Origin of the sequence: Micromonospora sp. WMMD735, assembly GCF_049178995.1 — a bacterium.
Taxonomy (GTDB): domain Bacteria; phylum Actinomycetota; class Actinomycetes; order Mycobacteriales; family Micromonosporaceae; genus Micromonospora; species Micromonospora wenchangensis.
This window is the reverse complement of the sequence record NZ_JBMHMJ010000002.1, coordinates 5764522-6225894: the sequence shown is the minus strand read 5'-3', so window position 1 is coordinate 6225894 and position 461373 is coordinate 5764522. Positions and strand designations below refer to the sequence as shown.

The 461373-nt window shown below is 73.0% G+C and carries 396 protein-coding genes, 4 tRNA genes, 1 other RNA gene and 5 pseudogenes (2 of these 406 cut by a window edge); 153 read left to right on the top strand and 253 right to left on the bottom strand.

The window, feature by feature from the left end:
• Window positions 1-712: the 3' portion of an RICIN domain-containing protein gene (locus tag ACN268_RS27255; protein ID WP_421485772.1), read on the top strand. The gene continues 8 nt to the left of window position 1, outside the view; 712 of the gene's 720 nt are visible here — the last part of the coding sequence; its start codon lies off the left edge, out of view; its stop codon occupies window positions 710-712.
• A gap of 25 nt (window positions 713-737) precedes the next feature.
• Here ACN268_RS27255 and ACN268_RS27250 read toward each other — a convergent pair whose 3' ends face one another.
• A complete protein-coding gene (locus ACN268_RS27250) occupies window positions 738-2033 on the bottom strand; it encodes an MFS transporter (protein ID WP_421485770.1) in 1296 nt (431 codons plus the stop codon).
• Between the two features lie 70 nt (window positions 2034-2103).
• Here ACN268_RS27250 and ACN268_RS27245 point away from each other — a divergent pair, with 70 nt between their 5' ends.
• Window positions 2104-3126: a GlxA family transcriptional regulator gene (locus tag ACN268_RS27245; RefSeq protein WP_421485769.1), complete on the top strand. Its 1023-nt coding sequence runs from the start codon at window positions 2104-2106 to the stop codon at window positions 3124-3126.
• Here the strand turns inward: ACN268_RS27245 and ACN268_RS27240 are convergent.
• The 4 genes from ACN268_RS27240 to ACN268_RS27225 form a co-directional block, all read right to left on the bottom strand.
• Complete coding sequence (locus tag ACN268_RS27240) at window positions 3091-3558, bottom strand: hypothetical protein (protein ID WP_421485768.1); 468 nt, start codon at window positions 3556-3558, stop codon at window positions 3091-3093. The two genes, ACN268_RS27245 and ACN268_RS27240, sit on opposite strands and share 36 nt — an antisense overlap.
• Before the next feature lie 94 nt (window positions 3559-3652).
• The gene (locus ACN268_RS27235; protein WP_421485767.1) at window positions 3653-5608 is read right to left on the bottom strand and encodes a VWA domain-containing protein; all 1956 of its coding nucleotides are present in this window, start codon (window positions 5606-5608) and stop codon (window positions 3653-3655) included.
• A gap of 2 nt (window positions 5609-5610) precedes the next feature.
• Window positions 5611-7110, bottom strand: a complete 1500-nt coding sequence (locus ACN268_RS27230) for a magnesium chelatase (protein WP_421485766.1) — start codon at window positions 7108-7110, stop codon at window positions 5611-5613.
• A 69-nt stretch (window positions 7111-7179) separates the two neighbouring features.
• Entirely contained in the window at window positions 7180-8148 is a 969-nt protein-coding gene (locus tag ACN268_RS27225; RefSeq protein WP_357931454.1) for an aldo/keto reductase, read from the bottom strand.
• 101 nt (window positions 8149-8249) lie between these two features.
• Here ACN268_RS27225 and mgrA point away from each other — a divergent pair, with 101 nt between their 5' ends.
• Window positions 8250-9239, top strand: a complete 990-nt coding sequence (mgrA, locus tag ACN268_RS27220; RefSeq protein WP_421485764.1) for an L-glyceraldehyde 3-phosphate reductase — start codon at window positions 8250-8252, stop codon at window positions 9237-9239.
• A 163-nt stretch (window positions 9240-9402) separates the two neighbouring features.
• Here the strand turns inward: mgrA and ACN268_RS27215 are convergent, their stop codons facing one another.
• Window positions 9403-10362: a lytic polysaccharide monooxygenase auxiliary activity family 9 protein gene (locus tag ACN268_RS27215; RefSeq protein ID WP_421485763.1), complete on the bottom strand. Its 960-nt coding sequence runs from the start codon at window positions 10360-10362 to the stop codon at window positions 9403-9405.
• A 125-nt stretch (window positions 10363-10487) separates the two neighbouring features.
• On the opposite strand from ACN268_RS27215, the gene ACN268_RS27210 reads away from it, so the two are divergent.
• The 3 genes from ACN268_RS27210 to ACN268_RS27200 all read left to right on the top strand — a co-directional run bounded on the left by ACN268_RS27210 (window position 10488) and on the right by ACN268_RS27200 (window position 14534).
• Window positions 10488-13007, top strand: a complete 2520-nt coding sequence (locus tag ACN268_RS27210; protein ID WP_421485762.1) for a DUF4153 domain-containing protein — start codon at window positions 10488-10490, stop codon at window positions 13005-13007.
• Window positions 13008-13182: 175 nt separating this feature from the next.
• Window positions 13183-13692, top strand: a complete 510-nt coding sequence (locus ACN268_RS27205) for a SigE family RNA polymerase sigma factor (RefSeq protein ID WP_421485761.1) — start codon at window positions 13183-13185, stop codon at window positions 13690-13692.
• Window positions 13689-14534, top strand: coding sequence for a hypothetical protein (locus ACN268_RS27200; RefSeq protein ID WP_421485760.1), 846 nt, complete (start codon window positions 13689-13691; stop codon window positions 14532-14534). The genes ACN268_RS27205 and ACN268_RS27200 overlap by 4 nt, the downstream gene beginning before the upstream one ends.
• A gap of 116 nt (window positions 14535-14650) precedes the next feature.
• On the opposite strand, the gene ACN268_RS27195 is transcribed toward ACN268_RS27200, so the two are convergent.
• The 9 genes from ACN268_RS27195 to ACN268_RS27155 all read right to left on the bottom strand — a co-directional run bounded on the left by ACN268_RS27195 (window position 14651) and on the right by ACN268_RS27155 (window position 41499).
• Window positions 14651-16345 (bottom strand): condensation domain-containing protein, encoded by a 1695-nt coding sequence (locus ACN268_RS27195; protein ID WP_421485758.1) that lies wholly within the window; start codon window positions 16343-16345, stop codon window positions 14651-14653.
• Window positions 16346-16390: 45 nt separating this feature from the next.
• On the bottom strand, window positions 16391-17680 hold the full coding sequence (locus ACN268_RS27190; RefSeq protein ID WP_421485756.1) for an MFS transporter: 1290 nt from the start codon (window positions 17678-17680) through the stop codon (window positions 16391-16393).
• Window positions 17681-18883, bottom strand: coding sequence for a cytochrome P450 (locus tag ACN268_RS27185; RefSeq protein ID WP_421485754.1), 1203 nt, complete (start codon window positions 18881-18883; stop codon window positions 17681-17683).
• The gene (locus tag ACN268_RS27180) at window positions 18864-22373 is read right to left on the bottom strand and encodes an amino acid adenylation domain-containing protein (protein WP_421485753.1); all 3510 of its coding nucleotides are present in this window, start codon (window positions 22371-22373) and stop codon (window positions 18864-18866) included. The genes ACN268_RS27185 and ACN268_RS27180 overlap by 20 nt, the downstream gene beginning before the upstream one ends.
• The gene (locus ACN268_RS27175; RefSeq protein WP_421485752.1) at window positions 22370-24142 is read right to left on the bottom strand and encodes a carbamoyltransferase; all 1773 of its coding nucleotides are present in this window, start codon (window positions 24140-24142) and stop codon (window positions 22370-22372) included. The genes ACN268_RS27180 and ACN268_RS27175 overlap by 4 nt, the downstream gene beginning before the upstream one ends.
• Window positions 24143-24215: 73 nt before the next feature.
• Window positions 24216-31982, bottom strand: coding sequence for an amino acid adenylation domain-containing protein (locus tag ACN268_RS27170; RefSeq protein WP_421485750.1), 7767 nt, complete (start codon window positions 31980-31982; stop codon window positions 24216-24218).
• Entirely contained in the window at window positions 31979-40198 is an 8220-nt protein-coding gene (locus tag ACN268_RS27165) for an amino acid adenylation domain-containing protein (protein WP_421485749.1), read from the bottom strand. The genes ACN268_RS27170 and ACN268_RS27165 overlap by 4 nt, the downstream gene beginning before the upstream one ends.
• A 54-nt stretch (window positions 40199-40252) precedes the next feature.
• Complete coding sequence (locus tag ACN268_RS27160) at window positions 40253-40486, bottom strand: MbtH family protein (protein WP_421485748.1); 234 nt, start codon at window positions 40484-40486, stop codon at window positions 40253-40255.
• 200 nt (window positions 40487-40686) lie between these two features.
• Window positions 40687-41499, bottom strand: coding sequence for a helix-turn-helix domain-containing protein (locus ACN268_RS27155; RefSeq protein ID WP_421485747.1), 813 nt, complete (start codon window positions 41497-41499; stop codon window positions 40687-40689).
• Between the two features lie 711 nt (window positions 41500-42210).
• On the opposite strand from ACN268_RS27155, the gene ACN268_RS27150 reads away from it, so the two are divergent.
• Window positions 42211-46287 carry an Ig-like domain-containing protein gene (locus tag ACN268_RS27150; protein WP_421485746.1) on the top strand — a complete coding sequence of 1359 codons (4077 nt, stop codon included), beginning with the start codon at window positions 42211-42213 and terminating at the stop codon, window positions 46285-46287.
• Window positions 46288-47152: 865 nt separating this feature from the next.
• Here the strand turns inward: ACN268_RS27150 and ACN268_RS27145 are convergent.
• Together ACN268_RS27145 and ACN268_RS27140 are read right to left on the bottom strand one after the other, a co-directional pair.
• A complete protein-coding gene (locus tag ACN268_RS27145; RefSeq protein WP_421485745.1) occupies window positions 47153-47599 on the bottom strand; it encodes an SMI1/KNR4 family protein in 447 nt (148 codons plus the stop codon).
• 3 nt (window positions 47600-47602) lie between these two features.
• Window positions 47603-48253: a polymorphic toxin-type HINT domain-containing protein gene (locus ACN268_RS27140; RefSeq protein WP_421485744.1), complete on the bottom strand. Its 651-nt coding sequence runs from the start codon at window positions 48251-48253 to the stop codon at window positions 47603-47605.
• A 149-nt stretch (window positions 48254-48402) separates the two neighbouring features.
• Between ACN268_RS27140 and ACN268_RS27135 the strand changes: the two genes are divergently transcribed.
• Window positions 48403-49116, top strand: coding sequence for an EcsC family protein (locus ACN268_RS27135; protein WP_421485742.1), 714 nt, complete (start codon window positions 48403-48405; stop codon window positions 49114-49116).
• Window positions 49117-49260: 144 nt separating this feature from the next.
• On the opposite strand, the gene ACN268_RS27130 is transcribed toward ACN268_RS27135, so the two are convergent.
• Both ACN268_RS27130 and ACN268_RS27125 read right to left on the bottom strand, forming a co-directional pair.
• Window positions 49261-49464, bottom strand: a complete 204-nt coding sequence (locus ACN268_RS27130) for a DUF397 domain-containing protein (protein WP_421485741.1) — start codon at window positions 49462-49464, stop codon at window positions 49261-49263.
• Window positions 49465-49545: 81 nt separating this feature from the next.
• Window positions 49546-49896, bottom strand: a complete 351-nt coding sequence (locus ACN268_RS27125; RefSeq protein ID WP_421485740.1) for a Scr1 family TA system antitoxin-like transcriptional regulator — start codon at window positions 49894-49896, stop codon at window positions 49546-49548.
• Between the two features lie 25 nt (window positions 49897-49921).
• On the opposite strand from ACN268_RS27125, the pseudogene ACN268_RS27120 reads away from it, so the two are divergent.
• Window positions 49922-50222 (top strand): annotated as a pseudogene (locus ACN268_RS27120) (transposase); the annotation flags it as partial.
• A 233-nt stretch (window positions 50223-50455) separates the two neighbouring features.
• Here the strand turns inward: ACN268_RS27120 and ACN268_RS27115 are convergent.
• Entirely contained in the window at window positions 50456-50791 is a 336-nt protein-coding gene (locus tag ACN268_RS27115; RefSeq protein ID WP_204927308.1) for a hypothetical protein, read from the bottom strand.
• A gap of 64 nt (window positions 50792-50855) precedes the next feature.
• Window positions 50856-53108: an RHS repeat-associated core domain-containing protein gene (locus ACN268_RS27110; RefSeq protein WP_421485738.1), complete on the bottom strand. Its 2253-nt coding sequence runs from the start codon at window positions 53106-53108 to the stop codon at window positions 50856-50858.
• On the opposite strand from ACN268_RS27110, the gene ACN268_RS27105 reads away from it, so the two are divergent.
• Window positions 53098-53238: a hypothetical protein gene (locus ACN268_RS27105; RefSeq protein WP_421485737.1), complete on the top strand. Its 141-nt coding sequence runs from the start codon at window positions 53098-53100 to the stop codon at window positions 53236-53238. The genes ACN268_RS27110 and ACN268_RS27105 overlap by 11 nt on opposite strands.
• A gap of 98 nt (window positions 53239-53336) precedes the next feature.
• Here ACN268_RS27105 and ACN268_RS27100 read toward each other — a convergent pair whose 3' ends face one another.
• Window positions 53337-59669: a LamG-like jellyroll fold domain-containing protein gene (locus ACN268_RS27100; RefSeq protein ID WP_421485736.1), complete on the bottom strand. Its 6333-nt coding sequence runs from the start codon at window positions 59667-59669 to the stop codon at window positions 53337-53339.
• Between the two features lie 57 nt (window positions 59670-59726).
• Between ACN268_RS27100 and ACN268_RS27095 the strand changes: the two genes are divergently transcribed.
• A complete protein-coding gene (locus ACN268_RS27095) occupies window positions 59727-60302 on the top strand; it encodes a hypothetical protein (RefSeq protein WP_421485735.1) in 576 nt (191 codons plus the stop codon).
• Window positions 60303-60426: 124 nt separating this feature from the next.
• On the opposite strand, the gene ACN268_RS27090 is transcribed toward ACN268_RS27095, so the two are convergent.
• Genes ACN268_RS27090 through ACN268_RS27075 form a run of 4 tightly spaced genes read right to left on the bottom strand, consistent with a single transcriptional unit; the run spans window position 60427 to window position 64004 of the window.
• Window positions 60427-61272 carry an ABC transporter ATP-binding protein gene (locus tag ACN268_RS27090; protein WP_302740862.1) on the bottom strand — a complete coding sequence of 282 codons (846 nt, stop codon included), beginning with the start codon at window positions 61270-61272 and terminating at the stop codon, window positions 60427-60429.
• A 24-nt stretch (window positions 61273-61296) separates the two neighbouring features.
• Window positions 61297-62139 (bottom strand): ABC transporter permease, encoded by an 843-nt coding sequence (locus ACN268_RS27085; protein WP_421485734.1) that lies wholly within the window; start codon window positions 62137-62139, stop codon window positions 61297-61299.
• Window positions 62136-62987 (bottom strand): ABC transporter permease, encoded by an 852-nt coding sequence (locus ACN268_RS27080; protein ID WP_421485732.1) that lies wholly within the window; start codon window positions 62985-62987, stop codon window positions 62136-62138. The genes ACN268_RS27085 and ACN268_RS27080 overlap by 4 nt, the downstream gene beginning before the upstream one ends.
• A 51-nt stretch (window positions 62988-63038) precedes the next feature.
• On the bottom strand, window positions 63039-64004 hold the full coding sequence (locus tag ACN268_RS27075; protein WP_421485731.1) for an ABC transporter substrate-binding protein: 966 nt from the start codon (window positions 64002-64004) through the stop codon (window positions 63039-63041).
• 521 nt (window positions 64005-64525) lie between these two features.
• On the opposite strand from ACN268_RS27075, the gene ACN268_RS27070 reads away from it, so the two are divergent.
• Complete coding sequence (locus ACN268_RS27070; protein ID WP_255553766.1) at window positions 64526-64654, top strand: hypothetical protein; 129 nt, start codon at window positions 64526-64528, stop codon at window positions 64652-64654.
• 443 nt (window positions 64655-65097) lie between these two features.
• Here the strand turns inward: ACN268_RS27070 and ACN268_RS27065 are convergent.
• A tRNA-Ala gene (locus ACN268_RS27065) sits at window positions 65098-65170 on the bottom strand.
• An 85-nt stretch (window positions 65171-65255) separates the two neighbouring features.
• Window positions 65256-65855 carry a YqgE/AlgH family protein gene (locus tag ACN268_RS27060; RefSeq protein WP_088642982.1) on the bottom strand — a complete coding sequence of 200 codons (600 nt, stop codon included), beginning with the start codon at window positions 65853-65855 and terminating at the stop codon, window positions 65256-65258.
• A 141-nt stretch (window positions 65856-65996) separates the two neighbouring features.
• Here ACN268_RS27060 and ACN268_RS27055 point away from each other — a divergent pair, with 141 nt between their 5' ends.
• Both ACN268_RS27055 and mdlC read left to right on the top strand, forming a co-directional pair.
• Entirely contained in the window at window positions 65997-66800 is an 804-nt protein-coding gene (locus tag ACN268_RS27055; protein ID WP_421485730.1) for an S-methyl-5'-thioadenosine phosphorylase, read from the top strand.
• Window positions 66801-66954: 154 nt separating this feature from the next.
• Complete coding sequence (gene mdlC, locus ACN268_RS27050) at window positions 66955-68550, top strand: benzoylformate decarboxylase (RefSeq protein WP_421485729.1); 1596 nt, start codon at window positions 66955-66957, stop codon at window positions 68548-68550.
• 164 nt (window positions 68551-68714) lie between these two features.
• Here the strand turns inward: mdlC and ACN268_RS27045 are convergent, their stop codons facing one another.
• The 8 genes from ACN268_RS27045 to pruA form a co-directional block, all read right to left on the bottom strand.
• A complete protein-coding gene (locus tag ACN268_RS27045) occupies window positions 68715-69695 on the bottom strand; it encodes a hypothetical protein (RefSeq protein WP_421485728.1) in 981 nt (326 codons plus the stop codon).
• A gap of 213 nt (window positions 69696-69908) precedes the next feature.
• Window positions 69909-70284, bottom strand: a transfer-messenger RNA (tmRNA) gene (gene ssrA, locus ACN268_RS27040).
• Window positions 70285-70389: 105 nt separating this feature from the next.
• Window positions 70390-70869, bottom strand: a complete 480-nt coding sequence (gene smpB, locus ACN268_RS27035; protein ID WP_204927317.1) for an SsrA-binding protein SmpB — start codon at window positions 70867-70869, stop codon at window positions 70390-70392.
• A 135-nt stretch (window positions 70870-71004) separates the two neighbouring features.
• The gene (gene ftsX / locus ACN268_RS27030) at window positions 71005-71880 is read right to left on the bottom strand and encodes a permease-like cell division protein FtsX (RefSeq protein WP_204927318.1); all 876 of its coding nucleotides are present in this window, start codon (window positions 71878-71880) and stop codon (window positions 71005-71007) included.
• A 70-nt stretch (window positions 71881-71950) separates the two neighbouring features.
• Window positions 71951-72631 carry a cell division ATP-binding protein FtsE gene (gene ftsE, locus ACN268_RS27025; RefSeq protein WP_088642977.1) on the bottom strand — a complete coding sequence of 227 codons (681 nt, stop codon included), beginning with the start codon at window positions 72629-72631 and terminating at the stop codon, window positions 71951-71953.
• A gap of 118 nt (window positions 72632-72749) precedes the next feature.
• The gene (gene prfB, locus ACN268_RS27020) at window positions 72750-73871 is read right to left on the bottom strand and encodes a peptide chain release factor 2 (protein WP_421485727.1); all 1122 of its coding nucleotides are present in this window, start codon (window positions 73869-73871) and stop codon (window positions 72750-72752) included.
• A gap of 64 nt (window positions 73872-73935) precedes the next feature.
• Complete coding sequence (locus tag ACN268_RS27015) at window positions 73936-74451, bottom strand: PadR family transcriptional regulator (protein ID WP_067306179.1); 516 nt, start codon at window positions 74449-74451, stop codon at window positions 73936-73938.
• Between the two features lie 220 nt (window positions 74452-74671).
• A complete protein-coding gene (gene pruA / locus ACN268_RS27010) occupies window positions 74672-76300 on the bottom strand; it encodes an L-glutamate gamma-semialdehyde dehydrogenase (RefSeq protein ID WP_421485726.1) in 1629 nt (542 codons plus the stop codon).
• A gap of 449 nt (window positions 76301-76749) precedes the next feature.
• Here pruA and ACN268_RS27005 point away from each other — a divergent pair, with 449 nt between their 5' ends.
• The gene (locus ACN268_RS27005; protein ID WP_421485724.1) at window positions 76750-77736 is read left to right on the top strand and encodes a hypothetical protein; all 987 of its coding nucleotides are present in this window, start codon (window positions 76750-76752) and stop codon (window positions 77734-77736) included.
• Window positions 77737-77751: 15 nt separating this feature from the next.
• Here the strand turns inward: ACN268_RS27005 and ACN268_RS27000 are convergent, their stop codons facing one another.
• A complete protein-coding gene (locus ACN268_RS27000) occupies window positions 77752-78261 on the bottom strand; it encodes a DUF6912 family protein (RefSeq protein ID WP_421485722.1) in 510 nt (169 codons plus the stop codon).
• Window positions 78262-78457: 196 nt separating this feature from the next.
• On the opposite strand from ACN268_RS27000, the gene ACN268_RS26995 reads away from it, so the two are divergent.
• Complete coding sequence (locus tag ACN268_RS26995) at window positions 78458-78685, top strand: helix-turn-helix domain-containing protein (RefSeq protein ID WP_067306191.1); 228 nt, start codon at window positions 78458-78460, stop codon at window positions 78683-78685.
• A gap of 102 nt (window positions 78686-78787) precedes the next feature.
• Window positions 78788-79369, top strand: a complete 582-nt coding sequence (locus tag ACN268_RS26990) for an Rv3235 family protein (protein WP_421485721.1) — start codon at window positions 78788-78790, stop codon at window positions 79367-79369.
• Between the two features lie 288 nt (window positions 79370-79657).
• Here the strand turns inward: ACN268_RS26990 and secA are convergent, their stop codons facing one another.
• Window positions 79658-82585: a preprotein translocase subunit SecA gene (gene secA / locus ACN268_RS26985; RefSeq protein ID WP_421485719.1), complete on the bottom strand. Its 2928-nt coding sequence runs from the start codon at window positions 82583-82585 to the stop codon at window positions 79658-79660.
• A gap of 170 nt (window positions 82586-82755) precedes the next feature.
• On the opposite strand from secA, the gene ACN268_RS26980 reads away from it, so the two are divergent.
• Window positions 82756-83910 (top strand): GNAT family N-acetyltransferase, encoded by a 1155-nt coding sequence (locus ACN268_RS26980; RefSeq protein WP_421485716.1) that lies wholly within the window; start codon window positions 82756-82758, stop codon window positions 83908-83910.
• Between the two features lie 34 nt (window positions 83911-83944).
• Entirely contained in the window at window positions 83945-85075 is a 1131-nt protein-coding gene (locus ACN268_RS26975; RefSeq protein ID WP_421485714.1) for a GNAT family N-acetyltransferase, read from the top strand.
• 90 nt (window positions 85076-85165) lie between these two features.
• Here ACN268_RS26975 and hpf read toward each other — a convergent pair whose 3' ends face one another.
• The 5 genes from hpf to mtrA all read right to left on the bottom strand — a co-directional run bounded on the left by hpf (window position 85166) and on the right by mtrA (window position 91033).
• Entirely contained in the window at window positions 85166-85786 is a 621-nt protein-coding gene (gene hpf / locus ACN268_RS26970; protein WP_421485712.1) for a ribosome hibernation-promoting factor, HPF/YfiA family, read from the bottom strand.
• Window positions 85787-86043: 257 nt separating this feature from the next.
• Complete coding sequence (locus tag ACN268_RS26965; RefSeq protein WP_421485710.1) at window positions 86044-86745, bottom strand: ComF family protein; 702 nt, start codon at window positions 86743-86745, stop codon at window positions 86044-86046.
• A 7-nt stretch (window positions 86746-86752) separates the two neighbouring features.
• The gene (locus tag ACN268_RS26960; protein WP_421485708.1) at window positions 86753-88576 is read right to left on the bottom strand and encodes an LpqB family beta-propeller domain-containing protein; all 1824 of its coding nucleotides are present in this window, start codon (window positions 88574-88576) and stop codon (window positions 86753-86755) included.
• Window positions 88573-90330, bottom strand: coding sequence for an MtrAB system histidine kinase MtrB (gene mtrB / locus ACN268_RS26955; protein WP_421485706.1), 1758 nt, complete (start codon window positions 90328-90330; stop codon window positions 88573-88575). Before mtrB ends, ACN268_RS26960 begins: the two co-directional genes overlap by 4 nt.
• Window positions 90331-90343: 13 nt before the next feature.
• Window positions 90344-91033 carry an MtrAB system response regulator MtrA gene (mtrA, locus tag ACN268_RS26950; RefSeq protein ID WP_067306208.1) on the bottom strand — a complete coding sequence of 230 codons (690 nt, stop codon included), beginning with the start codon at window positions 91031-91033 and terminating at the stop codon, window positions 90344-90346.
• A gap of 215 nt (window positions 91034-91248) precedes the next feature.
• Here mtrA and ACN268_RS26945 point away from each other — a divergent pair, with 215 nt between their 5' ends.
• From ACN268_RS26945 to ACN268_RS26925, 5 genes are read left to right on the top strand one after another with little or no spacing between them, the layout of a single operon-like run.
• Window positions 91249-92094, top strand: a complete 846-nt coding sequence (locus tag ACN268_RS26945) for a hypothetical protein (protein WP_421485704.1) — start codon at window positions 91249-91251, stop codon at window positions 92092-92094.
• Complete coding sequence (locus tag ACN268_RS26940) at window positions 92091-92696, top strand: DUF4129 domain-containing protein (protein WP_421485702.1); 606 nt, start codon at window positions 92091-92093, stop codon at window positions 92694-92696. Before ACN268_RS26945 ends, ACN268_RS26940 begins: the two co-directional genes overlap by 4 nt.
• The gene (locus tag ACN268_RS26935; RefSeq protein WP_421485700.1) at window positions 92693-94123 is read left to right on the top strand and encodes a DUF4350 domain-containing protein; all 1431 of its coding nucleotides are present in this window, start codon (window positions 92693-92695) and stop codon (window positions 94121-94123) included. Before ACN268_RS26940 ends, ACN268_RS26935 begins: the two co-directional genes overlap by 4 nt.
• Window positions 94120-95109 carry an AAA family ATPase gene (locus ACN268_RS26930; RefSeq protein WP_204928226.1) on the top strand — a complete coding sequence of 330 codons (990 nt, stop codon included), beginning with the start codon at window positions 94120-94122 and terminating at the stop codon, window positions 95107-95109. Before ACN268_RS26935 ends, ACN268_RS26930 begins: the two co-directional genes overlap by 4 nt.
• Entirely contained in the window at window positions 95106-96416 is a 1311-nt protein-coding gene (locus ACN268_RS26925) for a DUF58 domain-containing protein (RefSeq protein WP_421485698.1), read from the top strand. Before ACN268_RS26930 ends, ACN268_RS26925 begins: the two co-directional genes overlap by 4 nt.
• A 10-nt stretch (window positions 96417-96426) precedes the next feature.
• On the opposite strand, the gene ACN268_RS26920 is transcribed toward ACN268_RS26925, so the two are convergent.
• Window positions 96427-97467 (bottom strand): stage II sporulation protein M, encoded by a 1041-nt coding sequence (locus tag ACN268_RS26920; protein ID WP_421485697.1) that lies wholly within the window; start codon window positions 97465-97467, stop codon window positions 96427-96429.
• A 41-nt stretch (window positions 97468-97508) separates the two neighbouring features.
• Between ACN268_RS26920 and ACN268_RS26915 the strand changes: the two genes are divergently transcribed.
• On the top strand, window positions 97509-98495 hold the full coding sequence (locus tag ACN268_RS26915) for an RDD family protein (protein ID WP_421485695.1): 987 nt from the start codon (window positions 97509-97511) through the stop codon (window positions 98493-98495).
• Between the two features lie 30 nt (window positions 98496-98525).
• Here the strand turns inward: ACN268_RS26915 and efeB are convergent, their stop codons facing one another.
• The 3 genes from efeB to efeU are packed head-to-tail and all read right to left on the bottom strand — an operon-like array spanning window position 98526 to window position 102001.
• Complete coding sequence (gene efeB / locus ACN268_RS26910) at window positions 98526-99827, bottom strand: iron uptake transporter deferrochelatase/peroxidase subunit (protein WP_421485694.1); 1302 nt, start codon at window positions 99825-99827, stop codon at window positions 98526-98528.
• 52 nt (window positions 99828-99879) lie between these two features.
• Window positions 99880-101013, bottom strand: a complete 1134-nt coding sequence (efeO, locus tag ACN268_RS26905; RefSeq protein ID WP_421485692.1) for an iron uptake system protein EfeO — start codon at window positions 101011-101013, stop codon at window positions 99880-99882.
• A 31-nt stretch (window positions 101014-101044) separates the two neighbouring features.
• Window positions 101045-102001, bottom strand: a complete 957-nt coding sequence (gene efeU, locus ACN268_RS26900; protein ID WP_421485690.1) for an iron uptake transporter permease EfeU — start codon at window positions 101999-102001, stop codon at window positions 101045-101047.
• A gap of 300 nt (window positions 102002-102301) precedes the next feature.
• Here efeU and ACN268_RS26895 point away from each other — a divergent pair, with 300 nt between their 5' ends.
• The gene (locus ACN268_RS26895; RefSeq protein ID WP_204928231.1) at window positions 102302-102460 is read left to right on the top strand and encodes a hypothetical protein; all 159 of its coding nucleotides are present in this window, start codon (window positions 102302-102304) and stop codon (window positions 102458-102460) included.
• A gap of 108 nt (window positions 102461-102568) precedes the next feature.
• Here ACN268_RS26895 and ahcY read toward each other — a convergent pair whose 3' ends face one another.
• The 13 genes from ahcY to ACN268_RS26830 all read right to left on the bottom strand — a co-directional run bounded on the left by ahcY (window position 102569) and on the right by ACN268_RS26830 (window position 116893).
• Window positions 102569-104056 carry an adenosylhomocysteinase gene (ahcY, locus tag ACN268_RS26890; RefSeq protein ID WP_088642955.1) on the bottom strand — a complete coding sequence of 496 codons (1488 nt, stop codon included), beginning with the start codon at window positions 104054-104056 and terminating at the stop codon, window positions 102569-102571.
• A 288-nt stretch (window positions 104057-104344) separates the two neighbouring features.
• Window positions 104345-105580 carry a mannose-6-phosphate isomerase, class I gene (gene manA, locus ACN268_RS26885; protein ID WP_421485688.1) on the bottom strand — a complete coding sequence of 412 codons (1236 nt, stop codon included), beginning with the start codon at window positions 105578-105580 and terminating at the stop codon, window positions 104345-104347.
• 2 nt (window positions 105581-105582) lie between these two features.
• A complete protein-coding gene (locus ACN268_RS26880) occupies window positions 105583-106587 on the bottom strand; it encodes a cation diffusion facilitator family transporter (RefSeq protein ID WP_421485686.1) in 1005 nt (334 codons plus the stop codon).
• Window positions 106584-107780: an SIS domain-containing protein gene (locus ACN268_RS26875; protein ID WP_421485684.1), complete on the bottom strand. Its 1197-nt coding sequence runs from the start codon at window positions 107778-107780 to the stop codon at window positions 106584-106586. Before ACN268_RS26875 ends, ACN268_RS26880 begins: the two co-directional genes overlap by 4 nt.
• Complete coding sequence (locus tag ACN268_RS26870) at window positions 107777-107962, bottom strand: Trm112 family protein (protein WP_088642951.1); 186 nt, start codon at window positions 107960-107962, stop codon at window positions 107777-107779. The genes ACN268_RS26875 and ACN268_RS26870 overlap by 4 nt, the downstream gene beginning before the upstream one ends.
• A 63-nt stretch (window positions 107963-108025) precedes the next feature.
• Window positions 108026-109408: a phosphomannomutase/phosphoglucomutase gene (locus tag ACN268_RS26865; protein ID WP_421485682.1), complete on the bottom strand. Its 1383-nt coding sequence runs from the start codon at window positions 109406-109408 to the stop codon at window positions 108026-108028.
• A gap of 69 nt (window positions 109409-109477) precedes the next feature.
• Window positions 109478-110743 carry a hypothetical protein gene (locus ACN268_RS26860; protein ID WP_421485680.1) on the bottom strand — a complete coding sequence of 422 codons (1266 nt, stop codon included), beginning with the start codon at window positions 110741-110743 and terminating at the stop codon, window positions 109478-109480.
• A gap of 141 nt (window positions 110744-110884) precedes the next feature.
• The gene (locus ACN268_RS26855; protein ID WP_421485679.1) at window positions 110885-111613 is read right to left on the bottom strand and encodes an endonuclease V; all 729 of its coding nucleotides are present in this window, start codon (window positions 111611-111613) and stop codon (window positions 110885-110887) included.
• On the bottom strand, window positions 111600-111797 hold the full coding sequence (locus tag ACN268_RS26850; RefSeq protein WP_421485677.1) for a hypothetical protein: 198 nt from the start codon (window positions 111795-111797) through the stop codon (window positions 111600-111602). Before ACN268_RS26850 ends, ACN268_RS26855 begins: the two co-directional genes overlap by 14 nt.
• 9 nt (window positions 111798-111806) lie before the next feature.
• A complete protein-coding gene (locus ACN268_RS26845; protein ID WP_421485675.1) occupies window positions 111807-112106 on the bottom strand; it encodes a hypothetical protein in 300 nt (99 codons plus the stop codon).
• Window positions 112078-116109 (bottom strand): toxin glutamine deamidase domain-containing protein, encoded by a 4032-nt coding sequence (locus ACN268_RS26840; protein ID WP_421485673.1) that lies wholly within the window; start codon window positions 116107-116109, stop codon window positions 112078-112080. The genes ACN268_RS26845 and ACN268_RS26840 overlap by 29 nt, the downstream gene beginning before the upstream one ends.
• 15 nt (window positions 116110-116124) lie before the next feature.
• Window positions 116125-116469, bottom strand: coding sequence for a hypothetical protein (locus ACN268_RS26835; protein ID WP_421485671.1), 345 nt, complete (start codon window positions 116467-116469; stop codon window positions 116125-116127).
• On the bottom strand, window positions 116462-116893 hold the full coding sequence (locus tag ACN268_RS26830; protein WP_421485669.1) for a YbaB/EbfC family nucleoid-associated protein: 432 nt from the start codon (window positions 116891-116893) through the stop codon (window positions 116462-116464). The genes ACN268_RS26835 and ACN268_RS26830 overlap by 8 nt, the downstream gene beginning before the upstream one ends.
• A gap of 73 nt (window positions 116894-116966) precedes the next feature.
• Here ACN268_RS26830 and ACN268_RS26825 point away from each other — a divergent pair, with 73 nt between their 5' ends.
• On the top strand, window positions 116967-118190 hold the full coding sequence (locus ACN268_RS26825; protein WP_421485667.1) for an SUKH-3 domain-containing protein: 1224 nt from the start codon (window positions 116967-116969) through the stop codon (window positions 118188-118190).
• A gap of 17 nt (window positions 118191-118207) precedes the next feature.
• Here the strand turns inward: ACN268_RS26825 and ACN268_RS26820 are convergent.
• A pseudogene (locus ACN268_RS26820) lies at window positions 118208-119647 on the bottom strand (aldehyde dehydrogenase family protein).
• A gap of 142 nt (window positions 119648-119789) precedes the next feature.
• On the opposite strand from ACN268_RS26820, the gene ACN268_RS26815 reads away from it, so the two are divergent.
• Together ACN268_RS26815 and gabT are read left to right on the top strand one after the other, a co-directional pair.
• Window positions 119790-121226 carry a gamma-aminobutyraldehyde dehydrogenase gene (locus tag ACN268_RS26815; protein WP_421485665.1) on the top strand — a complete coding sequence of 479 codons (1437 nt, stop codon included), beginning with the start codon at window positions 119790-119792 and terminating at the stop codon, window positions 121224-121226.
• Between the two features lie 196 nt (window positions 121227-121422).
• Window positions 121423-122682, top strand: coding sequence for a 4-aminobutyrate--2-oxoglutarate transaminase (gene gabT, locus ACN268_RS26810; RefSeq protein WP_421485664.1), 1260 nt, complete (start codon window positions 121423-121425; stop codon window positions 122680-122682).
• 71 nt (window positions 122683-122753) lie between these two features.
• Here the strand turns inward: gabT and ACN268_RS26805 are convergent, their stop codons facing one another.
• The 9 genes and pseudogenes from ACN268_RS26805 to ACN268_RS26765 form a co-directional block, all read right to left on the bottom strand.
• Window positions 122754-123467, bottom strand: coding sequence for a hypothetical protein (locus ACN268_RS26805; protein ID WP_421485663.1), 714 nt, complete (start codon window positions 123465-123467; stop codon window positions 122754-122756).
• Window positions 123468-123630: 163 nt separating this feature from the next.
• Window positions 123631-124239, bottom strand: a complete 609-nt coding sequence (locus ACN268_RS26800) for an endonuclease domain-containing protein (RefSeq protein WP_421487007.1) — start codon at window positions 124237-124239, stop codon at window positions 123631-123633.
• 318 nt (window positions 124240-124557) lie between these two features.
• A pseudogene (locus tag ACN268_RS26795) lies at window positions 124558-124812 on the bottom strand (hypothetical protein); the annotation flags it as partial.
• A gap of 129 nt (window positions 124813-124941) precedes the next feature.
• A complete protein-coding gene (locus tag ACN268_RS26790; RefSeq protein ID WP_421485661.1) occupies window positions 124942-126144 on the bottom strand; it encodes a saccharopine dehydrogenase family protein in 1203 nt (400 codons plus the stop codon).
• Window positions 126144-126347, bottom strand: a complete 204-nt coding sequence (locus tag ACN268_RS26785; RefSeq protein ID WP_421485659.1) for a hypothetical protein — start codon at window positions 126345-126347, stop codon at window positions 126144-126146. The genes ACN268_RS26790 and ACN268_RS26785 overlap by 1 nt, the downstream gene beginning before the upstream one ends.
• The gene (locus ACN268_RS26780) at window positions 126344-127186 is read right to left on the bottom strand and encodes an ABC transporter permease (RefSeq protein ID WP_421485658.1); all 843 of its coding nucleotides are present in this window, start codon (window positions 127184-127186) and stop codon (window positions 126344-126346) included. The genes ACN268_RS26785 and ACN268_RS26780 overlap by 4 nt, the downstream gene beginning before the upstream one ends.
• Entirely contained in the window at window positions 127183-128085 is a 903-nt protein-coding gene (locus tag ACN268_RS26775; protein WP_421487006.1) for an ABC transporter permease, read from the bottom strand. Before ACN268_RS26775 ends, ACN268_RS26780 begins: the two co-directional genes overlap by 4 nt.
• 5 nt (window positions 128086-128090) lie before the next feature.
• Window positions 128091-129242: an ABC transporter ATP-binding protein gene (locus ACN268_RS26770; RefSeq protein WP_421485656.1), complete on the bottom strand. Its 1152-nt coding sequence runs from the start codon at window positions 129240-129242 to the stop codon at window positions 128091-128093.
• A 5-nt stretch (window positions 129243-129247) separates the two neighbouring features.
• Window positions 129248-130432, bottom strand: a complete 1185-nt coding sequence (locus ACN268_RS26765; RefSeq protein ID WP_421485654.1) for a polyamine ABC transporter substrate-binding protein — start codon at window positions 130430-130432, stop codon at window positions 129248-129250.
• 210 nt (window positions 130433-130642) lie between these two features.
• On the opposite strand from ACN268_RS26765, the gene ACN268_RS26760 reads away from it, so the two are divergent.
• Window positions 130643-131155, top strand: coding sequence for an Lrp/AsnC family transcriptional regulator (locus ACN268_RS26760; RefSeq protein ID WP_421485653.1), 513 nt, complete (start codon window positions 130643-130645; stop codon window positions 131153-131155).
• Between the two features lie 140 nt (window positions 131156-131295).
• Here the strand turns inward: ACN268_RS26760 and ACN268_RS26755 are convergent, their stop codons facing one another.
• Window positions 131296-131481: a DUF397 domain-containing protein gene (locus ACN268_RS26755; protein WP_421485652.1), complete on the bottom strand. Its 186-nt coding sequence runs from the start codon at window positions 131479-131481 to the stop codon at window positions 131296-131298.
• Window positions 131472-132239 carry a Scr1 family TA system antitoxin-like transcriptional regulator gene (locus ACN268_RS26750; protein WP_421485651.1) on the bottom strand — a complete coding sequence of 256 codons (768 nt, stop codon included), beginning with the start codon at window positions 132237-132239 and terminating at the stop codon, window positions 131472-131474. Before ACN268_RS26750 ends, ACN268_RS26755 begins: the two co-directional genes overlap by 10 nt.
• A 572-nt stretch (window positions 132240-132811) precedes the next feature.
• Here ACN268_RS26750 and ACN268_RS26745 point away from each other — a divergent pair.
• Window positions 132812-134158, top strand: coding sequence for an aspartate aminotransferase family protein (locus tag ACN268_RS26745; RefSeq protein WP_421485649.1), 1347 nt, complete (start codon window positions 132812-132814; stop codon window positions 134156-134158).
• A 29-nt stretch (window positions 134159-134187) separates the two neighbouring features.
• On the top strand, window positions 134188-135564 hold the full coding sequence (locus ACN268_RS26740) for an NAD(P)/FAD-dependent oxidoreductase (protein WP_421485648.1): 1377 nt from the start codon (window positions 134188-134190) through the stop codon (window positions 135562-135564).
• Window positions 135565-135696: 132 nt separating this feature from the next.
• Here the strand turns inward: ACN268_RS26740 and ACN268_RS26735 are convergent, their stop codons facing one another.
• Complete coding sequence (locus ACN268_RS26735; RefSeq protein ID WP_421485646.1) at window positions 135697-136077, bottom strand: DUF3499 domain-containing protein; 381 nt, start codon at window positions 136075-136077, stop codon at window positions 135697-135699.
• Between the two features lie 154 nt (window positions 136078-136231).
• On the opposite strand from ACN268_RS26735, the gene ACN268_RS26730 reads away from it, so the two are divergent.
• Window positions 136232-136681, top strand: coding sequence for a metallopeptidase family protein (locus ACN268_RS26730; RefSeq protein WP_088642935.1), 450 nt, complete (start codon window positions 136232-136234; stop codon window positions 136679-136681).
• Window positions 136682-136914: 233 nt separating this feature from the next.
• Here the strand turns inward: ACN268_RS26730 and ACN268_RS26725 are convergent, their stop codons facing one another.
• The 6 genes from ACN268_RS26725 to ACN268_RS26700 form a co-directional block, all read right to left on the bottom strand.
• Window positions 136915-137172 carry a WhiB family transcriptional regulator gene (locus ACN268_RS26725; protein WP_007455784.1) on the bottom strand — a complete coding sequence of 86 codons (258 nt, stop codon included), beginning with the start codon at window positions 137170-137172 and terminating at the stop codon, window positions 136915-136917.
• Between the two features lie 475 nt (window positions 137173-137647).
• Window positions 137648-137941: a phospholipase gene (locus ACN268_RS26720; RefSeq protein WP_421487005.1), complete on the bottom strand. Its 294-nt coding sequence runs from the start codon at window positions 137939-137941 to the stop codon at window positions 137648-137650.
• Between the two features lie 73 nt (window positions 137942-138014).
• Window positions 138015-139412 carry a DUF4331 domain-containing protein gene (locus ACN268_RS26715; protein ID WP_421485644.1) on the bottom strand — a complete coding sequence of 466 codons (1398 nt, stop codon included), beginning with the start codon at window positions 139410-139412 and terminating at the stop codon, window positions 138015-138017.
• A 175-nt stretch (window positions 139413-139587) separates the two neighbouring features.
• Window positions 139588-139866, bottom strand: a complete 279-nt coding sequence (locus ACN268_RS26710) for a hypothetical protein (RefSeq protein ID WP_088642933.1) — start codon at window positions 139864-139866, stop codon at window positions 139588-139590.
• Window positions 139867-139992: 126 nt separating this feature from the next.
• On the bottom strand, window positions 139993-142515 hold the full coding sequence (locus ACN268_RS26705) for a bifunctional FO biosynthesis protein CofGH (protein WP_421485643.1): 2523 nt from the start codon (window positions 142513-142515) through the stop codon (window positions 139993-139995).
• A 123-nt stretch (window positions 142516-142638) separates the two neighbouring features.
• Window positions 142639-143601, bottom strand: a complete 963-nt coding sequence (locus ACN268_RS26700) for a hypothetical protein (protein ID WP_421485642.1) — start codon at window positions 143599-143601, stop codon at window positions 142639-142641.
• Window positions 143602-143699: 98 nt separating this feature from the next.
• Here ACN268_RS26700 and cofD point away from each other — a divergent pair, with 98 nt between their 5' ends.
• Window positions 143700-144647 (top strand): 2-phospho-L-lactate transferase, encoded by a 948-nt coding sequence (gene cofD, locus ACN268_RS26695; protein WP_421485640.1) that lies wholly within the window; start codon window positions 143700-143702, stop codon window positions 144645-144647.
• On the top strand, window positions 144644-145771 hold the full coding sequence (locus ACN268_RS26690; protein WP_421485639.1) for a coenzyme F420-0:L-glutamate ligase: 1128 nt from the start codon (window positions 144644-144646) through the stop codon (window positions 145769-145771). The genes cofD and ACN268_RS26690 overlap by 4 nt, the downstream gene beginning before the upstream one ends.
• Window positions 145772-146035: 264 nt before the next feature.
• Here the strand turns inward: ACN268_RS26690 and ACN268_RS26685 are convergent, their stop codons facing one another.
• Together ACN268_RS26685 and ACN268_RS26680 are read right to left on the bottom strand one after the other, a co-directional pair.
• Window positions 146036-147016, bottom strand: a complete 981-nt coding sequence (locus ACN268_RS26685) for a transcriptional regulator (RefSeq protein WP_421485638.1) — start codon at window positions 147014-147016, stop codon at window positions 146036-146038.
• A 279-nt stretch (window positions 147017-147295) separates the two neighbouring features.
• Window positions 147296-148333: a hypothetical protein gene (locus ACN268_RS26680; RefSeq protein WP_421485637.1), complete on the bottom strand. Its 1038-nt coding sequence runs from the start codon at window positions 148331-148333 to the stop codon at window positions 147296-147298.
• A gap of 39 nt (window positions 148334-148372) precedes the next feature.
• Between ACN268_RS26680 and ACN268_RS26675 the strand changes: the two genes are divergently transcribed.
• Complete coding sequence (locus ACN268_RS26675) at window positions 148373-149005, top strand: NUDIX hydrolase (RefSeq protein ID WP_421485636.1); 633 nt, start codon at window positions 148373-148375, stop codon at window positions 149003-149005.
• Between the two features lie 148 nt (window positions 149006-149153).
• Here the strand turns inward: ACN268_RS26675 and ACN268_RS26670 are convergent, their stop codons facing one another.
• Together ACN268_RS26670 and ACN268_RS26665 are read right to left on the bottom strand one after the other, a co-directional pair.
• Window positions 149154-150245, bottom strand: a complete 1092-nt coding sequence (locus tag ACN268_RS26670) for a mannose-1-phosphate guanylyltransferase (RefSeq protein WP_421485634.1) — start codon at window positions 150243-150245, stop codon at window positions 149154-149156.
• A gap of 63 nt (window positions 150246-150308) precedes the next feature.
• Window positions 150309-151454 carry a glycosyltransferase family 4 protein gene (locus ACN268_RS26665; RefSeq protein WP_421485632.1) on the bottom strand — a complete coding sequence of 382 codons (1146 nt, stop codon included), beginning with the start codon at window positions 151452-151454 and terminating at the stop codon, window positions 150309-150311.
• 151 nt (window positions 151455-151605) lie between these two features.
• Between ACN268_RS26665 and ACN268_RS26660 the strand changes: the two genes are divergently transcribed.
• Window positions 151606-152295, top strand: coding sequence for a TIGR03089 family protein (locus ACN268_RS26660; protein ID WP_421485630.1), 690 nt, complete (start codon window positions 151606-151608; stop codon window positions 152293-152295).
• A gap of 170 nt (window positions 152296-152465) precedes the next feature.
• Here the strand turns inward: ACN268_RS26660 and ACN268_RS26655 are convergent, their stop codons facing one another.
• Entirely contained in the window at window positions 152466-154442 is a 1977-nt protein-coding gene (locus tag ACN268_RS26655) for an acetoacetate--CoA ligase (protein ID WP_421485628.1), read from the bottom strand.
• A 531-nt stretch (window positions 154443-154973) separates the two neighbouring features.
• Window positions 154974-155489 carry an acyl-CoA thioesterase gene (locus ACN268_RS26650; protein WP_204928266.1) on the bottom strand — a complete coding sequence of 172 codons (516 nt, stop codon included), beginning with the start codon at window positions 155487-155489 and terminating at the stop codon, window positions 154974-154976.
• Between the two features lie 23 nt (window positions 155490-155512).
• Between ACN268_RS26650 and ACN268_RS26645 the strand changes: the two genes are divergently transcribed.
• On the top strand, window positions 155513-156184 hold the full coding sequence (locus ACN268_RS26645; protein ID WP_421485627.1) for a hypothetical protein: 672 nt from the start codon (window positions 155513-155515) through the stop codon (window positions 156182-156184).
• 82 nt (window positions 156185-156266) lie between these two features.
• Here ACN268_RS26645 and ACN268_RS26640 read toward each other — a convergent pair whose 3' ends face one another.
• A complete protein-coding gene (locus ACN268_RS26640; protein ID WP_421485625.1) occupies window positions 156267-157043 on the bottom strand; it encodes a GntR family transcriptional regulator in 777 nt (258 codons plus the stop codon).
• A 218-nt stretch (window positions 157044-157261) separates the two neighbouring features.
• On the opposite strand from ACN268_RS26640, the gene ACN268_RS26635 reads away from it, so the two are divergent.
• Both ACN268_RS26635 and ACN268_RS26630 read left to right on the top strand, forming a co-directional pair.
• Entirely contained in the window at window positions 157262-157414 is a 153-nt protein-coding gene (locus tag ACN268_RS26635) for a hypothetical protein (RefSeq protein WP_421485623.1), read from the top strand.
• Window positions 157411-158631 carry a helix-turn-helix domain-containing protein gene (locus ACN268_RS26630; RefSeq protein WP_421485621.1) on the top strand — a complete coding sequence of 407 codons (1221 nt, stop codon included), beginning with the start codon at window positions 157411-157413 and terminating at the stop codon, window positions 158629-158631. Before ACN268_RS26635 ends, ACN268_RS26630 begins: the two co-directional genes overlap by 4 nt.
• Here ACN268_RS26630 and ACN268_RS26625 read toward each other — a convergent pair.
• On the bottom strand, window positions 158571-159734 hold the full coding sequence (locus tag ACN268_RS26625; protein ID WP_421485619.1) for an acyl-CoA dehydrogenase family protein: 1164 nt from the start codon (window positions 159732-159734) through the stop codon (window positions 158571-158573). The genes ACN268_RS26630 and ACN268_RS26625 overlap by 61 nt on opposite strands.
• Window positions 159735-159983: 249 nt before the next feature.
• On the opposite strand from ACN268_RS26625, the gene ACN268_RS26620 reads away from it, so the two are divergent.
• Both ACN268_RS26620 and ACN268_RS26615 read left to right on the top strand, forming a co-directional pair.
• The gene (locus ACN268_RS26620; protein WP_204928269.1) at window positions 159984-161411 is read left to right on the top strand and encodes a UDP-glucose dehydrogenase family protein; all 1428 of its coding nucleotides are present in this window, start codon (window positions 159984-159986) and stop codon (window positions 161409-161411) included.
• A 154-nt stretch (window positions 161412-161565) separates the two neighbouring features.
• Window positions 161566-166467, top strand: coding sequence for an SCO7613 C-terminal domain-containing membrane protein (locus tag ACN268_RS26615; protein ID WP_421485617.1), 4902 nt, complete (start codon window positions 161566-161568; stop codon window positions 166465-166467).
• Between the two features lie 284 nt (window positions 166468-166751).
• Here the strand turns inward: ACN268_RS26615 and purE are convergent, their stop codons facing one another.
• The 3 genes from purE to ACN268_RS26600 form a co-directional block, all read right to left on the bottom strand.
• Window positions 166752-167243: a 5-(carboxyamino)imidazole ribonucleotide mutase gene (purE, locus tag ACN268_RS26610; RefSeq protein ID WP_204956508.1), complete on the bottom strand. Its 492-nt coding sequence runs from the start codon at window positions 167241-167243 to the stop codon at window positions 166752-166754.
• The gene (locus ACN268_RS26605) at window positions 167240-168400 is read right to left on the bottom strand and encodes a 5-(carboxyamino)imidazole ribonucleotide synthase (protein WP_421485616.1); all 1161 of its coding nucleotides are present in this window, start codon (window positions 168398-168400) and stop codon (window positions 167240-167242) included. The genes purE and ACN268_RS26605 overlap by 4 nt, the downstream gene beginning before the upstream one ends.
• A 202-nt stretch (window positions 168401-168602) precedes the next feature.
• The gene (locus ACN268_RS26600; protein ID WP_421485614.1) at window positions 168603-170693 is read right to left on the bottom strand and encodes a thioredoxin domain-containing protein; all 2091 of its coding nucleotides are present in this window, start codon (window positions 170691-170693) and stop codon (window positions 168603-168605) included.
• Between the two features lie 135 nt (window positions 170694-170828).
• On the opposite strand from ACN268_RS26600, the gene ACN268_RS26595 reads away from it, so the two are divergent.
• Window positions 170829-171863, top strand: coding sequence for a phosphatidylinositol-specific phospholipase C domain-containing protein (locus tag ACN268_RS26595; RefSeq protein ID WP_421485613.1), 1035 nt, complete (start codon window positions 170829-170831; stop codon window positions 171861-171863).
• 169 nt (window positions 171864-172032) lie between these two features.
• Here the strand turns inward: ACN268_RS26595 and ACN268_RS26590 are convergent, their stop codons facing one another.
• The 3 genes from ACN268_RS26590 to mca all read right to left on the bottom strand — a co-directional run bounded on the left by ACN268_RS26590 (window position 172033) and on the right by mca (window position 175957).
• Window positions 172033-174507 (bottom strand): putative bifunctional diguanylate cyclase/phosphodiesterase, encoded by a 2475-nt coding sequence (locus ACN268_RS26590; RefSeq protein ID WP_421487004.1) that lies wholly within the window; start codon window positions 174505-174507, stop codon window positions 172033-172035.
• Between the two features lie 242 nt (window positions 174508-174749).
• The gene (locus ACN268_RS26585) at window positions 174750-175025 is read right to left on the bottom strand and encodes a hypothetical protein (protein WP_204928275.1); all 276 of its coding nucleotides are present in this window, start codon (window positions 175023-175025) and stop codon (window positions 174750-174752) included.
• 50 nt (window positions 175026-175075) lie between these two features.
• A complete protein-coding gene (mca, locus tag ACN268_RS26580) occupies window positions 175076-175957 on the bottom strand; it encodes a mycothiol conjugate amidase Mca (protein ID WP_421485611.1) in 882 nt (293 codons plus the stop codon).
• A gap of 179 nt (window positions 175958-176136) precedes the next feature.
• Here mca and ACN268_RS26575 point away from each other — a divergent pair, with 179 nt between their 5' ends.
• Together ACN268_RS26575 and greA are read left to right on the top strand one after the other, a co-directional pair.
• Window positions 176137-176571, top strand: a complete 435-nt coding sequence (locus ACN268_RS26575; protein WP_421485609.1) for a DUF4307 domain-containing protein — start codon at window positions 176137-176139, stop codon at window positions 176569-176571.
• A 143-nt stretch (window positions 176572-176714) separates the two neighbouring features.
• On the top strand, window positions 176715-177215 hold the full coding sequence (gene greA / locus ACN268_RS26570; RefSeq protein WP_204928278.1) for a transcription elongation factor GreA: 501 nt from the start codon (window positions 176715-176717) through the stop codon (window positions 177213-177215).
• Window positions 177216-177277: 62 nt separating this feature from the next.
• On the opposite strand, the gene ilvA is transcribed toward greA, so the two are convergent.
• The 3 genes from ilvA to ACN268_RS26555 are packed head-to-tail and all read right to left on the bottom strand — an operon-like array spanning window position 177278 to window position 181088.
• Window positions 177278-178498: a threonine ammonia-lyase gene (ilvA, locus tag ACN268_RS26565; protein ID WP_421485608.1), complete on the bottom strand. Its 1221-nt coding sequence runs from the start codon at window positions 178496-178498 to the stop codon at window positions 177278-177280.
• Complete coding sequence (locus tag ACN268_RS26560) at window positions 178495-179931, bottom strand: amidase (protein WP_204928280.1); 1437 nt, start codon at window positions 179929-179931, stop codon at window positions 178495-178497. Before ACN268_RS26560 ends, ilvA begins: the two co-directional genes overlap by 4 nt.
• Before the next feature lie 17 nt (window positions 179932-179948).
• Window positions 179949-181088, bottom strand: coding sequence for a cystathionine gamma-synthase (locus ACN268_RS26555; protein WP_421485606.1), 1140 nt, complete (start codon window positions 181086-181088; stop codon window positions 179949-179951).
• A 112-nt stretch (window positions 181089-181200) separates the two neighbouring features.
• Between ACN268_RS26555 and ACN268_RS26550 the strand changes: the two genes are divergently transcribed.
• Both ACN268_RS26550 and msrA read left to right on the top strand, forming a co-directional pair.
• Window positions 181201-181614 (top strand): HIT family protein, encoded by a 414-nt coding sequence (locus ACN268_RS26550; protein ID WP_421485604.1) that lies wholly within the window; start codon window positions 181201-181203, stop codon window positions 181612-181614.
• A gap of 109 nt (window positions 181615-181723) precedes the next feature.
• Complete coding sequence (gene msrA, locus ACN268_RS26545) at window positions 181724-182383, top strand: peptide-methionine (S)-S-oxide reductase MsrA (protein WP_421485602.1); 660 nt, start codon at window positions 181724-181726, stop codon at window positions 182381-182383.
• A gap of 82 nt (window positions 182384-182465) precedes the next feature.
• Here the strand turns inward: msrA and ACN268_RS26540 are convergent, their stop codons facing one another.
• Window positions 182466-183209: an SDR family NAD(P)-dependent oxidoreductase gene (locus ACN268_RS26540; protein WP_421485601.1), complete on the bottom strand. Its 744-nt coding sequence runs from the start codon at window positions 183207-183209 to the stop codon at window positions 182466-182468.
• A gap of 334 nt (window positions 183210-183543) precedes the next feature.
• On the opposite strand from ACN268_RS26540, the gene ACN268_RS26535 reads away from it, so the two are divergent.
• The 3 genes from ACN268_RS26535 to ACN268_RS26525 are packed head-to-tail and all read left to right on the top strand — an operon-like array spanning window position 183544 to window position 188338.
• Window positions 183544-185334 carry an N-acetylglutaminylglutamine amidotransferase gene (locus ACN268_RS26535; protein ID WP_421485600.1) on the top strand — a complete coding sequence of 597 codons (1791 nt, stop codon included), beginning with the start codon at window positions 183544-183546 and terminating at the stop codon, window positions 185332-185334.
• 2 nt (window positions 185335-185336) lie between these two features.
• On the top strand, window positions 185337-187166 hold the full coding sequence (gene ngg, locus ACN268_RS26530) for an N-acetylglutaminylglutamine synthetase (protein WP_421485599.1): 1830 nt from the start codon (window positions 185337-185339) through the stop codon (window positions 187164-187166).
• Window positions 187163-188338 carry an osmoprotectant NAGGN system M42 family peptidase gene (locus ACN268_RS26525; RefSeq protein WP_204928286.1) on the top strand — a complete coding sequence of 392 codons (1176 nt, stop codon included), beginning with the start codon at window positions 187163-187165 and terminating at the stop codon, window positions 188336-188338. The genes ngg and ACN268_RS26525 overlap by 4 nt, the downstream gene beginning before the upstream one ends.
• A 117-nt stretch (window positions 188339-188455) precedes the next feature.
• On the opposite strand, the gene ACN268_RS26520 is transcribed toward ACN268_RS26525, so the two are convergent.
• Entirely contained in the window at window positions 188456-190174 is a 1719-nt protein-coding gene (locus ACN268_RS26520; protein ID WP_421485598.1) for an alpha/beta hydrolase domain-containing protein, read from the bottom strand.
• A 463-nt stretch (window positions 190175-190637) separates the two neighbouring features.
• Between ACN268_RS26520 and ACN268_RS26515 the strand changes: the two genes are divergently transcribed.
• Both ACN268_RS26515 and ACN268_RS26510 read left to right on the top strand, forming a co-directional pair.
• On the top strand, window positions 190638-191567 hold the full coding sequence (locus tag ACN268_RS26515) for a ribonuclease Z (RefSeq protein WP_421485597.1): 930 nt from the start codon (window positions 190638-190640) through the stop codon (window positions 191565-191567).
• The gene (locus ACN268_RS26510) at window positions 191564-192082 is read left to right on the top strand and encodes a GNAT family N-acetyltransferase (RefSeq protein WP_421485595.1); all 519 of its coding nucleotides are present in this window, start codon (window positions 191564-191566) and stop codon (window positions 192080-192082) included. Before ACN268_RS26515 ends, ACN268_RS26510 begins: the two co-directional genes overlap by 4 nt.
• 3 nt (window positions 192083-192085) lie before the next feature.
• On the opposite strand, the gene ACN268_RS26505 is transcribed toward ACN268_RS26510, so the two are convergent.
• From ACN268_RS26505 to ACN268_RS26495, 3 genes are all read right to left on the bottom strand, one after another.
• Window positions 192086-192976, bottom strand: a complete 891-nt coding sequence (locus tag ACN268_RS26505; RefSeq protein ID WP_421485594.1) for a hypothetical protein — start codon at window positions 192974-192976, stop codon at window positions 192086-192088.
• A gap of 159 nt (window positions 192977-193135) precedes the next feature.
• On the bottom strand, window positions 193136-194506 hold the full coding sequence (locus ACN268_RS26500; protein WP_421485593.1) for a cystathionine beta-synthase: 1371 nt from the start codon (window positions 194504-194506) through the stop codon (window positions 193136-193138).
• Between the two features lie 75 nt (window positions 194507-194581).
• A complete protein-coding gene (locus ACN268_RS26495) occupies window positions 194582-194938 on the bottom strand; it encodes a YkvA family protein (RefSeq protein WP_421485592.1) in 357 nt (118 codons plus the stop codon).
• Between the two features lie 182 nt (window positions 194939-195120).
• Between ACN268_RS26495 and ACN268_RS26490 the strand changes: the two genes are divergently transcribed.
• The 3 genes from ACN268_RS26490 to ACN268_RS26480 all read left to right on the top strand — a co-directional run bounded on the left by ACN268_RS26490 (window position 195121) and on the right by ACN268_RS26480 (window position 198455).
• On the top strand, window positions 195121-196170 hold the full coding sequence (locus ACN268_RS26490) for an SGNH/GDSL hydrolase family protein (RefSeq protein WP_421485590.1): 1050 nt from the start codon (window positions 195121-195123) through the stop codon (window positions 196168-196170).
• Between the two features lie 85 nt (window positions 196171-196255).
• Window positions 196256-197059, top strand: a complete 804-nt coding sequence (locus tag ACN268_RS26485; protein ID WP_204928294.1) for an SGNH/GDSL hydrolase family protein — start codon at window positions 196256-196258, stop codon at window positions 197057-197059.
• Between the two features lie 133 nt (window positions 197060-197192).
• A complete protein-coding gene (locus ACN268_RS26480; RefSeq protein WP_421485589.1) occupies window positions 197193-198455 on the top strand; it encodes an acetyl-CoA C-acetyltransferase in 1263 nt (420 codons plus the stop codon).
• 3 nt (window positions 198456-198458) lie between these two features.
• On the opposite strand, the gene ACN268_RS26475 is transcribed toward ACN268_RS26480, so the two are convergent.
• The 20 genes from ACN268_RS26475 to eno form a co-directional block, all read right to left on the bottom strand.
• Window positions 198459-198779 (bottom strand): hypothetical protein, encoded by a 321-nt coding sequence (locus tag ACN268_RS26475; RefSeq protein WP_421485588.1) that lies wholly within the window; start codon window positions 198777-198779, stop codon window positions 198459-198461.
• 103 nt (window positions 198780-198882) lie between these two features.
• Window positions 198883-199704: a Bax inhibitor-1/YccA family protein gene (locus ACN268_RS26470; protein ID WP_421485587.1), complete on the bottom strand. Its 822-nt coding sequence runs from the start codon at window positions 199702-199704 to the stop codon at window positions 198883-198885.
• 106 nt (window positions 199705-199810) lie between these two features.
• Window positions 199811-199894, bottom strand: a tRNA-Leu gene (locus ACN268_RS26465).
• A 150-nt stretch (window positions 199895-200044) separates the two neighbouring features.
• On the bottom strand, window positions 200045-201382 hold the full coding sequence (locus ACN268_RS26460; protein WP_420118857.1) for an NAD(P)/FAD-dependent oxidoreductase: 1338 nt from the start codon (window positions 201380-201382) through the stop codon (window positions 200045-200047).
• Between the two features lie 91 nt (window positions 201383-201473).
• Window positions 201474-202034, bottom strand: coding sequence for a hypothetical protein (locus ACN268_RS26455; RefSeq protein WP_421487003.1), 561 nt, complete (start codon window positions 202032-202034; stop codon window positions 201474-201476).
• A 5-nt stretch (window positions 202035-202039) separates the two neighbouring features.
• Window positions 202040-203404: a DUF58 domain-containing protein gene (locus ACN268_RS26450; RefSeq protein ID WP_421485586.1), complete on the bottom strand. Its 1365-nt coding sequence runs from the start codon at window positions 203402-203404 to the stop codon at window positions 202040-202042.
• A 5-nt stretch (window positions 203405-203409) separates the two neighbouring features.
• The gene (locus ACN268_RS26445; RefSeq protein WP_204928298.1) at window positions 203410-204417 is read right to left on the bottom strand and encodes an AAA family ATPase; all 1008 of its coding nucleotides are present in this window, start codon (window positions 204415-204417) and stop codon (window positions 203410-203412) included.
• Window positions 204417-205004, bottom strand: a complete 588-nt coding sequence (locus ACN268_RS26440; protein WP_421485584.1) for a hypothetical protein — start codon at window positions 205002-205004, stop codon at window positions 204417-204419. The genes ACN268_RS26445 and ACN268_RS26440 overlap by 1 nt, the downstream gene beginning before the upstream one ends.
• Window positions 205005-205038: 34 nt before the next feature.
• Window positions 205039-205776: a DUF4129 domain-containing protein gene (locus tag ACN268_RS26435; RefSeq protein ID WP_421487002.1), complete on the bottom strand. Its 738-nt coding sequence runs from the start codon at window positions 205774-205776 to the stop codon at window positions 205039-205041.
• 19 nt (window positions 205777-205795) lie between these two features.
• On the bottom strand, window positions 205796-206569 hold the full coding sequence (locus ACN268_RS26430; RefSeq protein ID WP_421487001.1) for a uracil-DNA glycosylase: 774 nt from the start codon (window positions 206567-206569) through the stop codon (window positions 205796-205798).
• Window positions 206570-206588: 19 nt separating this feature from the next.
• Window positions 206589-207275: a dienelactone hydrolase family protein gene (locus tag ACN268_RS26425; RefSeq protein WP_204928311.1), complete on the bottom strand. Its 687-nt coding sequence runs from the start codon at window positions 207273-207275 to the stop codon at window positions 206589-206591.
• Window positions 207276-207514: 239 nt separating this feature from the next.
• Window positions 207515-208006, bottom strand: coding sequence for an LppU/SCO3897 family protein (locus tag ACN268_RS26420; RefSeq protein ID WP_421485583.1), 492 nt, complete (start codon window positions 208004-208006; stop codon window positions 207515-207517).
• 108 nt (window positions 208007-208114) lie between these two features.
• Window positions 208115-209164 (bottom strand): HAAS signaling domain-containing protein, encoded by a 1050-nt coding sequence (locus ACN268_RS26415; RefSeq protein WP_421485582.1) that lies wholly within the window; start codon window positions 209162-209164, stop codon window positions 208115-208117.
• Complete coding sequence (locus ACN268_RS26410; RefSeq protein WP_088642881.1) at window positions 209161-209493, bottom strand: PadR family transcriptional regulator; 333 nt, start codon at window positions 209491-209493, stop codon at window positions 209161-209163. The genes ACN268_RS26415 and ACN268_RS26410 overlap by 4 nt, the downstream gene beginning before the upstream one ends.
• Window positions 209494-209866: 373 nt before the next feature.
• A complete protein-coding gene (locus tag ACN268_RS26405) occupies window positions 209867-210802 on the bottom strand; it encodes an exopolyphosphatase (protein WP_421487000.1) in 936 nt (311 codons plus the stop codon).
• Window positions 210803-210968: 166 nt separating this feature from the next.
• A complete protein-coding gene (locus ACN268_RS26400) occupies window positions 210969-212210 on the bottom strand; it encodes a hypothetical protein (protein WP_421485580.1) in 1242 nt (413 codons plus the stop codon).
• A gap of 37 nt (window positions 212211-212247) precedes the next feature.
• Entirely contained in the window at window positions 212248-212754 is a 507-nt protein-coding gene (locus ACN268_RS26395; RefSeq protein ID WP_302740766.1) for an amino-acid N-acetyltransferase, read from the bottom strand.
• Window position 212755: 1 nt separating this feature from the next.
• A complete protein-coding gene (locus ACN268_RS26390; RefSeq protein ID WP_421485579.1) occupies window positions 212756-213313 on the bottom strand; it encodes a DUF501 domain-containing protein in 558 nt (185 codons plus the stop codon).
• A 37-nt stretch (window positions 213314-213350) separates the two neighbouring features.
• A complete protein-coding gene (locus ACN268_RS26385) occupies window positions 213351-213974 on the bottom strand; it encodes a septum formation initiator family protein (RefSeq protein ID WP_421485578.1) in 624 nt (207 codons plus the stop codon).
• Between the two features lie 32 nt (window positions 213975-214006).
• Window positions 214007-215290 carry a phosphopyruvate hydratase gene (eno, locus tag ACN268_RS26380; RefSeq protein WP_421485576.1) on the bottom strand — a complete coding sequence of 428 codons (1284 nt, stop codon included), beginning with the start codon at window positions 215288-215290 and terminating at the stop codon, window positions 214007-214009.
• A gap of 221 nt (window positions 215291-215511) precedes the next feature.
• On the opposite strand from eno, the gene ACN268_RS26375 reads away from it, so the two are divergent.
• Together ACN268_RS26375 and nudC are read left to right on the top strand one after the other, a co-directional pair.
• Window positions 215512-216204, top strand: coding sequence for a hypothetical protein (locus ACN268_RS26375; RefSeq protein ID WP_421485574.1), 693 nt, complete (start codon window positions 215512-215514; stop codon window positions 216202-216204).
• Window positions 216201-217031, top strand: a complete 831-nt coding sequence (nudC, locus tag ACN268_RS26370; RefSeq protein ID WP_421485572.1) for an NAD(+) diphosphatase — start codon at window positions 216201-216203, stop codon at window positions 217029-217031. The genes ACN268_RS26375 and nudC overlap by 4 nt, the downstream gene beginning before the upstream one ends.
• Window positions 217032-217047: 16 nt before the next feature.
• Here nudC and ACN268_RS26365 read toward each other — a convergent pair whose 3' ends face one another.
• The 4 genes from ACN268_RS26365 to mfd form a co-directional block, all read right to left on the bottom strand.
• Entirely contained in the window at window positions 217048-218667 is a 1620-nt protein-coding gene (locus ACN268_RS26365; RefSeq protein ID WP_421485570.1) for a DUF885 domain-containing protein, read from the bottom strand.
• A gap of 136 nt (window positions 218668-218803) precedes the next feature.
• Window positions 218804-219787: a nucleoside triphosphate pyrophosphohydrolase gene (locus tag ACN268_RS26360; protein WP_421485568.1), complete on the bottom strand. Its 984-nt coding sequence runs from the start codon at window positions 219785-219787 to the stop codon at window positions 218804-218806.
• Between the two features lie 2 nt (window positions 219788-219789).
• Complete coding sequence (locus ACN268_RS26355) at window positions 219790-220575, bottom strand: hypothetical protein (RefSeq protein ID WP_421485566.1); 786 nt, start codon at window positions 220573-220575, stop codon at window positions 219790-219792.
• A 95-nt stretch (window positions 220576-220670) separates the two neighbouring features.
• Window positions 220671-224324, bottom strand: coding sequence for a transcription-repair coupling factor (mfd, locus tag ACN268_RS26350; RefSeq protein ID WP_421485565.1), 3654 nt, complete (start codon window positions 224322-224324; stop codon window positions 220671-220673).
• A 151-nt stretch (window positions 224325-224475) separates the two neighbouring features.
• On the opposite strand from mfd, the gene ACN268_RS26345 reads away from it, so the two are divergent.
• Entirely contained in the window at window positions 224476-225372 is an 897-nt protein-coding gene (locus ACN268_RS26345; protein ID WP_421485563.1) for a helix-turn-helix domain-containing protein, read from the top strand.
• 276 nt (window positions 225373-225648) lie between these two features.
• On the opposite strand, the gene ACN268_RS26340 is transcribed toward ACN268_RS26345, so the two are convergent.
• A complete protein-coding gene (locus ACN268_RS26340; RefSeq protein WP_421485561.1) occupies window positions 225649-226689 on the bottom strand; it encodes a S66 family peptidase in 1041 nt (346 codons plus the stop codon).
• A gap of 82 nt (window positions 226690-226771) precedes the next feature.
• Between ACN268_RS26340 and ACN268_RS26335 the strand changes: the two genes are divergently transcribed.
• Window positions 226772-227791: a hypothetical protein gene (locus ACN268_RS26335; RefSeq protein WP_421485559.1), complete on the top strand. Its 1020-nt coding sequence runs from the start codon at window positions 226772-226774 to the stop codon at window positions 227789-227791.
• 108 nt (window positions 227792-227899) lie between these two features.
• Window positions 227900-230686, top strand: coding sequence for a phosphoenolpyruvate carboxylase (gene ppc, locus ACN268_RS26330; protein ID WP_421485557.1), 2787 nt, complete (start codon window positions 227900-227902; stop codon window positions 230684-230686).
• Between the two features lie 87 nt (window positions 230687-230773).
• Here the strand turns inward: ppc and ACN268_RS26325 are convergent, their stop codons facing one another.
• On the bottom strand, window positions 230774-231541 hold the full coding sequence (locus ACN268_RS26325) for a hypothetical protein (protein WP_421485555.1): 768 nt from the start codon (window positions 231539-231541) through the stop codon (window positions 230774-230776).
• 53 nt (window positions 231542-231594) lie between these two features.
• Here ACN268_RS26325 and ACN268_RS26320 point away from each other — a divergent pair, with 53 nt between their 5' ends.
• Complete coding sequence (locus ACN268_RS26320) at window positions 231595-232746, top strand: DNA recombination protein RmuC (RefSeq protein WP_421485554.1); 1152 nt, start codon at window positions 231595-231597, stop codon at window positions 232744-232746.
• A 227-nt stretch (window positions 232747-232973) separates the two neighbouring features.
• Here the strand turns inward: ACN268_RS26320 and ACN268_RS26315 are convergent, their stop codons facing one another.
• Window positions 232974-233450 carry a hypothetical protein gene (locus ACN268_RS26315; RefSeq protein WP_421485552.1) on the bottom strand — a complete coding sequence of 159 codons (477 nt, stop codon included), beginning with the start codon at window positions 233448-233450 and terminating at the stop codon, window positions 232974-232976.
• A gap of 250 nt (window positions 233451-233700) precedes the next feature.
• Window positions 233701-234684: a 4-hydroxy-3-methylbut-2-enyl diphosphate reductase gene (locus ACN268_RS26310; protein ID WP_421485551.1), complete on the bottom strand. Its 984-nt coding sequence runs from the start codon at window positions 234682-234684 to the stop codon at window positions 233701-233703.
• Window positions 234685-234809: 125 nt separating this feature from the next.
• Between ACN268_RS26310 and xseA the strand changes: the two genes are divergently transcribed.
• Window positions 234810-236024, top strand: a complete 1215-nt coding sequence (xseA, locus tag ACN268_RS26305) for an exodeoxyribonuclease VII large subunit (protein ID WP_421485550.1) — start codon at window positions 234810-234812, stop codon at window positions 236022-236024.
• Window positions 236025-236034: 10 nt separating this feature from the next.
• Window positions 236035-236247: an exodeoxyribonuclease VII small subunit gene (locus ACN268_RS26300; protein ID WP_420117580.1), complete on the top strand. Its 213-nt coding sequence runs from the start codon at window positions 236035-236037 to the stop codon at window positions 236245-236247.
• A gap of 8 nt (window positions 236248-236255) precedes the next feature.
• On the opposite strand, the gene ACN268_RS26295 is transcribed toward ACN268_RS26300, so the two are convergent.
• Together ACN268_RS26295 and ACN268_RS26290 are read right to left on the bottom strand one after the other, a co-directional pair.
• Window positions 236256-236993, bottom strand: a complete 738-nt coding sequence (locus ACN268_RS26295) for an alanyl-tRNA editing protein (RefSeq protein WP_302740744.1) — start codon at window positions 236991-236993, stop codon at window positions 236256-236258.
• Window positions 236994-237032: 39 nt separating this feature from the next.
• Window positions 237033-238451, bottom strand: a complete 1419-nt coding sequence (locus ACN268_RS26290) for a PLP-dependent aminotransferase family protein (protein WP_421485549.1) — start codon at window positions 238449-238451, stop codon at window positions 237033-237035.
• Window positions 238452-238681: 230 nt separating this feature from the next.
• Here ACN268_RS26290 and ACN268_RS26285 point away from each other — a divergent pair, with 230 nt between their 5' ends.
• The 3 genes from ACN268_RS26285 to ACN268_RS26275 are packed head-to-tail and all read left to right on the top strand — an operon-like array spanning window position 238682 to window position 242057.
• Window positions 238682-239725: a serine O-acetyltransferase gene (locus ACN268_RS26285; protein WP_421485547.1), complete on the top strand. Its 1044-nt coding sequence runs from the start codon at window positions 238682-238684 to the stop codon at window positions 239723-239725.
• Between the two features lie 12 nt (window positions 239726-239737).
• Window positions 239738-241141, top strand: a complete 1404-nt coding sequence (locus ACN268_RS26280) for an EamA family transporter (RefSeq protein ID WP_421485545.1) — start codon at window positions 239738-239740, stop codon at window positions 241139-241141.
• 1 nt (window position 241142) lies between these two features.
• Window positions 241143-242057, top strand: coding sequence for a PLP-dependent cysteine synthase family protein (locus tag ACN268_RS26275; protein WP_421485543.1), 915 nt, complete (start codon window positions 241143-241145; stop codon window positions 242055-242057).
• A gap of 87 nt (window positions 242058-242144) precedes the next feature.
• On the opposite strand, the gene ACN268_RS26270 is transcribed toward ACN268_RS26275, so the two are convergent.
• Complete coding sequence (locus tag ACN268_RS26270) at window positions 242145-242990, bottom strand: hypothetical protein (protein ID WP_421485541.1); 846 nt, start codon at window positions 242988-242990, stop codon at window positions 242145-242147.
• A gap of 185 nt (window positions 242991-243175) precedes the next feature.
• Entirely contained in the window at window positions 243176-243985 is an 810-nt protein-coding gene (locus ACN268_RS26265; RefSeq protein ID WP_421485540.1) for a DUF4245 domain-containing protein, read from the bottom strand.
• Window positions 243986-244143: 158 nt separating this feature from the next.
• Here ACN268_RS26265 and glpX point away from each other — a divergent pair, with 158 nt between their 5' ends.
• Both glpX and ACN268_RS26255 read left to right on the top strand, forming a co-directional pair.
• Window positions 244144-245175 carry a class II fructose-bisphosphatase gene (gene glpX / locus ACN268_RS26260; protein ID WP_302740737.1) on the top strand — a complete coding sequence of 344 codons (1032 nt, stop codon included), beginning with the start codon at window positions 244144-244146 and terminating at the stop codon, window positions 245173-245175.
• Window positions 245172-246143 (top strand): DMT family transporter, encoded by a 972-nt coding sequence (locus ACN268_RS26255; protein WP_421485538.1) that lies wholly within the window; start codon window positions 245172-245174, stop codon window positions 246141-246143. The genes glpX and ACN268_RS26255 overlap by 4 nt, the downstream gene beginning before the upstream one ends.
• A 63-nt stretch (window positions 246144-246206) precedes the next feature.
• Here ACN268_RS26255 and ACN268_RS26250 read toward each other — a convergent pair whose 3' ends face one another.
• Window positions 246207-247160, bottom strand: coding sequence for an NAD-dependent epimerase/dehydratase family protein (locus ACN268_RS26250; protein ID WP_421485536.1), 954 nt, complete (start codon window positions 247158-247160; stop codon window positions 246207-246209).
• A 142-nt stretch (window positions 247161-247302) separates the two neighbouring features.
• Between ACN268_RS26250 and ACN268_RS26245 the strand changes: the two genes are divergently transcribed.
• The gene (locus ACN268_RS26245; RefSeq protein WP_421485535.1) at window positions 247303-247989 is read left to right on the top strand and encodes a TetR/AcrR family transcriptional regulator; all 687 of its coding nucleotides are present in this window, start codon (window positions 247303-247305) and stop codon (window positions 247987-247989) included.
• A 64-nt stretch (window positions 247990-248053) separates the two neighbouring features.
• Here ACN268_RS26245 and ACN268_RS26240 read toward each other — a convergent pair whose 3' ends face one another.
• The 6 genes from ACN268_RS26240 to ACN268_RS26215 all read right to left on the bottom strand — a co-directional run bounded on the left by ACN268_RS26240 (window position 248054) and on the right by ACN268_RS26215 (window position 253381).
• The gene (locus tag ACN268_RS26240; RefSeq protein ID WP_088643981.1) at window positions 248054-249022 is read right to left on the bottom strand and encodes an NAD(P)/FAD-dependent oxidoreductase; all 969 of its coding nucleotides are present in this window, start codon (window positions 249020-249022) and stop codon (window positions 248054-248056) included.
• Window positions 249023-249155: 133 nt separating this feature from the next.
• A complete protein-coding gene (locus ACN268_RS26235) occupies window positions 249156-249809 on the bottom strand; it encodes a rhomboid family intramembrane serine protease (RefSeq protein WP_088643980.1) in 654 nt (217 codons plus the stop codon).
• A 114-nt stretch (window positions 249810-249923) separates the two neighbouring features.
• Window positions 249924-250619, bottom strand: a complete 696-nt coding sequence (locus tag ACN268_RS26230; protein ID WP_421485533.1) for a transglycosylase SLT domain-containing protein — start codon at window positions 250617-250619, stop codon at window positions 249924-249926.
• Between the two features lie 288 nt (window positions 250620-250907).
• The gene (locus ACN268_RS26225) at window positions 250908-252323 is read right to left on the bottom strand and encodes a PhoH family protein (protein ID WP_088643978.1); all 1416 of its coding nucleotides are present in this window, start codon (window positions 252321-252323) and stop codon (window positions 250908-250910) included.
• A 340-nt stretch (window positions 252324-252663) separates the two neighbouring features.
• Window positions 252664-253005 (bottom strand): hypothetical protein, encoded by a 342-nt coding sequence (locus tag ACN268_RS26220; RefSeq protein WP_421485531.1) that lies wholly within the window; start codon window positions 253003-253005, stop codon window positions 252664-252666.
• A gap of 31 nt (window positions 253006-253036) precedes the next feature.
• Window positions 253037-253381, bottom strand: a complete 345-nt coding sequence (locus ACN268_RS26215) for a hypothetical protein (protein ID WP_088643976.1) — start codon at window positions 253379-253381, stop codon at window positions 253037-253039.
• Between the two features lie 265 nt (window positions 253382-253646).
• Here ACN268_RS26215 and ACN268_RS26210 point away from each other — a divergent pair, with 265 nt between their 5' ends.
• From ACN268_RS26210 to otsB, 3 genes are all read left to right on the top strand, one after another.
• Complete coding sequence (locus tag ACN268_RS26210) at window positions 253647-254087, top strand: XRE family transcriptional regulator (protein ID WP_421485530.1); 441 nt, start codon at window positions 253647-253649, stop codon at window positions 254085-254087.
• Window positions 254088-254249: 162 nt separating this feature from the next.
• The gene (locus tag ACN268_RS26205; RefSeq protein ID WP_204927484.1) at window positions 254250-254603 is read left to right on the top strand and encodes a hypothetical protein; all 354 of its coding nucleotides are present in this window, start codon (window positions 254250-254252) and stop codon (window positions 254601-254603) included.
• Between the two features lie 90 nt (window positions 254604-254693).
• Window positions 254694-255518: a trehalose-phosphatase gene (gene otsB, locus ACN268_RS26200; protein WP_204927483.1), complete on the top strand. Its 825-nt coding sequence runs from the start codon at window positions 254694-254696 to the stop codon at window positions 255516-255518.
• A 53-nt stretch (window positions 255519-255571) separates the two neighbouring features.
• Here the strand turns inward: otsB and ACN268_RS26195 are convergent, their stop codons facing one another.
• The 3 genes from ACN268_RS26195 to ACN268_RS26185 form a co-directional block, all read right to left on the bottom strand.
• A complete protein-coding gene (locus ACN268_RS26195; protein ID WP_421485528.1) occupies window positions 255572-256342 on the bottom strand; it encodes an isoprenyl transferase in 771 nt (256 codons plus the stop codon).
• A 141-nt stretch (window positions 256343-256483) separates the two neighbouring features.
• Window positions 256484-257350 carry a hypothetical protein gene (locus ACN268_RS26190; protein ID WP_421485527.1) on the bottom strand — a complete coding sequence of 289 codons (867 nt, stop codon included), beginning with the start codon at window positions 257348-257350 and terminating at the stop codon, window positions 256484-256486.
• A gap of 40 nt (window positions 257351-257390) precedes the next feature.
• Window positions 257391-259232, bottom strand: coding sequence for a phosphoenolpyruvate carboxykinase (GTP) (locus ACN268_RS26185; RefSeq protein ID WP_421485525.1), 1842 nt, complete (start codon window positions 259230-259232; stop codon window positions 257391-257393).
• Window positions 259233-259371: 139 nt separating this feature from the next.
• Between ACN268_RS26185 and ACN268_RS26180 the strand changes: the two genes are divergently transcribed.
• Window positions 259372-260127 (top strand): GtrA family protein, encoded by a 756-nt coding sequence (locus ACN268_RS26180; RefSeq protein ID WP_421486999.1) that lies wholly within the window; start codon window positions 259372-259374, stop codon window positions 260125-260127.
• A 62-nt stretch (window positions 260128-260189) separates the two neighbouring features.
• Complete coding sequence (locus ACN268_RS26175; protein WP_421485524.1) at window positions 260190-260918, top strand: GtrA family protein; 729 nt, start codon at window positions 260190-260192, stop codon at window positions 260916-260918.
• Window positions 260919-260953: 35 nt separating this feature from the next.
• On the opposite strand, the gene ACN268_RS26170 is transcribed toward ACN268_RS26175, so the two are convergent.
• Together ACN268_RS26170 and ACN268_RS26165 are read right to left on the bottom strand one after the other, a co-directional pair.
• Window positions 260954-261526 carry a PH domain-containing protein gene (locus ACN268_RS26170; protein ID WP_421485523.1) on the bottom strand — a complete coding sequence of 191 codons (573 nt, stop codon included), beginning with the start codon at window positions 261524-261526 and terminating at the stop codon, window positions 260954-260956.
• Between the two features lie 115 nt (window positions 261527-261641).
• Window positions 261642-262517 carry a biotin--[acetyl-CoA-carboxylase] ligase gene (locus ACN268_RS26165; RefSeq protein ID WP_421485522.1) on the bottom strand — a complete coding sequence of 292 codons (876 nt, stop codon included), beginning with the start codon at window positions 262515-262517 and terminating at the stop codon, window positions 261642-261644.
• A 110-nt stretch (window positions 262518-262627) separates the two neighbouring features.
• On the opposite strand from ACN268_RS26165, the gene ACN268_RS26160 reads away from it, so the two are divergent.
• Entirely contained in the window at window positions 262628-264208 is a 1581-nt protein-coding gene (locus ACN268_RS26160) for an acyl-CoA carboxylase subunit beta (RefSeq protein ID WP_421485521.1), read from the top strand.
• 31 nt (window positions 264209-264239) lie between these two features.
• Here the strand turns inward: ACN268_RS26160 and ACN268_RS26155 are convergent, their stop codons facing one another.
• From ACN268_RS26155 to ACN268_RS26140, 4 genes are all read right to left on the bottom strand, one after another.
• Window positions 264240-265154 carry a hypothetical protein gene (locus tag ACN268_RS26155; RefSeq protein WP_421485520.1) on the bottom strand — a complete coding sequence of 305 codons (915 nt, stop codon included), beginning with the start codon at window positions 265152-265154 and terminating at the stop codon, window positions 264240-264242.
• The gene (locus ACN268_RS26150; RefSeq protein WP_204927473.1) at window positions 265151-265648 is read right to left on the bottom strand and encodes a SigE family RNA polymerase sigma factor; all 498 of its coding nucleotides are present in this window, start codon (window positions 265646-265648) and stop codon (window positions 265151-265153) included. The genes ACN268_RS26155 and ACN268_RS26150 overlap by 4 nt, the downstream gene beginning before the upstream one ends.
• A gap of 72 nt (window positions 265649-265720) precedes the next feature.
• Window positions 265721-266713: a ketopantoate reductase family protein gene (locus ACN268_RS26145; protein WP_421485518.1), complete on the bottom strand. Its 993-nt coding sequence runs from the start codon at window positions 266711-266713 to the stop codon at window positions 265721-265723.
• A 125-nt stretch (window positions 266714-266838) separates the two neighbouring features.
• Window positions 266839-267582: a M50 family metallopeptidase gene (locus ACN268_RS26140; RefSeq protein ID WP_421485516.1), complete on the bottom strand. Its 744-nt coding sequence runs from the start codon at window positions 267580-267582 to the stop codon at window positions 266839-266841.
• A gap of 100 nt (window positions 267583-267682) precedes the next feature.
• Between ACN268_RS26140 and ACN268_RS26135 the strand changes: the two genes are divergently transcribed.
• Together ACN268_RS26135 and ACN268_RS26130 are read left to right on the top strand one after the other, a co-directional pair.
• Window positions 267683-268234 (top strand): Uma2 family endonuclease, encoded by a 552-nt coding sequence (locus ACN268_RS26135; protein WP_421485515.1) that lies wholly within the window; start codon window positions 267683-267685, stop codon window positions 268232-268234.
• 163 nt (window positions 268235-268397) lie between these two features.
• Window positions 268398-269150: a GH25 family lysozyme gene (locus ACN268_RS26130; RefSeq protein ID WP_421485513.1), complete on the top strand. Its 753-nt coding sequence runs from the start codon at window positions 268398-268400 to the stop codon at window positions 269148-269150.
• A gap of 98 nt (window positions 269151-269248) precedes the next feature.
• On the opposite strand, the gene ACN268_RS26125 is transcribed toward ACN268_RS26130, so the two are convergent.
• Together ACN268_RS26125 and ACN268_RS26120 are read right to left on the bottom strand one after the other, a co-directional pair.
• Window positions 269249-269482 carry a hypothetical protein gene (locus ACN268_RS26125; protein WP_088643959.1) on the bottom strand — a complete coding sequence of 78 codons (234 nt, stop codon included), beginning with the start codon at window positions 269480-269482 and terminating at the stop codon, window positions 269249-269251.
• Window positions 269483-269573: 91 nt separating this feature from the next.
• The gene (locus tag ACN268_RS26120; protein WP_421485512.1) at window positions 269574-271712 is read right to left on the bottom strand and encodes a protein kinase domain-containing protein; all 2139 of its coding nucleotides are present in this window, start codon (window positions 271710-271712) and stop codon (window positions 269574-269576) included.
• A gap of 91 nt (window positions 271713-271803) precedes the next feature.
• Here ACN268_RS26120 and ACN268_RS26115 point away from each other — a divergent pair, with 91 nt between their 5' ends.
• The 6 genes from ACN268_RS26115 to ACN268_RS26090 all read left to right on the top strand — a co-directional run bounded on the left by ACN268_RS26115 (window position 271804) and on the right by ACN268_RS26090 (window position 276447).
• Entirely contained in the window at window positions 271804-272016 is a 213-nt protein-coding gene (locus ACN268_RS26115; protein WP_421485510.1) for an acyl-CoA carboxylase subunit epsilon, read from the top strand.
• Between the two features lie 157 nt (window positions 272017-272173).
• Window positions 272174-272644 carry a hypothetical protein gene (locus ACN268_RS26110; protein ID WP_421485509.1) on the top strand — a complete coding sequence of 157 codons (471 nt, stop codon included), beginning with the start codon at window positions 272174-272176 and terminating at the stop codon, window positions 272642-272644.
• Window positions 272641-273972: a hypothetical protein gene (locus ACN268_RS26105; protein WP_421485507.1), complete on the top strand. Its 1332-nt coding sequence runs from the start codon at window positions 272641-272643 to the stop codon at window positions 273970-273972. Before ACN268_RS26110 ends, ACN268_RS26105 begins: the two co-directional genes overlap by 4 nt.
• 2 nt (window positions 273973-273974) lie before the next feature.
• Window positions 273975-275117 (top strand): type VII secretion-associated serine protease mycosin, encoded by a 1143-nt coding sequence (mycP, locus tag ACN268_RS26100; protein WP_421486998.1) that lies wholly within the window; start codon window positions 273975-273977, stop codon window positions 275115-275117.
• 10 nt (window positions 275118-275127) lie between these two features.
• Entirely contained in the window at window positions 275128-275784 is a 657-nt protein-coding gene (locus ACN268_RS26095) for a Maf family protein (protein ID WP_421485506.1), read from the top strand.
• A 9-nt stretch (window positions 275785-275793) separates the two neighbouring features.
• Window positions 275794-276447: an O-methyltransferase gene (locus ACN268_RS26090; RefSeq protein WP_421485504.1), complete on the top strand. Its 654-nt coding sequence runs from the start codon at window positions 275794-275796 to the stop codon at window positions 276445-276447.
• A gap of 170 nt (window positions 276448-276617) precedes the next feature.
• Here ACN268_RS26090 and ACN268_RS26085 read toward each other — a convergent pair whose 3' ends face one another.
• From ACN268_RS26085 to ACN268_RS26075, 3 genes are all read right to left on the bottom strand, one after another.
• The gene (locus ACN268_RS26085; protein WP_145917889.1) at window positions 276618-277373 is read right to left on the bottom strand and encodes an ABC transporter permease; all 756 of its coding nucleotides are present in this window, start codon (window positions 277371-277373) and stop codon (window positions 276618-276620) included.
• 17 nt (window positions 277374-277390) lie between these two features.
• Window positions 277391-278350 carry an ATP-binding cassette domain-containing protein gene (locus ACN268_RS26080; RefSeq protein WP_421485502.1) on the bottom strand — a complete coding sequence of 320 codons (960 nt, stop codon included), beginning with the start codon at window positions 278348-278350 and terminating at the stop codon, window positions 277391-277393.
• 116 nt (window positions 278351-278466) lie between these two features.
• Complete coding sequence (locus ACN268_RS26075; protein WP_421485500.1) at window positions 278467-279129, bottom strand: PadR family transcriptional regulator; 663 nt, start codon at window positions 279127-279129, stop codon at window positions 278467-278469.
• Window positions 279130-279259: 130 nt separating this feature from the next.
• Between ACN268_RS26075 and ACN268_RS26070 the strand changes: the two genes are divergently transcribed.
• The gene (locus tag ACN268_RS26070; RefSeq protein WP_421485498.1) at window positions 279260-281011 is read left to right on the top strand and encodes an acetyl/propionyl/methylcrotonyl-CoA carboxylase subunit alpha; all 1752 of its coding nucleotides are present in this window, start codon (window positions 279260-279262) and stop codon (window positions 281009-281011) included.
• 80 nt (window positions 281012-281091) lie between these two features.
• Entirely contained in the window at window positions 281092-282531 is a 1440-nt protein-coding gene (locus ACN268_RS26065) for a GuaB1 family IMP dehydrogenase-related protein (protein ID WP_421485497.1), read from the top strand.
• Between the two features lie 247 nt (window positions 282532-282778).
• Here ACN268_RS26065 and ACN268_RS26060 read toward each other — a convergent pair whose 3' ends face one another.
• Window positions 282779-283348, bottom strand: a complete 570-nt coding sequence (locus ACN268_RS26060; RefSeq protein WP_421485495.1) for a TetR/AcrR family transcriptional regulator — start codon at window positions 283346-283348, stop codon at window positions 282779-282781.
• 84 nt (window positions 283349-283432) lie between these two features.
• On the opposite strand from ACN268_RS26060, the gene ACN268_RS26055 reads away from it, so the two are divergent.
• The 4 genes from ACN268_RS26055 to ACN268_RS26040 are packed head-to-tail and all read left to right on the top strand — an operon-like array spanning window position 283433 to window position 288192.
• Window positions 283433-283879 (top strand): DoxX family protein, encoded by a 447-nt coding sequence (locus tag ACN268_RS26055; protein ID WP_421485494.1) that lies wholly within the window; start codon window positions 283433-283435, stop codon window positions 283877-283879.
• 25 nt (window positions 283880-283904) lie between these two features.
• Window positions 283905-284435, top strand: a complete 531-nt coding sequence (locus tag ACN268_RS26050) for a MarR family winged helix-turn-helix transcriptional regulator (protein ID WP_421485492.1) — start codon at window positions 283905-283907, stop codon at window positions 284433-284435.
• Window positions 284429-286162 carry an ABC transporter ATP-binding protein gene (locus ACN268_RS26045; protein WP_421485490.1) on the top strand — a complete coding sequence of 578 codons (1734 nt, stop codon included), beginning with the start codon at window positions 284429-284431 and terminating at the stop codon, window positions 286160-286162. Before ACN268_RS26050 ends, ACN268_RS26045 begins: the two co-directional genes overlap by 7 nt.
• Window positions 286159-288192, top strand: coding sequence for an ABC transporter ATP-binding protein (locus tag ACN268_RS26040; protein WP_421485489.1), 2034 nt, complete (start codon window positions 286159-286161; stop codon window positions 288190-288192). The genes ACN268_RS26045 and ACN268_RS26040 overlap by 4 nt, the downstream gene beginning before the upstream one ends.
• Before the next feature lie 52 nt (window positions 288193-288244).
• On the opposite strand, the gene thrS is transcribed toward ACN268_RS26040, so the two are convergent.
• Complete coding sequence (thrS, locus tag ACN268_RS26035) at window positions 288245-289459, bottom strand: threonine--tRNA ligase (RefSeq protein ID WP_421485488.1); 1215 nt, start codon at window positions 289457-289459, stop codon at window positions 288245-288247.
• 481 nt (window positions 289460-289940) lie between these two features.
• Here thrS and ACN268_RS26030 point away from each other — a divergent pair, with 481 nt between their 5' ends.
• Both ACN268_RS26030 and ACN268_RS26025 read left to right on the top strand, forming a co-directional pair.
• Entirely contained in the window at window positions 289941-290384 is a 444-nt protein-coding gene (locus ACN268_RS26030) for a type II toxin-antitoxin system RelE/ParE family toxin (RefSeq protein ID WP_421485486.1), read from the top strand.
• Window positions 290381-290713, top strand: coding sequence for a helix-turn-helix domain-containing protein (locus tag ACN268_RS26025; protein ID WP_088643940.1), 333 nt, complete (start codon window positions 290381-290383; stop codon window positions 290711-290713). Before ACN268_RS26030 ends, ACN268_RS26025 begins: the two co-directional genes overlap by 4 nt.
• Before the next feature lie 68 nt (window positions 290714-290781).
• Here the strand turns inward: ACN268_RS26025 and ACN268_RS26020 are convergent, their stop codons facing one another.
• Window positions 290782-292185, bottom strand: coding sequence for an NAD(P)H-quinone dehydrogenase (locus ACN268_RS26020; protein WP_204927453.1), 1404 nt, complete (start codon window positions 292183-292185; stop codon window positions 290782-290784).
• A gap of 106 nt (window positions 292186-292291) precedes the next feature.
• Here ACN268_RS26020 and ACN268_RS26015 point away from each other — a divergent pair, with 106 nt between their 5' ends.
• On the top strand, window positions 292292-292747 hold the full coding sequence (locus ACN268_RS26015; protein ID WP_067304651.1) for a gamma-glutamylcyclotransferase: 456 nt from the start codon (window positions 292292-292294) through the stop codon (window positions 292745-292747).
• A 139-nt stretch (window positions 292748-292886) separates the two neighbouring features.
• Here the strand turns inward: ACN268_RS26015 and ACN268_RS26010 are convergent, their stop codons facing one another.
• The 4 genes from ACN268_RS26010 to ACN268_RS25995 all read right to left on the bottom strand — a co-directional run bounded on the left by ACN268_RS26010 (window position 292887) and on the right by ACN268_RS25995 (window position 296416).
• Window positions 292887-293843, bottom strand: a complete 957-nt coding sequence (locus ACN268_RS26010) for a GNAT family N-acetyltransferase (RefSeq protein ID WP_421485484.1) — start codon at window positions 293841-293843, stop codon at window positions 292887-292889.
• A gap of 178 nt (window positions 293844-294021) precedes the next feature.
• Window positions 294022-294771 carry an SCO6745 family protein gene (locus tag ACN268_RS26005; protein ID WP_421485483.1) on the bottom strand — a complete coding sequence of 250 codons (750 nt, stop codon included), beginning with the start codon at window positions 294769-294771 and terminating at the stop codon, window positions 294022-294024.
• A gap of 31 nt (window positions 294772-294802) precedes the next feature.
• Entirely contained in the window at window positions 294803-295783 is a 981-nt protein-coding gene (locus ACN268_RS26000; RefSeq protein WP_421485481.1) for a hypothetical protein, read from the bottom strand.
• 3 nt (window positions 295784-295786) lie between these two features.
• Window positions 295787-296416 carry an MBL fold metallo-hydrolase gene (locus tag ACN268_RS25995; RefSeq protein ID WP_204927449.1) on the bottom strand — a complete coding sequence of 210 codons (630 nt, stop codon included), beginning with the start codon at window positions 296414-296416 and terminating at the stop codon, window positions 295787-295789.
• A gap of 121 nt (window positions 296417-296537) precedes the next feature.
• On the opposite strand from ACN268_RS25995, the gene ACN268_RS25990 reads away from it, so the two are divergent.
• Window positions 296538-297557, top strand: coding sequence for a DUF4349 domain-containing protein (locus ACN268_RS25990; protein WP_421485480.1), 1020 nt, complete (start codon window positions 296538-296540; stop codon window positions 297555-297557).
• On the opposite strand, the gene ACN268_RS25985 is transcribed toward ACN268_RS25990, so the two are convergent.
• Together ACN268_RS25985 and ACN268_RS25980 are read right to left on the bottom strand one after the other, a co-directional pair.
• Entirely contained in the window at window positions 297514-298776 is a 1263-nt protein-coding gene (locus ACN268_RS25985) for an amidohydrolase (RefSeq protein ID WP_421485478.1), read from the bottom strand. The genes ACN268_RS25990 and ACN268_RS25985 overlap by 44 nt on opposite strands.
• 695 nt (window positions 298777-299471) lie before the next feature.
• Window positions 299472-301055 (bottom strand): acyl-CoA mutase large subunit family protein, encoded by a 1584-nt coding sequence (locus tag ACN268_RS25980; RefSeq protein WP_421485476.1) that lies wholly within the window; start codon window positions 301053-301055, stop codon window positions 299472-299474.
• A gap of 230 nt (window positions 301056-301285) precedes the next feature.
• Between ACN268_RS25980 and ACN268_RS25975 the strand changes: the two genes are divergently transcribed.
• From ACN268_RS25975 to ACN268_RS25960, 4 genes are all read left to right on the top strand, one after another.
• Window positions 301286-303448: a protein kinase domain-containing protein gene (locus ACN268_RS25975; protein WP_421486997.1), complete on the top strand. Its 2163-nt coding sequence runs from the start codon at window positions 301286-301288 to the stop codon at window positions 303446-303448.
• Window positions 303449-303540: 92 nt separating this feature from the next.
• Entirely contained in the window at window positions 303541-305259 is a 1719-nt protein-coding gene (locus tag ACN268_RS25970) for a phospho-sugar mutase (RefSeq protein ID WP_421485474.1), read from the top strand.
• A 545-nt stretch (window positions 305260-305804) separates the two neighbouring features.
• Complete coding sequence (locus tag ACN268_RS25965) at window positions 305805-306665, top strand: helix-turn-helix domain-containing protein (protein ID WP_421485472.1); 861 nt, start codon at window positions 305805-305807, stop codon at window positions 306663-306665.
• The gene (locus tag ACN268_RS25960; protein WP_421485471.1) at window positions 306658-306861 is read left to right on the top strand and encodes a DUF397 domain-containing protein; all 204 of its coding nucleotides are present in this window, start codon (window positions 306658-306660) and stop codon (window positions 306859-306861) included. Before ACN268_RS25965 ends, ACN268_RS25960 begins: the two co-directional genes overlap by 8 nt.
• A gap of 51 nt (window positions 306862-306912) precedes the next feature.
• Here ACN268_RS25960 and ACN268_RS25955 read toward each other — a convergent pair whose 3' ends face one another.
• Window positions 306913-307596, bottom strand: a complete 684-nt coding sequence (locus ACN268_RS25955; protein WP_421485470.1) for a GOLPH3/VPS74 family protein — start codon at window positions 307594-307596, stop codon at window positions 306913-306915.
• 207 nt (window positions 307597-307803) lie between these two features.
• Window positions 307804-308436 carry a uracil phosphoribosyltransferase gene (gene upp, locus ACN268_RS25950; protein WP_088643926.1) on the bottom strand — a complete coding sequence of 211 codons (633 nt, stop codon included), beginning with the start codon at window positions 308434-308436 and terminating at the stop codon, window positions 307804-307806.
• Window positions 308437-308586: 150 nt separating this feature from the next.
• Between upp and deoC the strand changes: the two genes are divergently transcribed.
• The 10 genes from deoC to ACN268_RS25900 all read left to right on the top strand — a co-directional run bounded on the left by deoC (window position 308587) and on the right by ACN268_RS25900 (window position 319918).
• Window positions 308587-309576 carry a deoxyribose-phosphate aldolase gene (deoC, locus tag ACN268_RS25945; RefSeq protein WP_421485469.1) on the top strand — a complete coding sequence of 330 codons (990 nt, stop codon included), beginning with the start codon at window positions 308587-308589 and terminating at the stop codon, window positions 309574-309576.
• 5 nt (window positions 309577-309581) lie between these two features.
• Window positions 309582-311006 carry an aldehyde dehydrogenase family protein gene (locus tag ACN268_RS25940; protein ID WP_421486996.1) on the top strand — a complete coding sequence of 475 codons (1425 nt, stop codon included), beginning with the start codon at window positions 309582-309584 and terminating at the stop codon, window positions 311004-311006.
• On the top strand, window positions 310999-311823 hold the full coding sequence (locus ACN268_RS25935) for an aldehyde dehydrogenase family protein (protein ID WP_421485468.1): 825 nt from the start codon (window positions 310999-311001) through the stop codon (window positions 311821-311823). The genes ACN268_RS25940 and ACN268_RS25935 overlap by 8 nt, the downstream gene beginning before the upstream one ends.
• Before the next feature lie 53 nt (window positions 311824-311876).
• Window positions 311877-312359 carry a BlaI/MecI/CopY family transcriptional regulator gene (locus ACN268_RS25930; protein ID WP_421485467.1) on the top strand — a complete coding sequence of 161 codons (483 nt, stop codon included), beginning with the start codon at window positions 311877-311879 and terminating at the stop codon, window positions 312357-312359.
• Window positions 312360-312369: 10 nt separating this feature from the next.
• Window positions 312370-313275, top strand: coding sequence for a M56 family metallopeptidase (locus tag ACN268_RS25925; RefSeq protein WP_421485465.1), 906 nt, complete (start codon window positions 312370-312372; stop codon window positions 313273-313275).
• A 97-nt stretch (window positions 313276-313372) separates the two neighbouring features.
• Window positions 313373-314623 carry a cytochrome ubiquinol oxidase subunit I gene (locus ACN268_RS25920; RefSeq protein WP_421485464.1) on the top strand — a complete coding sequence of 417 codons (1251 nt, stop codon included), beginning with the start codon at window positions 313373-313375 and terminating at the stop codon, window positions 314621-314623.
• Window positions 314624-314635: 12 nt separating this feature from the next.
• Window positions 314636-315643, top strand: coding sequence for a cytochrome d ubiquinol oxidase subunit II (locus ACN268_RS25915; RefSeq protein WP_421485463.1), 1008 nt, complete (start codon window positions 314636-314638; stop codon window positions 315641-315643).
• Window positions 315640-317325, top strand: coding sequence for a thiol reductant ABC exporter subunit CydD (gene cydD / locus ACN268_RS25910; protein WP_421485461.1), 1686 nt, complete (start codon window positions 315640-315642; stop codon window positions 317323-317325). The genes ACN268_RS25915 and cydD overlap by 4 nt, the downstream gene beginning before the upstream one ends.
• The gene (gene cydC, locus ACN268_RS25905) at window positions 317322-319160 is read left to right on the top strand and encodes a thiol reductant ABC exporter subunit CydC (protein ID WP_421485459.1); all 1839 of its coding nucleotides are present in this window, start codon (window positions 317322-317324) and stop codon (window positions 319158-319160) included. The genes cydD and cydC overlap by 4 nt, the downstream gene beginning before the upstream one ends.
• An 89-nt stretch (window positions 319161-319249) precedes the next feature.
• Window positions 319250-319918 carry a permease prefix domain 1-containing protein gene (locus ACN268_RS25900; RefSeq protein WP_421485458.1) on the top strand — a complete coding sequence of 223 codons (669 nt, stop codon included), beginning with the start codon at window positions 319250-319252 and terminating at the stop codon, window positions 319916-319918.
• 73 nt (window positions 319919-319991) lie between these two features.
• Here ACN268_RS25900 and ACN268_RS25895 read toward each other — a convergent pair whose 3' ends face one another.
• Window positions 319992-320333 carry a PadR family transcriptional regulator gene (locus ACN268_RS25895; protein ID WP_421485456.1) on the bottom strand — a complete coding sequence of 114 codons (342 nt, stop codon included), beginning with the start codon at window positions 320331-320333 and terminating at the stop codon, window positions 319992-319994.
• Between the two features lie 127 nt (window positions 320334-320460).
• Here ACN268_RS25895 and ACN268_RS25890 point away from each other — a divergent pair, with 127 nt between their 5' ends.
• The 3 genes and pseudogenes from ACN268_RS25890 to ACN268_RS25880 all read left to right on the top strand — a co-directional run.
• Window positions 320461-321510, top strand: coding sequence for a DNA primase (locus ACN268_RS25890; protein WP_421485455.1), 1050 nt, complete (start codon window positions 320461-320463; stop codon window positions 321508-321510).
• Between the two features lie 41 nt (window positions 321511-321551).
• Window positions 321552-322505 (top strand): annotated as a pseudogene (locus ACN268_RS25885) (transposase); the annotation flags it as partial.
• Window positions 322506-322841: 336 nt separating this feature from the next.
• Window positions 322842-324128 (top strand): annotated as a pseudogene (locus tag ACN268_RS25880) (hypothetical protein); the annotation flags it as partial.
• 375 nt (window positions 324129-324503) lie between these two features.
• Here ACN268_RS25880 and ACN268_RS25875 read toward each other — a convergent pair.
• The 4 genes from ACN268_RS25875 to ACN268_RS25860 all read right to left on the bottom strand — a co-directional run bounded on the left by ACN268_RS25875 (window position 324504) and on the right by ACN268_RS25860 (window position 329630).
• Entirely contained in the window at window positions 324504-325097 is a 594-nt protein-coding gene (locus ACN268_RS25875) for a GTP-binding protein (RefSeq protein ID WP_088643912.1), read from the bottom strand.
• A gap of 1 nt (window position 325098) precedes the next feature.
• A complete protein-coding gene (locus ACN268_RS25870) occupies window positions 325099-325476 on the bottom strand; it encodes a DUF742 domain-containing protein (protein ID WP_088643989.1) in 378 nt (125 codons plus the stop codon).
• Window positions 325477-325569: 93 nt separating this feature from the next.
• Window positions 325570-325974: a roadblock/LC7 domain-containing protein gene (locus tag ACN268_RS25865; RefSeq protein ID WP_067304724.1), complete on the bottom strand. Its 405-nt coding sequence runs from the start codon at window positions 325972-325974 to the stop codon at window positions 325570-325572.
• A complete protein-coding gene (locus ACN268_RS25860; protein WP_421485454.1) occupies window positions 325971-329630 on the bottom strand; it encodes a nitrate- and nitrite sensing domain-containing protein in 3660 nt (1219 codons plus the stop codon). The genes ACN268_RS25865 and ACN268_RS25860 overlap by 4 nt, the downstream gene beginning before the upstream one ends.
• Before the next feature lie 322 nt (window positions 329631-329952).
• On the opposite strand from ACN268_RS25860, the gene ACN268_RS25855 reads away from it, so the two are divergent.
• Complete coding sequence (locus tag ACN268_RS25855) at window positions 329953-330426, top strand: ATP-binding protein (protein ID WP_232378532.1); 474 nt, start codon at window positions 329953-329955, stop codon at window positions 330424-330426.
• A gap of 1 nt (window position 330427) precedes the next feature.
• On the opposite strand, the gene ACN268_RS25850 is transcribed toward ACN268_RS25855, so the two are convergent.
• Window positions 330428-331504 carry an adenosine deaminase gene (locus ACN268_RS25850; protein WP_421485452.1) on the bottom strand — a complete coding sequence of 359 codons (1077 nt, stop codon included), beginning with the start codon at window positions 331502-331504 and terminating at the stop codon, window positions 330428-330430.
• Window positions 331505-331865: 361 nt separating this feature from the next.
• Between ACN268_RS25850 and ACN268_RS25845 the strand changes: the two genes are divergently transcribed.
• The gene (locus ACN268_RS25845; protein ID WP_421486995.1) at window positions 331866-332753 is read left to right on the top strand and encodes a putative RNA methyltransferase; all 888 of its coding nucleotides are present in this window, start codon (window positions 331866-331868) and stop codon (window positions 332751-332753) included.
• A 49-nt stretch (window positions 332754-332802) separates the two neighbouring features.
• Here the strand turns inward: ACN268_RS25845 and ACN268_RS25840 are convergent, their stop codons facing one another.
• The 12 genes from ACN268_RS25840 to ACN268_RS25785 form a co-directional block, all read right to left on the bottom strand.
• The gene (locus ACN268_RS25840; protein WP_421485451.1) at window positions 332803-333483 is read right to left on the bottom strand and encodes a DUF4272 domain-containing protein; all 681 of its coding nucleotides are present in this window, start codon (window positions 333481-333483) and stop codon (window positions 332803-332805) included.
• A gap of 135 nt (window positions 333484-333618) precedes the next feature.
• The gene (locus ACN268_RS25835) at window positions 333619-334899 is read right to left on the bottom strand and encodes a thymidine phosphorylase (RefSeq protein WP_357929034.1); all 1281 of its coding nucleotides are present in this window, start codon (window positions 334897-334899) and stop codon (window positions 333619-333621) included.
• 52 nt (window positions 334900-334951) lie between these two features.
• The gene (locus tag ACN268_RS25830; RefSeq protein ID WP_363654024.1) at window positions 334952-335662 is read right to left on the bottom strand and encodes a cytidine deaminase; all 711 of its coding nucleotides are present in this window, start codon (window positions 335660-335662) and stop codon (window positions 334952-334954) included.
• Window positions 335663-335826: 164 nt separating this feature from the next.
• A complete protein-coding gene (locus ACN268_RS25825; protein ID WP_421485449.1) occupies window positions 335827-337107 on the bottom strand; it encodes an ABC transporter permease in 1281 nt (426 codons plus the stop codon).
• Window positions 337108-337110: 3 nt separating this feature from the next.
• Window positions 337111-338436, bottom strand: a complete 1326-nt coding sequence (locus tag ACN268_RS25820) for an ABC transporter permease (protein WP_421485448.1) — start codon at window positions 338434-338436, stop codon at window positions 337111-337113.
• Window positions 338433-339983, bottom strand: a complete 1551-nt coding sequence (locus ACN268_RS25815) for an ABC transporter ATP-binding protein (protein WP_421486994.1) — start codon at window positions 339981-339983, stop codon at window positions 338433-338435. Before ACN268_RS25815 ends, ACN268_RS25820 begins: the two co-directional genes overlap by 4 nt.
• A gap of 259 nt (window positions 339984-340242) precedes the next feature.
• Window positions 340243-341313, bottom strand: coding sequence for a BMP family lipoprotein (locus ACN268_RS25810; RefSeq protein ID WP_204927530.1), 1071 nt, complete (start codon window positions 341311-341313; stop codon window positions 340243-340245).
• A gap of 262 nt (window positions 341314-341575) precedes the next feature.
• Window positions 341576-341917 (bottom strand): hypothetical protein, encoded by a 342-nt coding sequence (locus tag ACN268_RS25805; RefSeq protein WP_145917841.1) that lies wholly within the window; start codon window positions 341915-341917, stop codon window positions 341576-341578.
• 96 nt (window positions 341918-342013) lie between these two features.
• The gene (locus ACN268_RS25800) at window positions 342014-343870 is read right to left on the bottom strand and encodes a glycoside hydrolase family 13 protein (protein ID WP_421485447.1); all 1857 of its coding nucleotides are present in this window, start codon (window positions 343868-343870) and stop codon (window positions 342014-342016) included.
• A 14-nt stretch (window positions 343871-343884) separates the two neighbouring features.
• Window positions 343885-344685, bottom strand: coding sequence for a sugar ABC transporter permease (locus tag ACN268_RS25795; RefSeq protein ID WP_421486993.1), 801 nt, complete (start codon window positions 344683-344685; stop codon window positions 343885-343887).
• Between the two features lie 158 nt (window positions 344686-344843).
• Window positions 344844-346478 (bottom strand): ABC transporter permease subunit, encoded by a 1635-nt coding sequence (locus ACN268_RS25790; protein WP_421485446.1) that lies wholly within the window; start codon window positions 346476-346478, stop codon window positions 344844-344846.
• Window positions 346478-347731: a sugar ABC transporter substrate-binding protein gene (locus ACN268_RS25785; protein ID WP_421485444.1), complete on the bottom strand. Its 1254-nt coding sequence runs from the start codon at window positions 347729-347731 to the stop codon at window positions 346478-346480. Before ACN268_RS25785 ends, ACN268_RS25790 begins: the two co-directional genes overlap by 1 nt.
• Window positions 347732-347929: 198 nt before the next feature.
• On the opposite strand from ACN268_RS25785, the gene ACN268_RS25780 reads away from it, so the two are divergent.
• Window positions 347930-348994 (top strand): LacI family DNA-binding transcriptional regulator, encoded by a 1065-nt coding sequence (locus ACN268_RS25780; protein WP_421485442.1) that lies wholly within the window; start codon window positions 347930-347932, stop codon window positions 348992-348994.
• A 225-nt stretch (window positions 348995-349219) separates the two neighbouring features.
• Entirely contained in the window at window positions 349220-350854 is a 1635-nt protein-coding gene (locus tag ACN268_RS25775; RefSeq protein WP_421485441.1) for a glycoside hydrolase family 13 protein, read from the top strand.
• Between the two features lie 163 nt (window positions 350855-351017).
• On the opposite strand, the gene ACN268_RS25770 is transcribed toward ACN268_RS25775, so the two are convergent.
• Window positions 351018-351491, bottom strand: coding sequence for a hypothetical protein (locus ACN268_RS25770; protein WP_421485439.1), 474 nt, complete (start codon window positions 351489-351491; stop codon window positions 351018-351020).
• A gap of 115 nt (window positions 351492-351606) precedes the next feature.
• Window positions 351607-352254: a hypothetical protein gene (locus ACN268_RS25765; RefSeq protein ID WP_421485437.1), complete on the bottom strand. Its 648-nt coding sequence runs from the start codon at window positions 352252-352254 to the stop codon at window positions 351607-351609.
• A 60-nt stretch (window positions 352255-352314) separates the two neighbouring features.
• On the opposite strand from ACN268_RS25765, the gene ACN268_RS25760 reads away from it, so the two are divergent.
• Both ACN268_RS25760 and ACN268_RS25755 read left to right on the top strand, forming a co-directional pair.
• Window positions 352315-352893 carry a hypothetical protein gene (locus ACN268_RS25760; RefSeq protein ID WP_421485435.1) on the top strand — a complete coding sequence of 193 codons (579 nt, stop codon included), beginning with the start codon at window positions 352315-352317 and terminating at the stop codon, window positions 352891-352893.
• A 256-nt stretch (window positions 352894-353149) separates the two neighbouring features.
• Window positions 353150-355882 carry a hypothetical protein gene (locus ACN268_RS25755; protein WP_421485434.1) on the top strand — a complete coding sequence of 911 codons (2733 nt, stop codon included), beginning with the start codon at window positions 353150-353152 and terminating at the stop codon, window positions 355880-355882.
• A gap of 106 nt (window positions 355883-355988) precedes the next feature.
• Here ACN268_RS25755 and ACN268_RS25750 read toward each other — a convergent pair whose 3' ends face one another.
• From ACN268_RS25750 to ACN268_RS25730, 5 genes are all read right to left on the bottom strand, one after another.
• Window positions 355989-356348: a GntR family transcriptional regulator gene (locus ACN268_RS25750; RefSeq protein WP_421485432.1), complete on the bottom strand. Its 360-nt coding sequence runs from the start codon at window positions 356346-356348 to the stop codon at window positions 355989-355991.
• Window positions 356348-357259, bottom strand: coding sequence for a YihY/virulence factor BrkB family protein (locus ACN268_RS25745; RefSeq protein WP_302746607.1), 912 nt, complete (start codon window positions 357257-357259; stop codon window positions 356348-356350). Before ACN268_RS25745 ends, ACN268_RS25750 begins: the two co-directional genes overlap by 1 nt.
• A 163-nt stretch (window positions 357260-357422) precedes the next feature.
• On the bottom strand, window positions 357423-357992 hold the full coding sequence (locus ACN268_RS25740; protein ID WP_421486992.1) for a 2'-5' RNA ligase family protein: 570 nt from the start codon (window positions 357990-357992) through the stop codon (window positions 357423-357425).
• A gap of 32 nt (window positions 357993-358024) precedes the next feature.
• On the bottom strand, window positions 358025-359050 hold the full coding sequence (gene trpS, locus ACN268_RS25735; protein WP_421485431.1) for a tryptophan--tRNA ligase: 1026 nt from the start codon (window positions 359048-359050) through the stop codon (window positions 358025-358027).
• A gap of 33 nt (window positions 359051-359083) precedes the next feature.
• Entirely contained in the window at window positions 359084-360139 is a 1056-nt protein-coding gene (locus tag ACN268_RS25730) for a hemolysin family protein (RefSeq protein ID WP_421485430.1), read from the bottom strand.
• 229 nt (window positions 360140-360368) lie between these two features.
• On the opposite strand from ACN268_RS25730, the gene galE reads away from it, so the two are divergent.
• A complete protein-coding gene (gene galE / locus ACN268_RS25725) occupies window positions 360369-361298 on the top strand; it encodes a UDP-glucose 4-epimerase GalE (RefSeq protein ID WP_421486991.1) in 930 nt (309 codons plus the stop codon).
• A complete protein-coding gene (gene galK, locus ACN268_RS25720) occupies window positions 361295-362461 on the top strand; it encodes a galactokinase (protein WP_421485429.1) in 1167 nt (388 codons plus the stop codon). The genes galE and galK overlap by 4 nt, the downstream gene beginning before the upstream one ends.
• A 298-nt stretch (window positions 362462-362759) precedes the next feature.
• On the opposite strand, the gene cysN is transcribed toward galK, so the two are convergent.
• The 9 genes from cysN to ACN268_RS25675 form a co-directional block, all read right to left on the bottom strand.
• Window positions 362760-364055 carry a sulfate adenylyltransferase subunit CysN gene (gene cysN, locus ACN268_RS25715; protein WP_204927406.1) on the bottom strand — a complete coding sequence of 432 codons (1296 nt, stop codon included), beginning with the start codon at window positions 364053-364055 and terminating at the stop codon, window positions 362760-362762.
• Window positions 364055-364969 (bottom strand): sulfate adenylyltransferase subunit CysD, encoded by a 915-nt coding sequence (cysD, locus tag ACN268_RS25710; protein ID WP_281900649.1) that lies wholly within the window; start codon window positions 364967-364969, stop codon window positions 364055-364057. Before cysD ends, cysN begins: the two co-directional genes overlap by 1 nt.
• A gap of 78 nt (window positions 364970-365047) precedes the next feature.
• On the bottom strand, window positions 365048-365851 hold the full coding sequence (locus ACN268_RS25705; RefSeq protein ID WP_145922560.1) for a 3'(2'),5'-bisphosphate nucleotidase CysQ: 804 nt from the start codon (window positions 365849-365851) through the stop codon (window positions 365048-365050).
• A gap of 117 nt (window positions 365852-365968) precedes the next feature.
• Window positions 365969-366559 (bottom strand): aminoacyl-tRNA hydrolase, encoded by a 591-nt coding sequence (pth, locus tag ACN268_RS25700; RefSeq protein WP_204927404.1) that lies wholly within the window; start codon window positions 366557-366559, stop codon window positions 365969-365971.
• 102 nt (window positions 366560-366661) lie between these two features.
• Window positions 366662-367351, bottom strand: a complete 690-nt coding sequence (locus ACN268_RS25695; RefSeq protein WP_363657351.1) for a 50S ribosomal protein L25/general stress protein Ctc — start codon at window positions 367349-367351, stop codon at window positions 366662-366664.
• A 302-nt stretch (window positions 367352-367653) separates the two neighbouring features.
• Window positions 367654-368634: a ribose-phosphate diphosphokinase gene (locus ACN268_RS25690; protein ID WP_363657353.1), complete on the bottom strand. Its 981-nt coding sequence runs from the start codon at window positions 368632-368634 to the stop codon at window positions 367654-367656.
• A gap of 87 nt (window positions 368635-368721) precedes the next feature.
• A complete protein-coding gene (glmU, locus tag ACN268_RS25685) occupies window positions 368722-370221 on the bottom strand; it encodes a bifunctional UDP-N-acetylglucosamine diphosphorylase/glucosamine-1-phosphate N-acetyltransferase GlmU (protein ID WP_421485428.1) in 1500 nt (499 codons plus the stop codon).
• Between the two features lie 102 nt (window positions 370222-370323).
• Window positions 370324-370395, bottom strand: a tRNA-Gln gene (locus ACN268_RS25680).
• A 46-nt stretch (window positions 370396-370441) separates the two neighbouring features.
• Complete coding sequence (locus ACN268_RS25675; RefSeq protein ID WP_421485427.1) at window positions 370442-371194, bottom strand: helix-turn-helix domain-containing protein; 753 nt, start codon at window positions 371192-371194, stop codon at window positions 370442-370444.
• Window positions 371195-371314: 120 nt separating this feature from the next.
• On the opposite strand from ACN268_RS25675, the gene ACN268_RS25670 reads away from it, so the two are divergent.
• Both ACN268_RS25670 and ACN268_RS25665 read left to right on the top strand, forming a co-directional pair.
• A complete protein-coding gene (locus ACN268_RS25670) occupies window positions 371315-372274 on the top strand; it encodes an acyl-CoA desaturase (protein WP_421485425.1) in 960 nt (319 codons plus the stop codon).
• Between the two features lie 113 nt (window positions 372275-372387).
• Entirely contained in the window at window positions 372388-373077 is a 690-nt protein-coding gene (locus ACN268_RS25665) for a TetR family transcriptional regulator (protein WP_421486990.1), read from the top strand.
• Window positions 373078-373085: 8 nt separating this feature from the next.
• On the opposite strand, the gene ACN268_RS25660 is transcribed toward ACN268_RS25665, so the two are convergent.
• The 7 genes from ACN268_RS25660 to ACN268_RS25630 all read right to left on the bottom strand — a co-directional run bounded on the left by ACN268_RS25660 (window position 373086) and on the right by ACN268_RS25630 (window position 379131).
• Window positions 373086-373547 carry a DUF4383 domain-containing protein gene (locus ACN268_RS25660; RefSeq protein ID WP_421485423.1) on the bottom strand — a complete coding sequence of 154 codons (462 nt, stop codon included), beginning with the start codon at window positions 373545-373547 and terminating at the stop codon, window positions 373086-373088.
• Window positions 373548-373646: 99 nt separating this feature from the next.
• Window positions 373647-374102 (bottom strand): DUF4383 domain-containing protein, encoded by a 456-nt coding sequence (locus tag ACN268_RS25655; RefSeq protein ID WP_421485421.1) that lies wholly within the window; start codon window positions 374100-374102, stop codon window positions 373647-373649.
• Between the two features lie 89 nt (window positions 374103-374191).
• Entirely contained in the window at window positions 374192-375994 is a 1803-nt protein-coding gene (locus ACN268_RS25650; RefSeq protein WP_421485419.1) for an ABC-F family ATP-binding cassette domain-containing protein, read from the bottom strand.
• A gap of 235 nt (window positions 375995-376229) precedes the next feature.
• The gene (locus ACN268_RS25645) at window positions 376230-377183 is read right to left on the bottom strand and encodes a 4-(cytidine 5'-diphospho)-2-C-methyl-D-erythritol kinase (RefSeq protein ID WP_420118364.1); all 954 of its coding nucleotides are present in this window, start codon (window positions 377181-377183) and stop codon (window positions 376230-376232) included.
• A complete protein-coding gene (locus tag ACN268_RS25640) occupies window positions 377180-377320 on the bottom strand; it encodes a hypothetical protein (RefSeq protein ID WP_158224271.1) in 141 nt (46 codons plus the stop codon). Before ACN268_RS25640 ends, ACN268_RS25645 begins: the two co-directional genes overlap by 4 nt.
• Window positions 377321-377329: 9 nt before the next feature.
• Window positions 377330-378199 carry a 16S rRNA (adenine(1518)-N(6)/adenine(1519)-N(6))-dimethyltransferase RsmA gene (gene rsmA / locus ACN268_RS25635; RefSeq protein ID WP_421485418.1) on the bottom strand — a complete coding sequence of 290 codons (870 nt, stop codon included), beginning with the start codon at window positions 378197-378199 and terminating at the stop codon, window positions 377330-377332.
• A gap of 32 nt (window positions 378200-378231) precedes the next feature.
• Window positions 378232-379131, bottom strand: a complete 900-nt coding sequence (locus ACN268_RS25630; protein WP_421485416.1) for a TatD family hydrolase — start codon at window positions 379129-379131, stop codon at window positions 378232-378234.
• A gap of 107 nt (window positions 379132-379238) precedes the next feature.
• Here ACN268_RS25630 and ACN268_RS25625 point away from each other — a divergent pair, with 107 nt between their 5' ends.
• On the top strand, window positions 379239-380483 hold the full coding sequence (locus ACN268_RS25625) for a hypothetical protein (protein WP_421485414.1): 1245 nt from the start codon (window positions 379239-379241) through the stop codon (window positions 380481-380483).
• Between the two features lie 65 nt (window positions 380484-380548).
• Window positions 380549-381400 carry an alpha/beta fold hydrolase gene (locus tag ACN268_RS25620; protein WP_421485413.1) on the top strand — a complete coding sequence of 284 codons (852 nt, stop codon included), beginning with the start codon at window positions 380549-380551 and terminating at the stop codon, window positions 381398-381400.
• A 52-nt stretch (window positions 381401-381452) separates the two neighbouring features.
• Here ACN268_RS25620 and metG read toward each other — a convergent pair whose 3' ends face one another.
• Complete coding sequence (metG, locus tag ACN268_RS25615; RefSeq protein WP_421485411.1) at window positions 381453-383255, bottom strand: methionine--tRNA ligase; 1803 nt, start codon at window positions 383253-383255, stop codon at window positions 381453-381455.
• 143 nt (window positions 383256-383398) lie between these two features.
• Between metG and ACN268_RS25610 the strand changes: the two genes are divergently transcribed.
• Window positions 383399-384262, top strand: a complete 864-nt coding sequence (locus ACN268_RS25610; RefSeq protein ID WP_421485410.1) for a hypothetical protein — start codon at window positions 383399-383401, stop codon at window positions 384260-384262.
• 13 nt (window positions 384263-384275) lie between these two features.
• On the opposite strand, the gene rsmI is transcribed toward ACN268_RS25610, so the two are convergent.
• Window positions 384276-385115, bottom strand: a complete 840-nt coding sequence (gene rsmI, locus ACN268_RS25605; protein ID WP_421485408.1) for a 16S rRNA (cytidine(1402)-2'-O)-methyltransferase — start codon at window positions 385113-385115, stop codon at window positions 384276-384278.
• 92 nt (window positions 385116-385207) lie between these two features.
• Between rsmI and ACN268_RS25600 the strand changes: the two genes are divergently transcribed.
• The 6 genes from ACN268_RS25600 to ACN268_RS25575 all read left to right on the top strand — a co-directional run bounded on the left by ACN268_RS25600 (window position 385208) and on the right by ACN268_RS25575 (window position 392549).
• Window positions 385208-387004, top strand: a complete 1797-nt coding sequence (locus ACN268_RS25600) for a dolichyl-phosphate-mannose--protein mannosyltransferase (protein ID WP_421485407.1) — start codon at window positions 385208-385210, stop codon at window positions 387002-387004.
• Between the two features lie 571 nt (window positions 387005-387575).
• A complete protein-coding gene (locus ACN268_RS25595; RefSeq protein WP_421485405.1) occupies window positions 387576-388856 on the top strand; it encodes a VWA domain-containing protein in 1281 nt (426 codons plus the stop codon).
• A complete protein-coding gene (locus ACN268_RS25590; RefSeq protein ID WP_421486989.1) occupies window positions 388856-389635 on the top strand; it encodes a peptidase in 780 nt (259 codons plus the stop codon). The genes ACN268_RS25595 and ACN268_RS25590 overlap by 1 nt, the downstream gene beginning before the upstream one ends.
• Before the next feature lie 167 nt (window positions 389636-389802).
• Window positions 389803-390459 (top strand): 4'-phosphopantetheinyl transferase family protein, encoded by a 657-nt coding sequence (locus tag ACN268_RS25585; protein WP_421485404.1) that lies wholly within the window; start codon window positions 389803-389805, stop codon window positions 390457-390459.
• A 54-nt stretch (window positions 390460-390513) separates the two neighbouring features.
• Window positions 390514-391524 (top strand): hypothetical protein, encoded by a 1011-nt coding sequence (locus tag ACN268_RS25580; RefSeq protein ID WP_421485402.1) that lies wholly within the window; start codon window positions 390514-390516, stop codon window positions 391522-391524.
• Window positions 391525-391673: 149 nt separating this feature from the next.
• The gene (locus ACN268_RS25575; RefSeq protein WP_421485400.1) at window positions 391674-392549 is read left to right on the top strand and encodes a S1 family peptidase; all 876 of its coding nucleotides are present in this window, start codon (window positions 391674-391676) and stop codon (window positions 392547-392549) included.
• Between the two features lie 76 nt (window positions 392550-392625).
• Here the strand turns inward: ACN268_RS25575 and ACN268_RS25570 are convergent.
• The 6 genes from ACN268_RS25570 to ACN268_RS25545 all read right to left on the bottom strand — a co-directional run bounded on the left by ACN268_RS25570 (window position 392626) and on the right by ACN268_RS25545 (window position 399168).
• Window positions 392626-392702: transfer RNA gene (locus ACN268_RS25570), tRNA-Ala, on the bottom strand.
• Window positions 392703-392930: 228 nt separating this feature from the next.
• Window positions 392931-393734 carry a hypothetical protein gene (locus ACN268_RS25565; protein WP_421485399.1) on the bottom strand — a complete coding sequence of 268 codons (804 nt, stop codon included), beginning with the start codon at window positions 393732-393734 and terminating at the stop codon, window positions 392931-392933.
• 178 nt (window positions 393735-393912) lie between these two features.
• On the bottom strand, window positions 393913-394515 hold the full coding sequence (locus ACN268_RS25560; protein ID WP_421486988.1) for a GNAT family N-acetyltransferase: 603 nt from the start codon (window positions 394513-394515) through the stop codon (window positions 393913-393915).
• A gap of 91 nt (window positions 394516-394606) precedes the next feature.
• Window positions 394607-395899, bottom strand: a complete 1293-nt coding sequence (gene glp / locus ACN268_RS25555; RefSeq protein ID WP_204927381.1) for a gephyrin-like molybdotransferase Glp — start codon at window positions 395897-395899, stop codon at window positions 394607-394609.
• Window positions 395896-396897: a UTP--glucose-1-phosphate uridylyltransferase gene (locus ACN268_RS25550; RefSeq protein ID WP_421485398.1), complete on the bottom strand. Its 1002-nt coding sequence runs from the start codon at window positions 396895-396897 to the stop codon at window positions 395896-395898. The genes glp and ACN268_RS25550 overlap by 4 nt, the downstream gene beginning before the upstream one ends.
• 9 nt (window positions 396898-396906) lie before the next feature.
• A complete protein-coding gene (locus tag ACN268_RS25545) occupies window positions 396907-399168 on the bottom strand; it encodes a diguanylate cyclase (RefSeq protein ID WP_421485396.1) in 2262 nt (753 codons plus the stop codon).
• An 85-nt stretch (window positions 399169-399253) separates the two neighbouring features.
• Between ACN268_RS25545 and ACN268_RS25540 the strand changes: the two genes are divergently transcribed.
• The 3 genes from ACN268_RS25540 (at window position 399254) to ACN268_RS25530 (ending at window position 401279) form a co-directional block, all read left to right on the top strand.
• The gene (locus ACN268_RS25540) at window positions 399254-399898 is read left to right on the top strand and encodes a 5-formyltetrahydrofolate cyclo-ligase (RefSeq protein WP_421485395.1); all 645 of its coding nucleotides are present in this window, start codon (window positions 399254-399256) and stop codon (window positions 399896-399898) included.
• Between the two features lie 76 nt (window positions 399899-399974).
• Window positions 399975-400430 carry an FmdB family zinc ribbon protein gene (locus ACN268_RS25535; RefSeq protein WP_421485394.1) on the top strand — a complete coding sequence of 152 codons (456 nt, stop codon included), beginning with the start codon at window positions 399975-399977 and terminating at the stop codon, window positions 400428-400430.
• Window positions 400431-400727: 297 nt separating this feature from the next.
• Window positions 400728-401279: a flagellar biosynthesis protein FlgA gene (locus ACN268_RS25530; protein ID WP_421485392.1), complete on the top strand. Its 552-nt coding sequence runs from the start codon at window positions 400728-400730 to the stop codon at window positions 401277-401279.
• Between the two features lie 130 nt (window positions 401280-401409).
• Here ACN268_RS25530 and ACN268_RS25525 read toward each other — a convergent pair whose 3' ends face one another.
• Together ACN268_RS25525 and ACN268_RS25520 are read right to left on the bottom strand one after the other, a co-directional pair.
• Window positions 401410-401592, bottom strand: coding sequence for a hypothetical protein (locus tag ACN268_RS25525; protein ID WP_309236914.1), 183 nt, complete (start codon window positions 401590-401592; stop codon window positions 401410-401412).
• A 903-nt stretch (window positions 401593-402495) separates the two neighbouring features.
• Entirely contained in the window at window positions 402496-402978 is a 483-nt protein-coding gene (locus tag ACN268_RS25520; protein WP_421485391.1) for a DUF2231 domain-containing protein, read from the bottom strand.
• Window positions 402979-403144: 166 nt separating this feature from the next.
• Here ACN268_RS25520 and ACN268_RS25515 point away from each other — a divergent pair, with 166 nt between their 5' ends.
• Window positions 403145-403999, top strand: a complete 855-nt coding sequence (locus tag ACN268_RS25515) for an oxygenase MpaB family protein (protein ID WP_421485389.1) — start codon at window positions 403145-403147, stop codon at window positions 403997-403999.
• A gap of 36 nt (window positions 404000-404035) precedes the next feature.
• Here the strand turns inward: ACN268_RS25515 and ACN268_RS25510 are convergent, their stop codons facing one another.
• From ACN268_RS25510 to ACN268_RS25465, 10 genes are all read right to left on the bottom strand, one after another.
• Window positions 404036-404872, bottom strand: coding sequence for a RecB family exonuclease (locus ACN268_RS25510; RefSeq protein WP_421486987.1), 837 nt, complete (start codon window positions 404870-404872; stop codon window positions 404036-404038).
• A 125-nt stretch (window positions 404873-404997) separates the two neighbouring features.
• The gene (locus ACN268_RS25505) at window positions 404998-405612 is read right to left on the bottom strand and encodes a MarC family protein (RefSeq protein ID WP_421485387.1); all 615 of its coding nucleotides are present in this window, start codon (window positions 405610-405612) and stop codon (window positions 404998-405000) included.
• A 40-nt stretch (window positions 405613-405652) separates the two neighbouring features.
• Window positions 405653-406519 carry a PHP domain-containing protein gene (locus ACN268_RS25500; RefSeq protein ID WP_421485385.1) on the bottom strand — a complete coding sequence of 289 codons (867 nt, stop codon included), beginning with the start codon at window positions 406517-406519 and terminating at the stop codon, window positions 405653-405655.
• Window positions 406520-406542: 23 nt separating this feature from the next.
• Window positions 406543-407733 carry a hypothetical protein gene (locus tag ACN268_RS25495; RefSeq protein ID WP_421485383.1) on the bottom strand — a complete coding sequence of 397 codons (1191 nt, stop codon included), beginning with the start codon at window positions 407731-407733 and terminating at the stop codon, window positions 406543-406545.
• Window positions 407734-407789: 56 nt separating this feature from the next.
• Window positions 407790-408704: a SigE family RNA polymerase sigma factor gene (locus ACN268_RS25490; protein ID WP_421485382.1), complete on the bottom strand. Its 915-nt coding sequence runs from the start codon at window positions 408702-408704 to the stop codon at window positions 407790-407792.
• 103 nt (window positions 408705-408807) lie between these two features.
• Window positions 408808-409674, bottom strand: a complete 867-nt coding sequence (locus ACN268_RS25485; RefSeq protein WP_421485380.1) for a PH domain-containing protein — start codon at window positions 409672-409674, stop codon at window positions 408808-408810.
• Between the two features lie 6 nt (window positions 409675-409680).
• Window positions 409681-409839, bottom strand: a complete 159-nt coding sequence (locus ACN268_RS25480) for a hypothetical protein (RefSeq protein WP_165942702.1) — start codon at window positions 409837-409839, stop codon at window positions 409681-409683.
• A gap of 116 nt (window positions 409840-409955) precedes the next feature.
• On the bottom strand, window positions 409956-410657 hold the full coding sequence (locus ACN268_RS25475) for a DUF6758 family protein (RefSeq protein WP_307821490.1): 702 nt from the start codon (window positions 410655-410657) through the stop codon (window positions 409956-409958).
• A 131-nt stretch (window positions 410658-410788) separates the two neighbouring features.
• The gene (locus tag ACN268_RS25470; protein ID WP_421485378.1) at window positions 410789-411412 is read right to left on the bottom strand and encodes a TrmH family RNA methyltransferase; all 624 of its coding nucleotides are present in this window, start codon (window positions 411410-411412) and stop codon (window positions 410789-410791) included.
• 98 nt (window positions 411413-411510) lie between these two features.
• Complete coding sequence (locus tag ACN268_RS25465; protein WP_421485376.1) at window positions 411511-412002, bottom strand: hypothetical protein; 492 nt, start codon at window positions 412000-412002, stop codon at window positions 411511-411513.
• Between the two features lie 665 nt (window positions 412003-412667).
• On the opposite strand from ACN268_RS25465, the gene trxA reads away from it, so the two are divergent.
• From trxA to ACN268_RS25445, 4 genes are all read left to right on the top strand, one after another.
• Window positions 412668-413030, top strand: a complete 363-nt coding sequence (gene trxA, locus ACN268_RS25460) for a thioredoxin (RefSeq protein ID WP_088647038.1) — start codon at window positions 412668-412670, stop codon at window positions 413028-413030.
• A gap of 85 nt (window positions 413031-413115) precedes the next feature.
• Window positions 413116-414162, top strand: a complete 1047-nt coding sequence (locus ACN268_RS25455; RefSeq protein WP_421485374.1) for an Rv2578c family radical SAM protein — start codon at window positions 413116-413118, stop codon at window positions 414160-414162.
• A gap of 88 nt (window positions 414163-414250) precedes the next feature.
• Entirely contained in the window at window positions 414251-414658 is a 408-nt protein-coding gene (locus ACN268_RS25450; RefSeq protein WP_204927368.1) for a CoA-binding protein, read from the top strand.
• A 591-nt stretch (window positions 414659-415249) separates the two neighbouring features.
• The gene (locus tag ACN268_RS25445) at window positions 415250-415483 is read left to right on the top strand and encodes a DUF4190 domain-containing protein (protein ID WP_420116766.1); all 234 of its coding nucleotides are present in this window, start codon (window positions 415250-415252) and stop codon (window positions 415481-415483) included.
• Here ACN268_RS25445 and ACN268_RS25440 read toward each other — a convergent pair whose 3' ends face one another.
• On the bottom strand, window positions 415484-416320 hold the full coding sequence (locus ACN268_RS25440) for an SDR family NAD(P)-dependent oxidoreductase (protein ID WP_194823078.1): 837 nt from the start codon (window positions 416318-416320) through the stop codon (window positions 415484-415486).
• Window positions 416321-416505: 185 nt separating this feature from the next.
• On the opposite strand from ACN268_RS25440, the gene ACN268_RS25435 reads away from it, so the two are divergent.
• Both ACN268_RS25435 and ACN268_RS25430 read left to right on the top strand, forming a co-directional pair.
• Complete coding sequence (locus ACN268_RS25435; RefSeq protein WP_421485372.1) at window positions 416506-417066, top strand: DUF4190 domain-containing protein; 561 nt, start codon at window positions 416506-416508, stop codon at window positions 417064-417066.
• A 127-nt stretch (window positions 417067-417193) separates the two neighbouring features.
• On the top strand, window positions 417194-418018 hold the full coding sequence (locus ACN268_RS25430; protein WP_421486986.1) for an SDR family NAD(P)-dependent oxidoreductase: 825 nt from the start codon (window positions 417194-417196) through the stop codon (window positions 418016-418018).
• An 86-nt stretch (window positions 418019-418104) separates the two neighbouring features.
• Here the strand turns inward: ACN268_RS25430 and ACN268_RS25425 are convergent, their stop codons facing one another.
• On the bottom strand, window positions 418105-418374 hold the full coding sequence (locus ACN268_RS25425) for a hypothetical protein (RefSeq protein WP_421485370.1): 270 nt from the start codon (window positions 418372-418374) through the stop codon (window positions 418105-418107).
• A gap of 155 nt (window positions 418375-418529) precedes the next feature.
• Between ACN268_RS25425 and ACN268_RS25420 the strand changes: the two genes are divergently transcribed.
• Complete coding sequence (locus ACN268_RS25420; protein WP_421485369.1) at window positions 418530-418697, top strand: hypothetical protein; 168 nt, start codon at window positions 418530-418532, stop codon at window positions 418695-418697.
• A 91-nt stretch (window positions 418698-418788) separates the two neighbouring features.
• Here ACN268_RS25420 and ACN268_RS25415 read toward each other — a convergent pair whose 3' ends face one another.
• From ACN268_RS25415 to ACN268_RS25400, 4 genes are all read right to left on the bottom strand, one after another.
• The gene (locus tag ACN268_RS25415; RefSeq protein ID WP_421485367.1) at window positions 418789-420990 is read right to left on the bottom strand and encodes an amino acid permease; all 2202 of its coding nucleotides are present in this window, start codon (window positions 420988-420990) and stop codon (window positions 418789-418791) included.
• Between the two features lie 98 nt (window positions 420991-421088).
• Window positions 421089-422051 carry a DMT family transporter gene (locus tag ACN268_RS25410; RefSeq protein WP_421485366.1) on the bottom strand — a complete coding sequence of 321 codons (963 nt, stop codon included), beginning with the start codon at window positions 422049-422051 and terminating at the stop codon, window positions 421089-421091.
• A gap of 155 nt (window positions 422052-422206) precedes the next feature.
• Window positions 422207-422740, bottom strand: a complete 534-nt coding sequence (locus ACN268_RS25405) for a hypothetical protein (RefSeq protein WP_421486985.1) — start codon at window positions 422738-422740, stop codon at window positions 422207-422209.
• Window positions 422741-422801: 61 nt separating this feature from the next.
• A complete protein-coding gene (locus tag ACN268_RS25400; protein WP_421485365.1) occupies window positions 422802-423671 on the bottom strand; it encodes a PhzF family phenazine biosynthesis protein in 870 nt (289 codons plus the stop codon).
• Window positions 423672-423704: 33 nt separating this feature from the next.
• Between ACN268_RS25400 and ACN268_RS25395 the strand changes: the two genes are divergently transcribed.
• The 3 genes from ACN268_RS25395 (at window position 423705) to ACN268_RS25385 (ending at window position 426911) form a co-directional block, all read left to right on the top strand.
• Window positions 423705-425009: a magnesium transporter MgtE N-terminal domain-containing protein gene (locus ACN268_RS25395; RefSeq protein WP_421485363.1), complete on the top strand. Its 1305-nt coding sequence runs from the start codon at window positions 423705-423707 to the stop codon at window positions 425007-425009.
• A complete protein-coding gene (locus tag ACN268_RS25390; RefSeq protein WP_421485361.1) occupies window positions 425002-425628 on the top strand; it encodes a DUF1003 domain-containing protein in 627 nt (208 codons plus the stop codon). The genes ACN268_RS25395 and ACN268_RS25390 overlap by 8 nt, the downstream gene beginning before the upstream one ends.
• Before the next feature lie 134 nt (window positions 425629-425762).
• Window positions 425763-426911 carry an Mrp/NBP35 family ATP-binding protein gene (locus ACN268_RS25385; RefSeq protein WP_204927357.1) on the top strand — a complete coding sequence of 383 codons (1149 nt, stop codon included), beginning with the start codon at window positions 425763-425765 and terminating at the stop codon, window positions 426909-426911.
• Between the two features lie 159 nt (window positions 426912-427070).
• Here the strand turns inward: ACN268_RS25385 and ACN268_RS25380 are convergent, their stop codons facing one another.
• Entirely contained in the window at window positions 427071-427496 is a 426-nt protein-coding gene (locus ACN268_RS25380) for a preprotein translocase subunit TatB (RefSeq protein ID WP_204927356.1), read from the bottom strand.
• A gap of 73 nt (window positions 427497-427569) precedes the next feature.
• A complete protein-coding gene (locus ACN268_RS25375) occupies window positions 427570-428919 on the bottom strand; it encodes a S1C family serine protease (protein WP_421485359.1) in 1350 nt (449 codons plus the stop codon).
• A gap of 326 nt (window positions 428920-429245) precedes the next feature.
• Here ACN268_RS25375 and ACN268_RS25370 point away from each other — a divergent pair, with 326 nt between their 5' ends.
• The gene (locus ACN268_RS25370; RefSeq protein ID WP_204927355.1) at window positions 429246-429854 is read left to right on the top strand and encodes an O-methyltransferase; all 609 of its coding nucleotides are present in this window, start codon (window positions 429246-429248) and stop codon (window positions 429852-429854) included.
• 129 nt (window positions 429855-429983) lie between these two features.
• On the opposite strand, the gene ACN268_RS25365 is transcribed toward ACN268_RS25370, so the two are convergent.
• Complete coding sequence (locus tag ACN268_RS25365) at window positions 429984-431453, bottom strand: leucyl aminopeptidase family protein (RefSeq protein ID WP_421485358.1); 1470 nt, start codon at window positions 431451-431453, stop codon at window positions 429984-429986.
• A 142-nt stretch (window positions 431454-431595) separates the two neighbouring features.
• Window positions 431596-431763: a DUF3117 domain-containing protein gene (locus tag ACN268_RS25360; RefSeq protein ID WP_007455245.1), complete on the bottom strand. Its 168-nt coding sequence runs from the start codon at window positions 431761-431763 to the stop codon at window positions 431596-431598.
• A gap of 191 nt (window positions 431764-431954) precedes the next feature.
• On the opposite strand from ACN268_RS25360, the gene ACN268_RS25355 reads away from it, so the two are divergent.
• On the top strand, window positions 431955-432773 hold the full coding sequence (locus tag ACN268_RS25355) for a PaaX family transcriptional regulator C-terminal domain-containing protein (RefSeq protein ID WP_088647021.1): 819 nt from the start codon (window positions 431955-431957) through the stop codon (window positions 432771-432773).
• 4 nt (window positions 432774-432777) lie between these two features.
• A complete protein-coding gene (locus tag ACN268_RS25350) occupies window positions 432778-433569 on the top strand; it encodes an enoyl-CoA hydratase/isomerase family protein (protein WP_421485357.1) in 792 nt (263 codons plus the stop codon).
• Between the two features lie 44 nt (window positions 433570-433613).
• Here the strand turns inward: ACN268_RS25350 and ACN268_RS25345 are convergent, their stop codons facing one another.
• The 5 genes from ACN268_RS25345 to ACN268_RS25325 form a co-directional block, all read right to left on the bottom strand.
• Window positions 433614-434366, bottom strand: coding sequence for an SDR family NAD(P)-dependent oxidoreductase (locus ACN268_RS25345; RefSeq protein WP_421485355.1), 753 nt, complete (start codon window positions 434364-434366; stop codon window positions 433614-433616).
• Between the two features lie 64 nt (window positions 434367-434430).
• Entirely contained in the window at window positions 434431-435015 is a 585-nt protein-coding gene (locus ACN268_RS25340) for a hypothetical protein (protein WP_421485353.1), read from the bottom strand.
• Window positions 435012-435608 carry a DNA-3-methyladenine glycosylase I gene (locus tag ACN268_RS25335; RefSeq protein ID WP_421485351.1) on the bottom strand — a complete coding sequence of 199 codons (597 nt, stop codon included), beginning with the start codon at window positions 435606-435608 and terminating at the stop codon, window positions 435012-435014. Before ACN268_RS25335 ends, ACN268_RS25340 begins: the two co-directional genes overlap by 4 nt.
• A gap of 80 nt (window positions 435609-435688) precedes the next feature.
• On the bottom strand, window positions 435689-436207 hold the full coding sequence (locus ACN268_RS25330) for an SRPBCC family protein (protein ID WP_088647017.1): 519 nt from the start codon (window positions 436205-436207) through the stop codon (window positions 435689-435691).
• Window positions 436204-436812, bottom strand: a complete 609-nt coding sequence (locus ACN268_RS25325) for a DivIVA domain-containing protein (protein WP_421485350.1) — start codon at window positions 436810-436812, stop codon at window positions 436204-436206. The genes ACN268_RS25330 and ACN268_RS25325 overlap by 4 nt, the downstream gene beginning before the upstream one ends.
• A 189-nt stretch (window positions 436813-437001) precedes the next feature.
• Here ACN268_RS25325 and folP point away from each other — a divergent pair, with 189 nt between their 5' ends.
• Window positions 437002-437871 (top strand): dihydropteroate synthase, encoded by an 870-nt coding sequence (folP, locus tag ACN268_RS25320; RefSeq protein WP_363657446.1) that lies wholly within the window; start codon window positions 437002-437004, stop codon window positions 437869-437871.
• Between the two features lie 79 nt (window positions 437872-437950).
• Here the strand turns inward: folP and ndhC are convergent, their stop codons facing one another.
• A complete protein-coding gene (gene ndhC, locus ACN268_RS25315) occupies window positions 437951-438328 on the bottom strand; it encodes an NADH-quinone oxidoreductase subunit A (RefSeq protein ID WP_088647014.1) in 378 nt (125 codons plus the stop codon).
• 142 nt (window positions 438329-438470) lie between these two features.
• On the opposite strand from ndhC, the gene ACN268_RS25310 reads away from it, so the two are divergent.
• From ACN268_RS25310 to ACN268_RS25300, 3 genes are all read left to right on the top strand, one after another.
• Window positions 438471-439919 (top strand): hypothetical protein, encoded by a 1449-nt coding sequence (locus ACN268_RS25310; protein WP_421485348.1) that lies wholly within the window; start codon window positions 438471-438473, stop codon window positions 439917-439919.
• Window positions 439920-440176: 257 nt separating this feature from the next.
• Window positions 440177-442024 (top strand): 2-oxoacid:acceptor oxidoreductase subunit alpha, encoded by a 1848-nt coding sequence (locus ACN268_RS25305; protein ID WP_421485346.1) that lies wholly within the window; start codon window positions 440177-440179, stop codon window positions 442022-442024.
• A complete protein-coding gene (locus ACN268_RS25300; protein ID WP_421485344.1) occupies window positions 442017-443051 on the top strand; it encodes a 2-oxoacid:ferredoxin oxidoreductase subunit beta in 1035 nt (344 codons plus the stop codon). Before ACN268_RS25305 ends, ACN268_RS25300 begins: the two co-directional genes overlap by 8 nt.
• 115 nt (window positions 443052-443166) lie before the next feature.
• Here the strand turns inward: ACN268_RS25300 and ACN268_RS25295 are convergent, their stop codons facing one another.
• Complete coding sequence (locus tag ACN268_RS25295; protein ID WP_421485343.1) at window positions 443167-444183, bottom strand: potassium channel family protein; 1017 nt, start codon at window positions 444181-444183, stop codon at window positions 443167-443169.
• A gap of 185 nt (window positions 444184-444368) precedes the next feature.
• Here ACN268_RS25295 and ACN268_RS25290 point away from each other — a divergent pair, with 185 nt between their 5' ends.
• On the top strand, window positions 444369-444896 hold the full coding sequence (locus ACN268_RS25290; protein WP_421485341.1) for a helix-turn-helix domain-containing protein: 528 nt from the start codon (window positions 444369-444371) through the stop codon (window positions 444894-444896).
• Between the two features lie 141 nt (window positions 444897-445037).
• Window positions 445038-445634, top strand: a complete 597-nt coding sequence (locus ACN268_RS25285; RefSeq protein ID WP_363658724.1) for an ATP-dependent Clp protease proteolytic subunit — start codon at window positions 445038-445040, stop codon at window positions 445632-445634.
• 375 nt (window positions 445635-446009) lie between these two features.
• On the opposite strand, the gene ACN268_RS25280 is transcribed toward ACN268_RS25285, so the two are convergent.
• The 3 genes from ACN268_RS25280 to ACN268_RS25270 are packed head-to-tail and all read right to left on the bottom strand — an operon-like array spanning window position 446010 to window position 448164.
• Entirely contained in the window at window positions 446010-446990 is a 981-nt protein-coding gene (locus ACN268_RS25280; RefSeq protein ID WP_421485339.1) for a zinc-binding dehydrogenase, read from the bottom strand.
• Between the two features lie 58 nt (window positions 446991-447048).
• Window positions 447049-447519: an EVE domain-containing protein gene (locus ACN268_RS25275; protein ID WP_421485337.1), complete on the bottom strand. Its 471-nt coding sequence runs from the start codon at window positions 447517-447519 to the stop codon at window positions 447049-447051.
• Between the two features lie 18 nt (window positions 447520-447537).
• Window positions 447538-448164 (bottom strand): helix-turn-helix transcriptional regulator, encoded by a 627-nt coding sequence (locus tag ACN268_RS25270; protein WP_088647552.1) that lies wholly within the window; start codon window positions 448162-448164, stop codon window positions 447538-447540.
• A gap of 480 nt (window positions 448165-448644) precedes the next feature.
• Between ACN268_RS25270 and ACN268_RS25265 the strand changes: the two genes are divergently transcribed.
• Window positions 448645-452181 (top strand): BTAD domain-containing putative transcriptional regulator, encoded by a 3537-nt coding sequence (locus ACN268_RS25265; protein WP_421485336.1) that lies wholly within the window; start codon window positions 448645-448647, stop codon window positions 452179-452181.
• Here the strand turns inward: ACN268_RS25265 and ACN268_RS25260 are convergent.
• The 7 genes from ACN268_RS25260 to ACN268_RS25230 form a co-directional block, all read right to left on the bottom strand.
• Window positions 452171-453652 carry a hypothetical protein gene (locus ACN268_RS25260; RefSeq protein WP_421485335.1) on the bottom strand — a complete coding sequence of 494 codons (1482 nt, stop codon included), beginning with the start codon at window positions 453650-453652 and terminating at the stop codon, window positions 452171-452173. The two genes, ACN268_RS25265 and ACN268_RS25260, sit on opposite strands and share 11 nt — an antisense overlap.
• Before the next feature lie 12 nt (window positions 453653-453664).
• Window positions 453665-454990 carry a hypothetical protein gene (locus ACN268_RS25255; protein ID WP_421485334.1) on the bottom strand — a complete coding sequence of 442 codons (1326 nt, stop codon included), beginning with the start codon at window positions 454988-454990 and terminating at the stop codon, window positions 453665-453667.
• 126 nt (window positions 454991-455116) lie between these two features.
• On the bottom strand, window positions 455117-455944 hold the full coding sequence (locus ACN268_RS25250; protein WP_421485333.1) for a hypothetical protein: 828 nt from the start codon (window positions 455942-455944) through the stop codon (window positions 455117-455119).
• A gap of 14 nt (window positions 455945-455958) precedes the next feature.
• The gene (locus tag ACN268_RS25245) at window positions 455959-457380 is read right to left on the bottom strand and encodes a hypothetical protein (protein ID WP_421485332.1); all 1422 of its coding nucleotides are present in this window, start codon (window positions 457378-457380) and stop codon (window positions 455959-455961) included.
• A gap of 112 nt (window positions 457381-457492) precedes the next feature.
• Window positions 457493-459430: an NADase-type glycan-binding domain-containing protein gene (locus ACN268_RS25240; RefSeq protein ID WP_421485330.1), complete on the bottom strand. Its 1938-nt coding sequence runs from the start codon at window positions 459428-459430 to the stop codon at window positions 457493-457495.
• The gene (locus tag ACN268_RS25235; protein ID WP_421485328.1) at window positions 459414-459962 is read right to left on the bottom strand and encodes a phage tail protein; all 549 of its coding nucleotides are present in this window, start codon (window positions 459960-459962) and stop codon (window positions 459414-459416) included. Before ACN268_RS25235 ends, ACN268_RS25240 begins: the two co-directional genes overlap by 17 nt.
• On the bottom strand, window positions 459962-461373 hold the 3' portion of the coding sequence (locus ACN268_RS25230; RefSeq protein ID WP_421485327.1) for a putative baseplate assembly protein. Its footprint extends 529 nt past the window's final position; 1412 of the gene's 1941 nt are visible here — the last part of the coding sequence; the start codon falls outside the window, past its right edge — the gene reads right to left on this strand; its stop codon occupies window positions 459962-459964. The genes ACN268_RS25235 and ACN268_RS25230 overlap by 1 nt, the downstream gene beginning before the upstream one ends.

Genomic DNA, 461373 nt, shown 5'->3' with positions numbered 1-461373 from the left:
CCCCGATCCCCACCACGATCCGTCCGGCACCGTGTACGGGGCCCGTCGGGCGGCCCGCCCCGGGCTGCCCGGTGATCCGCTGATGCGGTTCGCGCTGGCCGCCGGCCTGGCGGGCGTACTGCTGGGGGTCTTCTTCGCCACCGGCGTGCTCGGCGGTGGCGGCTCCCCGCCGCCGGTGGTGCCGGCCGCCGCCGCGCCGACCCCGGCCGCCCCGACCTCGGTGGCCCCGACGACCAGCCCGCCGGCCGCGACCACGCCGCCGCCCAGCCCGACCCCGCCGCCCACCACCCCGGCCGCGGTCACCGGGCCGCTCGCGTTGCGGGCGGTCACCTCCGGCCTCTGCGTCGGCACCGACGGCGCGGGCGAGACGGCCACCGCCGAACTGGCCGTCTGCACCGGCGGCGCGGAGCAGCAGTGGGTCGCCAACCCGGTCGGGCCCGACGTGGTGACGCTCACCAACGCCGGGCACGGCCAGTGCCTCGACGTCGACAGCGGCAGCGGCGACGACGGCGCGCGGCTCCAGCAGTTCGGCTGCCACGGGCAGGCCAACCAGCAGTGGCGGGTGACCCCGGTCGGCACCGGGGCGGTCCTGCTGGTCGGCGTCGGGTCGGGCAAGTGCGCGCAGGTCCGCGACGACGGCACGGCAGCCGGCGACGACCTGGTGCAGGCCACCTGCACCGCCGCCGCCGGCCAGCAGTGGACCCTCGGCTGAGCACGTCCGGCAGGCGGGGAGGCGGTCAGCCCCGGTAGCTCCAGGCCCCGGCGGGCCGGGCCGGCGTCAGGACCGGCACCGGTGCCGTGCGGCGGCGCAGCAGCAGCGACAGCAGCCCGGCGCCGATGGACAGCGCCCCGGCCGCGTACCAGGCCGGGGCGTAGTCACCGAGCCGGTCACGGACCAGGCCGGCGGCGGTCGCCGCGAACGCCGCCCCGAACTGGTGCGCGGCGAACACCCAACCGAAGACCACCGCCGCCGCGTCGCCGAAGTACTCCCGGCACAGCGCCACCGTCGGCGGCACGGTCGCCACCCAGTCCAGGCCGTAGAAGACGACGAAGACCAGCATGCTCGGCCCGGTGCCCCCGGTGAACAGGGTGGGCAGCAGCAACAGTGACAGCCCACGCAGCCCGTAGTAGCCGGCCAGCAGCAGCCGGCTGTCCATCCGGTCGGTGAGCCAGCCCGAGGCGATGACGCCGACGATGTCGAAGAGGCCGACCAGGGCGAGCAGGCCCGCCGCCGTGGTCTGCGGCATGCCGTGGTCGTGGGCGGCCGGCACGAAGTGGGTGCCGACCAGACCGTTGGTGGTCGCCCCGCAGATCGCGAAGCCGCCCGCGAGCAGCCAGAACGGGCGGGTCCGGGCGGCGGCGGTGAACGCGGCCACGGCCCGCGCGGCGGCCCCACCGGCCGCCGGCGGGCGGGGCGTCACCCCGGTCGCGCCGTAGGCGGGCAGGCCGAGATCCGCCGGGTGTTCCCGCAGCCACCGGACCACCAGCGGGACGACCGCGAGCGCCGCCCCGGCCACCACCAGTGCCGCCGCGCGCCAGCCGTGGTCGCGGACCAGCACCGCGAGCAGCGGCAGGAAGACCAGCTGGCCGGCGGCCCCACCGGCGGTGAGCACCCCGGTGACCAGCCCCCGACGGTGGACGAACCAGCGCCCGGTGACGGTGGCGACGAACGCCAGCGCCATCGACCCGGTGCCCAGCCCGACCAGGACGCCCCAGCAGAGGATGAGTTGCCAGCTCGCCGTCATGAAGACGGTCAGGCCGCTGCCCAGCGCCACCAGCGCCAGCGCGCCGGCCACCACCCGACGGATGCCGAAGCGGTCCATCAGGGCGGCGGCGAACGGTGCGGTCAGGCCGTAGAGCAGCAGGTTGACCGAGACGGCGGCGGAGATGGTGGCCAGCGGCCAGCGGAACTCGGCGTGCAGCGGGTGCAGCAGCACCGACGGGGTGGCGCGGAAGCCGGCCGCGCCGACCAGCGCGACGAAGGCGACGGCGGCCACGGTCCAGGCCGGGTGGAGACGACGGGCTCGGGTCACGCTCCGAGTCTGGGACACGCTCCGGCGGGCGACGAGTGGCCGGAAAGCCATGGTGCGCAATAATCGGGCCATGACCATCAGGCCGCACCGGATCGGCGTGCTCGCCCTCGACGGCGTGGTCGGCCTCGACCTGGGCACCCCGGCCCAGGTCTTCGGGGCCGCCCGCACCGCCGACCGGCTTCCGCTCTACACCGTCGACACCTGCACCCCGGGCGGTCGCCCGGTCCGCAGCTCCGCCGGTTTCCGGGTCCTCCCCGACCACGGGCTCGACCTGCTGGCCACCGTGGACACGGTGGTCGTGCCCGGCCTGCACGCCGGCCCACCGATGACCGACGGCACGATCGACCCGGCGGTCTCCGGCGCGCTGCACGACGCCCACCGCCGGGGCGTACGGATCATGTCGATCTGCACGGGCGCGTTCGCGCTGGCCGCCGCCGGTCTGCTCGACGGGCACCGGGCCACCACCCACTGGGCGCACGCCGACCGGTTCCGCCGGCTGTACCCGCACGTCGACCTCGACCCGGACGTGCTGTTCATCGATTCCGGCCGGGTGCTCACCTCGGCCGGGGTGGCTGCCGGCATCGACCTGTGCCTGCACGTCGTACGCGGCGACCACGGCAGCGAGGTGGCCAACCGGGCGGCCCGCCGGTGCGTGGTGCCACCCTGGCGCGACGGCGGGCAGGCCCAGTACATCGAACGACCCGTGCCGCGCACCCCGGCCAGCGGCACCGCGGCCACCCGGGAGTGGGCCCGGCAGCGGCTGCACGAACCGGTCGCCCTGCGGGACCTGGCCGCCCACGCCCGGATGAGCGTACGCACCTTCACCAGGCACTTCCGCTCCGAGACCGGCCTGAGCCCGGCGCAGTGGCTGCTCCAGCAGCGCACCGACCACGCCCGGCTGCTCCTGGAGACCACCGACCTGGCCATCGACCAGGTGGCCCGGCGGGCGGGCTTCGGCACCACCGCCGCCCTGCGCCAACACCTGAACACCCGGATCGGCGTCTCCCCCTCGGCCTACCGGCGCACCTTCCGCCGTACCCCCGCTGCCGGGGCGGCGTCAGGCGGGCTGCGGCTGGTCGCGGAGCATCCGTAGCTGCGCCAGGTGCCGGGGCAGGTGCACCCGGGCGTGCAGGTCGAGGGTGCGCGACCACGGCAACGGCTCGTCGACGACCAGGTCGAAACCCTCCCGCAGGTGCGTCTCGACCGGGGTGTCGGCGGCCGGGCCGAGCCGGTCCACCAGGCCGCAGAGCCGGCCGCTGGTGGCGCGCAGCAGGGTGGCCAGGCCGGGCAGCCCGCCACACTGCGCGACCAGGGCGTCCAACTCGGGCCGGTGCACCCCGGTCAGGTCGTAGTAGGCGAACGGCGCCCCGGCCAGCACCGCCTCGGTCGCCTCGCTCATCAACTCGTCGTTGGCGACCAGGTGCGCCACGATCCGCTCCGCGTCCCACCCGTCCGGCGGGGCCGGCCGGAACCCGCCCGCCCCGACCTCGGCGAGCAGGCTCCGGTAGACCGCACGCAGCTCCACGCCCCCAGTCAACCCCGTACCGCCGGGTCGGGTGGACGGTTGTGCCGCCCGGGTCACCCGGACGGGCGGCCCCACCCCCATGGCCCGGACACGGTCAGCGCCCGGAGCTGCGGCGGGAACGGAGGTAGTCGGAGACCACGTACTCGCCCAGGTCACCCAGGTCGGGGGTGAACAGGCGGCCCCGGGAACGGCGGGCCACCGCGTCCATGAACCGGCGCAGGCCCGGGTCCTCACCGAGCAGGAACAGGTTGAGCGTGACCCCGGCGCGGGCCAGCCGGTCCACCTCGTGGATGGTCGCCTCGACCGTCTCCGGCAGCGACGGCCAGTGGAAGTACGCCTCACCGTCGTCCGGGTCGAGGTGGGCGGTCGGCTCGCCGTCGGTGACCACCAGCACCACCGGCTCGGCCCCCGGATGCCGGCGCAGGTGCCGGCCGGCCAGCCGCAGCGCGTGCTGGAGGTTGGTGCCCTGCCGCAGGTCCGGCTCGACCGCCGCCAGCTCCTGCTGGGTCAACGGCACCGCCTCCAGGCCGAACCCGACGATCTGCAACGCGTCCTGCGGGAACCGGGTCGCCATCAGGTGCGACAGCGCCAGCGCCGTCTGCTTCATCGGCCCCCACCGCCCCTGCGACACCATCGAGTACGACAGGTCCACGCACAGCGCCACCGCCGCCGACGCCCGCCGTTCGGTCTCCACCACCTCGAAGTCCTCGACGGCGAGTTGCAGCGGCACGGTGGGGCCTGCCCGACGCACCGCCCGGGTGAGCGTGCGCACCACGTCCAGGGGCTGCTCGTCGCCGTACTCCCACTGCCGGGACGCCCCGCTGACCTCGCCGGCCGCCCCGGCCGTACGCAGGTCGTGCTGGCCGCGCGGGCCGGCGGTGAGGTCGGCGAAGACCCGACGCAGCGCGGTGCCGGCGAGTCGGCGCAACGCCTTCGGGCTGAGCGTCAACCCCTCGGCGTCCCGGCTCACCCAGCCCTGCCGGCGCAGCTCCCGCTCCAGCTCCCGCAACCGGCGTACGTCGTCGGCGGCGTCGCGGCCCAGCGTCCGGGCGACCGCGTCGACGTCCACGTCGTCCAGGGTGGCCCCCGGGTGCTCCTGGTCGAGGGAGTCGAGCAGCTCGTCCAGCTCGGCGATCTCGTCCAACGCCCCGGTGGCCTCGCCGTAGCCGAGCGGCTGGTCACCCCGGACCCGCTCGCCGCGCTGCCAGTTCAGGTCGGGGCGCAGCGCACGCAGGTGGCCGTCGAGCGCGGACAGCTCACCGGCGAGCCGGTCACCGAGCGACTGCCGCATCAGCCCGGCCAGCTCCTCGCGCTGCCGGTCGGACAGCGACCGCATCAGCCGCTCCCCCGCCGCCGCCCGCCGGGCCAGCACGTCGACCAGCTCGTCGACGGTGCGCGGCTGCTCCGGGAAGAAGTCGCCGTGCCGGCGCATGAACTCGGCGAACGCGTCGGTGGTGTCCTCCGCGCGGGCGTGCCGGGCCAGCAGGTCGTTGAGGTCCCGCATCATCTCGGCGAGCTGCGCCTGCACGGCCGGGTCACCGGCGGCCCGCGCCGCGTCGCGCAGCCCGGCGAACCGCTGCTCCAGCACCTCGCCGCGCAGCCCGTCGAGAATCCGCTGGTACGCCTGCCGGGCCTCGTCGCTGGTCCACCGGTATCCGGAAAGCTCCTGCACCGCGCGGGCGGTGGAGCGGGGCAGGTTGTCCAGCACCGTCTCGGCGAACCGGGCGTCGTCGTCGGTGCGCCCGCGCAGCACGTCCCGTTCCGCCGCGAGGGCCTGGTCGAGCAGCGCCCGGGACCGGGTCACCGCGCCGTCCAGGTCGCCCCGGCGCAGCGCCTCCCGCCGCAGCCGGCGGGCGCGGGCGGCCAGGTCGTCCAGGCCGCCCCGGTTGTTCGGGCCCCGGCGCAGCAGGTCACGCAGCGCCTCCCGCAGGCTGCCGCCGGCCAGCACCTCCGCGCCGACGGAGTCCACGGCGGCACGCACGTCGTACGGCGGGGCGAGCGGGTCGGGGCCGCCCTGCCACTGGCCGTACCGGAACCGGTTGCCGGCCATGCTCAGCTCCGACCGCCGTAGACGGTACGACCCGACTCGGTGACGTCCTTGCCGAGCCGGCGGGTCAGGTGCAGCCCCTCCAGCACGAACTCGACCCCGGCGGCGGCCTGCTCCGGGGTGGGCGCGTCGCCCAGCCCCAACCGGTCCAGCGCCTTGGCCAGCCCCGGCACGGTGCCGACCTGGCGCAGCAGTTCCGCCGAGGCGACCAGCTCACCGGTCTCGATCACCGCACCCTCGGCGACCAGCGCGGTGAACCCGGAGAGGTCCAGTCCGGCCAGCCGGGCCCGGAACGTCTCGGCCGTGGCGGTGCGCAGCAGGTGGGCCAGGATCTCGGTCTCCCGCCCCTCCTCACCGCTCTCGAACTCCACCTTGCCGCGCAACGTCGAGGTCACCGACACCGCGTCGCCGACCCGGGCGACCGGCGCCTCGGGCCGTGCCGTGGCGTCGCCCGGCGCGGTGCCGCCGGACGGCCCGGTCCGGGAGCCGGCGGGCCCGGCGAGCAGGCCGGCGCGGCGCAACGCGGCGGCGGCGACGGTCTCGGCGGCGGCGATGGCGAACCGGGCGGAGACACCGGAGCGCGGGTCCACCGACGACGACTCGCGCACCGCCCGGGCGAACCGGGCCAGCACCTCCAGCACGTGCTCCGGCACCTCGGCGACCAGGTCGGCCTCCTGCCGGATCAGCGCCAGCTCCAGCTCCAGGTCGACCGGGTAGTGGGTGCGCACCTCCGCGCCGAACCGGTCCTTCAGCGGGGTGATGATCCGACCCCGGTTGGTGTAGTCCTCCGGGTTGGCGCTGGCCACCAGGAACAGGTCCAGCGGCAGGCGGAGCTGGTAGCCGCGGACCTGGATGTCCCGCTCCTCCAGCACGTTGAGCAGCGCCACCTGGATGCGTTCGGCCAGGTCGGGCAGCTCGTTGACGGCGAAGATCCCCCGGTTGGTGCGCGGCACCAGCCCGAAGTGGATGGTCTCCGGGTCGCCGAGGGTGCGCCCCTGGGCCAGCCGGATCGGGTCGACGTCACCGATCAGGTCACCGACGCTGGTGTCCGGGGTGGCCAGCTTCTCGCCGTAGCGCATCGAGCGGTGCAGCCAGCCGACCGGCAGGTCGTCGCCGGCCTCGGCGACCAGCGCGCGGGAGGCCGGGGTGAGCGGGTGCAGGGGGTGCTCGTTGAGCACCGAGCCGGGCAGCACCGGGGTCCACTCGTCGAGCAGCGCCACCAGCGAGCGGATGAGTCGGGTCTTGCCCTGGCCGCGTTCGCCGAGCAGCACCATGTCGTGGCCGGCGAGCAACGCCCGCTCGACCTCGGGCAGCACGCTGTCGTCGTAGCCGACGATGCCGGGGAAACGGTCCTCGCCGGAGCGCATCCGGGCCAGGAGGTTGTGGCGGAGTTCCTGCTTGACGGTCTGGTACCGGTGTCCGGCGGCGCGCAGTGCGCCGAGGGTGCCCGGCAGGTCGGCGGGCGGGACCGGGAGAGCCTGGTTGGGCGCAGTCACCCGACCCACGCTAGCGCGGTCCCGGCCGCGCCGCCCCCGGCACCGGGATCGACCCCGACCGGCCCCCGGCCTGACAGCTCACCTCCCGAGGCGGGCCCGGACCAGCTTCGGCAGCGCGGCCAGGCCGGTGACCGGCCGGAACCGCCGGGCGGCGGCGGCCAGCGCGGCGTACTCGTCGGCGGGCAGGTCGATCTCGGCGGCGGCGGCGTTGCGTTCCACCTGCTCGACGCCCGACGCCCCCGGGATGGCCACCACGTTCGGGTGACGCAGCAGGTACGCCAGGGCGATCTGGCTGGGCGTGGCGTCGTGCGCGTCGGCCACCTCCCGCAGGGTGTCGATCAGCGCACCGCCCCGGGTCAGGTTCTCCGGCAGGAAGTACGGATTGGCCCGGCGCACCGCCCCGGTCGGCGGGTGCGACGCGTCGTACCGGCCGGAGAGGAAGCCCTGGGCGAGCGGGCTGTACGCGATGACGATCCGCCCGGCCTGCTCCGCGTACGGGATCAGGTCCTCCTCGGGCCCACGGTCGACCATGCTGTAGCGGACCTGGTTGCTCAGCACCCGCCGGCCCAGCGCGGCCTCGGCGAACCGCCACCGGCGCAGCGGATAGTTGCTGACCCCGACCTCGCCGACCAGGCCGACGTCCTGCAGGGCGCGCATGCCGCGCATGGTGTGCGTGTCGGCCACCACCGGGTTGGCCTGGTGCACCTGGTAGAGGTCGATGCAGCCGACGCCGAGCCGGGCCGCCGAGGCGACCGCCCGCTGCTGCACCACCGGGGCGACCGGCAGCAGCGGGAAGATCTTGCTGGCCACCACGGCCCGGTCCCGGTCGCCGTCGAGCGCCGCGCCGAGGATGCGTTCGCTGCGGCCGAAGCCGTACAGCTCGGCGGTGTCGAAGAGGGTCACCCCGAGGTCGAGGGCCCGCCTGACGATCTGCGCCGCCCGCTGGGCGTAGTCGGGCCCGTAGCCCCACTCGGTGGACCCGAACTGCCAGGTGCCCAGGCCGATCTTGGAAATGGGACGGGGGGTGTCGAGCGGGACGTAGCGCATGGCTCGAAGCTACCCCGGTGGCAGGCCCGCCGGGCCGGTCCCGCCCGGCCCGTCGACGGCGGCCCGCCGCCGCAGGTCGGGGCCGGGTTAGGGTCGGGGGCGTGACCTACCTCGCCGCGGCCGACCGCTACGACCGGATGACCTACCGCCGCAGTGGGCGCAGCGGCCTGCGACTGCCCGCCCTCTCGCTCGGGTTGTGGCACAACTTCGGGCCCGACCGGCCGTTCGACAGGCAGCGGGACATCGTCCGCCGCGCGTTCGACCTCGGCATCACCCACTTCGACCTGGCGAACAACTACGGCCCGCCGCCCGGCGCGGCGGAGGAGGCGTTCGGCCGGCTGCTCGCCACCGACCTCAAGCCGTACCGGGACGAGCTGGTGGTGTCCAGCAAGGCCGGCTACCTGATGTGGCCCGGCCCGTACGGCGAGTGGGGTTCCCGCAAGTACCTGATCTCCTCGCTGGACCAGTCGCTGCGCCGGATGGGGCTGGACCACGTCGACATCTTCTACTCCCACCGCTTCGACCCGGACACCCCGCTGGAGGAGACGATGGGGGCGCTGGACGCCATCGTCCGGTCCGGCCGGGCGCTCTACGTCGGCGTCTCCAACTACGACTCGGAGCAGACCCGGCGGGCCGCCGCGATCCTGCGTGACCTGGGCACCCCGCTGCTGATCAACCAGCCGTCGTACTCGATGGTCAACCGGTGGACCGAGGATGACGGGCTGCTCGACACGCTGGCCGAGGTCGGGGCGGGCTGCATCGCGTACAGCCCGCTGGCCCAGGGGCTGCTCACCGACCGGTACCTCGACGGCATCCCCGCCGACTCCCGGGTCCGCACCAGCGTCTTCCTCGACGAGAGCGACGTGACCGAGGAGAAGCTCGCCACCGTCCGGGGCCTCGCCGGGATCGCCGCGCGGCGGGGACGGACGCTGGCCCAGCTCGCCCTGGCCTGGGCGCTGCGCGACCCCCGGATGACCAGCCTGATCATCGGGGCGAGCAGCGTGGCCCAGTTGGAGGGCAACGTCGCCGCCCTGGACCACCTCGACCTCACCCCCGACGACCTGACCGAGATCGACCGCCTCCTGCCCTGACTGCCCTGACCCGTCGGCCTGGCCGGGCGGCCGGCCCGGCCGGCGCGTCAGGGCTGTTGGGTCGGAGTTGCGCTGTCCGGGCCGGGTGGTGCCGCCGTTGGGCCGACACTGCGTTGGCCGTGCGACAAGGTTGATCTTGCTGGGCGGGTCGGCCCGGCGGGCGTCACCAGACGCGGCGGCGGCCGGCCCGGTGGTTGCGGACGCCGCAGGGGCGGCCCGGGGGAACGGGGGCCGGGCGGCGCAGCCGGGTCGCCACCAGCGCCACCAGCAGCACGGTCACCACCACCGCCGCGCCCACCACCAGTCGGAGGTTGCCGCCGCCGACCTGGGTCACCGACGCCACCGGTACGCCCGCCTCCTCGGCCGGGCCGGCGGACCCGTCACCGACCGCAGTCGCTCCGGCGGGGACGGCCGGGTCCGGGCCGGGGTCGGCGGTCGTGCCGTCGGTCGGGTCGGCGGCGGCCGGGGCGGGGTCGACCGGGGTGGCCGCCAGCACGCCGTCCGCCGGGCGGAACAGCACGTCGGAGCAGGAATAGTAGGTGTCCGGGGTATCGGAGTTCTGCCACACCGTGTAGATCAGGTGCCGCCCGGTCAGCCCGGCGGGCAGCCGCCCCGGGATCTGGTACGACCCGTCCCGCAGCGGCGGGTCGGTCACCGACAGGAACGGGATCGTGTCGAGATCGGACCAGCGCAGCGGGGTTCGCGGGTCGTACCCGGAGCGGGTGGTGTAGAGCCGGAAGGTCCCCTTGTGCGGGATGGTGCCCCGGTAGCGGAACGTGTACCTCGCACCGGCGGTCAGCTCGGTCGCCGGCCAGTCAGTCCGGGCCAGGTCCAGCCCCCGGTAGGCCGACAGCCCGCCGCTGCACAGCTCGCCGTCCGGGATGCGCTGCCGGTCGCGGCCGTTGACGCCGTACACCCGGATGTTGTCCCACTCGCGCACCGCCGCGCCGGCCGACACCGCCGCCAGGCAGGCGGGCGTCGAGACGTGCGGCCCCTCCGGGCCGCAGGCCGCCGAGCGGCTCAACGGGCTGGTCGGTGCGCCGTGCGCGGCGGCAGGGGCCGCGTCGAGCAGCACGGTCACCGCCACGACCGCGAGGGCGGCGAACGTTGCGCGTACGGTCATCTGGTCGACCTCCCGCCCTTGGTACGGACGCGGGCGGGCAAAGGTTCGACGGTACGGCGTGCGGGCCGGCGGCGCAGGGCCGGTTGCCTCTACAGTGACCGCACTTCCCGCATCAAGGAGCGCACGTGTCCGAGCCGGAACCGACGTCAGACTCCCCCGGGGGCAGCCCCCCGCCCGAGGCTCCGCCCGCCCCCGGGACGCCGTACCTGTTGGCCATGTCCGCCCGGGACGGGATGCCGCCGGCGATCAGGTGGCCCGGTCGGGCGGATGAGCCCGGCTGGGCCATTCCGGTCCAGGTCCCGGACGGCACCCTCGGGTACGCGGTCTTCCTGCCCCTGGTGCCGGCGACCACCGACACCCCGCCCGGCACCGCCGGACCGGTCGTAGCGCCCCTCCCCGCTGGCGACGGCCCGGCCGGCACCGCACCACCGGTGACCTCGACCGGGCCGGCAGCAGCCGCCGACGGATCACCGTCGACCACGGCAGCGGCAGGCCCGGCGACCCCGCCGGGGAGGGCGACCGGCACCGTGGCAGCGGCCGGCACGACAGCCGGTGCCACGGGGGGCAACGCCACGCCAGCCGGTGCCGCGGAGGGCGGCACCGCAGCGGCCGACGTCGCGAAGCCCGGCTCGACGAAGGCCGCCCCGACGACGACCGAGGTGGCACCGCCCGGCCAGGCGGCGACCGAAGTGACACCGGACGGCCAGGCGGCGGTCGACGTGGCACCGGCCGGCCAGGCGGCGACCGAGGTGACACCGGACGGCCAGGCGGCGGCCGAAGTGACACCGGACGGCCAGGCGGCGGCCGAGGTGGCACCGGACGGCCAGGCGGCGGTCGACGTGGCGGCGGCCGGCGGGGCCGGCCGGTCGGTGAGCGTGCCGGCACCGCGCACCGCGGCGGGCTCGGCGGACGACGCGCCGACCCCGGCCGGCCGACCCGCCCCGGTCCCGGCCACCGCCCCGACGACGCCCGGCCCACAGTCCGGTCCGGGTAGGCCCGTACCCCCCGGTCAGCAACCGCCCCCCGGGGCCGGCGTGCCCGCCCCCGGTCGGCCGGGGGCCGGCGGGTTCGGTACCGACGGGCGGCCGGCGCAGTGGGGTGGGTCACCCGGGGCCTGGGCCCCGGTCCCGCCCCCGCCGTCGTTCCTGAGCACCCGGTGGCCCGGTCCCGGACCCGCCGCCGGCTGGGCGGTGCCGGCGGCGGTGCTGGCCGGGGCGTTGGGCGTGGCGTGCTTCGTCCCGCTCACCCGCACCGGCATCGGCTGGTTCCTCGGCTGGCTGGTCCTCACCGTCGGGGTGGTCGCGGCCGTCCGGCGCAACGCCGACGCGCTCACCCGCACCGACCGGCTGATCCGGGGCGGCTGGGCGGCGGCCGCGCTGGCGCTGCTGGCCGTGCTGGCGTTCCGTAACGCCTGGTGGCTGGTGACCTTCTGCGTCCTCGGGGCGCTGGGCTGCGCGACGTTGGCGATCGTGGGCGGACGACAGGTCCGGTCCATCCTGTTCAGCCTGGTCGCGGCCCCGTTCGCGGCGCTGCGCGGGCTGCCCTGGGTACGGCGGCACGTGACCGCCACCGGCGGCGGCCAACTGGTGCCCCGGGTCGTCGGCTCGGTCGCCGCCACCGTCGTGGTGCTGCTCGTCTTCGGTCTGCTGCTGTCCTCCGCCGACGCCGCGTTCGACCAGGTGCTCGGCGCGGTGGTGCCCGAGGTCAACGTGGACACCGTGTTCCGCTGGCTCTTCCTGGCCGCCGTCGGTGGGTCGATCGCGGTCGCCGCCACGTACACCCTGGCCGCGCCGCCGGACCTGTCGACCGTCGACCGGGAGGGTCGGCGGCGACTGGGCATCCTGGAGTGGGCCCCGGCCATCGCCGCCCTGACGCTGCTCTTCGTCGGTTTCGTCGCGGTGCAGTTCACCGTGCTCTTCGGCGGTCAGCGGCACGTCCTGCGAACCGCAGGGCTGAGCTACGCCGAGTACGCGCGCAGCGGGTTCTGGCAGCTCACCGTGGTGACCCTGCTGACCGTGGCCGTGCTGGGCGGGGTCAGCCGCTGGGCGCGACGGGAGAGCCGGGCCGAACGGGTGCTGCTGCGGGTCCTGCTCGGGCTGCTCAGCGCGCTCAGCGTGGTGATCGTGGTGTCGGCGCTGTCCCGGATGTACACCTACCAGAAGGTCTACAGCTTCACCGGGGAACGGATCTTCGTGATGGCGTTCGAGCTGCTGCTCGGCGCGGTCTTCCTGATGGTCCTGGCGGCGGGCGTACGGTGGCGGGGCCGCTGGATCCCCGGCGCCACCGTCGGGCTGGCCGTGGTGATGCTGCTCAGCCTGGCCGTGCTCAACCCGGAGGACTACGCGGCCCGCCGCAACATCGCCCGGTACGAGCAGTCCGGCAAGATCGACGCCTGGTACCTGCGGGCGCTCTCCGCCGACGCCACCCCCGCCCTGGCCGACCTGCCGGACCGGATCCGCCGCTGCACGCTGAGCTGGATCGACGACGACCTCGCCGAGCCCGACCCGTGGTACGCCTGGAACCTGGGCCGCAGCCGGGCCCGCGCGGAGTTGGAGCGGCTGGGCCCGCGCGCGGTCGGCGGGCAGAAGGACTGCAAGGCCGCCGACCAGTTCGACCTGCCGAAAACCCGGCGCACCCCGCGCTGACCTCCCTGCGCCGCCCGGCCCCCGGTCTCCGGCCGGGGGCCGGACCGATCTCGCTGCCCGGCCCGGTCGCCTGACCGGGCCGGGCAGCGGCGTCCGGACGGCGATTCGACCCCGGCGGGCAACCCCCGGTGCCGGACCCCGCGTGACTATCTCGACAAGGGGATCGGAGGCCCGGATGGGTGATCGCGACACGGCGTTCGCGGCGTACTTCGCGGCACGCTCGGAGGCGATGCGCGGCACCGCGTACCTGCTCTGCGGCGACTGGCACCGGGCGGAGGACCTGGTGCAGACCGCGTTCACGAAGCTCTACCTGGTCTGGAACCGGGTGTCCCGGCACGAGGTGCTCGACGCCTACGTACGCCAGATCCTGGTGCGGACCTTCCTCGACGAGCGACGGCGCGGCTGGTGGCGGCGGGAGCGGGTGGGTGGCGAGCAGACCGAACGGCCGTCACCGCCTGACTCGCCGGAGAACCGGCTGGTGCTGCTCCAGGCGCTGGCCGCCGTGCCGCCGCGCCAGCGGGCCGTGCTGGTGCTCCGGTACTGGGAGGACCAGTCCGTCGACGAGGTCGCGGCGGTGCTCGGCTGCTCCGCCGGGACGGTGAAGAGCCAGTCGGCGCGCGGCCTGGAGACGTTGCGTGGCCTCCTGTCCCCCACCCTCAGCGGCACCCGGAAGGGGCAACCATGAACGGCGAAGAACTGCGTGAGGCACTACGGACCGAGATGGCCGCCACCGCCCGGCCACCGTCGTTGAGCGTGGACACCGCGCTGCGGAGCGGCCGACGGGCCCGGGTACGCCGTCGTGCCGTCTGGGCCGGGGCCGGCGTGACGGCGGCGCTGCTCGCGGTGACCGGGGTCGGGGCGGTCGGCGCGGCCGGCTCCGGGGGGTTCACCCCGGCGGCGCCGGGCGTCGGCACCGTCCCGCCACCGTCGGTGCACGACACCAAGCCGGCGTGGCCGACCGGCCCGGACGGCCGACCCCAGGAGGACCGGACGGCGCGGGCCGGCACCCGGTACGACCAGGCGACCCGGCTGCTCGACGACCTCGTCGCGGTGGTGCCGGCCGGCTACACCGTGCCGTCGGACCCGGCGAACCCGCCCGCCGGCCAGCCGCCGTCGCGCGACCACCAGGCACAGTTCGACGACAGGGTGGACGGCGTCGAGGTGTGGAGCTACACGGCCTCGGCCACGATCCGCCAGGGACAGCGGACGGGCCGGGTGCTCGTCGAGGTGCACAGCGCCGGCAACCGGCTGCCGGCCGAGCCGTGCCCGCTGGCCCGACAGTTCTGGGTCACGGCGGGCGCGTGCGAGGTGGTGACCGTCGGCACGACGCGGATCGGTGTGGTGGTCCGCGCCGCCGCCGACGACCGGTTCGACCAGTGGGCGGCGTACCGGCATCCGGACGGCACGGTGGTCTTCGTGGCGCAGTCCCGACGGCTCGGCGACGGGCAGCCGGAGCTTGCCGCCCTGCCGTTCACGCCGGAACGACTCGCGGTCCTCGCCACCGACAGCCGGTTCCACCTGCGCTGAGCGCGGTTCCCCGGGCGGCGGGCCGGGCGCGGGCGGGCCGGTCAGCGGCGACGGGGGCCGCCGACCCGGGCCGCGCGGGCGACGGGCCCGGTCGCGGTGACGACGGGGCGGTACGGTCAGCGGCCGGTGCCCGCCGCGCGGATCGGCTGGGCCCGCCACCCGGCCTCGTCCCGGGGCGGGTGCGGCGGGCGGGCACACAGGACGTACGACTCGGGGGCCATCGCGCCGTGCCGGCCGCCGAGCGTGGCCATCACCGCCGCGTGCAGTTCCCGGGGGCCGACGCGCGGGTCCGCCGGGGCGGCGTAGCCGACGAGTGACCGGGTGCCGCCGGGCCCGCCCCGCAGGACGATCCGGGCGGTCGGGTCGCCGGCCGCGGTCCGGAGCACCTGTTCGCTGGCGGTGACGTCGATCCAGGCGGCGTCGATCTCCACCCACTCCGGGCCGCGTACCACCGGGTCGAGGTCGACGAGATCGCCCAGCCGGGCGAGGTCGACGTCCCGGTCGGCGGCGGTCAGCAGGATGCGCTCCATCGACCACAGCAGTGCCGCGGCCTCGTCGGTGGTCACGTGCCGGACGTCGTGGGTGAGACCGACCACGACGGTGGGCCGGGTGTGCAGGATGGTGAGCCGGACCGGGTCGGTGGTGGTCGCGTCCAGGCCGCTCTCCACCTCGGTCCCGTGCACCGGCACCCCCGCCCGCCCGTCGAAGACGCCGCCCCGGGTGCTGCTCATGTCGTTGATCACCAGGTCCCGGTGCCGCTGGCAGCCCCGCTGGGAGCCGATCGACTGGACCGACTCCTCCACGGCGGTCGCGTCGAAGTAGGCGTACTGGTAGGCGTTGAAGATGGCCAGGTGGGTCCGGCGCAGGGTCTCGTGGAACGACGGGGCGGGGCTGAACGGGACCAGCGCACTCTGCGCGATGCTGCCGACGAAGTTCTGCATCCGGGGCAGCGCGCGGTTGCTGTAGAGGGCCTCCAGCGCGGCCAGTTCGGTGCCCGTCCACCAGGACAGCAGGGTCGCCGTGGTGGTGACGAGGACGCTGGCCGGGGTGACCCTGGTCCGCCTGGCGACCGCGTCGATCGCCTCGGCGACCGGCCCGGACCGCAGGGTCGCGAGGCGGAACTCCGGCGGCCCCTCCCGACGGGCCGGCACCGAGAGCAGGCAGGGTGGGATGGTGTGCAGTTGCTGCCGCCAGTAGGCGAGGGTCCTCGCCATCCGACGCCGCGCCTGCGGGGTCCGCTCGTACTCGGCCTGGTCGGCGGGCTGCCAGACCGGGGGGCCCACCGTGCGGTCGGCGGGGGACGCGACGAGCGCGACGAGTTCGTCAAGCACGAGGTTGGCGGTCACCAGGTCCGCGACGGCGTGGGAGAACTCGAAGACGGCCCGGACGGGCACCCCCGAATCCGTGGTGACCGCCATCCGGACGGGGAACTCGGCGCCGTGGTCGAACGGGCGGGGCGGGTCGCTGATCCAGGTCCGGTCGTACGCCCCGGACCCGAGTTCGAGCAGCAGCAGGTCGACGTGCCCGTCCCGGGTCACCACCTGGGCCCGTTCCACGCCGGTGCCCACCTCGTACACCGTGCGGAGTCCCTCGTGGCGGGAGACCAGCACGCCTACCGCCGCGCGGACGTCGTCGACGGTACGCCCGGCGGGCAGGTCCGCGTACCCGACGAACACCGCGCCGCTGCCCTCGTGCGGCAACCAGTCGAACACGTTGCTCTGACCGTGGGGCATCGGCCACCGGCCCGAGCGGAGCCCGGCGAAGGGCACCCGCACCGTCCGTACGGCGGTCGACGTCTCGGCTGTGGTCATCTGGCTACCCCCGGGTCGGGACGGGTCGGGCGGACACGGGACCTGTCACTCCCGGCGACCGGGCACCACGCCGCCGGGCACCGCGTCCCGGTCGGCTGCCGGTCCGCCGGCCGGTGCCGGGTCCCGGTCGGGTGCCGGGTCGGCGTCGGTGGCGACGGGTTCCGGGGCCGGCTTCGGGTGGGTCAGCAGGCGCAGCCCGGCCAGCAGGATCACCAGCGACAGGACGGCGAGCAGGAGCCGGTGGTCGACGACGACGATGAGGGCGGCGGCGACACCGATGGCCGCGGTCTGCGGGATCGTCACCAGCATCCCCGCCGTGGTGAAGGCCCGCCCCAGCAGCCGCGACGGGGTGTGCCGCTGCAACAGGGTGTTCCAGCCGATCGAGAACCAGGTGACCGCGAGCCCGATGCCCACCGCCCCGCCCAGCACCACCGCTGTCGCGCCGACGGCCAGGGCGGCGCAGCCCACCCCGAGGCCGATCAGGGCGCCGCCGATGGCCCTCGCCTCGCCGACGCGGCGCAGCAGCCACGCGCCGGTGAAGCCGGCGACGATGGAACCGATCCCCTGGACGCTGACGATCACCCCGAAGAACGCCGCCGGCCGGTGCAGCCCGTCCTCGACCACCACGAAGATGATCGGCTCCAGGAAGCCCACCGCCCCGAACGCGACGGCGCTGACCACGGTTACCTGGGACAACAGCGGAACCGACCGGATGTGACGCAGGCCGGCGAGCAGTTCGGTGCCGAACCGTTCCCCGCTGCGTTCCGGTGGCGACTCGACGACCCGCACCGTGGCCAAGGCGATGATGGCGGCGAGGAAGGTCAACGCGTCGATCAGCGCCAGCAGGTGACCGCCGAACGCGGCGTAGATGCCGGAACCGACGAGCGGCGCGAGAATCCGGGTGAACCCGAACAGGGTGCCGAACGCCGCGTTGGCCGAGCCCAGGTCACTGTCGGGCAGCAGGTCCTTGAGCAGGGCGTTGCGCCCCGCCATGAGCACCGTGGCGACGCAGCCGTGCACGATGGCGACGCCGTAGATGATCCAGGTGTGTTCGGCGGTCCGTACCAGCAGCAGCGCCAGCACCGCCAGCCCGGCGACCGCGTTGGTCGCCATCAGCAGCGGCTTGCGGCGTACCCGGTCGATCTGCCGTCCGGCCAGCGGGGCGAACAGCACCGGCAGGCCCATCGCCAGGAACACGGCACCGGCGGCCGAGTTGCTCCCGGTGAGGTCCTTGACCCAGATGCCGAGGGCCAGCAGCAGCGCGGTGTCCCCGAAGCCCGACAGGGCGTCGCCGACGTACAGCCGACGGAACCGGGCGTCCCTGAACGCGGTCACTCAACTCAGCGCCTCTCGGTGGTTGGTGGAACGGCCGACGGGTTCCAGCCGTACCTGCAGGTGGCGGTAGCCGTGGACCAGGTTGGAGCGCAGCGGCACCGGCTCGCCGACCACGGACACCGAGTCGACGAACTCGGCCAGCGCGAGCAGCAGCGCCCGCAGTTCCAGCCGGGCCAGCGCCGCCCCCAGGCAGTGGTGCGGGCCGTAGCCGAACCCGAGGTGGTTGGCCGGTCGGCCGGGACGGAACTCGTCGGCCGCCGCGAAGTGCCGGGGGTCGCGGTTGGCCGCCGGCAGCCAGGCCACCACCGCCTCGCCGCTGGCCACCCGCTGACCGGGCAGCTCGACGTCCTCGGTGGCGACCCGCAGCACGTGCATCGCGGGTGAGGTCCACCTGATGACCTCCTCGACGAGCGGCCCGACGAGGTCCGGGTCGGTGCGCAGCCGGTCCAGGGTGCCGGCGGCGGTGGCCAGCGCGTGGAAGCAGCCGGCGATCGCGTGCCGGGTCGTCTCGTTGCCGCCGACCAGGACGTTGTCGCAGTTGAGCAGGACCTCACGCAGGTCGAACCGGGGGTCACCGGCCAGCGCGCTGATCAGGTCGTCACCCGGGCTGCGCCGCCGCTCGGCCACCAGGTCGGCAAGGTAGAGGATCATCTCCGAGTGCGCCGCGTCCGGGGGCATCCGGTCGAAGGAACTGTCCGCGCCGCCGAAGGCGTGGCTGGTCAGCTCGATCAGCATGTCCCGGTCGGTCGCCGGCACGCCGAGCAGGCGGCAGACGACGCTCGCCGGGATCACCGGCCCGAGGGAGGCGGCGACGTCGAGGCCGCCCGCCGACACGGCGTCCGCGACGAGCTGGCGGACCTCCTGCCGGACGGTGTCCTCCAGCGACTCGGCCATCGCCCTGGACAGGAACGGCATGATGACGCTGCGCAGCCGGGTGTGCCGGGGGCCGTCGGCGACCACCAGCATCCCGCCGCCCGCCTTGTCGGGGTGGTCGCGGTCGAAGCCGATCATCATGCCGTACTCGGAGGTGAACGCGGCCTTCGGCGCCAGCACCGCGCGGCACCCGGCCAGCGAGAAGACCGACCAGAAGCCGCCCGGTGAGGTGCCGGCGTCGCTCCACAGCACGGCGTCGTCGGCGGCGTACCGACGCCACCTGGCGAACCGGCCGGGGTCGAGGTACAGGTCAGGGTCGCCCAGGTCCATCGCCGTTCCCCCTCTGCTCGGTCCGCACCAGGTCGGCGATCTCCCGGGCCAGGTCGGCGAAGGACGGCCGGCGGAACACGGTGACGATCCGCAGGTCGACACCGAACCGTCGGTGCACCGCGCCGACCAGGTGCAGGGCCTTGATCGAGGTGCCGCCGAGCGCGAAGAACTGGCTGTCCGCGCCGAATTCCGTCACCCCCAGCAGGTCCCGCCAGATGTCGGCGAGCCCGGTGGCGACCTGGTCGCCCGACGGGGAGGCGGCGTCGGGGACGGGCGGGTCAGCGGGGACAGGCGGGTCGGCGGGGACAGGCGGGTCGGCGGGGACGGGCGGGTCGGCGGGGACGGGCGGGTCGGCCGGGACGGGCGGGTCGGCGGGGACGGGCGGGTCCGGGTCCGGGTCGCGGCCGAGCGCCGCCAGCAGCGCCGCCCGGTCCACCTTGCCGTTGGGGGTCACCGGCAGGGCGGGCAGCCGGTGGCACCGCGCCGGCACCATGTAGGCGGGCAGGTTGGCCCGCAGGAACTCCCGCACCTCGGACGGCTCGGCCGGGCCCGTCGACACGGCGACCAGTTCGACCGGTTCCGCGTCGGTGACCGCCACCACCGCGTGGTCACCCACCTGCGGGCAGTCGCCGAGGACCCGTTCCACCTCGCCCAGCTCCACCCGGAAGCCACTGATCTTGACCTGGTCGTCGCGGCGGCCCAGGAACACCACGTCCCCGTCGGGCCGCAGCCGCACCAGGTCGCCGGTGCGGTAGAGCCGCTGGCCGGGCACGTCGGCGAACGGGTCCGCGACGAACGCCGCGCAGGTGCGCCCGGGATCGCCCACGTAACCGTCGGCCAGCCCCTGCCCACCGACGTACAGCTCACCGGTGCCGCCCGGGGCGACCGGGGTCAGCCGGTCGTCGAGCACCCGCAGGTAGCCGCCGTCGATCGGGCCGCCGATCGGGATGACGCCCCCGTCCAGGTCGGCGGGGACGACCTCGTGCGCGGCCGAGAAGGTGGTGTTCTCCGTCGGCCCGTACGCGTTGACCAGGTGCTGCGGCGCACCGGCGGCCAGCATCCGGCGGATCTGCGCCAGCGCGTACTGGTCGCCGCCGATCAGCAGCACCCGGAGCCGGGCGAAGGCGTCGGGCACGTGCGTGACGATCGCGTTGAGCAGGGCGTTCGTGGTGAACATGACGCTCACCCCCGTCCCGGCGAGGAACCGCCCCAGCCGGTACGGCGACAGGGTGACCTCGCGGGGCACCACCACCAGCGTCGCGCCCGCGCACAGCGCGCCCCAGATCTCCAGGGTGGCCGCATCGAAGGCGGTGTTCGACAGGTGCGCGACGACGTCGTCCGGCCCCAGCCGCAGGAAGTTGGAGTGCGGAACCAGCCGCAGGATCGCCTCGTGCGGCACCACCACCCCCTTCGGCGCCCCGGTGGACCCGGAGGTGTACATGACGTACGCCGGGTGCCGGACCGTCACCGCGACGTGCGACGACCCGACCGGTCCGCTGACCCCGACGGCCCCGCCCGGTGCCCCGGGAGTCCCGGGCAGCTCGATCGTCGGCACCCCGGGCGGCACGTGCTCCTCGCGGCCCCGCTCGCACAGCGCCAGCCGCACCCCGCTGTCCCGCCCGATCGCCCGGCTGCGGGCCGGTGGCTGGGCCACGTCGACGGGCACGTACGCCGCCCCGGCGCGCAGCACGGCCAGGAACGCGGTCACCGCGTCCGCGCCCCGTGCGGCGGCGACGGCCACCCGGTCCCCCGGTCGTACGCCCGCCGCGACGAGCCGTCCCGCGAGCCCGGCGGCGGCGGTGTCCAGCGCGCCGTAGCTGAGCTCCCGGTCGCCGTGCCGCACCGCGACCGCCTCCGGGCGGGCCCGCGCCCGCAGCGCCACCACCTCGTGCACCGGCAGCTCGGCGGGCTGACGGACGTACCCGTGGGTGACGGCCGCCGACGGTCCCGACACCACCGGGGTGTCCGGGGCGGCGCTGAGCCGGGCGAGGTCGGCCAGCAGGGTGGCGTGCAGTTCCCGCGCCCGCTCCGGGGTGAACAGGTCGGCGGCGACCTCCAGGGCGGACGTCGCCGACGTCGTCCCGGTGGTGACGGTCCACAGCAGCTCGAACTTGGCGGTGCCGGTGGACAGCACCTCCCGTACGGCCGGTGCGCCGGCCGGCGCCCAACGCCAGTCGCGGTCGTCGACGTGCGAGATGCCGACCTGGGTCAGCGGGTTCCCGTCCGGCCCGGCGGCGTCGGTCAGCTCCGCCACCAGCTCCTGCAACGGCGTCCACTGGTACGCAACCGCCGCACTGACCCGTCCCCGGACCTGGGTGACGAGGTCCCGGAAGGTGGTGGCGGCGTCGATCCGGACCCGGACCGGCAGGACGTTGACGAACATGCCGACGGTGTCCTCGTCGTCCACCGTCCGCCCGCCGAACGGCGCGCCGACCACCACGTCGGACGCGTGGGTCGTGCCCCCGGGCGCGGCGACCCGGCTGAGGAACGCCGTGTAGGCGGCGAGCAGCACCATGAACTCCGATGCCGCGCAGTCCCGCGCCAGCCCGGTCAGCCGGGTGACGAGCGCCGGGTCGAGCGGCGCGGTCACCACCGCACCCGCCGGGCCCACCACCTCGGGTCGGGGCCGGTCCGCCGGCAGCGCCAGCCGACCGCCCAGCCCGGCGAGCTGATCCCGCCAGTGGGCCAGTGACTCCGCCGCGTCGGGCCGGTTGGCCAGGCCCCGGCGGCGTACCGGTGGCAGCTCCCGGGCGAGGCCGACCCGGGCGCCGTACGCCTGCTGGAGCTGGCTGTCGAGCAGGTCCAGCGAGTGCTGGTCGGCGATCAGGTGGTGCAGGGTGAACAGCAGCACCGCGCGGTCGCCGGGCTCGGTGACCAGGCAGGCGCGGGCCAGCGGCGGCACGTCGGTGGGGACCGGGCGGCGGGCCTGCGCGTCGAGGTGCCGCCGGGACTCGGCGGCGGCCCGTTCCGGTTCCTCCCCGGACAGGTCGACGACCGTCCACGGCAGCGTGGCGGCCGTCCGGACCAGTTTCCGCCCGTCCGCCGGGAAGCAGGTCCGCAACGCGTCGTGCCGGTCCACCAGTTCCTGCAGCGCGGCACGCAGCGCCTCGGCGTCGACCGCACCGGCGAACTCGTACCGCACCGGGACGCAGTACAGCGGCGAGTCCGGGTGCAGCCGGTCCAGGAACAGCAGCCGCTCCTCGGTCGGCGAGATCGGCACCCGGTGGGCCGGCGGCGCGAGCCGGGCCAGGTGCGCCACCAGGTCGACCGGCCGTCGGTAGCGGAACAGCAGGTCCATCTCGACCGGTACGCCGGTCCGCCGGCGCAGTTCGAGCGCCACCTCCACGGCCTGCAGGGACTGCCCGCCGAGGTCGAAGAAGTCGGCGTCCGGGGCGATCTCCGCCCGCCGGAGCACCTGACCGAAGGCGGCCCGGACGATCTCCTCGTACGGCGGGGTGTCGACCGCCGCCGGCTCGTGGTCGACGCTCACGCGGGCCCCCCGGCGGTGCGGCGGACCAGGTGGCCGTCGAGGACGAGGGCGTCCAGGGTGGACCGGGCGAAGGTGGCGACCGCCTCGGCCGGGGTCCGGACGATGGGCTGACCCCGCAGGTTGAACGACGTGTTGACCAGCACCGGCAGCCCGGTCCGCCGGCCCATCTCGCGCAGCAGCCCCCAGAACAGCGGCGCGTCCTCGCGGTGCACCACCTGCACCCGGGCCGACCCGTCGACGTGCGTGACGGCGGGCAACCGGTCCCGGTAGGGCTCCCGGACGCCGGTGACCATCAGCATGTGCCGGAACGCCGCCTCCGTTCCCGGCGGGATGTCGAAGTACCTGGCGGCGTCCTCCACGGGCACCGCCGGGGCGAACGGGCGGAACTCCTCACGCTGCTTGACCACCGTGTTGAGGTGTTCGCGCATGGTGGGTGAGCGCGGGTCGGCGAGGATGCTGCGGTTGCCCAGGGCACGCGGGCCGAACTCCATCCGGCCCTGGCACACCGCCACGGTGGCCCCGCCCTCGATCAACGTGACCGTCTCGCGGACCAGGTCCGCCTCGGCGTACCGGTGGATCGCGAAACCCGGACCGAGGTCCCGCAGCGCCGCCGCGACGTCGTCGGCGGTGCACCCGTCCCCCCAGTACGGCATCCGCATCCCGGTCGGCGTCGCCGGCCGCGCCTCGCGCAGCGCGGCCAGGGCCGCCCCGAGCGCGGTGCCGTCGTCCCCGGAGGCCGGCTGGACGAACACCTCGTCGAAGAGCCCGCTGCGCAGGATCACCCCGTTCGCCGAGCAGTTCAGCGCGACCCCGCCGGCCAGGCAGAGCCGGCGCAGCCCGGTGCGGCGGCGGTACTCGGTCAGCACGTGCAGCAGGGTGCGTTCCAGCGCGTCCTGCAGGGCGGCGGCCACGTCCATGTGGTGCTGCCCCAGTTCCGCGTCGGGCTCGCGGGCCGGGCCGAGCTTCTCCTCCAGCCGGCGCAGCACCCCCTGGTGCGTCTCGCGTTCCAGCGGGGACTTGTTGGCCGACAGCAGCGGTACGGCGTACCCGCCGTCGGGGTCGAGCCGGACGAACTCGTCGAGGGTGGCCCGGTAGCGCTGCCGGTCGCCGTACGGGGCCAGGCCCATCACCTTGTACTCGTCCATCCCGGGCTGGAAGCCGAGATAGTGGGTGAAGACGCTGTAGAGGATGCCCAGCGAACTCATGATCGGATAGCTGCCCTGCGGGTCGAGCACCGCGCCCCGCCCCGCGAACACCGTCAGCGACTCCTGCTCGCCCATGCCGTCGGCCACCACCACCAGCGCCTCGTCGAACCCGCTGAGGTAGTAGCTGCTGGCGGCGTGGGCCACGTGGTGCCCGACGTGCACGAACCGGGGTTCGCCGACGGTCGGCGGGTAGTGGGCGGCGAAGACCTCCCGCTGCACGCGCTGCGCGTACACCTCCTCGTACCAGCGGGTGGAGAGGTGGTCGAGCTGCCAGACCGGGGACGGCTCGTAGCGGAAGCCGTGCGCGACGACCGCGACGTCGTGCATCGTCGCCCCGGCCGCCCGCAGGCAGGCGTCGATCGCGTCCCGGGGAAAGCGGCCGGTGCCCTTGTCGCCGTCGTAGCGTTCCTGGGCGGCGGCGGCGATCACCCCGGTCTCGTCGACCAGCGCCGCCGCGGAGTCCAGGCCCTGGACGATCCGTTGTTCCCGCCGCCACCCGTCGCCGAGTATCGCGCGCTTGAGCGCCGTGCCGCGGTCGAGGCCGCTGAATCCCAGCGTCAGCATTGTCGTCAACCTTCGTTCGCAGGGGTGGGGGTCGGCCGACGGACGGCCGCTGGTCGGTGGGAGGGCGGCCGGGTCAGTCGGCGGCCGGCACCGGTTCGGGCAGGCGCGCGGCCAGCCGGGCGGGGGTGGGGTGCGCCATCAGCTCCACGACCTCCAGGTCGACGCCGAGCGCCGCCTCGACGCCGTGCACCAGCCGCATCGCGGTCAACGAGTCCCCGCCCAGGTCGAAGAAGTCGTCGTCGACCCCCGCCGGCACCCCCAGCACCTCGCTGAACAGCTCGCACAGCCGGGCCGGCAGCCCGTCGAGCGGCGCGGCGGCGACCGGGTCGGCCGTGGGCACCGGCGGCGCGGGCAGGGCCGCCCGGTCGAGCTTGCCGGTCGGCCCGAGCGGCAACGCGTCGAGCGCGACGAACGCCGCCGGCACCTGGTGCGCCGGCAGGTTCGCGGCCAGCTCGTCGCGCAACCGGACCGGATCGAACGGGGTGGTCGGCGTGGGCACCACGTACCCGACGATCCGGCGGATGCCCGGCACGTCCTCGCGGACCGCCGTCGCCGCCGCCAGCACCCCGGCGCAGCGGGCCAGCGCCGCGTCGATCTCACCCAGTTCGACGCGGAAGCCCCGCACCTTGACCTGCTGGTCGTCGCGCCCGTGGAAGACCACCTGGCCGGCCGGGTCCCAGGCCGCCCGGTCCCCGGTGCGGTACATCCGCTCCCCCGGCCCGCCGAACGGGTCGGCCAGGAACCGCTCGGCGGTCAGCCCGGGGCGGTCCAGGTAGCCCCGGGCCAGACCGACGCCGGTCAGGTAGAGGTCGCCCACCACCCCCGGGGGCACCTGTCGCAGGAAGCCGTCCAGCACGTGCACCCGGGTGTTCCAGATGGGCCGCCCGATCGGCACGTACGCCGCCCGCCCGCCCGCCGGCACCGGCCAGTGGGTGACGTCCACGGACGCCTCGGTGGGCCCGTACAGGTTGTGCAGGTCCGCGCCGCAGGTGGCGTGGAACCGGTGGGCGAGTTCCGGGTCCAGTGCCTCGCCGCTGCAGATCACCAGGCGCAGGCCGACACAGTGCGCGGCGACCGGCTCGGCCAGGAAGGCGGCCAGCACCGACGGTACGAAGTGGGCGGTGGTGACCCGCTGCCTGTCGATCAGCCGGGCCAGCCGGGTCGGGTCCCGCTGGTCGTCCGCGTCGGCGACGACGACCGCCGCGCCGGTGGACAGCGGCCAGAACATCTCCCACACCGACACGTCGAAGCTGAGGCTCGTCTTGTGCAGGACCCGGTCGGCGGCGGTCAGCCGGTACCGGTCCTGCATCCAGGCCAGCCGGTTGACGATGCCGGCGTGCGGCACGACGACGCCCTTGGGCCGGCCGGTCGAGCCGGAGGTGTAGATGACGTAGGCGGGATGGCCGACGCGCAGCGGCGTGGACCGGTCCCGGTCGGTGGGGGCGGTCGCCGGCTGCCGGGCGAGCAGTTCCCCCACGGCCGGGGCGTCGACGTCGAGGCAGCGGTCGGCGGGGCAGCCCGCGGCGACCCACTGCCCGACGGTCCCCCCGGTCGTCAGCACGCAGTCGGCCCCGCTGTCGCTGACCATCAGGGCCCGCCGCGCCGCCGGGTAATCCGGGTCCACCGGCAGGTACGCGGCACCCGTCTTGACCGTGGCGAGGATCGCCACCAGGCTGGCCGTGGAGCGGGGCAGCGCGACGGCCACCACCCGTTCCGGGCCGACGCCGCGGCCGATCAGCAGGTGGGCCAGCCGGTTGGCGGCGGCGTCCAGGTCGGCGTAGCTCAGCTCCCCGTCGCCGTCGTGGACGGCGACCGCGTCCGGGGTGCGTCGCACCTGCGCCTCGAACCGGCCGACCAGGGTGTCCGGGTCGGTCCGGGCCGGCGGGACGGTCGTGTCGTTGGCCTCGGCGAGCAGCCGCCGGTCCGCCCCGGTGAGCGGGGACAGCCGGGCCACCGGGACGCCCGGGTCGGCGACGACCGCCGCCAGCAGCGCCCGCAACCGTTCCAGCACCGCGTCGGCGGTCGCCGGGGAGACCAGGTCCGGCTGGTGGCTGAGGCGGATCCGCATCCGGGCCCCGGGGAGCACCACCACGGCGAGCGGGTAGTGGGTGGCGTCGCGGCCCTGCACGTCGGTGATCCGGGCCTCGCCCAGGGCCGGGGTGCCGTCCAGCGCGACCGGGTAGTTCTCGAAGACGTACAGGGTGTCGAAGAGGGTGCCGGGGGTGCCGGCGAGCCGCTGCACCGCGCCCAGCCCCAGGTACTGGTGCGGCACCAGCGCGGACTGCTCACCGTGCAGCCGGGTCAGCAGGTCGCCGAACGCCTCCCCGGGGCCGGTCCGTACCCGTACCGGCAGCGTGTTGAGGAACAGCCCCACCATCGTCGCGACGCCGGGCAGCTCCGGCGGGCGGCCCGCCACCGGCATCCCGAACACCACGTCGGTGCGCCCGGTCAGGTAACCGAGCAGCACCCCCCAGGCGGCCTGGAGCACGGTGTTCACCGTGACGCCCCGCTCCCGGGCCAGGGCGGTCAGTGCCGCCGTCAGCCCCTCGTCCAGCTCGACGTCGAGGTCGCGGGGCAGCGCCGTCGGGTGGGCGGCACCCGGCCCGGCCAGCAGGGTCGGTTCGGCCAGCCCGGCCAGCGCCGTGCGCCACGCCGCCTCGGCGGCCGGCCGGTCCTGCCGGGCCACCCAGTCCAGATAGCTGCGGAACGGCACCGGCGGCGGCGGGGCGGCGGCCCCCCGGTGGTGCTCGTAGAGCGCGATCAGGTCGCGGACGACGAGCGACAGCGACCAGCCGTCGAGCAGGATGTGGTGGTGGGTGAAGTCGAGGCGGTACCGCTCGGCACCCAGGCGGACCAGGCTGAACCGCAGCAGCGGCGGCCGGGCCGGGTCGAAGCGTCGACGCCGTTCGGTGACGGCGATGCGGGCGGCCTCGGCCTGCGCCTGCGGAGCGGGCAGCGCCGACAGGTCGACCTCCTGCCAGGGCAGCTCGACGCCGTCGCCGATCACCTGCACCGGGGGGCCGGTGAGCCGCTGCCGGAACGCCGCACCCAGGTGCGGGTGCCGGGTCAGCAGGTCCCGGGCGGCCCGGTGCAGGGCCGCCGGGTCCAGCCGGCCGGTCAGCTCCAGGGTCAGCTGGGCGGTGTAGACGTCCGCGCCGGTCCCGGCGTACGTGGCGTGGTAGAGGATGCCCTCCTGCAACGGGGCCAGCGGCAGCAGGTCGGTCAGCCGGGGATGCTCGGCCGAGATCGTGTCCAGCTCCCCCTGACCGATCGTGACCAGCGGAAAGTCGGAGGGGATCCGGCCCACCGCCGGGGTCGCGGTGCTGTCCGCCAGCACCTGCAGCGCGCGCAGCCACCCGTCGGCCAGCTCGCGGACCCGGGCCTCGGGCACGGCGTCACCGGCCCAGGTCCAGGTGGCCCGCAGCTGCGGACCGTCGGCGAGGTCCACGGTGACGGCGTTCAGCGACACCGCGTGCGGCAGCGGCATGTCCGCGTCGACGTCACCGCCGAGGGCGTCCTGCGGTACGGGGGTCCAGTCCGCCTCGGACGTGCCGCCACCGAGCCGGCCCAGGTAGTTGAAGCCGAGCTGCGGGCGGCCCAGTCCGGCGAGTTCGGGGCCGGTGGCCAGGTTCAGGTAGCGCAGCAGCCCGTACCCGATGCCGTGGTCGGGCACCGCGCGGAGCTGCTCCTTGACCCGCCGCACGACGGTGCCGACGGCGGGCCCGGCGGCCCACACCTGCGCCCAGTCCACCGCCCCCGGGTCCAGCCGCACCGGGTACAGGCTGGTGAACCAGCCGACGGTACGGGCGACGTCGACGTGGTCGGCCAGCGGTTCGCGGCCGTGGCTCTCGACGTCGACCAGCAGCCCGCCCGGCCGACCCGACGCGACCGCGACGGTCAGCGCGGCCAGCAGCACCTCGTCCACCCCGGCGTGCAGCGCGTCCGGGACCCGGCGCAGCAGCGCCGCCGACAGCTCCACCGGGACGGTCTGCGCCAGCGAACGGGCGGTCCGGGCGGTGTCCCGGGCCGGGTCCAGGGCACGGGTGCCGACCGGCGGCGGGGGCTCGGCGAGCATCCCGCGCCACAGGTCCAGTTCGGCGCTGCGCGCCGGTCGGGTCGCCTCCTCGCCCAGCAGCGTCGACCACCGCCGGTACGAGGTGGTGACCGGGGCCAGCTCGGGCCGTCCACCGGCGGACACGGCCGCCCACGCGGCGGCCAGGTCGGGCAGCAGGATCCGCCAGGACGTCGCGTCGACGGCGAGGTGGTGGGCGGCCAGCAGCAGCCGGCCCCGGTGCCCGGGGCCGGCGTCGAACCAGACGGCCTGGAGCATCATCCGCGCACCCGGCGCGAGCCGGGCCTGGGCCGCCGCCGCGTGGTCGGCGACGATCCGGCGGCGGTCCGGCTCCGGCGTGTCCGGATCGACGGGCACCCGGGTCAGCACCGACGCGGCCGGTACGCTGCCTGCCGGCGTCACGTCCAGCCGCCACGGGCCGTCGGGGCAGGACGGCCGGTCCAGCCGCATCCGCAGCGTGTCGTGCCGGTCGAGCACCGCCTGCAGGGCGGCCCGGAGATCCGGTTCGGTGAGGTCGGCGGGGACCGGGACCACCATGGACTGGTAGTAGCCGTCGACCGGTCCGCCGGCCGCCCGCAGCCACTCCATGATCGGCGTCGGCTCGAACTCGCCCACCCCGTCGTCGGCGCGGCTGACGGCGGCGTCCCGGCCGTGGTCGGCGGCCAGGTCGGCGACGGCGGCGAGCCGGGCGACGGTCGGGTGCGCGACGACGTCCCGGGGCCGGATGGCCAGCCCCTCGCTCTGCGCCCGGCTGACCAGCTGGATCGACGAGATGCTGTCGCCGCCGAGGCCGAAGAAGCTGTCCGTGACGCCGACCGTCGGCACCCCCAGCACCTCGGCGAACAGGTCGCACAGCAGCTTCTCGGTGGCGGTGCCCGGCTGGTCGGCGACGGTCGTCGGCTCCTGGTCGGGTGCGGGCAGGGCCGCCCGGTCGACCTTGCCGTTGCGGTTCAGCGGCAGGGCCGCCAGAGGCACCAGGACGTTCGGCACCATGTACTCGGGCAGCTGGCCGGCGACGAAGGCGCGGACGGTGGCCGGGTCGGGGGCGGGGCCGTCCGGCGGGCCCACCAGGTAGCCGACGAGCTGCCGGCCCCCCGCGCCCACCTCCCGGACGACCACCGCCGCCTGGGCGACCGTGTCGTGCCGGGTCAGCACCGCCTCCACCTCGCCCGGTTCGATCCGGTGCCCGCGCACCTTCACCTGGTCGTCCACCCGGCCGACGAACTCCAGCTCGCCGTCGGGACGCCAGCGCACCAGGTCACCGGTGCGGTACATCCGCTCCCCCGGCCCCGCGTACGGGTCGGCCAGGAACCGGGTCGCGGTCAGCCCCGGCCGACGCAGGTAGCCCCGGGCCAGGGCCCGGCCGGAGACGTACAGTTCACCGGCCACCCCGGCGGGGACCAGCCGCAGGGCGTCGTCGAGGACGTACACCTGGCAGTTGCGGACCGGGCGGCCGATGGGCACGGCGGCCCCGGACCCGGCCCGGTCGGCGCGCAGGTCGGCGCTCATGGTGGCGCAGACCGTCGTCTCCGTCGGGCCGTACGCGTTGACCATGCGACGGCCCTCCGCCCAGCGGGTCACCAGTTCGGCGGGGCACGCCTCGCCGGCCAGCACCAGGGAACGCAGGGTGGGCAGGGGCTGCGCGGCCAGCGGGGTGAGCACCGCCGGGGGCAGCGTCGCGTGGGTGATCCCGTGGGCCCGGACGAAGTCGGCGAGCAGGTCGCCGACGAGCAGCCGTTCGGTAGGTACGACGAGGGCCGCACCCGAGGTCAACGCCATGCACAGTTCCCAGAAGGAGGCGTCGAAGCTGGGTGAGGCGAACTGGAGGACGCGGGCCCGACCGTCCACGCCGAGCCGGTCGGCCTGGGTGGCGGAGAGGCTGCTGACGCCCTGGTGGGTGACGACGACGCCCTTCGGCCGTCCGGTGGACCCGGAGGTGAAGATCACGTACGCCGGGTGAGTCGGCAGCAGCGGGGTGCGGCGGTCCCGGTCGGTGGGGTCGCGGTCCGGGTGGCCGGACAGCTCGGCGAGCAGCGCCGGGTCGTCGAGGTCGATCCGGGGCAGGTCGGCGGCCTCGGCGGCGGCGTGGGCCGTCGGCGCGGCGTCCGCCCCGGCGAACACCACGCCGGCCGGCGCGGCGTCGGCGAGCATCTGCGCGACGCGCGGACCCGGGTAGTCCGGGTCGACCGGCAGGTACCCGGCGCCCGCCTTGGTCACCGCGAGGATCGCGGTGACCAGGTCCACCCCGCGCGGCAGCACCAGCGCGACGAGCTGCTCCGGGCCGATCCCCCGGGCGATCAGGGCGTGGGCGAGCCGGTTCGCCCGCGCGTTCAACCCCCCGTACGTCAGCCGGTCCGCCCCGCAGCGCACGGCGACCGCGTCGGGCGTGCGGGCCGCCCACGCCTCGACCAGGGCCGGCAGGGTCGCCACCGGCACCGGGTCGGGGTTGCGGCCCTGGGTCGACAGCCGGAGCCGCTCGGGCACGTCGAGCAGGTCGAGCCGACCGGTACGCATCCCGAGCAGGGTGGGCAGGTCGGTCAGCAGCCGGGTGAACCGGCGCAGCAGCCCCCGGGCGAACCCCACCGGGAACAGGTCGGGCCGGTACGACAGCCGCATCCGCAGCCGGGTGCCGGCCGCCGCGTTCAGGCTCAGCGGGTAGTGGGCGGCGTCGGCGGCGCCCGCCTCCACCCGCAGCGGCCCGCAGCGCAGCTCACCGGACTCGGGGAAGTTCTCGAACGCGACGCAGGTGTCGAACAGCTCGCCGGTCCCGGCCACCTTCTGGATGTCGGCCAGGCCCAGGTGGTGGTGCTCGATGAGCTGCGCCTGCTCGTGCTGGAGGCGGGTCAGCAGCGCCGACAGGGGTTCGTCGCGGCGCAGCCGGACCCGTACCGGCACCACGTTCATCAGCAGCCCGACCATGTTCTCGGACCCGGGCAGCTCGGGTGGCCGGCCGGAGACCGCCGCGCCGAACGTCACGTCGTCGCGCCCGGTGAGCTGGCCGATCAGCAGCGCCCACGCGCCCTGCACGAGGGTGTTGACGGTGAGGTCGTGCCGCCTGGCGAACGCCACCAGGTCCGCCGTGGCCGCCGGGTCGAGTTCGGCAGGCAGGTCGCCGGGCCAGACCGGGACGCGGGTCGGGTCGGCCGGGGCGACGAGGGTGGGCCCGGACAGGTCCGCCAGCGCCGTCCGCCAGGCCGCCTCCGCGCCCGGCCGGTCCCGCCCGGCCAGCCAGCCCAGGAAGTCCCGGTACGACGGGGCCGGTGGCAGCACGTCGCCCTGCTCGTAGAGGGAGCACAGGTCCCGGATGAGCAGGGCGGTGGACCAGCCGTCGAGCAGGATGTGGTGGTAGGTGACGACCAGCCGGTGCCGGTGGCCGTCGACCCGGATCAGCCGGAACCCGATCAGCGGGGCCCGCCGCAGGTCGAACCGCCGTCCCTGGTCGGCCTCGGTGTGCCGGGCGAGGGCGACGTCCGGGTCCTCCTCCGGTGCGACGGTGACCTCCGTCCAGGACAGCTCCGGCCGGCGGACGACCACCTGCACGGGTGGGCCGGAGCGGCGTTCCCGGAAACTCGCCCGCAGGTTGGGGTAGCGGCGCAGCAGCGCCTCCGCCGCCGCCCGCAACGCGGCGACGTCCAGCGGACCGTGCAGGTCCAGGATCAGCTGCGCGGTCTGCACCTCCGGCCCGCTGCTCTGGTGCCAGGAGTGGAACATCATCCCGGCCTGCAGGGGTGCCAGCGGCAGAATGTCCTCGATGCTCGACGTGGTCATGACACCGCTCCCTGTTCCGCCGCCAGTTCCTGCTCAAGGTCGTCGATCTCGTCCTGACTCAGCGTGACCAGCGTCAGGTCCGACGGTGTGGGACCGCCGGCGGTCGGTGCCGTCGCGCCGGCCACCACCGCCGCCAGGGCGGCGTGCCAGTCGTCCGCGAGGTCGGCCACGTCGGCCTCGGCCAGCAGTTCCGCCGGCCACGACCAGGTGGTCCGCAGGTGTGGGCCGGTCGGGCCGTCGACGGTGACGGCGGCGACCTCCAGCACGTGCGGCACGGGGTGCCGGGGATCGGCCCCGCCCCGCAGCACCGCGCCCTCCTCGGCCGGCCCCCAGTCGTCAGGTGCGGCGGCGGGGAACCGGCCCAGGTAGTTGAAGGCCACCTGGGGGGCCGGCATCCCGGCCAGCACCGGGCCGGTCCGCGGGTCGAGATAGCGCAGCACGCCGTACCCGCCGGCGGGTGGCAGGGCGCGGAGCTGCTCCTTGATCCGTTTCACCGCGGCGCTGACCGCCTGACCACCGGAGCGGACCTGCGCGGCGTCCACCGGACCGGGGTCGAGCCGGACGGGGTGGATACGGGTGAACCAGCCGACGGTGCGGGACAGGTCGGCGTCCGGCACCAGGCCGTCGCGGCCGTGCCCCTCCAGGTTGACCAGCACCCCGTCGGTGCCGCCCCGGCCCCGCCGGGCCAGCCACGGCGGCAGCGCCAGGGCCAGCGCGGTCAGCAGGATCTCGTCCACCCCGGTGCGGTACGCGGCCGGGGCGGTGGTGAGCACGGCCGCGGTGCAGTCCGTCGAGGCGCTGCGGGACAGGCTGCGCAGCCGGGCGAAGACGTCGACCCGGGGGTCGAGGGGGCGCTCGCCGAGCGGCGTCGCCGGCCGGTCCAGCAGCCGCGCCCAGCCGGCCAGTTCGTCCTCACGGACCGGTCCGTCGGTGAGCGCCGCGACCTGCCGCGCCCAGCCGCGCAGGGACGTGCCCACCGGCTCCAACGTCGGCGGTCTCCCGTCGCCGAGCGCGGCGCAGGCGGCCCGGAGGTCGCCGAGCAGGATGCGCCACGACACCCCGTCGACGGCGAAGTGGTGGACGACCAGCAGCAGCCGGTTGCCGGTCTGCGGGCCGGCCGGGAACCAGACGGCCTGCACGAGCACCCCGTCGGCGGGACGCAACCGGTCCCGGGCGGCCTGTGCCTGGTCGGCGAGGGCCGTCGCGCGTCCGGCCGGGGTGGCGTCGGTCAGGTCGACGGTGTGCAGGCAGTCCCCGGCGCGTACCGCCCCGGCGGGCGGGATCTCCAGCTCCCACGGCCCGTCCCCGGTGCGGGCCCGCATCCGCAGCGCGGGATGGTGGTCGAGCAGCGCCTGCAACGCCTCCCGCACCTGGTCGACGGTCGTCGCGGCGGGCACCCGGACCAGCATCGACTGGCTGAACGCGTCAAGTGGGCCGCCCAGCTCCTCCCGGGCCCAGGCCAGGATCGGCGTCACCGGCACCGCGCCGGTCGCGTCGTCCGGGCGTTCGACGGTCCGGTCGTCCACGGTGGTCGCCACGGCGGCCAGGGCGCGCACGGTGCGCTGCTGGTAGACGTCCTTCGGTTTGAGGTGCAGGCCGGCGCGGCGGGCCCGGCTGACCAGCTGGATGGACATGATGCTGTCGCCGCCGAGGCCGAAGAAGCTGCCGTCGATGCCCACCTCGGGCACCCCGAGCAGTTCGGCGAAGAGGTCACAGAGGAGGCGTTCGGCCGGGGTCCGGGCGGCCGGGCCGGTGACCGCGCCGTCGAGGTCGGGTTCGGGCAGCGCCGCCCGGTCGACCTTCCCGGTGGGCGTCAGCGGCAGCGCGTCGAGCACCATGAGCCGGGCCGGCAGCAGGTACTCGGGAAGCTGGTGCCGCAGCCACTCGCGTACCTCGGTGGCGGTGAGGGGGGCGGTGCCGGCCGGCGTGACGTAGCCGACCAGGGTGACCCGTCCGGGCCCGTCGGTACGGGCGGTCACCACGGCCGCGCCGACCGCCGGGTGCCGGGCGAGGGTGCCCTCGATCTCGCCGGGCTCGACCCGGAAGCCCCGGATGTTGACCATGTTGTCGACCCGGCCGGCGTACTCCAGGTCGCCGTCGGGGCGCAGCCGCACCCGGTCACCGGTGCGGTACAGCCGCCCACCGGGCCGGCTGCCGTACGGGTCGGCGACGAACCGCTCGGCGGTCAGCGCCGGCCGGCCGGCGTACCCCTGGGCCAGCCGCGCCCCGCCGACGTACAGTTCGCCGACCGCGCCGATCGGGACGGGGACCAGCATCGGGTCGAGGACGTGGGCGGTCAGCCCGGCCACCTCGCGGCCGATCCGGCTCAGACCGTCCCCGACGTCGTCCGGCCCGAGGGTACGGGCGGTGACGTGCACGGTGGTCTCGGTGATCCCGTACATGTTGACCAGCCGGGGCCGGTCCCAGCCGTGCCGCGCGGCCCAGCGGCGCACCGACGCGTGTTCCAACGCCTCGCCGCCGAAGACCACCCAGCGCAGCGCGTGCGGCTGGTCCGACCGGGAGTCGACCTCCTCGAACTGGGCGAAGGACGAGGGGGTCTGGTTGAGCACGGTCACCCCGGCCCCGGTCACCAGCCGGTGGAAGTCCTCCGGGTTGCGGGAGACCCAGTAGGGCACCACGACCAGCCGGCCGCCGGTGCTCAACGCACCCCAGATCTCCCAGACGGAGAAGTCGAACGACATGCTGTGGAACATCGACCAGACGTCGTCGGGGCCGGCGTGCAGGAAGTCCCGCCCCCAGTGCAGCAGCCGGGTGACCGCGGAGTGCGGGACGGTGACGCCCTTGGGTCGGCCGGTCGAGCCCGACGTGTAGATCACGTACGCCGCACTGTCCCCCGTCACCACCGACGACGCCGGCACCTCCACCGGCACGGCCTGCTCCCCCACCGCCGAACCCTCGGCATCCACCTCCACCACCCGCCACGGGCCCGACGGCAACCGCCCCGCCACACCCGAACCCCCCAACACCACCGACACACCCGAATCCACCAACATCAACGACAACCGCTCCACCGGATAATCAACATCCAACGGCACATACGCCGCACCAACCTTCAACACCCCCAAACACCACACCACCGCATCCACCGACCGCCCCACACACACCCCCACCAACCCACCACCACCCACACCCAACCCCCGCAACAACCCCGCCACCCGATCCGACAACACCCCCAACTCCCCATACGTCAACACCACCTCCCCACACACCACCGCCACCGCACCCGGCGACACACCCACCCACCGCCCCACCAACTCATGCACCAACTCACCGGCACCCGCAGCCGCCGGGTCGGTCCACGCCGCAGGGTCCACCGGGGACGGGCTCGTGGCCGCCAGGTCCGCCGCCGACGCCTCCGGCGCGGCGCTCGGGTCCGGCGTGGTCGTCGCATCCGGCGCGGTCGTCGGGGCCGGCGCGGTCGTCAGGGCGGGCGCGGTCGTCAGGGCCGGTGCGAACGTCAGCGGTTCGCGCAGGTAGTGGCGGTCCGGAGCGGTCACCATGTCCCAGAGGGCGGCCACGAACCAGTCGCGCAGCAGCCGCACCTGCTCGGCCCGGACCGCGTCGGTGTGGAAGTCCATCGCCAGCAGCACCCGGTCGGAGACCGGGTCCCGGACGACCCCGATGTTGAGCGGGAAGTTCGTCGGCTCGGCGCGTACGGTGGAGAAGCTGCCGATCTTGCCGTCGAGGATCTCGGTGCCCCGGTCGGACAGCATCTCGGCCATCACGTGGAAGTGGTTGTAGACGAAGTTGACGTTGACCGGCTGGTCCATGCCGAGCCGGCGTTGCATCTCGGCCATCGGGAAGCGGCGGTGCGGCAGCATGTCCCGTTCGGCCGCGAACACCTCGGCGATCAGGTCGGTCCACCGGCCGTCCGGCAGCACCAGCCGGAACGGCAGCGTGTTGAGGAACAGCCCGCGGACGTCGTCGCCGCCGCGCTCCTCGGGGCGGCCGTTGGCGGTCACCCCGACCAGGACGTCCGTCGCGCCGGTGGCGTAGCCGACGGTACGCAGGCAGGCGGCCACGAAGAGGGTCTTCAGCGACGCGCCGCACCGGGTGGCCAGCTCCCGCAGCGCCGTGCAGAGTTCCGGGCTGAGCACCGTCTCGACCGAGCCGTACCGTTGGCGGGCGTCGGTGGCGTACCACCACTCGCCCGTGAAGCGGGTCTCGGCGGGCAGCTCCGGCACCGGCCCGTCGGGCCAGCGCAGCAGCCGGGTGTCCGGCGGGTCGGCCAGCCGCTCGCGCCAGAACTGCTCGGTCTCCGCCGACGTCAGCGCGGCGCGTTCCAGCTCGACGAAGTCGCGGTACTGCGCGCTCAACGGCGGTTCGGTCGGCTCCACGCCGGCACGTAGGCCCTGGTAGACCCGCATGATCTCGCTGAGGGTGGAGTGCAGGCTCCAGCCGTCGAATACGGCGTGGTGCTCGGTCAGCGTCCACTGGAACACCTCGTTCGAGCGGCGGTGCACGTGCATCCGCAGCAACGGTGGGCGGTCGTGGTCGAACGGGGTGACCCGCTGGTGTTCCAGGTAGGACCTGACGATCTCGTCCTGCGCCGCCTCGTCCAGGTCACGCAGGTCGTCGACGCCGACCGGCAGGACCGCCTCGGCGTGCACCAGTTGCAGTGGCTCGCTGTGGTCGGTCAACGACAGCGCCGTGCGCAGGATCGGATGCCGGCGTACCACGTGGGCGACCGCCCGGGTGAAGGCGTCCGCCTCGAACGGTGCCCGCACCTTCATGCTGTCGACGTTGTGGTACGGCAGCCGCTCCAGGTCGCGGGTCATCTCGTAGACCATGCCCACCTGCAACGCGGTCATCGGGTACGCGTCGACGAGACCGTCCGGCAGGTGCGCCCGGTCGGCGGCGGCGACCAGCTCGAACGGGCGACGTACCGGGGCGTCGGGCAGGTCGACGACCGTGCAGACGGTGGCGAGTTCGGCGACCGTCGGCCGGTGGAACAGCTCCTGCAACGCGAAGGAGATGCCGCTGGCGCGGGCCGCGCCGAGCACCCGGATGCTGCGGATCGAGTCCCCGCCCAGGTGGAAGAAGTTGTCGTGCCGGCCCACCTGGACCGGGCCGAGCGCCTCGACCCAGATCTCGGCGAGCCGCCGCTCCACCGGTCCCTGCGGCGCCACGTAGTCACCGCTGCCGGCGGGGCGTGCCTCGTCCGGGTCGGGCAGCCGCCGGTGGTCGGTCTTGCCGCTCGGCGTCAGCGGGATCGCCGCCAACTCCACGAACCGCCCCGGCACCATGTAGTCAGGCAGCCGGTCCGCCAGCCACCGCCGCAGGTCGGCGACCGGCACCGCCGACCCGGCCTCCCCCGACACGTACGCGATGAGCTGCGGTGCCCCGGCGTCGTCGGGGCGGATGGTGACCGCCACGGCGGTGACGCCGGGGAACTGGTGGGCGGTCGCCTCGATCTCGGTCAGCTCCACCCGGAAGCCGCGGATCTTGACCTGGCTGTCGGCGCGGCCCGCGTACTCCAGGGTCCCGTCCGGACGCCACCGGGCCAGGTCGCCGCTGCGGTAGAGGCGGGCACCCGGCTCGGCGCCCACCGGGTCCGCCACGAAACGTCCCGCGGTCAGGCCGGGTTGGCCGAGGTAGCCCCGGGCCACCCCCGGACCGCCGACGTACATCTCCCCGGTGACGCCGACCGGGCAGGGGCGCAGGTACCGGTCCAGGACGTGGATCGCCATGTCGGCCAGGGGGCGGCCGATCTGGGTGAGGGCCCGGTCCAGGTCGTCCGGCACGATCTCGCGGAAGGTGTCGTGCACGGTGGTCTCGGTGATCCCGTACATGTTGACCAGCCGGGGGCGGTCCGCGGCGTGCCGCTGTGTCCACCGGCGTACCGAGCCGCGTTCCAGCGCCTCACCGGCGAAGATGACGTAGCGCAGCCGCAGCGGGTCGCGCAGGCGGGCGTCGACGGCCTCGAACTGGACGAACGCCGACGGCGTCTGGCTGAACACGGTCACCTGCGCGTCCCGGACCAGCGCGTACAGGTCGTCGGGGCTGCGGGAGACCCAGTAGGGCACCACGACCAGCCGGCCGCCGGTGCTCAACGCGCCCCAGATCTCCCAGACGCTGACGTCGAACGACATGCTGTGGAACATCGACCAGACGTCGTCCGGGCCGAACCGGAAGTCCCGGGCCGCCGAGGCGAACAGCCGGGCGGCGTTGCGGTGGGTCACCGTGACGCCCTTGGGTCGGCCGGTCGAGCCCGACGTGTAGATCACGTACGCCGCACTGTCCCCCGTCACCACGGGGTCCGGCACCTCCCCGGCCACCGGCGATCCGGCCGCCTGCGCGGCGTCCGGCTCCGGGCCGTCCGGATCGATCTCCACCACCCGCCACGGGCCCGACGGCAACCGCCCCGCCACACCCGAACCCCCCAACACCACCGACACACCCGAATCCACCAACATCAACGACAACCGCTCCACCGGATAATCAACATCCAACGGCACATACGCCGCACCAACCTTCAACACCCCCAAACACCACACCACCGCATCCACCGACCGCCCCACACACACCCCCACCAACCCACCACCACCCACACCCAACCCCCGCAACAACCCCGCCACCCGATCCGACAACACCCCCAACTCCCCATACGTCAACACCACCTCCCCACACACCACCGCCACCGCACCCGGCGACACACCCACCCACCGACCCACCAACTCATGCACCAACTCACCGTCGGGAAGGTCCACCGGGGACGGTGTGGTCCAGGACCGCACCAGCGCCCGCTCGGTGTCGTCCACCGCCGCGAGCTGCCCGATCGCCAGGTCGGGCCGGTCGAGGGCGCTGCCCAGCAGACTCGACCAGTGCCGGAAGAAGTACTCGACCGTGGCGCGCAGGAACAGGTCCGTGCAGTACTCGATCTCGACGTCGTACCGGCCGGCGACGTCGTAGACGGTGAACGTGAGGTCCAGCTTCGCGGTGTCCGTCGACACGAACTCGCGGCTCAGGAACGACCCGCCGACCGCACCCGGCCCGTTCTCGTGGAACGCGAACAGCACCTGCACGAGCGGGCCGTGGCTCGGCACCCGCTGCGGCACCAGCTGGTTGACCAGGTGGTCGAACGGCACGTCCAGGTGTTCCAGGGCGGCCAGCACCGACTCCTGGGTACGCGCCACGACGGTTCCGAACGTCGGTTCGCCGCTCAGGTCGGTACGGGACACCATCGTGCCGGCGAACAATCCGACCACGTCCAGGAACCGGCTGTCCCCCCGGCCGGCGACCGGCGAACCGACGACCACGTCGGTCTGGCCGGTCTGCCGGTGCAGGAAGACCGTGAAGGCCGCCAGCAGCACCACGTACGGCGTCACCCCGTGCCGGCCGGCCAGGTCCCGCACCCGGTCGCGGAGCTGCGGCGGCACCGTGAACCGCAGGGTCTCGCCGCGGTAGCTGAAGTCCCGGGGCCGGTTCCGGTCGCGCCCGAGTTCGAGCAGCTCCGGCGCGCCCCGCAACTGCGCCACGCGGCTGTCGAGTTCCCGCTGCGCCTGCGGCCCGGCCAACCACCGTTGCTGCCGGAGGCAGTGCTCGACGTAGGCCGGCACGGCCGACCCGGCGGCGTCCCCCGACCCACCGGTGGCACCGGCCCCGACGGCGTCGCCCGAGCCGACGGCGTCGCTCTGTCCGGCGGCGTCGCTCTGTCCGGCAGCGTCGCTCTGTCCGGCAGCGTCGGCGGGGCCGGCAGCGTCGGCGGCGGCGCACAGGCCGGCGGCGAGTTCGCGTTCGACGATCTCCAGGGAGAGGCCGTCGACGGCGATGTGGTGGAAGGTCAGGTGGAGCAGCCGCACCTGGCCGTCGACCGTGAAGACGGCCGCCCGGACCAGGGGCCCGACGCGCAGGTCGAACGGGGCGCGGGACACCTCCCGGACCACCTCGGCGCTGCGCGCGTCGCGCTCGGCGGCGGGGTGGTCGGTGAGGTCGTGGACCGTCAGGGGAACCTCGCGGGTGGACACCAGCCGCTGCACGGGCTCACCGTCGACCTCGTCGAAGGCCAGGAACAACGCGTCGTGCCGGGCCAGCAGGCGGCCGACGGTGGCGACGACCGCCGACAGCGGCACGTCGACCCGCAACCGCCACGAGACCGGGACGTGGTACGCGGCACTCGCCGGCGTCAGCCGGTCGAGGAACCACAGCCGCTGCTGCTCGCTGCTCAACGGCCAGCGCCGATTGTCCTCAGCCATACGAAACTCTCCTGACAGAAGGTGCACCTGCTGCGCCACGGCGAATGGGTGCTGTTACTCGCTACGAAGGGTGGCGTCATCGGCCCGAGCCATCGCGAGAGCGAGGCTTCTCGGCCGCATGTCCTGCCAGTTCTCCTCCACGTACCGAAGCGCGCCGTCCCGGTCGCCCGGTCCCCATGCCACGGTCCAGCCCGCCGGCACCTCGGCGAATTCCGGCCACAGCGAGTGCTGCGCCTCCGCATTCACCAGCACCAGAAACGTGCCGTCCGCATCGTCGAAAGGATTCATGTCCGCCTCCGGTCCGCATCGATGGCCGCAGGAGTCCACAAAGCCTCCGGAAGCGGCGTGGAGAATCCTGCCCGGCGGTGCGGGTGGCGGCCAGAAATTGCCACTTTCCTAAACTGACAGTTGGGGCCCGTCAGCGCGGACACAGGACCGGACCGGCCGGGGTGCAATTCCCCTACGGCGGCGGGATGCGGGAACGGCGGCTACGCGGCTTCGGCCACCGGAATCAGCGACACGATCTGCAGGTCGCTCGTGCTCGGGTCGGTGAGGGTGACCACGTCGACCAGGGTCGTACGGTGGTCGCTGGCCAGCCGGATGCCGCGCCGCGACCGCATGGTACGCCCGGACGGGGGGTGGGCGGCCCACAGGCAACGGGCCTCGGGACTGGTCTGAAGGCAGGCGTCGACGAGCGCGGCGATCCCGGTGTCCTGCGGGTGCAGCGCCTGGGCGATGCGCATCTGGGTGAGCAGCGGCGCCGCCCAGTCGGTGTCCCAGTTGACCAGCCGCCGCCGGGCGTCCGCGTCGGTGAACAGCCAGCGTGGATAGCTGGGATCGGTGCGCAGCCAGGGATAGTAGGACTCGCACACCTCGTTGTGCAGCACCACCCGCGCGTACCGGTCCAGCACGTAGGTTGCCCAGCGTTGCCCCTCGACGAACTGGCGCAGGGCGGTGCCGAGGACGGTCGGGGAGGTGCCGGCCGGCGCGGGTGAGGGCATCCGGCCGATCGCCAGGAGGTACAGCAGTTCCCGCTCGTGCCGGTCGAGTCGCAGCGTCCCGGCGACGGCGTCGAGGAAGGCGTCGGAGTAGTTGGCGCGTACGCCGCGTTCGAGGTTGCTGTACCAGACGACGCTCACCCCGACCAGTTCCGCGACCTCCTCCTGGGTGACGTTGGACCGGCGTCCCCGACGCCTCCGGGCGACCTGGTGGTCATCCGGCGGAAGCCGGTGCCGCCAGGCTTTGACGCAGGCGGCCAACTCGCTGTTCTGGTCCGCCGAGACCTGCCGGATGGCAACCATTTCTCCCTCGTTCTGGCGCAGCCGCCATTAATGTTTGTTTCCAGATCGGGGCCCGGTCGAATCGGGGCACCGGCCACCGTTCACACGACTCCGCAGCGAGCCGAAAGCGGGACGGACCGCTCGGCCACAGTTGCCCGGTACCGGGGCCGGCAGATCCTGGGCAGCATTCGACCAAATGGTCGACAGCCACTCGTGACGCCGCCGGCACAATGCCGGCCAACGGCTGTCACGAATATGGATGCTACCGGCTCCGGACCTCGCCACCAATAGTCATGTTTCGATTGCATCACTGTCTGGTCACTCAGCAGGAAAAATTCGCGCGGATCGCTCCGGCATATCGGACACCTGTCCGTATTGCGCCCCTTGGCCGCGTCCACACGGCGGCGCACTAATTGCCCTTGATCACCGCGTTGGGTGGTTAGCAACCCATCCGTTATCCCGTGCCGACGTCACTCTCGGTAGCGCGAAACCCACTCACGACGGGCCCGGAAACGCGCTGCCGAGAGGGTCGGAGCCTTCGGTGACCGAGTTGCCGCGAGAGTGCCGCCGTGGGCACAAATCCCCTGGTGGGGGCAGTATTCGATCAACCGGAAAACAGCCGTCGACGGAAACCTCGGAGAAACGAGGGCTGGTTAGCGTTCGCGACCGTTGAACGCTCAATCTCGCTCCGAGGAGAAACCTTTGAAGGTACGAACATCGAGGAGCACGCGCGTGCTCCTCTCGGTGACGGCCCCGGTGGCCCTGGCGGGGCCGGCCACCGCGGCGACACCCACCACGGTCGCGCCGCCCCCGGCGTCCACGACCGACCTACCCGACCCGACGGCCCGTGGTCCCTTCGGCCACCGGGCCGTCCAGGAGGCCAAACTCGGCCTCGCCGGCATCCAGGAACCGAACTCCTCGGGTGCCGACCCGACGGCCGGGACCGCACAGGCCCCGGAACGGATCGAGATCCGGGGCCAGCTTCACACCCCGGACTTCACCCGACGCACCACGCCGTCGCCGGTGCTCGTGCTGGTGCACGGCAACCACGGCTCGTGCGACTCCGGTCAGGACACCGCCCAACTCACCTGCGCCCAGTTCAAGCACAACGAGAACGGCTACGCCTACCTCGCCGAGAACCTCGCCACCTGGGGTTACACCACCTTCTCGGTGTCCCAGGACCAGCTGATGATGCGGCAGGACGGCAACAAGGGCAAGGGCATGCACAGCCGCCGGATGCTCATCGCCGCGACCCTGGACGCGCTGAGCGCGGCGAACCGCCCCGGCGGGCTGCCGGTCGACGGGCACACCACCGTCGGCACCACGCTCGCCGGTCGCCTCGACCTGACCCGCATCGGCCTGATGGGCCACTCGCGCGGCGGTGACGCGGTGTCCAGCTTCATCGACTACAACCGCATCCGCACCGACGGCCCGCGCTACCCGCTGCGCGGGGTCATCTCGCTCGCGCCCGTGGACTACGAGCGCAAGGCCCCGTACGGGATGCCGTACCTGACGATCCTGCCGATGTGCGACGGCGACGTCTCCAACCTCCAGGGCGCGCGGCTGTTCGAGCGCAGCCAGTACGTCAACCCGGGCGACCCCTTCCCCCGCATCCAGGTGGAGCACCTCGGCGCGATCCACAACTGGTACAACACCGTCTGGTACGCCGACGGCGGCGCGGACGGCCAGGCCAACAACGACGCCGCGTGCGGCAACTCCGCACCGTTCGCGACCAACAACATCCACCCGCACAACCTGCGGCTCAGCGGCGCGGCCAGCTACACTGACCCGGCCCTGAACTACGCCATCGACAACTCCGACCCGCTGAACCCCGCCGTGAACACCAAGTTCTCCGGTGACCCGGCGCGGATGGGCGACCAGGAGAAGCTGGGGCTGGCGACGATGGCGGCGTTCTTCCGCCGCTACGTCGGCGGCGAGGGCGCGTTCCAGCCCTACCTGACAGGTGAGCTGGCGAACACCCCGGGTGGCCTCCAAGTACCGGCGTCGGCCTGCCCGACCAGTCCGTCCGGCACCGCGATCGGATGCAACGAGCGGGTCAACACCAGCTACTTCGCCGCCCCGCAGGAGCGGGTGGACGTGATCCGGCCTGAGGTGGCCAACCCGTTGACCCGTAACGCCCTCGGTGGAACCCTGACCGGCAGCGGCTTCGCCGACCCGTACGCGCAGGCCGCCGGGGTCACCCCGAAACCGGCGAGCACCCCCGGCGGGTACGACTGGTGCAACCCGGAGCCGCAGGACTTCGCCCCGGCGCAGCTCGGGAAGACCGGGCTGCCGGCCGCCGCCAAGCCCTGCCCACTGCCGGCGGCGGGCGCGCTCGGCGGGCAGAACGGCACCCGGGAGAACAGCCCCATCAACCACTCCTACGGTCGCCAGCTCACCCTCGCCTGGGAGCCGGGCTCGGCCGCGTCGCTGACCGCCGCGATCCCGGCCGCGTCCGGTGACGTACGGCACCTGAAGGCGCTGGCGCTGAGCGCCGCCGTGAACTTCTTCGACACCCGCAACCCGGGTGCCGACAACCGGGGCGACAACACCCGGGACACCACCGTCAACGGCACGCCGACCAACCCGGTCTGGCCCAACGAGAAACCCACGTCGTACGACCCGGCCTCAACCACCCAGCGGTTCGTGATCGCGCTGCGCGACGCCGCCGGCCGGGAGGGGACCGTCGACGCCGGTGACCCCCGCTGGGGCAACGCCCTGCACATGTCGACCGGCACGAACACCCCGAACACCCACATCGTCCTCGACCAGATCCGCGTCCCGCTCGCCGAGTTCGCGGCGCAGGGTGTGGACGTCGGCGCGCTGGCGAAGCTGGAACTCCGGTTCGGGGTGGGCGACATGCCGAAGTCCGGCTCGATCGAGCTGGCCGACGTACGCTTCCAGGAATCCGACGCGGGGGCGCAGCTCCTGTCGGACGGCGACCGGGCCGACGGCGCGGGCCACGGCCCGTCCGCCCTCGGCGGCCCCGACCCGGCGACCTATCTCGCCGGCTACGACAACACCCCGGGCAACGTCGCGCTCGTCGACCCGGTGGCGAACCCGCAGGGCAACACCACGTGGACGGTCGACGACGACCGGAAGCAGTGCCCGAACGCCTCGTTCACGTCGATCCAGACCGCCGTCGACTTCGCCTCGCCGTGGGACACCATCGTGGTGTGCGCGGGCGTCTACCGGGAGTCGTCGACGCCGGTGAACCACGCGTCCAACCCGGTGCAGAGCGGCGCGCGCAACGGCCTGACCATCACCAAGCCGCTGAAGATCAAGGGGGCCGGCGCGGACAAGGTGACCATCAAGCCGGACCAGTCGCTGGGGAACCTGGCAGGCGACCAGCCGTACCTGCGCGACGGCGGCGGCAACGTGATCACCGTGTCCCGGCAGTCGCTCGGCTCGACCGACACCAACGAGATGTTCCTCGACCTCTCCGGCGTGACGGTGACCTCGGGCGACGTCTGGGCCGAGGCGGGCATCGCGTTCTTCGGCGCGGCCGGCCGGGTCGCCGACAGCGTCGTCGGCCCGCTGCGGGTGGCGACCACCGACGAGGAACTGGCCGCGCACCCGCACGGCTGGGGCATCGTCAAGACCGGCATCATCCGGGGGGCGGGCACCGGCACCGTCGAGAGCGAGCTGACCGTCACCGGCAGCGTGGTCAGCGGCTACCAGTCCGGCGGCATCCTCTTCGACGGCGCGCGGGGCCGCGACGGCACCCCGGACACCACCGTCCGCTCCGGCATCCGCCAGCACGGGTACGTGACCGACACCGTGGTCACCGGCGAGCCGAACAGCCGGTTCCCGCAGACCGGCATCGCGTACACCGGCGGGACGGACGGTTTCGTGAACACCAGCCGGATCACCGGGAACTACTACCCGCCCGCACCCCAGCGGTCGTACGGCATCCTGCTCACCGACGCCGGCACCGAGACCGCCGGGGCGCTCACCGGCTTCCGTAACGTCCTCACCGGCAACGGGTTCGCCGTCTACAACGCCAACGCCGACAACACCGCCGTACGTGAGGGCGCCCCGTTCGCGCTGACCGGCAGCTACCTCGGCAGCGGGCAACCGGTGCCGGGCGGACCGGCGGTCCCGGCCACCGGCGTCGAGGCGGTCTCCGGCGCGGACAGCACGGGCAGCGCCACGGTCACCGTCACCAAGCGCCGGCCGACGCCGCCACCAGCGGTACCGACCACGGTGGGCCGGGTCGTCGACGCCGCGCCCTCGGCCGAGGTGGCCGACCCGGGACGCGGCGCGGTGTTCCAGGTCGGGACGACCGTGCACCCGCTGATCCGGGGCACCGACGACCACGCCATCGCCTCGACGAGCCTGTTCGTCAACGGCAGCCTGGTCGGCACGGCCACCACTGCCCCCTACCTGTTCGACTGGACCCCGGCGGCGAAGGACGCCGGCAAGCAGGTCAGGTTCCAGGCGATGGTGGTCGACTCGTCCGGCCAGTCGACGCTGTCCAAGCCGGTCGTCGGCACGGTCGACCCGGCGACCCCGGCCCCGACCGTACAGATCGGGTCGGTGCAGGCCGACCCCACCTCGGGTACGGCGACGCTCACCGCGACGGTCAACACGGCCGGGACCCTCACCCTCAGCGGGGAGAAGGTCAACGCGGTCAGCCGGCAGGTGGCGAAGGCGAACACGGTGACGGTGACGGTGACGGTGGCACCCGCGTACCGGCAGACGCTGGTCAAGACCGGTCGGCTCGACGTGACGTTCACTGTCGGGTTTGCCAACGCGGCAGGTCAGAGCCCGGGTGAGACGGTGCAGGTGACCCTGATCAAGACCTGACGCTCCGGTGCCGGAAGGAGCCCTGCGGGTCCTTCCGGCACCCTCAGGTCGTGCGGCCGCCCGGAACCCCACCCGGCCACCTGCTCCCTGACGGGGCAGGACCTACTCCTGCCGCCCTCGTGCTGACACTTGGCAGGGCATCAGCAAACTCCGTCACCTGCTCCGGCTCGGCCACATAACGCCAGGCGGGCACTCGGTGTACGGCGTAAACCTCGGTCTTTCGTTTGACCGAGGGGTCCCTCTTCCGACGCCAACATCAAACCGAAGCCAAGATCAGCCGCTACGCCCGAAAAGCCCTCACCGAGCCCTGAAACGGATCTCCTGCTGGAGTACTAGCGCCAGCGAAGCCCGCAGCGGTCGATTGGCTAAGAAAAGCTATACAGGATCAAGTACGGCCCGGCATTCGCCGGGCCGCGCGCACGCGCTCAAGGCCTACGGCCCGCGCGCACGCCAGACAGCACCGCGCCCAACGCTCGAATTTTCCCATGTATTGGCCGCAGACCGAACATAGCCATCCGACACTCAGCGACCCCATCCGGCCAAACATCGACATGCATGAATGCACATGATCGAATGACATCGGCCGCGACAGCAACGTAGCCGCACGCCGGCAGCCACCCAAGCCCTCCAACGCCACGGATACCCATCTCGCGGGAAGCCTGCAGTACATTTCCACACCCAGATCACGCGCAATTCCGCGAATACACCTGGGCTGCACGAAATCTTCCCAACCTCCGACTCGGCGTGCGATCTTCGCAAATCTATGATGATTTACCAATGCTCAATTAATCTCAAAAAAGAATCCTAAAGGTCGCCTTGCATCGACAAGGACCCGACGCTGCGATATTTTATGTTGACCGAATGCCTATTTGACCCCAGGCTCATCTAAATAATGTGAATTAAGGAATGCGGTGAATGTCGGCCACACCCGCAGCGGCATCGAGACGGCTTCGGAGTACAGAATAACCTCCGGATCGGGTACCGAAACGTCAGACATGCAGTACGCAAGGCAACCTTGATGCATCGCAAATACTACTGCACTTTTTGGAAGCGAAATGACGTCGGCGTTCTCGTCAAAGAAGTCGTTGGCCCACTCTTTGATACGGAGCAAGACCGGATAGAAGGCGTCCGTACCGCGAAGCATCCTACCTGCGCGCGCTCCCATGAGGGCGAGGAACTCAACGTACGCCGGCGGAAGCCTCGGGACACCCCAGGCGTCTTGGATCTCGGAAATTTGCTCTTGCGTAATGCCAAGAACGCCATTCAGACTCTCCTGCCGAATCAAATTCGCGAGTTCGGCAACCTTATGCATGATTCAGTCCTCGCCAGTTTGCACGTGCACCTTGACGCCAGGGAATTTCGCTTGAAATTGATCTATTACGTCGCCGCGACTGGGACAAACAGTCCGCTCAGAATAGATATGGACAGCGCCAGTCGATTTGAAGTCCAGACCTTGAGCAAGGTCTTCAAGCAGGATCACCTCCGGGTCGTATGCCCGGGAAGGGTTGGGCGGCGTGAATTGCCTGCTGGTTGGCATGCCCACCTCTCCCGGGTTCACATGCCTACCGCTCGTCGCAATGCCGGTCGCGGGCGATTGCCCATCGATCATTGAACGCCTCACAGCGATGTTCGTCCCGCCTTTGACCCCCAGTCCATTGTTCGCGTTAACCCGATGGGTTGCCGCGATATCTGCGAGATCACAGCCGTTGTTGTTGTGGACCAGCACCGGCTCTTTGCCGGCGAGCACATAGTACGTGTGGAGGGTGTCGACGGTGAGGTTGTGTACCACCTCGGGTTGGGTGCGGTGGTGTGTGGCCGCTACGGCTGCTGGTCGATGGTCGGCGGTCTCGAAGGTGTAGCCGGGCTTGAGATCCTTGGCTTCGCGCCATTGCTGCTGGTCGGCGACCCAGAAGGGGTGCCCGGCGGTAGCGGTGATCGTCTCGGCACGTGTGCGAGCAGGCCGCATCGGACCGGGTCTGTCGGTTAGCCGATCGAACCGATGATCTGGAAATTCCTATGTGGATCATACGTACGTCCAGTGGTCGACGCCTGCACCGGTGCGACCCTGCACCTGGTCACCGGCCGGCTGATCTGTCGGCCAGGAACGGAGTAACGATGGACGCGAACGAGCACAGCGAGGGCCCTTCCAACGCGATAGCCCGCCACTTCCAGAACCTGACCGTGAAGGTCATCCAGGATGGCGTCGGCCCGATCACCGGGTCGATCCCCTACGCGGAGGCCCGCCTCAGCAAGGCCTTCCCGGCCACAGCAGGCTCGATCATCGATCCCGACGGGGTGCCCCTGCGCGACCGTGCGAGCGAAGCGGCGATCGAGCGGGTGATCGAGCGGGTGATCAAGGAGTCGGTGGCTGCGGCGTCGACGAACGGTTTCGTCACCGGACTGGGCGGTTTCGTGGCCATGCCCGTCACCCTCCCCGCGAACATCGCCGGGTCACTGGTGATCAACGCACGACTCGTCGGGTCGATCGCGTACCTGCGGGGTTACGACATCTCGGATCCGCACGTCCAGACCTTCATCTTTCTCACCACGGCAGGCGGGACGCTGGCGAGCTCGCTCCAGGGGGTGGGAGTCAAGGTCGGGGCGAAGTTGACCGCCCAAATGATCAAGGCGATCCCGATCACCGTGATTCGGAAGATCAACGCACAGGTCGGCTTCATGCTTCTCGCCAAGTACGGCACGCAGCGTTCCGCCATCACCCTGGCCAAGGGCATCCCGATCGCGGGGGGCCTAGTCGGAGCCGGGATGGATGCCGCCCTCACTGCTCTGGTGGGCCGCGCAGCCAAGGCCAACTTCCCGGCATCCATCTGACCCACAGGGTTACAGCGCGACCAAGCCGACGAGAAAGCGCGCCTGCCCTACCGCCCAGAACGTCGATCCGCCGGAGCGGGGCTGCGGCCAAAACGGATCCGGCCGCCAGCGCCGCAGGGGTAACTTCCGGGCTCGGGGTGCAGGTCAGCTCGTGGTGTCGGCCTCCAGGCCGGTCAGGAAGCTGGTCCAGGAGCGGCCGTCGAAGGCGAGCACCGGGCCGGTGCGGTCCTTGGTGTCGCGGACGTCCACCGCGCCATCGACGAACCGCACCTCCACGCAGGCCCCATTGTCGGAGCTGCGGGAGGACTTGAACCAGCCACGGTCGGGGGTGGCGAGAGCAGCCACCACGTCATCTCCTTGGCGATTCGCCGGATCAGCTCCAGCGACTCCGCCGAGCTTAACGCTCGCTTCCGCGCCTCGGCGTGCGCGCTAAGGTGACGACGTAGTCCGCGACCCGGCTGGACTGGTCGATAATGTCGCTGGAGGTGCGCGCCTCCTGCCAGACCAGGTCGGCCAGCCGGGGCGACGGGAACGACAGGATCTGGAACGGGCCGCCGAGCGCGGGATGCGCCCGGCGGTGAACGGCATCACCCTGATCTCGATCTGCTCCGGGCGCTCGGTCAGCAGCCGGTCGAGATGGTCGAGCTGGGCGCGCATCACCTCCGGCCCGCCCACCTGCTGCCGCAGCGCCCCTTCGGCGATCACGATGGTCAGCCGCAGCCGATGGCCGCCGTCGAGCCGGCGTTGCCGCGCCATCCGCACCGCGACCCGCCGATCCATCGCTGTCACCGCGCAAACGCCACAACTACTCGCCCTGCCAGGTGTCGGCGCCGTCGTCGCCGCCACCGTTCTGCTGGCCTTGTCCCACCCCGGCCGCGTTCGCTCCGAAGCCGCGTTCGCTGCCCTGGCCGGCGCGTCACCGCTACCGGCTTCATCAGGCAATACCACCCCGCTACCAGCTCAACTGCGGCGGCGACCGACGCCTCAACCGAGCGCTCTACACCGTCGCGCCGGTCCGCATTGGCCACGACCCTCGCACCCGCGACCACGTGACCCGCCGCACCCGCGAAGGACGCACCAAACGCGAGATCATGCGCAGCCTCTAGCGCTACATCAGCCGGCAACTTTCCGCACCCTGAACGGCGCCCACCCAGCCACCAGCACCACTTGACAGTTATAGAAGCATCTCAGAGTGAGACATCCACCGACACACCTAAAGTTGCAGCGGACAGAGCTCAGCGCACGGTCGACTCAGGCTTGAGAAGCTCCGAGGCGGACTTCGGGGTTGGTTGACGGTCCCGTGTCGCGCGAGCAGCTCAGTATTCGCCACCGGACCACCTCATCGAAAATTACCACCACCCGCAAGCAAGGCTCGAAGGCGCCGAACCTCGTCCAAAAGACGTGGCACGGCCTCCCTCGCCATTGCAATGAAAGCCGCGTTCTCATCCCAGCGCTCGTCGACAGCATCAACGTACCGAGGATGCTGAATTAATGTTGCGGCAACCATTTCTCCATGATCGAATCTTGGCCACCGCTCGGCCACGCCAGTATCAGGAGAAGTGCTTACTGCCACAAGATTCATGGCATTTTCGTCATTCAGCGTCCTCACAAACCAAGGTGCCGGAGTGGCCGCTTCGCAAAGCTCCTCGATCTCCTCAAGTTCATCTTCACGCATCTAAACCGCCCTCCATTAGCACGATTTCTCGAACTCTACGCAAGCCACCACTCAACATAGTTAATCAGTATCTTTCGCTTAAATATCCGAGTCTTTCGATATTCTTAAAGAACCTTTTGTCATTTGTAATGATAGACAATCCGTCCTGTATCGCGGAATGCAAAACTGAAGCATCGTCGTCGGCAATCATCGGGGTGAAGGACTTACCTTTCCACATTCCTCTGAGGCGAGACTGCAGCGAGGCGATGCCTTCACTGGTAGAGGCCGGCCCCATGCGTCCTCCTCGTTCCGACAGCCAGCCACCGATGGCGTCTGCAGAGTGTCCACCTTCGAGGAGTTCACGCCGAGCAGTCGGAGAAAGGACTGGGGCACGCCCTGCCAGGGCGGCATCTACTGCAGTGGTCTTTGCACCGGACAATGCGTCCGTCACAGCGTTCGTATCAACAGCCACCTCGCCGCAGTTGTGTACGAGGACCGGGGTATCACCGGCCACCACATAGTACGTGTGGACGGTGTCGACGGTGAGGTTGTGTACCACCTCGGGTTGGGTGCGGTGGTGGGTGGCCGCTACGGCTGCTGGTCGATGGTCGACGGTCTCGAAGGTGTAACCGGGTTTGAGGTCCTTGGCTTCGCGCCACTGCTGCTGGTCGGCGATCCAGAAGGGGTGCCCGGCGGTGGCGGTGATCGTCTCGGCGCGGCCGCTGCCCCGGGGGCCATCCACGGTGACGGTGATGTCGACGAGTTGCTTGGTGCCGCTACCGACGATCAGAGCGGTGACTACTCGCGGCGCGGTCCGCCCCGTGGTGGGATCGGTGGCTAGGACCTTGTCGCCAAGCTTCACGTCACGGATCGGCTTGTGGCTGCCATCGGCCATCAGGACCTTCGTGTCGGCGGTGAAGCTGTTGCCGAGGCAGCCGCCGCTCCGGCCCATGAGCCCGCGTCCGATGGTGCGTGCTTCACCGAGACCTGCGCTGACGGCCTTGCCGCCGGCCGCTCTCATTCCTCCGCCCAGAGCGCGGAGCCCTGCACCGAGGGCCGCGCCGCCGACATTCCCAGCAACCCCGCCAGCGGCACCGAACAGCCCACCGAGCGCGGTTTCACCGGCGAGATCCCACCCGCGTTTGCCGTTCATGTAGCCGGTGACGGCGGAGCCGACAGCTCCGGCAAGGGCACCGCAGGCGACGGCACCGACACCGGTCCAGCCGATGGCGGCCCCGCAGCCGATGCCGACGACGGCACCGACGGCGATGCCGGCGATCTCAGCGGCGTGGTCCTCGACGAACTGGGTCGCCTTGTCCCACATCTCGTTGGCACCCTCGACGAGTGGGGCAAGGCGTTGAGCTGCTTCGAGGAACAGCTTCTGCCGGAACTTGTCGGGGTCACGGATGGCCTGTTGCGTGACGGCGACGACGCTTGCCATGACCTTGATGCCGCCGGACACCAGCTTGACTCCCGCCAGCAGCGGCTTGGTGAGCGCGGCCACGACCGGTAGCTTGGTGAACTTGATCGCCTGCCGGACAGCGGCCTTCGCGGCGTTGGTTACCGCCTTCTTGGCTTCGTATATTCGTTGCGCCGCAGCACGGGCTTGTTCTTTGGCCCAGTTGGTGGCATTGGTACGCAGGTTGGTGACGCCTTGTTTGATGTGGCGGTAGGTGTTCTCGACGGCGGTCTTGGCCTTGTTGTAGAGCCTGGTAGCGCCGTTGTAGAGCATCTGCCCGAATGACCTGAGGGCGGAGATTCCCTGGTTCCAGAGCCGGGTGCCGTAGTTCCATGCCCAGGAGGCGGTGCTGCTGACGAAGTTCGTGGCGGCGTGGTAACCGTTGCTGACCGAGCGGGCGGCCCGCTTGAGCCACTTGGGCCAGTGACCGTCAGGGTCGTCGAAGTCCAGGGGCGCGCCGGCGGCATAGGCGTACCGGTTCGCGAGGATGGAGTCACCGCTGGCGTAGTCGACACTGTCGCGGGAGGTGAAGGCGCCGGTTCCCGGGTCGTACCACCGGGCGCCCATGTCGACCTGACCGGTTTGTGGGTCGGTCCAGTCACCCTGGAAGCCGAGGTTGCCGGTGTCTCCGGTGCTGGTGATCTTCTTGCCGAACGGGTCGTACGAGGTGGAGTCGTTCAGCGTGGTCAGGCTGGTGTTGGCGGGATCGAACGCGGCGACGACATCGCCGTGGGCGTCGGTGAGTGAGAGCTGCTCGTCCGAGCCCTGCCCGGTGGCCAGCAGTTCGTCCGCGGGACCGCGGGCGAAGTAGTCGACGCCATCGGCGACGACGTCGTCGCCGAGACCGGCATAGGTGAAGTTGGTGCCGGTGCGGGACACCACCCGGTCCAGGCCGTCGTACTGGTACGTCTGGGTGATGGCGGTGGTGAGACGGTCGAAGGCGTCGAAGGCGTACTGCTCGCTGAGGCCGGAGCTGGTGCGCGACCGGAGCGTGCCGCGCGGTGAATAGGTGTAGGTGTAGTCGCCGTCGGTGAGCAGCCTGTTGCGTGCGTCGTAGGTGGCGGTCTTGCTGCCGGCGCGAATCCGGTTGCCGCTGGCATCCCAGGCCTAGGTGATGGTGCCCGCCGGGCTGGTCCAGCCGGTGAGCCTGCCGGCTTTGTCGTAGGTGTAGGTGTTGTTGCCGGCACCAGCGGTGCCGGTGGTGTCCTTGCTGGTCAGATGACCGTTCAGGTCGAAGCCGTAGGCGACGGAGGCGACGACGGCGTTGGCGGCGTTCTTCAGGGTGTCGCTGTTGACCCGGCCCAAGTCGTCGTAGCCGAAGGTACGGATGCGCCCGGCACCGTAGTCGATCGTCTTCACCTCGCCTGCGGCGTCGTACGTCAGGTTCTGACGTTGTTCGGTGATCGAGTCGGTGAGGGAGGTGAGGCGGCCCTTGACGTAGCCGAAGGTGGCGGTGCCGGTGACGTCGGTCCTGGTGGTCATCTGCCCGTCGTCGTCGTAGCCGAAGGTCGCAGCACCCGAGGGGCCGGAGGTCGACAGCACCGCACCGCGGTCGTTGTAGGTGTAGGTGTTCGTGCCGGTGGGCGCGCTGACGCTGGTGAGTCTGCCGGCCTTGTCGTAGCCGAGGCTGCGGGCGGCGGTGGTGGACTCCCCGCCGGAGCCGGTTTCGGCGGTGAGTCGTCCGGCGGCGTCGTAGGTGCGCTGGCGGCTGGTCTCACCGGGGGCGCTGATGCGGGTGGCGCGGCCTTCGGCGTCGTAGCCCACGGTCCAGGTGCGGTCGGGGGTGGTGGGGTGGCTGCTCGTGGCTGGCTCGATGGCTGACTCTGGCAGGCCGAGAGTGTTGAAGGTGTAGATGGTGGCGTTGCCGCGTCCGTCGGTGTAGCGGGTGCGGTTACCTGCCGCGTCGTACCCGAAACTGGTGGTGATCGATTCGGTGTCGGTTACTGGTTCGATCTGCCTGACCAGGCGGTTCGCGGTGTCGTACTCGTAGGTGGTGACGACGTTGTAGGGGTCCTTCGAGGAGACCATGTTGCCGGCCTCGTCGTACCCGTACCTCTGGGTACGCAGCACGTCCCCGTCGGCGTTGAGATTGGCGTCGCTCGTCAGGTTGCCGAACAGGTCGTAGCTGGCGCGGGTGGTTCGCCCCAGCCCGTCGGAAACCCGGACCTTCCGCCCGAAGTAGTCGTATCCAAAGTGGGTGACCGCGCCGTTCGGGGCAGTGGTGCGAATGAGGTCGCCCACGGAGTTGTAAGTGTTGCTCGTGACCGCGCCGGTCGGTGACGTGATGGAGGTCAGGTTCGCGGCGTCGTCGTAGCCCAGCTTGGTGACGAGGTTCCGGTTGACCGGATACCGCTCGACGCGGGTCTGGGTCGTCTGGCGGTCCAGGTCGTCGTAGGTGGACTGAACCTGCGCCCCGGTGGGGCCGGTGACGGTCAGTGTCTCGCCGGTGCGGGTGTAGGTGTAGCGGGTCACCGCTCGGTCGTCGTTGGTGCTGTTGGGCTCGTCCTGGGTGATCAGCCGGTTGAGCTGGTCGTAGCTGAAGCGGGTGGTGCCGCTGGGGTCGATGCGCTCGATGACGTTGCCCAGGCCGTCGTACGTCGTTTGGGTGCTCGGGATGAGGGTTTCCGTGACACCCGGGGGCAGATAGGTGGGCGCGATTGCTTTGACCGGGCGTCCCAGGTTGTCGTACTCGGTGCGGGAGATCTGACCACGCGGATCTCTCGTGGCGGTCGCTTCGCCGAAGGCGTTGTAGCCGATCGCGGTGTCGGCTCTGGCGGTGACGGGCGTCTGGCCGTTGCTCTCGGTGGCGACGGCCGGACCGGTCGCCCCCACCTGCTGGCCGACTTCGTCGTACCGGTAGGTGGTGGTGAACGCCGCCTTGTCCGCACCGGTCACGTTTCCACGCGGATCGGTGGCGGAGGTACGCAGGCCACGTTGGTCATAGGTGTAGCTGGTGAGCCGGGTTCGCGATCCGTCGCCGATGATCTTCTCGGTGAGCAGATTTCCCGCGTCGTCGTAGGTGTAGTCGACAGTCTCCGTGACACCGAGCAAAACGAACCAGGGAAGGTTGGACGTCTTTCCGGTGCGGGTGGTCCGGGTGGTGTTGCCATTGCCGTCGTAGGCGAAGGTGTTCGTCCGGGCGAGCCCTCCGGGATCCACGACGGTGCTGGTGAGCTTTCCGGCGCGGTCGTAGGCGTGTTGGGTGACCTGGGTACCGTTCGCCTCCGCCTTCCGCGTCAGATGGCCGGCCCCGTCGTAGGTGTTCTCCTCGACGACGTAGTCGCGCTTGCTGCCGTCGGGGTTGTGGAAGTCCTTCAGGGTGACCTTCTGCAACAGGTCGTCCCGGTAGTACTGGTACTCCAGCCGACGACCCATGGCGTCGGTGTCACTGGCGAGCCTGCCGGCGAAGTCGTAGATGTAGCGGTGCAGGACCAGGTAGTCGCCGGTGCCGGTGCCCGGCGCCCCTTCCGGGTCACTACGCCAGTCCCTCAGCCGTACCTCGGCAACCTTGTTCTGTGCGGTGTACGCCCAGTCGTACCGGTTGCCGTTGGCATCGACCATCGACGTCCGGTTGCCGAAACGGTCGTAGCCGTAGCTGGTCTCCTTGCCCTCCGCATCGACGACCAGGACGGGTCGGTTGTACTCGTCGTACTCGGTCGTGCTGACCCGGTCCGGGTCGCCGCCCAACACGTCTGAGGTGGTGACCTTGACGACGTTGCCGTCCGGGTCGTAGTCGTTGGTGACGCGGGCCTGGTGACGGACTCCGGAAATGACGTCCGTGGTCGCAGGCGCGGTGATGGTCGCTACTCGCGACTGGCTGTCGTAGGTGTAGCTGGTGATGACACCCGCGGGGTAGCTGTCCGAGACGATCTTCTCGGTGAGCCGCCGTCCGAGGGCGTCATAGGTGTAGGTCGTGACCAGACCGGAGGGCTCGGTCACCTGAGCAAGGTCGCCATTGCTGTAGTACGCGTTCATGGTGATCTTGCCACGGCCGTCGGTGCTGGCTTTCAGAAGCCCGGCAGGCTGGAATCCGCCGCCGTACCCGAATTCCAGGCCGTCGGTGTACGTGTGCCTGACGACGCTGCCGTCAGGGTTGGTCTGCGCCATCAACTGGCCGTTGGGGTGATAGGTGAACGACGTACGGTACGTGTTGTCGGTGGGGCCGCTCGACCGCCCGTCCCGAGACTCGATCGCGAGGTCAGCCCGTGGGTCGAACGGGTTGGTGATGCTGGTCGGGTACGTGTAGTAGCTCGTCTGGCACTGGTCGAGGGTGCGGCAGCTTTTCCTCGATGCGAGGTGCCCCTTGTCGTCGTAGGTCATCTCCACCGAGTCACCGTCCTCGTTGGTGACCTTGCTCTGATATCCGTCCTCGTCGTAGGAGTAGGCCCGGACCGCCATCCCCTCGGTGGAATGGTGGACGAAGATGGGACCGCCCGAGGAGTCCGGGATGATCGTGCAGAATGCCGGGTCGTTCGGGTCCGGCTGCGTACAGACCTGGGTGGGAGGCGAGGTAGGCGGAGTGGTGGGCTCCCCTGGCAGGTCCTCCGCACGGGTGTCCCGGCCCAGGGGCGTGCCGGAGCGCAACAGACGCCCGGCGAGGGCGTCGTACTCGTACAGGTACGGTCGATTGGCCGGGTCGAGAACCTGGATGCTGCGCCGCAGATCGGTGTCGCCGCCGTAGATGGCCGGTTGCCCGACCTTCCAGGTGCCGCCGTTGTCGTCGGTGTACTCCTTGACCCGGTCGGTGGCGGTGTCGTACTCGACCTGACTGGCGATCCGGCCGCTGGGCAGTGTCACCTTCGTCAACTGCTGGGCAGCCGGCTTGGCATAGCGGAAGTGCGCCGACACGGTTTCCGAGCCGAGCGGGCGGGAGTAGATCGCCACCTCGTCGATCACCCCGGCGAAGTACCGCTGGGCGGTGCCACCCCAGCTAGGCCACGAGGTCGGAGACGTGGCCGTCGCAGCACCAATCTGGTTGAACGTCAGTGACGAGTGCTCGATGGTCTGCCCGGCACGATCCGCGACCTTGACACCGTCGAGGTACATCGTCTGCGTGGTCCCCATCGCCGACAGCACGACATGGTGCCACTTGTTGTCGTTGACGGGGTAAACCGACGTGACAGGACCGATACTGCCGCCGGCGAACTGTCCGCGTAGTCGTCCGTCAGTACCCGTGTAGAGCACCGGCACGCCGCTGGTCGCGGTCGCACCGACCGCTGCGTCCTGATATCCCAGAAGCGGACCGCCGGTCTGGGTAAGACCGATCTTGAACCAGAGCTCCACCGCGGCGTCCCGGCTCTTCTTGAGCGATCCCTTCGGAAGCTCGACGTACGAGGACACACCGTTGAACGCCGCCGCGGTATTGCTGGTTCCCTCGATGACCCCGGGCTGCGCCAGAGTCGCGTTCTTGTAGGTCCCGGCGTCCTTACCGAGGTTGATCGCGATGTCGCTACCCGCGCCGGTCCCCTGCTCCTCGCCGAGACGGTAGTACGAGTCGGGACGGGCATCTAGTACTGCGGAGCGGTAGTGCGACCCTGCGGCGTAGTCGTAGCTCGTGCACGCCAAGGTCGGAGAGCAGACCTTGGTGAGGAGGTCACCTGTGTACTCGTAGGACCAGACGAGCGCGGCACCGTTCACCACATCGGTCTTGACCGTGGTGATGTGCGCACCGGTCCAGGTGAAGTACAGCGCTCGTCCTGCGGTGTTGCTCGCGCTGTTCGAGACCTGCGCCTTGGTCAGCTTGCCGGCCAGGTCATAGCTGAGCACGACCGACCGGGCCGAGATGTCGGTGATCTTCGCTAGTCTTCCGCCCAGGGAGAATCGGTAGGTGGTGCCTGAGCGGTCCCGAAGCGTCCAACTGGTGCTGTCGACGGTGAGCTGCGCGACCCGGCCGGATGGTGCGGCAAAGGTGCCGTCCGGGTTCCTTCCGAAGCGCACCTCCTGCCCATCGGGGTAGCGGACCACCACATTGCCTGATCCGTCGTCGTCAGACGCCAGTTTCATGTCGTACCGGCTGGACCATCCCGCACCGAAGACGGCCGAGGGCCGCGGGTCCAAGCTGTTGTAGGTGCGCAGCAGGTTCAGTTCGGGGCCCACCGTCACCACCGTGGCGTCGACCGCCGAGGTAGTGAAGTTGCCGTACTGCGCGTCGAATTCGCGGCCCTGCTCCGCATCGGGAGACCCCGCGATGCGGGAGATCAGGTCAGGCTGCGGCACCGAGGTCAGAAGCACGGAGTCCGCCGACATGACCTCGTTAGCGCCATCCTTGACGAACGTGCGCCACAGGTAGCTCTTGGTCCATGACAGCCGGCCGGCCGGCACCACCCACGAGGGATTCGCGCCGTAGCCCGAGTTGGTGCAGTTCGCCGCCTCTCCCGCATCGGTACGGTCGCAGATCTCGAACTTGAACGACAGCGTTGCTCCGGGGGCGGCGTCGGAATCGACGGCCCGTGCCCAGAGCAGTGGAGTCAGCGTCGGCGCTTGATAGCCGTTGCCTGGATAGAGTTCCTGCACCACCGGTGGAACGTCGAACACCTGAAGCACGATCCGACCCGGTGGCACCTGGTGGTCGGTGAAGACCGCACCGCCGGTACGCACCATCGTGAAATCCAGGAAATACGTTCCGGGCGGCAGGGCTTTGATGGTCGCATCCAGCGTCACTTTCGCCCCGCGGGCGATGGTGGTCGACAGGTTCGCAGCGCGCTGCTGGACCACCGCGGCGCCGGTCTCCGCGTTGTACGCACGGTAGGCCAGATAGTAGTTGCCGGGCGACCACGGTTCGGCGCTGAGGTTGGTGGCGGTGATCTTGACGTTGCCGTCCTGGTTCCGCAGCACCGGTGGCTCGGGAGTCGGCTTCGGGATCGCGTATGCCGCATTGTAGGGCGAGTGCGTCACGTAGAGCTTCGGCGCGTTAGCGGTGCTGGTTCCAGCAAACTTCTTCCAGGCCGAGGCATCCGTCGTCGAAGCGCGAAGCGAGAGCCCGTAGTTGGTCTGCTGGCCATTCACCCACCGCTGCACCAGGTCTCTGCCAGCCTTCCCCAGGTCGAACATCTCACCAGCGGCCGGACATGCTGACTGCGACTGCCCCAGCCCGATGTACCCGTGGGCGAACGACCGGCTAGCCAATGCGCCACCTACTGACGGGCCCGGATACGAGTAACCCGTACTGGCCGACCACGACTCCGTCACCGGATGCACGGTCACCTGACGCGATCGGCACGATGCAGCGTCAAAGTTGACCGCAGACAGGGCCACGCCGTGGATCGTGTGGTTCTGTAGTTGGCCAACCAGGCCGCCGAACTTGAGATAAGCAGCGGCATTGGACCCACCCGAGCGGCCCACCAGCAGGTCCTGCCCACCGACGGTCGACGATCCCCCGTGCACGTACATGCTGCTGTCGGCACCCACGCCGCTGACCGGCGGACCCACCGTCGGATCCACCTCAACCGGGAATCTCCGGTCCGGGCTCCAGTCAAGGACGGCGAGGATGCCCGACTGGTGGCGGTCAGCGCCACCGGCACGGTAAAGACAGCCCTGTATTTCGCCGATGGCGCGCTATCGAGCTGGACTGATCTGGGTGGTACCGCAGAGGGAACACCGGCGGCGTTGCTCTCGACCGCGCATCGCCTGCGCATCGTGATCCGTGACGCCAGCGGTCACATCTCGACCAAGTTCCAGAACCTGGACGGCACCTGGCCCACAACCTGGCAACAGGTGGGAAGCCTCACTGCCATCGGATCACCCGACACTATTCTGGACCCACCGTCCGGCCGTACCGCCATCGTCGTTCGTCGAGATGACAATACGCTGCAACACATCTTCGAAACGGCACCGGGATCGTCGAACTGGGGTCAGTGGCAGCCATTGAACCCGAACCCCGACAAAGCCGAAAATGCAGCGACCGACCCGACCATGACCGCAGTGACCGGAATCGATGGAACGTCCTACATCATCATCTTCCGGGACACCGACGATGTGATCCAGATCTACAGTCGTCAGCTGTCGCCTCAGCGAGTCGGGGAAGCGTCAGACGGGAAGTTTGTCCGCAGCTCAGCTCCAGCACCCAGGCCCTGAACCGGTCGTTCTCGCATGGCGAGTCCTAGCGCATCCTGAGCAGTAGAGCGCTACAGAAGGGCGGGACGGGTCCTGAGGGGCCCGTCCCGCCCGTAGCCGCGTCAGCGCGGCCCGGTTCACCCGGTCAGCTCGGCTCCCCTGACAGGGAGGTCCGCCGCTGCGAGGCCATGACCAGGGAGTAGACGTGCTCGCGGAGTTCCCCGAAGAGCGGGGTCTGCTTGGTCGCGATCTGGTCGCGGGGCCGGTCGAGGGTGACCGGCAGGTCCGCCACGACGACCGACGGGCCCTGGGACAGTACGACCACCCGGTCGGACAGGTACACCGCCTCGTCGATGTCGTGAGTCACGAACAGCACCGTCGTACCGGTCTCCGCCCAGACCTTGAGCAGCAGGTCCTCCAGGCTGGCCCGGGTCTGGGCGTCCACCGAGGCGAACGGCTCGTCCATGATCAGCATTTCCGGCCGGACGGCGAGCCCCCGGGCGATGGCGACCCGCTGCTGCATGCCGCCGGAGAGCTGCCACGGGTGCAACCCGGCGGCGTGGGCCAGGCCGACCATCTCCAGCGACTCCTGCACCCGCTGCCGGATCTCGGTGCGGGGCAGGCCCCGGTCGCGCAGCGGGAGGGCGACGTTCTTCTCGACGGTCAACCAGGGGAACAGCGAGCGGCTGTAGTCCTGGAAGACGACCGCCACGCCGTCGCGGGGGCCGGACATGCGTTCTCCCCGGAACATGACCGCGCCGCCGGAGATGGGCAGCAGCCCGGCGATGCACATCATCAGGGTGGTCTTGCCGCAGCCGGAGGGCCCCACCACCGACACGAACTGGCCGGCGTGGACGGCGAACTCGATGCTGCGTACGGCGGGCACGTCGCCCTTGCGGGACCGGTAGGACTTGCTCAACTCCTGCACGTCGAGCACGGGGGTGTCGAGGGCGGCACCGGGCTGGTGCGGTCGGGTCGTCACGGGGTTCATCCGGGGCTCCTACGTGGTGTCGGGTCAGTGGCTTTCCGCGCTGTCGGGGCGCACGTTGCGGTGCCACCGCAGCAGCACCCGCTCGACCAGGGCGAAGACGGCGTTGAAGAGGATGCCCAGCAGCGCCAGCAGGACGATCGCCGACCAGAGCTGCGGGAACTGGAACAGCCGCTGCTGGCTCACGATGTAGAACCCGAGGCCGGCCGTGGCGGCGTACAGCTCGGAGATCACCATCAGGACCAGCGCGATCCCGATGCTGATCCGCATCCCCGCGAAGATCGCCGGGCTGGCGCCGGGCAGCAGGACCCGCAGGAAGTAGCGCCGCCGGGTCAGTCGCATGCTCCGGGCGGCGGTGACCACCGTACGGTCGATGCCCCGGACGCCGTCGTAGGTGTTGATCAGGATCGGCCAGAGGCAGCCCAGCGCGATGAGGAAGACGTTCATCCCGCTGGTGATGCCGAACAGCACGATGGCGATGGGCAGCAGGGCGGTGACCGGCACCGACATGCCCAGCCGGATCAGCGGGTTGAAGAACGCGCCGGCCGGCCGCCACACCCCGATCAGGATGCCGAGACCGACGCCGAGCACCGTCGCCGCGCCGTAGCCCAGGCCGAGCCGGACGAGGCTCGGCAGGACGTCGGCCCGGAACTGGGAACTGAGGAACAGCGACGACGGCGAGGCGGACAGCCAGGTGTCGACGAACGCTGCGAAGATCTGCGACACCGGCGGTACGAACAGGGAGCCCACCATCCGGGCGGCGACCTCCCACACCACCAGCAGCAGGGCGAGCAGCCACAGCGACCGCACCCCGCGTCCCACCGCCAGCGCCGACGTGACCACCGGCCGGCTCAACCCCTGCCCACTCATCGTCCACCCTCCCGCTGTGCCTGGCCCCACGGCACCACCAGGCGCTCGACCAGGTTGAAGCCGTAGTAGAGGCCCATCCCGAGCAGGCCGACGAGCAGGATCCCCGCATAGACGAAGTCGGGTCGCTGCGCCTGCTGGTACGTGGTGATCACTGTTCCCACCCCGTTGGTGGCACCGAGCAGTTCGGCGGAGAGCACCACGATGAGCGCCGTCGAGCTGGCCACCCGCAGTCCGGTGGCGATGGACGGGGCCGCCGAGGGCAGCACCACCCGGGTCAGCAGCCGGGTACGCGTCCAGCCCATGCTCCGCCCCGTGGCCAGCATCAGCGGTTCGGTGTCGCGGACGCCGTACATCGCGTTGAGCAGGATCGGCCAGAAGATCGCGTAGATCGCCAGGGACACCTTCATCTGGGTGCCCAGGCCGAACATCAGGATGGCGATCGGCAGGAACGCCGAGGAGGGGATCGACCGGCCGGCGTGCACCACCGAGGACGACGGCCGGTAGAGGGCGGAGAAGTAGCCCAGGGTCAGCCCCAGCGGAATGCCGACGGCGCTGGCGACGAGCATGGCGAGCAGCCACGCCCACAGGGTCTGCGCCACCTCGGTCAGGAACGTCGCGTCGACGAGCAGTTCGCCGGCCCGTTGCAGGGTGTCCACCGGGTACGGCAGGGAGTCCACCGAGACCGCCCCGGCCCGGACCACCAGGTCCCACAGCACGAACATGGTCACCACGCCCGCCACTCCCAGCACCCAGTCGGGTGTGGGGCCCCACCGGCGGGCCGCGACGGGCCCGCCGGTGGGTCGGGCGTCCGCCTCGACCTGGTCAATCACGTGGACGTCCGACGCCATGTCACGTCCTCTCCCCTCATGGTGGCCCGCCTACCGGGACGACAGGACAGGTCAGGACCGCGCGAAGTCGGTGACGAAGGGCCCCAGGTCGGGCTTCTTCGGGAGCATCTTCAGGTCGACCATCTGCTGGGCCATCCGGTCCAGCGCGGCGACGTCGACGTCCGCTTCGAGGGCGTTCTGTGGTTGGGCGGCGAGGGTCTCCGCCGGCACCTTCTGGCACTCGGAGAGCAACCGGAACGCCTCGTCCTTATTGGCCGGGTCGCTGAGCTGCTGCGCGGTCTCGGCGATCGCCTCGTGGAAGCGTTTGGCGGCGTCGCCCTTGCCGACGAAGCTCTTGGCGGCGACGTAGGTCGCGATGTAGATCTTGTCGCTGCTGGCGAAGGGGTCGGCCAGGCTGCGTACGTTGTCGTTGTTGTTGCCCAGCAGCGAGTAGCCCAGCTGCGCGGCGTCGACCCGTCCACTGAGCACGGCGGGGATCTGCTCGGTGAAGGGCAGCGCCACGAAGCTGACGCTGTCCGGCTCGACCCCGTTGGCCTTCAGCCAGCTCGCGGTCACGATCTGGTTGATGCCGTTGATCTCGTTGACCGCGATCTTCTTGCCGGCGAGGTCGGCGGCCGCCTTGATCGGGGAGTCCTTGCCGACGAAGACGCCCTGCGCGGGTTTGGCCGGCGGCAGCGCGTTGACGTTCACCCCGGAGACCATCTGGATCGGGAAGCCGGTGTTGTAGGCGTTGATCGCGGTGTAGCCGTTGACGTAGCCGAAGTCGGCCGCCCCGGAGAGCACTGCGGCGACCGCCGCCGAGCCACCTCCGGAGCGGACCAGCTCGACGTCGAGGCGGTGCTTGCCGTAGACGCCCTTCCCGATCGCCCAGGTGTTCCAGATTTCGCAGCCGAACGTCGTGACGGAGACCTTCGTGGTGCCGTCCGCGCTGTCCGCAGCGCCTTCGGCCCCGCCGCAGGCGCTCGTGAAGAGCAGCGCGGCGAGGGCGACCATCGCACCGGTACGTCGTGTGTTCATCGTGATGCTCCTATGTGCTTCGCGCGTGGCCCCGACGTCTCCCGCCGCCGGTGCCGGTAGCGGGAATGAGGGCGTTCGGTGGATACGAAGGGACGGCTCTGCCGCGACGGATACGACCGCCTGGCTGCTGCGGTGCGGGTCCGACGCGAGCTGCATCGACTTGGTGATGGTGCTGAATGCCTGAATTGCCGGTTCGAGGGGATCAATCAGGGCCGCGAGAACCGCAGACGGCGTCACGGCATGGCCGGGCAACGCTGGTCACGGTCGGTTCGGGCGGTCGGGCTGCACCCCAGCAGCACCCTGACGCCTCGCCGACTTGCAGCGAAGGTACGGGGCCCGAAAACCCCTGTCAAGATGCGGAATGTTATCTCGCATTGCGTCACCGGCCGGCCGTCGGCACGCTGGCCGGCCCGGCGAACACGCAGGTCGGCGGGCAGATAACGATACGTCTCCCCTGGTTGACCGGGCCGGTGCCGGCGGCTAGCTTCTCCACCAGATGCCGCCGGCCCCCGGGAGTGGACATGAGCGTGGAAGAGCCCGTCGCGGCCGTTCCCGCCATCACCCGCGCGCCGATCGGCCACTGGAAGGGACCGGAGTTCCCCGCCATCCGCCCCGGCACCGGCGCGGGCAAGGCCCTCGTTCCGTTCTGATCGGCAGCTCCGCGCCTCGGCGCACCCTGCCCGGATCCGGCCACACCGTCCGCGTCGGCCGCTCCTGTCCACCCCGTGGCGGAGCAGCCCGTCGTCGGTGACCCCAGCGCCCCGGAAGCTGCGGCAGTCCGTCGCCCGTACCCGTGACGGCCCCTCCGTCGTCGCGGCCGGCCCCGGCGCAGGAGACCGCCCACCCCCGCAACCCCAGCCGGGCAGGCGGGCCGGTCCCCACACCCCAGCGCGCGGGCGGCCGGCCCGGTACGGGCGGAGTCAGGACGACCGGCCACCCCGCGCCACCGACCCCAGCCGGTGCCGGGGTGTCCGGCATCGTCAGCCCGTCGACGCACGCTGCCCCGGCCCGGATGGTGTGGCCAGCCGGGGCCGGACACGGAAAAGCGGCCCGGTCGATACTCGACCAGGCCGCTGACCTGTTGCCTCAAGGGTGGAGCCGAGGGGACTCGAACCCCTGACCCCCACACTGCCAGTGTGGTGCGCTACCAGCTGCGCCACGGCCCCTTGCGGTCGTCCCCGGTCGCCCGGGCACGGAGAGAACTATACACACGCGGCCGAGCATGGTCATCTCGCGGGGGTCCCCGGCGGATCAGTTCAACGCCACGTCCGGTGGGAAGTGTGCGACGGCCGCCATCATGCCGCCCTGTCGGCGCAGCACCATCGGCCAGAGGTCGTCCGGGCGGTCGACGAAGGCGTCCCCGGGCAGCGCGTCGAGCACGAACCAGGAGCCGTCCTCGATCTCCTGCTCCAGTTGCCCGGACCCCCAGCCGGAGTAGCCGGCGAACACCCGGATGCCGCCGATGCTGTCGCGCATCCGCTCCGGATCGGAGGACAGGTCGACGGTGCCGACCGCGCCGGAGATCGGTTGGAATCCCTTCAGCCGGCGCATCGGATGACGCATCCGGGCCAGGCAGATCGCCGACTCCGGCTGCACCGGGCCGCCCTCGAAGAGCACCGCCGGATGCCGGGCGAGATCGCTCCACTCGCCGAGGACGTCCGCGACGGCCACCTCGGTGGCCCGGTTGAGCACCACCCCGAGCGCCCCGTTGGCCTCGTGGGCGACCAGCAGCACCACCGTACGATCGAAGTTCGGGTCCTTGAGGGCCGGCGTCGCGACCAGCAGCCGCCCGGTCATCGACTCCACGGCACGACCGCTGATCGCCGGTCCCTCCCCCTGCGTCTCGGACATCGTCAGCCGCGCACCGGGTCCGACAACCGGGCACCACCGACCATCTGTGCTCTCACCGCCATGCCTGGCACCATAGCCTGCACCCGGTGCGGTGGCTAAGGTCTGACCGACAGGTGATCGAGGGCGGTCGAGGGAGGATCGATGGGTCCGACGGCGGACATCGCGGTGATCGGCGGTTCGGGGCTGTACGCGCTCCTCGACGACGCCACGGAACACCAGGTCGAGACCCCCTACGGCGCCCCCTCGGACGTCCTCACCATCGCCACCGTGGGCGGCCGGTCGGTGGCGTTCCTGCCCCGGCACGGGCGTGATCACCGCCACCCTCCGCACCTGATCCCGTACCGGGCGAACCTGTGGGCGCTGCGGTCGCTCGGGGTACGCCAGGTGCTCGCCCCCTGCGCCGTCGGCGGGCTGCGCCCCGAGTTGGGCCCCGGCACGTTCGTGGTGCCCGACCAGCTCGTCGACCGCACCAGCGGCCGGGTGCAGACCTACTACGACCAGGGCGCGGTGCACGTGGCGTTCGGCGACCCGTACTGCCCGGTCGGGCGGCGTACCCTACTCGACGCGGCGGCCGGGCGCGACGTGCCGGCGGTCGACGGCGGCACGGTGGTGGTGGTCGAGGGGCCACGCTTCTCCACCCGTGCGGAATCCCGCTGGTACGCCGCGATGGGCGGCACGGTGGTCAACATGACCGGCCACCCGGAGGCGGTGCTCGCCCGCGAACTGGCCCTCTGCTACACCTCCATCGCCCTGGTCACCGACCTGGACGCCGGGGTGGAGGCGGGCGACTCGGTCACCCAGGAGGAGGTGTTCCGGGTCTTCGGCGAGAACACTGACCGGCTGCGCGGCGTACTGCTGGACGCGGTGGCCGCCCTGCCGACCGACCGCGACTGCCCCTGCGGGCACGCGCTGGACGGCATCCGGACGCCGTTCCCCCTCCCCTGACCTGTCGCCGCACGCCCCGGACGCGTCCCCGCCCCGGACAGGGCAATAGCCGGTAAAGCGCGCGGATCGCCGGCTGCCGCCCGCTAGATTCGGCAGGTCAGGGGTCCGGTCCCGGCGGACACCGGACGGGTCGGGGACACGGAGGCGGAGGGCGATGGCGACCGTCCGGGAGACCACCTACGACCTGCTCCGCGCCCTCGGCCTGACCACGGTCTTCGGCAACCCCGGCTCGACCGAGGAGCCGTTCCTCCAGGACTTCCCGGCCGACTTCCACTACGTGCACGCCCTGCACGAGGCGTCGGCGGTCGCCATGGCCGACGGGTACGCCCAGGCCACCGGCCGGCCGGCGCACGTCAACCTGCACACCGCCCCGGGCACCGGCAACGGCATGGGCAACCTGGTCACCGCGTGGCACAACCGGACGCCGCTGATCGTCTCCGCCGGGCAGCAGAGCCGGGAGATGCTGCTGATGGAGCCCCGGCTGGCCAACCGGCACCCCACCGAGCTGCCCCAGCCGTACGTGAAGTGGAGCCACGAGCCGGTGCGGGCGCAGGACGTCCCGGCGGCGTTCATGCGGGCGTACGCCACGGCGGCGCAACCGCCGAGCGGCCCGGTCTACCTCTCCCTGCCGCTGGACGACTGGCACCAGCCGGCGGACCCGCCGCCGCAGGTACGGACGGTGGCCACCCGGTTCGCCCCCGACCCGCGTCGGCTGCGGGAGTTCGCCGCGCTGCTCGCCGCCGCCCGCAACCCGGTGCTGGTGCTCGGCGCGGCGGTGGACCGGGCCGCCGCCTGGCCGGTGGCGGCGGCGGTGGCCGAGCGGCTCGCCGCGCCGGTCTGGTCCGCGCCGGCGCCGGAGCGGGCCGCGTTCCCGGAGCACCACCCGCACTACCGGGGGGTGCTGCCGTACGCGATCGCCCCGCTGGCCGAGAAGCTCACCGGGCACGACGTGGTGCTGGTGGTCGGCGCGCCGGTGTTCCGCTACTACCCGCACGTGCCCGGCGACCACCTGCCGCCCGGGGCCCGGCTGCTGCACGTCACCGACGACGCGGACGAGGCCGCGCGGGCCCCGGTGGGGGACAGCCTGCTCGGTGACGCAGGGTTGACCCTGGCCGCGCTGCTGGACCTGCTGCCGGCGGCCGACCGGCCGACGCCGCCACCCCGCCCGACGCCGGAGCCGCCAGGAACCGGCGACCCGCCCGACGCGGACGCGCTCTTCGCCGCGCTGGCCGCCTGCTGGCCCGCCGACGGGGTGCTGGTGCAGGAGTCACCGTCGAACCTCGCCGCGCTGCGTCGTCGGCTTCCGGTGACTCGCCCGGCGTCGTACTTCACCATGGCCAGCGGCGGACTCGGCTACGGGCTGCCGGCCGCCGTGGGTATCGCCCTCGCCGAGCGGGACACCGGGCGGGGCCGGCCGGTGGTCGCGGTGATCGGGGACGGTTCCTTCCACTACTCCGTGCAGGCGTTGTGGACGGCCGCGCGGCTGCGGCTGCCGGTGGTCGTGCTGGTCCCGGTGAACCAGCAGTACGCCATCCTCAAGGCGTTCGCCGAGCTGAAGTCCACCCCGGGGGTGCCCGGACTGGACCTGCCGGGCCTCGACCTCACCGCCATCGCCCGGGGCTACGGCTGCGCCACCCGCGTCGTCGACGCGCTGCCCGACCTGGCCGACGCGCTCACCGAGGCGCTACGCGCCGACGTCCCCACCGTGCTCCCCACCCCGATCAGCACCACCGTCCCCACCCTCCTCTGACCCCGCCCCGCCCCCGCCCCCGTCCCCGTCCGCCCCCGTCCGCGTCCGCGGTGATCAAGAAGTTTGCGTCATCTTTGCCTGGGAAGGTGACGCAAACCTCTTGATCACCGGCCAGCGGGCGACGCTCCGGCGGGGAGCCCGGATACGGCGGGAGGCCGGGTGTGTCAGTGGGCGGTGAGGGTGAGCACCCGGCCGGTGGCGACGTCGAGCACCGGGCGTTTCCCGAGCGGGGCCGCCAACGTCACGGTGACCGGCTTGAGCACCGCCAGGTCGATGCACTCCCCGGTGCCCCGGACCACCCCGCCGCCGACCACCACCACGTCGTCGCGCTCCCACACCAGGGCGGTGGGTCCGCTGTCGCAGGCGCCCATGCCGACCGTGTACGTCAGCCGGGCGCCGTCGATCCGGCGGAGCCGGTCGGCACCGGCCACCCCGGCCGGCAGGGACCGGTCCGGGATAGCGGGCTCCGGGGCGGCGGTGACCGCCCGGGGCGACACCGCCAGACGGGCCACCGGGCTGGTCAGCTCCGCCACGGTGAAGATCCAGGCGGGTACGGCGGCGATCCCCCGGCTGGTACGCACCTCGGCGGTGCCCAGGATGACCCCGGTGACCGTCAGCGGGATGCAGGCGGCCTGGGTGGAGACCGGATCGTCCGGCCGGGTGCCGGCAGTGGGTTCGGCGGGCCGTGGTCCCCGGGGCCGTCCCTCGCACGGTGGCGGGTCGCCCTGGTCCAGCTGCCGGTACGCCTCGGCGGCACTGATCAGCGGGACGGTCAGGGCACCGTCGGGGAACCGGATCGCCCCGTCGGCGGGTACGGCGGTCGGCAGCGCGATCTGGTCCCGGTACCAGCCGGCGCGGAAGGCCGCCTCGGTGCCGGCGTCGAAGCCCGGCTGGCCGGTGAGCACCGTGGCGTCCTGCAGGGGCAGATAGCCGCTGGACCACTCGGGGCCGGGCCGCCACGCCCCGGCGACCTCGGCGGCCCGCTCGTCGAACGCCTCCCGCTGCCGACCCGGATCATTCCCGACCGCCCCGCCGTCCACCGCCCCACCGGGCACCGCACCACCGGGCACCGAGCCGGCTGCCGCACACCCACCCGCCGCCACCAGGAGCCCCAATCCCCACGCCAGCCCTACGAGTCGCCGCATCCCCCTGAGACGCCCACCCGCCCCTCCCGGTTCCCCTCCCCCTCAACGCCTCACCCCGCCCCACCGCCACCATCCCGTTGATCAAGAGGTTTGCGTCAAGTTTGAAGATCAACTTGACGCAAACCTCTTGATCAACCAGCGCGAGGCGGGCAGGGACGGGCGGGGGAACAGTGATGCGCCCCGGTCCGTGGGGACCGGGGCGCATCATCGAGGTGGTGGAGGTGCCGGGAATCGAACCCGGGTCCTTCGCCGGTTTGTCAGGGCTTCTCCGAGCGCAGCTCGCTATGCCTCTACTCGGCCCCACCGCTCACGCGAGCAAGTTGGTGTGACGGGCCCAGTCGCTGATTGATCTCGCCGCACGGACCCCGCGACCGGGTCCGATTGGCCAGCCTTCTAGCTGATGCCGGCTAACTGGGACGAAGGCGTTCCCAGGCCGACAGACTCACTACTCGCCTCAGGCGGCGAGAGCGAAGTCAGCGCGATTTTGCTTGGCGCTTATTGGTTTCCGACGACCGATTCTCGAGACGACGTCGGCTTCCTCGGCTCGCTTCCCCTGTCGCTGCGTACGAAGTCGAAACCAGTCACCCCCTCGACGGGCCGCCGGGTGTGGCGGCACTGTCCAGACTAACGCCTGCCGCAACGGGTTTCATCCCGAGCCCCGGCCCGGCACGCCGACCCGGACAGACGGGACGAATCAGTCGTCCATCCCCTTGCCCCGGCGACCGGACACCCGGGCGATCTCCCGGTCGGCGTCCCGCTTGGCGAGGTCCTGCCGCTTGTCGTACGACTTCTTGCCCTTGGCCAGGGCGATCTCCACCTTGGCCCAGCCGTCGGAGAAGTAGACCTGCAACGGGACCATGGTCAGGCCCCCCTCGCGGGTCTTGCCGATCAACTTGTCGATCTCCATCCGCTTCAGCAGCAGCTTGCGGGTACGCCGGGGCTCATGGTTGGTCCAGGTGCCCTGGGTGTACTCCGGGATGTGCATGCCGTGCAGAAACAACTCGCCGTCGCGTTCCTGGGCGAAGGCGTCGACCAGCGAGGCCCGCCCGGCACGCAGCGACTTGACCTCGGTGCCGGTCAACGCCATGCCTGCCTCGTAGGTGTCGAGGATGGCGTAGTCGTGGCGGGCCTTCCGGTTGGAGGCGACCACCTTGCGGCCCTTTTCCCGTGGCATCCGGCGCCACCTCCCTTCCACTACGCGCACCGACCACCCGGCCGGTGAGCGGGGATCATGCTACCCGAACGACAAGGACCCTCCCGCGCCGTTTATTCCGGCGCGGGAGGGTCCCCACGGAGAGCCCTGCGGTGACTAGACCCGCAGGTAGAAGCGGAGCGTGACCCAGGCGGTGGCGGCGCTGATCAGGCCACCGACGCCGGCCATCAGCGGGAACATCAGGAAGATGTCCGACCACTGGACGGGCGAGAGCAGCCCCTCCAGCGCCTTCAACGAGCCGCTGAACAGCAGTTGTTTCGCCCCGATCAGCGCGACCAGACCCAGCAGCGAGCCGATCAGGCCGGCGACCACCGCCTCCAGCACGAACGGCGCCTGGATGAACCAGTTCGACGCGCCGACCAGCTTCATGACCGCGACCTCACGCCGCTTGCTGTACGCGGCCACCTGGATGGTGTTCGCGACCAGCAGCAGCGCGGCGATCGCCATCACCACGGCGGCGGCCAGCGCGATGTTCTGGATCGCGGTGAGCACGTTGAAGATCTTGTCCAGCAGCCGGCTCTGGTCGACGATCACGTCGACGCCCTCGGTGCCCTGGTACTGGTCGTAGATGTTCTTGTACTGCTCCGGGTTGACCAGCTTCAGCCGGAACGACTCGGGCAGCAGGTCCGGCTTCACGGCGTTCACCAGGTCGGGTGCGTCCTGGTACATCTCCTTGAAGGTCTTGTACGCCTCGTCCTTGTTGACGTAGAGGACCTCCTTGACCAGGGGGTCGCTCTTCAGCTTGGCATCGAGGTCGGTGCGCTGCTGCTCGGTGACGTCGGTCTTCAGGAAGATCGAGACTTCGACGTTCTTGTAGTAGAGGTCCTTCATGTCGCCGACCTGCTTGTACATCAGGCCACTGGCGCCGAGCATGGTCAGCGAGACCGCCATAGTGATGATCATCGCGACGGTCATGGTGACGTTGCGCCACAGTCCGACCAGTACCTCGGACAGGACGTACTTCATCCGCATCGGGTGTTCCTCCGGCTCTCCGGCGTGAGGTGTTCGTCGTCAGGTCGTACGGCAGGGGTGGAGCGCCGGCTCACCCGTAGACGCCGCGGGCCTGGTCGCGCACGATGCGGCCGCTTTCGATCTCGACGACGCGACGGCGCATCTGGTTCACGATGTTGGAGTCGTGTGTGACCATCACGACGGTCGTGCCGGTGCGGTTGATCCGGTCCAGCAGGCGCATGATCTCGATCGAGGTGTCCGGGTCCAGGTTTCCGGTCGGCTCGTCCGCCAGCAGGATCAGCGGACGGTTCACGAACGCCCGCGCCACCGCGACCCGCTGCTGCTCTCCACCGGACAGCTCGTGCGGGTACCGGTGCTCCTTGCCACCGAGACCGACCAGCTCCAACACCTCGGGCACGACCCGGCGGGCCACCGCCTTGGTCTTGCCGATCACCTCCAGGGCGAACGCCACGTTCTCGTAGGCGGTGCGGTTCGGCAGCAGCCGGAAGTCCTGGAAGACGCAGCCGATGGAGCGCCGGAAGTGGGGTCGCTTCCAGGAGCGCATCGACGTGACGTCCTTGCCGTTGACGATGACCCGGCCCTTGTTGGGGGCGACCTCGTGCAGCAGCATCTTGATGATCGTGGACTTGCCGGAGCCGGATGGTCCGATGAAGAAGACGAACTCGCCCTTCTCGATCGAGACGGACACGTTGTCGAGCGAAGGCCGGGACGCCTTCGGGTACGTCTTCGTCACTTGCTCAAGCTGAATCACGGGTGGTGAGTCTACGCGGTGTAACCGCAGAGCCAAGTGGCACGCCCCGCCGATGCGGGACGCGTCATCGATTCGCCCGGTCAACCCGGGATCGACGACGCGCCCCGTTCACACTCGATCACGCAGCGTCGTTGGCGAGCTGCTGCTGCTTGCGCCAGCGGATACCGGCTTCGATGAAGCTGTCCAGCTCGCCGTCGAAGACCGAGGACGGATTGCCGGTCTCCTGCTCGGTTCGCAGATCCTTCACCATCTGATAGGGGTGCAGGACGTACGAGCGCATCTGGTCGCCCCAGGAGCTGGTGCCGCCGGTCTTCAGGCCGGCCAGCTTCGCCTCCTCCTCCTGCCGCTTGCGCTCCAGCAGCCGGGACTGGAGCACCCGCATCGCGGAGGCCTTGTTCTGGAGCTGGGACTTCTCGTTCTGGCAGGTCACCACGATGCCGGTGGGGATGTGGGTGAGCCGCACCGCCGAGTCGGTGGTGTTGACGCTCTGCCCACCCGGCCCCGAGGAGCGGTAGACGTCCACCCGGACCTCGTTCTCCGGGATGTCGATGTGGTCGGTCTGCTCGGTGACCGGCAGCACCTCCACCCCGGCGAAGCTGGTCTGCCGGCGGCCCTGGTTGTCGAACGGGCTGATCCGGACCAGCCGGTGTGTGCCCGACTCGACGCTGAGCGTGCCGTAGGCGTACGGCACCTTGACGGTGAAGGTGGCGGACTTGAGGCCCGCCTCCTCGGCGTACGAGGTCTCGTAGACCTCCGTCGGGTAGCCGTGCCGCTCCGCCCAGCGCAGGTACATCCGCAGCAGCATCTCGGCGAAGTCGGCCGCGTCCACCCCACCGGCGCCCGCCCGGATGGCGACCAGCGCCTCCCGGGAGTCGTACTCGCCGGAGAGCAGGGTGCGGACCTCCATCTCCTGGATGGCCTTGGTCAGCGTGGCGATCTCGGACTCGACCTCGCCCAGCGCCCCGGAGTCGGCCTCGTCCTCGGCCAGCTCCAGCAGCACCCGGGCGTCGTCGAGCCCGGACCGCAGGCTGCCCAGCTTGCTGATCTCGCCGTTGACGTACGACAACTGCGAGGTCACCTGCTGTGCCTTGGCCTGGTCGTCCCAGAGATCCGGCGCGGACGCCTGCTCCTCCAGCCGGGCCTTCTCCTCCCGCAGACGGTCGAGGTCGAGCACCGACTCGATGTTGCGCAGGGTCGCGTCGAGTTCCTTGAGCTGTTCGGCGTAATCGGCAGCGGTCACGACAGACAAGCGTACTGTGCGTGCGGCGGTCCGCTCACGTCACACCACCTACCAGGGCGGATGATCAGCCGACCGGGGCGGTCTTGAGCCAGGACAGCGCGGCCTTGTGGTAGGCGACGGCGAACTCCAGCGCGCTGGCGTCGTACTCGTCGCCCTCCTTCTTGGCGGTCTTGACCTGTTCGCGGACGTAGGCGAGGGCCTCGGTGTGGTATTCGTTCGCCGAGGCGTAGAGGTTCTTGAGCTGGCTGGCCGAGTGCAGGTTGCCGAACGCGATCCGCAGGGCGATCGGGTTGCGGATGGTGTCCCGACCGGGATTCTCCGCCAGCCAGCGGGAGAAGGTCCGCTTGCCGGCCGCGGTTATCGCGTAGGGTTGACTCATCCGCGGCCCGGGCTTGCCCAGCCGCACGAAACCACGCTCAGCCAGCACCGGCAACTCACGGTAGACCTGGCTGCGTGTCATCGACCAGTACGGCGCCAGTCGGCGCTCAGCGGCGGCCATCAGTTGGCCACCTGTCATCGGCCCCTCGTGCAACAGACCCAGCAGGGCCGCCGCGGTGGGGTTGACTCCGGAATCCGCCATGCCCTCTAAGCTGCCACTTTGCCGTCCCGGCGTCCAGGATTTCCGGATTTGCCACCCGGGAGGATTTCCAATGTGCACTGTCGGCCGACGACAGTGCTCCCAGGACCACCCCCGACCGCCGCCCCGGACCCGACCGCGCAGGGCGTGCCGGCCCGTCGCCGGGTCGGGCGGGCCCGGCCGGCGGGGACGTCGTCGCACGCCACCGCCGGCCGTCGCGGGCTCAGCCCATGTGCGGGTACGTGTGGTCGGTCGGCGGCACGAACGTCTCCTTGATGGTCCGGGGGGACATCCAGCGGACCAGGTTGTGCCAGGAGCCGGCCTTGTCGTTGGTGCCGCTGGCCCGCGCGCCCCCGAACGGCTGCTGCCCGACCACAGCGCCGGTCGGCTTGTCGTTGACGTAGAAGTTGCCGGCCGCGTACCGCATCTTCTCGGCCACCGCGTCGATCACCCGGCGGTCGGTGGCGAAGACCGACCCGGTCAGCGCGTACGGGGCGATCGACTCGGCCTGGGCGACCACGTCGTCGAACCGGGCGTCGTCGAAGACGTGCACGCCGAGGATCGGGCCGAAGTACTCGGTGGTGAACGTCTCGTGGGCCGGGTCGGTGCACTCGAACAGGGTCGGCCGGACGAACCACCCGACCGTGTCGTCGGCGGTGCCACCGGCCAGCACCCGACAGCTGGGGTCCCCGCCGATCAGCTCCAGCGCGGCGGTGTGCCTGTCGAACGCGCGGGCGTCGATCACCGCACCGCCGAAGTTGCCGAAATCGGTCACGTCGCCGTAGGTCAACGCGTGGGCGGTGGCGGCCAGCCGGTCCCGCAGCCCGCCGGACCACAGCGACCGCGGCACGTACGCCCGCGAGGCGGCCGAGCACTTCTGGCCCTGGTACTCGTAGGCGCCCCGGATCAGCGCGGTGTGCAGGGCGTCGACGTCGGCGCTGGTGTGCGCGACGACGAAGTCCTTGCCGCCGGTCTCCCCGACCAGCCGGGGGTAGCCACGGTAGGAGGCGATGTTCTCACCGACCGTGCGCCACAGCTGCTGGAAGACCTTGGTCGAGCCGGTGAAGTGGATGCCGGCCAGGTCCGGGTCGGCGAGCACCACGTCGGAGACCTCCTCGCCCCGCCCGGTGACCATGTTGATCACGCCGGGGGGCAGGCCGGCCGCCTCGAACAGCCGCATGGTGAAGTGCGCCGCGAACTGCTGGGTCGGGCCCGGCTTCCAGACCACGGTGTTGCCGAGCAGGGCCGGCGCGGACGGCAGGTTGCCGGCGATCGCGGTGAAGTTGAACGGGGTCACCGCGTAGACGAACCCCTCCAGCGGGCGGTGGTCGAACCGGTTCCACACCCCCGGCGACGAGTTCGGCTGGGCGGCCAGCAGCTCCCGGGCGAAGTGCACGTTGAACCGGAGGAAGTCGATGAACTCGCAGGCCGCGTCGATCTCGGCCTGGACGGCGGTCTTGGACTGGCCGAGCATGGTGGCCGCGTTGAGGGTGTCCCGCCACGGGCCGGCCAGCAGTTCGGCGGCGCGCAGGAAGACCGCGGCCCGCTCCTCGAACGGCAGCGCCCGCCACATCGGCGCGGCGTCCTTGGCGGCCCGCACGGCGGCGCGGGCGTCGTCGTGGGTGGCGTGACCGGTGACCCCGAGCACGTGCGCGTGCCGGTGCGGCTGGACCACGTCGATCGGGTCACCGCCGGCCATCCGCTGCTCACCGGCGATGGTCATCGGCAGGTCGATCCGGTCGGCGGCCAGCTCGGTCAGCCGCCGCTCCAGCCGCTCCCGGTCGGCGCTGCCCGGCTCGTAGGTGCGTACCGGCTCGTTGCGCGGCTCGGGTACGGAGAACACGGCGTCCATCACAGGCTCCTGGGCGATCTCGACAGCGGCGGCGAAATCGGACCCGCAGGCACCGACCGGACGGCCGGACGCCGGACACCGCGCGGGGTAGCTGATCGCGGCGGCGGGACCTCCGGCGATTCTCCCACGCCCGGCTCGGCAGGCTCACGCCCCGCCCGCCCCACACCGTGGATCACGAGGCGGACACCTGCTGTTCGGTGACGATTCCGCAGCGGAAGCGCTATCCGAACGAAGAAAGACAGGGCGGACCGGTTCCCACGGCCGGGCCGGCCCGCCGGCACACCCAGGCACGTCGGCCCGGCGTCCCGGGCGGCCCGCCCGCGCCCGGCCCCCGGGCAGGCCGGGCGCCGCCACGCCCAGCCCGGGGCGGTCCGGCCCGTCCGCGTACGCTGGTTCGGAGGGTGAGGCCCGTCCCGGTGCCGGGGTGGCGCGGTGTCGAAGGGGAGACGATGAGCAACCAGCCCGGCAGCTCGACGGCCGAGTCCATCGACCGGTCGCCGGAGCGGCCGGCCGGGCGCACCGGGTACGCACCGGGCACGCCCGTGCTGGCGGCGCTGGCCCTCGGCTGGCTGGCGGCGATGCTCTGGTCCACCCGGGAGGCGATCCACTCGGCGGCGGTCGGCCTCACCGCGATCACGCTGTCCGCCTTCGCCCTGCCCGGGGTGATCTCCGCCGCCCTGGTCGCCGGGGCGGCCGTCGCGCTGGCCGCGAGCGAGCTGGCCGCCCGCCGGCTCGGCGACCGGGCAGCGCTGCGCTTCGCGGCGGCGATCGGAGCCGGCATGCTGGTCGGGCTGGGCGCCGCACTGGCGATCAACCTGACGTACGCCGACAACGCCACCACCAACACCATCGCCGGCACCAGCGCGGCGGCGGCCATCATCGGTGGGGCGCTGGCCGGGGCGCGTACCCCGGCCCCGGTCGGCGCGGTGGTCACCGCCGCCCTCGGCACACTGCTGTTCGTGGTGCTGTTCAGCCAGGCCCGGGACCCGCTGTTCGACCTGTTCGGGGCCGGCGACTCCCAGGCGTCGCTGGTCGGCGCCGCGAAGTGGGTCTCCCGCACCGAGTCGCTGCTCGGCGGGCTGGTGGCCGGGCTGCTCGCCTTCGGCTACCTGACCTGGGCCCGCCGCCGGGCCGTCCGGCACGCCCCGGAGGCCACGGCCCCGCGCTGGCCGGCCTACCTGCTGGCCGGGGCCGGGCCCGGCCTGCTCCTGCTGCTCACCGAGGTGATCATCCGGATCGGCGGGCGGACCCTGCTGGACCTGGCGGGCGCGTTGAGCGAGGCGGACGCGGTGGCCCAGACCAGCATGGGCACCTCGCGGATCGACAACGGCATCTGGGTGCTCTTCGTGGGCGCGTTGACCACCGTCGTCCTCTTCGGCCGCACCCTCGGCCCGACCCCGCGCGACGACGATCCGGCGGACCCCGCCGAGGACTGATCCGGCCCGCCCCGCTCAGGAGGCGGTACGCAGCAGCAGTTCCCACTCGGACGGGTCGTACCACTCCAGCTCGTGGTCCTCGGCCCCGTCGACCGTGAACTGGGCGTCCGGGTCACCGGCGAGCGCCTCGACCACCACGTCCACGGCGGCGGCCACGTCCCCGACCGCCTCGGCCCCGTCCACGTGCAGTGCGGCCACCGCCGACGCCGGCAGCGGCCCGTCGAGGTCCACCACGCTGGAACCCAGCTCACCGTCACCCCGGCCGACGGCCCCGGCGGGCAGGTCCACCGACACCACGACCCGGCGACGGGGCGCGTCGGGGTCCTCCCGCAGCAGTTGCAGGGCGTCCTGGGCGGCCCGGGTGAAGGCGACGTACTCCAACTCCTCCTCGTCGCCCTCGGCGTACCACTCGCGCAGGGCGGGGGTGACCGCGTGGCCGCCGCTGGCCGGCAGCCCCCGCTCCCGCAGCAGGGCCAGCATCGGCATGGTCGCCGGCACGTACACCCGGACCAGCTCGTCGCCCACGGTCGTCTCCCCTGGTCGTCTCCACTCACCGGGGCGGCGGACGGCCGCCCCGAACGCCGATCATGCCGTACGTCCAGACCGTCATACACCGCGCACCGCCCCGGGGGAAGCCGCCGCACCCGTCGACGGGCGGTGCTGGGCGGGGAAGGCTGTCGGTGGCAAACTGGGCCGAACGACGCCAAGCCGAGGGGTTTCCGTGGAGCCGAGGTTTCTCCTGCTCTCCGACGTGGCCGCCGAGCTGAACGTGTCGGACTCGCAGGTCTACCACATGGTACGCAGCGGCGAGCTGCCCGCCATCAAGATCGGCGGACGGGGACAGTGGCGGGTCGAGCGGGCCCGGCTGGAGGAGTACATCCAGCTCAAGTACGCCGAGACCGCCGAGTGGGTACGCGGTAACCCGCTCACCGACCGCGACCCGGAGTGACCGGACCATCCCGCTGAGCCATTGACCCTGGGCGTTGCCGTGCCCGACAATCGACGCTGTCGAAAGCAAACGAAGGCAAACGCAGAGAACGAGGGGGCAACGATGGCCGACTCCCGCCGTCCGGGGCCGACCCGACCGCCGATCCGGTTACGCCCGGCCCCCGTCACCGACCCGCCCTACGTCGACGAGGTGCCGGATCTCTGGCCCCGGCCACCCGGCCAACTCGCCCTCGACCTGTTCGGCACGGGTCGGCCCGCCGCCGGCCGACCCACCGGCCGGCGGCCCGATCCCCCATCCCGGCCCGGGCACCCGGCCGCCCCGCCCCTGCCGCCGCCCGCCACCACCACGCCCGAGGCGACCCGGGCCGCCCACCGGTTCGTCGGCACCTGCCTGGAGATCCTCAACGGCTACCGGCCACCCGGCCAGATCCGGGCCCTGGTCGAGCCGGGGCGCACCGTCGAGGTGGCCGAGCAGCTCGCCCGCGCCGCTGCCCGCACCCCGCCGGTACGCCGCCGCTCCACCCGGCCCGCCGTGCACCTGCGCCGACTGCGGGTGTGCCAGCCGCGCCCGGCGGCGGTCGAGGTGGCCGCCGTGGTCACCGGCGGCAGCCGGAGCTGGGCGATGGCCCTGCGCCTCGAACACCGCCGGGGCAACTGGCTCTGCACCGCCCTCCAGGTCATCTGACCCACCCCGACCCGCCCGGCCCGGGTGGAGTCACCCGGGCCCGGTGGGACCACCCGGCCCGGTGGGACCGCCCGGCCCGGTCCGCCTGGCCGGGTTGATCAAGAGGTTTGCGTCAATTTGATCTTCGAAGCTGACGCAAACCTCTTGATCACCGCACAAAGGCCGGGGCACAGAGGCGGGGGCGCAAAGGCAGGGGTGCGAAGGCGAAGGCGGGAGGGGACGGGAACGGGGACGCCCTCCCGCTCGACAGAGCGGGAGGGCGTCCCCGGATCAGGCTGGGGCGGTGGGTCAGGCGCCGCCGTTGGGGGCGCCGTGGCAGCGCTTGTACTTGCGACCGGAGCCGCACGGGCAGGGGGCGTTGCGGGACGGGCCACCCTCGGCGGCCCGGTCGACCGGGCCGGTGTTCCGCCGGGCGGTGCTGGCTGCGGCGGCCTGACCGCTCGCCCCGGCGGCAGCCGGGCGACGCGACCCACCGGCGGCCGGACGGGCCTGCGACGGAGCCTGCGGCTGCCCGCCCCCGATGCCGAGCGCCGGGGCGGACGGCTCGGGCTCGGGCCGCTCCACGGCCACCGCACCCGCGCCCGCCTCACCGTCGATCGTCGGGGCGGAGTATTGCAGCCCCTGCTGCTGCGGCGCACGGTTCAGACCCTTGGCCCGGATCTCGACCGGCTTCTCCAGCAGCTGGACCTCCTCGGCCTCCGGCTCCGGCTCCTGGACCTGCACCTCCAGGTTGTAGAGGAAGCCGACCGTCTCCTCCTTGATGCCCTCCATCATCGTGGCGAACATGTCGAAGCCCTCGCGCTGGTACTCGATGACCGGGTCGCGCTGGGCGTACGCCCGCAGGCTGATGCCCTCCTGGAGGTAGTCCATCTCGTAGAGGTGCTCGCGCCACTTGCGGTCGATGACCTGGAGCAGCACCATCCGCTCCAACTGACGGGTGGCCTCCTCGCCGAGGCTCTCCTCCCGCCGGTCGTACGCGGCGTTCGCGTCCTCCCGGAGGCGGGCGAGCAGGAAGTCCTGGTCGAGGCCCGCCCGGGAGCCGACCTCCTCCTCCAGCTCCTCGATGGTGACGCCCACCGGGTAGAGCTGCTTGAGGCTGGCCCAGAGCTGTTCGAGATCCCAGTCCTCGGCGTAACCGTCGCTGGTGGCGCCCACCACGTACGCGCCGACGGTGTCGTCGATCATGTTGCGGACCTGGTCGGAGAGGTCCTCGCCGTTGAGCACCCGCAGCCGCTCGGCGTAGATCACCTGGCGCTGCTTGTTGAGCACCTCGTCGTACTTGAGGACGTTCTTGCGGATCTCGGCGTTCTGGCCCTCGATCTGGGCCTGGGCGTTCTTGATCTGCCGGGTGACCATCTTCGACTCGATGGGCACGTCCTCGGGGATGTTGAACCGCTCCATCACCGCCTCGACCGCACCGGCCCGGAACCGCTTCATCAGCTCGTCCTGGAGCGACAGGTAGAACCGGGACTCACCCGGGTCACCCTGTCGGCCGGCCCGACCACGCAGCTGGTTGTCGATCCGGCGGGACTCGTGCCGCTCGGTGCCGAGCACGTAGAGCCCACCGGCGGCGGCGACCTCCTCGGCCTCCGCCTCGCACGCCTGCTTCCAGGTGGGCAGGACCTCCTCCATCGCCTTGGCGTACTCCTCCTCCTGCTCGGCCGGGTCGAGACCGCGCTGGCGCAGCTCGCTGGCGGCGAGGAACTCGGCGTTGCCACCGAGCAGGATGTCGGTGCCCCGGCCGGCCATGTTGGTGGCGACGGTGACCGCGCCCTTGCGGCCGGCCTGGGCGACGATCTCGGCCTCGCGGGCGTGGAATTTCGCGTTCAGCACGGAGTGCGGGATGCCCCGGCGGCGCAGCAGCGTGGACAGGATCTCGGAGTTCTCCACCGAGACCGTGCCGACCAGCACCGGCTGGCCGGCCTGGTGCCGCTCGGCGATGTCCTCGATGACCGCGTTGAACTTGGCCTTCTCGGTCTTGTAGATGACGTCGGCGCGGTCCTCGCGGACCATCGGCCGGTGCGTCGGGATGGTCACCACGCCGACCTTGTAGACCTTGTTGAACTCGCCCGCCTCGGTCTGGGCCGTACCGGTCATACCGGACAGCTTCTCGTAGAGACGGAAGTAGTTCTGGAGGGTGATGGTGGCCAGGGTCTGGTTCTCCTGCTTGATCTCCACCCCCTCCTTGGCCTCGATCGCCTGGTGCATGCCCTCGTTGTAGCGGCGGCCGTGCAGGATGCGACCGGTGAACTCGTCGACGATCAGGACCTCGCCGTCGCTGACGATGTAGTCCTTGTCGCGCTTGTAGAGCTCCTTGGCCTTGATCGCGTTGTTGAGGTAGCCGACCAGCGGGGTGTTCACCGACTCGTAGAGGTTGTCGATGCCGAGCCGGTCCTCCACCTTGGCCACGCCGCGCTCGGTGACCGCGATGGTGCGCTTGGCGTAGTCGACCTCGTAGTCGCCCTCGCCGTCCTTGCCGGCCTGGAGCCGGCCCACCACGGCCGCGAACTCGCCGTACCAGCGGGCGGAGTGCTCGGCGGGTCCGGAGATGATCAACGGGGTCCGGGCCTCGTCGATCAGGATCGAGTCGACCTCGTCGACCACGGCGAAGTTGTGCCCGCGCTGGACCAGCTCGTCGCGGGACCAGGCCATGTTGTCGCGCAGGTAGTCGAAGCCGAACTCGTTGTTGGTGCCGTAGGTGATGTCGCACTCGTACGCGGCGCGGTGCTCGGCGGCCGGCCGGTTGGGCAGCACCACGCCGACGGTCAGGCCGAGGAACTCGTGCACCTGCCCCATCCAGGCGGCGTCGCGCTGGGCCAGGTAGTCGTTGACGGTGACCACGTGCACGCCCTTGCCGGAGAGCGCGTTGAGGTAGACGGCCATGACCGAGGTCAGCGTCTTGCCCTCACCGGTCTTCATCTCGGCGATGTTGCCGAAGTGCAGCGCCGCGCCACCCATCACCTGGACGTCGTACGGCCGCTGGCCGAGCACCCGGGCGGCCGCCTCGCGCACCGTGGCGAACGCCTCGGGCAGCAGGTCGTCGAGGGTCTCACCGTCGGCGAGCCGTTCCCGGTACTGGTCGGTCAGTGACCGCAGCTCGTCGTCGGTGAGGTTGACGTAGTCGTCCTCGATCGAGTTGACGGCGGCGGCGATGGCCTTCAGCCGACGCACCATGCGGCCCTCGCCCGCGCGGAGGACCTTTTCCAGAATCGACACGGATCAACGCTCCCCTAGACAGTCTCGAACCATCGTAGGCGCTCAGTCGGCGCGATGGTCACTGGTGGCGGCGGTCCGACCCGACCAAACCGACATAACGCTCGGCTCAACCCGCCGCCCGGCGGTTATCCGGTTACGCCCACCGCGAACGATCCGGCACGATGACTCGGATGGAGCCTGTGGAGATCATCGAGGACGGCCTGCTGCTGCGTCCGTGGCTCGCCTCGGACGCGGACGACGTGCACCGGGCTTGCCAGGACCCGGACATCCAGCGCTGGACCACCGTACCGCGTCCGTACCGGCCTGAACACGCCCACGGGTTCGTCACCGGGATGAGCGCCCGTGCCTGGGCCGAGGGCAGCGGTGCCCCGTTCGCGGTCTGCGACGCCGCCACCGGCGAACTGCTCGGCTCCTGCGGCCTGGTCGCGATCGACCAGGCGGTCGAGACCGGCGAGGTCGGCTACTGGACCGCCCCCTGGGCCCGGGGCCGGGGGGTCACCGTGCGGGCCACCCGGGCGGTCGCCCGCTGGGCCTTCGACGCCCTGCTGCTGCGTCGGCTGATCTGGCAGGCCGAGGTGGGCAACCACGCCTCCCGGCTGGTCGCCCTGCGGGCCGGCTTCCAGATCTCCGGTGAGCTGCGGCTCGCCCGGCCCGCCGGCGACGGCCGGGTCGAGGGCTGGGTCGGCTCGCTGCTGCCCGGCGAGGTGCCGGCGGCCGGCGCGGACGGTCCGGCCGGGCCGGGCACCCTGGACGCCCGGCGGGCCGCCGTTTTCGGTCGGCCGCAGCCCGTCCTGTTCGCCAGCGCCGGGAACACCGAGCTGCGGCTGCGGCCGATGGAGGAACGCGACCTGGACGGGGTGGTCGCCACCTGCCAGGACCCGGACACCGTCCGGTGGACCAGCGTGCCGCACCCCTACCGGCGCACCGACGCCGAGGGCTACCTGACCTACGGCGGGCTGGCCTGGGCGCGGGGCACCAGCGCGTGTTTCGTGCTGGCCGACCCGGACGACGCCTTCGCCGGCACCGTCGACCTGCGGTTGAACCCCGTCGACCCGCTGCGGGCCGAGGTGGGCTTCATGACCGCGCCGCACGCCCGCGGCCGGGGCTGGATGCCGGCCGCGCTCGGCGCGCTCGCCGCCTGGGGCGTCACCGGTCTCGGCCTGGTCCGGGTCGAGTGGAAGGCCCACGTCGGCAACACGGCCTCGCGCCGGGCCGCCGAGAAGGCCGGCTTCACCGTCGAGGGCACCCTGCGGGGCGGGGTGTCGCACCGGGGTGAGCGGGTCGACGCCTGGGTCGGCGCGCTGCTCGCCGAGGACCTGACGTGAACCCACGGACCATCGATCCTGGCGAGGACCTGACGTGACCCCGGCGGTCATCGAGGCCGGACCGGTGCGGCTGCGGCCGTTGCGGCGCGACGACGCCGGGGACCTCGCCGCCGGCTGCGACGACCCGGTGAACCTGCGCTTCAACCCGGTGATGCCACAGCCGTACACGGTCGCCGACGCGCACTGGTGGATCTCCGAGGGCGCCCCGGCGGCGTGGCGCAGCGGCGGCGCGGCGTACGCGATCGTCGATGCCGGGACCGACCGGCTGGTCGGCGGGGCCGGGCTCAGCCAGGTGGTGCCGGGCCGGGGGCAGGCGGAGCTGGGCTACTGGGTGGCACCGCGGGCCCGGCGGCGCGGGATCGCCACCGCCACCACCCGGGCCCTGGCGGCGGCCGCGTTCCAGGCCGGCCTGGCCCGGCTGGAGCTGCTGATCAGGGCCGAGAACCCGGCCAGCCAGCGGGTCGCGCTGGCCGCCGGCTTCCACCCCGAGGGGGTACGCCGGGCAGCCGGCCTGGACCGCGACGGCAGCCGGTACGACCTGCTCGCCTGGGTACGCCTCGCCGACGACCCGCCTGACCCGGTCCCACGCCTGCTGCCGGACCTGCCCGACGGGCGGCTCACCGACACGGTGGTGACCCTGCGCCGGCTCGCGCCTGCCGACGCCGAGGTGCTGCACCTGTTGCACACCCGCGCCGAGGTGGTGGCGACCCGGGTCCGTCCGGTTCCACCGAGCAGGGCGGACATCGACCGGCGCTGTGCCGTCGCCGAGAGCGAGTGGCTGACCGGCCGGGCGGCCGACTTCGCGCTGTGCGACGCGGCGACCGGCACGATGGTAGGCGGTTGCGCCCTGATCCACGACGAGCCGGCCACCGGCCAGGCGATGATCGGCTACAGCCTGCTGCCCGAGGCGCGCGGGCGGGGGCTGGCCACCCGGGCGGTCCGGCTGTTGGCCGGCTGGGCGTGCGGCCCGGCGGGCCTGGCCCGCCTCTGGGCCGGTACGGCCACCTGGAACACCGCCTCCCAGCGGGTGCTGCGCCGGGCGGGCTTCCACCGGGAGGGCGTGATGCGCGCCCGCCTCCCCGCCCCGACGCCGGACACCCCCCGCCCCGACACCGTCCTCTGGTCCTTCCTGTCCACCGATCCCCGGCCCCTCCCGCTGCGGTGATCAAGAGGTTCGCGTCAGCTGGATCTCCGAAGGTGACGCGAACCTCTTGATCGACACCGCCGGGTGGGCGGAGAGAGCGGGGCGGGTGGGTCAGGTGTCGAGGGAGATGATGCCGTAGTCGTAGGCGTGGCGACGGTAGACGACGCTGGGGCGGCCGGACTCCTTGTCGTGGAACAGGTAGAAGTCGTGGCCGACGAGTTCCATCTGGAACAGGGCGTCGTCGACGGTCATCGGGTCGGCCGGATGCACCTTCGCCCGCGCGATGTGCCAGGGCTGGTCGTCGTGCTCCTCCGGGCGCTCCTCGACGGCGGTGGCCGTGCCACCGGCGGACACGTTCGTGTCGTCCAGGCCGGCCACCGGCAGACCGGCGGTGGCGGCGGCGACCGAGATCGGCGCGTGCCGGCCCCGGTGTACGCGGCGGCGGTCGGCCGCCCGGCGCAGTCGGGTGTCCAGCTTGGCGATCGCGGCGTCCAGTGCGCTGTAGAAGTCGTTCGTGCAGGCCTCGGCCCGGATCACCGGGCCCCGGGAGACGCAGGTGATCTCCACTCGCTGGCAGGTGTCGGACTGCCGGGGATTGCGTTCGTGGAACAGCTCCACATCGACCCGGATGAGCTTGTGATCGTAGCGCTCGATTTTTGCGAGTTTCTCCGCTACGTGTACCCGGTAATGGTCCGGCACTTCGACGTTTCGACCCTTGACCACGATGTCCACGTGACCTCCCTTTTCCGGATGGCCGGCTGATCTTTCGAATCCGGCCGCGCGACCTCGGGAGGGCCCCTGGGAGCGTCGACCGGTCAGGTGCGGCTACGCCTCCTTCCACCGTCGGGGGCTGGTGGGAAACCTTCCTACCCCCGACACGAAAACGCTAACTCCTGTACGGGCGACAGTCACCCCCGGTTGCGGGAAACCCTCAGAGAATTAACAGCAAGCAACACCATGGGGTGAAACGGAAACACGAAGCGTCACCATCACCGCCGTTTTTGCGTTGCACCCAGCACGGCCGCGCCGTATGGCGTCATTCCCGCCGCACGCAAAGTCCGACTCACCGCCGCCAGGGTCGCCCCGGTGGTCAGGATGTCGTCCAGCACCACCACCGCCCGGCCACCGGCACCCCGCCCGGCCCAACCGGGTCGCAGCCGGAACGCCGACCGGGCCGCCGCGGCCCGCCCCGCCCGGTCCAGCTCCACCGAATCCGGCCGGGGCAACGCCCGCACCGGCACCGCCGTCCGCACGTCCCAGCCGGCCCGCCGCAACCGGATCGCCGCGTGCCGGGCCAACCGGGTCAGGTGGTCGCCGTAGCGCTCCCGAGCCGCCGCCGCCCGGTCCGGCACCGGCACCAGCAGCACCGGCCGGGCCTCGCCCACCGAGGCCGCCACCACCTCCGCCAGCAACCCGCCCAACGGCCGGGCCAGCCCGTGCCGACCCCGTTCCTTGTACGCCAGCAGCGCCTCCCGCAGCGGCCCCGCGTACGGGCCGAGGGCGTGGCACGGGGGCAGGTCGGGCGGGGCCGGGGTGGGGCGCGCCGGTACCGGGCGCAGCGCGGTGAGCCCGCGTACGCACTGCGGGCAGCAGCCCTGCCGCAGGCGCGCGTCCCGCCGGCCGCACCCCGCGCACCCGGTCGGGAAGACCAGATCGCTCAGGTCGGCCCAGAGCCCGCCCACGTCCGGCACGGCGTGCTCAGAACAGGAAGAACGGCGCGGTCGGGCTGCCCGCCCGGCCACCGGCGGGCGGAGGCGGCACGTCGAGCACCTGCTCGCCCCGGATCGTCTCCGCCGACGACGAGCGGAAGCGGTAGGAGACCCCGTTGGCCTCGTACATCATCATCACCGTCGGCAGCACGTACGTCGGGTTGCCCGGGTACACCGCCAGGTGGGTCACCCGCGCGCCCACGTCGGTGACGAGGGGAGTCTGCTGCACTCCGTCCACGCCCACCTCGTACACGGCGGAACGGTTGGTGGAACCGGCCACGGCCAGCGCGTTCTCCTGCGCCCAGTCCACCGCCGACAGGTCGGTCAGCGTGGTGGCGACATGGCGTACCGGGCCGAGCGAGACCACCCCGCCGTCGAGGCTGGCCGTGCTGAGACAGAGCCGCCCACCGACGATCAGCGCGATCCGGTGTCCGTCCAGCGAGGCGGCCACCGCGCTGACCGGACCCGCCATGCCCACCGGCACCGGCACCATCCGGGCCCGGTCGTCGAACCGGTAGAGCCGCCCGTCGGCCACCACCAGCCCGTACGGCTGGGCCGCACCGAGCGGACGCAGCCAGACCGGCCGGCCGATCGCCGCGAAGGTCTGCGTCGCCGGGGTCATCACCTGCACCGGTGCCACCCCCGACCCGGTGACCAGCCGCTGCCGACCGCCTGGGGCGGCGGTGACCAGGGCGGCGAGGGTCTTCTCGGCGGTCCGCCGCACGGCGGCCGAGACGACGTCGTGGTTGTCCTCGGTGCGGATCGGCACGGTGCCGATCGCCTCGGCCTCGAAGGCGAGCGGGTGGATCGCCCCGGCGTAGACGGTGAACCGCTGCGGCCCCTGCGTGAGCGGGTAGACCGGGTTGGCCAGGCGGTGCGCGGCGAGGTCGTCGATGGTCACCCGGGACTGGTTGCGGGTGGTGAGCTGGAGCGGCCCGTCCAGGTCGGACAGCGACCAGGCCAACTGGATGCCGAGCTTCTCCAGCTTGCGCCGGTCGTCGCCGGGCAGGTCGAGGTTGACCTCCCACCGGCCGTCGGTCTTGACGGCGTTGTTGATCAGGGCGGTGCGGTCCGGCAGGCCGCTCACCCCCTGCCGCAGCCACTCCGACGGCCCGGCGATCAGCCACTTGACCGCCTCGCTGACCAGCCGCTCGGCCGGCACGGCCAGCGGCAGGTAGCGCTGGTCGGCGACCAGCCGGGTGGCGTCGGAGTTCCAGAAGTAGACCGTCCGGGTCTGGTAGTAGTCCCGCAGGGACAGCGTGTCGAGCAGCAGCACGGAGGGCGGATCGGTGACGTAGTAGCCGCCGGCCTCGGTGCCCTCCTGGCCCGGCTCGGCGGAGCCGCGCAGCGAGAACTGGTACTCGGTGTCGGTCACCACCGGCGGGCCGAGCACCCCGTTGGCCCGCAGCACCCCCACCTGCTGCACCGGCACCCGGACGGTGAGCAGGCCACTGGCGTTCTCGGTGATCACCGGATTCTCGATCAGCCGGACCACGTTGATCGCGACCTCGCTGCCCTGCTTCTCGGCGAGCCGGCTGCGGTCCTCCCGGGCGATGAACTGCTTGACCCGGGCGTACGCCCGCTCGGGCTCGCCGGCCGCGGCGGCCAGGAAGTTGCGGACGAACGTCTCCCGGTCGGCGCCGCTGGCCGTCCGGGTGGGCGGCTCGCCGCGACCGAAGCTGGACGAGCCCGCCGACGCGGCCGGCCCGGAGCCGTCCACCTGCACGTCGGTGTGGTCGGGGATGCCGCAGCCGGCCACGGCGGCCAGCAGCCCGGCGCAGAGCAGCCCGGCCAGGCCGCGCAGCCGGCTCACGACCGGACCTCCGCCCGCTCGTCGGCACCGGTGGCGGACCCGGGGCCGATGGCCAGCACACCCCCGCCGGCCGGTCCGATGGCCAGCAGGTCGCCGTCGCGGGGGCCACCGAACGGCAGGGTGGCGTCGGCGGGCACCAGCCGCAGCGGTGAGGTGGTGAGCCGGTCCCCGGAGCGGACCGGCAGGGTGAGCCGGAACTGGGCGCCCTGCCCGGGAGCACCCCACGCCTCCAGCCAGCCGCCGTGCAGCCGGGCGTCCTCCAGGCTGATCGACAGGCCCAGCCCCGTACCGCCGGTCTGCCGGGCCCGGGACGGGTCGGCCCGCCAGAACCGGTTGAAGACCAGCTTCTCCTCGCCCGGCTTGAGCCCGACGCCGTGGTCGCGGACGGTGACCGCGACGGCGGTCTGGTCGACGCCGAGGGTGATCACCACCGGCTTCGCCTCGCCGTGCTCCACCGCGTTGCCGACCAGGTTGCGCAGCACCCGCTCGACCCGGCGCGGGTCCACCTCGGCGATGACCGGGGTGGTCGGCACGGCCAGCTCGATGGTGACGCCGACCCGTTCGGCCAGCCCGGCGAGGCGGTCGGCGACCCGGTGCACCACCGGCACCAGGTCGGTCGGCTCGGAGTCGAGCATGGCGAAACCGGCGTCGAAGCGGCTGATCTCCAGCAGGTCGGTGAGCAGCTCCTCGAACCGGTCCAGCTCCGCCTGGAGCAGCTCGGCGCTGCGCGCCACCGCCGGGTCGAACTCGTCGCGCTCGGCGAAGATCAGGTCGGCGGCCATCCGGACGGTGGTCAGCGGGGTCCGCAGTTCGTGCGACACGTCGGAGGTGAACCGGCGTTGCAGGCGGGACATCTCCTCCAGGCGGAGGATCTGCCGTTGCAGGTTGGTCGCCATCTGGTTGAACGAGGCGGCGAGCAGGGCGAGGTCGTCCTCGCCGTCGACCACCATCCGCTGGTCGAGCAGGCCGGCGGAGAGCCGTTGGGCGGTGCGTGCGGCGACCCGCACCGGAGTCACCACCAACCGGGTGACCAGGGCGGCGAGCAGGCCCAGCAGCAGCACCAGGGCCACCCCGGTGGCCAGCACGGTGGCCCGCGCGTCGGCGGCGGTGGCGTCCTGCCGGTTGAGCGGGACGAGGTAATACAGCTCCAGCTGGCCGAAGCGGGTCGGCACCGGGGAGCCGTAGACCAGGTACTTCGTCCGTTCGCCGGCGAGGCGTCCGGTGCGGATCTGGTGGGCCACCTTGCCGTCGGCGACGGCGGCCCGCAGCTCCCGGCTGACCAGCGGGCGCACGTCCATCGCCGGTGAGGTGCGGGTCTCGATGATGCCGGCGTAGTTGTCGGCGGTGATCGCGACCACCACCCCGCTGGTCTGCTGCGGGTCACCCCCGGCCAGGTAGTTGACCGTGCCCTCGATGGTGTCCTGGAGCTGCGCCTCCTGCGGCTGGCTGTAGAGGAAGAACTGCTTGGCCGAGTAGTCGCTGCCGTTGCGCAGCCGCAGCAGCACGTCGGTCTCGGCGTTGTCGAGCAGGATGGCGGTGATCTTGTCGGCGATGAGGTAGGCGAAGCCGCCGACCAGCAGGCTGGACACCACCAGCGTGATGGTCACCACCCGGACCTGCAACGACCGTCGCCAGGTCTGGCGCAGGCCGGCGGTCACCCGCAGCGCACGGCCCACCAGCACGCGCCGCAACGCCCGCGCGGCGGGACGCCAGCCGGCGGTGTGCTCGGGGGTCGGGTCGGGTGCACTGGTCACGGTGCGACCCAGGCTATCCGGTACCCGCCTTGTAGCCCACGCCCCGCACGGTCAGGATGATTTCCGGCCGCTCCGGATCCGGCTCGATCTTGGCGCGCAGCCGCTGCACGTGCACGTTGACCAGCCGGGTGTCCGCCGCGTGCCGGTAGCCCCAGACCTGCTCCAGCAGGACCTCCCGGGTGAAGACCTGACGCGGCTTGCGGGCGAGCGCGACCAGCAGGTCGAACTCCAGCGGCGTCAGCTTCACCTCCTCGCCGTCGCGGCTGACGGTGTGCGCCGGCACGTCGATGGTGATCTGGTTGCCGGGCGGGCCGATGGTCAGCATCTCCGGTGCTACGTCCTCGCCCCGGCGCAGCCGGGCCCGCATCCGGGCCACCAGTTCCTTGGGCTTGAACGGCTTGACCACGTAGTCGTCGGCACCGGACTCCAGGCCGAGCACCACGTCGACGGTGTCGCTCTTGGCGGTCAGCATGACGATCGGCACGCCTGATTCGCCGCGGATCGCCCGTGCCACGTCGATGCCGCTCATTCCGGGCAGCATCAGGTCGAGCAGCACGATATCGGGGCGGCTGTCCCGGAACGCGGCCAACGCCCGTTCCCCGTCGGCGACGAAGGAGGGCAGGAAACCCTCGCTGCGCAGGACGATGCCGAGCATCTCGGCGAGCGCGGGGTCGTCGTCGACCACCAGTACCCGGGCTCTCATGGGGTTTATGTTTCCATCCCCGTTCAGTTGGTGGGATCGGCGTCTGGATGGCACGGTACTGCCGGACGAGGTACCTCCGCACGTCCCACGCGCGATATCTCCCCCGATGACCGCATCGCGTGAGCCGCACGGTGGGTCCGCCCCACCGGTCGTCCCGTGTCACCATGATCCCCGGGCAGGTCGCCGCCCGCCAGCCACCATCCGCAGGAGTACGCGTGCCCGACGTCGGCCCGACCGCCGTGCTTCCCCGGCGTCCGCTCACCGTCGGCGAACTGCTCGACTCCGCCGTCCTGCTGCTGCGCGACCAGGGCCGGGTGCTGGTCCCGCTGGGCGTCCTGCTCGCCGCCGGTGAACAACTGCTGCTGTATCCACTGCGCCGGCTCGCCGACGCGCTGCCCCCGGTCTGGTGGAGCGACAGCGGGGTGTTCCCGCTGTGGTGGCAACTGCTCGCGGTGGGCGCCGCCGCCGAGGCGGTGATCATCCTGCTGCTCGGCAACCCGGCCGCGCGGGCGGCCGGCACGGCGCTGCTCGGCCGCCGGGCCACGGTGACGGAACTGCTCCGCCCGGCCGGTGCCCGCTGGGGCGTCACCCTGCTGCTCGCCCCGGCGGTGGGCCTGCTGATGCTGATCGCGGCGCTGCTCGGCCCGGCCTGGTTGGTCGGCTACGGGCTGCTCGGCTCGGTCGCTGCCGCGGTGGTGCTGGACCGGGTGCCCGGGGTGGCGGCGGTGCCCCGGGCGGCCCGCGTCGCGGCACGGGGCCGGGCCGCCGCCGTCCGGCTGCTGGGCTACCTCGGCTGGTGGGTGCTGCGGGTCGGCCTGGCCCTCGGCCTCTTCTTCGGCGTCGAGTCGCTGCACCTGGTCGACCTGGCCGACCCGGGCGTACGGGCCGCCGCCGCCATGCTCGCCTGGGGTGCGGTGAACAGCGTCGCCTACCCCGCCCTGGCCTGCCTGGACGCGGTGATCCACCTGGACGGCCGGATGCGCACCGAGGGGCTGGACATCCAGCTCGCCCGTACCCCCGTGGGGCTCGTCGCGGCCGGCCTGCCGGCGGTCGACCGGTGAGCCGGTGGTGGACGGAGGCCGTCGCCGCGCTCGGCGACGTGCTGCCGCTGCCGCTCGCGGCGCTGCTGGTGGTGCTGCTGGCCGGGGTGGTGGCGCTCGCCTGGTACCACTTCCCGGCCTGGGTGCCCCGCCGGCTGCCCCGGCTGCGACTGCCCCGCCTCCGGTGGCCCCGGTGGCGGCTGCCCCGGCGGCGACGCCGGACGGCCGACGGGCCGGTCGAGGTCGCGGTGGCGCTGCCCCGCCCCCGTACCGCCGACGACGACCTCCCGGCCGACGCCGCGCGTTCCCTGGCCGACCGGCTGGCGGCCGAGGGCCGGTACGCCGAAGCCGTCCGCGAGCGGCTGCGCGCCATGGTCCGCCGGCTGGTCGCGGTCGGCGCGGTGGCCCCCCGGGCCGGGATGACCGTCACCGAACTGACCGACGCGGCGGCCCGCGCCCGGCCCCCGGTCGATCCGCCGCTGCGCGCCGCCGGGGCCCTCTTCGCCGAGCTGTGGTACGCCCAGCGCCCGGCCGCCGCCGACCACGACCGGCGGATGCGGGAACTCGCCGACGACCTGGACCGGGCGCTGGCCGCCCCACCACCGGACGGGGACACCAGGTGACCGGCCCCGCCACCGCCACGGTCGGCGGCCCGCCGCCGGCCCCGCCGGCCGCGGGCGGCCCGCCACCGGCCGCGTCCGTGCGGCGGCGACGCCGCCGGCACCGGGTGCTCGTGCCGTTGGCGCTGGCCGCCGCCCTGCTCGCCGGCACGATCGCCGCCCACGAGGTGGACCAGCCCGACCCGGGCGACCCCGGCTTCCTCTCCCCCGTCGCCACCGACGACGACGGGGGCAGCCGCCTCGCCGACGCGCTGCGCGCCCGGGGGGTCACCGTCGCGCGGGAGACCGACCTGCTGCCGGCCCTGCTCGGCCTCGACCGTGGCCCGGCCACCCTCTTCGTCCCGGCGGCGGAGCTGCTGCACCCGGACACCCTCGGCGCGCTGGGCGAGCTGCCCGCCGGCCGACGGCTGGTCCTCGTCGACCCGTCCCGCCGGGTGCTCGAATCCGCCGGCCTGCCGCTGGTGCCGACCGACCGCCGCTGGGCCACCCGGGCGGTCGGCCCGGAGGCCGGCGGCCGGCCCTGCGCGGTGCCCGAGGCGACCCGGGCCGGGGTCGCCGCCGCCGGGCTCCAGCGGTACGCCGCCGTGCCCGGCACCGCGACCGCCCTCGACCGTTGCTACGCCGACGGCCTGGTCCGGCTGCCCGGCCGGGCCGAGGTGGTGGTGATCGGTGCCAGCGACCCGTTCCGCAACGACCGGATCGCCGAGCACGGCAACGAGGCGCTCGCCACCGGCCTGCTCGGCGTCCACGGGCGGGTGGTCTGGCTGGACCTGGACGGCCCGGCACCGGCGCCGACGTTCGGCCGGCCCGGCGGCACCGGCGAGCCCGCCTGGTCGCCCACCCCCGGCGGGTCCACCGGGTACGACGGCGACGGCAGCGGCGAGGCCGGTCCGGGTGGCCCCGGCACCGCCACCGGTGACGGCGACGGTTCGGGGGACGCCCCCGACTCGGCCGGTCCCCCACCACCTGACGACCATCCGCTGCTGGACGCCTTCCCGCCCTGGTTCTGGGCGCTACTGCTCCAGCTCGCCCTGGTCGCCCTGCTGATCGTGCTGTGGCGGGCCCGCCGGCTCGGCCCGCCGGTGACCGAGCCGCTGCCGGTCGAGGTCCGCTCCGCCGAGACCGTGCTCGGTCGGGCCCGGCTCTACCAGCGGGCCCGCGCCCGGGGCCCGGCCGCCGCGACCCTGCGTACCGCCGCGTTGGGGCGGCTGCGCGGCCGGCTCGACCTGCCCGCGACGCTCGGGCCGGCGGAGGTGGCGGCCCGGGTGGCCGGACCGGCCGGCGGCACCCCGGAGCAGATCCACGAGCTGCTCTTCGGCGCGGCCCCGCAGACCGACACCGAACTGCTGGAGCTGGCCCGGTCGCTGGAGCGGCTGACCCGTACCGTGGCGGCAGCGCCCGGCCGTCCGACCGAAGGAGACCCCCGGTGACCCGACCCGCCACCACCGCCGAGCCCACGGCCGGCCCGGACGACGCCCGGGCCGCCCTGCACCGGCTGCGCACCGAGGTGGCCAAGGCGGTCGTCGGTCAGGACTCGGTGGTCACCGGCCTGGTGATCGCGCTGCTGTGCCGGGGCCACGTCCTGCTGGAGGGGGTGCCCGGGGTGGCGAAGACGCTGCTGATCCGTACCGTCGCCACCGCACTGGACCTGGACTCCAAGCGGGTCCAGTTCACCCCCGACCTGATGCCCGGTGACGTCACCGGTTCGTTGATCTTCGACCCGCGTACCGCCGCGTTCACCTTCCGGGAGGGGCCGGTCTTCACCAACCTGCTGCTCGCCGACGAGATCAACCGGACGCCACCGAAGACCCAGTCGGCGCTGCTGGAGGTGATGGAGGAGCGCCAGGTGTCGGTCGAGGGTGCCCGCCGGCCGCTGCCGGACCCGTTCATCGTGGCCGCCACCCAGAACCCCGTCGAGTACGAGGGCACCTACCCGTTGCCCGAGGCGCAGCTCGACCGGTTCCTGCTCAAGCTGACCGTGCCGCTGCCCAACCGGGACGAGGAACTGGGGGTGCTGCGCGCCCACCACGCCGGGTTCGACCCGCGTGACCTCGGCGCGGCCGGCGTACGCCCGGTGGCCGACGCCGCCGACCTCGCCGCCGCCCGGGAGGCCGTCGGTCGGGTGCACGTGGCCGAGCCGGTACTCGCCTACATCGTGGACCTGTGCCGGGCCACCCGGGTCACCCCGGCGCTGGAGCTGGGCGCCTCACCCCGTGGGTCCACCGGGCTGCTCAGCACGGCGAAGGCGTGGGCCTGGCTGGCCGGCCGCGACCACGTCACCCCCGACGACGTGAAGGCCACCGCCCGGCCGACGCTGCGGCACCGGCTGCGGCTGCGCCCCGAGGTGGAACTGGAGGGGGTCGGCGTCGACGCGGTGCTGGACACGGTGCTGGCCACCGTGCCGACCCCGCGATGACCTGGCGGGCGGCCGTCCTGCTGCTGGCGGGCGTACCCACCCTGCCGTTCTGGCCGGACCCGGTGCCCGCCGTCGCCGTGATGACCGCCGTCGTGCTGCTGCTCACCGCCGTGGACTGGGCGCTCGCCGCCCCGCTGCACGGGCTCACCGTCGACCGGGAGGGCGACCGGACCGTCCGGCTCGGCCACCGCGCTACCGTCACGCTGCGCCTGGCCAACACCTCCGGCCGTACGCTGCACGCCCAGGTGCGCGACGGGTGGGTGCCGTCGGCGGGGGCCCGCCCGGACGTACCCCCGGACCGGGTGTCCCGGGTCGGACCGGGCGGCGTGCTGGTGCTGCCCAACCGGCTCACCCCCACCCGGCGCGGCGACCGGCCGGCGGTGACGGTGACGGTGCGTTCGTTCGGGCCGCTCGGGTTGGCGTTCCGGCAGCGGGCCGGGCGGCCCGCCACCCCCGGCTGGACGCTGCGCGTGCTGCCCCGGTTCGACTCCCGGCGGCACCTGCCGGAGAAGCTGTCCCGGCTGCGGGTCATCGACGGCACCCAGGTCACCCGGGGCCGGGGCCAGGGCACCGAGTTCGACACCCTGCGCGAGTACGTCGTCGGCGACGACGTGCGCTCCATCGACTGGCGGGCCAGCGCCCGCCGCTCCGACGTGCTGGTCCGCACCTGGCGGCCGGAGCGCGACAGGCGGTTGGTGTGCGTGCTGGACACCGGCCGCACCTCGGCGGTGCGCGTCGGCGACGTACCCCGGCTGGACGCCGCCATCGACGCGGCGTTGCTGCTGACCGCGCTGGCCGCCCGCGCCGGGGACCGGGTCGACCTGCTGGCCGCCGACGCCACGATCCGGGCGACCGTCACCGGCACCGGACGACGGGACCTGCTGCACCGGCTGGTCGACGCGCTCGCGCCGGTGCACCCGGCGCTGGTGGAGACCGACTTCGACCTGATCGTCGCGGAGATCCTGCGCCGGCACCGGCGGCGCAGCCTGGTGGTGCTGCTGACCGCGCTGGAGCCGGGCGCGCTCGCCGAAGGGCTGCTGCCGGTGCTGCCCCGGCTGGCCGCCCGGCACCGGGTGGTGGTGGCGGCCGTGCACGACCCGGTGCTCACCGCGTTGACCACCGGCCCGCCGGTACGCCCCGGGGACGCCTACGCCGCCGCGGCCGGCTGGCGGGCGCTCGCCGAGCGGGACCGGGTCCGCGCCGCCCTCGGCCGGTACGGCGTGACCGTGGTGGACGCCCCGGCGGACCGGCTCGCCCCGGCCCTGGCCGACACCTACCTCCGGCTCAAGGCCCTCGGTCAGCTCTGACCCGGGCGGGTCAGCGGGGTGGCCGGGAGGTGGGGTGCCAGGCCCGGGCCGGGTCGGTGCTGGGCCAGAGTTCGGCCAGCCACGGGTCGACCCGTTCGGCAGGGGCCCGTTCGGCGGCGACCGCCCGCCGGCCGAGCAGCACCACGTAGGCGAAGAAGCCCAGCCAGACCGCCGCGCCGACGCCGACCCGCAGCGCCACCGGCACCGCTGCCGGGGTGACGAACGCCTCCAGCAGCGCGGAGACCGCGAACAGCCCGACCAGGCCCACCGCCACCAGGATCGCCGACCGGCCCGCCTCGGCGACCGACCGGCCCCGGCCCAGGTGCTCCGGCGGCGAGATCCACGCCCAGGCGGTACGCAGCCCGACCCCGGCGGCCACGAAGACCCCGGTCAGCTCCAGCAGCCCGTGCGGGGTGATCAGTCCGAAGAAGACGTCGGAGCGGCCGTAGGAGACCATCACGCCGCCCACCACCCCGATGTTCAGCGCGTTCTGCCACAGCAGGTAGAGCACCGGCACGACGAGCACCCCCGCGGCGAGGCACTGGGCGGCGATCCAGGCGTTGTGGGTCCACAGGTGGAAGGCGAAGGTCGGGGCGGAGAACTCGGTGTAGTAGCCGGCGAATCCGGAGTCGACCAGGTCGGCGGCGGCGTCCGGGCCGATGAACGCGGCGGCGGTGCCCGGGTTGCCGGCGACGTACCAGATGAGGAAGCCGCTGAGCAGGCTGAACCCGGTCGCCACCGCGCACCACCACGGCCAGGCCCGGTAGACCGCGGCGGGGAACCCGACGGTGAGGAACAGCCCGAGGGCCGACCAGGAGGCCCGCTGCCGGCCGGTGATCCGGGCCCGCGCCCGCAGCACGAGCTGGGAGAGCCGGCTGACCAGGGCCGGGTCGGGTGCCCGGCTGCGCAGCGCCGACAGGTGGGTGGCGGTGCGCTGGTAGAGGACGATCATCTCGTCGATCTCGTCGACGTCGAGCCGGCGACGGTCGCAGAGCAGCTCCAGCCGTCGCCACTCGTGGCCGTGCTCGGCGACGTACGCGTCGAGATCCACTGGTCCTCCCCCGTCCCGCGACCATAGTGTTCACTGTCCGGGTGAGCGCGCAACCACCGGTGCCGGCCGGCACCGTCCCGCCCGGCGTCGACCCGGCGGGGCGCTGGGCGGACGCGGGGCTGGTCAGCGGCGAGGCGGTCGCGCTGGACGTCCGGGCGGCACGGCTCGGTTCCCGGGTGTTGGCGCTGCTGATCGACATCGTCGGTCAACTGTTCTGCGCGGCGCTGCTGGCCCTCACGCTGACCCCGCTGGTGCTGATCGTGCTCCCCGACCAGGTGGTGGACCGAGCCCTCACCGGCGCGTTGGAGACCCTCGGCCTGGTGCTGGTGGTGGTCGGCTACCCGGTGCTCTGGGAACGCCTCAACCACGGCCGGACGCCCGGCAAGCTCGCCGTGGGGCTGCGGGTGGTCAGCGCCGACGGCGGTCCGGTGCAGCTGCGTCAGTCGCTGACCCGGGCGCTGGTCGGCGCGGCCGTGGAGTGGCCGGGGCTGGTGCTGCCGCTGCTGAGCTGGGTGGCCGGGGCGGCGGTGATGCTGACCGACCCGCGTGGCCGACGGCTGGGTGACCTGGTGGCCGGCACGATGGTGGTGCACACCCGCACCACGCACCCCTGGCGGCCGGCCCCGGGGATCGTCGCGCCGCTGGTCGGCTGGGCCACCACCCTGGACCTGACCCGGCTGGACGACGCGCTGGCCCTGGCGGTGCGGCAGTACCTGACCCGGGGACAGCAGATCGTCGAGCCGTACCGCAGCCGGCTGGCCCGGGAGCTGTGGCGTGAGGTGGCGGCGGTGACCGCACCGACGCCGCCGCCCGGCGTACCGGAGCCGTTGCTGTTGGCGGCGGTGCTGGCCGAACGCAACAGGCGCGGCTCGCTGCGGCTGCGCCACCAGCGGGCGCTCACCGCCTCCCTCTGGCCCGACCCGGCGACTCCCGCCGTCGCGCCGGCCGCCGTCGACCCGCCGGCCCCGGCCGGGGTACGACCGGCCGCGCCGGTGCTCCGGTCGGCGTCGCCGGACCACCCGGCCTGACCGGTAGGCCGCCCAGCCGAACCACGCCGCTCAGCCGAACAGGGTGCGGCCCCACCAGTCGGCGGCGTCGCGGACCCCGGGCGGGCAGGCGAACAGGCCGCTGGAGACGTGCCGCAGGTACTCGTTCATCGCGTCGTTGCGGGCCAGCCGGGTCTGGATCGGCACGAACTGCCGGCGCGGGTCCCGCTGGTAGGCCATGAAGAACAGCCCGGCGTCGAGCCGGCCCAACCCGTCCGACCCGTCGACGTAGTTGTAGCCCCGGCGCAGCAGCCGGGCACCGTCGTTCTGCGTGGGGTGGGCGAGGCGCACGTGCGAGTCCACGGCGATCACCGGCTGGCCGTCGTCGCCCTTCGCGGCGAAGTCCGGCTCGTCGAACTCGTCGCGGCGGCCCAGCGGCGCACCACTGCCCTTGGTCCGGCCGACGATCTGCTCCTGCTCGACCAGCGAGCTGCGGTCCCAGGTCTCGATCTGCATCCGGATCTTGCGGGTGACCAGGTAGGACCCGCCGGTCATCCAGTCCGCGCCGTCCTCCGGCTGGGCCCAGAGCTGCTCGCGCAGCAACCCGGCGTCCTCGGCCTTGAGGTTGGCGGTGCCGTCCTTGAAGCCGAAGAGGTTACGCGGGGTCGCCTGGTCCCGCGACGTCGACGAGGTACGCCCGAAGCCGAGCTGCGACCAGCGGACGCTGACCACGCCCATCCCGATCCGGGCCAGGTTGCGGATGGCGTGCACGGCCACCTGCGGGTCGTTGGCGCACGCCTGCACGCACAGGTCGCCGCCGGAGATCTCCGGGCGCAGCGCGTCCCCGGCGAAGTGCGGCAGGTCGGCCAGCGCGGCGGGGCGGCGGCCGGCGATGCCGAACCGGTCCCGGCCCTGCGCGTCGCGGAACAGCGTCGCGCCGAAACCGACGGTCAGGGTGAGCTGCGACGGGGGCAGGCCCAGCGCCTCGCCGGTGTCGTCAGGCGGGGCCTCCGGCATGCCGCCGACGGCACCGATCACCCCGGCGTCCTTCCCACCGGTCATCCGGGCGGCGGCGGGCGTCCACTCCTGGAGCATCGCCACCAGCCGGTCCCGGTCCTTGGTGATCACGTCGAAGGCGACGAAGTGCAGCCGGTCCTGCGCCGGGGTGGTGATCCCGGCCTGGTGTTCACCGTGGAACGGCACCGCACCGGCGGCCCCGTCGTACGCGGCGGCCCGGTCGCCGTCGCGGGTCAGCGCGCCCGCTCCGGCGGCCACCCCGGCCACCCCGGCGACCCCGACCCCGGCGAGGGTGATCGCCCGCCGCCGGGACAGCCGGCGGCGTCCCCGGCCGGCGGTGCTGCTCTGCTCGCTCATCGACTCTCCTGGGAGGGACCGGCCGCCGTACGACGGCCGTGCTGACCCGTCGTCACCGGGCGACGGCGGCGGCGACCTTGCTGACCGGCTCGGCGAGGGCGTTGATGCTGTCCGACAGCTCCTTGAGGTCGGTCTTGCTCAGCTGGTTGTGCAGCTTCCAGCCGTCGCCGTCGCGGTGCTTGCCGAGCGCCGCCTCCACGTTGGCGAACTCCTTGTCGAGCTGGGCGACCAGCTCCGGGGCGCGCTGCTCCAGCGCCGGCCGGAGCGCGGCGACGGCGGCCTTGGAGCCCTCCAGGTTGGCGTTGAAGTCCCAGAGGTCGGTGTGCGAGTACCGCTCCTCCTCGCCGGTGATCTTGCCGCTGGCCACCTCGTCGAGCAGGGCCTTGGCCCCGTTGGCGAGCTGGAGCGGGGTGAGCTTCTCGGCGTTGGCCCGGCTCACGATCTCCTTGACGTCGACCAGCAGCCGGTCGGCGATCGGACCGTCCTTGCTGATGTCGCCGGTGGTCCAGAGGTCCTTCTCGATCCGGTGGAAGCCGGTGAACTCCATGCCCTCCTCGATGACCTCCTCCCGACCGTCGATCTTCGGGTCGAGGTCGCCGAAGCTCTCCGCGACCGGCTCGATCCGCTCCCAGTAGGTGCGGGCCACCGGGTACAGCGCCTTGGCCTTGGGCACGTCGCCGGCCTTGACGGCGGTGACGAACTCCTCGGTCTTGGTCAGCAGGGCGGCGGTCTGGCTGGTCACGTACCGCTGGTAGCTGGCGGTGGCCTCGGTCAGCGCGGCGTCCGGGGCCACCGTCGCGGCGGTGCCGCTGACCTTCAGCGCGCCCCGGATGCCCCGGCCGCTCATGCCGGGCTTGCAGGCCGTCTCGTACGTCCCCGCCGGCAGCTCCACCCGCAGTTCCCGGCTCAGCCCCGGGGCGATGTTCTCCACCTCGCCCATCACCCGGTCACCGGCGGCGTAGACGTAGAACTCGTTGACCTTGCTGCCGGAGTTGGTCACGGTGAAGGTGGCCTGGCCGGCGTCCAGCTCGGTGACGTCGACCTCGCACACGCTGTCGGTGGCCTTCACCGTGACCGTGTTGCCGGCGCCGGCGTCGGGCTGGTCGTCCTTGCCACCGCAGGCGGTGACACCGGTGACGGCGAGTGCGCCGACGGCGGCGAGCACCAGGAAACGGGTGGTACGCATCGTTGCTTGTCTCCTTGCAGAGGGCGGTGGATCAGGCGCGCCGCGACCCGGCCGGCTGCACGGTGGCGGGGCCGTCCTGCGCGGCGGTGGCGTCGCCATCGGCGGCGGTGGTCGTAGGTCCGTCGGCGGCGGTGGTCGTGGCGTCGGCGGCGGCGGGGGCCGGGGTGGGCTTCGCCGGGGCGGCCGGTCGGCGCAGGAACAGCACCAGCACCGGTACGGCGTACGCGACCCAGGCGACCATCTCCAGCACGCTCGGCGCGGCGGTGACGTTGAACATCCCGGCCAGCAGGGCGGCGTACCAGGTGCTGGGGTCGAGCACGCCGGTGATGTCGAAGGCCAGGTCGTTCAGGCCGGGCAGCACCCCGGCCTCCTGGAAGTCGTGCACGCCGTACTTGAGGATGCCGGCGGCGACCAGGATCAGCAGCGCGCCCGTCCAGGTGAAGAACGTGGACAGGTTGATCCGCACGGCGCTGCGGTAGAGCAGGAAGCCGATCCCGACGGCGGTGGCGATGCCGCCGATCAGGGCCAGCAGCGGCCCGGAGCCGGTGCCGCCGGTCGCGCTCTGCGCCGCCGAGTAGAAGATCAGCGCGGTCTCCAGACCCTCCCGGACCACCGCGAGGAAGGCCATCCCGGCCACCGCGAGCGACCCGACCGCGAGTGCCTCGCTCAGCTTGCCGCGCAGCTCACCGGCGATGGTCCGGGCGGCCCGACGCATCCAGAAGATCATCCAGGTCACGAAGACCACGGCGGCGACGGAGGTGACGGCCTCGAACAGCTCCCGGTCCTCGGAGCGGGCCAGCAGCGAGGTCGAGGTGTACTCGATCAGCCAGCCGAACAGGACCGAGAGCGCCACGGCGAGCCCGACGCCGGCCCACACCTGCGGCAGCCGGTCCCGGCGCTGCGACTTGACCAGGAAGGCCACCAGGATGCTGACGACGAGCGTCGCCTCCAGGCCCTCCCGCAGGCCGATCAGGTACGTGGCGAACATCGGTGCTCCGTGTCGTGGTAAGGCTTGCCTCAGGCAACTTAGGGCAGCCATACCTTCCTCCTGATCGGTGCTTCCGTCAAGTCGTTCCTGACAGCTTCACCCTGGTCGGAAGGGTCGGCCCGGACCCGTCGCCAGGGGGTGCCGACCCGCCGCCCGACGTGGCAGGATGCGGCATACCCCCAGGACAGGACGCCCCGTGGACGACGCGCCCCGCAGCCCCACCCTCCGCCCCGCGGACACCCCCGCACCAGGGACTTCCGGCCCGTGTGCGCTACGCCACCGTCGGCCGGGCGGGCACCGGTGAGGGGCTTCGGCCCGTGGCTGGCCGTCCTCGCGCTGGTGATCGTCCTCAACGCCCTGCGGCTGCGCCCGCTGGCCGTGGCCGTCTCGCTGGCCTGGCTCGCCTGGTGCGTGTGGACCTGGGTACGCCCGACCCGCCGCGGCCCCGGCCCGTCCTGATCCGGCCGCCCCGGCTCCGGCTGCCCTGATCCCGCCGGCTCCGGCCCGACCCGCAGACGGGTGAGGGGCCGGCCACGACGTGGCCGACCCCTCCTGCGTACGGGTTGCTCAGTAGCGGTAGTGCTCCGGCTTGAACGGGCCCTCGGGCGAGACGCCGAGGTAGGCGGCCTGCTCCTTGGTCAGCTCGGTCAGCCGGGCGCCGAGCGCGTCCAGGTGCAGCCGCGCCACCTTCTCGTCCAGGTGCTTGGGCAGCACGTAGACGCCGACCGGGTACTCGTCGGTCTTGGTGTACAGCTCGATCTGGGCGATCGTCTGGTTGGCGAACGAGTTCGACATCACGAAGCTCGGGTGGCCGGTGGCGTTGCCCAGGTTCAGCAGGCGACCCTCGGAGAGCACGATGATCGCGTGGCCGTCGTCGAAGCGCCACACGTCGACCTGCGGCTTGATGTTCTCCCGGGTGACGTCCGAGCGCTTCGCCAGGCCGGCCATGTCGATCTCGTTGTCGAAGTGGCCGATGTTGCCGACGATGGCCTGGTGCTTCATCCGGGCCATGTGCTCGTTGGTGATGACGTCGAAGCAGCCGGTGGCGGTGATGAAGATGTCGGCCTGCTCGACCACGTCCTCCAGGGTGGCGACCTGGTAGCCGTCCATCGCCGCCTGGAGCGCGCAGATCGGGTCGACCTCGGTCACCACGACCCGGGCGCCCTGGCCGCGCAGCGACTCGGCGCAGCCCTTGCCCACGTCGCCGTAACCGAGCACGACTGCCATCTTGCCGCCGATCAGCACGTCGGTGGCCCGGTTGATGCCGTCGATCAGCGAGTGCCGGCAGCCGTACTTGTTGTCGAACTTGCTCTTGGTCACCGAGTCGTTGACGTTGATGGCCGGGAAGAGCAGGGTGCCGGCCCGGTGCATCTCGTAGAGCCGGTGCACGCCGGTGGTGGTCTCCTCGGTGACGCCCTTGATGCCGGCGGCGATCCGGGTCCAGCGCTGGTTGTCCTCGGCGAGGCTGCGGTGCAGCACCTGGAGGATGACCGCGTACTCCTCGGAGTCGGCGGACTCGACCGCCGGGACCGCCCCGGCCTTCTCGAACTCGACGCCCTTGTGCACCAGCAGGGTGGCGTCACCGCCGTCGTCGAGGATCATGTTCGGGCCCTGCCCGTCCGGCCAGGCGAGCACCTGCTCGGTGCACCACCAGTACTCCTCGAGGCTCTCGCCCTTCCAGGCGTACACCGGGACGCCGGACGGCGCCTCCGGGGTGCCCTCGGGGCCGACCACGATCGCCGCGGCGGCGTGGTCCTGGGTGGAGAAGATGTTGCAGGACGCCCAGCGGACCTGCGCGCCGAGGGCGACCAGCGTCTCGATCAGGACGGCGGTCTGGATGGTCATGTGCAGCGAACCGGTGATCCGGGCGCCGGCGAGGGGCTGGGCGTCGGCGAATTCGCGGCGGATCGCCATCAGGCCGGGCATCTCGTGCTCGGCGAGGCGGATCTCCTTGCGCCCGAACTCGGCGAGCGACAGATCCGCCACCTTGTAGTCGCCCTCGGCGAGGGTGCTCGGCCGGGCGCCGCTGTGCGACGCCGGGAGGGTGCTGGTCATGAAGGCTCCTGTCGAACGATGGCTGCGCGACCATCAACCTTACGCCCGCCTCCTCGCGGCGCACTGTGGGCCGCCTCGAGACAGCGCACGGGGCGGTCGGCGTGGGACGAAACCTCCGTCCACCTGCCGGCCGCCCCGTGCATCCCCCCGGTTTGGTTACCCCCGCGCGCCGCCGGACCTTCGTCGCGACAACGCTGCGTACTCATGAGATTACCGTGAGGCACGGATCAGTCAAGCAATTCGGGAAAGTCGGACTTGCGGCGTGGCGCAGGTCGCTGCGCGGTGCCGTCAACCGCCGCACGTGGCGACGAACGCCGTGCCCGTACCTGACAGCACCAGCGCCGCACCCGCGGCCCTGCCCACGGCGGCCTGCCCCGGGCCGAGCATCACCGCCCCCTCCCCGTCGTCCACCCCGACCTTGCCCCGGTGGCAGAACACCACCCGGGGGCCGGGCAACGGCAGCCGGACCTCCGGCCCGGCCTCGTCCACCGTCACCCGGTGCAGCGCGAAGTCGTCCACCGGCACCGGCCAGCAGACCACCCCGGGCGTCACCGGGCGGGCGACGAGGACCGGCTCGTCCAGCACCTCGAACCGCAGCACCCGCAGCAACTCGTCGACGTCCACGTGCTTCGGGGTCAGCCCACCGCGCAGCACGTTGTCACTGGCCGCCATGATCTCCACACCGGTGCCGCTCAGATAGGCGTGCAGGTTGCCGGCCGGCATCCAGATCGCCTCTCCCGGCGTCAGCCGAACGTGGTGCAGCAGCAGCGCCACCAGCACCCCCGGATCGGCCGGGTAGCGGGTCGCCAGGTCCCGGGCCAGTTCCGCGTCCGGCCCGGCGGCATCCGCCGTGCGCACCGCCTCGACCAGCCCGGCACGGTCGCCGTCCGGCCAGCTCAGCAGCGCGCGTACGGCCTCCCGCAGCCCCGTCGGCCCGGCCCGCAGCGCGGCCACCACCGGCGACAACTCCGGTACGCCGAACCCGGCCAACGCCGTCGCCGACAGCTGCGGGTCCCGGAACCCGCAGAGCGCGTCGAACGGCGTCAACGCGACGAGCAACTCCGGCTTGTGGTACGGGTCGACGTAGTTGCGTGGCCCCCGCGCCCGCTCCGCCACCCCGTCGACCCACCCGTCACCGGCCTGCCCTGCCCCGGCCTGCCCGTCGCCTGCCCGCTCGACGTCAGCCTGCTCGGCGGCGTAGCCGGCGCGGGCCTGCTCGGCGTCGGGGTGGGCCTGCAGGCTCAACGGGGCGTCCGCGGCGAGCACCTTCAACAGGAACGGCAGCCGGGTGCCGAACCGGCCGACCACCTCCGTGCCGAGCCAGTGGTCCGGCTCGGCGACCAGCAGGTCGGTCAGGCTCACCCGCGCACCGTCCCGGTCGACCATGGCCGGGCCACCCGGATGGGCGCCCAGCCACAGCTCCGCCTCCGGGCCGTCGGTCGGCGCCGGTCGCCCCTGCAACTCGGCGAGCGCCGAGCGGGACCCCCAGGCGTAGTCGCGGATCGACCCGTGCAGCAGTTCCACGGTCAGCCTCCGGCCCGCCCGGCCACCTCACTCGCCCCACCCGCCGGTGCCGCGGCGGTCGGCGCGGCCTTGCCGGTGCCCGCCCGCTCGGCGGCGACGCTGTAGATGTCCGGCTCCAGATAGATCACCCGGGCGATCGGCACGGCCGCGCGGATGCGCGCCTCGACCGCGTTGATGCCCCGGGCGAGTTCCTCGGCACTCTCCCAGGCCGGCACGCCGATCTTCGCGGCCACCATCAGCTCCTCCGGGCCGAGGTAGAGCGTCTTCATGTGGATGATCCGCTCGACCTCGGGGCCGTCGGTGACGGCCCGCTCGATCGTCGCCAGGTCAGCCGGGTCGGCACCCTCGCCGAGCAGCAGGCTCTTCGTCTCGATCGCCAGCACGATCGCGATGATCACCAGCAGCACACCGATCATCGCGGTGCCCGCGGCGTCCCACATGCCGTTGCCGGTGATCAGCGTCAGCCCCACGCCGAACAGCGCGAGCACCAGACCGACCAGCGCGCCGAAGTCCTCCAGCAGCACCACCGGAAGCTCCGGCGCCTTGGCCCGACGGATGAAGTTCACCCAGGACTGGCTGCCCCGGGTGTGGTTCGACTCCTTGATCGCCGTACGGAAGGAGAAGCCCTCCATCACGATCGCGGCCAGCAGCACCGTCACCGGCACCCACTGCCACGCGGTGATCGGGTGCGGGTCGGCCGCCTTGTGCCACGCCTCGTAGAGCGCGAACAGGCCACCGAGGCTGAACAGCACGATCGACACGATGAACGCGTAGATGTAACGCTCCCGGCCGTACCCGAAGGGGTGCTCCGGGGTGGCCGCCCGCTTGGCCCGCTTGCCACCGAGCAGCAGCAGCGCCTGGTTGCCCGAGTCGGCCACCGAGTGGATCGACTCCGCCAGCATCGACGACGAACTGGTCAGCAGGAACGCGATGAACTTGGTGATGGCGATACCGATGTTCGCCAGCAGGGCGGCGATGATCGCCTTGGTACCGCCGTTCGCGCTCACTGGTTCGACAGCTCCTTCATCTCGGTGACGGCCGGAACGGCCATCGGGTCCAGCCCGTGGGCCAGGGCAAGATAGACCGACGCGAAGTCGGGCACCGCGACGAGGGAGGCGAGCCGTTCCAGCGCGGAGCCGCCCTCGGCGGTGACCACGTCGCAACGCACCCCGCGCCGCTCGGCGAGGGTCTGCACCGCGTCGGCACGACGCTCCTCGACGGCCAGCGGCTCGTCGGTGTCGTCGTCGGCGTTGAGGCCACCGTCACGCAGCAGCACCAGCCGCAGCCGGGTCGGGTCGGGCTCGACCTCGTCGGGGTCGGCGAAGATGTCCCGCGTCGACTCCACCAGACCGCCGAAGACGCCGTCGAGCAGGCCGACCCGGCCCCGACCGGCCTCACCCAGCGCCCCGGCGACCACCGGGTAGCGGGCGTTGGCCGACAGCGTGTCACCGAAACGGCGGGCCGCCACGGTGGCCAGCGGGGACGAACCCCAGACAATCGGGATCGACCCGGCCAGCCCGAGGGCCAGTGACTTCGCCGGATTGACGAAGGACTCGGCGGTCGACCGGCACCGGTCGGCGTCGGCGTCCAGCCGGGCCGCCGTCTCGGCCAGATCCGCCTCGTTGACCTTCACCAGGCCGAGCGTACGGGCGGCGAGCAGAACCGGCACGGTGAGCGCCCAGAGGCTGGCCCGGGCCGGGGCACGACGGGGCACCGGGATGAACGGCGCCCGGGCCCGTTCGGCCACCGACTGCAACTGCGAGTCGGGCGCGCCCACCGCGACCAGCCGGGCACCCCGGCGGTGCGCGGCCTCGGCGGCGCCCAACGCCTCCGGGCTTCGGCCGGACGCGCTGACCGCGATCACCACGTCGGCCGCGCCGACCCAGCCGGGCACCCCGGCGCTGCGGTGCGGGATCACCGGCACCGGGCAGCGCGGCCCGGCGACCGTGGCCAGCACGTCCCCGGTACGCCCGGCGGTGCCGATGCCGGCGATGACGACCGCACGCGGGCGGCCCTCGTCCTCCAGCAGCGCCAGGTTGGCCTCGGCGGCCAGCGCGGCGGACTCCCGTACCTGTGCCCCTGCCGAGGCGGTGAAGCGCAGCATGCCACCCGGGTCGTGGGCGGCGACCGCCTCCGGGTCGTCCAGGATCGACTCGTCGGCCACCCGCCGGCCGCTGACGCCGGCCGTTCCGTCCATCACCGCTGCGCCTCCGGCCCGCCACGAGCCTCGTCCAGCAGCAGCACCGGCACGTCGTCGCGCACCTCGAAGATGCGGCCGCACTGCGTGCAGGTGAGGGTCTGGGCCTGAGCGTCGTAGTCCAGCGGTGCGTGGTGTGTGTCCGGGCAGGCGAGGATTTCGAGCAACTGCGGGTCCAGGGCCACGGCGCGGCTCCTTCCACGTGTGTGGTCTGTGCCGGTCGGCGGTGCCGACCGGCGGAGGGGATCTTATCGGCGAACCCGCTCCAGCACCTCGTCGCGCAGCGAGGTCATCCGCTCCGCGGTCGGGCCCTCGACGTTGAGCCGCAGCAGCGGTTCGGTGTTGGACGCGCGCAGGTTGAACCACGCGCCGTCGGGGAACCGCAGGGTAAGCCCGTCCAACTCGTCGACCTCCGCCTGCGGGTACGCCGCCCGCACCGCCGCGACCCGGGCGGCCTGGTCGGTGACCGTGGAGTTGATCTCGCCGGAGGCGACGTACCGCTCGTACCCACTGGCCAGCAGGGACAGCGGCTGGGACTGCTCACCGAGGGCGGCCAGGGTGTGCATGGCGGCGAGCATGCCGGTGTCGGCGAACCAGAAGTCCCGGAAGTAGTAGTGCGCCGAGTGCTCCCCGCCGAAGATCGCGTTGGTCCGGGCCATCTCGGCCTTGATGAAGGAGTGCCCCACCCGGGCCACCACCGGCACGCCCCCGTGCTCGCGGATGATCTCCGGTACGGCCCGGGAGGTGATCGGGTTGTGGATCACCGTGGACCCCGGGTGCTTGGCCAGCTCGCGGGCGGCGACCAGGGCGGTGATCGCCGACGGGGAGACCGGCTCGCCCCGCTCGTCGATCACGAAGCACCGGTCGGCGTCGCCGTCGAAGGCCAGGCCGAGGTCGGCGGAGTGGGTCACCACGGCCCGCTGGAGGTCGACCAGGTTCCTCGGGTCGAGCGGGTTGGCCTCGTGGTTGGGGAAGGTGCCGTCCAGCTCGAAGTAGAGCGGCACGATCTCCAACGGCAGGGCCGGCAACGCCGCGTCGCCGAGCACGCTCGGCACCGTGTAGCCGCCCATCCCGTTGCCGGCGTCCACCACCACCTTGAGCGGACGGATGGCCGACAGGTCGACCAGTTTGCGCAGGTGGGCCGCGTAGTCGGGGAGCAGGTCACGCCGGTCGGCGGGGGCCGGCGACGCGGCGGCCGGCCGGGTGCCGGCGTCCAGCAGCGCCTGGGCGCGGGCCCGGATGTCGGCCAGGCCGCTGTCCTGACCGATCGGGCGGGCCCCGGAGCGGCACATCTTGATGCCGTTGTACTGCGCCGGGTTGTGACTGGCGGTGAACATCGCCCCGGGCAGGCCGAGCGCGCCGGAGGCGTAGTAGAGCATGTCGGTGGAGGCGAGCCCCAACTCGATCACGGCCCGCCCCTCGGCCCGCACGCCGTCGGCGAAGGCGGCGGCCAGCCCCGGGCCGGTGGCCCGCATGTCGTGCGCGATCAGCACGGCCCCGTCCGGCTCGCCGGCCTCGTCGAGCACCCGGGTGAGGGCGGCACCGAGGGCTTCGGCCACCCGCTCGTCCCACTGGTCGGGCACCGTCCCACGGACGTCGTACGCCTTCACGATCTGGGACAGGTCAGACACCGGTTTCAGCTCCTCGACAGGGGTCGTCAACGACCCTGAGCGTATCGGAGCGGTGGCGTCCGTCCCCTCCTAGCCGGGGAGCTCGGGCATGATCGTCGTCGCTTCGCCCCCGGTGGGGGCCGGTGACGCCGGCCGGCCCGGCACGGGCGGGCCGGCGGACGGACCGGACGGGACGACGGCCGGCGGGGGCGGCACCGCGGGTGACGGGGCCAGCGCGGCGGACGGCGGGGTCGGCGCGGCGGGTGGCGGGGTCGGGGCGGCGGACGGCGGGGTCGGCGCGGCGGGTGGCGCGGAGACCGGGCCGCCCTGGGCGGGTGGGACTGACGCCGGGCGGCTGCCGTACACCCCACCGGCCGGGCGCGGGGTGGGCGTCACCGTCGGATAGGCGGCCGGTGCCCCGTACAGGCCACCCGGGCGGGCGGGCACGGACGGCTGCGGCTGCGGCTGCCCGTACACCTGGCCGGAGGGGGCCGGGGCCGGAGCCGCCACCGCGCCGCCGGAGCGGTAGGTGGTCGGGCCGGGGTTGCGGGGTTGCGGCAGGACCGGAAGGTCGACCGGGTCGGCGGTCCGGCCCGGGTCGACCGCGGCCCGGTCGGCGCGGGACCGGAAGATCAGCAGGGCGATGAGCCCGGCACCCAGGATCACCAGGGCGATGCCGGCAAACATGGTCATGGATCCTCCGGAGGTCTCTGCGGCGGCGGTACCGGCCGGGCCGGCCGCCGGGGCGGCCAGCGCGGCCCCGGTGGTCGCCGCCGTCGGGGCGGGCGCGGACGTGGTCGCGTCGGGAGTGGGAGTGGGCTTCCTGGTCGGGGTGGGGCTCGGCGTCGGGGAGCCGGCGGCCCGTCCGCCGACCCGGGACGTGTCGGCGCCCCGGCCGATCAGCCGGCCGACCGCGGTCGTCGCCTCACCGACCACGTCCAGCCGGCCCGCCGGCGCCCCGGCGAGGAACGCCACCCGGTAGCGGACGGTGCTGCTCTTTCCCTTGCACAACGGTGGACCCGCCGACGAGGTACGGGAGACCTGGAGCACGCCGCCGCCACCGGTGACGGGCACAGTGGACCATCGCCCCCCGACACTCACCTCTACCCGAACCTGGTCCGCGCCAACCCCGGTCAGGCTCAGCCCCAACGCGGTCCGCAGCAGCACACACCCGTCGGTGCGTTTGCGCACCTCGATCACGATCCCGCCCGGGGAACCACCGGCGGAGAAGCCGCCCGAGGCCCGCACCCGTACCCGGTCCTCGTCCGCGTGGGCGGGGGGCGCACCGAGGGTCACCAGCCCGGCGAGCAGCGCACCGACGGTCACCACCCGCGCCGCCTGCCGACGCACGGACATCTCCCACCTCACCCTCCGCCCCGGCGGGGGCCGCCGGCCAGGTTACTACCAGCGCGACAGGGCACCCGGTGACAGAGCGTCCCGCCTGTGGGCCGCGTTACCCTCGACCCGGCCGCCCGGGTCGGCCGCCCCGCGCACCCCTCAGCCGGCGACGCGGGCCGGGCCGGTGGCGGCGGCGAGGGTCTCGCGGCAGAGCCGGTCGGCGGTACGGGTGGTCTCCGGCAGCCGGAACCGCGGGGTCAACGCGAGCACCTGCGCGACGGCGTTGTCCAGTCCCATCCGGTGCCCGACGCTGACGAACACCGGCTTCACCCCGTCCCGGGTACGCAGCACCCGGCCGACCACCTCACCGGCGTCGACCAGCTCGGCGGCGTCCCCCCGGCGCGGACCCGGCCCGGTCCACCCGCCGACCAGCGGGGTCTTGCCCACCCCGATCGCGGGGAGCCCGGTCACCACGCCCAGGTGGCAGGCCAACCCGAAACGGCGTGGATGGGCCAACCCGTGCCCGTCGCAGACCAGCAGCTCGGGACGGGTGGTCAGCCGGTCCAGGGCGGCCAGCAGGGCGGGCAGCTCACGGAAGGCGAACAGCCCCGGCACGTACCCGAACGCGGGCCGACCGACGCTGACCGCATGGTCCACCACCGTCAGGGTCGCGGTGTCGAGCACGGTCACCGCCGCGGCGAGCAGGTCGCCGTCCGGCGCGTACGCCACGTCGAGGCCGGCCACCGTCGCGGGCCGGCGCGGACCCGGCCCGACCAGGTCCACCCGGGGTCGCAACCGGTCCTGTACGGCCACCGCCTCGGCGACCGTCAACCCGGGCGACCCGGCGTCCCCGTGCTCCGGCCGTCCCTCCGTCTCAGCCGGGCTCACCGTCGCGTCCACCCTCCTTCTTCTTGTCGAAGGCACCGAAGGCGATGGCGAAGGCGATACCGATGGAGATCCCGAACGCCACGCCGACGGCGTCCCGGAACATGATCAGCCCGATGACGATGCCGATGGCCATGCCCGACACCCAGGCGGTCGTCTGACGCTTCTTGGCAGCAGGGTCCGTCATCGCCCCACCCTAATCGGCGTCCCCCACAGCCGCCTGAGCGAAGATCCGTTCGATGGCGTCGACGTCCGGGAGCGTCTGCCCGCCCGAGACGTCCACCGCAGCACGATCAGCAACCGACCGGTCGACTTCGCGGTACCGCCCGAAGTTCCGATGATCATCGAGAAAGCGCGCGACAAGGTCCGGGTTGTACGTCCACGAACGGCGTCGGTGATCCCACAACAGGGCGTGCCCCGTGACCGCGTCGACCACGAAGATACCGACCGGATCAGCCGTTTCGGCGCTACGGAACAGAACGTAGTAGGTCAGCAATCGGAGGCTCCAATTGAGGTTCCAACTCGGGCGAAACGGGGAAGTCCTGCGCGGTCAGGCCGAACCGTGCCGTGACGTCGGTGAAGCCCGAGCCCTCCACCCGGAGCGCGTCAAGATACGACCGCCAGACGCTGCGGTTGAGGTGTAGCCACTTGGCGAAGCTGGCATCCTTCGCCGGGAAGGACTCGGCGAGCCGAGTGGGGACCTCGGCCGGCATCCCGTGCCGACGGTTTATCGACAACATGTCGAGGAACGCCTCGACACGTCGCACCGGCGACTGGGTCGTACGACGCAGCACCTCGTACGCGTGATGGGTTTCCAACCATGCGGCCCGGGATGAACGGCTGTGCACCTGCAACTCGAAGAGCTGCCCCTCCGGAGAACGGACGGTGCAGTTGAAACCGTAGAACCGGTTGCCGGCACGCCAGAAATTCTTGCAGGAACTCCCGTCGACGGCGAATCCGGCACCGTTCAACTCCGCAAGGGTCCTGCGCACCGCCGGCTCGTAACACTCCGCCTGTGACACGACGAGACAGAACCGGAGGACGTCGTTGACCTCCGTGCTGAAATCCTCCGCCGAGATGCCGACCGCACTTGCCTCGTCGAGGAACTTACGCGCGAGCGACACCTCACTCTTCACCCGGAACTCCCGGTCGGACAGCGCGACGGCATCATCGGCCCCCAACGCCCCGGCCACCCGGGCGGCGAGTCGATCGAGGGCACTCTCCACCGCGTCGGCCACCACCGTCGCCTGCTCATGAATGCTGTGCAGCACGTTGCGCTCGTGGGCGGACAGTTGGGCCATCACCCCGGCAGGGTCCGCATCCCGACCACTCGGCACCGGCGTCCCGATCCCAATGTCCGGCGCACCACCAGGCCCGTCGAGGAGGTGGACGCGGTTGAGATAGGGGTCGCCGTAGCCCTGCTCGTCGTCCGGCACCGCAGGGTGGTCGGGCAGGTCGGGACGGACGCTGAACCGTCCCCGCGCCAGCCCGCCCAACGGCATCGGTCGGCCGTCCCCGCCGAGGATCAGCGCGTCGATGCCGACGACGTTGTCAGGTCGCCGCCGGCCCGTGTGTCCGTAGAGCGGACGGTCGTGCACCGTGCCCGCCTGGGGGTCGAGATAGAGCACCGTGCCGTTCTGGTTGAGCGCCACCCAGGCGTGCGAACCGCCGTTCTCCCACTCGGTGATCAGGAAGGCGTAGCTGCCGTGGCCGCCGAGGACGAGTTGGTCACGCAGGTTGCGGTAGCCGCGCTCGACCGACGTACGCAGGGCTGCCGGGCCCGGCCGGACACCCTCGTCGACAGCGAACAGCTTCTGGAACCGCCCGCCGGTGACCTCCTCCACCCGGCCGGGTCCGCCGGTCTCACCGTTGACCGGACGCCGGACGTCGCCCTGCAGGTAGCCGTCGAACGTGCGGGGTGCGGCCACCCTGGGCCGGCCGTGCAACCACGTCTCGTAGAGGGACAGGGTGCAGTCCAGGCAGTTGATGCCCCGGGTCGGATCGGCCTGCGGCCCTCCGTCGTTGGTCAGCGCGAACCAGCCGCCCTGCCGGGGATCGGCGGTACGCACGACGCCGCCGTCCGCAGTGCGGGGCATCTGCCGTTCGAGGTCGGTCTGGTGCAGCGCGAGGGGAGGGCGCAGCCCGCCGAACTCCCCGTACCGGCGGGAACGGTCGATGGGCGGTGGATCGTCGTCGCCGGTCAGCGCCGACCTGTCCCCCGTCTCGACCGCACCACCGGCCAACTCGGCCACATCGTCGTTGATGCGGGAGAAGTCGGCAGAGTCAGCTACGAACACCACATCCGGGACCACCCGACCTGAGCGGATCTCTTCCGCTAGGTCACGGTGGCGGTTGGCGTCATGCTCTGCCTGACGGGCAGTTCCCCGGAGCCAGTTGGCCAGGGCCGACCGGCCCTCACGGTGGAGTTCGAACGCCTGGCGGGCAGCACGTCTGGCCACCGTCTCGCGCCTACGGGCTGCCTCTTCCTGGCGGGACGAAGCGTCGGTGCGTCGCCGATCCTCGAACCAGTGTCGCTGGGCCTCGAAGTAGCCCTGATAGCGGCGACGGTCGAGCGCCTCCCGTTCGGCTGCCCATTTCGCGGCGTACCACCGGGGAGTTCTCGGGCGGGGTGGCTCGTCGTCCGGATCTGGTGCCAGAGGAGTCGGCTCGGTGGGCGGCGGGACCACGGGCCGAGGGGCCAGCGCCTCCAGGAGCGGGAACCGCCTGTCGCCCTGCCGCCCGTCATCGCGGTCGGCTACGCCGGGCGACCTCTCCCGGGCGGCCTGCGGGGTGTCCGGTGTGCCGCCGTGGGTCGGGAGCCCTGTCGTCGGTGCCGGCCTCACCGACCCACCGGGTGCCTGCCCCAGCGGAGCGCCGGCCGTCAAAGCGGCCGACGAGGTGCGTCCAGGAGAGGGGTATGCAGTAGGTGACACCGCAGCGGTTGCCGTCGGTGCTCCGCCCGCTGTCGTCACGCTTCCGGGCGGGTTGCCCTGCCCGGAGTCGGGCCCGGGCGGTGCGGTGACCGCCGCGTTCGTCGACACCACCTCAGCGACTCGACCTGCCGTCAGCGGGGAGGTCACCTGATCGGCGGCGACCGAGGACAGGGTGGGGCTGGACGGCGTCGACTCGGCCACGATCGACGCCGGAGCCGCGCCCATGACGTGGTCGACCCCGGGTGCCGGTGGGGCCGGGGGCGTCACCGTGCCCGCTCCCGCCTGCCCGTCCACCATCCCGACGGCAGCAGCGGCCCGGCCGGGATCGGGCGGCACCTGCGGATCGCGGGGCGACGGCGTCTCGACGGCAGTGCCTGGGTCGGCACCGGCCAGGACGGTGGGGCCGGACGATGTCGCCGGTCCCGGCGCGGAAGCGTCAGCGGCCGGCCGGGCCGGAGCATCGCCGGCCGGGGCCGCCTGCTCAACGCCGGCCGCCACCGGCGACGGTGGGACGGGGAAGGCCGCCGACACCTGCGTGGCGTCGGCCAACGAGTGCAGCCGGCCGTCGAGGCGGGCGTGCAGCGCGGCGTCCGCCTGCGCGGTCGCCAAACCGCTGACCCCGGAGACGGCCGCCCGGGCCGCGTCCTCCGGCGACAACGCTCCCTGGCCGGTGGCCAGCCCTGCCGCGCCCTCCGCGAGCACCTCACCGGTCATTTCCCGGCCCAGGTGCTCACCGACCCGGGCACCCCGCCCGGTGGCGTGCCGCCCCAGCCCGGCCAGTGGTGCGACCGCACCACCGGCCAGCCCACCGAGCGTCGACGCACCGAGATCGGCGAGGTCGAGGCCGTGCCGGCGACCGGTGGAGTTCTGGTACGCCTGCGTCGCGAGGTTGACGCCGCCCTCCTGTCCCGCCTCGAACAGGCCCCCTTTGACCGCCCGCTTGCCGAGCCCACGCATCCCGTCCCGGGCCACCTCTTTGGCGGCCCGCTCGCCCGCCTCCTTGAGGCCCTCTCGGAGCGCCTTCTTGGCCAGTTGCGCCATCAGCCGGCGGAAGATCTGCTGGATGACCAGCCGACTGGCGGTGACCGCCGCACCAGCCGCCGGTGAGGCGGCCCCGGCGGTGAGTGCGGCGGCGACGGCGAGCGCGAGCAGCTCCACGACCAGGATGCCGAGTTCGATCCACACCTCGAGCTTGGCGGCCTCAATGTCGCAGCCGCACTCCTCGACCAGGCGGCCCAGGTCGGTACTGACTGCGAGCAGCACCGTCAACGGGGCATCGTCGCCGTCGGCGAGCCGTCGCCAGGCCACCTCGAACGCCTCCGGGACCGCGCCGGCTGCGCCGTATCCGCCGCGCACCTCGGTGGCGGCGGCGATCGCGTCGGCACGGGGGCCGGCCAGCGCGCCCGCCACGGCGTACCACCGGTCGGCGAGGTCCCAGACGGCGCGTTCGTTTCCCTCCGGCCACTCCACGCCGACCACCCAGTCGAGCGCCTCGTAGGCCCAGCCCGGCAGGTCCCAGGGGCTGTAGTCGAGGGGGTGCGGGATCGGGCTCGGCAGCACGGTCACGGCTTACCCCGCAGGTCAGTGCCGACGGTCACGAGGGTCGGCCACCCGGTCGAAGCGCCGGCCGCTGGCCGCGTCGGTCCGTAGGTTGGCGTCGACCGAGGTGACCACGCCGGTGCCGAGCCCCTCCAAAGATCGGCCGAGCCCGGCCCAGGCACGCAGCAGGGTCTCCTCGTGGGACCGGTAGCTTTTCTCGAAGGCCGCGCCTATGTCGTCCCGACCCCATGGGCGGGGTGCGCTGGCCGCCGTGATCTCCGCACCGAGGGTGACGCGGCGGGCCGACACCGACTCACCGGCCAGGTGCAGGTCGGCGCCACCACGCCGGGCCCGGGCCGGGTCGAGCCAGAGTTGCCCCTCACCCATGCCGTTCGTCCTCCCGCCGGAGCACCGCGTCGGCCCGCCCGAACAGTGCGCCGAAGTCGCCCGTACGCAGGAACTCCACCGACCCCGAGCCGGCCGGCAGATGGGCGACGACCAACTCCTGGGTGGCCGTGGCCGCCCGGGCGCAGGCCCGGTGCACCGTCATGGTGATCTTGCGGCTGAGCGCATGGTGATCGCGGTCGTGGTAGACCTCGCCGGCGAGCTCCACCGAGATCAGCTCGCCACGGGCACCCACCGTGGCGGTGACCTGGCCGTCGTCCGAGCGCTCCGTCACCCGCAACTCCGCCAGTTCGGCACGCAGGTCGTCCACACCGGACCGCATCCGCTGGTACTGGCCGTACACCTCGTCGAACCGCGCCCGGAGCGCCTGGTTCGCGTCCCGGTCCACCCTTTCGGCCAACGCCATCCTCCCCCGTCACCGTCAGTCAGGCGAACCATACCGGGCGCCACGATCCCGTGGTGTCCGGTAGTTTCGGGCCGTGATCGATCGACGACAGGCCGAGCAGCTCGCCGACGTGTGGGCCCGCCGGGACTCGCAGCGCCTCGGCTACGAGTGCCGGCCCACGCTCGACGAGTTCGACCTGGGCTACGTGATCCGGTCGACCGTCGACCGCGCCGTCGACACGAACCCCGGCGACCTACCGACCACCGTCGTCGACAAGCAGACCGGCGAGGTCACGACCTGGCCCCGGGTGCCGGCGGCGGTGGTGCAGCAGATGTACCGGCGCAGCCGCCCCACCGGCACCCCGGCACCCCGCACCGTCGACCCGGCCAGCCTGCTGCTGCGCGAGATCCGACGGCTGCCGACGCCCGCCGCCGTGGCCCATTTGACCGTCGAGGGTCGCACCTACGTCGGGCACGGCGTCAAGGGGGACGTGGCGGTGCGGCACCACCCACTGGTCCTGGCCTACCTGGACGAACTGCCCCCGGGGCACCTGGTGCGCGGCGGCGACCGGCACGCCGAGATGGTCGTCGTGTCGGACGTCCTGCACGAGTACGACCACCGCCGCGCCGCCGCCGGCCAGCCCCCGCTGACCATGCGCGAGGCGGAGTCGCTGCTGCTGGCGACCGGGATGGACGTGTTCCTGGCCCGCGAGCCGGGTGATCCGCAGGCCGGCCCGGCGGAACGCCCGTGCGACTCCTGCCTCAATTTCCTGGTGCACTTCGCGGTCCTCGGCTGGTCTGAACTCGCGTTCACCCAGCAGTGGCAGCCGGAGCCCGCGACAGCCCCTGAAGCTGACCGATTCGCCGCAGAGGTTGCTCACGCTCTGGTCGAAGGGGGCTGGGAACCAACCCCTGGCGACGAGGCGCTGGCGCGAATGGCAATTCTCGAAGCCCGCGAGTTGTGCCCCGGGCATCCCGAGCTTCCTGCCGCGCTGGACGCCTTGAGCCGCTTTCCGTCGTTGGGGAGCAGTCGGCGAGGTCCCGGGCAGCAGGTGTGGATCTCCCGGTTCTCCGTCGACCCGGTGCACGCTGCGTACACCGCCGACACCCTGGCGGACTTCGGTGCCGTGCTCGGCGTGCGGCTCTTCCCGATCGGCGCGGGGCATCCGGACGCGATCCTGGCCGTGGACGACCACGGCCGGGTCTTCGCACTGGACCAGGCGGGCGAGTGGTTCCTCGGCGACGACATCGACGCCGCGCTGACCACCCTGCTGCTCGGCCTCGCCCCGCCCCGGGTCCGGGACGACGGCACCTGGTGACGAGGGAGGCGGCGGGGCTACAGCGGCATCCCGGTCAGCACCAGCACCCTCGGCTCGGTGTAGTCGTCCATCGCTGCGCGTACCCCCTCCCGGCCGACGCCGCTGCCCTTGACGCCCCCGTACGGCATCTGGTCGGCCCGGTACGACGGCACGTCGCCGACGATCACCCCGCCCACCTCCAGCACCCGCGCGGCGGCGAACGCCACGTCGAGCCGGTGGGTGAACACGCCGGCCTGCAACCCGTACGCCGAGTCGTTGACGGCGGCGAACGCGGCGTCGTCGGTCGCCACCGGGGCCACCACCAGCACCGGCCCGAAGACCTCCTCCGCGCAGACCTTCGCCGACGACGGCACCCCGGTCAGCACGGTGGGTGGATAGCTGGCGCCGTCGCGGCGGCCCCCGACCTAGACGGTGGCCCCGGCGGCGACGGCCTCGTCGACCCATGCCTCGACCCGGCGGGCGGCGTCGACGGAGACCAGCGGCCCGACGTCGGTCGACCCGGCGGTCGGGTCGCCGGTACGCAGTGCCCGCACGGCGGCGACCAGCCGGGGCAGGAAGGCGGCGTAGCGTCGCTCGTGCACGAGGACCCGTTGCACCGCGATGCAGGACTGCCCGGCCTGGTAGTTGCCGAAGGTGGCGATCCGTCGGGCGGCGAAATCCAGGTCCTCGTCGGACGCCCAGTCGGCGCAGATCACCGCCGCCGCGTTGCCGCCGAGTTCCAGGGTGACGTGCTTGTCCGGCACCTGACGGCGGAGCTGCGCCCCGACCGGCCCGGAGCCGGTGAACGACACCACCGGCAGCCGGGGGTCGTCGACCAGGGCGGCGGTGCGGTCGTTGGGCAGCGGCAGTACCGACACCATGCCGGCCGGCAGGTCCGTGCCGGCGAGGATCCCGCCGAGCAGCAGCGCGGACAGCGGTGTCGCCGGGGCCGGCTTCACGATGATCGGCGCACCGACCGCGAGGGCCGGGGCGACCTTGTGGGCCACCAGGTTGAGCGGGAAGTTGAACGGGGTGATGCCGAGCACCGGCCCCCGGGGTGCCCGCCGGACCAGGGCGATCCGACCGGTCGCGGCGGGGTCGGTGTCGAGCCGCTGCAACTCGCCGGAGAACCGTCGGGCCTCCTCGGCCGCCCAGCGGAACGTGGACACCGCCCGGCCCACCTCGGCCCGCGCCCAGGTGATCGGCTTGCCGTTCTCGGCGGTGATCAGGTCGGCCACCTCGGCCGCCCGTGCGGCGAGTTCCCGGGACACGTGGTCCAGGGCCGCCGCCCGCGCGTGCGCGGGCAGCGCCGCGGCCTGCGCCGCCACCCGGGCCGCGGCGGCGACGGCGGCTTCGACCTGGTCGGGCGTGGCCCAACTGGTACGCCCCACCGCCCGACCGTCGTACGGGTGGGTGACGGTCACCTCGTCGTCGCCGTGCACGGCCCGACCGGCGACCCAGAACGCTATCGGCTCCACGTCGGCAGCGTAGACGACACGCAGTCGCACGGAAACAGTCGCCCAAGCCCTTGTCTGCCGCGAATTCAGTGGCCAAGATGGCAGTCAGACTGCGATTACGTCCGCTGATTCCACTCCCAGCCACCCCTGGAGAGACCTCACCATGAGCGACCAGCAGCAGCTACGCAACTTCGTCGACGGCGCGTACGTCGACCCGGTGGACGGCGGCCACGCCGACCTGATCGACCCCTGCACCGGTGACGTCTTCGCCCGGGCGCCCGTCTCCGGCGCCGCCGACGTGGACGCGGCGATGCGGGCCGCCGCGACCGCCTTCGAGACCTGGCGGGACACCACCCCGGCCGAGCGGCAGCGGGCGCTGTTGAAACTCGCCGACGCGGTGGAGTCCCGGGCGGCCGAACTGGTCGACGCGGAGGTGCGCAACACCGGCAAGCCGCGTCAGCTCACCGCCGAGGAGGAGCTGCCACCGGCGGTGGACCAGTTCCGGTTCTTCGCCGGGGCGGCCCGGCTGCTGGAGGGCCGCTCGGCCGGGGAGTACCTGGCGGGGCACACCTCGTACGTGCGGCGGGAGCCGATCGGCGTCTGCGCTCAGGTCACCCCGTGGAACTACCCGCTGATGATGGCGGTGTGGAAGATCGCCCCGGCGTTGGCGGCCGGCAACACGGTGGTGTTGAAGCCGTCGGACACCACGCCGGTGTCGACGTTGCTGCTGGCCGAGATCGCCGCCGAGTTCTTCCCGCCGGGGGTGTTCAACGTGGTCTGCGGCGACCGGGACACCGGCCGTACCCTGGTGGCGCACCCGACCCCGCAGCTCGTGTCGATCACCGGCTCGACCCGGGCGGGCATGGAGGTCGCGTCCGCTGCCGCGCCGGACCTCAAGCGGACCCACCTGGAGCTGGGCGGCAAGGCCCCGGTGGTGGTCTTCGACGATGCGGACGTGGCGGCGGCGGCCGAGGCGATCGCGACGGGCGGCTACTTCAACGCCGGCCAGGACTGCACCGCCGCGACCCGGGTGCTGGCCGGGCCCGGTGTGCACGACGACTTCGTGGCGGCCCTCACCGAGCAGGCCCGCAACACGCGAACCGGGGCCCCGGACGACGCCGACGTGCTCTACGGCCCGCTGAACAACGCCAACCAGCTCGCCCGGGTCAGCGGCTTCGTCGACCGGCTCCCCGATCATGCCGACCTGCACACCGGTGGCACGCGGGTGGGTGGGCGCGGCTACTTCTACTCCCCCACCGTGGTCTCCGGGGTACGCCAGGCAGACGAGATCATCCAGCAGGAGGTGTTCGGTCCGGTCATCACCGTGCAGCGGTTCACCGACGAGGACGAGGCGGTGCGCTGGGCCAACGGCGTCGACTACGGCCTGTCCGCCTCGGTCTGGACCCGCGACCACGGCCGGGCGATGCGGATGACCCGCCGGCTCGACTTCGGCTGCGTCTGGGTGAACACCCACATCCCGTTCGTCTCGGAGATGCCGCACGGCGGCTTCAAGCACTCCGGGCACGGCAAGGACCTGTCGGTCTACAGCCTGGATGACTACACCCGGATCAAGCACGTCATGCACCACATCGAGGGCTGATCCCGTGAGCGCGAGGAGTGAGCCGGGTCTGCGAGCCCCGCAGTCGCGAACAGAAGACAGCCCCGTGAGCGCGAGGAGTGAGCCGGGTCTGCGAGCCCCGCAGTCGCGAACAGAAGACAGCCCCGTGAGCGCGAGGAGTGAGCCGGGTTTACGAGCCCCGCAGTCGCGAACAGAAGACAGCCGAGCGGTTTCCAGTGTGGAGCTGCACCGGCGGCGGGGTGCCGCCGTGGCCCGGGGCGTCGGCAGCGTGATCGACTCGTACGTGGACACCGCCAGCGGCGGCACGATCGTCGACGTCGAGGGGCGGGAGTGGATCGACTTCGCCGCCGGCATCGCGGTCACCAGCGTCGGCAATGCCGCCCCGCGCGTGGTGGAGGCGGTACGGGCCCAGGTCGAACGGTTCACCCACACCTGCTTCATGGTCGCGCCGTACGAGTCGTACGTGGCGGTCTGCGAGCAGCTCAACGCGCTGACCCCGGGTACCTTCGCGAAGCGCTCGGCGCTGTTCAACTCGGGTGCCGAGGCGGTGGAGAACGCCGTGAAGATCGCCCGGCACGCCACCGGACGGCAGGCGGTGGTGGTCTTCGAGCACGCCTACCACGGCCGGACCAACCTGACCATGGCGTTGACCGCGAAGAACATGCCGTACAAGCACCGGTTCGGGCCGTTCGCCGGGGAGATCCACCGGGTGCCGATGTCGTACCCGTTGCGCGACGGCGGGCTCTCCGGGGCGCAGGCGGCGGCGCGGGCGCTGGATCTGGTGGACAAGCAGGTCGGGGCGGAGAACGTGGCCGCGCTGCTGATCGAGCCGATCCAGGGCGAGGGCGGTTTCGTCGTACCGGCGACGGGTTTCCTGCCGGCGTTGCGGGAGTGGGCGACGGCGGCCGGGGCGGTCCTCGTCGCCGACGAGATCCAGACCGGCTTCTGCCGCACCGGCGACTGGTTCGCCTGCGACCACGAGGGCGTGGTGCCGGATCTGGTCACCCTGGCCAAGGGCATCGCCGGTGGGTTGCCGCTGGCGGCGGTGACCGGCCGGGCGGAGCTGATGGACGCGGTGCACGTCGGCGGCCTCGGCGGCACGTACGGTGGCAACCCGATCGCCTGCGCGGCGGCCCTGGCCAGCATCGCCACGATGCGGGAGCTGGACCTGGCCGCCGCCGCACGGCGGATCGGGTCGGTGCTGGCCGACCGGCTGCGGGCCGTCGCCGCCCGTGACCCCCGGATAGCCGAGGTACGCGGCCGGGGCGGGATGCTGGCCGTGGAGCTGGTCCGGCCGGGTGGCCTGGTTCCCGACCCGGCCGCCGCCAGCGCCGTCTCGGCGGCCTGCCACGCCGCCGGCCTGCTCACCCTCACCTGCGGCACCTACGGCAACGTGCTGCGGTTCCTGCCGCCGCTGGTGATCTCCGACGACGAGCTGGCCCGTGGGCTGGACATCCTGGACGCCGCCTTCGGCTGACGTCAATGCCTCTGACGTGCGGGCCGCTGACGTCCAGGCTTCCGGCCGCCGCCGGGTGACAGGTGGCGCGCTCAGCGCACCAGCTCGACGAAGTTGCGGCGGATCACGTTCTTGCCCGGCTCCCGCAGCAACTCCATCGCGGCGGCGTTGAGCAGCACGCAACTACCCGACGGCCCACTCACCGACACCGTCGCCACCTTCCCGTTGTCCAGGTTCGTCACCCGCAACCGTGTCCCCACCGGAAACCTGTCACTCGTCGCGGCAGGCGCACCGGCCTCGGCGGAGAAGGTGACCGGGCCGGAGCAGATGCTCGGCCGGGCCGCCACGCCGGTCGCCGGTGGCGTCGGGCGCTGGGTCACCGGAGGCTGGGCGGCGCCGGGCCGGGTCTCACCGGGAGCCGGGGCGGCCGGCACGTCGGCACCGACCCGCTCGACCACGTTGCGCCGGATCACGTTCTTGCCCGGCTCCCGCAGCAGCTCCATCGCGGCGGCGTTGAGCAGCACGCAACTACCCGACGGCCCACTCACCGACACCGTCGCCACCTTCCCGTTGTCCAGGTTCGTCACCCGCAACCGTGTCCCCACCGGAAACCTGTCACTCGTCGCGGCAGGCGCACCGGCCTCGGCGGAGAAGGTGACCGGGCCGGAGCAGATGCTCGGCCGGGCGGACGTGGTGTCGGCGAACCCGAATCCGGTCCCCACCGCGACCACCGCCGTGGCGACCACCGCCACCCCCGCCGCCAGTACGTGCTTGCGCTGCACCTTCACCACGCCTCCCGTCGTCACCGTTGCCTGCACCGCCTGGTACGTCCCGAACCCGCCCCCCGTTCAACCCAACCCGCCGCCATCCCGCACTTCCGCTGTCGATCAAGGAGTTGTGGTGGCCTTTCCCACCCTTTGATACCGATTTCCGCCCGCCACAACTCCATGATCGGCTGGGCGGTGCGGGTCAGGGGTGGAGGAGGTGGGCTATCTGGGTGGTGATCAGGGAGGGGCGGCGGTAGAGGTCCCGGGCGGTGAAGTGGCGCATGCGCCAGCCGTGGGCCGCCAGCCAGTTCATCCGGGCGCGGTCGTGGTGGAGACGGTCGCGGTCGAGATGGGACAGGCCGTCGTACTCGATGCCGACCCGGGACCGTCGGTAGCCGAGGTCCAGTCGGTAGCGCCGGAAGCCCTCGTCATCCGACACCCAGATCTGCGGCTCCGGTGCCGGCAGCCCACCGTCGATCAGGACGAGCCGGAGCTGGCTCTCCTGCCGGCACTCCGACCGGGGGTCGGCGAGCCGCACCAGTTGCCGCGCCTGGTCGACGCCCCGCAACCGCGCGTGTCGGGCAAGCTCGGCAGTCAACCCCGCGGGGCGGCAGGCTCCCACCCGCAGGCACAGGTCGAGAAGGGGCAGCGCGTCCAACCGGGCGACCGTCCGGGCCAGGTCCACCGCGCACCGGTCCGCAGGCGCGCACGGCAGGCCGGCCACCAGGACCGGCTCGGGTACGGCAAGCACCGCCTGATGCACCACGACGCCCCGGATCCGCGGCACCCGCCCACCGGCGGGCACGATCACATGGAGATCGTCGCTGGGTACGGTCCCGAACCCGTGCAGGTGAGCAGCCGAATGGAAGCCGACGACCGCCCCCTCCGGAAGTCGACTCAGGAGCGCCTGCCACCGCACGCCCCGCTCACCCACCACCCCACCCACACCCCTCGGAGGCCACCCCCGCCCTGTCTCCCGACCCCTCCCCCACCCACCGCCCTCTCCCACCCCACCGACCTGGCCTGGCCCGCCGATCTCCCCCACCCCACCGACCCGGCTCGGCCAACCCACCCCCACCCCGCCGACCTGGCTCGGCCCACCGGTCTCCCCCGGCCCGTAGACACCCCGCGACCATCGGCGCAACTCCCCCGCCCCGACCGCCCGCCGAACCCCCTCCCGACTCCATCCAGCCGACAACAACTCCGAGTACCGAATCAGCCGCCCCGCCACACCCACCAACCCTGCCCACCACCCCACCTCCCCACCACCCCCTGTGGACAACCCCCACCCCACCCACACCCCCACCACCCCCCTTATCCACAACCCCCCACCCACCCACTCGCCCGACCCATCCCGCACCCCCAACCCCGCCCGGTCGATCATGGAGTTGTGGTGCCCCACAAAAGTCATCTAAGCCCACTAATCGCCCACCACAACTCCATGATCGATGGGCAGGGCGAGGGGCGCGAAGCCCGGGTGGGGTAGGGGCGCGAAGCCCGGGTGGGACGGGGGTCAGCGTTCTTCTATTGCCCACGGGGAGCCGTAGGCGGTGAGCAGGTCGAGGAAGGGGCGGGGTGGCAGCGCCTCCGGGCCGAGCACCCCGACCCCGGACCAGCCGCCGGTGGCGAGCAGTTCCAGTGCCACCACCGGGTTGACCGCGGTCTGCCAGACCACCGCCTGGTGGCCGTACTCCCGCATGGACCACTCGTTGTCGACCACGTGGTAGAGGTAGACCTTCCGGGGTCGGCCGTCGACGCCGGTGCCGGTGACGTACGTGCCGGCGCAGGTCTTGCCGCGCATCCGGTCACCGAGGGTGGCCGGGTCGGGCAGGCTGGCGGCGACCACGTCGCGGGGCGAGACCTGCACACCGCGCACCGACACCGGGGTGGTCGAGTCGAGGCCGACCTTGTGCAGGGCCCGGAGCACCTCGATGAACTCGTTGCCGAGGCCGTACTTGAAGGTGACCCGCCGCGCCCTGACCCAGCGCGGGATCAGCAGCACCTCCTCGTGTTCGACGTTGACGCACTCGACGGGACCGATGCCGGCCGGGAAGTCGAAGACCTCCGGTTCGCTGAACGGTTCGGTGGTGAACCAGCCCCGGTCCCGTTCCCAGATCACCGGCGGGTTGAGGCATTCCTCGATGGTGGTCCAGATGGAGAACGACGGGGCGAAGTCGTAGCCGTCGACGGTGAGGTTCGCGCCGTCCCGGATGCCGATCTCGTCGATGTCGGTGAACAGTTCGTCGGCGGCGTACCTGGCGAACACGTCGGACAGGCCCGGTTCGATGCCGATCCCGCACAGCGCCAGCCGACCGGCGTCCGCCCAGGTCGCGGCGGCGGCGAACTGCGCGTCACCGAGCTTCACCCCGGTCTCGGCGTACGGTCGGGCCGGGTGCGGGTGGGACAGCGACATCGCCATGTCCAGGTAGTCCGCCCCGGCGGCGAACGCCCCGTCGAAGATCGGCATGACGAAACGCGGGTCGACGGCGTTGAGCACGTGGGTGATCCGGTGTTCCCGGCAGAGCGCGGCGACCGCGTCCGCCGAGGCGGCGTCGACCCGGGCGGCGACGAACCGGTCGCCGTGCCCGGCGACGGCCCGCTCGGCCCGGATCGCGTCGTAGTCGGCGACGACGACGGTGTCGAAGAAGGAACGGCGGGCGGCGATGGCGACGGCGGCGGAGCCGACCCCGCCGGCGCCGACGAGCAGGATACGCATCAGGAATCGAACCCCAAACCAAGACGATCGAGCGTACGGAGCCAGTGCTGATGCCGGTCGTCGTGCGCGTACGCGTCGGCGCGGGCCGGCGACCAGCGGGTGAGGTGGATGTCGGCGGCCGGACGGGGAGGATCGGGGCGGTGGTGCGCATACCGGCCGGGCGTCGCCTCGACGAGCGCCCGGCCGGTATGCGGGAGGATCATGACGGTCCTGTCGCCCGTCGGCTGGTCACGTCGGCGACCGGTAGCGCGGCCCGTCGGGCCCGTCGACCGCGCAGCATGCTCAGCCCGACGAGCAGCAGCGCGATGCCGAACATCGCCGTGCCGATCACGTTGACCTGTGGGGGGATGCCCCGCTGGGCGGCACCCCAGACGTACATCGGGAAGGTGACGGTGGTGCCGGCGTTGAAGTTCGTCACGATGAAGTCGTCGAAGCTGAGCGAGAAGGCGAGCAGGGCGGCGGCGACGATGCCGGGCAGCACCAACGGCAGGGTGATCCGCCGGAACGTCTGCCACTCGCTGGCGTAGAGGTCCATCGCGGCCTCCTCCAGCCGCCGGTCCATCCCGGCGAGCCGGGCCTTGACCGTCACCACCACGAACGACACGCAGAACATCACGTGCGCGATGACGACGGTCCAGAAGCCCTGCGGCACCCCGGCGGAGACGAACAGGGCGAGCAGCGAGGTGCCGAGCACCAGCTCCGGCGTCGCCATCGGCAGGAAGATCAGCAGGTTGATCCCGCCGCGCCCCCGGAACCGGTGCCGGACGAGGGCGAACGCCATCAGCGTGCCGATCACCGTGGACCCGACGGTGGCGAGGAAACCGATCTGCACGCTGCGGACCACCGCGTCGCACATCTCCGGGGTGGCGCAGGGCTGCCGCCAGTTGTCCAGGGTGAACTCGTTGAAGTCGTACGACAGCCGGCTGGACGGCCGGTTGAGGGAGAGGCCGGCGACCACGGCGATCGGCAGGAACAGGTAACCGAGCACCAGCAGCGCGACGATCATCACCCACCGGTCGGCCAACCACCGCGACACCCTCATAGAACATCCTCCGTGCCGGCCCTGCGCAAGTAGACGAAGACCACCGCGAGGATCGCGGCCATCAGCAGGAACGACAGGGCGGCGCCCTGCGGATAGTCCAGCCGGACCAGGAACGCCGAGTCGATGACGTTGCCGATCATGTACTCGTTGGGGGTGCCGAGGAGTTCGGCGTTGATGTAGTCACCGGTGGCCGGGATGAAGAACAGCAGCGTGCCGGCGATCAGGCCGGGCATCGACAGCGGCAGGGTGACCGTGCGGAAGGCGTGCAGTGGGCCCGCGTACAGGTCGCCGGCCGCCTCCAGCAGCCGGCGGTCGAGCCGCTCCAGGCTCGCGTACAACGGCAGCACCAGGAACGGCAGGAAGTTGTACGTCAACCCGAGCACCACCGCGACGGGGGTGGCGAGCAGCCGCCCGTCCGGGCCGAGCAGGTGGACGTCGCGCAGCAGCCCGACCAGCGCGCCGTTGTCCGACAGGATGGTCTTCCAGGCCAGGGTGCGCACCAGGAAGCTGGTGAACATCGGGGCGACCACGCAGACCAGCAGCAGGTTCTTCCACCGGCCGGCCTTCTGCGCGATCGCGTAGGCCAGCGGGTAGCCCAGCAGCAGGGCCAGCGCCAGTGCCGCCCCGGCGTAGCCGAACGACCTGGCGAACTGCGGCGCGTACGCCTGCAACGCCGCCGGATAGTTGCCGAACGCCCAGGTCAGCACGTACCCGGTGGACAGCGAACCGGTCGGGTCGTAGAGGCTGGCGGCGGCGAGCTGCACCAGCGGGACGACGAAGAACAGCACCAGCCAGGCCGCCCCCGGCAACAGCAGCAGGTACGGCAGCAACCGGTGCCGGCCCGGCCGGGCCGGTGGGGCCGCCCCCGACGCGGGCACCCCGCCGCCGAGCTGCGCCAGGGCGGTCACGACGGGACCTTGACCGGCTCGTCGAGCAGCGGCGTGGTGCGGTCGTCCTGGCCCGGCTCGCGGGGCAGCAGGAAGGCGTGCCGGGGGTCCCAGTGCGCCACCACTGACGCGCCGACCGGGTGTTGCCGGCCGACGCCGCTGTTCGCCGCGAACGCGGACAGTTCACTGCCCCACCCGGTGCGCACCAGGTACTGCGTGCTCACCCCCACGTACGACGCGTCGGTGATCACCCCCGGCACGTGCTGGTGGCCGGCGGGCACCTCGTCGGCGGCCCCGGCCAGGTGCAGCTTCTCGGGACGTACCCCCAGGTAGACCGGGCCCCGGTCGGTGCGGGCGCGGTCGACGGGCACCGAGAAGCGCGTGCCGTGCGCGGTGACCGGCACCTCGGGCCCGGCCGGGCCGGCGGCCTCGGCGGCGAGCAGGTTGGACTGGCCGAGGAAGTTCGCCACGAACGCGGTCGCCGGATACTCGTAGAGTTCGGCCGGGGCGCCGAGCTGCTCGATCCGCCCGGCGTTCATCACCGCGACCGTGTCGGCCATCGTCATGGCCTCCTCCTGGTCGTGGGTGACGTGCACGAAGGTGATGCCGACCTCGGTCTGGATGCGTTTCAGCTCGATCTGCATCTGCCGGCGCAGCTTCAGGTCGAGCGCGCCGAGCGGCTCGTCGAGCAGCAGCACCTGCGGGTGGTTGATCAGGGCTCGGGCCAGCGCGACCCGCTGCTGCTGGCCGCCGGAGAGCTGCGCGGGGCGACGCCTGCCGAACCCGTCGAGCTGGACCAGCGACAGCATCCGCCGGACCTGGTCGTCGACCTTGCGGATGCCCCGCCGCCGCAGCCCGAAGGCCACGTTCTCGGCGATGTCCAGGTGCGGGAAGAGCGCGTAGCTCTGGAAGACCGTGTTGACCGGCCGCTTGTACGGCCGCAACCGGCTGATGTCCCGGTCGCCGAGGAGCACCTGCCCGCTGGTCGGCTCCTCCAGCCCGGCGATCATCCGCAGGGTGGTCGTCTTGCCGCAGCCGGACGCCCCGAGCAGGGCGAAGAAGGACCCCTGCGGGACGGTCAGGGTGAGCTCGTCGACGGCGGTGAAGATGCCGAACCGTTTGGTCAGGTCGATCAGCCGCAGGTCACCGGCGGGTGCTTCGTTCGCCATCCCGCTCACGCCCCGATGACCTGCTGGAACTTGGACTCGTACTCCTTTTCCTGTTTCTCGTCCAGGGCCATGAAGACCTTGGACTTCGCCAGCAGGGCGTCGTCCGGGAAGATCAGCGGGTTGGCGGCCAGCTCCGGGTCGATCTTCTCCATCTCGGCCTGGGCACCCTTGACCGGGCAGATGTAGTTGACGTACGCGGCGAGCTTGGCGGCCACCGCCGGCTGGTAGTAGTAGTTGATCAGCGCTTCGGCGTTGCCCTTGTGGGTGGCCTTGTTGGGCACCAGCATGTTGTCGCTGAACAGCATCACCCCCGAGTCCGGCGCGACGAACTTGATCTTCGGATCGTCGCCCGCCAGCTGGATCACGTCGCCGGACCAGCCGATACACGCGGCGATGTCGCCCTTGGCCAGGTCGGGGGCGTAGTCGTTGCCGGTGAACCGGCGGATGTGCTTCGACTCGACGGCCTTACGCAGCTTGGCGAGGGCGTCGTCGAACTGGGCGGCGGTGAAGTTCGACGGGTCGTGCCCGTTGGAGGAGAGCAGCAGGCCCATGGTGTCCCGCATCTCCGACAGGGCGGTCACCTTGCCCTTGAGGTCGGCGCGGGTGAGCAGCTCGTCGACGGTGCGGATCTCCCCGGTGACGCTGCCGTTGTAGGCCAGCCCGGCGAGGCCGGACTGCCACGGGATGGCGACCCGGTTCTCCTGGTCGAAGGAGCGCCCGCGCAACGACGGCAGCAGGTTGGCCGTCACGTTCGGCAGCTTGGCCGGGTCGAGTTTCTGGATCCAGCCGAGCCGGATCATCCGGGCGGCCATCCAGTCGGTCAGGACGATGATGTCCCGCCCGGTGCTCTGACAGCCGGCCAGCTGGTTCTGCACCTTGCCGAAGAACTCGTTGTTGTCGTTGATGTCCTCGGTGTAGGTCACCGTGATGCCGCTGGCGGCGGTGAACGCGTCGAGGCTGGGGCGTTTGGCGGCGTCCTTGTCGTCCACGTCCATGTACTGCGGCCAGTTGGAGAAGGCGAGGGTCTTCTCCGTGGCGGACAGGTCGTCGCTCGTGCAGCCTGCTTCGGTCTGGGTCGCCGCCTTGGTGCCGCAGCCGGTGAGGCTGCCGCCCGTGGCGAGCAGGGCGGCCGATCCGAGGGTGCCGGTGAGCAGTCCACGCCGGGTGAGGGGCCGGAGGGGAGTACGCATGTGACGACTCCTAGGGGTCGTCCGACGGCGGCGGGGACGGGGGTGCGGCGCCGGCGGGAGGGTCGGGTGCCTGAGACGACTGATCCTGGCATGAGGTCACCGGCCCCACAAGGGATTCCGTTGCTGGAATAGGCTGTGACGACGAATTACGCCAGCATGCGCGGGTGGCACTAAGCTCGACCCGGGGGAAACGGACATGGGGAGCGAACGATGACGATCCGGCAGCAGGAGCACAGCCCCGGCGGGCGACGCGTCGCGGTGCGTGAGGGCGCCAGCCACGCGCTGTTGGACGACGTGGCGAAGCAGATCATCGAACAGTTGCAGGAGGACGGCCGCCGACCGTACGCGACGATCGGCAAGGCGGTCGGGCTCTCCGAGGCGGCGGTCCGCCAACGGGTGCAGCGGCTGCTCGACGCCGGGGTGATGCAGATCGTCGCGGTGACCGACCCGCTCCAGCTCGGCTTCCCCCGCCAGGCCATGATCGGCCTGCGTACCGACGGCGACCTGGAGGCCGTCGCCGACCGGCTGGCCGGGTTCGACGAGATCGACTACGTGGTGATCACCGCCGGCTCGTTCGACCTGCTCGCCGAGGTGGTCTGCCGCAACGACGCCCACCTGCTGGAGATCCTGCAACGGCTGCGGTCGGTGCCCGGGGTGCTCGCCACCGAGGCGTTCGTCTATCTCAAGCTCCGCAAGCAGACCTACAGCTGGGGTACGGCCTGAGCCCGGTTGATCCACTCCCGTGGGCCCAGGTAGCGGCATCCGCGCGCCCGGACACCGCTATCTGGCCGACATCGAGCCGATCATGCGGCCCGCTCACCGGACGGAGGGCGGCGTACGGAGCCGGCCGGGGTGACGGGCGTTCAGCGGGAGGTGGCGGCGACGAAGGCGCGCCAGGCGTCAGGGGCGAAGCTCAGCGTGCCGCCGGCCCGGTCCTTGCTGTCCCGCACCAGCACCCGCCCCGGCAGATTGTCCGCCACCTCGACACAGTCACCGCCGTTGTTACTGCTGCGGCTGGCGGTCCGCCAGCGGGGCCCGATCACGTCCACCTCTGCACCGCTTCCCGGATCAGCTCGATCGATCGGCGAGCGGGCAGCGCCTCGCCGGCCACGCTCTCCCACCTCCTGCCCAGGCTAGCAATGTCGGCGCTCTCGGTCACCATCTCGCCACGGAGCTGATTGTCCAGATAGGCCACCTCGCTGCCGCCGGGCAGACGGGCCAGCATGAACGGCCCGGCCAGACCGGTGTGCCAGGGTCCACCGAGCGGAATCACCCGTAGCTGCACGTGCTCCCGCCCGGCGACGGCCACCAGGTGGGCCACCTGTCCGGCCATGGTCACGCGATCGCCGACCAGTCGGTGGAGCACCGCCTCGTCGATCACGAAAACCAACTGGGCCGGCGGGTCACGATCGAGCAGAACCTGTCGTTCCAACCGTCCGCTCACCAGTTGCGCAACCTCGTCGGGCGGGAGCAGGCCGCCGGTCCCCAGCACCGCTCGGGCGTACTCCTCGGTCTGGAGCAGGCCCGGCACGAGCAGTGACTGATACGAACGGATCGAGGTGGCGTCCTGTTCCAGTTCCGCCCACGGACGGAACCAGGGCAGGTCGCGGCGACGGTAGGGCTCGGGCCAGAGTTCGGCCGGCTCCCGGCCGAGGACCCCGGCCACCGCCACCCGGGTACGCGGATGGGGCACCCGCCCCGAGCTGAGCCACCGCCCGGCCGTCTTCGGATCCACCCCGACCTGATGCGCCAGTGACTCGACCGTCTCCCCACGCTCTGCCATCGCCACCCGAAGCACCTCGTTCACCGGCAGCCCCTTCCGCCCGACCGATACGCTCCGGCGCACCATAACGACAGTGCGTGTCGATGTCCGCCGGTCAACGGCGTGTCGGCGAGAGACCTCTCCAAGGGTCCGCAAGATGCCCCGGAAGGTCCGCGAAGTGCCCCGGAGGTGCACCTGGAAACACCCGGCCCCGGGCCACTCCGGTCGATTCCCCCAGGGATCCCCACCCCCGGGCCGAAACAGGGGTGTCCCGCCTCCCGGAGGCCCGGCGCGCTGCCCGTCGACATCCTTGATCCACTCTCGGGAGCCGATATAGCGGCCTCCCCGTGCCCGGATACCGCTGGCTGGCCCCAATCGAGTCGATCATGCGACTCACCCCGCCGAGGCCGGCCGGCGCGGGGCCGACAGGGCAGGCATCCCGCCGGACCGCCACCACCCCCAGAGCGTACGGATTCCGTTGCCTTTCTCCATCACTTACGCTGAATTCGTCGCTCCCAACGCGAACTAGGCTTGCATTTCGCGGCGATGCTGTGGGATAACCGTTGGTAGAGCGGCCGGTGCCACCCCTGCCCGGCCCGAGACCCGATGGGGCTGACATGGCCGACGCCACCGACCACCTCTGGATGCACTTCACCCGGATGGCCAGCTACGCCGCCGGGGAGGTGCCGACCATCGTGCGCGGCGAGGGCGCGTACGTCTGGGACGCGCAGGGCCGCCGCTACCTGGACGGGCTCGCCGGGCTGTTCGTCGTCAACGCCGGGCACGGGCGCACCGAGCTGGCCGAGGCCGCCGCGAAGCAGGCCGGCGAGCTGGCGTACTTCCCGCTGTGGTCGTACGCCCACCCGAAGGCCGTCGAGCTGGCCGAGAAGATCGCCTCGCTGACGCCCGGCGACCTCAACCGGGTCTTCTTCACCACCGGCGGCTCGGAGGCCGTCGAGGCGGCGTGGAAGCTGGCCCGCGCCTACTTCAAGCGCACCGGCAGGCCGACCAAGCACAAGGTGGTCAGCCGCTACCTCGCCTACCACGGCACCTCGATGGGCGCGCTGTCGATCACCGGCCTGCCCGGCATCAAGACCGACTTCGAGCCGCTGGTGCCCGGCGGGATCAAGGTGCCGAACACCAACTTCTACCGGGCCCCCGAGCACGGCGACTCGCCCGAGGCGTTCGGCGCCTGGGCCGCCGACGAGATCCGCCGGGCCATCGAACGGGAGGGGCCGGACACCGTGGCGGCGGTGTTCCTGGAGCCGCTGCAGAACTCCGGCGGCTGCTTCCCGCCCCCGCCCGGCTACTTCCAGCGGGTACGCGAGATCTGCGACGCGTACGACGTGCTGCTCGTCAGCGACGAGGTGATCTGCGCCTGGGGGCGGCTCGGCGAGTACTTCGGTGCCGCCCGGTACGGCTACCAGCCCGACATCGTCACCACCGCCAAGGGCATCACCTCCGGCTACGCCCCGCTGGGCGCGATGATCGCCAGCGACCGGCTGATGGAGCCCTTCCTCACCGAGACCGGCATGTTCGCCCACGGGGTGACCTTCGGCGGGCACCCGGTGTCCTGCGCGGTGGCCCTGGCCAACCTGGAGGTGTTCGCCCGGGAGGACCTGGTCGGCCACGTCCGGGCCAACGAGGGCGCCTTCCGGGCCACCCTGGAGAAGCTCACCGACCTGCCGATCGTCGGCGACGTCCGGGGCGACGGCTACTTCTACGGCATCGAGCTGGTCAAGGACAAGGCGACGAAGGCCACCTTCGACGAGGCCGAGTCGGAGCGGCTGCTGCGCGGCTTCCTGTCCTCGGCGCTGTTCGCGGCCGGGCTCTACTGCCGGGCCGACGACCGGGGTGACCCGGTGGTCCAGCTCGCCCCGCCGCTGATCGCCGGGCAGGAGCAGTTCGACGAGATGGAGCAGATCCTGCGCGCCGTCCTCACCGAGGCGTGGTCCCGCCTGTAGACCACCGGCGTTCTCCCCCGGAGCCGCACATGCGCTACCAGGAACTGTCCCACTGGCTGTCCACGGTGGACGACCTGTTGACCCCGCGGCCGGCGTTGCCCGGGGACACCGACGCCGACGTGGTGGTCGTCGGTGCCGGCTACACCGGACTGTGGACGGCGTACTACCTCGCCCGCGCCGATCCGACGCTGCGGATCGTCGTGCTGGAGGCCGAGATCGCCGGCTACGGCGCGTCCGGGCGCAACGGCGGCTGGTGCTCGGCGCTGTTCCCGACCGCGCTGCCGGCGCTGGCCCGTCGGCACGGCCCGGCGTCGGCGCTGGCGATGCAGCGGGCCATGCACGACACCGTCGCCGAGGTCGGCCGGGTGGTCGCCGCCGAGGGGATCGACTGCGACTGGCGGCACGGCGGGACGGTCCTGCTGGCCCGCACCGACGTGCAGCTCGGCCGGGCCCGGGCCGCCGTGGCCGAGGCCCGGGAGCACGGGCTCGGGCCGGACGACCTGGTGCTGCTCGACGCCGCCGGGGCCGCCGCCCGGTGCGCCGCCGAGGGGGTACGCGGCGGAACGTACACCCCGCACTGTGCTGCCGTGCACCCGGCGAAGCTGGTCCGGGGGCTGGCCCGCGCGGTGTGCCGGCTCGGGGTACGGCTGCACGAGCGTTCCCCGGTGACCGCGATCCGGCCCGGCGCGGTGGTCACCCCGCACGGCACGGTACGGGCGGAGGTGGTCGTGCGGGCCACCGAGGCGTACACCCCGGCGCTGCCCGGCCACCGCCGCACCGTCGCCCCGGTGTACTCGCTGATGGTGGTGACCGCGCCGCTGCCCGGGCGCACGTGGGAGCGGATCGGGCTGGCCGACCGGGAGACCTTCTCCGACTACCGGCACCTCATCGTGTACGGCCAGCGCACGGCCGACGGGCGGCTCGCCTTCGGCGGGCGGGGTGCCCCGTACCATTTCGGCTCCCGGGTCTCCCCCGGCTACGACCGGGAGCCCCGGGTCTTCGCCGCGCTGCGCCGGACGCTGGGGGAACTCTTCCCGGTGCTCGGGCCGGACGTGCCGGTCGAGCGGGCCTGGGGCGGCCCGCTCGGGGTGGCCCGGGACTGGTCCGCCTCGGTCGGGCTGGACCGGTCGACCGGGCTGGCCTGGGCCGGCGGCTACGTCGGCGACGGGGTGGGGACGAGCAACCTGGCCGGCCGTACCCTCGCCGACCTGGTCCGGGGCGTTGCGTCGGAGCTGACGGCGTTGCCGTGGGTGGGCCACCGTTCCCCCCGCTGGGAGCCGGAGCCGCTGCGCTGGCTGGCGATCAACGCCGGCCTCCGGGTGATGTCCTCGGCCGACGAGGTCGAACGCCGCACCGGCCGCCCGGCCCGCCGCGCCACCGCCCTCTCCCCCCTCCTGGGCCACTGACCCCACCCGCCCGCTCACCCGCCGCTGACGCCTCGGTGATCAAGAGGTTTGCGTCAGTCTGAAGATCAACCATGACGCAAACCTCTTGATCACCGGGGCGACCCAGGCGGGCAGAGAGGGAGGGAGCCGGGGTTAGTGGTTGGGGGGGATTACGCGCAGGTGGCCCCGGCGGCCGGTGGGCGGGGTCTGGGGGGTGGGGTGGTGGGGGTCGTGGTCGTCCTGGGGCGGGCGGGGGGCGACCGGGCGGGCCGCCTCGCGGACGGCTTCGGCCAGGGCGACCAGGTCGTCGGTGGTGGGCGGTGGCGGTTCGAACTCGCCCTCGTGCCGGACGACGTCCCAGCCCCGGGGGGCGGTCAGGCTCCGCGCGTGCTGCTCGCACAGGTCGTACGTGTGCGGCTCGGCGAATGCCGCCAGCGGGCCCACCACCGCCGTCGACTCGTTGTAGACATAGGTCAATGTGGCGACCGCTTGCCGGGGGCAGCCGTTACGGGAGCAGCGCCGTGGTGACCTCACGTGCGGCAGGGTATCCCCATTACCGGGTCCGGCGCACCGGTTCGCTTTGCGACACGCCCGTCACCGTGATCACAATTCGCACCTGGTGCTCCCGCCGCGCCCGTCGACGCGCGCCGCCACCGGCCGGGGCGGGCCGAGGGCTACCCTGTGGCTCATGACGAGCCCGGAACACCGCCGCCCCGGCTCCGGCCGGCGCAACCACCGCGACCGCCACGGACGTGGCCTGCGCGGGCGGCTGGTGCCGGCGACCGTGCCGTTGGCCCGGACCAAGGCCGAGATCTTCGACGACCTGGTGCTCGACACGGTGGAGACGCTGGAGCGCCGGTTCGCCACGGAGCTGGCCGGCGTCGAGTTCGCCGTCGAGGACGTCCCCCCGGACCTCAACGTCTACGACTCCGACGTGCTGGAGGACGGCGAGGTGCCGCTGGCCCGGCTGCTGCCCGGCCGGCCCGGTCGGCAGGAGGTGCCGCCCCGGATCGTGCTCTACCGCCGGCCGCTGGAGTTCCGCGCGATGGACCGCGAGGACCTGGCCGACCTGGTCCATGACGTGATCATCGAGCAGGTGGCGAACCTGCTCGGGGTCGATCCGGATGAACTGGCCTGACCGAGCCGCTGTCGCGCACCGTCGCCAACGCGTCGTTGGCCGGGCCGGGCAGGCTCCCGGGACCGCCCCGACCCCACCCCGCCGGCCGCTGGCTCCCCCGTGGACACGGGGCCGGTCGCCCCGGATGCGGCCGGCCTCCCCGTTGGCCGGCCACCGGCCCGACGTCGGTCACCCCCGCGACCCCGTCGGGCGTGAGCCGGGCGGCCCCCACCGCCCCGGCTCGACCCGTCGACTCAGGCGGCCCGCCGCTTGAGCTTGCGCCGCTCCCGCTCGGAGAGTCCACCCCAGATCCCGAACCGCTCGTCGTGCCCGAGCGCGTATTCCAGGCATTCCGTCTTGACCTCGCACCGCGAACAGATCCGCTTCGCCTCGCGGGTCGAGCCGCCCTTCTCGGGGAAGAACGCTTCCGGGTCGGTCTGCGAGCACAGTGCCCGCTCCTGCCACTCCGGCGCGTTTCCGAGCAGGTCGGCCACCTCAAGCTGGCCGTCCATCAGATGCCTCCTTGTCGCGCACCGACGTCACCGCCGCTGCAACCCCCCACGCGAAAGGCGTGCTTGTCCGTCCGGTCCCTATTTGTTGCGTTCCGCGCGAACAACCCCATCGAAATTACACGCGTGTAATGCGTGCGCCGTCAAGCCGAACTTGATAATGGAGTCGCCCTCCCGACACGCCACCGGACGGTCACCGGACCACCCGGCCCTCGCAACCTGCCCTATCGATTCAGACCCCGGGCGAGTAACGCCCTCTCCGGCGAGTTGCCCCAGATTTCTGCCGTGGCGTCGCCGCCCCGGACGACACCCGGGAACGCCGTCGGACACTCCGTCCGACCGTCTCGCCAAGATCATGAGCATGGTGGGGGACAGGTTAACGCGGTTGGCCCCGGACCGCCCGTCCAGCCGGAAATGCCGACAGCGCCCCGTCCACAATGTGGACGGGGCGCTCGGGTCGGGACGCCTGTGGCGACGCTCAGGTCGACCGGGGTGGGCTGCTCGGCCAGACGAATTCGGCGATCGCCCCACCGTTGACGGAGATCGTTCCGGCGGGCGTCTCCTCGTCCCACCAGACGGTATAGAGACCCGCCGTCAGATCCGGGTAGACGGCACTGTGGAACACCCCGTCCCGGACGATCCGCTCCCGGACGGCGGAGTGCGTCCGCACCGCGCCGTCCCGGTCGACCCGGCTGATCTCGATCTCCCGACCGTGCAGGTCACGTCCGGTGTAGATGATCAGGGCACCCATCTCCCCGCCGACGTCGAGCATCACCGTGCCGCTCTCCGTCGGCCCGTACTGGTGGTGATGGTGGTGGTGTCCGTTCACGCCGCACTCCGTCCGCTCAGGAGTCCGCCGCGGGCGGGTTGTTGAACCCGTCGTACGGCGTACCGAGGAAGGGGAAGTCCCGCAGGAACGGCGCGGTCACGTCGGCGGCACTCAACCCGGGGGTCACCGCGCCGGCCGCCGCGTCCGGCTTGAACTTCTTGTCCACCAGCGGCACGGTCACCCCGGCCACCGCCCGCAGTGCGATGCTCACCACGTCGTCGACGACCCGGCGGCCGTTGGGGAACCCGGCCAGGTCCCCACCGAGCAGACCGAACTGGTTCGGCTTGCTGCTCGGTTTGATCGCGGTGTTCAACCGCAGCATGTCGGCCTGCACGTCACCGGTGAGGTTGGTGAAGCCGTCGATCAGCCCGGACGGGATGCCGGTCAGCAGGATGGCGAGCAGGTCGGCCCGGGGCTTCTTGGACTTGTTCAGCGCGTCCAGGTTGGGGAACACCCCCGGGTAGAGCACCGGCAGCAGCGCCGCCAACTCCGGCTGCTCGACGAACCGGGCGAACCGCTTGTCCTCGGTCGGGGGCAGCGTGTTCCACAGGTCCTTCTTGGACATCGGCACGATGACCTCGTTGAACAGCGGGTTGCCCAGCCGGGACACCTGGGTCCACGGGCCGACCGCCGCGTCCGCCGCGACCTTGTCGCCGAGCACCCGCACCTGCTGCCGGGAGGCGGTCGTCCACACCCCGATCGTCGAGGCCCGGTCACCCACGCCGTACCGGTTGGCCCGGCGGCGCACCTTGCTCAGCGGCACCTGCACCGCGATGCTGTGCACGTTCATCCGGTCCACCGCGTTGACCGGCTCGCCCTCGGCCTTGAACAGCTTCTTGCCGGCCACGTGCAACTGCTGGAACGGGCGCAACGTGCCCAGGTCGAAGATCGCGCCCAGGTCGACGAAGAAGCCGTCCGCGCGCTGCCCGGCGAACACCTTCTCCCCCGTCGACAGCTTGAACGTCGCCTGCCGGACCAGGTCGTTGTACCTGGGGATGGAGAGCGGCCCGACGTTGCACGGCGGGCAGGGCAGCTTGTGCGCGAGCACGTGCTCCTTGCCGTCGGTGACCCGGGTCAGCTTGTAGAACTGCCGCCGGTTCCAGTTCTTGCTGTCCAGCGAGTCGATCGGGCCGGTGTTGTAGAGAAAACTGTTCTGGTTCGTGATCTCGGTACGGAATTCGAACCGGTAGGTCACGTCGGGATGGCCGTCACCGTCGTTGTCGATATGGATCTCGTACCGCACGTCGTCGCCGAACTCGAAGAAGTTCGGGCCGCCCGAGGGGAGCTGCAACGGCACGTAGTTGGCGATCAACGTCACCGAGTCGGGCCGGTCGGGGCTGACGAAGGCGTACAGGTCGGAACTGTCGGCGACCGGGTCCTTGCTTATTTCCGGTGCTTCGCGGTGGGACGACATGGCGGACCAACCTTTGCGGGATCATGAGGAATCAGGGCATGACGGACCGGGCGCGGCACCTGCGCCTGGCGGTGAAGGGGAAGGAACGCGGCCGGTCGACGCCGCGCGGCGGAAGCGGACGGGTCAGGCCGCCCGCTGACAGCGGTCGGGGCGGCCCGTCCGGACGACGGACAGGTCAGCCGCGCCCGGCGGCACGGCGCAGCCGGTCGGCCAGCCCCCGGTCGCGTACCTCGATCCGGGACGAACCGACGAAGACGTCCATCGTCCCCGACCTGGCGTCCCGCAGGTGGACCACGATCGGGCCGTCCGCGCCGGCCGCCGCCGGGGAGTTCTGCGCCACCGACACACCGGTGACCGTCAGGGCCGCCGCACCCAGCGTGGCGCTCGCCGCGGCGGTCAGTGTCTGCCGGCGGGTCAGTCGCGGCCAGGAACGCTTCCGCACTTCGCTCGTCATGGGGAACCTTTCCTCCGGCGGCGCGTGAGCGCGCGCGGTGTGGAGCGCGAGGTTGCCGGCGGCGGCCCTCGCCTCAACCGCCGCCGACGAACACTGGTACGGCCCGCACGCGCGAAAGGTTCGATGTCATCGCGACGGATGACCGTAAGCGGTCGTCCGTCTGCGCGCCGGCCGTCCGGCGGCGGCGGCGATCGCCCGCAACTGCTCCTCGGTACGCGCCGAACCGTTGCCCGAACCCGCCATCCGGGAGATGGTCTCCTCCATCAGGGTGCCGCCCAGGTCGTTGCAGCCACCCTGCAACATCGCCACGGTGCCCTCGTCGCCGAGCTTCACCCAGGAGCACTGGATGTTGTCGATCCGCCCGTGCAGCAGCAGCCGGGACATCGCGTGCACGACCCGGTTCTCCCGCCAGGTGGGGCCGGGCCGGGCGATGCCGGCCAGGTAGATCGGGGCGTTGGTGTGCACGAACGGCAGCGCCACGAACTCGGTGAACCCGCCGGTGCGGTCCTGCACGCCGGCCAGCACCCGGAAGTGCGCCAGCCACTGGCCGGGGTGGTCGACGTGGCCGTACATCATCGTGGAGCTGGAGCGGATGCCCAGCTCGTGCGCGGTGGAGACCACCTCGACCCAGGCGGCGGCCGGCAGTTTGCCCTTGGTGAGCACCCAGCGCACGTCGTCGTCGAGGATCTCGGCGGCGGTGCCCGGGATGGTGTCCAGGCCGGCCTCGCGCAGCATCGACAGCCAGTCCCGCACCGGCACGCCGGCCTTGGCGGCGGCGGTGGCGATCTCCATCGGGGAGAACGCGTGCACGTGCATGCCGGGCACCCGGGCCTTGATCGCCCGGACGATGTCGGCGTACCCGGTCACCGGCAGCTTCGGGTCGATGCCACCCTGGAGGCAGACCTCGCCGGCACCGGCCGCCCACGCCTCCTCGGCCCGGTCGGCCACCTGCTCCACCGACAGCCGGAACGCGTCGGCGTCCCGCTCCCGCTGGGCGAACGCGCAGAACCGGCAACCCACGTAGCAGACGTTGCTGAAGTTGATGTTGCGGTTGACCACGTAGGTGACGTCGTCGCCGACGGTGTCCCGGCGCACGTCGTCGGCGAGCCGGCACAGGTCGTCCAGGGCCGGGCCGTCCGCGCCGAACAGCGCCAGCGCCGCGGCGGCGTGCCGGGGCGCCAACAGCGCCGCCGGATCGTCGGCCGCCAGCCGCAGCCCCGCCCGCAGGTCACCGTCGGCACCCGCCGCCGGCCCGGCCGACGCGGCCGGGCTCACCTTGCCGGCGACCTGCGACCAGTCGCCGTAGACGCTGTCGAAGTCGCCCCGCCGGTCGTCGGTCCGACCGGTGGAGTCGATGGTGGCGTGCAGGTCCACCCGGCCGCCACCGAAGACCTCCTCCGGCTCCTGCCACGGGCGGCCCACCGGCCGCGCCGCCTCGACGGCCAGCCCGGTCGCCGGATCGGCCAGCGCGGCGACGTGCGGCGACAGCCGGGGGTCCAGCCACGGGTCGCCGGCCCGAACGTACTCGGGGTAGATGGTCAGCCGCTCGCGCAGGGTGAAGCCGGACTTCTCGGTCTGCCGGGCCAGCTCGTCGAGCTGCGGCCACGGCCGTTCCGGGTTGACGTGGTCCGGGGTGAGCGGGGAGACCCCGCCCCAGTCGTCGATGCCGGCCCGCAGCAGCAGGTCGTACTCGTCCTCGATCAGGTTGGGCGGGGCCTGGAGCCGGGCCCTCGGGCCGAGCAGCAGCCGGGCCACCGCCACGGTGGCCGCCAAGTCGTGCAGCTCCGCGTCGGGCAGGCCGCCCATCGCCGTGTCCGGCTTGGCCCGGAAGTTCTGCACGATCACCTCCTGGAGGTGGCCGTACTCCCGGTGCGCGCGGCGGATCGCGAACAGCGCGTCGACCCGCTCGGCGGGGGTCTCGCCGATGCCGATCAGGATGCCGGTGGTGAACGGCACCCCCACCCGGCCCGCATCGTCGAGCACCCGTAGCCGGACCGCCGGCTCCTTGTCGGGCGAGCCGAAGTGCGGGCCGCCCGGCTCCGACCAGAGCCGGGTGGCGGTGGTCTCCAGCATCATCCCCATGCTCGGCGCGACCGGCTTGAGCCGTTGCAGCTCCGACCAGGAGAGCACCCCCGGGTTGAGGTGCGGCAGCAGGCCGGTCTCCTCCAGCACCGCCACCGCGCAGGCCCGCAGGTAGTCCACTGTGGAGTCGTAGCCCCGCTCGTCCAGCCAGGCGCGGGCCGCCGGCCAGCGTTCCTCCGGCCGGTCACCGAGGGTGAACAGGGCCTCCTTGCAGCCCAGCGCCGCACCCTGCCGGGCGATCGCCAGCACCTCGTCGGTCTCCAGGAAGGCCGCCGGCAGCCGGTGCGGCACCGTGGCGAAGGTGCAGTAGTGGCACCGGTCCCGGCACAGCCGGGTCAACGGAATGAAGACCTTCTTCGAGTACGTCACCACGCCGGGCCGGCCGGCGTCGCGCAGCCCGGCGTCCCGGACCTCCCCGGCGATCCGGAGCAGTTCGTCCAGTGCGGGGCCCCGGGCGGTCAGCAGCGCGGTGGCCTCGTCGACGTCGAGCGCCCGCCCGGTGGCGGCCCGGCGCAGCGCCCGGCGTACCGCCGCCGGGGTCGGGCCGGAATCGGTGCGGTCAACCATCCGCCCAGCCTAGGCGCTTGCGGCGGCGATCCGGCAGGCACGCGGGCCGGGTGTGACATCTCCCCGGCGCCGCACCGGCCGGGTCGGCACGCGCGCCGCAGCGCGCCGACCCGGGCGGGTGGCTCAGTGCGGGGTGTTCGGGTCGTCGCGGCGGAAGGTCTGGGTACGGTCACCGTCGGTGTCGCTCGTGCCGGTGGTCGGCTCACCGGGCTGCCGGGGGATCGCCTGGGTCGGGTCGGCCGACGGGGGCTGCCCGAACGGCGGCCCGGCCGGCGGGGCGCCGAACGGCGGGGCGGACTGCGGCGCACCGAACGGCGGAGCCGACTGCGGCGCACCGAACGGCGGAGCCGACTGCGGAGCGCCGAACGGCGGGGCCGACTGCGGAGCGGCACCGGCCGGCGGAGCCGACTGTGGGGCACCGAACGGCGGAGCCGACTGGGGAGCGCCGAACGGCGGAGCCGACTGCGGCGGCGGAGCGAAGCCGGGCTGGCCGTACTGCCCGGTGCCGGGCTGCCCCGGGTAGCCGGCGCCCGGGTAGCCGCCCTGCTGCGGCCAGCCGGGCTGCGGCTGACCGTAGACGCCGGGCTGCGGCTTCGGCTTCGGCACGTGGTAGAGGGTGCGCCAGATCCGGTAGACCACGAAGGCGGCCACCCCGAAGAGCGCGAACCAGGCGGCCCGGGTCAGCATGCCGAGCAGGGCGTCCAGCACCTCCGCCTCGGCCAGCCGGCCGACCAGCCAGATCAGGAAGGTCAACACGCCGAACAGGGCGGCGAAGGCGTACTCGCCGACGGCGATCTGGGTGAACTGCCGGGCCCGGCCGGACACCGGCGCGAGGTGGGTGACCAGCAGCACGGCCAGCAGCGGCAGCACCGTCGACTCGACGCCGACGAAGGCGAAGAACTCGCTTCCCGCCCGCCCCGAGAAGGTGCTGTAGTCCGATGTCGGCACGAGCAGCCGGACGAACCCGACGAAGAGCAGCACGGCGTTCGCGCCGAGCAGGACGAGCGCGGCGAGTTCGCGCAGGGGTGCGGTGATCTGGCGGGCCTGCGACGCGTCGTGCGACGCGGGCTCGGCGGGGCTGGTCACGAACTCTCCCTCGGGGCGAAACGGACAGAGGCCGACGTGAGCCTAGTCTCCCGGGCCGCCCGGCGGCGGGACACGTCCCGTACGGGAGGATGGACGGCATGCGCATCGTGGTTCTGACCGGCGGAATCGGGGGTGCCCGATTCCTGCTCGGCGTCCGGGCGTACGCCCGCGAGGTGGGTGCCGAGGTGACCGCCGTGGTCAACGTCGGCGACGACCTCTACCTGCACGGCCTCAAGGTCTGCCCCGACCTGGACAGCGTCCTCTACACCCTCGGCGGGGGCGCCGACCCGGAACGCGGGTGGGGGCGGGTCGGCGAGAGCTGGACGATCAGGCAGGAACTGGCGGCGTACGGGGCCGAGCCGAGTTGGTTCAACCTCGGTGACAAGGACGTCGCCACCCACCTGGTGCGCACCACCATGATCAACGCCGGCTATCCGCTGTCGCAGGTCACCGAGGCGCTGGCCGCCCGCTGGCAGCCCGGCGTACGGCTGCTGCCGGCCACCGACGACCGGCTGGAGACGCACGCGGTGGTCGACCTGGACGGCGAGCGGCGGGCCATCCACTTCCAGGAGTGGTGGGTCCGGTACCGGGCGGGCGTGCCCACCGACCGGTTCGTCTTCGTCGGCGCGGACACGGCCAAGCCGGCCCCCGGGGTGGCCGAGGCGCTGGCCGCCGCCGACGTGGTGCTGGTCGCGCCGAGCAACCCGGTGGTGAGCATCGCCCCGGTGTTGGCGGTGCCCGGCCTGCGTGACGCGGTCGCCACCGGCCCCGCCCCCGTCGTCGGGGTGTCCCCGATCATCGGCGGCGCACCGGTGCGCGGGATGGCCGACCGCTGCCTGGAGGTCCTCGACGTCGAGTGCAGCGCGGCCGGGGTGGGCCGGCTCTACGGTGGGCGCAGCGAGGGTGGCCTGCTCGATGGCTGGCTGGTCGCGCCGGAGGACGACGGGGTGGCGGTGCCCGGGGTGACCGTCCGCGCGGTCCCGCTGCGGATGACCGACGAGGCGGCGACCACGGCGATGGTCCGGGCCGCGATGGAGCTGGTGTGAGACTGGAGATCCTGCCGGTGCCCGGCATCGGCGACGTGACCGAGGGCGACGACCTGGCGGTGCTGATCGGCACGGCCGCGCCGTGGCTGCGCGACGGCGACGTGCTGGTGGTCACCAGCAAGATCGTGTCGAAGGCGGAGGGCCGGCTGGTGGACGTGCCGGCCGACGGGCCGGAACGGCTCGCCGCCCGGGACGAGGTGCTCGCCGCCGAGACCGCCCGGGTGGTGGCGACCCGGGGGGCGACCCGGATCGTGCAGACCCACCACGGCTTCGTGATGGCCTCCGCCGGGATCGACGCCTCGAACGTCGACAAGACCCGGCTGGTGCTGCTTCCGGTCGACCCGGACGCGTCCGCGCGGGCGCTGCGCGCCGCCCTGCGGGACCGCTACCGGATCGACGTCGCGGTGATCATCAGTGACACGATGGGCCGGCCCTGGCGCAACGGGCTGACCGACGTGGCGCTCGGGGTGGCCGGGATGCCCGCGATCCGCGACCACCGGGGCGAGGTCGACCCGTACGGCAACGAGCTGCAACTGACCCAGATGGCAGTGGTCGACGAACTGGCCGGCGCGGGCGAACTGATCAAGGGCAAGTGCGACCAGGTGCCGGTGGCGGTGGTCCGTGGCTACCTGCCCGCACCGTCCCCGCCCGCCGAGGCTGCCGGGCCGGCGGCGACCCGCCCGGCCGAGGACGGCGTCGGCGCGGCGGCCCTGGTCCGGGAGAGCGACCTGGACCTGTTCTCCCTCGGCACCGCCGAGGCGACGGCGGCCGGCCTGCGGGCCGCCGCGACCCTCGCCGACGGACCGGGCGCGACGCCCGCCGACCCCGCCGCCGTCGACCGGGCCATCACCGCCGTGGCGACGGTGGTCGCGCCCGGCACCACCTTCACCCACGTCACCGACGACGAGGTACGCACCGGCCTCGCCGCGACCGTCGACGGCTGGCCGGCCGGGGCCACCGGACTGGTGCTCGGCGCGGCACCCACCCCGGTCGACCAGCCCGACCTGGTGCGCTTCGGTGCCGACCTGTACCGGCTGCGGATCGCGCTGGCCGCCGAGGGTGTCCCGTCCACCCTGCTGCCGCCGCCGACGGGCAGCATCGCCAGCGCCTGCCTGGCACTCTGACCGGCCCCGCCCGTCGCGCCGGCCGTCTCGACGGCCGGGCCGGCCAGGCTCGGGCCCGCCGTGATCCGGCCGGCCGTGATCCGGCCGGCCGTGATGCGGCCCGCCGTGATGCGGCCCGCGGTCGTGGCCCGACGGTGATCGACACGCGATCGCCGAAGTTGCGGTGTCCGCTCCACGGGATACCGCAACCTCCGCCCCATTGCGCCGCCCGCCGGCCCGCCGCCCGGCGGGCCGGCGGGGCGGCGGGCCGGCGGCCGGCCGGGCTCAGGCGTCGAGCATGGCCCGGCCGAGGGGGGTCAGGGTGTGCAGGACCGTGTTGCGGTCGCGGCGGCTGACCAGCAGACCGGCGTTGCGCAGCACGGCGGTGTGCTGGCTGGCCGCGGCGGCCGAGATGTGCAGCCGGCGGGCCACCTCCCCGGTGGTCGCGCCGTCGTCGCTGACTTCGAGCACCGCCGCCCGGGTGCGGCCGAGCAGCGCCGCGAGCGCCTCCCGGCCGCCCTCTCCCGGTGACGGGTCCAACCCGCCGAGCCGGTCGGCCGGGTAGACCAGCACCGGCGGGAGCGCCGGGTCGAGCAGCGCGACCGGGGTACGCGCGCAGAAGAACGACGGCACCAGCAGCAGCCCCCGACCGTCCAGGTGCAACTCCCGCCGGTTCGGATAGTCCACGACCTGGAGCACGCCGGAGTCCCAACGCATGCCCGGTCGCAGGCTCGCCAGCAGCCCCTCCGCGCCGCCGTCGAGCAGCGCCCGGGCCCGTACCGCGCGGTCGGCCTCCACGGCGGCCCTGATCCGCCCCCAGTACGGGTCGATCGCCACCGAGCGGTACTGCGTCATCGACTCGGTCAGGTGGCGCAGCACCTCCGGCTCGCCCCGGGCCAGCGCGGCGGCCGACGACGGCAGCGGGTTCGCCCCGGCCAGCAGGGTCAGGTCCCGGCGCAGCAGCTCGGTCGGAGTGGACCGGACGGCGTCCAGGCCCGCCTCGAAACCGTCGAGGCTCTGGTAGGGGGTGAGGAAGTCGGGGAAGTAGCCCCGGGGCGGGTTCAGCGCGAACAGCAGCCGGAACTGGTCGGCGGCGGTGTCCCGGCGCAGCCCGGCGGCGACCCCCTGACGCCAGCGCGCCATCAGTGGGTCGCGGGTCCGCCCCTGGAGCAGGTGCAGGCTGAGGACCAGCTCCCACACCGGGTCGGCGGCGGGGGCGACCCGGGTCCGGAGGATGTCCTCCCGGGAGAAGTGGATCGTCAGCATGGAGCGCTCCTGGGGCGGGGCAGGGGGAGGCCCGCCGACCCACTGAACTGTACCGGGCGGCACTTATCTCCACTTTTAAGCGTGGGCTGAAAGACCTCGACGCCCGTCCCGCCGGTTGGCATGCTCCTACTGCCCGGTACGACACGCGGGGTTCTTCCCGCTGCCGGTCGGGCGGGTCGGGGTCCACCGAAGGTGGCGCCCGGGAGGCACTACGAGGGTCTGCGGCCCTGGTTCCGCAGAGGTGTCACCCGGGCCCCACCGCCCCTGTCGCGGGTGGGGTCAACCGATCCAGAGCGCCACCCGGTGGTCCTCGTCGGTGACGTAGAAGCTGCGTCCGTCCACCTCGGCCACCCCCTCCACGTGCCGGAACGGTGCCAGTTCCGCCACCACCTCGCCGGCGATCCGACCGTCGTCGGCGGGATCCCAGCGGAACCTGACGTGCCGCGAGGTGACCTCGCCGCCCGTGGGGTGGTCGTCCAGCAGCACCGATCCCTTGCCCAGCGCGTCGATCGAGCCGACCACCGCCGCGTACCCGCCGTCGGCGGTCGGGGTGACCGCGCGGAAGCCGACCAGCGCACCGGGCGGGGTCACCCCGATCAGCACGTACGCCCGGCCGGCACGCGGCCAGCCGCCGCCCGGGGTGAACATCTCCGGCACCCCGGCCAGCTCGACCAGGACCGGTTCCCCGTCCACGGTCACCGGGAAGCGCAGCCCCAGCAGCACCGTCCCCTCCGGGGTGAACGCCGCCGCCTCCACGTTCAGCGGCAGGTCGTCGTCGGCGAGCCGGCGTACCCAGGACTTGGCCCGCGCGGTGCCCCGGGACACCGTCTCGCCGATGAACCGCTGGCGCACCCGCTCACCCGGCGGCAACGGGGTGAACGCCGCCTTCACCAGCGCGTCGTTGACCGCCCGGTGCACCCGGAACCGGTTGCGGACCACCTGCACCGGCAACGTCCCGGTGGCCGCGTCGTCCTCCCGGAAGCGGGCCACGAACGCCCGGCGGGGGCGCAGCGGGCCGGCCTTGGACCCGAAGTGCGACCCGAAGACGTACACCCAGCCGTCGTGTGCGGCGAGCGCCTCGCCGTCCTCGGTGCGGCCGTTCTCGACCCCGGCGTCGGCCGGCACGTGGTGGGCGACCCACTCGCCGTCGGTACGTTCCAGCAGCAGGGCCAGGCAGTGTTCCACGGGCCCCTCGTCGAGCACCGTCCAGAAACCACGTACGGCGTCGTGCGCCCGCAGCAGGGACCGGGAGCGGACCGGCAACAGGTCACTGGCCTCGTTGCCGGCGACCACGAACTCCAGAAGTCTCAGGTTCACCGCGCCAGGGTACGGAGCGCGCGCTCGTAGAGTGTCGGAATGCCCGACGCCTTCCCCGCCCCTCCCCCGGCCGCCGCGACCACCCCACCCCAGCCCGCCGGGCCCGACGGTGCCGGCGGGAACGCGACGCTGCACGCGGACGCGGTGGCCTTACTGACCGGCTGGACGCCGACCGGGCCGGCCGCCGCCGGGGCCCGGGACCGCACCATCGACCTGCTCGCCGACGGCCCGGTCGCGCTGACCCGCCACCACCTGCCGGGTCACCTCACCGCGAGCGCGCTGATCCTCGACGCCGCCGGGGAACGGGTGCTGCTCTGCCTGCACGGGAAGCTGCACCGCTGGGTGCAGTTGGGCGGGCACTGCGAACCTGGTGACGCGACGCTGGCCGGGGCGGCGCTACGCGAGGCCACCGAGGAGTCCGGCATTCCCGGGCTGGTCATCGACCCCGTACCGATCGACGTGGACATCCACCCGGTGCGCTGCCAGGGCGGCTCGCTGCACCACGACGTCCGGTTCGCGGTCTTCGCCCCGCCGGGCGCAATCGAGCAGGTCAGCGACGAGTCGGAGGCACTCGGCTGGTTCCCGACCGACCGGCTGCCGGAGCCGCTCGCCGGGGGGACCGCCAAACTCGTCGCGCCGGCCCTGGCCGTGCACGCCCGCCGGCCCCGCTGACCGCGCCACCCGGCTCCGCTGACTGCGTCCACCGGCCCTGCGGCAGCGTTCAGGGGCCGCGCGCACCGTGCTCCGGCCCCGCCCGGGTACCGACCCGCCCGGCGGTCGGCGGGTGCCGACGCCGGGCGGGGTCAGGCCACGCGGTGGCTCAGACCAGGCCGTCCTCGCCCCGGGCCTTCAGCTCGTCGACCAGCGCCTTGACGTCCTGCGCCCGGTCGCGCGGGCACACCAGCACCGCATCGGGGGTGTCCACCACGATCAGGTCACGGACCCCGACGGCGGCCACCAGCCGACCCGACTGCGGCACCACCACCAGGTCGTGGGCGTCGTGCAACAGCACCCCCGGCTTGGCGTCGGCCCCCAGCACCACGTTGCCGTCCTGGTCGGCCGGCAGCACCTCGCCGAGGGTGTGGAAGTCGCCGACGTCGTTCCAGCCGAAGTCGCCAGGCACGGTGGCGACCCGGCCGGCGGTGGCCGCGCCCTCCATCACCGCGTAGTCGACGGAGATCTTCGGCAGCGTCGGCCAGACCGTGCCGAGGACGTCGTCCTGCTCGGGGCCGCCCCAGGCCGCCGCGATCGCGGTCACCCCGGCGTGCAGGTCCGGCTGCTGGCGGGCCAGCTCGGCGAGGAAGACGTCCACCCGCCAGACGAACATGCTGGCGTTCCAGAGGTGCCGACCCGAACGCAGGTACGCCTCGGCGACCGGCGCGGCCGGCTTCTCCTTGAACTCGGTCACCGGGCGCAGCGGGCCGTCACCGGTCGGCTCCCCGGTCTCCAGGTAGCCGTAGCCGGTCTCGGCCCGGGTCGGGGTGATCCCCACCGTCATCAGCAGACCCTGCTCGGCCCCCTGCACCGCCGCCCGGACAGTTTGCACCCAGGCGGCCGGGTCCCGGATCAGGTGGTCGGCGGCGAACGAACCCATCACCGCCGACCCGTCACGCCGCGCGATCACCGCCGCCGCCAGCGCGATCGCCGCGCAGGAGTCCCGGGGGGACGGCTCCACCAGGATGTTCTCCTCGGGCACCCCGCGCAGTTGCCGGGCCACCGCCGCCGCGTGGGCGACGCCGGTGACCACCAGGACACGCTCCGGTGTGGTCAGCGGCGTCAGCCGGTCGACGGTCGCCTGGAGCAGCGACGCATCGGTGCCGGTGAGCGGGTGGAGGAACTTGGGGTGCCCCGCGCGGGACAGCGGCCACAACCTCGTGCCGCTGCCACCCGCCGGGATGACGGCGTAGAGCATCAGCACATCATGCCCGAACCACCTCAGGTCGGATGGCGGCTCGGCCGTACCGTCAGCGACCACTCAGGAACGGGCCCGGCTCCAGGCGGCGATGTGCACCTCGGCGCTGGACGCCCAGGTGAACTCCTTGGCCCGGTCGAAACCGGCCTTGGCCAGCGACGACCGGCGCTGCTCGTCGTCGAGCAGGGCGGCCAGGTCGGTGGCGATCTGGTCCGGGTCCTCGCTGGTGTAGGCGACCGCGTCGCCGCCCACCTCGGGCAGCGAGAGCCGGGGGGTGGTGAGCACCGGCGCGGCGCAGGCCATCGCCTCCAGGATCGGCAGGCCGAATCCCTCACCGTACGACGGGTAGGCGGCGACCAGCGCGCCGCCGAGGAAGCCGGGCAGGTCGGCGTAGCGCAGGTAGCCGGGGCGCAACAGCCGCAGGTGCGACGGGACCTCGGCCACCGCGCGGTCGATGTCGTCGTCGTGCCCCTGACCGCCGGCGACCACCAGGGCCGGCGGGTCCTCCCGGTCGGCCACCGCCCGCGCCCAACCCCGGATCAGGTTGGGTACGTTCTTGCGCGGCTCCTTCGCCCCGAGGAAGGCGACGTAGCTGCTGCCGCCGAGCCCGAGCCGGGCCCGTACCCGCGCCTTCTCCTCCTCACCCGGGGCGTGGAAGGCCTGCTGGTCGACCCCGTGGTAGGCCACGTCGATCCGGGTCGGGTCGGCGTCGAGCAGCCGGATCAGCTCGTCGCGGGTGGCCTTGCTCGGCACGATCACCCGGCTGGCCCGGCGCAGCGACGTCTTGATCGCGCTGCGGAAGAACGTCCGGCGGGACTTGTCGTAGTGCTCCGGCTCGGTGAAGAACGTCGCGTCGTGCACGGTCACCGTGACCGGGCAGCCGGCCCGCAGCGGGCAGGTGTAGAACGGCGAGTGCAGCACCTCGGCACCGACCTGCTGGGCGAGCAGCGGCAGGCCGGTCTGCTCCCAGGCCAGCCGGGCCGGGCGGTGGGCGACGGCGGCCGGGGCGGGGATCACCTCGGCCTTGGGCAGCATCCGGGTGTAGCGCTCCAGGTCGGTGCGGAGGCTCACCACGACCAGGTCGACCGTCTGACCGCACACTGTGCCCAGGGCGCCGAGCAGGCCATCGACGTATCTACCGACGCCGCCTCGGTCGGCGGGGACACTCGTGGCGTCGATGAGCACGCGGGGCGGGCGACCGGCGGTCACGGGGCGACTCCTTGCAGTGGCGGGTCTGTGGGGAACAACACTCCGGGCAAGCCTACGCCGGAGCGCGGCACGGACGCTGACTCCGACCCGACCGTACGCCGACTTGTCATCGCCATCGGATACGGACGGCAGGGGCGTATCGTTCGCGCCGATGGCCGACAACATTGCCCGGGTGTTCGCCGCCGCGATCGCGGCCGACCCCGCCCGCCCCCTGCTGACCTGGTACGACGACGCCACCGGCGAACGCACCGAACTCTCCGGCGCGACCCTGGCGAACTGGGTGGCCAAGACCGCCAACCTGCTCGTCGACGAGTTGGCCCGCAGCCCCGGCGACCCGGCCGGGGTGCTGCTGCCGCCGCACTGGCAGACCGCCGCGGTGCTGCTCGGCTGCTGGTCCGCCGGCTTGACGGTGCGTGACGAGCCGGGTGCCGTGGACGTGCTCTTCGCCGCCGCCGACCGGGTTGCCGAGGGGGACGCCTGGCCGGCCGGCGACCGCTACGCCCTGGCGCTCGCCCCGTTCGCCGCCCCGCTGCGCGAGGTCCCCGCCGGGTACGCCGACTACGTGGTCGAGGTACGCACCCAGGGTGACCACTTCACGCCGTCCACCCAGGGTGGTCCGGCCGACGCGGACCTGCTGGCCGAGGCGGACGCCCGCGCGACGGCCCTCGGCATCTCCCCCGGCGACCGGCTGCTCGTCGACGCGGCGGTCCACCCCGACCCGCGCGACTGGCTGCTCGCCCCCCTGCTCCGCCGGGCGACGATCGTGCTCACCGGCAACGCCGACCGGTCCCGCTTCCCCTCCCGCGCCGACACCGAACGCACCACCCACACCCTGACCTGACCCCCACCCCCTCCCCTCCTCCCCTCCGCCCCTCCCCTCCGCCCCTCCGAACACTGCGTCGATCATGGAGTAATGGTGGGAGAAAACTAGCCTTTCGCCCCTTTTGCAGGGCACCACAACTCCATGATCGGCGCGGCGCGGCGCGGCGCGGCGCGGCGGGGCGGGGCGGGTTAGGGGGTGGGGCGGGTCTGGGCGAAGGCGGCGAAGGCGGTCAGGGACTCCGGGTTGGCCAGGGCGCCCTTCGCGGCGGCCGACTCCACCGGGGTGCCGGTGAGGATCTTCTTGACCGGCACCTCCAGCTTCTTGGACGACAGGGTGCGCGGCACCGCCCTGACCTGGTGGATCTCGTCGGGGATGTGCCGGGGCGACAGCGCGGTGCGCAGCTCGCGGGCGATCTTCTTCCGCAGCGCGTCGTCGAGTTCCAGGCCCTCGGCGAGCACCACGAACAGCAGCAGCTCCCCCGCGCCGCCCTCGTCGTCCTCCAGGTGCACCACGACCGAGTCGACCACCTCGTCGAGGCCCTCCACCACCGAGTAGAACTCGGCCGTGCCGAGCCGTACGCCTCCCCGGTTGAGGGTGGCGTCGGAACGGCCGGTGATCACGCAGCCGCCCCGCTCGTTGATGGTGATCCAGTCGCCGTGCCGCCACACCCCGGGATAGACGTCGAAGTACGCCTCGGTGTAGCGGCTGCCGTCCGTGTCGTTCCAGAACCCCACCGGCATGCTCGGCATCGGCGCGGTGATCACCAACTCGCCCAGTTCGCCGAGGACCGGGGTGCCGTCGGCCGAGCGGGCCTCCACCTTCGCCCCGAGCGCCCGGCAGGTGATCTCCCCGGCGTGCACCGGCAGCAGCGGCACCCCGCCGACGAAACCGGTGCAGACGTCCGTCCCACCGGACAGGGACTGGAGCTGGAGGTCGGTGCCGACCGTGTCGTACACCCAGGTGAAGCCCTCGGCGGGCAGCGGCGCGCCGGTGGAGCCGACCCCGCGCAGCGCGGACAGGTCGGCGATCTGCTTGGGCACCAGGCCGGACTTGCGGCAGGCCAGCAGGAACGGCGCGGACGTCCCGAAGTAGGTGGTGCCGGTCTCCTCGGCCAGCCGCCACAGCGCACCCAGGTCGGGGTGGCCGGGGTTACCGTCGAACAACACGATCGTCGCCCCGACGGCCGGCCCGGAGACCAGGAAGTTCCACATCATCCAGCCGGTGGTGGTGAACCAGAAGAACCGGTCGGCCGGGCCGAGATCGTGGTGCAGGGCCAGCATCTTGAGGTGTTCGAGCAGGATGCCGCCGTGCCCGTGCACGATCGGCTTCGGCAGCCCGGTGGTGCCCGAGGAGTAGAGCACGTAGAGCGGATGGTCGAACGGTACCGGGGTGAAGGTCAACGGCTCGTCGGTCGCCGCCGCCAGCTCGGCCCAGCTCAGCGCAGCCTGCGGTACGTCGGCGGTGCCGCTCGGGTGCAGGTAGGGGACGTGGACGGTGTGGGTCAGCGACGGCAGGGCGGCCCGGATGGCGGCCACCTCGGCCCGCCTGTCGACCGGCTTGTCGCCGTACCGGTAGCCGTCCACGGCCACCAGGACCTTCGGGGCGATCTGCTGCCAGCGGTCGACGACACTACGGGTGCCGAACTCCGGGGCGCAGGACGAGAAGATCGCCCCGAGGCTGCTGGTCGCCAGCAACAGCACGTACGTCTCGGGGATGTTCGGTGCGTACGCGGCCACCCGGTCCCCGGCGGTGACGCCGAGCCGGCGCAGCCCGGCCGCCACCCGGCGGACCTGCTCACGCAGCTCGGCTACGGTCAGGGTGACCGGCGCGCGGGTCTGGGAGTGCGCGACCACCACCGGGTCGTCGTCGGCCCGGCCGGGCATCCGCAGCACGTTCTCGGCGTAGTTGAGCGTCGCGCCGGGGAACCACCGGGCACCGGGCATCGCCGCATCGCCCAGGGTCGCCGTCGGCGGAGTGTGCGCGACGACCGCGAAGTGATCCCAGATCGAACGCCAGAAGGCGTCCAGGTCGGTGACCGACCACTGCCACAGCGCGTCGTAGTCGGCGAAGTCCAACCCCCGGTGCTCCCGCAGCCACCGCAGGTAGCCCCCGATCCGGGACCGCTCGCGTACGTCCGCCGGCGGCGTCCACAGCACGTCACCCACCGCTCCACCCTCCCTGAGGCCCCACACGGCACTGTGCCCGGCCATGCCGCCATCTTGCCTACCTCGCAGCGCCATCATCCACACCGGGGCCCGACACGGAAACGTGCCCCGCGCACACAATCCGTCCCCACCTGCACACACGACCCTCCACCACAGGGGCCGGCCTCGGGCTGGAGGCCGGGCTGGGCCGGGCTGGACTGGGCGTAGGCCAGGCCAGGCCAGGCCAGGCCAGGCCGGGGCTGGGCTGGGGCTGGGCTGGGGCTGGAGGCCAGGGCGCAGCCTGGGGCTAGGGCTGAGCCGGGCCCGAGGCCACAGCCGGGCTCAGGCTCGGCCGGGCTCGGTGATCAAGAGATTCGAGTCAGCTTTCAGCCTGAAGTTGACGCAAACCTCTTGATCACCGACCCACTCCCCGGTGATCAAGAGGTTTGCGTCAGTCTCGCGCCGCACACTGACGCGAACCCCTTGATCACCGGGACGAAAGCGGGCGGGGCAGGGGCGGGGAGGGCGGAGGGTAGGGCCGGGAAGTGGGGGTCAGGAGGCGCGGTGGGCCTGGATGGCGCGGCGTTTGGCGAGGCGGTGGGCGCGGCGGATCTCGGCCTCCTTGTAGCGGCGTTCGTCCTCGGCGGTCTCCGTGAGCACCGGCCGGACCGCCCGGGGTGCGCCGCCCACGTCCACCCCGACGAAGACCAGGTACGCGGTGGCCACCCGGACCGGTTCCTCCTCGGCCGAGTCCCACCGCTCGGCGACCACCTTCACGCCCACCTCCATCGAGGTGTTGCCGGTCCAGTTGACCTGGGCGTGGGCGTGCACCAGATCGCCCACCCGGACGGGTTCGGAGAAGACGATCTCGTCGATCGAGGCGGTCACCGCCGTGCCGCCGCTGTGCCGGGCCGCCGCCGCTCCGGCCACGTCGTCGACGAACTTCATCAACACCCCACCGTGCACGGTCCCGTACAGATTGACATCGACAGCGGTCATGATGCGACTCAGCGTGACCCGGGAGTACGACGTCGGCTTGCCGGCAGGGGTGGTGGGGTGCTCGGTCATGGCAGAAACGGTACGGTGCGCCAATGCGACATCTCTGGAGCTTCCTCGCCGGGTTGGTGGTGGCGCCCGTCACGTGGGTGTTGATCACTCTCGGGCAGGACGGGTCGGGCCGCACCGTGGACCGCTGGGTGGAGATCGGCACGTACAGCACGGCCAACCTGATCGAGCCGGCCGTCTACCTCGGCGTCGCCGGCATCCTGCTCGGCCTGGTCGGCACGCTGCGCACCTCGCCGGTCGGCCCGCTCGTCGCCGGGCTGCTGCTGGTCACCCCGTACGTCGGGATGTTCATCGCACCGTTCACCGTGCTCGACCGCATCCCGGGCGACTGGAAGGTGCTCGGTGACCCGCTGCCGCTGCGCCAGCCGGTGCAGGACGGCACCCTGTTCCTGATCGGCCTGCTGCTGCTGATGGCCGTGTTCAGCGCCCAGCGGTGGCGGCGCTGGCCGCAGCCGGCGACCGGCGCGGAACCGGCCCCGGCCGACGACGACACCCCGCCGCCGCCCAGTTTCGCCACGAGCGACTGGCCGCCGCCCCCACCGGCCCGCAGCGAGCCGGACACCGCCCCGCTCACCCTGGGCTACCCCGATCTGGACACCCCCACCGAGCCGCTGCCCCGGCGGACCAGCAGCGAGTCGCCGTGGTCCGCGCCGCCGCGCTACGGCGCGAAGCCGGAGAACAGCACCGACAACCGTTGACGTCGCCGGGTGGGCCGGACTGGAGCCGGCCCACCCGCACCCGGCCCTTCCACAACCGGGCCACGGTCAGGCCGGTTCTGGCTCAGTCGGACGGCGACCAGGGATCGACGGGCAACTCGTAGACGAGTCGGTAGCGGTCACCAGGAAACACGATGTCGGCGGTTTCCACTGCGGCCTGCCCGGCGAAGTAGGTGCGCTCGACTTCGATCACCCACCTGCCGCCGCGCCGGTCGAGTTCGAGGGCGGCAGCTTCCTCGGGCATCGCCTGCCTGGTCGTCACCTCTTCCACGAACCGGTCGATCGTCACGCCGATGGAATCCATCCGGGCGACCACGCCGATGATCGGACCTCGCTCGGGGTACTCGATCGGCGTACCGCCGGTGAGGGCCAGCGGCTCGTACGAGTCGGCAAGTTGTATCGGGACTCCGTCGGCCAGGTAGCGGTACCTGGTGTGCATGACGGTGTCGCCGGGCTGAATGCCGAGCCGTTCGGCGATGCGGGGCGTCGCGGGAATCTTCCTGCTCTCGGAATCCCAGCTCGGTTGCTTGCCTGCGGCTTCGCTGTCCCGGGCGAACGGTGACGTGCTGCCGATACGGTTGCGCAAGTCCCGGGAGTGGGCGCGACGCACGAGCGGTGTGCGGTTGCGGACGTAGTTGCCCGATCCCCGTCGGCCTTCGATGAGCCCTTCGCTGCGGAGCATGGTGAGGGCGTGCTTGATGACGGTGCTGGAGAAGCCCCAGCGCTGCTGGAGTTCCCTCTCGGTGGGCAGCTTGTCCCCAGAGGACAGTTCACCGCCAAGGATCCGCTGTCGCAGGTCATCAACGACGCGCTGATAGTTGGGCGGCTCCCTGCCGGTCATGGATGACCCCTCTACGTGGACGCACCTGCTCACGGTTAAGTCGACCACGTCTCCGCAGGCGCAGCAAACAATGTCGAAGGTTCATGATCCGAAAGTTAGAACAATTAGATCCTTTACTGACCCAAAGTTAGTGCGCTAACTTTGGGTCAGTGCGGAAACGCTCACTCAGGGCTATCTGCGCAGCTCGCAGCCCCGCTTGCCCCAAGGTAAGAGTGATCATGAAATCTGAAGTGGTATCGATCGTGTTCGGGGGCCTGGTGCCGGGTTTCCTGGTCGGGCTGCTGGCGTTCCGGGTCAAGTCGAGGTGGTGTCCGCGCTGCGGGGAGTCCACCACCGTGGCCGCACCCCCGCCGGTGGAGCGGGACCGGTGACCCGGCCGACCCGGCCCGACGTCGACGAGCTGCCGATCGGCCGGCGGGTGGCCCGCTGGCGGGTACGCCGCCGGATGACCCAGCAGATGCTCGCCGACCGGCTCGGCAAGTCGAAGAGCTGGGTGGACAAGGTCGAACGCGGCGTACGAAGCCTGGACCGGTACTCGACCGTCCAGGAGATCGCCGAGGTGCTGCGCCTCGACCCGGCCGTCCTGCTCGACCCCCGCCGGCCGCTACCGACGGTGGCCGTCGGCCTCGACGGGGTGGACGCGGTCCGCGCCGCCCTGGCCCGCTACCACCAGCCGCCGGCCCGAACGGTGTCGCCCGCCGAGGTGCAACGGCACATCGCGCACGCCTGGCTCAGCTACCAGCACGCCCACTACACGCAACTGCTCCGGGCCCTGCCCAGCCTGCTCGACGCCGCCCATGCCAGCCCGGGACCGCTGGTGTCCGCGTACCGGATCACCGCCTCGGTGCTGGTCAAGCTCGGCGAGGCCGACCTCGGTTGGCTCGCCGCCGACCGGGCCGTCGCCGCCGCCGTGGGCGACCCGGTCCGTGCCGGCACCGCCACCATCGCGGTCGCCCAGGCGCTGCGCGCGCTCGGCCGCGACCGGCTCGCCCTCACCGCCGCCGTCGCCGCCATCGGCACCGCTGCCGACGACGCGGTACGGGGGACGCTCTTCCTCCAGGCCGCGCTGGCCGCCGCCGGCTGCGGTGACGGCCGCCGCGCCGACGACCTGATCGGCCACGCCAGCGTCCTCGCCGACAGGTGTACGGGCGACGACGACCCGCACCACACCGCGTTCGGTCCCGTCGCCGTGCTGCTGGCCCGTTTCCTGACCGCTCAACGCCTCGGTGACACGGCCGAGGCCGTCTACCACCACGAGAAGGCGCTCGGCCGCGAGGACTGGCGGCGGCTTCCCGTCGAGTATCGGGCGGCACACCTCGTCGACGCCGCCCGCGCCTACCTCGACGCCGGTGACCTCGCCGCCGCCGGTCGTACGCTGATCGACGCCGACACATCGCGCCCGCCGAGGTCCGCTACCGCCCCGCCGCGCGTACCCTCGTCGCCGAGATCGCCCGCAGCGGCCCGCCGGCCGCCGACGTGGCCCGCCTCGCCACCACCGTCGGCCTCACCCGCTGACCGTCAGGGCGGTCAGTCCTTGAGGAGCTGGCGGGCCATGACGATCCGCTGCACCTGGTTGGTGCCCTCGTAGATCTGGGTGATCTTGGCGTCGCGCATCATCCGCTCGACCGGGTAGTCGCGGGTGTAGCCGTATCCGCCGAGCAGTTGTACGGCGTCGGTGGTGATCTCCATCGCCGCGTCCGAGGCGAAACACTTCGCCGCCGCGCCGAAGTAGGTCAGGTCCGCGTCACCACGTTCGGACTTCCCGGCCGCCGCGTAGGTCAACTGGCGGGCGGCCTCCAACTTCATGCCCATGTCGGCGAGCATGAACTGGATGCCCTGGAACTCGGCGACCGGCTTACCGAACTGCTTGCGCTCCTGCACGTAGCCCTTGGCGTAGTCCAGAGCCCCCTGGGCGATCCCGACGGCCTGGGCGGCGATGGTGACCCGGGTGTGGTCCAGGGTCCGCATCGCCGTACCGAACCCGGTGCCCTCCGCGCCGATCATCCGGTCCGCCGGGATCCGCACGTTGTCGAGGTAGACCTCCCGCGTCGGGGAGCCCTTGATGCCGAGCTTCTTCTCCGGAGCGCCGAAACTCACCCCCGGGTCGGACTTCTCCACCACGAACGCGGAGATCCCCCGCGACCGCGCCGCCGGGTCGGTCACCGCGAACACCGTGTAGAACTCGGAGACGCCGGCGTTGGTGATCCACCGCTTCACCCCGTTGAGCACCCAGTGATCACCGTCAAGCACCGCCCGCGTCGTCATCGACGCCGCGTCACTGCCCGCCTCCGGCTCCGACAGGCAGTACGAGAACATCCCCTCACCCGAGGCGACCCGGGTCAGGTACCGCTGCTTCAACTCCTCGGAGCCGGCCAGGATCAGCGGCATCGTGCCCAGCTTGTTCACCGCCGGGATCAGCGACGACGAGGCGCACGCCCGCGCCACCTCCTCGATGACGATCGCGGTGGCCAGGGCGTCCGCGCCGGCCCCGCCGTACTCGACGGGGATGTGCGGGGCGTGGAAGTCGGCGGCCCGCAAGGCGTCGTACGAGGACTTGGGGAACTCCCCCGTCTCGTCGGCCTCGGCCGCGTGCGGGGCCACCTTGGCGGCACAGACCTCGCGGACCGCCTCACGGACCGCGTCGTGCTCCTCGGGCAACCGGTAGACGTCGAACGTCTGTTCTGCGGCCATGTCGGCCCTCCCCTTTCACCGCTATCATGCGCAGTCTGTGTGCCGTCTCCAGGCCGCCGACTGCCGCAGACTGAAGGATAGCCATCGTGGTTCCCCACCACGTTACCGGCCGGTAGGATCGTGCCGGGCAGGCGTCGACAGCGCACAACTACGCTGACCGAACGACAGGTTTTCCATCGGTGCCCGGCCAGGCGCCGCAGCCGATTGCGACGCAGTGAAGCGCCGCCAGTGCGAGCGGAGAAGACAGGCGTGACGATCCCGTACCCGAACATCCAGCCGGCGCCGACCATCTCCCCGGTGGCGCCCCCCTCGGGTGCGCCGCGTCCCCGGGTGACGTTCCTGGGCACCGGCTACCTCGGCGCGACGTACGCCATCTGCTACGCCGAACTGGGCTACGAGGTGCTCGGCTTCGACGTCGACGCCGACAAGATCGCCAAGCTGAACGCGGGCGAGGTGCCGATCCACGAGCCGGGCCTCGACGAGCTGCTGCGGCGCAACCTGGCCGCCGGCCGGCTGCGGTTCTCCACCGACATCGCCGAGACCGCCGAGTTCGGCGACGTGCACTTCATCTGCGTCGGCACCCCGCAGCGGGCCGACGGCATGGGCGCCGACCTGTCGTACGTCGAGGCCTCGGTGACCGCCCTGGCCCAGCAGCTCACCCGCAAGGCGCTGATCGTCGGCAAGTCCACCGTGCCGGTCGGCACCGCCGAGTGGGTGGAGCAGCTCGTCGGCAAGCACACCCCGGACGACCTGGGCGTCGAGGTGGCCTGGAGCCCCGAGTTCCTCCAGGAGGGCTTCGCCGTCGACGACGTGCTGCGTCCCAACCGGATCGTGGTCGGCGTCAAGACCGAGTGGGCCAACGCCATGCTCTACGCCGCCCACAAGGGCGTCTTCGACCTGGCCGCCACCGAGGACCGGGAGGTTCCGCTGGTGGTCACCGACTTCGCCACCGCCGAACTGGTCAAGGTCGCCGCGAACGCCTTCCTCGCCACCAAGATCTCCTTCATCAACGCGATGGCCGAGGTCTGCGAGGCCAGCGGCGGCGACGTCACCCAGCTCGCCCGCGCCATCGGCTACGACCCCCGGATCGGCAACCGGTTCCTCCAGGCCGGACTCGGCTTCGGCGGCGCGTGCCTGCCCAAGGACATCCGCGCCTTCCAGGCCCGCGCCCAGGAGCTGGGCGCCGGTGAGGCGCTGCGCTTCCTGCACGAGGTCGACCTGATCAACCTGCGTCGCCGCACCCGGGTCCTCCAGCTCGCCGCCGACCTGCTCGGCCGCCGCTCCGGCCCGGCCGGCCCGGACTTCTCCGGCACCCGGATCGCGGTGCTCGGCGCGACCTTCAAACCCAACACCGACGACGTCCGCGACGCCCCGGCCCTCGCCGTCGCCGCGCTGCTCGCCAAGGCCGGCGCCGACGTGCACGTGTACGACCCCCAGGGCACCGAGAACGCCCGCCGGGTCGCCCCCGAACTGGTCTACGAGTCCAGCGTGAACGACGCCGTCTCCGGGGCCGACCTGGTCTGCGTGCTCACCGAGTGGGCCGACTTCCGCAACGCCGACCCGGTCGCCCTCGGCGAGCTGGCCGCCGGCCGTCGGGTCGTCGACGGCCGCAACTGCCTCGACGCGGCACTGTGGACGCAGGCCGGCTGGGAGTACCGGGGCATGGGTCGCCCCTGACGACACCGCGACGCGCCGGCGCGGGAGGTGATCCTCCCCGCCGGCGCGTTTTTTGTACCCCTAACGGAGCGGCAGGTGTCGAAATCCACGCCCGCTCAGGGCATGCTGCGTGGGGGCGGCGTCCACAGTGCGTCCGGCCGGGTGGAGGGATGTCGTGGAGAGCTTCCAGTGCTCCTCGTGCGGGCGGCAGATCAAGCCGGCGGCCCGCTGCCCCAACTGCGGGGCCGAGCAACCGCAGTGGCGCGAACACCTGGCCGAGATCGAACGCTCCATCGCCGAGATGAAGGCCCGCGACGCCGAGATCGCCCGGGAGCAGCGGCAGATCGCCGCCAAGATGCAGGCCGCCCTCTTCCAGCGGGACATCCTCGCCCACGCCGGTGAGGAACGCATCAAGCAGGCCACCCGGCCGCGCCGGGTGTTACGCCGCAAGGCGGACCGGCGACCGCCCACCGCCACCACCGGGGCACCGCCCCGGGTGCCCCGGCAGGGTGCCCCCACCGGGCCGGCCGGCCCCGACGAACCGCCGCTCCCACCGCCGTACCGGACCGCGACCTGGCTGGGCGTGGACAACCCGGAACACCCGGCCGAGGCCTCCTCCCGGGAGGTGCAGAACATCCCGCTCGGGCTGGGCGCGCTGGTGCTGGCCGTGGCCGCGGTGGTCTTCGCCGCCGTCGCGACCAGCTCGATGGACGCCCTCGCCCGGCTCGGCATCCTGCTGGTCGCCACCGTCCTGCTGCTGCTCGCCCCGCCGGTGCTGGCCCGCCGGGGGCTGACCTCCACCGCCGAGACGATCTCCACGGTCGGCCTGCTGCTGGTGCCGCTGGCCGGGTACGCGCTGTGGGCGGTCGACCGGATCGGGGCGTCCGGGGCGGTCTTCTCCGGGGTGATCTTCGCGCTGACCACCGGCGTCGCCCTCGCCTACGCGCTGGGCACCGGCCTGCGGGCACCCCGGTTCGCGGCGGTGCTGGCCGCCCAACCCGTGGTGCCGCTGCTCGTCTACGAATGGATCAGCGGCCCGACCGGCTGGGCGGTGGTGCTCACCGTGGTGGCCGTGCTCGACCTCGCGCTGGTCCGCTCCGGCATCATGCGGGAACGGCCGGCCGCGCCGGAATCCACCCCCGACCGGCCGGCCGGGCCGCCCCGGCAGCGGGTCGCCCCGGACGGCCGGCCGGAGGGAGCACCCGAGGAGTCGGGCGAGGTGCTCGACGGCACGGCGGCCACCCCGGGCGGCGCCCCCCGGCCGGTGCCGTGGCTGGCCCAGACGACCTGGCTGCTGCACGGGGTGGCGGTGGCCCTCGCCCTGGCGTACGCGGTCACCGCGCTGCTGCGGGCGCAGACCGTACCGGCGGCCACCGCCGCCGGCGCGGCGCTGCTGCTGGCTGCGGCGGTGGGCCTGGCCGGCACCCTGCTGCTGCGCCGCCCACCGTTGCCCGACGTGGGCGCCGGCATCCTCACCCTGGCCGTGATCGGCGCGCTGGGACGGGTCGCCTCGGTGGCCTTCCCGGGCCGGGCGCTGCTGCTGATCGCCGCGGTCATCACGGTGACCGGGCTGGCCGTGCGGGCCGTACCGGAAGCCGCCCGGCGGGGGCCGCAGCTCGCCTCCGCGGCGGCGCTGACCGTCAGCGGCCTGGTGGTGGCCGGCGGTGCGCTGCGGGCCGGGCTGGCGCCGGTCCAGGCGGCGCTGCCCGCCTGGCGGGCCGACCTGACCGCGTTCCCCGGCGAGGTGGTGGCGGCGGCCGGTCCGTCCGCCGGGCAGCTCGCCGCCAGCGCCCTGCTGCTCACCATCGCGGCGGTGCTCGCCCTGCCGCCGGAGATCCGCCGCGAGTTCGCGGTGGTCGGCGCGGGGCTGACCGCGCTGGCGGTGCCCGCCTCGCTGGGTCTGGGCTGGGCGACGGCACCCTGGCCGATGGTGCTGGCGGCGGTCGCGATCGGCGTGGCCGGGCTCTGGGCCGGCACCACCCGGGCGGCGGTGGTGCACGCGGGGTCCGCCACCGTGGTCGGGTTCCTCGGGGCCGGTGCCGCGCTGAGCCGACCGGCGCTGACCGCCGCCGCCCTGGCCGTGCTGATGCTGGCCGGCGTGCTGGTGGCGCTCGCGCCCCGGGTCCGGATCGCCCCGGCCGCCGCCGACGTCCTCTCCGGCTGGGCAGCCGGCGGCGCGGCGCTCGCGCTGCCCGGCGCGGTCACCGCGTTCGTCGCGGCCACCGAGCCGTCCGGGCCGGTGCTCACCCCCGCGGTGCTGCGGGAGCTGACGGTGCCGATCCTCGCGGCGGGGTTCCTCGCCGTCTGCGTCACCCTCGGCTATGCGGCGATGATGCAGGTGTCCCAGCGGCACCTGAGCCTGCCGCACGCCGTCGGCACCGGGCTGGGCGCGCTGGCGGTGATCGGGGCCGCCTTCTTCGCCCCCGGCCGGACCGCCGCCGACGCCTGGCTCGGTACGCTCGTGCTGATCGCCACCGCGCTGCTGCTCTTCGCCGGCCGGATCGACGCACGTCGCCGCTCGGATCTGGCGCTGGACGGCGCCGACCTGGCCGCCGCCGCCGTCACCACGGCGCTGATCGCCACCCTCGCCCGGATCACGGCGGTCATCTCACCCGGCGGGCAACTCGCGGTCGCCGCCGTGCTGGTGCTGGTGGTCGCCGTCGCCGCGCGGGCGATGCCCGAGGAGTGGCGGCGCGGGCCGGTGCTCGGCATCGCCGTCGGCGCCGCCCTGATCGGGGTGCTGGCCGGCTGGTCGGCGCTGCGCGGCGGGGTGGGTGTGCTGGCCACCCCGGGTCCGATCTGGGCCGGTGACCTCACCGGTTGGCCGGCTGCGCCGACCGGCGGCTCGACCTGGCAGGCCCCCGTCGCGCTGGCGCTGCTCGCGCTGGCTGCCGCGATCCTGCTCCCCACCCCGTGGAAGTACGACGTGGCCGGGGTCGGCGTGGTGCTGGCCACCGTCGGCGTTCCGGCCGCCTTCGACCTGCCGTGGTGGTCGCCAGTCCTGGTGGGGCTGACCGTCGCCACCGTCTTCGGCACCGCCGCGGTGGCCTCCGCCGACCCGCGCGCCGGGCTGTCCCGGGCCACCGTGGCCGGGGTGGTCGCGCTGCACGCCGCCGGGGCCGGGCTGGTGCGCCCGTGGACCACCGCGCTCGCCCTGGGCGGCATCGCACTGATCGGCCTGACCGTGGCGGCGATGGCCCGGTCCCTGGCCCCCTCCCTGGTCGAGGACGTCGAGACCGAGGGGATGCCGCCGCACCTGGTGCAGATCGGTGGCCTGGCGACCGCCGCCGCACTGCTCGCGCTCCCCGGCGCGGTCGCCGCGCTCGCCGCCGAGTTCGGCCACGGCGCGCAGGTGGTGCTGACCGCCGCGCTGGCCGCGTCCAGCTTCGGGCTCGCCGCGGTGGCCGCCGTCCGCCGGCAGGTCCCGCAGTATCTGCCGTACGCGAGCGCGGCGGTCGCCGGCGGGGCGACCGTCAGCGCCGTGGCCGCCATCTTCGTCGACCTCCCGTCCGGGGTGTTCGCCGCCGCGGCGGCGCTGCTCGGGGTCCTCGCCGAACTGGTCCGGGCGGCGACCGTGCCACCGGTCGGGTCCGCCCGGCCGGTACGCCGCTGGGCGGTCCTGCTGGACGGCGCGCTGCGCCGGCTGCCCGACGACGGCACGCAACGACGCTGGCGGATCGACCCGGCCGCCGGGGCGCTGGCGGCGGCGGCCGTGCCCACCGTGCTGGCCCTGATCTCCCTCGCGCCGCTGCTGTTCGTGGCGCTGGTGGAGCCGCACCGGATGCTCGCCCACGTCTGGCAGGGGCCACCGCCGCAGTTGCGGACCCCGCCACCGGAACTGGTGGACCCGACGCACGTGCTGACCGCGCTGCTGCTCACCGGCACCGCCGCGCTGGCCGCCACCGGGCTGGCCGGTGGCCGCCGGTCCCGGGCGGTGCCGGTGGTGCTGCCCGGTCTCGCGGTGACGCTGCTGATCACCCCGATCGCGTTGGGGATGGCCTGGCCGCAGAACGCCCTGGCCGCCCTCGCCGTCTTCACCATCTCGATGCTGGGGCTCGCGTTGACCCCGCCGCCCCCGCTGGCCGAGCGGGCCCGGTCGCTGCGGCTGGCCCGGGTGCTGGTCTTCGTCATCGGGTTGGCCGGCGGCGGCGCGGGGCTGGCCGGCAGTCTCGCCAGCGAGGGGCTGACCCTGTTCACTCTCGGTGGCGCGGTCGGCGTCGGGGTGGTCGCCGCGCTCTTCGGCACCACCGGGCGGGCCCGCATCCTCGGCTGGCTGTTCGCCTCACTGATGGCGCAGCTCTTCGTGCTCACCGCCGGTCTGGTGGCCGGCTTCCCCGCCGTCTGGTCGGCGTTCGGGGTGCTCGCGGTGGGCGCGGCGTTGCAGGTGTTCGCCGCGACGCTGCCCCGGCTGCGGCGGCCCGAGGCGCACCGGGAGGCCGCCACCGTCGAGTGGAGCGGGTACGCCGCAGCGCTCATCGCCCTGGCGCTGGCGTTCGACTCGCCCCGGCACATCGCCGCTCTGCTCGCTGCCTGGGGTGCCGTGCTGGGGGTGGCCGCCGTCCGGCCGGGGCGGCGACCGGTGGAACGCCGCATCCTGTTCTGGGCGGTGGTCGCCTGCGAGATCATCGCCTGGTGGATCATGATGCGGGTCGCCGACGTGGCGCTGCCCGAGGCGTACACGTTGCCGTTCGCGGCGCTCGCCCTGCTGGTCGGCATCCTCGAACTGCGCGACCGCCCCGACCTGTCGAGCTGGGTGGCGTACGGCCCGGCGCTGGTCGCGGCGTTCGTGCCGACGCTGGCGATCGTGCTGGCCACCGACTCCAGCATGCTGCGTCAGGTGCTGCTGCTGCTCGGCGCGGTCGCGGTGCTGGTGTACGGCTCGACCAGCCGGCAGCAGGCCCCGGTCATCGTCGGCGCGGCGGTGACCGCGATCGCGGCGGTGCACGCCCTGTTCAGCCTCGGCCCGTGGCTGGTGCTCATTCCGGTCGGCCTGGTCCTGCTGGTGCTCGGGGCGAGCAACGAACGCCGCCGCCGCGCCCAAGACCGGCTCCAGACCGCCCTGCGCTCCATGCGGTGAGATCGGAGGGTCACGGCGGGGTCGGACGTGGTCGGGCTCGGTGGGCCGGGCGGTCGTGGGCGGGCGCATCGCGGCCAGGGGTGGACCGGGCGATCACGCCCCGGCCGGAACAGCCCGGGGCCGAGCATGGTGATCGACTCGCTTGGGACGACGTTGCGGTATCGACGGGGCCGGATACCGCAACATCGGCCCCATTGCGCGGGCTGCCTGGCCCGAAGGGCGGCCCGCCCGGGGGCGGCCCCGCGCGGGGGCGGCCCCGCCTCGCGGGCGGTCCCGCCTCAGGGTCAGGTCAGGGAGGCGCGGAGGGCGGCGTCCTTCTCGGCGACCAGATCCTCCAGGTCAGCCTGGAAGGCGGTCATCCGGGCGCGCAGGGCCGGGTCGGTCGCGGCCAGGATGCGGACCGCGAGCAGGCCGGCGTTGCGGGCGTTGCCGATCGACACGGTGGCCACCGGGATCCCCGCCGGCATCTGCACGATGGACAGCAGCGAGTCCATCCCGTCCAGGTGCTTGAGCGGCACCGGCACCCCGATCACCGGCAGTGGGGTCACCGAGGCGACCATGCCGGGCAGCGCGGCGGCCCCGCCCGCCCCGGCGATGATCACCTTGAGTCCCCGGTCGGCGGCGTCGCGGCCGTACTCGATCATCTTGACCGGGGTGCGGTGCGCGGAGATCACCGCCACCTCGTACGGGACGTCGAACTCGTCCAGGGTGGCGGCGGCGGCCTTCATGACCGGCCAGTCCGAGTCGCTGCCCATGATCAGCCCGACGGTGCTCACCCGCGCCCCTCCCGCAGCCAGCGGGCGGCCCGCGCCGCCCGCGCCCGTACGTCGTCCAGGTCGTTGCCGAGCACCGTGACGTGCCCGATCTTGCGGCCGGGCCGGACCTGCTTGCCGTACAGGTGGACCCGGGCGCCCGGCTCGGCGGCGAAGAGGTGGTGCAGCCGCTCGTCGAGGGAGATCCCGCCCGGCTCACCGCCGAGCACGTTCGCCATCACCACCACCGGGGCGGCGAGCGAGGTGTCCCCCATCGGGTAGTCGAGCACCGCCCGCAGGTGCTGCTCGAACTGGGAGGTCCGGGCCCCCTCGATGGTCCAGTGCCCGGAGTTGTGCGGGCGCATCGCCAGCTCGTTGACGACCAGCCCGGTGTCGGTCTGGAACAGCTCCACCGCCAGCAGGCCGACCACGCCGAGCGCGGTGGCCAGGTCGATGGCGAGCTGCTGGGCGGCGACGGCGGACTCCTCCGCCAGGTCGGGCGCGGGGGCGAGCACCTCGACGCAGATCCCGTCCCGCTGCACGGTCTCCACCACCGGATAGACGGCGACCTGCCCGAACGGCGAGCGGGCCACCTGCACCGCCAGCTCCCGGCGCAGCGGCACCCGCTCCTCGACGAGCAGCGAGGTGCCCCCGGCGAGCAGGGTCGCGGCCAGTTCGGCGGCCTGCCCGGCGTCGTCGACCAGCCACACGCCGCGCCCGTCGTAGCCGCCCCGGGCCGCCTTGAGCACCACCGGCCAGCCGTGCTCCGCGCCGAAGGCGAGCAGGTCCGCCGGGTCGTCCACCGGCCGCCACGCCGGGTTGGGGGCACCGAGCGCGCCGAGCCGTTCCCGCATCACCCGCTTGTCCTGGGCGTGCAGCAACGCGTCGGCGGGCGGGAACAGCTTCACCCCCTCGGCGGCGAGGGTGCGGATGTGCTCGGTCGGGACGTGCTCGTGGTCGAAGGTGACCACGTCGCAGCCCTTGGCGAAGGTGCGCAGCGCGGCGACGTCGGTGTGGTCGCCGTACTGCACGTCGGCGGCGACGAGCGCGGCACCGTCGTCGGGGGCGAGCGCCAGCACACGCAGTGACTGGCCGAGGGCGATGGCGGCCTGGTGGGTCATCCGGGCCAGTTGGCCGCCACCCACCATGCCGACGACGGGCAGACCGGTACGGGAGTCCATAGCGCCGCCAGCCTAACCGGGCCGGCCCGCCGGCCGACCCGAGGGCCACCCGTCCCTGGCCGGGCGGCCGTGCACCCGACGGCCCGGAGCCCGGGCGGACCGCCGGAGGGACCGGGGTCAGGTGGATCCTCAGCGGGGAACGGCCGCCGGACGACGCAGGCCACTCCGGCGGCCGGCGGCCCGCCGGAGTAGGGCCGACCAGTCAGGTGAGCTGGGCGACCAGGTCGTCGACCGAGGTCACCGGCCGCTGGCAGACGAACCCCCGGCAGACGTACGCGGTGGGCCGCCCGTCGAGCAGCGGCCGGTCGGCGAGCAGCGGCACGCCTGGCTGGTCGGGCCGGCCGGCGACCACCACCGCGCCGGGTGGGGCGTGCCGGTGCGCGGCGGCGACCAGCGGGTCCCCGGCCGGGTCGTCGGTGACCACCGCGATCTCGTACGGCCCGGACAGCAGCGCCTCCCCGGTGGTGGCCGCGTACCCGGTGAACCGGGCGTGCCGGCCGACGATCGGCGCGACCGTCGACAGGGCCACCTCGGCCGCCTCCCGGTAGCGGGTCTCCCCGCTCAACGCCGCGTACGCGGTCAGCGCCGCCGCGATCGCCGACCGGCCCGACGGGGTGGCGTTGTCGGTCGGGTCGGCCGGCCGGGCGACCAGCCGTTCGGCGTCGTCGGCGGTGTCGTAGAACCCGCCGTCTCCGGCCGCGAACCGGGCCAGCGCGACGTCGAGCAGGCCACCGGCCAGTTCCAGCCAGCGTCCCTCGCCGGTGAGCTGGTGCAGCGCGCAGAACGCCTCGGCGACGCAGCCGTAGTCCTCCAGCACGCCGGCCGGTTCGCCGACGACGCCGTCGCGGGAGGCCCGCCGCAGCCGACCGTCGACCAGGTGCACGTCGGCCAGGTGGGTGGCGGCGTCGCGCAGCGCCCCGTCGGCGACGATGGCGATCCCGTCCATCAGGTTGGCGTCCTCGTCGTCGGAGGTCACCCGGACCGCGACGACCTGGAGGAACTCGACGAGCGCGGTGATCGCCAGGCCGTTCCAGGCGGCCACCACCTTGTCGTCGCGGGCCGGTTGGGGGCGGGTGTCCCGGGCGGCCAGCAGCCGGCCCACCACGCTGCGCCAACGGTCCCTGATCTCCGGGTCGGCGTCGTCGACGTCCCGGGCCAGCCGCAGCACGCTGGTGCCGGCGGTGCCGTGCCCGGCCGCGTCCGCGCCACCGTCCGACCCGGCGGCCGGGCGGGGTTCGAAGGTGCCGACCTCGGTGACGTCGAACAGGTCGGCGGCGAAGCGGCCGTCGTCCTCGCCGAGCACCGCGACGAGCTGCGCCGGGGTCCAGACGTAGGTGAGGCCCTCCACCCCGTCGGTGTCGGCGTCGAGCGCGGAGGCGAAACCCCCGCCGGGGCGGTGCAGTTCGTCGGCGAGGAAGCGGGCGGTGTCCCGGGCCACCCGGCGGGCCAGCGGGTCGCCGGTGAGCCGCCACAGCTGGGTGTAGACCCGCAGCAGCAGGGCGTTGTCGTAGAGCATCTTCTCGAAGTGCGGCACCGTCCAGTGGGCGTCCACCGAGTAGCGGGCGAACCCGCCGGCGAGCTGGTCGTGCAGGCCACCCCGGGCCATCGCCTCGGCGGTGTGCCTGACGATCTCCAGGCTGCGCGCCGAGCCGGTCCGTCGGTGGTGCCGGAGCAGGAACAGCAGGTTCATGTGCGGCGGGAACTTCGGTGCGCCCCCGAAGCCGGCGTTGGTCTCGTCGTACTCGGCGGCGAGCTGGTCGGCGGCGGCGTCGAGCAGTCCGGCGGTGAGCGGGGCGGTGGGACCGCCGACGGCCTGGGCCCCGCCGATCGCCTCGACCACCGCGGCCCCCTGCCGCAGTACGGCCTCCCGCTGCTCCCGCCACGCGGTGCCGACCGACTCCAGCAGCCTGACGAAGTTGGGCTTCGGGAAGTAGGTGCCGCAGAAGAACGGCGTGCCGTCGGGGGTGGCGAAGACCGTCATCGGCCACCCGCCCTGGCCGGTCATCGCCTGGGTGGCGGTCATGTAGACGGCGTCGACGTCGGGCCGTTCCTCCCGGTCCACCTTGACCGCCACGAAGCCGGCGTTGACCAGCGCGCCGACCGTCTCGTCCTCGAACGACTCGTGGGCCATCACGTGGCACCAGTGGCAGGCGGCGTAGCCGACCGAGATGAGCACCGGGACGTCGCGTCGTTTCGCCTCGGCGAACGCCTCGTCGCACCACGGCCACCAGTCGACCGGGTTGTCGGCGTGCTGGAGCAGATACGGCGAGGTGGCCTGGGCGAGTCGGTTCACCCGACGACCCTATCCACCGCCGGGCGCACCCGCCGGGGCAACCGTCCCGCCGGAACCGGGCCTTCCCTCGTTCACATTCATCGTCTTTGATCTGTGCGGGTGCGGTGATCGGCACCGCCCTGCGAGGAGGTACCCATGCGCGGTTCCCGTCTCCTGTCGGCACTCACGTCGGTCGCGGTGGTCGCGGCGGTGTTCAGCACCGCCGCTCCCGCCTCGGCCGCCGTGGACCCCGGCACCCGGGTCTCGGCGACCACCGTGGTCGGCACGCACAACGCGTACGAACGCGGGACGTACACCTATCTGGCGCAGGCGCTCGACGCCCGCCCCGGAATGATCGAGCTGGACGTCTGGCCGGACATCATCACCAAGCAGTGGCGGGTCAGCCACTCCAACCCGCTGGGCAACGACAACAACTGCGTCGCCGCCACCACCCCCGCGCAGCTCTACACCGGCACCCGCAACAAGAATCTGGAAAACTGCCTGGACGACATCCGGCTCTGGTTCGACGCCCACCCCGACGCCGGGCCGCTCCAGCTCAAACTGGAGCTGAAGACCGGCTTCAGCAGCCGTACCGGGCAGGGGCCGGTGCAGCTCGACGCGGTGCTCGCCGCCCGGCTGGGCAGCCGGGTGTTCCGCCCCGCCGACCTGCGCGGCGGGTACGCCACCCTGGACGCCGCCGCCCGCGCGAACGCCTGGCCGACGCGGGGGCAGCTCGCCGGGAAGGTGATCGTGGAGCTGATCCCCGGCACCGTCGAGGAGGGCAATCCCACCGACACCCTCTGGACCGACATCGAGTACGCCCAGCACCTGGCCGGCCTGTCGGCGGCCGGCACCCTCGGTCAGGCGCAGGCGTTCCCGGCGGTGCACCGGGCCCAGTCCGGCGACCCGCGCACCAGGTACGCCGACACCAGCCTGCGCCCGTGGTTCGTCCTGTTCGACGGTGACGCCAGCGCGTACGTCACCGGGGGCATCGACACCTCCTGGTACGACACCAACCACTACCTGCTGGTGATGACCGACGCGCAGAACGTCCCCCCGGCGGTCGGCAACACCGACGTCACGGCCGCCCGCGCCCGTCTCGCCCAACTCGCCGCCGCCCACGCCAGCGTCGCGTCGGCCGACTGGGCGGCGATGCCCACCGTCGTCGGCGAGGTGGTCTCCCGGGGCTGACCGACCCGCCACGCCCGCCCCGGACCGGCCGGCGCTGCTCACCATGTCGCCGATGTAGCGGTATCCCGGTGCCGGGATACCGCTACATCGGCGCCCTTGAGTCGATCACGACCGACCGACCGACCGTGCCGGCGGGCGGGGCCGCGCCGGCCTGCGGGGTGCGGCGCGGTCAGGAGACGCCGTCGGCGCGCAGCGGGAAGACGTTCGACTCGGCGGAGTCACGCAGCGAGCCGAGCACCGCGCCGATCTTGTCGGCGGGCATCGGCTTGAAGAAGTGGTAACCCTGGGCGGCGGTGCAGCCCAACGCGACCAGCGCGGCCCGCTGCTCGGCCGTCTCCACCCCCTCGGCGACCACCCGCAACCCCAGCTCGTGGGCGAGCCCGACGGTGGCCCGGACGATCGCCGCCGCCTCCGGCGAGTCGGCCATCCGGATCACGAAGGAGCGGTCCACCTTCAGCTCGTCCACGGCGATCCGGGTCACGAACGACAGCGACGAGAAGCCGGTGCCGAAGTCGTCGACGGCCAACTGGACGCCCATCCTGCGCAGGTTCGCCAGCACCTCGTCGATCACCTCCAGCTCGCTCATCACCACCGTCTCGGTGATCTCCAGAACCAGCTTGTGCGGCGGCACCTGGTGCCGGCGCAGCGCGTCGGCGATCTCCGCCGGCAGCCGGGGGTCGAGCAGACTGCGCGCCGAGAGGTTCACCGAGATCGGCACGTCCAACCCGTCCCGGGCCCACCCGGCGGCGACCGACAGCGCCTTGTCCAGCACGTACCGGGTGAAGGTGCCGAGCTGTTCGCTGTTCTCCACCGGGCGGATGAAGTCGGCCGGGCCGAGCCAGCCCCGCCGGGGATGCTGCCAGCGGATCAGCGCCTCCACCCCGGTCGGTGCGCCGGTGGCCAGGTCGACCGCCGGTTGCAGGGCCAGCACCAGCTGGTCGTCGGCCTGCAACGCCTCCCGCAGCTCGGCCAGCAGGGCCAACTGGTCGGTGCTGGCGGCGTCCCGGGTGCTGTCGTACGCGGCGACGCTGCCGCCGCCCTCCTTCGCCTGGTACATGGCGATGTCGGCCCGGCGCAGCAGCTCGGTCAGGTCGGCGGTGCCCGCCCCGGCCACCACCACCCCCACCGAGACCTCCACCGACATCCGCACCCCGGCCACCTCGGTCGGCGCGGCCAGCCGCTCGGCGATCTCCCGGGCCTGCCGCAGCGCGTACGCCATCGGGGCGGCCCGGTCGCCGATCACCGGCACCGACGTCAGCAGCAGCGCGAACTCGTCGCCACCGAGGCGGGCGAGCAGGTCACCGGGACGGGCCAGGGTGCCCAGCCGGTTGCCGGTGAGCCGCAGCAACTGGTCACCGGCGGCGTGCCCGAGGGTGTCGTTGACCTCTTTGAACTGGTCGATGTCGAGCAGCAGCAGGGCCACCGGGTGGTCGTGGGCGAGCTGCCGCAACGCCTGGTCACCCTTGCTCAGCATGGCCGTGCGGTTGGCCAGCCCGGTCAACGCGTCGTGCACCGCGTCGTACGACGAGCGGGCGCTGACCAGCCGCAGCTCCCGGTGGGTGGCCGCGTCGTGCAGGGCGGCGGCCAGGGCGTCGGAGTACGCCGCCAGCGCGTCCCGTTCCCGGTCGTCGGGCGGCCCGGAGACGGGGAACCGGACCCGGATCTGCCCGACCTGGACGTCCCCGACGGCCAGCGGCCTGACGAGTTCGTGGGCGTCCGGGGCCGCCCCCGTGGGTGGCCCGGCCTGCCGGTCGCGGACGCGGCCCGACGAGTCACCCCGGTAGCGCCGCCACCGGCCGTCCCCCCGGACCACGTCGACGTCGACCAGGTCCGCGCCGAACAGGGCCAGCGCCCCGGTCACCGCGGCGGTGGCCACCCCCCGCTCGTCGAGCTGGTTGAGGGCGGCGGTGGCCTCGGCGAACGCGCGCCAGGTGCGCTGTTCCTGGTCGGCGCGCAGCCGGTGCCGGTAGGTCTGCTGGAGCAGCCAGAGCAGCGGCGGGAGCAGCAGCAGCCAGCGCGGGTCGATCTCCAGCAACGCGACCACGACCAGCCCGACCAGCACGTTTCCGACGAACATGAGCACCTTGCCGCGCAGCGCGACGAGCAGTGCCGGGCCGACCGCCACCCCGTGCCGCAGGGCCAGGGTGGCCCCGCCCAGCCCGGCGGTGGTGAGCAGGTAGGTGACCGCACCGGCGACGAGGGCGGGTACGAGCGTCGGGGTGGGACCGGCCAGGAACGGCTCACCCAGCGCGGTGGCGACGACCACGGCGAGCGCGGTGGCCGCGGTCAGCGCGGCGGCGATCCGGACCAGCTCCACCGGGGGGCGACGGTCGGCGGCCAGCGACATCGCCGTCCAGGCCGCGCCGGTGCCGAGCAGCGCGGCGGCCGGCAGCCAGCCGGCCGGCGCCAGGTAGAGGCAGACGATCAGGGCGGCCTCGCCCCAGGTGATGCTCACCATGCCGGTGGCGGTGCGGAACCGTAGCCGGGCGAGCTGGGCCAGGGCGAACACGGCGACGACGATGCCGAACCGGGCGACGGCCGGGAGCGGGTCGTCGGCCGGCAGGGCGGTGGGCAGGCGCAGGCCGACCAGCACCGCCACCAGGGCGGTCACCGCCACGGCGAGGGTGAGGACGCGCACCCGCAGCGGAGTCTCCGGCGGCGTCGACCCGTCGTCGGACGCGCCGGCCCTGCCGGAGGTCACCGCCCGGCTCCGTCCGCGGGGCCGTCGACGGCGCGACGGACGAACGCGGCTACGACGGTCATGGCACCCCCTCCCGCGCACGGCTCAGGGACTTACGTCCCCCGGCGGAAGGCTAAGCCAATCCGGGTGGCCGCAACAGGGGGCGACGACCCGGATCGGCGTGATTCACGCTTCGGTCACCCCACTCAGGGCTGCTGGTGGCCGCTGGACGGGTTCGTACGTGATTCCTGCCCCGTCGTCCCGTCCGACGGGCCGGTGGCCGACGAATCGGTCCCGACCGGACCACCCTGGTGGGGGAACCGTTCGGGCAGCCGGCGCAGCCGGGCGTTCATGTTGCGGATGAGCAGGACGGTGGCGGTGCCGAGGAGCACGATGAGGAAGAGGCCCATCGGCCCGGCCAGGCCGCCCGTGCGGGTGTCCCCGAAGTTGTTCTCCGCGAGCACCTGGACAGCGTTCAGCATGGTGTCTTCTCCGATGTGCGGTGGAGTGTCAGCGTAGCCCCGCACCCCGGTCAGCCGGCATGGACGGCTTCGCGTACCCCGGCGAACAGGTCGGATTCCGGCAGCGGGGAGTCGACCGTCGAGCGGACGAGCTGGAAATCCTCGGTCGGCCAGGCGCGCTGCTGCAGCTCCATCGGCACGTGGAACCAGAAGCCGTCCGGGTCGACCTGGGTGGCGTGGGCGCGCAGGGCGTCGTCACGGACCGGGAAGTACTCGGCGCACTCGACCCGGGTGGTGATCCGGGTGCCCTTGTCCGGCCGCTCGTCCCACCGCTTGAGCCACTCGTCGTACGGCGAGGTGAGGCCGGCGGCCAGCATGCCCTCGTGCAGGGCGGTGATCTTGCCCTTGGAGAAGCCGATGTCGTAGTAGAGCTTCAACGGCTGCCAGGGCGTGCCCAGCTCGGGGTAGCGGTCGGGGTCGCCGGCCGCGTCGAACGCCGCCACGCTGACCTTGTGGCACATGATGTGGTCGGGGTGCGGGTAGCCGCCGTCCTCGTCGTAGGTGGTGACGACGTGCGGACGGAACTCCCGCATCAGCTTCACCAGCGGCCCGGCCGCCACCTCGACGTCCTGGAGGGCGAAGCACCCCTCGGGCAGCGGCGGCAACGGGTCGCCCTCGGGCAGGCCCGAGTCGACGAAGCCCAGCCAGGCCTGCTCGACGCCGAGGATGGCCCGCGCGGCGTCCATCTCGGCCCGCCGGATCTCGCCGATGTCGGCCCACACCTCGGGGCGGTCCAGCTTGGGGTTGAGCACACTGCCCCGCTCACCGCCGGTGCAGGTCACGACCAGCACGTCCACCCCCTCGGCGACGTACTTCGCCATGGTGGCGGCGCCCTTGCTGGACTCGTCGTCCGGGTGTGCGTGCACGGCCATGAGACGCAGCTTCTCTGCCAACGTGGGCGCTCCTCGTCTGTGCCCGTCGGCGGCCCGCTCCGGGTCGCTCGCCCGACCTGCCGTGGTGACCTGCCGGCGCGGTTGCCGACCTGCCGGGCCGTGCTCGGCCCCGGGCTGGGAAGATGGACCCTGTCATTCTTGCCGATGCCGCCGACAACAACGCCAGGAGATACCCGCCGGTGACCGAGACGCACGCCACAGTTCCCTCGGCCGCGCCGGTGTTCCCGCCCGGCCGGTACGGACGCCGACGGGAGCCCGAGCGCCGTCGTCCCCTGCTGCGCTGGGTGCTGGCGGCGGTCCTGATCGCCGGGTTGGTGCTGGCCTCGACGCAGCTCTACCAGCGCTACGGCGACCCGGAGTACAAGCCCGAGGTGATCACCTACGCCGACGTCGACGACACCGGCGTCCGGGTCGACTTCCGGGTGACGGTGCCCGCGGGTGGCGCGGCGGTGTGCCTGGTCCGGGCCCGCTCGCACGCCGGGGCCGAGGTGGGCCACGAGGAGGTCACCGTGACCGCGGCCCCCGGCCAGCGGCACGTCACCACCCGGCACCGGGTCACCACCACCGAACGCCCGTTCATCGGCGAGGTCGTCCGCTGCCGTCCGGCCGGCTGAGCGGCGACGGGACCGGGTCCCGCGTCGCGGCGGGCCGCCGTCGGCGTCGCCCGACCGGGTGATCGACGACGCCCGGGAGTGCGGGCCACTGGTAGGTTGGTAAGTCACCTGTCAGCCAGCACGCACATCCGAGGAGTACGCCTGTGTCCACCAATGACCACAAGGCGCCCGCCACCTGGCTGTCCCAGGACGCGCACGACCGCCTCCAGGCCGAGCTCGACGAGCTGATCGCCAACCGGCCGGTCATCGCCGCCGAGATCAACGCCCGGCGGGAAGAGGGCGACCTGCGGGAGAACGGCGGCTACCACGCCGCCCGCGAGGAGCAGGGCAAGGCCGAGGGCCGCATCCTCTACCTCAAGGAGCTGCTGCGCACCGCCCAGGTCGGCGAGGCGCCGACGGCCGACGTGGTGTCGCCCGGCATGGTCGTGACGATCTACTTCGACGACGACGAGGGCGACACCGAGACGTTCCTGCTCGGGTCGCGGGAGATCGCCGCCACCACCGAGCTGACGGTCTACAGCCCCGAGTCGGCGCTCGGCAAGGCCATCCTGGGCGGTCGCCCCGGTCAGGCGTGCACCTACACCGCGCCCAGCGGGGCGGACATCAAGGTGACCATCGTCAGCTTCGAGCCGTTCTCCGGCTGAGCCGCACCGCCGCCGGGTCCACCGGACCCGGCGGCGTCGTCCCCCGGTACGCCGCCTCCGCCTCACGCCTCGGCCGTGAGGACCACCTGGTAGCCGCTCGCCCGTAGGGCGCTGATCAGCGTGTCGGAGTGCTCGACGCCCCGGGTCTCCACCGACAGGGCCACCTCCACCTCGCCGAGCCGCAGGTGCGGGTTGGCCCGCTGGTGCTCCACGTCGACCACGTTCGCCCGGTGCTCGGCGATCTCGGTGAGCAGCGAGGCGAGCTGACCGGGCCGGTCCGAGCAGCGGACGGTGACCCGCAGGTAGCGGCCGGCGGCGGCGAGGCCGTGCTCGATCACCCGCATCATCAGCAGCGGGTCGATGTTGCCGCCGGAGAGCACCGCCACCGTCGGGGTCCGTACCTGCACCGCCCCGGCGAGCAGCGCGGCCACCCCGACCGCCCCGGCCGGCTCGACCACCTGCTTGCCCCGTTCCAGCAGCATCAGCAGCGCCCGGGAGATGTCCTCCTCGGCGACGGTGACCATCTCGTCGACGAGCTTGCGGACGTGGTTGAAGGTGATCTCCCCGGGCCGGCCGACCGCGATGCCGTCGGCGATCGTGGCGAACGCCGGCAGCCGGACGGGTTCCCCGGCGGCCAGGGAGGGCGGGAAGGCGGCGGCGCTCTCCGCCTGGACGCCGATGATCCGCACGTCGGGCCGCAGCGCCTTCGCGGCCACCGCCATCCCGGAGATCAGGCCGCCACCGCCGACCCCCGTGATGATCGTCTCGACCTCGGGGCACTGTTCGAGGATCTCCAGCGCGACGGTGCCCTGCCCGGCGATCACGTCCGGATGGTCGAACGGGTGGATGAACACCGCGCCGGTCCGCTCCGCGAAGGTCTGCGCGGCCACCAGCGACTCGTCGACGGTGTTGCCGATCAGCTCGATCCGCGCGCCGTACCCCTTGGTGGCGGCCACCTTCGGCAGCGGCGCGTTCACCGGCATGAACACGGTGGCGTGGGTGCCGAGCAGGCCGGCGGCGAGCGCCACCCCCTGGGCGTGGTTGCCGGCGCTGGCCGCGACCACGCCCCGGTCCCGCTCGGCCGCCGACAACCGGGAGATCCGCACGTACGCGCCGCGCACCTTGTACGAGCCGGCGCGTTGCAGGTTCTCGCACTTGAGCCACACCGGCCCGGACAGTGCCGCGCTCAACGGCCGGGACGGCTCCAGCGGGGTGGTCCGGGTGACCCCGGCGAGCAGCTCCCGGGCGGCCCGTACGTCGGCGAGGTCGACCAGTTCCGTCATGCCCCGATCGTGCCACCAGCCCTCGGCCCGACGGCCGGGGAGGGCGTGTCGACCCGGGGATAGCCGGGGGCGTGCCGGGCCCACGGGGCCTGCATCTCGAACTGCCCGGCCACCCCGAGCAGCAGCAGCTCCGAGCCGGGCGGGCCGACCAGTTGCGCGGCGACCGGCAGGCCGTCCGGGCGGCGGCCCACCGGCACCACGATCGACGGCAGGCCGGCGACGTTCCACGGGGCGGCGAACGGGGCGTACCGGATGTTGGTCCGCATGTTCGCCAGCCAGGAACGGCCGGACCAGGAGGTGGCCTCCGGCGGCGGCCCGGCCAGCGCCGGGGTGAGCAGCAGGTCGATCCCGTGGTCGGTGAAGAAGCCGACGGAGCGGTCCCGCCAGGCGGCCCGGTCGGCCTCCCGCACGTACCCCCGGCGCTGCGCCCACTCCCCCAGCGCGACGTGCCGGCGGCTGCGTCGTTGCAGGCCACGCCGGTCGATGCCGGCGGCCCGGACGTCGGACGCGGCGGCGGCGAGCCAGGTGGCGATGCCCTGGAGGCCGAGCGCGGTCGGGTAGACCGGGTCGGCGGGCACGGTGTCGTGGCCGGCGGCGGCGAGCAGCCGGCCGGCGGCGGCCACCGCGTCCCGGTTGGGGGCGTCCGGGGCGACGCCGCGCACCGGGGAGCGCAGCGACACGCCGACCCGCAGCCGGGGCGGCGGGACGAGTTTGTCGGGGCGACGCCCGGCGAGCACCTGGAAGCCGACGGCGGCGTCGGCGACGGTGGTGGTGAGCATGCCGTGCTCGGTCAGCCCGAACCAGTCCTCCGCGCCGAGCTGGCACGGGACCACGCCCCGGCCGGGCTTGAGCCCGACCAGGCCGCAGCAGGCGGCCGGGATGCGGATCGAGCCGAGCCCGTCGTTGCCGTGCGCGATCGGCACCAGCCCGGCCGCGACCGCCGCGGCGGCGCCGCCGGAGGACCCCCCGGGGGTGTACCGCAGGTCCCACGGGTTACGGGTGACGGCGGTCGCGTCGTCGGTGATCGCCCAGAGTCCCAGCTCCGGCATCCGGGTCACCCCGAGGATCACCGCGCCCGCGCCGCGCAGCCGGCGCACCACCTCGTGGTCGGCCTCCGCCACCGCGGTACGCGCGGCGACCGACCCGTTCCAGGTGGGCAGGCCGGCGACCGGGGTGTTCTCCTTGACCGCCACCGGCACCCCGGCGAGCGGGAGGTTGGCCAACTCCTCCTGCTCGTCGACCTTCTCCGCCTCGGTGATCGCCTCGCCGCCCCGGACCACCCGGAACGCGGACAGTGCGCCGTCGACCCGGCCGACGTGGTCCAGGTGGTCGGCGACGACCTGGGTGGCGGAGACGTCGCCCCGGCGTACCCCCCGGGCGATCTGCTTGGCGGTCGCCCCCACCCAGGTCGGCATGATGTCCTGCACGGCCACCTCTTCCCAGCCCGCGGTCAGCCCAGCGCCTGCTCCAGATCGGCGAGCAGGTCGTCGACCGTCTCGATGCCGACAGACAGTCGCACGAGATCGCCGGGAACTTCAAGCGGCGAGCCGGCAGCACTTGCGTGTGTCATCCGGCCCGGGTGCTCGATCAGCGACTCCACCCCGCCGAGCGACTCGGCGAGGACGAACAGCCGGGCCCGGTTGCAGACCTGCACGGCGTGTTCCTCGCCCCCGGCGGCCCGGAAGGAGATCATCCCGCCGAACCGGCGCATCTGCTTGGCGGCCACCTCGTGCCCGGGGTGCGACGGCAGGCCCGGGTAGATGACCTGGGCGACCTTCGCGTGCCCGTCGAGGAAGGCGGCGATCCGTTCGGCGTTGTCGCAGTGCCGGTCCATCCGTACCCCGAGGGTCTTGATGCCGCGCAGGGTGAGCCAGGCGTCGAACGGGCCGTTGATCGCGCCCATCGCGTTCTGGTGGTAGCGCAACTCGTCGCCGAGGGTCGGATCGGCGACGATCAACGCGCCACCGACCACGTCGGAGTGCCCGCCGACGTACTTGGTGGTGGAGTGCACCACCACGTCCGCGCCGTGCGCGAGCGGCTGCTGCAGGTACGGCGAGGCGAACGTGTTGTCGACCGCCAGCAGCGCCCCGGCCTCGTGCGCGATCCCGGCCAGGGTGGCGATGTCGGCGATGCCGAGCAGCGGGTTCGTCGGCGTCTCCACCCAGACGATCTTCGTCTCGGGGCGGATCGCGGCCCGGACCGCGTCCACGTCGGAGACCTTCGCCGGGGTGTACGTCAGCCCCCACCGCTCGGCGACCCGGGCGAACAGCCGGTACGTGCCGCCGTACGCGTCGTCGGGGATCACCACGTGGTCGCCGGGCGAGCAGACCGTCCGCAGCAGGGTGTCCTCGGCGGCCAGGCCGCTGGCGAAGGCGAGCCCGACCCGGCCCCCCTCCAGCGCGGCCAGGCACTCCTGGAGGGCGTCGCGGGTGGGGTTGCCGGAGCGGCTGTACTCGTAGCCCTGCCGGGGCGCGCCGACGGCGTCCTGGGCGTACGTGCTGGTCTGGTAGATCGGGGGGATCACCGCGCCGGTGCGGGCCTCCGGGTCCTGGCCGGCGTGGATGGCGAGCGTCTCGAAGCCGTGACTCATCCCGCAGACGTTAGTCCGCCGCCCCCACCGGTCGGCCGGAACCCGTCCCGGCTCACCCGCGCCTGCGCCCCGACGCGTGGTGGGTGGGCGCGTGGGGCTTTAGGCTGCGCGGGTGAGCGGGTGTGTGTTCTGTCAGATCGTGGCCGGGGAGGTGCCGGCGTTCCGGGTGGCCGACGAGCCGGACGGGGTGGCGTTCCTGGACACCCGGCCCGTGTTCAAGGGGCACGTCCTGGTGGTGCCCCGCGCCCACCTGGTCACCCTGACCGACCTGCCGGCGGCCGACCTGCCCGGCTACTTCGGCCTGGTGCAACGCCTGGCGGCGGCCGTGGAATCCGGTCTGGGGGCCGGCGGCACGTTCGTGGCGATGAACAACCGGGTGTCCCAGTCGGTGCCGCACCTGCACACCCACGTGGTGCCGAGGACCAAGGGCGACGGCCTGCGCGGTTTCTTCTGGCCGCGCACCCGCTACGCCGACGACGCCGAGGCCGACTCCTACGCCGGGCGGGTCGCCGCCGCCCTGGCCTGAGACCCGCCGATATTCGGCGGGGCCCGGGGGCGAGAGCCGGGACGCAGCGGGTAAGGAAGCCGGGCCCGCCGGTGTTGCATGCGGGGAGAGGTACGAGAGGAGTTCCACCGTGTTCCTTCGCCGCATGAAGGCCGAGATGATCAGCCCCGACCAGGCCCTGCCCGGCCGCCCGATCGCGATGCCGATCGGGGACCGGCACGAGGTGCTGCCGTCGTCGCTGAAGGGCCCGTTCCCGGAGGGTGCCCGGGTCGCCGTGTTCGGCATGGGGTGCTTCTGGGGTGCCGAGCGGCTGTTCTGGACCCTGCCGGGGGTGCTGACCACCTCGGCCGGTTACGCGGGCGGCTACACCGCCAACCCGACGTACGAGGAGGTGTGTTCGGGGATGACCGGGCACGCCGAGGTGGTCCAGGTGGTCTACGACCCCGCCGTGATCAGCTACGAGGACCTGCTCAAGGTGTTCTGGGAGAACCACGACCCGACCCAGGGCATGCGCCAGGGCAACGACGTCGGCAGCCAGTACCGCTCGACGATCTACACCACCAGCGACGAGCAGCTGGCCACCGCGCAGGCGTCCCGGGACGCGTTCGCGCCGATCGTGGCGCGGGCCGGCAAGGGTGAGATCACCACCGAGATCGCCCCGCTGGGCGACTACTTCTTCGCCGAGGACTACCACCAGCAGTATCTCGCCCCGACGAAGAACCCGAACGGCTACTGCAACCACGGTCCCAACGGCATGACTTGTCCAGTTGGCGTGGCCAAGACCGCCTGATCCCTTCGTTCCCGCCAGCCGCAGGGCCGCCGGTTTCCGACCGGCGGCCCGCACGCGCCTGTCCGGAGGAAAGGCTCACCGGTCAGATCGTGAAGCCGCCGTCGACGTTGACGGTGGCGCCGGTGATGTACCGGCCACCGGGGCCGGCCAGGAAGGCGACCGCGGCCGCGATGTCGTCCGGCCGGGCGTAGTGGCCGAGCGCGGTGAGGCCGTTGATCGTCTCGGCGTTCGGCCCGTCGGCCGGGTTGAGGGCGGTGTCGGTCGGGCCGGGGTTGATCAGGTTGACGGTGATCGCCCGGGGGCCGAGTTCGCGCCCGAGAGCCTTGGTCAGGCCGGTCAGCGCCGTCTTGCTCATCGCGTAGAGCGCAAAGCCGGGAAAGACGGTGCGCTCGGCCATGTTGCTGCCGATGTTGATGATCCGCCCGCCCGCCGCCATGTGCCGGATCGCGGCCTGCGAGGCGACGAACGGGGCCCGCACGTTGACCGCCACGGTCAGTTCGAACGCGTCGAGACCCAACTCCTCGACCGGCCCGAGCAGGAACGCGCCCGCGTTGTTGACCAGGATGTCCAGCCGCCCGAGGTCAGTGGCGGCGCGGTCGACGGCGGCGATCACCGCCGCCGGGTCGGCGCTGTCCGCCCGCACGGCCATGGGCCGGCGACCGGCCCGCCGGATGCCGTCCGCCACGTCCTCGGCCCGGTCCTTGTCGTCGCGGTATGTCAGTGCCACGTCGGCGCCCGCCTGGGCCAGCCGGACCGCCGTGGCCGCGCCGATCCCCCGGCCACCGCCGGTCACGAGCGCCACCTTGCCAATAAGTGTGTCGTCCATGCGGAAGAGCCTGCCGCCCGGCGGCGGCCAGGTCTGGCGGTGATCTGACTTCGCGTTCGACCCAGCCCACCCTCACGTCTCGAAGAGGCGCCGGATGTGCTGTGTGGACCCGGAGTTCACCGGGTGAGCCGGCAGCAGCACCACCCTTTTGCGGGACTGCGGTGTTTGTCACATCGTCGGCCCGGGGCGAATCGGGCACCCGCCGGGCCCCGGGCAGGAACGTCGGCCCGGGCGGCACCGTCACGGTGAGTGGCGCACATACTAGCAGTCCCGTAACACGGCCGACATCGGCTCAACAGGCGAAGTGCAACAACCTCTGGCAGCATTGGCTGGCATGTGCGGACTTGCGGGAGAGTTCCGCCGTGACGGTTCCCGGGCCGACGTGTCGGCGGTGGAACGCATGGCGGCCACGATGAGTGACCGGGGGCCCGACGACAGCGGAGTGTGGTCACAGGGGGCCACCGCCCTCGGGCACCGCCGCCTCAAGATCATCGACCTCTCCGCCGCCAGCGGGCAACCGATCGTCGACCCGGCCGCCGGGCTCACCGGAGTGTTCAACGGTTGCATCTACAACTACCGCGAGCTGCGCGAGGAGTTGCAGGCCCTGGGGCACCGCTTCTTCTCCTCCGGGGACAGCGAGGTGGTGGTCAAGGCGTACGCGCAGTGGGGGCTCGACTTCGTCGACCACCTGATCGGCATGTTCGCCGTCGCGATCACCGAGCGGGACACCGGCCGCCTCGTGCTGGCCCGGGACCGGCTCGGCATCAAGCCGCTCTACCTGGCCGAGACGCCGGGCGTGGTGCGCTTCGCCAGCACCCTGCCCGCCCTGCTGGCCGGCGGCGGGATCGACACCGCCATCGACCCGGTGGCGCTGTCGCACTACCTCAGCTTCCACAGCATCGTGCCGCCGCCGCGCACCATCCTGCGCGGTGTCACCAAGCTCCCCCCGGCCACCGTCCGGGTCTACGAGCCGGACGGCCGCACCCACGAGCGGGTCTACTGGGACCCGTCCTTCACCCGGGACGCGTCGCGCGCCGACTGGTCGGCCCGCGACTGGGAGGACGCCCTGCTGGAGTCGCTGACCACCGCCGTACGCCGCCGGATGGTCGCCGACGTGCCGGTGGGGGTGCTGCTCTCCGGCGGCCTGGACTCCAGCCTGGTGGTGGCGCTGCTGGCCGGCGAGGGACAGACCCGCTCCGGGCTGTCCACCTTCTCCATCGGTTTCGACGCCGTCGGCGGCCGGGAGGGCGACGAATTCGTCTACTCCGACCTGGTGGCGCAGACGTTCGGCACCGACCACCACCAGCTCAAGGTGGCCGCCGGTGACCTGGTGCCGCCGCTGGAGGCGGCGGTGGCCGCGATGAGCGAGCCGATGGTCAGCCACGACTGCGTCGCGTTCTACCTGCTCAGCCAGGAGGTGTCCCGACACGTCAAGGTGGTCCAGTCCGGCCAGGGCGCGGACGAGATCCTCGGCGGCTACCACTGGTACCCGCCGCTGGCCGGCATCGACCGGGAGCAGGCCCTCGACTCGTACGCGAAGGCGTTCTTCGACCGGGACGCGGCCGGGCTGGCCCGGGTGCTCAACCCGGACTGGCTGGCCGACGGCGACCCGGCGCGCGAGTTCGTCGCCGCTCACCTGGGCCGGGCCGGGGCGCAGACCGCCGTCGACGCCGGCCTGCGGATCGACACCCAGATCATGCTCACCGACGACCCGGTGAAGCGGGTCGACAACATGACCATGGCGCACGGCCTGGAGGCCCGGGTGCCGTTCCTCGACCACGAGTTCGTGGAGCTGGCGGCGAGCTGCCCGCCCGAGCTGAAGCTGGCCCAGGGTGGCAAGGGCGTGCTCAAGGAGATCGGCCGCCGGGTCCTGCCGCACGAGGTGATCGACCGCCCCAAGGGCTACTTCCCGGTGCCCGGCCTGACCCACCTGGAGGGCAAGCTCCTCGACCGGGTCCGCGACGCGCTCACCGCGCCGCAGGCCCGCCGCCGCGACCTGTTCCGTGCCGACTACGTCAATGCGCTGCTCGCCGACCCGAACGCCGAACTGACCCCGTTGAACGGAAACAAACTGTGGCAACTGGGACTCCTGGAAATGTGGCTCCAGAGCCACGGAATCGACTGACCGTGAACGAGACCCTCGCGACCGGCACGGCCCGTACCGACCGGGAGCGGGTGCTCGGCCGCCGCCGGGAACGCATCGGCCCCGGCGGTGACCCGGTCGCGCCGGCCACCGCCCCGGAGCCGCGCCGGGAACCGGCCGGGCCGTCCGACGTGGTCCTGGACTGCGGCTGGGGGCGGCTGGTCTTCGGCCAGACCTTCCACGAGCAGGTCGCGGTGGCCCACGTGCTGCGGTCCGAGGCGGCCGGTGCCCGGGACATCTGCATCTACCTGCGCGACCCGCACGTGCTGGTGTCCCGGCTGCCCGACGAGCTGTTCATCGACCCGTCGCTGACCTACCGGCTGCCGCTGGGCGAGCGCCGCCCGGCGGCCACCGGGCGGATGGAGATCCCGGGGTTGGTCGTCCGGCCGCTGCGCGACGCCGACGACGCCGACGCGGTGAACCGGATCTACGCCCGCAACGGCATGGTCACCGCGCCGGTGGAGGTGCTCGTCGACAACGCCGGCACCGACCGGTTCCTGCACCTGGTGGCCGAGGCGAGCACCGGGGAGATCGTCGGCACCATCACCGGCGTCGACCACGTGGCGGTCTTCGGCGACCGGGAGAACGGCGCGAGCCTGTGGTGCCTGACCGTCGACTTCAACACCGCCCCGCCCGGCACCGGTCAGGCCCTGCTCACCGAGCTGGCCGACCGGCTCGACGAGCGGGGGCGCGCGTTCGTCGACCTGTCGGTGCTGGCCGAGAACTCCGGCGCGATCCGGCTCTACGAGCGGCTGGGCTTCCACCGCACCGGGACGCTCTGCGTCAAGCGGAAGAACCCGATCAACGAACGGCTGTTCCTGCCGTCCGCCCCGGTGGGCTACGACGAGCTGAACCCGTACGCGAAGATCGTCGCCGACGAGGCGATGCGGCGCGGCATCCGGGTGGAGGTCACCGACGCGCACTGGGGTGAGCTGCGGTTGACCAACGGCGGCCGGACGATCGTCACCCGGGAGTCGCTGTCCGAGCTGACCTCGGCGGTGGCGATGAGCCGCTGCGACGACAAGCGGGTCACCAGGCGCATCCTCACCGAGGCGGGCCTGTCGGTGCCGCGCGGCCGGACCGCCACCGGCGACCCCGACGACCTGGCCTTCCTCACCGACGTCGGCCCGGTGGTGGTCAAGCCGGCCCGGGGCGAGCAGGGCAACGGCATCACCGTCGGGGTACGCACCGCCGAGGCGCTGGCCGCCGCCGTCGAGCTAGCCCGCCGGTTCTGCCCGGACGTGCTGATCGAGGAGCTGCGCGCGGGCGAGGACCTGCGGGTGATCGTGATCGACCACGAGGTGGTGGCCGCCGCCGTGCGCCGACCGGCGCAGATCACCGGCGACGGGGTGCACGACGTCACCGAGCTGATCGAGCGGCAGAGCCGGCGACGGGCCGCCGCCACCGGCGGCGAGTCCCGCATCCCGATCGACGAGATGACCCGCGAGGTGGTGGCCGAGGCCGGGCACCGGATGCACGACGTGCTGCCCGAGGGTCAGGTGTTGGCGGTGCGCCGGACGGCGAACCTCCACACCGGTGGCACAATCCACGACGTGACGGCCGAACTGCACCCGGCGATCGCCACTGCCTGCGTGGCGGCGAGCCGGGCCCTGGACATTCCGGTGACCGGGCTGGACCTGCTGGTCCCCGCCCCCGACCAGCCCGAGCACGTGTTCATCGAGGCGAACGAGCGGCCGGGGCTGGCCAACCACGAGCCCCAGCCGACCGCCGAGCGCTTCGTGGACCTGCTCTTCCCGGGCACCCGGGCCCCGCAGCGCCTCTGGAGCCCGGCCGGGCCCGGAGGGGTCGCGTGAGCCTCAAGCCCCTCGACATCGATCTGGACTACCTCCGTCAGGTGCTGGTGGAGTTGCTGGACATCCCCAGCCCGTCGGGGCGTACCGACCACGTGCAGCAGTACGTGGGGGAACGCCTGTCCGCGCTGGGCATCCCGTCCACGCTGACCCGGCGGGGGGCGCTCAGCGCCTGCCTGCCCGGCCCCCGGCAGACGGGTGCCGACCGGGCGATCGTGGTGCACACCGACACCATCGGCGGGATGGTCAAGCGGCTCAAGGAGAACGGCCGGCTGGAGCTGAAGACCATCGGCACCCACTCGGCCCGGTTCGCCGAGGGCGCACACGTGCGGATCTTCACCGACGACCTGGACCGGGTGGTCACCGGGCAGGTGCTGCCGTTGAAGGCCAGTGGGCACCGCTACAACGACGACGTCGACCTGCAGGGCGTCGGTTGGGAACACGTCGAGGTCCGGGTCGACGAGCCGGTCGAGGACATCGCGGGCCTGCGGGCGCTGGGCATCGACGCGGGCGACTTCGTGGCGTTCCTGCCCAACCCGATGGTCACCCCGTCCGGGTACGTGAAGTCCCGGCACCTGGACGACAAGGCCGGGGTGGCGGCGGTGCTGACCGCGTTCAAGGCGGTGGTGGACGCCGGCATCACCCCCACCGTCACCGCCCACCTGCTGGTCACGGTGACCGAGGAGATCGGCCACGGGGCCAGCCACGGCCTGGACCCGGACGTCGCCGAGATCGTCTCGGTGGACGCGGCGGTGGTCGCGCCGGGCCAGCAGTCCCGGGAGAACGCGGCGACCCTGGCGATGGGCGACGGGGTCGGCCCGTTCGACTACCACCTGACCCGTAACCTGGCCACCATCGCCCGGGAACACGGGGTGGACCTGGTCCGCGACGTCTTCGACTACTACCGCTCGGACGTGGCGGCGGCGGTCGAGGCGGGCGCGCACGCCCGGGTGGCGCTGCTCGGTTTCGGGGTGGACGCCACCCACGGCCACGAGCGCACCCACCTCGACGGGCTGCGTCACCTGACCCAGTTGCTCTGCCTCTATCTCCAGAGCGACCTGGTCTTCCCCGAGTGGGACGCCGAGCCGGAGGGCGACCTGGCCGACTTCCCGTCGCTGGCGGTGCAGCCGGCCAGCGAGGACGGCCCCCGCGAGGGCCCGATCGGCATCGACTGACCGGCTGCTGGCCGCACTGCCGGGCACCGCGCAACGGCGGGCACGACATCACGCGTCGTGCCCGCCGCCCACCGGCCGCCCCGGCCCCTCACCGTGGCGTCGGTCCTTACGGTCGGGTCACCGGTTGCGGCGTTCCGCCGCGTCGAGCAGGGCGATCAGCGCCTCGGTCACCCGCAGCACCGCGTCCCGGGCGGCCGGGTCGCCGGTGATCCGCTGTTCCGCCCGGTCGGCCAACTGTCCCAGCAGTTCACCGGCGCGGGCCGCGTTGCCGGCGGTGCCGGCCTGCTCGGCCCGCTGGAGCCGGTCGGTCAGCCGGGCCGCCACGTACTCGGTGATCCGGCCGGCGGCGACGTACTCGGTGATCAGGTCACGCAGGTCGGAGTACCAGGCGGGGTCGCGGGTGAACGACGCGGGCAGGTAGCCGGCGTCGGCGGCGGCGAGGGTGGCCGCGACGCTCGCGTCCACGTACGCCCCGACGGTCGGGTAGCGGGCGGCGAGCTGCGCGTCGGTCAACGGCACGGAACTGCCGTCGAGGAAGCAGAAGCCGGGCCCGGTGTTGCTGCCGCTGTTGACCCGCAGCGGCACGTGGTGCTGGGCGAGCCGGATGCCGTCGAGGGCGAGCCCCAGGTCGTCGCGGGCGACGGCCGGCGGGGTCGTCGTGGTCGTCCGGATCGGCGGGGCGCTCGGCGGGGCCACCTGCTGGGCGACCCAGGCGACGGTGTGGTCGTAGACGGCGTTCTGCACCATGTGCTGCGGGACCCGCGACAGCGAGGGCAGCGTGCAGGTCTGCGGTTCGCCCGGGTAGCCACCCGGGTAGCTGCCGATGTCCCGCTTGCGCAGCGGCCCGTAGTCGGTGATCAGCTTCCAGTCGCCGTGCGAGGCGCCGGCGACCTCCCAGGACCGCAGGACGGCCGAGTCGGCCTGGGCGCGGGCCGCCGCCGGCAGGATGCCGCTGGCCACGTCCCCCTCGGAGTTGATCCGGAACACCGGCGTCGCCAGGTCGGTGCGCAGCACCCCACCACCGCCGTGCAGGACGACCGCGTCGAGCACGTTCGCCGACTGCTGGACGCCGTTGTAGTAGTTGGCGAGGCGACCGGCGGACTGCGAGTGGCCGGTGGCGATCACGTACTGCGGGGCGGGCAGCTTGCCCAGCGGGTCGACGCCTGTCGGGTTGCGGACCGCCTTCACCGCCTGGCTGAAGATGTCGTACGAGAGGCTGTCGTCGGTGACGGTGCCGCCCACGGTGACGTCCAGCGGGCCGTACCGGGCGGGGCTCCACGCCTTGAGCCCGGTGGCCGAGTGCAGCCCGGCCCGCTGGGCGGAGACCCCGACCCAGGCGTAGCCCGAGCGGATCAGGTGCTCGTGCGACTGGAACCAGTCGACCTCCTGGTCCCACTGGTTGCTGACGTTGTTCCACTCGGCGATCACCACGCCGTTGAACTTCTTGGTGTTGGCGGGCCGCCTCACCACCAGCCGGGTGCCGTACGGCTGGTCGGTGGCGATGGTCGTCGCGTTCTGGGTGCCCTGCACGGCGTACCGGGTGGCGGTGCCGAAGAGGAAGAACTCCTCCTCGACGTAGCCGGCGGCGGCCAGGTTGACGTCGGTGGCGAGGAACGGGTAGCCGTGGCCGGGGTCGCCGACCGGGGTGGTCCGGGCGATCGGCCCGGCGACCACCGGGTTCGCCACGGTCGCGCCGGTGGCGGTGGACGGCCGGGTGGTGGCCGGCGGGGCGGCACCCGCCGGGGGGACCGGGCCGGCGGCGACGGCCAGCGCGCCGACCAGGCCGAGGGTCAGGGATCGTCGGGTGTTCCTGCGGGTGGTGGACGAAACGGGCACGGTTCACCTCACGGGGGAGCGACCGAGGGGACGGCTCGGGCGGACAGCGGCGGGAGGTGGCCACTGTGGGGCAGACAGTAATGCTCGCTTCAGGTGAAAGATAGGCCAGATGAGCACGAACTTTCGCGCGACCCGACAAAAGTCCATCGGGTCGGCGGGCGGGTCCCCGGCCGCAGGATCGCGCGAAAAATCACTACCGGCACCCGGGGTGCAGTGGGTAGCGTGGCGGTACACGGGAAAGGAGGTGGTCCAGACTTGTATAGCAATCGGACTCGTGAGGTGGCTGTCCGCTAGCCGCTGTCCTCGACAGTGAACGACCAAGCATGATCGTCGAGACCGTGTGGCAGCGGTGCGGCGAATCCACGACAGCCACCCGACCCCCGGGGTGCCGACCCAGTCCAGTCGGCCCGTGCGCGAGCACGGAAGCCCCGGGGGTCGCTTCGTTCCCGGGGGAGGTCCGGCCGTGTCCATGCGGGAGCTGACGGTGCTCGGCACGGCCAGCCAGACCCCCACCCGGCTGCGCAACCACAACGGTTACGTGCTGCGCTGGGACGACGAGGTGATCCTCTTCGACCCCGGCGAGGGCAGCCAGCGCCAACTCCTGCACACCGGGATCACCGCCACCGACCTCACCCGGATCTGCGTCACCCATTTCCACGGCGACCACTGCCTCGGCCTGCCCGGCACCATCCAGCGGCTCTCCCTGGACCGGGTGCCGCACCCGGTGGCGGTGCACTTCCCCGCCGGTGGCGCGGAATACTTCGCCCGGCTGCGGCACGCCAGCAGCTTCCACGAGACCGCCGAGCTGGCCGTCGAGCCGATCGCCGCCGACGGGCAGCGGATCACCCTGGGCGTCGGCACGCTGGAGGCCCGCCGGCTGCGGCACCCGATCGAGACGTACGGCTACCGGCTGGTCGAGCCGGACGGCTGCCGGATGCTGCCGGAGCGGCTGTCCGCGTACGGCATCGGTGGGCCGGCCGTCGGGGAACTGCTGCGCGTCGGGCACCTGGACGTCGGCGGACGCCGCGTCACCCGGGACGAGGTGAGCGTCGTCCGGCCGGGGCAGCGGTTCGCCTTCGTGATGGACACCGGCCTCTGCGACGGGGTGTACGCCCTCGCCGAGCACGCCGACCTGCTGGTCATCGAGTCGACGTTCCTGGAGTCGGAGGCCGCGCTCGCCGCCGAGGTCGGCCACCTGACCGCCGGCCAGGCCGCCCGGGTCGCCACCGAGTCGGGGGTACGCACGCTGGTGCTCACCCACTTCTCCCAGCGGTACGCCGACCCGCACCGCTTCCACGACGAGGCCCGTGGGCACTTCGCCGGGGAGCTGGTGATCGCCGAGGACCTGACCACCGTGCCCGTCCCGCCCCGACGGGTAGCCTCGGCCGGGTGACCGTCACGCTCCGTCCCGCCGTCGCCGACGACCTGGTGCCGGTGGGCGCCCTGCACCAGCGGTCCCGGATCGCGGCGTACTCGTCGTTCCTGCCGCCGGAGGCGCTGGCCGACCCGACGCCCGAGGCGATGGGGGCGTACTGGGTGCAGCGGTGGACGTGGGAGCGCGACGAGCACCTGATGACCGTGGCCGAGCGGGACGGCCGGCTGGTCGGGTTCAGCTACCTCGGCCCGGACGACGAGGGCGACCCGGCGACCGGGCTGCTCAACGCCATCCACCTCGACCCGGCCGAACGGGGCCGGGGCACCGGCCGGGCACTGATGGTGGACGCGCTGGACACCATGCGGGCCCGGGGCTGGCGGCGGGCGGTGCTGTGGGTGCTGGAGAGCAACGCCCCGGCCCGGCACTTCTACGAGCGCGGCGGCTGGCGGGCCACCGGCGATCGTCGGGAGGAACGGATCGGCCCCGCCCGCACCCCGCAGCTGCGCTACGCCCGGCAGCTACCGGGCTGCTGACCGTCAGGTGCCGTCCCGGTCCGCGTCGACCGAGAAGTTGATCACTGAGAGATACCCGTCGCCGTCCTCGACCACCTTCATCAGCATGGTCTCGGCGAAGATGGTGTCGTTGTCGTTGAAGGTGTCCCGCCCGGTGTGCGCGGCGTACGGCGCGGCGGCGTACACCCGGCTGTTGAGGGCCTCGTCGAACATCATCTGGGTGGTGAGCACCCGGTCGTCGCCCACGTGCACCATCGCGTGGATGTGCGTGGTGCGGCCCCGGTACCAGCCCGGCCAGACGGTGGTGAACTCGACGATCCCGTCGGCGTTGGTGACCTGGGCACCGCGCAGGTAGCGCTTGTCGTCGGTCGGCGTCAGGTCCGCCGCCGACCCCTGCGCGCCACCGCCCGGGGCCGCGTCACCACCCGGTGGGTTGCCGGTGGGCGGGTTGCCCCCCGACGCGCCACCGGGCGGGACGCCGCCGGACGCGCCGGACGACTGGGCCTCGGCCCCCGAGTAGAGGCCCGCCGCGTCACAGTGCCAGATCTCCACGACCGCGTCGGCCAGCGGCCCGCACTGCTCACTGTCCTGCACCCGGATCGCCACCCGCAGCCGGGTACCCGCCCGGTCCTCCCGGATGTCACTGCGGATCTTGTCGGCGTCGAAGTAGTACGGGCCCTGCGTGGTGCTCGCGGTCAACGTGCAGGTGTTCGCCGCGCCGAACAGCGCGGCCAGGTCGGCCGACGTGCTGGCGGTCGCCTGCGGGGACACGGTTTCCCCGGTCGACGTGGTGACCGTGCCGCCGTCCCGGCCGCAGGCGGCGAGCAGACCGGCCAGACCGATCGAGCCGACTCCGGCGATCAACCGGCGACGGCTGACCCGTTGCCCCTCGTGGTGGTCGAGGTCGTGGCGCATGTCGTTCCTCCCGTGGGTCGGTGCCTCTCGGCTCGTCCCGACGGTAGGCAGGCTGCACGGACGCGCTCTGTGCCGCTCCTGTGCCACGGCTGTGAACTGTCGCCCCGGGCATACCTGCGGGGCCCCTCCCACCGGAAGGGGCCCCGCGGGTGTGTCGGGTCAGTGCGCGCCGAGGTGGGCGAGCAGGTCCTGCCGGGTCAGTACGCCCTTGGGCTTGCCGTCGACCAGCACCAGCGCCGCGTCGGACTTCTCCAGCATGCTCACCGCCTCGCTCACCGGCTGACCGCCACCGATCATCGGCAGCGGGTCGGCCATGTGCCGTTCGATGGTGTCGTGCAGGTGCGCCTGACCGGTGAACAGGGCGTCCAGCAGATCCCGTTCGGCGATCGAGCCGGCCACCTCCCCGGTCACCACCGGCGGCTCGGCCTTGAGCACCGGGAGCTGGGAGACGCCGTACTCGCGCATGTAGTCGATGGCGTCGCGGACCGTTTCGGTCGGGTGCACGTGCACCAGCTCGGGCAGGCCACCCGGCTTGCTCGCCAGCGCGTCGGCGACGGTCGGCTCGGTGCCGGAGTGGTCGAGGAAGCCGTACCGGGCCATCCACCGGTCGTTGAAGATCTTGGACAGGTAGCCCTTGCCGCTGTCCGGCAGCAGCACCACGACCACGTCGTCCGGGCCGGCGGCGCGGGCCACCTCCAGCGCCGCCACCACGGCCATCCCGCAGGAGCCGCCGACCAGCAGGCCCTCCTCGCGGGCCAGCCGTCGGGTCATCTCGAAGGACGCCTTGTCGGAGACCTCGACGATCTCGTCGGCGATCCCCCGGTCGTACGTCTCGGGCCAGAAGTCCTCGCCGACCCCCTCGACCAGGTACGGCCGGCCGGTGCCGCCGGAGTAGACCGACCCCTCCGGGTCCGCCCCGATCACCCTCACCCGCCCCTCGGACGCCTCCTTGAGGTAGCGCCCGATGCCGGAGATGGTGCCGCCGGTGCCGACCCCGGCCACGAAGTGGGTGAGCCCGCCCCCGGTCTGCTTCCACAGCTCCGGCCCGGTCGTCTCGTAGTGCGAGCGCGGGTTGGCCGGGTTGCTGTACTGGTCGGGCTTCCACGCGCCGGGGATCTCCCGGGCCAGCCGGTCGGAGACGTTGTAGTACGACCGGGGGTCCTCCGGGGCGACGGCGGTCGGGCAGACCACCACCTCGGCCCCGTACGCCCGCAGCACGTCCTGCTTGTCCTGGCTGACCTTGTCGGGGCAGACGAAGACGCAGTGGTAGCCCTTGAGCTGGGCGACCAGCGCCAGCCCGACCCCGGTGTTGCCGCTGGTCGGCTCGACGATCGTGCCCCCGGGCCGGAGGATCCCGGCGGCCTCGGCGTCCTCGACCATCCGCAGGGCGATCCGGTCCTTCACCGAGCCGCCCGGGTTGAGGTACTCCACCTTGGCCAGCACGGTCGCCCGGATGCCCGCGGTGACGTTGCGCAGCCGCACCAGCGGGGTGTTACCGATCAGGTCGACGACGTTGTCGTAGTACTGCACCTCGTTGTGCCCTTCGTTGCGGCGCCGGGGACGGCGGCCTGGCAGACGGTCCTTCGTCGCTCAGCGTACGTGCCCTCAGAGGGTCACATGACCGGGGATGACGGAGGCCCGGCGGGCCTCCCACTCCAGGAAGCGCTCGGTCTCCGACAGCACGCTGCCGGCCAGCCAGGTGACCATGACGGCGTCGTCCACCAGACCGAGCACGGTCAGGAACAGCTCCGGCACCAGGTCGACGGGCGACACGACGTAGACCGTCGCCGCCGTCATCATCGCCAGCCGGAGGCCGCAGTCGTACTCGCCCCGGGCGGTGGCCCGGATCATCCGGGGCAGCGCCGCCAGCCGGGTGCCCAGCGACGGACCACCCCGGGCGCCGGCCGCCAGCGACCGGGCCAGCGCCGTGAAGGCCGCGGTGCGCTTCAATGTCCTACCCATCTCATCCAGCCCCTCTCCACCGACCAGCGTGACTGGCCCGCGCAAGCCGTCGCCACCTGCGGCGGGCGACCACGGGTGGGCCCCGCCCCCGGATCAGGTACCCAGAACCGTCGCCGCCCAGCCCCGAAAACCGGCCGTCCCGACGGAGGCGGGGTGACGCTGCGGCGCGATAATGTCGCTGTATGGGGGTGGCAGGTTCCGTCGTACCGCCCGGTCCGCGCTGGCACCGCGCCCGGCAGGTGGCCCGGCTGGCGGCGATCGGCACGGGTGCCACCGCGGCGGCCGTCGCCGCGACCGGCGGCGTGCTGCTCGGGCAGGCCCGGCAGGCCCGGCGCACCATCCCGATGGCGCAGGCCCCGCCCCCGCGCTGCGACGGCGTCTACGGTGCCAAGATCCCCGGCCCACCGCTGACCATGGTGATCCTCGGCGACTCCTCCGCCGCCAGCTACGGGGTGGCGCGACGCCGCGAGACCCTGGGCTCGCTGCTGGCCACCGGGCTGTCCCGGCGGCTGCACCGGGCCGTACGGGTGCACCGCTTCGCCGTGGTCGGCGCGCTCTCCGCAGGTCTGCGCCCACAGGTCGAGGCGGCCCTGGAGTGCACGCCGGACGTCGCGGTGATCCTGGTCGGCGGCAACGACATCACCAACCGCACGCCCTACTCCGTCGCGGTCCGCCACCTGGTCGACGCGGTCCGCACGCTGCGCGCCGCCGGTTGCGAGGTGGTCGTCGGCACCTGCCCCGACCTGGGCGCGATCCGGCCGATCCAGCCCCCGTTGCGCTGGCTGGCCCGCCGGTGGAGCCGGCAGCTCGCCACCGCCCAGACGGTCGCGGTGGTCGAGGCGGGCGGGTGGACGGTCTCCCTCGGTGACCTGCTCGGCCCCCGGTTCGCCGCCGAACCGACCCGGATGTTCGCCTGGGACCGGTTCCATCCCTCCGCCGAGGGTTACGCGATGGCCGCCGCCGCGCTCCTGCCGACCGTGCTGTCGGCGCTCGGTAGCGGGGAGCGCCGGCCGATGCTGGCCCCGGGCGAGGGCGTACGGTCGCTGCCCCAGGCGGCCCACGAGGCGGCCCGCACCGCCGGCACGGAGGTCAGCGGCACGCAGGTCCGTGGCCGGGACCACGGCCCGGCCGGCCGCTGGGCGCAGCTACGGCGGCGGGCCTTCTTCGGCGTCGGCCCGGTGCCGCAACCCGGCACCGCCGCCGACTCACCCCAACTGGAGGGACTGGCATGAGCGAGCGCAGCGAGCGAACCACCGGGTGCCGGGGGTGCCCCGCCGGGCCGGTCACCGCCGCCGTGGGCGTCCGGGCGGTGACACCGTGACGGGCCGCTCGCTCGGCGGCGAGCTGGCCGTACGCCTCGGCAAGGCCGCTGCGGTCTCCCTGGTCGCCGGGACGATCGGTGGTGCGGCGGTGCTCGCCGGTCAGGCGGTGGCGGCCCGTAACCGCGACTACGCCCAGCCGGAGCTGGGGCTGGCGCTGCGGGCCACGGTCGGCCGGGTCGGTGCCCCGCTGCTGCGGCTGGTGCTGCTGGGTGACTCCTCGGCGCTCGGCGTCGGGGTGGCCCGCTTCGACGAAACGGTCGGCGGTCAGCTCGCCCACCTGTTGACCGAGGGGCCGACCGGCCGTCGGGTGCACCTGTCCAGCGTGGGGGTCTCCGGGTCCCGCTCCACCGACCTGTCCACCCAGGTGGCCCGGGCGCTGCTGGGTGACCGGCCGGACGTCGCGGTGGTGCTGATCGGGGCGAACGACGCCACGGCGATGAGCCGGCCGGCGGAGGCGGCGGCGTACCTCGCCTCGGCGGTACGCCGGCTGCGGGAGGCGCGAGTCGAGGTCGTCGTCGGCACCTGCCCGGACCTGGGCGCGGTGCGCGCGGTGGCCCCGCCGCTGCGGCAGGTGATCGGCTGGTCGGGCCGGCGGGTCGCGCGGGCGCAGACCGCCGCCGTGCTGGAGGCCGGCGGCACGGTCGTCGACCTGGGTACGGAGACCGGGCCGGTGTTCCGGGCCGACGCGGGGACGCTCTGCCACGACGGCTTCCACCCGTCCGCCGACGGGTACCGGGTCTGGGCGCACGCCCTGTTGCCGGCGGTCGTCGCCGCCGCGAACGTCGCCTCCCGGCACTGACCGGCATCGATCCCATCCCGCCGGCTGCGACGGGTCGCGGCCGGCGGGCGGGTCCGACCGGGCCGGCACGGGTGACATTTCCCGCTGGTCGGCGTCCTTCCGCGCCAAGTTACCGTCAAGTTAACGTTGGTTCATGCCGATTGAGTCGTCCCGCGACGCCGTCATCGTCGCCACCGCCCGGTCCCCCATCGGCCGTGCGTTCAAGGGTTCGCTGCGCGAGGTCCGCCCGGACGACCTCGCCGCCACCATCGTGAAGGCCGCGCTGGACAAGGTTCCCGGGCTCGACCCGACCACCATCGACGACCTCTACCTCGGGTGCGGGCTGCCCGGCGGCGAGCAGGGCTTCAACATGGCCCGGGTGGTCGCCACCCTGATGGGCCTGGACGGGCTGCCCGGGGCCACGCTGACCCGCTACTGCGCGTCGTCGTTGCAGACCACCCGGATGGCGATGCACGCGATCCGGGCCGGCGAGGGCGACGTCTTCGTCTCCGCCGGGGTCGAGATGGTGTCCCGGTACGCCCGGGGCAACTCCGACACCCTGCCGCCCGAGGCGCAGGAGCTGGTCGGCGGCGGTTGGGAGAACCCGCGCTTCGCCGAGGCGCGGCAGCGGTCGGCGGCCCGCGCGCAGGGCGACGCCGAGGTGTGGACCGACCCGCGCGAGGCCGGGCAGCTCCCCGACATCTACCTCGCCATGGGGCAGACGGCGGAGAACCTGGCCCAGGTGTACGACGTCACCCGGGAGGAGATGGACGCGTTCGGCGTCCGCAGCCAGAACCTCGCCGAGAAGGCCATCGCCGACGGCTTCTGGGCCCGGGAGATCACCCCGGTCACCACGCCGGACGGCAGCGTGGTCGACACCGACGACGGGCCGCGCGCCGGGGTCACCCCGGAGGCGGTGGCCGGGCTGAAGCCGGTCTTCCGCCCGGACGGCCGGATCACCGCCGGCAACTGCTGCCCGCTCAACGACGGTGCCGCCGCCGTGGTGGTGATGAGCGCCCAGCGGGCCGACGAGCTGGGGCTGACCCCGCTGGCCCGGATCGTCTCCACAGGCGTCACCGCCCTGTCGCCGGAGATCATGGGCCTCGGCCCGGTCGAGGCGTCCCGGCAGGCGCTGCGCCGGGCCGGGATGACCGTCGACGACGTCGACCTGGTCGAGATCAACGAGGCGTTCGCCGCCCAGGTGATCCCGTCGTACCGGCAGCTCGGCATCCCGCAGGACAAGGTCAACGTGATGGGCGGGGCGATCGCCGTCGGCCACCCGTTCGGGATGACCGGCGCCCGGATCACCGGCACCCTGCTCAACGCCCTGCAGTGGCACGACGCGACGATCGGCCTGGAGACCATGTGCGTCGGTGGCGGTCAGGGCATGGCGATGGTGCTCGAACGGCTGAGCTGAGCCCTACAGCGCGCTGCGGGTCGCCGCCACCAGGGCGGCGGCCCCGGCCAGCACCGCCTCCGGCGGACCGGCCGCGACCAGGTCCGCCGCGACCACCCGGAGCTGGTCGGGCAGCGCCATCGGATGCGCCAGCCGGGGTACGTCCCGCCGCGGCCCGCCCTCCGCGTCGGCAGCCAGGTCGGCGATCTCCTGCACCAGCTTGTGCACCAGGTCGGCCCGGGACACGTTGCCGCCCGCGGCGACCGCCGCCCACCGTGGCTGCTGCCAGTGCCCCACCTGACGGACCAGCGACGTCACCGCCCGGTCCAACTCCGCTGCGCTCATCGTCGGCGAGTCTACGCACCACCTACCGGCCCCGGGCCGGCCGCGCAGACGACGACGCCCGCCACCGCAGGGTCGCGGTGGCGGGCGTCGGGTGCGACAACCGTCAGTCGTCGCCCTGGAAGTAGCTGATCAGGCGCAGCATCTCCAGGTAGAGCCAGACCAGGCTGACCACGATGCCGAACGCGGCGGTCCAGGAGTAGCGGGCCGGCAGCCCCATCCGGACGCCGTCCTCGACCTCCTTGAAGCTGAGCACGAAGCTCAGCGAGGCGACCACGATGCAGACCAGGCTGAACCCGATGGCCAGCGGGCTGCCGTCGCGCAGGCCGGTGTTCACGCCGAACAGCGCGAGCACCAGGTTGATCAGCATGACGGCGAACAGGCCGGCCATCACGGCGATCATGCCCTTGACGAACTTGGGCGTGGCCCGGATGACACGCGCCTTGTAGAGCATGGTCATCACGAAGAAGACGCCGAAGGTGGCGACCACGGCCTGGAGCACGATGCCGTCGTAGGCCGTCTCGTAGACCTTGCTGACCAGGCCGACGAACGCGCCCTCGACGATCGCGTACGCGACGACCAGGGCCGGGTTGGCGACCCGGGAGAACGAGATGATCAGGCCGAGGACCAGGCCGACCATCGCGGCGCCGATCCAGGCGACGCCGAGCACCGAATCCGGCACCACGATCCAGGCGGCGGCGGCGGAGACGCCGAGGATGGCCAGGAGCGCGACGGTCTTGACGACGACGTCGTCGACGGTCATCGTGCCGGACACCGTCGGGGCGACCGGGGAGCCCGGCTGGCCCGGGTACTGCTGCGGAATGCCGGGCTGTCCGTAACCGTACGGCCCGGGCTGGGCGTACCCGGCGGAACGCTCCCGCTCGGCCGCCTGGCCGAGCCGGGCGAGCACCGGGTTCGAGGTCTTCACTGTCAGGCCTCCCTCAGGGGGTCAGTCGCACGCAAACGTGCCCTTCCAGGGTAAACGGCGGGGCACGACCGCCGCCGGTCGGGAGGCTGTGGGAAAGCTGAGAGTGTGGTGCCCGGGGCGGGTCTCGAACCCGCACGCCTTGCGGCAGCCGCTTTTAAGGCGGCCGTGTCTGCCGTTCCACCACCCGGGCGGGGGCGCGTCACGTCGATGCGCGACGGTGCAGTCTCACGGTAGCCGTTCCGCGTCGCCCCGGCGTACCCCGTCCACGCGTGCCGGACGGCGAACGCCGGTCGCCCCCACCCGGGAGCGGGCAGGGGCGACCGGCGGGTCGGTGCGGCGGTCAGGCCGCCCTGCTGGTGATCGGGATCGGCTGCGACGCCTCGGCGAACTCCTCGCGCGGGTCGTGCAGCTGACCGAGCGCGACCACCTCACGCTTGAGGAAGAACGCCAGCGACCAGTCCACCACGACCCGGACCTTGCGGTTGAACGACGGGATCCGGCTCATGTGGTACGTCCGGTGCATGAACCAGGCCGGCCAGCCCGTCATCTTGATGCCGTACACCTGGGCGACGCCCTTGTGCAGGCCGAGGCTGGCCACGCTGCCGGCGTGCTTGTGCTTGTAGTCGACCGGCTCCCGGCCCCGCACCACCAGCGCGATGTTGTCGGCCATCCGGGCGGCCTGCCGCACCGCGTGCTGGGCGCTCGGCGAGCAGTAGTTGCCCGGTTCCTTGGTGAGGTCCGGGACGGCCGCGCAGTCACCGGCGCTCCACGCCCCCTCCACCACCCGGTCGCCGTCGACGACCTGGAGGGTGGGCAGGCAGGTGACCCGACGCCGCTCGTCGCGGGGGAAGTCGGTGCGGTCCAGCATCGGCGACGGCTTCACCCCGGCCGTCCAGACGATGGTGTCGGAGCGGAAGCTGTCGCCGTCGGAGAGCTTCACCACACCGTCGACGCAGGACTCCAGCCGGGTGTCCAGCCGGATGTCCATGTTCCGCTTGAGCAACTGCTGCACCGTGTACGCGCCCATGTCCCGGTCGACCTCGGGCAGCACCCGCTGGGTCGCCTCGACCAGCACCCAGCGCATGTCGTCGGGCTCCAGCTCGGGGTAGTAGCGCAGCGCGTCCCGGGCCATGTCCTCCATCTCGGCCAACGCCTCGATGCCGGCGTAGCCGCCGCCGACGAAGGTGAAGGTCAACGCGGAGCGACGGACCTCGGGGTCCGGCGTGGCGGCGGCCACGTCGAGCCGGTCCAGCACATGGTTGCGCAGGTAGATGGCCTCGCCGATGGTCTTGAACCCGATCCCGTGCTCGTGCAGGCCGGGGATCGGCAGGGTGCGGGACACCGATCCGGGGGCGACGACCACGTGGTCGTAGGGGATCTCCCGGGTCGGGCCGGAGATCGGCTGCACCACGGCGGTCTTGCGACTGTGGTCGATCCGGGTCACCGCGCCCGCGACGACCTTGCACTTGCGCAACTCCCGCCGCAGCGGCACCACGGAGTGCCGGGGCGAGATGTTGCCGGCCGCCGCCTCGGGCAGGAACGGCTGGTACGTCATGTGCGGCTGCGGGTCGACCACGACGACCTCGGCCTCACGGGAGCTCAGCTTCTTGGACAGGCGCAGAGCGGCGTACAGGCCCACGTGCCCGGCACCCACGACAAGGATCCGCTTCGGATTCACGTATCCATCTTTCCCCGGGCGGCTGCGGTAATACCCCTCGAGACCCCCATCTGTGACGGAGCACAACACCTGTGAGCTGCGCAACGTCGCGCTATCTGCGGCGCAGCAGCCAGCCCAGCAACCCGGTCAGACCCACCGCCACCAGCAGTCCCACCACTGTGGCGGTCTGGAAACCGTCATCCGGGCCGAGTTGCCCCGAGCGGGTCAGCAGCACCCCGATCACCGCCGACGCCAGCACCACCGCGCCGGCCCGGGTGAGCCAGCGCAGCACGACGTCCGGGTCGATCGCCCCGTCGTAGGGCAGCACGGCTAGCAGGGCGCAGAGCGTGTGCCCGAGGTAGAGCAGGGTCGCCACCGCCAACAACCGCCACAACGTGATCGGCCGGTCGTAACCGGCCGAGGCGAACACCCAACCGCCGACCGTGACCAGCGCGGCGAAGGTCGGCCAGATCCGGCGCGGGGCCACCGCCGGCAGCACCGCCACCACCGTCAGCGCGAGCAGCGACCGGGCCTGGAACAGCTCCACCGGGTACGCCAGCAGCAGCCCGGCCAGCACCACCAGGAAGGTGAGCCCGCGCACCAGCAACGGCAGCAGGGCCACCCGGCGTACCGCCGTGCGCGCCGCCCGGACCCGTTCCCGGACCGCGTCCACCGGGCTCACCGGCCACCCACCCGGGGTGCGGTCGCCAGCCGGGCGACGTCCCGCAGCACCTGGTCCAGGCTGCCCGCCCCCGCCCAGCCCACCACCGGCACGCCGTGCTCCCGCAGTTGCGTGATCATCGTGTCCCGGTCCAGCCGCCACAGCCGGTACGCCACCGGCGCCCAGCCCTGCTCACCGGGCGGGGCGAGGTCGGTCGGCAGGGTGTCCACCGCCACCACGAACCGGCCGCCCCGGGCCAGCCGGGCCAGCATCTGCGCGGACCGCTCGTCGAGCAGCGGGGTGAGCACCACCACCAGCGCGTCGGCGGAGAGCACCTGCGGGCCGAAGACCTGGTCGTACGGCTCGTGCGGGGAGGACTCGGCGTGCACGTCGAGCAGCCACTCCAGGACGGTCAGGTACTGCCGGCGGCCCGTGGCGGGGCGCAGCCGACGGGCCGCCGGACCGTACTCCAGCAGGGCCACCCGGTCACCCCGGTGCAGGTAGTGCTCGGCGATCGCGGCGGCGGCCCGGACGGTGGTGTCCAACACGGACGCCGCCCCGGCCACCCCGCCGGAACGCCCCGCCTCGGCCAGCACGTCGAGCAGGACGACCACCTCGGCGTCCCGGTCGGACAGGGTCGACGCCACGTGCAGTTGCCGGGTCCGCAGCGACACCCGCCAGTCGATGCGGCGCAGCCGGTCCCCCGGCCCGAAGACACGTACCCCGGCCAGTTCGCCGCCCTCCCCCGGCCGCCGCGAGTGGTGCGCGCCGACCAGCCCGGCGGCCCGGGGCATCGCCTCCACCGCCTCGAACGGTTCGGTCTTCGGGTACACCCGCATCCGCACCGGCTCGGTGAGCACCGCCCGGGAGACCAGCAGCCCGTCGGCGGCGGCGGCACGGGCGCCCGCCGGCCCGATCGGGTGCCGCCCCCAGCGCAGCGCGGTGCCGGTCAACTCCAGGTCGACGGCGGTGCCGCTGGACAGCGCGGTGACGAACGGCCGGTCGGCCCCACCGGCGCGGCTGACGTCCAACCCGATCCCGCCGAAGCCGGCCCGGCGAACCGACAGCCACGGCGAGATCCGGGTCCGGACCACCACCACGTCGTACGGCACCGTGTCCGGGTTGCCCACCACCACCGCGCCGGCCAGATCGCCCCCCTCGACCAGCTGGGCGTCCCCGGCGGTGATCTCCAACTGCGGGGCGGCGGTGGGCCGGCGGCGCAGCGCGTACGCGGTGCCGAGCGCGAACGGGGTGGCCAGCACGACCAGGTCGACCCGGCCGAGCAGCACCGCGGCGATCAGCAGCAGCCCGGTGAGCAGCACCGCCCGGCAGAGCGCCCAGGTGGGCGACCAGCCGGCGGCCGGCTCCTGACGGTCAGGCACGACGATCAGCGCCCGGCCCGGCCGGCCGCGTAGCTGGGCAGCGCGCCGCTGGCCGGCGCCGGGGTCTGCTCCAGCACCTCACCGACCACGAATGACGGGTCGACCCGGCGCAGCCACATCTCCGGGCGCAGCGTGATCCGGTGCGCCAGCGCGGGGGCCGCCACCTCCTTGACGTCCTCCGGCACCACGTAGTCGCGGCCGGCGAAGACGGCCCGGACCCGGGCCAGCAGCAGCAGCGCCAGCGAACCCCGGGGGGACGCCCCGACCAGCACCGACGGGTGTTCCCGGGTGGCCGCGGTGAGGTCCACGATGTACTTGCCGACGGAGTCCTCCACCACGACGTCCTCCAGCGCGGCCTGCATGGCCCGCAGGGTGCCGGCGTCGACCACCGGCTCGATCTGCGCCTCCTCGCGGCGGCGGTCCATCCGGCGGCGCAGCACCTCCCACTCCTCGTCACGCTGCGGGTAGCCGAACGACACCCGCAGCAGGAACCGGTCGAGCTGCGCCTCGGGCAGCGGGTACGTCCCCTCGTACTCGATCGGGTTGGCGGTGGCCAGGACGTGGAACGGCTCGTCGAGCCGGTAGGTGACGCCCTCGACGGAGACCTGCTTCTCCTGCATCGCCTCCAGCAGCGCCGACTGGGTCTTCGGCGGGGTCCGGTTGATCTCGTCGGCGAGCAGCAGGTTGGTGAAGAGCGGGCCGGCGCGGAAGGAGAAGTCGCCGCTGCGCTGGTCGTAGAGGAACGAGCCGGTGACGTCGGCGGGCAACAGGTCGGGGGTGAACTGGAGCCGGCGGAAGTCCAGCCCGAGGGCCTGGGCGAAGGAACGCGCGGTCAGCGTCTTGCCCAACCCCGGCAGGTCCTCCAGCAGCACGTGCCCGCCGGCCAGGATGCCGGCGAGCACCAGTTCCAGGGCCTCCCGCTTGCCGACCACGACCGTGCCGACCGCGTCCAGCACCGCCCGGGCCAGGTGGCCGACCTCCGTGGCGGGAATGCTGCGGTCCACGTCGTTCATCAGATCTTCTCCAGTTCGGCGACGATCGCCGCGAGGTCGCGCGGCGACGGGGGACGGCGGGAGGGGGTGTCGAGGAAACTCCACAGCGGCTCCCCGAGCAGGGCCCGGGCCCGGGGCGGGTCGGACTCCCGGGTCAGGCCGTGGCGTTGGCGCAGCCGCTCGTCGGCCAGCTCGCCGAGGCGGGGCAGAATACGTTCGGTGAACCGTTCCGCGTTGTCCGAGGACCAGTCCAGCGGGCGTTCCCAGCCGTTGATGGCGGCCCGCAGCGCGTCCCGGGCCGCCCAGTTGTAGGTGCCCGGCTCCTCACCGGCGGGGGCGCGGGCACCGCCCCGGGGCGGGGGCGGCGGGGCCAGCGCGGCGGTGACCCGGCGGACCGCGAGCACCGCCAGCACCCCGGCCACCACGATCCCGAGCGACAGTTGCAGGCCGACCGCGCGCAGCCCGACCACGACCACGGCGGTCACCCCGGCGGCGGTCAGCAGCAGCCGGAACGCCTGCCGGGCGCGTCCACCCCGGACCCGGCCCGCACGGGCCGGCGGCTCCTCCTCGAAGGAGAACAGGTCGTCGAGGCCGGTCGACTCGCTCACCGTGCCACCCCACCGGGTGCGCCGTGGCGGGCGGTCACGCCGGCACCTGCGGGTCGGCCAGGGCGGTGAGTTCACCGCGCAGCCGGCGCAGCGCCCCCCGGGCCTGGTCCCGCATCCGGGCGTCGACGGCCCGGGTGGCGTAGCGGGCCTCGCGGTAGACGTGGGCGAAGCCGTCCAGCACGTCGGCGCTGGCGATGGCGGGCACGCCGGCCGCCGGGTCGCCGCGCAGCAGCCGGGTCACCAGGTCGGTCGGGGTGTCCCCGGTGAGCCTCGGCACGCCGGCCTCGGTGGCGGCCTCCTCCAGCCGTACCCAGCAGGCGATGACGGCGGTACGCGGGTCGGTGTCGGCGTCGTCCAACTCCTCCAGACCGGCGTCGAGCGCGGCCACCACCTCCCGCGCGGTGCCCTCGGCGGTCCGTCGGGCCCGCGCCACCGGGACCGCCCGGGTGGTCCGCCGCAGCGCGCCGCGCAGCAGGGTGAAGGCCAGGTAGCCCAGGGCGGCCAGGATCGCCGTGGCGAGCAGCCCGATCGCCGCCGTGGCGATCCACTGCGGGACGCTCGGTCGGGTCTGCGCGGCCTCGGTACGCGGCTCGACCGGGATCGACCGGGCCGGCTCGGCGGAGGGGTAGTCCGGTACGTAGGGGATGTTGTCGGCGGCCGGCGGGATGCGGCTGGCCCCGATCGACGAGTGCCCGGCGGCGAGCGCGGCGGCCAGCAGCAACAGCGTCACCAGGGCGACGGGCCACCACCTGCGCAGTACGCCGAGGTCCATCGCCACCGTCCCACGCTGCTCAGTCCACCCCCGCGAGCTGTTTCGCCCGGGTGAACACATCGTCCAGCATCTGTGTGGTCAACCGCCCGGTGAAGGTGTTCTGCTGGCTGACGTGGTAGCAACCGAGCAGATCGGGAACGGCCGACCCGGACCAGTGTGCCCCATGGCCGAAGACCGGTCGCGGGCTGGGCGGCCGGACGCCGTACACCTGGCGTAGCACCGGCCACCACGCCGCCCAGGCGAACGCGCCGAGCGCGACGACCACCCGCAGGGTGGGTCGGATCAGCGCCACCTCCCGGTGCACCCACGGGGCGCAGGTGTCCCGCTCGGCCGGGGTGGGCTTGTTGTCCGGCGGGGCGCAGCGCACGGCGGCGAAGATCCGGACCCCGGTGAGGGCGAGGCCGTCGTCGGCGGCGACGCTTGTCGGCTGGTTGGCCAGCCCGGCCCGGTGCAGGGCGGCGAAGAGCACGTCGCCGGAGCGGTCGCCGGTGAAGACCCGGCCGGTCCGGTTGCCGCCGTGCGCGGCCGGGGCCAGGCCGAGGATGCCGATCCGGGGTTCGGACACCGGACCGGGCGGGGTGGCCGGCGGGCCCGCGCCGCCGCGCCCGGTGCGGTTGTCCGGGGCGCCGAAGCCGGGCACCGGGCGGCCCCAGTAGTCCTGGTCGCGGAACGCGGCCCGCTTGGTCCGGGCGACCTCCTCCCGCCAGTCGACCAGGCGCGGGCAGGCGAAACAGTCGCTGACCGCCGCGTCGAGGTCGGCCAGGCCGGTCGCCCGCGCGGCGCGGGCGACCACCTCGGCGGGGGTACGGGACTCAGCCAAGCTTGGCCCGGAAGAGTTCGAGGGTACGGGCCCAGGCGGTGGCGGCGGCCCGCTGGTCGAAGTTCTCCGGCCGGTCCTCGTTGAAGAACGCGTGCGCGGTGCCCGGGTAGTCGTACGTCTGGCAGGTGCCCCCGGCGTTCTCGACGGCCCGGCGCACGGTCTGTACGCCGTCGGCGGCGGACAGGCCGTCGGCCTCGGAGCAGTGCACGACGGCCGCCTTACCCGCGTAGTCGGTCCACTCGGCGGGCATCCCGTCCCACGGCAGCCGGGGGTAGAAGGCGGCGGTGGCGACGATCCGCTCGGCCCGGGTGGCCGCCCACAACGCCAGGCTGGCCCCGGCGCAGAAGCCGGCGCACCCCACCTTGCCGGTCACCTCGGCCCGGCCGGCGAGGTATTCCGCCGCCACGGCGATGTCGGCCGCCGCCTCGTCCATCTGGACGCTGTTGAGCATCTGCCGGGGCTCGCTCGGCTTGCTGGCGGGCTGACCGTGCCGGAAGTCGGGGGCCAGCGCGACGAAGCCGGCGTCGGCGAACCGGTCCACCACCGAACGGATGTGCGGGACGAGGCCCCACCAGTCCTGGATGACGATGACCGCCGGGCTGGCCGTGCCGCTGGACGGTATCGCGAGATACCCCTCGCCGGTCCCCGCGTCGCGGCGGTAACGCACCATCTCGCCCATCGGCCCGTCCTCCTGTCGGTCAGTCATCGTTGGCTGGTCGCAGGGCGTTCCTACGTGTCGGTAGCCTGCCACGCCGTACGCGTGCCGGGAAGATGCCGGAACAGTGGCATATACCTCCCGTTCACCGAACGGTGGCGTGCAACACGCCGACGGCGGCGCGGGATTCCCGCGCCGCCGTCGGCGGATCGTCGTACCGGCCCGGTCAGGCCCTGCCGGCCGGCCCGGTCAGGCCCTGCCGGTCACGCCTTCTTGGTGAGGCAGAGCAGGTAGCCCTTGCCGCCCGGGGCGATGTTGTAGAAGACGTAGCCGTCCTCACCCTCCTTGATGTACTGCTCGCACGCCTTGCCGGTCTTGGCCTGCGCCTCGGTCTGCTCCTCCACCCGGCCGACCACGTTGTAGACGGCCTCGGTCGAGGTGCACGTCACCACCTTGGCGTCGCTCACCGACTTCTCCTGCGTGCCGGTCACCTCCGGCAGCTCGGCGATGCAGTCGCCGGCCTTCGCCTCGGCCGTCTCGTCGGGGTTGAGGAAGTTGCCGATGGCATTGGCGACGCCGAACTTCAGCGCCGCGATCACCAGGAAGGCGACGATCGCGCCGATGATGCCGAGCGCCTTCTTCGCGCCGCCACCCTTGCGCTCCTCCGGCTGCGCGGCGGAGGCCGGGGTCACCGGTTCGGGCTGGCCCACCTGCTCTGCCTGCGGCGCGGGGGACGATGCGACCTGCTCTGACACTGAATTTCCTTCCGAGGGGTGAATGAGCAGACGACAACGTAGCGACGAAGATCAGCGCGTGCTGCCCCGTCCCCATCGTCCGTTCAGCTATTTCCCAGGAACGACAGGTCAGCTGGTGGCGGTGGGCAGGGGCACCCCCGCCGGCCCGGACACCGAGGGCGACGCGACCGGCACGGATCCGGTGGGCACCGGGGTGCCCGGCGCGGTGGCCGTCGGCACCGGGTTGCCCGGCGCGGTCGGCGACGGCGACCCGCCGGGGCCCACGCCGGACCCGGGCGGGAGCGGGGCGACGGCCGGCGGTCGCGGCCGGAACGGCGCCTGCTGCGGGCAGTACGGGTAGCCGCGCTGCACCGGGTTGACGTCGGGCAGGGCGGGATCGTCGCAGGCCGGCCAGCCCAGCCGGATCGGGGTGCCGTTCTGGTCGAAGAGCCGGGCGTTCTCCACCAGCCGCCCCTCGCTGTCGTAGACGTAGACGTCCTGCACCTCGTTGTACGGGTTGTCCACCGAGGTCGACTCGTAGCCGTAGTCGTAACCGGAGCGGGCGTGGTCGTCCACGTCCGCCACCGCGCCGATCGCGAACAGCGCCAGCACCGCCGAGCTGGCGTGCAACGCCCAACGCCGCCAGGACCGCAGCTCGGGGGTGCGCCGACCCAACCAGACGGAGCCGTAGAGCAGGCCGGCGAACATCAGCAGGCCGACGAACTCGTTACCGTCGAGCCGGGGCAGCAGGCCGAGCGGCCCGTCGGTGCTGAGCGCGGTGAGCAGCATCGCGGCCAGGTAGGCGCGGGCCACCCACCACGCCGGGCGCAACAGCCGCAGGAACTCCCCCGCCGTGGCGTGCCCGAACACGGGGCCGAACCGACTGTCGAGCCGGTCGACCCGGGCCCGGGCCCGCCCCAGCGCGGCGGCGATCCGCCGTTCCAGCGCCCGACGGCCGGCCGCCGGGTCACCCGCCCCGGCGGCTGCGCGCAGCTCCGCCGCGTACGCCTCGGGGGTGCCGAGCCGGTCGACCAGGGAACCGTCGGCCTCCGCGGCGACCTCGACGAGGTGTTCCGGGAGGTCCTCGGTCAACTCCTCGCGGGCCTGCGGTGGCAGGTCGGCGAGCGCCGCCCGCACCCGCTCGACGTAGTCCGTGATTTCCTGCCCAGTGACGGTCATGCCGCCATCCCCCGATCGTCGAGCAGCTGGTCCATCGTCGTGGCGAACGCGCGCCAGGTCTTGCCGGAGCGGGTGAGCTGGTCACGGCCGGCGGCGTTGAGCGCGTAGTACTTACGGTGCGGGCCGGCCTCGCTCGGCACGACGTAGGTGGTGAGCAGGCCGGCGGCGAAGAGCCGGCGCAGGGTGCCGTAGACCGAGGCGTCGCCGACCTCTTCCAGCCCGGCCTCGCGCAGCCGGCGCAGGATGTCGTAGCCGTAGCCGTCGGAATCCCGCAACACGGCCAATACGGCCAGGTCGAGCACACCCTTGAGTAGTTGTGTGGTGTCCACGCATGACACACTACTGCGCACTGCGCACTACCGTCAACAACGCGATACCAGGCTCGAACCCCCGCCCCACCCCGCCCCCGGCCCCCGGCCACGCCTCGCCCCCCGGCCCCGGCACGCCTCGCCCCCCTGCCCCGGCCCGGCGGCCCAGGCCCGCCTCGCCCCCTGGCCCCGGCCCCGGCCCGGTGATCAAGAGATTCGAGTCATCCCCGCCCGGATTCTCGACGCCAACCTCTTGATCACCACGCCATGGCCCCGTGACCAAGAGGTTGGCGTCATCCCCGACGGGGTTCTTGACGCAAACCTCTTGATCACGGGGCTCGATGTCGAGCGGGCGAGGACGGAGAGAGGGCGGAGGGAGGCTGTTGGTCAGCCGTCAGACGGGTTGCTGGCTCCAGGCGATGCCGTCGAGGATGTCGTGTTCGGAGGCGACCACCGAGGACATCCCGGCCCGCTCCATGATCACCTTGAGCACCAGCGCGCCCGCTCCGATCACGTCCGCCCGGCCCGGGTGCATCACCGGGATCGCCAACCGCTGCGCGGCGGTCCGGCCCAGCAGGTCGGCGGTCACCCCGGCCACCCGCTCGTACGGCACCCGGGCGTGGTGGATGCGCTGCGGGTCGTACTCCCGCAGGTCCTGGGCGATGGCGACGACGGTGGTGACCGAACCGGCGAGCCCGACCAGCGTGGCGGCCTCCCGGCCGGGGACGGCGGCGAGCGCCCGGTCGACGGCGGCGGCGATGTCGGCCTGCGCGGCGGCGACCTCGTCGGCGGTCGGCGGGTCGCCGTGCAGGTGCCGTTCGGTCATCCGGACACAGCCGATGTCGACCGAGATCGCCGCCTGCACCCCGGAGTCGCGGGTGCCCACCACGAACTCGGTCGAGCCGCCCCCGATGTCGACCACCAGGTACGGCGGCTCCGCGTCGGCGGGCAGCCCCCGCACCGCGCCGGTGAACGACAGCCGTGCCTCCTCGTCGCCGCTGACCACCTCGGGCGCGACCCCGAGGGTCTGCTCCACCATGGCCCGGAAGTCGGCCGCGTTGCTGGCGTCCCGGGACGCCGAGGTGGCGCACATCCGGACCCGGTCGACGCCCAACTTGTCGATCTCGGCGGCGTACCCGGCCAGTGCCACCCGGGTCCGCTCGATCGCCTCCGGGGCCAGCCGGCCGGTCCGGTCGACGCCCTGACCGAGCCGGACGATCTCCATCCGGCGGGCCAGGTCGACCAGTGGGGCCTGCGGCCCGGCCGACGGGTCGGGCAGGTCGGCGACCAGCAGGCGGATGGAGTTGGTCCCGCAGTCGATGGCGGCCACACGCGTCGTCACGGCAGCAACCCTACGGCAGCCGCCGACCGCCCACCCCGGCACCGACCGCGCACGCGCACCCCCGACCGGGCGCTGTGGCACCGACCGGGCACGGTGGCACCGACCGGGCACGCGCAGCCGCCGACCGCCCACGGCCGACACCGACCGGCGGCGGTCACCGACGCCGGGACAGTCGTCGCAGCAGCAGCCACGGCACCCAGGCCAGCACGGCGAGCAGCACCAGCAGCGCCAGCAGCGGCGCCCGCCACCACGGGTCCACCGTCGCCGGTGGCGGGTCGGCGGGCGCGGAGACCCACGGGCGGGCGGTCTTCGACCAGGCTAGGAAGGCGTCGCCGATCGGGAGCAGACCGAAGGCGTACCGGCGGGTGTGCGGGGTGTCCAGCGGAAAACCGACCAGTTCGCCGTAGTTGGCCAGCGCCCCGGCCAGCGCGTCGTCGCCCTGCACCTGGGCCGCGCCGAGGGTCACCACGGTGGCGGAGAAGCTCACCCCGAGCGGCAGCGGCCCCGAGTCGACGTCCCCCGGGCCGTCCAGACCGCGCGGATACTCCCGCACGGCCGGGCCGAGCCCGAGCGGCGACACCACGAACCCGGTGCGGAAGGTCAGGTACTGCTCCCGGGCGAAGGTCGGGTCGATCTCCGGCAGGAACCGCTGGATGACGCTCTGCGAGGTGCCCCGGGCCACCTCGGCCGGCGCGCCGGTGCCCGGGTCGACCCGGTGCGGCAGCAGACCGGTACGCGGGTCGAGCCGCTGGCGTACCCCGTCCAGCCAGCGTGCCGTGGTCCGGTCGAACCGGGGCGGCAGCAGATGGTCGTGCAGCCGCAGCGAGGCCACCGCCACCGTCGAGTCGACCGGCCACGCCTGCCCCGGATAGGCGGCGAGGTACGGCGTGGCCGAGGCGTCGAACGCGGCGGCCAGCGTGGTCGACGCCTCGGTGAACCGGCGCACCTCGGCCGGGTCCCGCTCCGACGCCGGTTGCAGGGCGAGCACCCCGCCGCGCAGCCAGTTGGTCCAGCCGGCGTGGAAGACGCCGTACGCCGGGGTGAGGTCGGCGCTGAACGGGGCCGTGCCGGCCGGGGACTCCAGCCGGGCCAGCGCCCACCGGGCCTCCCGTAGCGCCTCGTCGCGTCCCTGCGGTGGTTGCCGCAGGCCGGTCTCCACCCGGGCCAGCCCGTACAGCGCGTGGGCGAAGAACCAGCCCTCCGGGAACATCGCCTGGGCGTCCTCGCCGGCACCGTCGTCCAGTTCGGCCCGCAGGTAGTCCAGTTGCCGGTCCACCCCGGGCGGCTGGCGGTCGACGCCACCGGTCGCCGGGGCGATCAGCCGGGCCACCCCGACCAGCGCGAACAGGGTCACCAGGGCGGCGGGCAGGGCAACCAACCGGCGCAGGATCGTCACCGGCCCAGGGTGCCGGGCCGGGTCAAGACAGCCGGGGCTAGAGGCGCAGCAGCATCCGGGTGTTGCCCAGGGTGTTCGGCTTGACCCGTTCCAGGTCGAGGAACTCGGCGACGCCCTCGTCGTAGGAGCGCAGCAGCTGCTCGTAGACGGGCTGCGGCACCGGGGCGCCGTCGATCTCGGTGAACCCGAACGCGCCGAAGAACGCCGTCTCGAAGGTGAGCACGAAGATCCGGGCGATGCCCAACTCCCGGGCGGCGTCGATCAGCTCGGTGACGATCCGGTGGCCGAGCCGCCGCCCCCGGCAGGCGGGGTCGACGGCCACGGTACGGATCTCGGCGAGGTCCTCCCACATCACGTGCAGCGCCCCGCAGCCGACCACCCGCCCGTCGCCGGTGACCGCGACCCGGAACTCCTGCACGTCCTCGTAGAGGGTGACGGTGGCCTTGCTGAGCAGCCGCCGGTCGTCGGTGTAGGTGTCGACCAGCCGGCGGATGCCGCGTACGTCGCCGGTGCGGGCCCGGCGTACCACGATCTCGTCGGTCATCTCACCCGGCCGCCGGCACGTCCACGCAGGGCCCGGCCGCCCACCACTTCTCCACCAGGGCGAGTGTCTCGTCGCCGAACGGGTTGACCCCGGGGCCGGCACCGAGCGCGTGGCCCAGGTGCACGTGCAGGCACTTCACCCGGCCGGGCATCCCCCCGGCGGAGATGCCGGCGATCTCCGGCACCTCGCCGATCGCGGCCCGGCGGGCCAGGTAGTCCTCGTGCGCGGCCCGGTACCGGTCGGCCAGCTCCGGGTCCTCGGCGAGCCGCTCGGCCATCTCCTTCATCAGCCCGGCCGACTCCAGCCGGCTGCACGCCGCCGTCGCCTTGGGGCAGGTCAGGTAGAACAGCGTCGGGAACGGGGTGCCGTCGGCGAGCCGGGGGGTGGTCTCCACCACGTCGGGCAGGCCGCACGGGCAGCGGTGGGCCACCGCCCGGGTGCCGCGGGGCGGGCGTCCGAGCTGCGCGGCCACCGCGGCCAGGTCGGCCTCGGTGGCCGGCTGGTGCTCCGGCGGGGGTACGGAGTCCGCCGCCGGCTCCTGCGGTGGTACGACAGTCACGGTGCCCATCTCTCGTTCGGTAAGCGGGTGCTGCTGCTCACTGGTCGGCGGCTTCGCCGTTCGCCGCCCGGACGCTCGACCACAGGGTGTCGTACCAGGGGGCGGGGGCCTTCGGCGCGGCCGGCGGCCGACCGCCGTTGGCGTCGCGGGCCGCGCCGTCGGCGTCGTTGAGCACGATCACCGGGGTCTCGCCCGGGGCCACCATGTAGAACCGTTCCCGCGCCTTGATCTTGATGTATTCGGGGTCCTGCCACTTCGCCGCCTGGGCGGACAGCTCGGCGATCTCCTCGCGCTGGGCGGCCTGGCTGGCCTCCATCCGCTCGATGTCGACCTGCTGGTCGAGGTAGACCCGGACCGGATAGGTGTAGGCCAGGGCGAGCGCGAGCAGCACCGCGAACAGGACGGTGGCCCGGCCGGTGAACCGTCGGGGGTGGGGTGCGGCGAGCCGGCGGATGGTGCCGCCGGCCGCCGTCCGGCGCGCCGCCGCCGGGCGGTTGGCCGACCGGACACCGTCGACGCCGCGCGAGCGGGCCGCGGTGGTCCGCGCCTCGGCGCGGACCCCGCCGTCGCGCAGCGGCGTGCGGGCGCCCCGGGCCCCGCCCGGCCGACCGGTCGGCCGGCGGGCCGGGCGTTGGCCACCCGGTGTGCGGCGCTGCTGCATCGTCACACCCCTCCCCCCGAGGTTCGCCCGGGTCAGGCCGAACGGTAACGCGGGAACGCGCCGACGCCGGCGTACCGCGCCGCGTCGCCCAGCTCCTCCTCGATCCGCAGGAGCTGGTTGTACTTGGCGACCCGGTCGGACCGGGCCGGGGCACCGGTCTTGATCTGGCCGCAGCCGGTGGCGACGGCCAGGTCGGCGATGGTGGTGTCCTCGGTCTCGCCGGAGCGGTGGCTCATCATGCACTTGAAGCCGGCCCGGTGGGCCAGGTCCACGGCGTCCAGGGTCTCGGTCAGCGAACCGATCTGGTTGACCTTGACGAGCACCGCGTTGGCGGCCTTCTCGGCGATGCCCCGGGCGATGCGCTGCGGGTTGGTCACGAACAGGTCGTCGCCGACGATCTGGATGCGGTCGCCGACGGCGGCAGTGAGCGTGGCCCAGCCGCTCCAGTCGTCCTCGGCCAGCGGGTCCTCGATGGAGACGATCGGGTAGTCGCCGATGAGCTTGGTGTAGTAGTTGCTCATCTCCTCGGCGCTCTTGGCGGCGCTCTCGAAGGTGTAGGTGCCGTTGTCGAAGAACTCGGTGGCGGCCACGTCGAGGGCGAAGACGATGTCGGTGCCGAGCCGGTAGCCGGCCTTCTCGACCGCCTCGGCGATCAGGTCCAGCGCGGCGGCGTTGCTGGGCAGGTTGGGGGCGAAGCCACCCTCGTCGCCCAGGCCGGTGGAGAGGTCCTTCTTCTTGAGCACCGACTTCAGCGCGTGGTAGACCTCGGCCCCGGAGCGCAGCGCCTCGCGGAAGCTGGACGCCCCGATCGGCGCGATCATGAACTCCTGCACGTCGACGTTCGAGTCGGCGTGCGCCCCACCGTTGAGGATGTTCATCATCGGCACCGGCAGCAGGTGGGCGTTCGGGCCGCCGAGGTAGCGGAACAGGCTCAGCTCGGCGCTGCCGGCCGCGGCCTTGGCCACCGCCAGCGAGACCCCGAGGATCGCGTTCGCGCCCAGCTCGCCCTTGTTGTCGGAGCCGTCGAGGTCGAGCATCTTCTGGTCGATCAGCCGCTGCTCGCTGGCCTCGTAGCCGATGAGCTGGTCGACGATCTTGTCCTCGATGTTGGCGACCGCGTTCTCGACGCCCTTGCCCAGGTAGCGGCCCTTGTCACCGTCGCGCAGTTCGACCGCTTCGAAGGCGCCGGTGGAGGCGCCGGAGGGTACGGCGGCGCGGGCGATCGTGCCGTCGTCCAGCCCTACCTCGACCTCGACCGTGGGGTTGCCCCGCGAGTCGAGAATCTCCCGGGCGACGATTCCCTCGATGGTTGCCACTGAGTCGCTCCTCGTTCGTGTGTGCGAATCCGGTATGGGCCGCGACGGTGCGGCTGAGGCAGGTGTTGAACGCAGCGTATCGGGCGACGCCCCGACCCACGGCGTCCGGGCACACGTAGCCCACCCCTAATCGACCCACCGAGACGGACATTCCCGGATTCTCACCCCTCAACCGGCAACCGGTTTGCGCGCGGTGGACCCGATCGACCACGCTGGTCGCCATGCCCGCCGTCTCGACCACCCTCCGCGTGCTCGCCGTGTCGGTCATCGCGTCGCTCACCGTCACCGGCTGTCAGACCCTGGACGACGCCGGCCGTGCCCTCGGCCGGGCCGATCTGGTCAACGACCTCGCCACCCGGCTCGACGAGTCGCTGGTGCGGACCTGGACGGCCGAGTACCGGCTCGCCGGTGGCCGGAACTTCACGATCGCCCAGACGAAGGAGCCGGCCCGCTCCGCGTACACCTGGACCGCCGGCAAGATCACCGTCTCCGAGCAGGCCATCACCAGGTGCGGGACCACCGCCGGGCGGACCACCTGCACGGTCGAGCCGCCGGTGCTGATGTCCGGCAAGGCCGCCGTGCCGCTGTTCACCGAGGCCCGCAAGGCCGGCCTGGTCACCCCGCCCGCCGTCATCGGGCTGCTCACCGAGGCCGCCCTGGACCCGCGCGCCCAGGTCACCCAGACCGACACCACGATCACCGGGCACCACGCCACCTGCGTCGAGGTCCGCCGGGCCGCCGGGAACTTCGACACCTGCGTCACCAGCGAGGGTGTGCTCGGCAGCTTCACCGGGGTGCTCGACGGCCAGCCCGTCGAGTTGACCCTGGACCGCTACACCGACTCGGTGACACCGACAGCGTTCGACCTGCCCGCCGGCGCCGGGGTGACCGACCGCCGACCGGCGACGTCGTGACGGCCCCCCCGCCCGCAGACCCCACCCCCGCCGTCGACCCGGCGCCCGCGCCCGGCGACCTGGGCCTGCTGGTGGCCGGCCACCGGCTCCTCACCACCCCCGACGGTGGCCTGCCCCGGGTCGGCGAACTGCCGGCCGGGCCCGGCTGGGTGCCGGTGGGCACGCTCGACGGGGTGCCGGCCTGGGCGGCGGCACCGGACGGGGCGACCCGACCGGCCGGGCGCTGGCGCAGCTGGCGGGCGCTCGCCGCCGAGCTGCCCGAACCGCTCGCCACGCTCGCCGGGCGGGCGGTGGCCGTGGTCACCTTCCGGCGTACCCACCGCTGGTGCGGGGCCTGCCGGGCGGAACTGGCCGACGTGCCAGGCGAGACGGCCCGCCGCTGCCCCGCCTGCGACCTGTACGTGCCGCTACGGCTCTCCCCGGCGGTGCTGGCGGCGATCACCCGCCCCGGCCCGGCCGGCGGCCCCACCGAGCTGCTGCTGGTGCGGCACGCGTCCGGCCCGACCGGGCTGTGGGCGCTGGTCGCCGGCTTCGTCGAGGCCGGCGAGTCGTTGGAGACGGCGGTCCGCCGCGAGGTCACCGAGGAGGTCGGGCTGGCCCTCGGTAGCGTCGACTACTTCGGCAGCCAGCCCTGGGCGATCTCCGGGCCGGGGGTGCTGCTCGCCGGCTTCACCGCCACCGCCGCCGACCCCACCGCCGAGCCGGAGGTGGACGGGCGGGAGCTGGTGCGGGCCCGCTGGTTCCCGGTGGACGCGCTGCCGGCCGAGCTGCCCCCGGCATACTCGATCTCCCGCTGGCTGGTCGACGCGGTCGCCGCCCGCGGTTGAGCCGGCCCCGGCCGGCTCAGACGCCGAGCAGGGTGCGCAGGTGGCGTGGCGGCGGACAGTCGTGGGCGAGCATCGCGTCGTGCCACCGGCGCAGCGGCACCCCGGCCGGGCGGGCAGCGGCGATGTCGGCCATCTCGCTGTAGCCGACGAAGTACGTGGAGAGCTGGGTCGAGGTGAGCAGCGCCCGCCGCCACTTGCCGGCCGCCTCGCCCTCCTCCTGGAAGCCGCGTTCGGTCATCAGCGCCAACGCGTCCGCCTCGGTCATCTGGTCACAGTGGACGAGCTGGTCGAGCAGGGCGTTGATGGTCATCCGGAGCTGCATCTTGAGCTGCTGGAGGCGGACCGGCAGGCCGCCGAAGCCGAGGCCGGCCATCAGCTCCTCGGTGTAGACCGCCCAGCCCTCGATGAACACCCCCGACTCGGTCAGCGCCCGGACCCGGGTGGGGCCGGCGTACCGGCGGGCGTGGGCGAGCTGGAGGAAGTGCCCCGGCATCGCCTCGTGCACGGTCAGGTTGCGGATCATGTGGTCGTTGTACTCGCGGTAGAACGAGTCGACCCGGTGTGCGGGCCAGTCCGCCGGGGTGGGCGCGATGCAGTAGAAGGTGGGCAGGTCGGCCGGCTCCAGCGGGCCGGGCGAGTCGCAGTAGGCCACCGCGACACCCCGGGCGAACTCCGGCATCTCCTGGATCACGCACGGGTCGTCGACCAGGCTGACCAGGTCGTGCGCCCGGACGAAGTCGACGGCCTCGTCGAGGGTGACCGAGGCGAGGTCCACGATGGAGTGGTCGTCGGGGTGCTCGGCGGCGAGCAGGTCCAGCGCCCGGCGTACCGTCTCGTCGTCGGCCGGGCCACCGACCAGCTCGACGGCGGCGGCGCGGATCTCGGCGGTGACCCGGTCCAGGTTGGCCCAGGCGCGGCGCTGCACCTCGGCCGCGCCCAACTCGGTGTCGAGGGTGTGCCAGAGCCGGGCCTCCCAGCGGCGGCGGCCCAGCCGGGGGTCGCGGCCCGGCCCGGTGTCGGCGGCCAGCCCGGCGCGCAGCCAGCCGACGAACTCGTCGAGCGCGGCGATCGCCGCCGTCGCCGCCGGCTCCACCGTGCCGGCCAGCGCCGGGGCCCGGGCGAGCAGCAGCGGCACCTCGTCGCGGATCAGCGCGGCGCTGCCGGCGAACTGCCCGACCGCCGTCTCGGCGTGCACCCGGGGCATGTCCCGCAGCGTCGCCCGCGCGGTCGCCAACGCGTCGGGTACGGCGGTCAACCGCCCCACCAGGTGCGCCAGCCGCTGCTCCACCGGCGCGTACGGGCGGGCGAGCAGCGCGTGCAGCAGCGGGCCGGGGTTGTGCACCAGCGGGTCCCACTCGAAGGCCCGGATCTCGCTGCGCTCGAACAGTTCCCGGTCGACCAGGGCGGCGAGCAGCGCGTGGTCGACCTGCTCCTCGACGTCGAGGGAGTCCGCGTCGACCTCGGCGAGCGCGTCGGCGGCCTCCCGCAGCATCGCCTGGTCGGCGGCGACCGCCGGGGCGGACAGGTCGGGCAGCCGGTCGTCGTAGCGGTGGTCCCCGGCCGACGTGGCGAACCCGGGTCGGCTCTCCAGCACGGCCTCGACGATCCGCTCCGCCAGCGGCACGAATTCACCCATCCCCCGACCCTACCCACTCCCCACCGCCCCGCCCCGGCCCCGCCGACCACGAGGTTCGCGCCACCGGGCACCCGCCCGGCCTCGTGGTCACGGGTTCGCGTCACGGGAGCGCACGGGGTTGACGCGAGCCTCCTGGTCAACCCGACGAAGTGGGGGGTTCGGTGGTGCGGAGGGTGGCGGTGTGGGCCAGGGTGGCGCGGCGCAGGGCCGCCTCGGGGTCCAGGCCGGTGTGGCGGGCCTCGGCGACCAGGGCCAGCAGGGTGGCACCGAGGCGGGACTCCGGGTCGGGCTGGGCGTCGGGGGACGGCAGCGGCACGGTCAGCCCGGCCCGACCGGCGCGGTCCAGCACCTTGGCCGCCAGGGCCAGGGCGGGCTGGCTCAGCGCGATGCCGTCGAGCACCGACGCCCGGGCCTTCTCGGCCTGTTTGATCCGCTCCCAGTTCGCCTCGATCTCGGCCAGCGAACCCGCCTGCGCACCGGAGAAGACGTGCGGGTTGCGGCGGACCATCTTGTCGACCAGGGTGCCGGCCACGTCGTCGACGCTCCACCGCTCGTCCTCGGGCAGGTTCTCCGCGAGGCGGGCGTGCAGCAGCACCTGGAGCAGCACGTCGCCCAGTTCCTCGCGCAGCGCGTCGGTGTCGCCGTCGCTGATCGCGTCGTACGCCTCGTAGCACTCCTCGATCAGGAAGCCGGCGAGGCTGCGGTGGGTCTGGGCCCGCTTCCACGGGTCGCCGCCCGGCGAGGCGAGCCGGTCCATCACCTCGACCGCGTCGAGCAGCCGGGCCCCCGGCGGGTCCCACGAGCCGTACATCAGCTCCAGCTCGGCCAGCCCCGGCTCGCGGGCCAGCCGCAGGCCCACCTCCCGGGCCAGGGTCTCGTCGCCGGTCGGGCCGGCCAGCCAGACCGCCGTGCCGTGCGCCGCCGCCGCGTCGAGCAGCGCGTCGCCGGCCCCGCCGGAGACGACGGTGACCTCGACGCCGGCCGCGCGTACCGCCGTGACCTGGGCACCCTCCGCGCCGGTCAGCACCGGTGCGGAGCGCAGCGTGTCCCAGGCGGCGGCGGTCAGCAGACCGGCCGGCAACCGGGGCGACGTGACCAGCAGGACGATCCGGTCGGACATGCTCAGGAGGCCGCCGGCCCCTGCTCCGGGGTCGGGCTGGCGACCGGCTCGGGCGTCGACACGTCGGTCACCGGGCCGCTCGCGTCGATGTACGGCAGCGCGTAGAAGACCAGCTCCTGGCCCTTGTTGACCCAGGCGGGGACGCCGAGCGGCCGGTACCGGGGGTTGACCTCGACGTCGACCTTGTCGGCCTGCTCGCCCAGCGCGGCGCTCAACGCCGAGGAGGTGCGCACGAAACCGCCGTCGCCGAAGAGCTGCCGCACCTGCGCCACCGACAGCCCCTTGTCGATGCCGCCGGTCTTCTCGATCGCGTGGTAGACCGCCATCACCGACTCGTCGCTCAGGTCGGCCGGCGGCAACTGCTGGCTGAGCACGACGAACAGGTCGGCCCACTCGCCCCACAGCTTCGCGAACTCCGCCTGCGGCGGCATCTGGAGCTGCTGGGCCAGCTGGTCCGGGGTGATCTGGTCGGGGACCTGGAGGTTCTTCTCGGCCGCGACCCGCTTGCCCAGGTCGATGCTGACCAGCAGGTTCACCACGTCCTGCCGGGTCAGCCCGGCCCGCAACTGCTCCGGGCCGGGGGTCTGGCCGGACTGGGCCGCGCTCTGCCGCACCGCCTCGGCGTACCTCGTCTGCGCGTCGTTGTAGATCGCGTCCACCCGGGCCACCGAGTAGCGACTGTCGCCGATGTATGCGGCCACATCAGGAGACGCCTTGCCGCAGGCGGTGAGGGAGAGGACACCCAGGGCCGCGACGCTGGCGGCGGCGATGAGACGGCGTGCACGCATGACGGTCACTCTCTCATGCCTGCCTGTGTACGGTGACGCCGCCCACCGTGCGTCCTCGCCCGCCCGACGCCCCGCGCCGGGCGGGCGACGGCCCCTCATCCCCGCGCCCCCGCCAACGCGGCCGGTTCGCCGAGGACGTCGGAGAGGAGCTGGGCGCACCACTGAAGCAGCGCCTGGTCGCGCAGCGGCTCGCCGCCGACCCGGCGGGTGCTCGGCCGGGGCACGCTGACCTGGTCGGTGGCGGACTTGTAGACCGAGTCCGGGTGGTAGCGCTTGAGCCGCAACTGCTTCGAGTCGGGCAGCGGCAGCGGCCCGAACCGCAGGTGCCTGCCCTGCATGCTCACGTCGGTCAGGCCGTACCGGCGGGCCAGCAGCCGGAACCGGGCCACCGCGACCAGGTTCTGCACCGGGGCGGGCGGCTCGCCGTACCGGTCGGTCATCTCGGCCACCACCTCGTGCAGCCGCGCGTCGTCACGCGCCTCGGCGAGCTTGCGGTACATCTCCAGCCGCAGCCGCTCCACCCCGACGTAGTCGTGCGGCAGGTGCGCGTCGATCGGAAGATCGATCTTGACGTCCGTCTCCTCCTCGGTGCTCTCCCCCTTGAACGCCGACACCGCCTCGCCGACCATCCGGACGTACAGGTCGAACCCGACGCCCTCGATGTGCCCGGACTGCTCGCCGCCGAGCAGGTTTCCGGCACCCCGGATCTCCAGGTCCTTCATCGCCACGTACATGCCCGCGCCCAGCTCGGTGTGCTGGGCGATGGTGGCCAGCCGCTCGTGCGCGTGCTCGGTGAGCGGCTTCTCCGGCGGATAGAGGAAGTACGCGTACGCCCGCTCCCGGCCCCGGCCCACCCGGCCCCGGATCTGGTGCAGCTGGGCCAGGCCGAGCAGGTCGGCCCGCTCCACGATCAGGGTGTTGGCGTTCGGGATGTCGATGCCGGACTCGACGATCGTGGTGCAGACCAGGACGTCGAACTCCTTCTCCCAGAAGCCGACCATCACCTTCTCCAGGGCCTCCTCGCCCATCTGTCCGTGGGCCACCGCGACCCGTGCCTCGGGCACCAGCTCGCGCAGCTTCCGCGCCGTCCGGTCGATCGACTCCACCCGGTTGTGCAGGTAGAACACCTGCCCGTCGCGGAGCAGCTCCCGGTGGATCGACGCGGCCACCTGCCGGTCGTCGTACGCCCCGACGAAGGTCAGCACCGGGTGCCGCTCCTCCGGCGGGGTGGCGATGGTCGACATCTCGCGGATGCCGGTGATCGCCATCTCCAGCGTCCTCGGGATCGGGGTGGCCGACATGCTCAGCACGTCGACCGAGGCGCGCAGCGTCTTGAGGTGCTCCTTGTGCTCGACGCCGAACCGCTGCTCCTCGTCGATGATCACCATGCCGAGGGACTTGAACCGGGTGGCCGTCTGGAGCAGCCGGTGGGTGCCGATGACGATGTCGACGGTGCCGTCGGCGACCATCTCCAGCGTCCGCTCGCTCTCCTTGGCGGTCTGGAAGCGGGAGAGCTGCCGGATGGTCACCGGGAACTGGTTCATCCGCTCGGCGAACGTGTTGTAGTGCTGCTGCACCAGCAGCGTCGTCGGCACCAGCACCGCCACCTGCTTGCCGTCCTGCACCGCCTTGAAGGCCGCCCGGACGGCGATCTCGGTCTTGCCGTACCCGACGTCGCCGCAGATCAGCCGGTCCATCGGCACGGTCTGCTCCATGTCCCGCTTGACCTCCTCGATGGCGGCCAACTGGTCGGGCGTCTCCTGCCACGGGAAGGCGTCCTCCAGCTCCCGCTGCCACGGGGAGTCCGGGGCGAACGCGTGCCCCTTGGACGCCTTGCGGGCGGCGTAGAGCTGGATGAGCTGGGCGGCGATCTCCCGGACCGCCTTGCGGGCGCGGGCCTTGGACTTCTGCCAGTCCGAGCCGCCCATCTTGTGCAGGGTGGGCTGCTCGCCGCCGACGTAGCGGGAGAGCTGGTCGAGCTGGTCGGTGGGGACGAACAGCCGGTCGCCGGGCTGGCCGCGCTTGCTGGCCGCGTACTCGATGACCAGGTATTCCCGGGACGCGCCGTTGACGGTGCGCTGCACCAGCTCGACGTACCGGCCGATGCCGTGCTGCTCGTGCACGACGAAGTCGCCGGCCTTCAGCTCCAGCGGGTCGATGGTGTTGCGTCGCCGGCTCGGCATCCTGCGCATGTCCCGGGTGGTGGTGCCCCGGCCGCCGGTGACGTCGTTGCCGGTGAGTAGCACGAACCTCGACGCCTCGTCGACGAAGCCGGCGGTCAGGCGGCCGCAGGAGACCAGCACCTCGCCGGGGGCGGGCGCGGCCGGCACCTGTTCGGTGAGCCGGGCGCCCAGCCCGGCGTCGCGGAGCACCTCGACGGCCCGCTGGGCGGGACCGTGCCCCTCGAAGACCAGCGCCACCGACCAGCCCTCACCGGTCCAGCGCCTGAGGTCGTCGACCACCCGGTCGGTCTCACCGTGGTAGAGCGGGGCCGGCTGGGCGGCCAGGCTCACCGCGATCGCGTCGTCGGGGGTCACGTCCGCCCCGGTCGGCGCGTCCTCCCAGGGCTGCCGGGCCGGTGCCGCGGCGTCCGCCTCGACCAGTCCGAACGGGGCGAGGGTCCACCAGGGCTGGCGCAGGGCGCGGGCGGCGGCGCGTACCTCGGCCAGGGACCTGAAGGCGGCGGCGCCCAGGTCGACCGGGGCCTGGCCACCGACGGCGGCCGCGGCCCAGCTCGCCTGGAGGAACTCCTCCGAGGTACGCACCAGGTCGTGCGCCCGGGTGCGGATCCGCTCCGGGTCGCAGAGCAGCACGTGGGTGCCGGCCGGCATGGTGTCGACCAGCAGTTCCAGGCTCTCGCTGCCGATCAGCGCCGGGGCCAGCGACTCCATCCCCTCGACCGGGATGCCCTCGGCCAGCTTGTCGAGGATCTCGGCCAGCTCCGGGTGCTCCCCGGCGAGCGCGGCGGCCCGCCGACGCACCGCCGGGGTCAGCAGCAGCTCCCGGCACGGCGGGGCCCACAGCTGCGGTACGCCCTCGATGGTGCGCTGGTCGGCGACGGCGAAGGTGCGGATCTCCTCCACCTCGTCGCCCCAGAACTCGACCCGGGACGGGTGCTCGTCGGTGGGCGGGAAGACGTCCAGGATGCCGCCGCGTACCGCGAACTCGCCGCGCTTGGTGACCAGGTCGACCCGGGCGTACGCCAGGTCGGTGAGCCGGCGGGCGACCTCCTCCAGGTCGGCCTCCTCACCGGCGGAAAGCTGCACCGGCTCCAGGTCGCCGAGGCCCTTGAGCTGCGGTTGCAGCAGCGAGCGCACCGGTGCCACCACCACCCGCAACGGGCCGGCGTCGGCGTCGGCGCGGACGGTGTGCGGGCCCGGGGCGTCCGGGTGGGCGAGGCGACGCAGCACGGCCAGCCGCCGGCCGACGGTGTCGGAACGGGGCGAGAGCCGCTCGTGCGGCAGCGTCTCCCAGGACGGGAAGACCGCGACCTGCCCGGCCGGGAGCAGGCTGCCCAGCGCGGCGGCCAGGTCGTCGGCCTCCCGGCTGGTGGCGGTCACGGCGAGCACCGGCCGGCCGGCCCCACCGGCCGCCGGGTCGGCGGCGACGGCGGCCACGGCGAACGGGCGCAGCGCGGTCGGGGCGGTCAGGTCCAGCCCGTCGACCTGGGCGGCACCGGAGCGCGCCAGGTCACGCGCCCGGGCCAGCCCCGGGTCGGCCAGGGCGGCGGAGAAGAGTCCGGTGAGCATCAGTGATCACTTCCAGGAAAGCCGCCGGTCGGCCCGGGGCGCACGAAGATGCCCCCACGCCCGGCCGGGCCGGGGGGTGCATGGCCGCCAGCCTATCTCGCGAGGGAGACAATCGAGCCCGCAGCGGCGGTGCCGGAACGGGGGAGGACCAATGCCACAGCAGTGGGGCGCGGACCCACGCCAACAGACAGCCCAGGGACGATGGCGGGGGCTGGGCCTGCCCGACGGGATGACCTTCTACGAGGTGCGCTGCCTGATCGACGAGCCGGGCTGGGTCGGCCCGGTACCCAACCTCGGCTACCGGGTCTACCTGGGGCGCTCCGGCGGCTACCTGCGCCGGGTCAACGGTGGGGTCGCGTTCGCCGACGCGACGTCGGTGCTGCTCACCCGACCCGGCGACGAGATGAGCGTGGCTCACCCGCTCGGCTGCGGCGACGTCTACTCGTGCCTGGAGATCCGCCCCGAGGTGCTCGAGGAACGCCCGGACGCCCGCGACTGGTTCACCCGGCGCAGCTGGGACGGTCAGCTCGACGCCGCGCTGGACCTGGAGCACCGGATGCTGGTGGCCCGCAGCCGGCGCGGTCTGGACGGCTTCGAGCTGACCGAGCACACCCACCAGTTCCTGGCCACCCTGCTCAGCGGCAGCCCCCTGGGCCGGGGCGCCCCGGGCGCGGACCTGGACCGTGCGGTGGGGCGGCGACCGGCCACCCTGGCCGCCCACCGACGCCTCGCCGACCAGGCCCGCCAGGTGCTCGCCGCGTCGGGTTTCACGCTGGGGCTCACCGAGGTCGCCCGGCTGGTCGGCTGCTCACCGCACCACCTGAGCCGGGTGTTCCAGCGGGTCACCGGGCGCAGCATCACCGCCTACCGCAACGAACTACGGGTCCGGGCGGTGCTGGACCTGCTGGGCCGCTCCGATCCACCCCGGCTGGGCACGATCGCCGCCGAGTACGGCTTCGCCGACCAGGCGCACCTGAGCCGGGTGGTCCGGGAGCGGGTCGGCCACCCGCCCGCCCGCCTGCGTCGACTGCTCGCACCCACCGACTGACGCCCCCGGCGGCCGGCCCCCGGGTCGCGGGGCGCTCGTCGTGGCGGGGCCGCCGGTCGAACCGAACCGCGCACGAATCTTCAAGATTTCGACCCGCGTGCCGACCGAGGATGGAACAGCCAGCCCGGTCGGTCGACGTTGCGCCGGCCGAGGGAGACGCGGACCTGTTCGGGGAGGCCCGCGTACCCCCCAGTCGGGCTGACCGGGGATGCCGTCCGGCACCCGGTGGAGGTGCCGTACCCCGGTGCGGCACCTCCACGCCCGGCCGCGTTCCGTTCAGTAGCGCACGGCGATGCGTCGTTCGACCGCGTCGACCCGGATCTCCCCGCCGTACGGAATGATCAACTGCGGGTCGGTGTGGCCCAGGTCGACGTCGAAGACCACCACCGCGTCCGGGCGGTACGCGGTCAGCGCCCGGACGATGGCACCCCGCTGGGCGGCACCCCACGCCAGCCGTTGCGCCACCGGCAGCGGTCGTGCGAAGTCCCACGCCTTGGGGCGGCCGACGACGACCGCCGGGAAGGCGGCGAGCAGTCCCCGCTCACCCATGTTCCGGACGATCCGGAACACCTCCTGCGCGTCGGGCAGTTCGTTGGAGGTCTCGACGACGAGCACCGAGCCGGCCAGGTCGGCGGCCGACGGGACCCGGTCGGCGGCCATCAACCAGTGCAGGATCTCCAGGCAGCCGCCCCAGGTGCGGCCCTCGACCACCGTCGACGGGCCCCGCCAGCGCCAGCCCTCGCCGGGCAGCATCGGCGGTTCGACCGCGAGCGTGGCGGGGTCCCGCCAGTCGCCCGGTTCGTCACCCCACTGCGGCGCGGGGGTCAGCTCGTACCAGCCGGAGGTGAACAGGGCGGCGTGCAGCGAGTCGAGGGTCAGCGGGTGCGGCGCACCGGGTCGGCCGAGGTGCACCAGCACCGAGCCACCGTGGTAGGCCACCATGCCCAGCCGGTAGAGGTGGTTGAGGACGTTGGTGTTGTCCGAGTAGCCGAAGTAGGGCTTCGGGTTGGCCCGCAGCACCGCGTCGTCCAGGTGCGGGGTGACCGTGATCAGGTCGTCGCCGCCGACGGTGGCGAGCACGGCGGTGACCGTCGGGTCGGCGAAGGCGGCGGTCAGGTCGCGCGCCCGGTCCCGGGGGTCGGCCCGGGTCTGCCGGGTGGTCGGGTACTCCACCGGCTCCAGGCCGAACTCCTCGCGCAGCCGGCGCAGGCCCAACTCGTACACGTGGGGGAAGAGACCCGCCAGGCCGGCGGAGGGGGAGACCACCGCGACCCGGTCGCCCGGCTTCGGCTTGGCGGGGTATTCGGGAAGGGTCACGAGCGGAACCTACCGCCCACCACCACCGGTTTTGGCCCGACAAAACCCCGCAGGTCGGGCATGGCGGCCATAGGCTGGGCCGGTGGACGAGGAGCCGCAGACCCGGGACTGGCTGCCCCGCACGGCGGCGCTGCTGGTCGGCACGCTGGTGCTGGCCACCGCGTTCATCGCGGCCTACGTCGGCGCGCTGCACCAGCCGCACCCCCGGGACGTGCCGGTCGGGGTGGTGACCGGCGACCAGCGCGCCGGGGCGCTTCTGACCACCGTGCGGGAACGCACCGACACGATCAAGCCCGTCGGGTACGCCGACCCCGGCGCGGCCGACGACGCCCTCACCGCCCGCCAGGTGTACGCCGTGCTCACCTCCGCCCCCGACGGCACACTCACCCTGGCCACCGCCAGCGCCTCCGCGCCGGCCGCCACCGAACTGGTCACCGGGGTCCTCACCCCGGCCGCCCGGCAGGCCGGGCTGCCGCTCACCGTCACCGACCAGGTGCCCGTCTCCCCCGACGACCCGCGTGGCCTGGTGCCCTTCTACCTGGCCGTCGGGCTGGTGCTCGGCGGCTACCTGGCCTCGACCGCGCTCGGCGTCTCGCTCGGCACCGCCCCGCGCGGGCTGCGCCGGGCCGGGCTGCGGATCGGCTCGCTGGCCGTGCACGCGGTGCTGCTCGGGACCATCGGCGCGGTGCTGGTCGGCCCGGTCCTCGACGTCTGGGACCACGACCTGCTCGCGGTGGCGGCGGTCGGCATGCTCACCGTCTTCACCGCCGCGATGGTCGCCGCCGCCGTGCAGGGCTGGCTGGGGCTGCTCGGCACCGGGCTGGTGATCCTGCTGCTGGTGGTGCTCGGCAACCCCGGCTCGGGCGGCATCTACGCCCCCGAGTTCCTGCCCGCCGCGCTGCGCGGCATGCACCGCTGGAACGTTCCCGGCCTCGCCACCGACCTACTCAAATCGGCCGTCTACTTCGACTGGCGGTCGGCCCGCTGGCCGCTGGCCGGGCTGCTGGCCTGGACCGTCCTCGGCCTGTCCGGCCTGCTCACCGCCGCCCGGTTCCGGGCACGCCGGGCCGGTCGGGCAGGCGTCGGGGGCGACGCGCGGTGACCGTGGGGAAGGTGACACACCGAACCCCTTCCTCCCGGACCGGGCCGCGCAGATACCATCCAGGGAGTCGGACAGCGCTGTCCTTCGTACTCACGTAAGGAGCGCACGGTGACCGACCAGCATGATCACGACGGGCCCGACGCCGCACTGCGGGCCGACATCCGTCGACTCGGCACCCTGCTCGGCCAGACCCTGGCCCGGCAGGAGGGTCGGCCGCTGCTCGACCTGGTCGAGGAGATCCGCGCCCAGGTCCGCTCCGACGCCCCGGCCGCCGCGCAGCGCCTCGGCGGGCTGGACGTGACCACCGGCACCAAGCTGGCCCGCGCCTTCTCCACCTACTTCCACCTGGCCAACATCACCGAGCAGGTGCACCGGGCCCGCGACCTGCGCCGTCGCCGGGCGATCCAGGGCGGCTGGCTGGACCAGGCGGCCAAGATGATCGCCGAGCGCGGGGTGCCGGCCGAGGAGATCGCCGCCGCCGCCCGCCGCCTCGCGGTACGCCCCGTCTTCACCGCCCACCCCACCGAGGCGGCCCGCCGGTCGATCCTGTCCAAGCTGCGCGCCATCGCCGACGAGCTGGACGCCGAGACCGCCAACGCCATCCTCTACGGCGCCAGCGACGAGGCCCCGGCCAACCGCCGCCTCGCCGAACTGCTCGACCTGATGTGGCAGACCGACGAGCTGCGCCTCGACCGGCCCGACCCGACCGACGAGGCCCGCAACGCCATCTACTACCTGCGCGACCTGTACGCCGAGGCCGCCCCGCAGGTGCTCGACGACCTGGCCGACACGTTGCGCACCCTCGGCGTGGAGACCTCGCCGACGTCGCGCCCGCTGACCTTCGGCACCTGGATCGGCGGCGACCGGGACGGCAACCCGTTCGTCACCCCCGTGGTCACCCGCGAGGTGCTGCGCATCCAGCACGAGCACGGCATCACCGCCACCGAGGCGGCGATGGAGCACCTGGTCAACGAGGTCTCCGTCTCCCGCCGGCTGCGCGCCGTGTCGCTGGACCTGTCGGCCAGCCTCGCCGCCGACCTGGACGCGCTGCCCGAGGTGGCCCCCCGGTTCCGCCGGGTCAACGCCGAGGAGCCCTACCGGCTCAAGGCCCGCTGCGTGAAGGCGAAGCTGGCCAACACCCGGGAGCGGCTGCGCGCCGGCACCCCGCACGTGCCGGGCCGGGACTACCAGGGCTCCGGCGAACTGATCGCCGACCTGGAACTGCTGCGCGCCTCGCTGGCCCGCAACTCCGGGCAGCTCACCGCCGTCGGTCGGCTCGCCTCGACCATCCGTACCGTCTCCGCGTTCGGCCTGCACCTGGCCACCATGGACGTCCGGGAGCACGCCGAGAAGCACCACGAGGTGCTCGCCCAGCTCTACACGGCGGTCGGCGAGGTGTCGGACTACCCGTCGCTGACCCGGCTGGAGCGCACCAAGCTGCTCGCCGACGAGCTGACCGGCCGCCGGCCGCTGTCCGCCCTGGACACCCCGTTGACCGAGGCGGCGCGCAAGACGTTCGACGTGTTCGGGACGATCCGCGAGGCGCAGGACCGGTTCGGCGGCGAGGTCATCGAGTCGTACATCATCTCGATGACCCTCGGCGTGGACGACGTGCTCGCGGCGGTGGTGCTGGCCCGGGAGGCCGGCCTGGTCGACGTGCACACCGGGCGGGCCCGGATCGGTTTCGTCCCGCTGCTGGAGACCCCGGCGGAGCTGAACGCCGGCGGCGAGATGCTCAACGAACTCCTCTCCCTGCCGGCCTACCGGGCGCTGGTCGCGGCCCGGGGCGACGTGCAGGAGGTGATGCTCGGCTACTCCGACTCCAACAAGGAGGCCGGCATCACCACCAGCCAGTGGTCGATCCACCGGGCCCAGCGGGCGCTGCGGGACGTGGCCGCCCAGCACGGCGTGCACCTGCGGTTGTTCCACGGCCGGGGCGGCACCGTCGGACGCGGCGGCGGCCCCACCCACGAGGCGATCCTGGCCCAGCCGTACGGCACCCTGGACGGCGCGATCAAGGTGACCGAGCAGGGTGAGGTCATCTCCGACAAGTACACCCTGCCGGCGCTGGCCCGGGAGAACCTGGAGCTGACCGTGGCCGCGGTGCTCCAGGCGACGCTGCTGCACACCGCCCCCCGGCAGCCCGCCGAGCAGTTGGAACGCTGGGACGCGGCGATGGACGTGGTCTCCGAGTCGGCCTTCCGGTCGTACCGGGGCCTGGTGGAGGACCCGGACCTGCCGGCGTACTTCTGGGCGTCGACGCCGACGGAGCTGCTCGGCGCGTTGAACATCGGCTCCCGGCCGGCGAAGCGGCCGAACACCGGGGCCGGCCTCGGCGGCCTGCGGGCCATCCCGTGGGTGTTCGGCTGGACGCAGACCCGGCAGATCGTGCCCGGCTGGTTCGGGGTCGGCTCCGGCCTCGCCGCCGCCCGCGCCGCCGGCCTGGAGGACGTGCTGGCCGAGATGCACCGCAACTGGCACTTCTTCCGCACGTTCCTGTCGAACGTGGAGATGATGCTGACCAAGACCGACCTCAGCATCGCCCGCCGGTACGTCGAGACGCTGGTCCCCGAGGAGCTGCACCCGATCTTCGACAAGATCCAGCAGGAGTACGAGCTGACCAAGCAGGAGGTGCTGGCGGTCACCTCGTCGCCGGCCCTGCTGGAGAACTCGCCGGTCCTCCAACGCACCCTGGCGGTGCGCGACACCTACCTGGAGCCGCTGCACCACCTCCAGGTGGCGCTGCTGCGGCAGTACCGGGACTCCGGCGCCGCCGGCCGGGCGGTCATCACCGCACCTGGCGGCCGACGCGCCCCCAGCGACGGTACGGCCCTGGAGCGGGCCCTGCTCACCACGGTCAACGGCATCGCCGCCGGGATGCGCAACACCGGCTGACGACGTCGTCCCTGCCACCGCCCCGGAGGCGGTGGCAGGGCCCGGCCGGGCCCGCACCGGCGCGTGCCGCCGGCCGGCGGCACCGGCTCAGAAGTCGCCGCCCCCGAAGTCCCCACCGCCGAAGTCGCCGCCCCCGAACCCACCGCCGCCGAAGTCACCGGCGGTGCCGAAGTCGCCGCCCGGGTCCCCGGCCGTGCCGAAGTCCGCGCCGTCGCCGAAGCCCTCCTGGTAGCCGGCGTCGTACCCCGGGTCGGCGAAGGCCGGCGAGAAGAGCGCGTCGGCGATCAGCATCCCGCCGACCACCCCGACGCCCGCCCCCAGCGCGGTCTTCCACCACGGCGTCGAGTACCAGCCGGCCGGCACCGGCCGGCCCTGGTAACGCCCGCCCGGGTAGTAGTACGGGGTGTCCCGGCCGGGCTGCGGACCGGCCCTGAACGTCTGCCCCTGCACGTCCACCTGACGCTCCCGGGTGATCTCCCCGGCCCCCTGCGCGGCGGCCAGCGGGGGCAGCTCCGGGCCCGGGTCCAAGCCGAGCGCCACCCGGGCCGCCCGCGCGTAGGCGAGCCCCTCCAACGCGGTCTCCCGGGCCAGCCGGAACTGGTGCACCGTACGGGCCTGTTCCAGCTGGCTGCCCGCCGCGTTGTACCGCTCACCCGCGTCGACCAGCGCCTGGCGTACCGCCGGGTCGTCGCCGTGCAGGTTCATCACCTGGCCGCCGAGGCGTTCGTACCACCGCTGGGCGTCGGCGCGGACGTCGGCGAGGCTGCGCGCCTCCCGGGCCGCCTTCTCCCGCCGCCACCAGACGAAACCACCGGCCAGCATGGCGACCAGGATGAGCACGAGCAGAAATTCCATTCTCCGAACGTACCCGGGGGCGTCGAGTCGTACCCGTTTGGCAAGCTCTGGTGATGGACTTCTCGACGCTGGCCGTGGTGGTGGTCTGCCTCGCCGCCGGCGGGGCGGTCGGCTGGTACGCCGCCCGCGCCCGGTCGGCCACCGAGATCGCCCGGCTGGAGGCCACCCTCGCCGCCAACCGGGAGGGCGAGGGCCGGCTGGAGCAGTCGATGCGGGCGCTGAGCTACGAGGCGACCGCCCAGTCCCAGGAGGCGGTGGCCCGCGCGGTGGCCCCGCTGCACGACACCCTGCGCCGCTACGAGCAACGGGTCGGCGAGCTGGAACGCGACCGCGTCGACGCCTACGCCGAGCTACGCGAACAGGTCCGCTCGATGGGGGCCGTCTCCGGTGAGCTACGCACCGAGACCAAGCAGCTCGTCGCCGCGCTGCGCGCCCCGCAGGTACGCGGACGCTGGGGCGAGCACCAGCTCCGCCGGATCGTCGAGGCGGCCGGCATGCTGGAGCACTGCGACTTCAGCGAGCAGGTCACCGCCGCCACCGACCACCAGGGGGTCCGCCCCGACCTGGTGGTCCGGCTGCACGGCGGGCGGACGGTGGTGGTGGACGCCAAGGCGCCCTTCGACGCCTACCTGACGGCGATGGAGGCCCGCGACGAGCGCAACCGGGACACCCACCTCGACCGGCACGCGAAGCACCTGCGCGGGCACGTCGACGCGCTGGCCGCGAAGACCTACTGGGCCGCGTTCGACGACAGCCCGGAGTTCGTGGTGCTGTTCGTGCCGGCCGACCCGTTCCTGGACGTGGCGTTGCAGCGCGACCCGACGCTGCTGGAGCACGCGTTCGCCCGCAACGTGGTGCTCGCCACGCCGGCCACCCTGGTCGCGCTGCTGCGTACCGTGGCGTACTCGTGGCGGCAGGAGGCGTTGGCCCGCAACGCGGTGGCGGTGCACACGCTCGCCCGGGAGCTGTACGGCCGGCTGTCCACCCTGGGCGATCACGTCGGCAAGCTCGGCAGCTCGCTCGGTGGCGCGGTGACGGCGTACAACCGGGCGGTGGGCTCGCTGGAGGCCCGGGTCCTGGTCAGCGCGCGCAAACTGGCCGAGCTGGGCGTCTCCGACCAGGAGCTGACCGTCCCGGCCCAGGTCGAGCTGGCCCCCCGCCAACCCCAGGCCCCCGAACTCCTCCCCACCGACGACCGCCCCTGACCCACCCCGGCCCGGCCCGGCCCCGCCGCCGCGCCGCAGGCGCCCGGCGGCTGAGGGCGCGATGTCGGCTCAATAGCCGTATCGAAACGGCCGGAAACCGCCAAATCGGCGAAAGTGCGTCGACCCACGGGCCCGGGAAGGGCGCGGGCCGACGGGCGGCCGGGCGGGCACGGACCGGCGGGCGGGCACGGGCCGACGGGCGATCAGCCGGGCGTGCGGGTGGGTGGTCAGGAGCGGCGGGCGGATTCCACCAGGAACGGGACACCCTGCTGGCAGGTGCTCATCAGGTCGGGTTGGGCCCGGCCGGTGACGGTCACCCGGGCTCCGGCCACGAGGACGTCCTTCGGGCCGCCGACCAGTTGGTGACCGTCGAGCAGCACACACCCCGGCTCGACACCCGCCTCGACGGTGCCGGTCAGCTCCGTCGCGCCCGGACCGGGCGGCAGCCGTGGGCCGCCGGGCGGCGGCTTCAACCCGCCGGGCGGCACCGAACCGGCCGGCGGTGCGGACGGGGCCACCGATGCCGGCGACGTGGACGGCGGCACGGTGCCCGTCGGGGTGACCGTGTCCGTCGGGGTGACCGTGGGGGCCGGGGAACTGGTCGGCGTGGCCGGCGGACCGGTGACGTCGGCACCGTCGCCACAGCCGGCGAGCGCCACACCGGCGGCCAGCAGCACGACGACCGCCATCCGAGGAGTTCTCATACCACTGGGACGCGCCGCACCCGTGATCCGTTCCGTCCGCCGGGAACCCACCGACGAGGGACACCGGTGCCGGCAGGCCACCGACGACCACGCCGACACCGACCCGCGGCGGGCGCGTCACCCCGGTGCCGGGTCGGCGCGGGGCTTCCGTGCCGGGTCAACCCCGCCGGAGCCGGTCCCCAGCCGGCGGGCGGAGCCGGTCCCCAGCCGGCGGGCGGAGCCGGTCCCCAGCCGGCGGGCCCGCCCGGGGTCAGCCGCGGGAGGCGGCCTTCATGTCGCGCTTGAGTTCCTGCGGCAGTGAGAAGGTCAGCCGCTCGTTGGCGGTGACCACCTCGTCGACGTCGGTGAAGCCCCGCGCGGCCAGATGGGCAAGCACCTCGTGGACCAGTTCGTCGGGCACGCTCGCGCCGGAGGTGAGCCCCACCGTCCGGGCGTCGACCAGCCAGGCGTCGTCGATCTCGTGGGCGAAGTCGACCAGGTGCCCGGCGCGGGCCCCGGCGTCCAGGGCCACCTCGACCAGGCGCACCGAGTTGGACGAGTTGCGCGAGCCGACCACGATCACCACGTCGCAGTCGGGGGCGATCTCCTTGACCACGTGCTGCCGGTTGGAGGTGGCGTAGCAGATGTCGTCGCTGGGCGGCGACTGGAGCAGCGGCAGCCGGGTCTTGAGCCGGGCCACCGTCTCCAGCGTCTCGTCCACCGACAGCGTGGTCTGGGAGAGCCAGACGACCTTGTTCGGGTCGCGCACGGTGATCCGGTCCACGTCGTCGGGGCCGTCGACGAGCTGGATGTGGGCGGGGGCCTCCCCGGCGGTGCCGATGACCTCCTCGTGCCCCTCGTGACCGATCAGCAGGATGTCGTAGTCCTCGGCGGCGAACCGCTTGGCCTCCTGGTGCACCTTGGTCACCAGCGGGCAGGTCGCGTCGATCGCCCGCAGCGACCGGGCTTTGGCCTGCTCGTAGACCTCGGGGGCGACGCCGTGCGCGGAGAAGATGACGGTGGCGCCCTCGGGCACCTCCTCGTTCTCCTCCACGAAGATCGCGCCCCGCGCCTCCAGGGTCTGCACCACGTGCTTGTTGTGCACGATCTGCTTGCGGACGTAGATCGGCGCGCCGTAGAGCTTCAGCGCCTCCTCGACGGTCTGTACCGCCCGGTCCACCCCGGCGCAGTAGCCGCGGGGCTTGGCCAGGAGCACGCGCTTGCCGGTCTTTGGGGTCGCCTCAGGCTCGGTCACCCGCCCATCGTACGTGTCGACATCTCCCCCGGCAGGAGCTGCGACCCGTACCACAGCGGGGGTACGGGTCGCGGCGGGCGGCCCGGCAGCGCCGGGTCGTCGGGGGCGGACCGTAGGGTGGGCGGGTGACCGACGCCCCCCGCAGCACCCCCGAGGAACCCTGGCCGGTCCGGGTGGTCAGCCAGAAGGTCGGCGCGTGGATCGCCAAGCTCGGCTGGGTCTGGGTCGACGGGCAGGTGGCACAGATCAGCCGTCGCCCGGGGGCGGGCACGGTCTTCCTGACCCTGCGCGACCCGTCGGCCGACCTCAGCCTCACCGTCACCACCAACCGGGACGTCCTCGACTCGGGCGCACCGGAGCTGCGCGAGGGCGCCCGGGTGGTGCTGCACGCCAAGCCGGAGTTCTACGCGGCGCGGGGCACGCTGAGCCTGCGCGCCGACGAGATCCGCCAGGTGGGGCTCGGTGAGCTGCTGGCCCGGCTGGAGAAACTCAAGAAGCTGCTCGCCGCCGAAGGGTTGTTCGACCGGGCCCGCAAGCGCCGGCCGCCGTTCCTGCCGCAGCGGATCGGCCTGGTCACCGGCCGGGCGTCCGCCGCCGAGCGGGACGTGTTGACCAATGCCCGGCGGCGCTGGCCGGCGGTGGAGTTCCGCACGGTCAACGTGGCGGTGCAGGGGCCGGGGGCGGTGTCGCAGATCGTCGACGCGCTGCGGGTCCTCGACGCCGACGAGAGCGTCGACGTGATCATCCTGGCCCGGGGCGGCGGCGGCATCGAGGATCTGCTGCCCTTCTCCGACGAGGCGCTGTGCCGGGCGGTCTTCGCCTGTCGTACCCCGGTGGTGAGCGCGATCGGCCACGAGACGGACGCGCCGCTTGTCGACTACGTCGCCGACGTCCGCGCCTCCACCCCGACGGACGCCGCCAAGCGGGTCGTGCCCGACCTGGCCGACGAGGTACGGCTGATCGGCCAGGCCCGTTCCCGGCTGGAGCGGGCGGTCCGCAACCTGGTCGACCGGGAGTCGCACCGGCTGACCCTGCTGCGGTCCCGGCCGGTGCTGGCCCGCCCGCAGGTGATGGTCGAGCAGCGGGCGGCCGAGGTGTCCGCGTTGCGGGACCGGGCGGGGCGCAACCTGCACCACCGGCTCGACGCGGCCACCGGCGACCTGCGGCACACCCTGGCCCGGCTGCGGGCGCTCTCCCCCGCCGCCACCCTCGACCGGGGCTACGCGATCGTGCAGCGGGCCGACGGGCACGTGGTCCGGGTGGCCGGCGAGGTGGCCGGGGGCGACCCGCTGCGGGTCCGCCTCGCCGAGGGCGAGCTGACCGTGACCGTGGACGCATGAGGAGGACGAGATGAGCGACCGGAAGCCCGAGGATCAGCTCAGCTACGAGCAGGCCCGCTCCGAGCTGGCCCAGGTGGTGGAGCGGTTGGAGGCCGGCGGCACGTCGCTGGAGGAGTCGCTGGCGCTGTGGGAGCGCGGCGAGCGGCTCGCCGCCGCCTGCCAACGCTCCCTCGACGGCGCCCGCGCCCGGATCGACGCCGCCCGGTCGACCACCGACGCCTGACCCGGGGGTCAGCTGACCAGGCGGATGCGGACCCGGCGGTTCTGCTTGCCCTTGCTCTCCACCTTGACCACCTGGATCCGCCCGACCTGCCCGATGGACGCGACGTGGGTGCCACCGTCGGCCTGCACGTCGAGACCCTCGATGTCGACGATCCGGACCTCCTGCTCGTCCGGCGGGATGAGGTTGGTCTGGGTACGGACGATGTCGGGGATGGCCAGCGCCTCGTCGCGGGGCAGCACCCGGACGGAGACCCGCCGGTCGGTGGCCAGTTCCTTGTTGACCGCCTCTTCGAGCAGGCCCTTGAAGCCCTCGGGGGGCTGCGGCAGGTTGAAGTCCATCCGGGCCTCGCCCGGCTCCATGTTGCCGCCGGTCACCAGCGCACCGAAGTCACGGAACACCACGCCGCAGAGCACGTGCAGGCCGGAGTGGGTGCGCATCAGGGTGAACCGGCGCTCGTCCTCGATCGCGCCCCGGACCTCGGTGCCGACCGGCGGCACCGGGTCGCCCTCGGCGGGGATCAGGTAGAGGTCGTCACCCTTGTGGGTGCCGACGATCCGGGTCTGCACCCCCTGCCACAGCAGCACGCCGTGGTCCGGCGGCTGGCCGCCGCCACCGGGGTAGAAGGCGGAGCGGTCCAGCACGATGCCGCGTTCGGGATCGACGTGCACGACTCGGCAGGTCCACTCGCGCAGGGACGGGTCGGCGAGGTCGAGACGCTCGGTGCGTCCGTGGTGGGAGATGCCCATGGGGGCGCAGCGTACTACCGATCGTCGCGCACCGTGAGACTAGCCACGCCCGGCCTCGACCCAGTAGCCGGCCAGTCGCCTGACCACCTCGACCAACTCCGCCTCGTCGAGGGTGAAGGGGAGACGGACGTGGTCCAGGTAGGAGCGTGCCCCCACGGCGAAGTGCGAGCCGAGCATCAACTGCATGCCGTGGTGCTGGGCGACGTGGTTGAGCTGTTGCAGCGGCCGGGGGGTGGCGCACCAGACGCTGAGCCCGCCGTGGGGTGACTCGTGCCGCCACTGCGGCAGGTGTTCGGCGAGGGCGGCGAGCAGGGCGTCGCGGCGGCCGAGCAGTTCCCGCTGCCGTTCGAGGCGGATCTGCGGCAGGTCGTCGAGGAGTTCGACGGCGAGCAGTTGGGTGGGCAGCGGGCAGCCCAGGTCGTACATGGCCCGCAGGTGCACGATCCGTTGCAGCTCGCGGCGGGGGCCGATCAGCCAGCCGATCCGCAGGCCCGGCCAGCAGACCTTGCTGAGGCTGCCGACCGTGTAGATCTGCGCGCCGGGGGCGTACGCGCCGATCGGGGGTGGCGGGAGCGGGCCGTCGATCCGGGTGTCGGCGAGGGTGAGGTCCTCCACCAGCGGCACCCCGTACCGGCGGGCGATGGAGGCCAGCGCCGCCCGCCGGCGCTCGGTAATCGTCCACCCGGTCGGGTTGTGGTATGTCGGGATGACGTAGATGAAGGAGGGTTCGTACCGACGGACGGCCGCCTCTACCGCCTGCGGATCGACACCCTCCCGCTCGATCGGCACGACGACCAGCCGCAACCCGGCGGTACGCAGCGACGCCAGCACCGTGGGGCAGGTCAGCTCCTCGACCAGGACGGTGTCGCCCCGCCGGGTCAGCACCCCCGCCAGCAGGGACAGCGCCTGGGTCGCGCCGTTGGTGACGATCACCTCCTCGGCGGCGGTGACCCGGCCGTCGGCGGTCAGCTTGCCGGCGATCCGCTCCCGCAGCGCGGGGTAACCGGCCGGTTCGTACACCCGGCCGGGCAACGCGGCGGCGGCCAGGGCGGGCAGCCGGGACATCGCCGCCATCAGCCACGGGCCGGGCGGCGGCGACGGGACCGTCAGGTCGACGGTCCGTGACCGGTCGCGGACCACGTCGGCGATGAAGCCGCTCGCCGCCGCGCCGTAGTCGGCGGGGGGCGCGACGGCGGGTTGGGCGTGCGCCACCCGGGTCCCGCTGCCCTGGAGGCTGACCAGCCAGCCCTCGTCCTTGAGCAGGCTGTACGCCTGGGCGATGGTCGTCCGGCTGACGGCCAGCGCCACGGCGAGCCGCCGTTCCGGGGGCAGTTCACTGCCCGGGGGCAGCGATCCGAGCCGGATCAGCAGTCGCAGCTGCTCGGCCAGGCCGCGGTAGAGCCGGGTCTGGTCGTCCTTCCACGCACCGATCTGAGCGGCCAACTCTTCCGCGTTCATGCTCTCCCCCCAATGGACTGAGGATTGGCTATTTCCCTCAGCCACTGACTTGAGCAATATTCCATCGTCACGTTAGCGGGGGGCTGTGACTACGATCTGGCACCGACCTGCCCGCTCTGCGGCCAGGTCCGCTTCCGACGCGTGACGTCGCACCGAGTGTCATCTCACTCGAGCCGCCGAGGGAGACGGTTCCAAGCAGAACGGGGAGCGGGAGCCGCATGGAGTCGTCGTTGCACGCAGCCGCGGGCTCGAACGGCACGGGGCAGCGCGTACCGGCCCCCCGCGCCGCGTCCGGACCGGCCACTCCCCCGGGCAGTCCGCCGGTCGACCCGGCGTCGACCGAGGCCCTGACGCCGCTGCTGCGTACGGAGATCGTCCGCCTCGTCGAGGCCGAGGCGTCCCCGGCGGTGACCCAGTCACTGCTGACCCCGCAGCGGCTGCGCGCCATCTGTGAGGTCGCCTCGGAGGACCTGCTCGCGCTCGCCCGCCGGGACCCGGCCGCCGGTGGATCGTGGCAGTACGTCTGGGACAGCTACGTCGCCTACCGGGCGACCCTCGCCTACCGGGTGGCGCACGCCGTCCACCGGGCCGGGGACACCCCGCTGACCCCGGACGTCCGGCTCGCCGTGGCCCGCCGGGTCTCCGAGGCCGCCAAGGTCCGCACCGGCGTGGAGATCCACCCGGCCGCCACCATCGGGCGGCGACTGATCATCGACCACGGGCTCGGCACGGTGATCGGCGAGACCACCGAGATCGGCGACGACGCGTACATCCTCCAGGGGGTCGTGCTCGGCGCGCGGGGCATCGCCGACAACCCCAGCGGCCGGCGGCACCCCCGGCTCGGCGACCGGGTCGAGGTGGGCGCGTTCGCCCGCATCCTCGGCGCGGTGACGGTCGGCGACGACGTGCTGATCGGGCCCGGGATCATCGTCACCACCGACGTGCCGAGCCACCGCCGGGTCCGGCTGCTCAACCAGTACCAGGGCACCTCCGGCGAGTGCAACGTCCGGGTCTTCGGCGTCGTCCCGGTCTGCGAGGGCGTGGTCGAGGTGCACGGCACCGGTCTCGCCGCGATCGAGGTCGACCTGGTGACCAGCACCGGCCAGCACCGGCCGGTGGTGGTCCTCGAGCGCGACGACCGGCGGGTCCGGTGCGCGGTGAACCGTCCCGGCACCGACGAGCGGCTCCGGATCATCGACACCTGCGGGAACGAGACGGTCCTCTACAACCTCCAGCAACTCTGGCGGGCGCTCGACGAGTTCGGCTTCGCGTGACCAGGAGATGAGATGACGAACCACACCGGCGCCCGCGCCGGCCGCTGGCAGCTCGGGCTGCTCTACCTGCTGGTGTGCCTGATCTGGGGTACCACCTGGTACGGCATGAAGATGAGCGTGGAGACCCTGCCGCCGATCACCGCGGCCGGGTTGCGCTTCCTGGTGGCCTTCCCGTTCCTGCTCGCCGTCTGCCTCGCCGCGCCGGGGGTGTCGCTGCTGCCGCCGCCGGGCCGCCGCTGGGTGGTGCCGTTCATCGCGGTGGTCTACATCGCCGTCCCGTACGCGCTGATCAACTACGGCGAGCAGCACATCAGCTCCGGCCTGGCGGCGTTGATCTTCTCGTCGGTCGTGGTCTTCCTGCTGCTCTTCTCGGTGCTGATCTCGCGGATCTCGGTGAGCTGGACGCAGTGGGCCGGCGTGGTGGTCGGGCTCGGCTGCCTGGTCGGCATCGTCCAGCTCACCGCCGGGATCAGCGCCCGGGGCGTGCTGGCACCGGCGGCCGTGCTGCTCGCCGCGGTCATGCACGCCCTGACGTACGCGGTGATGGCCCGCTACGGCGGCACCGTGCACGTGCTCACCCAGGAGACCCTGCCGATCGGGCTCGGGGCGGTGGGGCTGGTGGTGCTCGGGGCGTTCGTCGAGCGGCCCGACCTGGGCGCGATCTCCGGCCGCTCGCTGACCGGGGTGCTCTACCTCGGCCTGGTCGGCTCGGTGATCGGTTTCGCCGCCTACTTCTACCTGCTCCAGCACGTCGACGCGGTCCTGGTGTCGTACGTCTTCGTGCTCTTCCCGGTGGTGGCGCTGTTCGGGTCGGCGCTGCTGGAGAACTCGGCGCTGCCGGCCCTGGCGGTGGGCCTCGCGGTGGTCATGCTCGCCGCGTTCGGGCTGACCAAGAAGGCCACCGGGGGCGGTTCGGCGGCCACGCCCGCGCCGGTGGTCCCCGACGACGGGGCGACGCTCGACCGGTCCACCCTCGACACGATCTTCGAGCACGCCCGGGTCGCCTACCCGGGCGAGGCGTGCGGTTTCGTGCACGCCAGCGGGCGGGTGCACGAGGCCCGCAACATGGCCGACGAGATGCACCGCAAGGACCCGGTCCGGTTCCCGCGTACCGCCGCGACCGGCTACGTGCTGGCCCCGACCGACCTGATGTACCTCGAGGACAACCTCGACGTGGACGACCCGGTGGTGGTGCTCTACCACTCGCACCCCAACGGGCGGGCCTACTTCAGCGACGAGGACCGGCGCAACGCCCTGGTCGACGGGGTGCCGCTCTATCCGACGCTGGAGCAGCTGGTGGTCGGCATCGACGACACCGGCGTCCGGGAGGCCCGGTTGTTCCGGTGCGTCGACGGCGAGTACACCGAGCTGCGCTTCCTGCCCGGCCCGGACCGGCGTACGGCGGAGGTGGGTTGAGATGGGCATCCGTGACTCGATCCTGGACACCGTGGGGGGCACCCCGCTGGTGCGGCTCAGCCGGCTCACCGCCGACCTGCCCGGGGAGATCCTGCTCAAGCTGGAGCTGAACAACCCGGGCGGCAGCCACAAGATGCGCATCGCGCTGAACATGATCCGGGCGGCGGAACGGGAGGGTCTGCTCAAGCCGGGCTCCGGGCAGACCATCCTGGAGCCGACCGGCGGCAACACCGGGATGGGGATCGCGATCGCCGCCGCGGTGCTCGGCTACCGGGTGGTGCTGGTCATCCCGGACAACTACAGCGAGTCGAAGCGTCGCCTGCTGGCCAGCTTCGGGGTGGAGGTCCGGCTCTCGGACAGCACCCGGGGCAACAACTCGCACGGCGAGCTGGCCACCGAGATCCAGTTCGAGCACCCCGAGTACGTGATGCTCAACCAGGCGGCCAACCCGGCCAACCCGGAGATCCACCGGCTGACCACCGTCCGCGAGATCATCGCCGACCTGGACGGCACCCGGGTGGACGCCTACGTGGCAGGCATCGGCACCGGCGGTCACCTGACCGGCATCGGCGAGGTGCTCCGGCAGCACCAGGGCGGGCTGCGCATCCTCGGGGTGCAGCCGGAGGGCTGCGACATGTTCGCCGACGTGTTCGTCCCGCACCGCATCCAGGGGCTGTCCATCGGCATGATCCCGCCGGTGCTCAACACGGAGATCATCGACGAGATGGTCATGGTGAGCGAGGCGGACGCGATCGACGGGATGCGCCGGCTGATGGAGTGCGAGGGCATCGGCGCGGGGCCGTCGACCGGCGCGAACATCGCCGCGTGCCGCCGGCTGCTGGCCGCCTCGGACGAGCCGCTGACGCTGCTGACGGTGGCCTACGACCGGGTCAACGACTACCTGGAACTGCTCTGAGCCGGGGCTGACCGCAGCACCGGCTGCTGCGGCGGACACGACGACGGCGGGGTGGCCCCGGGGCCACCCCGCCGTCGGTGCACCCGCTCAGCTGAACAGGTTGTAGAACTCCTGCGGCGCCTCGACCACCTGATCGGCGGCGGGCTTCTGGGCGGCGGTGGCGTTGCCGTAGTCCGAGTAGGTGATCTTGATGTCCTGCGCGGCGCTCTGGCCGGCGGCCGGGATCTGGACCACCAGCTCGCTGAGCCGGCCCTGCGGGTCCAGCTTCGCGGTGAACGGCACCGACTGCGCCTGCGCACCCAGCGCGCTGATCACCGTCTGGTCGACGGAACCCGCCTCGGCGGCCTTCGACACGTCCAGGGTGCCGGCGTAGCTGCCCTCGCCGGTCTGCCGGACCTCGGTGATGCCCTGGGTCAGCACGGCGCTGCCGGCCGGGTCGACCTTCTCGAAGTCGAACCCGAGCGACTTGTTGCCCTTGATCCGGGTCTGGTCGAGGTGCTGGTACTTACCGAGGTTGAGCTTCTGCGCGCCGGGGATGCTGCCGGCGGACTTGCCGCCCAGGTCGAGCTTGACCCAGCTGTCCGGCTTGGCGTGGATCAGGTCCAGGTTCATCATCAGGTCCGACGACGCGTCCCCGATGCTCAGCTTCATCTGGGCGCTCTGGCTGGGCTGGTGCACCTGCCCCTCGGCGGTCGACCCCACCCCGCTCATGGTGAACCGGAAGTTGCCGTTGCGGATCTCGTTGGTGGAGTCCAGCAGAGCCTGCTTGGCCTCGGAGGTGCCGGGCGAGGCGCTGCCCGGGGCGACGCTGCCGGAGACCGACGGGGACGCGGAGGACCCCGCCTCACCGGTGCCGGAGTTGTTGCAGGCGGCCAGGCCGGGGGTGAGCAGCGCTGCGGCGAAGACCGCCGTACTGAAACGTCGAATGGTCACGTCGGGTTCTCCAGTCGGGTCGTCCGACCCCCGGCGGGCACCGGGGGCGTGCCGGCACGGGCGTGACACTTCCCGCGCGGCGCACGGTCCCCGCCCGGTCGGGCCGGCCCGGGGTCGTGTCCCTTCTGTTCCCGGACGTCGCCTTCCGCAATCCCCCCGGCCCGGTCCACCCGTGCCGCCGCCGGTCAGCGCAGTGCGCCGGCCAGCTCACGCAGCTCGTTGTCGCGGGCGTCGCCCACCACGATCACCGTACGGTTCGGTTCGAGGAGCACCAGCGCCTGCTCGTTGCCCCGCCCGGTGTACCGCTGCCAGTTCGCCCCGCCCAGGTCGGCCGGCCCCTGCGGCTGCCCCTGCGCGGTCAGCTCGGCGGGGATCAGCCGCTGCGGCGGCACGGTGCTCTGCACCAGCTGGGCGCCCCGCCCCTCCGGGGTGAGATACCCCACCCGCAGGGTCGCGCCGTCGTCGACGGTACGGAAACTGGCGCTCACCGTACGCCAGCCGTCGCCCAGCCCGGACGGCTCGGCGACGGGGAAGACGTTCGCGGCGCGGGCCTGCTCGTAGGCGGGGGCGGCGTCGACCGTGGTGGGCTGCTCGCCGCCGAGGAAGCCCCGGTAGAAGGCGAGCAGCAGGGCGATCGGCACCAACAGCACCAGCAGCGACAGGGCCATGTCCTTGGGCGAGCGCTCGGAACGGGGTCGCTCCGGACGCCCGGGACGCGCCGTCGCCGCCCGGTCCGGCGACCCGGCCCCGGCGACCAGCGCCGGCTCGGACTCCCCGGCGACGGGCACCGGCTCCGGGTCGCCGCCGACGAGGGCCGGTTCGGGCTCACCGCCCGCGACGGGGGCCGGCTCGGGCCCGCCGCCGGCCGGCGTACCCGCGCCGCCGCCGGGCGCGGACCCGGTGGGCGTGTCGGCGGTGGCCGGGGGCACCGGCGGCCGTCCGTCCGGCGGGGTCGGGTCGGCGGGTACGCGGTCGGCAGGCTGTGCGGCTTCCACCGGCCCATTCTCGCAGCCGCCCGGTGGGGCGATCCCGCCCACCATCGCCCCGCCCCGCCCCCGGACCTGGCATCGTGTGAGGATCAGCGACACAGCCGGCAGGGGGCGACCTGCGTCCCCGCCTGCCCACCCCGCACCGTCGCGAGGAGGAAGCCGCCATGACGAACACCAGGACGCGGGTCCCGCAGGACCTCGACCGTAACCTCGCCCTCGACCTGGTCCGGGTCACCGAGGCCGCGGCGATGGCCGCCGGCCGGTGGGTCGGCCGGGGCGACAAGGAGGGCGGCGACGGGGCAGCCGTCGACGCCATGCGCAAGCTGATCAACTCGATCCAGATGCGCGGCGTCGTGGTGATCGGCGAGGGCGAGAAGGACAACGCGCCGATGCTGTTCAACGGCGAGCAGGTGGGTGACGGCACCGGCCCCGAGGTGGACGTCGCGGTGGATCCGGTCGACGGCACCACGCTGATGAGCAAGGGCATGCCCAACGCGCTCGCCGTGCTGGCCGTCTCGGAGCGGGGGGCGATGTTCGACCCGAGCGCCGTCTTCTACATGGAGAAGCTGGCCGTCGGCCCGGAGTACGCCGACGTGGTGGACATCGAGGCCGGCCCGGCGGAGAACATCAGGCGGATCGCCAAGGTCAAGGGCACCGAGGTGGCCGAGGTCACGGTCTGCGTGCTGGACCGGTCCCGGCACGACGACCTGGTCGGGCAGATCCGGCGGACCGGGGCCGGCATCCGGTTCATCTCCGACGGCGACATCGCCGGGTCGATCGCCGCCGCCCGGGGTGAGTCGGGCGTCGACGTGCTGATGGGCATCGGCGGCACCCCGGAGGGGATCATCTCGGCGTGCGCGCTCAAGTGCATGGGCGGGGCGATGCAGGCCAAGCTCTGGCCGCAGGACGCGCAGGAGCGGGAGAAGGCGCTCGCCGCCGGGCACGACCTGGACCGGGTGCTCGGCACCGACGACCTGGTCACCGGGGACAACTGCTTCTTCGTGGCGACCGGGGTGACCTCCGGTGACCTGCTGCGCGGGGTGCGGTACCAGGCCGGTGGGGCGTACACCCAGTCGATCGTGATGCGCTCCAAGAGCGGCACGATCCGGGTGATCGACTCGTACCACCGGTTGGAGAAGCTGGCCCTCTACTCGGCGGTGGACTTCGACGGCAGGCCCCTGGCAGAGCAGGAGTGACAGTTTCCGGCACCGCCGCCCCTCCCGTCCTGTCCGCCGCCCGTCGGATCGCCGGCATCGGGTTGGCCACCGCCGCCGGCGTCGGCGTGGCCGTGCAGTCCCGGATCAACGGCGAGCTGGGGGTACGCCTGGCCGACGGCATCGCCGCCGCGGTGGTCTCCTTCGGCCTGGGGTTGCTGGTGCTGCTGGTGCTGGTCCCGGCCCTGCCCGGGGGGCGGCGCGGGCTGGCCGACCTGCGCGGGGCGTTGCGGTCCGGTGCGCTGCGTCCCTGGCAGATGCTGGGCGGGGTGTGCGGGGCGTTCCTGGTCGCCACCCAGGGGCTCACCATCGGCGCGCTCGGCGTGGCGGTGTTCACCGTGGCGGTGGTGGCCGGGCAGTCGGCCAGCAGCCTGGCGGTGGACCGGGCGGGCATCGGACCGGGCGGGCGGCAGCCGGTGACGGGTGCCCGGCTGGCCGGTGCGGTGCTGACCGTGCTGGCCGTGCTGTTGGCGGTCGGTGACCGGCTCGGCGACCCGGGCACCCTGGTGCTGGCCCTGCTGCCGTTGCTGGCCGGGTTGGGCCTGGCCTGGCAGCAGGCGGTCAACGGGCTGGTCCGGGCGGCGTCGGGCAGCGCGCTCGTCGCCACCGGGGTCAACTTCGCCGTCGGTACGGTGGCCCTGCTGGTCGCCTTCGGCGTGGACCTGGCGGTCCGGGGTGCTCCCGGTGGCGCGCTGCCGACCGAGCCGTGGCTGTATCTGGGCGGCCCGATCGGCATCGTCTTCATCGCGGTCGCGGCGGCGATCGTCCGGTTCACCGGGGTCCTGTTGCTGGGGCTGGCCACCATCGCCGGTCAGGTCGTCGGGGCCGTCGTGCTGGACGTGGTGTTGCCGACGTCGGCGTCGCACCCGGGTCCGGCCACCCTGGCCGGCGCGCTGCTGACCCTGGTCGCGGTGCTGGTGGCGGCGCTGGGCCCGGCCCCGCGCCGCTGACCCGAGCGTCCGAGCCGACACTGCGCGCGGGCGGACCGTCGGCGGCCCGGCCCGGCGGGGCGGTCAGTGGGCCGCGCCCGCCGGGGTGGGCGTCCCGAGGGTGGCGGTGAGGGTGCGGACGGTGGCGGCCAGCGCCTCGTGAAGCGGGGTCGGGGTGATGCCGAGGACGGCGGTGGCCCGGGTCGAGTCCATCACGAACGGCCTGGCGAACTGGTGCGCGGTCTCCCGCAGCTCGCGGGCGAAGGGGTCGGTCAGGCCGCCGAGCCAGAGCAGCGGGTAGGGCAGCCGGGTCAGCTTCGGCGGCGGCGCGTCGGCCAGCTCGGCCGCCCGGACGGCCAGCTCGCGGACGCTGGTCGGCGCGGCGCTGGGCACGTGCCAGGCGTGTCCCCAGGCCCGCTCGTCGGCCGCGGCGGCGACCAGGGTACGCACGACGTCCCCCACGTACGTCCAGGTGTGCGGGGCGTCCCAGTTCACCGGCAGGAGGACCCGCTGGCCGGCGAGCACCTTCGGCAGCACCAGCGGCAGCAGGGAGTTGCCCTCGGCACCGAGGTAGTCCGAGCCGCGTACCTCGGTGGTCCGGACCCGGCCGGCGCGGTGGGCGGCGAGCGCCTCGGTCCACATCCGGTTGCGGACGCGTCCCTTGGTGCCGGTGGCGGCGAGCGGGGTGTCCTCGGTCATCGGCGCGTCGACCGGGCCGTAGCCGTAGAGGCAGCCGACGGTGGCGAGCACCGCGCCGGTGCGCTCGGCGGTGGTGAGCAGCGCGTCGGCCAGTGGCGGCCAGTCGGTGGCCCACCGGTGGTAGGCCGGGTTGGCGCAGTTGTAGAGCGCGACCGCCCCGTCGGTGAGGGTGGTCAGCCGGTCGGTGTCGGCGGCGTCGGCGGCGATCCGCTCGATCGCCGGGTCGACGGGGCCGGTGCCCCGCCGGGTGACGAGCCGGACCTGTTCGCCCTGCTCGGCGAGGTGGTGTGCGGTGGCGGTGCCGACCGGGCCGGCGCCGACGATCACGTGCAGCGACATGGGAGAGCCTTTCGAAGCAGTAGACCGGATCGAGAGCACTGCTCTCGTTGAGCTGCGCCCAGCATGCCCGGCCTTCACCCGCGAAGTCAAGAGCAGTGCTCTCCATTTTGATTGGCGCTCTGTTCCGTGGCAGAGTGGCCGCATGCCGGCTTCCTCGATCCGCGCCCGGGTCCGCGCCGAGATGATCGACGAGATCAAGGCGGTGGCCCGCCGCCACCTCGCCAGCGACGGGGCCGACCTGTCACTGCGGGCGGTCGCCCGGGACATGGGGATGGTCTCGTCGGCGATCTACCGCTACTTCCCCAGCCGGGACGACCTGCTCACCGCACTGATCATCGAGGCGTACCAGGCACTCGGCGACGCGGTGGAGGCCGCCGACGCCGCCGTCGACCGGGCCGACCTGCGCGGCCGGTGGCACGCCGCCTGCCGGGCCGCCCGCACCTGGGCGCTGGCCCACCCCGCCGAGTACGCCCTGCTATACGGCAGCCCGGTGCCCGGGTACGCCGCCCCCGTCGACACCGTGCTCCCCGCACAACGCCCGCCGCTGACCCTGCTCGGCATCCTCCGCGACGGGGTGGCCGCCGGCCGGATCACCCCGCCTGACGACGACCTGCCCGAGCCGGTCCGGGCCGACCTGGCCGAGATCGCCGCCGGGCTCTTCCCCGGCCTGCCCGAGGCCCTGCTCGCCCGGGGCATGGCCGGCTGGACCCAACTCTTCGGGCTGATCAGCTTCGACCTCTTCGGCCGCCTCGATCCGGTCGTCCCGCACCGGGACGCCTACTTCGACCACCAGACCGCCCTGATGGCCGACCTCGTCGGCCTGCCCTGACCCCGCCCGCCGGGCGTCACCGCCCCTGACCGGCCCGTACCCGGGCCCAGCCGGCCCGACCCGGTCAGCCGGCGTCGGAGGAGTGGCCGGGGAAGAGGTGGGCCGCCGGGTCGATGGCGACGGCGGCGTTGTTGACGGCGGTGGCGGCCTCGCCGAAGCCGGTGGCGATCAGCCGCACCTTGCCGGGGTACTCGGTGATGTCACCGGCGGCGAAGACCCGGGGCAGGTTGGTCGCCATCGCGCTGTCCACCACGATGTGCCGGCGGTCCAGCCGTAACCCCCACTCGGCCAACGGCCCCAGGTCGGCGGTGAAGCCGAGCGCCGCGACCACCGTGTCGACAGGCAGGGTCTCGGCCGCCCCGCCCCGGACGGTGATCTCGGCGGCGGTGACCGTGTCGTCGCCGTACAGCCGGGTCACCTCCGCGTTGACCACGACCCGCACCGGCAGCGACAGCACCCGGGCCACGGTCGCGGCGTGCGCCCGGAACCGTTCCCGGCGGTGCACCAGGGTCACCGAGCGGGCCAGCGGTTGCAGGGTGGCGGCCCAGTCGAACGCCGAGTCACCGCCACCCACGATCAGCACGTCCCGGTCGGCCAGCGCGGTCGGTTCCGGTACGAAGTAGACGATCCCGCCGCCGACGAAGCTGTCCGCGACCGGCAGCGGGCGCGGGGTGAAGCTGCCCAGCCCGCCGGTGACCAACACCGCGCCGCAGCGCAACTGCTCGCCGCCGGCCAGGCCCAGCACCGGTCGGCCGTCGGTGTGGGCGAGCTTCTCGGCCCGGGTGCCGAGCAGGTACTCCGGGTGGTAGGGCGCGGCCTGGGCGAGCAGGTTGGCGACCAGGTCCCGGCCCTTGACGGCGGGAAAGCCGGCGACGTCGAGGATCAGCTTCTCCGGGTACATGGCGGTGATCTGCCCGCCCGGCTCGGGCAGCGCGTCGACGACCGCCACCGACAACCCCCGGAAACCCGCGTAGTACGCGGCGAACAGCCCCGTCGGGCCGGCTCCGATCACGGCGACATCGACCTCGCGCATGGGCGTACCGTCGCTTTCCGCTGGCGATCAACGTGCGCCGCGCCGGTGGCGGGGCGACGCGTGCTGCTGCCGACGGTAGGCCCGGCGTGCGGTCCGGGCAAGCATGACCGCTCCCGCCACGCGGGTCGTCCGCTCAGGGGGTCAGGGTGGACTCCACCCGGTATTCCCGGTACGGGTCGTAGGGGCGACGACGCCGGAACAGGATCGCCGCGACCACCCCGCCGAGCAGCCCGAACAGGTGTCCCTGCCAGGAGATCCGCTCGTCGGTGGGCAGGATGCCGAGCAGTTGCCAGCCGTAGAGCAGGCCGACCAGCAGCACCACCCCGAAGTTCCACCAGCTCCGCTCGACGACGCCCCGGGTGAACAGCAGGCCCAGGTAGCCGAAGATGACCCCGCTCGCGCCGACGACCACCGAGTTGGGCGAGCCGGTGAACCAGACGCCGAGCCCGCTGACCAGGATGATGACCAGGGTGGACCAGAGGAACCGGCGGGTACCGGCGGCCAGCACGAAGGTGCCGAGCAGGATCAGCGGGATGCTGTTGCTGTAGAGGTGGTCGAAGCCGTGGTGCAGGAACGGCGAGAAGAACACCCCGTCGAGCCCCTGGACACGCTGCGGGATGATGCCGGCGGCCACGTCGAGCCCGAAGCCGAGCCCCTGGTCGAGGGCCTCGATGAGGAAGAGGAACGGCACCACCGCGCACATGGCGACGAAGGCCCGGCCGAGGGACGCGTAGAACGCCTCGGTGCCGAACCGGTCGGGGTCGCCGCCCGTCGGGTGCAGGGTCACCCCACCATGGCTATCAGCATTCTTCGCCGACCGCCACCCGGGTCCCGCGCCACCCGGGGTACGCGGACGGCGGGGCGGGTGGTCGCCCACCCGCCCCGCCGTCCGCGTCGTCGCTCAGTACCAGCCGGAACTCTGGCTCTTGGCCCAGGCGCCGCACGGGTTGTCGTACCGGCCCTCGATGTAGCCCAGGCCCCACTTGATCTGGGTTACCGGGTTGGTCCGCCAGTCGCTGGCGACCGAGCTCATCTTGCTGCCCGGCACCGCCTGCGGGATGCCGTACGCGCCGGACGAGGAGTTGCTGGCCTTGGGGTTCCAGCCGCTCTCCTTGTTCCAGAGCTTGTCCAGGCAGGGCATCTGGTCGATCTTGAAGCCCGCCTGGAGGAGCATCGCGCAACCGGTCTTACGGTGCCCGCTGTACGAGCTGCACGAGGCGGGGACCGGGCCGGCGTAGGCCTTGATCTTCCCGTCCTCCGCCTTGGCCTTGGCCTCGGCCTCGCGCTCCTTCTTCCGCGACGCGGCGGCGGCCTCGGCGGCCTTGGCCCGCTGGGCGGCTTCCTTGGCCGCCGCGGCGGCCCGCAGCTTCGCCTGGTACTCGGCGGCCCGCTGCTTGGCGGACTCCCGCCGGTGGTCGGCCTGCCGGTCGCGCTGGTAGTCGTACTCGGCCTGGTCGACCTGGAGGCCGACCTGTGCGGTCAGGCCCTGTTGCTGGGTTTCCCGGTCTTCGCCCAGATAGAAACCGCCGGCAACGCCCACGGAGAGCAGTGCGACGGCGGCCGTACGGGCACCGAACCGGCTCCACAGCCGACTCACGAAGTGTCCCTTCGTCGGGGGCAAGGACGCGGCGCGGACCGGCCCTCGACGGACGCGGTCGTGCCACGAGCGCCCCGACCTGAGCCGGTCGCCACCGACGCACCGGCAGGGGGTCGGTTGTGCGCCCCCGGGAGGGGACGAACGGTCACCAACACCCCCACCGGGACGTGGACGCTCGTGGGACACGATTGCGCACAGTGAGGCTGATGGGAAACCCACCGGCCATTTTGTGACCTGTGCCACAAAGTGAATGCGGACGATGAGGGGCGGACCCCGCCCCCGCGAGGGTCAGCCCGGGATGTCCTCCAACAGATCCGTCACCATCGCCGCGATCGGGGACCGCTCGGACCTGTTCAACGTGACGTGCGCGAAGAGCGGGTGGCCCTTCAGCGCCTCGATCACCGCCGTCACCCCGTCGTGCCGCCCGACCCGCAGGTTGTCCCGCTGGGCGACGTCGTGGGTGAGCACCACCCGCGAGCCCTGCCCGATCCGGGACAGCACGGTGAGCAGTACGCCCCGCTCCAGCGACTGGGCCTCGTCGACGATGACGAAGGCGTCGTGCAGGCTCCGGCCCCGGATGTGGGTCAGCGGAAGGACCTCCAGGATGCCCCGTGAGGTGACCTCCTCCAGCACGTTCTCGTGCACCACCGCCCCGAGGGTGTCGAACACGGCCTGCGCCCAGGGCGACATCTTCTCCGACTCGGACCCGGGCAGGTAGCCCAACTCCTGCCCGCCGACGGCGTAGAGCGGCCGGAAGACGACCACCTTCTTGTGCCGGCGGCGCTCCATCACCGCCTCCAGCCCGGCGCACAGTGCCAGGGCCGACTTGCCGGTGCCGGCCCGGCCACCCAGCGACACGATCCCGATCGACTCGTCGAGCAGCAGGTCCAGCGCGATGCGCTGCTCGGCCGAGCGGCCGTGCACACCGAACGCCTCGCGGTCGCCGCGCACCAGCCGGACGGTCTTGTCGGGCAACACCCGACCCAGGGCCGAGCCCCGGGTGGAGTGCAGCACCAGGCCGGTGTGGCAGGACAGGCCGGCGGCGGCGTCCAGGTCGAGGCAGTCCCCGGCGTAGAGCCGGCCGATCTCGTCCTCACCCAGCTCCAGCTCGGCCATCCCGGTCCAGGTCGGATCGCTGGCCTGGCCGTGCCGGTACTCGTCGGCCCGCAGCCCGACCGAGGCGGCCTTGACCCGCAACGGCATGTCCTTGCTGACCAGCGTCACCTCCCGCCCCTCGGCGGCCAGGTTCAGCGCCACCGACAGGATGCGCGCGTCGTTGGACTCGTTGCGGAACCCGGGGGGCAGGACGCCGTCGTCCGAGTGGTTCAGCTCCACGGTGAGCGTGCCGCCGGACTCGTTGGCCGGCACCGGACGGTCCAGTCGACCGTGCCGGACCCGCAACTCGTCGAGCATGCGCAGGGACTGGCGGGCGAACCAGCCCAGCTCCGGGTGGTGTCGTTTGCCCTCCAACTCCGAGATCACCACGAGCGGCAGGACCACCTCGTGCTCGGCGAAGCGGTGGAAGGCCGCCGGGTCGGACAGGAGCACCGACGTGTCCAGTACGAACACCTGGCCGGCTGGGCCGGGCTCCTCGGGGCCGGGCGGGGCGGCGGCCGCCGGACGGCGGCTCCGGGTGGCTCGGCGGGTCGTGGCAGTCGCGGCCGGGATCTGGTCGACACCGGCGGGCGTACGGCGAGTCGTCACAGGCCTGCTCCGACGGACGGGCATCCGCCATCCGCGTTCCGCCTCCTCCGGTGCCCGGGGACACGGGGTCGGATGCGGAACCCCGTGCGCGAGGTCGCAGATCCGGGCGGCCGGCTGACCCGGGAAAACCCCGGGTCATGCCTAGACGCTAGCGGCGCCGGGCCGCCTCGGCTAGAGGGCGGACGAGGATCTCCCGCGCAGCGGGCGCGCCCCGCGCGGTGGGCGCCGCGGACCGGCCGGGATGCCTGCCCCCTGCGCGCATCCCGGCCGGTGGCACCGCGTCACCGGGCGACCGGTCGGTGTCGGTACGCCGTACCGACGACTGTCGGCTCCCGTGGGTTCAGCCGGACCGGCGGACCAGGGTGCCGGTCGGGTGCCGACCGGCGACCGGGCCCGGCGGGCTGGCGAATGAGGAGCCGGTGTACGTGGTGCCCTGGCGGACCGCGGGGGAGGGACGCCACGCGGCGTTGGCCGGCACGGCCGGGGCGGTGAGCGCCGAGGCGAGCACGGCCTGGGCGTCGCGCCGCCGCCGGTTCCAGGCGCCCCGGTCCCCGTCGAAGTAGCCCTGCCGGTAGCCGAAGCGGTACCCGATCCGGTAGCTGAGCTGGCCGTGCAACCGGCCGGCGGCGTAGCTGGCCGCCCCGAGGACGAGGACGAGGAACAGGGCGAGCAGGGGGCTCATCGGGCGGCTCCGGTGGGCCGCGGCGGCCGGGTCACCGGTCCTCCGGCTCGGCCGGGCTCGGGTCGACGACCAGCAGCCGTTCCAGGTCCTCGGTGCTGACCTCCTCGACCAGTTCGACGCTGATCCGGCAGCCGTCCAGCACGACCTCGGCCATCGAGGAGCGGCGGATCTCGCCGCCGGCGTCGTAGACCCGGACGCTCATCTCCGGGCAGCCGAGATGGGTCCGCCAGGCGTTCCACTCGTCGCGGTCGCCGACGCTCAGTGACAGGTAGCGGCAGCCCCGGGCGAGGTAGAGCCGCCAGGGTGCGCTCAGCCCGGCGGCGACCCCCTCCGCGATCAGGCCGAAGGCCTGGGCACGGGTCGCGAGTTCGGTCACCGGATCCCCCTCGCACCGGGAGCGTGACGCATGTGAGCACTGATCGTCTCAAGCACGTGACACACCGTAGGTTGTCCCATGAGCGTGACAGTATCAGCTTTTCGTCCGGTTACCGACCGCCTCGCCTGACGGTATTATGCCCAGGTGAGACCCCTTTGCGCCGACCACTGGGCGGGCCCGGTCGACCCGGTGAGGACGTCTCATATGCGTGACAAAGATCCGCCCCGGGCAGCCCGGACGGGCACTACGGTCGTACGGTTTCGGGGTGACCGAGACCGCCCCCGCCCGGAAGATCGCATTCGCCACCTTCGTTCGTCGGGCGCTCGACGATGCCCGGGCGATGCGCGCCTGGACCGGCACCGAGGTCTCCCGCCGCACCGGCGTCTCCCGCCAGACGATCAACAGGTGGGTCCGCGGCGACTGGGCCAGCGACCCGGAGGCGGAACGGGTGGTGGCGTTCTGCGAGGGGCTGGGCCTCAACCCGGCCGCCGCCTTCGCCGCCCTCGGCTGGGACCGCACCGCCACCCCCCGGGGTGCCCCCGGCGCTCCCCCGATGGACCCGGACGTCGAGGCACTGCTGCGCCGGCTGGTCGACCCCGCCGTGTCGGACGCGGAGAAGTTCCACATCCGAGAAACCATTCGTTACCTCGCATACCGCCCCACTCTCCCGGTCAATGTCCGAAAGGGCGGAGAGCAGGCCGGGTAGTTCCTCAGATGGCGAAAGAACGCCTGAGCAGACCCGATCGTTTCGCTCCGGGCCGGCAACGGGCACGCTAGCGTCCCTATTCGTACTGCTTGGGCTCGTCGTCGGCGGGGGGACGGGACAAGGCCGAACTCAGCCCTGCGGGACAGAAGGAGGGGTCTGTCCATGACCCTGAAGTGGTGGGCAGTCGTGGTCGCGGCAGTCTCCCTGACCGCGTGCGTGACCGCGAACCTGGTGGTCGGCGTGGGCGGGAGCGGGCAGATTCCGCTGGTGTTCAACCTCTTCGCCCTGACCGTCGCCGGCACCGCCGTCGTCCTGGCGGTCGTCGCCGAGCTGCACGACCGGCTCGACGACCGGGTCAGCGCGCTCACCGAGTTCCTGGTGGCGCGGCTCAACGAGATCGAGACCCGCACCGGGGACCGGAACACCGGTTTCGTCGAGGGTTACCTGCTCAACCAGGGCCGGGAGGCCACCGTGGTGCCGTTGGGACGGCGGGGACGGGGAGCCGCCGAACGCTGAGCGGCATTCAGAGACCACACACCCCGGCGGTGTCAAGAAGCCACTCCGAAGCCACGAATCAGCCGCCGCCCCCGGGGTACGCTGTCGCGCGTGCCGCCGTTGAATCTGGGTAACCAGCAGCCGCAGACCCCGCTGGATGCTGAGCACGCCTGGCGTACCACCGCCGAGCGGGCCGCCGACACCGTCCTCTTCTTCGACTTCGACGGCACCCTCGCGCCGGTCGACGACGACCCCACCGCGGTACGCCCCGCGCCCAAGGTGCTCGCCGCCCTGGAGGCCCTGGCCCCGGTGGTGCAGCGGGTGGCGATCGTCTCCGCCCGTCCCGTCGACTTCCTCCGTGACCACCTCGGCGGCCTCACCGGGATCGACCTGTATGGACTGTACGGACTGGAGCACAGCCACTCCGGGGGCGAGACCGTCACCGAGCCCGCCGCGCTGCCCTGGGTGCCGACCATGGCCGAGCTGGCCGACCGGGCCCGTGCCGAACTGCCCGCCGGGGCGCTGGTGGAGTTCAAGCGGCTGAGCGTGGCGCTGCACTGGCGTACCGCGCAGCAGCTCGGCCCGGCGGTCGAGCAGTGGGGGCGGGCGCAGGCCGAACGCCTCGGGCTGCGGGTGCAGGCCGGCCGGATGGTGCTGGAACTCAAGCCCCCGGTCGACCGCGACAAGGGCCTGGTCATCGGCGAGGTGGTCCGGGACGCCGGTGGCGCGTGGTATTTCGGCGACGACGTCTCCGACATCAAGGCGTTCGCGGCACTACGCGCCCGGTCCGCCGCCGACCCGGGGTTCCTCGGCATCTGCGTGGCGGTGGCCAACCCGGAGACCGGCCGGGAGGTGGCCGAGGCCGCCGACCTCACCATCGACTCCCCCGCCGCGCTGGGCGACTTCCTCACCCGGGCCGTGGACCACCTGACCTGACCGCGCCCGCGCGGGCGTCGACCGGGCTGTCGTGGGCGGGGCGAGGCGGCGGGTCAGGTGCCGTAGCGGCGTTGCCGGGTGCCGTAGGAACGCAGGGCGCGCAGGAAGTCGACCCGCCTGAAGTCGGGCCAGTTCAGCTCGCAGAAGTAGAACTCCGAGTGCGCCGACTGCCAGAGCATGAAACCGGACATGCGCTGCTCGCCGCTGGTCCGGATGATCAGATCCGGGTCGGGCAGGCCCCGGGTGTAGAGGTGCTCGGAGATGTGCTCGACGTCCAGCGTGCCGGCCAGTTCCTCGATGGTGCCGCCCTTGGCCGCGTGCTCCACCAGCAGGGACCGTACCGCGTCGGTGATCTCGCGCCGGCCGCCGTAGCCGACGGCGATGTTGACCTGCGCGCCGCCGGTGCGTTCCCGGGTGCGTTCCTCGGCGGCCTTGAGCGCCTGGGCGTGCTGGGTGGGCAGCACGTCGAGCGCGCCGACCATCCGCAGCCGCCAGGGGTTGCCCTCCTCGGCCAACTCGGTGCTGAGATCCTCGATGATCTGGAGCAGCGGGTCCAGCTCCTCCGCCGGCCGGGACAGGTTGTCGGTGGAGAGCAGCCAGAGCGTGACGTGGCCGACACCGGCCGCGTCGCACCAGCGCAGCAGCTCCTTGATCCGCTCGGCACCCATCCGGTGCCCGTCGTTCGGGTCGACGAGCCCCATCTCCCGCGCCCACCGGCGGTTGCCGTCGCACATCACGCCGACGTGCCGGGGCACCGGTCGACCCGCGAGCCTGGCCGTCAGCCGGCGCTCGTAGACGGAGTAGAGGAGTTTCCGCAGAGTCATCACCTTGCAGGGTAGCGACCCACGGCGAACATCAGTGCCTCGGTGGCGCACTCCGTGCGTGATCAAGGGAAATACGTCGTCAGCGGGCCGTTTCTCATGATCACCGGAGCGGACGCGGGAGGGCGGGGGCGGGGCGGGCGGTCACCGGGGCGGGGCGGCGGGGGTGGGCGTGTCGGGGGCGCGGTGCAGGGCGTAGAGGGCCAGGGTGGCCGCGGCCAGCAGGGGTGCGCCGTCGCGGACCAGGCCGTCCAGGCCGAGCAGCCACCAGCACAGCGGCAGGTTCACCGCGAGTACGCCCAGGGTGATCGTCACCAGCAGGCGGCGGGCCCACCGCCTGCCGCGCAGCAGGAACGCCGTACAGAACAGCACCAGGTAGCTGACCACGATGCCGGCGGCGAACCAGGCCAGCACCACCGGGACGACGGCGAGCCGGCCGTCCAGTACCGCACCGCCGGCCACCAGCGCCGGCACCAGCATCAACGGGCTGTACGTGAACGCGGCCACCCGGCTGGTCAGCAGCCAGGCGGTCACCTGCGGGCGTTTCGGGGCCACCTCCCGCCAGCTGATCGTGCCACCCTCGACCACCAGGCCCTTGCGGTGGCGCACCAGGTGCCCGGCGACCGCGTCGGAGCGGTAGAGCAGCACGACCACGGCGACGCAGAGTGCGGTGAGCACGGCGAAGCCGACCAGGCCGGGCAGCGGCGGGACGCCCTGCCGGGGCACCACCAGCCGGCCGACCGCGAACACGGTGGTCACGGCGAGGATCAGCCCGAACGGCTTCGCCCCGGCCCGCCCCCGGTTCACCTGCCCGATCAGCACCAGGAAGCCCAGCGACCGCAGCATCGCCCAGCCGGTACGGACGGCCAGGCCGAACTCCTGCTCCGGGGCGTACCACCAGTTGAGCAGCTCGACCGCGACGGTGGCGGCGGCGGTCGACGCGAGCAGGGTGGTCAGTACCCGGACGGCGGACGGCCGCCGGACCGGTGGGGTCACGGCGGCCGTCCTCATGGCTTCCGGTCTTGCCCGCTGCGGGCGACCGGCACACCTGCTACCGGGGCTGCTCCGCGTCGAGCCGGGCACGCAGCGCGTCCAGCTCCGACCAGAGGACGGCCGGCAGCTTGTCACCGAACTTCTCGAACCACTCGGTGACCAGCGGCAGCTCGTTGCGCCACTCCTGCGGGTCGACCTTCAGGGCGATCCGGACGTCCTCCGGGGTCATGTCGAGCCCGTCGACGTCCAGCGCGTCGGCGGTCGGGACCATGCCGATCGGGGTCTCGACCGCGTCGGCGCTGCCCTCGATCCGCTCGACGACCCACTTGAGCACCCGCGAGTTCTCGCCGAAGCCGGGCCAGAGGAAGTTGCCCTCGGCGTCCTTGCGGAACCAGTTCACGTAGTAGATCTTGGGCAGCTTGGCGGCGTCGCCGTCGACGCCCTTGCCCATCTCGATCCAGTGGTTGAAGTAGTCACCGGCGTGGTAGCCGATGAACGGCAGCATCGCCATCGGGTCGCGGCGCACCACGCCGACCGCGCCGGACGCGGCGGCGGTGGTCTCCGAGGACAGCGTCGCCCCCAGGTACACCCCGTGCACCCAGTCGCGGGCCTCGGTGACCAGCGGGATGGTGTCCCGACGACGGCCACCGAACAGGATCGCGTCGATCGGTACGCCGTTCGGGTCGAAGTAGTCGTCGGCCAGGATCGGGCACTGGGTGATCGGGGTGCAGAACCGGCTGTTCGCGTGGGAGGAGAGGTTCTCGCTCTCCGGCGTCCAGTCGTTGCCCTTCCAGTCGATCAGGTGGGCCGGCGGCTCGCCCATGCCCTCCCACCAGATGTCGCCGTCGTCGGTGAGGGCGACGTTGGTGAAGATCGAGTTGCCCCGGTCCAGCGTCCGCATCGCGTTGGCGTTGGTCTTCCAGTCGGTGCCCGGGGCGACGCCGAACAGGCCGTACTCCGGGTTGACCGCGTAGAGGCGGCCGTCGGGGCCGAACCGCATCCAGGCGATGTCGTCGCCGATGGTCTCGACCTTCCAGCCGGGGATGGTCGGCTCCAGCATGGCCAGGTTGGTCTTGCCGCAGGCGGACGGGAACGCGCCCGCCACGTGGTAGACCTTCCCCTCCGGAGAGGTGATCTTGAGGATCAGCATGTGCTCGGCGAGCCAGCCCTCGTCGCGCCCCATCACGCTGGCGATCCGCAGCGAGTAGCACTTCTTGCCGAGCAGCGAGTTGCCGCCGTACCCGGAGCCGAAGGACCAGATCTCCCGGGTCTCCGGGAAGTGCGAGATGTACTTCGTCTCGTTGCACGGCCAGGCGACGTCGGACTGGCCGGGGGCGAGCGGGGCGCCGATGGAGTGCAGGGCGTGCACGAACTCGGCGTCGTCGCCCATCGCGTCGAGCACACTGGCGCCCATCCGGGTCATGATCCGCATCGAGGCGACCACGTACGGGCTGTCGGTGATCTCGACGCCGAACATCGGGTTCTCGGCCTCGACCGGGCCCATGCAGAAGGGGATGACGTACATGGTCCGGCCGCGCATCGCACCCCGGTAGAGCTCGGTCATCGTCCGCTTCATCTCGGCCGGCGCCATCCAGTTGTTGGTGGGGCCGGCGTCCGCCTCGTCCACGGAACAGATGAAGGTGCGCTCCTCGACCCGGGCGACGTCCGTGGGGTCGGTGCGGGCGTAGAAGGAGTTCGGCTTCTTCTCCGGGTTCAACCTGACGAGGGTGCCGTTGTCGACGAGTTCGTCGGTGAGACGCCGCCACTCCTCGTCGGACCCGTCCACCCAGACCACCCGGTCGGGGGTGGTGAGTTCCGCGATCTCCCGGACCCAGGCGAGCAGCTTGGGGTGGGTCGTGGGGGCCTGATCGATCCCCCGCACAGTAGCCGGAGCAACCATGACTCATCTCCTTGTGGTCGACGCTGACCGATTTATGGGATGCACGAGTCTCGGCGGACGCGGGCCGCGTCGCCTTCGTGGAAACCTGGGATTGGCCTCAGCGTAAACCGGGCGGACCCGCGAGTCAGTGGGACTGGTTGTGAAGAACTGCACAAGGTACGGCCCGGCTGCGGTAACACGAGCTGATACCCGCTTTCACGCGCACTTTCACGCAAATCCTTCGACGAACTGTCGGCGGGCCCGGGACCGCCCCACGGACGGCGGGGGACCCGGGTCGACCCACGGCGCGGCGGCGGCACGCCGGTGGCACCCCGTCCACGACGCCGGTTACCGGTACGCTCGCGAGGTGGCCGCGACGATGACCGGGGACCAGCCGGGTGCCCCGCAGACCCGCCCGGGTCTGGTTCGTGCGCTGCTGGACAGGTTCGGCCACCTGCTGCGTGAGTTGAGCAAGTTCGCCACCGTGGGCGGGGTGGCCTTCCTGGTCGACTTCGCGCTGTTCAACTACCTCACGCTGGGGCGCGGCGTCGAGCCGGTGACCGCGCGGGTCGTCTCCACGGTGATCGCGGCGACCGTCGCGTTCGTGGGCAACCGGTTCTGGACCTGGCGGCACCGGGTCCGCTCCAACCCGGCCCGCGAGTACGCGCTGTTCTTCTTCTTCAACGCGGTCGGCCTGGGCATCGCGGTGGCCTGCCTGGCGGGCAGCCGGTACGGGCTGGGCAGCATCTGGCCAGGAGTGTTCCGCACCCCGCTGGCCGACAACATCGCCAGCTACGTGGTGGGCACCGCCCTCGGCACGCTGTTCCGGTTCTGGTCGTACCGACGGTTCGTCTTCGTCGAAGCGGGAACTCCCGCCGTCACGGAGGCGACCAGCGACCCGTCGTCCGGGTCGTGACCGGTCGTCCACCCCGTCCAGCCGGAGTTCCCGGCACCGTCCTCAGCCCTAAGGTGTTGCGCATGCGTCTTGTCCGTCTGCTGCCCGAGCGCTGGCAGAAGTTCATCCGCGAGGCGCTCAAATTCGGCATCGTCGGGGGCGTCAACACCGTCATCAATTACGCGGTGTTCAATGCTCTGGCACTCACCGTTTTTGTCGACGGTCAACTGAAGGCGACGGTCATCGCCACCATCGTGGCGACGATCACGTCGTATCTGATGAATCGTCACTGGACGTACCGGGACCGACCGAAAGCGGCGCTCCAGCGCGAATACGCCCTGTTTTTCCTGTTCAACGGTGCCGGTCTGATCATCGAACTCGGCGTCCTCGCCGCCGCCAAGTACGGCCTCGGGTTCACCAGCCTGCTCGCGCTCAACGTGGCCAAGACCGGCGGCGTGCTGCTCGCCACCCTGTTCCGGTTCTGGTCCTACCGGACCTTCGTCTTCCAGCCGGTCCCCAAGCACGCCGAGGAGAGCTGGCACTCCATCAAGCGCGACGAGTGGGACACGATGGCCGAGCTGGACCCGGTCGCCGAGCTGGCCGAATCGGTCAGCGAGCTGGAAGAGGCCCAGAGCCAGGCCGAGGACCACACCACCCCGGCGACCGGGACGCCGGCCCCGACCGTCGAACCGGTGTTCAAGCAGGGCCGGGGCGGCACCCTCGGCCCCGCCGCCGCCGGCGGCGGCGACCTGGGGGCGGAACTGGCCGCCGAGCTGCACGCCGGCACCACCCCCCGCACGCCGCGCCCCTGACCGGCCCCGGGTGACACCCGGGGCCGGGCCACGGATCAGCCGCTGGTGTCCCGCAACGGCTTGCCCTCCCGCATGTCGGCCAGGATGTCGCGCATCTCCCCGTCGCCCAGCGTGTGCTTGTCGTGCTGCGCCTCCACCAGCTCGTAGAGGGTGGTCTGCACCCGGTCGACCCGGGGCACGTCGACGAGCACCGACTGCCCCCGCTCGCCGGCCGACTCGATGGTGAGCGTGCCGCAACCCAGCAGCCGTTCGGTGAACCGCTGGGTCATCGAATGGTCGTTGATCCGGGCCAGCGGCAGGTCCCGCCGGTGCCGGGAGAAGACACCCTCCTGGAGCAGCACCCGCTCGTTGGTGAACAGGTAGTGCGTGCTGCGCCAGACCAGGAACGGCCACAACCCCAGCCAGAGCACCGCGATCAGGAACAGACCGGCGAGCACGGCGAGCACGAGCGCGCCACCGTCGCCGTCGGGCAGCAGGAGCCAGCCCGCCACCACCGCCGCGACACCGAGGACCAGCACCAGGACCGGCCGCAACAGCGCCTTCGGATGCGGGTGCAGGTGCAGGACGACGTGCTCGTCCTCGGTGAGCACGTCTTCGGGGAACGCCACGGGAACCTCCTCGGCGACAATCGGACGCGCTGACCGTAACCGGTCGGGGCGACCCACCGGATCAGCCGGGCGGCCCGCCGTGCACCCCGCGCACGAACCGACCGTGGGCCGCCGGTCACCGCAGGTGCAGCACGTCCCCGGCGGCCAGCCGGCGCTGTCCGGCGGTGGTGTCGACGAGCAGGTGCCCGTCGGCGTCCACTCCGGTGGCGAGCCCGGTCAGGTCGGTGCCGTCGGGCAGCAGCACCCGCACCCGGCGGCCCACCGTGCCGCAGGAGGCCAGGTACGCCGCGCGCAGGCCGCACGCGTCGGCGTCCCCGCCGGCCAGCCGCCACCGGTCGTACCAGTCGGCGAGGGCGCGCAGCAGGGCCCGCAGCAGCGGGTCCCGGTCGGTGGCGGTGGCCCCGGCCAGTTGCAGCGAGGTCGCCGGCAGCCCGGTCGGGTTCTCCGGCAGCTCGTCGGCGCGCAGCGTCACGTTCAACCCGACACCGAGCACGATCGCCGGGGGCTCCGCCGCACCGGCCGCCGGCACCGCCTCGGCCAGGATGCCGGCGCACTTGGCCTCCCCGATCAGCAGATCGTTGGGCCACTTCAGAACGGCGTCCAGTTCGGCCAGCCGGGAGACCGCCTCGACCAGCGCGACCCCGGCGAGCAGCGGCAGCCAGCCGTACCCGGTGGGGGGCGCCGGCGGCCAGTCGCGGTCGGCGACGGCCTCGCCGGGCCGCAGCAGCACGCTCGTCGCGAGACCCGCCCGCGGTGGTGACTGCCAGGCCCGGCCGCGTCGGCCCCGGCCCGCGGTCTGCCGTTCGGCGACCACGACCAGGCCCTCCGGTTCGCCGGCCCGCGCGGCGTCGGCCGCGTCGGCGTTGGTCGAGCCGGTCTCCGGCCGCAGCTCCAGCCGACGCCAGGGGCCCGACGGCGCGGTCAGCGCCCGGGACAGCCGCGCCGCCGACAGCGGCGGTCGGTCCAGATCGGTGTACGGCGAACCCGGCATCCCGCCAGCCTACGGGCCCGGTCGACACGCGCCCCCGACCAGCCTCCGGAGGGGGCTACTGAGGCGTACTGCACAGCGGCGTCGGCCTGAACCATCGTTATATTCCCAGGGTGACTACCGAGACCGGGACCAACATCCACAGCACCGCGGGCAAGCTGGCGGACCTGGAGCGCCGGGTCGACGAGGCGGTGCACGCGGGCGCACGCGGCGTCGAGAAGCAGCACGCGCGGGGCAAGAAGACCGCCCGGGAGCGGATCGACATGCTCCTGGACGAGGGCTCCTTCGTCGAGCTGGACGAGTTCGCCAGGCACCGGTCCACCAACTTCGGGCTGGACCGCACCCGCCCGTACGGCGACGGGGTGGTCACCGGCTACGGCACCGTCGACGGCCGGCAGGTGTGCGTCTTCGCGCAGGACTTCACGGTCTTCGGCGGCTCCCTCGGCGAGGTCTTCGGCGAAAAGATCGTCAAGGTGATGGACCTGGCCATGAAGATCGGCTGCCCGGTGGTCGGGATCAACGACTCCGGCGGGGCACGCATCCAGGAGGGCGTCGTCTCGCTCGGCCTCTACGGCGAGATCTTCTTCCGCAACGTCCGGGCCAGCGGGGTCATCCCGCAGATCTCCCTGATCATGGGTCCGTGCGCGGGCGGCGCGGTCTACTCCCCGGCGGTCACCGACTTCACCGTGATGGTCGACCGCACCTCGCACATGTTCATCACCGGCCCGGACGTCATCAAGACGGTCACCGGCGAGGACGTGGCGATGGAGGAGTTGGGCGGCGCGCGTACCCACAACACGCGCAGCGGCAACGCGCACTACCTCGCCACCGACGAGGACGACGCGGTCGACTACGTCAAGGCGCTGCTGTCCTACCTGCCGTCGAACAACATGGACGAGCCGGTCGTCCTCGACGCGCCGGCCGACCTCGACGTCACCGACGCCGACCGGGAACTCGACACGCTGATCCCCGACTCGGCCAACCAGCCGTACGACATGCACCGGGTCGTCGAGCACGTCCTCGACGACGGCGAGTTCCTGGAGGTGCAGCCGCTCTACGCGCAGAACATCGTGGTCGGCTACGGCCGGGTGGAGGGCCGTCCCGTCGGGGTGGTCGCCAACCAGCCGATGCACTTCGCCGGCACGCTGGACATCGCCGCCTCCGAGAAGGCCGCCCGGTTCGTGCGCACCTGCGACGCGTTCAACATCCCGGTGCTGACCTTCGTGGACGTTCCCGGGTTCCTGCCCGGCACCGGCCAGGAGTGGGACGGCATCATCCGCCGGGGCGCGAAGCTCCTCTACGCGTACGCCGAGGCGACCGTCCCGAAGGTCACCGTCATCACCCGCAAGGCGTACGGCGGGGCGTACGACGTGATGGGCTCCAAACACCTCGGGGCGGACCTGAACTTCGCCTGGCCGACGGCGCAGATCGCGGTGATGGGCGCGCAGGGCGCGGTGAACATCCTGTACCGGCAGGAGCTGGCCGCCGCCGAGGACCCGGCCGCCGTCCGCGCCGAGCGGATCGCCGAGTACGAGGACACCCTGGCCAACCCGTACGTCGCCGCCGAACGCGGCTACGTCGACGCGGTGATCCCGCCGCACGAGACCCGGACCCAGATCGTCCGGGCGCTGCGGGTGCTGCGGACCAAGCGGGAGACGTTGCCGCCGAAGAAGCACGGCAACATCCCGCTGTAGCCGCCCCGCCGCGCGGGGTCGGCACGGGTCGTCAGCAGGGGACGTCGGCGGCTGGGCAGAGGCGTTCCGCGGCCCGGTCGGCCAGCGCGATCAGGTCGGGCTGGCTCATCCCCGGCCCGGTGCCGTCGACCCGGTCGGCGACCGTGTCCGGGGCGGGCACCACCACGGTGACCAGGTCACCGACCCGGACCACCAGGGTGGTCTCCACGGTCGCCGCCGCGCCGACCGGTTTCCCGCCGGTCTGCGCCAGGGGTTGCGAAGCGACGTGCCGCAGCAGCACCGACTGGTCACCGGCGAAGTCCCGCGCCGCCGGCTCCCAACGGTGCTCCTGTTCGGTGGCCACCGGCTGCTGGTCGGCGGCGAGCGTGGACGCGTCGAGGGTCCACTCGGCGCAGGCGTTGAGCAGCCGGTCGATCTCGCCGAACAGCCACCGCCCCCGGGACAGCTCGATGCGGTAGACGTCCTGGCTGAGCACGGGCGTGGCCGGCCGGCCGGCCCGGGTGGTCGGGCGGAGCAGGGTCTGCGACCGGGAGGCGCGGGACACCGACAGTTGGGCGCTGACGTCGCGTTCCCGCCCACACGATTCGAGCAGCGGGTCGATCCGGACGGCCTCCCCCAGGCCGGTGTCGCCGAGCCGCTCGCCGGTCTTCGTGGGCAGGTCCGCGGGGGTCAGCAGGGCGTCGAGGGGGATCTCCGTCCGGACCGGGGCCGACGCGGAGGCGGACCCCGGGGCCGCGACCGGGGCGGTGGGCGTCGCCGGCCCGGTGGGCAGCTGGCGTACCGCCACGGCGGCCCCGGCCAGCACGACGAGCACGGTCGCCGCCGACAGCACCGCCGTGCGACGGCTGCGGCGGCGGGCGCGGGCCCGCAGCTCCGCCGGCTCGGGCCAGCGGACCTCGCGCAGGTCCCGGTGCAGCCGGTCGACGAAGGTCGGCTCCTCACTCATCGGACCTCCTCCAGGTCGCCACCGGCGAGCAGCCCGGCGAGCGCGGTACGCCCCCGGGAGAGCCGGGCCTTGACCGTGCCCACCGGGGCGGCGGTCTCCCGGGCCACCTCGGCCACGGGCATGCCGAGCAGGTAGTAGAGGGCGAGCGCGGTGCGCTGTTCCTCGGGTAGTTGCCGCAGGGCGGCGACCACCTCCAGGGTTTCGGTGCCGGGGCCCGGCACGCTCTCGGTCGTCACTCCGTGCCGCAGGTAGGCGCGGGCCCGGCTGCGCAGGCTGCGCCACCGGCTCACCGCGATCCGGGAGGCCACCACGCGTACCCAGGCTTCCGGGTCGTCGTAGCCGCTCACCGTCGACCAGCGTTGCCAGGCCCGGATGTACGCCTCCTGCACGGCGTCCTGCGCCTCGGCCAGGTTGCCGGTGAGCGCGTAGACGAACCCGAGCAGCCGTTGCCGGCTGCCCCGGTAGAACTCGTCGAAGCCGTCGACGTCCGGCACCCTGGTTACCTCCCCCGTGGCGGTCAGAGGTGACACGCGTGCCGCGCCCCGGTGGGTTGCGTGCTCAGCCGGTCATTCTGCCCGGTCGAGCAGGTCGGTCAGCTCGGCGAGCGGGAAGGTGCCGGCGGGGAGACGTTCCCGGGCCAGTCGCCGGACCGCCGTCTGCACGGCGGCGTTGGCCGGCGTGGGCACCCCGAGCCGCCGGCCGAGCAGCACGATCTCGCCGTTGAGGTGGTCGACCTCGGTGGTGCCGGTCGCCCGGGTCAGGCTCTGCCAGGTGGAGCTGCCGCTGCGCGGTTGCCCGTCGACCGGCCGGGTGCCGACCCGGTCCCCGCGTTCGGCGCGTTCCTCCTCGTCGGAGGGGTGGGCGATGCCCGCGGCGGCGAGCACGGCGACCCCCTCGGCCCGGACCCGGTCGAGCAGCCAGTCCGGCAGGCCGGCCCCGAACAGGGCCTGCACCCCGTTGCCGAGGTTGTTGAGCAGCTTGCCGTACTTCCACCGCATCACGTCCTCGCGGACGGGGGCGAGGAAACCGGCGGCGGTCAGGTCCGCCGCCACCGCCGCGTCGACCTCGTCGGCACCGCCCGGGTAACGACCCACGTGCAACATTCCCGGGTACGGGTGGCCGCTGGCGATCACCACGCCCGGGTCGAGGTGGGTCGCCGGCAGCCACACGCAGACGGGATGCACGTGGGCGAACAGCCGCAGCGCGGTGGGCTCGTTGGCCACCCCGTTCTGCGCGGTGAACAGGGGCAGCCGCTGTCCCGCCGTACCGCCGCCGGCGACCGGGGCGTCCGCCCAGGTGTCCAGGGCCGCCCAGGTGTGCTGCGACTTGACCGTCAGCACCAGCACGGTGTCGGCGGGCAGCGGCTCGCTCCCCGGCCCGTCGGTGGCCGGCCCCCGCCAGGTCACCGACCGCTCGGGGGTACGCAGGGTGAGCCCGTCGCGCCGGATCGCCGCCAGGTGCGGCCCGCGCGCCACCAGCGTCACGTCCCGGCCGGCCTCCCCCAGCAGTACGCCGATGGTGCCACCGACCGCGCCCGCTCCGATGATCAGGTATCGCATCCGACCGATTCTGCCCGCATCCGCCCAGGTCGGCGACCCGAGGTCGGGGTGCCACCGGTCACCCGGGCCCGCTCCCGGTCGGCGCGGAGTGGCCGTCCGGTCGAAGCGGGACGCCGGCCCCGGGGTCAGAGCGGGATGCCGGCCCCGGCGAGCAACGGGCCGGCGAGCAGGACCGCGCCGACGGCGAGGGCGAACAGGTTGACCAGCCCGAAGAGGAACACCCAGAGCAGCGCCGGGAAGGGCGTCAGGTGGGCCAACTGGTCCGCGTCGGACTCGGGCATCCGGCCCCGGCTGCGCAGCCGTTGCAGTTCGAAGACCGGCCGGACGCCGCCGAACAGCAGGAACCAGACCGAGGTCCAGGCGAACACGGCCTGCACCTGCGGGGTGGCGTACCAGGAGACCACCAGCACCACCCCGCCGGTGACCAGCAGGGAGAGCACCCCGAACACGTTGCGGACGAGCAGCAGCATGGCGAGCAGCAGCGCGACCGCGACCCAGAGCAGCAGGGTGATCCGGTTGCCGCCGAGCAGCCAGGCACCGCCCAGGCCGACCAGGGACGGCGCGACGTACCCGGCGAGCAGGGTGAGGATCATGCCGGGGCCGGTGGGGCGGCCGGCGCTGAGGGTGAGGCCGGAGGTGTCCGAGTGCAGCCGGATGCCGTGCAGCCGCCGTCCGGTGAGCAGCGCCGCCAGGGCGTGGCCCCCCTCGTGGGCGATGGTCACCGCGTTGCGGGCGACCCGCCAGGTCGACCGGACCGCGACGACCGCCAGCGCGGCCAGGGCGGTGAGCACCACCAGCAGGGGCGGCGGGTCGGGTTGGGCGCTGAACAGCCGGTCCCAGAGGTCGCCCAGCCCGTCGATCGACACCATGGCCGGGGAGCCTACCCGGCCGGATCGTGTCGCTCGACGGTCGTCGCCTCGTATCGTGTGAGACTGACCGGGCGGCGAGCGGAGCGGGAGGTGAGGGCCGGTGAGCGCGGCTCCCCTGGAACACCACGTCGGCCTCTGGACCGAGGCCGACTACCTCGCCATGGCCGACACCCCGAACCGGATCGAACTGCTCGACGGAAGCCTGATCGTGAGCCCTGCTCCGAGCAAGCGGCACCAGTTGGTGTCGTGGAGCCTTGTCGACAGTCTTCGGCCAGCCGCCCGGCCCCTCGGTCTGCTGGTGTTCGAGGCGGTGAACGTGCGGCTCGGGGTGGACCGGATCGTCGTTCCCGACGTGGTGGTCGCCGACACCGACGACGAGGGCACGGTGGTCGAGGCCGGTGAGGTCGCGTTGGTCTGCGAGATCGTCTCGCCTGGCAACGCCGCCGCCGACCGCCTGGTCAAGATGCAGCTCTACGCGCTCGCCGGTATCCCGTGGTACCTGCTGGTCGAGCAGGACGGTGACGCCCACTCGTTGCGGCTCCACCGGCTCGACGGCAGGCACTACGTGGAGGACCAGGTCGCGAAGGCCGGCGAGACGCTGACCCTGGCCGAACCGTTCCGGTGGCAGCTCGACCCGGCCACGCTGCGCTGAGCCGGCCCGCTGCCTGATACCACCCCCGACCTGCCCTGACCGGTTCGGATCATCGCACATCAATTCGACCGTTGTCGATGAAAGTTTCCTTAGGGCCCCTTGCGATCAAGGGCAGGAATCTCCAAAGATTGGCGTCAATCGATTGGCGTCCCTGGAGGAATCCATGACCCGTACCAGAATGTCGTTGCGCCGGCTGTTCGCCGCCGGTCTCACCGTGGCCGCCACCGCGGCCGCGGCCCTCGTCGTCACGGCCGGACCCGCGGCCGCCGCCACCACCGCCGGCGTCGACGTCTCCCACTACCAGGGCTCCATCAACTGGACCAGTGTCCGCAACGCCGGTATCGAGTTCGCCTTCATCAAGGCCACCGAGGGTACGAGCTACAAGGACCCGAACTTCAACGCCAACTACGTCAACGCCTACAACGCCGGGGTGATCCGGGGCGCGTACCACTTCGCCCGGCCGAACATCTCCTCCGGCGCCACCCAGGCCAACTACCTCGCCAGCAACGGCGGGGCCTGGTCGGCGGACAGCCGCACCCTGCCGGCCGCGCTCGACGTCGAGGCCAACCCGTACAGCGGCGGCACCTGCTACGGGCTGTCCACCACCGGGATGCGCAACTGGATCCAGGACTTCCTCAACACCTACCGCTCCCGCACCGGCCGGTACGCGGTCATCTACACCACCACGAGCTGGTGGAACCAGTGCACCGGCAGCTGGACGGGCCCGTGGGGCAACCACCCGCTCTGGCTGGCCCGCTGGTCGAGCTCGCCGGGCACCCTGCCGGCCGGCGCCCCGGTCTGGAGCTTCTGGCAGTACACCAGCACCGGCAGCGTCCCCGGGATCAGTGGCGGCGTCGACCGCAACTACTGGAACGGCGACCGCTCCCGGCTGATCGCGCTGGCGAACAACACCTGATCGCCCCCGGACACGGCTCGGCGGCAGCGGGACCGGTCATCACCGTACGGTCGATGGCTGGTCCGGCTGCCGCCGTCGCGGTCGACGACCCCGTCGGATCAGGCGCTCTTCCGGCTGGTCAACGGCATGGTCACGGCATCCGTGGCGGTGGGCATCGCGGTCCGGCGGCTCAGCCGCCAGGCGGCGACCCCGGCGGCGGCGACCGTCACGACGGCGATCGACACGACCAGCGCGGCCACGCCGGCGCTGAGCAGCAGCAGGACGACATCGCCGAGGGCGACGAGCATCCACAGTGCCAGTCTCGGCCGGGCATCCCTGCGTCGGTAACTCATCTCGCTACCTCCTTCCGTCGTCCCGGGTCAGATACCCCGGATGACGGAAAGTCATGCGAAACGATTTCACCCCCGGCGGGAATCCCCCGGGTCAGTTCTTCCGGTCCGGCACGAACCGGCTGGTGATCAGGGCGAAGTTGGCCAGGTTGGCGTTCCAGTCCTTCGCCGCCACCTCCCACCGGATCGCGTAGCCCCGGTTGGTGGCGGTGACGAACCCCCGGTTGCGGACGTGGATGCGGGTGTTGTCCCGGCTCTCCAACCAGTCCCAGTCGGCGCAGGTGCGGTAGCCGCCGCACGCCTTGATGTCGAGGTACTGGTAGTTGTTGACGATGTTCTTCCGGTCCGGTTCCTTGTTCTTCCAGTCGGCGACCGCGTCCTTGAGCGGGCTGGACGTCCACTGGATGAGCAGTTCCCGCACACCGTTCGGCTCGGTGATGACGACCGAGTCGGAACGGACACTGCGCCGCCAACCCTTCGGCACCGGGACTGTGAACGTCGGCCCCTGATACATCTCCCAGCCCTCAGGCAGCGCGTTCGGGTCGGTGGAGGGGGTGGCCGACGGCGTCGGGCTGGGCGCGGCGCTGGTCGGGGGCGGGGGTGCCGGAGCCGACGTGGGGGCGGCGGAGGAGGCGGCGGCGCTCGTCGGGTCGGTGGCCTGCGGGGTGCCGTTCTCCGGGTCGTCGGAGCGGGTGAGCAGCGGCACAGCCAGTGCCAAGCCCACCAACAGCACCGCGACCAGCGCGCCGATCAGCAGGTTACGGCGCTTGTGGTCCGGCGGCGTCCCGTCGTACACCGGGACGGAGGCGACCCCGGCGGACCCGGTGGGTGGGCTGACCGGCGCGTCCAGCACGGCGGTGGGATTGGCCGGCGGGGGTGGGTCGGCCCGGCCGGCGCGGACCGGCGGGTCGATCTTGCTGGTCGGCGCGGCGTCCGCGTCGGCCGGTGCGACAGCCTTGCCGGTCGACCCGGCGTCCTTGCCGGTCGGGCCGATGTCCTTGCCGGTCGAGCCGGCGTCCTTGCCGGTCGCAGGGGCGTCGGACGAATCGGCCGGGCCGGTCGACGCGGCGTCGGCCCCGGTCGGCGGGGTGACCTTCGTGGTGGGACCGGCGTCCACCCCGGCCGGCACCGTCGCGGTGGCGTCCGCACCCACGGCCGACGCCCCGGTGACGACCGTCGGCTCCGCCGCGCCACCCGTCGCGGTGGCGCTGTCCGCCGCCGTCCTGGCGGCTGCCGCCTTCGCGGCTGCGGTGCCGGTGGCGGCTCCCGCGGCGGCGGCCAGCGACGACGAGGTCTTCGCGCCGGTCCCGCCCTGCGCCGGGCGGGGCGCCGGCACCACCGGGGTACGCGGCTCACGCGGGCCGTTCGGCCCCGGCCGGCGTACCCCGTCGAGCAGGGAGATGCCCCGGGCCCGCTTACCGGCGGCGCGGCGCAGCATCCGCTCGGCGACCTCGGCGGTGATCCGTTCGGTCGGGTCCTTGCGGAGCAGGCCGGTCAGCACCGGCTTCAACGGGCCGGCGTTCTTGGCCGGCGGCAGCGGCTCCGTGGCCAGCGCGGCCAGGGTGCCGATCGCCGACGGCCGGGCATACGGCGACTTGCCCTCCACGGCCGCGTAGAGCGTCGCCCCCAACGACCAGAGGTCCGCCTCCGGCCCGGCGGTGCCGTCCCGGGCCCGCTCCGGCGCGATGTACGCCGGCGAACCGAGCACCATGCCGGTACGGGTGACGTTCGGGTCGCCGGGGATGGTGGCCAGTCCGAAATCGGTCAGCACCACCCGGCCGTCGGTGCCGAGCAGCACGTTGCCCGGCTTGACGTCCCGGTGCATGACGCCGGCCTTGTGGGCGGCCTTCAACGCGCCCAGCACGCCCAGCCCGATCTCCACCGCGCGGGCCGGCGGCACCGGACCGTCCTCGGCGAGGGTGTCCTGCAACGACTTCGACGCCACGTACTCCATGACGATCCACGGATCGCCGTCGGTGCGCAGCACGTCGAAGATGCGGACCACGTTGACGTGGTTGAGCCGGGCGATCGCCCGCGCCTCACGCAACGACCGCTCCCGCATCTCGCGGCGCTCGTCGTCGGTCAGGCTCGGCGGTGGGACGAGTTCCTTGATGGCGACGTCCCGGTGCAGCACCTCGTCGCGGGCCTTCCAGACCCGGCCCATGCCGCCCTGACCGAGCGGCGAGAGCAGCCGGTACCGGTCAGCGACGAGTTGGGAAGGCACGTCAGACATCGGTGAGACGGTACCCGGCCCCACCAACGCGTACACCGCCGGCACGCCACTGTGCGACGTGGGTCAACTTGTCGACGCGTACCCTGGCGTCATGTCTGCCGAAGAGCCGCTGTTCCGGGTCGTCCGGGGAGTCCCGACCGCCGAGGAACTGGCCGCGCTGGTGGGCGCGATCGCGCTCCGTTCCCGGCCGGCCGGTCCGCCCCCGCCGGTGGCGAGGTCCGCGTGGGCGCGCAGCGCCCGCCCGGCCGGCGCGGCCCCCGTGCCCGGTCGCGGCGCCTGGCGCGCCTCCGGCCTGCCCCGCTGACGCTGTCCCCCGCTGCGCGGCCCGGGTACGCGCAGCCGCGACCGCCGGGTGGCTCGGGTGTACGCAGGCGAGCGCCGGCCCGCGCGGGGCTGCCGAGATCGACACCTTGCCACTAACCTCACTCTGGGAGATGGCATCGTGACGGTCGGGAGGGCCAGTGATCCCAGAGGAGGGCCGCCCAGCTTCCGGGGCGGGTGACTACGGCGGCATCGAGGCCGACATCCGGCAGATGCGGGAGTTCGCCGACCGGCTCCAGAACGAGGTCGACCGGAACTACACGCCGCACCTGCGGTACATCGCCGACGACATGACCGCCGCCGTGCCCAACCCGTGCGACGCCTTCATCGAGCTGGTGCACTTCCTCCAGGCGCACTGGGAGACCCAGCAGGCCACCTCCGACCTGGTGCACGGGCTCGCCGGCAACACCGGCCGGCTGGCCGCCGCAGCGCACCGGATCGCCACCGACTACCAGGGCTCCGACGCGTTCGCCGACGCCCGGGTGGCCGACGTCGAACGCGCCCTGCACAACCCGCGGATCGCCGCGTCCACCCAGCTCACCGACCGTTCCTCGTGGACGGCCCCCGAACCCAACAGCCCCGAGAATCCGGGCCCGGTGGTGCTGCCGTGATCGAACGGGGCAGCGGCCGGACGTCCGGCCTCACCGACTGGCAACTGATGGACGTGCTCAGCATGTGGGCGTGCCTCCAGGACCAGGAGACGCCGGGGCACTGGAAGCACGTCGCCGGCTGGCGCAAGGTCTGTGAACTCGCCCAGAACCACCTGCGGCAACTCCGGCAGTACCGCGCCGGCCTCGCCGAGGCCTGGCCACCGGCCACGAATGCCGCCGCCAGGACCTACCTCGGAGAACTCGACGGGCTGATCAACAAGGTGCAGCGCACCCACGACACGGCGGCCGCCAACCACGACGCCCTGGCCGCCGTCGCGCGCGCCATCGACAGCACCAGGCCCGAACTCAAGCGGATACGTGACGACTACGCCGAGAAGCTCGCCCGCAAGCGCGGGTACGAGGCGACGTTGGCCGACCCCAGGGCAGCGGCGGGCAGCCGGGTGGTGGACCCGCCGGTGACCGACGCGGACCTGGAACGGCTCAACGTGCAGGCACGGGGGTTGATGTTCGGGCTCAGCGGCGAACTCCAACAAGCCCAAGCCATGCTCCAAAAACCACCACCGACGCGGGCCCCTCGCGACCTCAGCAGTACGGACACCTACGGCAATTCAGCACAACTGCCAATAATTCCTCCTATAGCGGCAATCCCGCTATCGCCACCGAGAAACACAAGGACATCAGGAACAAGGGATTCGAAAACCGCCAGGCCACCACTTGCCACTCAATCGTCAAATTCCGGGCCGACACTGGGGGGAATCATAGGCGCACCCCCCTCGCCAACCACATCGAGTGCAAGTACGGGAACGCACGGCGGGTCAGTAAACCCCCAGAATAGCTTCGGAGTTCCGCCCGCTTATACCGTGTCTGGAAGAACCGAAACGACCAACTCTTCAGTCAACAGGAATAACCCTTATGCCGAAAGCATCCCGAGGGCCAAGCCTCCCAACCATATTATCGGCGGTAATCCGGAATTAGGACCAAGCCAGCCAGCCAGCAGCGGTACTTCACGACGCATTAACCCAGTCGGAGGAGTCATCGGTGGGGGCGGTGCCGGACTCGCCCCCACTGGAGGCGCCGGATCCAGACCTCGCGGTGGGCGAGGAGGGCAGATTCATGGGCTCGGAGGCTTTCCCGCCATAGGCGAGGGTGTCCGCACGGGCAACTTCCCTACGTCCCCAACAAGGCGAGACATCTCGAACAGCAGCCAAGCCCGCCCTTGGGACCCCGACCATCCTTGGGCAACCGACGAGGGCGTGCCGCCAGTAGTCCATCCACCCGAGGAGGAAGGACCCATCGACCCCGGACCTACTATCGGCATTAACCGGTGAACATCGACAAAGCGGCCAGCTATCTGGGCATAGTCGCGTTAACTCAACTAATTCTGCTAGCAGCAACGACGCCAGGGGCAGCCGCATCGAAAGATCAGCAGCACATCCGCAGGGATCAGTGGCATCTAAAATTCCTTGACACTACAGAGGCTCATCGAATCACCAAGGGAAAGGATTCGGTGGTCGCCGTCCTGGACACCGGGGTTTCACGCCACCCGGACCTCCGCCAAAACCTACTACCAGGGGTCGACACGATCCCTGGCGGATCCGGAGACGGCCGCAGCGATCGCGATAGCCACGGCACTGGAATGGCAGGACTAATCGCAGCACATGGCCAGCGAAACAACTCCGGCGCGCTAGGAATAGCTCCGGAAGCAAAAATTCTGCCGATCTTTTCCACCTCACCAAAAGGAGACGGGAGTCCAGACGCCCTCGCAGAGGGCATCAGGTTTGCAATCGCAAACGGCGCGAACATAATCAACATATCAAGCGTCGGCACAAAGAGCAGAGAATTAGAGCAAGCGATCACCCTCGCTTTAGCCTCGGATATTGTCGTTGTGGCATCAGCTGGCAATCTGCCTGACGACACCAAGGTGGGGTACCCCGCCTCGGTCGGGGATGTCATTGCAGTGGGCGGGGTTGACCAAACTGGAAGGCATGCACCGATTTCTGTGAGTGGGCCGGAGATTGATGTCGTTGCTCCGGCGGTGGACATATACAGCACCAGCATCAACGGCAGGTACCGCAAGGGCACCGGTACGTCCGATGCCACCGCCATTGTGGCCGGGGCGGCGGCGTTGGTCCGGTCGAAGTACCCCTACCTTCCCGCCGCCGAGGTCGTCCACCGGCTCACCGCGACCGCTGTCGACAAGGGTCCGCCCGGCCGGGACGACGAGTACGGCTACGGCGTCATCGACCTGGTGGCAGCGCTCACCGCCGACGTACCTCCGCTGGGTTTCGAGGGTACGACGGTGACCCCGCCGAGCGGCGCGACGAGTGCCGCTGCCCAGCCTGCCGGCGGCGACGGTGGTGCCACCGTGCGGGGGTGGGTCACGTTGGGGGTGATCGTGGCGGCCGGTGGTGGATTCCTGGTGTGGCATCGACGTCGACGTGCCGGCGACCCGCCGCCGAGAATCAGCCGGTAGCGTCGGCCGCGTGTCGAACTTCCTGCCGCTCCGTCTCGTGCTCGCCTCGCAGAGCCCCGCCCGCCGCAAGTTGCTCCAGGCTGCCGGGATCGAACCCGACGTGCTGGTCAGCGGCGTCGACGAATCCCTGGTGGTCGCGGAACGGGCCGAGGATCTGTGCCTGGAGTTGGCCCGGCGCAAGGCGCAGGCCGTCGCCGACCGGCTGCGTTCCACTCCGGATGCGCGGACGCTCGTGTTGGGTTGTGACTCGGTGCTCGCGTTCGACGGCGAGATCCTCGGCAAGCCGGCGGACGCGGCTGACGCGACCCGCCGGTGGGAGCGGATGCGTGGACGCAGCGGGGTGCTGCACACCGGCCACCATCTTGTCGACGTGGGGAACGAATCGCAGGTCGGGGCGGTGGCCTCGACGGTCGTGCACTTCGCCGACGTCACCGATGCGGAGATCGCGGCGTACGTGGCCACGGGCGAGCCGTTGGCGGTGGCCGGGGCGTTCACCATCGACGGGTTGGGTGGGGCGTTCCTGACCGGGATCGAGGGTGATGCGGGCACGGTGGTCGGATTGTCGTTGCCGCTGCTCCGTCGGCTCCTGCACGATCTGGGGCTGAGCATCACGGACCTGTGGACGAAGGTCGCGCCGGCTGCCCAGGAGGTCGAGCCGCTCGGCTAACGTCCGGTCATGACCACGAAGCCGTTGCCGCTGACGCCGGAACTACAGGCCTACATCGTCGCCCACGGTTCCCCGCCGGACGAGATCATCCGTGATCTGGCGGAGGAAACCCGGGCGGTGCTGCCGGCGCACGCCGAGATGCAGGTGGCGCCGGAGCAGGCGGCGTTCCTCACCTTCCTGACCCGGTTGCTGGGCGTCCGGCAGGCCGTCGAGGTGGGCACGTTCACCGGGCTGTCGTCGTTGGCGATCGCCCGGGGGCTGCCCGAGGACGGCCGGTTGACCTGCTTCGACATCTCGGAGGAGTTCACCGGCATCGCGCGGTCGTACTGGCAGCGGGCGGGGGTGGCCGACAAGATCGAGCTGCGGATCGGCCCGGCTGCCGAGACGCTGCGGGAGTTGCCGCACGAGCGTCACCTGGACTTCGCCTTCATCGACGCCGACAAGGTCGGCTATCCGGTGTACTGGGCGGAGCTGGTGCCCCGGATGCGGGCCGGTGGGGTGATCGCTGTCGACAACACGCTGCGCGCCGGCCGGGTGCTCGCCCCGCGCGACGAGGCCGACCGGGCGATCGCCGCCTTCAACGACGAGGTGCTTGCCGACGTACGCGTCGACGCGGTGCTGCTGCCCCTCGCCGACGGCGTCACCCTCGCCCGGGTGCGTTGACCGGCCGGTCGGGGGAGCCCGGCACGATCGACTCCCCTGGGCCGATGTTGCGGTGTTTACCTCGCACCGATACCGCTACATCGGCGACATAAAGTCGATCACCTCCCCGGAACGGGGCACCGGTCCGACGCGACGGGCGCGTGACCGGGCCCCGCCCGGGGCGGGACACGTCAGCGGACGCTGCGGGCGAACTGGCGGGCCGCCCAGAAGACGCCGGCGGCGGCGAGCACCGCGATGATGGCCAGCCCCTGCCACACCTTGTCGTTGGCGAGGTCACCGGCGAACAGCGCCCGGGTGCCGTCGACCGCCCAGGAGAACGGGTTCCACTCGGCGACCCCCTGCAGCCAGCCGGGGGCGAAGGTGAGCGGCAGCAGGATGCCGGAGAGCAGCAGCACCGGCTGGGCCACGGTGTTCATCAACGGGGCGAGCGCGTCCTCGCTCTTGACCTTGAGCGCGACGCCGTACGAGACGGCCGAGGTCATCAGCGCGATCAGGGCCAGCATCAGGTACGCCAGCAGCAGGTCCCCGATGAAGACCCGCAGGTCGAACAGGAGCGCCAGCAGGGTGATGATGACCGCCTGCACGATCAGCGAGACGACGTCGCGCAGGGAGCGGCCGAGCAGCAGGGCGAGCCGGCTGATCGGGGTGACCCGGGACCGCTCGATGACCCCGGCGCGCAGCTCGGCGATCAGGCCGAAGCCCTGGAACAGCCCACCGAAGATGGCGAGCAGCACCAGCAGGCCGGGTACGAAGATCTTGTACGCGGCGGCCTGGGTGGGCGCGTTCAGCGCCGGCTTGAGCAGCGGGGCGAAGAGCAGCAGGTACATCACCGGCTGGAAGACGCCGACGAAGACCCAGACCGGGTTGCGCAGCAGCAGTTGAAGTTGGCGTTGGAAGATCAGCCAGGTGTCGCGGGCGAATTTCATCCGTGGTCTCCGGTGTCTCAGGACTCGCGCAGCGAGCGGCCGGTCTTGGTGAGGAAGACGTCGTCGAGGCTGGGGCGGTGCAGCTCGATGGAGCTCATGACCAGCCCGGCGTGGTCGAGCCGGCGCAGCACCTGCGGGATGGCGGTGGCGCCCTCGTCGACGTAGAGGCGCAGCCCGCCCTCCTCGACGGTCTCCAGCTTGTTGAGGTATTCCTCGCTGTCGAGGAGTTGGGCGGCCTGCGGGGTGCTCGCCACGTCCAGGCCGACGAGCACCACGTCGCCGGAGATCTCCCGCTTCAGCTCGGCCGGGGTGCCCTCGGCGACCACCTCACCGTGGTCCATGATCGCGATCCGGTCGCAGAGCGCGTCGGCCTCGTCGAGATAGTGCGTGGTGATGAAGACGGTCATCCCCTCGGTACGCAGCCGCCGGATCTCGTCCCACATGTGCGCACGGCTCTGCGGGTCGAGGCCGGTGGTCGGCTCGTCGAGAAAGACGATCTTCGGCTCGTGGATGATGCCGAGAGCGATCTCCACCCGTCGCCGCTGGCCGCCCGAGTAGGTCTTGCACTTGCGGTCCGCGTACTCGGTGAGCTGGAAGGCTTCCAGGGCGCGGACCGCGCGGCGGTGCGCGTCGGCCTTGCCGATGCCGTACATCCGGGCGTGCAGGACGAGTTCCTCGCGGGCGGTGCTCTCGTCCCAGGTGCTGCCGCCCTGGGCGACGTAGCCGATCCGGCGGCGTACCTCGGCCGGGTCCTTGCGCAGGTCGGCACCGGCGATGGTGGCCTCGCCGCCGTCCGGCTCGATCAATGTGGCGAGCATCCGCAGGGTGGTGGTCTTGCCGGCGCCGTTGGGGCCGAGGAAGCCGAAGATCTCTCCCGCCGGGACCTGGAGATTCACCCCCCGGACGGCGTCGACCGTTTTCGTCTCCCGACCCTGCCGGGAGCGGAACGACTTCCGCAGCCCTCTGGTCTCGATCATCTCTGCTCCTGGTCGTCCGGGCCGGGTGGTGCCGGCCGTCGTCTGCCCCCGTGACGCCATGTGGCGCGCTTCCGCCAACGGGCCGGAAGCAGGCTAACGCGATATAGCTTTTCTAGTCAACGTTGATTATTGCTTTTCTCGCCTGGCGGCGGAGCGCCGTCGATCGTGTCGCCCTGCGGAGCGCCGTCGGTCCAGCCGGGCCAGACGTCCGCCCCCGTCAGCCCAGCAGGCAGGTACGACACCCCGGAGTCGATCCGCTCGGCGATCCGCCCGCACCACGCCATCTCCGCCTCGGCACGGGCCAACCACAGCTCGAACATCCAGGTCACGTGCACCGGTTTGCTGTTGCGCACCCAGTCGGAGTCCAACGAGGCACGCATCGACTCGACACCGGCACGCAGTAGATTCGCCCGGTTGCGCAGCGCCGCCGCCGCCTCCTCGCGGGGCATCGCCGGCAGGAACGAGAAGGCCGACGCGAACGGGTCCGGCACCTCGTGCAACTGCCACCACTGCGCCCGTAGCAACGTCTCGAACTCCTCGTCCCCCTTGGGCGTCACCTCGTACGTGGTGCGCGCCGGACGGGCACCGACCTGCTCGGTGGCGACCGTCCGCAACAGGCCCTCCTCGGTCAGCTTGCGCAACGCGTGGTAGATCGAGCCGGGCTGCACGTTCGCCCACTTGTCGGCACCCCAGCTCAACAGCTCGCGGCGTACGTCGTAGCCGTGCACGGGCTGCATCCACCGGACCAGCCCCAGGATCATCAACCGAGTCGCAGACACCACACAAGCGTAATAACCAAGTTTGACTAGTCGACGGGCCCACAGTGCGACATCCCACACTGAGTGATCGTTAGGGGGCCTCCGGGCTGCCGATACACTCCCGAGGCAACGACCCCGGGAGGAGCACCAGGTGCGCAAGGTACTCATCGCGAACCGTGGCGAGATCGCCGTCCGTGTCATCCGGGCCTGTCGCGACGCCGGTCTGGGCAGCGTCGCCGTCTACGCCGACTCCGACCGGGACGCCCTGCACGCCACCCTCGCCGACGAGGCGTACGCCCTCGGTGGCGACACCGCCGCCGACAGCTACCTGCGCATCGACAAGCTGATCGAGGTGGCCCGGCGGGCCGGCGCGGACGCCGTACACCCGGGTTACGGCTTCCTCTCCGAGAACGCCGACTTCGCCCAGGCCGTGCTGGACGCGGGCCTGACCTGGATCGGCCCGACCCCGCAGGCGATCCGCGACCTCGGTGACAAGGTCACCGCCCGGCACATCGCCCAGCGGGCCGGCGCGCCCCTGGTCCCCGGCACCGCCGACCCGGTCGCCGACGCCGACGAGGTGACCGCCTTCGCCGTCGAGCACGGCCTGCCGGTCGCCATCAAGGCCGCCTTCGGCGGGGGCGGGCGGGGGCTCAAGGTGGCCCGCACCCTGGAGGAGATCCCGCACCTGTTCGAGTCGGCCACCCGGGAGGCGGTCGCCGCGTTCGGTCGCGGCGAGTGCTTCGTCGAGCGCTACCTCGACCAGCCCCGGCACGTCGAGGCACAGGTCCTGGCCGACCGGCACGGCAACGTGGTCGTCGTCGGCACCCGGGACTGCTCCCTGCAACGACGGCACCAGAAGCTGGTCGAGGAGGCCCCCGCGCCGTTCCTCACCGACGCGCAGCGCCGCCAGATCCACGACAGCGCCAAAGCGATCTGCCGGGAGGCCGGCTACCACGGCGCGGGCACGGTGGAATACCTGGTCGGCGCGGACGGCACCATCTCCTTCCTGGAGGTCAACACCCGGCTCCAGGTGGAACACCCGGTCACCGAGGAGACCGCCGGCGTGGACCTGGTCCGCGAGCAGTTCCGGATCGCCGACGGCGAGAAGCTGCGGCTCACCGCGGACCCGACCCCGCGCGGGCACGCCATCGAGTTCCGGATCAACGGCGAGGACCCGGGCCGCAACTTCCTGCCCGCCCCCGGCACCATCACCGCGCTGCGCCTGCCCACCGGCCCCGGCGTCCGGGTCGACACCGGGGTGGGCGCGGGCGACGTGATCGGCGGCAACTTCGACTCGCTGCTGGCCAAGGTGATCGTCACCGGCGAGACCCGCGCCGAGGCGATCGAGCGGGCCCGCCGGGTGCTCGACGAGATGGTCGTCGAGGGGATGGCCACCGCGCTGCCGTTCCACCGCCTCGTCGTCCGCGACCCGGCGTTCACCAGCGAGCCGTTCACCGTGCACACCCGGTGGATCGAGACCGAGTTCGACAACACCGTCCCGGCGTTCACCCCGACCGCCGGCCCCGCCGAGGCGGCGGCGGCGCGCGAGACCGTCGTGGTCGAGGTGGGTGGCAAGCGGCTGGAGGTCACCCTCCCCGCCGGCCTCACCGGGGGTACGACCACCGCCCCCACCGCCGCCCGCCGGCCGGCCCGCCGGGGTGGCGGCACCGGCACGGGTACGGCGGTCAGCGGCGACGCGCTCACCTCCCCCATGCAGGGCACCATCGTCAAGATCGCCGTCGCGGACGGGGACACCGTCGCCGAGGGGGACCTGGTCGTCGTCCTGGAGGCGATGAAGATGGAACAGCCGTTGCACGCCCACAAGGCGGGCACGGTCGCCGGGCTCGCCGCCGAGGTCGGTGCGGTGCTCACCGCCGGCGCGGCGATCTGCACCATCTCCTGAGCCGTACGCCCGCCGCAGGGGCAGGGTGGTGTGAGCCACCGACGGCGGCGGGACGGGCCGGAAGCGGGAATGATGGCGGGGTGAGGTTCCTTCATGGCGCGGTGCCCGCGCACGACCTGACCTACAACGACGTCTTCATGGCTCCGGCCCGGTCCGAGGTCGGTTCGCGGCTCGACGTCGACCTGTCCACCGGTGACGGCACCGGCACCACCATCCCGCTGGTGGTGGCGAACATGACGGCGGTGGCCGGCCGGCGGATGGCCGAGACGGTGGCCCGGCGCGGCGCGATCGCGGTCATCCCGCAGGACATCCCGATCGAGGTGGTCGCCACCGTGGTCGAGTGGGTCAAGCAGCGGCACCTGGTGCACGACACCCCGATCACGCTCGGCCCGACCGACACCGTCGGCGACGCCATCCACCTGCTGCCCAAGAAGTCGCACGGCGCTGTGGTGGTGGTCGACGAGGCCGGCCGGCCGGTGGGGGTGGTCACCGAGGCGGACACCCACGAGGTGGACCGGTTCGCCCAACTCCAGCATGTGATGTCGACCGAGCTGCACACCGTGCGGGCCGACGCGGACCCGCGTACCGGATTCGAGCGGCTCAACGCGGGACGGCGGCGACTGGCCCCGGTGGTCGACGACGACGGCCGCCTGGTCGGGGTGCTCACCCGGCAGGGTGCGCTGCGGGCCACCCTCTACAAGCCGGCCGTCGACGACCGGGGCCGGCTGCGCATCGCGGCGGCGGTCGGCATCAACGGTGACGTCACCGGCAAGGCCGAGGCGCTGCTCGCGGCGGGGGTCGACACCCTGGTGGTGGACACCGCGCACGGGCACCAGGAACGGATGATGTCCGCGTTGCGGGCGGTCCGCAAGCTCGACCCCCCGGTCCCGGTGGCGGCCGGCAACGTGGTCACCGCCGAGGGGGTACGCGACCTGGTCGAGGCGGGCGCGGACATCGTCAAGGTCGGGGTGGGCCCGGGGGCGATGTGCACCACCCGGATGATGACCGGGGTCGGCCGGCCGCAGTTCTCCGCCGTGCTGGACTGCGCGGCGGCGGCCCGCGCCCTCGGCCGGCACGTCTGGGCCGACGGCGGGGTGCGTCACCCGCGGGACGTGGCGCTGGCGCTGGCCGCCGGGGCCTCCAACGTGATGGTGGGCTCCTGGTTCGCCGGCACCTACGAGTCGCCGGGTGACCTGTACACCGAACCGGACGGGCGACGCTACAAGGAGAGCTTCGGGATGGCCTCGTCCCGTGCGGTCAGCGCCCGGACCGCCGAGGACAGCGCCTTCGACCGGGCCCGGAAGGCGATCTTCGAAGAGGGCATCTCCACCGCCCGGATGTACCTGGACCCGGCCCGCCCCGGCGTCGAGGACCTGATCGACGAGATCGTCTCCGGGGTACGCAGCGCCTGCACCTACGCCGGTGCCCGCACCCTGGACGAGTTCCACGAGCGCGCCCTCGTCGGCGTCCAGAGTCACGCCGGCTACACCGAGGGCATGCCTCTCCCCACCAGCTGGTAACTCCCCCGGTCCCCTCCTGCCCTGCCCGGCCCCCGCCCCGGTCTCTGCCTCGCCCCGGCCTGACCCCGGTGATCAAGAGGTTTGCGTCACCCGCACCCCGCCGGTTGACTCTTTTCTCTTGATCACCACCCCGGGGTCGGCGATCAAGAGGTTTGCGTCAACTCGGAGCGGTGATCTGACGCGAATCTCTTGATCACGGGGGCGAGAGGGGCGGGGCGTGAGGGGAGGCGCTGGGTGCCGGTGGGGGTCAGGGTGGGGGGAAGAGGCGGCGGATGACGGTGCGGGCGGCGGTGCGGGGGTCGGCCTCGACGTCGGCGGGTAGTGCGCCGGAGAGCCACAGGGTGGCGAAGCCGTGCACGATCGACCAGGCGGCCAGCGCGTCCGTGCGCGCCTCGCCCGGCTCGGCCCGGTCCGGCGGCAGGGTCGCCACGCCGGTGTGCAGCGCCGCGCCGGCCCGTTCCTGGGCGGCCCGGACCTCGGCGGCGTCGGCCCGGTAGAGGTCGGGTCGGAACATCACCTCGAAGTGCGCCCGGTGACGGACGGCGAAGTCCACGTACGCCACGCCCACGTCGAGCAGGTCGTCGCCGGCTGCGGTCAGGGCGGCGGCGAGCAGGTCGAACCCCTCGACGGCGAGTGCGGTGAGCAGTCCCGCCTTGTCGCCGAAGTGATGGGTCGGGGCGGCGTGGGAGACGCCGGTACGACGGGCGAGGTCGCGCAGGCTCAGGGCCGCCGGCCCGGCCTCCTCGATCGCCGTCACCGCCGCCTGGAGCAGGACGCGGCGCAGGTCGCCGTGGTGGTAGGGCCGGGTGACGGTCATGACACCAGGATAACTTTGCATTGACAAGAAGACCATCGACGATCCAATCTTGTCATTATAAAGATTTGCACCGAGGAGGCATCCATGGTTCCGTTTATCGCCCTGCTCGTCGGAGCCGCCGTCGCACGCCTGGCCGGACTGGCCGGCGTGGACGCGCTCGACGGCTGGCACCCCGCACTCCGCGTCGGGCTGGCACTACTGTTCGTCATGACCGGTTTCGCCCATTTCATGTCACCCCGTCGGGAGGATCTGATCGCCATGGTCCCGCCCCGACTGCCCCGACCCGCCATGCTGGTCACCGTCACCGGGGTGCTCGAACTGGCCGGAGCGGTCGGGTTGCTGATCCCGGCCACCGCCCGTCCGGCCGCCGCCGGGCTGGCACTGCTGCTTCTGGCGATGTTCCCGGCCAACGTCTCGGCGGCCCGGCGACGCCTGACGCTGGCGGGCCGCCCGGTCACCCCGCTCGGCACGCGTACGGCGATGCAGATCCTGTACGTCGGCACCGCTCTGACCATTCTGTTTGGCCCCTGACGGTCTGGGGGCTAACATACTCAGCGTGCAGAGGGAACCACTCATCGTCTTTCCCGCCGTGCTCCACGACGTGCCGCTCGGGCGACTGCTGTCGGTCGCCGGCCACCTCGTCGACCAGCACTGGGGTCGTTACCTGGCCGAACACCACGGTCTCACCCCGGCCGGGATGCGGGTGCTGTTCACCCTGAACCACCTCGACGACGCCACCCACCGGGACGTCGCCGACCGCTGCTTCGTCCGGCCGGCCACCCTCACCGGGATCGTCGACACCCTCGAACGGGACGGCTTCGTCGAGCGTCGCCGCGACGAGGCCGACCGGCGCAGCGTACGACTGGCGCTGACCGACAAGGGGCGGGAACACACCCGGTCCCTGGTCGACCGGATGCGCACCACCACCCCGCTCACCTCCGTCGACGCCGACCCGGCCCGACGCGAGGTGATCCGGGATTTCCTGATCGAGGTCATCACGACCATGTCCGACGGGGAGGACAAGAGGTTGACAACACAGCACCAGGACACGACCGACCACCCGAAGCCCGGGAGCCATCCGTGCTGATCAGCCTGCTGCGCCGCTACCTGCGGCCCTACCACCGGCCGCTGGGCGCGGTGGTGCTGCTCCAGTTCGTCGGCACGATGGCCTCGCTCTACCTGCCGAGCCTCAACGCCGACATCATCGACCTGGGGGTGGCCCGGGGCGACACCGACTACATCATCCGTACCGGCGGTTGGATGCTGCTGGTCAGCCTGGTCCAGATCGCCTGCGCGGTGACGGCTGTCTACTTCGGCGCGCGGACCGCGATGGCCTTCGGCCGGGACGTCCGGGCGGCGATCTTCGGGCAGGTCAACCGGTTCTCCGCCCGCGAGGTGGCCCGCTTCGGCGCGCCCTCGCTGATCACCCGCAACACCAACGACGTGCAGCAGGTGCAGATGCTCGTGCTGATGAGCTGCACCATGCTGGTCGCCGCGCCGATCATGAGCGTCGGCGGGGTGGTGATGGCGCTGCGGGAGGACATCGGCCTGTCATGGCTGATGCTGGTCAGCGTGCCGGTGCTCGCCGTCGCGCTCGGCCTGGTCATCCGCCAGATGGTGCCCGGGTTCCGGCTCATGCAGACCCGCATCGACACGGTCAACCGGGTGCTCCGCGAGCAGATCACCGGCATCCGGGTGGTCCGGGCGTTCGTCCGCGAACCGTACGAGACGCAGCGGTTCGGGGTGGCCAACGCCGACCTGACCGCCACCGCCCTGCGGGTCGGTCGGCTGATGGCGCTGATCTTCCCGGTGGTGATGCTGGTGCTCAACGTCTCCAGCGTCGCCGTGCTGTGGTTCGGCGCCCAGCGGGTCGACTCGGGGCAGATCCAGATCGGCGCGTTGACCGCCTTCCTGGCGTACCTGATGCAGATCCTGATGGCCGTCATGATGGCCACCTTCATGCTGATGATGGTGCCGCGCGCGGCGGTCTGCGCCGAACGCGTCACCGAGGTGCTGGACACCGAGTCCACTGTGGTGCCACCGGCCGACCCGGTGACCCGGGTCGACGGGCACGGTGAGCTGGAGCTGCGCGGCGTCGCGTTCCAGTACCCGGGGGCCAGCGCGCCGGTGCTGCACGACATCTCGTTCCGGGCCACCCCGGGGCGGACCACCGCCGTGATCGGGTCGACCGGCGCCGGCAAGACCACCCTGCTGACCCTGATCCCCCGGCTGGTCGACCCGACCGCCGGCACCGTGCTGGTCGACGGGGTCGACGTCCGCGAGCTGGCCCCGGAGGAGCTGTGGCGGCGGATCGGCCTGGTGCCGCAGAAGCCGTACCTGTTCACCGGCACGGTGGCGAGCAACCTGCGCTACGGCAACCCCGACGCCACCGACGAGGAACTGTGGACGGCGTTGGAGATCGCCCAGGCCCGCGACTTCGTGGCCCAGATGCCAGGTGGCCTCGACGCGGCGATCGCGCAGGGCGGCACGAACGTCTCCGGCGGGCAGCGGCAACGCCTCGCCATCGCGCGGGCGCTCGTCCGTAAGCCGGAGATCTACCTGTTCGACGACTCGTTCTCGGCGCTCGACCTGGGCACCGACGCCCGGTTGCGGGCCGCGCTGCGCCCGGTCACCGCCGACGCGGCAGTGGTGATCGTGGCCCAACGGGTCTCCACGATCATCGACGCCGACCAGATCATCGTGTTGGAGGACGGAGGCGTGGTCGGGATGGGCCGACACGACGAGCTGCTCGACACCTGCCCGACGTACGCCGAGATCGTGGCGTCACAGCAGACGGCGGGGGTGCCGGCATGACCGCCGTACCCGAGCAGAAGAAGGCCCCGGAGGACACCACGCCGAAGCGGCTCCCGGCGGCCGGCCGGCGCGGCGGTGGGCCGCCGTGGATGAGCGCCGGCATGCCGGCGGAGAAGTCGATGAACTTCGGGCCGTCGGCCCGCCGGCTGCTCGGCCGGCTGCGACCGCACCGGGTGACGCTGACCGGCATCATCGCCCTGGCGGTGACCAGCGTCGGGTTCAGCGTGATCGGGCCGAAGATCCTCGGCCACGCCACCGACATCATCTTCGCCGGGGTGATCGGCCGGCAGCTTCCCCCCGGCACCACCGTCGACCAGGCGGTGTCCGGGATGCGGGCCGCCGGCAACGACAACCTCGCCGACATGGTCGCCCGGATGGACGTAGTCCCCGGGGCGGGCATCGACTTCGACGCCCTCGGCCGGACGCTGCTGTTCGCCCTCGGCCTCTACGTGGCCGCCAGCCTGCTGATGTGGTGGCAGGGCTGGCTGCTCAACGGGGTGGTCCAGACCACCGTCCTGCGGCTGCGCGCCGAGGTGGAGGAGAAACTCAACCGGCTGCCGCTGCCCTACTTCGACAGGCAGCCGCGCGGCGAGCTGCTCAGCCGGGTCACCAACGACATCGACAACATCTCGCAGACCCTGTCGCAGACGCTGAGCCAACTGCTCACCTCGCTGCTGACCGTGGTCGGCGTGCTGGCGATGATGTTCTGGATCTCGCCGCTGCTGGCGCTGGTCGCGCTGGTCGCGGTGCCGCTGTCGGTGATCGTGACGCAGCAGATCGCCAAGCGGTCGCAGCAGAAGTTCATCGCCCAGTGGACCCACACCGGCGAGCTGAACGGCCAGATCGAGGAAGCGTTCACCGGCCACGAGCTGGTCAAGGTCTTCGGTCGCTCGCCGGAGGTGGAGGCCACCTTCCACGCCAAGAACGAGGAGCTGTTCCGGGCCAGCTTCGGCGCCCAGTTCATCTCCGGGATCATCATGCCGGCGATGATGTTCGTCGGGAACCTCAGTTACGTGGCGATCGCCGTGGTCGGTGGGCTGCGGGTGGCGTCGGGGTCGATGAGCCTCGGCGACGTGCAGGCGTTCATCCAGTACTCGCGGCAGTTCACCCAGCCACTGACCCAGGTCGCCTCGATGGCGAACCTGCTCCAGTCCGGGGTGGCCTCCGCCGAGCGGGTCTTCGCCGTGCTCGACGCCGACGAGCAGAGCCCCGACCCGGCCACCCCGGCCCGGGTCGACGTACCGCACGGCCGGGTCGAGTTCGAGAACATCTCCTTCCGGTACGACCCGCAGACCCCGCTGATCGACGATCTGTCCCTGGTCGCCGAGCCGGGTCACACCGTGGCCATCGTCGGCCCGACCGGCGCCGGCAAGACCACCCTGGTCAACCTGGTGATGCGCTTCTACGAGCTGGACTCCGGGCGGATCACCCTCGACGGGGTGGACATCACCACGCTGCGCCGCGACGACCTGCGCGGCCGGATCGGCATGGTGCTCCAGGACACCTGGCTGTTCGGCGGCACCATCCGGGACAACATCGCCTACGGCCGACCGGACGCCACCGAGGAGGAGATCCTCGCCGCCGCGCGGGCCACCTTCGTGGACCGGTTCGTCCGTAGTCTCCCCGACGGGTACGACACCGTCATCGACGAGGAGGGCAGCAACGTCAGCGCCGGTGAGAAGCAGCTCATCACCATCGCGCGGGCGTTCCTGGCCGAACCGTCGCTGCTGATCCTGGACGAGGCGACCAGCTCGGTGGACACCCGTACCGAGGTGCTGCTGCAGCGGGCGATGGCGGCGCTGCGGTCCGACCGGACCAGCTTCGTCATCGCCCACCGGCTGTCCACCATCCGCGACGCCCACCTGATCCTGATGATGGAGAACGGGCGGATCGTCGAGCAGGGCACCCACCAGCAGCTGCTCGCCGCGCGGGGCGCGTACCACCGGCTGTACCAGGCGCAGTTCGCCGCGGCGGTGGTCGAGGACGAGGCCACGCCGGCAGCGGCGGCACCGGCTCCGGCCCGGGGCTGAGTGACAGACCGGTGCGGGGGCCGGGGGGACGACGCCCCCGGCCCCCGCACCTTCAGCCGGCGGGGAGCAGTTGCGCCGAGCGGGCCGCCACCACCGCGCCGATCAGCCGCACCGCGTCCGCCGCCGGCATCGGGTCGAGGCTGCGGCCGTCGCGCAGCCGCAGGGCGACGGCGTCGGCGGCGGCCTCCCGGGCACCGACCACCCCGACGTACGGCACCCGGCGGTGGGCCGCGTCGCGGACCCGGGCACCCAGCGAGCCGCCTGCGTCCACCGCCACCCGCAGGCCGGCGTCGACCGCCCGCCGGGCCAGCCGGTCCACCGCACCGGCCTGCCCGGCGTCGACCGGCAGGAGCAGCAGCTGCACCGGGGCGTACCAGGGCGGGAACGCGCCCTCGTGCGCCTCGATCAGGTAGGCGAACAGCCGTTCCATGCTCCCGACCAGGCTGCGGTGCACCAGCACCGGCCGTTGCCGGGCACCCGCCGCATCGGTGTACGACAGGTCGAACTTCTCCGGTTTGTCGAAGTCGATCTGCACGGTGGAGATGGTCGACTCCCGACCGGCCGCGTCGACCACCTGGATATCGATCTTCGGGCCGTAGAAGGCGGCCTCGCCGGGCGCCTCCACGTGGTCCACCCCGTCGAGGGCGGCCCGGAGCAGCTCCTCGGCGCGTGCCCAGGACGCGTCGTCGCCGACGTACTTCGCACCCGGCCCGCGCAGCGACAACCGGAACCCGGCCGGCCGGACGCCGAGCGCCGCGTGCGCCTGGCGGATCAGCCGCAGGATCTCCCGGACCTCGTCGCCGACCTGCTCCAGGGTGCAGAAGTTGTGCGCGTCGTTGAGCGAGATCGCCCGCACCCGGGCCAGCCCGCCGAGCACCCCGGACCGCTCCGCCCGGTACATCCCACCCAACTCGCCGACCCGCAGCGGCAACTCCCGGTAGGAGCGGCCCCGGGCCCGGTAGACCAGGGCGTGGTGCGGGCAGAGCGCCGGCCGGAGCAGCAACTCGTCGTCGCCCATCCGCATCGGTGGGAACATCTCGTCGGCGAAGTGGCCGAGGTGCCCGGAGAGCGCGAACAGCTCGCGCCTGCCCAGCGGTGGCGAGTACACGTGCTGGTAGCCGGCCCGGCGCTCCAGCTCGCGGACGTACTCCTCGACGGCGTGCCGGGCCGCCGCGCCGGCCGGCAGCCAGATCGGCAGCCCGGCGCCCGCCAGCGGGTCGGAGACGAACAGGTCCAGTTCGCGGCCGAGCCTACGGTGGTCGATCATGTCGCGCTCCTTGATCGGGTACGACCCGGAGGCGACCGTGCCCGCAACGCCACGAGGCCCCGGGCGGATCGCCCGGGGCCTCGTCGACGGAAGACGTCAGTGCGGCACGCCGGGATCTCCCGGCGTCGTGGTCACCACAGCACTGCGCATGCCGTCACCGTACGACCTCCGCGACGACCCGGCGACCGCATTTTTCAGCGCTTCCCGACGCGGGAGCACGCTGGACCGTGACATGCGTACCCGTCGTGGTGGGCGGTGCGGGAAAGGGGGAGGGTCGCCGGCACGGGACCTGCCGGCGACCCTCGGCGGCCCGCTCGTCAGGAACGGGGGACCCGACGGTGTGGGGGCCGCGTACTCAACGGTACGCCGACGCCCTCCGCTTCGCCGTCCCCCTCCCGACGGCCGCGCCGGGCGGCAGCCGCCGTGCGGCGGGCGGCACACCACCCTGGTGTGCGCAGCCACGCGGTCACCGACGGTGGCCGTGGCCAGCGCGACCGGCCCGGTCTCCGGTGCGGGAAACCTCGGCAAGCTCATAAGGATCGCTTATATTTGGCAGGTGTGGGACGTCAGGCTGCATCCCGAGGTGGAGGCGTGGTTCCTCGACCTGTGCCGCGTCGATCCGGCCAGCGCGGATCTGGTGGGTGAGGCCATCGACCTGCTCGCCGAGCACGGCCCGGCGCTGGGACGTCCACTGGTGGACCGGCTCAAGGGCAGCTCGTTCCATCACATGAAAGAGCTGCGACCAGGGTCGAGTGGCACCACGGAGATCAGGATGATCTTCGCCTTCGATCCGCTACGTGAGGCGGTCTTCCTGGTCGCCGGCGACAAGTCGGGTCAGTGGCAGAGCTGGTACCGGAAGGCCGTGCCGCTCGCCGACGCAAGGTTCGAGGAACACCTGATCGCACTTAAGGAAGCGCAACGATGAGCAACGGTTCCGATTGGCGTGAGGTCAGGGCCAAGGCGCGTGAGATCGACCCATCCTGGGACGACCCCGAGCGGGTCACCCGTCGTGGTCGGTTCCGGGAAAGGATGCTCGCCTCCGTCAGCGGCGCGCAACTGGCCGACATCCGCCGACAGCTCGGCATGACCCAACAACAGCTCGCCGAGGCCGCCGGCCTGTCCCAGGCCCGAATCAGCCAGATCGAGAACGGCGAGCACACCAGCCTGGAATCGCTCCGCGCCTATGTCACCGGCCTCGGCGGCCAGGTGGACGTGGTCGCCCGCATCGGAAACATCCGGCTCAACGTGGCCTGACCGCACGCCGTCCCGGCCCGGGTCGGATATCGGCCGGAGCACGACCGACGCCCGACCCGGGTCAGGGGTCATTCGAGTTCGTGGAGCATGAGCTGACGGGCGGCCTCGGTGATCGAACCGGACAGGCTCGGGTAGATCGTGATGGTCTGGGCCAGCTCGTTGACGGTGAGGTTGTTCTCGATCGCCATGGTGATCGGCAGGATCAGCTCACTGGCCTTGGGAGCCACCACCACGCCACCGACCACCTGGCCGGTGGACGGGCGGCAGAACAGCTTGACGAAGCCGTCCGCCAGGTCGTCCATCTTCGCGCGGGCGTTACCGGTCAGCGGCAGCATCACCTGGCGGGCCAGGGTACGGCCGGCGTCCGCCTCGTCCTGGGAGACGCCGACGGTGGCCAGTTCCGGGTCGGTGAAGACGTTCGCGGCGACGGTACGCAGCCGCAACGGCCGGACCGCCTCGCCGAGGGCGTGCCACATCGCGATCCGGCCCTGCATGGCGGCGACGCTGGCCAGCGGCAGGACCCCGGTGCAGTCGCCGGCGGCGTAGATGCCGGGGACGTTGGTACGCGACACCCGGTCGACGGTGACGTAGCCGCCCTTGGCCAGCTCGACGCCGTACTCGGCGAGGCCGAGGTCGGCGGTGTTCGGGATCGAGCCGACGGCGATCAGGGCGTGCGAACCGGTCACCACCCGACCGTCGGAGAGGACCACCTCGACGCCGTCGCCGACGCGTCGGACCGCGTCCGCCCGGGAGTTGTTGAGGATGGTCATGCCCCGGCTGCGGAAGACGTGCTCGATGGCCATCGCCGCGTCGGCGTCCTCGTGCGGCATCACCCGGTCCCGGCTGGAGACCAGGGTCACCTCGACCCCCATCGCCAGGTAGGCGCTGGCGAACTCGGCGCCGGTGACGCCGGAGCCCACCACGATCAGGTGGGCGGGCAGCTCGGGCAGGTCGTACACCTGCCGCCAGGTGAGGATGCGCTCCCCGTCGGGCAGCGCGGTGGGAAGCTGACGCGGGGTGGCGCCGGTGGCGACCAGCACGGTGGAGGCGTCGATCGCGTACTCCGCACCGCCGTCGGCGGGGGTGACGACGACCCGGTGGGTGTGACCGAGAGTGTCCTCACCCATCCGGGCGGTGCCCGCGACGAAGGTCACACCCGCCTTGATCAGCTTGGCGTGGATGTCGGCGGACTGGGCCAGGGCGAGCCGCTTCACCCGCGCGTGCACGGCCGGCGCATCGACCGTGACCGCCTCCAGACCGTCGGAGTGGATGCCGAACTCGTCGGTGTCCCGGTAGCCGGTCACCACCTCCGAGCTGGCGATGAAGGTCTTCGACGGGACGCAGTCGGAGAGCACGCACGCCCCTCCCGCGCCCTCGGCCTCCACCACGGTGACGTCGGCGTCCAGCTGGGCGGCGACCAGGGCCGCCTCGTAGCCGGCCGGCCCCCCGCCGATGATCACGATGTGGCTCACAGCCCTCGCCCTTCCTCGGTGCTCACAGTGACTTTCTTCTCCCGAACCCGTCCGACACGCACTGTCGTATTCTCCCCCACCCGTTCGCCGGGCTATCGTCATCGCCGTGCGTCACTACGCGGCCTACGGCTCAAACCTGGACCCCGCCCGGATGCGGGCCTACTGCCCGCATTCGCCCATGGTGGGCGTCGGCTGGCTGGAGGGGTGGCGGCTGACCTTCGCCGGTGAGGACGTGATCGGCTGGGAGGGTTCCGTCAGCACCGTGGTCGAGTCCCCGGGTGACCGGGTCTTCGTGGCGCTGTACGACATCGACCCGTACGACGCCGCCCAGCTCGACGAGCTGGAGGGTGTCACCGCCGGCACGTACCGCAAGCTCACCGTGCGGGTCTCGACGCTGGACGGGGACGTCACCGCCTGGGTGTACGTCTTCGACGGCTACGAGGGCGGCCTGCCGACCGCCTGGTACCTGTCGGAGATCGCCAACGCCGCCGAGAAGGCGGGCGCGCCCGACGACTACGTCTCCGAGCTGCGGTCCCGCCCCACCGGCACCGCCTCGGCGTAACGCGTATCGCACCCGTCCAGTGTGCTCCCGGCGGCGGGGCGACCCGACGGCGACCCCGCCGGGCGTCACCCGGCCCACACCGGCCGGGTCCACGGCAGCCGGCCCGCACCACAGCCGGCACGCACCCGGGCCGGACCGCTCAGGCGGCGGGCACGCTGCGCTCGTACAGGTCGATCCAGCGGGTCTCGTGCAGCCCGACCGACCGGTAGAGGGTGACCGGGGTGGTCGGGTTGGCCAGGTCGAAGCCGAGCCCGGCGTGTCCCCGGCCCTTGGCCGCGTAGACCGCGAACGCCCGCCGCAGCAGCGCCGCACCCACCCCGCGCCGCCGGTACGCGGGCAGCACCGACAGCGTGCGTACCCAGCCCATGTCCTGCTCCAGCGCCTGGTCCGACGAGTTGAGCGCGCCGGCCGGCGCGCCGTCGACCTCGGCGATGAACCACTCGTCCCAGACCCGCCCACCGTCGGTGAGCCGGTCCCGCCAGCCCTCGAACCCGGCCGGCTCGTAGTCCGGGGTGTCCCGGAAGGCGGTGTCGTGGATGTGGTGGAACAGCCGCAGGTCGGCCTCGTCACCGGCCCGCACCGGCCGGACGGTCACCCCGGGCGGGGGCGGCGGCTCGGCGGGCAGGTCGGCCAGCGACCGGCTCATTCGCACGTACCGTTTGGCCCGGGTGAACCCGGCGGCGGTCAGCTCGCCGGCCCAGCGGGTCTCCGGCGCGCAGACGGCGGCCCGGACGGTCAGCGCGGGCCGGCCCCGCTCGGTGGCGCGTTCGGCGACCCGGTGCAGCATCCGGTCGAGCAGCACGGCCCGCAGCGCCGTCGCCCGCTCCGGGTCGACGAAGACGTCGACGTACTCGCGGCCCACCCCGGTCGGGTTGTCGACCACGCTCCAACCGACCACCCGCTGATCAGGATCGGTCAGCACCCACGAGTCGTGCTGCGGGTCGAAGAACGGCGCGCTCAGCGCGGCCCGGACGTCGTCGGCGTCGAAGTCGGGGTGGCCGATGGCGAACGTGTCGGCGGCGTGCACCACGGCGAGCAGCGCGGGCACGTCGTCCAGGGTGGGGCGACGGGCGGTCCAACCGGCGGGAAGTGTCACGCCGCAGATCCTGGCAGCCCCGCCCGCCACCCCGCCGCCGATTTTCCGGGCCACCGGCCGGTCACGCCGGTCCGGGACCGACCACCGGCTGACCGGGCGGTCGGGGCGGCACCGGACCGGGCGTGTCGGACCCGGCCAGCGTCGGACCGGGCCGCGTCGGACCGGGCCGGGCGGCGGGTCAGCCGTCCGCGTCGGCGCGCAGCCGGGCCCGTACGTCGGTGAGCAGCTCGATCAGCTCCCGGCCCTCCGCCGGGCGCAGCGCCCGGAACCCGGCCGCCGCCAGCCGGTCGGTCACCGCCTCGGCCCAGAGCCGACGCCGCACCAGCGGCCCGACCGGCGGATACGGCGGGGACCATCCGCAGGCCGCTGCCCCGGCCGCCCCCTCCGGTCCGGCCAGCACCGCCTCCAGCGGGGTCATCCCGGCGGCCCGCACGGCGAGCAGGTAGGCCCCGGTGAAGTGTTCCCGCAGCAGCAGCAGCGCCACGGCGGCGCGGGCACCCTCGGCGTGCGCGGGCAGCGGCATCGCCCGCCAGGCGGCGAACAGCGGCATGCCCGTCGCGTCGGCGGCGGCCACCACCCGTTCCAGCAGGGCGGTCAGCCGGGGTGTGCCGGGCAGGTCGTCGAGATGCTGGGCACCCCACCGGCAGCACTCGGTCAGGTGGGCGGTGGCCACCTCCAACGGCCGGACCACCCGCACGGCGGTGTCCCATCCGTCGGCGACCGCCTCCGGGGCGAGGAAGCCGAGTGCCGCCGCCACCGTCTCGGCCCGGATGTCGCCCAGTGCGCCGGCCCGCCCGGTGACGTAGAACGCCCAGCCCGGAATGCCCATCGTCCTGGCCCGACGCAGGGTCCCCGGGCAGCGGGTGAACAACTCCCCCAGTTCCAGCACGGCGGGTTTGCTCCCGGCGGCCACCTGTTCCGGCGTCATCCCGCACGCCCGCAACACGCATTCATCGCGTTCAGTCTGCCTCCTCACCGCCCGCCGTGGGGTCCGCCTCCTCGGCGTCCACCGCCTCGATCGCGCCCTCGACCTCACCGGTGCGGCGGCGGGCCGCGGTCAGCGTCCGCTCGGCCGCCCGACGGGCCAGTTTCGCCCGGCTCAGCTCCTGTTCGGCGACGGCCCGACGACGCTCCAGTTCGGCCAGTTCCCCCTCGATCCGGTCGAGCGCCGCGACGCTGTCCCGCTCGGCCGTCGTCGTGCCGTCCAGGTCCCGTTCGGCCTGCCGCTGGGCGGCCCGCGCGGCCGTCAGCTCCCGGTCCAGGGCACGGCGGCGCTTCGCCCGTTCGGCCCGCGCGGCCCGCGCCGCCGCCTGCGCGTCCCGGGCCCGTCGCGCCCCGCCCCGGTCGGCCTCCCGCTGCGGTACGACGTCCGCCTCCCCGCCACCGGCACGCTCCGCCCCGCCACCGGCAGCCGCCGCTGCGCCACCGGTGACCAGTCGGAGCTGCGGGCGGGGCACCTCGCCGAAGCCGGAGTGGTGCACCGCCTTCAGCAGCCGTCCGGTGCGGACCTGTTCGGCGACCGCGGTGTCGGCGAGCGCCGCGTGCAGGGTGGCCTCGACCTCGGCCAGCGGGAGCCGGGCGGCGGGCGGCGCGTCGGGAAGGTCGGCGACGATCCGGCGTACCTCGGTGACCAGGGCGGCGACCAGTTCCCGCCGCTGGGCGGACAGTTCCCGCAGCCGGGGGCCCTTGAGGTCACGCTGGGCGGTGCGCAGCGCCTCGGCCAGCGGCCCGAGGTCGGCGACCAGTTCGGGACGGTCCAGGGCGAGCAGGTTCACCAGCCAGGCCGCCACCGTGGGTCGTTTCCAGCCGGCGATCCGCCGGGCGGTGCCCGGGTCACCGGCCCGGCGGGCCTCGACGACGGCGGCGTCCCGGGCGGCGACGAACCGGTCGGGCGGGGTGCGGTAGAGCTGCCGGGCCAGCTCGGACTCGTCGACTGCCACGGGTCAGGCGTCGATCCGGCTGCCCGGCTCCAGCCGCTGGTAGTCGGTGCGGGACAGCGCCGTGTACTGCCGGTCGAGCACGCCGTAGCCGTTGTCGTTGAGCAGCGCGTCGTGCAGGGCGTACGCCCGGCGCGGGGCGACCGCCCGGATGAAGTCGACCACCTCGGAGAATTTCGACCAGGGTGCGTGGATCGGGGCGAAGAGGGTCTGCACCTCGACGTCGGTGGGGACGTGCAGCGCGTCGCCGGGGTGGTAGACCGTGTCGTCGAACAGGTAGCCGACGTTCTCCACCACCGGGATGTCGGGGTGGATGACGGCGTGCCGGCCGCCGACGGCGCGGACCGGGATGCCGGCGGCGGTGAAGGTGTCGCCCGGGGCGACCGGGGTGAGCGCCTGCGCCGCGTCGCCGAGCACCGCCCCGAGCGCGGCCGGCCCGTACACCGGCAGTGGTGCCCGGTCCAGCCGCCGGGTGAGCGCGGCGACGTCGAGGTGGTCGGGATGTTCGTGGGTGACCAGCACCGCGTCCGCCCCGTCCAGCGCCGCCGCCTCGCTGAACACGCCGGGGTCGACGACCAGCACCGCCCCGTCGCGTTCGATGCGGAGGCAGGAGTGCGTGTACTTGGTGAGCCGCATCGTGACTCCTCGAATATCGAATCGTGATGTCCTCAGCGCAGTCTGCCGGAACCGGAGCGGCCGTGCGCCGCGTCCGAGCTATCGCCCCGGAACCGGGGGACGGACGACGACGGGAGCGGGGATGACACTGAGGACGGCGGGAACCGGGGCGCGGGCCCTGGCGGCGATGGGGTTGGCGGCGCTGCTGCTGGCCGGGTGCGGGGCGGCCGACCGCGACGGCAGTTCGGCCGGTTCCGCGCCGCAGGAGAAGGTGCCGGCGCAGGGGGTGCCGGGGGGCGCGGCACCGGACCGGGACGCGGCGGCGGGACAGGCCGGTACGGGCGCTGCCGACCTGCGCGTCGACCAGCGGGCGATCATCTACACCGGAACCATGCGGGTGCAGGTGGACGACGTGGAGGCGGCGGCCCGGCGGGCGGTGGCGGCGGTCACCGCCAGCGGCGGGTTCGTCGGCGGGGACCAGCGGCGCAGCGTGTCGGCGTCCGCGCAGGCGGAACTGGAGCTGCGGGTGCCGGCGGCGAAGTTCACCGCGCTCGTCGACGAGCTGGCCACCTACGGACGGCAGCAGCGCCGCGAGATCCGTACCCAGGACGTCACCGAGGAGACCGTCGACCTGGACGCCCGGATCACCACGCAGCGGGCCCGGGTGGACAGTGCCCGGCGGCTGTTGGCCCGCGCCAACACGGTGTCCGAGCTGGTCTCGCTGGAGAACGAGGTGAGCCGCCGGGAGGCGGATCTGGCCTCGCTGGAGGCGAAGAAGCGTCGGCTGGCCGACCTGACGGCGCTCTCCACGGTCACGGTGACCTTCGTCGGCCGGGACGCCTCGACGGCCGACGACGGGCAGGAGGAGGACCGGACGGGTTTCATGGTGGGTCTGCGCGGCGGCTGGACCGTCTTCCTCGCCTCGATGGGCGTGCTGCTCACCGTGCTGGGGGCGTTGCTGCCCTGGCTGCTGCTCATCGGGGTGCCCGTGACGGCGGCCGTGGTGCTGCTGCGTCGGCGACGCCGCCAGCGGCGGCCCGCGCCGCCGGTGGGACCGGGCGGCGGGGGACACCCGCCGATGCCTGGTGGACCGGGCGGCGGGGGCCACCCGCCGGTGCCTAGCGGACCGCCGCCAGTGCCCGCAACGCGGTCTGCACCATGAGCCGCACCCCGACCGGGATGGCCCGCTCGTCGACGTCGAACGACGCGCGGTGCAGGTCGACGGTGGGGCCGCCGACCCGGCCGACGCCGAGCCGGGCCAACGCGCCGGGGACGTGTTCGAGGTACCAGGAGAAGTCCTCGCCGCCCATGCTCTGCGGCGTCTCCGCGATCCCCTCCGGGCCGAGCGCGGCGGCGGTGGCGGCGGTGAGGATGCCGATGGCGCGGGCGTCGTTGCTGACCGGTGGCCGACCCCGCAGGTATTCCAGGTCGACGGTGGCGCCGGTGGGCGCGATGACGTCCCGGACGACCTGAGCGACGATCTGGGGGGCCCGCTCCCAGGTGTCGCGGTCCATCACCCGCAGGGTGCCGGCCGCGCACGCCTCGGACGGGATGACGTTGTACCGGGTGCCGGCCGAGGCGTGGCCGAACACCAGCAGCAGCCCGCTGTTGGCCGGCACCCGGCGGGTGACCAGGGCCGGAACCTCGGTGACCAGGCGGCCGAGCGCGTCGACCAGGTCGACGGTCAGGTGCGGACGGGCGGTGTGCCCGCCGGGCCCGCTGAGTCTCACGGTGACGTTGTCGGCCGCCGCGGTGATCGGACCGACCCGCAGCCCCACCTTCCCCACCGGCTGGTTGGGGTCACAGTGCAGGGCGAAGATCTGGACGACGTCCTCCAGGCCACCGGCCTCGATGACCTCCAGCGAGCCGCAGGGCAGGATCTCCTCGGCCGGCTGGAAGATCAGCCGGACCCGGCCGTCGAGCTGGCCTGAGTCGGCGAGCTGGGCCAGCAGCATGCCGACGCCGAGCAGCACCGCGGTGTGCACGTCGTGACCGCAGGCGTGGCAGACCCCCTCCACCGTCGACCGGTAGGGGACCTCCTTGGGGTCGGTCAGCGGCAACGCGTCGATGTCGGCGCGGAGCGCGACGACCGGACCGTCCGGCCGCCCGTCGATGTCGCAGATCACCCCGTTGCCCTTGGGCAGCAGTCGGGGGTGCAACCCGGCGAGGGTGAGTTCCCGGGCGATCAGCGCCGCCGTCTCGAACTCCTCCCCGGACAGTTCCGGGTGGGAGTGGAGGTGGCGGCGGGTGGCGATCAGACCGGGCACCCGCAGCGCGAGCAGGTGATCCAGATCGTGGGGCAGGGGCTGGGACCCGGACGGCGCCTCCGGCCAGGACGACGCCAGCTGGCTGCCGTTCGGCAGCGTCAACGCACTCGTCACGTCGAATTCTCGATCACTAGAAATGGATGGATCTTCAGGGAGGACAGCAGACAGCCTAGACCTCCGATGGTGACGCTGCGCAACCTCGTTACGGTAGCGATCAGAGCGCACAGCGTCACGTAAGCCCTGGTGGGAGGGCTCGAATATCTGCGGGACAGCAGGTAGATCGCGGTCGGACGCCGTCATCTGCCCCCCACCTCCTACAACGCGTAACCGATTGGGCGGTCGCGAAATCGGCGTCGATCCGGGGCCGTCGTATCCGAATTGTCGCATTGGTCGCCCCGGTTGGCCGCCGGTCCGACAATTAGCCGACGCCGTCGGGTGGTCAACCGGTTCCCGACGGTGACACGGCGTCTCCGGGCCCGCCCGGACATGCTGTCCGTCCCGTTCACCCGCTCGGGTTTACCCACGAACCCCGCGCCGCACGCCCCGGCCGTGCGGACCACCCACCGACCGGCCGGTCCGACCGTCATACCACCGCCGGGTTGTCACCGACGGTAGCCCCGCCCCTCTCGCCTGGCGACCCCTAGCGGCCCCGACCGGACGACGACGGCGACCCCTGCCGGCAGCGGGCTGCCGGCGGAGGTCGCCGTGTGGATCAGCATCGGGGGTCGGCGTGTGGATCGACGTCGGGGGGCGGCGCGCCCGCCGGGTCGCGGGCGGCGCACCGTCCGGACCGCGCGGTCCGGACGGGATCAGAAGCGGTCGCTCGGGCGGTACGTCCCCCAGACCTGGCGTAGCGTGCCGCAGACCTCGCCCACCGTGGCGCGGGCCCGCAGCGCCTCCTTCATCGGGTAGAGCACGTTCTCGTCGCCCTCGGCGGCGGCCCGCAGCTCGGCCAGGGCCCGGTCGACCGCCGCGCCGTCCCGCTCGGCCCGCAGCCGGGCCAGCCGCTCCGCCTGGGTCGCCTCGATCGTCGGGTCCACCCGCAGCGGCTCGTACGGCTCCTCGGTGTCGATCTGGAAGCGGTTCAGTCCGACCACCACCCGCTCCCCCGCGTCGATCTGCTGGGCGAACCGGTAGGCCGACTGCTCGATCTCCCGCTTCTGGAACCCGGCCTCGATCGCGTCCACCGCCGAACCGTGGTCGAAGACCCGGTCCATCAGGTCGTTGACCGCCGCCTCGATCTCGGCGGTCATCGCCTCCACCACGTACGACCCGGCGAACGGGTCGACGGTGGCGGTCAGGTCCGTCTCGTACGCCAGCACCTGCTGGGTGCGCAGCGCCAGCCGGGCGGCCTTCTCGGTGGGCAGCGCGATCGCCTCGTCGAAGCTGTTGGTGTGCAGCGACTGGGTGCCGCCGAGCACCGCGGCGAGCCCCTGGATCGCCACCCGGACCAGGTTCACCTCGGGCTGCTGGGCGGTGAGCTGCACCCCCGCCGTCTGGGTGTGGAACCGCAGCATCATCGACTTCGGGTCCTTCGCGCCGAAGTCGTCACGCAGCAGCCGGGCCCAGATCCGCCGGGCGGCCCGGAACTTCGCGATCTCCTCCAGCAGGGTGGTGCGGGCCACGAAGAAGAACGACAGCCGGGGGGCGAAGTCGTCCACCGCCAGCCCGGCGGCCAGCGCGGCCCGGACGTACTCCACACCGTTGGCGAGGGTGAACGCGATCTCCTGCGCGGGCGTCGCACCGGCCTCCGCCATGTGGTAGCCGGAGATGGAGATGGTGTTCCACTTCGGCACCTCCTTACGGCAGTACGCGAAGGTGTCGGCGACCAGCCGCAGCGACGGCTTCGGCGGGAAGATGTACGTCCCCCGGGCGATGTACTCCTTGAGGATGTCGTTCTGGATGGTGCCGTTGAGCGCCGAGCCGGACAGGCCGTTCTCCTCGGCGACGAGCTGGTAGAGCAGCAGCAGCACCGAGCCCGGCGCGTTGATGGTCATCGAGGTGGAGACCTTGTCCAGCGGGATGCCGTCGAAGAGCAGCCGCATGTCCTCGATGGAGTCGATCGCCACCCCGACCTTGCCCACCTCGCCGCTGGCGATGGCGTCGTCGGAGTCGTAGCCCATCTGGGTGGGCAGGTCGAAGGCGACCGACAGGCCCATCGTCCCGGCCTTCAGCAGCTGGTGGTAACGCGCGTTGGACTCGGTGGCGGTGCCGAAGCCGGCGTACTGCCGCATCGTCCACGGCCGGGAGGTGTACATCGTGGGGTAGACCCCCCGGGCGTACGGGTAACGACCCGGCTCGCCCAGGCGGGAGTCCAGCTCCGGGGGGAGGTCCGCGGCCGTGTACACACCCTTGATGGGGAACCCCGACTGGCTCGCCCGCGCTTCACTCATCCACGGATGGTAGGACGCGCGGCGGCATCGGTGGGGTGAGGGATGGCGCACATCTCGGTTCGGCATCGGTCGACGGGAGGTGAACGGCCAGGTACACACCGTTCGAGCCGACGGTGGGTACGGTCGGATAGCACAAAGGTCCGCCGCGTCGGGTTTCGCATCGGGCGTCGGAACCAGCAAGATAGAGAGGTTGTGTCCCAGCCCCCTCGACTTTCCCGGTGGCTTTTCCTGTGACTCAGATCCCGACGTGGAGCGGCGGACCAGTGAGTCCCCCCAACGGACGCGCAGCACCCGGCACCACCATCGGCGGCCGGTACGAGTTGCGCTCCTCGGTGGGCAACGGCGGCATGGGCACGGTCTGGCGCGCGACAGACACCCTGCTGCGACGAGACGTGGCGGTCAAGGAGGTCGTCCTGCCGCCGGGGCTGGCCCCCAGCGACCGGGACGCGATGTACGAACGCACCCTGCGCGAGGCGCGCGCCGCCGCCGCGATCCAGCACCCGGCAGTGGTCCAGGTGTACGACGTGGTCACCGAGGGTGGCCGGCCGTGGATCGTGATGGAGCTGCTGGACGCCCGCAGCCTCGCCGACATGGTGATCGAGGACGGCCCGGTGGCCGGGCGCGCGGTCGCCAAGATCGGCATCGCGCTGCTCGGCGCGCTGGAGGTGGCGCACGCCAACGGGGTGCTGCACCGCGACGTCAAGCCGGCGAACGTGCTGATCTGCACCGACGGCCGCTGCGTGCTGACCGACTTCGGGGTGGCCCGGATGCCCACCGACGTCCAGCTCACCACCCCCGGGATGGTGCTGGGCTCGCCGCACTTCATCTCCCCCGAACGCGCCATGGGGCAGGATTTCGGCCCGCCCAGCGACCTGTTCTCGCTCGGCGTGACCCTCTACACGGCGGTCGAGGGGCGGCCCCCGTTCGACAAGGGCGACCCGATCGAGACGATGCACGCGGTGGTCGAGGACCCGCCGGCCACCCCGCAGCGCAGCGGCCCGCTGACCCGGGTGCTGATGGGCCTGCTGGAGAAGGACCCGGCCCGCCGGCTCGACGTGCACACCGCGCGGGCGATGCTGCGCGAACTCCTCGCCGGGCCGCTGACCAGCACGGCGACGGCGGTCAACTCGATCACCGACCCGTACTCGGTGGTGCCGGTGCAGCGCCCGTCGGGGCCGCCGGCCATCGCCGCGCCGCCGGCCGACTCGAAGCCGAGCGGGCAGATCGGTGGCCGGGCGATGCTGGCCGCCGGCGAGTCGCTGACCGACCGGCTGGCGAAGCTGCGCCGGGGTGAACGCCCCGAGCCGGTGGCGACCTCCTCCGCCGCCGCCCTCGACGACACCAGCGCCGACGCGTTCGCCGGCCCGCTGCACACCCCGACCGGCGCGATGCCGCCGCCGACCGGGCCCACCGCCGGTGCGCTGCCGACCGGCCCGACCGCCGGCACGTACGGCAGGCCCGAGGCCACCCAGCGGATCACCCCGGACGCCACCCAGCGGATCGCCCCGGGCACCACGCCGGAGGCCACCCAGCGCATCGGTGGCGGCACCGCCGACGCCACCCAGCGGATCGGCACGGGCACCCCGGCCGGCCGGCCCGCCTACGGGGCGGCGGAGCCGACCCAGGCCATCTACGGCGGCGGCGGGAACGCCGAGCCGACCCAGGCGGTGTACGGCGGGCAGTGGTCCATCCCCGGCACCGGTCAGTCGTGGACGTCGCCGCCTCCGCCGCCGGGCGGGGACGGCGGTGGCGCGCTCGGCCGGGCGAAGGGTGCCGGCGGTCGCCTGGTCGGCACGGTCAAGGGCTGGCCCCGCAAGCTCCAGCTCGCGGCGGCCGGCGGCCTGGCCGTGGTGGTGCTGATCGGTGCGGTGGCGCTGTTCGGCGGCGGCGACCCGGAGTCGACCCCACCCCCGCAGGCCGGCCCGAGCGCACCCGCCGGTGGTGGTGGGTTCGAGACGCAGGCGCACGACGCCAAGGGCATCCGGGTGAACGTGCCGAAGGGGTGGGCGCGCAAGAGCGCCGGTGACTGGGTCGACTACATCGACCCGCAGGACGACACCCGCAAGGTCCGCATCCTGGTCGAGCGGGGCGGCAGTTCCTCGGTCCGCTGGGCCGAGGTGGCCGGCGACAACCTGCGTACCCGGTCCCGGTCCTGCGTGGAGCCCTACCAGCAGGTGGGGATCACCGAGAACACGCTGGCCGGTAAGCCGGCCGCCGAGCTGGAATACACCTGCGGCAAGGGCGACACCAAGCGGCACGGCGTGTGGCGGGGTCTGGTGCACGAGGGCCGGATCTACTCGTTCTACCTCACCGCCAACGACGCCAGGTTCGCCGAGAGCAAGCCGATCTTCGACGAGATGGTCAAGTCGTTCCAGCTCACCGGGTCCAGCTGAGCCGGGTCGCCGGGTGGACCGGGCCGGGCCGCCCGACAAGGTGATCCGGGTCGACCGGACCCGGCGCACCGCCGCCGTGCTATCAAGAGGCCATGGCGGCGGAAACCACTGACCTCGACCGGATTCGCGACCAGGCTCGACGCTGGCTCGACGACGACCCCGACCCGGCCAGCCGGGACGAGCTGCGGGCCGTGCTCGACCGGCTGCCGGCCAGTGCGCCGGAGCTGGCCGACCGGTTCGCCGGCCCGCTGACCTTCGGCACGGCCGGGTTGCGCGGCCCGCTGCGCGCCGGGCCGAACGGCATGAACCTCGCGGTGGTCACCCGGGCGGCGGCCGGGCTGGTCGGCTGGCTCGCCGCCGAGGGCGGCGAGGGTCCGCTGGTCATCGGGTACGACGCCCGGCACGGTTCCCGGGAGTTCGCCGAGCGCACCGCCCAGGTCGCCACCGGTGCGGGCCGGCCGGCGCTGCTGCTACCCCGGCCGCTGCCCACCCCCGTGCTGGCGTACGCGGTGCGCAAGCTCGGCGGGGTGGCCGGGGTGATGGTGACGGCCAGCCACAACCCGCCGCAGGACAACGGCTACAAGGTCTACCTGGGTGCCCAGCTCGGTGGAGCACTCGGCGCGGGGGCGCAGATCGTGCCGCCCGCCGACGCCGGTATCGAGGCGGCCATCCGGGCGGTCGGCCCGCTGGCGCAGGTGCCGTTGGGGCCGCCCGGCCAGGTGCTCGGCGACGACCTGGTCGCCGCGTACGTGGAGCGGGCCGTCGCGGTGATCACCCCGGGTGGGCCGCGTGACCTGCGGGTGGCGTACACCCCGTTGCACGGAGTGGGGGCGGCGGTGCTGACCGCGGCCTTCGCGCGGGCGGGTTTCCCGACCCCGGGGGTGGTGCCCGACCAGGCGGAACCGGACCCGGCCTTCCCCACCGTCAGTTTCCCCAACCCGGAGGAGCCCGGCGCGGTCGACCGGTTGGTGGCCCTCGCCGACGCCACCGACGCCGACCTGGCGATCGCCAACGACCCGGACGCCGACCGCTGCGCGGTGGTGGTCCGCGAGCCGTCGGGTGCCGTGGCCGGCCCGTCGGGTGCCGAGCCGGTGTCCTCGGGTGCCGGGCCGGGGTGGCGGATGCTGCGCGGGGACGAGGTGGGGGTGCTACTCGCCGACCACCTGATGCGCCGTGGCGTCGATGGCCTGTACGCGACCACGATCGTGTCGTCGTCCCTGCTCCGGGCGATGTGCACGGCCCGGGGCCGGGCGTACGACGAGACGTTGACCGGGTTCAAGTGGATCGTCCGGGCGGGGGGCGGGACGCCGCCGCTGGCGTACGGCTACGAGGAGGCGCTCGGCTACTGCGTGGCCCCCGACCACGTACGCGACAAGGATGGCATCACCGCCGCGCTGACCGTCGCCGAGCTGGCCGCCGGGCTGAAGGCGCAGGGGCGCACCCTGACCGACCGGCTGGACGAGCTGGCCGCCGAGTTCGGCGTGCACCACACCGACCAGTTGTCGGTCCGGGTGGACGACCTGCGGATCATCGCCGACGCGATGGCCCGGGTGCGGGCGGCCACCCCGACCACGCTGCTCGGTGCGCCGGTCACCGGGGCGCAGGATCTGTTGCCCGACGCCGACGTGGTGATCCTGCGGACCGCCGCCGCCCGGGTGGTGATCCGTCCCTCGGGCACCGAACCGAAGCTCAAGGCGTACCTGGAGGTGGTGGAGCCGGTCGCGGCTGGCGACGTGCCGGCGGCCCGGACCCGCGCGGCGGCGGCGCTCACCACGCTGCGCGCCGAGGTCGCCACCGCCCTCGGGATCTGACCCCGGCCCGCCGCGTGTCCTGCCGCGCCGTTCGCCGCGCGGCGAGCGCATGATCAACTCAATGGGGCCGATATAGCGGTATCCGGACGGGGTGGATACCGCTATATCGGCGACATCGTGCGGCCTTATCCACCGCATCGGTCGGCCGCGATAGGGCGGTCTCGGCCGGGGCGTGGTGCGCCCGGCCGTGCGGTCAACTCGATGTGGCCCAAATAGCGGTATCCGCGCCCGGGGATACCGCTATATCGGTGGCATGGCGCAACTCTTCCCCGAATTCGCACGATCCCACCCCGGGCTGGTTGGGCAGCCTGCCGAGGGCGGCGGGGCAGGACACGGTCAGGGCTCGCGACCTGGCACCAACAGCGGTATCACCAGGTGTCACCACTTGCACACCACCCGCTTACGTGATTAGCATCGGTGCATCGATCTCGCCATTTTCCTGACCTCACCGGTATGCGTTCTCTCTGATGTTGCATCGGCGGCGATCCGTTGTTTCATTTCAGCCGGAAAGGTGTTGCACGGTGCGTGAAACAAACAGTTCGACCGTGCCACGACGGCAGCTCGGCAGGCTGCTCACCCAATTGCGGGAGGATGCCCGGCTCAGCATCGAAGCAGCGGCCGGAGAGCTGGACTGCTCACGACAGAAGCTCTGGCGCATCGAGCGGGGCCTGACGTCGGCCAAGACGCCTGACGTCCGAGTGCTCTGCGAGCTTTACCGGGCCACCCCCGACCAGACGAGCGTGCTGCTGGGGCTGGCCGAGGTGAGCCGGGCCGAGGGGTGGTGGCACGCCCACGGGAGCGCCGTGCCTGCCTGGTTCTCGCTCTACGTCGGCCTGGAGAACGTCGCCAGCAGCATTCGTCATTACAACGCCGAGCTGGTGCCGGGGCTGTTGCAGACCCCCGGCTACGCCACCGCGCTCTTCCAGCACAACCGGCCCGAGTTGGGCGAGGAGGAGCGAAGGAAGATCGTCAGCCTCCGCATCCAGCGGCAGGGGCTGCTGGCCCGGCGACTCCCCCCGGCCCCCACGCTGACGGTGATCCTCAGCGAGGCGGTGCTGCGCCGCCCGGTGCCGGGCCGGTCGGTGATGACCGACCAACTCCGGCACCTGGTGGCCGTCGGCGAGCGGCACAACATCACGGTCCGGGTGTTGCCGCTGGCCGCCGGGCCGCCACTGGCCGCCGAGGCCGGCACCTTCGTGCTGCTCGACTTCCCGCCCTCGGCGCTCGGCAGCCCGAGCGAGCCGCCGACCGTCTACGTCGAAGGGCTCACCGGCGCGCTCTACCTCGACCAGCCGGCGGAGATCGCCGCCTACGAGCGGGTATGGAAGGGGCTGGATTCCCTCGCCCTCGACGCGGGACAATCGACCGAGCTGATCGACGCGATCCGGGGAGAGTGCCATGAGTGACCTGACCGGCGCCCGCTGGCGCACCAGCACCCGCAGCGGCACCAACGGCGGCGACTGCGTCGAGGTGGCCGACAACCTCCCCGGCATCATCGGCATCCGGGACAGCAAGGACCCGACGGGCCCCGCCCTCACCGTCCCACCCACCGCCTGGTCCACCTTCGTCACCCACGTCAAGGCCCACCGACTCACCCACTGACGGCGGTCCGGACAGCCCACGGTGCGCCTGCGGAACCGGTCCGCGTGGCGGTCAGCTCACGGAGCGCTTGCCGAGCGCCTGGTCGACGGCTTGGCCGAGGGCGGTGACCACCAGGGCCACCGACGGACGGACCACCGACTCCTCCAGGCTGATCGTGCCGGAGAACCCGGCCCCGCCCGCGATCTCCTCCAGCCGACGCCTGGCGTCCTGCGCGGCGCTGCCGGTCAGGCCGAGCGCCGGTTCCATCCGCAGCACCGCCACCAGGGTGGCCAGCGCCGCCGTCCGCTCGTCGGGAAGCTGCTCGCCGGCCAGCGCCTCGGCCAGCCGCCGCCGGCTGTCCTGTTCCACGGACGGGTCGGTGGTCGGGTAGCGGTGCACCACGATGAAGTCCAGCTCGGTCTCCTCGACGTCACGCACCACGCCCCGCTCGACGAGGTCGCCGAGGATGCGGTCACGCAGGCCGTGCCGCAGCCGCTGCACCCAGGAGGACGGGCTGTGCGGGGTGTCGGCGGCCATCCGGCCCAGCACCCCGTCCAGGATCGGTTCGCCGACCGGCGTCGGGTCGGTCACCGCCAGGTTCCCATCGACGTACGCGATCCGGCCGGCAAGGGCCAACTCGACCAGGACGGCAGCCGCCATCCCCAGGTCGAGGCTGATCCGGGGCATGGTCGCCTTGCCGGTCTCATCGTCATACGCGAGGAGCAACAACTCCTCCGCCAGCGCAACACCAGTCATGGCCCGAGACGGTAGCGCCTGAACGCACCCCGCGCTCACCGACTCGCTCTGGGTGGGAGGGCAACGCCCACGGCCGGTCCGACCGCTCCCCCACGACCTGCCGGCCACCCACCCGCCCAGCCCGGAAACACCGGGGCCGGGCGGGCCGGAAACGGGGCCTGCCGGCCGCAAACTGAACGGGGGCACGCCGGCCGCAAGCCGGGCAGGTCAGAAGCGGGGCATCCCGCCGAACTGGCGGTCACCGGCGTCACCCAGGCCGGGGACGATGAACATGTTGTCGTTCAGACCCTCGTCGATCGACGCGGTGACCAGCCGCAGCGGCAGCCCGGACCGCTCCAGCCGGGCGATGCCGACCGGCGCGGCGAGCACGCAGAGCACCGTGATGTCGGTGCAGCCCCGGTCGGCGAGCAGCCGGCAGCAGTGCTCCAGCGAGCCGCCGGTGGCCAGCATCGGGTCGAGCACCAGCACCGGCAGGCCGGCCAGCTCCCGGGGCAGCGACTCCATGTACGCACGTGGCTCGTACGTCTCCTCGTCGCGGGCCAGGCCGACGAAGCCCATCGACGACTCCGGCAGCAGCCCGAGCGCCGCGTCGGCCATCCCGAGGCCGGCCCGCAGCACCGGCACCAGCAGCGGCGGGTTCGCCAGCCGGGTCCCCTCGGCACCGGTGACCGGGGTCTGCACCGGGTACTTCTCGACGGGGAAGGTGCGCGCGGCCTCGTACACCAGCATGGTGGTGAGTTCGTGCAGCGCGGCCCGGAACGACGACGAGTCGGTCCGGGCGTCCCGCATGGCGGTCAGCCGGGACTGGGCGAGCGGGTGGTCAATGACGTGTACGTCCACGATCGCTCAACCTACCGGTCCCGGTCGGCGGGCAGTACGGGTCCGCGGCGGGCGGCGACGTCGCTCACCCCCGGCCCGGCGGGTCGAACCGGCCGCCCCGAGCCGCTGTGACCAGGATCACCCGACTCGCGGCTGCGTAGTATTCGGGGCATGACGGCGACAACGACGTCGGCCCGGTCGGACCTGTCCGAGCTGGGGCGATCCGAGACCGCTTTGCGGACCTTCCTGCACGGCCTGCCCGGGGTGGACCAGGTCGGCGCGGAGCAGCGGGCGGCACAGCTCGGCACCCGCTCGATCAAGACCACCGCCAAGGCGCAGGCCATCGACCTGGCCATCCGGATGGTGGACCTGACCACCCTGGAGGGGGCCGACACCCCGGGCAAGGTCCGCGCCCTGGCCGCGAAGGCGCTGCGGCCGGACCCGGCCGATCCGACCTGCCCGCACGTCGGCGCGGTCTGCGTCTATCCGGCGATGGTGCCGCACGTGGCCGAGGTGCTGCGCGGCAGCGCCGTGCACCTGGCCAGCGTGGCGACCGCGTTCCCGTCCGGGCAGGCCCCGCTGGACGTCAAGCTCGCCGACACCCGGGCGGCCGTCGCCGCCGGGGCGGACGAGATCGACATGGTGATCAACCGGGGAGCGTTCCTGGCCGGCCGCTACGCCGAGGTCTACGACGAGATCAAGGCGGTCAAGGAGGCCTGCGGCTCTGCTGATGGCGGTCGCCAGGGGCGACCGGCTGCCCACCTCAAGGTGATCCTGGAGACCGGCGAGCTGGCCACCTACGACAACGTCCGGCGGGCCTCCTGGCTGGCGATGCTGGCCGGCGGCGACTTCATCAAGACCTCCACCGGCAAGGTCCCGGTGGCCGCGACCCTGCCGGTGACCCTGGTGATGCTGGAGGCGGTCCGCGACTTCCGGGCCGCCACCGGGCGGCAGGTAGGCGTCAAGCCGGCCGGCGGGATCAAGAACACCAAGGACGCGATCAAGTACCTGGTGATGGTCAACGAGACCGTCGGCGCCGACTGGCTGAGCCCCGACTGGTTCCGGTTCGGCGCGTCCAGCCTGCTCAACGACCTGCTCATGCAGCGCACCAAGCTGACGACCGGCACCTACTCCGGTCCCGACTACTTCACCCTGGACTGAGCATGATGTTCGAATACGCCCCTGCGCCCGAGTCGCGCGCGATCGTCGACATCAGGTCGTCCTACGGGCTGTTCATCGACGGCGAGTTCGTCGACGGCGAGACCCTCGACAAGACGGTCAACCCGGCCACCGAGGAGGTGCTCGCCGAGGTCACCTGGGCCGGCACCCAGGACGTCGACCGCGCGGTCCGCGCCGCCCGCAAGGCGTACGAGAAGGTGTGGGGTCCGATGCCGGGCCGGGACCGGGCCAAGTACCTGTTCCGGATCGCCCGGATCGTCCAGGAACGCTCCCGCGAGCTGGCGGTGCTGGAGTCGCTGGACAACGGCAAGCCGATCCGGGAGTCCCGGGACGTCGACCTGCCGCTGGTCGCCGCGCACTTCTTCTACTACGCGGGCTGGGCCGACAAGCTGCCGTACGCCGGGTTCGGCGCGGACCCCCGACCGCTCGGGGTGGCCGCGCAGGTCATCCCGTGGAACTTCCCGCTGCTCATGCTGGCCTGGAAGGTCGCCCCGGCGCTGGCCGCCGGCAACACGGTGGTGCTCAAGCCGGCCGAGACCACCCCGCTGACAGCGCTGCTGTTCGCCGAGATCTGCCAGCAGGCCGACCTGCCGGCCGGCGTGGTCAACATCGTCACCGGCGCGGGCGACACCGGCCGGGCGCTGGTGGAACACCCGGGCGTGGACAAGGTCGCCTTCACCGGCTCCACCGAGGTCGGCAAGGCCATCGCCCGGTCGGTGGCCGGCACCGGTAAGAAGGTCACCCTGGAGCTGGGCGGTAAGGCCGCCAACATCGTCTACGACGACGCGCCCGTCGACCAGGCTGTCGAGGGGATCGTCAACGGCATCTTCTTCAACCAGGGCCACGTCTGCTGCGCCGGTTCCCGGCTGCTGGTCCAGGAGAACGCCGCCGAGCAGGTGCTCGACGCGCTCAAGCGGCGGATGGCGCTGCTGCGGGTCGGCGACCCGCTGGACAAGAACACCGACGTCGGGGCGATCAACTCGGCCGCCCAGCTCGCCCGCATCCGGGAGCTGTCCGACGCCGGGGCGGCCGAGGGCGCGCAGCGCTGGTCGCCGCCGTGCGAGTTGCCCGAGCGGGGGTTCTGGTTCGCGCCGACCATCTTCACCGGGGTCACCCAGGCCCACCGGGTCGCCCGCGAGGAGATCTTCGGCCCGGTGCTGTCCGTGCTGACCTTCCGCACCCCGGCCGAGGCCGTCGAGAAGGCCAACAACACGCCGTACGGGCTGTCGGCCGGGATCTGGACCGACAAGGGCTCGCGCATCCTGTGGACCGCCGACCGGCTGCGCGCCGGGGTGGTCTGGGCCAACACGTTCAACAAGTTCGACCCGACCTCGCCGTTCGGCGGCTACAAGGAGTCGGGCTACGGCCGCGAGGGTGGCCGGCACGGGCTGGAGGCGTACCTCAATGTCTGAGCGGGTCGCGGTACGCAAGACGTACAAGCTCTTCATCGGCGGGAAGTTCCCGCGCAGCGAGTCGGGACGGTCGTATCTCGTGCAGGACTCGAACGTGTCACTGGCCTCCCGCAAGGACGCGCGGGACGCCGTGGTCGCCGCCCGCGCCGCCGTCAAGGGGTGGTCCGGGGCGACCGCGTACAACCGGGGTCAGATCCTCTACCGGGTGGCCGAGATGCTGGAGGGCCGCCGCGAACAGTTCGTCGCGCTCGGCGTGCCGGCCGACGAGGTGGACGCGGCGGTCGACCGCTGGGTCTGGTACGCCGGCTGGGCCGACAAGCTCCCCCAGGTGTACGGCGGCGCGAACCCGGTCGCCGGGCCCTACTTCAACCTGTCCGCGCCCGAGCCGACCGGGGTGGTGGCCGTGGTGGCCCCCGGGTCCCCGGCGCTGCTCGGCCTGGTCAGCGTGATCGCCCCGGCCATCGTCACCGGCAACACGGTGGTGGTGGCGGCCTCCCCGTCGGCTCCGCTTCCGGCGGTGACCCTGGCCGAGGTGCTGGCCACCTCGGACCTGCCCGGCGGGGTGGTCAACCTGCTCACCGGCCGGATCACCGAGACCGCGCCGACGCTGGCCGCGCACCTGGACGTCAACGCGATCGACCTGGCCGGGGTGACCGATGCCGAGCTGGCGACCGACCTGGAGGTCAGGGCGGCGGAGAACCTCAAGCGGGTGCTCCGGCCGGTCCCGGCCGACCACGACTGGACGGGCGACCCGGGCCTGGGCCGGATGACCGCGCTGCTGGAGACGAAGACGGTCTGGCACCCCAAGGGGGTGTGATCGCGGGTGTCCTGCCGTGGGAGGGGTTCTACTACCGGGGGTAGGATTACCTGGTGACTCGGTTGGGCGATCTTGAGCGGGCGGTGATGGACGTGCTCTGGGACGTGGTCCCGGGCACGTCGGACGGGGTGACCGTGCGCGAGGTCGCCGAGGCGCTGGACGGGCGCGAGTTGGCGTACACGACCGTGATGACCGTGCTGGACCGGCTCGCCGGCAAGGGCATGGTGCAGCGCGAACGCGAGGGGCGGGCCTGGCGATACCGGGCCGCCGCCAGCCGTGAGGCGCACATCGCCCAGCTCATGCTCGACGCCCTCGACCTCGGTGGCAGCCGGGACGCCGCACTGGTGCGTTTCGCCCGCTCGGTGACCGGCACCGAGGCCGAGGTGCTGCGGGCGGCGCTCGGCGCGGAGGCGGGGCTGACCGGACCCGCACCGGCCGGTCCCGACGGCGGGTCGACCGGGGCCGGGCTGACCGACCGGGTCGGGGACCCGCGCGCCGGCCGGGCCCGGGCAGTCGACGAGGCCACGGACCGGTAGGGCGACCGCCGTGGCGTACGCCGTGCACTTCGCCGGGACGGTCCTGGCCTGCTGGCTGACCGCCCAGGTACTGGCCCGCGCCACCTGGACGTGGCGGGCCCCCCGGGTCGCGATCGTCTGTTGGCAGGCGGTCGGGCTGGCGCTCGGGCTGTCCGCGATGGGCCTGCCGATGGCGTTGGGGTTGACCGCGTACGACCGGCCGACCGGCGGGGCGCTGCTGGCCCTCGCCGACGACCTGGCCCACGGCACCCTGCCGGCCGGGGTGACCGCCGTCCACCTGGGCCTGGTGGGGGTGGGTTTCGGCATCGGCGCGGTGCTGCTCGGCACGACCGTCCGCAGCGTGCACTCCACGGTGCGGGCCCAGCGCCGGCACCGGGACCTGCTCACCCTGGTCGCCCGCCGGGACCCGGCGATCCCCGGCGCGCTGGTGCTCGACCATCCCGGTGCCGCCGCGTACTGCCTGCCCGGGGTGCGGCCCCGGGTGGTGGTCAGCGCGGGCACCCTCAGCCTGCTGGACCGGGCCGAGTTGGCGGCGGTGCTCGCCCACGAGCGGGCGCACGCGCAGGAGCGGCACGACCTGGTGCTGTTGCCGTTCACCGCGCTGCGCCGCGCGCTGCCGTGGTTCCGCTGGGTCGGCGCCGCCCACGAGCGGGTCGCCCTGCTGGTCGAGATGCGGGCCGACGACAAGGCCCGTGCGCTGCACGCCGAGGCGCCGCTGGCGGGGGCGCTGCGCCGGTTCGCCGCCGCCGGGCACCGGATCACCCCGGCCGGCACGCTCGGTCTCGGTGACCGGGACATCGACGTCCGGGTGCAGCGGCTGCTGGTCGCGGACCGGCCGCCCCGGCTGCTCGGGGCCGCCGCGCTGGCGGTGACGACCACCCTGGCCGCCCTGCCGATCTCGCTGTTCCTGAGCTGACGCCCCGGGTACCGGGCGGCGGCTCCACGCGCGCATATAGGTAGCCAAGCTACGTGTAGCATCGCTACGACAAGCGGGACTACCTCTGGAGAGGTTCATGGACACCCTGCTCCTCGCGCGCCTCCAGTTCGCCACCACCACCTCGATCCACTTCCTCTTCGTGGCGGTCACCCTCGGCCTGGTCACCCTCCTGGTCGGCCTCCAGACCACCTGGGCACTCACCGGAGACCCGAAGTGGGAGCGGATGACCCGCTTCTGGGGCCAGCTCTACGTGATCAACTACGTGCTCGGCATCGCCAGCGGCCTCGTGCTGGAATTCCAGTTCGGGCTGAACTGGAGCGGGCTGTCGCGCTACGTCGGCAACGTCTTCGGGGCTCCGCTGGCGATCGAGACGCTTGTCGCGTTCTTCCTGGAGTCGACGTTCCTCGGCATGTGGATCTTCGGCTGGCACCGGCTGCGGCGCGGCGTACACCTGGCGCTGCTCTGGGGGGTCGCACTCACCGCGTACGCCTCGGCCTTCTGGATCATGGTGGCGAACGCCTGGCTCCAGCACCCGGTCGGCTACCGGGTGCGGGACGGGGTCGCCCACCTGACCGACTTCGGAGCGCTGCTCACCAACCCCACCCTCGGCATGGCGCTGGGCCACGTGATCGCCGCCAGCCTGCTCACCGGCGGCATGCTGATGGCCTCGGTCAGCGCCTGGCACCTGATCCGACGGACCGCCGACTTCGCCCTGCACCGCACCTCGCTGCGGATCGGGCTGGTCACCGCCGCCCTGTCGGTCAGCCTGGTGCAGGGGTTCGGCTTCGCCCAGTTCGGCCCGGTCGGCGAGCTGCAACCCACCAAGTTCGACGCCGGCCCGACCGCCGACGCCCGGATCGCCGAGTGGACCACCCGGTTCGGCCCCGGCGACTACACCCCGCCGGTGCTGTCCAACGTCGGTCTCGGCTTCATGATCCTGATCGGGTTCACCCTGGGCTGCGTCTGGCTGCTGCTGCCGCTGCTCTGGCGGGACCTGGTGATCCGGCTGCGGTTCCCGCTCTGGCTCGTCCTGCTCGCCCTGCCGCTGCCGTTCGTCGCGGTGATCCTCGGCTGGCTCGCCCGGGAGGTCGGCCGGCAGCCCTGGGCCGCGTACGGGCTGCTCCCCACCGACGAGGCCGTCTCCCGCGTCGACCCGGGCCTGGTGCTCGCCTCCCTGATCGGCTTCAGCCTGCTGCTCGGCGCGCTCGCCGTCACCAACTGGACGCTGCTCGCCCGGCACGCCGCCCGGGGCGCGGTCGACCCGGCGCTCGGCCGCCCGCCCGGCACGCCCGACGACGAGCGTCGACCCACCCCCGCATTCGCCTGAGAGGACCCCCCGGTGCCCCTGCTCTGGTACGCCCTGCTCGGCCTCTTCTTCGCCGGCTACCTCGTCCTCGCCGGCTACGACTACGGGGTGGGGCTGCTGCTCGCCCGGCGCGACACCCCGGCCGCCCACCGCGCCCGGCTCACCGCCCTCGGCCCGTTCCTCCTCGGCAACGAGGTGTGGCTGGTGGCCGCCGTCGGCATCCTCTTCGGCGCGTTCCCCCGCCTGGAGGGCGAACTCCTCTCCGGGCACTACCCCGCAGCGGCCGGAGCGCTGGCCGGGGTGATCCTGGTCACCACCGGGATGCAGCTCCGCAGCCGGCCGACCAGCCCGACCGCCCGCCGGGGCTGGGACCGGGTGATCGTGGCCGGCAGCGCGCTGGCCACCTTCGGCTGGGGCGCCCTGCTCGCCGGGCTGCTCCAGGGCCTGCCGATCGACGCCGCCGGCCACGTCGCCGGGCAGACCCACCTGGCCACCCCGTTCGTCGCCGCCACCGGGCTCGCCCTGCTCGCCCTGGCCGCCGCGCACGGTGCGACGTTCCTCACCCTCCGCCTGCCGGCCGCCGACGCCCAGGCGACCGCCCGGCTGGCCCGTCGGCTGCTCGTCGGGGCGCTCGCCGCGGTCGCCACGGCCACCACGCTGGGCCTGCTCTCCGACCGGGTACGCGCGGCGACCCGCCAGCCGCTGCCCGCCGTACTGCTGGTGGTGGCACTGGTCGGGGCGCTGCTGGCGGCCCGCGCGGCGCTGCGCCGGGGTCGGCCCGGGGTGGCCCTGGTCGCCACCGGCGCGACCCTCGCGCTACCGGTGGCCCTCGTCGGCGCGGCCCGCTGGCCGGCGGTGCTGGTCTCCACGGTCGACCCGGCGGCCACCGTGACCGTCACCGGGGCGGCGGCCAGCGGGCCGACGTCGCAGCTGCTGGGCTGGCTGCTGCTGCCGCTCCTGCCGGCCCTACTAGGCTTCCAGGCGATGTGCTGGTGGGTGTTCCGGGGACGGACCGACGGCAGGGCACCGGTGTACTGGTGAACCGCCGTCCCTTCGACCCGCGTCTGCTGCGCCGGGTCCCCGCGGCCCGGCGCGACCTCGCCGTGCTCGCGGCCCTCGGCGGGCTCACCGCGCTGCTGGTCGTCGGGCAGGCCACCGCCCTGGCCACGGTGCTCGCCGCCGGCATCGGCGGCCGGCTGGACACCGGCGCGCTGGCCGGCTTCGTCGCCGCCGTCGGCGGCCGGGCCCTGGTCACCTGGGGGCAGGGCACCGTCGCCGCGCGGGCCGCCGCCACCGTGAAGGCGACGCTCCGCGCCGACCTGCTCGCCGCCGTCGGCCGGCACGGGCCCGGCTGGGTCGCCGGCCAGCGGGCCGGGCAGCTCGCCACCCTCACCGGGCGCGGCCTCGACGCGCTGGACGCCTACTTCACCGGCTACCTCCCCCAACTCGTGCTCAGCGTCACCGTGCCCGCCGCCGTGCTCGCCCGGCTGGTCTTCGCCGACTGGAGTTCGGCGCTGATCATCGTGCTGACCCTCCCGCTGATCCCGGTCTTCGGCGCGCTGCTCGGCTGGCAGGCCCAGGCCGCCACCGAACGGCAGTGGCGGCGGCTGTCGATGCTCGGCGGGCACTTCCTCGACATGGTCGCCGGGCTGCCCACCCTGCGCGCGTTCGGCCGGGCGCGGGCACAGACCGGGGTGGTCCGCCGGATGGCCGACGGGCACCGCGTGGCCACCATGGGGACGCTGCGGATCGCCTTCCTCTCCGCGCTGGTGCTGGAGCTGGTCGCCACCCTGTCGGTGGCGCTGGTCGCGGTACCGGTCGGCATCCGGCTGCTCGACGGCGGGATCACCCTGGCCACCGCGCTGCTGGTGCTGCTGCTCACCCCGGAGGCGTACCTGCCGTTGCGGGCCGCCGGCAGCCGGTTCCACGCCAGCATGGAGGGGCTGACGGCGCTGGACGAGGCACTGACCGTCTCCGCCGTACCGGCCGGGTCGACAGGCGGTGCCCCGGTGGACACCGGACACGCCCGGACGCCGTCCGGCGACGGCGAGATCGTCTTCTCCGGTGTCACCGTCGCCTACGAGCGGACCACCGCCCTACGGGACGTCACGCTCACCATCCGGCCTGGCGAACGGATCGCCGTCGTCGGGCCGAGCGGCGCCGGCAAGAGCACCCTGCTCGGCCTGCTGCTCGGCTTCGTCGCCCCGACCGCCGGCCGGATCACCGTGGCCGGGGTCGACCTGGCCGACGTCGACCACGACGACTGGCGTCGGCAGATCGCCTGGGTGCCGCAGCGCGCCCACCTGTTCGCCGCCACGCTCGCCGACAACATCCGGCTCGGCGCACCCGACACCCCCGACGCCGACCTGGCCCGCGCGGTCACCGACGCCGCGCTGGACGAGGTGGTGACGGCCCTGCCCGACGGGCTGGGCACCCTGCTCGGCGAGCGCGGCCACGGGCTGTCCAGCGGCCAGCGGCAGCGGGTCGCCCTGGCCCGTGCCTTCCTGCGGGACGCCCCGCTGGTGCTGCTCGACGAGCCGACCGCCCGGCTGGACACGGCGAGTGAGACGACCGTCCTGGACGCCACCCGGCGGCTGGTCGCCGGACGTACCGCCCTGCTGGTGGCGCACCGGCCGGCCCTGCTGGCCGACGCCGACCGAGTGCTGCACGTCGACGCCGGCCGGGTCACCGAGCTGACCCCGACCGCGGAGGCCGGCCGATGAGCACCGCCCCTGCCCCCGGCGCGGGAGGCCCGCCGCCGCGCACCGGACCCGAGCGGGTGGTGCTGCGGCTGGCCCGGCCGTACCTGGGCCGGCTGGTCGGGGCCGGGCTGCTCGCGTCGGCCACCGAACTCGCCGGGCTGGCCCTGATGGCCACCGCCACCTGGCTGCTGATGAGCGCCGCCGGCCAGCCACCGCTGGACCGGCTCACCGTCGCCATCGTCGCCGTCCGTGCACTGGCCGTCAGCCGGGGGGTGCTGCGCTACACCGAACGGCTCGCCGGTCACGACGCCGTGCTCCGCATGATCACCGACGTCCGGGCCCGGGTCTTCGCCAGCCTCGCCGCCCGTCCGGGGCCGGCCGGCCAGCGCAGCGGGGACGCCCTGAGCCGGCTGGTCTCCGACGTCGAGGCCGTCCAGGACCTGCTGCTGCGGGTGCTCGTGCCCGGGGCGGCGGCCGCCCTGGTCGGGGTGCTGGCCGTCGGCGGGGCCGCGCTGGTCTCGCTGCCCGCCGCCGGGGTGCTCGCGGTCGGGTTGCTGGTCGCCGGGGTGGCGCTGCCGGTGCTCGCCACCGCGTCGACCCGCCGGGCCGCCGACGAGGTCGCACCGCTGCGCGGCGCGCTCGCCACCGACGCCGTCGACCTCACCCACGGTGCCGCCGACCTGGCCGCCTTCGGGGCCACCGGGCAGGCGCTGCGGGCCGCGACCCGGCGCGCCGACCGGTTGGCCCGGCTGGAGCGTCGGCTCGCCGCGACCGGGTTCGCGGTGGACGCGGCCGGGGTGCTGGTGGCCGGGCTGACCGCCGCCGGGGTGGTGCTCGCCGCGCTCCGCGCCGACGTGGCCGGGGTGCTGGTGGGGGTGCTCGCCGTCGGCACCCTCGCCGCGGTGGAGATCGCGTTGGCGCTGGTCGGCGCGGCGCGTCAGCACACCCAGCTCCGCGCCGGCCTGGCCCGGGTGGCCACCCTGCTCGACGACGCCCCCGACGGTGACCCCGGGACCGGGCCCGGTCGGCGGCGACCGGCACCGGAACCCGGCACCGACGCAGCCGACGGTGTCCCGGTGGACGCGACCACGACGGGGCTCGACGTGCGGTTCGAGGGGGTTGTCGTCCGGTACCGGGAGGGGGCCGCGCCGGCGCTGGCCGGGTTCGACCTCGACCTGCCCGCCGGACGCCGGATCGCGGTGGTCGGGCCGAGCGGGGCGGGCAAGAGCACCCTGGCCGCCGTGCTGACCGGGGCGGTACGACCCGACGCCGGCCGGGTCACCCTCGCCGGCCGGGACGTCTCGGCGTACCCGCCCGAGGAGTTGCCCCGGGCGGTCGGTGGCCTGCTCGCCGAGGCGTACGTCTTCCACGCCTCGGTCCGGGAGAACCTGCTGCTCGGCCGGCCGGACGCGGGCGAGGCGGAACTGGTCGAGGCGACCCGTGCCGCCGGCTTGCTGGACTGGGTACGCGAACAGCCGGACGGCTGGGACACCGTGGTCGGCGAGGAGGGCGGTCAGCTCTCCGGCGGGCAGCGGCAGCGGCTCGCGCTGGCCCGGGCACTGCTCGCCGCGCCCGGCGTCCTGGTGCTGGACGAGCCGACCGAGGGGCTCGACCCGGTCGCCGCCGACGCGGTGCTCGCCGGGACGCTGGCGGCCACCCCCGCCGGACGCTCGGTGCTGGTGATCACCCACCGGCTCAGCGGCCTGGCCGGGCTGGACGAGATCGTGGTGCTCGACGCCGGGCGGGTCGTCCAACGGGGACGGCACACCGAGCTGGTTGCCGCCCCCGGCTGGTACCGGGACCAGTGGCTGCTCCAGGCGGCCGCCGAACGCGGCTACCTGGCCCTGACGCCCTGACCCGGGGCGGCGTCCCGGGGCGGCCCAGGGGCGCGGGTCCGGGGATCTCCCCGACGCGCGGGCGCACCGGCGCATGACAGGGTGGTGCCATGCGTGCCTGCGACGGGACGGGGATCGACGAGCGGCTGCGGGATCTGGGGTCCCGGCTGCGGGGTCCGGCGCGGCTGCGGACCGAACTGCTCCGCGAGGCACGCGACGCGCTGGACGACGCCACCGAGGCGTACCGGGAGCGGGGGCTGCCGGCACCGGAGGCCGAGCGGCGGGCGGTGGCCGATTTCGGTACGCCGGCCGACCTGGCCCCGACGTACCAGGCGGAACTGGCCGCCGGGGCGTTACGCGGGCTGTCCCGGCGGGCGCTTCTGATCGCCCTGGTGCTGACCCTCGGCGGTGACCTGACCTGGCAGGGGTCGAGCTGGAGCGGTGGGCCGCCCCCGCCGCCGGGCTACCAGGTGCTCGCCGCTTCGGTGGACGGGATCTGGCTGGTCGTGGCCGGGTTGGCGCTGGCGGCCCTGCTGGGCGGGCGCTGGGCGGCCCGGCGGGGCCGCGGCGGCCCGCCGGCCGAGCGGCTGCTCGGGCTCGGGCTGGCCGGCACGCTGGTCGTCGGCGCGCTCGCCGGGGTGGCGCTGTTCGCCTGGTCGGCCGGGCTGTGGGACGCGGCCCTGACCTGGCCGCCGATGATCATCGGTTCGGTGCTGGCCGGTGCTGCCTATTTCACCCTTTTCCGGGCCACCCGGCTGTGGCTGGTGGCCGCCCGCTGACGTCGCGTCCCGGCGGCGGCCCACCCGGCCGGGCGGGGGTTAGTCGCGGCCGGGGCTCAGGCGGGGCCGGGGCTCAGGCGGGGCCGGGGGGTGGGGCGGCGGGGTCGAGGAACCGGCCGACGGTCGCGCTGAACTCGCGCCAGCCTGCCCGTTCCCCGGCCAGCGACGCCCGGCCGGAGTCGGTGAGCCGGTAGGTGCGCCGCTCCCGACCGTTGACGGTGCTCCAGGAGCTGGCCACGTGGCCGGCCCGCTCCAGCCGACGCAGCGCGGGATAGATGGTGCCGGTCGGCAGGTCGAGCTGCCCGTCGCTGCGCGCGCGCAGTGCCTCGATGACGGCGTATCCGTGCAGCTCCCCCTGCTCCAGCACGGCCAGGAGCAGGGCGTCGAGGTGACCGTGCAACGCCTGAGCCTTCATGTGTAGCTACGCTACTTGTCGACCCGCCGGACCGCCAGCGGGACACCGCCACCGGACGCCGCCGAGGTGCGGGTTCGCGGTGCCGCCGGGGTGCGGGGTCCGCCGACGCAGGGACGCCCATTAGGGTATGTGCCCAGAGTCACTCGGCAACCGCACGGTCGCCGGGTGGGTAAACCCGACGCACACGGAGGTCAGCGTGGCCCGCCAGTCGCCCCAACGGCCCGACGCCGACGAACCCGAGCTCGGCGACACCGATGGGCCGACCGGGCCCGACGTGGAGTCCGGCCCGGTCGACCGCTCGCTCTGGGAAGAGCTGAACATCGATCCGGTCGAGATCGCCCTGCCCGCCGGCACCGGCTTCACCCTCCGGGCGTACCGGCCGGCACGCGAGCTGACCCCGACGGACGTCGTCGAGCGCGACGAGGACGACCCCTTCCTGGCCCGGCGTCAGGTCGTCGAGGCCGAGGACGACGACGAGGTGATCATCCTCGACGAGGAGTTCGCCGCACTCACGGCCGAGGACGACGAGGCGGACACCAAGGCCGAGGGCGACGGCAAGGGCAAGCGGGCCGACCGCAAGCGCGACACCGCCGACGCGGACACCGACGCCGTCGACCCGGACGCCGACGCCACCGACGACGACCCGGACACCGACGACGACAGCGACGAGGACGCCGACGCCGAGGGCGACGAGGAGGTGCCGGTCTTCCTGAGCCACAAGGGCCGGCTGCTGCTGTTCAAGACGCCCGAGTCCTTGGTCAGCTTCATCCGTTCCGGCGCGCCCAACGACCTGTCTCAACTGGACGGTTGGAATGAACTGTCCGAACGGGTGGAGCCCGCCGACATCGCCCCGCGCGACGAGGACACCTACGAACTCGACCTGGTCGTGGAGAACCTGCGCGGCGGGCACGACACGTGGGACCCGACCCTGCTCATCGAGGCCGGCGAGGTCGCCCGCGACCTGTCGTACGCGCTGCGGCTACCCGCCGTGCTGGACATGCTCTCGGCCGGTTCCAGCCTCGACGACCTCGACGAGGCGCTGCGCGCTTCTGTCAACGGCGGAGTCGGTGGTTTTCTCGGCCGTAGGCGGCTGAAAAAAATCGGGGCCCAGACCGCAAGCTTGGGATGGCGCACCATTGTCGGCAAGATCTCTGCCGTCGTGGACTGGCGCGACTGACCCCGAGCGGGGAGCATCAGTGGCTGGCAGTGAATAGACCGGTGTCCCGGGAGGAGGACGACGCCTTGGCGCTCGTGCGCGTGTACTGCGGTCTGGCCTCGGCAGATCCGGCCGACCGACCGGCCTCGGCCGGATCGACGCTGACGTCCGCCGTGGTCGACGACGCAGGCCGTCTGCTGCATGTCCACGAGATCAGCGACGACGCGGCCGGCTACGCCCGGCTCGTCACGCTGTTCGTGGAGCGGTCGGGCGGGCCGAGCGGCGTGGCGATCGCGGCCGACAGCGACGACCACGCGGTCACCTCACTGCTGAGCGCGGCCGGCCGTCCACTCGCGATCGCCGACGACGACTCGGTCGACGACTTCGCCGAGCGGTTCGCCGACGACGACTCCCTGGAGGAGATGCAGTCCGCGCCGGCCGAGCGGCGGGCGGTGGGCCTGGCCCGCGCCCTCCAGGCCGGCGCGCTCTCCGCGGTCACCCTGCCGGCACCCCGGGACCTGGCCGGTTTCAAGCAGGTCCTCTCCGCCCACGCCGCCCTGTCCAGCGGCCGGCACTCCGCCGCCGTGGCCCTGCGCGAGGTGCTGCGCGAGCTCTACCCGGCGGCCCTGCGCGCCTACCCGGACCCGGCCGAGCCGGTGGCGCTGGCCGTCCTCGACGCGTTGCCCGAGCCGAACATGCTCACCGGCACGTCGGCCCGGGGGCGGGACATGTCGGTGGCCGCCGAGGCGGTCACCGCACGGCTCACCGCCGACGGGGTCGCCGAGGCCGGCGAGATCGAGGCGGCGGTCACCGCGCTGCGGGTGGCCGTCTCCGAGACCCCACGCCGGGCCACCGTCAACCGGGCGCTCACCTCCGCCGTCGCCGAGACCGTCAGGCAGTCGGTCGCTGCGGTGCGCGCCTGTGACGCCGGCTGCGAGGCCCTGGTGGGCGCGCTCGCCACCCGGGTCAGCGCCCCGAGCCCGTTGCCCGGTCGCCGCGCCGCCGCCCGTCGGGGCGAGCAGGTCGCCGAGCTGACCGGAATCAGCGGCACCGGCCCCGGGCTGCGTCCGGTCCGGCCCGCCGAGCCGGCGCCGCCGGTGCCGACCGGCCGTCGTAGCCGTCCCGAGCCGGTCCCCGGCAGCGGCATGCCGGCCGCGCCCCGACCGCTCGGCCCGCCGCCGGTGGCACCCGCCCCGATCACGCCGCCGCCGGTAGCCCCGGCACCGGTCACCCCGGCCGCTGCGGCCGGCCTGCCGACCTCGGTGCCGCCCGCGCGTACCGACCCGGGCATGCCAGCGGCCCATCGCGGATCGGACGCTCCGACCACCATGATCCCGCCGATCCGTCGCGGGATGGACGCCCCGACGAACCGGCCGGTCTCGGCCCCGCCGCCGCCTCCCCCCGGGATCACCCCGATCGCTCCGGCACAGCGCGGCACCGTGCCGCCCGCCGAGGCCGGTGAGCCGTTCCGGCCGACGCTGACCACCGCCGCGATCAACAACGCCCGCGCCGAGCGGCAGCGCACCGTGATCCCGCCCCGGCCGAAGACCGCCGGTGCGCTCTCCGCCCCCACCGGCGGATTCAGCGCCACCGACCTGAACGTCCCGGTGCCGGTCAGCCGGCCCGAGCCGGAGCAGCCCACCGCCCCGCCCGGCTCGCGGGCGAACTGGCCGCTGGTCAACAACCCGGAGGATCCGGCCGACAGCTCCGCCAACAACCCGGTGGTGCCGGCATACGGCGAGCGGGGCGGCCGGCCGGCCGACGCGCCCACCGACGCCGGTGCCGGCCGGCGCATCACCCCGCCGTGGCTCGCCGACGACCTGCCACAGGAGCCGCCGATGTTGCGGCTGGTGGAGCCGCCACCGCTGGCCGACCGGGCCCTGCGGGACGGGCTGGACACCCCCGCCGACCCGCACCTGGACACCCCGCCGCTGCGGCTGGTGGACCGGGACGAGGCCGGCCGGGCCGGACGACCCCACCGGGCCGACCGGGCGGAGCAGCTGGACCGCCCCACCCGGGCCGAGCGGCCCGGTCGTCTGGACCGGCCCGCCGACCGCCCCGAACGGCTCGACCGTGCGGAACGGCCGGAGCTTCTCGACCGGGTCGAGCGGCCGGCCCGCGGTGACCGGCCGGGCCTGGAGCGGCGACCGGAACCGGCCGAACGCCGTCCCGCCCCGATGGAGCACCGCCCGCCACCCGTCTCCGACGAGGGAGACGGCGACCTGCTGATCTTCGCCCAGGCCAAGTCGGCCTGGTTCGTCGGGCACAGCGACGAGAGCGACCTGGAGTGGTCGTCGACCGCCGACACCGGTTGGCAGGCCGCCGAGAAGGTGGCGCAGCCGGCCGTCGGCGCGGAGACCTCCGCCGGGCTGCCCAAGCGGGTGCCGCAGGCCAACCTGGTGCCCGGGTCGCCGCTGCGCGAGGAGCGTCCGCTGCGGATCGTCCGGGACGCGGCGAGCCTCGCCGAGAACACCACCGGCTACTTCCGTGGTTGGCGTCGTGGCCAGGAGATCGGCGGTTTCGCCGTCGGCGGCCGACCCGGCCGGGAGGCGGCTGGCGGCTGGGACTTCAGCCGCGACCCGACCGAGCGGGACGACGACCGGGAGTACGAGTTCCGCTCCGCCGGCTACCGGTCCTGACCCTCTGACGACTCACCGCTGGCCCGACCGGTTCATCCGGTCGGGCCAGCGCCGTTGTGCGGCCCTCAACGCACCCGCCCCACCCCCGGGGGTCCTCCCAGGCCGTCGACCCGCGCAGCGGCCCGCAGAGCCGGCCCGCAGAGCCGGCGCACCGGCTGGGGCACCACACCTCTGCGCCCGGCCCCAGGAATCCCCACCACGCCATGCGGACACGACCGCCGGGGACCTGCCTCTCGTGGCGCGCGGGTCACCGGCCGCGCGGGGCACGGAGAGCACGAGGGCGGAGAGCCGCCTGCCGGCTCCCGGCATACCGGACCGGGAACACGGACGCGCCCGGTCGCGGCCGAAGCCGCCACCGGGCGCGTACGGAGTCGGTCAGGCCGGCGCGACCGCGCGCGAACGGCGCATGGTCAGCACGTACTCGACCAACGAGATGAGCACGTGCTTGGTCGACTCCCGGTTCCGGGCGTCGCAGGCGACCACCGGCACGTCGGTCGAGATCGCCAGCGCGTCCCGGACGTCCTGCGGGTCGTGGTACTGCATCCCGTCGAAGCAGTTGATCGCCACCAGGTACGGCAGCCGCCGATGCTCGAAGAAGTCGATCGCCGCGAAGCAGTCGGCCAACCGACGGGTGTCGACCAGCACCACGGCACCGATGGCACCCCGGACCAGTTCGTCCCACATGAACCAGAACCGCGTCTGACCGGGCGTACCGAACAGGTACAGGATCAGATCCCGGTCGATCGAGATACGGCCGAAGTCCATCGCCACCGTGGTCGTCGTCTTGCCCGGCACCTGCCGGGTGTCGTCGACGCCCACACCGGCGGAGGTCATGATGGCCTCGGTGGTCAGCGGCGTGATCTCCGAGACCGAGCCGACCAGCGTCGTCTTGCCGACGCCGAACCCACCGGCGATAACGATCTTCGCCGACGTCACGCGCCCGTTCGGGGCAGGCGGCCGCTGCGACATGTCAGAGCCTGCGAAGTCCACTCAGCACCCTCTCCAGCAGTTCAGTGCCCACCGCGTCGTCCGAGTCGTCCAAGATGGTCGGCTCGTGGACCGCGACCAGGCCGTCCGTCGCCATGTCGGCGATGAGCACCCGGGCCACGCCGAGCGGGAGCTGCATCCGCGCCGCGATCTCGGCGAGCGACTGCACACGTCCGTCACACAGCGCGGCGATGTACTGGTGCTCCCGGCCCTGACCGCCGTTGCCACCGGCAGCAGCGCGACCGCGCACCGTCGTCTCGACGAGCGCCTCCAGGGCGATGTCGAGCCGGGGACGGGTACGACCACGGGTCACGGCGTACGGTCGGACCAACGCCCCTGTCGGTTCGTCACGATCGACCATGTCGCCGCTCACCTCCTTCGTCCCCGGCACCGGCTCTCACCCGGTGGAACCCGTCGTTCTTGTCGTCCCGTGCCGACCAGGCGGTCAGCCCGGTCAGCCCATCATCCCGACAGCCGTACGGGCCTGCGGCGTGAGCGCGTCACCGACCCGGTCGACCAACAGCGCCATCTCGTACCCGACCTGACCGACGTCGCAGCTGCGCGCGGCCAGGACGGCGAACGACGACCCGTCCGAGATGGACATCAGGAACAGGAAACCGTTGTCCATCTCGACGACGGTCTGCAACACCGCGCCGCCCTCGAAGCAGCGGGCCGCGCCCTGGGTCAGGCTGACCAGGCCGGACGCGATCGCGGCCAGCTGGTCGGCCCGGTCCCGGGGCAGGTCACGCGACGAAGCGAGGAGCAGGCCGTCGGCGGAGACCGCGACCGCGTGCGCGACACCCGGCACCCGGTCGGCGAAGTTGGCCAGCAGCCAACCCAGATCCTGCGTAGTTGTCATCCTTCATGCTCCTTCTGCCCGCTCCCGCCCGCCAGGCCGGAGCCAGACGACGAGGATTGCTGCCCGCCCGGAGTCGCGTCCGGGTTGGTGGGGTTGTCCGAGGTGGTCCGGCCGCGTTGCACACCTCGATGGTAGGCCGAGAGCAGACCCCTGACCGCCTCCGGCGTCCGCCGCTGCACCGACGTGGTCGGCTTCTCGATAGCCCCCGGTACGAGCTGCGCCATCGGCGTCCGCTTCGGCAGACCGGTCTGGGTGGTGCCGGCCACCGGTGCCTCGGTCGCGGCCACCGCGGCCCGCCAGCCCTCGTCGGCGGCGGTCTGCCAGCCGGCGGGCTGCGCGGCGGAACGTCGGTTCGCCGGGCTCTCGCCCCGACCGGGGAACCCGCCACCGTTCACTGTCGACCCGTTGTCACGCGGCACGCCACCGGCCGGCGCAGTGTCTGCCATCGGTGCGCTACCTGTCGTCCCTGGTGCGGTGTACTGGGCCGGGTGACCGGCGGTGTCGACGGCTGCGTGGGTGGCCGTCGTGCCGTTGGCCGCCTGCTTGACGCCGGCCGCGTCCTCGGGGCCGGGCTTACGGGTACGGAACCAGGCCGACTCCAGCTCCCGGAAGATCGGCAGCTCCATCGTCTCGTCCGCGTACCGCTGCTGGGGAACCTGCTGCGGTGCCGAGGGCCGGTTGGCCGGCGTCGTCTGGGCGGCCCGCACCGGCGGGGCGGGCTGCCGCGTGACCGGCGCCGCCGGCTCGGAGCGGGGCACCCGGGGCAGCTCGGTGGTCATGTCCAGCGCGGCGGCGAGCCGCTCGGGAACCGGCGGGGTGGCCGTGTCCCTCTCCGGGTTCGCGACCGGCGGCCAGGCCGGCGGGGCGGCGGCACCCGGCGCGGCCCCGCCCGAGGTGGGCCGGGACGGCAGCGGACCGGTGGGCGACCCGGAGACCGGCGCGACCGGGCCCGGCTGACCGGCGTACGGGGACGCCGACACCGGGTAGCCCGGGGCAGGCTGGCCCGACACCGGGTAACCGGACGTCGGCTGACCCGAGACGGGCTGACCCGAGACCGGTTGACCGGACACCGGGTAGCCGGAGACCGGCTGGCCCGAGACGGGCTGGCCGGACACCGGGGCGACCGGGTACGCGGGCGGCAGCGGCGGGGCCGACACCGGCGGCACCGACGGCACCGGCGGGGAGCTGTACGGCCGGGCCTCGGGGCTGCTCGGCAGCTGGCGCGGAATGACCGGCTGCTGGCCGGTGCTGTCCGGGTCGTCGGTGCTCCGCCGCTGCGGCAGCGGGTCGATCGCGTGCCCGTTGGTGGCCCGTGGGTTGGTGAAGCCGTCGCCGCCGTTGATCCCGCTGGCACCGGTGAGGTCGGACCAGGCGGGCATTCCGCGCCCGCCGTTGGCGGGGGCGGCCGAGCCGTTGCGCGGTGCCGGGTCGAAGGGCCGACCGCCGAGGGTGACCTGGTTGCCGGAGTCGCCCGGCCGGGGGGCCGGCGGTTGGCCGTTGCCGAGGGCGGGAAGCGCGCCGAAGGCCGGCGCGGCACCGGCACCGCCGAAGGCCGGTGTGGCACCGGAGCCACCGAAGGCTGACGCGGCGCCACCGAACGCCGGGGCGGACCCGCCGCCGAACTGCGGCCCTGCGGCCGGCAGGCCCGGCGTGCCGGGGGCCCGGCCGGTGAGCGCACGGGGCACCAGTACCGACGTGGGCAGGACGACCTCGGCCACGGTGCCCCGGTCGGTGCCGGGACGCAGCTCGACCTTGACGCCGTGCCGGGACGCCAGCCGGGCCACCACGACCAGGCCCATCATCCGGGAGACGGCCACGTCGACCTGGGGTGGCGTGGCGAGCCGCTCGTTGAGGTCGGTCAGCTGCTCGGCACTGATGCCGATGCCCCGGTCCTCCACGTAGAGCGACGCGCGGTCGCCGACCCGACGGGCCTCGACCATCACCTGGGAGTCCGGCGGGGAGAACGCGGTCGCGTTGTCGAACAGCTCGGCGACCAGGTGCACCAGGTCGTTGACCGCGTGCGCGGAGACCTCGATGTCCCGGTCGATGACCCCGAACTCGATCCGGGTGTAGTGCTCGACCTCGGACTGGGCGGCGCGCAGCACGTCGATCAGGGCGGCCGGTTCACGCTGCACGCGGGTCGAGTCGGCACCGGCGAGGACCAGCAGGTTCTCGTCGTTGCGGCGCATCCGGGTGGCCAGGTGGTCGAGCTGGAACAGCTCGGCCAGGCGGTCGGGGTCCTCCTCGCCGCGTTCCAGCCGGTCGAGGTGGCCGATCAGCCGGTCGACCAGGATCTGCGAACGGCGGGCGAGGTTGACGAACATCGTCGCGACCGAGGAGCGGAGCGCGGCCTGCTCGGCGGCCGTCCGGACGGCCTCCAGGTGGACGGCGTTGAACGCCTCGGTCACCTGGCCGAACTCGTCGCGGCTGCGGACCGGCAGCGGCTCGGCGATCTGGTTGGCCAGCTGGTCCGGGGACTGCTGGCCGGTGAACTGCGGGTCGCGCAGCCGGGCCACGGCCTGTGGCAGGCCGAACTGGGCGATGGACAGGGCGCCCTGGCGCAGTTCCCGCAGGGAGCGGGCCATCGACCGGGCGACCAGGTAGGCGAAGAGGATCGCCAGCAGCAGCATGCTCAACAGCAGGCCGGTCTCCAGGAAGACCTGACGCTGCACGTCGGAGCGCAGCTCGTCGGCCTTGGCCACCACGTCGCTGTCGAGGCGCACCTCGACGGCCCGGTTGAGCTGGGCGTACGCGACCATGGCCGCGTCCCACTGGTCGGTGCTGAAGGTGAGGCCGTCGAGCTTGTCGCCGTTGAGCGCGCTGACCTGACCGGCGTAGATGTCGGCCTGCCGCCGGTCGGAGCCGGAGACGGTCTGGTCCTGGAACTCGCGTTCGGCGCGGCTCGCCACGGCCTGGAAGCTCTGCAGGGCCTGCTGCTCACCGGTGTTGCTGGAGATGTACAGCTCACGCAGGGCCGGGGTGTACGCCTTCTGGAGCAGCACCTGGTGCACCGCGATCCGGCGGACGGAGGCGTACTCCTTGGCGCGGGCCATCGCGGCGGCGGCGCGCATCTGGTCGCTGAGGTCGTTGTCGCCGGCGAGCTGGGTGGCCGAGTCACGGATGGTGATCAGGTTGTTGATCAGGCCGGTGTACCGGCTGACCGCCTCGCTGAGCCGGAGCTTGCCGTTGTAGACCTGGCTGCGGATGCCGGGCATCTCGGTCAGGTCGCTGTCGATCCGGTCGAGCTGCGTCTCCAGGGAGGCCGGCAGTCCCTCGATCTCGGCCCGCTGCTGCGAGTACGGCGCCTTGGACTGGTCGACCCGCTGGTTGACCCGGTTGTACGCCTCCTGGTATTGGGCGCGGGCCTGCCCCTTGGGCGAGCCGAGCAGGAGGACGGCGTTGGTGCGCTCGTCCTGGAGGGTGTTGACGAGGTCGCCTGAGTAACCCACCAGGTTGGCCAGGTCACCGGCCCGGTTGGCGTTGTTGAGCGTCTGCAGGTGGTCCACCAGTCCGCTGGTGCCCACGACGACCGTGGCGATGGTCGGCACGATCATGATCAGCCCGAGCTTGGACCAGATCGGCATGTCGCGGAGCCGGCCGGCCGGCCGACGCAGACGCGACAGGAAGGAGTTCGCCGTCGTTGGCCGTTTGCTCACGTCACCGCCCTCGCGATTACAGCGTCTCCGCGTTGCCACGGGCAACGCCCAGCGGCCGACCCGGCGGGTCGGACCTCCGAGATTCCATCACGCCTCCCCTGAAAGAGAAAGCCCAGGTTGTCGGTCGCCGGAGGTGTGATGAGATGTTGATGCAATTTGATCGCAATCCGTCTTTCCGGAGTTACCCAAAGTAATGGAATATCGCCACCGCGTCGTGCTCCTCGCCGGGCCCTCCGGGTCCGGAAAGTCGTACATAGCGCAACGAACCGGCCTTCCCGTGCTCTGCCTGGACGACTTCTACAAGAACGGTGATGACCCTACGTTGCCGCGACAGAACGGACTGGTCGACTGGGACGCGCCCGAGTCGTGGGACGCGGGAACAGCGGTGGAGACAATTGCCCGACTGGCCCAGCAGGGCCGGGCCGATGTGCCGGTCTATGCGATCGGTGCGGATCGACGGGTGGCCACCCGGCCATTCGAGGTGACCGGATCGCCACTCTTCATCGCCGAAGGGATTTTCGCCGCCGAGATCGTCGCGGAATGCCGCCGCCGGGGGCTGCTCGCCGGGGCGTACGCGCTGCGCCGGCCGCGCGGGGCCACCTTCGTCCGGCGGCTGGCCCGCGACCTGTCCGAACAGCGCAAGGCACCGAGGGTGCTGATCCGGCGCGGGCTGGCGCTGCTGCGCGCCGAACCGGCGGTGCTGCGTCGGCAGACCGGCCTCGGTGCCGAGGCCGCGCACGCGCGGGAGTTCCTGCGCCGGGTGGCCGACCTGGTCGCCGGCCACCCGCACCGCTGAGTCAGCCGATCAGCTTCGCGTACGCCGGCTTGATCACCTCGTCGATGAGCGCCAACCGCTCGTCGAACGGGATGAAGGCGCTCTTCATCGCGTTGACCGTGAACCACTGGAGTTCCTTCCAGCCGTAGCCGAAGTTCTCCACCAGCAACGCCATCTCGCGCGACATCGAGGTGCCGCTCATCAGCCGGTTGTCGGTGTTCACCGTCACCCGGAACCGCAGCTCCCGCAGCAGCCCGATCGGGTGCTCGGCGATCGACGCCACCGCACCGGTCTGCACGTTCGACGACGGGCACAGCTCCAGCGGGATGCGCTTATCCCGCACGTACGCCGCCAGCCGGCCGAGCGTCGGCACCGGCCCCGGGGTGATGTCGTCGACGATCCGCACCCCGTGGCCGAGCCGGTCCGCCCCGCACCACTGGATCGCCTGCCAGATCGACGGCAGCCCGAACGCCTCACCGGCGTGGATGGTGAAGTGGAAGTTCTCCCGCTGGAGATACTCGAAGGCGTCCAGGTGGCGGGTGGGCGGGAACCCGGCCTCGGCACCGGCGATGTCGAAGCCCACCACCCCGGCGTCACGGTGCCGGACGGCCAGCTCGGCGATCTCCTGCGACCGGGCGGCGTGCCGCATCGCGGTGAGCAGGGTGCCGACCCGGATCGGGGTGCCCGCCGCAGCGGCCTCCGCGCTGCCCTCGACGAAGCCGGCGACGACCGCCTCGACGACCTCGTCCAGGGTGAGGTTCTGCTCCAGGTGCTGCTCGGGGGCGAACCGGACCTCGGCGTACACCACGCCGTCGGCGGCCAGGTCGAGCGCGCACTCCCGGGCCACCCGACGCAGCGCCGGGGCGGTCTGCATGACCGCGACGGTGTGCGCGAACGTCTCCAGGTAGCGCTCCAGGGAACCGGAGTGCGCCGCCTCCGCGAACCACCGGCCGAGCGCGTCGGGATCGGTGCTCGGCAGCTCGTGGCCCACCTCGGCGGCCAGCTCGACGACCGTCGCCGGCCGCAGGCCGCCGTCGAGGTGATCGTGCAGCAGCGCCTTCGGGACCTTGACGATGTCCTCGTATCGGATTGCGACCATCCCCCGACCCTAGTCACGCCCCCCGCCCGCCCGCGATCAGGCTCGCGCGGGCCGACCCGCGCGCCGGACCCGCGCCGGACGCGGCCCGCACGCGCCCCGGACGCGCCCCGGACGCGCCCCGGGGACAATGTCGCCGGTACAGCGGCATCAGCGCGAGCGGACACCGCAACACCGCCCCACCTGCATCGGGCGGGACCGTCCGAGTCCGGCGGGACCCCGAGTCCGGGCGGGACCACCCGAGCCGGGGGCACACAGGCGTCGGGCGGGCATGCCGACGGGCCGGCCGGTTGCGCGCCGTAGGCTGCTGCGGGTGACCGCGCCGCACCCGTTCGAGCAGCCCGTCGACGCGACGCACCCGCAGATCGTCGCCCGGCTGCGCTGCCCGGTCTGCGCCGAGCCGCTGGCCGCCGCCACCGACACCCGCGCCCTGCGCTGCCCCCGCCGGCACAGCTTCGACCTGGCCCGCCAGGGGTACGTCACCCTGCTCGCCGGCCGGGCCCCGCACGTCGGGGACACCGCCGAGATGGTCGCCGCCCGCGCCGACTTCCTGGCCGCCGGGCACTACGACATGATCTCGTCCGCACTGGCCGGGGCGGCGGCATCCGCACTGGCAACGCCCGCCGAAGCGCGAAAACGGGCCGAGGCGGGCGGGTCGGAGGGGATGGGCTTCGGGACGTACCCGCTGGTGGTGGAGGCCGGGGCGGGCACCGGCCGGCACCTCGCGGCGGTGCTTTCGGCGTGGCCGGACGCCGTCGGCCTGGCCCTGGACGTCGCCAAGCCGGCGCTGCGCCGCGCCGCCCGTGCCCACCCGCGCGCCGCCGCCGCGCTCGCCGACACCTGGCAGCGGTTGCCGCTGGCCGACCGGTCGGTGGCCGTGCTGCTCGACGTCTTCGCCCCGCGCAACGGCGACGAGTTCCACCGGGTGCTGCACCCGGCCGGGATGCTGCTGGTGGTCACCCCCACCGACGCCCACCTCGGCGAGCTGGTCAACGTGCTCGGGCTGCTGCGGGTCGACCCGGCCAAGGCCGACCGGGTCGCGGACAGCCTCGCCGGGCGGTTCACGCCGGAGCACACCACCGTGCACACCGCCCGGCTCACCCTCGACCGGGCCGAGGTGGCCACCCTGGTCGGGATGGGGCCGAGCGCCTGGCACACCGACCCGGCGCGGCTCGCCGCCGCGATCGACGCGCTGCCCACCCCGGTCACGGTGACCGCCTCGGTACGTCTCACCGCCTGGCGACCCCGCTGACCACGGCGGGACGGACCCGGGAGGGCGACGCCGCCGGACGCGGGAACGCTCAGGTGGAGAGGTCGACCTCTTCCCAGCCGGGCGGCTCGTCGTGGTAGGGGCCCCGCAGCATCACCGCCCACTCCAACGCCCACCGGCGCTGGCCGATCGCGTTCGCGTCCACCAGGCCGGGCAGCCGGTGCCCCGACTTCTCCACCTCCAGGTACGCCCAGTCCAGGCAGTAGTGCAGGTCGAGCAGGGCGGCGGCGTCCGCCGGGTGCTGCGGGGCGGCCAGGATGCGGGCCCGCCACTGACCGAAGGTCTCCCCGCCGGCCAGGTACGGCATCCGCTCCACCAGCCGCTCGTCCACCGGGATGGTCGGATCGAGCTGCTTGCTCAGGCCCAGCACCCAGGACAGCGAGAAGAGCGCGTCGTGGTGCAGGACGAACGAGCGGTGGTCGCCCTTGCCGCCCACCACGAACTGCCACTCGGGCGGAGTGACCATGTCGACCAGGTGGGATTCGAGCAGCCAGCTCATCGCCGTCTGCGCCGGCATCCCGAAGCAGCGGGCCAGGATCAGGTGCAGCACCGCGATGCGCGCCTCGATCTCCACGGTGGGCCGCAGTTCGATCTCGTCGCCCGGCTCCCAGACCAGGGGAAACTGGGCCGGCGGCAGGGGCAGGCGTAACCGGGACAACTCGTCGAGGCTCGCCTCGCGGACCTCGCGGGGATCGGGCGCGGCTACCAGCACGATCGGATTCCCTGTCTGCTCACGCGGCGTCACCGCCGTTCGGTCCCCCTGACCAGGGAGGATAGCGTTCCGTCGCGACCGGCACCACGTCGGTCGGCCCCTGTCGGGCCGACCGGTGTCAGGTGCCGCCGACGGTCAGCCGATCCGCTCGATGACCAGCGGCGACGCCGACGGCGCGGTGGCCGACACCCGGACCGCCAGGGCGGCCTCGGCGCGGGCGGCCGGCAGCCGCACCGTGTCGTCGGCGCGCAGCTCGTACAGCGGTTCGCCGACCCGGACCGGGTCGCCGGGCCGCTTGTGCAGCACCACCCCGGCGGCGGCACTGACCGGGTCCTCCTTGCGGGCCCGCCCCGCGCCGAGCCGCCACGCGGCCACCCCGATCGCGTACGCGTCGACGGACTCGACGAAGCCGTCGGTGTCGGCGCGGACCACCTCGACCTCGTTGGCGGTGGGCAGCTTGGCGTCCGGGTCGCCGCCCTGGGCGCGGATCATCGTGCGCCAGGCGTCCATCGCCCGCCCGTCGCGCAGCGCGGCGGCCGGGTCGGCGTCGGGCAGACCGGCCGCGTCGAGCATCTCCCGGGCCAGGGCCAGGGTCAGCTCCACCACGTCGGCCGGGCCGCCGCCGGCGAGCACCTGCACCGACTCGGCCACCTCGACGGCGTTGCCCACGGTCAGCCCGAGCGGGGTGGCCATGTCGGTGAGCAGGGCGACCGTGCGCACCCCGTGGGCGTCGCCGAGCGCCACCATCGTCCGGGCCAGCTCGCGGGCGTCGGCCACGTTCTTCATGAACGCCCCGGAGCCGACCTTGACGTCGAGGACCAGTGCCCCGGTGCCCTCGGCGATCTTCTTGCTCATGATCGAGCTGGCGATCAGCGGAATCGCCTCGACGGTGCCGGTGACGTCGCGCAGCGCGTACAGCTTGCGGTCGGCCGGGGCGAGCGCGGCGCCGGCCGCGCAGATCACCGCGCCGACGTCGCGGAGCTGGGCGATGAACTCGTCGTTGCTCAACGAGGCCCGCCAGCCGGGGATCGACTCCAGCTTGTCGAGGGTGCCGCCGGTGTGCCCGAGCCCCCGGCCGGAGAGCTGCGGGACCGCGCCGCCGCACGCCGCGACCAGCGGCGTGAGCGGCAGGGTGATCTTGTCACCGACGCCGCCGGTGGAGTGCTTGTCGACCGTCGGCCGGTCCACCGCCGACAGGTCCAGCCGCTCGCCGCTGGCGATCATCGCGGCGGTCCACCTGGCGATCTCCGGCACCGACATGCCGCGCAGCAGGATCGCCATGGCCAGCGCCGACATCTGCTCGTCGGCCACCAGCCCCCGGGTGTACGCGTCGACCACCCAGTCGATCTGGCCGTCGCTGAGCACACCCCCGTCCCGCTTGGCCCGGATGACGTCGACCGCGGTAAAAGCACTCACCGTTGAGTTCCCTCTGAAGTCGTTGCAGTGACCGGCGCGAGAGCCGGACGGGTCAGGAAGCGGCCCAGCGGGCCGGGATCTCCACCGGCGGCTCGCCCTCGCCGGCCCAGAAGATGGTGCCCTCCGCGTCCACCACCACGACCCTGGGCGTCCGGGCCAGCCCCCAGGTGATCGCCTCCGCCGGGTCGCCCCAGCTCGGGCCCTCCTCCAGCACCCCGGGCCCGGCCTCGTCGCTGTCGCCCGCCGACCGTTCCCAGTACGCCGTCCAGACCTGTTGCCCGGCGGAGAGGTCCGGATGCACGAAGACGGTGCCCCGCCCCCGCCAGGCGGCCAGCCGGTCCGGCACCACCGGCACCGGGTTCTCGCCGACGACCGCCTCGATGTCGGCCACGTCGAAGGCGTGCGGCAGCAGCTCCGCCATCCGCAGCGGGCCGGTCCTCGACTCGACCAGGCACTCCGGGCCGCCGTTCTCCCAGAGCAGTTGCCGGCACCTGCCACACGGCATCAACGGCTCACCGTTCGCGTCGACGCAGGACATCGCGACCAGCCGGCCGCCGCCGGTGGCGTGCAGCGCCGAGACCACCCCGCACTCGGCGCACAGGGTCACCCCGTAGCCGGCGTTCTCCACGTTGCAGCCGACCACCACCCGGCCGTCGTCGACGAGGGCCGCCGCGCCGACCGGGAACTGCGAGTACGGCACGTAGGCGTGCCGCATCACCTCGGTCGCGGCGGCCCGCAGGCGCTCCCAGTCGATCTCGCTCATCCCCTCATTCTGCCCAGGTCACCCCACCCGGGTGCGGGAAGGGTGCCGGTCGGCCGCCCGTCGCTTCCCGGCGGCCGGCCCGGGGCCGTACCCCGGACGGCGTCCGCCGGGGACGACGCGGGCCCGGCAGGGAGGTCCCCGCCGGGCCCGCACGGGCCGGTCTCTCAGCCCTTCACGTACGGCTTGCCGTCGGCCGCGGGTGCCCGGACCCGACCGACCAGCCCGGCCACGGCCAGGATGGTCGCGAGGTAGGGCAGCATCGCCAGGAACTGGTTGGGGATGCTGCTGCCGATCGCCCCGAGGTAGGTGGCGAGCTGGTCGGCGAAGCCGAAGAAGAGCGCGGCGAGCAGCGCCCCGGTCGGGCTCCACCGGCCGAAGATCAGCGCGGCCAGGGCGATGAAGCCCTTTCCGCCGATCATGTTCTTGGTGAAGCTGTAGAGCGCCAGGGTGTACGACGCGCCGCCGATGCCGGCCACCACGCCGGCCAGCAGCACGTTGCGGTACCGCAGGCTCAGCACCTTGACCCCGAGGGTGTCGGCGGCGGTCGGGTGCTCGCCCACCGACCGGGTCCGCAGGCCCCACCGGGTACGGAACAGCGCGAGGTGGATGACCAGCACCAGCAGCAGGCCGAGGTAGAGGAAGATGTTGCCCCGGAACAGCGCCGGGCCGAGCAGCGGGATGTCCTTCAGCAGCGGGATCTCCCAGTTGCCGAAGCGCGGCGCGCTGTTGTACGTGTCCGCGTCGGTCTGCATCAGCCGCTCGTAGAGGAAGCCGGTGACACCGACCGCCAGCAGGTTGAGCACCACCCCCATCACGACCTGGTCGACCAGGTAGCGGATGGCGAAGACGGCAAGCAGCAGCGAGATGAGCGCGCCACCGACGGCCGCCGCCACCAGGCCCACCCAGACGTTGCCGCTGAGGCTGCCGAAGAGCGCGCCGCTGAACGCGCCCATCAGCAACTGCCCCTCGATCGCGACGTTGACCACGCCGGACCGCTCGCAGAGCACCCCGGCCAGCGCACCGAAGATCAGTGGCAGGGCCAGGACGAAGGTGCCCCGGACGATGTTGACCATCGGCATGAAGTTGCGGCCCTCGGGGGCGGCGGAGACCTGCCAGCACAGGAAGCTCAGCACGAAGCCGACCAGCCCCACCCCGAGGACCAGGGTGAACCAGCGCTTCGGGACCCCGGCCAGCAGCGCGCCGCCGGCCCCGGCGGCGACGACCCCGAACAGGATCGCGCCGAGGGTGCCCTGGATCTCCAGCGCCGCGCCGCCCTCGGTCTCGCTGAGGGTGAACCGGGCCTGCTGGCCGGTGGCCAGCGCCCCGAACAGCACGGTGGCGAGCACGCCCAGCGCCAGCAGGACCGCGCCGACCTTACGGGGACGGGTCCAGAAGCCCTCGTCGACCGCGGCCACGGCGACGTCGGGAACAGCGGTGGTGGACATGCCTCACCAGCCCTTCGCGAGGCTCGTCTGCAACCGGGCGGCACGGGCGGCCCGGAGCTGGAAGATCGCCTTCACCAGGGCCGGCGCGGCGATGAAGATGACGATCAGCGCCTGGAGCACGGTGACCAGCTCCAGCGAGATCCCGGAGTACGACTGCATCCGGTTGCCGCCGGCCTGGAGCGCGCCGAACAGCAGCGCGGCCAGCAGCACACCCCACGGCTTCACCCGGCCGAGCAGCGCCACCAGGATGCCGTCGAAGCCGATCTGCGCGATCACCAGCGGGGTGAGCGCGTTCGCGGTGGAACCCAGCACCATCTGGCTGCCGCCGAGACCGGCGAGCATCCCGGCGATCACCATCACCAGCACGTACGTCTTGGTGACGCTGATGCCGGCGGTCCGCGCCGCGTCCGGGTTGGCCCCGACGGCCCGCAGCTCGAAGCCGAGCGTCGAGCGGTTGAGCAGCCAGGCGATGGCCCAGGTGGCCAGCACCGCGAGCAGGATGCCGGCGTGCACCCGCAGGTTGTCGCCGAGCAGCCGGGGCAGCGCGGCCGAGGAGTCGACCGGGCGGCTGATCGCGTCCGACCGGTCCGGGTTCTGCACGCCGTTCTGCACGATGATCCAGGACAGGAAGTAGACGGCGACGTAGTTGAGCATGATCGTGTTGATCACCTCGTGCGCGCCGGTCCGGGCCTTGAGGATGCCGGGGACGAAACCCCAGACCGCGCCGCCGGCCGCACCGGCGATCAACGCGACGACCAGGTGCACCACCGGGGGCAGCGGCAACGCGAAGCCGGCCACCGCGGCCAGGATCACGCCCATCGTCGCCTGGCCCTGGGCACCGATGTTGAACAGGCCGCCCCGGAAGGCGAGCGCCACCGACAGCCCGGTGAACACCAGCGGCGCGGTGTAGGTGAGGGTCTCCGAGATCGGGCTCATCGCGGCGGTGAAGCCGGACGCCTCCGGGTCGAAGACCGCCCCCTTGAACAGGTTGGCGTACGCCTCGCTGACCACCGTCCAGCTCGCGTTCAGGGCGTCGGTCGGGCGGGCCGTTATGTAGCCGTAGGTGGCCAGCACGTCCGGGTCCGACACGATGATCAGGACCGCGCCGACCAGCATCGCCAGCACCAGGGCGAGGACGGTGACGGTGACCGTGTTGGCGGCCCAGAGGTTGTCCAGGAAGAGCCGGCCCAGCGTGGGCCGGGGCCCCGGCGCGGGCTGCTTGGGGGAGGTCATCGTGGCGCCCCGGTCGGCCTTGCCGGTCAGCGCCAGCTCCGCCTCGGTCGCCGGTTCCTTGTCCGGGGAGCCGGACACCGGGTTGGGGTTGCTCATGCCTCGTCCTCGTTACCGGGGCGTTCGGGGGCCGGCGTCACGCCGCCGGCCGTACCGCCCGGGATGGTGGCCGCGCCGTCGGTCGGGGCCGGTGCGGGGGCGTCGGGGGTGATGCCGGCCATCAGCAGGCCGATCTCCTCGCGCGGGGTGTCCGGGCCGACGATGCCGATGATCCGGCCCCGGTACATCACCGCGATCCGGTCGGCGAGGCCGATCACCTCGTCCAACTCGCTGGAGACCACCATGACGGCGGTGCCGACGTCGCGCTCGCGGATGACCCGGCTGTGGATGAACTCGATCGAGCCGACGTCCACGCCCCGGGTGGGTTGGGCGGCGATGAAGAGCTTCAGCGGCCGGGACAGTTCCCGGGCCACGATCACCTTCTGCTGGTTACCGCCGGACAGGGTGCCGACCGCCGCGTCCGCCGACGGGGTACGCACGTCGAACTGCTCGATCCGCTCCTTCGCCGAGGCGGCGATCGCGTCCGGCCGCAGCGCCAGGCCCCTACCGAACGGCGGCCGGTCGTAGATGTCGAGGACCAGGTTCTCGGCGACGCTGAATTCCTTGACCAGGCCGTCGACGCTGCGGTCCTCGGGGACGTAGCCGACCCCGGCACGGAGCACCTTCTTGGTGGACCAGCCGTGGATCGGCTCGCCGTCGAGGGTCACCGTGCCGGCGAGCGTCGGGCGCAGCCCCATGATCGCCTCGATCAGCTCGGTCTGCCCGTTGCCCTGCACACCGGCCACGCCGAGCACCTCACCGGCGCGTACGGTCAGGTCGACGCCGTCGACCGCGCGGACCTGCCGGTCGTCGTCGACGACCAGGCCGGCGACCTCCAGGATCGGCCGGCCCGGGGTGGCGGGCTGCTTGTCGACGGTGAGCCGGACGTTGCGGCCGACCATCAGCGCGGCCAACTCGTCCCGGCTCGCCTCGGGGGAGGCGGTGCCGACGGTCCGGCCGCGCCGGATCACGGTGATCCGGTCGGCGATGGCCTTGACCTCGCCGAGCTTGTGGGTGATGAAGACGATCGACTTGCCGGCCGCCTTGAGCGACCGCATGACCGTGAGCAGTTCCTCGGTCTCCTGCGGGGTGAGCACGGCGGTCGGCTCGTCGAGGATCAACAGGTCGACGTCGCGGGTGAGCGCCTTGACGATCTCCACCCGCTGCTGGATGCCGACCGGCAGGTCCTCGATCACGGCGTCCGGGTCGACCCGCAGGTTGTACCGCGCGGAGACCTCGGCCACCTCGCGGCGGGCCCGCCGCCGGTCGAGGAAGCCGACGATGCCGCCCCGGACCTGCTCCGCGCCGAGCATGATGTTCTCGGCCACGGTGAAGACCGGCACCAGCATGAAGTGCTGGTGCACCATGCCGATCCCGGCCCGGATCGCGTCCGAGGGGCCCTTCAGCTTCAGCGGCTTTCCGTCGACCAGGATCTCGCCCCCGTCGGGCTGGTAGAGCCCGTAGAGCACGTTCATCAGGGTCGACTTGCCGGCGCCGTTCTCGCCGAGCAGGGCGTGGATCTCTCCAGGCTCCACCGTCAGGTCGATGTGATCGTTGGCGACCAGATCACCGAACCGCTTGGTGATGCCGCGCAGTTCGAGTCTCAGCGCAACCTCCTGGGGTGCGAGCGATGGTGCAGCCTAGCTGCCGGGTCGGCCGGTCACCGGGGTGCCGGCCGACCGGTGCGCGGACCGGCCGCCCCGACGCCCGTGGGGTTGCCCACGTACGCCGGGACGGCCGGTCGTCATGCCTGGTGCCCGCCGGCCGCCGCTGCCGATGATCCCATCGCCGCGGCCGGCGCGGCGGTCACTTGGTCGGCTGGGCCTTCGAGGTGACCGTGATGGTGCCGGCGGCGATGTCCGCCTTGAGCTTCTCGACCTCGGCCTTGAGGTCCGCCGGGACCTTGCTGTCGAAGTCGTGGTACGGGGCGATCGAGACACCGTTGTTGGCGAGGTTGCCGACGAAGCCCGGGGTGGCGGCGAGCTTCTCGCCACCGGCGGCCTTGAGCACGGCGTCCTTGACGGCGTCCGGGATGTTCTTGACCACGGTGGTCAGCAGCGCCGCGCAGTCCGGGGTGCTCTCGCAGCCGTCGACGTCGACCCACACGACCGAGTACTTGCCGCCCGACGCCTTCGCCGCGGCGGTGGTGCCGAGGCCCGCGCCACCGGCGACCGGCATGACGATGTCCGCGCCCTGGGCGACCAGCGCGTCGGAGACCTTCTTGCCCTCGTCCTGCTTGGCGAAGTCGTTGGTGAAGGAGCCCTTCTGGGTCTCCTTGTTCCAGCCGAGCACCTGGACGTTCTTGCTCTTGGTCTTGTTGTAGTGCGCCACGCCGTCGGCGAAGCCGTCCATGAAGATGGTCACCGGCGGGATCGGCAGGCCACCGTAGGTGCCGACCTTGCCGCTCTTGCTCATCCCGGCGGCCAGGTAGCCGGCCTGGAAGGCGGCCTGGGCGGTGTCGAACTGCATCGGGTAGACGTTCGCCGTGGCCGGGTTCGCGTCCACGATGCCGAACTGCTGGTTCGGGTTCGCGGCGGCGATCTTCTTGGTGGCGTCCGACATCAGGCCACCGACGGCCAGGATGAAGTCGCACTTCTGGTTGACGTACCCGGTCAGGTTGACCTCGTAGTCCGCCTCGGCCTTCGACGCGACGTACTTGATGTCGATGTTGTCGTTGGCCTTCTTGGCCTCCTCCAGGCCCTTCCAGGCGGAGGTGTTGAACGACTTGTCGTCGATGCCGCCGACGTCGGTCACCATGCAGGCGCTGTACTTCTTGTCGCCGCTGCCACCGGCGTTGTTGTCGTCGTCCGGCGCCTCACCACACGCGGCAGCACCCAGCACGAGCCCACCCGCCGCGATGGCAGAGGCGATCCGCATCCCACGCACAGAGCGCAAGACGTCTCCTTCCATTGCTCACCGCCTCGTGCGGTGGCAGCCCTTGAACCGACGAGCGTTGTGCCGCCGGCATCCCACGTTACGGACGGGAGCGTAGCCCGACGTCCACCCACCGGCCGCCAATCGTGCACGACTGTTGAACGCTCGTTATCCCGGCGTAACCCTCGGGTGGGGCACATCACTCAGCATGCCGGTTCCGGCGGGCCAGGTGCGGCGAACGTCCCGTTCCCGGCGACCCCGACGGCTACCGCCAGAACACCGCCACAGCGGCCGTGACCAGGGTCAACCCGATGATCGCCAGGAAATGGCCACGGGCCACCTGCGCCCGCTTCCGGGAGAAGAAGACCATGACGAAGATGAGCAGGGCCAGCACCAACTTGGTAACAAGCTTCGCGGGGGCCGGCTCGTCGCCGTCGCGCAGCGGCGCGGACAGGCCCACGCCGGTCAGCAACTGGATCACCGAGCCCCAGAGCATGGCCGCGTTGATCCGCAGCCGGCCGCTGACGTACTGGGCGACGGCACCGCCGAGCAGCAGCGCGAACCCGATCAGATGGACATAGAGAAGGACCAGTCGGAGAGCTTCCACGCCGGCCATCCTCCCCCATCAACGACAGTTTGTAGTAGGTGGCCCGCCGGCTGAGTTCAATCCGTGATCTCGCCGTCCCCGCCGACGGGCCGCCCGTCAGAGCCGCCAGACCTGGAAGGTCGGGCCGTCACCGGGCAGGGTGATCCCGCCGTCGGGGGCGGACCGCAGGGCCGGGGCACCCCCGTGGAGGTTCTCCCCCGTCGGGCCGGAACCGGTGGCCGGCAGGCCGGTCAGCCGCACCGGCGGGCCGGCCGCCCGGCGGGCCAGCACCAGCACCGCGCCGGTGGTCGCCTCGCGCAGGAAGACGAGCGTGTCGGCGTCGACGTACACCCAGCGCAGGCCGCCGTGCCGCAGCTCCGGGGTGTCCCGGCGCAGCGCCAGCAGCGCCCGGTAGGCGGCGAAGGTGCCGGCGTCGCGTTGCTGCGGCCGGTGCCACGGCATCGGGGTACGCGAGGACTCGCCGTTGCCGCCCGTCAGCCCCCACTCGTCACCGGCGAAGACCACCGGGGTGCCGGGCAGGGTGACGAGCAGGCCGGCGGCCACCTCCTGCCGGGCGGCGTCGCCGACCACGGTGCGGATGCGGGCCGAGTCGTGCGAGCCGAGCAGCTGCCACGAGTGGACGTACGACCGCCAGGAGACCAGCGACCGGAAGCTGTTCATGGTGGCGAGCACCGCGTGCGCGTCCCGCCGCCGCACCCCGCCCGGCGTGCCGAGGAAGTTCGGCAGCGGCACCTGGTCCCCGGCGTCCCCGGGACCGGTGCGCAGCCAGGACCACACCGGGTCGGTGAAGCCGACGTAGTTCATGGTGCCGTGCCAGCCGTCGCGGTCCAGGTCACCGGTGTGGTCGTGGCCGTGCTCGGCGAGCAGCAGCCCGTCGGCCCGGGTCTGCGCGACCACCTCGCGCAGCAGCCGCGCCACCTCGTGGGTGTACGCGTCCGCGCCCCGCCGGCCGGTCATGTTGGCCACGTCGACCCGCCAGCCGTCCAGCCCGTACGGCGGGCGCAGCCAGCGGCGCACCAGCGAGTCCGGGTCGGTGGCGAAGCGGCGGCGCAGCTCGGCGCTGCCCCAGTTCAGCTTCGGCAGCGACCGCACCCCGTTCCACGACTCGTACGTCGGCTCCCCGCCACCGGTCGGCACGTCGAAGTAGTACAGCTCCCGTTCGGGGGCGTCGGCGTCGGCCAGGGCGCGGGTGAACCACTCGTGCGCGTCACCGGTGTGGTTGCTGGTGATGTCGCCGATCAGCCGCCAGCCCCGGGCCCGGACGGCGTCGGCCAGCCGGACCAGCGCCGCGTCGCCGCCGAGCAGCGGGTCGACGGTGTCGAAGCCGGCGGCGTCGTAGCGGTGGTTGGAGCGGGCCGGGAAGATCGGCGTCAGGTAGACGGTGTTGACGCCGAGCCGGTCCAGGTGGTCGAGGCGTTCGGTGATGCCGTCGAGGTCGCCGCCGTAGAACTGGCGGGGGGTCTGCGGGCCGTACCCGATGACCGGGGTGTCCCAGTCGCACGGGACCGCCCAGTCCGGCGGGGTGCGCCCGTCGGCGGCGGCGGACCGGGCGAACCGGTCGGGGAAGATCTGGTAGATCAGCGCGTCGCGGGCCCAGGCGGGCGGCGGGGCATGGCTGACCAGCCTGAAGTCGCCGTGGTCGGGCACGTCGTGGTCGACCTGCCCGGCGGCGTTGAGCCAGCGGTAGCCGGTCGCCCCGGTGAGCATGAACCTGTAGTTGCTGACCGGGTTGCGGACCTCGACGTCGGCCCGCCACCACACGTCGTGGCCGTCCCGGCGGTCGACGGTGGCCTCGACGAAGCGCGGCTCACCGTCGCCCGTGGTCCGGACGTGCACCTGCCGGACGTCGGTGCCCTCGGGCACCCGGACGAACACCGGCACGGTCTGACCGAGGGTGGGTTCCTGCTCGGGCACGTACAGCGCGGAGCCGTCGTGGTGCGGTGACAGGGACATGGCTGCCTTCCGATTCATCCCTTGACGGCCCCGGCGGTGAGGCCGGAGACGATGTAGCGCTGGAGGAGCTGGAAGACCAGCACGGTGGGGATCGCGGTGAGCAGGGTGCCCGCCGCGAAGATGCCGAAGTTGTTGTTCCGCTCCCCCGCCACCAGGCCGAACATGCCGACCGCGAGGGTCTTGGACCCGGTGTCGGTGAGGAACACGTTGGCGATCATGAATTCGTTGATCGTGCCGATGAACGACAGCAGCGCGGTCACCGCCAGGATCGGCGCCACCAACGGCAGCATGATCCGGAAGAAGACCTGTGCGTGGCTGGCGCCGTCCATCGTGGCCGACTCGTCCAGCTCGCGGGGCAGGGTGTCGAAGAACCCCTTCATCAGCCAGGTGTTCATGCCCAGCGCGCCGCCCATGTAGAGCAGGAACAGGCCCCACGGGGTGTTGAAGCCGATCGACGGCCACAGGTCGGTGACCCGGGTGAAGATCAGGAAGATCGCCACGATCGCCAGGAACTGCGGGAACATCTGGATCAGCAGCAGGGTCAGCAGCCCGATTCGCCGCCCGGCGAAGCGCATCCGGGAGAACGCGTACGCCGCCAGCGAGGACAGGAAGATCGACGCGAAGCTCGCCCCACCCGCGATGAGCAGCGAGTTGAGGAACCAGCGGCCGAACTCCGTCCGCTCGAACAGGTCACCGAAGTTCGCCAGTGACGCCCCGGTGGGCAGCAGCTCGGTCGACGAGAGGGTGCCGAGCGGGTTGAGCGCGGCGGAGAGCACGAACAGGATCGGGAAGAGGCTGAACGCCACCGCCAGCACGCCGACCGCGTGCCGCCAGCCGACCTGGGTGAACCACCGGCCCGGGCGTCGAGCGCCGGGTACCGCGGCACCCGGCCGACCGGCACGCGGGCCGGCGGCATCCGATCCGACGACGGGTGCGGCGGGGGTCGCCGGCCCGGCGGTGTGGGGACGGGTCGTCACGAGTAGACCTCCTCCTGCTGGCGGGTGCGCCGGAAGCTGACCGCCGAGACCGTGGCCACGATCGCGAAGATGAAGATCGACACCGCGGCGGCCAGGCCGAACTCGGCGCCCTGCGCGCCGAAGGCCAACCGGTAGGTGTACGTGATCAGCAGGTCGGTGGCCCCGTTCGTCGGGTTGTCCGGCGCGAACGGGCCACCCTCGGTGGTCAACCAGATCGCGTTGATGTTGTTGAAGTTGTACGCGAACGACGCGATCAGCAGCGGCGAGAGCGCGACCAGCAGCAGCGGCAGGGTGACCGCCCGGAACGACTGCCAGGGCGACGCGCCGTCGACCGAGGTGGCCTCGGTCAGCTCCTTCGGGATCGCCTGGAGCGCCCCCGTGGTCACCAGGAACATGTACGGGTAGCCGAGCCAGAGCTGCACCAGCAGCACCGCCAGCCGGGCCGACCAGGCCTCGCCGAACCAGTCGACACCGAGCCCGAACAGGTTGTTGACCAGGCCGAAGTCGGTGTTGAACATGTCCCGCCAGACCAGCAGCATGGCGAACGACGGCATCGCGTACGGCAGGATCAGGAAGACCCGGTAGAGGTTGGTGCCCCGCATCCGGGGCGAGTGCAGGGCCAGCGCGATCGCCATGCCCAGTAAGAAGGTGAACCCGGTGGAGCCGATCGCGAAGGCGAAGTTCCACAGCAGGGTGCCGAAGAACGGGCCGGAGATGTTCGGGTCGGTGAGCACCCGGGCGAAGTTCTTGAAGCCCACCCCGACCTGCCAGCCCTGGGCGAGCCGCTCGCCGTCGGCGGCGACGAAGGCACCGGTGTCCGGGTCGGCCGTCCAGGTCCTGCCGGTCTCGCCGTCGGTGACGCAGTCGCAGCCCCGGTCGTACGCCCGGACGGCCTTGCCCTCGTAGGCGCGGGACAGGCCGTTGGAGCGCACCGCACCCCCGGAGGTCGGCACCACCAGGGCGGTGATCTCCTCGCTGCGGACGCTGGCCTGGCCGACGTTGAGCACGGTGTAGCCCTTGGCGGCGGTGACCCGGCCGCTGCCGGCGACGGTCACGTCGGCGGCGTCGAGCGGGCGCAGCCCGTCGGCGTCCCCGGCGGAGACCCGGCCGGTCCCCGGGTCGGTGAGCAGGAAGACCAGCGGCCCGGTGGCCGGGTCGCCGGTGGTGGCGATGGCGAGGGCGTACTCGGCGGAGCCGGGGACCTGCTTGACCGAGGAGGTCTCGATGGCGACGATCGCGTCGTCCTTGGAGCCCCGGTGGCCGTCGCCGAAGTTCGTGAACGCGGTGCTCGCGGTGTAGAGCACCGGGAAGACCTGGAAGGCGATCAGGAAGATCGTTCCCGGCACCAGGTATTTCGCCGGGATGTGCCGGCGGGTCAGGTAGAGGTAGCACAGACCGACGGTGGTGACCGCCAGGACGGCGAGACCGACCCAGAGCCGGGCGGCGACGAGCGGGAAGGCCGCCCAGATCGCGATCCCGGCCACCAGGCCGAGCAGGACCACCTTGACGGCGAGACCGGTCGCGGTGATCGGCGCGTGGCGCGCGGTACGGGAGGTTTCCGGGGGCCCGGAACGCGCAGGCCCCCGGCCCGGGGCCTGCGGGGCAGGTCCCGGGCCGGACAGCGTGCTCATTACTTGATCTGACCCGAGATCGTCTTGCCGGCGGCGGTGACGGTCTTCGCCGGGTCGGCGCCACCGATGACGGCGGCCTCGGCCTTGCCGAACGGGTCCCAGATCGCGGCCATGGCCGGGATCGCCGGCAGCACCTGGCCGTCCTTGCCCGCCTCGGAGAACTTGGCCAGATCCGGGTCGGTGCCCTTGACCTGGTCGAACGCGGCGGTCAGCGCCGGCGGGCGGGGCTCGGCCTGGTAGAGCGCCACGGCCAGTTCGGGGGTGGTGACGTAGTTGGTGACGAACTCCTGGGCCAGCGCCTTGTTCTTGCCCTTGGCGGCGACGTAGAACGCCTGGACGCCGACGAACGGCTGGGCCGGCTTGCCACCGGCGAAGCCGGGGACCGGGGAGATGTCGTAGGAGATGCCTGCCTTCTTGGCGTCGGCGATCGCCCACGGGCCGGAGACCAGGAAGGCGCACTTCTTACCGGTGAAGGTGGCGATCGAGTTCTCGCCGGTGATGGAGCGCTTGAGCGCGCCGTCACCCTTCTCGCCGAGCTTGCCGATCTTCGTGAACGCCTCGATCGACTCCGGCTTGCCCACGCCCAGGTCCTTCGGGTCGTAGTCGCCGTTGGCGGCGGTGCCGAAGAGGTAGCCGCCGGCCGAGGTGTACAGCGGGTAGATGTGGTACGCGTCGCCGTTCTGTCCGGACTGGAGGCAGAGGATCTCGCTGGCCTTCTTGTCGGCCTTGAGCTTCTTGCCGGTGGCGACCAGGTCCTCGATCGTCTTGGGCGCCTCGGGGGCCAGCGCGGTGTTGCGGATCAACGCGACGTTCTCGGTGGCGTAGGGGACGCCGTAGAGCTGCCCGTTGAAGGTGACCGCCTTGATCGCGGTCTCGTTGAAGCCGGACTTCTGCTCGGCGGCGAGCTGCACCGGGTCGATCGCCCCGTTCTGCACGAGGTTGCCGATCCAGTCGTGCGCGCCGACCACCACGTCCGGGCCGCTGCCCTGCTGGGAGGCGGTGACGAAGTTGGTCTGGAGGTCCTTGGAGACGGCCTGCACCTCGACGGTGACGCCGTTCTCCTGGCCGAACTTCTCGGCGAACGGCTTGAGCGCCGCGGTCCGCTTGTCGTCCGCCCAGATGACGAGCTTGCCGCTCGCGGCCGGGGAGGTGGCCTTGGCCGCCGGTTCGTCCTTGCTGTTGCCGCCGCCGCAACCCGAGGCGGCGAGCGCCAGGCCGAGAACGGTGACCACACCCGCGGTACGGATGCGCATCGGTACTCCTGTCGTCATGACGGGTCGCCGGGGGACGGGCGACCACACCGGGGAAACACTGAAAGTTCTTGCTGACCGACGCCGGGCAGGCCGCGTCGCTGCTGTCACGTGTTGCCGGGACGTTAGCAAGAGGTTGCATGCAATGGAAGGGCTTGCAGAGGCGTACGCAAGAACTTGCCCGTGAGCTAGAGTGCCGCCATGCGCGCTCGACTGTCCGACATCGCCCAACAGGCCGAAGTCAGCGAGGCCACGGTGTCGCGGGTGCTCAACGACCGCCCCGGTGTGGCCCCCGAGACCCGCCAGGCCGTACTGACCGCCCTCGACGTGCTCGGCTACGAGCGTCCGGCCCGGCTGCGCAAGCGCAGCGCCGGCCTGGTCGGGCTGGTGGTGCCGGAGCTGGACAATCCCATCTTCCCGGCGTTCGCCCAGGTCATCGAGTCGACGCTGGCCCAGAGCGGGTTCACCCCCGTGCTGTGCACCCAGACCCCGGGCGGGGTCACCGAGGACGAGTACGTGGAGATGCTGCTCGACCGGCAGGTCTCCGGCATCGTCTTCGTCTCCGGCCTGCACGCCGACACGGCCGCCAACCACGACCGGTACCGCGCGCTGATCGCCCGGCCGCTGCCGGTCGTCATGATCAACGGGTACGCCCCGGGCATCGCCGCGCCCTTCGTCTCCTGCGACGACCGGGAGGCCACCGAGCTGGCCGTGGCGCACCTGGTCGCGCTCGGGCACCGGCGGATCGGCCTGATCACCGGGCCGGACCGGTTCGTGCCGGTGCAGCGTCGGGTGGCCGGCTTCCGGGCCGCGATGACCCGGCTCGGCACCACCGGCGGCGACCTGGACGCGCTCGCCGAGCTGTCGCTGTTCGGCGTCGAGGGCGGCGAGGCCGCCGCCGGCCGGCTGATCGAGCGCGGGGTCACCGGGATCGTCTGCGGCTCCGACCTGATGGCGCTCGGCGCGGTCCGGGCCGCCCGGCAGCGCGGCATGTCCGTCCCCGGCGACCTGTCGGTGGTCGGCTACGACGACTCGCCGCTGATGGCCTTCACCGACCCGCCGCTGACCACCATGCGGCAGCCGGTGGCCGCGATGGCGGTGGCCGCGGTCCGCGCCCTGGTCGACGAGATCAACGGGCACGCCGCGCCACACTCGGAGTACCTGTTCCGCCCGGAGCTGGTGGTCCGCGGATCGACCGCGGTCGTCCGACAGGCGGACGCCGGCCGGCAGCGCCCGGTGCCGCCCGCCCTCGCCGTCCCCGCCTGACCCGCTGCCGCCTGCCGGCCCGCGCTCCCCGTCGACCGGGTCCGCCTCCCGTGGACCGCACGCGTCCACGAAAAGCCTGCCCCGGCTACCGGTGACGGACGTCATTTCTTGCGCAAGCCGTGCTTGACTCTTGCAGCATTCGGCCGGCATTCTCTCCACACCCGCGTCCGTCACCCACCGCCGCGCGGGCGCCGCCGTCCCGCCACAGAACGGGGATCTCCGCCCATGACCGCCACCGACCCCACGCCGCTGGCCTCCGACGACGACTGGTGGCGCGCCGCGGTCGTCTACCAGGTGTACGTCCGCAGCTTCGCCGACTCCGACGGTGACGGCGTCGGCGACCTCGGGGGCATCCGGCAGCGGCTGCCCTACCTGCGCGACCTCGGGGTCGACGCGCTCTGGCTCACCCCGTTCTACACCTCGCCGCAGATCGACGCCGGCTACGACGTGGCCGACTACCGCGACGTCGACCCGCTCTTCGGCGACCTCGCCGACTTCGACGCCATGATCACCGACGCGCACGCGTTGGGCCTGCGGATCATCGTGGACCTGGTGCCCAACCACACCTCCAGCGCGCACCCGTGGTTCACCGCCGCCCTCGCCGCCGGCCCCGGCTCCCCCGAGCGGGAGCGTTACCTGTTCGCCGACGGCCGGGGCGTCGACGGCGAACAGCCCCCCAACGACTGGGAGAGCATCTTCGGCGGCCCCGCCTGGACCCGGCTGCCCGACGGCCAGTGGTACCTGCACCTGTTCGACCCGGCCCAACCCGACCTGAACTGGCGGCACCCGCAGGTACGCGCCGAGTTCGAAGACGTCCTCCGCTTCTGGCTCGACCGGGGCGTCGACGGGTTCCGGATCGACGTGGCCCACGGGATGATCAAGGCCGAGGGGCTGCCGGACGTCGGCTTCAGCTCGATGACCACCGGCCGCCGCCAGTCGGAGCTGCTCGGCAAGGGCCGGCTGCCCTACTTCGACCAGGACGAGGTGCACGACATCTACCGCGCCTGGCGGCCCATCCTGGACAGCTACCCCGGCGGCCGGATGGCGGTGGCCGAGGCGTGGGCGGAGACCCCGCAGCGGCTCGCCCGCTACATCGGCCCGGACGAGCTGCACCAGGCGTTCAGCTTCGACTTCCTCGACGCCACCTGGTCGGCCGACTCGTTCCGCAAGGTGATCGACACCGCGCTGGCCGAGGCGACGATCGTCGGTGCGCCGACCACCTGGGTGCTGTCCAACCACGACCGGCAGCGGCACGTCACCCGCTACGGCGACGGCGAGGTCGGCCTGCGCCGGGCCCGGGCCGCCGCCCTGCTGATGCTGGCCCTGCCCGGCTCCACCTACCTCTACCAGGGTGAGGAACTGGGCCTGCCGGAGGTGCTGGACCTGCCCGACGCGCTCCGGCAGGACCCGGCGTTCCTGCGGACCGGTGAGAGCCGCGACGGCTGCCGGGTGCCGGTCCCGTGGGGCGGTGAGCTGCCCCCGTACGGCTTCGGGCCGCAGGGCAGCGAGCTGAGCTGGCTGCCGGCCCCGGCCACCTGGCGGGCCCTCTCGGTGGCCGCCCAGACCGGAACGCCCGGCTCGACGCTGGAGCTGTACCGGGCCGCGCTGCGGGTCCGGCGCACGCACCCGGCGCTGTCGTCCACCGCCGGCCCGGTGCTCTGGCAGCAGACCGGGCCGGGGGTGCTGGCGTTCCGCCGCGACGGCGACGCCGCCTCCCTGACCTGCGTGGTCAACCTCAGCGGCGCCCCGGTCCGGATCGACGGGTACGGCCGCCCCCTGGTGGCCAGCGCCGACCTCACCGAGCAGGACGCCGGACACGTCCTGCCGGTGGACGCAGCCGCGTGGTTCGAACGGCGCTGAGCCGGGTAACCCGCCTTTGACCTGGTCGTCCGTTGTGCCCCGCGCCGACGGGCGGCTGGGCTGCCGACCCCTTGTGGTGGGGGGTGAAGGTGGCACCGGCGTCCCGGGAGGTCCGCTTCCCGGGGTGCCGGTGCACCACCGCGTACCGACGTCGCCCGACCCGTCACCGCCCGCGCAGCAGCCCCGCGATCCGCCCGAACGCCGCCCGCACCTGCGCCTCGGTCGGTACGGGCGGCGGCTGCGGCCGGTCGGGCCCGGTGACCGCCTCGTCCTCCTGCTCGTCGAGGACGTCGTGCTCGTCAAGAACGTCCTGCTCGTCGAGAACGTCGTCGAAGTCCCCGTAGAGGTCGGCCGCCTCGATCCGGGCCTCCTCGTCGGCGGCGGCGCGCCGGGACGCGGCGATCTCGCCCCGGATCTCCTCGGCCGACAGCGCCGGCACCAGCGGCTCGACCACCGCCATGAACCGTTCGTCGGCCACCACCGCCTCGGCCAGGGCCAGCGCGTGCGGTCGCTCGTACGGGCCGCAGACCACCGGTTCCCACTCGGCCGGATCGGCGAGCGGGCCGAACGTGACGATCCAGGGCAGGGTGATCAGCGGCGAGTCGTCCGGCAGGTCCAGCGTCACGAGTGCGCCCACCGGCTCATCATGTCGGCCCGACCCCGAACGTGGGCAGCATTCGCCTCAACCCGTGGTGACCCGACTCAGCAGCGGCGGAGGCGACCGGCCGGTCCTGACGTCGTGCCGCCTCGGATCAGCGCGCGTTCAGGCTGAGCATGAGATTCTCGTCGGCATTGTGGATCGCGAGCAGTTCGAACCGGGTGGACTGCCGAATATGATCACTCGGAGCGGAGAAATCCGCCTTCAGTAGCCAGTCGAGCGTCGCCGTGCGCTCCTTGGCAGTGAGGACCGGACCGAGGCAACCCTCGACCAGGTTCTTCAACAGAAGCCGCTGCACGGAACCACGGAGCTTCACCCTGCAGAAGATGTGCGCCACTTCGTTCCGGCGGTATTTGTCCGGCTGACCGACCGCAGCCGCCAGCTCGTCCCGCGTGCCCGGCAAGGTCACATTGACGATGCGCAGCGCGCCGTCGACCGTGACCGGGCCGGACCAACGCTCGACCCAGGCGTCCGTGACCTTGGCCGGGGTGATGCCGGCGAACGCCGGAACGGGTCCGGTACGGGTGGCGGTGGGGGTCGGTGGCGGCAGGGGTTCGCCCCTGTCTCCCTGCGTGCCGGGGGGACGCTGGGGGGCCGCGCTCCTGTCGCGCCACACCACGGCGGTCAGGATTAGGGCCAACACCACGACAGGCACCGTCAACAAGAGCCACCTTCTTGAGGTCTTCGACGTCGTCCCGCCATCCGCCGGGACCGATCCGGCTTCCCGTTCGAACTCGTTCACTATTGTGCCCCCCGTGTCACATTTAATCGGCAATGATGCCACCACACATTGCCAGCCATCATGGAGAATGGCCGCACAATGAACATTTGTCAATATTGCGCATTCAGATCGACCTCTGCAACTATCAAAGTCGCGGCAATCGCCGCGGATATCCACGGGGAGGATTACTTGAGAAAGCTGCGAACAGCGACGCTGGCCGCACTGACCTGCGTGGGCCTTGTCGCAACCCTGTCACCGACAGCACCTGCGGCAGCCGCGAGCTGCAGCCGGAACGGATGCAATGGCAAGATGGCGTCCGCCAATGGGTGCATCACCGGCGCCTATGCCATCTCCAGCTTCAGCCGCGTGGACGGAAATGATCCGGACGGCACCGTGGCGCACGGCGACCTCTACTATTCACCAGCCTGCGGCGCAATGTGGGGCGACTACACTGCCACCTATTTTGCCGACGGTTCCACCGTTCGCCTGGACTGGCAGCCCACGTACGGTGGCCTGACGCAGACAGCGGCCTCACTGAGCGTGAACGGTAGCGGCAACTACGTCACCACGATGTTCAGCTGGGAGTACTCGCTGCAACTGTGCGCGTCGTCGCCATCGGGCAACCCGGAAGGCAATGAAACCTGCACCGCATGGCGATGACCACTTATCCGGCATGGCAACACCCTGCCAATGACAGACGCTTTTTTTAAACGGGGGAAAGTTGAAAAGAACCAGTAGGAAAACATGTGCGGCCATAGCCGTACTGGTCGCCCTCGCCGGCACCGCGAATGCGGCGCCAGCTGCGGCGCAGGGGCGGCCGGCCGGAGCCTCCGCCACAGATCCGTCAGCGGTCCGCGACCCCGACACAGCACTCGGGAGGAACTGGTCCGCCTCCTCTGACGTCCTGGTCACCGGGGTGGGCGACAGTAACGGCTTCCACCTCTATATCGCCCGGGAACGCAACGCCTTCGCCTGGTCCACGTTGGCCACCCTGTCGGCCTCGTCGCTGGACATGGGTCCGTGGATGGGTGAGACCTGCGTGACCGGCTCCGGCCGTTACGCGGTAGCGGTGTTCGCGCCGAAGATGGCGGCCAACAAGCCCAATCTGGTGCGGGCCGGAGGGATCGCCGCAGTGGTCGACATCGCCAGCGGCAAGTCGACCACCGTGGCGACAGGTTTGCAGCTGGCCTACTTCAACCCCGCTTGCGGACCGGACGACCGGGTACTGCTCACCCGTGCGGTCGGGGAGGACATGCAACTGACCGATCTGCTCACCGTGGATGCGGCCGCTCACCGGGTCACCCGCACCCGGCGGATCGCGGCCCAGCTCACCACACCGGCGCCGTCGGCCGACGGCGACTACGGCATCGCCCGGGGACATCTGGTGAAGGTCGACCCGACCGGGGCACTCACCGAGGTGGCCCGCCCGGCCGGTCCGGTCTCCACTCTTCGCGGCACCGCGCGCAGCGGCGTCGATCTGGTCGCCATCTCGGGCGAGCGGGCCGTGGCCCAGCGGTACCAGGCAGACCGGCTCCGGACCGTCGTCGTCGGCGGCAAGGGTCACCTGCAGCTGATGGGCCAGGCAGGCGGACGGAACGTGCTCGTCGGCACCGCACCCGCCCCCGACCGCAGTTGGCCGGATCTGACGGTGATCAGATCGGACCGTCAAGTCCGAGCCGTCTCCGCACGGGGTCACCTGTTGGCCGAGGACGTCGCCACCGCACAGGGCCAGCAGGCGATACGCGCACCTTTGTCGCCCGCAGACCGGGCCGACGCCGGCCGGGTACAGGTGGCAGTCCAGGCGACCGCCAGCGGCCGGCGCTCCACCGTCACCTTCGACACCTCCCGGACAGCGCCTCGGCTCGATGCGATACCGACCCGCGCGGCGGCCGCGCCGACCGCGAGCGCACCGGCCGTCGACCCGACGATCTCGAGCCCGAAGTGCGCCGTCCGGCGCAACGACCCGAAGGTTCAGGCGCAGCAGGCAAGCGCCGGCATGGTCGAATGGGCGGTGGACCGGGCGGTACACGGGACCCTCACCACCTCCCGTCCGGCCAACTACCTGAAGTCAGGGTTGCCCTCCTACAGCCCGCAAGGGCTGTTCCCGAGGCGTGCGGTGGCCGGCGGCGGTGAAGTGCCGGCACAGCTCATGCTGGGCATCCTGGCCCAGGAGACGAACCTCTCCCAGGCCTCCTGGCACGCCGTCCCCGGCGACCTGGGCAACCCGCTGATCGCCGACTACTACGGCAACGCCGGAGCCAGTATCGACGTCATCAACTACCCGAAGGCCGACTGCGGGTACGGCATCGGCCAGGTGACCACGGGAATGAGCGTCGGCGACACGGTCTACAGCCGCAACCAGCAAATCGCGATCTCAGTCGACTACGCGGCGAACATCGCCGCCGGGCTCAACATCCTGATCGACAAGTGGAACCAGATCTACAACGAACCGCTCGGTCGGAGCACCCTCAACAACAACGATCCCACCTGGATCGAGAACTGGTTCCTTGCCGTCTGGGCGTACAACAGCGGCTATCACCCGAGTAGCGAGGCCAGCAGCAACAACGGCCGATGGGGTATCGGTTGGCTGAACAACCCGGCCAATCCGACCTACGACCCGGCCCGGGCGGGATTCCTGCGGAACTCGTACGCCGATGCAGAGACGCCGGGCCACTGGTCGTACCCGGAACGCATCATGGGCTGGGTGGAAACCCCGCAGCTGAAGGGCTACCCGATCGCCACGGAGGCATACGCCCAGCCGACATACGGTGCCAAATCTCCGACCTACCCGGGCCGCTTCACCAAGGTGCTGTCGCTGCCGGGCATCTACACGTTCTGCTCGCCGACCATCAACAACTGCACCCCGAACACCGCGAGTCCGTGCCCGGCCGACAGTGAGGCCTGCTGGTGGCACGGCAGTGCCAGCTTCGCCAACTGCATCGCCGCGGCATGTGCGAAGGAAAAGCTGACCTACGGCTCGACGTCCGCAGAACCGGGGGTACAGCGGGTCTACGACCGGGACTGCTCGGTCTTCACCGGCAACTCTGATCCGGACAAGGACGCCACCCGTAAGAGCAGCATCGTGTACACCACGATCGAATCGTCACAGTACGCGCTGGGCTGCACCAGCGACCCGAACGACGGCAAGTTCACCCTCCGTGCCGGTTCGCCGACGGGCAGCACGAACGCCCTCTACGCGGACATTGACCTACATCAACTGGGTGCCGGCTACCAGGGGCACATGTGGTTCAGTCACGTCTATCCGACGGTCAACGGAAGCGCCAACCCCAAGCACAACCTGGTCGGCGCCTGGACACCTAACCTGGACCTGCAACCGGGAGAGCGGATGCGCTTCGACATCGTCGCGCACCTGCCCAGCCATGGGGGCGAGTACGAGAACGCAGAATACGTCATCCGCGGCGGCAACGACGGCAGCGAGTACACCTGCGAACTGGATCAGGGCACCGGGCTGCCCGGGATCAACGGTCACGACAAGTGGGTTTACCTGGGTGCCTACAATCTGGGCCGTGGATCGTATGTGCTGCTGAACAATTCAGGGCCCGGCACCAACGTCGACATCGCCTGGGACGCCATGGCGTTCGTCCCCATTGCCAACCGCACCGGCCACGATTGCAAGGATCCCTACTAGCAGCGCCGGCATCGGACCGACCAGCCGATGCGCAATGTCAGCAAGCGCCCCCGGTGACGAGTACCGCGTCACCGGGGGCGTTTACCCTGTACTCGGCCCGGTTCTGTCAGGGTGTGTCCAGGGCGGCACGGACCAGGGCCAACGCGCGGTCCGGCGGCACGCCCAGCCGGGTCGCCTCCTCGGCGTAGCGGGCCGCCGCCCGCTGCAACCGGTCGACCGCGTCGTCCCGGCCCGGGGCGACGAAGCTGCCGTGCCGGCCCCGGGTCTGCACCAGCCCGGCCGACTCCAGCTCCCGGTAGGCGCGGGCCACCGTGTTCACCGCCAACCCCAGCTCGGCGGCGAACTGCCGGACCGGGGCCAGCCGGGTGCCCACCGCCAGCCGGCCGTCGCCGATCATCGCGGCGAGCTGCGCCCGCACCTGCTCGTACGGGGGCACCGGAGAGCCCGGATCGATCTCGACAGACATCAGCCCGCCCCTCCCGGCGTACCCGGATCGGTCTCGGTGTCGACGTCGGCCTCGACGTTGACCTGCCGCATCACCGCCCCCTCCGACAGGTCCACCACCCGGCCGTGCCGGCTGGTGGCGGCCAGCGCCGCACCGAAGAGCACCAACTGGTTGAGCAGGTAGAGGTAGAGCAGCACGGCCACCGCACCGGCCACCACGGCGTACGCCGGGTTGCGCTCCGTCCGCACGATGTAGAACCGGCCGACCGTGTTGAGCAGGGTGATCCCGACCGCGACCAGCAGCACCACCGGGCGCAGCCGGCGGCGGCTCATCCGCAGCCGGGGCACCGCCACCAGCAGCGCCGTCGCCAGCACCGCGTTGACCAGCACGCTGAGCACCGCGCTGATGGTGGTCAGCCCCACCGAGCCGGTGGCCCGCAGCAGGAACCGCAGCACCGACTCCAGCGCGTCCACCGCCGCCACCGAGATGCCCAGCATGACGAAGACCAGCAGCAGCACCCCCAGGTCCACCAGCCGGCGGACCACCAGGTTGCCCGGCTGCTGGTTGAAGCCGTACATCAGCCGCTGCGACGACCGGATCGCCTCCACCCAGCCGATCCCGGTGAAGAACAGGATGACCAGGCCCACCACGCCCACCGCGTTGCTGCTCTCGGCGATCTGCTGCGGGTCGAGGAAGGGCAGGTTGTCCCGCAGGAACTCCGCCACCGCGTCGGAGACCTCGTCGTTGTCCTCCAGGATCGCCCCGAAGACCGAGTAGGCGACCAGGGCGAGGGCGAACACGGCGAAGAACCCGTAGTAGGCGATGGCGGCGGCCAGCCGGCCGCCCAGCACCTCGCCGTAGAGGTCGACCGCCCGCCAGAGGTGGTCGAGCCGGGGCCACCGGTGCCGGGCCACGGTGAACCGGCGGTCGATGCCGGCCGTCCAGCGGCCCCACGCGTCCACCACGTCATCCTCGCCGATCTGTCGTCACCGGTGCCGGCCAACCGGCGGTCGGCGGGAGCGGGTGCCGGCCACCAGCGTGCCACCGGCGGGTGAGGTGCCGCACCGGGGGCCCCTCGCCCGACCACGGGACGGGTCAGCCGCCGAGCCGGAAGTCCCGGCGCGGCTGCCACCGGGTCGCGCCGCTGTGCGAGAAGAGGGTGAAGCCCTCCACCTCGAACACCGCCGAGAAGTCGGCGAGATCCTCGTACGCCCGGTCCAACGCCTCCGGGGCGACGTCCTGCGCCACCGTGACGTGCGGGTGGTACGGGAAGCGCAGCTCCCGGTGCAGGTGCGGGGCGGCGCTGATAGCGGCGGCGAGCAGCTCGCACTCGCTGATCCCGGCCGCGACGGCGACGAAGACCACCTGGGTCACCGGCCGGAACGTGCCGGTGCCCCGCAGGTGCAGGGTGAACGGCAGGTGGGCGGCGGCCACCTGCGCCAGGTGCGCCTCGACCGGCTCCAACGCGGCCAGGGGGATCTCGGTCGGGCCGAGCAGGGTCACGTGCGCGGGGACGACCTGCGGGTCACCCGTCTGCATCCGGCGTCGGGTCAGCAGCCCACCCCACGGCTCCGGGATGTCCACCGCGATCCCGATCTGGATGGTGTCGCCGGCCACCGGTATCCCGTCGCTGCGATCCACGCTCCGCGCCACCCCTCCGGCCATCGTCTCGACCCGTACCGCCGACCCGCCCACCGTTACGCCACGGGGGCCGAGGCCAGGAACCCGACCCGCTCGTACGCTGTGCGCAGCGTCGGCACGGTCACCGCGCGGGCCTTCTCCACCCCGACGGCGAGCAGCTTGTCGAGCTGCGCGGGGTCGTCGAGGTAGGCCCGGGTGCGTTCCTGGATCGGGGTGACGAACTCGCGGACCACCTCGCCCAGCTCCTTCTTGAGATCGCCGTAGCCCCGGCCCGCGTACGCCGCCACCAGGTCGTCGATGCTCCGGCCGGACAGGGCGGAGTGGATCGTGAGCAGGTTGGACACCCCGGGCTTGGTCTCGGTGTCGAAGACGATCTCCCGGCCGGTGTCGGTGACCGCCGAGCGGATCTTCTTGGCCGAGCGGGCCGGGTCCTCCAGCAGGTCGATGATGCCGGCCGGGGAGGACGACGACTTCGACATCTTCGCCGTCGGCTCCTGGAGGTCGGTGATCTTGGCAGTGTCCTTCACGATGTGCGGAGCGGGCACCGTGAAGGTCGGCCCGAACAGCGAGTTGAACCGCTGGGCCAGATCCCGGGAGAGCTCCAGGTGCTGCCGCTGGTCCTCGCCGACCGGCACCGCGTCGGCCTGGTAGAGCAGGATGTCGGCGGCCTGGAGGATCGGGTACGTGAACAGGCCGACGCTGGAGCGGTCACTGCCCTGCTTCTGCGACTTGTCCTTGAACTGGGTCATCCGGCTCGCCTCACCGAACCCGGTGATGCAGCCCAGCACCCACGCCAACTGCGCGTGCTCGGGCACCTGCGACTGGACGAACAGGGCGCTGCGCTCCGGGTCGATGCCGACCGCGAGGAGCTGCGCGGCGGCCACCCGGGTGCGCTGGCGCAGCACCGCCGGATCGTGCCCGGCGGTGATCGCGTGCAGGTCGACCACGCAGTAGAACGCCTCGTGGGTGTCCTGCAACGCCACCCAGTGCCGCACCGCGCCCAGGTAGTTGCCGAGGTGGAACGAGTCGGCCGTCGGCTGGATGCCGGAGAAGACGCGGGGGCGGGCGGGAGCGTCGGACATGCCGGCAATTCTGTCAGCAACCCCGGGCGTCCGTCATGACGGGCCGGCGGGTCGACTCGCCGCCGGTCGGGCCGGGGCGGTGACCTCGCGTACCGACGCCTGCGCGACGTCGGCCGGTACCGCGGCAGCGGCGGCCTCCCGGCGCGGCTCCGGCAGGCGGGCGGCGGACACCGCGACCCGGGACACCCGACGCCCGTCGAGGGCGAGCACCCGCAACAGCCACCCGTCGGCCGGGGACGGCTCGTCTCCCGGGGTGACCGGCACCTCGTCACCGGCCACCGGGAGCCGGCCGAGCGACGCCATCACGTACCCGCCGACCGTCTCGTACGGGCCGGCGGGCAGCGGCACCCCGGTCCGCTCGGCGAAGTCGGCCAGGTTGAGCCGACCGTCGACCACGGCGGGCAGGCCCGCCGACGCCGGCTCGGGTGGGCCGGCGTACTCGTCGTGGATCTCCCCGACCAGTTCCTCGATCAGGTCCTCGCAGGTCACGATGCCGGCGGTGCCGCCGTACTCGTCGACCACCACGGCGAGGTGGTGGCCCTCGCGGCGCATCTCGGTCAGCGCGGCGAGCACCCGCTTGCTGCCGGGCAGCCGCTTGACCTCCCGGCTCAGCCGGCCCACCGTCGTCGCCGGGTCCAAATCGGGGCGGAGCAGCACGTCCCGCAGGTGCACGAAGCCGACCACGTCGTCGTGGGTGCCGTCGACCACCGGGTACCTGGTGTGCGGGTCGATCCGGACCAGCCGTTCGGCCTCGGCGAGGGTCAGCCCGGCGGCGAGGAAGACCACCTCGGTGCGGGGCATCATCACCTCGCGCACCAGGCTGGCCCCGGCGACCAGCACCTCGTCGATGATCCGCCGTTCGTCCGGGTCGAGGACGGTGTTCGCGGCGACCAGGTCGCGCAGCTCGTGCTCGCTGATCCGTTCCCGGCCGGCGGCGGGGCTGGCCCCGAGCAGGTCGGTGACGAGCCGGGTCGCACCGTCGGCGGCCCGGACGACCAGCCGCGCGACACTACGGGCCACCGGCCCGGGTACGCGCCGGCTCCGCCCCGGCGCGCGTCTCCGGGGCCCGGGACCACCCGCTTCCCGCATGGAAGTGATGGTAGGGCCGGCGGACCCGACCGGTGGGCAATGTGCGGATCTGTTCAATCATGAACGTTCATGATGGAATAAGGGTGACCCCGCGACGCACAGCGCGGCGACAGCACCCAGCCGTAGGGTGATCACGAACGGCCGCAGCGGGCGCGGCCCAGGCAGGAGGACCGACGTGAAACTGCTCGTCACCGGCGGTGCCGGGTACATCGGCAGCGTGGTGACCCGGATGCTGCTCGACGCCGGCCACCGGGTGACCGTCCTGGACGACCTGCGCACCGGGCACCGGGCGGCGCTGGCCCCCGACGCCACCCACGTCGAGCTGCCCGTGCACGAGGCCGCACAGGTGCTCACCCCCGACGCCGGCTTCGACGGGGTGCTGCACTTCGCCGCGCTGATCGCCGCCGGCGAGTCGATGGTCCACCCCGAGCGCTACTGGCACGCCAACACGGTCAGCTCGATCGCCCTGGTCGACGCCGTCCGGGCCGCCCGGGTGCCGCGCCTGGTCTTCTCCTCCACCGCCGCCGTCTACGGCAACCCGGTCGAGCTGCCGATCCCGGAGACCGCCGTCAAGGCCCCCACCAACACGTACGGCGCCACCAAGCTCGCCGTCGACCTGGTGCTCACCTCCGAGGCGACCGCACACGACCTCGCCGCCGTGTCGCTGCGCTACTTCAACGTCGCCGGGGCGTACCTGCGCGACGGCCTCGCCATCGGCGAACGGCACGACCCGGAGACCCACCTCATCCCCATCGCCCTCGACGTCGCCGCCGGCCGCCGGGAGAAACTCCAACTCTTCGGCGACGACTACCCCACCGTCGACGGCACCTGCGTGCGCGACTACATCCACGTGGCGGACCTGGCCCGCGCCCACCTGCTGGCGCTCACCGCCGCCGTGCCCGGCCGGCACCGCATCTACAACCTCGGCAACGGCAGCGGCTTCACCAACCGGCAGGTCGTCGACGTGGTCCGCGAGGTCACCGGCCACCCGGTGCCGGTCGAGACCGCCCCCCGCCGCGAGGGCGACCCGGCCGAACTCGTCGCCTCCTCGGCGCTGGCCCGCCAGGAACTGGGCTGGGTGCCCGAGAAACCCACCCTCACCGACATGGTCGGCGACGCCTGGGCGTTCTACCGCGCGCACGTGCTGGAGCAGTCGTGACGGGCCGACCCGACGTCGCCGACCGCGCCACCGCCGGCTTCACCTCCGGGTACGACGCGACGCCCGCCGGACGCTGGGCGGCACCCGGACGGGTCAACCTGATCGGCGAGCACACCGACTACAACGACGGATTCGTGCTCCCCTTCGCCCTGCCGCTGCGTACCGTGGTCGCCGCCGACCCGCAGCCCGGCGAACGCTGGACGGTCCGCTCGGAGATCGCCGACCGGCCCGTCGACTTCGGGGCCGCCGAGGCCGACACCCCCGGCCGGGTCACCGGCTGGGGCGGCTACGTCGCCGGAGTGGTCTGGGCCCTGCGCGAGGCCGGGTACGCCGTCCCCGGTGCCCGGCTGGCCATCGCCTCGGACGTGCCGCTCGGCTCCGGGCTCTCCTCGTCGGCGGCCCTGGAGGCGGCGGTGCTCGCCGCCCTGGCCGACCTGGGCGGGCTGGACCTGCCCGCCGAGCGCCGGCCCCGGCTGGCCCAACGCGCCGAGAACGGCTACGTCGGTGCGCCGACAGGCATCATGGACCAGTCGGCGGTGATCCGCTGCCGCGCCGGCCACGCCCTGTTCCTCGACTGCCGGGACGAGTCCGTCGACCACGTCCCGTTCGACCTGGACGCCGCCGGCCTGGCCATCCTGGTGATCGACAGTCGTGCGCCGCACCGGCACGCCGACGGCGAGTACGCCTCCCGCCGCGCCGCCTGCGAACGGGCCGCCGACCTGCTCGGCGTGCCCGCCCTGCGCGACGTGCCGGTCGCCGACCTCGACGCCGCGCTGGCGCGGCTGCCCGACGACGAGACCCGACGCCGGGTCCGGCACGTGGTCACCGAGAACCAGCGGGTACTCGACACCGTCGCCCTGCTGCGCGCCGGCCGGGTCGCCGAGATCGGGTCACTGCTGACCGCGTCGCACGCCTCCATGCGGGACGACTTCGCGATCACCGTCCCCGAGGTCGACACCGCCGTCGAGGCGGCACTCGCGGCCGGCGCGCTCGGCGCCCGGATGACCGGCGGCGGCTTCGGCGGCTGCGTCCTCGCCCTGGTCGAGGCGGCGGCTGCGGAACCGGTGGCGGCAGCCGTCCGGGCCGCCTACGCCGAACGCGGCTTCACCGCCCCCGACACCCTCACCGTTCTCCCCGCCCCCGGCGCCACCCGCCTCCCCTGACCCGCCACCCCGGTCCTGGTCCGCTCCCGGTCCGGCCTGCCCCGGTCCGGCCTGCCCCGGTCCCGCTCCTGCGCCGGTGATCAAGAGGTTTGCGTCAATCCGCCAGCGAAACCTGACGCAAATCTCTTGATCAACGAGCAACAGCCGGACGGCCGGGCGAGTGGGCGTGCTGGGTGGCGGTGATCAAGAGCTATGCGTCAACCGCCGGGCGGAAACTGACGCAAAGCTCTTGATCACCGAGAGCCGACGAGGCGGGGCGGGGCAGGCGGCGGCGGAAGGAGAAAGGGAGGGAGGTGGGTCAGGCGGTGTCGACGATCATGCCGGCGGCCACGGTGCGGTTCGTAGCCTCGTCGATGATGATGAAGCCGCCCGTGGTGCGGTTACGCCGGTACTCGTCGGCCAACAGCGGGACGGTGGTCCGCAGCCGCACCCGGCCGATCTCGTTGAGCCGCAGCTCGCTGGCCGTCTCGTCGCGGTGCAGCGTGTTGACGTCGAGGCGGTAGTAGAGGCCGCGCACGATCGTCCGCGCCGAACGCGTGGTGTGCTTGATCGTGTACTTGCCGCCGACCTGAAGCGGGCGGGTCTCGTCCATCCAGCAGACCATCGCCTCGATGTCCTGCGAGACGGTCGGGGCGTTGTTCGGCCGGCAGATCATGTCGCCGCGCGAGATGTCGATCTCGTCGTCGAGGCGGACGGTGACCGACATCGGGGGGAACGCCTCGTCGACGGGGCCGTCGGCGGTGTCGATGGCGGCGATCCGGCTGGTGAACCCCGAGGGCAGGACCATCACCTCGTCGCCGGGCTTGAGCACGCCGGAGGCGACCTGCCCGGCGTAGCCCCGGTAGTCGGTGACCGTGGTCGACTGCGGGCGGATCACGTACTGCACCGGGAACCGGACGTCGACCAGGTTGCGGTCCGAGGCGATGTGCACCCGCTCCAGGTGGTGCAGCAGCGACGGCCCGTCATACCACGGCATGTTCTCCGACCGGGTGACGATGTTGTCGCCGCGCAGCGCCGAGATCGGCACCACCGTCAGGTCCGGCGCGTCGAGCTTGGCCGCGAAGGCGGTGAACTCGTCGGCGATGCGTTCGAAGACCTCCTGGGAGAAGTCGACCAGGTCCATCTTGTTGACGCACAGCACCAGGTGCGGCACCCGCAGCAGCGAGCACAGGAACGCGTGCCGCCGCGACTGCTCCACCAGCCCCTTACGCGCGTCCACCAGGATCAACGCCAGATCGGCGGTGGACGCCCCCGTCACCATGTTGCGGGTGTACTGGGTGTGCCCGGGGGTGTCGGCGATGATGAACTTGCGCCGGGGCGTGGCGAAGTACCGGTACGCCACGTCGATGGTGATGCCCTGTTCCCGTTCGGCCCGCAGGCCGTCGGTGAGCAACGCCAGGTTGGTGTACTCGTCGCCCCGGGCCGCGCTGACCGCCTCCACCGCGGCCAACTGGTCGGTGAACAACGACTTCGTGTCGTACAGCAACCGACCGATCAGGGTCGACTTGCCGTCGTCCACACTGCCCGCCGTGGCGAACCGCAACAGGTCCATCGGCCGGGCCTCGACCTCGGGCGACACCGTTTCGGTGCTCATCAGAAGTAGCCCTCCCGCTTGCGGTCCTCCATGGCGGCCTCGCTGACCCGGTCGTCGCCCCGGGTGGCACCCCGCTCGGTGATCCGCGTCGCGGCCACCTCGTCGATCACCTTCTCCACCGTGTCGGCGTCCGAACGCACCGCCGCCGTGCACGACGCGTCGCCCACCGTCCGGTACCGCACCCGGGCCTTGAACTGCTGCTCACCGGCCCGGGGCCGGAAGAACTCGTTGACGGCGTAGAGCATGCCGTCGCGTTCGATCACCTCACGGTCGTGCGCGTAGTAGATCGACGGCAACGGCACCCGCTCCCGCGCGATGTAGTGCCAGATGTCCAACTCGGTCCAGTTCGACAACGGGAACACCCGGATCGACTCACCCGGATGATGCCGACCGTTGTACAACGACCACAACTCCGGCCGCTGGTTCTTCGGATCCCACTGCCCGAACTCGTCCCGGAACGAGAACACCCGCTCCTTCGCCCGCGCCTTCTCCTCGTCCCGCCGCGCCCCACCGAACAACGCGTCGAACCGGTGCTTCTCCACCGCGTCCAACAACACAGGCGTCTGGATCCGGTTCCGCATCCCGTCACCCGACTCACGGACCGTTCCGGCCGCCAGGGCGTCGGGCACGCTCGCCACCACGAGGTGCAGACCAAGCTCCGCGACCCGCTGGTCGCGGTAGTCGAGCACCTCGGGGAAGTTGTGCCCGGTGTCCACGTGCATCACCGGGAACGGGATGTTGGCCGGGGCGAACGCCTTCTGCGCCAGCCGCAACATCACGATCGAGTCCTTGCCACCGGAGAAGAGCAGCACCGGCCGCTCCATCTCGGCGACCACCTCACGCATCACGAAGATGCTCTCCGCCTCCAACTCGTCGAGGTGGGAGACCTGGTAGAAGCGGCCGGGGGCGGTCATGCCACGGGCTCGATCGGCGCGGATCCGTACATGGATTCCAGACCTTTCCGGTCGGACAAATCAAAAACAGCGCTCAGGTTACCCGGAATGCCTCTGCAGCGCTGCAAGCAACCGGCTGGCGAGATCCTTGCGGCAGACCAGCAGGTCAGGCAGGCGCGGATCCGCCTCGTTGTATCTCAGCGCAGAACCGTCGATTCGGGAAGCGTGCAGTCCGGTGGCCGTCGCCACAGCGATCGGCGCCGCCGAGTCCCACTCGTACTGGCCGCCCGCGTGGATGTAGGCGTCCACGTCACCTGTCACCACCGCCGCGATCTTCGCCCCCGCCGAACCCATCGGCACCAACTGGGCGCCCACGTCCTCGGCCAGCGCGGTCAGGAACGCCGGCGGCCGGCTCCGGCTCGCCGCCAACCGCAGCGTACGGTCGCCCGTCGTGGCCGCCTCCACCGTCATCGGCGGGTACGCGGGCGGGTAGTCCGTGCCCAGCACCCGGTGCTGTGCCGGCAACCCCACCGCCCCCGCCACCAGACCGTGCGGCGTCGGCGCGTTACGCGCCCAGAGCGCCACGTGCACCGCCCAGTCGGCGCGCCCCTCCTCGGAGAACTCCCGGGTGCCGTCCAACGGGTCGATGATCCACACCCGGTCGGCGGTCAGCCGGGACACCCCACCCGCGGTGTCCACCAGCCGCGACCCCTCGTCCTCCTCGGAGAGGACCGCGTCACCGGGCCGCCACTTCGCCAGCTCGCTGCGGATCAGGTCGTGCGAGACCTTGTCCCCGGCCGACTTCAACGCCGCCGCGTCCGCGAACCCCATCTCGGCGCGCAGCTCCAGCAGGGCCTGCCCGGCCCGGTCCGCCAACCAGCGGGCGAACGCGCCGTCGATCATCGGAGGACTGCCCACGAACTCGCTCCCGTCGCCTACCACGGCCCGCGCGCGGTCGCGCCACGCCAGAACGCGCAGACTACCGCCAACGCGGGCGCGCCACGAGTACGCCCCCGCGCCTCAGACCCCGTGGTACGCGTTCTGGGTCGGCTCGACCCCCTTGGTGACCACCGACTCCACCACGTCAGCGGCCCGGTCCACCAGAAACTCCAACTCCTTGCGCTCCGCGGTGCTGAAATCCGACAGCACGAAATCCGCCGGATCCTGCCGCCCCGGCGGCCGGCCGATGCCGAACCGCACCCGCACGTAGTCCTTCGTCCCCAGCGACTTCGACATCGACCGCAGACCGTTGTGCCCGCCCTCGCCGCCGCCCAGCTTCACCCGCAACTGCCCGTACGGGATGTCCAGCTCGTCGTGCACCGCGATCACCCGTTCGGCCGGGATCTTGTGGAACTGCGCCAGCGCGGCCACCGGCCCACCCGACAGGTTCATGTACGTCTGCGGCTTGAGCAGCACCAGCTTCGGCCCACCGAAACCGATCCGCCCCTCGGCGACGTCCGCCACCACCCGCTTGTACCGCCCGAACCGCCCACCCAGCCGTACCGCGAGCAACTCGGCGACCATGAAGCCGACGTTGTGCCGGTTCCCGGCGTACTCCCGACCCGGATTACCCAGGCCGACCACCAGCCACGGCCCCGTCTCGTCCGTCACGTCCCGTACCCTCCGCTCGCCGTCTGCGCGCGCCGACCGTGCCCCGATACGACGGCAGGCGCCCCCCGCGACGGGAGCGCCTGCCGTGAACGATGCGACCGGTCAGGCCTCGGTCTTCGCCTCGGTGCTCTCCTCGCCCTCGGCGGCCGGAGCCTCGGCACCCTCGGCGGCCTCCGCACCCTCGGCCTCCTCGGCCTCCGCAGCCGGGGTCTCGACCTCCGGCAGGGTGGCCTCCAGCTGCTCCGCGGTCGGAGCGGCGGTCACCGAGGCGACCGTCTGCTCCGCGTCGGCGGCCAGTTCGACACCCGAGGGCAGCTCGACGTCGGCGGCGGTGACCTGACTGCCGGCCTCCAGGCCCTCGATCGACGCCTCCAGGTGGTCCGGCACCTTGGTGGCGTCGGCGGTCACCGAAAGGGTGTCGTGGTCGTGCACGATCAGGGTGTCCCGTGCGGCCTCACCGGTCAGCTGGACCGGGACCTCGACGGTGACCTTCTCGCCCCGACGGACCAGCAGCAGGTCCACGTGCTCGAAGCTGTCCCGGATCGGGTCACGCTGGATCGCCTTCGGCAGCGCCAGCACCTGGGTGCCGTCACTGACCTCGATCGCGAAGAGCTGGTTGGCGCCGCCCTTACGGATCGCGGCGGCGAACTCCCGCGCCGGGAGCGCGATGTGCTTGGGCTTCTCGCCGTGACCGTACAGCACGGCGGGCACCTTGCCGGCCCGACGGGTACGACGGGCACCACCCTTGCCGAACTCCGTACGGGGCTCGGCGCTGATCTTTACCTCGGACACGGGAAAACTCCTGATGCTAACGCTACGGCGGCTTGTCGTCTGGCGGTGCTGGGGCGAGGGGCTCGCTTGGGGCTCATGCGTCATGAACGACTGCCCGGAGCACCGCGTCGATGACGGTGCCTCCGTGCGGCGCTCGATCAGCGGCCCGCCGGGCACCCTCGCCGTGGCAACCGCACCAGTCTACCCGAGGTCTTTCCGCGCCTTCCGGCAGTCCCCGCCATGCGCTACCGCCCCGCGCGTCGGACCCGGCGACGCCGGGCCGGTCGCACCCCGACCGGCCCGCGCGTGCCCCGGGACGGGCGTCAGCTCAGGCCACCGAAGAGGGTGGTCACCGACCCGTCGTCGAAGACCTCCCGGATCGCCCGCGCCAGCAACGGCGCGATCGACAGCACGGTGAGCTTGTCCAACTGCTTCTCCGCCGGCAGCGGCAGCGTGTTCGTCACCACCACCTCGGTGATCGGGCTGTTCTTCAACCGCTCCGTCGCCGGGTCGGACAGCAGGGCGTGGGTGGAGGCCACCACGATCTCCGCCGCACCGGACTCCTTGAGGATGTCCGCCGCCTTGGTGATCGTCCCACCGGTGTCGATCATGTCGTCGACGATCAGGCAGACCCGGCCCTCGACCTCACCGACCACCCGGTTCGCCACCACCTGGTTGGGCTTCAACGGGTCGCGGGTCTTGTGGATGAACGCCAACGGACAACCACCGAGGCGGTCCGTCCACCGCTCCGCCACCCGTACCCGGCCCGAGTCCGGCGCCACCACCGTCATCGGCCGACCGGCGAACTTGTGCTCCACGTACTCGGCGAGGATGTCCATCGCGAACAGGTGGTCCACCGGGCCGTCGAAGAAGCCCTGGATCTGCGCGGTGTGCAGGTCGACGGTGAGGATGCGGTTCGCCCCCGCCGTCTTGAGCAGGTCGGCCACGAGCCGCGCCGAGATCGGCTCCCGACCGCGGTGCTTCTTGTCCTGCCGGGAGTACGGGTAGAACGGCAGGACCACGGTGATCCGCTTCGCCGAACCCCGCTTCAGCGCATCGATCATGATCAGGGTCTCCATGACCCAGGTGTTGACCCCGTGCGTGACGGACTGCACCACGAAGGCGTCCGAACCACGCACCGAGTCCCGGAACCGTACGAAGATCTCACCGTTGGCGAACTCGTACGCGTCGGAAGGGGTCGGCGCTACACCGAGCACCTCACCGATCTCCTTGGCCAACTCCGGAAAGCCACGTCCGGAAAAGAGCATCAGGCTCTTGCGGTTTTCGGCGACGATGCTGCCCATGGGCCCGTCTGCTCCCGTTGGTCGGTGGTGCCCGGCGGCGGTGGGCCGGGGCTGCTCGGTTGCAGTATGCCCCGACCACGGCGACCCTCACACCGTCTCGGCACCCCCGTGGATTGCCTCACCTTCACTTGCCGACGCCGGCCCACCCGACGCATCCTCACCGGCCGTCCGGGCCTGCTCGGCAGCCCGCGCGGAGACCGTGCCCGGCCGGTTACGCAGCACCCACCCCTCGATGTTGCGCTGCGGCGCCCGGGTCACCCCCAACGCCCCCGGCGGCACGTTCTGACTCAACGCGCTACCCGCCGCCACGTACGCTCCCGCGCCCACCTCGACCGGCGCGATCAGGTTGGTGTCACAGCCGACGAACGCACCGTCACCGACCACCGTGCGGTGCTTGTTCACCCCGTCGTAGTTCACGAAGATCGTCGCCGCGCCGATGTTCGCCTTCGCGCCGATCGTCGCGTCCCCCACGTACGACAGGTGCGGCACCTTCGCGCCCGGCCCGACCTCGGAGTTCTTCACCTCGACGAACGTGCCTACCTTCGCCTTCTCGGCCAGCCGCGCCGCCGGCCGCAGGTAGGCGTACGGGCCGACGCTCGCCCCCGCGCCCACCTCGGCGCCGGTGGCGTGGCTGCGCAGCACGGTCGCCGCCGGGCCCACCACCGTGTCGATCAACGTGACGTCCGGCCCGACCACCGCCTCGGCCCCCACCACCGTGGTCCCCCGCAACTGGGTGTTCTGGTCGAGCACCGCGTCCCGTTCGACGGTGGCGGTCACGTCGATCCAGGTGGTCGCCGGGTCCAGGATCGTCACCCCGGTCCGCATCCACGCCTCGTTGACCCGGTCGCGCAGCAGCCGGCGCAGCCCGGCCAACTCCACCCGGTCGTTGCAGCCCAGGGTCTCGACGTGGTCGGCGGCCACGTGCACCCCCACCGGCTCGCCGGCCGAGACGAGCAGCCCGAAGACGTCGGTGAGGTACTCCTCGCCCTGGTCGTTGTCGGTGGAGAGCTTGCCCAGCGCGGCCCGCAGCCGGGCCAGGTCGAAGGCGTAGATGCCGGCGTTGATCTCCCGTAGCGCCCGCTGGGCGGGGCTCGCGTCACGCTCCTCGACGATCTGCTCCAGCCGGCCGGCGGTGTCCCGCACGATCCGGCCCAGGCCGGTCGGGTCGGGCACCTCGGCGGCGAGGACCGTGGCCGCCGCGCCCTCACCCTCGTGCGCCGCGACCAGCGCGTCCACCGTCTCGGTGCGCAGCAGCGGCACGTCCCCGTTGATCACCACGACGGTGCCGGTGGCCTCCGGCACCGCGTCCAGCGCGATCCGTACGGCGTGCCCGGTGCCGAGCTGCTCGGCCTGGAGCACCGCCGTGGCGTCCGGGGCGACCTCGGCCAGGTGGGCGCGGACCTGCTCGGCCCCGTGCCCGACCACCACCACCGTCCGGTCCGCGCGCAACGGCCCGGCCGCGGCCAGCACGTGACCGAGCAGCGTCCGGCCGAGCAGTGGGTGCAGCACCTTGGGCAGCGCCGACTTCATCCGCTTGCCCTCCCCCGCGGCGAGCACGACGACGGTACGGCGGTGGGGCTGGGACACGGGTGGGCTCCCGTCGGGGAAGGTGACAGTCTCGCCGCCATGCTAACCAGACTGCGGGGACACTTCGCCCCTTACCCCGATCAGGGAGGAGGTGACGGACGGCTCGGCCGCCAGGGTTCGAACCTGAAACACGGGTACCAAAGACCCGGGTGTTGCCAATTACACCACGGCCGAATGTGACGCAAGACAGCTTAGCGCCTCCCCCGGGCGACCCCCACCCCTATGTGATCGCTCCGGTGAGTGCCGCGACGACACCCTCGATCTTCCAGTACAACTCCCGGCTCTTCGGCACGTCGACCACGAGGCAGCCGTGGTAACTCTCGCCGGTGTTGTGCCGCGTCGTCGGCTGATGGCGCTTGAGGGTGGGCCGCCGGAACCGGTCCGGTGGCAGATCCAGGGTTTCGGCCCACCAGCGCTGCGCCGCCGCCGCATCGGCCGACTCGTGGATGCTCACCCGGTAGGTGGGCACGTCCCGTTCGACCCCGCAGGCGGCGAGGAAGCGCAGGAACAGCCGGAGCAGCCCGGCATCGGTGTTGACGAACTGCACGTGGTCGTGACGACGCCAGGGCTTGGACTTGGTGCCCTCGCACCAGTAGAGGGCCGCGCCGAGCAGCAGCACCTCGCGGTCGGCGAGTCGCCCCACCGTCTCCCGCATCCGGCTGTGCACCTCGGCCTGCGCGGCGTCACGTGTCGCGCGGTGCGTCGCCCACCGGTCGTCGTTCATCGCCCTGGCCCGCGCCCGCCGTCGCGCGGCGACCTCCTCGTCCGGGTCGAGGGGGAGGTGGCGTACCCAGAGGTAGGCGGTGGACTTCGCGACGCCCAACCGGGCCGCGATGTCGCCGACCGAGCGGCCCTCGCCGCGCAGTGCCACCGCCGCCGCGCGCAGGTCGTCACGCGCGGCGGGTCGTCGGGTGCGGGCCGGGGGCGCACCGTCGCGCAGCCGGCGCACCTCGGCGGCCGTCGGATCGGTCATGGCCGGCAGGTTAAGACACCCGTATGACACTTGACTCATTCACGTGCGCCACTATTCACTCCACTGTGGCCGGACCGTAGGTTACGGTGACGTAGGCGTATCCGACCGCTGCGAGGTGCCATGTCGACCACCCTGCGGGACGCCGGTGCCGCCGGCCCGAAGCCGCTCACCCAGGGCCCCCAGTCGCGGGGCATCCTGATCGCCCTCTGGGCGTTCGTGGTGGTGCCGTTCCTGGCCCTGCTCGCCGCCGTGCCGGTGGCCTGGGGTGGCTGGCTGCACCCGACCGACGTGCTCGTCGCGGCCCTCTGGTACGTGGTGTCCGGGCTCGGCATCACCGTGGGTTACCACAGGTACTTCACCCACGGCGCGTTCAAGGCCCGCCGCCCGGTCCGGGTGGCCCTGGCGGTCGCCGGGTCGTTCGCGGTGCAGGGCGAGATCATCCAGTGGGTGGCCGACCACCGGCGGCACCACGCCTTCGCCGACCTCGACGGGGACCCGCACTCCCCCTGGCGGTACGGCGAGAGCGTGCGGGGCCTGGCCAAGGGGCTGTTCCACGCGCACCTGGGGTGGTTGTTCGGCCGGGAGCTGTCCAACCGGGAACGGTTCGCGCCGGATCTGCTCGCCGACCCGGACACCCGTCGGGTGGACCGGCTCTCGCCGCTGCTGGTGGCCGTCTCGCTGCTCGGCCCGGCGCTGATGGGCGGGCTGCTGACCTGGTCGTGGTCCGGCGCGCTGAGCGCGTTCTTCTGGGGCGGGCTGGTCCGGATCGCCCTGTTGCACCACGTGACCTGGGCGATCAACTCGGTCTGCCACGTCTACGGTGAGCGTCCGTTCGCGATGCGGCCGGGCGACCGGGCGGCCAACTTCTGGCCGCTGGCCCTGCTGTCGTTCGGGGAGAGCTGGCACAACCTGCACCACGCCGAGCCGACGAGCGCCCGGCACGGGGTGCTGCGTGGGCAGTGGGACCCGTCGGCCCGGGTGATCTGGTTGCTGGAGCGGGCCGGCGCGGTGCACGACGTGCGGTGGCCGAGGCCGGAACGGGTGGCGGCGAAGCGGGTGCGGGAGCCGCTGCCGCGTTGAACCCGGCGGTGCCCCGGGGCGTCACCTGGCAGGATGGCCGGGTGACCGAGACAGACGGGCACGACCGGAGCATTCCACGACAGGGCGTCACCGAGCGCCGGCGAGGTGACGAGATGGGGCAGCCCCCGGCTGGGGAGAACACCGGCACACGACGGGCCGTGCCGGCGGCGGGCGCGAAGCCGGCCGCACGGGTACGGATGTCGGCCGCGCAGCGGCGCGAGCAGTTGATCGCGATCGGCCGGGAGGTGTTCGCCGAGAAGGGCTTCGACGCGACCTCGATCGAGGAGGTGGCGGCACGGGCGCGGGTCTCCAAGCCGGTGATCTACGAGCACTTCGGCGGCAAGGAGGGCCTGTACGCGGTGGTCGTCGACCGGGAGGTGCGGGCCCTGCTGGACCGGATCGCCGCGGCGTTGACCGCCGGTCATCCGCGGGAGTTGCTGGAGCAGGCGGCGCTGGCGCTGCTGGGCTACATCGAGGAGGAGACCAGCGGGTTCCGGGTGCTGGTGCGGGAGTCGCCGTTGATGTCGGCGGCCGGCAACTTCAGCAGCGTGATGAACGACGTGGCGCACCAGGTGGAGCACATCCTGGGTGCCGAGTTCTCCAGCCGGGGTTACGACCCGAAGCTGGCCGAGCTGTACTCCCAGGCGCTGGTGGGGATGGTGGCGTTGACCGGGCGCTGGTGGTTGGAGGTCCGCCAGCCGGGCAAGGAGACGGTGGCGGCGCACCTGGTGAACCTGGCCTGGAACGGGTTGTCGCACCTGGAGGCGGCGCCGGGCCTGATCACCGTGCGTCCGGGCGGCTGAGCGGCGGGTCAGCGGGCCGGGTGGAGCCGGTCGGCGCGTTCCCGGGCTGCGTGCTCGTCGGTGCCGATCTTGTCGTAGAGGCCGGTGGCGAGGAGCAGCAGGCCGAACAGCAGCGAGACGATCACCGTCGACATCGAGAAGTTGAGGATGTTGGCGCGGGTCTGGAGCACGCTCATCATCGCGATGCCGGTGACCATGAAGACCACCCCGGCGGTGAGGTTCATGATGTGCCCGAGGTTGCCGCGCCGGGACGCCCCGATGATCAGGACGACCCCGAAGACGACCGAGACCAGCGAGAACGCCAGGTTGGTACGCAGGCCCAGGGCCCAGTGGCTGCCCCGGGCGAACAGCGGTTCACCCCAGGTCTGTACGACGCCGAACGCGCCGAAGACCAGGATGTAGAGGCCGACGAGGCCGGCGAAGACCCGGTACAGCGGGCGGGCCGGGTGGTTGACCGGAAAGTGCGCCATGGCCCCTCCTGCGCGGACGACGTGTCGGGACGATTGTCTCCCGTCGCGTCGTCCGGCGGGGGCGAAACGCCGGGCACCCGGCCCACCCCGCGGGCCGGGTCAGAGCACCAGGCGGGCCTTCTGCCAGGCTTCCTTCTCATCCTCGGTGCCGACCTTGCCGTACATGCCGACCATCAGCAGGACGAGGCTGAGGGTCATCAGCACGATCACCGTGAGGATGCTGAAGTTGACCACGTTGGCGTCGGTCTGGAGGAAGGCCAGGCCGGCGAGGCTGATCACCATCAGGGTGTAGGCCAGCCACTGGTTGATCGCCACGTCGAGGTTGCGGCCGATCACCGTGCCGACCAGGATGACCACCCCGAACAGCACGGACAGCAGCGAGAACCCGAGGTTGGTGCCCTGGCCGAGGACCTTGGTGTCGTCCTGGGCGAAGAAGTCGTTGCCGGCGCTGGCGATGACGCCGAGCGCGCCGAAGACCACGAGGTAGAGACCGATGAGCCCGCCGATCGCCCGGTAGACCGGCCGCGCGGGGTGGTTGACGGGGGTGTGGGCCATGACTGTGTCTCCAACGCCGTTCGGGTGAGGGTCGCCGACGATTGTCCCGTACGGCGGGGTGTGACGCCGCACACGGGGTCGTCCCTGGTCTACAGGGGCGGGATCTCGTCGGCGAGGGTCAGCCAGGTCTCCTCGGTCCGTTCCCGTTCGGCGCGTACCTCCTTGAGCTGCGCGTCGAGGTCGGCGACCCGGGCGTAGTCGGTGGCGTGCGTGGCGAGCTGGTCGAGGAGGGTGGCCTCCTTCTGGTCGAGCTTGCCGATCTGCCGTTCCAGCCGGGTCAGCTCCTTGCGGGCCTGCCGGGCCTCGGCGGCGGACATGCCTCCCGTGGCCGGGGACTCGGGGCTTTCGGCGGGGGCGGTCGTGGTGCGGGCCGGACCCGGGCCGGCGGCGCGGGCCAGGTACTCGTCGACGCCGCCGGGCAGGTGCACCAGCCGGCCGTCGCCGAACATCCCGTACGCGGCGTCGGTGACCCGTTCGATCAGGTACCGGTCGTGGCTGGCCACGATGATCGTGCCGGGCCAGGAGTCGAGCAGGTCCTCCAGGGCGGCGAGGGTGTCGGTGTCCAGGTCGTTGGTGGGCTCGTCGAAGAGCAGCACGTTGGGTTCACCGGCGAGCAGCCGGAGCATCTGCAGGCGACGGCGTTCCCCACCGGAGAGGTCGCCCACCGGGGTCCAGAGCCGCCGGTCGTCGAAGCCGAACACCTCGGCGAGCTGGGCGGCGGAGATCTCCCGGTCGCCGAGCTGCACCCGGCGGGCGACCTCCTCGACGGCTTCCAGGACGCGCAGGTGGCCGGGGAGTTCGGCGAGTTCCTGGGAGAGGAACGCCGGCTTGACGGTGGACCCGGTGTGGAAGCGGCCGCCGTCGGCGCGGGTGATGCCGGCGAGCAGCCGCAGCAGGGTGGTCTTGCCGGCCCCGTTGCGCCCGAGGATGGCGATCCGGTCGCCGGGGCCGACCTGCCAGGTGGTGTCGTGCAGGATCTCCTTGGGACCGGCGTGCAGCCGGACGTGCTCCAGGTCGTACACCTGCTTGCCGAGCCGGGCGGTCGCCATCCGCTGCAACGACATGGTGTCGCGCGGCGGCGGCACGTCGTCGATGAGCGCGTTGGCCGCGTCGATGCGGAACTTCGGCTTGGAGGTGCGGGCGGGCGGGCCGCGCCGCAGCCAGGCGATCTCCTTGCGGAGCAGGTTCTGCCGGCGGGCCTCGGTGGCGGCGGCGACCCGTTCCCGTTCGGCGCGGGCCAGCGTCCAGGCGGCGAAGCCGCCCTCGTAGGCCCGGACGGTCTGGTCGGCGACCTCCCAGGTGGTGGTGCAGACCGCGTCGAGGAACCACCTGTCGTGGGTGACCACGACGAGCGCGCCCCGGCGGCCGACGAGGTGCCGGGCGAGCCAGTCGACGCCGCCGACGTCGAGGTGGTTGGTGGGCTCGTCGAGGATGAGCAGGTCGGATTCGCGGACCAGCAGGGCGGCCAGCGCCACCCGGCGGCGCTCGCCGCCGGACATCGGGCCGACCGGCTGGTCGAGGCCGAGGTGGGGCATGCCGAGGCCGTCGAGGATGGCGCGTACCCCGGCGTCGCCGGCCCACTCGTGTTCGGCGCCCATCCCCTCGGCGAGCCAGGCGGTGCCGAGCACCACGTCCCGGACGGTGGCCTCGGGGGTCAGGGTGAGGGCCTGCGGCAGCCAGAGCACCCGCAGGTCGCGGCGGTGGGTGACCCGGCCGTCGTCGGGGTCCTCCTGCTTGGTGAGCATCCGCAGCAGGGTGGACTTGCCGGCGCCGTTGAGGCCGACCACGCCGATCCGGTCGGCGTCGTCGAGGCCGAGCGAGACGTCGGTGAGCAGCGGCCCGGCGGCGCCGTACCCCTTGGACACCCGGTCCAGGTTGACGATGTTGGCCACGGTCCCACCTTTCATGATCAAGGCGTCCCGGTGCCGGCGGGCACCTCGGGACGCCTGGGGCAAGGGTACGCGGACATCCGCGCCGCCCCACCCGCCCGTGCCGCAACCGGGGCCGGGCCGCCCCGGACAGCAGGTCGAGGCACGTTGATCACCTCATCGGGGCCGATGGTGCGGGTTCCCGGTCGCCGGATACCGCAACCCCCGCCCACGGGAGTCGATCTCGACCCCGGGATGCTCAGCCGACGCGGGCCCCGGGCACCGGGCCGTGGGCGACCCGGGTCTCCCGGCACACCCCGGCGGCCTGCACCTCGGTGGCGATCCGCTGCGCGTCGGCGGCGTCGCGGGCGAGGAAGACGCAGGTCGGACCGGAGCCGGAGACGATCCCGGCGAGCGCGCCGGCGGCCTCCCCGGCCTTCAACGTGTCGGCCAGGGCCGGGCGCATCGACAGGGCGGCGTCCTGCAGGTCGTTGCCGAGACAGCCGGCGAGCACCCGGGGGTCGCGTTGGCGCAGCGCGCCGAGCAGGCCGTCGGTGCTGCCCAGCGGGGTGCCGGCGGTGCCGGCGGCGCGCAGCCGGTCGAGTTCCCGGTAGGCGGCGGGGGTGGACAGGCCGCCGTCGGCGACGGCCACCACCCAGTGCCAGGAGGTGGGGCGGGCCAGCACCGGGCTGACCGCCTCGCCCCGGCCGGTGCCCAGCGCGGTGCCGCCGTGGATCAGGAACGGCACGTCGGAGCCGAGGTCGGCGGCGATCCCGGCCAGCTCGTCGCGGGACAACCCGGTGCCCCACAGGGCGTCACAGGCGACCAGTGCGGCGGCGGCGTCGGCGCTGCCCCCGGCCAGCCCACCGGCGAGCGGGATCTGCTTGCGCAGGTGCAGCCGGGCGTGCGGCAGCACCCCGGCGTAGCCGGCGAGGGCGTGGGCGGCACGGATGGCCAGGTTGGAGTCGTCCAGGGCCAGTTCGCCGGCGCCCTCGCCCTCCATGGTCAGGGTGAGGGTGTCGCCCCGACGGGCGGTCAACTCGTCGTAGATCGAGATCGCGTGGTAGACGGTGTTCAGCTCGTGGTAGCCGTCCCGACGCAGCGGGCCCACCCCCAGATGCAGGTTGACCTTCGCGGGCACCCGGACCCGCACCGGGCCACTGCTGCCCCGACGCTGGTCGTCATCGTCGTCCGGTCGCCATGCCTCGGTCACCGGGTGACGTCCCACCGGCACGGGCGGATGTCGAACGGCATCTCCACGATCAGCTCCTCGGCGGCGTCGGCGGCCGGCGGCGTACCGGCCGGCAACCAGGTCGTACGCGCAGGTGCGGCGTGTCCCTCGGCGGGCACGGCGTCAGCCTACTGTGCGGTGGCGGCGACGGTCGGAGCCGACGCGGCGATCGCGGCGAACTGCTCCACGGTGAGTGACTCCCCGCGTGCGCCCGGGTCGACCCCGGCGGCGGTGAGCGCCGCGGCGGCCCGGTCGGGGCTGCCCGCCCAGCCCGCCAACGCGGCCCGCAACGTCTTGCGGCGCTGGGCGAACGCGGCGTCGACCACGGCGAAGACCGCCTGTCGGGGCACGTCGTCGCGGGGTGGTTCGCGGCGGGTGAACGCGACCAGTCCGGAGTCGACGTTCGGCACCGGCCAGAACACGTTCGGTGGAACCCGACCGGCGGCGCGGGATCGGGCGTACCAGGCGAGCTTGACCGACGGGATGCCGTACACCTTGGAGCCGGGGCCGGCGACCAGCCGGTCGGCGACCTCCTTCTGCACCATCACCAGGCCGTGCCGCAGGGTGGGCAGCTCAGCGAGCAGGTGCAGCACCACCGGGACGGCGACGTTGTAGGGCAGGTTCGCCACCAGCGCGGTGGGCGGCGGATCGGCCAGGGCGGCGGCGGTGATCCGCAACGCGTCGGCCCGGTGCACGGTGAGCCGGGCGGCGTCCGGGCCGGCGTGGGTGGCGGCGGTCTGCGGCAGCGCGCCGGCCAGCACCGGGTCGATCTCCACCGCGTGCAGGTGTGCGGCGGCCCGCAGCAGGGCCAGGGTGAGCGAGCCGAGGCCGGGGCCGACCTCCAACGCCACGTCGTCTCCGGTGAGCCCGGCGGCGGTGACGATCCGGCGGACGGTGTTCGGGTCGTGCACGAAGTTCTGGCCGAGCTTCTTGGTCGGGTTGACGCCGAGGCGCGCGGCGAGTTCCCGGATCTCCGCCGGGCCGAGCAGGCCGGTCACGCCCCGAAGCGTAGTCGCGGGTCGCGGGTCGGTCACCACGGCCCGAAGACCCGGTCGCCGGTGGCGGAGATGGCGGCGCACAGCTCGTCGAGGTCGGCCCCGGTGGTCTCGGCCAACGACCGGACCGTCAGCGGGATCAGGTACGACGCGTTGGGCCGGCCCCGGTGCGGCATCGGGGTCAGGTAGGGCGCGTCGGTCTCGACGAGGATCTGGTCGATCGGGGTGAGCGCGGCGGCCTCGCGCAAAGCGGTGGCGCTGCCGAAGGTGACCGTGCCGGCGAAGCTGAGCAGGTGGCCCCGGCGGACGCACTCGCGGGCGAAGTCGGCGTCGCCGGAGAAGCAGTGCAGCACCACCGTGTCCGGGGCACCCTCGTCGTCGAGGATGCGCAGCACGTCGGCGTGGGCGTCGCGGTCGTGGATGACCAGGGCCTTGCCGTACCGCTTGGCGATGGCGATGTGGGCCCGGAAGCTCTCCTCCTGGGCGGCCCGGCCGTCGTCGCCGGTGCGGAAGAAGTCCATCCCGGTCTCGCCGACGCCCCGGACCCGGTCGCGGACGGCCAGCTTCTCGATCTCGCGCAGCGCGGCGTCCAGGTCGGCCAGCCGGGGTGCCTCGTTGGGGTGCAGCGCCACGGTGGCGAGCACCGCCGGGTGCCGGTCGGCGACGTCGGCGCCCCAGCGGGACGAGTCGACGTCCACGCCGACCTGCACGAGCCGGTCCACGCCGACGGCGGCGGCCACCTCGATCGCGGCGGCCACCGGGTCGGCGGCGTCGCCCCCGCCGGGCACGCCGGCCTCGCTGACGGTGATGTCGAGGTGGGTGTGGCTGTCCAGCACGGGGCGGGGCAGCGGCGGCGGGGCGGGCGGGAACTCGCCGGCCCGGCGGGCGGCACGCTGCTTGCGGGATTCGGTCCGTTCGGTCATCGCGGCCAGCATCACACACCGGAGGCGACCGGGGGCACCGACCCGTGCGGGGTGGGGTGTTCCCGGGCGGCCACCGGACGTTCACCGGGGTGGAACCTGGCCGGCCTAGTCTCGCCCGGATGAGCGTCACCGATCGGGCCAGCGGCGCGGCCTCCGGGCGGACCGCGTTGCGTGTGACGTACGGCGGGGTGGTCCACCCGGCGGAGGAGCTGGCCCGGGGCGCGGCCTACGAACTGTTCAGCGCCGAGGCGGCACCCGGTTTCGAGTGGGCGCCCCGGCCGGGTGTCAGCTGGCCCTGGCGGCGGTTCGTGCACGTGACCGAGGTCACCGAGGTGAGCGGGGGCGGCCCGCCGGTCGAGGAGCCGGAGGCGGCGCTGCTGATGCCGGTGCACCGCGACCGGGGCTGGTCGTACGTGCACCAGCTCAGCCAGCAGCCGACGGCGGCCGGCGATCCGACGCTGGCCGCGGTGCGCGCCTCGGCGGTGCTGCGGCGCGGCACCCGGATGGTCAAGGTGCTCTCCGCCCGGCAGCTCGCCGGGTACGTGCGGGGGTGGCTGCCGCACGGGTTCTGCTACCGCGAGCACGACGTGGCGCACCTGCGCACGCCGGCCGCGCTGGCGGTGCTGCGCGGCGACGGCACCGGTGGCGACGGCACCGAGGTCGGGTACGCGCTGCGCTGGCGGGCCGCCGACCCGGGCGACTACGACGTGCCGGTCGGCGGGGCGCACCGGGGCCTGCTGGAGCTGCCGCCCCGGGACCGGCTGGGCCCCCCGGTGCTGGGTACGGGGTTCGTGCCGAGTTCGGCGCAGTTGATCCCGGAGTTCGTCACCCGGGACTTCGCCGACCTGCCGATGCCCGCCAACGCCAGCCTGCTGGCGTACACCCCGGACGGGGCCGAGGTGGTGCTCTACAGCTACCAGGCGGAGCAGCGGGGCTGGTTGCGGATGGTGGGCCCGCAGTGGCGGCACCTGCTGGCGGCGGTGCCGGGGCTCTCACCCGACCAGGAGTACGTGCCGACCGGTGAGGTGCCGCGGTCGACGCAGCTGGTCGGCGGGTTGGCCGGCGGCGAGTACGAGGCGGTGGCGGACCTGCCGGGCGGGTTCCGGGTGCTGGCGATGACCCGGGCGGCCCGCTATCCGGTGGAGTCGGTCGGCCGGCGGCTGCGGCACGCCCGGTGGCGGGGCGTGGCGTGCCTGGTGCTCCGGGAGGAGGCGGGCTGGCTGCGGTTGCGCCTGCGGCAGCCCGATCCGGACGGGGTACACGACACCGGGGCACAGTGCCACGAACGGGGCGTGTACGAGACGTGGGCGCCGGTCGCCGAGGTGACCGACGACCGGGTGGTGGACCTGCCGTACGCGCTGTGAAGGCATGACGGTGGCCGGCCGGGGAAAGCGCGACGGGTCCGACACCGACGGATCAGGAGAAGAGCATGCCCTTCATCACCGTGGGTACGGAGAACTCCGCCCCGATCGACCTGTACTACGAGGATCACGGGCAGGGTCAGCCGATCGTGCTGATCCACGGCTTCCCGTTCAACGGGGCGACCTGGGAGAAGATGTCGGGTCCGCTGCTCGCGGCCGGGTACCGGGTGATCACCTACGACCGGCGGGGCTTCGGCAGCTCGGCCCAGCCGACCATGGGCTACGACTACGACACCTTCTCAGCCGACCTCGACGTGCTGATGACCGAGTTGGACCTGCGTAACGCGATCCTGGTGGGCCACTCGATGGGCACCGGCGAGGTGACCCGCTACCTCGGCACGTACGGGTCCGGCCGGGTGGACCGGGCGGTGCTGATGGCGCCGCTGGCGCCGTACCTGTTGCAGACGGCTGACAACCCGGAGGGCGTCGAGAAGAGCCTCTTCGACGGGTTCCAGCAGGCGATCCTCGCGGACCGGTTCGCCTACCTGACCCAGTTCTGCGACGCGTTCTTCAACTACAGCGAGAACCGGGGCCGGTGGGTCAGCGAGGAGGCGTACCGGGCGCACTGGCAGATCGGCGCGCAGGCGTCGGCGAAGGGCACCCACGACTCGGTGGAGGCCTGGCAGACCGACTTCCGGGGCGACGTGCCGAACATGGACGTCCCGGTGCTGATCATCCAGGGCGACAAGGACAACGTGCTGCCGTTTGCGAAGACGGGTCAGCGGTTGGCGTCGATGCTGCCCAACGGCACGCTGGTCACCCTGAAGGGGGCGCCGCACGGTATCCCGTGGACGCACCCGACCGAGGTGAACCGGGCGCTGATGGAGTTCATCGGCGCGCCGGCGATGGCCCGCGCCTGACGTACCGCGCACTGCGGCCCCGGGGGGTTCCCCCGGGGCCGCCCGCGTCGGGTCAGCTCTCCAGCCTGGCGAGTTCCTCGTCGACGATCGACGGGTCGAGCTTGCGGAAGACCGGCTTCGGCGCGGCGAGCGGCCGGCCGGCCGGCAACGGTACGGACTCCCAGCGCGCGCCGACGGTGTAGTCCCCGGTGAGCACCGGGTAACCGGGCCCACCGTCGAGGTCGTCGACCTCCTGCAGGACCGGCATCGGGGCGTGCACGCCGGTGCCGCCGAGCAGTTCGTGGATCTTTTGCGCCGAGTGCGGCAGGAACGGCGTGAGCAGCGTGTTGGCGTCGCTGACCACCTGGAGGGCGACGTGCAGGATGGTGCCCATCCGGGGCTTGTCCGCCTCGGTCTTGAGCTTCCACGGGGCCTGCTCGGACAGGTAGCGGTTGGCCTCGGCGACGACCTTCATGGCCTCGCCGATGGCCTGCTTCTGCCGGTGCCGGGCGATCAGGTCGCCCACCGTGGCGAAACCGGCGCGGGCCACCGCGAGCAGCGCCTCGTCGGCTTCGGTGAGCCCGGCCGGGTCGACCGGGGGGATCGCGCCGAAGTTCTTCGCCGCCATGGAGACCGACCGGTTGACCAGGTTGCCCCAGCCGGCGACGAGTTCGTCGTTGTTGCGGCGGAGGAACTCGGCCCAGGTGAAGTCGGTGTCGTTGCTCTCCGGGCCGGCGACGGCGATGAAGTAGCGCAGCGCGTCGGCGTCGTAGCGTTCCAGGAAGTCGCGGACGTAGATGACCACCTTGCGGGAGGAGGAGAACTTGCGTCCCTCCATGGTCAGGTACTCGCTGGAGACGACCTCGGTGGGCAGGTTGAGTCGGCCGAGGTCGCCGGGCTGACCGTCGCGGCTGCCCGCCCCGGAGTAGCCGCCGAGCAGCGCCGGCCAGATCACCGAGTGGAAGACGATGTTGTCCTTGCCCATGAAGTAGTAGCCCGGGGAGTCCTTGCCCTCCCCGTCGGCCGACCACCACTTCCGCCACGCGTCCGGGTCGCCGGTGCGCCGGGCCCACTCGATGGACGCGGAGAGGTAGCCGATCACCGCGTCGAACCAGACGTAGATCCGCTTGTCGCCGCGCTCCTGCCAGCCCTCCAGCGGAATCGGCACGCCCCATTCGAGGTCCCGGGTGATGGCCCGGGGCTGGAGGTCGTCGAGCAGGTTGCGGGAGAAGCGCAGCACGTTGGGCCGCCAGCCCTCCCGGGTGTCCAGCCACTGGCGCAGCGCGTCGGCGAGGGCGGGCAGGTCGAGGAAGAAGTGCTCGGTCTCGACGAACTCCGGCGTCTCGCCGTTGATCTTGGACTTGGGGTTGATCAGGTCGATCGGGTCGAGCTGGTTGCCGCAGTTGTCGCACTGGTCGCCACGGGCGCTGTCGTAGCCGCAGATCGGGCAGGTGCCCTCGATGTAGCGGTCGGGCAGGGTCCGCCCGGTGGACGGGGAGATCGCCCCGGTGGTGACCTTCGGGACGATGTAGCCGTTGCGGTACAGCCCGGTGAACAGCTCCTGCACCACCGCGTAGTGGTTGCGGGTGGTGGTGCGGGTGAACAGGTCGTACGACAGGCCCAGCGCCAGCAGGTCCTCGGCGATCACCCGGTTGTACCGGTCGGCCAGCTCGCGCGGGGTGACCCCCTCGGCGTCGGCCTGCACCTGGATCGGGGTGCCGTGCTCGTCGGTGCCCGAGACCATGAGCACGTCGTGACCGGCCATCCGCATGTACCGGGCGAAGACGTCGGAGGGTACGCCGAAGCCGGACACGTGGCCGATGTGGCGCGGACCGTTGGCGTAGGGCCAGGCGACCGCGGCGAGAACGTGACTCATGACCAGCAAGCCTAGTGACCCGGGTCGGCGGCCGGCGAACCAATAGGGTCACCGCGCCACGCCGACGTCGAATCGCCGTTGCCGGGAATTGCCCACCGACACGCGGAGTCAGCTCACGGACACCGAACGCCACCCGGTGTCCAATGGCTGACGTGACGGGCAGACGATCGGGGCACGACGAGTCGACGGCGGGCACCCGGCGACCACGCCCCGGCCCCGGGGACGCTCCGCCGGCACGCGGCTCGGCCGTCGCGCCGCAGCCACGCCCCGGTCCCGGCCCGGACGACGCGGCCGTGGAGGTCGAGCCGACGACGGGCGCGCCGGTCGACGCGGTGCCCCGGCGGGTGCCGGTCCGCCAGCCACGGGCCCTCCGGCGGGCCGGGGAGAAGCCTGACGACGACGGGTTCTTCTGGGCGCCGATCGAACAGGTGCACTGGGACGGCACCCCGCTGCGCAAGGAACCGAAGCAGCGGCTGCGGACCCCGCGCCGACGTCGCCCCGCCCGTACCCCCGCCCCGCCGGACCCGATCCGGGGGCTCGCCGTGCTGCTGGCGTTGAGCCTGGTCGCGGCGTTCTTCGCCTGGGTGAGCGCGGGGCCGCTCTGGCTGGCCGTCGGGCATTCCACGGCGGGGACGGCGGTGGTCACCGACTGCTCGGGCGGTGGGCTGACCCAGCGCTGCCGGGGCATCTTCACCGCCGACGCCGACCGGTTCCGCACCCACGGGGTACGGGTCAGCGGGGTGCCGGCCGAACGCACCGCCGCCGGCTCGACCCTGCCGGCGCGGGTGACCGGACCGGACGCGGACACCGCGTACGCCGACACCGGGGTGGGCCGGCACCTGCGCTGGCTGCTCGGCCTGCTGGCGGTGGCCGGCTGCGCGGCGGGGATCGTCAGGTGGACCGGGGCGACCCGGCTGGCCGACCCCCGGCAGCGTCGCTGGGCGACCGGCGGCGGCTACGCCGGGCCGGTGCTGATCACCCTGGGTTTCCTGGTCGCCGCCTGGTGAGCGCCGGCCCGGCCTACCGGTGCACGACGGCGTAGACGTCCCGGCGACGCAGCCCGTACCCGGTGGCGACGTCGCTGATCGCGTCCCGGCGGGACATCCCGGTGGCCTCCCGCTCGGCCACCTGGGCCCGCAGGGTGTCGTCGTCGGGGCGTTCGGCGGGGGTCTGCGGCGCTCCGGCGACGACGAGGGTGATCTCGCCGCGCGGTTCCTCCTGCGCGGCCCAGTCGGCCAGCTCGCCCAGCGGCCGGCGGACGACCTCCTCGTAGGTCTTGGTCAGTTCCCGGCACAGCGCGGCCGGCCGGTCCGCGCCGAACGTGGCGGCCAGGTCGGTCAGCGCGGCGGCGATCCGGTGCGGGGCCTCGAAGAACACGAGGGTGCGGGGTTCGGTGGCGAGGGCGCGCAGCCGGGCCCGCCGGCCGCCGGGTGAGCGGGGCAGGAAACCCTCGAAGCAGAACCGGTCACAGGGCAGCCCGGACAGGGCCAGGGCGGTGGTGACGGCGCTCGGGCCGGGGGCCGCGGTGACCGGCACCCCGGCGTCGAGGGCGGCGGTGACCAGCCGGTAGCCGGGGTCGGAGACGCTGGGCATGCCGCCGTCGGTGACCAGGGCGACCAGGTAACCCTCCCGGAGCACGTCGACCAGTTCCGGGGTACGCCGCTCCTCGTTGCCCTCGAAGTAGGAGACGATCCGCCCCTCGACGGTGACGTCGAGGTCGCGGGCGAGCCGGGCGAGCCGGCGGGTGTCCTCGGCGGCGACCACGTCGGCGGTGGCGAGGACGTCGCGCAGCCGGGCGGACGCGTCGGCGGGGTTGCCCAGCGGCGCGCCGAGCAGAATCAGGCGCCCAATCTCGGACATTTCACCCACGTGGCGCGCTCCTTCATCGATACTCGTACCAATCTCGGGGACGACGGGCGCCACCGGGCACCTTCGCAGCCTACGATCGCCGGGTGACGAGTGCGTCGACAGCACAGAGTGCGAGCGCGGACCGGACCGACCCGGAGGCACCCCCTCCCGAGGCCGGAGGGGGCGGCGTGCCGGCGATCGTCAGGCGACGACTCGCCACCGTCGAGTCCCGGCTCGACGTGAACTCGTGGATCGCCACCGCCGTCGTGGTGACGATCGCCGCCGTCCTGCGGCTGCTCGGGCTCAGCAGCCCCAAGGGCAAGATCTTCGACGAGATCTACTACGCCCGTGACGGCTACGGCCTGATCGACAAGGGCGTCGAGTGGAACTACAAGGACAACGGCCCGTCGTACGTGGTCCACCCGCCGCTGGGCAAGTGGCTGATCGGGCTCGGCGAGTGGGCCTTCGGCTACCAGGACGCGGAGACCAACATCTCCGTGCCGGGCCACCTGATGACCACCGCCCCGGAGTTCGGCTGGCGGATCGCCTCGGCGGTGGCCGGCATCCTCACGGTGCTGATGATCACCCGCATCGCCCGCCGGTTGTTCCGTTCCACCACGCTCGGCTGCGCCGCCGGCCTGCTGCTCGCCCTGGACGGCTTCCACCTGGTGCTCTCCCGCACCGCGCTGCTCGACATCTTCCTGCCGCTGTTCATCCTGGCCGCCTTCGGCGCGCTGGTGCTCGACCGGGACGCCCGCCGACGGCGCTGGGCCCGCGCGCTCGACGCCGGCCTCGACCCGACCGCAGCCGGCCGGGCCGGTCGCCCCGCCGGCGGCTGGCGGAACTGGCCCTGGTGGCGGCTGCTCGCCGGGGCGCTGCTCGGGTGCGCGTGCGCGGTGAAGTGGAGCGCGATCTGGTTCGTGCCGGCCTTCGGGCTGCTGGTCCTGCTCTGGGAGGTCGGCCTGCGCCGGTCGGTCGGGGTCCGCCGGCCGTGGCGCGACACGCTCCTGGACGAGCTGCCCTGGCTGGTGCTCGCCGGGGTGCTGGTGATCGGCACCTACCTGGCCACCTGGTCGGGGTGGCTGCTCTCCGACGAGGGTTACTACCGGATCGCGTCCCGGTACCCGAACGTGCCGGGGCTCAGCGACACCCCCGTCATCGGCGCGCTGACCAACCTGTTCCAGTACCACAAGGCGGCGTTCGAGTTCCACACCGGCCTGGAGACCGCGCACAAGTACCAGTCGTGGCCCTGGCAGTGGCTGCTGCTCGGCCGGCCGGTGGCGTTCCACTGGTCCGGCGACGGCGCGTGTGGCGCACCCACCTGCGCGTCGGAGATCCTGCTGCTGGGCACGCCGCTGCTCTGGTGGTCGTTCCTGCCGGCCCTGGCCGCCACGCTCTGGCTCGGCATCGCGCGCCGCGACTGGCGGGCCGGGGCGTTCCTGGTGGCCGTGGCCGCCGGCCTGCTGCCCTGGTTCTGGTACGCCCTCGACGGCCGGACGATGTTCTCCTTCTACGCCGCCCCGGCGCTGCCGTTCCTGGTGCTGAGCGTGGTGTACGTGCTCGGCGCGATCGCCACCCCCGCCGTCGGAGAGCGCGCCGCCCCGGCCGGTCGGGTCGGCACCGCACCGGACGATGCGGCGCGCGACGGCACGGGACCGGACGGCGGCACACCGGACACCGGCGAGCCCGCCGAGCCGAAGGCCACCGTGGTCGTCGCGGAGGCTGACGCGGCGGCGGCGGAACAGCTCGCCGACCGGCGACTGGTCGGCGGGGTCATCGTCGGCGCGTACGTGCTGCTGGTGGCGCTCTGTTTCGCCTACTTCTACCCGATCTTCGTGGGCAACATCCTGCCCTACGACGACTGGTCCGCCCGGATGTGGCTGGACGGCCGCTGGATCTGACCGCCCCCGCACCCGCCGCCCGCCCCACCGCCCTGCCGCCGCCCGGATCCCGAACCCCGGCGGCGGGAGCCGGTGGGGCGGACGTCGTTGAGGGCACCCCGCCCGTCGATGCTCCCCAGTGGAGGCGACGCGGGTTGCCGGCATGACCCGGGGCCGGGTGGAGGGAGCAGGAGCGACGCCGGCAGGGGCGCGTAGGGGGCCACGCTGACGGGGCGGAGGCGTGGGCGGTGGGGATCGACGACGCCGGGAGGTGTCCCATGCGTGTGCCGGGACAAAAGGGCGCGCCCCGATCGCCTGCCACGGGGGAAGCGGGCGATTGGGGCGCGCAAGGAGAGCTTAACCACGTTGTGCCACCGGCACAACGGGTCGACTTGGGTCAGATTTCCGACCGATGCATCGCGCGGCAAATGGTTTACATCTAGCATCTAACGGACGGTCATCGCCCCCTCCCGGGCGACGGGCCGGAGGGTCGAACGACCACCCGGCGTGCCGACCGGGCAATCCCGTGGTCGAGACTCCCGCCGCCACACCCCGGTGGGGCTCCACTGTGGATCTCACTACACTTCGCCCGGTGATCAACACGAGACGACGATCGACGGCCGTCCTGATCGGAGTGTTGGCGGCGACCACGCTGACCGGCCCCGCACCCGCCCACGCCGAAGGCGAGGAGCCCGCCGAGCCGCCCAAGGTCGAGCTGGTGCTCGACGTGAGCGGCTCGATGCGGGCCAACGACATCGACGGACGCAGCCGGATCTCCGTCGCCCAGCAGGCGTTCAACGAGGTGGTCGACGCGCTGCCCGAGGAGACCCAGCTCGGCATCCGGGTGCTCGGCGCGACCTACCGGGGCAAGGACAAGAAACAGGGCTGCCTGGACACCCAGCAGATCGTGCCGGTCGGTCCGGTCGACCGGACGGCGGCCAAGGCGGCCGTGGCGACGCTGCGACCGACCGGCTTCACCCCGGTCGGGCTGGCCCTGCGGTCCGCCGCCAGGGACCTCGGCACCGGTACGACCGCCCGCCGGATCGTGCTGATCACCGACGGCGAGGACACCTGCGCCCCGCCCGACCCGTGCGAGGTGGCCCGGGAACTGGCCGCACAGGGCACCAAGCTGGTGGTCGACACGCTCGGCCTGGCCCCGGACGAGAAGGTCCGCCGGCAACTGCTCTGCATCGCCACCGCCACCGGCGGCACCTACACGGCGGCACAGAGCGCCGACGAGCTGACCGGCCGGATCAAGCAGCTCGTCGAACGGGCGAAGGACACCTACACCGCCGCCCCGACCGTCGTCACCGGGCGGGGCGAGTGCGCGGACGCGCCACTGCTCGCCCCCGGCGTCTACGCCGACCGGGAGGCGTTCTCCGAGCACCGGTGGTACCGGGTGCCCGTCCGGCCGGGCCAGGAGTTGCGCGCGTCGGTCAGCGTGGCGCTCGACCGCCCGGTGAACCCCGACCACGCCGTGCTGCTGCGGGCCACCGCCACCGACGGGCGGGAACTGGTCCGGGGCGTCGACGCCGGCAGTGGCCGTACCGACGTGGTGTCGGCGGGGCTGCGCTGGTCGCAGACGGAGGACGGGGCGTCGCCGAGCCCGTCGGCGACCGACACGCCGGTGCCGGCCACCACCGTCTGCCTGGTGGTCAGCAACGCGTTCGCGCCGCGTCCGGGAACCCGGGCCGAACCCGGCATGCCGGTCGAGCTGACCATCGACGTGGTCGCCTCGTCACCCGCACCGGCCGCGCCGGACCTGGGGCGCGGCTGGGTGCTGCTGCTCCTGCTCACCCTGGCCGGCCTGGTCACCGGCCTGGTCGTCGGACTGCTCACCCGCTGGTGGGTGGCGACGTGGAGGACGAACTGATGCGTACCCCGATCATCCGGGGCGGCGCGGCGCTGGCCGCCGCCGGCCTGACCCTGCTCGCCGCCCCGGCCCCGGCCACGGCCGCGCCCACCCCCTCCCCCGGGGCCACCCCGGTCACCCGGGCCGGGACGTCGTTCCTGACCGCCACCGGCATCACGGCCGGCCAACCGGTCCGGGTCGACGCCTCCACCGGCGACTTCCTGTACTGGTCGTTCCCCGCCTCGGCCGGGCAACGGCATGAGATCGCCGCGACGGTGTCGCTGCCCAAGGCCCGCACCGGCGCGTCCACCTGGACGGTGGAGGTGTTCGACGGGCTGCGCCGCCGGCAGGCGTGCACGGCCGGGGCGCAGACCCCGACGGTGGCCGCCTCGGCGGGCAGCGTGGCGCTGGGCTGCACGCTGCGGCAGGTGCGCTCGTGGGCGGAACCGTGGTCGGCCGACCCGCTGCCGGGCACCTACTACGTCCGGCTGTCGGTGACCGACCTGCCCGAGGCCGACCTGGGACAGCCGGTCGACGTCGAACTGCTGCTCTCGGCGCAGGGCGGGGGTTCCCGCGACGACGGCGAGCTGAAGGCGCCGCTGGTGCCGAACACCCGGGCCGGTGCGGTGCTGACCGGCGATCCGGCGGCGGCCCCCGCCGAGGCCGACGACGACTGGTTCGACGGCGACTGGCTGCCCGCGCTCGGCTCACGCTGGGCGTGGAGCACCGTCGGTGGCGCGCTCGCCGCCGTCGCCGGGGTGGTCGGTTTCGCGCTGACCCGCCGGCCCCGCCGCCCCTGACCCACCCGGTGCCCGGTCCCGTCGGGCGTGGCCGTCGCCGCGCCGGAGGGGACCGGGCCGCCACGGGACCCTGCCGTGTCGCCCGGTTGCGGTACGTTCACCAGCCATGGCCGTTGGTCCGCGCACCGGGCGGACCGGGCGTGGTCGTACCGGAAAGGGGTGGGTTGATGCGTGACCTGCTGCCGGCGGCCGTCTCGGTGGCGGTCGCCGGGACCGCCGACTGGGTCGGTGAGCTGCTCCCGGAGGAACGGGCCGGGCTGGGCGAGCGGGCGGTGGAGCGCCGACGGCGGGACTTCACCGCCGGTCGGGTCTGTGCCCGACGGGCGATGACCGCGCTCGGCCTGCCGGCCACGCCCGTCCCCACCGCGCCGAGCCGGGCACCGGTCTGGCCGGCCGGGTTGATCGGCACCATCACCCACACCCGGGACTACTGCGCCGCCGCGGTCGCCCGCAGCAGCGACCTGCGCGCGGTCGGCATGGACGCCGAACGGCAGCGCGACCTCGACCCGGGGGTACACCGGATGATCCTGCACCCCGAGGAGAAGGACCGGCTGGCCCGGCTCCCCGGCGGGGTGAGCTGGCCGATCGTGGTGTTCAGCGCCAAGGAGACCGTCTACAAGGTCTGGCATCCGGTGGTGGGCTCCTGGTTGGACTTCCTGGACGCCACCGTCGACCTGGACCCGGACTCGGGGGTCTTCACCGCCCGGATCTCCCCGGCCCGGGTGTCGGCGGCCACCGTGGCGGACCCGCCCACCGTGGTCACCGGCCGGTTCGCGGTCGAGGACGACCTGGTCCGTACGGCGGCCGTGCTGCACCTGCCCTGACCCGTTGCCGCCACCCCAGCTTCCCCGAGTGCCGACCGTCGAACGAGGAGTACGGTGAACCAGCCCCAGCCCCCCTACGGGCCCCAGGACCCGCACCAGCCGCCCCCCGGGCAGTACTACCCGGTCGACCCGACCGCTGCGCCACCCCCGGTCCCCGACCCGCCCTACTCCGACCCGTACGCCCCGCCGTCACCGTACGCGCCGCCGCCGGTGTCGGGGGCGCCGCAGCCGTCGTACGAGCCCGGGGGCACGCCGCCGGTCTCCGGTGCGGGCTATCCGCCGGTGTCGGGCGCGGGCTATCCGCCGGTGTCGGGCGGGGGTTACCCGCCGCCGCCCGGCGGGGGCTATCCGCCGCCGCCGGGCGGGGGCTATCCGCCGCCGCCCGGCGGGGGCTATCCGCCGCCGCCGGGCGGGCCCGGCTATCCGTTGGGTCCGGCGAAGCCGGCCGGCTCGTCGGCCAGGAACGTCTGGATCGTCGTCGGCCTGGTGGTCGCCCTGGTGGTGCTGCTCTGCTGCGGCGGCATCATCGCCCTGATGGTCGTCGGGGGCAAGCAGTCCGACGACGCGGGCCGGGAGTACCGGCCCTCGGTGCCCACCCCCGGTGTCACGGCGGCGCCGGGGCTGCCCGGTGACCCACCGTCGGCGGCGCCGTCGTCCACCGACCAGGCGTTCAACCTCAGGGCCGGCCAGACGCTGGTGATCAGCGACGACGACGGCACCATCGAGATCACCCTGCGGAGCTTCAGCACCTCGACCAAGGGCTGCCGCTCGTTCGCGCCGCCGCCCAACAAGGGCATGTACCTGATCGCCGACGTCACCGCCACGGTGACCAAGGGCACCTCGTCGATCAACCCGTTCTACTTCCAGTGGGTGGCCGACGACGGGACCACGGTCAACGGCCTGGCCGGCGCGTTCTCCGGCTGCGGCGGCGACCTGCTCGACTCGGGCAGCGGCATCCCGGCCGGCAGCAAGCGTGCCGGCTCGGTGGTGTTCGACGTGGCTGACAAGAACGGCGTGGTCGAGTACCAGCACAAGTTCAAGGCGGCCGGTTCCTGGAAGCCCTGAGCACCGATCCGTCCGACGGGCCGGCCCCCTGCCAGGGGGTCGGCCCGTCGGCGTCGTGAGGGCCGGGATCGCTGCCGTGCCTTGAATCGGGTCCGGCACCGGCGGATGCTTGACGCATCGACCCACAGCGATCGATTTGGAGGTGGGGGATGCGTCGTCTCTCGCTCGTCGCCCTGACCCTGGCCGTCACCCTGCTGCCGGCGACCCCGGCCGCCGCGTACGCCGGCGTCGACCACCCGGCTGCCGCCCACCCCGGCGTCAGCGGCCCACCGGCCGCGGCGGGGCTGGCACAGGTACGCACCGTCGGCACCGCGTGGGGCCCGGACCCGACGACCGGGCGGCCGACGCTCACCGTCGACGACACCGTCGCACCGGAGCAGCTACACGCGCTGCGCGCCCTCGCCGCCCGGGAGGGCGCGGACGTGCGCCGCGAACCCGGCCGGCTGCGCCTGCTCATCGCCGGTGGACAGAGCATCTACGGTGGCGGTGCCAAGTGCTCACTGGGCGCGAACGTGCACAGCGGCAGCACGTACTACTTCCTCACCGCCGGCCACTGCACCGCCACCGCCACCACCTGGTACGCCGACAGCGGTCAGACGACCGCGCTGGGCACCCGGACCGGCAGCAGCTTCCCGGTCAACGACTACGGCCTGGTCCGCTACACCGGCAGGGTCAGCCACCCGAGCGCCGTCTACACCTATCCGGGGCTGCTCACCCTCAACGGCGTCGGCACCGCGTACGTCGGGCAGGCCGTCTGCCGCAGCGGTTCCACCACCGGCGTGCGGTGCGGCACCGTCACCGCCCTCAACCAGACGGTCAACTATGCCGAGGGCAGCGTGTCCGGGCTGATCCGCACCAACATCTGCGCCGAGCCGGGCGACAGCGGCGGCCCGCTCTACGTCGCCGCGACCGGGGTGATCATCGGCATCCTCTCCGGCGGCAGCGGCAACTGCACCAGCGGGGGCAGCACCTACTACCAGCCGGTCGCCGAGATCCTGGCCGCCTACGGCGTCACCCTCCCCTGAGCGGCCCCGTCGACCCGGGTTACATGATCAAGGGCGGGTCTCCCGCTCGGAGACCCGCCCTTGATCATGAACTTCCTGGTGGAGCTGAGGGGATTCGAACCCCTGACCCCCTCGATGCGAACGAGGTGCGCTACCGGACTGCGCCACAGCCCCTCCGCCGGTGGACCGGCTTCGGTCCCACCCGGCTTTCACCGGGCGGGCCGGCGCCAAGACTAACAGCCCACCCGCCTCCCGGGCGAATCACCCCTCCCGCCGCACCCACCGACGATCCGCCCGCGCCCGTGGGCCCAGGTAGCGGCATCAGACCGCCCGGAAGCCACTGTTTCGGCCCAGGCGGGTCGACCACCGGGACGCCCGGCCAGGCGGGGCACCCGGGCGGGGTCAGCGGGGGTCGCGGCCGGACTGGTAGGGGCGGCCACGCAGGCCGCCGGAGCGGCGGTAGGACACCGAGCCGCCCCCGCTGGCCGCCGCCGGCAGATCGGTCGGCCGGTCCAGGCCCATCGCGGTACGGCGTACCGCCTCGCGTTGCGCGGCGAGACGGCGCTGCGCCTCCCGGCGGGCCGCCGCCCGACGGGCCTGCTCCCGGCGTACCTCGGCCTGCCGGGCGGCCAACCAGGCGGCCTCCCGGGCCCGGATCCGTCGCCGCCGACGCTCGGCCAGCGCCCGCCGCCGCAGGTGTACGACGTACACCGCGAGTAGCGTGGCGGTGACCGAGAAGCTGATCCAGAAGCCGGGGCTGACCACGACCACGCCGACCAGCTCGACGAAGTTGAGCAGCAGCAGCGCGGCGAGCACCCGACGCCGCCGGTAGACGGCCGGGGTGTGGTGCCGGGGCGGACGGCGGCGGGCCTGCCGGGCGGTGGGCGGCACGGCCCGCAGGCGACCCGACCGACGCGTGGCGGGCGGGGTGGCGCGGCGGGCCGGCGGCGCGGAGACGGGAACGCCGAGGTTCCCGGTGGCGGCGTCCTCGGCCAGGGTGACCACGAGCGCCCGGGGCTGGTTGACCGGCCGCCGGCCGGGGACAGTACGACGCCGCCGACGGCGCTGGAGCACCCGCGCCGTCGACTGCGCCCGCTCCGCCACCAGCCGCTCGGTGGCGTCGTACCGGCGGACCAGGGCCGGCGCGAGGGCGAGCAGACCGGCGGCGGCGAGGACGGCGAGGAGCACCGAGGTCGGCACCCTCACCCCTCCCGTCACCGAATTCGGGGCAACCGCCGGTCGACAGCAGGATCTTCCCCGAAATCTCGCCCTGGGCGCAGATCCTGCGGCCGGGCAGCGCTTGCCGCAGCTTGCAGTTACTTGAGGTTACGGGCCACCGACCGGGATGCCGACACGCCGCGCCGCATCCCACGCGTGGGACGGTTCACCCGGCGTCGTGACGCATCCGGTGCCAGCGGGCCAGCAGACCGCCCTCGGCGGCCACCTCCTCGCTGGTCATCGCGTATCCGATGTGGTCACGCCAGGCCCCGTCGATGTGCATGTAGCGGACGTGGTACGCCTCCTCGCGGAAGCCCAGCTTCTCCACCACCCGCCGGGACGGCTTGTTCTCCGGCCGGATGTTCACCTCGACCCGGTGCAGTCCACCCGGGCCGAACGCGTGGTCGACGGCGAGCGCCATCGCGGTGGGGATCACCCCGCGCCCGGCCACCCGGGAGTCCACCCAGTAGCCGACGTACCCGGAGCAGAACGCCCGCCGGACGATGTTGCCCACGTTCAGGTGCCCCACCAACTGCTCCCGGCCGTCCTCACGCAGGCAGACCGCGAACGGCATCCCCTCGCCGGTACGCGCCGAGCGCCGCTGGTCGGCATGCACGTAACGGAACGCGGCAGGCGAATTCGTCTCGTCCCAACTGCCCGGCAGGTGCGACTCCCAGGGCGCCAACCAGGCCTGGTTCGCCCGACGCACCGACGACCAGGCGCCGGCGTCGGAACGGCGGTACGGCCGCAGCACCACCGGACCGTCCATCAGCACCACCGGCCATCCCGGTGCCCGCCCGAACCAGCTCACCGCGCCGACCTCCCGTCCGCCACCGGGGCGTCGGCACGCCCGGACCGGCTCACCGCCGCCGGTCCAGCAGCAGCACGTCCACGGTGGAACCGGCCGCCGCCGTGGTCACCCGCTCGCCGAGCACCATCAGGCCGTTCGCCTCGGCCAGCCCGGACAGGGTGTACGGCCCACCGCTGAGCGGCTGCACCGTGTAGCCCCCGCCGCGCCGCTCGGCCACGTGCGCGGGGCGGAACTCCCGCAGCCCGCCGGGCGACGAGATGGTCTCCAGCAGGTGCGCCCGGACGCTCGGCCGGAACACCGGCTCCGCGCCGGCCAGCAGCTGGATCGCCGGCCGGGCCAGCACCTCGAAACCGATCAACGCCGCACCGGGCTCACCGGGAAGACACACCACCGGCACCTCCTCGGCGCCGACGGTACCGAACCCGAGGGCAGTGCCGGGGTACAGCGCCACATCGGTGAAGGTCACCGGCCCGGCCCGGCCACCCTCCCGACGGGACAGGATCCGCCGGACCATGTCGCCGGGGCCGGTGCCGGTGCCGCCGGTGGTGATGATCAGATCGGCCCGCAGGGTCTGGTCCTCCAGCAGGCCGCGCAACCCCTCCGGGTCGTCGTCGCAGATCCCCACCCGGTACGCCAGCGCACCCACCTCGGCGGCGGCGGCGGTCAACGCGTGCGAGTTGGCGTCCACCACCTGACCGGGCTGGCTGCCCCGGCCCACGTCGACCAGCTCGTCACCGGTGGCCACGATGACCACCCGGGGGCTGGGCCGGACCACCACGTGCCCGATGCCGGTGGCGGCGAACACGGCCACCAGCGCCGGGGCGACGTAGGTGCCGGCGCGGGCGAGGACGGTGCCGGCGGGCAGTTCCTCACCGGCGCGGCGGACGCCGTACCCCCGCTTGGGGGTACGGAAGATCTCCACCGCGGCCATGCCCTGGTCGGTCCACTCCACCGGCACCACCACGTCGGCGGCGATCGGCATGGGCGCACCGGCGGCCACCGAGAAGCACGAGCCGGGGGTGAGCCGGACCGGTCGCCAACTCGCCGCCCCCAGGTCACCGACCACGTTGAGGCGTACCGGACGGCCCGGCCCCTGGGTGGGGACCGGGCCGTACCCGACGAGGTCCTCCCAGCGCGCGGCGTACCCGTCCACCGCCGCCTGGTCGAAGGCGGGGAACGAGTGCGGGGCGACGACGTCGGACGCGAGGACGTTGCCGTACGCCTGGGTGAGGTCGAGGTCGAGCGGAGGCAGCGCGCGCAACCTGCGCAGCACGCTGCCCAGGTAGTCGGCGAGCGGCGTCAACTCGTTCGCGGCCGCCTCGGCGTCGGCCGTCGAGGTCATGTACCGGAGCCGCCCGCCGCGTCGCGTACCCCGTTGAGGACCGCCGCCGTGACCGTCTCGTCGCCGTTGTTGACGAACTCGGTCAGCCAGGCGCGGAACTCGGTGCCGAGGTCCTCCCGCTCGGCGGCGATCTGCACGACTGTCTGGAGGTAGCCCAGCGGCATGCCGGTGTCGTAGCGGGTGCCCCGGTAGACGATCGCGTGCACCGGCACCCCCTCGCTACGCAGCAGTTCCATCGCGTCGGTCAACTGGATCTCCCCGCCGCTGCCCGGTTCGGTACGCCGGATCGCGTCGAAGATCCGCCCCGGCAGCACGTACCGGCCGAGGACGGCCAGGTTGCTCGGGGCGTCCTCCGGTTGGGGCTTCTCCACCATGCCGGTGACCTTCACGACCTCGCCGATGTCGGTCAGCTCGGCCCCGGCCGGCTCGACCGAGGCGATGCCGTACCGCTTGGTCTCGGCCGGGTCGACCTCGAAGAAGGCCAGCACCACCCCGCCGGTACGGGCCTGGAGCTCCAACATGGCCGGCAGCAGCGGCTCGGACGGCTTGACGAACTCGTCGCCGAGGAGCACCGCGAAGGGCTGGTCGCCGACGTGCGACTCGGCGTACCCGACGGCGTGGCCGAGGCCGAGCTGCTCCGGTTGGCGGCAGGTGTAGATCTCGGCCAGCTCGCTGGGGCGCTTGACCGCGGCGAGCCGGTCCGCGTCGCCCTTGGCCTCCAGCCGGGCCTCCAGGTCGGGGCGACGGTCGAAGTGGTCCACCATCGACGTCTTGCCCCGCCCGGTGATCAGCAGCACGTCACCGATGCCGGCCTGGGCGGCCTCCTCGACGATGTACTGGAGCACCGGTCGGTCGATCACCGGCAGCAGCTCCTTGGGCACCGCCTTCGTGGCCGGCAGGAACCGGGTGGCCAGGCCGGCGGCCGGGATCACGGCCTTGACCGCGCGGGCGCGACCGGTCGCGGCGGTCGTTGAGGGGTTCGCTGAGTGCTCCGACATGCCGCGAGACTATCGGCCACGGCTCTGCCGCGGCGGGTGAGGACCGGAAGACGCGCCGCCCGGCTGCGTCACACCGGGAGCGCCGACGGCGTGCCGACCCGTCGACCCGTCGGCCGGCAGGTCGTCGACGGGACCCCGGTCGGGGGACGGCCGGTGGGCGGGCGGCCGGTCGACGGGGGGCGGCCCGGCGCGGGGCAGGCCGTCGTCCGGGCTGGTCGCGCCCGCCGGTACGGCGATCCCGGCGGCCGGACCGTCCCCGGGCGGGGCCGGGCGGGGCCGGGCGGTCGCCACCCGGTAGCCGTCGCGACCGGCGCCCTTGGCCGCGTACAACGCCTCGTCGGCGGCGTCCAGCACCTCCACACCGGTGCTGGCGTGGTCGGGATAGACGGCGATGCCGATGGAGACCGACACCGCGATCGTCGTCGGGGCTCCCGCGTGGCCCGGCACCACGACCGGCGTGTCCCGCACCGCCGCGCCCAACCGCTCGGCCACGGTCGCCGCGCCCCGGGCGTCGGTCTCCGGCAGCAGCACCACGAACTCCTCGCCGCCCTGCCGGAAGGCGAGATCCACCTCGCGGATCTCGCCGCGCACCCGGCGGGCGAACTCGGCGAGCACCGCGTCCCCGGCGGCGTGCCCGTAACTGTCGTTGACGGTCTTGAAGCGGTCCAGGTCGAGGACGAGGATGCTGAGCATCCGACCGAACCGGCTGGCCCGCTCCACCTCCCGACGCAACGACTCACGCAGGTAGCGGTAGTTCCACAGCCCGGTCAGCGGGTCGGTCAGCGACAGCCGCTGCGCCTCCTCGTGCACCCGGACGTTCTCCACCGCCACCGCCGCGTGCCCGGCGAAGGTCCGCAGGGTGGCCAGGTCGTCGTCGTCGAACTCGTCGCCGCCCAGCCGGTCGTAGAGGACCAGCACGCCGACCGCCGGCTCCCGACCGGTGGCGTCCCCGCCGGGTGCGGTGAACGGCACCGCCACGTACGTCTCGCACCACGGTTCGCCGGGCGGCGTCGCCCCGGGCGACACCCGGCCCCGCTGCGGTTCGCCGGTGGCGGCGACCGCACCGGCCACCCCCGCACCGACCGGCACCCGCAGCTCCTCCGGTTCGGTGCCCGCCGGGCAGCGCCCGGCCAGCCCCTCGGCGCACTGCCCGACGAGCGTCGCCCCGTCGTCGCGCAGCAGCACCGCCCCGGCCCGCGCCCCGGTCGCCGCGATGGCGCTGTGCAGGATCACCCGCAGGATGCGTTGCAGGTCGTGGGTGCTGGCCAGGGTGTCCCCGAGCACCCCGAGATGCCCGCGCAACTGGTCCCGGCTGCTGGTCAGCGCGGTCACGTACCCCGCGGTCTCCCGGATCATCCGGTTGAACGCGGCGGCGAGCCGGCCGATCTCGTCCCGGCTGCGCACCGGCACCCGGGTGGTCAGGTCGCCCCGGGCCACCCGGTCCACCGCCCCGGCCAGCTCCACCAGCGGCCGGGTGGTGACCCGGGCCAGCCGCCACGCGGTCAGCACCGCCAGCACGGCGGCCAGCAGCACCGCCCCGACCAGCGCCGCCGGCAGACCCGACGGCCGCTCACCGGCGACCGAGAGCACCAGCGGCAGCGGCTGCCCGGGGGCCGGTCCGAGCCGCCTGACGTACCGGCCGTCGGGGGTCGCGGTGACCCGGTCGCCGTCGAGGGAGCCGGCGGCGGCGAGCACCGCGTCGCGTACCCGACGGGTCTCGGTGGTGTGGGTGATCCGGTCGGGGCCGTCGGCGTCGTCGAGCAGGGTGACCGCGACACCGGTCGCGGCGGCCAGCCGGGCCACGAACGCCGGGTCGACCACCTCGGCGGCGGCCACCGTGCCGAGCGGCGTGCCGGCCGGGTCGCGCAGGTCCACCCGGGCGCTCAGCGCCCGCACCGGCCCGCCGCTGCGGGCCGTCCCCGTGCAGTCCCGCCAGGGGGTCGCCGGTCCGCCCGGAGTGGCGTACGTGGTGCCGCCGGCCACATCGGTGACCAGCACGGCGGCGGCCAGGCCCCGGCTGACCACCTGACCGGCCGCGCCCGCCCGGGTCGCCGGGTCGGGGCGCAGGGCCACCGCGTCGGCGGCGGCCCGCAACTGCTGGCAGAGCGCGTCGATCGAGGTACGCACGGCGGACGCGGCCAGGCCGAGGCGCTCGGTGGACCGGCTGCGGTCCACCGTCGACAGTGTGGTGCCGACGAAGACCGCGCCGAGCAGCACCGGACCGAGCACCACCGTGAGGAAGGCCGCCGTCAACCGCCCGCGTAGCGTCAACGCTGTCCCCCCGGAAGTTCCAGGCCCGTTCCTGCGATGCTGACACAGAGCAACCGCGTTGACAGCGTTGCGTCAGGAGTGTTGCGTGCCCGATTTTTCTGATGAAGCGGAAGCCGTCCACGCGGCGAAACGCGAGACGCGGGTCGCGCTGCTCGCCCGCCGTCGGGCGCTCACCGCCCCCCGGCGGGCCGCCGCCGCGGCGCGCGTCCAGGCGGAGCTGACCGCGCTGGTACGCCGGCTGCGGCCGGCCCGGATGACCGGGTACGTGCCGGTCGGCTCCGAGCCGGGCGGTCCCGACCTGCCCGACGTGCTGCGGGCCGCCCTGCCGGCCGGGGCGGAACTGCTGCTGCCGGTGCTGTGCGACGACCTCGACCTGGACTGGGCCGCGTACGCCGGGCCGGGCACCCTGGTCGCCGCCGGCCGGGGCATGCGCGAGCCGGACGGCCCCCGGCTCGGCCGGACGGCGATCGTCGGAGCCACCCTGGTGGTGGTGCCCGCGGTGGCGGTGGACCGGCACGGTCTGCGGTTGGGGCGGGGCGGCGGCTCCTACGACCGGGCCCTGGCCCGGGTGCCGGCGGCCACCCTGACCGTGGCGCTGCTGCACGACGGCGAACTGCTCCCGGCGCTGCCCGCCCAGCCGCACGACCGGGCGGTGGGCGCCGCGCTCACCCCGTCGGACGGGCTCCTCGCGCTTCCGGTGCCCGGCTCCGTTGAACATTCGATGGGTTGACGCTGCGGGCCGGGGACGCCCGGTGGACGGAGGACGATCACGTCCGCTGGACGAACCCGGGTCCGATGACGCACCATTGGCACTCGAATACGTCGAGTGCCAACCGGCCGTACCAGATCCGGAGGAGAACGTGCCCACGTACCAGTACGCCTGCACCGCGTGCGGCCACCAGCTCGAGGCGGTGCAGTCGTTCTCCGACGAGCCGCTGACCGAGTGCCCCACGTGCGAGGGGCGGCTGCGCAAGGTCTTCAACTCGGTCGGGGTCGTGTTCAAGGGCTCCGGCTTCTACCGCACCGACTCCCGGGCCTCCGGCAGCGAGGGCAAGAGCGGCGGGGCGAAGCCGGCGAAGTCGGAGGGTTCCTCGTCCGGCGGAGACTCCTCGGGTTCCGGCTCGTCGTCCAACTCGGGTTCGTCGTCCGGCTCGGGCGGGTCCTCGTCGTCCGGCTCGGGTTCGGCATCCGGCTCGGGCGGGTCCCCGTCGTCCGGCTCGTCCAGCTCCACCAAGTCCCCCGCCACCAGCACCTCCTCCTGACCCCCGCCCCGCCTCCCGCACCCGCCCCCGCAAGCCCGCACCCCCGCCAGCCCGGGTTGATCAAGAGATTTGCGTCAAGTGGATCTCGGCGGATGACGCAAACCTCTTGATCACCACCCCGGGGCGGGGGTGGGTCGAGCGGGGAGTGGGGGTGGTTGGGTGGGTGGGTGGGGTTTTCCACAGGGGGAGCCGTTGTCCACAGGTTGTGGACGACGGCTCGTGAGGGGTGTGGTTTCCGCCTAGCCTGCTGAGCCGGGAGGTCATCGGGGCATCCCGGTGGACGGGCGGAGGTGGGTCATGGCGGCCAGGGGCACGGGCGGCGACGGCTCGCTACGACCGTTCCGCCGGCCGCGTCGGCCGGGTGGGGCGACCCTGCTGCGCACGGTACTGGTCGCCGTCCTGCTGGGGCTGGCGGTGATCGTCCTGGACGCCGGCCGACCCGCCCCCACCACACCGGGCACCAGCGCGTCGGCCGCCGACGGGGTCGCCACCCCGCACGGGCAGGACGCCGGCCGGTCCGCTCCGGCCCGTGATCGAGCCGCCGACGGGGAGACTCCGGCCGCGCTGCCGCTGCCGAGCGGCTTCGTCGGAGTGCCCGTCCGCCTGGCCGAGCCGGCCGCCCTCGCGGTCCTGCGCCCCGGCGCGCGGGTCGACCTGCTCGTGCTCCCGGCGGGACGCAACGCCGGTGAGACGGTCCTGTTGGCAGCCGACGCGCTGGTGCTCGACGTGGTGGGTGGGAACGCGGTCGACGGCTCGTCCGCGCTCTACCTGGCGGTCCGACCCGACCAGGCGCAGCGCTCGGTCGGCCAGCCGGAGGGCAGCCGCTTCAGCGTCGTCATCCGGGGATGATCCACTCGTCGGCGGCGGTTCGGGGCGCGCAGCGGGGCCGATGTTGCGGCATCGCCCACCCCGGATACCGCAACATCGGCACCAATGAGTGGATCTTGCCGGCGATCGCGCCGGTCGGGCGGCCCCGGGGTCAACTCCAGTGCGGGGGACGCTCGGCGAGCAGCCAGTCGTCGTTGCCGCCCCGGCGCTCACCCCAACCGAAGTCGGTGTCGTCGGTGGTCTGCTCGGGCAGCACCACGAAGTCGTCGCTGAGGTCGACCGTACGGTCGTCGTCGCCGGGCACGCCATGCCCGGCCGGGTCCTCGGGGCTCACGATCGGCAACACTACCCCGCGCCGGCCCCACCCCGGCGCACCGCCGAAGGCCCTTCTCCGGCACCCACCCGGAGACCAGCGGGCGGGAGGCAGCCGACCGCACCGCCACCAGCGCCGGGGACACCGGTCGACGACCGCCGCGTCGGACCGGCCGACGGGCTCCTCACGTTGGTAGCGTCGGACGGCGTGACGACGCCCAGCGGTGCCAGCCCCGAGGACGAGTACTGGCGACGCCCGCCCACCCCCTCCCCCACCGGACCGCCGCCCCCGTCGGGCGAAGCGGGTACGGCGGAACAGACGGACCCCGCCCCGCCATCCGCTTCCTCCGCCCAGCCGCACCCGCCCGTCGCGGACCGGTCGAGTGAGGCCGGCACGACAGAGACAGAGTCCGTAGCCGGCTCGGAAGGCGCAGCCGCCCAACCCGGCCCGACGCCCGGCCAGCCCGCTCCGGGCGTGCCGTCCGATGCGGGACCCGGCCCGGGGCCGTCCGGACCGACGGCAGGCCCGGGGGCACCGGGAACGGATGAGCCCTCACCCAGGACAGGCGGGCCGGTACCGCAATCGGGCGGGCCGGTACCGCAATCGGGCGGGCCGCCACCGGGAACGGGCAGGGCGGCATCAGGCCCGGGAGGGACGGGCGCGGGACAGGCGGGGACGGCTGGTTACGCCGGGCCACCGCCGACCGCGCCCCCGCCACCGGGCTGGCGTCCCCCCGTACACCTGGCGGCGACCCCGGCCCGCACCCTGCCGGCGCAGGACATGGAGGCGATGGACGCCGCGGAGCAGCAGGCGCAACGGATCACCTGGAGCGTCGGCGCGGTGGTCGGGGTCGTCCTGCTGGTGCTGCTCTGCCTGCTCTGCTCCCGGGCGCTGTTCTGACCGCCGCCCGACGGGGGTCACCGGTCAGAACGTGTTGCTCCACACCGAGGCGGCACCGCTGTCCCCGGTGAGATAGACGTAGACCAGGGCGAACACGGCCAGCACCACGGTGATCGCGGTCAGCACCCAGGTCGTCCAGGCGGGCAGGTCCGGGGTACGCACCCGGTTGCTGGTCACCGCCAGCAGCAGCAACGCCGCCACGGCCAGGCCGATGGTGAACCACTGCAGCGTCTCGCCGTACTCGGAGTGCTCGTGGATCTTGGCGAGCAGCTCGGGCGAGTAGCCCTTCGCCCGCAGCGCCGCCTCGAACGCCTCCCCCGACTCGGTCGCCACCCAGGCGAGGACCGGGGTGACCACGGCCAGGATCGCCACCGCCCAGTCGAGGCGGGGCCGCCAGCGGGGCACCAACCCGTACGCGCTGGCGAGCAGCGCGAGCAGCGGCACGAAGACCACCACGGCGTGGACCACCAGGACGTGACCGGGCAGACCGTTGATCTCCTTGAACACCGACACCTCCGAGCGTGGAATGCGGGTTGCGGCAGACAGCGTACGTCGCGACCTGCTTCGTAGGCGTACACGCGGCGAAGGTCGCTCCGGTTCATCCCGCCCGGCGGTACCCCGGGCAGCGCCCCGACGGCCGGCGGTTCCCGGCCGGGCGTGGCACTGTTGACGGGTGGACACCGACGATCTCGGCCTCTTCGGTCCCGGTTCGGTCACCTGGAAGGTGCACGACGAGCCGATCCTGATCGTCGCCGGCCTGCGTTCCCTCTACCTCCAGGCCCTGCACCCCCGGGCGATGGCCGGGGTGGCCCAGAACAGCAACTACCGGTCGGACGCCTGGGGCCGGCTGGTACGCACCGGCACGTACGTCGACACGGTCGTCTACGGCACCACCGCCGAGGCCGAGCGGGCCGGCCGGCGGTTGCGGGCCCTGCACGGCCGGCTGCGCGCCACCGACCTGTTCACCGGGGAGCGGTTCCGGATCGACGAGCCGGACCTGCTGCGCTGGGTGCACGTCACCGAGGTCGAGTCGTTCGTCGGCACCGCCCGCCGGGCCGGTCTGTCGCTGACCGACGCCGAGGTGGACGGGTACTACGCCGAGCAGCGGCGGGCCGCCGCGCTGGTGGGGCTGGACCCGGCCGGGGTGCCCGGCAGCGCCGCCGAGGTGGCCGAGTACTACCGGGCGGTCCGGCCCGAGTTGCGGATGACGAAGGAGGCGGCGGAGACCGCGCTGTTCCTGACCGCCCCGCCGATCCCGTGGAAACTCAGCCGACCGGCCCGCCTCGGGCTGAGCCTGGGGCCGCCACGCTGGGCGTACTTCGGGGTGGCCGGCACGGCGCTCGGGCTGCTGCCACCGTGGGCGTTGCGGCTCTACGGCGGCCTGGGGCTGCCCACCACCGCGCTGTCGGCCGACCTGAGCGTCCGGACGCTGCGGCTGGCCCTGACGGCGCTGCCCCGCAACTGGCGGGAGAGCCCGATCCAGCAGGCGGCGAAGGACCGTGCCGCCCGCCTCACCGTCGCCGCCTGACCGCCCCGGACGGGCCGCCCCGACGCGGGAGGCCGGTCAGTCGGCCTGCGGAGCGGCGGGACGGTCGATCGCCGACCACGGCTCCCGGCCGGGGGTCTGCGCGCCGACCGGGCAGGTACGGCGGTAGTCGCACCAGCCGCAGCGGGGCCCGGCCACGGTGGGGAACGCCTCGTCCGGGTCGGCCCCCTCGGTGACCGCCCGCTCGGCGGCCATGATGTCCCGCGCGGTGTCCTCGGCGCGGCTGAGCTGCCGGGCCAGCGACTCCTCGCTGTGGTCGTGCCCGGCGACGGTGCCGGTCGGCAGGTGGTGCAGCTCCACCCGGCGGCAGGGCCGGCGGAACGTCCGCTCGGCGGCGTACGCGTAGAGGGCGAGCGCCTGCGAGCCGCGTGCGTCGTCGGCGTCCAGCCCGGTACGGCCGGTCTTGTAGTCGACGATGACCAGTTCGGGGCCGTCCGGGCCGGGACGGGAGTCGATCCGGTCGGCCCGCCCGTTGAAGGCCAGCACTGCCGTCTTGACGGCGACCACCCGTTCCACGCCCAGCGGGTCGTCGCCGGGGTCGAGGGTCGCGACGTAGCCCTCCAGCCAGCCCAGCGCCCGCTGGTAGGCTGCGCGTTCCTGCTCGTCGTCGCGGTAGCCCTCGCGGACCCAGGTGCCCTTGAGCAGGGCGGGCAGCGCCTCGGGACGCCGCCGGTCGGCGGGCAGCGCATACCAGTTCTTCAGGGCGGTGTGCACGCTCGCGCCGAGCGAGTTGTGCGCCCACGGCGGGCCCTTGGGCGGGGCCGGTCGGTCGAGGTAGGCGTAACGGTAGCGCCGGGGGCAGTCGGCGTACGCGCCGAGTTTGCTGGGTGTGCAGGTGAAGAGCCGTTCGGGCATGCCGGCGAAGCCGAGTTGCTCGGGCTGGCCGGAGCGGGGCCGGGGGGTGCCGGCGGAGGAGGCTCGTCGCACCCCCGTGATCCTGCCAGCCCGGTACGACAGCCCGACGGCGGCACGACGACGGGTCAGCCCATGTTCACGTACTGGGTGACGAAGGCGGCCACCGCGTCGGCGATGAGCTGCACGGCGATGGCGGCCAGCAGCAGGCCGGCGATCCGGGTCAGCACCTCGATGCCGCCCGGCCGGAGGATCTTGACGATCCCGCCGGAGAACCGCAGCACCACCCAGACCGCCAGCATCACCGCGACGATCGCGGCGGCGATCGCCGAGACCTGCCCGACGCCCTCGGACTGCTGCACGAACAGCATGGTCGCCACGATCGCGCCGGGCCCGGCCAGCAGCGGGGTGCCCAGCGGCACCAGGGCGATGTTGGAGGTGGCCTGCTGGCTGGGGTCGTCGGCCTTGCCGGTGAGCAGTTCCAGCGCCACCAGGATCAGCAGCAGGCCGCCGGCCGCCTGCAACGCCGGCAGGTCGACGTGCAGGTAGGCGAGGAGGGTCTGGCCCGCGACGGCGAAGACCACGATGACGCCGAGCGCCAACGCGACCGCCTGCCAGGCGGCCCGGTTACGGTCACGGGCCGGCAGCGGGCCGGTCAGGGCGAGGAAGATCGGCATCATGCCCGGCGGGTCGACGATGACCAGCAGGGTCACGAAGACCTCACCGAAGAGCTTGAGATCCACCGGACGAGGGTAGCGGTGCCGCTGGTAGGCGAAACGCGGATCAGCCGGAAGCGACGCCGGTCACTCCGGAGGACCCCGCGACGATCCGCTCGTACGCCTCCACGGCGGTGGTGTGCGCGCCCAGCCGGACGCTCTTGTGGCTACCGTGGAAGTCCGACGAGCCGGTGACCAGCAGGCCCAGGTCGGCGGCGAGCCCCCGGACGTGCGCCGCCTCGGCGGGGGTGTGGTCCTCGTGGTCGGCCTCCAGGCCGGCGAGCCCCGCGTCGGCCAGCTCGGCGAGCAGCGCGTCGGGGACGATCCGCCCCCGCCGGCTGGCCCGGGGGTGGGCGAACACCGGCACGCCGCCGGCCGCCCGGACCAGTTCCACGGCCCGGAACACGTCGATGTCCTCCTTGGGTAGCCGGTACCGCTGCCCCAGCCACTGCGGGCCGAACGCCTCGGTGGTGGTGGCGACCAGGCCGGCCCGGATCAGCGCGGCGGCGATGTGCGGGCGACCGACCGTGCCCCCGTCGGCGGCGGTCAGGATCTCCGGCCAGCTCACGTCGATCCCGTCGGCGCGCAGCAGCTCGACGATCCGTTCCCCGCGTGCCTCCCGGGCCTGGCGTACCCGGACCAGCTCGGCGACCAGCTCGGGGTGTTCCGGGTCGAACAGGTACGCCAGCAGGTGCAGCGGGAGCGCCGGTCGGGCGCCCTGCCAGCGGCAGGACAGTTCCGCGCCCCGGACGAGGCTGAGCCCGGCCGGCAACGCGTCGACCGCCGCCGCCCACCCGGCGGTGGTGTCGTGGTCGGTGATCGCCACGACGTCCAACCCGGCGTCGGCGGCGGCCCGGACCAGTTCGGCCGGGCCCAGCGTGCCGTCGCTGGCGGTGGAGTGGGCGTGCAGGTCGATCAGCGGGCGCGCGGGCATGATCCCGACGCTACCCGGGCAGGTCACCCCGGGTCGGTGCCGGTCACCAGCACCGGTCGGACGCCGTCGGCGACCCCGGCGACCGGGGTCGAGGTGGCCCGCTGGCCCGCCAGCGCCTCGGCGGGGCGCAGCCGGACCAGCGCGCCGTCCGGGTCGACGTACCCCGCCGTCCGGGCGTCCGTCCAGGTCACCACGCCGTCGATCATCGGCCCGGCGGTCCGCGACGGCGCGGCGGTGCCGGTCAGGTCGACCAGGACCGCGCCGTCCACCCCGGCGACCCGGCCGTTGACCAGCAGCCAGCGCCCGTCGGGAGAGACCGCACCCCGGCCGTCGTCGGCGGGCGTCGGTGCTCCCCGGGTGGTGGCCGGGGTGAGGTCGGGGTCGAGCACGGCCAGGCCGCTCCGGGCCCCGGCAGGCACCCGGGCGACCAACCGGCCGTCCGGCATGGTCCCGTAGACGTCGAGGACGTCCGGGGCGACGGGCCCGGGTGACCCGCCGGGCGTCGGCCGCCACCACCGGTGGCCGCCTGCGGAACCGGCGCGCAGCAGCACCCGGTCGCCGACGAACCGGACCGGCACCGCGTCGGCGGGTGGTCCGGTCACGAGGGCGATGAGTTGACCGGCGACGATCACGGCGGCGAAGAGCCGGCCGTCGTCACGCCAGGCCACCTGCCGGCCGTCGGGCGACAGGGCGATCTCGTCCGCCCCGGCGAGCAACGCCCGGGGCTCACCCCCGGCGGGCACCACCCAGAGGGTACGGCCGGCCGCGGTGACCGCCCCGGTCAGCAGCCAGCCGCCGTGGTCGGGCAGCCGTTGCGCGCGTTCGACCGGCCCGACGCCCAGCTCGTACCGTTGCCCGGCGGCGGTGACCAGGGTGCCGGCGACGACCAGGTCGACCGCGCCGTCGGCGGGTTGCTGCGGCGGGGCGGGCGCGACCGGCCCGGCGGACAGGCTGGCCACCCCGCGCGGGTCGCCGAGCACCACGGTCGGCGTGGTGGGGCGGTCCGCCTGCCCGCCGAGCTGGCTCATCCCCCCGGTGGCCAGGGCGGTCACCACGCCGGCCAGGGCGAGCCCGGTGACCGTACGCCGTCGTCGCGCCCGCCGGGCCCGCCCGAGCGCCACCCCGGCCGGGTCGGCGGGCAGCCGGTGCGGTACGGCGACCCGCTGGACGAGGGTCTCCCGCAGCGCCTGCTCCAGCGGCTCGTCGTGCGTCACGGCGAATGGACGCCCGGGGGCACCGGTCTGGTTGTCCGACCGGGGTGAGGAGGGTTTCATCGGCTCTCCGCAGCGACCGCGGTGGTCGGGTTCGGTCGGGTGCCCGCGCCGACCGGCTGGGCCGTCGGCGGGTCGTCGCCGGTCCCGGCGGGTGCCGCTCCCGGTGGGGAGGCGCCGACCCGGGTGGGCGGCACAGCGGCGAGGGCGGGTGGCGGGCCGGTGCGGTCGGGGGCGGGCAGCGCCCCGGCATGCTCCGCAGCGGGCAACCTGGTCGCCTCCACCGGCGGGCCGGTGCGGGTGGCGCGCCGCTCCCCACCGACCGGGGTCCGGCCCGGCGCGGGTGCCCGGGTTGCGCCGGTGGCCCGGTCGGGCGTCGGCGTACGGGCGGCGAGGGAGGGCCGGGCGGTGGTGGTCGGGCGGGCCGTCGGGACGCCCGGGGTGGGGCGGCCGGTCGGGTCGGCGGCGAGGTCGTCCAGCCCTTCGGCGGCGAGCCGGCGGCGCAGGGTGTTCAGGGCGCGCGACGTCTGGCTCTTCACCGTGCCGGGAGAGATCTCCAGCAGGGCCGCCGTCTGGGCCTCGGACAGGTCCTCGTAGTAGCGCAGCACCAGCACCGCCCGCTGCCGGGCCGGCAGCATGCGCAGGTGTCGCCAGAGGGCGTCCCGGTCGAGCTGCTGCTCGATCTCGTCCACCCCGGCCCGCTCGGGCAGCACCTCGGTGGGGCGCTCACCGTGCCATCGACGCCGCCACCAACTGGTGGACGTGTTGACCATCACCCGTCGGGCGTACGGCTCGACCGCCTCGATCCCGCCCAACCGCCGCCAGGCCAGGTACGTCTTGGTCAGCGCGGTCTGGAGCAGGTCCTCGGCGGTGGCCCAGTCCCCGGCGAGCAGGTACGCGGTACGCAGCAGGGCGCCGGAGCGCGCCGCGACGAAGTCGCGGAACTCGTCCTCCAGCGGATCCCGGTCGGCCACCGCTCACCTCCGCACCCCGTCCTGTCTGGCAGGCTGTCACGCCGGACAGGGTCCGGTCGACGGCGGAAGGTGGGCAGTTCACCCGACGTACGGACGAAAACCTTCAGGCGCCGTCGTCGGCCTTCGCCTCGTCGGCCTCCTTGCCCAACCGGGCCTCGACCGCCTGCGGCTCGTACATCTCCTCGACGACCCGCAGGTAGAGCTCGTTCGGGTTGGGCAGATTCTTGATCTCCCGTAGCGCCTGCTCCTGGCCGGCGGACTCCAGCACGAAGGTGCCGTAGTTGAGGGCCCGACCGGTGGGGGTCTGCTCGTACTTCATGTCGGTGACCCGGGCCAGCGGCATCATGGCGACCTTGCGGGTGACGATGCCGTTGACCACCATGACCCGCTTGTTGGTCAGGATGAACCGGTCGTACCACCAGTCGGCGACCTTCCACGCGACCCAGCCCATCACCGCAAACCAGAGCAGCACGGCGATGGTGGTGAGGGCGCCGACGTCCTGCCCGGCGAGGAAGCCGGAGAGGTAGCCGAGGATGAAGGTGGCCGCCACCCCGATGACGATCGGGGTGCCGAGGTGGATCCAGTGCCGCTTCCACTCACCCCGGTAGCGCTCGGTGGGGAAGAGGTAGCGGGCGACCAGGGAGCTGGGCTCGTCCTCCAGGGGGAGCACCCGGCGGGGTGTCATGCCCTGGGCGTCGGACCGCAGGCCGGCCAGTTCCTCTTCGGAGATGACCGGCTGCTGGTAGCCCGCCTCCGGGTCACGGACCCAGGTCCGCCCCTGTCCGCCGAATCCCGGGGCGTCGCCGTAGCCGGCGTCGTCCGAGAAGGACGGTCCGCCGGTGGGTCCCGCACCGGACCCGTAGGCCGGCCCGTCGTCGGGTCGGTACCTCGGGATCGGCTCGGTGTCCCGCTCCCGGCGGTCCCGGCCGGGATCGTCCGGGTCGAACGGGGGTCCGGAGGGGCTGCCCATCGGGGGTTAGGCGACGAGGCTCGTGAAGAAGTCGCCGAAGCCCTGGGCGATGTCCACGATGCCACCGCCGAGCGACTTGAAGACGTCCGCTGCCGAGTTTGGCCGGTAGGCAACGAAGAAGATCAAGAATGCGATACCGGCCCAGGTGAGGACCTTCTTGACCATAGCGGGCCATCCTCTCGCGCGGCGCCGGGTCCGTTTACCGCAGCGGCACCCAGAGTATCAGCATGATGTCGTAGCGTGAATATCTGCGTCCCATCTCCGACTCACCCGGAGGACCGTCAGGCCCCTCCGTGCAGGTACGGGGATGGAGCGCCGTACACGAGCTCGGGCGGAGTCCACTCGGTGAGGTCGTGCAGGACGACATCTTCCGCGAGGAGGTGACCCGCGCTCGCCGGCCAGGCTATCGCATGGAGCCACATTCCCCGAGCCTCACCGGCGTACGCGCTTCGATCCGTTGCCGAATTGATTAACCACAGTGGAGTCGGATGACCGCCCACCCTGATCCGCGCCGGCTCGACATGCTCGGGGTGACCAGGGCCGGGACCGGGCCCGGCCAGCACCTCCGTCAACTCTGGACCGGGGTCCGGGCCGGCCACCCCGGCGAACCGGGTGCCCAGTCCCACCCCCGGTTCCTCGGCCACCAGGACCAGTTCGGCCGGTCCACCACCGAGCGGCGCCGGCCCGGCGCACGCGACGGCCGTGGCGCGGACGCCACCGGCCTCGTCACCGGCCCAGGCCACCCCGGTCACCGTCCAGCCGGACGGCAGCGGCCACGGGCACCACAGCGGCAGCGCGGGCCGCTGCGGGTCACTCTCGGCGGCCACCCGGTCCACCACGCTCGCCACGATGTCGGCGTCGATGTGCTCGGGCACGTGCAGCGGGGCGACCGGTCCGCACCTGACGCACCGCGACTCACCGTGCATCAGGTCCGGTGGGCGTACCTGACCCGCACACCTCGGACAACTCACCACGACACTCACATCCCCACCGTGGCCCGGCGACGCGTCGGCGTCAAGCCGCCGCCACGGACGTGCCGCCCTTTTCCCCACCTCAGCGCCCGTGCCGCGAATTCCTGCGGTCGGTGGTGGGGTGCGGGTCGGGCGGGGAGGGGTCAGGCGGGCGGGGCGGCGGCGTGGGCGCGTACCCAGGCGTGCATGGCGATGCCGCTGGCCACCCCGGCGTTGATCGACCGGGTCGAGCCGTACTGGGCGATCGAGAAGAGCTGGTCGCAGGCGGTACGGGCGGCGGCGGACAGCCCCGGCCCCTCCTGGCCGAAGAGCAGCACGCAGCGCCGGGGCAGGGTGGTGGTCTCCAACGGCCGGCTACCGGGCAGGTTGTCGATGCCGACCACCGGCAGCTCCCGGCCGGCGGCCCAGCCGACGAACTCCTCGATCGTCGGATGGTGCCGGACGTGCTGGTACCGGTCGGTGACCATGGCGCCCCGACGGTTCCACCGGCGCAACCCGACGATGTGCACCTCGGCGGCGAGGAAGGCGTTGGCGTTGCGGACCACCGTGCCGATGTTGAAGTCGTGCTGCCAGTTCTCGATGGCCACGTGGAACTCGTGCCGCCGGGTGTCCAGGTCGGCCACGACGGCCTCCCGCCGCCAGTAACGGTAGCGGTCCACCACGTTGCGCCGGTCGCCGGCGGCGAGCAGCTCCGGGTCGTAGCGCGGGTCGTCCGGCGGGTCGCCCGGCCACGGTCCGACACCCACGTCGAGCTGGTCCTCGGTCACGGTTCCAAGAGGGTACGGCCCGCCGCGGCGGGCCGCGTGCGCCACCCCGACCGGTGTCCTCCGGGGCGCCCGCCCGGGTCCGCCGGACCGTCGCGCCCTCACCGCCCGCGCAGGCCCAACGCGTCGCCGAGGCGGTCCAGGAACCGCTGGTCGATGGGGTCGGGGACACCGGTGCGGCAGACCCGGACCGCCACCGACTCCACCCACTGCCGGTACGCGGCGGAGTCCGCGGGGTCGGCCCGGCGGCGCAGCACCCGGACGGCGGCCCGGCAGGCCGGCGGCAGGTCCGCCGGGCCGCAGGGCCCGCGGACCGCAGCGGTCGCGCCGTCGTGCCGGGCGTAGATCGCGGCGACCACGGCGCGGACGAGGTCGCTGTCGGAGGCTCGGCCGGCGGCGAGCGCGTCCAGCCCGACGAGGCCGGCGGTGACGTCCCGGGGCGGGCGACCGGGACCGGGTGAGGCGGCGGCCACCAGCACCCGACCGGGCAGGGTGGTGAGCAGGTCCCACTCGGTGGCGGAGTAGACGGCGGTGGTCAGCGGTGCGGCACGCCGTCCGGCAGAGGGCGGCTCTCCGGCGAGGGAGTGGCTCATCAGGACCTCCGCCGTCAGCATAAGCCCGCCGGACGGGTGGCGGGCTCGTCCCGGCGCGATCCGCGCCCGCCCGCCACCGGGGTCGCGGTACGGGCACCCGCGTGTCGCCGTCTGGTAGCGGTGGGCACGACTCGGCATGCCTTACCGGCGGTCGACCCGACCTGCCTTACCGCTGGTTAAGGAGACACCGGGCGGCGGGTGACGGCGAAATGTCACTCCCGGGCCCACCCGGGGGGAGACGCAATGAGCGGCGGGGCCCTCCCCGGCACCCGCCGCCCACGCTCTGATGTCGAAGATTCTGCCCCACCGCGACGATGAACGGACAGAGACGGAGGTCACATTTATCTTTTCGTAACAATACTCAGAGTCACTAACGATCAACGAGAGAGCGATCTCCGCAGGTGAAGTAGTACCTTGTCAGGCGACAAGTTGACGCATGTTGGCTGCTCCGGGCGGCGATCTCCCTGGAAACGCTCCCATCACGGGCCGTCACGCAAATGCGTCGTGCAAGTGCAATCCGCACGCGCGCATCGACAGATGCAGCTCGATGAGCGTGATCGGCGCTTCCCGGTGGCCGGTTTCGGCGCCTCCCACCCGGGAATTTGCCGGGGTACCACCTGGTTCTACCGGACGGAAAAAGCAATCCGCGCTGATCGGAGAGTCCAATGGCAACCGTTGAGCTGACCACGGCCAACTTCGACGAGGTGACCGAGAGCAGCGGCATCGTGCTGGTCGACTTCTGGGCCGAGTGGTGTGGCCCGTGCAAGCGGTTCGCCCCGGTCTACGAGCGCTCGTCGGAGAAGCACCCCGACATCACCTTCGGCAAGGTCGACACCGAGGCGCAGCAGGAGCTGGGCGCCAAGTTCGACATCCGCTCGATCCCCACGATCATGGCGATCCGGGACGGCGTGATCGTCTTCGCCCAGCCCGGCGCGCTGCCCGAGTCGGCCCTGGAGAACCTGATCGAGCAGGTCCAGGCGCTGGACATGGACGACGTCCGCAAGCAGCTCGCCAACCACCAGCACTGACCACCGCCGCCGGCGGTCGGGCCCGACGGCCCGACCGCCGGCGCTTCACTTGCGCCACGCTCGCACACATGTTCGAATGAACGGCATGCGCTGGGACCACCTCTCCGCTCCCCCGGAGGAGGAGCGTCCCGACCGGGCAGCGCCAGCGACGCCACCCCTGCCGCTGGCGCTGCCCGGAGCGGTCACCCGCACGTTCGACACCCCCGACTTCGCCGGCATGACCTTCTACGAGGTGCAGGCCAAGTCGATCATCAACCGGGTGCCGGGCGGGTCGCAGGTGCCGTTCAGTTGGACGATCAACCCGTACCGGGGCTGCACCCACGCCTGCGTCTACTGCTTCGCCCGCAACTCGCACACCTACCTCGACCTCGACGCGGGCGCGGACTTCGACCGCAAGGTGATCGTCAAGGTCAACGCCGGGGAGCTGGTCCGCCGTGAGCTGGCCGCACCGCGCTGGCGCGGCGCGGCCATCGCGATGGGCACCAACGTCGACTGCTACCAGCGCGCCGAGGGCCGCTACCGGCTGCTGCCGCCGATCCTCACGGCACTGCGGGACTTCGCCAACCCGTTCTCGATCCTCACCAAGGGCACGCTGATCCTGCGCGACCTGCCGCTGCTGCGTCAGGCCGCCGAGGTCACCCGGGTCAGCCTGTCGTTCTCGGTGGCCTTCGTCGACGAGGCCCTGTGGCGGGCGGTGGAGCCGGGCACCCCGAGCCCGCGCCGCCGGCTCGACGCGGTCCGCCGGCTCACCGACGCCGGCTTCGAGGTGGGGGTGCTGATGGCGCCGATCCTGCCCGGCCTCTGCGACGACGACGCGTCGATCGACGCCACCCTCGCGGCCATCGCCGCCGCCGGTGCCACCAGCGTCACCCCGCTGGCCCTGCACCTGCGCCCCGGTGCCCGCCAGTGGTACGCGCACTGGCTCGGCCGGGAGTTCCCGCACCTGGTCCCCCGCTACCGCGAGCTGTACCGGTCCGGGGCCTACCCGCCGCAGGCGTACCAGCGGGAGCTGACCGCCCGGGTGCGGATCGCGGCCCGCCGGCACGGCCTGCACCGCAGCGAGCCCGGCGACACCCGCCGCATGCCGACCCCACCGCCCGCACCCGCCCCCGAACAGCTCGCCCTGCTCTGAGCGGGCCGGTCGGGCACCTGCGGCGTACGGGCAGAGCCGGGCCCCGGCAGCCGGGCCCACCCGCCCGGAATCGGGCTAGGCTCGGCGGATGCGGACCGCACAGCAGCTCCTCGCCGACTCCGCCGTGATCGCCGTCGTGGGCGCGTCCCGCGACCCGGGCAAGGCCGCACACCGGGTGCCGGCGCAGATGCAGCGGTACGGCTGGCGGATCATTCCGGTCAACCCGACCGTCGACGAGTTGTTCGGCGAGCGGGCGTACCCGTCGCTCGCCGACATCGCGCACCCGGTGGACCTGGTGAACGTCTTCCGCCCGGCCCGCGACGCCGTCGAGGTGGTCCGACAGGCGGCGGCGATCGGCGCGCCGGCGGTCTGGCTCCAGCTCGGCATCGTCTCCGCCGAGGCGCGGCGGATCGCCGAAGCGGCAGGCATGGACTACGTCGAGGACCGCTGCCTGATCGTCGAGCGGGCCGCCGCCGGCCTGTCCCGGCTTCCCTGACCGGTCCCCGACCCGCCCCGACGAGGTGACCCGGCGTCAACCGGGTGAAAAGCCGCACCGCGCGCCGGTAGCGTCCGCTGGAGAGAGGCCACTGACCTGCGGCGGAGGGCGGGCACCGTGAATACGCCACCGGGCGAGCCGGAGCAGCCGCCGTCACCGTACGAGTCACCCGGCGAGCCGGCCACCCCGCCCGCACCCGTCCCACCGGAGGGACCGTGGAGCCCGGCTGCGCCCGAGCCGTCGGCGTGGGCCCGACCATCCGAGCCGTCCCCCCGGGCGCAGCAGTCCGAACCGTCAACCCCGCAACGGCCGGCGGAGGCGGGTCCGGCCGGTGGGTCCCCGGGCATCGGTCAGCCGGGCGGGTCGGCCCCTCCGCCCGGGGCACCCGGCTGGACCGGTCCACCGTCGGGCGAACAGCCGGCCGCCACGCCGCCGGGCGGACCGGCGTGGGAACAGCCACCGGCCTGGGAACAGCCGCCCCACGGCGGGCCGGCCTGGGAACAGCAGCCGTGGGGGAAGCAGCCGGGCGAACAGCGGTGGGGCCACCCACCACCCGGGCCGTACGGACCACCGGGTGGCGGCGGGACCAACGTGCTGGCGATCCTGTCCCTGGTGTTCGCCATCGTCTTCGCACCGGCCGGCATAGTCCTCGGCCACCTGGCGAAACGGCAGATCCGTCGGACCGGCGAGGAGGGCGACCAACTCGCCACCTGGGGGCTGGTGCTCAGCTACGCGTTCACCGCGATCGGGGTGCTCGTCTGCTGCGGCTGGCTCGCCCTCGTCGTGGTGGCCGGCGTCGGCAGCAGCACCGGCACCGGTTACTGATCAGCGGAACTGCGCCTCCCGGACGCTGTTGCCGCCGTCCACCACCAGCATCTGCCCGGTGATGTACGACGCCGCCGGCGAGCAGAGGAAGCTGATCGCGGCGGCCACCTCGTCGGGGGTGCCGGGGCGGCCGACCGGGGTGCCGAGCCCCTGCTTGATCTCCGCCATCGTGGAGGCCGCCGTGTAGATGGTGCCGGGGGCCACCGCGTTCACCGTCACCCCGTCGGCGATCATCTCCATCGCCAGGGCCCGGGTCAGCCCGACCACCCCCGCCTTGGCCGCCGCGTACGCCGCCTCGGTGGGCAGGGCGTTGACCGGCCCGGCGGTGGCCGAGAGGTTGACGATCCGCCCCCAGCCCCGCTCGGCCATCCCGCTGATGAAGGCCCGGCTGCACAGGAACGCCGTGGTCAGGTTCCGGTCGATCTCGCCGCGCCACTCGTCGTAGCTGAGCTGGGCCACCGGGCGGAGCACCTCGGGGCTGGCCCGGCTGGCCAGGCCGGCGTTGTTGACCAGCACCTCGACGTCACCGAGCTGTTCGGCGACCGCGTCGGCGAGCGCGCCGACCTCCGACTCGTCGGTCAGGTCGGCGACGAAACCGGTCACGCCCAGCTCACCGGCCCGCTCGTGGATGCGCCGGGTGGTGGAGACGATCGCCACCCGGGCGCCCAGGTCGGCCAGTCGACGGGCGGTGGCGTACCCGATGCCGTCGGCGCTGCCCGCGCCGGTGACCAGGGCGACCCGGCCGTCCAGCCGCATGGTCACCGGGTCCGGCAGCGGCACCGGCTCGTCCTGGCCGGGTTGGCTGCCACCGGTGGTGGCGCGGGTACGCCGGGCCAGGCCGGGGCGGCTCACGTCCCGCCTCGGTCGGCTGCCGGATCGGTCGGCCCCACGCGCGTCGATAGCCATGCCGGCATCCTGCCCGCTCGGCCGGGTGCGGGCAACGAGCCACCACGGGGCCGACCTCGCCACTGTGTGGTCCTGGCTACCCTGACGGCGCACCTACATGCGACGGAGAAGATCAGATGACCTATCCCCCGCCCTCCGACGGCTGGTCGGACCCGGCCTGGTCGGCCCAGCAGCCCGACCCGACACTGCAGGCCGACGGCCCGCCGATCTCGTCCCCACCGGTCGCCAAGGACCCGTACGCCCCGGCCGACCCGTACGCGGGCGCGCCGGGCATCCCCGCCCAGGCCGCCCCGGTCGACCCGTACGCCGCCGCTGCCGCCTACCCGCAGCCCGGCTACCCGCAGCCGATGGGATACGCCGGTTACGGCGGTTACCAGCCCCCGCCGCCGCAGAACGGCCTCGCCATCGCCTCGATGATCGTCTCGATCATCGGCGCGATCGGGCTGTGCGGTTACGGGCTCGGCGGCTACATCGGCCTCATCGGCGCGATCCTCGGCCACGTGGCCCGGCGGCAGATCCGGGAACGGGGGGAGGGCGGCGCGGGCTTCGCCACCGCCGGCATCGTCGTCGGGTGGATCTCCACCGTCATCGCGGTGCTGGCCACCATCGCCATGGTGGTCTTCTTCGTCTGGCTGGCCAACCAGGAGTCGACGACCGGCTACGGCACCTCGTACTGAGCGGTGGGGCCGCCCCGGGCACCCTGGGCGGCCCACCCGGTCACCCGCACGTGACGAGAAGCCGACGGCCCCCGTGGACGTGGTGACTCCACGGTAACCTCGTGCCGTGACCGGGGTGGATGGACCTGTGGAAGACGTCGCCGGGCGGCGGACCGTGGTGGTGACCGGGGCCAGTTCGGGCATCGGCCTGGCCGCCGCGGTGGCGCTGGCCCGGCGCGGCGACCGGGTGGCGCTGGTCGGCCGGGACCCGGCCCGCCTTCAGGCCGCCGGTGACCGGGTACGCGAGGCGTCCGGCGAACGCCCCGAACTGTTCCGCGCCGACTTCGCCGTGCTCGACGACGTACGCGGGCTCGCCGAGCGGCTGCGGGCGGCGTACGACCGGATCGACGTGCTGGCGAACAACGCCGGGGCGATCGTGTTGCAGCCGCTCAGCACGGTCGACGGGTTCGAACTGTCGATCCAGGCCAACCACCTGGCCCCGTTCCTGCTGAGCAACCTGCTGGTCGACCGGGTCGGCCGGCTGGTGGTGACCGCCTCCGGCGCGCACCGCAGCGGGACCCTCGACCCGGACGATCTCAACGCCGCGCTGCGCCGCTACCGGCCGATGCGCGCGTACGGCACCAGCAAGCAGGCCAACATCCTGTTCGCCGCCGAGGCTGCCCGGCGCTGGCCCGACGTGTCGGCGTACTCGTTCCATCCGGGGGTGGTGCGGACCCGGTTCGGCGCGGACAGCCGGCTGGTCGCCCTCGGCATGCGGGTGATGCCGTTCCGCAGCCCGGAGAAGGGCGCGGAGACGCTGGTCTGGCTGGCCAACCAGCCGGCGTCCCGGCTGGTCGACGGTGGCTACTACGCCGACCGGCGGCTGCGCCGGCCCTGGCCGCGCGCCACCGACCCGGCGCTTGCCGCGCGCCTCTGGGCCGCCAGCGCCGCCGCCGTCGGCCTCGACACCTGACCAGGCCCCACACTGACTGTTCCGGCCCGGGACCGACGTGGCCATCGCGGGATGCTCGGGCACCCCTGCGCCCGCACCCGATCGAGTCACCGCGTCAGGCCGACGATGGCGGCCAGCCGGGTCACGCCGGCCGCCGCCGGGCCGCTGCGGGCGATCTCGGCGATCACGGTACGGGCGTACGGCCGGTGACGGACCTCGGCAGGGGCGGTGATGTCAGCATCAAGGAGGGTATGCCCGGCGGCAGCGAGGTTGCCGGGCCGAAGGTAGGCGCGGGCGGCATCGATGAGGTGGGCAGCCCGGTGCTCAGCCGGTAGTTGAGGCCAGTCGGCACGAACGAGCAGGCCCTGCGGAGACACCCTGCTCTGTGGAGATCTGTTGCTGCTGGAGCGACAACAAATCTCCACGATCCTGATGTTCTCCTTGGCGGCCCCGGCGACGCATTGCTCGACGGTCAGCCGGGGACCTGTTCGCGGCTTGCTCGGCAGGTGCCGGCGGTCGCTACAGTCGGGTCATGGCGCGTCACGGGCGGGTTGCGTATCCGGTGGCACTGCTGACCCTGGCCGTCGTCGGATTCATCGCGGATCTGCCGGTCTGGCAGGCGGCATTCGTCGGGGCGGCAGCGATGACGCCGATCCTCCTTGTCGACCTCATCCTGACGTATGAGAGCAGGAGCGCATGATCGGGCATGGGCGGTGATCGAAGTCGCCGCCACCCAACCGGACCGCGAACCGTGACGTGACGGCGACCGCCCTGCGCCGCCGGAGTCACCCTCACTCGACGACGTGGACGGGGACGGTGGTGACCACCACGCCGGGCAGGGCGCGCAGGGCCCGGCGCAGCCGTTGGCCGGTACGGCTGTGCAGCAGGCGGTGCCCCGGCCGGCGCAGCACCACCTCCGGCACCACCACGGTCAGCACCAGTTCCGGCGCGGCGGCCCGCAGCGCCTCCAGGTAGTGCGCCAGCGGCCCGACCACCGCCCGGTACGGCGAGACGATCGTCTCCAGCCGGACGTGGTCCCCCCAGGCCCGCCACTGCTCCCGGAACCGGTCCGCCTCGGCGTCCTCCGGGGCGAGGTGCACCGCCAGCGTCGGCCGGCCCAGCGACACCGCGTACGCCAGGGCGCGCATCGAGGCGCGGTTGAGGCGTACCACCGGGACCACCACCAGGTGGCGCAGCTCCTGCGGCAGCTCCTCGCCCTCGACGGGCCGGGACGTCGGCGCGCCCGACGGCCCGGCTGCGGGCCCACGACCGGCGGCCCCGGCGTCCGGGGGTGGGGGGCGCAGGGCCAGGGCGGCGTGCAGGGTGCGGTAGTGCCTGTGGATCCGGTCGAAGAGCAGCACCAGCAGCGGTACGGCGACCACCACCGCCCAGGCGCCCTCGGTGAACTTCGCCACCGCCGCGGTGAGCAGCACCAGGCCGGACAGGATCGCGCCCACCCCGTTGACCAGCGCCCGCCGCTGCCAGCCGTCACCCCGGTGCCGCCGCCAGTGCACCACCATGCCGCTCTGCGACAGGGTGAAGGCGAGGAACACCCCCACCGCGTACAACGGGATCAGCTTCTCGGTGTGGCCCCCGAACGCCACGAACACCACGATCGCCGTCGCGGCCAGCGCGACCAGGCCGTTGCCGAAAGCCAACCGGTCGCCCAGGTGCAGGAAGCGGCGGGGCGCGTGACCGGCGCGGGCCATGAAGAACAGCAACCGGGGAAAGTCGTTGAACGCGGTGTTCGCGGCCAGCAGCAGGATCAGCGCGGTGGTCACCTGGACGACGGCGTACCACGGGCCGGTGGGGAAGGTGACCCGGGCGAGCTGGGACAGCAGCGTCTCGCCGGGGCGGGGCACCAGGCCGGCCAGGTGGATCAGCAGGGTCAGCCCGGCGAACAGGACCACCAGCATCGCCACCATCCAGGTCAGCGTGGTGCGCGCGTTGCGCCACTCCGGCGTCCGGAACGCCGGGACCGCGTTGGAGACCGCCTCGATGCCGGTCATCGACACCGCCCCGGAGGCGAACGCCCGCAGCACCAGCAGCAGCCCCAGCCCCTGGGTCGCCGGCACCACCGGCGGGGCCACCGGCGCGAAACCCCGGCCCGCCGCCCGCAGGTAGCCGACCACGAGCAACCCCAGCACGGCGGCCACGAAGGCGTACGTGGGCAGGACGAAGAGGTTGCCGGCGGCGCGTACCCCGCGCAGGTTGCCGGCGAGCAGCAGCAGGATCACCAGCACCCCGAGCGGCACGGCGAACGGCGTCAGCCCCGGCAGCGCCGAGGTGATCGCGTGCACGCCCGCCGCGATCGACACCGACACGGTCAGCACGTAGTCGAGCATCAGCCCGGCGGCGGCGGTCAGCCCCGCCCCGACCCCCAGGTTGTCCCCCGCCACCAGGTACGACCCGGCCCCGTGCGGGTACGCCGGGATGGTCTGCCGGTACGAGATCCCGACGGCCACCATCAGCAGCACCAGCCCGGCCGACAGGGGCAGCGCCAGGCCCAGCGCCCCGCTGCCGGCAAGCACCAGCACGGTCAGCAACGCCTCCGGCCCGTACGCGACCGAGCTGAGCAGATCGGAGGAGAGCACCGGCAGGGCCACCAGTTTGCGCATCCGCTCGTGCAGTACGGCGGCGCTGGCCAGTGGTGGGCCGAGGAGCACCCGGCGGACCCGGCCCAGCCGTCGGCCGAGGGGGGAGTCCGGCTGGTCGGCCCGTTCGGCGGCGACCAGCCCGTCCCGTCCGGCCGGTGCCCCAGGTGCCGGCCGGAACAGCGCGATCGGGGCCAGCCGGCTGAACCGGCCCGGGGTGGGGCGGTTCCGGTAGCGGTCCAGGGTCGGGTCGACCGGCAGGGCGGGCGGCGCGCCGACGCGCCAGTGCGCGCCGACCCGGCGCAGGGCGTCCACCTCCGCCGGCGTGAGCGGCGGGAACTCGGCCGACGGGGTGACCACGGTGCCGCCGCGGTCGTCGTCCGCGCTGCGCCCCGCCATCGCCCCACCTCCCCCCGCACTCTCACGTGCGGACGGGTCCCGTGCCCGCCGTTCGGACGGAATAGCGACGAACGGACCTGCGGTGGCCGGGCGGGCGGTCAGGGTGCCGGTGGGGCGGCGTCGGCGGGCAGCGCCGCCGGGGTGGCACGCCGGCCCGTACGGGCACCGCCGAGCACCACCACGACCACCCCGGCGAGCAGCAGCGCCAACCCGGGCAGCGCGGACGGGCGGGGCAGTTGCCCCAGCCAGGCCCAGGCGATCAGCGCCGCGCCGGGGGCCTCCAGCAGGATCAGCACGCTGATCGTGGTCGCCGACACCCGGCGCAACGCGTGGTTGAACATCGAGTGGCCGAGCAGTTGGGCCCCGACGACCAGCCCGACGATCGCCACCCAGGTGCTGGTGCCCCAGCCGTGCAGGCGTACCCCGGTGACCAGGCAGACCAGCAGCAGGATCGCCGCGCACACGCCGTAGCAGATGGTGGTGTACGTGGCGGTGCTGATGGTGGCGCGGGCGCGTTCACCGAACGCGGTGTAGACGGCGGCGAACATCCCGCCGACGACCGCGAGCAGGTCACCGGCGAGGGCCCGGCCGGAGACCCCGACGTCCGCGCCGGTCGCCAGCACCGCGCCGGTCACCGCCACCCCGATGCCGACCCAGACGGGGTACGACAAGCGCCGGCCCTGCCAGCGGGCGATCAGCCCCTGCCAGACCGGTTGGGTGGCGCCCAGTGCGGTGGCCGCCGCGACCGAGGTGAGCTGGGCGCTCGGCATCCAGGTGGCGAAGTGCGCGGCCAGCGCCACCCCGGACAGCACGCAGTACCAGCCCTCGCGGCGGCCCGCCCCCACGGTCAGGGCACGCAGTTCGGCGCGGCGGCGGGCCAGCGTGAACGGGGCGAGCACGGTGACCGCGAGCAGGTTCCGCCAGCACGCCACGGCCAGCGCCGGTGCCGCCGCGAAGGCGATCAGCGGGGCCGACGACGAGACCGACGCGACGGCGAGCGCGAGGACGCCGACGGTGAGCGGGTCGACGGGCGGACGCGGCGGCGGTGCGGCGGAGGACACGGTGGGTCATCCTCACACGGGCGGCGGCGCTCAGGTGGACACCGGGCGCGGGTCGGCGCGGTCGGGCGGTGAGCCGGTGGGGCGCGGGTCGGCGCGGGCGGGCAGTGAGCCGGTGGGGCGCTGGTCAGCGGTGCCCGGCGGCGACGGCCGGTGGGTCAGCGGCGGCGCACCCGGTGCAGGCGGAACGGCTTGCGGGTGGCGCGGACCACGGCCGCGCCCCGGGGTTCGGCGGCCAGCGAGGTGTCGGGCAGGGCAGCCCCGGCGTCCGGCGCGCCGTCCGGGGCGAGCCGGGTCAGCGCGCAGCCGTCGGCCGCCCAGCGGGCCACCAGGTCGGCGGTCGGGCCGGAGGCGTTGAGCCGCTTCGCCGCCACCAGCGGCGCGGAGGTCTCCCACTCCGGGCTGCCCGGAGCCAGCCGGGTCACCCGCGCCGGCCAGGTCACGATGCGCCCGCCGTGGTCGCCGCGCAGGGTCACCCGGGCGGTGCCGGCGTCCGCCAGCCCCGGCGCGGTCTGCTCCCCCGGCCCACTGACCACGAACAACGACCCCTCCAGGGGTACGCACCACAGCGCGACCGCCGGCCCGTCGCCGACCCCCACCCAGGCCACGGCGGCCTTCTTGATCGCCTCGTCGACCAGTGGCGTCGACCGGGAGGCGTCCACCTCGTCCGTCACACCCGCATCCTCTCGCAGCTACCACCCGGACGGCACCCGACCGCCACCGCCGGCCCGGACGGTGACGGTGCCGGCCCGGTCACCCGACGAACGGCGGGACGATGATCTCGCCCCGGGCGACCGGCATCACCTGACCGGTCACCGTCGTGCCGACCACCGTCCCGTCCTCGGCGGTCACCGTGCAGGCCAGGGCGGACGGGCGGCCGATCTCCACGCCCTGCCGGACGGCGTACCCGCTGCGGCCGACGCCGGGGAGCAGGCCGCTGGCGACCAGCCACACGCCCAGCCCCAGGGCGGCCGAGCCGGTGGCCGGGTCCTCGGGCACCCCGAGCCCCGGCACGAAGACCCGGGCGTGGGCGGTGCGCGTGTCGGCGTCCCAGGAGAACACGCTGACGTGCTCCACCCCGTACCGCTGCGCGGCGGCCGTGTTGACCCGGGCGCGGGCCACCGCGTCGGGGTGCACCGGCAGGTAGGGGAACTCCAGTCCGCAACCGGCCACCCGGGGGGCCGGTCCGGCATGGTCGGCCGCGGTGAGCCCGGCCATCTCCAGCAGCGGCTCCGGGTCGAGTTCCGGCCCGAGGGTGGGGGTGCCGCCGGTCAGGGTGGCACCGGTCGCGGTCACCTCGATCGGCAGCACCCCGGCGTGGCACTCCTGGCTGACCGACCCGGCGGGGAACAGGCCCCGGCGGCTGGCGGTGACCGCCGCGCCGACGCTGGGGTGACCGGCGAAGGGCAGTTCCCCGGTCGGGGTGAAGATCCGGGCCCGGTAGGTGGCACCCACCTGGGTCGGCGGCAGCACGAACACCGTCTCCGACAGGTTGAACTCCATCGCCAGCACCTGCATCTGCTCGGTGGCCAGCGCTTCGGCGCCGAACACCACGGCCAGGGGGTTGCCGGCGAACGGGCGGTCGGTGAAGACGTCCACGATCTCGTAGCCCAGGGTCGACATGGTGATAAACACTAGGCGCTTAGGCTGGTGGCCGTGAGCACGCCGAACCGGGTCTACATCGCTCGACTCGCCGGAGTCGCCGTCTTCGACCCGAACGGCGACCAGGTGGGGCGGGTCCGCGACGCGGTCGCCCGGATCCGGCCGACCCAGCGTCCACCCGAGGTGGTGGGGCTGGTGGCCGAGATGCCGATGCGCCGCCGGATCTTCCTGTCCATCAACCGGATCACCTCCATCGACGCCGACGCGGTCGTCCTCGGCAGCGGCACCCTCAACCTGCGCCGCTTCTCCAAACGCCCCAACGAGCTGCTCGTCCTCCAGGAACTGCTGGACCGGCGGGTGCAGCTCGACCCGGGCGGCCAGCCCGGCGCGGTGGTGGACGTGGCGATGGAGTGCAGCCGGGGTGGCGAGTGGTCGCTGTCCCGGGTCGCCGTCCGCGAGCAGACCAGCCGGTTGACCCGCCGTGGCCACCTGCACCAGGTGGACTGGGACCGGGTACGCGGGCTGAGCGGCCTCGCCGACAACCGGGGTACGGCCAACCTGTTGGCCGTACTGGAGGACATGCGCCCCGCCGACCTGGCCAACGCGCTGCAGGATCTGCCCGACGCCCGGCGCAACGAGGTCGCGGCGGCCCTCGACGACGAACGTCTCGCCGACGTGCTCGGCGAGCTGCCCGAACGCGACCAGGTGGAGATCCTCGCCGCGCTGGACCGGGAACGAGCCGCCGACGTACTGGAGGAGATGGACCCGGACGACGCCGCCGACCTGCTCAACGAGCTGCCCCCGCCGGAGCAGGACGTGCTGCTGGACCTGATGGAGCCGGACGAGGCCGACCCGGTCCGTCAGCTGCTCAAGTACACCTCCGGTACGGCGGGCAGCGTGATGACCTCCGAGCCGGTGATCCTGCCGCCGGACGCCACGGTCGCCGAGGCGCTGGCCCGGATCAGGGAGGAGCAGCTCTCCCCGGCGATCGCCGCGCAGGTCTTCGTGACCCGTGCCCCGATGACCACACCGACCGGCCGCTACCTGGGCATCGTGCACTTCCAGCGGCTGCTGCGCGAGCCCCCGGCCGACCTGCTCGGCGGGGTGGTGATCAACGACATCGACCCGCTGCGGCCGACCACCCCGCTGCCGGAGATAACCCGCCGGATGGCCACCTACGACCTGGTGGCGATGCCGGTGGTCGACCGGAACAACCGGCTGGTCGGCGCGGTCACCGTCGACGACGTGCTCGACCACTCGCTGCCCCGGGACTGGCGGGACCGCGACGCCGTGTCCGCCCCGGGCGCGGACGAGGCGGAGCCGGACACCACGCCGGTAGGCGGTGACTCCGATGGCTGAGCAGCGGCGGACCGAGCGGTTGGACCAGCCGCGTGAGCCCCGGGGCGTCAAGCTGCCCCGGTTCGACCCGGAGGCGTTCGGCCGCTGGTCGGAGGGGATCGCCCGGGGCATGGGCACGGCGAACTTCATCGTCTACATGACGGTGGTGATCGCGCTGTGGTTCGGCTGGAACACCCTGGCCCCGGCGGACCTGCGCTTCGACCCGTACACGTTCACGTTCCTGACCCTGGTGCTGTCGTTGCAGGCGTCGTACGCGGCCCCGCTGATCCTGCTCGCGCAGAACCGGCAGACCGACCGGGACCGGGTGGCGCTGGAGGAGGACCGTCGCCGGGCGACGATGCAGAAGGCGGACACCGAGTACCTGGCCCGGGAGGTGGCCGCGCTGCGGATCGCCCTGGGCGAGGTGGCGACCCGGGACTTCCTCCGCTCGGAGCTGGCCCGGCTGGCCGAGGAGCTGGACGCGGCGGCGCAGCGGCGGCAGAAGCGGGAGTTGCGGCAGCCGGAGCGACCGGGCGGGCGGGGTGAGGGGCGGTCCGGTGGGGGCGAACCACCGCTCGACGAGCCGCGCGACGATCTGGACGGCGACTACGTGCGCGACGGCCGCCGCCCGGAGAACTGAGCGGGCCGGGGTGACGTACGTGATCGTCCGGTTTTGTCCGGTAGGGCGGGGCGGCCCCGGCCGGTCGATCGATTCGCTCACACCCGGCCCCGCTGTTGGCGGACGCCCCGGCCGCCCGACGTAGCATTGCCCGCATGTCAGCTCCCGTCAGCACCCTCTCCGACGCGATCCAGGCCGCGCTGGCCACCGTCAACGACCCGGAGATCCGTCGGCCCATCACCGACCTCGGCATGGTCCGTTCCGCCGAGATCGGCGAGGACGGCGTGGTCCGGGTCGGGTTGCTGCTCACCGTGGCCGGCTGCCCGCTGAAGGACAAGCTGCGCGGGGACATCACCGCCGCCGTCGGCGCGGTGCCCGGGGTGAGCGGCGTGGAGATCGAGTTCGGGGTGATGAGCCCGGAGCAGCGGCAGGAGCTGCAGGGCAAGCTGCGTGGCGGAGCCGCCACCGACGAGCCGGTCATCCCGTTCGCCCAGCCGGGCTCCCGTACCCGGGTCTACGCGGTGGCCAGCGGCAAGGGCGGCGTCGGCAAGTCCAGCGTCACGGTCAACCTGGCCGCCGCGCTGGCCGCCCGGGGCCTGTCCGTCGGCGTGGTCGACGCCGACATCTACGGCCACTCGGTGCCCCGGATGCTCGGCGCGGAGGGCAAGCCGACCCGGGTGGAAGACATGATCATGCCGCCGCAGGCGAACGGTGTGAAGGTCATCTCGATCGGTATGTTCACCCCGGGCAACGCGGCGGTGGTGTGGCGCGGCCCGATGCTGCACCGGGCGTTGCAGCAGTTCCTGGGCGACGTCTACTGGGGTGAGCTGGACGTCCTCCTGCTCGACCTGCCCCCGGGCACCGGCGACATCGCCATCTCCGTCGCCCAGCTGCTACCCAACGCCGAGATCCTGGTGATCACCACTCCGCAGGCGGCGGCCGCCGAGGTCGCCGAGCGGGCCGGCGCGATCTCGTTGCAGACCCACCAGCGGATCGTCGGCGTCATCGAGAACATGTCCTGGCTGGAGCTGCCCGACGGGTCCCGGATGGAGGTCTTCGGTGCCGGTGGCGGCCAGGAGGTGGCCGATTCGCTGAGCCGGACGATCGGCGCGCAGGTGCCGTTGCTGGGCCAGATCCCGATGGACAGCCGGGTCCGGGAGGGCGGCGACGCCGGCACCCCGATCGTGCTGTCCGCGCCGGACGCGCCCGCCGCGAAGGCGCTGCACCAGGTGGCCGACCGGCTGGCGGTACGCCGCGAGTCGCTGCTCGGCAAGTCGCTGGGCCTCAAGCCCGCCGGGCGCTGACCGCCGGCCCGCGCCACGGGCCTGATCCAGTCCTCCGGGCCCGCGCCACGGGCCTGATCCACTCACGTGAGCCGATGATGCGGTATCCCCGACAGGGGATACCGCATTTGGCGTTCCATTGCGACAGCCCGTCCGGCGGTGGCCCAGACCGGACGCGGGTCAGGTGGCGTCGTCGTAGCTGGGGCGGGGGGCCGGGGCGGGCGCGGAGGCGGTGCTCGTCGCGGTGCCCTTACGGGCGGCGGCCCTCGGGTCGATCCGGTCGGCGACACCCTTGAGTTCCTCGTGCACCCCGGTGACGTCCGCCCGCAGGTCGTCGTAGACGCTCTGGAGGGGCTTGCGGATCGCCTGCTCGTCCTCCTCGCTGAGCAGGTGCTTGCGGATGAACGCCTTCGGGTGGAGGTCCTCCAGCTGGATGTCGGTGCCCAGCTCACGGCTCAGGTCGCCGGTGGCGTTGCGGGCCATCGCGCGCAGGTTGCGCACCAGCCGCAGACCGTCGCTGATGACGTTGGGCAGCCGGTCCCCGAAGATCAGCAGTGCCAGGAGCAGCAGGACGCCGATCTCCCACCAGTTCAGGTTGTCGAGCACCGCAGGGCCTCCTCGTCACGTCGACCCCAGCGTACGCACGTCAGGGCCTGGTCCGGGAGGGGGTGAACGGCCCTCACTTGGCGTCCGCGGCGAGCGTCACCGAGGCGTTCTGCCGGGTCGACCCGCGCCGGTACTCCACGGTCACCACCGACCCGGGGGCGAACTTGCGGACCAGGGCGATCAGGTCGGTCGGCTCGTTCATCGGCCGGCCGTTGAGCCGGAGCACGACGTCCCCGGCCTTCAGCCCGGCCCCGGCGGCCGGTCCGGCCGGTTCCACGGCCGCCAGGCGCACCCCCACGCCGGCCCGGGTGGCCGTGCCGGTGCCGGCGACCTGGGCCCCGATCACGGTACGACGGGCCTTGCCCGTGCCGATGATGTCCTGGGTGATCCTTTTCGCCTGGTTGATCGGAATGGCGAAGGCGAGCCCGATGTTCCCCGCCTCCTGCCCCTCCGCCACCAGCGACTTGATCGTCGAGTTCACCCCGATCACCCGACCGGCCGAGTCGACCAGCGGGCCACCCGAGTTGCCGTGGTTGACCGCCGCGTCGGTCTGGATCGCCGCGTAGTAGCGGACCGGCCCACCCGGCTCCCCCGCCTGCATGGTGCGGTCCAGCGCGCTGATGATGCCGGCGGTGACCGTGTTCGCCAGGGACAGCGGCGAACCGATGGCCAGCACCGGGTCACCCACCGCGAGCGCATCGGAGTCACCGAACTCGATCGGCCGCAACCCCGTACGGCTCACCTTGATCACCGCGATGTCCGACTCCGGGTCCTGCCCGACCACCGTCGCCGCAGAGCTGCTGCCGTCGTTGAAGGTCACCGACGCCCGGCCGGTGCCGTCGGCGACCACGTGGTCGTTGGTGACCACGTAGCCGTCGGCGCTGACGATGAACCCGGACCCCTCGCTGGTGCCGGCCGGACCGGCCACCCGGATCGTCACCACGCTGGGCAGGACCCGGCCGGCGACCCCGGCCAGCGAGTCCGGGCGACGCTGGGCCAGCGCGGGCCCCTCGGCCGGGCCGGCCCCCAGGGTGACCCCGCCGCCGACACCGCCACGCACCGCGAAGGCGTACCCGAGGGCACCGCCCAGGGTGCCGGCGAGCAACGCGACGATCAGCGGGACGAGCAGCAGCTGGCGCAGCCGCGGCCGGCCGGGCGCGTCCGGGTCGGTGACCGGCTCCGGCGCGGCACCGGTGGCCGGCGCGCCCGGCAACACGACCGCCGCCGGGGCGTACGGGTCCCGCCAGGGGTCGGCGAGCGCGTCCGACCACCACGGCGAAGCCGACCCGCCGTACGGCGCAGCCGACCCGCCGTACGGCGTCGTCGGGGCCGTCTGCGGCGGACCGGGCGGCGGCCCCGCCGAACCCGGAGTCCCGCCGGGCGCTCGCCACTCCCAGCCGTCGGTCACGTCGGTGCCTCCCACTCGTCCCCCGGTGCCCCGGACCACGACCGGGGGTGGCGGTCACGGCGCAGGGGGCACCCCGTCCAGGATTGCACGGATGCGCCGGGCGGAGTCAGCTCTTGTCCGCCCGCACCCGTCCACCGCCCGGCTCCGCGCCACCCGGACCGGTACGCCTGCCCCGTCCACGCCGACGCCGCCGCGCCACCCGGGCCGGCACGGGTGGACTCGCGGCCGAAGGAGCCTCGCCTCTAGGCTCATAGCGCCCACCCGCTCCGCACACCATCGCCACCGCCCGGAGGTGTCCCATCGCCACGGTCGCCAGTTCCGGCAGCCCGACGGCGCAGTCGTTGCAGTTCGCCGAGTCGTACGTCGGCGAGGACATCGTGCTGGCCACCGCCCGCAGCCTCGCCCGGGAGGTCGGCCTCGACGCGGTCACCCCCGGCGCCGGGGCGGCGCTGCGCCTGCTCGCCGCCGCCGGCAACGCCCGCGCGGTGGTGGAGATCGGCACCGGCACCGGGGTCAGCGGGGTGTGGCTGCTGCGCGGCATGCGCGCCGACGGGGTGCTCACCACCATCGACGTCGAGGTCGAGCACCAGCGGATCGCCCGGCGGATCTTCGTCGAGGCGGGCTTCCCGTCCGGCCGTACCCGGATCATCACCGGCCGGGCACTGGACGTGCTGCCCCGGCTCGCCGACGGCGCGTACGACCTGATCTTCGTCGACGGCGAGACGACCGGCTCGGCCGCGTACGTCGACGCCGCCCTGCGGCTGCTGCGCCCCGGTGGGGTGCTCGCCCTCAACGGCGGCTTCGCCGGTGGCCGGATCGGTGACCCGGCCGCCCGGGACGCCGAGACGGTGACCATGCGGGAGACGGTCAAGGCGATCCGGGAGGCCGAGCAGTGGATTCCGGCCCTGCTCCCGGTCGGTCACGGCCTGCTGGCCGCGGTCAAGTGCTGACCACGACCGGGCGCTGACCGGCGGCCGGGCGCTGACCGGCGGCCGGGTGCTGACCGGCGGCCGGGTGCCGGCCACGGCCGGGTGCCGACCGCGTCGGGACGCGGGACGGGCACCCGGCCCGGCGGCCGCTCAGTCCAGCGTCGCCAGCCAGCGCAGCAGGCCCCGCACGCCCCAGCCGGTCGCGCCCCGGGTCAGCTCGGCGTCGTCGCCGTCGGCCCAGGACGGCGCGGACATGTCGATGTGCAGCCAGCGGTCCCGCAGCTCGCCGGTGAACTCGCGCAGGTAGAGCGCGGCCATCACGGAGCCGGCCCCCCGGTCCGGGGAACTGTGCCGGTCGGCCAGGTCGCTGCCGAGGTGTTCGAGGTAGTCGGCGGGCAGCGGCATCCGCCAGGCCGCCTCGCCCGCGTCGGCGACGGCGGCCAGCACGGCGGCGGCCAGCACGTCGTTGTCGCTGTACAGCGCGCCGGTCCGCTTGCCCAGCGCCACCGCGTTCGCGCCGGTCAGGGTGGCCAGGTCGATCAGCAGGTCGGGACGGAGTTCCCGGGCCGCGTAACCGAGCGCGTCGGCGAGCACCAGCCGCCCCTCGGCGTCGGAGTTGGTGCTCTCGCTCGTCGTCCCGTCGTAGTGCCTGATGACGTCGCCGGGGCGGAACGCCGACCCGCTGACCATGTTCTCGGCCAGCGGGGTCAGGGCGGTGACCCGCACGGGCAGCCGCAACGCCGCAGCGCCCAGGGTGGCCGCGACCACCGCCGCCGCGCCGGCCATGTCCTTGCGCATCAGCTTCATCGCCGGCACCGGCTTGATCGAGATGCCACCGGTGTCGAAGGTGATCCCCTTGCCGACCAGGACGACGTGCTGCCGGGCGTCGGCGGGCCGCCAGTCCAGCTCGACCAGGCGGGGGCCGCTGGCCGAGCCGGCACCGACGGCGAGGATGCCGCCGAAGCCCTCGTCCGCCAGCTCCTGCGGCCCGCGTACCCGCAGGTGCAGGTCGGGGTGGTCGGCGGCGGCGTCGGCGACCTGGGCGGCGAACCACTGCGGGGTCTTCACCGCCGAGGGGGTGTTGGTCAGGTCCCGGGCGAGGCGGGTCATCGCGGCGGTCGTCCGGGCCGTCTCGACGGCCTTGGCGTACGCCTGCGGCGTGGTGGTCAGCAGAGTCACCCCGGTCAGCGCGGGCGTCGTCCCCGCCTCGGTCAGCCGGAACCGGTACGAGGCGAGCAGCAGCCCCTCGACGACGGCCCGGACGACCCCGGCGGACGCGTCGATCGGCACCGCCAACGTGACATGTGTCTCAGCTACGGCAGCGCGGGCCAGGGCGGCCCCGGCCGTCCGCCAGGCCCGTTCCCCGCCGTCGCCCACACCGAGCAGCAGCAGCCGGGCCGGGGAACCACCGGGGCGGAGCTGGGTCAGCGTCTCGCCCGCCCGCCCGGTCAGCCGGGTCACCGGCAGCAGCTCCCGCGCCTGCGCCAGCACCTCGTCGGTGGGTGGCGACGCGGTGGCGACCAGCGCCGGCGCGGCGTCGTCCGGGTCGGTGGCGGCGCGGACGGGCAGGACGAGGACGTCCGGCCCGTCGGGGGTGGCGGCGAGACTGATGGCGAGCACGCTGGACCGTACCTCCGGGGAAGTTGGCGGTGCGGGACCTCGACGACCCGCTGGGGACAGACGAAGTCCCTGAGTCACCGGCGGTGCCGGTGACCCAGGGACCAGAAACCTTCCGCGCGGCACCGCGCGGAGCGTCGGCCGATCAGCCGGCAGCCGCCTTCAGCGCGTCACCGAGTGCGTTGGCCTCGTCGGGAGTCATCTCGACGACGAGCCGGCCACCGCCCTCCAGCGGGACCCGCATGACGATGCCCCGACCCTCCTTGGTGACTTCCAGCGGACCGTCGCCCGTCCGCGGCTTCATCGCCGCCATGTTGTCTCCCCTCAGACCTATACATCAGGGTCGGTGTACTGCCCCACAGCCACTTCGTGTCGACCACCCGCAAGGTACGCGGGGGCGTCGACCACGATTTTCCCTGATGAACACCGCCGGACCCAAACCGGAGCAGCATTGATGTAACAGCATCTAGCTTATCTTGAGAAGGCCTGTCACAATGTGCGGTCATGCAGGCACGGTCGGCACTCTTCGACCTGTACGGCGACCATCTCCGCACGCGGGGTGGGCGCGCACCGGTCGCCGCCCTGGTGAAGTTGCTGGCCCCGCTCGGCGTCGCCCCGCCGGCCGTCCGGACCGCCGTGTCCCGGATGGTGCGCCAGGGCTGGCTGGAGCCCCTGCGGCTCGCCTCCGGCCCCGGATATTCGATCACACCGAAGGCGGTCCGTCGGCTCGACGAGGCCGCCGCCCGGATCTACCGCACCGGCCGGATCACCTGGGACGGGCGTTTCGACCTGCTCGTCCTGTCCACCCCGACCGCCCGGCGCGACCGCCAGCGGCTCGCCGCCAACCTCAGCTTCCTCGGCTACGGCACCCTCGACGAGCACACCTGGGTGGCGACCCGGGCCAGCGAGGACGTCGACCTGCTGCTGGAGGAGGCCGGGGTGCGCTACGAGCGGTTCACCGCCGCGCACGCCGCCGGCACCCCCGGGGCGATGGGCGTGGTCCGTCGCGCCTGGGACCTCGGCGAGATCGGGCACGCCTACGAACGGTTCGTCGCCGAGCAGCGCGCCCAACTCGCCGGGGTGACCGTGCGCAGTGGCGACGAGGAGGCGTACGCGGCCCGGTTCCGGCTGGTGCACGCGTGGCGTACCTTCCTGTTCCAGGACCCTCAACTCCCTCCGGCACTGCTCCCCGAACGCTGGCCCGGCACCGCCGCCGCCAGCTTCTTCGACCGGCACGCCGCCCGGCTCCGGCCGGCCGCCGACCGGTACGTCGAGCAGTGCCTCGACGCCGGCAACCGGGTCCCCCGACAGAAGGGCCGTTAGAGACGTGACCGAGCCACTGCTCGTCGACCGCACCGATGGCGTGGTCACCCTGACCATGAACCGCCCCACCGCGATGAACGCCCTCGACGTGGCGCTCAAGGAGGCGCTGCGGGACGCGCTGGCCGCGCTGGAGACCGACAGGTCCTGCCGGGCGGTGGTGCTGGCCGGGTCGGGCGGCTCGTTCAGCGCCGGCCAGGACCTGCGCGAGCACGTGCAGGTGCTGGAGTCGCCGGGCCGCGACCCGCTGGACACCGTCCGGGCGCACTACAACCCGATCGCCGCCCGGCTGGCCAACCTGCCCAAGCCGGTGGTCGCCGCCGTCCGGGGCATGGCCGCCGGGGCGGGCGCCTCGCTGGCGTTCCTTGCCGACTTCCGCATCGGCGGGCCGAAGACGAAGTTCCTGATGGCCTTCGCCGGGGTGGGCCTGGCCGCCGACACCGGGGCGTCCTGGACGCTGCCCCGGCTGGTCGGCCACGCCAAGGCCGTCGAGCTGCTGATGCTCGCCGAGCCGGTCGCCGCCGACGAGGCGTGCCGGCTGGGCCTGCTCACCCGGCTGGTCGACGACGACGAGCAGGTGCTGCCCACCGCGCACGAGCTGGCCGCCCGGCTCGCCGCCGGCCCGACCGTCGCGTACGGGGCGATCAAGCGGCAGCTCTCCATCGCCGACGCGGGCACCCTCGCCGACGCCCTCTCCGCCGAGGCGCAGGCCCAGTCGATCTGCGGGGGCACCGCCGACCACCGGGCCGCCACCATCGCCTTCGTCAACAAGCAGAAGCCGGTCTTCCAGGGCAGCTGAGCCGGGTGGGCCGCCCGGCCGCACGCGCGAGGACATGCCGGCCGTCAGCGGGCCACGTACCCGCCGTCGATGGGCACCGTGTGACCGGTGATCCAGGCCGCGTCGTCGGAGCAGAGGAAGAGCACCACGCCGGCCACGTCGTCCGGGCTGGGGATGCCGGGTTTCGGGTTGAACGACTCCATCCGGGCCCGCATCTCCGCCGGGTCCGGCGCGCTGTCGATGAAGTGCTCCACCAGCGGGGTCATCACCACCGTGGGGGCGACCGCGTTGACCCGGATGTTGCGGGCCGCGTACTCCACCGCCGCCGACCGGGTCAGCCCGACGATGCCGGCCTTGGTGAAGGTGTACGGGGAGATGTTCTCCTGCGCCGCCAGGCCGGTGGTGGACGAGGTGTTGACGATCGCGCCCCCACCACCGCGCAGCATCGCCTCGATGCCGTACTTGAGCACGTGGAACACGCCGTCGCCGTTGATCCGCCGGACCTTCTGCCAGTTCTCCACGTCCATCTCGTGCAGGGGCTGCTGCCGGCCGTCGATACCGGCGTTGTTGAAGATCAGGTCGATCCGGCCGTAGCGCCGCACCGTTTCGGCGACACCCTGCTCCACCGCGTCGGCGTCACCGGTGTCGACGGTGACCGCGAGGGCGTCGGGCAGGTCGGCGGCGAGCCGCTCGGCACCCTCGGTGTTGATGTCGGCGACCACCACCCGGGCCCCCTCGGCGGCGAACCGCCTGGCGGTAGCCTCGCCGAGCCCGGAGGCACCACCGGTGACGAATGCGACCTTGTCCTGGAACCGCATCGGCCCTCCCTCGACCGGCCGACCGGGCGTCGGCACCGGTGCGCCATACCCGGTGGGCGGGCGGCTAGTCGTCCTCCTCCGGGTCCTGGTTGGCCTCGACGCCCAGCACGAACGCCTGCATGGCCAGTTCGTCGCCGCTGGGCGAGACGAACGCGGGCAGCTCGGCCGGGCCCAGCTCCTGCACGTACGACCAGAACAGCCGGACCGCCTCGGCCCGCGACTCGGCCTCGATCGGCAGGTCGAGGCTGACCAGCCAGGTCCGGCGCGACGGCGGCGGGCCGAGCCGGTCGACCAGCTCCCGGTAGGTGCCCGGGTCGAGCGGGGTGACCGGGCCGGCGACGGCCACCTGCCCGGCCGGCACCGGCGCGTCGAACGACCGCCGGGTGTAGGTCACCAGCAGCGCCCGCCCGTCATGGCGGGCCACCCGGCCCAGCGCCACCAGCCGGGGCGGCCCGTCGGCCAGCACCGCCACCCGGTCACCGGGACGCGGGGCGGGCCCACCGGCCGGGACGGCCAGCTCCAGGGTCTCGTGGTGGACGAGGCGCTCGGCGTCGTGCCGCCCGGCCGGCAGCAGCACCGCCCAGGCGTCGCCGTCCGGCCCGCCGTCGACGTCCGTCGGGCCGGTGCTGCGGTGGTCGGTCACGGTCATGCCCCCATCTGATCACGGGCCACGGCGGTGCCGGCGTGGCAGCCCGCGAGATGGTCGTCGACCATGCCGGTGGCCTGCATCAGCGCGTACGCCGTGGTGGGGCCGACGAAGCGGAAGCCCTGCTTCTTGAGCACCTTGGCCAGCGCGACGGACTCCGGGGTCGACGCCGGCACCTCGGCGAACGACCCGAGCCGGGCCGGCCGGGGCGGCGGCGCGTACGACCAGAGCAGCGCGGAGAGCCCGTCGGGCAGGGTCAGCGCGGCACGGGCGTTGGCGATCGCCGCCTCGATCTTGGCGCGGTTACGGACGATGCCCGCGTCGGCGAGCAGCCGGGTCACGTCCGCGTCGCCGAAGGCGGCGACCCGCTCGATCCGGAAGCCGGCGAAGGCGAGCCGGAACGCCTCGCGTTTGCGCAGGATGGTCAGCCAGGACAGCCCGGACTGGAACGCCTCCAGGGTGAGCCGTTCGTAGAGGGCATCGTCGCCGCGCAGCGGGCGGCCCCACTCGGTGTCGTGGTAGATCGCGTAGTCCGGAGTGCTCGCCCCCCAGGCACAGCGGGGCAGGCCGTCGGGGCCGGTCACCAGGTCAGTCACCCGTCACACGCTAGGCCAGGGCCCTGACACGCGGCGTCGGGGCCGGGGTGGCGCGGCCCGACCGATCCCGCTCCGCAGCGTCAGCGGGTGGACGGGCGGGGCAGCCGGCCGGACTCGACCAGGCGGGCGAAGCGTTTCAGGGCCAGGGTCAGGCTGGCCTTGGAGCCCGGCCAGAGCAGCGGCCAGGCGACCCGGCCGGCCGCACCGCCGGGCAGGTGGAACCACTCGTGCCAGACCACCTGGGTGCGGTCGTCGGCCAGTGGGGTGCAGCGCAGCACCCCCGGACCGCGCAGGAGCCGGCCGCAGTGCACCACGCCCACCTCGTAGGGGGCGTCGACCCGGACCACCCGCATCTCGTCGCGCAGGGCCGCCGGGCCGAGCGCGGTGACCGCCTCGATGAGGCTGCCCTCGCCGCCGTCGCCCTCGACCACCCGGACCCGGGTCAGCGGGATCCAGTCGGACTGCCCCTCCCAGTCGGTCAGCGCGGCGAAGACCCGCTCGGCGGGGGCGTCGACGATCACCGTGGCGGTGAACTCGCCGGCCCCGGGCTGGGCCGCCTCGTCGGCCAACCCGCCGCCCGCCGGGTCCGGTCCGGTCACACCGGCTCCGAGCGGACCGCCGCGCCACCGGGACGCTCGGCGTCGGTCTTCCCGGCCGGCTCCCCCGCCCGGTCGTCCCCGGGACGGTCGCCGGTCGGGGTGGCGTCGCCGGTGGCGTCAGCGGACGGATCGGCGTCGGCGGCCGGGCGGACACCGGCGGTCGCCGGCTCCGTCGGCGCGGCCCCGGTGGTCGGCCCGTCCGGGTCGGCGGGCACGTCGGCGGGCGTCGGGGAGGCGTCGGACGCGGTGCTCGCGGCCTCCTCCCGGGTGCGGCGCAGCGCGTCGGCGTCGGCGGTACGACCCTCCCGCAGCGCGAGGATCTCGGCCTCCAACACCCCGATCAGCTCGGTCTTGTACCCGATGTCGTAGCCGGCCCGGCGCATCGCCTGGTCGACCTGGTCCATCCGGTAGCCGCGCAGGGCGGTGTCGAAGCGCAGCGCGCCGACGTCGGACTCCCGCAGCGGGCGACCGCCCGGCAGCGGGACGGCTCTGCCGTCGGGCTCGGCGGGCGCGAGGCCGTCCCGACCCGAGATCAGCACCGTCACGCCGAACACGACCGCCGCCACGGTCAACGCGACGACCAGAATGAGCAGAGTCTGACCCATGCAGAGATCGTGGCACGGGGACACCCTCCGGAGCGACCCCAACCACCATCATCGTCACCGATCTTTCGGCCGGGACGGCCCGGCGACGGGCCGGGTCGTCGGGGTCGTACCGCCCCGGGGGCGGGTCGGGCGACCGGATAGCGTCGGCGTCGGCCGGGTCGTCCGGCCGGTGACCTGCGGGAGGCGGAATTGGCCGGGGCGCTGCGACTCGGGGGGCGGAGCTTCGCCCCGGGCGAGCCGGTGGTGATGGCGATCGTCAACCGGACGCCGGATTCGTTCTTCGACCGGGGGGCGACCTTCGCCCAGGACAGCGCCCTGCGCGCGGTGGAGCGGGCGGTCACCGAGGGCGCGGAGATCATCGACATCGGCGGGGTGAAGGCCGGGCCGGGCGACGAGGTCGACGTGGCCGAGGAGATCCGCCGGACGGTGGACACGATCGCCGCCGTCCGGGCCGCGTTCCCCGAGGTGGTCATCTCGATCGACACCTGGCGGGCCGAGGTGGCGGTGGAGGCGGTGGCGGCCGGCGCGGACCTGCTCAACGACACCTGGTCCGGGGCCGATCCGGCGCTCGCCCGGGTGGCCGCCGAGACCGGCGTGGGGCTGGTCTGCTCCCACGCCGGTGGGCTGACGCCCCGGACCCGGCCGCACCGGGCCGCCTTCACCGACGTGGTCGCCGACGTGGTCGCGACGGTGACCGGGCTCGCCGAACGCGCGGTGTCCCTGGGGGTACGCCCCGACGGCATCCTGATCGACCCGGCGCACGACTTCGGCAAGAACACCAGGCACTCGTTGGAGATCACCCGCAGGTTGGCCGAGCTGGCCGGCACCGGCTGGCCGCTGCTGGTGGCGTTGTCGAACAAGGACTTCATCGGCGAGACGCTGGACCTGCCGGTGCCGGAGCGGTTGGAGGGCACCCTGGCCGCGACGGCGGTGTCGGCCTGGCTCGGCGCGCGGGTGTTCCGCGCCCACCAGGTGCTGCCCACCCGGCGGGTGCTGGACATGGTGGCCTCGATCCGGGGCGACCGGCCGCCGACGCTCACCCGCCGCGGCCTGGCCTGAGACCGGTCACCGGGTGACCCGACCCGGTGCGGTGGTCAGGCCGGTGCGGTGGTCGCCCCCGGCCCGGCCGGCACGGTGGTCAGGTCCAGTGCAGGATGCGCTTGCGCCAGGCGTAGAGGATGCCGAGCGCGACCACGGCCACGAAGACGCCCATCTCGGCGACGGTCACCGCGCCGAACCCGGGCCGGTCGAAGACCATCGCCCAGGGGAAGAGGAAGACCGCCTCGACGGCGAAGAGCACGTAGAGGTACGCGTACACGTAGTAGCGGATCTGCATCTGCGCCCAGTCGCCGCCGACCGGGTCGAGGCCGCACTCGTAGCCGGCGCGCTTGCCGACCGGGTCGGCCGGCCGGCGGGGACGTAACACCCGGTTGGCCGAGAACGCCGTAACGAAGAAGAGGACGGCAGCGAGCAGCAGCAGCCCGAGCGTCGCGTACGAGCCCAGGTAACCGGTCACGGTGGCTCAGCCTACCGGGCGGCGGGCCGCACCGGAGGAGGCGAGGGCGGCCCGGCCGTCACCGAACATTTTCCGCTGGTACTAGTGCCCCGCCGCAACTGTTACCGAATAATGAACTCTCACCCAGGGTCACGGAGGTCAGATGCCCGGCGTGGACGCGCGTACCGTCCGGCGGTCCCTCGCCCGGCGTACCCCCGCTCTGGTCGCGGCGACCCTGGCGACCGGGCTGGCGGTCGCGCTCGGGGTGACACCGGGGCTGGCGGCCCCACCCACGGTGACCCGGACGGTGACCGACCCGACCGACGCCGGGACGCCGGGCGGCGACCCGACCGACCCGACCACGCCCCCGGTCGAGCCGACGGCGACCGGGGCCGGCCCGACCAGCGCGCCGCCGACGCTGCCGCCGGACCCGGAGCCGACCACCGCCGCCCCGGAGCCGACCGGCACCCCACCGGCGACCAGCGCACCCCCGCCGACGGCCACCACCGCGCCGCCCGCCCGGCCGCCGCTATCCGCCCGACCCACCCGCCCCGGCCAGCCGGGCGGCGACCGGGTCGGGGTCCGGGTGGGCACCGGCGACGTGACCCTGGACGACGGTTACTGGGCGGCCGGCAGCACGGTCACCGCGCTGCGGGTCACCGTCACCAACACCGGGGCCGTGCCGGCCCGGCTGCGGCTGGCCTACACGTTGCCGGCCGGGCTCACCGACGCCGGTACGCCGGGCTGCGCGGCCGGCGGGGACGGCGGATGGCACTGCGGCGAGTGGGCCACCGCGCCGGGCGACCGGTTCGACAGCATGATCCGGGTACGGGTCAGCGGCACCGCCTGGCGGCAGATGCCCCTCAGCGGCGCGGTACGGGTCACCGCGACCGGTCCGGACGGCGGCACCGGGCAGGACGACGAGGGGTTCGCGGTGCTCTTCCCGCCCGGCCCGCCGGTGCCCGGGATAGTGCTCGACGCCGACGAGGTGGCCTTCGACATCAGCGGCGGACCCACCGTGCTGACGGCCCACCTGGGCAACACCGGCCGGGTGCCGGCCGCCGGGCGGGTCGAGGTGGCGCTGCCGGAGGGGGTCAGCGTGCTGGACCCGCCGGCCGGCTGTGCGCCGCTGGCTCCGACGCGTACCCGCTGCGACCTCGGTGTGCTGCCGGCGGGGCGGACGCAGCCGCTGCGGTTCACGGTCGCCGCCACCCCGGACGCCCAGCGCGAGGCCCCGCTGGCCGGGGCGCTGACCGGCCGGTTGACCCCGGAGAGCGGGCCGGCCCGGCAGGTCCAGATGAGTTTCCGGATCACCGCCGCCGCCGCGCTGACCACCCCGCCGGTGGGCACGCCCGCGCCGACCGGTTCGCAGGGGTTGATCGCGGCGCAGGGCGGGACGGTTGCGCTGAGCGGGATGTCCTCCGCCCAGCGGACCGCGCTCGCGCTGATCACGATCTCCGTCCTGCTGGTGGTGCTGGCCCTCGTGCTGGCGACCGGTGCGCTGCGCCGACGCTCCGCCGAGGTGGCGGGGGACCTGCCGCCGACGGGGCGGTCGACCCGACCTGCCGGGGGTCGGGGCAGGTGGAGGGGGCCGTCCGGGCGGTCGCGGTGATATCGATTACGGCGTGCACCGCAAATCGCCGCATAGCCGTACAGATTTCGCCGACCCGGTTCCCAGGTGTCGGACCTCCACCAAGGATGCCCTAAGCCCTGGACGTAGGCTCGGAGGCGAGAGATGACAGCGGTCCGGCCCGCCACGGGCGGACCGGGCGCAGCGGCGCATCAGGGAGGTCGCGTGGCCGGGCAAGGCGAGGTCACCATCATGTGCAGCCGCACGCGCGGCGGGGCCGAGCGAAGCGAGGTGCAGGCGTGACCAAGCAGATCCGTCAGTTGGACCGGGTGGTGATCCGGTTTGCTGGTGACTCGGGTGACGGGATGCAGTTGACGGGGGACAGGTTCACCTCGGAGACGGCGCAGTTGGGTAATGACATTTCGACGTTGCCGAATTTCCCGGCGGAGATTCGGGCGCCTGCGGGAACGTTGCCGGGGGTGTCGAGTTTCCAGGTGCATTTCGCGGATTATGACATTCTGACGCCGGGGGACGCGCCGAATGTGTTGGTCGCGATGAATCCGGCGGCGTTGAAGGCGAATCTGGGTGATCTGCGTCGGGGTGCGGACATCATCGTGAACACTGATGAGTTCACGCGCCGGAACCTGGTGAAGGTCGGCTATGCCGTCAGCCCGTTGGAGGACGGCACGCTGGACGGGTTCGTGGTGCATCCGGTGGCGTTGACGTCGATGACGGTCGGGGCGTTGGCGGAGTTGTCGGTGTCGAAGAAGGACGCCGAGCGGGCGAAGAACATGTTCGCGTTGGGGTTGTTGTCGTGGATGTACTCGCGTCCGTACGAGTCGACGTTGCGGTTCCTGGAACGGAAGTTCGTCAAGCGGCCGGATCTGGTCGCGGCGAACATCGCGGCGTTCAAGGCGGGCTGGAACTACGGCGAGACCACCGATTCGTTCTCGGTGCGGTACGAGGTGAAACCGGCGAAGATGGTGCCGGGTACCTACCGCAACATCACCGGTAACGCCGCTCTGTCGTTGGGGTTGGTCGCGGCGGGGGTGCGGTCGGGTCTGCCGGTGTTCCTCGGCGCGTATCCGATCACCCCGGCGTCGGACATCCTGCACGAGTTGTCGAAACACAAGCGGCTCGGTGTGGTCACGATGCAGGCCGAGGACGAGATCGCCGCGGTCGGCGCGGCGTTGGGCGCCTCCTACGGCGGTGCGTTGGGGGTGACCACGACCAGCGGTCCGGGTGTGGCGTTGAAGTCCGAGACGATCTCCCTGGCCGTCGCCCTGGAGTTGCCGTTGGTGATCGTGGACGTGCAGCGTGCCGGTCCGTCGACGGGTCTGCCCACGAAGACCGAACAGGCCGACCTGAACATGGCGTTGCACGGCCGTCACGGTGAGGCCCCGGTCGCGGTGATCGCGGCGAAGTCACCGTCGGACTGTTTCCACGCCGCGCTCGAAGCCGCCCGGATCGCCCTGACCTACCGCACCCCGGTGATCCTGTTGTCGGACAACTACGTCGCCAACGGCTCCGAACCGTGGCTGCTACCCGACGTCGACGCCCTGCCCGACCTGCGCGTGGACTTCGCCACCGCCCCCAACGGCGACGACGGCGTCACGTTCCTGCCCTACCTGCGTGACCCGGGCACCCTGGCCCGTCCCTGGGCCGTGCCGGGCACCCCCGGCCTGGAACACCGCATCGGTGGCCTGGAGAAAGCCGACAAGACCGGCGACATCTCCTACGACCCGGCCAACCACGACTACATGGTCCGCACCCGCGCCGCCCGCATCCAGGCCATCGACGTGCCCGACCTCGACGTCGACGACCCCGACGGCACCGCCCGGACCCTCGTGCTCGGCTGGGGCTCCACCTACGGCCCGATCGGCGCCGCCTGCCGCACCCTGCGCCACCGCGGCCAACCCATCGCCCAGGCCCACCTACGCCACCTCAACCCCCTGCCCGGCAACCTCGGCGACGTCCTTTCCGCCTACGACCGGGTCGTCATCCCCGAGATGAACCTCGGCCAACTCGCCCAGGTCATCCGCGCCCGATACCTGATCGACGCGATCACCTACAACCAGGTCCGCGGCCTACCCTTCACCGCCGCCGAACTGGAGACGATGCTGGAAGAGGTCTGCAAAAATGCCTGAACCCGTCGCCCTGAAACTCACCGGGAAAGACTTCAAATCCGACCAGGAAGTCCGCTGGTGCCCCGGCTGCGGCGACTACGCCATCCTCGCCGCCGTCCAACAGTTCATGCCCGAGTTGAACATCCCCCGCGCCAACACCGTGTTCATCTCCGGCATCGGCTGCTCATCCCGCTTCCCCTACTACATGAACACCTACGGGATGCACTCCATCCACGGCCGCGCCCCCGCCATCGCCACCGGACTGTCCGTCACCCGCCCCGACCTGTCCGTCTGGGTCGTCACCGGCGACGGCGACGCCCTGTCCATCGGCGGTAACCACCTCATCCACGCCCTACGCCGCAACGTCAACCTCAAGATCCTGCTGTTCAACAACCGCATCTACGGCCTCACCAAAGGCCAGTACTCCCCCACCAGCGAAACCGGCAAAATCACCAAATCCACCCCCGCCGGATCCGCCGACGCCCCCTTCAACCCCCTGTCCCTCGCCCTCGGCGCCGAAGCCACCTTCGTCGCCCGCACCATCGACTCCGACCGCAAACACCTCCAAACCGTCCTACGCGCCGCCGCCGAACACCACGGCACCGCCTTCGTCGAGATCTACCAAAACTGCAACATCTTCAACGACGGCGCCTTCGACCAACTCAAACAACCCGACACCCGCGACGACTACCTGATCCGCCTCGAACACGGCCAACCCATCACCTTCGGCCGCGACCAGCAACACTGCGTCGTACACCCACCCCACGGCTTCGGCCTCGACATCCGCGACACCGCCACCACCCCACCCGAAGACATCGTCATCCACGACACCACCATCACCGACCCCGCCTACGCCTTCGCCCTGTCCCGCCTCCCCCAACCCGACCTCCGCAACACCCCCATCGGCATCCTCCGCCAAACCCAACGCCCCACCTACGACACCACCGTCCAACACCAGATCACCACCGCCCGAAACACCACCACCGACACCCCCGAACAACAACTCACCACCCTCCTACACACAGGCGACACCTGGACGATCAGCTAGTCGACCGAGCAGGGCGACGTGGCCGTGCCCCGGGGTCGGGGCACGGCCACGTCGGCGTCGGCGGACCGCCGGGGGCGGTGTGCAGGCCCGGGAAGGCGGTACGGGCCGAGATCGGTCAGGAGGCGGTGGCGGTGGCGGTGGGGCGGTCGTCGCGGACGTGCACCAGCATGTCGCCGGTCTCGATCACCGCGCCGGCCTTGTCCGCCAGGGTGACCACCTTGCCCCGGCGCACCAGGGCGATGACCAGGGACTCCAGCTCGCGGGGGGACTTGCCTACCTCGTGCCGCTCGGCGGAACGCATCGCCAACGCCATGCCCTGCCCGGGGGTGAGCAGATCCTCCACCACGTCGATCAGGGGCGGCGCGGAGGTCGAGAGACCGAGCAGCCGACCCGCGGTCGCCGAGGACACGATCACGTGGTGCGCGCCGCTCTGCCGCAGCAGCGGGGCGTTCTCGGCCTCCCGTACGGCGGCGATGATACGTACCTGACCGGCGGTGAGCTGCCGGGTGGTCAGCGCCACCAGCACCGAGGCGTCGTCGCTGTCGGTGGCGATGATGACCGCCTTGGCGTTGCGGACGTGCGCCTCCTCCAGCACCGACGAGCGGGTGGCGGAGCCCTCGATGGCGACCAGCCCGGCCGAGGTGGCCTGCCGCAACGCCGTCCCGTTGCGCTCCACCACCACGATCCGGGACTTGTCCAACCCGTTCTCCAGCAGGGCGGAGACCGCGCTGCGACCCTTGGTGCCGTAGCCGCAGATGATGACGTGGTCCTTCACGGTTCTCCTCCACCGCCCCAGCCGACGGCCGGTCCGGTACTGCTCGGTCAGGACTTCCAGGGTGGTGCCGACCAGGATGATCAGGAAGATCACCCGGGCCGGGGTGATGAACAGGACGTTCACCAACCGGGCGGACTGGTCGTACGGGGTGATGTCGCCGTACCCGGTGGTGGAGAGGGTGACCACCGCGTAGTAGAAGCAGTCGAGCAGGGTCAGCCCGTTCTCGTCCACGTCGCGGTAGCCGCCACGGTCCAGGTAGACCACGGCGACGGTGAGCAGGACCAGGCCGAGGGCGGCGGCCAGGCGGAGACTCAACGCGCTGAGCGGACCCCGCCGCTGCGCCGGGAAATGGATCACCGTCGGTCCTGCTCTCCCCGGGTCGCCTGCACGAGCACAACATAGCGGTTGGCAGGCGGATCGACCGGGCGGGTCGCCGACCCTACCTGCGGTGAACGACCTCTCACCCTCGCGGCGGGCGGTGCCGGGCCCGGGAAACCGGCATGATGGGAGGGTCCCGGGACACCGGCCACGAGGAGGCCCGCATGTCGCTGCTGCGTCGGGTGATCGGCGGCGTGCTGCGCCGGGTACGCCTGCGTCAGGGCCGCACCCTGCGCGAGGTGGCCGCCGCGGCCGGGGTGTCCCTGCCCTACCTCTCCGAGGTCGAGCGGGGGCGGAAGGAAGCCTCCTCCGAGGTGCTGGCGGCGATCTGCCGGGCGCTCGGGATCAACCTGTCCGACCTGCTCGAAGAGGCCCGCGACGAGCTGCGCCGGGTCGAGCGCCGGGTGCCCGTGCCGCCGGGCGGCAGCCTGGCCCGGCTGGACCGGGTGCCGACCGCCCGCCGCGACGGCACCGCCGCCCACCTGTCGGTCGGTCGGCCCACCGTCGGGTTCGGCCGTCCGGACGGCGGCGTGCCGTCGGGGGTCGGGGGTGCCGGGTTCCCGGTGCCGGGGGTCGCCACGGCCGTCCGGGTGGTCGCCGTGGCGTCGGCCGCCCGCCCCGCTGCGCGTACCCCCAGGGTGCCGGCGCGGCGGTGGGCCCGGACGGGCCGGCGGCGGCTGCCGGTCAGGTAGGCCGGCCGGATTCTGCCGACGGCGGATCTGCCGGCGGCAGAAAGGCTGGGGCGGTGACCGCCCGGCGGCGCAGGCTGGACCCGCCGGTTCCCGGGGCGGGGTGAGGTCGCCCGCCCGCCGGCGACGCGGAGGGTGGTCACCATGATCGGGTACGACGTGCGCATGCTGGACGGCGGTCAGCCGGCCTTCGGCGACCAGGTCTTCGAGCGGCTGCTACGCGAACGCATCATCTTCCTGGGCACCGAGGTCACCGACGCCTCGGCCAACCAGATCTGCGCGCAGATCCTGCTGCTCGCCGCCGAGGACAGCGAGCGGGACATCTACCTCTACATCAACTCGCCTGGTGGTTCGGTCAGCGCCGGCATGGCCGTCTACGACACCATGCGGTACGTCCGCAACGACGTGGCCACCCTGGCTTTGGGGCTGGCCGGGTCGATGGGGCAGTTCCTGCTCTGCGCGGGGGCCGCCGGGAAGCGGTTCGCCCTGCCGCACGCGCGGATCATGATGCACCAGCCCTCCGGGGGGATGGGCGGCACCGCCGCCGACATCACCATCCAGGCGGAGAACATGCTGCACGTGAAGCGGACGATGCAGGAGCTGATCGCCCGGCACAGCGGGCGCACCCTCGACGAGATCCAGGCCGACTGGGACCGGGACCGGTGGTTCACCGCCGAGCAGGCCCGGGAGTACGGCCTGATCGACGAGGTGCTCACCCGGGTCGACCAGCTTGCCGGCTGACCGTCGCCGGTCGGGGGTATCGCGTGCCGACGGCCGGCGGCCGTCGTCCGTGCGTCGGGTCGGGGTCCCGGCGGAGGTCCGCCGGGACCCCGCGCGCTGCCGGTGGCCCGCCGGGGCGGACGGCCGTGAGCCCACCGCGTCCACAGCCGTCGGACCCGCCCCCTCGCTCGGGTCCGACACCCGCCGGTCGCACCGCGGCGGACGCTCGTCGATGCGGCAGAGCGTCAGCGGTACGCGACTTCCCGCGCGGGCCAATACAGCAGGGCGCATTTCCCACAAATATCGTGGCATCGATGCGGCTCGCCGGCCACCGCTACCGGGAGGCGGGCCGGCGACGGCCCGGACCACCGGCGTGGCCGTGACCACGAGAGAGGTTCACCCGTCGACGGTCAACACCACCTTGCCCAGGGCCCGCCGCCCCTCCAGGTCGGCGTGCGCGACAGCCGCCTGCGCCAGCGGGTACGTCGACACCAACGGACGCCACCAGCCCCGACCACCCAACTCCACCGACCGGGCCGCCAACCCGGCGATCCCGCCCGGCCGGTCACGCAGCCGCTGCCCGAGCCACCCGACGGTCAGGCTGCGCCCCACCAGATCCGCCGTGTCGACCCGGGTCGGCTCCCCCGCCGACCAGCCGAACATCACGAACCGGCCGCCCGCCGCCGTCGCCTCCAGGGCGGCCCGGCCCACCGCCCCACCGACCCCGTCGTACACCAGGGTCGGCCCGCCGACCCGTGCCCGGAGCAGGTCCGTCCAGTCCGGCCGGTCGTAGTCGACCACCACCACGTCCGCACCCAGCTCACCGAGCCGGGCCGTCCGGCGGGCACCCCGGGCCGCGGCGACCACCGTCGCGCCGGCCGTCCGGGCCGCCTGCACCAGCAGCCAGCCCATCCCCCCGGCCGCCGACAGCACCAGCACCACGTCGTCCGCCGTCGGCGGCTCCGTCTCGACGACACCGAGGGCGGTCCGGCCCGTCCCGACCAGCGCCACCGCGTCGGCGAACGTCATCTGCTCCGGTACGACGAACAGCGACTCGACCGCGGTCACCGCCTGCTCGGCGTACCCGCCGGGGACCATGCCGAGGTGGGCGACGACCCGCCGGCCCCGCCACGCCCCGTCGACCCCGGCCCCGACCAGGTCGACCGTGCCGGCGACCTCCCGGCCCGGCACCGTCGGCAGCGCCGGCAGCGACAGCGGGCCACCCGCCTCGCCCCGGCGCAGCGCGGTGTCGAGCAGATGGACCCCGCTGGCCGCCACCGCGATGCGCACCTGCCCGGGGCCGGGTGCCAGGTCGGGCAGGTCGTCGAGGACGAGGTTGGTGGCAGGTCCGAACTCGTGAAGGCGAATCGCACGCATGCCCCCATCCGACAACCTGCACCGGACGTGAGGTCAAGAACCGGGTGCGGGTCGACGGTCAGGCGCAGGGCCCGGCGGTGAGGTGGTCGGTGAGCGCGGTGAACTGCGCCCGGGTCAGGTACGACGGGTTGGCCGCCTGCGGCTGGCGGAACACCTCCAGGCCGGCCAGCCGGGGATCGGCGCGCAACCGGTCCCGGTGCAGCCGACGGGGTACGGGCAGCACGGTCAGGTCCAGCGGCACCGTCCAGGGCGCCCCGGGCTCCCCGCCGGGCACCGGCTCACCGGTGAGCCGGCCGACCCCCCAGACGCCGTAGGGCAACCGTCCCCGGCTGCCGCTGGCCCAGAACACCACGGGCTGGCCCGCCCGCATCAGCCGGGCCCGGTAGCCGGGGCGGACGCACCAGCCCGTCACCCGGGGATCCCGGGCGAACCGGCCGGCGAGGTCGACCAGGTCGGCGTTGCCCTTGATCAGCCAGGCGCCCAGGTCGTCGTGGGTCACCCGCCGCCCGTCGGCGCGTCCGTCCGGCACGTCCAGCCCTCCCGAGCGTCAGATCAGCCCCTCCCGGACCGCGTACGCTACCGCGTGCGTGCGGTTGCGGAGCTGGAACCGGCTGGTGATGTCGTGCAGCACGTTCTTGACGGTCCGCTCCGAGTAGCTCAACCGGGTCGCCACCTCCCGGGTGTCCATCCCGTCGGCCACCAGCCGCAGGATCTCGCTCTCCCGCACCGAGAGCCCGTTGACGTCGATGCCGCGCGGGGCGAGCACCGTCTGCTGGAGCCGGGTCACCTGCTTGACCAGCAGCCCGAGCACCTCCGGGGGCATCGCCGCGCCACCGGAGGCGGTGCTGACCACGAGCTGGGCCAGCCGGTGGCCGGTCGCCTCGGTGCGCGAGGCGAGGGCGCGTACCCCCAGCTCCACGGCGGGGATCAGCGCCGAGTCCGACTCGACGGCCGCGACCAGCACGAACCGCCGGCAGCCCAGCCGGCGTACGGCCCGGAGCACGTCGAGCGTGCCGTGGTCGAGGGTGTCGGCGGCGACCACGCCGACGGTCTCGGCGGTGATCATCTGCGCGGGCACGACCTCGATCTCGGCCCGGCCCCGCAGCGCCGCGGTGATGCCGGCCGTGGAGATCGGGTCGGGGGTACGGATGTAGGTCTGGGCACGTCCGTTCATGGCGGTTCCTTAGCTTCCGGGCTGAGTCGAGCGTCAGCTGCCAGGCTGCCGTTCAGCAGGGGGACAGATCGGTGGTCCGGAGGCCGGTGCCGTGCGGTTCCGTGACCGGGGCAAGTCGCTTCGCCGAGGTGGACACCGGCCGACGGGTGGTGGCGGTGTCCGTCGTCCACGGTAGAGACGGCGGTCGGCCGGGCACTGGAGGCCGACTGGACGCCGTCGAATCGACATCCTTGCCGGGCGACAACGTTTTGAGCTGCTCAAATACACGACCGTCCAAAAGCGAGCCGCCGGAGCACCGGCAGAACCGGCAGAACCGTTGCCCCGGCGGGCGACCACTGCTGCCCGATCGGCAGGTTTCGACGGCGTTTCACCCGGTGAATGAGTGTGGAAGATCATGGTCATCCGACCGGTCAACCGGCAGAATCATGTGCTGGCCGCGCTGGTGGGAAGGACGCGCAGCCATGACAGGGAGGCCGGTCGATGGCCGACGGCGGTGCTGAGATCCGACGACGACGACTGGGTGCCGGGTTGACCCAGGAGCAGCTGGCCGAACGGGCAGGAATCAGTGTCCGGGCGGTGCGCGACATCGAACAGGGCCGGGTCCGCAACCCCCGGGCCGAATCCCTCCGACGCATCGCCGACGCCGTCGGGTTGCCCCACCCGCAGCCACCCGGCCCCGCGCCACCCACCGTCGCGCCGGCACCCACCCTCCGCATCGACGTGCTCGGCCCGCTGCGCATCCAGGTCGGGGCCGAACCGGTCGCGCTCGGCGCCAACCGGCAACGGATGCTGCTCGGCCTGCTCGCCCTGCACCCGGACACGATCGTGTCCCGCCACGAGATCGTCGACGTGCTCTGGGGCCACGACCCGCCGGACAGCTGCCTCAACCTCGTCCACACCTACGTCGCCCGGCTGCGCCGGGTGCTGGACCGGCCCGGGAACACCGGCACCACCATCACCCACGTCGGTGGCGGCTACCGGCTCCGGGTCGACCCCACCCAGCTCGACCTGAGCGAGTTCGCCACCGTGATCGAACGCGCCGAGGGCAGCGTCGCGGGCGACCTGGCCAGCCTGGACCGGCTGGCCGGCGCACTGGCGCTGTGGCGCGGGCCGGTCCTGGCCGACGCGGCGGCGAGCCTGGCCCAGCACCCCACCGCCGTCGCCCTGAACCGACGCCGCATCGCCACCGCCGTCACCTACGCGACGCTCGCCGTCGACCTGGGACTGCCCGACCGGGCCGTCCGGGAGCTGCACGCGGTGGCCCGCCACGAACCCCTGCACGAACAGGTGCACGCCCGGCTCATGCTCGCCCTCGCCGCCTGCGGCCAGCAGGCCCGCGCGCTGACCCTGCACCGCAAGCTGCGGGACCGCCTCGCCGAGCAGCTCGGCGTGGAACCCGGCCCGGAACTGCGCGAGGCACAGCTACGCATCCTGCGCCAGGACCTGCCCCGGGTGGTCGCCCGCCCGGCCGCCGGTGACGCCCCGGCCGTACGCCCCGGGGCCGCACCGCACCGGCCCGAGGCGTCGCCGCCGGCCCGCCCGCCCAGCCACCGCCCGCCGGCACAGCTGCCCCCCGACGTCGCCTACTTCACCGGACGCGACACCCAGCTGGCCGCGCTCGACGCGCTGCTGGCCGGGGAGACGGCGACCCGGGGGCCGGTGGTCATCTCCGCCATCACCGGGATGGCCGGGGTCGGCAAGACCGCCCTGGCGGTGCACTGGGCGCACCAGGCTCGTCGGCACTTCCCCGACGGGCAGCTCTACGTCAACCTGCGCGGCTACGCGACGGCCAGCCCGGTACGCCAGGAGGAGGCCCTGGCCGGGTTCCTGCACGCGCTCGGGGTGCCGGCCGAGCAGGTGCCGGTCGACGCCGGGCAGGCCGCCGCGCTGCTGCGTACCATGCTGGACGGTCGCCGGATGCTGGTGGTGCTGGACAATGCCGCCAGCGCCGACCAGGTACGCCCGCTGCTGCCGGGCAGCGCCGGCTGCCTGGCGTTGATCACCAGCCGGGACCGGCTCAGCGGGCTCGTCGCGGTCGACGGCGCGCGCCGCATCGACCTCGACGTGCTCACCGCCGCCGAGGCGGGCACCCTGCTCACCCGGATCATCCCCACCGATCGGATCGCCCGCGCCACCGAGATCGCCGAGCTGGCGACGGTCTGCGCCCGGCTGCCGCTGGCCCTGCGGATCGCCGCCGCCAACCTGATCGACCAGCCCGACCAGTCGATCAGCGCGCACACCGCCCGGCTGACCGCCGGCAACCAGCTCGCCGACCTGCGTATCGAGGGCGACGACCAGGCGGCCGTCCGGGCGGCGTTCGACCTGTCGTACGCCGCCCTGCCCACCCCGGCACGGCGGCTGTTCCGGCTGCTGGGCACGGCACCCGGGACGGACGTCACGGTGGCCGCCGCCGCCGCGCTGGCCGGGATCGACGAGCCGGTGGCCGCCCGCGAGCTGGACCGGCTCGCCGCCGCGCACCTCGTCGGGCAGGTGGCCCCCGGCCGGTACACGTTCCACGACCTGCTGCGGCTCTACGCCCGGGAACGGGCCACCGCCGAGGACCCCGGGCCGGAGCTGCGGGCCGCCACCCGGCGGCTGTACGGCTGGTACCGGCAGCGCACCGAGGCCGCCGCCGTCGCCGTCTACCCGCACCTGGTGCGGTTGCCGCCCGACGGGACCGCACCGGCCGCCGGGGGGTCGCCGTTCCCCACCTCCGCCGGGGCGATGGCCTGGCTGGAGGCGGAGCACACCAACCTGATGCGGGTGATCGCGCACGCCGCCGAACCCGACGCCGACCCGGCCGCCTGGCGGATCCCGGACGCGCTGCGCGGCTACTTCCAGTTCCGCCCGCACAGCGACGGACTGGTCGCCGCGACCAGCGCGCTGCGCGCCGCGCAGCAGGCCGGCGACCACGCCGGCGAGGCCGCGAGCCGGCTCGGGCTGGCCAGCCTGCACCTGCGTCGCGGCGAGTACGCGGTGGGCCTGTCCCACGCGACCGCGATGATCGACGCGGCGCACCGGGCGGCCTGGCCGGAGGGCCTGGCGGCGGCGTACGGCACCTGCGGACTGGTGCACCTGCGGGCCGGTCGGCTGGCCGAGGGGGCCGAGCTGACCCGGCTCGCGGTCAGCATCCACGAACGTCTCGGCGGCCCGGAACGGCTCAGCACCAGCCTCGGCAACCTCGGGGTGATCTACCGGGACATGGGACGGCTCCGCGAGGCCGCCGAGGTGTTCCGGCAGGCGTTGACGTTGACCCGCAGCACCGGGATGTTGATGAGCACCGGGATCAGCCTGAGCAACCTGGGCGAGGTGCAGCACGCCCTCGGCCAGCACGACGAGGCCCTCGACCACCTGCGGGAGGCGCTGGAGCTGAGCCGGCGCACCGGCTACCGGCCGACCGAGACGGAGAGCCTGCGCCGGCTGGCGGCGCTGCGCGCGCAGGGCGGTGACCTGGGCCCGGCGACCGAACTGGCCAACGCCGCGCTGGCCCTCGCCGATCTGATCGGCGACCCCGCCCAGCAGGCCGCCGCCCGTAACGTGCTGGGCGCGATCCACCTGCGCAACGGCAATCCGGCTGCGACCACCGAACACCGGCGGGCGCTCGACCTCGCCCGCGCCGGTGGGGCCCGGGGTGAGGAGGTCGAGGCGCTGATCGGGCTGGCCGAGGTGCACCGGGACACCGATCCGACGGAGGCGGTCGCGCTGGCCCGGCAGGCCCGCGCGGTGGCCCGCGCCGCCGGCTACCGGGTGTGGGAGGGGCACGCGCTGATGGTGGCGGCCGAGGCGCTGCGGGCCACCGGCCCGGTGACCGCCGCCCGGACCGCCGAGGAGGCGTTGGCGACCCACCGGGAGACCGGTCACCTGCTCGGCCAGGTCCGCGCGCTGCGGCTGCTGGTCGCGCTCGGCGCGGACGGCGGCGTCGACGCGGCCGCGCAGGCGACGTACCGGCGGGAGATCGCCGAGTTGTCCCGGCGGCTGCGGCCCGCCCGGGACGAGGACCTGCCGGTCAGCCCGTGACGGTGAACCGGCGGCGGCTCTCGTCGTCCAGCGGGGTCAGGGTCGGTCGGCCGGCGGAGTCCACGTCGAACGCCAGCCGACCCTCGACCGGGGCGGTCTCGTCCTGGTGCGAGACGTGCCAGCCGATCCGGAGTCGCGGTGCGCGGTCGTCGCCGCCCGGTTCCCAGTCGGGGGTGAGCACCAGCCGGGTCCACGCTCCGGTGCTGTTGCGCACCGCCTGCGGACCGGGCCCGCCGTCGGCCCCGGACACCAGGAGCGCGACCTGTAGCAGGCCGGTGTGCCGCCGTCCCCGGTGCCACAGCACCGGCCACGCCTCCCGGTTGGCCGTCGGGTCGTCGCCGTAGTAGGCGTCGACGTGCGCGTCGCCGCCCTCGGGCAGCCGGTGGGCGTCGCCGCCCTCGGACGGCTGGTGGGCGAGGCCGCCCTCGGGCGGCCGGTGGGCGGTGCTTCGGTCGATGCCGGCCGGGGCGACCAGGTAACGGTGCATGGTGAACCGGAACCCCAGCAGCAGCCGGACGACGCCACCGGCCCGCCCCGGCCCCCGGTCGGCCCGGTAGGCCAGCAGCAACGCACCGGGTTCCGGGGTTGCCGGGTCCAGCATCGCCGTCCGCTGCTCACCTGCCGCGTCGCGGACCGTCAGCGTCCGCGGGCCGTCCAGCCCGTCGAAGCCGGTCACCACGACGGTGTCGTCGGCGTACGGCGTCAGCCGGAACGCGGCCGGCTCGGCCGGGGCGGCGGTGAGCCCGGTCGCGTGCCACACCGGGCGGGCCCCGCCGGGTCGCCGGGCGTCGGCCGGGGGCACCGGCGGCCGGTCGTGCACCCCGGCGTCGACAGGCGTGACGAGGAAGTGGGTCCGGGTCTCCAGGGACCGGTCGGCCACCTCGAAGAGCCCGTCGCTGTGCACCAGGAACGACCCCACCTCGTCGTGTTCCGGGGTCAGCGGCACCCCGTCGACGGTGGTCCGCTCGTGGTGCACCCGGTAGCCGACCCGGACCGCCGGCATCGTCCCGTGGCCGGTCTCCAGCCGGGCGGTGAACACCAGCGAACCCACCTCGTTGAACTTGTTGAATGGGTTGCGGCCGGCCGTGACGGCGTGCGGCGACACGCTCAGGTCGGCGACGCCCCAGCAGGGGAAGGACGCCAGCGCGGCCCGCCGGGACGACGCCGGGCCGGCCCCGACGTCGGCGGGCACGTAGTCGAACGTGGTGAACCGGACCAGCAGGTCCACGCAGACCCGCTTCGGGCCGGTCGGTCCGCCCCGCCGACGCAGGTAGCGCAGCCAGTACGAGTGCCGCCGCCCCTGCTCGCCCCGGACCATCGCGGTGCCGGCGAGGTAGGGCTGCGCCGGGGTGACCAGGTCCCGCAGCGTCGCCTGCTCGGGGAAGCCGGCACCGGCGAACCCGGTCACCGTGAAGGCGTCGCCCACCGGTGGGTCGGGCCGGTAGCCGACCAGCCGCATCCGACTCGGCACGGTGTCCTCCGCTCAGTTCGTCACGGTCAGGTGCCGGTAGGTCTGCTCGTCGCCGAAGCGGACCAGCGGCCCGCCGGAGGCGTCCACGGTGATCAGGAACGCGCCGCCGAGCGGGGTGCCGGGGCCCACAGCCGGGGCCACCGCCACCTCCGACCAGCGGACGAGCAGGCCCGGCACGTCGCCGTCCGGGCCGTCGTACCACTCGGGGACGAACCGCAGCCGTGAGCCGAGCGTCCCGGGCGGGCCGGGGTCGGCGTCGTCGGGCAGCGGGCGCAGCGACACGTCGGCGAACCCCGGGTGCCGGCGGCCGTGGTGGAAGACCACGGCGTCGGCGAACTCGTTCGACTCGACCAGGTACGAGCAGGTGAGCAGGCGCAACGCGAGGCGGGCCCGGACCCGGCCGGCCCGTGGGCCCTCGGCCGGGTCGCCGGGCCGGGCGTACTCCACGATCATGCCGTCGTCCCGGATGTCGACGCCCATCGACGCGCGGTACCAGCGCGGATGCCCCTCGTGCCACACGTCGATCTGCGGCGGGCCGGCGATCCGCTCGAATCCCTGCACCTCGACCGCGCCCCGGCGGGCCCGGCCGGTCAGCACCCGCATGGCGGTCACCGGTGGTGGGGAGGTGACGCCTGTCGCCCGGTAGACGGTGAGGCTGCGGGTGGGCGGCGGGTCGGCTCCGACCAGCGGCCGCCCGTGCACCGCGCCGCTGACCGGGACCAGCCGCCACGACGAGGGCCCGGACGCCGGTTCCAGCGTGACCGCGCCGTCGCTGTGCACGGTCAGCGCCCCGGTCTCCTCGTGGCCCGGGGCGACCGCCGGGCCGAGCACCTGGTTCTCCGCGTGCCGGACCCGGTACCCGATCCGGATCGCCGGCACCGGGGCACCGGTGCCGGCAGCGGGGGCGAGCACCATCGTCGGCTCGAAGACGAGGTGGCCGGGGTCGTTGAACTTGTTGAACGGGTTCCGGCCGCCGACGCCGGTGTCGCGCAGCGCGATGCTGAGGTCCTCGATCCCCCACAGGCCCGGCGGTGGTGCCGCCGACCGGGGCGAGTACCGGTCGGTGCGGGGGCGGGGCTGGTAGGGGAAGGTGCCGAACCGGATCAGGAACTCCGCCGCGACCAGCTTGCGGCCCTCCGGCCCCCGGTGGCGGTAGCGCAGCCAGTAGCAGTGCCGGCGGGTCCGGGTGCCCCGGTCCAGCCACACCGCGCCGTCGAACTCGTCGGGCCACAGGTCGTCGGCGGGGAACTCCCCGACCGGCAGGCCGGCGTCCCGGAAGCCGGTCACGGCGAACCGGTTGCCGGACAGCTCCTCCGGCTCGTACTCGATGCTGGTCACGTGGTGACGTCCCTGCTCGACCGGTCGGCGGGCCCCGGGCACGACGATGGCCGGTCGGTCCATCGGGCCCGCCGGTGGCGGGCCGGGAGCCGCCGGTGGGGCGGTCCCGGCCCGGCACCGGTCGGGTCACACCAGGTCGTACTCGCGGGCCAGGTACTGGAACCTCTCGACGGTCAGCACCGTGGCCAGGACCCGCTGGTCGGCCACCGAAAGGTCGTCCACCTCGTCGTCGACCACCCGGTCGAGCACCTGCCGGGCGGTCTCCGGGTCGAGGTCGGCCAGTGGTTCCGGCGTCGGCCCGACCGGCTCGACCTGGTCGGCCGGCCCGACCTGGTCGGCCGGCCCGACCTGGTCGCCGGGTTCCGGTTGCCCGCCGGGGTACGCCGACGCGTCCGGCCCGTGGTCCTGCTGGTGGTAGCCGTACTGGTCGTAGCCGTGCTGGTCGTAGCCGTGCTGGTCGTAGCCGTGCTGGTCGTAGCCGTGCTGGTCGTAGCCGTGCTGGTGGTCGTGGTCCTGCTGGTCGTAGGACTGCCCGGACTGGTCGTAGCCGTGCTGCTCGTAGCCGTGCTCGTCGTGGGACTGCCCGTCCTGGTGGTAGCCGTCCTGGTCGGCGGCCTGGTGCGCGGCGGCGATCCAGTTCTGGGTCACCGAGTCGATCACCCGGGCCATCTCCGTCGCCGGCTCACCCAGCTCGTCGACGGCGAAGATCTGCACCGGCGGGAAGGCGCCGGCGTGGTGGTAGACGGTGTCGTAGAAGTCGGCCAGCCAGCCGTTGCGCTGGTACCAGCCGGGGTCGCCCCAGCCCTGCCCGAGCAGGTCCGGCACCTGCTCCCAGCCGGCGTCCGGCTGCTCGGCGAGGATGCCGTGCGCGCTGACCGCCGCCCAGCACAGGTAGGCGTACGCGTCGTCGAGGCCGGCCGGGCCGGTGGTGTCGAAGGTCTCCGGATAGTTCATCGGTCGTCTCCCGCTCAGCCCGTGACGGTGAAGTACTTGTTGCTGTCGGCGTCGAGCAGGCGGAGCACCGGGCTGCCGGACGGATCGGTCCCGAGGCGGAACCGCCCCTTGTTGCTGTGCTGGCGGCTCCGCCCGTCCGCGCCGGCGTGCTCGGCCGTCCAGTCGATGCGGAGCTGCACCCCGACCTGCCCCGGCACCTCCTCGACGTACGGCCCGAAGAACAGCGTCGACTCCTCGTGGTGCCGGTTCTTGACCGCGTCGACGTCGTACCGCCGACCCTCCTCGCCGACCACCACCGGATCGCCGTGCCCCACCTCCAGCACCCGCAGCGAGACGTTGCGGAAGGCGGTGTAGCGGACCCCGCCCACGTAGACGATCTGCCGGTGGCCGTCGTCGGGTGCGGTGACGTACGGGACCATGGTGAACCGCAGCAGCAGCAATGTTCGGATCTTGGTGCGGACCTTCCGGCCCAGCACGGCACCGTCGCGGACGTACTCCAGCCGCAGCGACGCCTCGTGCCCCTCGTCGTCCGCCGCCGTGGCGACCACCGGCGGCTGACCGTCGTTGAGGACGGTGACGGTGTTCGGGCCGTCCATCCGCTCGAAGCCGATCACCTTCATGCCCTTGTGCTCGTGCGGGTCGAGCATCCGGCCACCGCGGTCGATCCCACCCAGCTCGATGCGTTGGGCCTTGAGCATGCCGGTCGTGACCGGCTGACCGTCCTCGCCCTCCGGCACGGCCCGGGTCGGGCGGTCGTGCACGCTGCCGCTGAGCGGGGTGATCCGGAAGTGCTTCTCGGTCCGTCCCTCCCCCGGGTTGATCTCGAAGCTGCCGTTGCTGTGCACCAGGAACGCGCCGACGTCGTTGTGGCTCAATCCGAGTGGCGCGCCGAGCAGGTTCTTCGCCTGGTGCTGCACCCGGTAGTTGATCCGCAGGTGGGGCATGCCGCCGTTGACGGCCGCCACCTCGAAGGTCAGGCTGCCGGACTCGTTGAACTTGTTGAACGGGTTGCGCCCCCGGCCGGTCGCCAGCAGCGACACGCTCAGGTCGGTGATCCCCCAGAGCGGGTAGTCGCGCAGGATCGCCCGCTCCTGCGCGGTCGGGCCACCCTCACCGTCCTTCGGTACGTAGTCGAAGGTCGTGAAGCGCACCAGCAGCTCCACGCAGACCCGCTTCTTGTCGGTGACCCCGATGCCCCGGCGCAGGTAGCGCAGCCAGTAGACGTGCTGCCGGGACTGACCGCCCTGGACCATGACGAGCTGGCCGTGGGCGATCGGCACCGGTGAGATCAACTGGTTCAGCGGCAGCTCGGTCCGGAACCCGGCGTTGCTGAACCCGTTGACCTGGAACACCCCGTCCGTCAGGCCCTTGGCCTGCCCCTGCGCGAACCCGATCATGTTCGCGGTGGTGTTCAGGGCGATGGCGACTTCTGTCACGGATACACCTCCGACGTGGGACCGTCGGGCCGGTCGGCCGACGGTGGTGGTGGTTGTCGGGTGCCGCCGCCGGGGCCCGGTGCCCCGACGTCACCCGCTGCCCGGCGACCGCTCACTCCCGGGCGAAGAACTCGAACTCGCTGACCGTCACGTCGGTGCCCTTCTCGGCCCGGTGCACGTCGGTGACCTGGATCTGCACGGTGGTGACCCCGTCGGCCCCGTCGAGGGTCAACGTCTGGGGCTCCCCGGTGTCCTCGACGGTGAGGGTGTCCGACCGGTTGGTGGAGTAGACCAGGTGCAGGGTCATCGGCCGGTGGGTCGCGGTGTAGTCCTCGGCCGTGCCGGCGGTCACGATCAGCCGCTCCAGGTCGACCTCCGCCGCGAAGCGCAGGGTGACCGTCGGCGGTTTCTCCTTGTCCCAGCGCACCTGCCAGTGCGTGTTGCGGTACTGGTCGACGCTCAGCTCCGGCCCGTGGTCGCGGACCGACGCGCCGCCGGTCACCTGCACCGGCCGGACCGCCACGAACCGGGGGTTGATCTTCCGGTCGGCCCAGTCCCGCGCCCCGGTCACCGGCCCGGAGACCGCCCCGTTGATCCGTTCCCGCAGCGGCGGATAGATCAGGTAGGCCACTCCGATCGCGAAGAGCAGCACCGCGGCGACCGCGTTCGACCGCTGGTAGATCGCGTGCAGCACGCCACCGACCCCACCGGGTCGGCCGCCGCCGGGCGTCCCGGGCCGGGTCCCGGCCGCGGTGACCCGGGGGCCACGGCGCGGCAGCAGGCGCTGCCACCAGCGTCGACGCACCACCTGGGCGGTCCGCAGCGAGTCGCCGCACCGGCTGCAGAACCGGCGGGTCGGCGCGTTGCCCTCGCCGCACTCGCCGCAGATCAGGTCACCGGGCTGCCGTCGCCTGGTGGACGCCTTCGCGCCGACGGTGGCCACCCGGGGCCGGACCGCCTGCGGGGCGACCTCCTCGGGCTCGACTGTCGCGGCGGCGGTGGCCCGGGAGCCGACCCGCCCGCCGGTGGCCGGCGCGCCGGGCAGCACGGAGTCGACCGACCCGTCGGCGGCGACCAGGGCGCTGGTGTGCGGCGCGGCACGCGTGTCGCGCCGGGGCGGGGACGCCGGATTCCTCGGAGCGGTCGGCAGCTTCGCCCCGGCCACCCCGGGCGGCGGGGGCGGTAGCCGGCGCGGCGACCCGACGGCGCCGGTCGGGGCGGTGTCCGGCGGACCGGCCGGCGTGTCCTCGGCCGGCGACGACGTCCCGCCGGCCGCCGGGTCCATTCCGGACGGGCCGGTACGGGCACCCGGCGGCACGGTGCGGGCCGCCCGGTCCGGCAGCCGGGCCGCCGGTACCCCCGGCGGCGGCGGTGGCAGCCGGCGTGGCGGCGGCGACACCGGTGCCGGAGCGCCGTCGGGTGCAACCGTCGCGGCCGGCCCGCCGGCGGCGGCGGACCCGGCAGGCGACGTTCCCGGCGGCGCGGACCGGACCTCCGGCGGACCGGACCCCGGCGGACCCGGCCGCGCCCCGGGCGGACCGGACCGGACGCCCGGCGGCGTCGTCCCCGGCGGGCCGGGACGCACCCCGGGCGGCACGGCACCGGCCGGCCCCACCCCGGGCGGACCCGGCCGTGCCCCCGGCAGACCCGCCCCGGGCGGACCCGGGCGCGTCCCCGCCGGACCCACCCCGGGCGGACCCGGCCGTGCCCCCGGCGGACCCATCCCCGGTGGCCCCGGGCGCACCCCGGGCGGACCGGGACGCAGACCCGGTGGGCCGCCGGGCAGGCCGGACGCTCCCCGGCCCGTCCCCTCGCCGACCCGCACCACACCCTCGTTGACAGGTGAACCGCACGGCGCGGGCGCGATCACCCCGGCGATACGTTGCAGCAGCGTCGGCTTCTGCCGAAGCTCCTGCTCCGCCTCCCGGACCGTCTCGACCGGGATCTTCGGCACGGTCTTCTCGCCGGTCCACTCCAGGAAGCTGCCGCAGGACCCGCAGAAGGTGTCCGCGTCACCGTTGTGGTTGCCGCACTCACGACAGATGATCACGGTCGAGCACCTCCAGGGTCGTCGTCACGTGCGCCGGTACGACCGCGCGGCACAGCTCGTCGAGGGCGTGCCGGGCCACGGCCGCCGGGTCGTCCACCCGCACCCGCACGTGCACCCGGGCCGGTGGCAGCGAGTCCGGCAGCGGCTCCGGCCGGGTCGACCAGGACACCCCGGTCGAGTCGAGGACCTCCACCTCGCCGCCGGTGGCCAGCTCCAGGGCCATCCGCAGCCCGGCGACCGTCCCGCGCAGCCGGTGCGCGGCGGCCGCGCCGGCCACCATCGCGCGCTGCCGCCCGACCGGCCAGTTCTCGTCGAGCTGGGCACCGACCCAGTGGCCGAGCCAGAGCAGGAAGTCAGGCGGGGTCAGCGCCGGGTCCAGGTAGGCGTCGAGACAGTCGAGGGTGGACACCACCGGCGCGAGCACCTCGTCCAGCCCCTCGGTCCAGCGCACCAGCAGGTCGTCCTCCTGCAACAGGGCGGGCAGGAAACCGGCGATCGGGTACGGCATCGCCACGTCGACCGGGCCGCGCATCAGTGCTCCTCCACCCGGAGCTGATGGTCGAAGGAGAAGACCAGGCTGTCCGGCTCCAGGTCGATCCGGCCGGCCTCGGTGCCCCGCTCGCCGGTCACCGGGTTCGCGGTGAACAGCCGCAGGTCCTCCACCAGCTCCACCCCGCGTACCCGCTGCAACACGGCGAAGAGTTCCCCGGCCTGCACCGGACGCCCGAACGGCCAGCCCCGACCGTCCGGGCCACCGCCGGCCAGCGGGCTGAGGAAGCCGTACAGGGCGGCCAGGCCCTCCTCGCGGACCCGCTCGACGACGACCCGGGGCCGGGCGACGACCCGGGCCACCACGGTCACGCCCCGGTAGCGGGGCGGCTCGACGACCACCCGGGTGCCGATCAGCCGGGTGGCGTCCAGCCGCCCGGCCACCCGGGCGAGGCTCGACTCGGCCGGGATCAGGTCCTCCAGCCGCAGCCGCCCGTCCTGCGCGGGTGCCGCCGGCACCACCAGCAGCCGGGCCACCGGCGGGCCGTCCCCGTTGCTCGGCACGCAGCGGACCCGGGCCAGTTCCGGGGCGGCCTCCCGGGCCAGCACCTCGTGGTCCTCGGCGGTCACCGCGCGACTGCGGCTGCGCAGGGTCAGCGGGCCCCGGCGGCGGGCCTCGTCCAGCGTCTCGCCGTCCACGCCGCCGCTGGCCGGGTGCCGGTTCTCCACCCCGGCGACGTACGGGATCGAGGTCCGCAGCGCGGTGACCGCGCCGACGCCGACGTTGCCCCGGCTGCCGCCGCCGACCGCGTAGCGGCGCAGCCGCAGCCGACCGCCCCGGGGCGGCACCGCGCCGTAGCGGCGCAACGTGCCGTCGGGTTGCCGGACGGCCGGGCCGAACACCACCTCACCGGCCACCCCGTCGAGCAGGAAGTGCCGGTCCTCGGGGCCGCTGCCGGCGAAGTGCTCGACCGGCGACCACCGCTGCCAGCCGTCGTCGGAACTGACCTCCAGCACCGGGTCGCCGAAGCCGGCCAGCACCGGCCGGCGGGTCAGCGTGAACCGCTGACCGGGCACCCCCTCGGAGTCACCGATTTCCTCGTCGTCCACCAGGTCGGCGTGCACCGCGCCGGTGGTGCCGCCGACGGTGTTCGCGGCCAGCCCGAGGACCACCGGGGAGGCGCTGTAGCCGGGCTGCCCCTCCTGCGGGGTGACCACCCGGGCCCGCAGCCAACCGGCCAGTTCCCCGTCGACCAGGGTCGCCTGGTGTCCGGCGGGCACGTGCAGCAGGATCGCGCCGGGCCGGTTCAACGCCCCGGTCTCGTCCAGCCCGACCTCGCAGTCGAGCCAGCCGTCGGCGCCGCGCGCCTCCCAGCGCAGCGGCGGGTGCAGCGGGTTGACCCCGACGCCGTCGACGCGTCCCTCGAACTCCAGCCGCACCGCGCAGCCGCCGA

Coding starts and splice junctions, on each gene's coding strand:
- ACN268_RS26770 (WP_421485656.1), bottom strand. CDS start 129,242: ATGGCGAACGAAGCACCCGCCGGTGACCTGCGGCTGATCGACCTGACC.
- ACN268_RS25280 (WP_421485339.1), bottom strand. CDS start 446,990: ATGCGTGCGATTCGCCTTCACGAGTTCGGACCTGCCACCAACCTCGTC.
- ACN268_RS26635 (WP_421485623.1), top strand. CDS start 157,262: ATGAAATCTGAAGTGGTATCGATCGTGTTCGGGGGCCTGGTGCCGGGT.
- ACN268_RS25825 (WP_421485449.1), bottom strand. CDS start 337,107: ATGTCCACCACCGCTGTTCCCGACGTCGCCGTGGCCGCGGTCGACGAG.
- ACN268_RS25310 (WP_421485348.1), top strand. CDS start 438,471: ATGCCCGGCGTGGACGCGCGTACCGTCCGGCGGTCCCTCGCCCGGCGT.
- ACN268_RS25895 (WP_421485456.1), bottom strand. CDS start 320,333: ATGAAGGCTCAGGCGTTGCACGGTCACCTCGACGCCCTGCTCCTGGCC.
- ACN268_RS25450 (WP_204927368.1), top strand. CDS start 414,251: ATGCGGACCGCACAGCAGCTCCTCGCCGACTCCGCCGTGATCGCCGTC.
- ACN268_RS27195 (WP_421485758.1), bottom strand. CDS start 16,345: ATGACCACAGCCGAGACGTCGACCGCCGTACGGACGGTGCGGGTGCCC.
- ACN268_RS25960 (WP_421485471.1), top strand. CDS start 306,658: ATGAGTGACCTGACCGGCGCCCGCTGGCGCACCAGCACCCGCAGCGGC.
- ACN268_RS25345 (WP_421485355.1), bottom strand. CDS start 434,366: ATGCGGTTCCAGGACAAGGTCGCATTCGTCACCGGTGGTGCCTCCGGG.
- ACN268_RS25935 (WP_421485468.1), top strand. CDS start 310,999: ATGTCTGAGCGGGTCGCGGTACGCAAGACGTACAAGCTCTTCATCGGC.
- ACN268_RS27175 (WP_421485752.1), bottom strand. CDS start 24,142: ATGCTGACGCTGGGATTCAGCGGCCTCGACCGCGGCACGGCGCTCAAG.
- ACN268_RS26295 (WP_302740744.1), bottom strand. CDS start 236,993: ATGGGCATCTCCCACCACGGACGCACCGAGCGTCTCGACCTCGCCGAC.
- thrS (WP_421485488.1), bottom strand. CDS start 289,459: ATGATCGACCACCGTAGGCTCGGCCGCGAACTGGACCTGTTCGTCTCC.
- ACN268_RS26625 (WP_421485619.1), bottom strand. CDS start 159,734: ATGGCCGCAGAACAGACGTTCGACGTCTACCGGTTGCCCGAGGAGCAC.
- efeU (WP_421485690.1), bottom strand. CDS start 102,001: ATGTTCGCCACGTACCTGATCGGCCTGCGGGAGGGCCTGGAGGCGACG.
- ACN268_RS25875 (WP_088643912.1), bottom strand. CDS start 325,097: ATGTCGCAGCGGCCGCCTGCCCCGAACGGGCGCGTGACGTCGGCGAAG.
- ACN268_RS26090 (WP_421485504.1), top strand. CDS start 275,794: ATGACCACGAAGCCGTTGCCGCTGACGCCGGAACTACAGGCCTACATC.
- ACN268_RS26315 (WP_421485552.1), bottom strand. CDS start 233,450: ATGAGAACTCCTCGGATGGCGGTCGTCGTGCTGCTGGCCGCCGGTGTG.
- ACN268_RS26925 (WP_421485698.1), top strand. CDS start 95,106: ATGACCTGGCGGGCGGCCGTCCTGCTGCTGGCGGGCGTACCCACCCTG.
- rsmI (WP_421485408.1), bottom strand. CDS start 385,115: ATGTCCGAGATTGGGCGCCTGATTCTGCTCGGCGCGCCGCTGGGCAAC.
- ACN268_RS26710 (WP_088642933.1), bottom strand. CDS start 139,866: ATGACGAGCGAAGTGCGGAAGCGTTCCTGGCCGCGACTGACCCGCCGG.
- glp (WP_204927381.1), bottom strand. CDS start 395,899: ATGACCTCGACGGCCGACGCCGAGGCGGCCGCGAACGAGTTGACGCCG.
- ACN268_RS25585 (WP_421485404.1), top strand. CDS start 389,803: ATGCGTGACCTGCTGCCGGCGGCCGTCTCGGTGGCGGTCGCCGGGACC.
- ACN268_RS26220 (WP_421485531.1), bottom strand. CDS start 253,005: ATGAGCCCCCTGCTCGCCCTGTTCCTCGTCCTCGTCCTCGGGGCGGCC.
- ACN268_RS25890 (WP_421485455.1), top strand. CDS start 320,461: ATGTGCCCAGAGTCACTCGGCAACCGCACGGTCGCCGGGTGGGTAAAC.
- ACN268_RS27165 (WP_421485749.1), bottom strand. CDS start 40,198: ATGGCTGAGGACAATCGGCGCTGGCCGTTGAGCAGCGAGCAGCAGCGG.
- ACN268_RS27045 (WP_421485728.1), bottom strand. CDS start 69,695: ATGCGGCGACTCGTAGGGCTGGCGTGGGGATTGGGGCTCCTGGTGGCG.
- ACN268_RS25390 (WP_421485361.1), top strand. CDS start 425,002: ATGGCTGAGCAGCGGCGGACCGAGCGGTTGGACCAGCCGCGTGAGCCC.
- ACN268_RS25670 (WP_421485425.1), top strand. CDS start 371,315: ATGTCGACCACCCTGCGGGACGCCGGTGCCGCCGGCCCGAAGCCGCTC.
- ACN268_RS27060 (WP_088642982.1), bottom strand. CDS start 65,855: ATGTCCGAGACGCAGGGGGAGGGACCGGCGATCAGCGGTCGTGCCGTG.
- ACN268_RS27090 (WP_302740862.1), bottom strand. CDS start 61,272: ATGAACCCCGTGACGACCCGACCGCACCAGCCCGGTGCCGCCCTCGAC.
- ACN268_RS25655 (WP_421485421.1), bottom strand. CDS start 374,102: ATGGCCCACACCCCCGTCAACCACCCCGCGCGGCCGGTCTACCGGGCG.
- cysN (WP_204927406.1), bottom strand. CDS start 364,055: ATGAGCACCGAAACGGTGTCGCCCGAGGTCGAGGCCCGGCCGATGGAC.
- smpB (WP_204927317.1), bottom strand. CDS start 70,869: ATGCCACGGGAAAAGGGCCGCAAGGTGGTCGCCTCCAACCGGAAGGCC.
- ACN268_RS25480 (WP_165942702.1), bottom strand. CDS start 409,839: ATGGTCAAGAAGGTCCTCACCTGGGCCGGTATCGCATTCTTGATCTTC.
- ACN268_RS25285 (WP_363658724.1), top strand. CDS start 445,038: ATGATCGGGTACGACGTGCGCATGCTGGACGGCGGTCAGCCGGCCTTC.
- ACN268_RS26780 (WP_421485658.1), bottom strand. CDS start 127,186: ATGAGGGTGTCGCGGTGGTTGGCCGACCGGTGGGTGATGATCGTCGCG.
- ACN268_RS26980 (WP_421485716.1), top strand. CDS start 82,756: ATGGAGCCTGTGGAGATCATCGAGGACGGCCTGCTGCTGCGTCCGTGG.
- ACN268_RS25340 (WP_421485353.1), bottom strand. CDS start 435,015: ATGACCGTGACCGACCACCGCAGCACCGGCCCGACGGACGTCGACGGC.
- ACN268_RS27225 (WP_357931454.1), bottom strand. CDS start 8,148: ATGCGCTACGTCCCGCTCGACACCCCCCGTCCCATTTCCAAGATCGGC.
- ACN268_RS25970 (WP_421485474.1), top strand. CDS start 303,541: ATGGCGGCGGAAACCACTGACCTCGACCGGATTCGCGACCAGGCTCGA.
- ACN268_RS25760 (WP_421485435.1), top strand. CDS start 352,315: ATGGAGAATGGCCGCACAATGAACATTTGTCAATATTGCGCATTCAGA.
- ACN268_RS26685 (WP_421485638.1), bottom strand. CDS start 147,016: ATGCTGACGATCCACTTCTCCCGGGAGGACATCCTCCGGACCCGGGTC.
- ACN268_RS26250 (WP_421485536.1), bottom strand. CDS start 247,160: ATGTCGCTGCACGTGATCGTCGGCGCCGGCCCGGTCGGCACCGCCACC.
- ACN268_RS25820 (WP_421485448.1), bottom strand. CDS start 338,436: ATGAGCAACCCCAACCCGGTGTCCGGCTCCCCGGACAAGGAACCGGCG.
- ACN268_RS25620 (WP_421485413.1), top strand. CDS start 380,549: ATGCCCTTCATCACCGTGGGTACGGAGAACTCCGCCCCGATCGACCTG.
- ACN268_RS27155 (WP_421485747.1), bottom strand. CDS start 41,499: ATGGTTGCCATCCGGCAGGTCTCGGCGGACCAGAACAGCGAGTTGGCC.
- ACN268_RS25665 (WP_421486990.1), top strand. CDS start 372,388: ATGGGGCAGCCCCCGGCTGGGGAGAACACCGGCACACGACGGGCCGTG.
- ACN268_RS26115 (WP_421485510.1), top strand. CDS start 271,804: ATGTCTGCCGAAGAGCCGCTGTTCCGGGTCGTCCGGGGAGTCCCGACC.
- efeB (WP_421485694.1), bottom strand. CDS start 99,827: ATGAGCGAGCAGAGCAGCACCGCCGGCCGGGGACGCCGCCGGCTGTCC.
- ACN268_RS25510 (WP_421486987.1), bottom strand. CDS start 404,872: ATGCCCGAACGGCTCTTCACCTGCACACCCAGCAAACTCGGCGCGTAC.
- ACN268_RS26365 (WP_421485570.1), bottom strand. CDS start 218,667: ATGGGTGAATTCGTGCCGCTGGCGGAGCGGATCGTCGAGGCCGTGCTG.
- ACN268_RS26080 (WP_421485502.1), bottom strand. CDS start 278,350: ATGATCGAGACCAGAGGGCTGCGGAAGTCGTTCCGCTCCCGGCAGGGT.
- ACN268_RS26725 (WP_007455784.1), bottom strand. CDS start 137,172: ATGGACGGCCAGCTTGAGGTGGCCGACCTGCTCGGAAACGCGCCGGAG.
- ACN268_RS26480 (WP_421485589.1), top strand. CDS start 197,193: ATGCCGATTGAGTCGTCCCGCGACGCCGTCATCGTCGCCACCGCCCGG.
- ACN268_RS27070 (WP_255553766.1), top strand. CDS start 64,526: ATGAGCGTGGAAGAGCCCGTCGCGGCCGTTCCCGCCATCACCCGCGCG.
- ACN268_RS26765 (WP_421485654.1), bottom strand. CDS start 130,432: ATGCGTACTCCCCTCCGGCCCCTCACCCGGCGTGGACTGCTCACCGGC.
- ACN268_RS27115 (WP_204927308.1), bottom strand. CDS start 50,791: ATGCGTGAAGATGAACTTGAGGAGATCGAGGAGCTTTGCGAAGCGGCC.
- ACN268_RS26730 (WP_088642935.1), top strand. CDS start 136,232: ATGACGAGCCCGGAACACCGCCGCCCCGGCTCCGGCCGGCGCAACCAC.
- ACN268_RS25790 (WP_421485446.1), bottom strand. CDS start 346,478: ATGAGCACGCTGTCCGGCCCGGGACCTGCCCCGCAGGCCCCGGGCCGG.
- cysD (WP_281900649.1), bottom strand. CDS start 364,969: ATGACCGCCCCCGGCCGCTTCTACCAGGTCTCCCACCTCGACGAGTTG.
- mtrA (WP_067306208.1), bottom strand. CDS start 91,033: ATGAGAGCCCGGGTACTGGTGGTCGACGACGACCCCGCGCTCGCCGAG.
- ACN268_RS25800 (WP_421485447.1), bottom strand. CDS start 343,870: ATGTCCCTGTCACCGCACCACGACGGCTCCGCGCTGTACGTGCCCGAG.
- ACN268_RS26435 (WP_421487002.1), bottom strand. CDS start 205,776: ATGGACCTCGGCGTACTGCGCAGGTGGTGGCCCGTCGCCCTGGTGACG.
- ACN268_RS26190 (WP_421485527.1), bottom strand. CDS start 257,350: ATGAGGACGGCCGCCGTGACCCCACCGGTCCGGCGGCCGTCCGCCGTC.
- ACN268_RS25780 (WP_421485442.1), top strand. CDS start 347,930: ATGCGCGCTCGACTGTCCGACATCGCCCAACAGGCCGAAGTCAGCGAG.
- pruA (WP_421485726.1), bottom strand. CDS start 76,300: ATGGACGCCGTGTTCTCCGTACCCGAGCCGCGCAACGAGCCGGTACGC.
- ACN268_RS26205 (WP_204927484.1), top strand. CDS start 254,250: ATGACCCTGAAGTGGTGGGCAGTCGTGGTCGCGGCAGTCTCCCTGACC.
- cydC (WP_421485459.1), top strand. CDS start 317,322: ATGAGCACCGCCCCTGCCCCCGGCGCGGGAGGCCCGCCGCCGCGCACC.
- ahcY (WP_088642955.1), bottom strand. CDS start 104,056: ATGACCAGCACCCTCCCGGCGTCGCACAGCGGCGCCCGGCCGAGCACC.
- ACN268_RS25250 (WP_421485333.1), bottom strand. CDS start 455,944: ATGAACTATCCGGAGACCTTCGACACCACCGGCCCGGCCGGCCTCGAC.
- mfd (WP_421485565.1), bottom strand. CDS start 224,324: ATGCTCACCGGACTCTTCTCCGCCGCCCTGGCCGACCCGGGGCTGGCC.
- ACN268_RS27005 (WP_421485724.1), top strand. CDS start 76,750: ATGAGCAACCAGCCCGGCAGCTCGACGGCCGAGTCCATCGACCGGTCG.
- ACN268_RS27245 (WP_421485769.1), top strand. CDS start 2,104: ATGACCATCAGGCCGCACCGGATCGGCGTGCTCGCCCTCGACGGCGTG.
- ACN268_RS27075 (WP_421485731.1), bottom strand. CDS start 64,004: ATGAACACACGACGTACCGGTGCGATGGTCGCCCTCGCCGCGCTGCTC.
- glpX (WP_302740737.1), top strand. CDS start 244,144: ATGACGAACACCAGGACGCGGGTCCCGCAGGACCTCGACCGTAACCTC.
- ACN268_RS26850 (WP_421485677.1), bottom strand. CDS start 111,797: ATGACGGACCCTGCTGCCAAGAAGCGTCAGACGACCGCCTGGGTGTCG.
- ACN268_RS25870 (WP_088643989.1), bottom strand. CDS start 325,476: ATGGTCGATCGTGACGAACCGACAGGGGCGTTGGTCCGACCGTACGCC.
- mdlC (WP_421485729.1), top strand. CDS start 66,955: ATGGCGACCGTCCGGGAGACCACCTACGACCTGCTCCGCGCCCTCGGC.
- ACN268_RS25750 (WP_421485432.1), bottom strand. CDS start 356,348: ATGTCTGTCGAGATCGATCCGGGCTCTCCGGTGCCCCCGTACGAGCAG.
- ACN268_RS25485 (WP_421485380.1), bottom strand. CDS start 409,674: ATGGGCAGCCCCTCCGGACCCCCGTTCGACCCGGACGATCCCGGCCGG.
- metG (WP_421485411.1), bottom strand. CDS start 383,255: ATGAGTCACGTTCTCGCCGCGGTCGCCTGGCCCTACGCCAACGGTCCG.
- ACN268_RS25465 (WP_421485376.1), bottom strand. CDS start 412,002: ATGAGCCACTCCCTCGCCGGAGAGCCGCCCTCTGCCGGACGGCGTGCC.
- ACN268_RS26355 (WP_421485566.1), bottom strand. CDS start 220,575: ATGCGTGCACGCCGTCTCATCGCCGCCGCCAGCGTCGCGGCCCTGGGT.
- ACN268_RS26760 (WP_421485653.1), top strand. CDS start 130,643: ATGACGATCCGGCAGCAGGAGCACAGCCCCGGCGGGCGACGCGTCGCG.
- ACN268_RS26185 (WP_421485525.1), bottom strand. CDS start 259,232: ATGGTTGCTCCGGCTACTGTGCGGGGGATCGATCAGGCCCCCACGACC.
- ACN268_RS25400 (WP_421485365.1), bottom strand. CDS start 423,671: ATGTCGACCCTGGGCTACGAGATCGTGGACGTCTTCACCGACCGCCCG.
- ACN268_RS26715 (WP_421485644.1), bottom strand. CDS start 139,412: ATGTCGTCCCACCGCGAAGCACCGGAAATAAGCAAGGACCCGGTCGCC.
- ACN268_RS26555 (WP_421485606.1), bottom strand. CDS start 181,088: ATGAGTCACGGCTTCGAGACGCTCGCCATCCACGCCGGCCAGGACCCG.
- ACN268_RS26505 (WP_421485594.1), bottom strand. CDS start 192,976: ATGCGCCACGACCTCGACCACCACGAGGGGCAACGGGTCAGCCGTCGC.
- ACN268_RS26790 (WP_421485661.1), bottom strand. CDS start 126,144: ATGCGTATCCTGCTCGTCGGCGCCGGCGGGGTCGGCTCCGCCGCCGTC.
- galE (WP_421486991.1), top strand. CDS start 360,369: ATGCTGCTCGACGCCGGCCACCGGGTGACCGTCCTGGACGACCTGCGC.
- ACN268_RS26175 (WP_421485524.1), top strand. CDS start 260,190: ATGCGTCTTGTCCGTCTGCTGCCCGAGCGCTGGCAGAAGTTCATCCGC.
- cofD (WP_421485640.1), top strand. CDS start 143,700: ATGCGCATCGTGGTTCTGACCGGCGGAATCGGGGGTGCCCGATTCCTG.
- ACN268_RS26275 (WP_421485543.1), top strand. CDS start 241,143: ATGGGCATCCGTGACTCGATCCTGGACACCGTGGGGGGCACCCCGCTG.
- ACN268_RS25290 (WP_421485341.1), top strand. CDS start 444,369: ATGTCGCTGCTGCGTCGGGTGATCGGCGGCGTGCTGCGCCGGGTACGC.
- ACN268_RS27080 (WP_421485732.1), bottom strand. CDS start 62,987: ATGGCGTCGGACGTCCACGTGATTGACCAGGTCGAGGCGGACGCCCGA.
- ACN268_RS25235 (WP_421485328.1), bottom strand. CDS start 459,962: ATGCGCGGCCCGGTCGACGTGGCGATGCCGTACCCGATCGCCGGTTTC.
- ACN268_RS25590 (WP_421486989.1), top strand. CDS start 388,856: ATGCGTACCCCGATCATCCGGGGCGGCGCGGCGCTGGCCGCCGCCGGC.
- ACN268_RS26245 (WP_421485535.1), top strand. CDS start 247,303: ATGCCGGCTTCCTCGATCCGCGCCCGGGTCCGCGCCGAGATGATCGAC.
- ACN268_RS25900 (WP_421485458.1), top strand. CDS start 319,250: ATGCGTGCCTGCGACGGGACGGGGATCGACGAGCGGCTGCGGGATCTG.
- ACN268_RS26495 (WP_421485592.1), bottom strand. CDS start 194,938: ATGGGTAGGACATTGAAGCGCACCGCGGCCTTCACGGCGCTGGCCCGG.
- trpS (WP_421485431.1), bottom strand. CDS start 359,050: ATGTCCGACGCTCCCGCCCGCCCCCGCGTCTTCTCCGGCATCCAGCCG.
- ACN268_RS25785 (WP_421485444.1), bottom strand. CDS start 347,731: ATGCGCATCCGTACCGCGGGTGTGGTCACCGTTCTCGGCCTGGCGCTC.
- ACN268_RS26165 (WP_421485522.1), bottom strand. CDS start 262,517: ATGCCGGGTTCGCCGTACACCGATCTGGACCGACCGCCGCTGTCGGCG.
- ACN268_RS26670 (WP_421485634.1), bottom strand. CDS start 150,245: ATGCTCTACGCCGTCATCCCGGCGGGTGGCAGCGGCACGAGGTTGTGG.
- ACN268_RS26130 (WP_421485513.1), top strand. CDS start 268,398: ATGACCCGTACCAGAATGTCGTTGCGCCGGCTGTTCGCCGCCGGTCTC.
- ACN268_RS25560 (WP_421486988.1), bottom strand. CDS start 394,515: ATGGACGGTCCGGTGGTGCTGCGGCCGTACCGCCGTTCCGACGCCGGC.
- deoC (WP_421485469.1), top strand. CDS start 308,587: ATGACGGCGACAACGACGTCGGCCCGGTCGGACCTGTCCGAGCTGGGG.
- ACN268_RS26835 (WP_421485671.1), bottom strand. CDS start 116,469: ATGGGTGAGGGGCAACTCTGGCTCGACCCGGCCCGGGCCCGGCGTGGT.
- ACN268_RS26540 (WP_421485601.1), bottom strand. CDS start 183,209: ATGGACGACACACTTATTGGCAAGGTGGCGCTCGTGACCGGCGGTGGC.
- ACN268_RS25990 (WP_421485480.1), top strand. CDS start 296,538: ATGACACTGAGGACGGCGGGAACCGGGGCGCGGGCCCTGGCGGCGATG.
- ACN268_RS25660 (WP_421485423.1), bottom strand. CDS start 373,547: ATGGCGCACTTTCCGGTCAACCACCCGGCCCGCCCGCTGTACCGGGTC.
- ACN268_RS27200 (WP_421485760.1), top strand. CDS start 13,689: ATGAACGGCGAAGAACTGCGTGAGGCACTACGGACCGAGATGGCCGCC.
- ACN268_RS26085 (WP_145917889.1), bottom strand. CDS start 277,373: ATGAAATTCGCCCGCGACACCTGGCTGATCTTCCAACGCCAACTTCAA.
- ACN268_RS27085 (WP_421485734.1), bottom strand. CDS start 62,139: ATGAGTGGGCAGGGGTTGAGCCGGCCGGTGGTCACGTCGGCGCTGGCG.
- ACN268_RS26645 (WP_421485627.1), top strand. CDS start 155,513: ATGCGACATCTCTGGAGCTTCCTCGCCGGGTTGGTGGTGGCGCCCGTC.
- ACN268_RS27235 (WP_421485767.1), bottom strand. CDS start 5,608: ATGGCCGGCAACCGGTTCCGGTACGGCCAGTGGCAGGGCGGCCCCGAC.
- ACN268_RS25385 (WP_204927357.1), top strand. CDS start 425,763: ATGTCAGCTCCCGTCAGCACCCTCTCCGACGCGATCCAGGCCGCGCTG.
- ACN268_RS26605 (WP_421485616.1), bottom strand. CDS start 168,400: ATGGACTCCCGTACCGGTCTGCCCGTCGTCGGCATGGTGGGTGGCGGC.
- ACN268_RS27170 (WP_421485750.1), bottom strand. CDS start 31,982: ATGACCACGTCGAGCATCGAGGACATTCTGCCGCTGGCACCCCTGCAG.
- ACN268_RS25630 (WP_421485416.1), bottom strand. CDS start 379,131: ATGCTGGCCGCGATGACCGAACGGACCGAATCCCGCAAGCAGCGTGCC.
- ACN268_RS25420 (WP_421485369.1), top strand. CDS start 418,530: ATGGCGCGTCACGGGCGGGTTGCGTATCCGGTGGCACTGCTGACCCTG.
- ACN268_RS27205 (WP_421485761.1), top strand. CDS start 13,183: ATGGGTGATCGCGACACGGCGTTCGCGGCGTACTTCGCGGCACGCTCG.
- ACN268_RS26745 (WP_421485649.1), top strand. CDS start 132,812: ATGGCCGACGCCACCGACCACCTCTGGATGCACTTCACCCGGATGGCC.
- ACN268_RS25955 (WP_421485470.1), bottom strand. CDS start 307,596: ATGACTGGTGTTGCGCTGGCGGAGGAGTTGTTGCTCCTCGCGTATGAC.
- ACN268_RS25690 (WP_363657353.1), bottom strand. CDS start 368,634: ATGGGCAGCATCGTCGCCGAAAACCGCAAGAGCCTGATGCTCTTTTCC.
- ACN268_RS25300 (WP_421485344.1), top strand. CDS start 442,017: ATGCCTGAACCCGTCGCCCTGAAACTCACCGGGAAAGACTTCAAATCC.
- ACN268_RS26490 (WP_421485590.1), top strand. CDS start 195,121: ATGGGGGTGGCAGGTTCCGTCGTACCGCCCGGTCCGCGCTGGCACCGC.
- ACN268_RS26675 (WP_421485636.1), top strand. CDS start 148,373: ATGCCCGACGCCTTCCCCGCCCCTCCCCCGGCCGCCGCGACCACCCCA.
- ACN268_RS26140 (WP_421485516.1), bottom strand. CDS start 267,582: ATGGTGTCGATCGACGGGCTGGGCGACCTCTGGGACCGGCTGTTCAGC.
- ACN268_RS25500 (WP_421485385.1), bottom strand. CDS start 406,519: ATGCCCGCGCGCCCGCTGATCGACCTGCACGCCCACTCCACCGCCAGC.
- ACN268_RS26535 (WP_421485600.1), top strand. CDS start 183,544: ATGTGCGGACTTGCGGGAGAGTTCCGCCGTGACGGTTCCCGGGCCGAC.
- ACN268_RS25940 (WP_421486996.1), top strand. CDS start 309,582: ATGTTCGAATACGCCCCTGCGCCCGAGTCGCGCGCGATCGTCGACATC.
- ACN268_RS25625 (WP_421485414.1), top strand. CDS start 379,239: ATGAGCGTCACCGATCGGGCCAGCGGCGCGGCCTCCGGGCGGACCGCG.
- ACN268_RS26055 (WP_421485494.1), top strand. CDS start 283,433: ATGGTTCCGTTTATCGCCCTGCTCGTCGGAGCCGCCGTCGCACGCCTG.
- ACN268_RS26660 (WP_421485630.1), top strand. CDS start 151,606: ATGGCCGACAACATTGCCCGGGTGTTCGCCGCCGCGATCGCGGCCGAC.
- ACN268_RS25775 (WP_421485441.1), top strand. CDS start 349,220: ATGACCGCCACCGACCCCACGCCGCTGGCCTCCGACGACGACTGGTGG.
- ACN268_RS26740 (WP_421485648.1), top strand. CDS start 134,188: ATGCGCTACCAGGAACTGTCCCACTGGCTGTCCACGGTGGACGACCTG.
- ACN268_RS26860 (WP_421485680.1), bottom strand. CDS start 110,743: ATGTCCGTGCGTCGGCAGGCGGCGCGGGTGGTGACCGTCGGTGCGCTG.
- ACN268_RS26815 (WP_421485665.1), top strand. CDS start 119,790: ATGAGCGACCAGCAGCAGCTACGCAACTTCGTCGACGGCGCGTACGTC.
- ACN268_RS27135 (WP_421485742.1), top strand. CDS start 48,403: ATGGACGCGAACGAGCACAGCGAGGGCCCTTCCAACGCGATAGCCCGC.
- ACN268_RS26025 (WP_088643940.1), top strand. CDS start 290,381: ATGAGCAACGGTTCCGATTGGCGTGAGGTCAGGGCCAAGGCGCGTGAG.
- ACN268_RS26290 (WP_421485549.1), bottom strand. CDS start 238,451: ATGAACGCGGAAGAGTTGGCCGCTCAGATCGGTGCGTGGAAGGACGAC.
- ACN268_RS26320 (WP_421485554.1), top strand. CDS start 231,595: ATGGACTTCTCGACGCTGGCCGTGGTGGTGGTCTGCCTCGCCGCCGGC.
- ACN268_RS26785 (WP_421485659.1), bottom strand. CDS start 126,347: ATGATCCTCCCGCATACCGGCCGGGCGCTCGTCGAGGCGACGCCCGGC.
- ACN268_RS26325 (WP_421485555.1), bottom strand. CDS start 231,541: ATGGAATTTCTGCTCGTGCTCATCCTGGTCGCCATGCTGGCCGGTGGT.
- ACN268_RS26830 (WP_421485669.1), bottom strand. CDS start 116,893: ATGGCGTTGGCCGAAAGGGTGGACCGGGACGCGAACCAGGCGCTCCGG.
- ACN268_RS27215 (WP_421485763.1), bottom strand. CDS start 10,362: ATGACCGTACGCGCAACGTTCGCCGCCCTCGCGGTCGTGGCGGTGACC.
- ACN268_RS26720 (WP_421487005.1), bottom strand. CDS start 137,941: ATGCTCGACGTCGGCGGGGAGATGGGTGCCCTGATCATCTACACCGGA.
- ACN268_RS26005 (WP_421485483.1), bottom strand. CDS start 294,771: ATGACGCCGGAACAGGTGGCCGCCGGGAGCAAACCCGCCGTGCTGGAA.
- ACN268_RS25360 (WP_007455245.1), bottom strand. CDS start 431,763: ATGGCGGCGATGAAGCCGCGGACGGGCGACGGTCCGCTGGAAGTCACC.
- ACN268_RS25730 (WP_421485430.1), bottom strand. CDS start 360,139: ATGCGGGAAGCGGGTGGTCCCGGGCCCCGGAGACGCGCGCCGGGGCGG.
- ACN268_RS25575 (WP_421485400.1), top strand. CDS start 391,674: ATGCGTCGTCTCTCGCTCGTCGCCCTGACCCTGGCCGTCACCCTGCTG.
- ACN268_RS26120 (WP_421485512.1), bottom strand. CDS start 271,712: ATGTCTGACGTGCCTTCCCAACTCGTCGCTGACCGGTACCGGCTGCTC.
- ACN268_RS26040 (WP_421485489.1), top strand. CDS start 286,159: ATGACCGCCGTACCCGAGCAGAAGAAGGCCCCGGAGGACACCACGCCG.
- ACN268_RS26595 (WP_421485613.1), top strand. CDS start 170,829: ATGCGCGGTTCCCGTCTCCTGTCGGCACTCACGTCGGTCGCGGTGGTC.
- ACN268_RS26195 (WP_421485528.1), bottom strand. CDS start 256,342: ATGACTCTGCGGAAACTCCTCTACTCCGTCTACGAGCGCCGGCTGACG.
- ACN268_RS25270 (WP_088647552.1), bottom strand. CDS start 448,164: ATGAACGGACGTGCCCAGACCTACATCCGTACCCCCGACCCGATCTCC.
- ACN268_RS25325 (WP_421485350.1), bottom strand. CDS start 436,812: ATGGGTCAGACTCTGCTCATTCTGGTCGTCGCGTTGACCGTGGCGGCG.
- ACN268_RS25865 (WP_067304724.1), bottom strand. CDS start 325,974: ATGACAACTACGCAGGATCTGGGTTGGCTGCTGGCCAACTTCGCCGAC.
- ACN268_RS25810 (WP_204927530.1), bottom strand. CDS start 341,313: ATGCGGATCGCCTCTGCCATCGCGGCGGGTGGGCTCGTGCTGGGTGCT.
- ACN268_RS26280 (WP_421485545.1), top strand. CDS start 239,738: ATGACGAACCACACCGGCGCCCGCGCCGGCCGCTGGCAGCTCGGGCTG.
- ACN268_RS26395 (WP_302740766.1), bottom strand. CDS start 212,754: ATGACCGACGAGATCGTGGTACGCCGGGCCCGCACCGGCGACGTACGC.
- ACN268_RS26300 (WP_420117580.1), top strand. CDS start 236,035: ATGAGCGACCGGAAGCCCGAGGATCAGCTCAGCTACGAGCAGGCCCGC.
- ACN268_RS25705 (WP_145922560.1), bottom strand. CDS start 365,851: ATGATCGACGGCGCGTTCGCCCGCTGGTTGGCGGACCGGGCCGGGCAG.
- ACN268_RS26145 (WP_421485518.1), bottom strand. CDS start 266,713: ATGCGATACCTGATCATCGGAGCGGGCGCGGTCGGTGGCACCATCGGC.
- ACN268_RS25980 (WP_421485476.1), bottom strand. CDS start 301,055: ATGAGTGAAGCGCGGGCGAGCCAGTCGGGGTTCCCCATCAAGGGTGTG.
- ACN268_RS25530 (WP_421485392.1), top strand. CDS start 400,728: ATGGCGGCCAGGGGCACGGGCGGCGACGGCTCGCTACGACCGTTCCGC.
- ACN268_RS25920 (WP_421485464.1), top strand. CDS start 313,373: ATGGACACCCTGCTCCTCGCGCGCCTCCAGTTCGCCACCACCACCTCG.
- ACN268_RS25995 (WP_204927449.1), bottom strand. CDS start 296,416: ATGCGGCTCACCAAGTACACGCACTCCTGCCTCCGCATCGAACGCGAC.
- ACN268_RS26650 (WP_204928266.1), bottom strand. CDS start 155,489: ATGACCGAGCACCCCACCACCCCTGCCGGCAAGCCGACGTCGTACTCC.
- ACN268_RS26475 (WP_421485588.1), bottom strand. CDS start 198,779: ATGAGCGCAGCGGAGTTGGACCGGGCGGTGACGTCGCTGGTCCGTCAG.
- ACN268_RS26585 (WP_204928275.1), bottom strand. CDS start 175,025: ATGCTGAACGCTGTCCAGGTGCTCGCGGAGAACAACTTCGGGGACACC.
- ftsX (WP_204927318.1), bottom strand. CDS start 71,880: ATGCGGATGAAGTACGTCCTGTCCGAGGTACTGGTCGGACTGTGGCGC.
- trxA (WP_088647038.1), top strand. CDS start 412,668: ATGGCAACCGTTGAGCTGACCACGGCCAACTTCGACGAGGTGACCGAG.
- ACN268_RS26640 (WP_421485625.1), bottom strand. CDS start 157,043: ATGACCGGCAGGGAGCCGCCCAACTATCAGCGCGTCGTTGATGACCTG.
- ACN268_RS25455 (WP_421485374.1), top strand. CDS start 413,116: ATGCGCTGGGACCACCTCTCCGCTCCCCCGGAGGAGGAGCGTCCCGAC.
- ACN268_RS26060 (WP_421485495.1), bottom strand. CDS start 283,348: ATGACCGTCACCCGGCCCTACCACCACGGCGACCTGCGCCGCGTCCTG.
- ACN268_RS26360 (WP_421485568.1), bottom strand. CDS start 219,787: ATGTCCGACCGGATCGTCCTGCTGGTCACGTCGCCCCGGTTGCCGGCC.
- ACN268_RS27160 (WP_421485748.1), bottom strand. CDS start 40,486: ATGAATCCTTTCGACGATGCGGACGGCACGTTTCTGGTGCTGGTGAAT.
- ACN268_RS26125 (WP_088643959.1), bottom strand. CDS start 269,482: ATGAGTTACCGACGCAGGGATGCCCGGCCGAGACTGGCACTGTGGATG.
- ilvA (WP_421485608.1), bottom strand. CDS start 178,498: ATGACGGAACTGGTCGACCTCGCCGACGTACGGGCCGCCCGGGAGCTG.
- ACN268_RS27140 (WP_421485744.1), bottom strand. CDS start 48,253: ATGCGGCCTGCTCGCACACGTGCCGAGACGATCACCGCTACCGCCGGG.
- ACN268_RS26425 (WP_204928311.1), bottom strand. CDS start 207,275: ATGGGCGAGATGGTGCGTTACCGCCGCGACGCGGGGACCGGCGAGGGG.
- ACN268_RS25740 (WP_421486992.1), bottom strand. CDS start 357,992: ATGGCCGGAGGGGTGGCGCGGAGCGTGGATCGCAGCGACGGGATACCG.
- ACN268_RS26445 (WP_204928298.1), bottom strand. CDS start 204,417: ATGAACGACGTGGACCGCAGCATTCCCGCCACGGAGGTCGGCCACCTG.
- ACN268_RS25265 (WP_421485336.1), top strand. CDS start 448,645: ATGGCCGACGGCGGTGCTGAGATCCGACGACGACGACTGGGTGCCGGG.
- ACN268_RS25550 (WP_421485398.1), bottom strand. CDS start 396,897: ATGTCGGAGCACTCAGCGAACCCCTCAACGACCGCCGCGACCGGTCGC.
- efeO (WP_421485692.1), bottom strand. CDS start 101,013: ATGCGTACCACCCGTTTCCTGGTGCTCGCCGCCGTCGGCGCACTCGCC.
- ACN268_RS25610 (WP_421485410.1), top strand. CDS start 383,399: ATGGCTGACGTGACGGGCAGACGATCGGGGCACGACGAGTCGACGGCG.
- ACN268_RS27145 (WP_421485745.1), bottom strand. CDS start 47,599: ATGCATAAGGTTGCCGAACTCGCGAATTTGATTCGGCAGGAGAGTCTG.
- ACN268_RS26240 (WP_088643981.1), bottom strand. CDS start 249,022: ATGCGCGAGGTCGATGTCGCCGTGATCGGAGCCGGCCCGACGGGGCTG.
- ACN268_RS25830 (WP_363654024.1), bottom strand. CDS start 335,662: ATGAGCGAGATCGACTGGGAGCGCCTGCGGGCCGCCGCGACCGAGGTG.
- ACN268_RS25415 (WP_421485367.1), bottom strand. CDS start 420,990: ATGGCGGGGCGCAGCGCGGACGACGACCGCGGCGGCACCGTGGTCACC.
- ACN268_RS25675 (WP_421485427.1), bottom strand. CDS start 371,194: ATGACCGATCCGACGGCCGCCGAGGTGCGCCGGCTGCGCGACGGTGCG.
- ACN268_RS26415 (WP_421485582.1), bottom strand. CDS start 209,164: ATGACCGTCACTGGGCAGGAAATCACGGACTACGTCGAGCGGGTGCGG.
- ACN268_RS25355 (WP_088647021.1), top strand. CDS start 431,955: ATGCAGGCACGGTCGGCACTCTTCGACCTGTACGGCGACCATCTCCGC.
- ACN268_RS26385 (WP_421485578.1), bottom strand. CDS start 213,974: ATGCAGCAGCGCCGCACACCGGGTGGCCAACGCCCGGCCCGCCGGCCG.
- ACN268_RS27185 (WP_421485754.1), bottom strand. CDS start 18,883: ATGGACCTGGGCGACCCTGACCTGTACCTCGACCCCGGCCGGTTCGCC.
- ACN268_RS27125 (WP_421485740.1), bottom strand. CDS start 49,896: ATGGATCGGCGGGTCGCGGTGCGGATGGCGCGGCAACGCCGGCTCGAC.
- ACN268_RS25850 (WP_421485452.1), bottom strand. CDS start 331,504: ATGGTCGCAATCCGATACGAGGACATCGTCAAGGTCCCGAAGGCGCTG.
- ACN268_RS27015 (WP_067306179.1), bottom strand. CDS start 74,451: ATGGCGGATTCCGGAGTCAACCCCACCGCGGCGGCCCTGCTGGGTCTG.
- ACN268_RS26375 (WP_421485574.1), top strand. CDS start 215,512: ATGCCCGCCGTCTCGACCACCCTCCGCGTGCTCGCCGTGTCGGTCATC.
- ACN268_RS26705 (WP_421485643.1), bottom strand. CDS start 142,515: ATGGTTGACCGCACCGATTCCGGCCCGACCCCGGCGGCGGTACGCCGG.
- ACN268_RS26990 (WP_421485721.1), top strand. CDS start 78,788: ATGGCCGACTCCCGCCGTCCGGGGCCGACCCGACCGCCGATCCGGTTA.
- ACN268_RS25435 (WP_421485372.1), top strand. CDS start 416,506: ATGACCTATCCCCCGCCCTCCGACGGCTGGTCGGACCCGGCCTGGTCG.
- ACN268_RS26345 (WP_421485563.1), top strand. CDS start 224,476: ATGCCACAGCAGTGGGGCGCGGACCCACGCCAACAGACAGCCCAGGGA.
- ACN268_RS26155 (WP_421485520.1), bottom strand. CDS start 265,154: ATGAGTGAGGAGCCGACCTTCGTCGACCGGCTGCACCGGGACCTGCGC.
- ACN268_RS27055 (WP_421485730.1), top strand. CDS start 65,997: ATGGGTCCGACGGCGGACATCGCGGTGATCGGCGGTTCGGGGCTGTAC.